The 386,208-nt window shown below is 33.3% G+C and carries 349 protein-coding genes, 7 tRNA genes, 3 rRNA genes and 1 pseudogene (1 of these 360 cut by a window edge); 201 read left to right on the top strand and 159 right to left on the bottom strand.

What is annotated here, in order from left to right:
- Positions 1-1,236, bottom strand: the 5' portion of a protein-coding gene (locus IMCC3317_RS21385) for an OstA-like protein (protein ID WP_160131504.1). It extends 474 nt beyond the left edge of the window; the window shows 1,236 of its 1,710 coding nt (coding positions 1-1,236); its start codon is at positions 1,234-1,236; its stop codon lies off the left edge, out of view.
- A gap of 307 nt (positions 1,237-1,543) precedes the next feature.
- Here IMCC3317_RS21385 and IMCC3317_RS21390 point away from each other — a divergent pair, with 307 nt between their 5' ends.
- The 10 genes from IMCC3317_RS21390 (at position 1,544) to IMCC3317_RS21435 (ending at position 12,184) form a co-directional block, all read left to right on the top strand.
- Positions 1,544-4,396, top strand: a complete 2,853-nt coding sequence (locus IMCC3317_RS21390; protein WP_160131505.1) for a M16 family metallopeptidase — start codon at positions 1,544-1,546, stop codon at positions 4,394-4,396.
- 150 nt (positions 4,397-4,546) lie between these two features.
- On the top strand, positions 4,547-5,311 hold the full coding sequence (locus tag IMCC3317_RS21395; RefSeq protein WP_160131506.1) for a ParA family protein: 765 nt from the start codon (positions 4,547-4,549) through the stop codon (positions 5,309-5,311).
- Positions 5,312-5,325: 14 nt separating this feature from the next.
- Positions 5,326-6,231, top strand: a complete 906-nt coding sequence (locus tag IMCC3317_RS21400; RefSeq protein WP_160131508.1) for a ParB/RepB/Spo0J family partition protein — start codon at positions 5,326-5,328, stop codon at positions 6,229-6,231.
- On the top strand, positions 6,221-6,829 hold the full coding sequence (locus IMCC3317_RS21405) for a DUF5683 domain-containing protein (RefSeq protein WP_160131509.1): 609 nt from the start codon (positions 6,221-6,223) through the stop codon (positions 6,827-6,829). Before IMCC3317_RS21400 ends, IMCC3317_RS21405 begins: the two co-directional genes overlap by 11 nt.
- A gap of 31 nt (positions 6,830-6,860) precedes the next feature.
- The gene (gene dapB / locus IMCC3317_RS21410; protein WP_160131510.1) at positions 6,861-7,562 is read left to right on the top strand and encodes a 4-hydroxy-tetrahydrodipicolinate reductase; all 702 of its coding nucleotides are present in this window, start codon (positions 6,861-6,863) and stop codon (positions 7,560-7,562) included.
- Between the two features lie 94 nt (positions 7,563-7,656).
- A complete protein-coding gene (gene lepB / locus IMCC3317_RS21415) occupies positions 7,657-9,228 on the top strand; it encodes a signal peptidase I (protein ID WP_160131511.1) in 1,572 nt (523 codons plus the stop codon).
- A 183-nt stretch (positions 9,229-9,411) separates the two neighbouring features.
- Complete coding sequence (locus IMCC3317_RS21420; protein WP_160131512.1) at positions 9,412-10,032, top strand: WbqC family protein; 621 nt, start codon at positions 9,412-9,414, stop codon at positions 10,030-10,032.
- Positions 10,032-10,343: a DUF6122 family protein gene (locus tag IMCC3317_RS21425; RefSeq protein WP_160131513.1), complete on the top strand. Its 312-nt coding sequence runs from the start codon at positions 10,032-10,034 to the stop codon at positions 10,341-10,343. Before IMCC3317_RS21420 ends, IMCC3317_RS21425 begins: the two co-directional genes overlap by 1 nt.
- Before the next feature lie 72 nt (positions 10,344-10,415).
- Positions 10,416-10,802 (top strand): NTF2 fold immunity protein, encoded by a 387-nt coding sequence (locus IMCC3317_RS21430; protein ID WP_160131514.1) that lies wholly within the window; start codon positions 10,416-10,418, stop codon positions 10,800-10,802.
- Between the two features lie 1,226 nt (positions 10,803-12,028).
- Entirely contained in the window at positions 12,029-12,184 is a 156-nt protein-coding gene (locus IMCC3317_RS21435) for a hypothetical protein (protein ID WP_160131515.1), read from the top strand.
- A 103-nt stretch (positions 12,185-12,287) separates the two neighbouring features.
- On the opposite strand, the gene IMCC3317_RS21440 is transcribed toward IMCC3317_RS21435, so the two are convergent.
- The 7 genes from IMCC3317_RS21440 to IMCC3317_RS21470 form a co-directional block, all read right to left on the bottom strand.
- The gene (locus IMCC3317_RS21440) at positions 12,288-13,322 is read right to left on the bottom strand and encodes an endonuclease/exonuclease/phosphatase family protein (RefSeq protein WP_160131516.1); all 1,035 of its coding nucleotides are present in this window, start codon (positions 13,320-13,322) and stop codon (positions 12,288-12,290) included.
- 3 nt (positions 13,323-13,325) lie between these two features.
- Positions 13,326-14,216: a rhomboid family intramembrane serine protease gene (locus IMCC3317_RS21445; protein ID WP_160131517.1), complete on the bottom strand. Its 891-nt coding sequence runs from the start codon at positions 14,214-14,216 to the stop codon at positions 13,326-13,328.
- Positions 14,216-14,983: a rhomboid family intramembrane serine protease gene (locus tag IMCC3317_RS21450; RefSeq protein ID WP_174805962.1), complete on the bottom strand. Its 768-nt coding sequence runs from the start codon at positions 14,981-14,983 to the stop codon at positions 14,216-14,218. Before IMCC3317_RS21450 ends, IMCC3317_RS21445 begins: the two co-directional genes overlap by 1 nt.
- Positions 14,984-14,986: 3 nt before the next feature.
- A complete protein-coding gene (mutL, locus tag IMCC3317_RS21455; RefSeq protein WP_160131518.1) occupies positions 14,987-16,846 on the bottom strand; it encodes a DNA mismatch repair endonuclease MutL in 1,860 nt (619 codons plus the stop codon).
- A gap of 3 nt (positions 16,847-16,849) precedes the next feature.
- Positions 16,850-17,149 carry a hypothetical protein gene (locus tag IMCC3317_RS21460; protein WP_160131519.1) on the bottom strand — a complete coding sequence of 100 codons (300 nt, stop codon included), beginning with the start codon at positions 17,147-17,149 and terminating at the stop codon, positions 16,850-16,852.
- A 125-nt stretch (positions 17,150-17,274) separates the two neighbouring features.
- Positions 17,275-18,546 carry an adenylosuccinate synthase gene (locus IMCC3317_RS21465; protein WP_160131520.1) on the bottom strand — a complete coding sequence of 424 codons (1,272 nt, stop codon included), beginning with the start codon at positions 18,544-18,546 and terminating at the stop codon, positions 17,275-17,277.
- 34 nt (positions 18,547-18,580) lie between these two features.
- On the bottom strand, positions 18,581-19,015 hold the full coding sequence (locus IMCC3317_RS21470; protein WP_160131521.1) for a Fur family transcriptional regulator: 435 nt from the start codon (positions 19,013-19,015) through the stop codon (positions 18,581-18,583).
- A 285-nt stretch (positions 19,016-19,300) separates the two neighbouring features.
- Between IMCC3317_RS21470 and IMCC3317_RS21475 the strand changes: the two genes are divergently transcribed.
- Entirely contained in the window at positions 19,301-19,516 is a 216-nt protein-coding gene (locus tag IMCC3317_RS21475) for a class I lanthipeptide (RefSeq protein ID WP_160131522.1), read from the top strand.
- Positions 19,517-19,605: 89 nt separating this feature from the next.
- Here IMCC3317_RS21475 and IMCC3317_RS21480 read toward each other — a convergent pair whose 3' ends face one another.
- Both IMCC3317_RS21480 and IMCC3317_RS21485 read right to left on the bottom strand, forming a co-directional pair.
- Positions 19,606-21,816: a RelA/SpoT family protein gene (locus IMCC3317_RS21480; protein ID WP_160131523.1), complete on the bottom strand. Its 2,211-nt coding sequence runs from the start codon at positions 21,814-21,816 to the stop codon at positions 19,606-19,608.
- Positions 21,817-22,014: 198 nt separating this feature from the next.
- Positions 22,015-22,824 carry a TrmH family RNA methyltransferase gene (locus IMCC3317_RS21485; RefSeq protein WP_160131524.1) on the bottom strand — a complete coding sequence of 270 codons (810 nt, stop codon included), beginning with the start codon at positions 22,822-22,824 and terminating at the stop codon, positions 22,015-22,017.
- 531 nt (positions 22,825-23,355) lie between these two features.
- Here IMCC3317_RS21485 and IMCC3317_RS21490 point away from each other — a divergent pair.
- Together IMCC3317_RS21490 and IMCC3317_RS21495 are read left to right on the top strand one after the other, a co-directional pair.
- On the top strand, positions 23,356-25,716 hold the full coding sequence (locus IMCC3317_RS21490) for an AAA family ATPase (RefSeq protein WP_160131525.1): 2,361 nt from the start codon (positions 23,356-23,358) through the stop codon (positions 25,714-25,716).
- Positions 25,717-25,901: 185 nt separating this feature from the next.
- Positions 25,902-26,705, top strand: coding sequence for a DUF6503 family protein (locus IMCC3317_RS21495; protein WP_160131526.1), 804 nt, complete (start codon positions 25,902-25,904; stop codon positions 26,703-26,705).
- An 80-nt stretch (positions 26,706-26,785) separates the two neighbouring features.
- Here the strand turns inward: IMCC3317_RS21495 and IMCC3317_RS21500 are convergent, their stop codons facing one another.
- The 5 genes from IMCC3317_RS21500 to IMCC3317_RS21520 all read right to left on the bottom strand — a co-directional run bounded on the left by IMCC3317_RS21500 (position 26,786) and on the right by IMCC3317_RS21520 (position 33,495).
- Positions 26,786-27,178: a hypothetical protein gene (locus IMCC3317_RS21500; RefSeq protein ID WP_160131527.1), complete on the bottom strand. Its 393-nt coding sequence runs from the start codon at positions 27,176-27,178 to the stop codon at positions 26,786-26,788.
- A 59-nt stretch (positions 27,179-27,237) separates the two neighbouring features.
- The gene (locus tag IMCC3317_RS21505) at positions 27,238-28,536 is read right to left on the bottom strand and encodes an amidohydrolase family protein (RefSeq protein WP_160131528.1); all 1,299 of its coding nucleotides are present in this window, start codon (positions 28,534-28,536) and stop codon (positions 27,238-27,240) included.
- Between the two features lie 11 nt (positions 28,537-28,547).
- Positions 28,548-31,523, bottom strand: coding sequence for an amidohydrolase family protein (locus tag IMCC3317_RS21510; RefSeq protein WP_170293863.1), 2,976 nt, complete (start codon positions 31,521-31,523; stop codon positions 28,548-28,550).
- 82 nt (positions 31,524-31,605) lie between these two features.
- Positions 31,606-32,388 (bottom strand): hypothetical protein, encoded by a 783-nt coding sequence (locus IMCC3317_RS21515; RefSeq protein WP_160131529.1) that lies wholly within the window; start codon positions 32,386-32,388, stop codon positions 31,606-31,608.
- Between the two features lie 33 nt (positions 32,389-32,421).
- Positions 32,422-33,495 (bottom strand): DUF3810 domain-containing protein, encoded by a 1,074-nt coding sequence (locus IMCC3317_RS21520; protein WP_160131530.1) that lies wholly within the window; start codon positions 33,493-33,495, stop codon positions 32,422-32,424.
- A 196-nt stretch (positions 33,496-33,691) separates the two neighbouring features.
- Between IMCC3317_RS21520 and IMCC3317_RS21525 the strand changes: the two genes are divergently transcribed.
- Positions 33,692-35,152 (top strand): aminoacyl-histidine dipeptidase, encoded by a 1,461-nt coding sequence (locus IMCC3317_RS21525; protein WP_160131531.1) that lies wholly within the window; start codon positions 33,692-33,694, stop codon positions 35,150-35,152.
- A gap of 68 nt (positions 35,153-35,220) precedes the next feature.
- Here IMCC3317_RS21525 and IMCC3317_RS21530 read toward each other — a convergent pair whose 3' ends face one another.
- A complete protein-coding gene (locus IMCC3317_RS21530) occupies positions 35,221-35,418 on the bottom strand; it encodes a hypothetical protein (RefSeq protein ID WP_160131532.1) in 198 nt (65 codons plus the stop codon).
- A gap of 265 nt (positions 35,419-35,683) precedes the next feature.
- The gene (locus IMCC3317_RS21535) at positions 35,684-35,896 is read right to left on the bottom strand and encodes a hypothetical protein (RefSeq protein ID WP_160131533.1); all 213 of its coding nucleotides are present in this window, start codon (positions 35,894-35,896) and stop codon (positions 35,684-35,686) included.
- Positions 35,897-36,132: 236 nt separating this feature from the next.
- On the opposite strand from IMCC3317_RS21535, the gene IMCC3317_RS21540 reads away from it, so the two are divergent.
- Complete coding sequence (locus tag IMCC3317_RS21540) at positions 36,133-36,375, top strand: hypothetical protein (RefSeq protein ID WP_160131534.1); 243 nt, start codon at positions 36,133-36,135, stop codon at positions 36,373-36,375.
- Positions 36,376-36,444: 69 nt separating this feature from the next.
- Here IMCC3317_RS21540 and IMCC3317_RS21545 read toward each other — a convergent pair whose 3' ends face one another.
- Genes IMCC3317_RS21545 through IMCC3317_RS21555 form a run of 3 tightly spaced genes read right to left on the bottom strand, consistent with a single transcriptional unit; the run spans position 36,445 to position 39,239 of the window.
- Positions 36,445-37,644 carry a peptidylprolyl isomerase gene (locus IMCC3317_RS21545; RefSeq protein WP_160131535.1) on the bottom strand — a complete coding sequence of 400 codons (1,200 nt, stop codon included), beginning with the start codon at positions 37,642-37,644 and terminating at the stop codon, positions 36,445-36,447.
- Between the two features lie 13 nt (positions 37,645-37,657).
- The gene (gene gldI / locus IMCC3317_RS21550) at positions 37,658-38,221 is read right to left on the bottom strand and encodes a gliding motility-associated peptidyl-prolyl isomerase GldI (protein ID WP_160131536.1); all 564 of its coding nucleotides are present in this window, start codon (positions 38,219-38,221) and stop codon (positions 37,658-37,660) included.
- A 4-nt stretch (positions 38,222-38,225) separates the two neighbouring features.
- Entirely contained in the window at positions 38,226-39,239 is a 1,014-nt protein-coding gene (locus IMCC3317_RS21555; protein WP_160131537.1) for a DHH family phosphoesterase, read from the bottom strand.
- A gap of 184 nt (positions 39,240-39,423) precedes the next feature.
- On the opposite strand from IMCC3317_RS21555, the gene IMCC3317_RS21560 reads away from it, so the two are divergent.
- Positions 39,424-39,843: a nucleoside-diphosphate kinase gene (locus IMCC3317_RS21560; protein ID WP_160131538.1), complete on the top strand. Its 420-nt coding sequence runs from the start codon at positions 39,424-39,426 to the stop codon at positions 39,841-39,843.
- A gap of 57 nt (positions 39,844-39,900) precedes the next feature.
- Here IMCC3317_RS21560 and IMCC3317_RS21565 read toward each other — a convergent pair whose 3' ends face one another.
- The 4 genes from IMCC3317_RS21565 to recF all read right to left on the bottom strand — a co-directional run bounded on the left by IMCC3317_RS21565 (position 39,901) and on the right by recF (position 42,397).
- Positions 39,901-40,206: a hypothetical protein gene (locus IMCC3317_RS21565; protein ID WP_160131539.1), complete on the bottom strand. Its 306-nt coding sequence runs from the start codon at positions 40,204-40,206 to the stop codon at positions 39,901-39,903.
- 175 nt (positions 40,207-40,381) lie between these two features.
- On the bottom strand, positions 40,382-40,588 hold the full coding sequence (locus tag IMCC3317_RS21570) for a hypothetical protein (RefSeq protein WP_160131540.1): 207 nt from the start codon (positions 40,586-40,588) through the stop codon (positions 40,382-40,384).
- 427 nt (positions 40,589-41,015) lie between these two features.
- Positions 41,016-41,312 (bottom strand): DUF721 domain-containing protein, encoded by a 297-nt coding sequence (locus tag IMCC3317_RS21575; RefSeq protein WP_160131541.1) that lies wholly within the window; start codon positions 41,310-41,312, stop codon positions 41,016-41,018.
- A 5-nt stretch (positions 41,313-41,317) separates the two neighbouring features.
- Entirely contained in the window at positions 41,318-42,397 is a 1,080-nt protein-coding gene (gene recF, locus IMCC3317_RS21580; RefSeq protein ID WP_160131542.1) for a DNA replication/repair protein RecF, read from the bottom strand.
- 110 nt (positions 42,398-42,507) lie between these two features.
- Here recF and IMCC3317_RS21585 point away from each other — a divergent pair, with 110 nt between their 5' ends.
- Positions 42,508-43,323 (top strand): tetratricopeptide repeat protein, encoded by an 816-nt coding sequence (locus IMCC3317_RS21585; RefSeq protein ID WP_160131543.1) that lies wholly within the window; start codon positions 42,508-42,510, stop codon positions 43,321-43,323.
- A 1-nt stretch (position 43,324) separates the two neighbouring features.
- On the top strand, positions 43,325-43,810 hold the full coding sequence (ribH, locus tag IMCC3317_RS21590) for a 6,7-dimethyl-8-ribityllumazine synthase (RefSeq protein ID WP_160131544.1): 486 nt from the start codon (positions 43,325-43,327) through the stop codon (positions 43,808-43,810).
- A 158-nt stretch (positions 43,811-43,968) separates the two neighbouring features.
- Here ribH and IMCC3317_RS21595 read toward each other — a convergent pair whose 3' ends face one another.
- Genes IMCC3317_RS21595 through IMCC3317_RS21605 form a run of 3 tightly spaced genes read right to left on the bottom strand, consistent with a single transcriptional unit; the run spans position 43,969 to position 46,207 of the window.
- Positions 43,969-44,535 carry an RsmD family RNA methyltransferase gene (locus IMCC3317_RS21595; protein WP_160131545.1) on the bottom strand — a complete coding sequence of 189 codons (567 nt, stop codon included), beginning with the start codon at positions 44,533-44,535 and terminating at the stop codon, positions 43,969-43,971.
- Positions 44,536-45,366, bottom strand: a complete 831-nt coding sequence (locus tag IMCC3317_RS21600; RefSeq protein WP_160131546.1) for a DUF3822 family protein — start codon at positions 45,364-45,366, stop codon at positions 44,536-44,538.
- A complete protein-coding gene (locus IMCC3317_RS21605; protein WP_160131547.1) occupies positions 45,344-46,207 on the bottom strand; it encodes a hypothetical protein in 864 nt (287 codons plus the stop codon). Before IMCC3317_RS21605 ends, IMCC3317_RS21600 begins: the two co-directional genes overlap by 23 nt.
- Before the next feature lie 190 nt (positions 46,208-46,397).
- Between IMCC3317_RS21605 and IMCC3317_RS21610 the strand changes: the two genes are divergently transcribed.
- From IMCC3317_RS21610 to IMCC3317_RS21640, 7 genes are all read left to right on the top strand, one after another.
- Positions 46,398-47,822 (top strand): ATP-dependent DNA helicase, encoded by a 1,425-nt coding sequence (locus IMCC3317_RS21610; protein WP_160131981.1) that lies wholly within the window; start codon positions 46,398-46,400, stop codon positions 47,820-47,822.
- Positions 47,823-47,897: 75 nt separating this feature from the next.
- Positions 47,898-48,611, top strand: a complete 714-nt coding sequence (gene kdsB / locus IMCC3317_RS21615; RefSeq protein WP_174805968.1) for a 3-deoxy-manno-octulosonate cytidylyltransferase — start codon at positions 47,898-47,900, stop codon at positions 48,609-48,611.
- A complete protein-coding gene (locus IMCC3317_RS21620) occupies positions 48,602-49,300 on the top strand; it encodes an HAD family hydrolase (RefSeq protein ID WP_160131549.1) in 699 nt (232 codons plus the stop codon). The genes kdsB and IMCC3317_RS21620 overlap by 10 nt, the downstream gene beginning before the upstream one ends.
- Entirely contained in the window at positions 49,300-49,923 is a 624-nt protein-coding gene (locus IMCC3317_RS21625) for a CatA-like O-acetyltransferase (protein WP_160131550.1), read from the top strand. Before IMCC3317_RS21620 ends, IMCC3317_RS21625 begins: the two co-directional genes overlap by 1 nt.
- Before the next feature lie 46 nt (positions 49,924-49,969).
- A complete protein-coding gene (locus IMCC3317_RS21630; RefSeq protein ID WP_170293864.1) occupies positions 49,970-51,052 on the top strand; it encodes an iron-containing alcohol dehydrogenase family protein in 1,083 nt (360 codons plus the stop codon).
- A gap of 461 nt (positions 51,053-51,513) precedes the next feature.
- Positions 51,514-52,071, top strand: coding sequence for a 1-acyl-sn-glycerol-3-phosphate acyltransferase (locus IMCC3317_RS21635; protein WP_160131551.1), 558 nt, complete (start codon positions 51,514-51,516; stop codon positions 52,069-52,071).
- A 436-nt stretch (positions 52,072-52,507) separates the two neighbouring features.
- Positions 52,508-53,077 carry a hypothetical protein gene (locus IMCC3317_RS21640; protein WP_160131552.1) on the top strand — a complete coding sequence of 190 codons (570 nt, stop codon included), beginning with the start codon at positions 52,508-52,510 and terminating at the stop codon, positions 53,075-53,077.
- Between the two features lie 272 nt (positions 53,078-53,349).
- Here the strand turns inward: IMCC3317_RS21640 and scpA are convergent, their stop codons facing one another.
- From scpA to udk, 4 genes are read right to left on the bottom strand one after another with little or no spacing between them, the layout of a single operon-like run.
- Positions 53,350-55,482, bottom strand: a complete 2,133-nt coding sequence (gene scpA / locus IMCC3317_RS21645; RefSeq protein WP_160131553.1) for a methylmalonyl-CoA mutase — start codon at positions 55,480-55,482, stop codon at positions 53,350-53,352.
- 24 nt (positions 55,483-55,506) lie between these two features.
- Positions 55,507-56,871, bottom strand: coding sequence for a methylmalonyl-CoA mutase subunit beta (locus IMCC3317_RS21650; protein ID WP_160131554.1), 1,365 nt, complete (start codon positions 56,869-56,871; stop codon positions 55,507-55,509).
- Complete coding sequence (locus IMCC3317_RS21655) at positions 56,868-57,173, bottom strand: FtsB family cell division protein (protein WP_160131555.1); 306 nt, start codon at positions 57,171-57,173, stop codon at positions 56,868-56,870. The genes IMCC3317_RS21650 and IMCC3317_RS21655 overlap by 4 nt, the downstream gene beginning before the upstream one ends.
- A 50-nt stretch (positions 57,174-57,223) precedes the next feature.
- A complete protein-coding gene (gene udk / locus IMCC3317_RS21660; protein ID WP_160131556.1) occupies positions 57,224-57,832 on the bottom strand; it encodes a uridine kinase in 609 nt (202 codons plus the stop codon).
- Positions 57,833-58,063: 231 nt separating this feature from the next.
- On the opposite strand from udk, the gene IMCC3317_RS21665 reads away from it, so the two are divergent.
- From IMCC3317_RS21665 to trxB, 11 genes are all read left to right on the top strand, one after another.
- A tRNA-Pro gene (locus tag IMCC3317_RS21665) sits at positions 58,064-58,138 on the top strand.
- Between the two features lie 355 nt (positions 58,139-58,493).
- Positions 58,494-59,438 carry a polymorphic toxin type 23 domain-containing protein gene (locus tag IMCC3317_RS21670; RefSeq protein WP_160131557.1) on the top strand — a complete coding sequence of 315 codons (945 nt, stop codon included), beginning with the start codon at positions 58,494-58,496 and terminating at the stop codon, positions 59,436-59,438.
- Between the two features lie 4 nt (positions 59,439-59,442).
- On the top strand, positions 59,443-60,258 hold the full coding sequence (locus IMCC3317_RS21675) for a hypothetical protein (RefSeq protein ID WP_160131558.1): 816 nt from the start codon (positions 59,443-59,445) through the stop codon (positions 60,256-60,258).
- A gap of 45 nt (positions 60,259-60,303) precedes the next feature.
- Positions 60,304-61,218, top strand: coding sequence for a hypothetical protein (locus IMCC3317_RS21680; RefSeq protein ID WP_160131559.1), 915 nt, complete (start codon positions 60,304-60,306; stop codon positions 61,216-61,218).
- A gap of 35 nt (positions 61,219-61,253) precedes the next feature.
- Positions 61,254-62,090, top strand: a complete 837-nt coding sequence (locus IMCC3317_RS21685; protein WP_160131560.1) for a hypothetical protein — start codon at positions 61,254-61,256, stop codon at positions 62,088-62,090.
- Between the two features lie 104 nt (positions 62,091-62,194).
- Positions 62,195-62,692 carry a hypothetical protein gene (locus tag IMCC3317_RS21690; RefSeq protein WP_160131561.1) on the top strand — a complete coding sequence of 166 codons (498 nt, stop codon included), beginning with the start codon at positions 62,195-62,197 and terminating at the stop codon, positions 62,690-62,692.
- A gap of 33 nt (positions 62,693-62,725) precedes the next feature.
- Entirely contained in the window at positions 62,726-63,148 is a 423-nt protein-coding gene (locus IMCC3317_RS21695; RefSeq protein ID WP_160131562.1) for an MgtC/SapB family protein, read from the top strand.
- A gap of 140 nt (positions 63,149-63,288) precedes the next feature.
- The gene (locus tag IMCC3317_RS21700) at positions 63,289-64,086 is read left to right on the top strand and encodes a hypothetical protein (protein ID WP_160131563.1); all 798 of its coding nucleotides are present in this window, start codon (positions 63,289-63,291) and stop codon (positions 64,084-64,086) included.
- An 18-nt stretch (positions 64,087-64,104) separates the two neighbouring features.
- Positions 64,105-64,707 carry a hypothetical protein gene (locus IMCC3317_RS21705; protein ID WP_160131564.1) on the top strand — a complete coding sequence of 201 codons (603 nt, stop codon included), beginning with the start codon at positions 64,105-64,107 and terminating at the stop codon, positions 64,705-64,707.
- A 12-nt stretch (positions 64,708-64,719) separates the two neighbouring features.
- Positions 64,720-64,992: a hypothetical protein gene (locus tag IMCC3317_RS21710; RefSeq protein ID WP_160131565.1), complete on the top strand. Its 273-nt coding sequence runs from the start codon at positions 64,720-64,722 to the stop codon at positions 64,990-64,992.
- A gap of 196 nt (positions 64,993-65,188) precedes the next feature.
- On the top strand, positions 65,189-66,148 hold the full coding sequence (trxB, locus tag IMCC3317_RS21715) for a thioredoxin-disulfide reductase (protein WP_160131566.1): 960 nt from the start codon (positions 65,189-65,191) through the stop codon (positions 66,146-66,148).
- A gap of 166 nt (positions 66,149-66,314) precedes the next feature.
- Here trxB and IMCC3317_RS21720 read toward each other — a convergent pair whose 3' ends face one another.
- The 5 genes from IMCC3317_RS21720 to IMCC3317_RS21740 all read right to left on the bottom strand — a co-directional run bounded on the left by IMCC3317_RS21720 (position 66,315) and on the right by IMCC3317_RS21740 (position 70,064).
- A complete protein-coding gene (locus tag IMCC3317_RS21720) occupies positions 66,315-67,037 on the bottom strand; it encodes a head GIN domain-containing protein (protein ID WP_160131567.1) in 723 nt (240 codons plus the stop codon).
- 14 nt (positions 67,038-67,051) lie between these two features.
- Positions 67,052-67,276 (bottom strand): hypothetical protein, encoded by a 225-nt coding sequence (locus tag IMCC3317_RS21725; RefSeq protein ID WP_160131568.1) that lies wholly within the window; start codon positions 67,274-67,276, stop codon positions 67,052-67,054.
- 48 nt (positions 67,277-67,324) lie between these two features.
- Entirely contained in the window at positions 67,325-69,052 is a 1,728-nt protein-coding gene (locus IMCC3317_RS21730) for a PspC domain-containing protein (RefSeq protein ID WP_160131569.1), read from the bottom strand.
- Positions 69,045-69,389 (bottom strand): PadR family transcriptional regulator, encoded by a 345-nt coding sequence (locus IMCC3317_RS21735; protein ID WP_160131570.1) that lies wholly within the window; start codon positions 69,387-69,389, stop codon positions 69,045-69,047. The genes IMCC3317_RS21730 and IMCC3317_RS21735 overlap by 8 nt, the downstream gene beginning before the upstream one ends.
- 210 nt (positions 69,390-69,599) lie before the next feature.
- A complete protein-coding gene (locus IMCC3317_RS21740; protein WP_160131571.1) occupies positions 69,600-70,064 on the bottom strand; it encodes a DUF4870 domain-containing protein in 465 nt (154 codons plus the stop codon).
- Positions 70,065-70,325: 261 nt separating this feature from the next.
- On the opposite strand from IMCC3317_RS21740, the gene IMCC3317_RS21745 reads away from it, so the two are divergent.
- The 3 genes from IMCC3317_RS21745 to IMCC3317_RS21755 all read left to right on the top strand — a co-directional run bounded on the left by IMCC3317_RS21745 (position 70,326) and on the right by IMCC3317_RS21755 (position 72,039).
- Complete coding sequence (locus IMCC3317_RS21745; protein WP_160131572.1) at positions 70,326-70,793, top strand: DUF4442 domain-containing protein; 468 nt, start codon at positions 70,326-70,328, stop codon at positions 70,791-70,793.
- Between the two features lie 80 nt (positions 70,794-70,873).
- Positions 70,874-71,674, top strand: a complete 801-nt coding sequence (locus IMCC3317_RS21750; protein WP_160131573.1) for a TIGR00266 family protein — start codon at positions 70,874-70,876, stop codon at positions 71,672-71,674.
- A gap of 167 nt (positions 71,675-71,841) precedes the next feature.
- The gene (locus tag IMCC3317_RS21755; RefSeq protein WP_160131574.1) at positions 71,842-72,039 is read left to right on the top strand and encodes a hypothetical protein; all 198 of its coding nucleotides are present in this window, start codon (positions 71,842-71,844) and stop codon (positions 72,037-72,039) included.
- Between the two features lie 44 nt (positions 72,040-72,083).
- Here IMCC3317_RS21755 and IMCC3317_RS21760 read toward each other — a convergent pair whose 3' ends face one another.
- Positions 72,084-73,022, bottom strand: coding sequence for a hydrogen peroxide-inducible genes activator (locus IMCC3317_RS21760; RefSeq protein ID WP_160131575.1), 939 nt, complete (start codon positions 73,020-73,022; stop codon positions 72,084-72,086).
- 105 nt (positions 73,023-73,127) lie between these two features.
- Here IMCC3317_RS21760 and IMCC3317_RS21765 point away from each other — a divergent pair, with 105 nt between their 5' ends.
- Complete coding sequence (locus tag IMCC3317_RS21765; protein WP_160131576.1) at positions 73,128-73,601, top strand: Dps family protein; 474 nt, start codon at positions 73,128-73,130, stop codon at positions 73,599-73,601.
- 242 nt (positions 73,602-73,843) lie between these two features.
- Here IMCC3317_RS21765 and IMCC3317_RS21770 read toward each other — a convergent pair whose 3' ends face one another.
- The gene (locus IMCC3317_RS21770) at positions 73,844-74,275 is read right to left on the bottom strand and encodes a DUF2141 domain-containing protein (RefSeq protein WP_160131577.1); all 432 of its coding nucleotides are present in this window, start codon (positions 74,273-74,275) and stop codon (positions 73,844-73,846) included.
- 492 nt (positions 74,276-74,767) lie between these two features.
- On the opposite strand from IMCC3317_RS21770, the gene IMCC3317_RS21775 reads away from it, so the two are divergent.
- Positions 74,768-75,316, top strand: a complete 549-nt coding sequence (locus IMCC3317_RS21775; RefSeq protein ID WP_160131578.1) for a hypothetical protein — start codon at positions 74,768-74,770, stop codon at positions 75,314-75,316.
- Positions 75,317-75,494: 178 nt separating this feature from the next.
- A complete protein-coding gene (locus tag IMCC3317_RS21780) occupies positions 75,495-76,343 on the top strand; it encodes a hypothetical protein (RefSeq protein WP_160131579.1) in 849 nt (282 codons plus the stop codon).
- 93 nt (positions 76,344-76,436) lie between these two features.
- Here IMCC3317_RS21780 and IMCC3317_RS21785 read toward each other — a convergent pair whose 3' ends face one another.
- The 5 genes from IMCC3317_RS21785 to IMCC3317_RS21805 form a co-directional block, all read right to left on the bottom strand.
- Entirely contained in the window at positions 76,437-77,771 is a 1,335-nt protein-coding gene (locus tag IMCC3317_RS21785; RefSeq protein WP_228055071.1) for a DUF58 domain-containing protein, read from the bottom strand.
- A 30-nt stretch (positions 77,772-77,801) separates the two neighbouring features.
- Positions 77,802-78,827 (bottom strand): AAA family ATPase, encoded by a 1,026-nt coding sequence (locus IMCC3317_RS21790; protein WP_160131580.1) that lies wholly within the window; start codon positions 78,825-78,827, stop codon positions 77,802-77,804.
- Positions 78,828-78,858: 31 nt separating this feature from the next.
- A complete protein-coding gene (locus IMCC3317_RS21795) occupies positions 78,859-80,073 on the bottom strand; it encodes a DUF4350 domain-containing protein (protein WP_160131581.1) in 1,215 nt (404 codons plus the stop codon).
- Entirely contained in the window at positions 80,070-80,834 is a 765-nt protein-coding gene (locus IMCC3317_RS21800) for a DUF4129 domain-containing protein (protein WP_160131582.1), read from the bottom strand. The genes IMCC3317_RS21795 and IMCC3317_RS21800 overlap by 4 nt, the downstream gene beginning before the upstream one ends.
- Positions 80,835-80,918: 84 nt before the next feature.
- Positions 80,919-81,896: a stage II sporulation protein M gene (locus IMCC3317_RS21805; RefSeq protein WP_160131583.1), complete on the bottom strand. Its 978-nt coding sequence runs from the start codon at positions 81,894-81,896 to the stop codon at positions 80,919-80,921.
- 24 nt (positions 81,897-81,920) lie between these two features.
- Between IMCC3317_RS21805 and IMCC3317_RS21810 the strand changes: the two genes are divergently transcribed.
- Positions 81,921-82,661 (top strand): RDD family protein, encoded by a 741-nt coding sequence (locus tag IMCC3317_RS21810; RefSeq protein ID WP_160131584.1) that lies wholly within the window; start codon positions 81,921-81,923, stop codon positions 82,659-82,661.
- Entirely contained in the window at positions 82,661-83,269 is a 609-nt protein-coding gene (locus tag IMCC3317_RS21815) for a trimeric intracellular cation channel family protein (protein WP_160131585.1), read from the top strand. The genes IMCC3317_RS21810 and IMCC3317_RS21815 overlap by 1 nt, the downstream gene beginning before the upstream one ends.
- Before the next feature lie 10 nt (positions 83,270-83,279).
- On the opposite strand, the gene IMCC3317_RS21820 is transcribed toward IMCC3317_RS21815, so the two are convergent.
- Complete coding sequence (locus IMCC3317_RS21820) at positions 83,280-83,987, bottom strand: peptidylprolyl isomerase (protein ID WP_160131586.1); 708 nt, start codon at positions 83,985-83,987, stop codon at positions 83,280-83,282.
- A 2-nt stretch (positions 83,988-83,989) separates the two neighbouring features.
- Between IMCC3317_RS21820 and IMCC3317_RS21825 the strand changes: the two genes are divergently transcribed.
- Together IMCC3317_RS21825 and IMCC3317_RS21830 are read left to right on the top strand one after the other, a co-directional pair.
- Positions 83,990-84,637: an NUDIX hydrolase gene (locus IMCC3317_RS21825; protein WP_160131587.1), complete on the top strand. Its 648-nt coding sequence runs from the start codon at positions 83,990-83,992 to the stop codon at positions 84,635-84,637.
- Between the two features lie 39 nt (positions 84,638-84,676).
- Positions 84,677-85,480, top strand: coding sequence for a lysophospholipid acyltransferase family protein (locus IMCC3317_RS21830; RefSeq protein ID WP_160131588.1), 804 nt, complete (start codon positions 84,677-84,679; stop codon positions 85,478-85,480).
- Between the two features lie 130 nt (positions 85,481-85,610).
- Here IMCC3317_RS21830 and IMCC3317_RS21835 read toward each other — a convergent pair whose 3' ends face one another.
- The 3 genes from IMCC3317_RS21835 to IMCC3317_RS21845 are packed head-to-tail and all read right to left on the bottom strand — an operon-like array spanning position 85,611 to position 87,014.
- Positions 85,611-85,862: a hypothetical protein gene (locus IMCC3317_RS21835; protein ID WP_160131589.1), complete on the bottom strand. Its 252-nt coding sequence runs from the start codon at positions 85,860-85,862 to the stop codon at positions 85,611-85,613.
- 27 nt (positions 85,863-85,889) lie between these two features.
- On the bottom strand, positions 85,890-86,516 hold the full coding sequence (locus tag IMCC3317_RS21840) for a hypothetical protein (RefSeq protein ID WP_160131590.1): 627 nt from the start codon (positions 86,514-86,516) through the stop codon (positions 85,890-85,892).
- Between the two features lie 3 nt (positions 86,517-86,519).
- Positions 86,520-87,014, bottom strand: a complete 495-nt coding sequence (locus IMCC3317_RS21845) for an RNA polymerase sigma factor (protein WP_160131591.1) — start codon at positions 87,012-87,014, stop codon at positions 86,520-86,522.
- A gap of 151 nt (positions 87,015-87,165) precedes the next feature.
- Here IMCC3317_RS21845 and IMCC3317_RS21850 point away from each other — a divergent pair, with 151 nt between their 5' ends.
- Positions 87,166-88,449, top strand: coding sequence for an NAD(P)/FAD-dependent oxidoreductase (locus tag IMCC3317_RS21850; RefSeq protein WP_160131592.1), 1,284 nt, complete (start codon positions 87,166-87,168; stop codon positions 88,447-88,449).
- On the opposite strand, the gene IMCC3317_RS21855 is transcribed toward IMCC3317_RS21850, so the two are convergent.
- The 4 genes from IMCC3317_RS21855 to IMCC3317_RS21870 all read right to left on the bottom strand — a co-directional run bounded on the left by IMCC3317_RS21855 (position 88,446) and on the right by IMCC3317_RS21870 (position 90,775).
- The gene (locus IMCC3317_RS21855) at positions 88,446-89,141 is read right to left on the bottom strand and encodes a lysoplasmalogenase family protein (RefSeq protein WP_160131593.1); all 696 of its coding nucleotides are present in this window, start codon (positions 89,139-89,141) and stop codon (positions 88,446-88,448) included. The two genes, IMCC3317_RS21850 and IMCC3317_RS21855, sit on opposite strands and share 4 nt — an antisense overlap.
- Positions 89,142-89,251: 110 nt before the next feature.
- Complete coding sequence (locus tag IMCC3317_RS21860; RefSeq protein WP_160131594.1) at positions 89,252-89,917, bottom strand: hypothetical protein; 666 nt, start codon at positions 89,915-89,917, stop codon at positions 89,252-89,254.
- 61 nt (positions 89,918-89,978) lie between these two features.
- Positions 89,979-90,527 (bottom strand): metal-dependent hydrolase, encoded by a 549-nt coding sequence (locus IMCC3317_RS21865; RefSeq protein WP_160131595.1) that lies wholly within the window; start codon positions 90,525-90,527, stop codon positions 89,979-89,981.
- Positions 90,527-90,775, bottom strand: coding sequence for a DUF6576 domain-containing protein (locus IMCC3317_RS21870; protein ID WP_160131596.1), 249 nt, complete (start codon positions 90,773-90,775; stop codon positions 90,527-90,529). The genes IMCC3317_RS21865 and IMCC3317_RS21870 overlap by 1 nt, the downstream gene beginning before the upstream one ends.
- Positions 90,776-91,356: 581 nt before the next feature.
- Between IMCC3317_RS21870 and IMCC3317_RS21875 the strand changes: the two genes are divergently transcribed.
- The gene (locus tag IMCC3317_RS21875) at positions 91,357-93,510 is read left to right on the top strand and encodes a TonB-dependent receptor (RefSeq protein ID WP_160131597.1); all 2,154 of its coding nucleotides are present in this window, start codon (positions 91,357-91,359) and stop codon (positions 93,508-93,510) included.
- Between the two features lie 296 nt (positions 93,511-93,806).
- On the opposite strand, the gene IMCC3317_RS21880 is transcribed toward IMCC3317_RS21875, so the two are convergent.
- The 11 genes from IMCC3317_RS21880 to IMCC3317_RS21930 all read right to left on the bottom strand — a co-directional run bounded on the left by IMCC3317_RS21880 (position 93,807) and on the right by IMCC3317_RS21930 (position 103,891).
- The gene (locus IMCC3317_RS21880) at positions 93,807-94,217 is read right to left on the bottom strand and encodes a hypothetical protein (RefSeq protein WP_160131598.1); all 411 of its coding nucleotides are present in this window, start codon (positions 94,215-94,217) and stop codon (positions 93,807-93,809) included.
- Between the two features lie 228 nt (positions 94,218-94,445).
- On the bottom strand, positions 94,446-95,165 hold the full coding sequence (locus IMCC3317_RS21885) for a hypothetical protein (RefSeq protein WP_160131599.1): 720 nt from the start codon (positions 95,163-95,165) through the stop codon (positions 94,446-94,448).
- Between the two features lie 224 nt (positions 95,166-95,389).
- Positions 95,390-96,049: a LysM peptidoglycan-binding domain-containing protein gene (locus tag IMCC3317_RS21890; protein ID WP_160131600.1), complete on the bottom strand. Its 660-nt coding sequence runs from the start codon at positions 96,047-96,049 to the stop codon at positions 95,390-95,392.
- Between the two features lie 156 nt (positions 96,050-96,205).
- Complete coding sequence (locus IMCC3317_RS21895; RefSeq protein WP_160131601.1) at positions 96,206-97,393, bottom strand: hypothetical protein; 1,188 nt, start codon at positions 97,391-97,393, stop codon at positions 96,206-96,208.
- Positions 97,380-97,649, bottom strand: a complete 270-nt coding sequence (locus IMCC3317_RS21900; protein WP_160131602.1) for a hypothetical protein — start codon at positions 97,647-97,649, stop codon at positions 97,380-97,382. The genes IMCC3317_RS21895 and IMCC3317_RS21900 overlap by 14 nt, the downstream gene beginning before the upstream one ends.
- A gap of 192 nt (positions 97,650-97,841) precedes the next feature.
- Complete coding sequence (locus IMCC3317_RS21905; protein WP_160131603.1) at positions 97,842-98,804, bottom strand: alpha/beta fold hydrolase; 963 nt, start codon at positions 98,802-98,804, stop codon at positions 97,842-97,844.
- Positions 98,805-98,844: 40 nt separating this feature from the next.
- Complete coding sequence (locus IMCC3317_RS21910) at positions 98,845-100,425, bottom strand: GMC oxidoreductase (RefSeq protein ID WP_160131604.1); 1,581 nt, start codon at positions 100,423-100,425, stop codon at positions 98,845-98,847.
- A 110-nt stretch (positions 100,426-100,535) separates the two neighbouring features.
- The gene (locus tag IMCC3317_RS21915) at positions 100,536-100,724 is read right to left on the bottom strand and encodes a hypothetical protein (RefSeq protein ID WP_160131605.1); all 189 of its coding nucleotides are present in this window, start codon (positions 100,722-100,724) and stop codon (positions 100,536-100,538) included.
- An 87-nt stretch (positions 100,725-100,811) separates the two neighbouring features.
- Complete coding sequence (locus IMCC3317_RS21920; RefSeq protein ID WP_160131606.1) at positions 100,812-102,299, bottom strand: peptidoglycan-binding domain-containing protein; 1,488 nt, start codon at positions 102,297-102,299, stop codon at positions 100,812-100,814.
- 494 nt (positions 102,300-102,793) lie between these two features.
- Positions 102,794-103,180: a hypothetical protein gene (locus tag IMCC3317_RS21925; protein WP_317172559.1), complete on the bottom strand. Its 387-nt coding sequence runs from the start codon at positions 103,178-103,180 to the stop codon at positions 102,794-102,796.
- Positions 103,181-103,309: 129 nt separating this feature from the next.
- Entirely contained in the window at positions 103,310-103,891 is a 582-nt protein-coding gene (locus IMCC3317_RS21930; protein WP_160131607.1) for a hypothetical protein, read from the bottom strand.
- Between the two features lie 265 nt (positions 103,892-104,156).
- On the opposite strand from IMCC3317_RS21930, the gene IMCC3317_RS21935 reads away from it, so the two are divergent.
- From IMCC3317_RS21935 to IMCC3317_RS21975, 9 genes are all read left to right on the top strand, one after another.
- Positions 104,157-105,293, top strand: coding sequence for an NAD(P)/FAD-dependent oxidoreductase (locus IMCC3317_RS21935; RefSeq protein ID WP_160131608.1), 1,137 nt, complete (start codon positions 104,157-104,159; stop codon positions 105,291-105,293).
- A complete protein-coding gene (locus IMCC3317_RS21940) occupies positions 105,290-106,003 on the top strand; it encodes a methyltransferase domain-containing protein (RefSeq protein WP_160131609.1) in 714 nt (237 codons plus the stop codon). Before IMCC3317_RS21935 ends, IMCC3317_RS21940 begins: the two co-directional genes overlap by 4 nt.
- Entirely contained in the window at positions 106,000-107,052 is a 1,053-nt protein-coding gene (locus tag IMCC3317_RS21945) for a type III polyketide synthase (RefSeq protein ID WP_160131610.1), read from the top strand. Before IMCC3317_RS21940 ends, IMCC3317_RS21945 begins: the two co-directional genes overlap by 4 nt.
- Positions 107,046-107,843: an SDR family oxidoreductase gene (locus tag IMCC3317_RS21950; protein ID WP_160131611.1), complete on the top strand. Its 798-nt coding sequence runs from the start codon at positions 107,046-107,048 to the stop codon at positions 107,841-107,843. The genes IMCC3317_RS21945 and IMCC3317_RS21950 overlap by 7 nt, the downstream gene beginning before the upstream one ends.
- Positions 107,844-107,896: 53 nt before the next feature.
- On the top strand, positions 107,897-108,349 hold the full coding sequence (locus tag IMCC3317_RS21955) for a 3-hydroxyacyl-ACP dehydratase FabZ family protein (RefSeq protein WP_160131612.1): 453 nt from the start codon (positions 107,897-107,899) through the stop codon (positions 108,347-108,349).
- Positions 108,339-109,613 carry a beta-ketoacyl-[acyl-carrier-protein] synthase family protein gene (locus tag IMCC3317_RS21960; protein ID WP_160131613.1) on the top strand — a complete coding sequence of 425 codons (1,275 nt, stop codon included), beginning with the start codon at positions 108,339-108,341 and terminating at the stop codon, positions 109,611-109,613. The genes IMCC3317_RS21955 and IMCC3317_RS21960 overlap by 11 nt, the downstream gene beginning before the upstream one ends.
- 7 nt (positions 109,614-109,620) lie before the next feature.
- Positions 109,621-109,875: an acyl carrier protein gene (locus IMCC3317_RS21965; RefSeq protein ID WP_160131614.1), complete on the top strand. Its 255-nt coding sequence runs from the start codon at positions 109,621-109,623 to the stop codon at positions 109,873-109,875.
- The gene (locus IMCC3317_RS21970) at positions 109,872-110,450 is read left to right on the top strand and encodes a 4'-phosphopantetheinyl transferase superfamily protein (RefSeq protein ID WP_160131615.1); all 579 of its coding nucleotides are present in this window, start codon (positions 109,872-109,874) and stop codon (positions 110,448-110,450) included. The genes IMCC3317_RS21965 and IMCC3317_RS21970 overlap by 4 nt, the downstream gene beginning before the upstream one ends.
- A 408-nt stretch (positions 110,451-110,858) precedes the next feature.
- Entirely contained in the window at positions 110,859-111,179 is a 321-nt protein-coding gene (locus IMCC3317_RS21975; RefSeq protein WP_160131616.1) for a hypothetical protein, read from the top strand.
- Between the two features lie 47 nt (positions 111,180-111,226).
- Here the strand turns inward: IMCC3317_RS21975 and IMCC3317_RS21980 are convergent, their stop codons facing one another.
- Complete coding sequence (locus IMCC3317_RS21980) at positions 111,227-111,742, bottom strand: GNAT family N-acetyltransferase (protein WP_160131617.1); 516 nt, start codon at positions 111,740-111,742, stop codon at positions 111,227-111,229.
- A gap of 291 nt (positions 111,743-112,033) precedes the next feature.
- Between IMCC3317_RS21980 and IMCC3317_RS21985 the strand changes: the two genes are divergently transcribed.
- Entirely contained in the window at positions 112,034-113,308 is a 1,275-nt protein-coding gene (locus IMCC3317_RS21985; RefSeq protein WP_160131618.1) for a phosphatidylserine decarboxylase, read from the top strand.
- 72 nt (positions 113,309-113,380) lie between these two features.
- Here the strand turns inward: IMCC3317_RS21985 and IMCC3317_RS21990 are convergent, their stop codons facing one another.
- Positions 113,381-113,746: a hypothetical protein gene (locus IMCC3317_RS21990; RefSeq protein WP_160131619.1), complete on the bottom strand. Its 366-nt coding sequence runs from the start codon at positions 113,744-113,746 to the stop codon at positions 113,381-113,383.
- Positions 113,747-113,861: 115 nt separating this feature from the next.
- Between IMCC3317_RS21990 and IMCC3317_RS21995 the strand changes: the two genes are divergently transcribed.
- Positions 113,862-114,248, top strand: coding sequence for a hypothetical protein (locus IMCC3317_RS21995; protein WP_160131620.1), 387 nt, complete (start codon positions 113,862-113,864; stop codon positions 114,246-114,248).
- Positions 114,249-114,260: 12 nt separating this feature from the next.
- Here the strand turns inward: IMCC3317_RS21995 and IMCC3317_RS22000 are convergent, their stop codons facing one another.
- Complete coding sequence (locus IMCC3317_RS22000) at positions 114,261-114,722, bottom strand: hypothetical protein (RefSeq protein ID WP_160131621.1); 462 nt, start codon at positions 114,720-114,722, stop codon at positions 114,261-114,263.
- Between the two features lie 177 nt (positions 114,723-114,899).
- Between IMCC3317_RS22000 and IMCC3317_RS22005 the strand changes: the two genes are divergently transcribed.
- The 4 genes from IMCC3317_RS22005 (at position 114,900) to IMCC3317_RS22020 (ending at position 118,437) form a co-directional block, all read left to right on the top strand.
- Positions 114,900-115,730 (top strand): mechanosensitive ion channel family protein, encoded by an 831-nt coding sequence (locus tag IMCC3317_RS22005; RefSeq protein ID WP_160131622.1) that lies wholly within the window; start codon positions 114,900-114,902, stop codon positions 115,728-115,730.
- Positions 115,731-115,920: 190 nt separating this feature from the next.
- Positions 115,921-116,994, top strand: coding sequence for a mechanosensitive ion channel family protein (locus tag IMCC3317_RS22010; protein WP_160131623.1), 1,074 nt, complete (start codon positions 115,921-115,923; stop codon positions 116,992-116,994).
- A 4-nt stretch (positions 116,995-116,998) separates the two neighbouring features.
- Positions 116,999-118,063 carry a magnesium/cobalt transporter CorA gene (gene corA / locus IMCC3317_RS22015; RefSeq protein ID WP_160131624.1) on the top strand — a complete coding sequence of 355 codons (1,065 nt, stop codon included), beginning with the start codon at positions 116,999-117,001 and terminating at the stop codon, positions 118,061-118,063.
- 95 nt (positions 118,064-118,158) lie between these two features.
- On the top strand, positions 118,159-118,437 hold the full coding sequence (locus IMCC3317_RS22020; RefSeq protein ID WP_160131625.1) for a hypothetical protein: 279 nt from the start codon (positions 118,159-118,161) through the stop codon (positions 118,435-118,437).
- 135 nt (positions 118,438-118,572) lie between these two features.
- On the opposite strand, the gene IMCC3317_RS22025 is transcribed toward IMCC3317_RS22020, so the two are convergent.
- From IMCC3317_RS22025 to IMCC3317_RS22065, 9 genes are all read right to left on the bottom strand, one after another.
- On the bottom strand, positions 118,573-118,923 hold the full coding sequence (locus IMCC3317_RS22025; RefSeq protein WP_160131626.1) for a hypothetical protein: 351 nt from the start codon (positions 118,921-118,923) through the stop codon (positions 118,573-118,575).
- Positions 118,924-119,067: 144 nt separating this feature from the next.
- Complete coding sequence (locus IMCC3317_RS22030; protein ID WP_160131627.1) at positions 119,068-120,030, bottom strand: succinylglutamate desuccinylase/aspartoacylase family protein; 963 nt, start codon at positions 120,028-120,030, stop codon at positions 119,068-119,070.
- Positions 120,023-120,895: a 30S ribosomal protein S6--L-glutamate ligase gene (gene rimK / locus IMCC3317_RS22035; RefSeq protein ID WP_160131628.1), complete on the bottom strand. Its 873-nt coding sequence runs from the start codon at positions 120,893-120,895 to the stop codon at positions 120,023-120,025. The genes IMCC3317_RS22030 and rimK (IMCC3317_RS22035) overlap by 8 nt, the downstream gene beginning before the upstream one ends.
- 546 nt (positions 120,896-121,441) lie before the next feature.
- Positions 121,442-122,686: a cation:proton antiporter gene (locus IMCC3317_RS22040; RefSeq protein ID WP_160131629.1), complete on the bottom strand. Its 1,245-nt coding sequence runs from the start codon at positions 122,684-122,686 to the stop codon at positions 121,442-121,444.
- On the bottom strand, positions 122,686-123,576 hold the full coding sequence (locus IMCC3317_RS22045; protein ID WP_160131630.1) for a mechanosensitive ion channel family protein: 891 nt from the start codon (positions 123,574-123,576) through the stop codon (positions 122,686-122,688). Before IMCC3317_RS22045 ends, IMCC3317_RS22040 begins: the two co-directional genes overlap by 1 nt.
- A 56-nt stretch (positions 123,577-123,632) precedes the next feature.
- Positions 123,633-124,589 carry a calcium/sodium antiporter gene (locus IMCC3317_RS22050; protein ID WP_160131631.1) on the bottom strand — a complete coding sequence of 319 codons (957 nt, stop codon included), beginning with the start codon at positions 124,587-124,589 and terminating at the stop codon, positions 123,633-123,635.
- A gap of 27 nt (positions 124,590-124,616) precedes the next feature.
- Positions 124,617-125,318, bottom strand: a complete 702-nt coding sequence (locus IMCC3317_RS22055) for a hypothetical protein (RefSeq protein WP_160131632.1) — start codon at positions 125,316-125,318, stop codon at positions 124,617-124,619.
- Positions 125,319-125,385: 67 nt separating this feature from the next.
- The gene (locus tag IMCC3317_RS22060; RefSeq protein WP_160131633.1) at positions 125,386-126,396 is read right to left on the bottom strand and encodes a CNNM domain-containing protein; all 1,011 of its coding nucleotides are present in this window, start codon (positions 126,394-126,396) and stop codon (positions 125,386-125,388) included.
- 310 nt (positions 126,397-126,706) lie between these two features.
- Positions 126,707-127,033 carry a hypothetical protein gene (locus IMCC3317_RS22065; protein WP_160131634.1) on the bottom strand — a complete coding sequence of 109 codons (327 nt, stop codon included), beginning with the start codon at positions 127,031-127,033 and terminating at the stop codon, positions 126,707-126,709.
- Positions 127,034-127,234: 201 nt separating this feature from the next.
- Between IMCC3317_RS22065 and IMCC3317_RS22070 the strand changes: the two genes are divergently transcribed.
- The 9 genes from IMCC3317_RS22070 (at position 127,235) to IMCC3317_RS22110 (ending at position 134,629) form a co-directional block, all read left to right on the top strand.
- A complete protein-coding gene (locus IMCC3317_RS22070; protein WP_160131635.1) occupies positions 127,235-127,861 on the top strand; it encodes an RNA polymerase sigma factor in 627 nt (208 codons plus the stop codon).
- Positions 127,858-128,031: a hypothetical protein gene (locus IMCC3317_RS22075; RefSeq protein WP_160131636.1), complete on the top strand. Its 174-nt coding sequence runs from the start codon at positions 127,858-127,860 to the stop codon at positions 128,029-128,031. Before IMCC3317_RS22070 ends, IMCC3317_RS22075 begins: the two co-directional genes overlap by 4 nt.
- A 357-nt stretch (positions 128,032-128,388) precedes the next feature.
- Positions 128,389-129,015 (top strand): tetratricopeptide repeat protein, encoded by a 627-nt coding sequence (locus IMCC3317_RS22080; RefSeq protein WP_160131637.1) that lies wholly within the window; start codon positions 128,389-128,391, stop codon positions 129,013-129,015.
- A 57-nt stretch (positions 129,016-129,072) separates the two neighbouring features.
- Positions 129,073-130,434, top strand: coding sequence for a 2TM domain-containing protein (locus tag IMCC3317_RS22085; RefSeq protein WP_170293865.1), 1,362 nt, complete (start codon positions 129,073-129,075; stop codon positions 130,432-130,434).
- Positions 130,434-130,790, top strand: coding sequence for a 2TM domain-containing protein (locus tag IMCC3317_RS22090; RefSeq protein ID WP_228054877.1), 357 nt, complete (start codon positions 130,434-130,436; stop codon positions 130,788-130,790). The genes IMCC3317_RS22085 and IMCC3317_RS22090 overlap by 1 nt, the downstream gene beginning before the upstream one ends.
- A 19-nt stretch (positions 130,791-130,809) precedes the next feature.
- Complete coding sequence (locus IMCC3317_RS22095; protein ID WP_160131638.1) at positions 130,810-131,154, top strand: 2TM domain-containing protein; 345 nt, start codon at positions 130,810-130,812, stop codon at positions 131,152-131,154.
- A 282-nt stretch (positions 131,155-131,436) separates the two neighbouring features.
- Positions 131,437-132,192: a LytR/AlgR family response regulator transcription factor gene (locus IMCC3317_RS22100; RefSeq protein ID WP_160131639.1), complete on the top strand. Its 756-nt coding sequence runs from the start codon at positions 131,437-131,439 to the stop codon at positions 132,190-132,192.
- A gap of 197 nt (positions 132,193-132,389) precedes the next feature.
- Positions 132,390-133,889 (top strand): sensor histidine kinase, encoded by a 1,500-nt coding sequence (locus IMCC3317_RS22105; RefSeq protein ID WP_160131640.1) that lies wholly within the window; start codon positions 132,390-132,392, stop codon positions 133,887-133,889.
- Positions 133,886-134,629: a LytR/AlgR family response regulator transcription factor gene (locus IMCC3317_RS22110; RefSeq protein WP_160131641.1), complete on the top strand. Its 744-nt coding sequence runs from the start codon at positions 133,886-133,888 to the stop codon at positions 134,627-134,629. Before IMCC3317_RS22105 ends, IMCC3317_RS22110 begins: the two co-directional genes overlap by 4 nt.
- A gap of 362 nt (positions 134,630-134,991) precedes the next feature.
- On the opposite strand, the gene IMCC3317_RS22115 is transcribed toward IMCC3317_RS22110, so the two are convergent.
- The 9 genes from IMCC3317_RS22115 to IMCC3317_RS22155 form a co-directional block, all read right to left on the bottom strand.
- Positions 134,992-135,624, bottom strand: a complete 633-nt coding sequence (locus IMCC3317_RS22115) for an outer membrane beta-barrel protein (RefSeq protein WP_160131642.1) — start codon at positions 135,622-135,624, stop codon at positions 134,992-134,994.
- Between the two features lie 123 nt (positions 135,625-135,747).
- Positions 135,748-136,428, bottom strand: a complete 681-nt coding sequence (locus tag IMCC3317_RS22120; RefSeq protein WP_160131643.1) for a PD40 domain-containing protein — start codon at positions 136,426-136,428, stop codon at positions 135,748-135,750.
- Positions 136,429-136,679: 251 nt separating this feature from the next.
- Positions 136,680-137,861, bottom strand: a complete 1,182-nt coding sequence (locus IMCC3317_RS22125; RefSeq protein ID WP_160131644.1) for an LETM1-related biofilm-associated protein — start codon at positions 137,859-137,861, stop codon at positions 136,680-136,682.
- 240 nt (positions 137,862-138,101) lie between these two features.
- Entirely contained in the window at positions 138,102-138,680 is a 579-nt protein-coding gene (locus IMCC3317_RS22130; protein WP_160131645.1) for a superoxide dismutase family protein, read from the bottom strand.
- Positions 138,681-138,782: 102 nt separating this feature from the next.
- On the bottom strand, positions 138,783-140,699 hold the full coding sequence (locus IMCC3317_RS22135) for a S9 family peptidase (protein WP_160131646.1): 1,917 nt from the start codon (positions 140,697-140,699) through the stop codon (positions 138,783-138,785).
- 4 nt (positions 140,700-140,703) lie between these two features.
- Positions 140,704-143,970 carry a WD40/YVTN/BNR-like repeat-containing protein gene (locus tag IMCC3317_RS22140; RefSeq protein ID WP_160131647.1) on the bottom strand — a complete coding sequence of 1,089 codons (3,267 nt, stop codon included), beginning with the start codon at positions 143,968-143,970 and terminating at the stop codon, positions 140,704-140,706.
- Between the two features lie 408 nt (positions 143,971-144,378).
- Complete coding sequence (locus IMCC3317_RS22145; RefSeq protein WP_160131648.1) at positions 144,379-147,669, bottom strand: amidohydrolase family protein; 3,291 nt, start codon at positions 147,667-147,669, stop codon at positions 144,379-144,381.
- 139 nt (positions 147,670-147,808) lie between these two features.
- Entirely contained in the window at positions 147,809-148,183 is a 375-nt protein-coding gene (locus IMCC3317_RS22150) for a DUF423 domain-containing protein (protein WP_160131649.1), read from the bottom strand.
- Between the two features lie 160 nt (positions 148,184-148,343).
- Positions 148,344-148,733: a heavy-metal-associated domain-containing protein gene (locus IMCC3317_RS22155; protein ID WP_160131650.1), complete on the bottom strand. Its 390-nt coding sequence runs from the start codon at positions 148,731-148,733 to the stop codon at positions 148,344-148,346.
- A 968-nt stretch (positions 148,734-149,701) separates the two neighbouring features.
- Between IMCC3317_RS22155 and IMCC3317_RS22160 the strand changes: the two genes are divergently transcribed.
- Complete coding sequence (locus tag IMCC3317_RS22160; protein WP_228054878.1) at positions 149,702-150,277, top strand: transposase; 576 nt, start codon at positions 149,702-149,704, stop codon at positions 150,275-150,277.
- A gap of 20 nt (positions 150,278-150,297) precedes the next feature.
- On the opposite strand, the gene IMCC3317_RS22165 is transcribed toward IMCC3317_RS22160, so the two are convergent.
- The 3 genes from IMCC3317_RS22165 to IMCC3317_RS22175 all read right to left on the bottom strand — a co-directional run bounded on the left by IMCC3317_RS22165 (position 150,298) and on the right by IMCC3317_RS22175 (position 151,689).
- Positions 150,298-150,921 carry a JAB domain-containing protein gene (locus IMCC3317_RS22165; RefSeq protein ID WP_160131652.1) on the bottom strand — a complete coding sequence of 208 codons (624 nt, stop codon included), beginning with the start codon at positions 150,919-150,921 and terminating at the stop codon, positions 150,298-150,300.
- Positions 150,922-151,060: 139 nt separating this feature from the next.
- A tRNA-Ser gene (locus IMCC3317_RS22170) sits at positions 151,061-151,145 on the bottom strand.
- A 142-nt stretch (positions 151,146-151,287) separates the two neighbouring features.
- On the bottom strand, positions 151,288-151,689 hold the full coding sequence (locus tag IMCC3317_RS22175) for an acyl-CoA thioesterase (RefSeq protein WP_160131653.1): 402 nt from the start codon (positions 151,687-151,689) through the stop codon (positions 151,288-151,290).
- A 113-nt stretch (positions 151,690-151,802) separates the two neighbouring features.
- On the opposite strand from IMCC3317_RS22175, the gene IMCC3317_RS22180 reads away from it, so the two are divergent.
- From IMCC3317_RS22180 to IMCC3317_RS22195, 4 genes are all read left to right on the top strand, one after another.
- Entirely contained in the window at positions 151,803-152,432 is a 630-nt protein-coding gene (locus IMCC3317_RS22180; RefSeq protein WP_160131987.1) for an NAD(P)H-dependent oxidoreductase, read from the top strand.
- A gap of 71 nt (positions 152,433-152,503) precedes the next feature.
- Positions 152,504-152,959: a thioredoxin family protein gene (locus IMCC3317_RS22185; protein WP_160131654.1), complete on the top strand. Its 456-nt coding sequence runs from the start codon at positions 152,504-152,506 to the stop codon at positions 152,957-152,959.
- A 157-nt stretch (positions 152,960-153,116) separates the two neighbouring features.
- Positions 153,117-154,310: a DegT/DnrJ/EryC1/StrS family aminotransferase gene (locus IMCC3317_RS22190; RefSeq protein ID WP_160131655.1), complete on the top strand. Its 1,194-nt coding sequence runs from the start codon at positions 153,117-153,119 to the stop codon at positions 154,308-154,310.
- A 318-nt stretch (positions 154,311-154,628) separates the two neighbouring features.
- Positions 154,629-154,901 (top strand): hypothetical protein, encoded by a 273-nt coding sequence (locus tag IMCC3317_RS22195; RefSeq protein WP_160131656.1) that lies wholly within the window; start codon positions 154,629-154,631, stop codon positions 154,899-154,901.
- A gap of 205 nt (positions 154,902-155,106) precedes the next feature.
- Here the strand turns inward: IMCC3317_RS22195 and ribB are convergent, their stop codons facing one another.
- The 9 genes from ribB to tpx form a co-directional block, all read right to left on the bottom strand.
- The gene (gene ribB, locus IMCC3317_RS22200; RefSeq protein WP_160131657.1) at positions 155,107-156,255 is read right to left on the bottom strand and encodes a 3,4-dihydroxy-2-butanone-4-phosphate synthase; all 1,149 of its coding nucleotides are present in this window, start codon (positions 156,253-156,255) and stop codon (positions 155,107-155,109) included.
- 93 nt (positions 156,256-156,348) lie between these two features.
- Positions 156,349-158,358, bottom strand: a complete 2,010-nt coding sequence (locus tag IMCC3317_RS22205) for an LptF/LptG family permease (RefSeq protein ID WP_160131658.1) — start codon at positions 158,356-158,358, stop codon at positions 156,349-156,351.
- A 5-nt stretch (positions 158,359-158,363) separates the two neighbouring features.
- Entirely contained in the window at positions 158,364-159,005 is a 642-nt protein-coding gene (locus tag IMCC3317_RS22210; RefSeq protein ID WP_170293866.1) for a LolA family protein, read from the bottom strand.
- Position 159,006: 1 nt separating this feature from the next.
- Complete coding sequence (locus tag IMCC3317_RS22215) at positions 159,007-161,451, bottom strand: FtsK/SpoIIIE family DNA translocase (RefSeq protein WP_160131660.1); 2,445 nt, start codon at positions 161,449-161,451, stop codon at positions 159,007-159,009.
- A gap of 236 nt (positions 161,452-161,687) precedes the next feature.
- Positions 161,688-161,879, bottom strand: coding sequence for a hypothetical protein (locus IMCC3317_RS22220; protein WP_160131661.1), 192 nt, complete (start codon positions 161,877-161,879; stop codon positions 161,688-161,690).
- Between the two features lie 477 nt (positions 161,880-162,356).
- Entirely contained in the window at positions 162,357-162,533 is a 177-nt protein-coding gene (locus IMCC3317_RS22225) for a hypothetical protein (protein WP_160131662.1), read from the bottom strand.
- A 280-nt stretch (positions 162,534-162,813) separates the two neighbouring features.
- Positions 162,814-162,996, bottom strand: a complete 183-nt coding sequence (locus IMCC3317_RS22230; protein WP_160131663.1) for a hypothetical protein — start codon at positions 162,994-162,996, stop codon at positions 162,814-162,816.
- A 127-nt stretch (positions 162,997-163,123) separates the two neighbouring features.
- Positions 163,124-163,483, bottom strand: coding sequence for a diacylglycerol kinase (locus IMCC3317_RS22235; RefSeq protein WP_160131664.1), 360 nt, complete (start codon positions 163,481-163,483; stop codon positions 163,124-163,126).
- Positions 163,476-163,982 (bottom strand): thiol peroxidase, encoded by a 507-nt coding sequence (gene tpx, locus IMCC3317_RS22240; protein ID WP_160131665.1) that lies wholly within the window; start codon positions 163,980-163,982, stop codon positions 163,476-163,478. The genes IMCC3317_RS22235 and tpx overlap by 8 nt, the downstream gene beginning before the upstream one ends.
- Positions 163,983-164,199: 217 nt before the next feature.
- Here tpx and katG point away from each other — a divergent pair, with 217 nt between their 5' ends.
- Positions 164,200-166,434 carry a catalase/peroxidase HPI gene (katG, locus tag IMCC3317_RS22245; RefSeq protein ID WP_160131666.1) on the top strand — a complete coding sequence of 745 codons (2,235 nt, stop codon included), beginning with the start codon at positions 164,200-164,202 and terminating at the stop codon, positions 166,432-166,434.
- 78 nt (positions 166,435-166,512) lie between these two features.
- Here katG and IMCC3317_RS22250 read toward each other — a convergent pair whose 3' ends face one another.
- From IMCC3317_RS22250 to IMCC3317_RS22265, 4 genes are all read right to left on the bottom strand, one after another.
- Positions 166,513-166,770: a DUF6952 family protein gene (locus IMCC3317_RS22250; RefSeq protein WP_160131667.1), complete on the bottom strand. Its 258-nt coding sequence runs from the start codon at positions 166,768-166,770 to the stop codon at positions 166,513-166,515.
- A 49-nt stretch (positions 166,771-166,819) separates the two neighbouring features.
- Positions 166,820-167,128, bottom strand: a complete 309-nt coding sequence (locus tag IMCC3317_RS22255) for a thioredoxin family protein (protein WP_160131668.1) — start codon at positions 167,126-167,128, stop codon at positions 166,820-166,822.
- Positions 167,129-167,135: 7 nt separating this feature from the next.
- On the bottom strand, positions 167,136-167,780 hold the full coding sequence (locus IMCC3317_RS22260; RefSeq protein WP_160131669.1) for a peroxiredoxin: 645 nt from the start codon (positions 167,778-167,780) through the stop codon (positions 167,136-167,138).
- 210 nt (positions 167,781-167,990) lie between these two features.
- Entirely contained in the window at positions 167,991-169,739 is a 1,749-nt protein-coding gene (locus IMCC3317_RS22265; RefSeq protein WP_160131670.1) for a Na+/H+ antiporter NhaC family protein, read from the bottom strand.
- 109 nt (positions 169,740-169,848) lie between these two features.
- Here IMCC3317_RS22265 and IMCC3317_RS22270 point away from each other — a divergent pair, with 109 nt between their 5' ends.
- The gene (locus tag IMCC3317_RS22270) at positions 169,849-170,880 is read left to right on the top strand and encodes a metal-dependent hydrolase (protein ID WP_160131671.1); all 1,032 of its coding nucleotides are present in this window, start codon (positions 169,849-169,851) and stop codon (positions 170,878-170,880) included.
- Between the two features lie 443 nt (positions 170,881-171,323).
- Here the strand turns inward: IMCC3317_RS22270 and IMCC3317_RS22275 are convergent, their stop codons facing one another.
- Positions 171,324-171,575, bottom strand: a complete 252-nt coding sequence (locus IMCC3317_RS22275) for a hypothetical protein (RefSeq protein ID WP_160131672.1) — start codon at positions 171,573-171,575, stop codon at positions 171,324-171,326.
- Positions 171,576-171,776: 201 nt separating this feature from the next.
- Positions 171,777-172,991, bottom strand: a complete 1,215-nt coding sequence (locus IMCC3317_RS22280) for an aminotransferase class I/II-fold pyridoxal phosphate-dependent enzyme (RefSeq protein WP_160131673.1) — start codon at positions 172,989-172,991, stop codon at positions 171,777-171,779.
- 158 nt (positions 172,992-173,149) lie between these two features.
- Here IMCC3317_RS22280 and IMCC3317_RS22285 point away from each other — a divergent pair, with 158 nt between their 5' ends.
- Together IMCC3317_RS22285 and IMCC3317_RS22290 are read left to right on the top strand one after the other, a co-directional pair.
- On the top strand, positions 173,150-173,608 hold the full coding sequence (locus IMCC3317_RS22285; protein WP_160131988.1) for an Lrp/AsnC family transcriptional regulator: 459 nt from the start codon (positions 173,150-173,152) through the stop codon (positions 173,606-173,608).
- A gap of 34 nt (positions 173,609-173,642) precedes the next feature.
- Positions 173,643-174,275: a CPBP family intramembrane glutamic endopeptidase gene (locus IMCC3317_RS22290; RefSeq protein ID WP_160131674.1), complete on the top strand. Its 633-nt coding sequence runs from the start codon at positions 173,643-173,645 to the stop codon at positions 174,273-174,275.
- Positions 174,276-174,517: 242 nt separating this feature from the next.
- Here IMCC3317_RS22290 and IMCC3317_RS22295 read toward each other — a convergent pair whose 3' ends face one another.
- The 4 genes from IMCC3317_RS22295 to IMCC3317_RS22310 all read right to left on the bottom strand — a co-directional run bounded on the left by IMCC3317_RS22295 (position 174,518) and on the right by IMCC3317_RS22310 (position 179,003).
- Positions 174,518-177,817, bottom strand: coding sequence for a M4 family metallopeptidase (locus IMCC3317_RS22295; RefSeq protein ID WP_160131675.1), 3,300 nt, complete (start codon positions 177,815-177,817; stop codon positions 174,518-174,520).
- A gap of 880 nt (positions 177,818-178,697) precedes the next feature.
- Positions 178,698-178,781, bottom strand: a tRNA-Leu gene (locus tag IMCC3317_RS22300).
- A 48-nt stretch (positions 178,782-178,829) separates the two neighbouring features.
- Positions 178,830-178,902 (bottom strand) — tRNA-Lys (locus tag IMCC3317_RS22305).
- A gap of 28 nt (positions 178,903-178,930) precedes the next feature.
- A tRNA-Lys gene (locus tag IMCC3317_RS22310) sits at positions 178,931-179,003 on the bottom strand.
- A 148-nt stretch (positions 179,004-179,151) separates the two neighbouring features.
- On the opposite strand from IMCC3317_RS22310, the gene IMCC3317_RS22315 reads away from it, so the two are divergent.
- Complete coding sequence (locus tag IMCC3317_RS22315) at positions 179,152-179,667, top strand: shikimate kinase (protein WP_160131676.1); 516 nt, start codon at positions 179,152-179,154, stop codon at positions 179,665-179,667.
- Between the two features lie 283 nt (positions 179,668-179,950).
- Here IMCC3317_RS22315 and IMCC3317_RS22320 read toward each other — a convergent pair whose 3' ends face one another.
- Together IMCC3317_RS22320 and IMCC3317_RS22325 are read right to left on the bottom strand one after the other, a co-directional pair.
- The gene (locus IMCC3317_RS22320) at positions 179,951-180,454 is read right to left on the bottom strand and encodes a phosphoribosyltransferase family protein (protein ID WP_160131677.1); all 504 of its coding nucleotides are present in this window, start codon (positions 180,452-180,454) and stop codon (positions 179,951-179,953) included.
- A gap of 23 nt (positions 180,455-180,477) precedes the next feature.
- Complete coding sequence (locus IMCC3317_RS22325) at positions 180,478-180,870, bottom strand: RNA-binding S4 domain-containing protein (RefSeq protein ID WP_160131678.1); 393 nt, start codon at positions 180,868-180,870, stop codon at positions 180,478-180,480.
- Between the two features lie 79 nt (positions 180,871-180,949).
- Here IMCC3317_RS22325 and IMCC3317_RS22330 point away from each other — a divergent pair, with 79 nt between their 5' ends.
- The gene (locus IMCC3317_RS22330; RefSeq protein WP_160131679.1) at positions 180,950-181,939 is read left to right on the top strand and encodes an FKBP-type peptidyl-prolyl cis-trans isomerase; all 990 of its coding nucleotides are present in this window, start codon (positions 180,950-180,952) and stop codon (positions 181,937-181,939) included.
- Positions 181,940-182,590: 651 nt separating this feature from the next.
- On the opposite strand, the gene IMCC3317_RS22335 is transcribed toward IMCC3317_RS22330, so the two are convergent.
- The 3 genes from IMCC3317_RS22335 to IMCC3317_RS22345 form a co-directional block, all read right to left on the bottom strand.
- Complete coding sequence (locus IMCC3317_RS22335; protein ID WP_160131680.1) at positions 182,591-183,178, bottom strand: outer membrane beta-barrel protein; 588 nt, start codon at positions 183,176-183,178, stop codon at positions 182,591-182,593.
- A 52-nt stretch (positions 183,179-183,230) separates the two neighbouring features.
- Positions 183,231-184,184 (bottom strand): transketolase family protein, encoded by a 954-nt coding sequence (locus IMCC3317_RS22340; protein ID WP_160131681.1) that lies wholly within the window; start codon positions 184,182-184,184, stop codon positions 183,231-183,233.
- Positions 184,185-184,247: 63 nt separating this feature from the next.
- Entirely contained in the window at positions 184,248-185,093 is an 846-nt protein-coding gene (locus tag IMCC3317_RS22345) for a transketolase (RefSeq protein ID WP_160131682.1), read from the bottom strand.
- A 356-nt stretch (positions 185,094-185,449) separates the two neighbouring features.
- Between IMCC3317_RS22345 and IMCC3317_RS22350 the strand changes: the two genes are divergently transcribed.
- The 14 genes from IMCC3317_RS22350 (at position 185,450) to IMCC3317_RS22415 (ending at position 199,936) form a co-directional block, all read left to right on the top strand.
- Positions 185,450-185,893, top strand: a complete 444-nt coding sequence (locus IMCC3317_RS22350; protein ID WP_160131683.1) for a hypothetical protein — start codon at positions 185,450-185,452, stop codon at positions 185,891-185,893.
- A 152-nt stretch (positions 185,894-186,045) separates the two neighbouring features.
- Positions 186,046-187,125, top strand: a complete 1,080-nt coding sequence (locus IMCC3317_RS22355; RefSeq protein WP_160131684.1) for a ligand-binding sensor domain-containing protein — start codon at positions 186,046-186,048, stop codon at positions 187,123-187,125.
- Positions 187,126-187,369: 244 nt separating this feature from the next.
- Positions 187,370-189,010 (top strand): hypothetical protein, encoded by a 1,641-nt coding sequence (locus IMCC3317_RS22360; protein ID WP_160131685.1) that lies wholly within the window; start codon positions 187,370-187,372, stop codon positions 189,008-189,010.
- Positions 189,011-189,261: 251 nt separating this feature from the next.
- Positions 189,262-189,480 (top strand): hypothetical protein, encoded by a 219-nt coding sequence (locus tag IMCC3317_RS22365; protein ID WP_160131686.1) that lies wholly within the window; start codon positions 189,262-189,264, stop codon positions 189,478-189,480.
- Positions 189,481-189,577: 97 nt separating this feature from the next.
- Complete coding sequence (locus tag IMCC3317_RS22370) at positions 189,578-189,811, top strand: hypothetical protein (RefSeq protein ID WP_160131687.1); 234 nt, start codon at positions 189,578-189,580, stop codon at positions 189,809-189,811.
- Entirely contained in the window at positions 189,811-190,128 is a 318-nt protein-coding gene (locus tag IMCC3317_RS22375) for a type II toxin-antitoxin system RelE/ParE family toxin (RefSeq protein WP_160131688.1), read from the top strand. The genes IMCC3317_RS22370 and IMCC3317_RS22375 overlap by 1 nt, the downstream gene beginning before the upstream one ends.
- 209 nt (positions 190,129-190,337) lie before the next feature.
- Positions 190,338-191,468: a tRNA guanosine(34) transglycosylase Tgt gene (tgt, locus tag IMCC3317_RS22380; protein WP_160131689.1), complete on the top strand. Its 1,131-nt coding sequence runs from the start codon at positions 190,338-190,340 to the stop codon at positions 191,466-191,468.
- A gap of 6 nt (positions 191,469-191,474) precedes the next feature.
- Positions 191,475-192,554, top strand: coding sequence for an LptF/LptG family permease (locus tag IMCC3317_RS22385; RefSeq protein WP_160131690.1), 1,080 nt, complete (start codon positions 191,475-191,477; stop codon positions 192,552-192,554).
- Positions 192,541-193,452: a DMT family transporter gene (locus IMCC3317_RS22390; protein WP_160131691.1), complete on the top strand. Its 912-nt coding sequence runs from the start codon at positions 192,541-192,543 to the stop codon at positions 193,450-193,452. Before IMCC3317_RS22385 ends, IMCC3317_RS22390 begins: the two co-directional genes overlap by 14 nt.
- A gap of 51 nt (positions 193,453-193,503) precedes the next feature.
- Positions 193,504-194,457 (top strand): acetyl-CoA carboxylase carboxyltransferase subunit alpha, encoded by a 954-nt coding sequence (locus IMCC3317_RS22395; RefSeq protein WP_160131692.1) that lies wholly within the window; start codon positions 193,504-193,506, stop codon positions 194,455-194,457.
- A 158-nt stretch (positions 194,458-194,615) separates the two neighbouring features.
- Complete coding sequence (gene dnaB / locus IMCC3317_RS22400) at positions 194,616-196,160, top strand: replicative DNA helicase (RefSeq protein WP_160131693.1); 1,545 nt, start codon at positions 194,616-194,618, stop codon at positions 196,158-196,160.
- A 302-nt stretch (positions 196,161-196,462) separates the two neighbouring features.
- On the top strand, positions 196,463-197,731 hold the full coding sequence (locus IMCC3317_RS22405; RefSeq protein ID WP_160131989.1) for an asparagine synthetase B: 1,269 nt from the start codon (positions 196,463-196,465) through the stop codon (positions 197,729-197,731).
- A 743-nt stretch (positions 197,732-198,474) separates the two neighbouring features.
- A complete protein-coding gene (locus tag IMCC3317_RS22410; protein WP_160131694.1) occupies positions 198,475-198,627 on the top strand; it encodes a hypothetical protein in 153 nt (50 codons plus the stop codon).
- A 1,150-nt stretch (positions 198,628-199,777) separates the two neighbouring features.
- Positions 199,778-199,936: a hypothetical protein gene (locus IMCC3317_RS22415; protein ID WP_160131695.1), complete on the top strand. Its 159-nt coding sequence runs from the start codon at positions 199,778-199,780 to the stop codon at positions 199,934-199,936.
- A 151-nt stretch (positions 199,937-200,087) separates the two neighbouring features.
- Here the strand turns inward: IMCC3317_RS22415 and IMCC3317_RS22420 are convergent, their stop codons facing one another.
- The 9 genes from IMCC3317_RS22420 to galE all read right to left on the bottom strand — a co-directional run bounded on the left by IMCC3317_RS22420 (position 200,088) and on the right by galE (position 210,297).
- On the bottom strand, positions 200,088-202,433 hold the full coding sequence (locus IMCC3317_RS22420; protein WP_160131696.1) for a hybrid sensor histidine kinase/response regulator: 2,346 nt from the start codon (positions 202,431-202,433) through the stop codon (positions 200,088-200,090).
- Positions 202,434-202,802: 369 nt separating this feature from the next.
- Positions 202,803-203,075: a hypothetical protein gene (locus tag IMCC3317_RS22425; RefSeq protein WP_160131697.1), complete on the bottom strand. Its 273-nt coding sequence runs from the start codon at positions 203,073-203,075 to the stop codon at positions 202,803-202,805.
- 354 nt (positions 203,076-203,429) lie between these two features.
- Complete coding sequence (gene rplT / locus IMCC3317_RS22430) at positions 203,430-203,774, bottom strand: 50S ribosomal protein L20 (protein WP_160131698.1); 345 nt, start codon at positions 203,772-203,774, stop codon at positions 203,430-203,432.
- A 138-nt stretch (positions 203,775-203,912) separates the two neighbouring features.
- Positions 203,913-204,110: a 50S ribosomal protein L35 gene (gene rpmI / locus IMCC3317_RS22435; RefSeq protein ID WP_160131699.1), complete on the bottom strand. Its 198-nt coding sequence runs from the start codon at positions 204,108-204,110 to the stop codon at positions 203,913-203,915.
- Between the two features lie 37 nt (positions 204,111-204,147).
- On the bottom strand, positions 204,148-204,639 hold the full coding sequence (infC, locus tag IMCC3317_RS22440; RefSeq protein WP_228055072.1) for a translation initiation factor IF-3: 492 nt from the start codon (positions 204,637-204,639) through the stop codon (positions 204,148-204,150).
- An 80-nt stretch (positions 204,640-204,719) separates the two neighbouring features.
- Positions 204,720-206,663 (bottom strand): threonine--tRNA ligase, encoded by a 1,944-nt coding sequence (thrS, locus tag IMCC3317_RS22445; protein WP_160131700.1) that lies wholly within the window; start codon positions 206,661-206,663, stop codon positions 204,720-204,722.
- A 736-nt stretch (positions 206,664-207,399) separates the two neighbouring features.
- Positions 207,400-208,020, bottom strand: a complete 621-nt coding sequence (locus tag IMCC3317_RS22450) for a JAB domain-containing protein (protein ID WP_160131701.1) — start codon at positions 208,018-208,020, stop codon at positions 207,400-207,402.
- A 243-nt stretch (positions 208,021-208,263) separates the two neighbouring features.
- Positions 208,264-209,259: a LacI family DNA-binding transcriptional regulator gene (locus tag IMCC3317_RS22455; RefSeq protein ID WP_160131702.1), complete on the bottom strand. Its 996-nt coding sequence runs from the start codon at positions 209,257-209,259 to the stop codon at positions 208,264-208,266.
- Positions 209,260-209,265: 6 nt separating this feature from the next.
- Entirely contained in the window at positions 209,266-210,297 is a 1,032-nt protein-coding gene (gene galE / locus IMCC3317_RS22460) for a UDP-glucose 4-epimerase GalE (RefSeq protein ID WP_160131703.1), read from the bottom strand.
- A 101-nt stretch (positions 210,298-210,398) separates the two neighbouring features.
- Here galE and IMCC3317_RS22465 point away from each other — a divergent pair, with 101 nt between their 5' ends.
- The 5 genes from IMCC3317_RS22465 to IMCC3317_RS22485 are packed head-to-tail and all read left to right on the top strand — an operon-like array spanning position 210,399 to position 216,174.
- Positions 210,399-211,397 carry a GntR family transcriptional regulator gene (locus tag IMCC3317_RS22465; protein ID WP_160131704.1) on the top strand — a complete coding sequence of 333 codons (999 nt, stop codon included), beginning with the start codon at positions 210,399-210,401 and terminating at the stop codon, positions 211,395-211,397.
- 4 nt (positions 211,398-211,401) lie between these two features.
- The gene (locus tag IMCC3317_RS22470) at positions 211,402-212,346 is read left to right on the top strand and encodes an aldose 1-epimerase (RefSeq protein WP_160131705.1); all 945 of its coding nucleotides are present in this window, start codon (positions 211,402-211,404) and stop codon (positions 212,344-212,346) included.
- Entirely contained in the window at positions 212,334-213,980 is a 1,647-nt protein-coding gene (locus IMCC3317_RS22475) for a solute:sodium symporter family transporter (RefSeq protein WP_160131706.1), read from the top strand. The genes IMCC3317_RS22470 and IMCC3317_RS22475 overlap by 13 nt, the downstream gene beginning before the upstream one ends.
- 5 nt (positions 213,981-213,985) lie before the next feature.
- Positions 213,986-215,134: a galactokinase gene (gene galK / locus IMCC3317_RS22480; RefSeq protein ID WP_160131707.1), complete on the top strand. Its 1,149-nt coding sequence runs from the start codon at positions 213,986-213,988 to the stop codon at positions 215,132-215,134.
- A gap of 20 nt (positions 215,135-215,154) precedes the next feature.
- Positions 215,155-216,174: a UDP-glucose--hexose-1-phosphate uridylyltransferase gene (locus IMCC3317_RS22485; protein WP_160131708.1), complete on the top strand. Its 1,020-nt coding sequence runs from the start codon at positions 215,155-215,157 to the stop codon at positions 216,172-216,174.
- Between the two features lie 65 nt (positions 216,175-216,239).
- Here IMCC3317_RS22485 and IMCC3317_RS22490 read toward each other — a convergent pair whose 3' ends face one another.
- From IMCC3317_RS22490 to IMCC3317_RS22535, 10 genes are all read right to left on the bottom strand, one after another.
- Complete coding sequence (locus tag IMCC3317_RS22490) at positions 216,240-217,331, bottom strand: formylglycine-generating enzyme family protein (protein WP_160131709.1); 1,092 nt, start codon at positions 217,329-217,331, stop codon at positions 216,240-216,242.
- Between the two features lie 317 nt (positions 217,332-217,648).
- Complete coding sequence (locus IMCC3317_RS22495) at positions 217,649-219,106, bottom strand: NAD-dependent succinate-semialdehyde dehydrogenase (RefSeq protein WP_160131710.1); 1,458 nt, start codon at positions 219,104-219,106, stop codon at positions 217,649-217,651.
- Positions 219,107-219,119: 13 nt separating this feature from the next.
- On the bottom strand, positions 219,120-220,277 hold the full coding sequence (locus tag IMCC3317_RS22500) for a mandelate racemase/muconate lactonizing enzyme family protein (RefSeq protein ID WP_160131711.1): 1,158 nt from the start codon (positions 220,275-220,277) through the stop codon (positions 219,120-219,122).
- A 41-nt stretch (positions 220,278-220,318) separates the two neighbouring features.
- Positions 220,319-220,720 carry a hypothetical protein gene (locus IMCC3317_RS22505; RefSeq protein ID WP_160131712.1) on the bottom strand — a complete coding sequence of 134 codons (402 nt, stop codon included), beginning with the start codon at positions 220,718-220,720 and terminating at the stop codon, positions 220,319-220,321.
- Positions 220,721-220,733: 13 nt separating this feature from the next.
- Positions 220,734-222,428 carry a hypothetical protein gene (locus IMCC3317_RS22510; RefSeq protein ID WP_160131713.1) on the bottom strand — a complete coding sequence of 565 codons (1,695 nt, stop codon included), beginning with the start codon at positions 222,426-222,428 and terminating at the stop codon, positions 220,734-220,736.
- 7 nt (positions 222,429-222,435) lie between these two features.
- Positions 222,436-224,202, bottom strand: coding sequence for a RagB/SusD family nutrient uptake outer membrane protein (locus IMCC3317_RS22515; RefSeq protein ID WP_160131714.1), 1,767 nt, complete (start codon positions 224,200-224,202; stop codon positions 222,436-222,438).
- Positions 224,203-224,220: 18 nt separating this feature from the next.
- Positions 224,221-227,307, bottom strand: coding sequence for a SusC/RagA family TonB-linked outer membrane protein (locus tag IMCC3317_RS22520; protein WP_228054879.1), 3,087 nt, complete (start codon positions 227,305-227,307; stop codon positions 224,221-224,223).
- 55 nt (positions 227,308-227,362) lie between these two features.
- Positions 227,363-230,341 (bottom strand): sulfatase-like hydrolase/transferase, encoded by a 2,979-nt coding sequence (locus IMCC3317_RS22525; RefSeq protein ID WP_160131715.1) that lies wholly within the window; start codon positions 230,339-230,341, stop codon positions 227,363-227,365.
- 367 nt (positions 230,342-230,708) lie between these two features.
- The gene (locus IMCC3317_RS22530; RefSeq protein ID WP_160131716.1) at positions 230,709-231,065 is read right to left on the bottom strand and encodes a hypothetical protein; all 357 of its coding nucleotides are present in this window, start codon (positions 231,063-231,065) and stop codon (positions 230,709-230,711) included.
- Between the two features lie 36 nt (positions 231,066-231,101).
- A complete protein-coding gene (locus tag IMCC3317_RS22535; RefSeq protein ID WP_160131717.1) occupies positions 231,102-232,130 on the bottom strand; it encodes a family 16 glycosylhydrolase in 1,029 nt (342 codons plus the stop codon).
- A 263-nt stretch (positions 232,131-232,393) separates the two neighbouring features.
- On the opposite strand from IMCC3317_RS22535, the gene IMCC3317_RS22540 reads away from it, so the two are divergent.
- The 27 genes from IMCC3317_RS22540 (at position 232,394) to IMCC3317_RS22670 (ending at position 277,071) form a co-directional block, all read left to right on the top strand.
- Positions 232,394-233,332 (top strand): 2-dehydro-3-deoxygalactonokinase, encoded by a 939-nt coding sequence (locus IMCC3317_RS22540; protein WP_160131718.1) that lies wholly within the window; start codon positions 232,394-232,396, stop codon positions 233,330-233,332.
- A gap of 1 nt (position 233,333) precedes the next feature.
- Positions 233,334-233,969 (top strand): bifunctional 4-hydroxy-2-oxoglutarate aldolase/2-dehydro-3-deoxy-phosphogluconate aldolase, encoded by a 636-nt coding sequence (locus IMCC3317_RS22545; RefSeq protein ID WP_160131719.1) that lies wholly within the window; start codon positions 233,334-233,336, stop codon positions 233,967-233,969.
- Positions 233,970-234,075: 106 nt separating this feature from the next.
- A complete protein-coding gene (locus tag IMCC3317_RS22550) occupies positions 234,076-234,936 on the top strand; it encodes an AraC family transcriptional regulator (RefSeq protein ID WP_160131720.1) in 861 nt (286 codons plus the stop codon).
- A 244-nt stretch (positions 234,937-235,180) separates the two neighbouring features.
- The gene (locus IMCC3317_RS22555) at positions 235,181-236,611 is read left to right on the top strand and encodes a sulfatase (protein WP_160131721.1); all 1,431 of its coding nucleotides are present in this window, start codon (positions 235,181-235,183) and stop codon (positions 236,609-236,611) included.
- 125 nt (positions 236,612-236,736) lie between these two features.
- A complete protein-coding gene (locus tag IMCC3317_RS22560) occupies positions 236,737-238,674 on the top strand; it encodes a glycoside hydrolase family 127 protein (protein WP_160131722.1) in 1,938 nt (645 codons plus the stop codon).
- 5 nt (positions 238,675-238,679) lie between these two features.
- Positions 238,680-240,572, top strand: a complete 1,893-nt coding sequence (locus IMCC3317_RS22565) for a CRTAC1 family protein (protein WP_160131723.1) — start codon at positions 238,680-238,682, stop codon at positions 240,570-240,572.
- A 21-nt stretch (positions 240,573-240,593) separates the two neighbouring features.
- The gene (locus IMCC3317_RS22570; RefSeq protein WP_160131724.1) at positions 240,594-242,159 is read left to right on the top strand and encodes an MFS transporter; all 1,566 of its coding nucleotides are present in this window, start codon (positions 240,594-240,596) and stop codon (positions 242,157-242,159) included.
- Positions 242,160-242,186: 27 nt separating this feature from the next.
- The gene (locus IMCC3317_RS22575) at positions 242,187-243,197 is read left to right on the top strand and encodes a family 16 glycosylhydrolase (protein ID WP_160131725.1); all 1,011 of its coding nucleotides are present in this window, start codon (positions 242,187-242,189) and stop codon (positions 243,195-243,197) included.
- Positions 243,198-243,252: 55 nt separating this feature from the next.
- On the top strand, positions 243,253-245,628 hold the full coding sequence (locus IMCC3317_RS22580; RefSeq protein WP_160131726.1) for an alpha-amylase family protein: 2,376 nt from the start codon (positions 243,253-243,255) through the stop codon (positions 245,626-245,628).
- Positions 245,629-245,829: 201 nt separating this feature from the next.
- Entirely contained in the window at positions 245,830-247,377 is a 1,548-nt protein-coding gene (locus IMCC3317_RS22585) for a sulfatase (protein ID WP_317172562.1), read from the top strand.
- Positions 247,378-247,387: 10 nt separating this feature from the next.
- On the top strand, positions 247,388-249,310 hold the full coding sequence (locus tag IMCC3317_RS22590; RefSeq protein ID WP_160131728.1) for an FAD-dependent oxidoreductase: 1,923 nt from the start codon (positions 247,388-247,390) through the stop codon (positions 249,308-249,310).
- Positions 249,311-249,313: 3 nt separating this feature from the next.
- On the top strand, positions 249,314-250,447 hold the full coding sequence (locus IMCC3317_RS22595) for a hypothetical protein (protein ID WP_160131729.1): 1,134 nt from the start codon (positions 249,314-249,316) through the stop codon (positions 250,445-250,447).
- Between the two features lie 124 nt (positions 250,448-250,571).
- Complete coding sequence (locus tag IMCC3317_RS22600; RefSeq protein WP_160131730.1) at positions 250,572-252,230, top strand: sulfatase; 1,659 nt, start codon at positions 250,572-250,574, stop codon at positions 252,228-252,230.
- A 21-nt stretch (positions 252,231-252,251) separates the two neighbouring features.
- Positions 252,252-253,706 carry a hypothetical protein gene (locus IMCC3317_RS22605; protein WP_160131731.1) on the top strand — a complete coding sequence of 485 codons (1,455 nt, stop codon included), beginning with the start codon at positions 252,252-252,254 and terminating at the stop codon, positions 253,704-253,706.
- Positions 253,707-253,712: 6 nt separating this feature from the next.
- A complete protein-coding gene (locus IMCC3317_RS22610; RefSeq protein WP_160131732.1) occupies positions 253,713-255,992 on the top strand; it encodes an alpha-amylase family protein in 2,280 nt (759 codons plus the stop codon).
- Positions 255,993-256,011: 19 nt separating this feature from the next.
- On the top strand, positions 256,012-257,514 hold the full coding sequence (locus IMCC3317_RS22615) for a sulfatase family protein (protein WP_228054880.1): 1,503 nt from the start codon (positions 256,012-256,014) through the stop codon (positions 257,512-257,514).
- A gap of 24 nt (positions 257,515-257,538) precedes the next feature.
- Positions 257,539-258,555, top strand: a complete 1,017-nt coding sequence (gene mgrA / locus IMCC3317_RS22620) for an L-glyceraldehyde 3-phosphate reductase (RefSeq protein WP_160131733.1) — start codon at positions 257,539-257,541, stop codon at positions 258,553-258,555.
- A gap of 81 nt (positions 258,556-258,636) precedes the next feature.
- The gene (locus IMCC3317_RS22625; RefSeq protein ID WP_160131734.1) at positions 258,637-262,773 is read left to right on the top strand and encodes a hybrid sensor histidine kinase/response regulator transcription factor; all 4,137 of its coding nucleotides are present in this window, start codon (positions 258,637-258,639) and stop codon (positions 262,771-262,773) included.
- A gap of 604 nt (positions 262,774-263,377) precedes the next feature.
- Positions 263,378-265,114, top strand: a complete 1,737-nt coding sequence (locus IMCC3317_RS22630; RefSeq protein WP_160131735.1) for a hypothetical protein — start codon at positions 263,378-263,380, stop codon at positions 265,112-265,114.
- A gap of 239 nt (positions 265,115-265,353) precedes the next feature.
- Positions 265,354-265,605, top strand: a complete 252-nt coding sequence (locus IMCC3317_RS22635) for a DUF6364 family protein (RefSeq protein ID WP_160131736.1) — start codon at positions 265,354-265,356, stop codon at positions 265,603-265,605.
- The gene (locus tag IMCC3317_RS22640) at positions 265,606-266,028 is read left to right on the top strand and encodes a type II toxin-antitoxin system VapC family toxin (protein ID WP_160131737.1); all 423 of its coding nucleotides are present in this window, start codon (positions 265,606-265,608) and stop codon (positions 266,026-266,028) included.
- A gap of 695 nt (positions 266,029-266,723) precedes the next feature.
- The gene (locus IMCC3317_RS22645; protein ID WP_160131738.1) at positions 266,724-268,016 is read left to right on the top strand and encodes a T9SS type A sorting domain-containing protein; all 1,293 of its coding nucleotides are present in this window, start codon (positions 266,724-266,726) and stop codon (positions 268,014-268,016) included.
- Between the two features lie 189 nt (positions 268,017-268,205).
- Positions 268,206-271,067, top strand: coding sequence for an outer membrane protein assembly factor BamB family protein (locus tag IMCC3317_RS22650; RefSeq protein WP_160131739.1), 2,862 nt, complete (start codon positions 268,206-268,208; stop codon positions 271,065-271,067).
- A gap of 181 nt (positions 271,068-271,248) precedes the next feature.
- A complete protein-coding gene (locus tag IMCC3317_RS22655) occupies positions 271,249-272,721 on the top strand; it encodes a sulfatase family protein (RefSeq protein ID WP_160131740.1) in 1,473 nt (490 codons plus the stop codon).
- A 7-nt stretch (positions 272,722-272,728) separates the two neighbouring features.
- On the top strand, positions 272,729-274,543 hold the full coding sequence (locus tag IMCC3317_RS22660) for a right-handed parallel beta-helix repeat-containing protein (RefSeq protein ID WP_160131741.1): 1,815 nt from the start codon (positions 272,729-272,731) through the stop codon (positions 274,541-274,543).
- Positions 274,544-274,546: 3 nt separating this feature from the next.
- Complete coding sequence (locus IMCC3317_RS22665; protein ID WP_160131742.1) at positions 274,547-275,458, top strand: sialate O-acetylesterase; 912 nt, start codon at positions 274,547-274,549, stop codon at positions 275,456-275,458.
- Between the two features lie 113 nt (positions 275,459-275,571).
- Positions 275,572-277,071, top strand: coding sequence for a sulfatase family protein (locus IMCC3317_RS22670; RefSeq protein WP_160131743.1), 1,500 nt, complete (start codon positions 275,572-275,574; stop codon positions 277,069-277,071).
- Between the two features lie 33 nt (positions 277,072-277,104).
- On the opposite strand, the gene IMCC3317_RS22675 is transcribed toward IMCC3317_RS22670, so the two are convergent.
- On the bottom strand, positions 277,105-278,274 hold the full coding sequence (locus IMCC3317_RS22675) for a carboxypeptidase-like regulatory domain-containing protein (protein ID WP_160131744.1): 1,170 nt from the start codon (positions 278,272-278,274) through the stop codon (positions 277,105-277,107).
- A gap of 289 nt (positions 278,275-278,563) precedes the next feature.
- Here IMCC3317_RS22675 and IMCC3317_RS22680 point away from each other — a divergent pair, with 289 nt between their 5' ends.
- The 5 genes from IMCC3317_RS22680 to IMCC3317_RS22700 all read left to right on the top strand — a co-directional run bounded on the left by IMCC3317_RS22680 (position 278,564) and on the right by IMCC3317_RS22700 (position 285,078).
- Complete coding sequence (locus IMCC3317_RS22680; protein ID WP_160131745.1) at positions 278,564-279,913, top strand: hypothetical protein; 1,350 nt, start codon at positions 278,564-278,566, stop codon at positions 279,911-279,913.
- Between the two features lie 149 nt (positions 279,914-280,062).
- Positions 280,063-281,589: a sulfatase family protein gene (locus tag IMCC3317_RS22685; protein WP_228054886.1), complete on the top strand. Its 1,527-nt coding sequence runs from the start codon at positions 280,063-280,065 to the stop codon at positions 281,587-281,589.
- A gap of 340 nt (positions 281,590-281,929) precedes the next feature.
- Complete coding sequence (locus tag IMCC3317_RS22690) at positions 281,930-283,582, top strand: RNA-directed DNA polymerase (protein WP_160131746.1); 1,653 nt, start codon at positions 281,930-281,932, stop codon at positions 283,580-283,582.
- Positions 283,582-284,220, top strand: coding sequence for a hypothetical protein (locus IMCC3317_RS22695; RefSeq protein ID WP_160131747.1), 639 nt, complete (start codon positions 283,582-283,584; stop codon positions 284,218-284,220). Before IMCC3317_RS22690 ends, IMCC3317_RS22695 begins: the two co-directional genes overlap by 1 nt.
- A 225-nt stretch (positions 284,221-284,445) precedes the next feature.
- Positions 284,446-285,078 (top strand): hypothetical protein, encoded by a 633-nt coding sequence (locus IMCC3317_RS22700; RefSeq protein WP_160131748.1) that lies wholly within the window; start codon positions 284,446-284,448, stop codon positions 285,076-285,078.
- A gap of 116 nt (positions 285,079-285,194) precedes the next feature.
- Here IMCC3317_RS22700 and IMCC3317_RS22705 read toward each other — a convergent pair whose 3' ends face one another.
- Both IMCC3317_RS22705 and IMCC3317_RS22710 read right to left on the bottom strand, forming a co-directional pair.
- Complete coding sequence (locus tag IMCC3317_RS22705; RefSeq protein ID WP_160131749.1) at positions 285,195-287,930, bottom strand: outer membrane beta-barrel protein; 2,736 nt, start codon at positions 287,928-287,930, stop codon at positions 285,195-285,197.
- A gap of 114 nt (positions 287,931-288,044) precedes the next feature.
- A complete protein-coding gene (locus IMCC3317_RS22710) occupies positions 288,045-288,362 on the bottom strand; it encodes an EF-hand domain-containing protein (protein ID WP_160131750.1) in 318 nt (105 codons plus the stop codon).
- Positions 288,363-288,779: 417 nt separating this feature from the next.
- On the opposite strand from IMCC3317_RS22710, the gene IMCC3317_RS22715 reads away from it, so the two are divergent.
- The 10 genes from IMCC3317_RS22715 to IMCC3317_RS22760 all read left to right on the top strand — a co-directional run bounded on the left by IMCC3317_RS22715 (position 288,780) and on the right by IMCC3317_RS22760 (position 307,556).
- Positions 288,780-290,156 (top strand): sulfatase, encoded by a 1,377-nt coding sequence (locus tag IMCC3317_RS22715; protein ID WP_160131751.1) that lies wholly within the window; start codon positions 288,780-288,782, stop codon positions 290,154-290,156.
- A gap of 17 nt (positions 290,157-290,173) precedes the next feature.
- On the top strand, positions 290,174-291,793 hold the full coding sequence (locus tag IMCC3317_RS22720; protein WP_160131752.1) for a T9SS type A sorting domain-containing protein: 1,620 nt from the start codon (positions 290,174-290,176) through the stop codon (positions 291,791-291,793).
- Positions 291,794-291,831: 38 nt separating this feature from the next.
- Entirely contained in the window at positions 291,832-293,250 is a 1,419-nt protein-coding gene (locus IMCC3317_RS22725; protein ID WP_160131753.1) for an arylsulfatase, read from the top strand.
- Positions 293,251-293,254: 4 nt separating this feature from the next.
- Positions 293,255-294,790 carry a sulfatase family protein gene (locus IMCC3317_RS22730; protein ID WP_160131754.1) on the top strand — a complete coding sequence of 512 codons (1,536 nt, stop codon included), beginning with the start codon at positions 293,255-293,257 and terminating at the stop codon, positions 294,788-294,790.
- A gap of 96 nt (positions 294,791-294,886) precedes the next feature.
- Positions 294,887-297,232 (top strand): glycoside hydrolase family 2 protein, encoded by a 2,346-nt coding sequence (locus tag IMCC3317_RS22735; protein ID WP_160131755.1) that lies wholly within the window; start codon positions 294,887-294,889, stop codon positions 297,230-297,232.
- Positions 297,233-297,380: 148 nt separating this feature from the next.
- Entirely contained in the window at positions 297,381-299,273 is a 1,893-nt protein-coding gene (locus IMCC3317_RS22740; protein ID WP_228054888.1) for a right-handed parallel beta-helix repeat-containing protein, read from the top strand.
- A 30-nt stretch (positions 299,274-299,303) separates the two neighbouring features.
- Positions 299,304-302,390 (top strand): SusC/RagA family TonB-linked outer membrane protein, encoded by a 3,087-nt coding sequence (locus IMCC3317_RS22745; RefSeq protein WP_160131756.1) that lies wholly within the window; start codon positions 299,304-299,306, stop codon positions 302,388-302,390.
- Positions 302,391-302,408: 18 nt separating this feature from the next.
- Positions 302,409-304,178, top strand: coding sequence for a RagB/SusD family nutrient uptake outer membrane protein (locus IMCC3317_RS22750; protein ID WP_160131757.1), 1,770 nt, complete (start codon positions 302,409-302,411; stop codon positions 304,176-304,178).
- Positions 304,179-304,193: 15 nt separating this feature from the next.
- Entirely contained in the window at positions 304,194-305,885 is a 1,692-nt protein-coding gene (locus IMCC3317_RS22755; RefSeq protein WP_160131758.1) for a hypothetical protein, read from the top strand.
- 93 nt (positions 305,886-305,978) lie between these two features.
- Entirely contained in the window at positions 305,979-307,556 is a 1,578-nt protein-coding gene (locus IMCC3317_RS22760) for a sulfatase family protein (protein ID WP_160131759.1), read from the top strand.
- Between the two features lie 1,286 nt (positions 307,557-308,842).
- On the opposite strand, the gene IMCC3317_RS22765 is transcribed toward IMCC3317_RS22760, so the two are convergent.
- From IMCC3317_RS22765 to IMCC3317_RS22775, 3 genes are all read right to left on the bottom strand, one after another.
- Positions 308,843-310,138 (bottom strand): hypothetical protein, encoded by a 1,296-nt coding sequence (locus IMCC3317_RS22765; protein ID WP_170293846.1) that lies wholly within the window; start codon positions 310,136-310,138, stop codon positions 308,843-308,845.
- 19 nt (positions 310,139-310,157) lie between these two features.
- Positions 310,158-310,337 (bottom strand): hypothetical protein, encoded by a 180-nt coding sequence (locus IMCC3317_RS22770; protein ID WP_160129400.1) that lies wholly within the window; start codon positions 310,335-310,337, stop codon positions 310,158-310,160.
- Positions 310,338-311,284: 947 nt separating this feature from the next.
- The gene (locus tag IMCC3317_RS22775; RefSeq protein ID WP_160131760.1) at positions 311,285-312,598 is read right to left on the bottom strand and encodes a tyrosine-type recombinase/integrase; all 1,314 of its coding nucleotides are present in this window, start codon (positions 312,596-312,598) and stop codon (positions 311,285-311,287) included.
- 851 nt (positions 312,599-313,449) lie between these two features.
- Between IMCC3317_RS22775 and IMCC3317_RS22780 the strand changes: the two genes are divergently transcribed.
- The 5 genes from IMCC3317_RS22780 (at position 313,450) to rrf (ending at position 318,544) form a co-directional block, all read left to right on the top strand.
- A 16S ribosomal RNA gene (locus IMCC3317_RS22780) occupies positions 313,450-314,973 on the top strand.
- Between the two features lie 83 nt (positions 314,974-315,056).
- Positions 315,057-315,130 (top strand) — tRNA-Ile (locus IMCC3317_RS22785).
- A gap of 106 nt (positions 315,131-315,236) precedes the next feature.
- Positions 315,237-315,313 (top strand) — tRNA-Ala (locus IMCC3317_RS22790).
- Positions 315,314-315,474: 161 nt separating this feature from the next.
- Positions 315,475-318,296 (top strand): 23S ribosomal RNA (locus IMCC3317_RS22795).
- 138 nt (positions 318,297-318,434) lie between these two features.
- Positions 318,435-318,544: ribosomal RNA gene (gene rrf, locus IMCC3317_RS22800) — 5S ribosomal RNA — on the top strand.
- Together the 16S, 23S and 5S rRNA genes with 2 tRNA genes alongside form the textbook arrangement of a ribosomal RNA operon.
- Before the next feature lie 80 nt (positions 318,545-318,624).
- Here rrf and IMCC3317_RS23925 read toward each other — a convergent pair.
- The 6 genes and pseudogenes from IMCC3317_RS23925 to murQ form a co-directional block, all read right to left on the bottom strand.
- Positions 318,625-318,816 carry a transposase gene (locus tag IMCC3317_RS23925; protein ID WP_449552960.1) on the bottom strand — a complete coding sequence of 64 codons (192 nt, stop codon included), beginning with the start codon at positions 318,814-318,816 and terminating at the stop codon, positions 318,625-318,627.
- A pseudogene (locus tag IMCC3317_RS23930) lies at positions 318,779-319,288 on the bottom strand (ISL3 family transposase). Before IMCC3317_RS23930 ends, IMCC3317_RS23925 begins: the two are co-directional and overlap by 38 nt.
- Positions 319,260-319,496 carry a hypothetical protein gene (locus tag IMCC3317_RS23935; RefSeq protein ID WP_449552961.1) on the bottom strand — a complete coding sequence of 79 codons (237 nt, stop codon included), beginning with the start codon at positions 319,494-319,496 and terminating at the stop codon, positions 319,260-319,262. The pseudogene IMCC3317_RS23930 and the gene IMCC3317_RS23935 overlap by 29 nt, the downstream one beginning before the upstream one ends.
- Before the next feature lie 136 nt (positions 319,497-319,632).
- Entirely contained in the window at positions 319,633-319,983 is a 351-nt protein-coding gene (locus IMCC3317_RS23750; RefSeq protein WP_160131761.1) for an ISAon1 family transposase N-terminal region protein, read from the bottom strand.
- A 455-nt stretch (positions 319,984-320,438) separates the two neighbouring features.
- The gene (locus tag IMCC3317_RS22820) at positions 320,439-320,660 is read right to left on the bottom strand and encodes a DUF6095 family protein (RefSeq protein ID WP_160131762.1); all 222 of its coding nucleotides are present in this window, start codon (positions 320,658-320,660) and stop codon (positions 320,439-320,441) included.
- Positions 320,641-321,462, bottom strand: a complete 822-nt coding sequence (murQ, locus tag IMCC3317_RS22825; RefSeq protein ID WP_160131763.1) for an N-acetylmuramic acid 6-phosphate etherase — start codon at positions 321,460-321,462, stop codon at positions 320,641-320,643. The genes IMCC3317_RS22820 and murQ overlap by 20 nt, the downstream gene beginning before the upstream one ends.
- Positions 321,463-321,651: 189 nt before the next feature.
- On the opposite strand from murQ, the gene IMCC3317_RS22830 reads away from it, so the two are divergent.
- The 9 genes from IMCC3317_RS22830 (at position 321,652) to IMCC3317_RS22870 (ending at position 327,829) form a co-directional block, all read left to right on the top strand.
- Positions 321,652-322,041, top strand: a complete 390-nt coding sequence (locus IMCC3317_RS22830; protein ID WP_160131764.1) for a hypothetical protein — start codon at positions 321,652-321,654, stop codon at positions 322,039-322,041.
- A gap of 345 nt (positions 322,042-322,386) precedes the next feature.
- A complete protein-coding gene (locus IMCC3317_RS22835) occupies positions 322,387-322,635 on the top strand; it encodes an MBL fold metallo-hydrolase (RefSeq protein ID WP_160131765.1) in 249 nt (82 codons plus the stop codon).
- Between the two features lie 179 nt (positions 322,636-322,814).
- Positions 322,815-323,612, top strand: coding sequence for an ion transporter (locus IMCC3317_RS22840; RefSeq protein ID WP_160131766.1), 798 nt, complete (start codon positions 322,815-322,817; stop codon positions 323,610-323,612).
- Positions 323,613-323,748: 136 nt separating this feature from the next.
- Complete coding sequence (locus IMCC3317_RS22845; protein WP_160131767.1) at positions 323,749-324,585, top strand: helix-turn-helix domain-containing protein; 837 nt, start codon at positions 323,749-323,751, stop codon at positions 324,583-324,585.
- A 125-nt stretch (positions 324,586-324,710) separates the two neighbouring features.
- Positions 324,711-325,109, top strand: coding sequence for a GlcG/HbpS family heme-binding protein (locus IMCC3317_RS22850; protein WP_160131768.1), 399 nt, complete (start codon positions 324,711-324,713; stop codon positions 325,107-325,109).
- Positions 325,110-325,169: 60 nt separating this feature from the next.
- Complete coding sequence (locus tag IMCC3317_RS22855; RefSeq protein WP_160131769.1) at positions 325,170-325,682, top strand: YqhA family protein; 513 nt, start codon at positions 325,170-325,172, stop codon at positions 325,680-325,682.
- A complete protein-coding gene (locus IMCC3317_RS22860) occupies positions 325,660-326,352 on the top strand; it encodes an MIP/aquaporin family protein (RefSeq protein WP_228054890.1) in 693 nt (230 codons plus the stop codon). Before IMCC3317_RS22855 ends, IMCC3317_RS22860 begins: the two co-directional genes overlap by 23 nt.
- On the top strand, positions 326,330-327,325 hold the full coding sequence (locus tag IMCC3317_RS22865; protein WP_160131770.1) for an NADP-dependent oxidoreductase: 996 nt from the start codon (positions 326,330-326,332) through the stop codon (positions 327,323-327,325). The genes IMCC3317_RS22860 and IMCC3317_RS22865 overlap by 23 nt, the downstream gene beginning before the upstream one ends.
- A gap of 3 nt (positions 327,326-327,328) precedes the next feature.
- A complete protein-coding gene (locus tag IMCC3317_RS22870) occupies positions 327,329-327,829 on the top strand; it encodes a GreA/GreB family elongation factor (RefSeq protein WP_160131771.1) in 501 nt (166 codons plus the stop codon).
- A 21-nt stretch (positions 327,830-327,850) separates the two neighbouring features.
- Here the strand turns inward: IMCC3317_RS22870 and IMCC3317_RS22875 are convergent, their stop codons facing one another.
- Positions 327,851-328,870 (bottom strand): DUF481 domain-containing protein, encoded by a 1,020-nt coding sequence (locus IMCC3317_RS22875; RefSeq protein WP_160131772.1) that lies wholly within the window; start codon positions 328,868-328,870, stop codon positions 327,851-327,853.
- 205 nt (positions 328,871-329,075) lie between these two features.
- On the opposite strand from IMCC3317_RS22875, the gene IMCC3317_RS22880 reads away from it, so the two are divergent.
- The 14 genes from IMCC3317_RS22880 to IMCC3317_RS22950 all read left to right on the top strand — a co-directional run bounded on the left by IMCC3317_RS22880 (position 329,076) and on the right by IMCC3317_RS22950 (position 341,187).
- Complete coding sequence (locus IMCC3317_RS22880; protein ID WP_160131773.1) at positions 329,076-329,561, top strand: GbsR/MarR family transcriptional regulator; 486 nt, start codon at positions 329,076-329,078, stop codon at positions 329,559-329,561.
- A 371-nt stretch (positions 329,562-329,932) separates the two neighbouring features.
- The gene (locus tag IMCC3317_RS22885) at positions 329,933-330,754 is read left to right on the top strand and encodes an META domain-containing protein (RefSeq protein ID WP_160131774.1); all 822 of its coding nucleotides are present in this window, start codon (positions 329,933-329,935) and stop codon (positions 330,752-330,754) included.
- A 565-nt stretch (positions 330,755-331,319) separates the two neighbouring features.
- Positions 331,320-331,802, top strand: coding sequence for a GbsR/MarR family transcriptional regulator (locus IMCC3317_RS22895; RefSeq protein ID WP_160131775.1), 483 nt, complete (start codon positions 331,320-331,322; stop codon positions 331,800-331,802).
- Positions 331,803-331,814: 12 nt separating this feature from the next.
- Positions 331,815-332,522 (top strand): ZIP family metal transporter, encoded by a 708-nt coding sequence (locus IMCC3317_RS22900; protein ID WP_160131776.1) that lies wholly within the window; start codon positions 331,815-331,817, stop codon positions 332,520-332,522.
- Positions 332,523-332,531: 9 nt separating this feature from the next.
- A complete protein-coding gene (locus tag IMCC3317_RS22905) occupies positions 332,532-333,656 on the top strand; it encodes a mechanosensitive ion channel family protein (RefSeq protein ID WP_160131777.1) in 1,125 nt (374 codons plus the stop codon).
- Between the two features lie 11 nt (positions 333,657-333,667).
- Positions 333,668-334,486 (top strand): universal stress protein, encoded by an 819-nt coding sequence (locus IMCC3317_RS22910; protein ID WP_160131778.1) that lies wholly within the window; start codon positions 333,668-333,670, stop codon positions 334,484-334,486.
- Positions 334,487-334,608: 122 nt separating this feature from the next.
- A complete protein-coding gene (locus IMCC3317_RS22915) occupies positions 334,609-335,688 on the top strand; it encodes a sensor histidine kinase (protein ID WP_160131779.1) in 1,080 nt (359 codons plus the stop codon).
- Positions 335,689-335,691: 3 nt separating this feature from the next.
- Positions 335,692-337,035: a sigma-54-dependent transcriptional regulator gene (locus IMCC3317_RS22920; protein WP_160131780.1), complete on the top strand. Its 1,344-nt coding sequence runs from the start codon at positions 335,692-335,694 to the stop codon at positions 337,033-337,035.
- A gap of 185 nt (positions 337,036-337,220) precedes the next feature.
- Positions 337,221-337,403: a hypothetical protein gene (locus IMCC3317_RS22925; protein WP_160131781.1), complete on the top strand. Its 183-nt coding sequence runs from the start codon at positions 337,221-337,223 to the stop codon at positions 337,401-337,403.
- A 337-nt stretch (positions 337,404-337,740) separates the two neighbouring features.
- Entirely contained in the window at positions 337,741-339,045 is a 1,305-nt protein-coding gene (locus IMCC3317_RS22930; RefSeq protein ID WP_160131782.1) for a Glu/Leu/Phe/Val family dehydrogenase, read from the top strand.
- 30 nt (positions 339,046-339,075) lie between these two features.
- Positions 339,076-339,495, top strand: coding sequence for a GreA/GreB family elongation factor (locus IMCC3317_RS22935; RefSeq protein ID WP_160131783.1), 420 nt, complete (start codon positions 339,076-339,078; stop codon positions 339,493-339,495).
- Between the two features lie 12 nt (positions 339,496-339,507).
- Complete coding sequence (locus tag IMCC3317_RS22940) at positions 339,508-339,942, top strand: hypothetical protein (protein WP_160131784.1); 435 nt, start codon at positions 339,508-339,510, stop codon at positions 339,940-339,942.
- Between the two features lie 7 nt (positions 339,943-339,949).
- Entirely contained in the window at positions 339,950-340,339 is a 390-nt protein-coding gene (locus tag IMCC3317_RS22945; RefSeq protein WP_160131785.1) for a hypothetical protein, read from the top strand.
- Between the two features lie 11 nt (positions 340,340-340,350).
- The gene (locus tag IMCC3317_RS22950) at positions 340,351-341,187 is read left to right on the top strand and encodes a universal stress protein (RefSeq protein WP_160131786.1); all 837 of its coding nucleotides are present in this window, start codon (positions 340,351-340,353) and stop codon (positions 341,185-341,187) included.
- Between the two features lie 456 nt (positions 341,188-341,643).
- Here the strand turns inward: IMCC3317_RS22950 and IMCC3317_RS22955 are convergent, their stop codons facing one another.
- Entirely contained in the window at positions 341,644-343,872 is a 2,229-nt protein-coding gene (locus IMCC3317_RS22955) for an NADP-dependent isocitrate dehydrogenase (RefSeq protein WP_160131787.1), read from the bottom strand.
- Between the two features lie 767 nt (positions 343,873-344,639).
- Entirely contained in the window at positions 344,640-344,993 is a 354-nt protein-coding gene (gene rplS / locus IMCC3317_RS22960; protein WP_160131788.1) for a 50S ribosomal protein L19, read from the bottom strand.
- A gap of 153 nt (positions 344,994-345,146) precedes the next feature.
- Here rplS and IMCC3317_RS22965 point away from each other — a divergent pair, with 153 nt between their 5' ends.
- The 4 genes from IMCC3317_RS22965 to IMCC3317_RS22980 all read left to right on the top strand — a co-directional run bounded on the left by IMCC3317_RS22965 (position 345,147) and on the right by IMCC3317_RS22980 (position 349,515).
- The gene (locus IMCC3317_RS22965; RefSeq protein WP_160131789.1) at positions 345,147-345,818 is read left to right on the top strand and encodes a T9SS type A sorting domain-containing protein; all 672 of its coding nucleotides are present in this window, start codon (positions 345,147-345,149) and stop codon (positions 345,816-345,818) included.
- 403 nt (positions 345,819-346,221) lie between these two features.
- Positions 346,222-347,628: a dihydrolipoyl dehydrogenase gene (gene lpdA / locus IMCC3317_RS22970; RefSeq protein WP_160131790.1), complete on the top strand. Its 1,407-nt coding sequence runs from the start codon at positions 346,222-346,224 to the stop codon at positions 347,626-347,628.
- A gap of 84 nt (positions 347,629-347,712) precedes the next feature.
- A complete protein-coding gene (locus IMCC3317_RS22975; RefSeq protein ID WP_160131791.1) occupies positions 347,713-348,597 on the top strand; it encodes an anti-sigma factor in 885 nt (294 codons plus the stop codon).
- 339 nt (positions 348,598-348,936) lie between these two features.
- Entirely contained in the window at positions 348,937-349,515 is a 579-nt protein-coding gene (locus tag IMCC3317_RS22980) for a TlpA family protein disulfide reductase (RefSeq protein ID WP_160131792.1), read from the top strand.
- On the opposite strand, the gene IMCC3317_RS22985 is transcribed toward IMCC3317_RS22980, so the two are convergent.
- The 9 genes from IMCC3317_RS22985 to IMCC3317_RS23025 all read right to left on the bottom strand — a co-directional run bounded on the left by IMCC3317_RS22985 (position 349,489) and on the right by IMCC3317_RS23025 (position 358,164).
- Positions 349,489-350,178 (bottom strand): lycopene cyclase domain-containing protein, encoded by a 690-nt coding sequence (locus IMCC3317_RS22985; RefSeq protein ID WP_160131793.1) that lies wholly within the window; start codon positions 350,176-350,178, stop codon positions 349,489-349,491. The two genes, IMCC3317_RS22980 and IMCC3317_RS22985, sit on opposite strands and share 27 nt — an antisense overlap.
- Positions 350,179-350,187: 9 nt before the next feature.
- Complete coding sequence (locus IMCC3317_RS22990; protein WP_160131794.1) at positions 350,188-350,640, bottom strand: sterol desaturase family protein; 453 nt, start codon at positions 350,638-350,640, stop codon at positions 350,188-350,190.
- Positions 350,641-350,655: 15 nt separating this feature from the next.
- On the bottom strand, positions 350,656-351,495 hold the full coding sequence (locus tag IMCC3317_RS22995) for a phytoene/squalene synthase family protein (protein WP_160131795.1): 840 nt from the start codon (positions 351,493-351,495) through the stop codon (positions 350,656-350,658).
- Positions 351,479-352,957 carry a phytoene desaturase family protein gene (locus IMCC3317_RS23000; protein WP_160131796.1) on the bottom strand — a complete coding sequence of 493 codons (1,479 nt, stop codon included), beginning with the start codon at positions 352,955-352,957 and terminating at the stop codon, positions 351,479-351,481. The genes IMCC3317_RS22995 and IMCC3317_RS23000 overlap by 17 nt, the downstream gene beginning before the upstream one ends.
- A 46-nt stretch (positions 352,958-353,003) precedes the next feature.
- A complete protein-coding gene (locus tag IMCC3317_RS23005) occupies positions 353,004-353,900 on the bottom strand; it encodes a MerR family transcriptional regulator (RefSeq protein ID WP_160131797.1) in 897 nt (298 codons plus the stop codon).
- 148 nt (positions 353,901-354,048) lie between these two features.
- Complete coding sequence (locus IMCC3317_RS23010) at positions 354,049-354,297, bottom strand: hypothetical protein (protein WP_160131798.1); 249 nt, start codon at positions 354,295-354,297, stop codon at positions 354,049-354,051.
- A 224-nt stretch (positions 354,298-354,521) separates the two neighbouring features.
- Positions 354,522-356,480: a S8 family peptidase gene (locus IMCC3317_RS23015; RefSeq protein WP_160131799.1), complete on the bottom strand. Its 1,959-nt coding sequence runs from the start codon at positions 356,478-356,480 to the stop codon at positions 354,522-354,524.
- Between the two features lie 24 nt (positions 356,481-356,504).
- Entirely contained in the window at positions 356,505-357,608 is a 1,104-nt protein-coding gene (locus IMCC3317_RS23020) for a hypothetical protein (RefSeq protein WP_160131800.1), read from the bottom strand.
- A gap of 307 nt (positions 357,609-357,915) precedes the next feature.
- Positions 357,916-358,164 (bottom strand): hypothetical protein, encoded by a 249-nt coding sequence (locus IMCC3317_RS23025; RefSeq protein WP_160131801.1) that lies wholly within the window; start codon positions 358,162-358,164, stop codon positions 357,916-357,918.
- A gap of 488 nt (positions 358,165-358,652) precedes the next feature.
- On the opposite strand from IMCC3317_RS23025, the gene IMCC3317_RS23030 reads away from it, so the two are divergent.
- Genes IMCC3317_RS23030 through IMCC3317_RS23070 form a run of 9 tightly spaced genes read left to right on the top strand, consistent with a single transcriptional unit; the run spans position 358,653 to position 366,899 of the window.
- The gene (locus tag IMCC3317_RS23030; protein ID WP_160131802.1) at positions 358,653-360,122 is read left to right on the top strand and encodes an arginine decarboxylase; all 1,470 of its coding nucleotides are present in this window, start codon (positions 358,653-358,655) and stop codon (positions 360,120-360,122) included.
- Between the two features lie 46 nt (positions 360,123-360,168).
- A complete protein-coding gene (gene speB / locus IMCC3317_RS23035; protein ID WP_160131803.1) occupies positions 360,169-361,110 on the top strand; it encodes an agmatinase in 942 nt (313 codons plus the stop codon).
- On the top strand, positions 361,100-362,074 hold the full coding sequence (locus tag IMCC3317_RS23040) for a deoxyhypusine synthase family protein (protein ID WP_160131804.1): 975 nt from the start codon (positions 361,100-361,102) through the stop codon (positions 362,072-362,074). The genes speB and IMCC3317_RS23040 overlap by 11 nt, the downstream gene beginning before the upstream one ends.
- A gap of 14 nt (positions 362,075-362,088) precedes the next feature.
- Complete coding sequence (locus IMCC3317_RS23045) at positions 362,089-362,403, top strand: hypothetical protein (protein WP_160131805.1); 315 nt, start codon at positions 362,089-362,091, stop codon at positions 362,401-362,403.
- Between the two features lie 46 nt (positions 362,404-362,449).
- The gene (locus tag IMCC3317_RS23050) at positions 362,450-362,902 is read left to right on the top strand and encodes an NUDIX hydrolase (RefSeq protein ID WP_160131806.1); all 453 of its coding nucleotides are present in this window, start codon (positions 362,450-362,452) and stop codon (positions 362,900-362,902) included.
- Positions 362,868-363,284, top strand: a complete 417-nt coding sequence (locus IMCC3317_RS23055; protein ID WP_160131807.1) for a VOC family protein — start codon at positions 362,868-362,870, stop codon at positions 363,282-363,284. Before IMCC3317_RS23050 ends, IMCC3317_RS23055 begins: the two co-directional genes overlap by 35 nt.
- A gap of 46 nt (positions 363,285-363,330) precedes the next feature.
- On the top strand, positions 363,331-364,854 hold the full coding sequence (locus tag IMCC3317_RS23060; RefSeq protein WP_160131808.1) for a bifunctional GNAT family N-acetyltransferase/carbon-nitrogen hydrolase family protein: 1,524 nt from the start codon (positions 363,331-363,333) through the stop codon (positions 364,852-364,854).
- 30 nt (positions 364,855-364,884) lie between these two features.
- Positions 364,885-366,264, top strand: coding sequence for a 30S ribosomal protein S6--L-glutamate ligase (rimK, locus tag IMCC3317_RS23065; RefSeq protein WP_160131809.1), 1,380 nt, complete (start codon positions 364,885-364,887; stop codon positions 366,262-366,264).
- Positions 366,265-366,299: 35 nt separating this feature from the next.
- Positions 366,300-366,899: a hypothetical protein gene (locus IMCC3317_RS23070; protein ID WP_160131810.1), complete on the top strand. Its 600-nt coding sequence runs from the start codon at positions 366,300-366,302 to the stop codon at positions 366,897-366,899.
- A 165-nt stretch (positions 366,900-367,064) separates the two neighbouring features.
- Here the strand turns inward: IMCC3317_RS23070 and IMCC3317_RS23075 are convergent, their stop codons facing one another.
- Positions 367,065-367,232 carry a hypothetical protein gene (locus tag IMCC3317_RS23075; RefSeq protein WP_160131811.1) on the bottom strand — a complete coding sequence of 56 codons (168 nt, stop codon included), beginning with the start codon at positions 367,230-367,232 and terminating at the stop codon, positions 367,065-367,067.
- 249 nt (positions 367,233-367,481) lie between these two features.
- Here IMCC3317_RS23075 and IMCC3317_RS23080 point away from each other — a divergent pair, with 249 nt between their 5' ends.
- The 6 genes from IMCC3317_RS23080 (at position 367,482) to IMCC3317_RS23105 (ending at position 370,760) form a co-directional block, all read left to right on the top strand.
- The gene (locus tag IMCC3317_RS23080) at positions 367,482-367,856 is read left to right on the top strand and encodes a hypothetical protein (protein WP_160131812.1); all 375 of its coding nucleotides are present in this window, start codon (positions 367,482-367,484) and stop codon (positions 367,854-367,856) included.
- A 10-nt stretch (positions 367,857-367,866) separates the two neighbouring features.
- Positions 367,867-368,373 carry a hypothetical protein gene (locus tag IMCC3317_RS23085; protein ID WP_160131813.1) on the top strand — a complete coding sequence of 169 codons (507 nt, stop codon included), beginning with the start codon at positions 367,867-367,869 and terminating at the stop codon, positions 368,371-368,373.
- The gene (locus tag IMCC3317_RS23090) at positions 368,370-368,780 is read left to right on the top strand and encodes a hypothetical protein (RefSeq protein WP_160131814.1); all 411 of its coding nucleotides are present in this window, start codon (positions 368,370-368,372) and stop codon (positions 368,778-368,780) included. The genes IMCC3317_RS23085 and IMCC3317_RS23090 overlap by 4 nt, the downstream gene beginning before the upstream one ends.
- 453 nt (positions 368,781-369,233) lie before the next feature.
- Positions 369,234-369,467: a thioredoxin family protein gene (locus tag IMCC3317_RS23095; RefSeq protein ID WP_160131815.1), complete on the top strand. Its 234-nt coding sequence runs from the start codon at positions 369,234-369,236 to the stop codon at positions 369,465-369,467.
- A gap of 47 nt (positions 369,468-369,514) precedes the next feature.
- The gene (locus IMCC3317_RS23100) at positions 369,515-369,778 is read left to right on the top strand and encodes a DUF2024 family protein (protein ID WP_160131816.1); all 264 of its coding nucleotides are present in this window, start codon (positions 369,515-369,517) and stop codon (positions 369,776-369,778) included.
- Positions 369,779-370,151: 373 nt separating this feature from the next.
- Positions 370,152-370,760, top strand: coding sequence for a MarR family winged helix-turn-helix transcriptional regulator (locus IMCC3317_RS23105; RefSeq protein WP_160131817.1), 609 nt, complete (start codon positions 370,152-370,154; stop codon positions 370,758-370,760).
- 68 nt (positions 370,761-370,828) lie between these two features.
- Here the strand turns inward: IMCC3317_RS23105 and IMCC3317_RS23110 are convergent, their stop codons facing one another.
- Positions 370,829-372,166, bottom strand: coding sequence for a hypothetical protein (locus IMCC3317_RS23110; protein ID WP_160131818.1), 1,338 nt, complete (start codon positions 372,164-372,166; stop codon positions 370,829-370,831).
- Between the two features lie 514 nt (positions 372,167-372,680).
- Between IMCC3317_RS23110 and IMCC3317_RS23115 the strand changes: the two genes are divergently transcribed.
- The 3 genes from IMCC3317_RS23115 to IMCC3317_RS23125 all read left to right on the top strand — a co-directional run bounded on the left by IMCC3317_RS23115 (position 372,681) and on the right by IMCC3317_RS23125 (position 376,752).
- Positions 372,681-373,253 (top strand): hypothetical protein, encoded by a 573-nt coding sequence (locus tag IMCC3317_RS23115; RefSeq protein WP_160131819.1) that lies wholly within the window; start codon positions 372,681-372,683, stop codon positions 373,251-373,253.
- A gap of 2 nt (positions 373,254-373,255) precedes the next feature.
- Positions 373,256-375,703, top strand: coding sequence for a tetratricopeptide repeat protein (locus IMCC3317_RS23120; RefSeq protein WP_160131820.1), 2,448 nt, complete (start codon positions 373,256-373,258; stop codon positions 375,701-375,703).
- A gap of 617 nt (positions 375,704-376,320) precedes the next feature.
- Complete coding sequence (locus tag IMCC3317_RS23125) at positions 376,321-376,752, top strand: hypothetical protein (RefSeq protein ID WP_160131821.1); 432 nt, start codon at positions 376,321-376,323, stop codon at positions 376,750-376,752.
- A 127-nt stretch (positions 376,753-376,879) separates the two neighbouring features.
- On the opposite strand, the gene trmD is transcribed toward IMCC3317_RS23125, so the two are convergent.
- The 3 genes from trmD to IMCC3317_RS23140 all read right to left on the bottom strand — a co-directional run bounded on the left by trmD (position 376,880) and on the right by IMCC3317_RS23140 (position 379,861).
- Positions 376,880-377,557, bottom strand: coding sequence for a tRNA (guanosine(37)-N1)-methyltransferase TrmD (trmD, locus tag IMCC3317_RS23130; RefSeq protein ID WP_160131822.1), 678 nt, complete (start codon positions 377,555-377,557; stop codon positions 376,880-376,882).
- A 10-nt stretch (positions 377,558-377,567) separates the two neighbouring features.
- Positions 377,568-378,167: a tRNA (guanine-N1)-methyltransferase gene (locus IMCC3317_RS23135; protein WP_160131823.1), complete on the bottom strand. Its 600-nt coding sequence runs from the start codon at positions 378,165-378,167 to the stop codon at positions 377,568-377,570.
- Between the two features lie 245 nt (positions 378,168-378,412).
- Positions 378,413-379,861, bottom strand: coding sequence for a glyceraldehyde-3-phosphate dehydrogenase (locus IMCC3317_RS23140; protein WP_160131824.1), 1,449 nt, complete (start codon positions 379,859-379,861; stop codon positions 378,413-378,415).
- A gap of 210 nt (positions 379,862-380,071) precedes the next feature.
- Here IMCC3317_RS23140 and IMCC3317_RS23145 point away from each other — a divergent pair, with 210 nt between their 5' ends.
- Together IMCC3317_RS23145 and IMCC3317_RS23150 are read left to right on the top strand one after the other, a co-directional pair.
- Complete coding sequence (locus IMCC3317_RS23145; RefSeq protein ID WP_160131825.1) at positions 380,072-380,275, top strand: class I lanthipeptide; 204 nt, start codon at positions 380,072-380,074, stop codon at positions 380,273-380,275.
- A 19-nt stretch (positions 380,276-380,294) separates the two neighbouring features.
- Positions 380,295-380,525, top strand: coding sequence for a class I lanthipeptide (locus tag IMCC3317_RS23150; RefSeq protein ID WP_160131826.1), 231 nt, complete (start codon positions 380,295-380,297; stop codon positions 380,523-380,525).
- A gap of 67 nt (positions 380,526-380,592) precedes the next feature.
- On the opposite strand, the gene IMCC3317_RS23155 is transcribed toward IMCC3317_RS23150, so the two are convergent.
- Entirely contained in the window at positions 380,593-382,008 is a 1,416-nt protein-coding gene (locus IMCC3317_RS23155) for a trypsin-like peptidase domain-containing protein (protein ID WP_160131827.1), read from the bottom strand.
- Positions 382,009-382,501: 493 nt separating this feature from the next.
- Between IMCC3317_RS23155 and dapF the strand changes: the two genes are divergently transcribed.
- The 5 genes from dapF to IMCC3317_RS23180 all read left to right on the top strand — a co-directional run bounded on the left by dapF (position 382,502) and on the right by IMCC3317_RS23180 (position 386,041).
- Positions 382,502-383,281 carry a diaminopimelate epimerase gene (gene dapF / locus IMCC3317_RS23160; RefSeq protein WP_160131828.1) on the top strand — a complete coding sequence of 260 codons (780 nt, stop codon included), beginning with the start codon at positions 382,502-382,504 and terminating at the stop codon, positions 383,279-383,281.
- A complete protein-coding gene (locus IMCC3317_RS23165) occupies positions 383,275-383,796 on the top strand; it encodes a GNAT family N-acetyltransferase (RefSeq protein WP_160131829.1) in 522 nt (173 codons plus the stop codon). The genes dapF and IMCC3317_RS23165 overlap by 7 nt, the downstream gene beginning before the upstream one ends.
- Entirely contained in the window at positions 383,797-384,381 is a 585-nt protein-coding gene (locus IMCC3317_RS23170) for an endolytic transglycosylase MltG (protein WP_160131830.1), read from the top strand.
- A 3-nt stretch (positions 384,382-384,384) separates the two neighbouring features.
- Positions 384,385-385,293 (top strand): DUF2279 domain-containing protein, encoded by a 909-nt coding sequence (locus IMCC3317_RS23175; RefSeq protein ID WP_160131831.1) that lies wholly within the window; start codon positions 384,385-384,387, stop codon positions 385,291-385,293.
- 109 nt (positions 385,294-385,402) lie between these two features.
- A complete protein-coding gene (locus IMCC3317_RS23180) occupies positions 385,403-386,041 on the top strand; it encodes a hypothetical protein (RefSeq protein WP_160131832.1) in 639 nt (212 codons plus the stop codon).
- Positions 386,042-386,208: the final 167 nt, after the last annotated feature.

A 386,208-nucleotide genomic window follows, 5' to 3' on the forward strand; every position in this document is an offset into this window, starting at 1 on the left:
TCCATATAAGTTCAATCCTTTAACCTGATTGTAACCTTCGCCAAGCGTATCTTTATTCACAATAAAAGCATTGTTGATTACTTTTAAAGAGTCTAATTTTTCAGTTTTCACATTAGAAATCAAGAAAATTGTGTCGCCTGTCATTTGACTTTCGCCATTCCACAGAATTGGATTGTTCAGCATTTTGGTGATTCCCGATTTATTATCGGCAAACAAAGAATCACATTTTCCGCTCATATCTGTTTTGAAAAACTTCACATTTTTATACGCACGAATCACTCTGTTTTCCGCTGGACCAGTGACTAACAATCGATCTCCGTGAATGTACATCGAATCTGTTTCTACCAAACTAATCGCAACAGCGCGTTTGGTAATAAAGGCAGAATCTTTCGCTTTGTACACTTCGCCATAATGACCTTTTAGAATCATTTTATTAATGGTGTCCGTAATTTTTATATTGTTAGTTGCGGAAGCAAATTCGTTGTTTTTTTCAAAATATAAACTATCACCATTTATGATTCTATTGTCATAATCAATCCGTGATTTTTTAATAAAATAGCCTTTTTCCGTGACTGTATTGTAAAATCCACGTTCGCAATAAATGGTATATTCATCTCCTTTTATAGTTGATGGTCCATACATATACGCATGTTTGGAATCGGTATAATAATCCAATTGCGCAGAGTTTACCGTGTATTCTGGATTCGTAATATTTACTTCTTTTAAGAACTGATATTTATTTTTTTCCATAAAATAACGTCCTTCAATACTTTTTAAAACGGTTGCGCTATCTTTTACAATGCCACCTGTATTAAAATAGGCTTCTTGCTTGTTTCTGTCAAAGTATAACGTGTCTGTAGACAACGTCATATCTGTATTTTTCAAACGCACATTTCGTTTGGAAATAGCGCGTTTTGTATCGCCATCATATTCAATGTATTCGCTAGACATTTCGACAGAATCTCCTTGTTGAATGAATACATTTCCATAGGCTTTTACCCAATTCGTATCTTGAAACAAAACCGCTCTGTCACACCATAAATCCATTCCTTCGTGTTCAAATCGGACTTGTCCAGTTTTCGTTTTGGAAAATATTTTTGCGCCAGGATATTTGTCTTCATTCACTTTCAAATTACCACCATACACAATTTTAATCACCGTTTTTTTATTTACAGGATTTTGTGTTTGCGAAAACGCAACTTGAGTTAAAAAAAATAAGATGAATAGTTTTTTCATAAAAGCATTCGCTAGAAATAACAATTGTGGTAAGTTCGATAGTTTTGTGCGTACACAGCTGCTAAATTATCGATCAAAAATAATCTTTTTTGCATGCAAAGTTTATAATTTATGATTTTTTAACTTGGAAACCTCTTTTTTGAGACACTACTCAAACTTGAATCAGTTTGCTTTTATCTAAAAAGAAAGCGAAAAGATTCACGACGAATCAATTATTAATTTAATGTTAAAGTCTCTTTTTTCTTTTGAAACGCTTCATTTTGTAGTATTTTTATTCCAAATATACTAAAAACCAAATTATTTTATTATGAAAAAATACATATACCTCTTAGGGTTAGTAGTCATTATGAGTTTAGGAAGCTCCGAAAAAGCAACTGCTCAATCCAAGAAAAGTGATCAAAAAGAGATTCTAGGAACAAATGAAGATTCAGCAAAAATACCCGTTGATCCTAATGTGAAAATGGGGAAGTTATCTAATGGACTCACATACTATATTAGAAACAACGGAAAACCAGAAAATAAAGTAGAATTGCGTTTGGTTGTAAATGCAGGTTCTATTTTAGAAGATGAAGACCAACTCGGATTGGCGCATTTTATGGAGCATATGAATTTTAACGGAACGAAAAACTTCAAAAAAAATGAGCTTGTAGATTATTTACAAAGTATCGGAGTAAAATTTGGAGCGCATTTGAATGCGTATACTTCGTTTGATGAAACCGTTTATATTTTACCAATTCCAAGTGATGATCCAGAAAAACTTGAAAAAGGATTTCAAATTATTGAAGATTGGGCGCACAATGCATTGTTAACAGATGAAGAAATTGATAACGAAAGAGGTGTTGTACTCGAAGAATATCGTTTGGGAAAAGGAGCAAGCGAACGCATGTTACAAAGATATTTGCCTAAAATTATGTACGGTTCTAAATACGCAAAGCGTTTGCCAATTGGAACGAAAGAAGTTTTAGAAAATTTTGAATATGAAAGTTTAAGAAGATATTACAAAGATTGGTACAGACCAGATTTAATGGCTGTTATTGCAGTTGGAGATGTAGATGTTGCCATATTGGAGGAAAAAATAAAATCACATTTTGGAAAAATTCCTGCAGCAACAAACCCAAAACCTAGAAATACTTTTGATGTAGAAAATCATGAGGAAACATTAATAGCAATTGAAACTGACAAAGAAGCTTCATTTGCACAAGTACAAGTTCTATTTAAAGATTTAGGGAAACCTAAAAAAGATGCGACTGTAAAAGAATATAGAACTTCTGTGATTAAAGGATTATTCACTCAGATGATAAACAACAGATTAGATGAACTAAAAGAATCTGAAAATCCGCCATTTGTATACGGATATAGTTTTCATGGAGGAACTTGGGCAAGAACGAAAGAAGCATATCAATCTTTTGCAATGACAGCTCCAGACAAACAATTAGAAGCGTTAGCAGTATTACTAGAAGAAAATGAAAGAGCAAAGAAATTTGGTTTTGGAAGTGGCGAATTTGAAAGAGCAAAAAAGAATATTACTGCACGACTAGAAAAAGCATTTAAGGATAAAGACAAAACAGAATCCAATAGAATTGTAGGCGAATATGTTAGAAACTTCTTGGAAGGTGAAGCGATGCCAGGTATTGAATGGGAATATAATTTCTACAAAAGCGTATTGCCAACAATTCAGTTAAGTGAAATAAACAATGTAATTACCAACTATTTACGAGATACAAATAGAGTAATCGTGCTTACAGGTCCTGAAAAAGAAGGAATGACTAAAGTAACCGAAGCACAAGTAAAACAAACGCTGGAAGACGTAAAAAACAAAAAAATAACACCTTATGAAGACAAAGCTGTAGCGACTTCTTTACTAACGAATTTGCCGCCTAAAGGAAGTGTTACTAACATTTCTAAAAATGAAAAACTAGACGTAACTACCATAAAATTAACAAACGGCGCAACAATAACCTACAAGAAAACAGACTTTAAAAACGATGAAATTCTTTTTGAAGCCTTTAGTTATGGAGGAAGTTCTTTATATAGTGATGAAGAATATAAAACAATTGGGTTTGCAGGTGGCGGACTTGCGGAAGCTGGCGTAAACGGATTCTCTAAAGTTGATCTTGGAAAAATGATGTCAGGAAAAATAGTTCGAGTGCGTCCTTATATTGGAACCTACAGTGAAGGTTTAAGCGGAGCAACAACACCAAAAGACTTGGAAGAATTGTTTCAAATGACGCACTTATACTTTACCAAATTAAACAAAGATGAAAAGGCGTATATGTCTTATGTAAACAAGCAAAAAGGGTTCTTAACAAATATGTTGGCAAATCCACAATTCTACTTTCAAAACGAAATGGGGAAATTTACCAACGGAAAAAATCCTCGATACTTAGGATTTCCAACAGGAGAAAGTATGGACGCAAGTGATTATTCGTTGGCGTATGAAAAATATCAAGAACGATTTGCTGACATTAGCGATTTCAACTTTTACTTTGTCGGAAACGTAGACGAAAAAGTGCTTGTAGATTATGCAGAAAAATATTTAGGTTCATTAGAAGGAAAAAATTCAAACGAAAAATACAACGTAAGTTCATTTAGACCTTTAACAGGATCTCATTCAAAAATTGTAGAAAAAGGACAAGATCCAAAAAGCGCGGTTCGTATTATGTTTCAAGGTGAAGCAGAATATAATAGAGAAGAAGCAAAGGCGATGAAAGCGCTTGGAGAAATATTGAGCATCAAACTTATTGAAAAACTCCGAGAAGAAGAAGGTGGCGTTTATGGTGCTGGAGCTAGAGGAAGTATTCGAAGTTTTCCATACGGATGGTATAACTTTAGTATTTCTTTTCCTTGTGGACCCGAAAATGTAGATAAATTAAAAACTGCAGCTTTGGCTGAATTGCAAAAAATAATTGACAATGGACCGAGTGAAAAAGATGTATCAAAAATAAAAGAAGCACAGCTTTTAGAATACAAAGAAAGTATCAAAAAGAACAGATTCTGGTTAGGATATCTAAAAAATTCAGATTACATGAATCGCGATGTAAATCGTGTTCTAGATGATGAAAAAGTAGTAAATGAATTGACAGCTTCAGACATTCAAAATGTTGCTAAAAAATACTTGACAAAAGGGTATATTTTGGGAATCCATAATCCTGAAAAATAGAATCATAGCACGTATTAAAACCGCTTAGACTTTTCTAAGCGGTTTTTTTGTTTCTAGTTTTAACGAAAGATTATCATAGTTGTTGATAATTTTCATTTCATTAACTCAATAATAATTGTATTTTTATCGCTTAAAATCCTCAAACCAAACATGGGCAAAATAATTGCTATCGCAAATCAAAAAGGTGGCGTTGGAAAAACGACAACATCTATAAACTTAGCCGCATCCTTAGGCGTACTTGAAAAGAAGGTATTACTAATTGATGCAGATCCACAAGCAAACGCAACTTCTGGGTTGGGAATTGATGTGGAAAACGTTGAAAAAGGCACGTATCAAGTATTAGAACATACGGCAAGCGCGGCTGAAGTAGTAATAAAAACGAGCTCACCAAACTTAAGTGTTATTCCTTCACATATTGATTTGGTTGCTATTGAAATAGAATTAGTTGATAAAGATCAGCGTGAATATATGTTGAAAAAAGCCTTGGCTCCAATCAAAGATCAATACGATTATATATTGATTGATTGCGCGCCATCGTTAGGATTATTAACCTTAAATGCATTAACAGCCGCAGATTCGGTAATGATCCCGATTCAATGTGAATATTTTGCATTAGAAGGTTTAGGAAAATTATTAAACACGATTAAAAGTGTTCAAAAAATACACAATCCCGATTTAGACATTGAAGGATTGTTATTAACAATGTACGATTCTCGTTTGCGTTTATCAAACCAAGTCGTAGAAGAAGTACAAAAACATTTCAACGAGATGGTTTTTACAACCATTATTCAACGAAATGTACGATTGAGCGAAGCACCAAGTTATGGAGAAAGTATCATTAATTATGATGCAGCAAGTAAAGGCGCGGCAAATTATTTAAGTTTAGCACACGAAGTGATTAAGAAAAATAAATAGAGGCAAAAAGATTTATGGCGAAGGCAACAAAAAAACAAGCATTAGGAAGAGGATTATCAGCCTTATTGAAAGATCCTGAAAACGATATTAAATCAGTTTCAGACAAGAATGCAGATAAAGTAGTAGGAAATATTGTAGAACTCGCAATTGATACGATTGAAGTAAATCCGTTTCAACCACGAACAAATTTTAATGAAGAAACACTTCGCGAATTAGCTTCTTCTATCAAAGAACTAGGTGTGATTCAGCCGATTACAGTGCGTAAATTAGGTTTTGAAAGTTATCAATTAGTTTCTGGAGAACGTCGTTTTAGAGCTTCTAAATTAATTGGACTCGAAACAATTCCTGCGTATGTGCGTATTGCAAACGATCAAGAATCGTTGGAAATGGCATTGGTAGAAAACATTCAGCGTTCCGATTTAGATCCAATCGAAATTGCATTATCCTACCAACGATTAATTGACGAAATTAGCTTAACGCAAGAACAAATGAGTCAGCGTGTTGGAAAAAAACGTTCAACAATTGCAAACTACTTGCGTTTATTAAAACTAGATCCAATCATTCAAACAGGAATGCGCGACGGTTTCTTAAGTATGGGACACGGACGTACGTTGGTAAATATTGAAAACACCAACGATCAATTGGAAATTTATGAAATGATTCTGACCAAATCCTTATCTGTTCGTGAAACCGAAGAATTGGTAAAGAATTACAAGAAAGATAAAACTATAGAAGCTCCAAAAACTGAAACAGCGGAAAATCCGAAGTATATCAAAAAAGGAATTCGTGATTTTTCTGAATACTTTGGACATAAAGTAGATGTGAAAGTTAGCAAAAATGGAAAAGGGAAAATTAGCATTCCTTTTCATTCGGAAGAAGATTTTGCTCGAATTAAAAAATTACTAAAAAGTGGGAAATAGAATCATTTTAGCGTTATGCTTCTTGTGTTTTGCATGCCAATTATCGTGGTCGCAAGATGATACAGAAAAGAAAGATACGGAAGAAACAACGAAAGAGGAATCTGTCTTAAAGGTAGAAAATGCTACAGTTGTAGATGAAAAGAAAGTAATTGATCCGTTGTCGCCATCAAAAGCGGCTTTTTATTCAGCTATTTTGCCAGGATTGGGACAAGCGTACAACAAAAAGTACTGGAAAATTCCAATTGTGTACGCCGCGTTAGGAACGGGAATTTATTTTTATATAGACAATAATAAAAAATACAATCAATATAGAAGTGCATATAAACGACGTTTGGCAGGTTTTACCGATGATGAATTTCAAGGAATTGTTGCCGATAATGACGCATTAATTGATGCACAAGAGTTCTATCAAAAAAATCGTGATTTATCGTTGCTTTTAACGGTTGTTGCCTATGTGTTAAATATTGTTGACGCCAATGTTGACGCGCATTTATTGCAATTCAACGTAAGTGACGATCTTTCAGTACATCCATATCTTGATCAGAATGAAATTGATTTCAATCGAAACTTAGGAGTCACGCTCAATTTTAAATTTTAGCTTCTTTATACTGCATAAAAAACAACAACGTATGAATATTGCATTGCTCGGTTATGGTAGAATGGGGAAAGAAATTGAAAAAGTAGCTATACAAAGAGGACACACAATTGTTCATAAAATAGAAGGTGATATTTCTTCGTATAATTTCACTACTGTAGATGTGGCAATCGATTTCAGCATTCCGTCTGCTGCTTTTCAGAATATTTCGCATTGCATCAAACACCAAATTCCTGTAATTTCAGGAACGACAGGTTGGCTGGAAAAATACGATGAAGTTGTTAACATGTGTGAAGCTGAAAAAGGAGCTTTCATTTATGCTTCAAACTTTAGTTTAGGTGTAAATATTTTCTTTGAGATGAATAACTATTTGGCAAAAATGATGTCTCAATTAGAAGATTATAAGGTTTCTATCGAAGAAATTCATCATACCAAAAAACTAGATGCTCCAAGCGGAACTGCTATTACTTTGGCAGAAGGAGTTATTCAACAAACAAATTACAACGCTTGGAAACTTGATGAAGCAGCAAACGCTACAGAAATTCCAATTGTTGTCAAACGAATTCCAGAAGTTCCTGGAACACATGAAATTACATATACATCTTCCGTTGATAGCATTTCTATAAAACATGAAGCGCATAATCGTCAAGGCTTTGCTTTAGGCGCAGTTGTCGCTGCCGAGTGGATTCAAAATAGAGTAGGCGTGTTCACTATGAAAAACGTGTTAAACATATAATAAATACAAAGGATATACTATTTCAACCTATATATTTGCAAATAATCAAGAACATTCAGTATATATGCACTACTGAAACAAAAAATAACAACCAATGACGTTTACGCAATCATTTTTACTATTTTTCTTAATCGTTCAAGTAATTCACTTTTTAGGAACTTGGAAACTCTATGTAAAAGCTGGTAGAAAAGCTTGGGAAGCTGCTATTCCTATATATAATGCAGTGATTTTGATGAAAATTATCAACCGACCAAAAGAATGGTATTGGGTAATTTTACTATTCATTCCAATCATAAACCTAATTGTTTTTCCAGTAATTTGGGTAGAAACCATTCGTAGTTTTGGACGTACAGATCGTATGGAAACAATTTTAGTTGTTGTAACATTAGGATTCTACATTTACTACGTAAACTATATGTTAGATGTTGAATATGTGTATGATAGAAGCTTGCAACCAAGAACGCCAGCAGGCGAGTGGATTGCTTCTATATTATTTGCAGTTGTAGCGGCAACATTGGTACATACGTATGTAATGCAACCGTTTGTAATTCCGTCGTCTTCGTTAGAAAAAACATTGTTAGTGGGCGATTTCTTATTCGTAAGTAAAATACATTACGGCGCAAGAACACCAATGACTTCGGTGGCTTTGCCAATGGTTCATGACGCAATTCCTTTTACAGGAATGAAATCGTACTTAAAAGAACCACAATTACCATATTTTAGATTTCCAGGGTTTGAAGGAATTGAGCGAAATGATATTGTTGTATTCAATTGGCCAGCAGATACATTATCAGTTATTGAAGTTGGTAGTAGTCCTACAATGTATAAACCGTTAGACAAACGCTCAAACTACGTTAAACGTTGTGTTGGTTTACCAGGTGATGAATTAGAAGTGCGAGACGGATTTGTATTTACAAACGGAAAACAAAATGTATTGCCTGAACGTGCGAAATTGCAGTTTAACTATAAAGTATCTACTAAAGGAGGAGGTTTTAATCCTCAATATATGCATGATCGTTATGACATTACAGATGGTTTTGGAACAACTGGCGAAAAAAATCAATACTTCTTTTATGCGTTAACAGAAGCGACAGCGGAAGAATTAAAAAATCATCCTAATGTACTTAGTATTGAAAAATTTCTTGAGCAAAAAGGTGTTGTTACTAGGGACAAAGTCTTTCCACATTCAGATAATTACAAATGGAACAATAGCCATTTTGGACCCATTACAATTCCTGCAAAAGGATCAACAGTACAATTAACAAAGGAAAACTTACCATTATACAAACGAGCAATTTCTGAATACGAAGGAAATAATTTGACAGTAAAAGACGATCAAATTATGATTGACGGAAACGTAATTACTTCCTATACATTCAATCAAGATTATTATTGGATGATGGGAGACAACAGGGGAAATTCGCAAGATTCTAGAAGTTGGGGATTTGTTCCATTTGATCACGTTTTAGGAAAGCCCGTTTTTGTTTGGTTTAGTTGGGATACAAAAGGAAATGGAATCTTCAATAAAATACGTTGGAACCGAATGTTTACAACCGTAAGTGGCGAAGGAAAACCTGTTTCATATTTTATCTATTTCGTAATTTTACTATCAGGTTGGTTTGTATTTAATTACTTTAGAAAGAAGAAGAAAGCGGCTGGGAAATAGTTTTCAGTTTTCAGTTTTCAGTTGTCGGTTTTCAGTTGTCAGTTGTCGGTTCGTGTTTGTCACTTCGAGCGCGGTCGAGATGAGGTACTTGGGTATGAATCGATATTTTTTGTTTACTCTAAATCTGAAATTTACTCTGATAAACTTTTCAACTTATAAACTCATAAACCAAAAAAAAAAACAGTGCCTACAATTATCCATCCAACATATTTCCCTACAATTGCGCACTATGTAGTGTTGGCAAAATCTGATGGTTTAGTATTTGAAATGGAAGATAATTTCCAAAAGCAAACCTATCGAAGTCGAACGTATATCTATGGAGCGAATGGAAAACTGATGTTTAATGTTCCTGTGCGACATCTTAAAGAAGAAAAAAATCAAAAATATAAAGACATTCAATTAGCTAACGAAACTCCTTGGCAACGTTTGCATTGGAAATCGTTAGAATCTGCGTATCGGACTTCGCCTTATTTTGAATACTATGAAGATGAATTGCGTCCGTTATTTGAAAAGAAATATACGTTTTTGATGGATTTGAATTTAGAAACAATTCAGTCGCTAAATGATTGTTTACAATTAGAAGTATCAACTACTAAAACCACAGTATATCAATCAATTGTAACCGATATTCAAGATTTTAGAAAATTAGCCAACGTAAAAAAAGAACCTGATTATGGTTTTGATACCTACACGCAAGTATTTGAAGCCAAACACGGTTTCATTCCGAATTTGAGTATTTTAGATTTACTCTTCAATGAAGGAACAAATGCGCTCACCTATTTAGAACAACAAACGTTCACATAATGGAACTCAGAACCTTTATCCATTACGGTTTACACTTTATCTTTCCGCTGTTGATAGCTCTACTATTCTATCGAAAATCGTGGAAAATGACATATTTAGTTTTCATTCTTTGTATGTTGATTGATCTCGATCACATGCTCGCAACGCCCATTTTTGAGGCAAATAGATGTAGCATTAACTTTCATCCGTTGCACACGTATTATGCAATTGCTGTTTACGTAGGATTCCTATTCTTCAAAAAAACACGTATTTTAGGAATTGGTTTATTGATGCACATTTTGGCAGATAGTGTTGATTGTTGGATGATGTAGGTTTTTTAGACTTCTTAGATTAGTTAGATTGTTGGACTTCTTAGATTAAAATATATGTAGTAAATTTAAACAATGAAACATTTCAATAAAATAGTAATTCCTATATTTATGTTGACGATCTTTTTCAGCTATGGTCAAGAAAATCCAGATCCTCGAAAAATGTCAAAAGCACGTGCTGAAATTATTCTCATCAAGGCTTTAAAAGATTCGACACTTCACAATGTTATAGGAAGTGAACCGATATTAACAACTGAGAAAAAAGTAATTGAGTTTGCAGAGTTTGTTCTATTTGATACTTATGGAAAGAAAAATATTGAAATTCAAAAACCATATAACTGTATCCAGATTGATAACTATTGGGTAATTAGCGGAACATTACATCAAGAAATAGGCGGAACATTTCTGATAATTATCGATTCAAGAAATTGCAAAATCATTCGATTAACGCATGGTAGGTAAAATGAAAAATCGAAACAAAGTTAGCTAGTTTTTTAAAATGCTCCACAAAATCGAAGTTAAGTTACAGAAGCAGCATACATTACTGTTTAGTCTTGATAGTCTTGAGAAGAACATGCATCCGTTTTACAAAATAGTTTACAAGAATACGTGTATTTACCACTACGATCTATAACGTGAGTTTGCTTTAAATTTGAAATAGATTTTTGTTTAGCCATAATGATTTAAGAGTTCTTTTTCATAACATGATGTTTTTAAAAATTAGTAATAAACCTAATGAATGAAACATTACACCAGAAAAAGTGAAGTCCGATAAAGTGTTGCTTAAAGGATTATCGATGCTTTTAGTATTTAAAAAACCTTTGTAAAAACAGAAAAAGCCGGGAGATTTTTTCTTCCGACCTTGATAAAGTTTTACTTAAATTTAATTTTTCTCTTTAACAATCTGCATAGCAAAACCTGAGTTCTGTAAAACATTTTTCATAAGTGATTGTACAAGTTTGAATTTCATGAGAAGCACATAAATCCGAATTACAATATTCATTTACAGTAATGTAACATTTTTTTGTAACTCCTCTAAATCCTCCGTGAACGCTGTTAGTTTGCAAGTTAGAAACTAGTTTTTTGTTCAGCGTTAGTAATGTGATTTTTTTTTCATAATAGGTGGTATTAACGTTACTTCAAATGAATCAAATATTAGACCATAAAGAGTAAATTCCTATTAAATTTTACTTAAAAAAAGTAGATTAGAAAACGGAAATAACATTTGTAAAATAGAAAAAGTCGGAAGATTTTTTCTTCCGACTATAATTGACCAAAGTCTGTTTTTTTTAAAATGCTCCAAAAAATCGAAGTTTAGTCATACAAGCAGCATACGTTAAGATGCAATCTTGATAATGCTTAGAAAAAACAACACTTTGTTTTACAATAATTTTTACTAGTAGAATAGCAATATTCCTGTGATTTCCCACCTAAAACTAGTGTATCCTTTAAACTTGAAATTGACTTCTTGTTCAGCATTAATGATGTGATTTGTTTTTTCATAATATTTGGTTTTAATGTTACATCATATGAATCAAATATCAGACCAAAAAAAAGTAAATTCCTATTAAATTTTACTTAAAAAAGTTGATTATTATTACATATCTCCTTAATCAACTGTAAAAAGTAAACCTTTCTATATTCCTATTGAGAACAAAGTTCTATTAAGTGTGTTCGATGAAACAAAAATGAAACTAGATATCTATCAAAAAGCCATGAATGATTCTGGAGGAATTTCGGTGGAAATAAAAAAAATAGAAAGAAAGTGTTTTTATTACGTTTCTAAATCGATTTTTGAAAATAAAGAAATGGTCATTGAAGGGAAAATTTGCAAGGAAAAATAAATACAGTTTATAGCAAAATTATTTAATTCTTCAATAGTTAAACTATAGATGAAAAATATTGAATACTGAAGTTTTTCAATTCTTGAATCATTGAATCTTTCAATCAATCCAAAGAAATCACACTCTTAATAGCAAAATGATCCGAATAATGTTCAGAAAAAGTTTTGAACGTATTTACGGTAAATGATTCATCTGCTAAAATAAAATCGATTCGCATTGGGAAATAAGAGAAATCCAATGTTTTTCCAAATCCTTTTCCAGCTTCTACAAACGCATCTTTCATGTCGCCTTTAATGGTTTTATACACATTTGAGAATTGTGTATTGTTAAAATCGCCCAAGATAATTTTCTTGTAATTACAGTTCTTCCGATTAATTTCAAAGAGCTCCGCTTGCGATTGTTGCATCTTAAACGTATTCGCCATTCGCTTTAACAAACGCTCCGAATTCTTCTGTGAAAACTCCTCCGTTTCTGGGTTGATATGCAACGATTGTAAATGCAAATTGTACACGCGAATCGTATCGCCATATTTTATAATATCTATATAAATAGCATTATTTGGCGTATTTGGAAACTCAAGCGAGCCTTTATGAATGATAGGAAATTTTGAAAAAATAGCTTGTCCTGTCTTTTTATTTTGACTCTTTAAAGCGACATATTTATGTGGATAAAAACTAAAAGCAGGTTCTTGATTGCGATGAAACTCCTGAAACGCAATAATATCGGGCGATTCCGAACGTACCAATTCCACAATTTTTTTATCAATACTTTCGTCCTTCAACCATTCATAAATATTAAACAATCGCACATTATAACTCATTACAGAAATAGTGTTTTCCGTTGGTTTGGTCGTAGTATCTGAAATTTTATATAAAGAAGTGACATGTGAATAGCCAATAATCAACACGAAAAATGATAACAAAAATTGCTTTCGGACATTTAAAATCCAAAAAAATAGAAAGAAAAAATTAATCACAATAAACACAGGAACTAACAAACTAAGTACGGAAAGGATCGGGAAACTTTTTGGAACTGCGTACGGTAAAATATAAGATAGGAGCAACAAAGCCGCAAAAACAGCATTGAAGAAGAAGATTATTCTACCTAAAAAGCTCAATTTTTTCTTCTTCTCGCTCATAAATTAATTCTCCTTTCCTGCTTTAAACAAAAAATCTTTCTCCAATTTAGTCAAGCTTTCATAACCAGACTTACTAATTTTATCCAAAATAGCATCTACTTTTCGCTGTTTCTCCGTTGGCGATTGTGTAGCCGTATTTGTAGTAGAACGTTTATTTGTATTGTTTCTGTATACAGTTTTTAATGGAGATTTCTTTTTTGATGAAAAATAGCCTGTCAAGCTATCCCAAAATCGTTCAAATCGGATGCCAATATCATTTCCTTTTTGAAGCTGTTTTACAAAAATAAAACCAATAAGTGCGCCGCCAATATGTGCAAAATGTCCGCCAGCATTATCATACGGAATTGCGGCAACATATGATATAACTAACAATGTAGCAAGTATCCAATATTTAAGTGGAAACACTCCAAAAAGATTTACAATGAAGTTTGGCGAATAGGTCGCACCAGCAACTAAAACAGCCAATACAGCCGCCGAAGCGCCCATTAAAACAGCAGATTCATCAGCGAAAGCAGGTAATAAATTATACGCTATCAAAAATAGAATTGCACCCGAAAAGATTCCGTAAGCATACACGGTAATGAATTGTTTTTCAGTAAAAAATATGTTGAATATTTTCCCTGTAAAGTATAATACTAAGCAATTGAAAATTAAGTGAAAAAACCCAATATGAAGAAAAGCATACGTTACAATAGTCCAAGGTTTATAAAGCAATTCCCAACCATTTGGTATGGCAAAATATTCGACAAAAAATGTAGAACGCGTCTTTATAAACGAATAATAAATAGTATTGAATAAAGCAATTATTGTAAAAATGACAATATTGATAAAAATCAACTTTTCAGCTGCGTTAAATCCGCGATATAAAGTCGTTATGCGTGTTTTGTAATCCATTAATTCCAACGATTTTTATTAAACTGAGTTTTATTAAAATACAACATTAATAAGAAGCCAAATAATGCGCCACCTAAATGTGCAAAGTGCGCAATATTTCCGCCGCCAAATAGACTTAAACCACCTGTAATTCCGCCAATAAAATCGATGACCAATAATCCAGGAATGAAATATTTTGCTTTGATTGGAATTGGAATAAACATCATCATCAATTCCATATTTGGATACAACATTCCAAAAGCAACTAAAACACCATATAATGCTCCAGAAGCTCCAACTGCATGAGAGTTAAATGATGACATTAATTGTGTAAATTGACTAGGCGTTAACAAACTTTCCCAGCTAATAATATACTTACCTTCTTTTAGTACAGATAGAATTTCAGTTTGATTAAATCCAGCTTCTACAAGTACTCCAATATTACTGTAAACGCCATAATAATTAACCAGCGTATGCACCAAACCTGCGCCAACACCAGTAATCATGTAAAAACTAAGAAATTTTATTTTTCCCCAGCGTTCTTCCAAAGCAGATCCAAACATCCACAAACCAATCATGTTGAATAATAGGTGTGCTGGACTTGCTACAGAATGCATAAACATACTTGTAATAGGTTGCCAAAACCCAAACGATTCATTTTCAGGGAAATGTAATGCTAGAATATTGTTGAGGTCAATATTCGCTTTCATTCCTAAAATTACAGTTGTCAACCATAATAGTACATTTATGATAATTAGGTGTTTTACCGTTTCCGTGATCCGCATCATAAACTATATAAATTTTTTATCTAAATCATCTACACTTAGCGTGATGAAAATTGTTTTTTGAAAAGGCGAAACTGTTGGTTCTTTACAAGCAAAAAGATTGTTTACCAACGCTTGTTGTTCTTCGACTTCTAATTTTTTTCCTGTGCGAATTGCCATGCTTTTCGCTAATGATTTTACTAAAACGTCTGTTTGACTGAATCCTGTATCGGGAATTTCACCTTGAAAATCATTCAGCATTTGCTCAATAATAATTTGCAATTCGCTTTCAGAAATATTTGATGGAATTCCAGAAAGTTCAATCGTATCATCAGTAATTTTACTGAACATGAAACCGATATTTTCTAAACTTTCTTTGACTTCTTTTAAAAGTGCAATTTCGCTTGTAGAAAAACTAAACGTTACCGGAAATAATAATTGTTGACTTACGGCTTCGCTTACGGTAATATTTTTTAACAATTGCTCGTACAAAACACGTTGATGCGCTCTGTGTTGATCAATCACAACAATTCCTGATTTGATAGAACTTACCAAATATTTTCTGTGTAATTGATACGTTAACGTTTCGCGAGTTTCATCGTTATTGAAAAACGAACTTGTCACTTCTTCCGATTCAAATTCGATGCTTTCTCCAGAAAATCGTGTGGTGCTTGATCCAGATTCGAGTCCAACATACAAACTTTCCCAACCTTCTGTTGATTCTTTTCGGAAAGCCGGATGTCTTGGTGTTGCCGTATTTCTAGACACCATTTTTTCGTCCGCAAACGGATTGAAACTTGAATCGACTTGTATTTTTGGAACACCAACTGATTTGTTTTTATAATCGTATGGCGTATCTAAATTTGAATCGCGATCAAAATCGAGTATTGGCGCAATATTAAATTGTCCCAAACTGTGTTTTACCGTCGCGCGCAACATTGCATACAACGAATGTTCGTCGTCAAATTTTATTTCTGTTTTTGTTGGATGAATATTAATATCAATCGTTTCAGGATTAACTTCCAAGTAGATAAAATAACTCGGTTGCATCTTATCTTTCAGTAAACCTTCAAATGCTGCATTAATGGCGTGATTTAAATAGGGACTTTTTATAAATCGATTGTTCACAAAGAAAAACTGCTCGTTTCTGCTTTTCTTTGCAAATTCTGGTTTACCGACAAAACCTTTAATTTTCACAATTTCAGTATCTTCTTGAATAGGAACTAATTTCTCATTGGTTTTTCCACCTAAAATATTAACAATTCGCTGTCTGCTATTACTTATTGGAAGATTAAATAATTCATTTCCATTATGATACAACACAAAAGAAATATCTGAATGTGCTAAAGAAACACGTTGAAATTCGTCAATAATATGGCGCAATTCTACCGTATTTGACTTTAAAAAGTTTCGACGTGCAGGAATATTATAAAAAAGATTTTTGACTGAGATAGAAGTTCCTGTTGGCGTTGTCACGACTTCTTGCGCAACAATAGTACTTCCTTCAATTTTAATGCGCGTTCCGAGTTCGGAGTCGTCATTTTTCGTTTGCAACTCTACATGCGCAATTGCGGCAATGGACGCCAACGCTTCTCCGCGGAAACCTTTGGTGTGTAAATTAAATAAATCTTCTGCTGCTTTAATTTTGGACGTAGCATGACGCTCAAAGGAAAGTCGCGCATCAGTTTCGCTCATTCCAAATCCGTTGTCAATAACGTGTATAAGTGTTTTTCCAGCTTCCTTTACAATCAGTTTGATTTCGGTTGCTTGTGCATCAATTGCATTTTCAAGTAACTCTTTTACCACAGATGCAGGTCGCTGTACAACTTCTCCGGCTGCAATTTGGTTTGCAACATGATCGGGTAAAAGCTTAATTATGTCTGCCATGTATTATCTTCCTCTAGTAAATATTGATAGGTCAAAGTCAATAAAATACAAGAAAACGAATATGAGTACCGCAATAATTACTAGTAAACGAACGGATACTTCACGATTTCCTCTATGTCTATTGGCTTTACGTGCTTCTTTCCAATGTCCTCCAAAGTCATTTGCATTGAGACCTTCTCTGTGTTTTTCAAATCTAGATCCTATTTCATAAACGTTTCCAACCTCTTTTCCTTCGTAGTAACGCGGTGTATAATTGAATCGTTTATTCTTTCTCAGTTTAAATGTACCTCCTTTTAAAAACATAGTCGTAGAATTATATCAAAGTTACCTAAAAACAAAACAAAAACCATTCCTAAAACTATAAAAATTGTTAAAATGTGTTTGATTAGAATTAAAAAAAGCTCCCAATTTGGAAGCTTTTTTATTAATTATCTGTGTATTGTTTGCGTTCTATCAGGTCCTACAGAAACTACTTTGATCGGAATTTCGAGCTCCTTTTCTAAGAAATCTATATATGCATTCAATTCTTTTGGAAGTTGAGAAGAATCTGTCATTTTGGTCAAATCTTCTTTCCAACCTTTAAATTCTGTATAGATTGGTTCTACATTTTCAGGTTCAATATTGTATGGAAGATGCGAAATAGTTTCTCCTTTATATTTGTAAGCGGTGCATATTTTTAAGGTTTTAAAACCAGAAAGCACATCGCCTTTCATCATCATTAATTGTGTAACTCCATTTATTTGCGCTGTATATTTTAGTGCAACCAAATCGAGCCATCCACAGCGTCTTCCGCGTCCAGTTACAGCACCAAATTCATGTCCAATTCGAGCCATATCAGCGCCAACTTCATCAAATAATTCTGTTGGAAAAGGTCCTGAACCTACGCGCGTTGTATACGCTTTAAAGATTCCGAAAACTTCTTTTATTTTGTTTGGAGCAACTCCTAAACCTGTACATGCACCAGCCGCAGTTGTTGTAGAAGAAGTTACAAACGGATACGTTCCGAAGTCAATATCTAACAACGAACCTTGTGCGCCTTCAGCTAAAATAGTTTTCCCGCTTTTTTGTGCTTGGTGTAAATATTCTTCGCTGTCAATGAATTGCAATGCTTTTAAAATTTCCACAGCTTCAAAGAATTCTGTTTCCATTTCTTCTAAATTGTACTGAACATCAACGTTGTAGAATTTAATCATGGACTCATGCTTGTTAGTCAATGCACGATATTTCTCTTTCCAATTGTCCAACTCTAAATCTCCGACACGAATTCCGTTTCTTCCAGTTTTGTCCATATATGTTGGTCCAATACCTTTTAAAGTAGAACCAATTTTGGCTTTTCCTTTGGAAGCTTCCGAAGCTGCATCTAACAACCGATGTGTTGGTAGAATTAAATGTGCTTTTCGCGAAATAATAAGTTTCGTTTTGATGTCAATATTGAATTGCGCCAAACCGTCTAATTCTTTCTTAAAAACCACAGGATCAATCACGACGCCATTTCCAATCACGTTGGTAGCGGTTTCATGAAAAATTCCTGATGGAATTGTACGTAATACGTGTTTAATTCCATCAAATTCCAACGTATGACCAGCATTTGGTCCACCTTGAAAACGTGCAATAATATCGTAGTTTGCGGTAAGTACGTCAACAATTTTTCCTTTGCCTTCGTCTCCCCATTGAAGTCCGAGTAGTAAATCTACTGCCATTGTAATAATTTAGTTAGTGAGTTGTAGTTTGTAGTTATTTTTTCTTTGTAGCATAGAAATATAATGAGTGATTGTGAATATCAATTTCAAAAATTTCTTCTATAGTTTTTTTAATACTTTGAATTCTTGGATCGCAGAATTCCATCACTTCTCCAGTATCTGTTAGAATAATATGATCATGTTGTTTGTCAAAATATGATTTTTCGTAATGTGCCTGGTTTTGCCCAAATTGATGCTTTCGAACCAAACTACTATCCAATAAAAGATCAATAGTGTTGTACAGCGTGGCTCTACTAACTCTATAATTTTTATTTTTCATTTTAATGTATAGCGACTCAATATCGAAGTGCTCTTCGTTGTCGTAAATTTCTTGTAGTATGGCAAAACGTTCAGGAGTTTTTCGATGTCCGTTATCTTCTAAAAACTTAGTAAAAACGTTTTTTACAATATCTTGATTAGTTTCCTCCATTTGTTGTTGCATCTTGGCTGAAGATTAAAAAACAAATTTACACTTATTTTTCAGATTTAGAGATATATTATCGTTTGGAATTCAAATAGACACGTAAAGTAGAGCGGATTTATGATCATATAATTTGATTTTGTTTGTTTTTTCGCTTTTAAAAATGTACTTTTAGTAAGTATCTTTCTGAGTATCAGAAATATGCTTTCCTCTAAATTTCATATAAGTAACATGGTTAGTCATGCCAATATTGGTATGTATTCTATTGTAATTAACTTTAATATTTTATATGTCATGAAAAAAAAAGAATTTAACCTAAGACTTAATCTTCGTAAGAATGTAATTTCTAATTTAGATAGCAATCAAATAAAAGGAGGAACGAATCCAATTGTAATCACCATTCAATTCACCGTACAGTTTACCACATTAGTGACCAAACCAGAAGTCTGTGAAACGCATGGCGATGTGTGTACATTATATTGTGAAACCAAAGAGATATGTAACTATTAACAACTTTATTATGAAGAAAAAAGCTGTCTAAAACATTGATTTTTACGTTTTAAGACAGCTTTTTTAAGTATATTTTAATGAAGGAAACGCTAAGCGCGAGTTACTTTTTCAATTCCGTTAATTTTTTTCAGATTATTAATCAAGCGTTTTAATATTGAATTATTTTTCACAACTACAGTAACTCTTCCTGTGAAAATTCCGTCATTAGATGCAAAGCTAATATCTCTCATGTTTACGTTCATATTGCTTGAAATGATTTTTGTCACATCATTGACCAGTCCCATATTATCAATTCCAGTAAACTCTAAAAGTGCTTTAAATTCTTCTTGAGAAGAATCAATCCACTTTGCAATCATAATTCGGTATGCGTAATTGGCTTGTAAACTTACCGCGTTTGGGCAATCTTTCTTATGTACTTTAATGCCTTCATTTACGGTGACAAAACCAAAAACAGGATCGCCAGGAATAGGATTGCAACAATTTGCCAACTTATAATTTAGTTTTTCTTCTTCCTTACCAAAGACAATCAAATCATAGCGATTGGAAACTTCAGGCTGGTTGATTTCTTCGTTTGTATGTTGCGTTCTTCGAATTTTATTCTTAAAAAAGTTAAAAATACTATTGCCACGTTGCGACGCAAATTCCTTTAACTTTTGGTTGTCAATAGTGCCAATTCCAACACGATAAAACAAATCTAAACTTGTTTTTAGCTTAAAATGACTTACCATATCATTGACAGAAGCTTCATCAAGTGTAATTTTTAATTGCTTCAATTTTCTGCGTAAAATTTCTTTTCCGTCTTCTGCAATGCCTTTTTTTTCTTCTCTTAAAGAAGATTTTATTTTAGATCGCGCTCTTGAAGTCGTTGCATAATCCAACCAGTTTGCATTCGGTTTAGATTTATCAGAAGTAATAACTTCCACCTGATCGCCACTTTGCAACTCATGACTTAGCGGAACTAATTTTCCGTTTACTTTTGCGCCACGCGTGTGATAGCCGACTTCCGTATGAATACTAAATGCAAAATCGAGTGGCGTAGCTCCTTTTGGCAACGATTTTAAATCGCCCGTAGGCGTAAACACAAATATCTCTTTTGCGTATAAATTCAGTTTAAACTGCTCTACAAAATCAACCGCGCTTACTTCATGATTTTCTAAAGCTTCCTGTAGTTTATTTAACCAAGGTTCTAAACCGTTTTCTTTTTGTTCTCCTTCTTTATATTTAAAATGTGCTGCATAACCTTTTTCTGCAACTTCATGCATGCGATGCGAACGAATTTGTACTTCAACCCAACGACCTTTTGGTCCCATTACCGTAATGTGTAAGGCTTCGTAACCTGTAGATTTCGGTGAAGAAATCCAATCGCGCAAACGCACAGGATTTGGACGAAAATGATCTGTTACAATCGAATAAATCTTCCAAGCAAGGAATTTTTCATTGTCAAGGTCGTCTGTTTTATAAATAATCCGAATGGCAAATTTATCGTAGACTTCATCAAAAGTTACGCCTTGTTTCACCATTTTTCTACGAATGGAAAAGATAGATTTAAAACGACCTTTTATTTCATAAGTCAATTCTTCTTTATCCAAAGAATTTTTAATCATAGAAGCAAAGTTGTCAATATATTCTTGTTGTTCTTCTTTACTTTCCTCAATTTTATTTTCAATGTCGTTAAAAACTTCAGGTTCTGTATATTTCAATCCTAAATCTTCCAATTCAGTTTTAATATTATACAATCCAATCCGGTGTGCTAAAGGCGCGTAAATGTATAAAGTTTCGGAAGCAATTTTGACTTGTTTGTGCGCAGGCATGGATTCCATCGTTTGCATATTGTGCAATCGATCGGCAATTTTAATAATAATTACACGGACATCATCATTAATTGTCAATAGCATTTTACGGAAATTTTCCGCTTGCATGGACACATCTTTATCTTTCTTTAAATGCGAAATTTTGGTCAAACCATCTACAATTTTTGCGACGGTAATTCCGAACATACGTTCAATATCTTCTAGCGTATATTCCGTGTCTTCTACGACATCGTGCAATAGGGCAGAAGCAATAGAAGTTGCGTCCATTCCTATTTCGGAAGCTACAATTTTGGCGACAGCAATTGGATGAAAAATATAGGCTTCTCCACTTTTTCTTCGTTGATCTTTGTGCGCGTCAACAGCAACATCAAAAGCTTTTCGGATGATTTTTTTGTCTTCGCTAGAAAGCACTTGATAACTAATGCGCAACAGTTCTTTGTACTGCTTGGCAATCGCTGCGTTTTCTTTCTCAATATCAATTTCTGTCATAAGAATTAAAATTAAGCTAAAGAAATGTAACTAGCAAGTATGTTTTATGAATTTAAAAAAGAAAGTAGGGTTGCATAGAAGTATTGGTTTCACATACATTTTTTATTGTGTAAATGAATATTGATTATCAGTTAGTTATATGGTTTATTTGTATAGAATTTGAATTAGAAAAATCTTGAAAACTATTTTTTAATAGTTTTAACTTTCGAAATTTCGTTGCCGTTTGGCTTCAAAAATAACAATAGCCGCAGCAACAGAAACATTCATAGAATCAATTTTTCCTTGCATTGGAATGATGATATTTTGGGTAGAATTTTTCAACCATTCATCACTCAAACCTGTAGCTTCAGTTCCAACAACAATTGCAGTCGCGTTTTTAAAGTTTTGAATGTGATAATTCTCAGAAGCTGTTAATGCTGCGCAATAAATTGAAATTTCTTTTTCTTGGAGAAACGAAATGATTTCGCTCGTACTTGCCATCGCAACTTGTGTCGTAAACACACAACCAACACTTGAGCGCACAATATTAGGATTATACAAATCGGTTTTTGGATTTGCAATAAAAACAGCATCTACATTTGCGGCATCAGCAGTTCGGAGCAATGCGCCAATATTCCCAGGTTTTTCGGGTGCTTCGGCTACTAAAATTAAAGGTGTTTTATTGTGAAACGAAATTGTTTCGAGCGAATGTACTTTCGTTTCAACAATTGTCAAAACGCCTTCTGTACTTCCGCGATAGGCAATTTTTTGATAGACATCTTTTGTAATTTCAATACATTCAGGCGAATTCTTAGTGTTTTCTAAAAGTATTTGTACACGTTCGTGCGAGCAAATTTCTGGATAAAATAAGATGGTGTTTATAGTGTAATTACCATCTAGCGCAAGCGATAACTCACGAAAACCTTCCAATACAAACTTTCCTTCTTTTTTTCGATTTCTCGATTTTTCTTGAAGTTGAAGTATGTATTTTACAATAGAATTTTGCGTACTAGAAATCTGTTTGTACATGTTGCAAATATAGGAAAGAGTTTGTTTTTTGGAGTGAAATTTTTTGGCTAAAATTGTATAGAAGTATTTATTTTTTTTCTTACAAATAGCAAGTTGAACACAAGGTACTAACACCGAACTAAGTAAAAACTAAGGTCGATTTATAGTAGCGTTTGATTTGACTGTAAGTAATTGATAATGAGTGCCTAATGAGTTTTTTAAATTTCAACCGTAACTCATTGAAAAATGTAGCGGAGGTTTTACCCAAAACCTCCGCTACATTTTGTTGTTTCTTGCTGTGGTTTTTAGTAAAACCTAAGCAGGTTTTTTTTAGGAGTATTTTAAGGTTAAAATGCGAGATGGTTTTATATTTAGGAAAATAAGAGAAACTCCTATGATTTTTACATTCGTAACTATTTGACGAAATAGAAATCTTTTTTAGGAATTCTTTAAAACTAAAGTAGAAATCCTTTAGATTTGTAGGAAATGGATGTTGTGTAATAAAAGTATGTTCGTTATATGGATGTTAGTGATCATTAAGGGGCAAAATAAATGATACAGAAAATAGATATAGAAAAATTTGGACTTTTTAATGATTATCAATGGAAGGACTCTGTTGGAAGTAAAGAGTTATTTAGGAAACTAAATATTTTGTATGGGAGAAACTACTCAGGAAAAACAACATTAGCAAGGATTTTTAAATCTTTGCAGGATGGATTAATTCATAAGAATTATATAGATTCAAAATTCAAAGTAACATTTTCAGATGGAAAGGAAATAACACAAGACAATATACTTGAACTTGATCCAGATTTTAAAATAAGGGTATACAATACTGATTTTGTAAATGAAAATTTAAGTTGGTTGCATAATGAAGATGGTTCAATAAAGCCATTTACAATATTGGGAGCAAAGAATATTGAACTGGACAAGAAAATAAGATTCATTGAAGAGCAATTAGGAAGTATTGAAGAAAAAAAAGGAATACTTTTTACACATGATACTGAAACGCAAATTTTAGATACAAAAAAGACACAATTAGAGCAAAGCAAAAAATCATTAAATGATAAACTAAGAGAGAAGGCAGTTGAGATAAAAAGAACATCAACAATTTACAACTATCCTACGTATCAAATCAACACAATAAAACGAGACATAAGTAAAATAAAGCCTGAGACTCTTTTAGCCGACGATATTATTTTTGATAAGACTAGACTTTTAAAAGAAGAAGCCAAAAATGACATACAAAAGCTAATAGAAAAGAAACCAAATTTCAATAAATACTTCGAGGAAGTAAATGAAATACTATTTCAAGAAATAAGAGCAACGGAAACGCTTAAGCATCTGATTGAAAATGCAGTCTTGCAAGAATGGACAAGAAAAGGAATAGGGCTTCATAAAGAAATTCGTGATAATTGTGGATTTTGCGGGAATCCAATTCCAGCTGATTTGTGGAGTAAATTAGACTTACATTTCAACAAAGAATCTGAAGAGTTAAGAAATCGAATACGGATAAAGGTCGTTGCATTGAATAACGCAAAAGATGCAATCAATAAATTTGTTTCTCTAAAAAAAGAAGATTTCTATCAGAAACTTCATCCAGAATTCGAAATCTTAGAAGAAGAATGGAAAATTAATTGTGAGTCTTATATAAATGCGTTGAATCAATTAATTAGTTCTCTTGAATTACGAGAGAAGGATATATTTAATTCAACAATTAGACCCGAATGTACAGATACATCGGATGAAATTCTTGAAACATTTACAAAATTTAACGAACTAATTGAGGAGCATAATTTATCAACTTCTTCATTAAAAGAAGCTCAAGAGAAAATCAGGTTGGAATTGAGAATGTCTGAGGTAGCTGAGTTTGTTAAAAATATTGAATATGAAAAGCATAACAATACTCTTGGAATTTTAGAAGCTGATATTCAACTTAAGGATACTGCTAGCCTCTTAACGAAAAAAAAAGTAGAAGAACTTTTAGAAGAGAAACGAAAATTAGAAGCAGAGGCTAAAGATGAGAGTAAAGGAGCTGAGTTAGTAAACCAACATTTAGCTCATTACTTTGGTCATGAAGAACTTAAATTAGTGTCGATTGGAGTTTCTCCAGACATCGAATTTAAAATCACACGTGATTCCGATGATGCGAAAAATTTAAGTGAAGGAGAATGTAGTTTAATATCATTTTGTTATTTCATAGCAAGAATGGAAGACGAAATGAAAGATGAATTAAATTTGAAAAAGTTAATTATTTATATCGATGACCCAATTTCTAGTCTTGATAGCAATCATATCTTTTTTATGTTTAGTTTAATTGAAAGTATTATTGGAAAGCCAAAAAAATATGGACAACTTTTTATATCAACTCATAATTTAGATTTTCTCAAGTACTTAAAGAAACTTACTTCGCCAGAAAAACACCAGCCAATCCCTACAGTTAAGGCAGTTGATGGTAGACAACATTTCTTAATAGAAAGGAAGGATAAGTCAAGTACATATATAAAGCTTGCACCTAAATACCTAAAAAATTATATAACTGAATTCAATTATCTTTTCGATCAAATACACCACTGTGCAAACTCTGATGTTGAAACAATTGGACATACCTATCAATATAATTTTGGAAATAATATGAGAAAGTTTTTAGAAGCTTATTTGTTTTATAAATATCCAAATCATCTAATTGGGCTTGACTCAAGATTAGGAAAGTTTTTTGACAATGACAGTGTAACTATAAATCTGATAAATCGATTGATAAATGAATATTCACATTTAGGAGAAAACTTTGAGAGAGGAATGGAGCCGATAGATGCCGAGGCTATTAGAAAAATAGCAAATGCCGTTTTGAATAGAATAAAAGAAACAGATATAGATCAATATGAAGCTTTAGTTGAAAGTATAAATGAATAATGAATCGCTAACACTATATTTCACCTCATATCCTTATTCTTCTAATACGTTAGATATAATTGCACGTTGCCTTTAATTCTACCAATAAATACAATAAATTAAAGTCTCTCAGCATAGCAATCTCAACCCCCATGTAATGAACACAAAACAATTCCGACTTACGCAGCAATAAAAAAACTAATCAAATGAAAAAAATAGCCATCACAGTATTAGGAATGTTTCTCATCATAGCCTGTAACAACACTACAAAAAAGGCGGAAACACCTAAAGAAACTCCAAAAGCGGAAAAAGTAGTCACTAAAAATTATCCTGAAAATTTACAAAAAGTTTTCAACGCACACGGCGGAATTGACACATGGAACGCTTCACAAACGCTCATATACGAAATGGTAAAACCAGAAGCAACAGAAAAACATGTCACTGACTTGAAATCACGAAAAGCACGTATTGAAGGAAAAAATTTTTCCATTGGTTATGACGGAACAACCGTGTGGCTAGCACAAAAAGACACGACAGCCTTTAAAGGAAATGCACGTTTTTACCACAATTTATATTTCTATTTTTATGCAATGCCATTTGTATTAGGCGATGACGGAATTACCTATACCGAAGCAGAAAATCTCTTGTATGAAGGTGTTGAATATCCAGGATATAAAATTTCATATGGTGACAATGTTGGCGATTCTCCAGAAGACAATTACTTTATTTACTACAATCCAGAGACGTTTCATATGGAATGGCTAGGCTATACCGTAACGTATTACAACGGAGAACCAAGTAACAAAGTGAGTTACATTCGTTATGGAGATTGGCAGGAAGTAAACGGAATTTTATTGCCAAAAACATTGACATGGCACAAAACCGAAGATGGAAAAGTAACAGGAGAACGGAATTCAGTTGAATTTACCAATGTAAGTTTAACGAATAAAACAATGGAAAACTCGATGTACGAGCGTCCAGCAGATGGCGTTGTTGTTCCGAAAGGATAATTTCTAAATTTCTAAAATACCAAAAACAAAAATGCCTATTCAAACCGAAGAGGCATTTTTGTTTAAGTATATAATCGTTTCTAATTTGCTCTTTTATAAGCTCCGTTAAAGTGCATTTGATTTGCATCAAATCCATTAAACATAATAGTGTTCAAGTTGTTTCGCAATTGAAATCGTTGCGGACTTATATTTGGCAATAATGAATTTCCGTCTGTAAAGTTTCGGAATGTGTATGTAATACTATTTTCGCTATAGAATCCTCTTCTGATTTCTTTCTGAACGTGTTCACCAATATTTGATAAATTAGGTAATGATTCACGCACTTTATAATAATCAGTAGCTATATCAGTTGACAATTCTGAAAAACTTGGCAACTTAAAATTCTCAACAGCAATGTTCTCAGTTTCTTGCGCTGATATTTGTACAGCAATTAATAAAGTTATTGCTAAAACGAATTTTTGTATCATCTTCATAACATTTATTTTTTAAACCCTTAAACTTATAAACCCATAAACTATTAATATACAAGTTACTACTTTCTACTATATTTTTCCATATAACGCTTCCATAATTTTGTTTGATGCGTTTCTAAGCTCAACATTCGTCCTTCAATAAACGCATATGTCAAAATATTTCCACGCATATCTAACGCGTCACCTTCACTAATAAAAAGTGTTGCATCTTTTCCAACTTCTAACGTTCCTAAACGATCATCGATTCCTAAAATTTTAGCTGTATTCGATGTAATTAATTGCAACGCTTTCTCTTTATCCAAACCTTGCGCAGCAACTGTTCCTGCCAAAAATGGCAAATTACGCGTATTCATACGCTCCATTTGTCCGCTATTTTCAAGTCCAACTAACACGCCAGCATCGGTTAATATTTTTGCTTTTTTGTATGATAAGTCATAATCTTCATCGTCCATTTCAGGAACTGAATGTGTTCTGTGTAATAAAACAGGAATATCATTTTGGCGCAAAGTCGTTGCTATTTTATGTGCATGATAACCGCCGACTATAACTATCTTCACGTTGTTTTTCTTCGCGAAAGCGATTGCATCCAACATTCCTTTCTCAGTATCAACATGTACATATAGTTTTTGAGAACCTTTAAATAATCCGTTCATTGCTTCATTTGGCAAGTGTTTTGGACTTCTAGAGCCGTTTAAATAACTTGATACTTCATTGAATCCATCTTGAATTGCTATAACTTGTTTTGCATAGTCTTTATTTGGACTCAAACCTCTTGGTTCGCCAAGCCACCAACGACCTCGCGAAAAATTACTTGGCCAGTTTAAGTGAATTCCATCGTCAACTTTTACAGCTGCATCTTCCCAATTCCAAGCATCTAATTGTACAATTGAAGAAGTTCCAGAAACGCGTCCGCCACGTGGCACAATTTGCGCTGTTAAAATTCCGTTTGGTCTACAACTTTCTACAACTTTCGATTCCGTATTGTACGCAATCAAACTCCGAATATGTGGATTAAAATTACCTATTTCGTCTTCATCTTTTGTTGCTCGTACTGCGTCAACTTCAACCAGACCAAGTGTAGAATTTGGCGCAATAAATCCAGGATATACATGTTTTCCTTTCGCGTCAATTACTTTTCCAGCGGTTTGTGTCGTAGCAGAAGCGCCAACACGAACTATTTTCCCGTTTTCAAATACTATTGTAGCATTTTCAATCACTTGTCCGTTTCCAATATGTGCGGTTGCGCCAACAATTGAAATTGCTTGCGATTGTTTTGGCGCAGGCGTTTGTTGTGCAAAACTTAAACCGCTGAACAAAACAGCTACGCATACGATGTATTTATATAAATATTTTTTCATGTCAGTTTTGTTTAATATTCAACAGTATCACAATGATGATCTACTTTCTCTTTTTTCTTAGCAGGTTGCGTTTTCATGCCTTTGTCTTTCTCTGACAGCATCATGTTCATCAACTCGGTACGTTCGGTTTGAATTTTTCTGCGTAATTGTGTATCACGTTCCAAATCAAAATAAATAGTTCCTTCAATCATGGTAGTTTGCGCTTTCGCGTAAATTGACATTGGATGAGCTGTCCATAGTACTAAATCTGCTTGTTTTCCAGTTTTTACACTTCCAACTTTATCGTCAATATGTAATAATTTCGCAGGATTCAGCGTTACAAATTTCCAAGCATCTTCTTCGGAAACGCCACCATATTTTACAGCTTTTGCCGATTCTTGATTCAATCTGCGAGACATTTCGCCATCATCAGAATTAAAAGCTACAACAACTCCTTGGCTGTGCATAATTGCGCCGTTATACGGAATTGCGTCATTTACTTCAAATTTATAAGCCCACCAATCTGAAAAAGTTGATCCGCCAGCGCCATGTGCTTTCATTTTGTCAGCTACTTTGTAACCTTCTAAAATGTGTGTAAAGGTGTTAATGTTGAAACCAAATTTATCAGCAACTTTCATTAACATATTAATTTCACTTTGAACATATGAGTGACAGGAAACGAAACGTTTTTTATTTAAAATTTCTAAAATCGTTTCCATTTCAATATCATACCGATAGTTTCCAGTTTTTTTCTTTGTTTCGTATTCTTTTGCACGTTGAAAATAATCTGTAAATACTTGCTCAACGCCCATTCGTGTTTGTGGAAAACGTGTTGTGTTGTTATCGCCCCAATTACTTTGTTTTACGTTTTCACCTAATGCAAACTTGATGAATCCGTCAGCATCTTTAAAAAGCATGTCATCTGCAGATCGTCCCCATTTTAATCTTAAAATTGCAGAACGTCCACCAATTGGATTTGCAGATCCGTGTAATAACTGAATCGTTGTAACGCCACCAGCTAAGTTTCTGTAAATATTTACATCTTCAGGGTTTACAACATCTGCCATGTTAACTTCTGCCGTAGAATTGTGTCCAGCTTCATTAATATCAAATGCGCCAATGTGCGAATGCTCGTCAATAATTCCAGAAGTTAAGTGTTTTCCTGTCGCATCAATAATTCGTGCATTTCCTGCGCTGAGGTTTTTTCCAATTCGCGCTATTTTTCCGTCTTTTACTAAAACGTCCGTATTTTGAAGAATTCCGTCTTTTTCATTTGTCCAAACCGTAGCATTTCTGAATAGAATGGTTTCTTGTTGCGGTAAAGTTGCCGAACCGTATGCACTATTTGGATACGAAAGTGGTAACATCTTTGGCGCTTCCATCGTATCATCTTTCTTGTCTCCTTTTTTATCTTTCGATTCAGCAACTTCTTTTTGTGTTGCATTGAATGAAGTTTCGGAACCATTTGCTAAGATTGCTTTTCCAGAGAAATACGTTGCATTATTTACAAGCGAAGTCAACCGAATAAATTCTTTTTTCGTCGTGTCAGGTGTTGTAAATTGTAATTGTAACCAATTGTCTTTGAAAGCTATTTTAGAACCTAATTTCATAGAATCTTTCATTACTTCTGATTTCAACTTTTCTGGCGAACCTGAAATGTTTACGTCATAGGTATTTCCAGCAATAGTAAACGCGTATTTCCCGCGAAGATCTTTATGCGATTTGTCTTTGAAAACATTTTGATTTCCTTGAACCCAATTTTCGTAGAGTACGGTTTTCGTATCAAAAATGTCTCCCGAAGTAATTAAGAAGTTTGCTTGACGCCCATTTTGTAAGCTTCCAACTTTATCTTCTTGTTTTAAAATACGAGCAGGAATTGTTGTCAACGCTTCCAACGCTTTTGTTTTGTCTAAACCATATTCGATGGCTTTCTGTAGTTTTCCTTTAAATTCACTTGCCTTTTTTAAATCGTGCGTTGTGAAACTGAACGCAATTCCATTGTCTGCCAATGTTTTTGGGTTTGAAGGCGCTTGATTCCAGTGTTTCATCGCTTCTAATTCTAAAACGCCAGCCGCGTACGGATCTGAAACGTCATAGGCTTTTGGAAAGTTGATTGGAATAATGAATGAAGCATTTGTCGCTTTCATCGCGCTGATGTTTTCATATTCTGTTCCGTCGCCGATTAAAATGTATTGAATTCCAAAATCGTCACCAATTGCATCTGTTTTGATACTGTTGTGTTTGTTTCCTGAATGAAAAATTTGCACTAAGTTTTTATTTGCTATTAAAGCTTCTAAGGCTAAATCTTTACGTTTTGCATTTCCTTTTGAATACCAATCTGCATCATGATACATTTGACGAATTAACGCCATACTTCCCATTAATGAAGTCGGATAGGATTGTTGTGTTGCATTGCTTCGTTCGTACGATAAGTATTGTGCCGAACGATTGTCTAAGATGCGCATGCTATTGTCAGCATCAGCATTTAGCGCAACTAATAGTCCGTTTCCGCGAACAATTCCGTCATTCATGTGTGTATTTACCGTTCCAAAGCCAGCTTTTAATAAATCAGTAGCTTTCTTCTTGTCAAAAGAAAAACTTGTCATCGGATTTATATCTGGTCTGATGTGATCGTTCCAATAATATCCTTCGCGTGAAGCATCATATTGTGCGCCTCGTCGTCTACCAAGAGTACGTTTTGGTGCTTTGAGACCAAAGTCAGAATACGGATCAATAAATGAAGGATAGATACTTTTTCCTGTCAAATCTACAATGGTAGCATTTTTCGGAATGGAAATGTTAGTTCCAGTTTGCAACACTTTTCCATCTTGTATAATGAGTGTTGCGTTTTCTATGACCTGTGTTGGTGTGACATAGATTTTTGCGTTGGTAAAAGCTGTTATAGTGCGTTCTTCTGTTTTAACGCCGTCATTTTTAGGAAAGTAATCCTGAGCAAAAGTGGTTAGGCTACACAAAAGAAATAACAGCAGCAAGTACGATTTATTCATTGCTTATTATTAGAGGTTAGTTTAGTCTTTAAAGATAAGAGATGTTCCGCCTCCGTTTGCTGTATTAAGATTTTTTTAACGTTTATTTATGAATTGGAATTGGTGTGTTTTGAATCCATTTTTGAATGAGCTTCCGATTTGTAGTAATTTCTGCAAAAACATAAATATCACTTTGAAAACACGGCGAAGTTTCTGCTTTCTCAAGTATGACTTTATTATCGCAATAGCTTGAATGTAAAAAGTAGAGTTCTTTGTTTTTGATGAGCACATAGCCAACATGATTGCTCAATCCTACAAAATAAATGCCGTCTTTGTATACGTTATTGAGTTTTGTTTTGAGCGCTGTTTGAGAGATATTCCGATAGATTTTTAATTCAGCTCGTGGCTGAAGTGTGATTGCTTCGTTTGTGCCGCCTTCTTGCGCCATTTTGTACCGATTGAGTCTAAAACCCAAATGTTTTAAGGTTGTGGAAACAAAATAGCCACATGCAATTTCGCCTTCATTTGGAATGTTGGTATGTCCGTTAAAATCCCACGGCGTTCCGTACCAATGTGGCACGATTTCGTTGAGTAATTTGTTGTATAAATAGCTGGAAGCAGAATCAATTGTTTTTTGTTTGTTTTGTTTAAATTGTTTTGCAAAATATGCACGATCAGTTGCAATCGTTTGTTTTATGGTGTTGTAATTTCCTTTTGGCTTCCGATTGATTTTTAACTGAGTAGCATCAATAGTATTAGAATTACTAGAAGATTTTGATACTATTTCCGAAGTTTTTGTTGTGGAAACTACAGTTGACGTATTGCTGCGTTCATTCGCGCAAGCGCAACAAAAAACACATATAATAAGAAGAATTGTTCTTGTCATACACTTTAAACGAGGAAATTGATGGTTTCGTATTTAAGGAACAAGCGTATGTTTCTTGTCATAATTCACCAAAAGTGAAACCACATAACTGTAACTCAAAATTCCACCAGATTGATTGTTTGCTTTTAGGAATTGATCAAAAGTAAACTTAAACATCGGTTTGAGTGGGTTTTTATGCGACGTCCAAAAAGCACGAACTTCATCGTAATTTTTCTGAATCCCTGAATGTAAGGTCAGTTTTAGACGTTCATATTCTTCAGGATTTCTGTTGTGTACTTCTCGTAAACAATGCCACGCCATAAAGTTATACGCGCCATATTGAAAGTAAATATCGTCATTATGTAAAGCTGCCATACAACCTATAAAATTGGCTTCGTTTTCCGCTGAAAACCCAATTTGATGCGCTTCTTCATGACTTGCCGTTACAGGAAATTTGTACACAGGAATTTTGCGATTGATCTGCGCTTCATTGGTAAACGGATTGATGTAACCACTAAATCCCATAACAGTTAAGAAACTACTATAAAGCGAAGTCTTTAAACTACGATGTGTAAATGTAAATTGTGGTTGCTTTGCGCTGAAATTTTCATAACCGTTGCCTGTTTTATCAAGAATTTCACTGGTTTTATAAGGAATTTCAACTTTTACAGTATCGTTTTGTGTAATTTGATATTGAATTGTGTTTGCTTTCGCGATGACTCTTTCGGTAAAGTTAACCAATTCTTCTGTGGAATATTTCCGATCTAATTCAAGCGATTTATACAACGGCAATCTATAATAATTCATTCCCCAAAGTAGATGAAAAGCGAAGTATGTGATAGTAATTACAATATAAGTGTCCAATAAAATACGTTTGAATTCAGTTCGGAACAAACGGAAATTTTTATAAATGTATCGAATGATTAAAATTCCAGCAATTGTATAGAAAATATCGCCCATAGAGAAAGGAATCCAACCAAAAATAACTCTAAAAATCTTTGAAATTATTGGGTATAATCCGTTACTGTAATAGGTTTCTACAAACGCTGGGTAACTTGCAAGTATCTTAATAGCAATAAATTGAATAGGAAAAGATACAGCAATTAGGAGTTTTGTTCTCTTGGTCATAAGCAATACATTTGAACATCATTTAGGGCAATGATACATAGCTAATGTAAAAAAACTAAATAACTATTACTAAAATGAACGTGATTTTTTCGTCATTGATAAAACAGTTCAAAATGTATTCATGCAAAAGCAAGGAATTTTACACGCTAACATTTACCTTTGTAACATTAAATTGAATCCATAATAAAAAATTAATATGAGTCAAGAAGTAAGAACTTTAGAACCAAATGGACTTTGGAATAAATTCGCAGATTTAAACGCAGTGCCGCGACCTTCAAAAAAAGAAGAACGTGTAATTGCTTTTATGAAAAAATTTGGAGAAGATTTAGGTTTAGAAACTATTATTGATGAAGTAGGAAATGTAATTGTCAAAAAACCAGCAACTTCAGGAATGGAAGACAGAAAAGCCATTGTAATGCAATCGCATTTGGATATGGTACATCAAAAAAATTCTGATACCGAGTTTGACTTTGATACACAAGGTATTGAAATGGTTATTGATGGAGATTGGGTACGCGCAAAAGGAACAACACTTGGTGCAGATAATGGACTTGGAGTCGCAACGATTATGGCAATTTTAGAAAGTAACGATATTGCGCATCCTGCATTGGAAGCGTTATTTACGATAGATGAAGAAACAGGAATGACAGGCGCAATGGGCTTGAAAGGCGGATTGCTTGAAGGAGAAATTCTACTAAACCTTGATACGGAAGAAGATGATGAAATCGGAATTGGTTGTGCAGGTGGAATTGATGTAACTGCAAGACGTTCATATGTTGAAGAAGAAACACCAGAAGGTGTTGTAGGATATCAAATTTCAATTAGTGGATTGCAAGGTGGACATAGCGGAATGGACATTCATAAAGGATTTGGAAATGCAAATGTGTTGATGAATCGGATCTTATTTGATGGATTTGAAAACTTCGGATTGCGCATTGCTGAAATTAACGGAGGAAGTTTACGAAACGCTATTCCAAGAGAAAGTGTTGCAACTGTTGTAGTTGATAAAGTGCATCAAAAAGCGTTTGAATTTGAATTAAAAACACAAGCTGATACTATTAAAAAAGAATTTGCAACGATTGAAGCGGATTTAGAAATTATGTGTACTGTTATAGAAACTCCAACGGAAGTTGTGGAATTAGGCGTACAAGAAGGAATTACACGTTCCATATATGCTGCTTATAATGGTGTATATCGTATGAGTCCAGATATTGAAGATTTGGTAGAAACATCAAATAATGTTGCACGAGTAATCGTAAAAGACGGAGAAATTAAAGTTGGATGTTTAACGCGTTCTTCTGTGGAAAGTGGAAAAATGGACTTAGCGACAAAATTGAGAGCTTCGTTTGAACTTTCTGGTTGCGAAGTAGAATTTTCAGGTTCGTATCCAGGTTGGGAACCAAATATGAATGCTTCTATTTTACCAGTTTTGGTTGATTTGTATAAGAAACTAAATAATGAGGAACCAAACGTTGCAGCTTGTCACGCAGGATTGGAATGTGGAATTTTAGGAACAAATTATCCAGACATGGAAATGATTAGTTTTGGACCAACTATTCGTGGAGCGCATTCGCCAGACGAACGTGCAAGTATTTCTTCTACTCAGAAATATTGGAAATTTGTGTTGGAAATCTTAAAGAACATTCCGAAGAAATAATTTTTGGAAAAAATATAAAAGCAAAAAGCTCCTTCATTGAGGAGCTTTTTTGTTTTTAATAAGTAGTTCTACAACCAGGTTCCGCATTTTATACAGCGAGAAGCACCTGTATCTGGTCTTGGGTCTTGTGGCATTTGAGGTATTGGTTTCACTGTTTTTGTCTTACACTTTTTTCCTTTTGATTTTGCTACATCTGCCGTGATTTCGTCTTCAAATGTAGAAACTGTTTCTTTTTTTAATCCTAGAGCCTTTGTTTCTTTTTTCATGATATATGTGTTTTTTGTTTCATTGCAAATATCAGTCAAACATGAAACTCCCAAAAGGGGAAAAGAGATGAAAATATAGTAGTGTTTTTCCTGTAAAAAAGAGACTGTCTGAAAAGGTTTAAACAACGTCATTACGAGAAATTTTTCATTTCGAAGTAATCTGTAAGTCAATAACTTAAACTTGACAGATTGCTTCATTTCATTCGCAATGACTGCTTTTCAGACAACCTCTTTTCTATAATACAATTACTTTATTATAAGCGTTTTACCAGCTTGTGCATTGTCCACAATTTGAATATGAAAGTGTCATTGGTTCTGGTTGTGCAGGTGGTAATGGATCACATCCTTGTTGGCTTATGCATCCTCTTTCCATTGTTATCATTGAATGAGTTGTTGGTGCGCCACCATTTACTAATTGTGCTTCTAAAGAAGAAATCGTTTGCTTTTTTAATCCTAGAGTTTTCATTTGTTTTTTCATGATATTTGTTTTTTGTTTCGGTGCAAATATCATCCAAGTATGAATTTCTCAAAACAGGAAAATAGATGAAAAATATAGATTTTTTTCTTGAAAAGAGTTAAGTGTAAAATCTTGAATATTGAAAAAACTAAAAAAAAGAAAGAATAAGTTTTAGTATTATTGCATTAAAAATCTTATAAATAGTATTTCTATGTAAGAAATAGTGTATTTTTAATCAAATTTTAAAATATTTATTTATGAAAAAAAAGAATAATTTGAATTTATCTTTGAGTAAAAAGACAATTTCTAATTTAACAGCAAGTAATTTGATGGCGGGAGATAATACTTGGAGTAATGAAACTGGTAATCCATTTTGTTTTTTATCCACTGCTGATAACCCTTTATGTGAGACTACTTCATTATCAGATTCACAAGGAATAACTTGTAGTTGGTGTCCAAATGGTGCTGGTCAGAATACCTGTAGAAAGGAGATAGTGTAGGTAAATCTATTAAAACAAAAAGCCATTATTGAATAGTAAATAATGGCTTTTTAATATCTTTTTATTATTTTATTTAATAACTTCACTCACAATTTCTATTTCAAAAACTAAATCTGAATTTGGAGGAATTCCTCTATTTCCTCTTTCTCCATACGCTAAATGCGATGGTAAGAATAAAGTTGCTTTGTCTCCAACACTCAATTGTTGCAGGCCTTCTCTGAATCCAGCAATCATAGGTGCATCAGGACCAATTTCAGTTTCCATTGGCTTATATGCGTTTGCGGCTTTTTGTTGCGCATCTACGGCATCTAAAGCTTCTGCGGTTGCTAAATTGTTTGTTTGTAATAATTTCCCATCGGCAGCAAAATATACTGCGTAATATGCTTCTACAGTAGATGTTGCAGATAATTTAGCTCCAGTACCTTTTTCAGAAATATAATACTTTAAACCTGAAGGTAATTCAGTCGCTTTTGCTTTTTGTTCTGCAAACTTAGCTAAAGTTTTTGCTGTAATCTCTTTTGCTTTTTCAATCGCTTTTGCTTTTTCAGCATACTGACCAGAAAATACTTTTACTTCATCAAATGCTTTTGCATCTGAACCAATACGAATGATTTCAACACTTTCCATTGTGATTTCATCAACAGGTTTGTTCATAGCATCTGGAGTTTTCAACACAGGTACTTTTGCAATAATATTTACTGTTGCCATTCTTACAGAATCAATTGCTTTCTTTAAAGCAACAGTGTCAGAAATTTGAGCTCTTAATTCTTTTTCCTTTGCAGGATTGATCACAACTTTTCCAAAAACGGTATATCTTCCATTTAATGAAGGATACGGAACATGTGTAATGTAAAATTGACTTCCGCTAGTATCTGGACCAGAATTTGCCATTGCCAAAGTTCCTGCTTCGTTATGATTTAATGTTTTTACAATTTCGTCATCAAATTTATAACCAGCATCGCCCATTCCAGTTCCAAGTGGATCTCCTGTTTGAATCATAAAGTTTTCCATAACTCTATGGAAAATAAATCCGTCATAAAAAGGTTTTCCTTGTAAACTATCTACCAATTGTGGATGCGTTCCTTTTGCCAAACCAATAAAGTTTGCCGTAGTAACTGGCGTGTCTGTAAAGTTTAACTCAACTAAAATAGGTCCTTTGGAAGTTTGAATATCAGCATAAATTCCATCGGCTAATTCTGGGTATTTAGCAGTTTTGCAAGCTGTAAAACCTAATGCGATGATAGCAATAAGTAGTGTGATTTTTTTCATTAGTACATTCATTTTAATTTTCTGTTTCTAGGTTCTTGTTTTCTTTTTTAATAGTAAGTAATGTAATTGTGGATTGAATCGGAACATTCGTTCCAATTTTTTTATTATCTCCGTGATAGCCATACGCAATATGAGAAGGGAAAAGAAATGTTACGGTTTCTCCTTGCTTCATTAGTTGTAATGCATAGCGTAATCCGGGAATTGTTTGTTGTTTTTCTACAATATATTCTTGAACTCCAATTTCTTCTTTTGCATAAATAACGTCGCCAGCAAATTTGGAAGTACTAATTTCGTAGGTAAGTGTGTCTCCTTTTTTTGGTAAATACATTTCTTCGGGCGATTTTTTATTGTAAAAATACCAAAAACCATTTTTAGAAGCTACATAGGTATTTGTAGAATCGTTCTCCATATATTTTTGAATTGCAGCTTCTTCTTGAGCAATTAATGCTTTATTTCGTTCTACGGATTCTTTCAAAAAACTACCTGAACGAACGCTGACAGGTTTCCGAGCTTCTTTCTGAGCGCAAGAAACCACAGCGATGCATATCATACTTAAGAAAACAATTTTTTTCAACATATTTTTAGTTTAATGCTACTTTGTACGCATTTAAAATTTTAGTGAAATTAACAATGGTATCTTCCATTGAATCGTCACTTCGTCCGCCAGCGGCATTTGTATGTCCGCCACCATTAAAATGTGCACGCGCAAATTCATTTACCGAAAAATTACCTTTAGAGCGTAACGACATCTTCACATACGGTTCTTGTAAATTTTCAATAAAAATTGCTGCAAATTTAATACCTTTTAATGATAATCCATAATTTACAAAACCTTCTGTATCACCTTTTTTGAAATCGTAGCGTTGTAATTCTTCTTTACTAATGGTAATATATACGGTGTTAAATTCTTCCAAAACGACTAAATTCTTCAGTGCGCAACCTAGTAAATGGATGCGACTCAAGCTATTTGTATCGTAAATTGCATTGTGAATCGTATCATTTTCAGCACCTTTATCTATCAAATTTGCTATAATTCTATGTGTTTTGCTTGTAGTCGCTTTAAAGCGGAATGAACCTGTATCAGTCATAATTCCTGTGTACATACACGAAGCCATTTCAGGAGTTATCAAATCTTCATCACCTAAAAAGGCAATAAAATTATAGACCATTTCACAAGTAGAACTCATGCTTGTGTCCGAATACATGAATTTTGCATAATCGGAAGGTTGCTGATGATGATCTATCATCACAAAAGTTGCTTCACAAGCGGAAACTGATGGTTCCATTTCGCCAATTCGGCTCAAATCGTTAAAATCTAACGTAAAGATAACATTGGCATTTTTCAACAACGTTTCTGATCGTTCTTGTTCGCTATCAAACTTTACAATTTCACTTTCGCCAGGCATCCATTTTAAAAATTCTGGATAATCATTTGGCGCTACAATCACAGCGTTATGTTTGCGTTTTTTCAAGTAATGGCAAAGCGCGAGCGTAGATCCAATTGCATCGCCATCAGGATTTTTATGTGGAATTATAACAATATTCTGTGGTGTTTGTAACAAGATTTGTACGCCTTGTATCTCAGCTTCATTCATGCGTGTGAGTTCTGTAATTTGATTGTTGAACTTGTGAAAATAACGAAGATTTAAGCACTTCTTATTTCATAGCTGGCTAATATACTAAAATAGACTTGCAAATAAATTGTATTTGTGTACTTTTGCACCGAAAATCAAGAGGATTTTTGAAAACACGAACTTATAATTATTTATACATACCACAATGGCTGGAAAAAGAACTTTTACAATGATTAAGCCTGATGCTGTAGAAAACGGACACATCGGAGCTATTTTAGAAAAAATTACTGCTTCAGGATTTAAAATCGTTGCTTTAAAATTAACACAATTAAGCAAACGTGACGCAGAAGAATTTTACGCAGTACACAACGAAAGACCTTTCTTTGGTGAGTTAGTAGAATTCATGACAAGAGGACCAATTGTAGCGGCAATCTTAGAGAAAGAGAATGCGGTGAGCGATTTTAGAACTTTAATCGGAGCTACAAATCCATCAGAAGCAGCAGAAGGAACTATTAGAAACTTATATGCAACTTCTATTGGAGAAAATGCAGTTCACGGTTCTGATAGCGACGAAAATGGTACTATTGAAGGTGCTTTTCACTTTTCAGGAAGAGAGATTTTCTAAGGAAAAAACATATTATATATTAAATCCTCAGTTGTAATGATTGAGGATTTTTTTTGTTTAGTGTAGCTTCTCCCATTTTTCATTTAAGTTATCAATGCCAAAAATATTCTCACTTATTGTTTTTCCTTTACTTTTTATATGTAAATCTTCTTGGTTTTCAGCCAAAAACTTTCCAATCTGCGCATGAACATTTCTAAATGGTTCAGTCTTATAAGAGTTTAGAAATTTCACATATTCTAATTCGAACCGTTTTGAAAAGGATCTAATAAATTCATGAGAATCGAAAACTTCTTCTGGAATTTCAGGAATAATTTCATCACGTATAATAGTGATTTGATCTGCCATAAAACTTGGTATACTCATAATTGATTTATTTTAAAATGTTTTGTGACTGCTTCTAGCTTACCGCCAGCGCGAGTTTTTCAACTTGTACCGATGAAAACTTAGAAAAATAAACTTAAGAGAATATTTTTGCCACGAATTCAAGAATGTTTTTTTGCTGCTTGTGAAAATAAACTCTCAAAAGTGATAAAAATAACTAAGTTGTATGACAATCGTTAGCGCAATAATAACAACCATTTGTTTTATCATAATGACCTTTTGCTTTTTTGACAGCATCTTTGCAATTATCAAAATTCCCTAAATAAATTCTATTTTCTTCTTTGGGAAGCCAACTGCATCCAGATGTATGCACTTCGTGATCTCCGTTAGATTGTGAGTTTTTGTTAACGTAATAATTAGCCATATCTTATTTTTTAAATGTTATATTCAAAGTTAAGTTATATGGTATTGAGAACTTTACGGGATTCCGTATGTTTGTTTTTTTTTGCCAAGAATTCACAAATATTTCAATTTGTTTGTCGGCACAAGTTGAAAAAATTTCGCTAGCGTGTGTGTCATTAAGAGGAGGAAACAACGAAGTAATCTGCTTGTCGAGAAACAGATTGCCACAAATTTTTGCAAAATTTTCGCAAGGACAGTAATGAACTATGTAGGTTACGATTTTATTTTTAAATCACTTTTACATTTTGAGTTTCAAAGCACTTCTCGATACAATTTTCTCCATTACATTACAAAAATTACTCGAAGAGACGATTGTAATCGTCTAAGAAAGTCTAAGAATCTAAGAGCGACAGCAAGTCTAAGAAGTCCAACAATCCAAGAAGTCTATATTATCTTAAAATCAACGTTTTAATCAAATCTTTGCCTATACTTTCATTCAGCAATCGAATGATTTTTTCTTTTCCGTAACTCAATTCTTCTCGTAAAACCGCAGAAGATAACGAAACATGAAGCGTATCATTTTTAAGAATAACATTCGTCGTATATGTATTCACACCATTTCCCATCAATTTTGCCCAAGCATCACGCGCGTCAATTTTGTCCAAACCGTCTTCTAATCGGTGTTCCGAAACAAAATCTTTCAATACTTCGCTAATGGTTCTATGTTCAGTGTGTCTTTTCTTCAAAATACTTATAATTTAAAAATCTCGTATGATTGATGAATCTCTTTTACAATGGCTTCCGTTCTGTCTACATGCGTGTCGCTGATAAATAATTGTCCAAAATCGTCATGATTTACTAACGACATTATTTGTGTCACACGTTCTTCATCCAATTTGTCAAAAATATCATCCAACAATAGAATAGGAGTGACGTTGACTAATTGCTTTATGAAATCGAATTGCGCTAATTTTAAAGCAATTAGAAATGATTTTTGCTGTCCTTGACTTCCAAATTTCTTAATCGGATAGGTTTCTATCGCAAATAATAAATCGTCTTTGTGCGCGCCAACACTTGTATATTGCAATACTTTGTCTCTGGTTAAATTTTCTTCTAACAAAGATCGAAAATCTTTTTCATGTAATTGACTTTTATAACTGATATTCACATTTTCTTTTTGGTTAGAAATTGCGTTGTAACGCGAAATAAAAATTGGCACAAACGCTTCTATAAACTTTCTGCGTTCAGCGTAAATTTTAGTACCTAAATCATGCAATTGATCGTTATAAATGCTAAGTGTGACGCCATCAAAAGTACTATTGAGCGCAAAATACTTCAATAACGAATTTCGTTGCGACAGCACTTTATTGTAATTGATAAGGTTTTTTAAATAGTGCTTATTGGATTGCGAAATAACGCTGTCCATAAACTTTCTTCGTGTATCGCTTCCTTCGATAATTAAATCGCGATCTGCTGGCGAAATAATCACTAATGGGATGAATCCGATGTGTTCTGACAGCTTATCGTAAGGTTTTCCGTTCCGTTTTACTATCTTTTTTTGTCCTTTCTTCAAAGAACAGATAATATTTTCGTCTCTTTCCGCTTTTTCGTAGGTACCATCCACTACGAAAAATTCTTCTCCGTGTTTAATGTTCTGTGAAGCCACAGGATTAAAATAACTTTTTCCGAACGATAAATGGTAAATAGCGTCTAACACGTTGGTTTTCCCAACTCCGTTATTCCCTACTAGACAATTTACTTTAGGATTAAAATCAAAAGAATTCGTGTCAAAATTCTTATAATTGATCAATGATAATTTCTTTAAAAACATGAAAATAGTAGCGTCATTACAATAAAAATGCAAATTATTGAAAAATAACAAATAAATAAGCTTTTAATTCTCTTAAAAATTTTATTTTTGCGCTCATTAATATACAATTTATGGCAACTTATAAGAAAAGAGGATATAAAGTTAAAACTAAAGAAGATAAAGAGAAAGATGTTTCTGCTGAACAATTAGATAGTACAACAGCAGAAGTCTTTAATACTTTAGATGAAACTGCGTCCAAAACGGAAGAATGGGTAGCAAAAAATCAAAAATATATCTTTATCGGTATTGGTGCGATTGCTTTTGTCCTTTTAGGATACTTAGTGTATAGCAAAGTATTTGCTGCACCAAAAGAAGCAGAAGCTGCAAACGAAGTATTTAAAGCAAATTCATATTTCGATCAAGCAATTAATGTAAATGTAAACGATCAACTGTTAAAAGGAATTGCAACAAGAGATTCTTTATTTACATTAGCATTGAATGGTGGAGAAGGAAAGTTCGGATATTTGAACATCATTTCTGAATATCCAGGTACAAATGCAGCGAACTTAGCAAATTATAGTGCTGGAATTGCATATTTAAACTTAAATGAATACAAATTAGCAATCAAGCATTTACAAGAGTTTTCATCTGATGATATTATTATCGGAGCGAAAGCGAAAGGTGCTATTGGAGATGCATTTGCACAGTTAGGGCAACAAGAAGACGCTTTAGCACATTATGAAAAAGCATTTAAGCACAGCGCAAATGATGCAACAACACCAACCTATTTGTTAAAAGCTGGAGTTACGGCTTTAGATTTAGGCGAAGCAGGAAAAGCTTTAGGTTATTTCAATAGAATTGAAAATGAATATGAGAGCTTTAAGAATACAGCAGACGGAAAAATGCTAGATATTTATATAGGAAAAGCAGAAGCTTTGAAAAAATAATATGGCAACAGTAAATAAAAATTTATCTACTTACGATAAAGCTACAATCCCAAATGCGAAAAATTTTCGATTTGGGATTGTTGTTTCTGAGTGGAACGAGAATATTACCGAAGGACTTTGTAAAGGCGCAATTGCTGCATTAACAGAGAATGGAGTTACAGAAGCTAACATTATCCGTTGGAATGTTCCAGGAAGCTACGAATTGGTGTATGGAGCAAAACATATGCAGAAAACGCAAGAAGTAGATGCTATTATTGCGATTGGAAGCGTGATTCAAGGAGAAACGAAACACTTTGATTTTGTATGTAGCGCAACTGCACACGGAATTAAAGACTTGAATGTAAACTCAGATATTCCTGTAATTTTTTGTGTGTTGACAGATAATACGTTGCAACAAGCAATTGATCGTTCTGGAGGAATTCATGGAAATAAAGGAATTGAAGCGGCAATTGCAGCTATTAAAATGGCAGCATTGCGAACCTTTTAATTAAGATTCTTTTCAAAAAAATATATAAACCGTTAAGGAAATTAATTCTTTAACGGCTTTTTGCATTCTAATCCTGAACTTGATTCAGGATCTTTCACTCGTTGACTGAGCATTATTGAAATTTAAATATATTTTGATTAAAAATACCTAGCGTGTTGCTATTCTTCTTCGTTAGAATTTTCTATTTCTGGAAGTTTAAAAAAGCTAAATGCGGAACTTCCGTAGTTTTTAGAAAAGTTAAAGTTTGCTACATCTTCCAATTTGGTCTCTTTGGCGTGTTCTATAATTAGAAAACCATCTTGTAAAAGTAATTCTCTCTCAAATATAATTTCTGTAATACGCACAAATTGTTCTTTGGTAAACGCATATGGTGGATCTGCGAATATAACATCCGATTGAAGACGCGTTCGTTCTAAAAACTTATAAACGTCGCTTTTAATCGCTGTAATATCTAGTTCAAAAGCTGTCGCCGTTTTTTTAATAAAACTTACACAACCGTAATCGCCATCAACTGCAGTAATCGTTTCAGTTCCGCGCGAAGCAAATTCGTAACTAATATTTCCAGTTCCAGCAAATAAATCCAATACGCTGATTTCATGAAAATAAAAATGATTATTTAAAATGTTGAAAAGTGATTCTTTAGCCATATCTGTCGTAGGTCGTACAGGTAGCTTTTTTGGAGCAGTGATTCTTCTTCCTTTATGTTTTCCTGAAATAATTCGCATCTAAAAATTTGTTAGTAAGGTGAAATTACGGTGACTTTCTGGTTTTTCAATATGTTCATTGAAATTGAATGGATACTTTTTTTTCAGAAAATCCACATTGCGCACATATGTATACGTAACGGTGTATAAAACATCTTCTTTAGAAACATCGCCTAAAAAGTAAAGTTGAAGCGTATCTGTGTTCAATCCTAATTGTTCTATCGTAAAAAGTAAATAGTAAATAAAATCTTCTGAAGTTGAGTATTCGAAAGCATTGTAAAAGAGTAGTTTTTTGTTTTGGATGATACAAATTTCAAATTGTTCCTTCTGAACATGCACATATACGGTAGCTTCTTCGGTATTCGTTGATAGTTGAAAAATATTCTCTATCAATACTGTAGCAAAATGTTTATACGTAAATGAACCGTATTTCTCAAAAAACAGATTGTTGATATTTACATACGGAATATACACATTTACCATGTCGTTATTCGTGATCACATCAAATGTAATATAATCGTTTGGTAAAATTTTGGTATTGTATTTTAGGTAATCTGCGAGGTTTTTATCAGAAAACAAAGGCTTTGGTACAAACGTCGATAAGGTATTGATATGACTCACCGTAACGGCTTGAAACGGCTGATTTAGTAGCTCTGAATGTTGCTCAAATATAGCATTTACTTCAGTTTCTAATTGCAGCGGATTTGTTACAGCTGTAAATTGAAAATGACGAAGCTCCGTAATTTCATTTTCAATTGTATGTAGGATACAAAAAGAAAGTCCATTCAGTGAAACCTGAATGGACAACTTTTGATATTCTGGTTGATTATTATTTTTTCTTTTTGCTTTCAATTTCATAGCTTGTTGGCCAGTTTCCGCTATCACTTACTTTATCAAGCGATCCAACGAAAATTTCTTTTCCATCAACTTGATCTACAGAAATGACTCTAGTTTCTTGTCTTAACAAGTCTTTATCTAAATCGTATAATACAAGAGTTTTATCCACAGAAACTTTAAATACTGGTGCTGTATAGCCATTCACAATAATAGAATCAACTTTCATTGTAAACTCCTGTTGGTCATTCTTCGCATACGGAACAAATTTCATTTTCTTATAACGATCAGTTCCTTTAAATAATGAATCTCTTACAGGTTCAAAACTTAAGGTATCAAGAATTACTTCTTCTTTTAGCTTATCAATTTTATAAACTTTATCAAAATACGTATAACTTGTATCTCTTTTTTCTACAATTGCAAACTGAGCAGTTTCTATAAAATTCTCTAAAGCTGTAAAATCTTTAGCATAATTTCCAGTAATTGTTTTGTGTGCTAATTGCGAATCTCTAATATCTTTCAAATTATGGATAACCGCACTATAGCGTTTTTCTTTTTCCTGCTTAAACTCAACAGGCGCCATAATTGACATATAAATCTTAAATCCGAAAAATACAGATGCTAACAAAAATACGATTGAAAATATGGGTCTCACTTTTCGTGGAACCTTTTTTTCAATTAAGATTAACAGTCCTATAGCTACAATTAAGGCTACGACTAAAATAATTGGAGTTTTCAATGCTTGGAATGAACCTTTTTCAACTACTTCTGCATTTTGGGCTATAGATAAAGCCGGTAGAAGTAAAAAAGCGGTTACGAATGATAAGACTAAATTGAATTTTTGTTTTACGTGTTTCATCTCTATTAAGAATAGTTTAATTTTAAGAACATCAATATACGCAAATCTACAATTTTTTTTGAATCGTAAAAGTATTTCATCAAAAAAAGCATTTTATATCTATAAATAATCAAATCATAGGCAATCATTCGATTTACTTTTCTACTTTCGTCATAAAATATTGAGTAAAAAGACGATAATTACTACAATTATGGATGCAACTACGTTTTACAAGTTATTGAAAAGTAAATTTCCACACGAAGTTACGCTCAAACAAGATGTAGTTTTACATAAACTTTCCGAATTTATTTATGGCGATGATAAAGATGCGTTGTTTCTTTTAAAAGGATATGCCGGAACAGGAAAAACAACAACTATTGGTACATTAGTTACGCATTTATGGAATACCAAAAAGAAATCGGTATTATTAGCGCCAACAGGTCGCGCGGCAAAAGTAATCAGTAATTACTCCAAACAACAAGCACACACAATTCATCGAAAAATATACTTTCCTAAAAAAGATAAAGGCGGCGGCGTAAGTTTTGTGTTGCAACCAAACAAACATCGGGACACGATATTTATTGTAGATGAAGCTTCTATGATTCCCGATTCGCCAAGCGATTCCAAACTATTTGAAAATGGTTCGTTGTTAGATGATCTAATAATGTACGTCTACTCAGGTCATAATTGTAAATTAATTTTAATTGGAGATACCGCACAGTTGCCGCCTGTAAAACTAGATTTAAGTCCAGCGTTGGACGAACGTACATTAGAACTAAATTACGATAAAAACGTTACTGTCATTGAGTTAGATGAAGTTGTGCGTCAAGATGCAGATTCTGGAATTTTAGTAAACGCGACAAACTTGCGTGAACAATTACGTGACGAATTTTACGCTGAGTTTAAATTTCAACTCTCCAATTTTCCAGATATTGTTCGGTTAATTGATGGCTATGAAATTCAAGATGCGATTAGCGATTCGTATTCCGATGACGGAAAAGAAGACATGGCAATTATTGTACGATCTAACAAAAGAGCCAACATTTACAATCAGCAAATTCGAAATCGCATCTTATTTAATGAAAATGAATTGTCTGCGGGCGATTATTTAATGGTTGTTAAAAACAATTATTTCTGGTTGCCACCAACTTCCGAAGCAGGATTTATTGCAAATGGCGATATTATTGAAGTATTAGAGATTTTTTCGATTAAAGAATTATATGGTTTTCGCTTTGCAGAAGTAAACGTACGAATGGTCGATTATCCAAATCAAATACCACTAGAAACGGTTTTGCTATTGGATACAATTAATGCAGAAACACCAGCATTACCGTATGAAGATGGAAACCGATTGTATCAAGAAGTCATGAACGATTACGCAGATGAAACTTCGAAATATAAAAAATTTCTAAAAGTAAAAGGCAACAAATTTTTCAATGCATTACAAGTAAAATTTAGTTACGCCATAACCTGTCACAAATCGCAAGGTGGACAATGGAAAACAGTATTCATTGAGCAACCATATTTACCAAACGGCGTTGGAAAAGAATATATGCGATGGTTGTACACAGCAATGACACGTGCCGAAGAAAAATTATATCTCATCGGTTTTTCTGATGAATTCTTTGTAGAATAATTAAAAAATTCTGTGTTAATTTAAAATAATTGTATTTTTGAGATCATAAAAGCAACACATTTGAAAATTATAGCAATGATTCCGGCTCGATATGCAGCTTCTCGATTTCCTGGGAAGCTCATGCAAGACTTGAACGGAAAAACCGTCATTACCCGAACGTATGAAGCAACTGTAGCTACCGGACTTTTTGAAGAAGTATACGTAGTAACGGATAGTGACGTAATTCGTGAAGAAATCATCAGCAATGGCGGAAAAGTCATCATGAGTCAAAAACAGCACGAATCTGGAAGCGATCGTATTGCGGAAGCTGTACAAAATGTGGAAGTTGATATTGTAATCAATGTGCAAGGCGATGAACCTTTTACCGAAAAAGAAAGTCTGGAAAAAGTAATCAATGTTTTTTATAAAGATCCAAACAAAGAAATAGATTTGGCTTCATTAATGGTGCAAATCAAAGATTGGGACGAAATCAAAAATCCGAATACGGTGAAAGTCATTGTAGATCAACGAAACTTTGCATTATACTTTTCACGTTCACCAATTCCATATCCTAGAGACGAAAATGCAGGCGCGAAATATTATAAACACAAAGGCATTTATGCGTTTCGCAAACAAGCATTGCTAGATTTTTATGAATTGCCAATGAAATCCTTGGAAGCTACTGAAAAAATTGAATGCATTCGCTATTTAGAATTTGGGAAGAAAATAAAAATGGTAGAAACTACGATAGAAGGCGTAGAAATTGATACACCAGAAGATTTAGAACGCGCAAAGAAACAATGGAAATAAACTACGATACAATAAAAGTGATTGCTTTTGATGCCGATGATACACTTTGGGTAAACGAAACCTATTTCAGAGATGTAGAACATAAATTTGCGCAATTGTTATCCGCATACGAAACCGAAAACACGATTGATCAAGAATTATTCAAGTTGGAAATGAAAAATCTTCCGATTTACGGATACGGAATTAAAGGTTTTGTGTTGTCTATGGTTGAAAGTGCTATTGAACTTTCCAACGGGAAAATTTCAAACAAAGTACTTTCCGAAATCATCGAATTAGGCAAAGAAATGATTGAAATGCCAGTAGAATTATTGGATGGAATTGAAGAAGTATTAGAACAATTAAGCAAAAAGTACAGATTATTAGTCTTAACGAAAGGCGATTTGCTCGACCAAGAACGCAAGCTTGAAAAATCTGGCTTGACCAAATATTTTCATCATGTAGAAGTGATGAGCGATAAAAAAGAAAAAAATTACACAGATTTGTTACAGCATTTAGAAATAGATGTAAACGAATTTTTAATGATTGGCAACTCACTAAAATCAGACGTTTTGCCAATTGTAAACATAGGAGGAAAGGCGATTCATGTACCATTTCACACGACTTGGCAACATGAAACAGTTTTACCAAATGAAGAATCTGACGAATATATTGTTGTAAAAAATATTGTTGAAGTGTTAAACTATTTGTAGTGAAGAAGTTAAATGTACACACATGGAATCGTAGAAAACATTTTGAGTTTTTCAATACGTTTCAAGATCCATTTTTTGCAGTTGCTGCGCCAATGAATGTAACGAAAGCACATGAATTTGCAAAAGCTTCTGGAAACAGCTTTTTTGCAGTCTATTTGCACGATTGTATGAAAGCAATCAATGAAGTGGAAGCGTTTCGATATCGGATTGAAAATGATACTGAAGTTGTGATTCATGAGGCAATTCACGCGTCAGCGACGATTATGCGACCTGACAAAACATTTGGTTTTTCGTTCATTGATTATGATGTGAATTTTGAAAAATTTAGGAAAAACATAGAAGCTGAAAAAGAACGAATTATCAATTCAGACGACTTGTTTCCGCCAAAAAATAGTGAAGATTGTATCTATGTTTCAGCGTTGCCTTGGGCAAGTTTTACAGGACATAAAGAGCCGTTTCACGGAAGAAAAGAATCGGTTCCAAGAATAGCTTTCAGTAAAATGGAAGTAGAGAAAACAAAGAAAAAAATGACGGTTTCAATATCGGTAAATCACGCATTGATGGATGGCTATCATGTAGGACAGTTTACCGAAAAGTTTCAAGAATATTTGTTGAAACACTAAAGAAACTATCATAATATTTATATTTACACTATTAAACTAACAAACTATGCAGTATAGAAACTTTCCAATGGTTCCCAGAGTAATTTTCGGAAGAGGAAGTTTTAACCAGATACAAGAAATTTTGACGCCAAAACGTGTAAACACAAAAGCGCCATTTATCTTTTTGGTTGATGAGGTTTTTCAAGACAATCCTTGGCTAATAGACAGAATTCCACTTCGTTTTTTAGATCAAATTATATTTGTATCAGCAGAAGAAGAACCCAAAACGTCGCAAGTAGATGCTTTGGTGGAAGAATTGAAATCGCGTTTTACACAAAATCCGTCAGGAATTATCGGAATTGGTGGCGGAACGTTGCTCGATATGGCTAAAGCTGTCGCAATAATGTTGACCAATGAAGGAAGCGCTGCCGATTATCAAGGTTGGGATTTGGTGAGTAATGAAGCCGTATATCATGTTGGAATTCCGACAATATCAGGAACTGGTGCGGAAGTTTCGCGAACTACGGTTTTAACTGGTCCAGAAAAAAAACTCGGAATCAACTCAGATTTCACACCTTTTGATCAAGTAATGTTAGATCCTGAATTGACGCGTGGTTTGCCGCAAAATCAATGGTTTTACACTGGAATGGATTGTTATATTCATTGTATAGAATCGCTCACAGGAACCTATTTGAATGCGTTTAGTCAGAGTTATGGCGAAAAAGCACTCGAATTATGTAGAAACGTTTTCTTAGAAAAAAATGTACGTGATGAAGATTCAGAAGATAAATTAATGATGGCTTCTTGGCATGGAGGAATGAGCATTGCATATTCGCAAGTTGGAGTCGCACACGCTATGAGTTACGGACTTTCGTACTTATTAGGAACAAAACATGGAATTGGTAATTGTATAGTATTCAATCATTTAGAAGAATTTTATCCGCAAGGAGTTTCTGAATTCAAAAAAATGGTTCGTAAACATGATATTGAAATCCCAACAGGAATCTGTAAAGATTTAACCGACAAAGAGTTTGACAAAATGATTGACATCGCGTTGATGTTAGTTCCACTTTGGGAAAATGCGTTGGGCAAAAATTGGCAAGAAATCATTACACGTGAGAAGTTGAAGAATATGTATAAGAAAATGTGACTTCGACATGGCTCAGTCACCGCTTTTTAGATCTGAGTTTTTAGTATTGAGTATTGAGATTTTTTCGCTGAAGGCGAAAGAAATTATAAATTTTTCAAAGCGTCACTTCGAGTGGCAAATCTTTGATTTGTTGTATCGAGAAGTGCTAGTAATCTAAATAGTTTCATAAAAAAGGCAAGTTTTCGTTCTAGAGTTGTTTTCGATATAATTTTCTATCGAAAATCACTCGAACTGATGTTTTGAATTATGAATGTTAAATGCTGAATTTTAAATGTAAAAATTTCTTAATTCATCATTGCGAGTGAAACCAAGCAATCTGTTTCTTAATTTTAGATAAAAGATTTTTAATTTTGCTAGAAGCAAGAACTAAACACAAACTTCTCCCAATTACACATTAGAATCCTTAAAACTTCATTAAATTAGCCAAGCTATCAAAAAGAAATACTAAAAACTTCCCCAAAATGATGCGAGCAATTTACAAGTTTATCTATTTCAAACTCATGGGTTGGAAAATTAAAGGTGAATTTTCCGATGAAGTAAAAAAATGTATTGTTGCGGTTGTGCCGCACACAAGCTGGCACGATTTCTTTATTGGTTTAATGATTAGAAGCATCACTAAAAAAGAAATCAATTACGTTGGGAAAAAGGAATTATTTAAGTTTCCATTTGGTTGGTATTTTCGTTGGACAGGCGGCGCGCCAATTGACAGAACACCAGGACAAAACAAAGTGCAAGCAATGGCAGCTGTTTTTGATGGAAAAGAAGAATTCCGCTTAACATTAGCCCCAGAAGGAACCCGAAAACGCGTAGACGAATTGCGCACAGGATTCTACTATATTGCAAAAGAAGCAAATGTGCCAATTACGTTAGTTGCGTTCGATTTTGGCAAAAAAGAAGTCAAAATAGACAAACCATATTACCCAACAGACGACATGGAAGCTGACTTCGCATACATTTACAAATTCTTTGAAGGCGTAGTTGGGAAAGTTCCTGAAAAGAGTTTTCGGTACAATGGATAATATTCTCAATATATTAAAAAAACTTATAAACTTTACTAATAAAGCAAGTTACAAATACTACATTTCGTAGTATTTTTTTTGTGATAAATTTTGTTGACAATACTGTAAAAAATAGTTTTGTAGAAAATTCTTATTTATTTTTTTGATTTTTAATATGATTATTGTAATTTAAAGAGTTGAAAATCATGATTTTACACATGATTTCATTTGTCGTAGAAATAACAGGAATTCTTGTTATGCAGCAATTAAATACTATAATAGTCAATAAAAACGCCTATTGACACCTCGTAATTATGATAAATGGTGGAAATAAGTTGAAGCACCAAGTAAAAATAAAAAAGATACTTCGCGCTATAATAGTATTCTATGTTGCGCAGTGAGTGGAATACCAATGTGTCAACTTATCCAAAAATAAGGGCATAAAATAACCAACACCATGAAAAAAACAGTTAAATACTTATCAATGATTGCACTTGCGTTCGCCTTTTTACTAAGTGGCTGTACGAGCGATCAAGAAGCCACACAATCAAACGAAGAAAATGCAGCAAAATCGGAATTACCAATTATAGAAGCTGATTGGGTAGAAATTGGATACATAAAAGATGGAATGCCATATATAACATTCGATACGAAAAAAGCTTTGAATACACTTAGCGAAAACATGAAAAAATACGCTAACATCGATGAGAATTACACAAGTGTCTATGTCGCTAGTATAGATGAGGACTATAATTTACTCTTTGAAGGGAAAACATATCGGACTTCATTTTATGTAAAAGCGATAAAATCAACCGAAAAATTAGCAACAGAAGCTTCATATAGATTAGTAGTTGCACGTAAAATAACCTGTACGACTTCCGAATGTTCTCATGAAGCAACAGGATGCGCGGTAAAATATGATCCTGATAACCTTGACCTACCATATTGTTCTCCTTGTGCAAATGGAGGGAAATGTACTAAAACAGATATTAGTAACAGTGATGCAGTAGCAACTGGAGTATTCTAATTATCAATAAAATAGCTTAAAAATATACTTGAATTAATTCCTAAAATTGGAATTAAAAAGCAGAAAAATAAAAACCTATTATTTTATTTTTCTGCTTTTTTTATGTGAAGTTATACCAATTGTTATTTGAAATGAGCCTAAAATAATTTGAATTATAGTGCGTCCAGATGAAATTGAAAATTAAAGCATAGCATCGTTACGGTTTTATTTTATATTGAAGTATGGACGCAATAGAAACAAATTATTAGGTTCATTTTAAGTGATAATTGGTATTATTCTTCATTAATCAAAATCTCCAATAACTGAATCGCCGCTTCGCTAATTTTTGTTCCAGGACCAAACACGGCAACTGCGCCAGCATCAAATAAAAATTGATAATCTTGATGCGGAATTACGCCACCAACAATTACCATAATATCTTCGCGCCCGTACTTTTTTAACTCAGCAATTACTTGCGGAACTAAGGTTTTGTGTCCAGCCGCTAATGAAGAAACGCCTAAAATGTGAACATCGTTTTCCATGGCTTGCTTTGCCGCTTCCGCAGGCGTTTGGAATAATGGTCCAATATCTACGTCAAAACCAACATCGGCATAACCTGTGGCAACAACTTTTGCGCCTCTATCATGTCCGTCTTGTCCCATCTTTGCAATCATAATTCGCGGTTGACGACCTTCTAATTCGGCAAATTTGGCTGCCAATTCTTTTGCTTTTTTAAACGAACTATCGTCTTTTATTTCTTTGCTATACACGCCTGAAAATGATTTTATTTGTGCTTTATATCTTCCGAAAACAGCTTCTAGTGCATCTGAGATTTCTCCTAATGTTGCTCTTTTTCGTGCTGCGTCTACTGCCAACGTAAGTAAGTTTTCATTCCCAGATTTCCCTGCTGCTGTCAATTTCTCCAACGCTTCCGTAACTTCCGTAGCGTTTCGGTTCTCTTTCAATGTTGCCAAACGCGCCAATTGCGCAGTTCGAACGGTTTGATTGTCTACTTCTAAAATATGTAAAGGATCTTCTTTTTCGAGTCTGTATTTATTTACACCAACAATGACATCTTGTCCAGAATCTATTCGTGCTTGTTTTCTTGCTGCTGCTTCTTCAATTCGCATCTTCGGAATTCCTGCTTCAATTGCTTTGGTCATTCCGCCTAATTCTTCCACTTCTTCAATAAGTTTCATCGCTTTATTTGCGATTTCATGCGTCAGTTTTTCAACATAATAACTTCCTGCCCAAGGATCAACCGTTTTCGTAATCTTCGTTTCTTCTTGTAAATATATTTGTGTGTTTCGCGCAATTCGTGCAGAAAAATCAGTTGGTAATGCAATTGCTTCATCTAAGGCATTGGTATGCAAACTTTGCGTTCCGCCAAATGCTGCAGCAGAAGCTTCAATACAGGTTCGTGCTACATTGTTAAACGGATCTTGCTCTGTGAGACTCCAACCACTTGTTTGACAATGTGTACGAAGAGATAATGATTTTTGATTTTTTGGGTTGAATTGTTTCACGAGTTTTGCCCACAACATTCTGGCAGCTCTCAACTTTGCAATTTCCATAAAATGATTCATACCAATTGCCCAGAAGAAAGAGAGGCGAGGCGCAAAGGTGTCAATGTCCATTCCGGCAGCTAAACCTTTTCGGATGTATTCCAAACCATCTGCTAACGTATATGCGAGTTCAATATCGCAGGTTGCGCCAGCTTCTTGCATGTGATAACCAGAAATGCTAATGCTGTTAAATTTCGGCATGTGTTCCGATGTATATTCAAAAATATCAGAAATGATTTTCATTGATGGCGATGGCGGATAAATGTACGTATTCCGCACCATAAATTCTTTTAAAATATCATTCTGAATCGTTCCTGCTAAGTGTTTCGGATCTACGCCTTGTTCTTCTGCAGCGACAATATAAAACGCCATAATTGGCAAAACTGCGCCGTTCATGGTCATGGAAACCGACATTTTATCCAATGGAATTTGATCAAAAAGAATCTTCATATCTTCCACAGAATCAATGGCAACGCCCGCTTTTCCAACATCACCAACTACGCGTTCATGATCGCTGTCATAACCACGATGTGTTGCCAAATCGAATGCAACTGATAACCCTTTTTGTCCTGCGGCTAAGTTTCTTCTGTAAAAGGCATTACTATCTTCTGCGGTAGAAAATCCTGCATATTGGCGAATTGTCCAAGGTCGGCGAACAAACATTGTTGAATATGGTCCACGAAGATTTGGCGCAAGTCCAGCTACAAAATCCAAGTGTTTTACGTCTTGCATATCTGCTTCGCTGTACGTTGCTTTTACTTCAATGTCTTCCGCAGTTGTAAATACACTTTCTGCGTTTTTTGTTGAAATCGCTTTCGCTGAATTTCCTAAAGTGATATGTTGAAGATTTTTTCTAGCCATTTTATAATCTTATTTTTTGAAAAATTACTCTTGCTTGAGGCGTTCTTTTTCTAATTTCGTTGCTAAACGTCTTAAACTAATAGGAATGATTGCTACTTTTTTCACTTCATTTTTTGAAAAAGGTTCTATTTCCAAATCGTGTTTCATACGATCTTCCGAGTTTGGATATTTGTTAGTTCCGAGTAAAACTTCTTTCCCTTCATCAAATAAAGCTTGTTCTTTTTCGGCACTTTCTTTTATCTTTCGATAGATAGTTTCTGCTTTTAATTGCTTTAAGAAACCGCCAGAAGCTTCTATGTCTTTAAATAGAATCAATGCTTTTTCTGCAAGTTGATTCGTGATATTTTCTATGTAATATGCACCTTCTGTCGGATTGTTCGTTTTGTCAAAATAACTTTCATCTTTTAAGATTCTGAGTTGATTTCGAGAAATTCTATCTCCAAATTCGTTTGCTTTATGATATAATGAATCGTATGGTAAATTATACACAAAATCTGCGCCACCTAAAACTGCGCTCATGCATTCTGTCGTGGTTCGCAACATGTTTACATTGTAATCATACAACGTTTTGTTACGTTTTGAAGGTGAAGCAATTATGATACAATTTTGATCTAAATTATATTCTTTCGCCAAAATACTCCATAAGTGACGTAATGCTCTGAGTTTGGCAATTTCAAAGAAATAGTGAGTTCCAACCGAAACATTGAACGTAATTTTGTTCGTAATTTTTGAACCAAAATGATTCAAGTATTCGTTTGCGTGTGAAAGTGCGTACGCCAATTGTTGCACCATTGTTGCGCCTGCGTTTTGATATGTGTCAACGTGAATCGTTACCGAACTTCGGAAACCTTCTAGCGTCATAATATTTTCTAACGCTTCATGATCTTTCGTAGTATTTTCAAACCAATTTCCTGTGGAAGCCAAATTTCCTATGATATCAACTCCAATCGTGATACTTGCTGTGTGTTCTTTCGCAAAAGCGGAAATAGTAGTACAATAATCCACAGACAAGAATTCCATTTCTACATGAATAGGAACATTTTGAACGTCAATATCTTTTAGAAGTGTTTTGATAGAAATGGCTGTGTTTGAGATAATGAGCACAACACTTTCTGCGCCTCTTTCTAGGATGTCTTTTATTTCGGTGTTTGCTTCGTTGGCATCAGTCACAACAACGCGTTGCGATATTTTCCAATTCGTAGTTTGCGTTGCAATTGGTACGATATTTCCAAACGTTTCACTGTGGTAAAATGGCGTAATGTCAATTCCTTCTTGCGTAGCCGTAATTAATGTCTGATTGTAGTCAGCACCTTTTAGATCGACTTGTATTTTTTGTTTCCATTGCGCAGCAGAAACAGGGTCAAATTCGTCAAATAGTGACTTGCTCATTCGTTTTTTATTTTTAGGCTATCTGCGTATTCTATGATGTAGATTTCTTCGTTTTCTTTTTTCATGAAATAGCGTTCGCGTGCAAATTTCTCCAATTCTTCCATACTTGAGAATTTTTTGATATTTTCACGATCTTTTGTGATTTCGAGTTGAAGATTTTCTTTCTGTTTTTCTAAAAGTTCAATTTGTCTATTGAGTTCTCCGTGTGTCGAAAACCAAGAGTTTGCATCTAAAAATAGCATCCATAAGATAAATATGGCGGAGATAATGATGTATATATTTTTGAGCTTGTTTAGATTCATTTTTTGTGCAATTGCGCTAGTGTCAAAATATGATATAAATGTACTAAATATTAGGTTAATCGTTCGGTAATAATTGTGCGTACAATATCAACGGCGACTGTGTTGTAGCGATTGTTTGGAATTATGATGTCTGCAAATTCTTTTGTTGGCTCAATAAACTGCGTGTGCATTGGCTTTAGCGTTGATTGATATCTGCTTAATACTTCGTTGATATCGCGTCCACGTTGTGTAATATCTCGTTTTATTCTTCGGATGAGACGTTCGTCAGAATCGGCATGTACAAAGATTTTAATGTCGCACATTTCACGAAGTTCCGCATTTGTTAGAATTAGAATTCCTTCTACAATCATTACTTTTCGCGGAAGCGTATGAATTGTATCGCCTGTACGATTGTGTTTTACAAACGAATATACAGGTTGATCGATTTCATTTCCTTTTTTTAATTCTTTTAAATGTTTGCACAATAAATCGAAGTCAATTGATCGCGGATGATCGAAGTTAATTTTTGTACGTTGCTCATAATTTAGGTGTGAAGTATCGTTATAGTAGGAATCTTGCGAGATGACTCCAACTTCATTTTCGGGCAATTGTTTTATAATTTCGTTTACTACGGTGGTTTTTCCACTTCCAGTTCCTCCGCCAATACCAATAATGAGCATATATTTCGTGTTTTTTAGATGTTACAAAATTAAGTAAATTATTCATGAAAGTTATTTTTTAAAAATAAATAGTTTTTGTCTTTGTGTTTCGATAAAAGCACTATATTTGCATTCCAATTTTTAGGGCATAGTTTTGAATTCTTATCGAAAAAAAACTATAGCAAACACACTTTTCGGGGTGTAGCCTCTCGACGTTACTCGAGATAAACTACACTACGAATTTTACACTTTCGGGGTGTAGCGTAGCCCGGTCATCGCGCCTCGTTTGGGACGAGGAGGTCGCAGGTTCGAATCCTGCCACCCCGACAAAAAAAGCTTTGCATTTTGCAAGGCTTTTTTTTTGGAATATAGTTGAGCTTGCTCAAAAATATATTTCTAAAAAAAAGAATTGTGGGAACGAAGTGAATCAAAGCTTTATTAGCAACGTTCCTTTTCTCAGGATCACAATTTGTAATCCTGCCACCCCGACAAAAAAAGCTTTGCATTTTGCAAGGCTTTTTTTTATGCGATATATTTTAGCTTACTTAAAATGATGATTACGCATAAATAGTAATGAGTCTATAAAGAAAAACTTCTTCTTGTTAGAAAATGAATTTCACTGTAACGATGTAGATTGCTAATTATTTGTATATTTAGAATGGAAATATTCTAAATTTTAGTTATGAAATACGTACGAATTGGTCTTGCTATTTATTTTCTTCTGTTATATACGAATCGTACAATTGCTCAGAATGATTTTTCAAATTCAAACTCAGATATTACCTATGGTGTTTCCACGAAAGTGAATATTGAATTTAGCAATGTAAGTGGTCCTGCGTTTAAGTTTAGTTTGACAGGCGGAATTGGGTACGATATTGAAAATGTTTTTTTACCAACAGTTCATACAGGAATTCTTCTGTTTAATAGTAATAGCGTTGGAGCAGATCAAAGTAAAAAATGGTATAATATGCAAGCGCATTTTTTTATAAATACAACTGCAACTGCGCGTTTGGATAAAAGAGATTTTGGCTATTTTGAAAGAAATGTTCCTTTGTATCATTTTGCCGATTTTACAGCAAATCCGCTTCAAAATCCATATAAAACGTCTGTCAGTTACGGATTGAACTGGATTTTTGTCCAAGATAAAAAACAACAGCGCACAGGATTTTTCAATTTGAATGTAATGGGGAGAGCGCAGATTAGTTATTATAATGACGGCGGACCAATTTTAGGTTGGGCAGGCGATAATAGAGATCGATATTACACTGGCGGCGTTACTATAAGTTATCACGGAGATATAACCGATCTTATTGACCTTGTAGAACTTAGTTATCATAAATATACAGGATATCAAAAACATGCTTTTGATGTGGCAGATCATTTGCAAATTGACTTTTTGAATTATCAGGATACCAAACAGTTTGCTTTTAACCAACAGCGATGGCGACTTAATTTTTCTAATTTAGAAAATGGTTTTGGCGGAAGTGTTTCAATTTATAATAAAGGAAATTTAGACCTTCAAGATTTTTTACATTTTAATACGAACGTTCCGTATCATCCAGATTATTATCAAGGATATCGTTGGATGATTGGTGCTAGATACGAATACAATCATACAAAATTTTAGAGAGATGAAAAAAACAATATATATAATCAGTATACTTTGTGTACTTACGTCTTGTAGATCAGGTCTTTATTTAGTAGATGAATCTTATGTTGATGAAAATAAAAAAGATACGAAAACATTTGATGTAGCTAATTTTGACGTATATGTATTTAGTATTTGTGAAGATTTTACAAAAGAAGGAGAAGACTCAAGATTAGAAAGATTTTGTGATTGTCCTGAAATTTTTTTTGATGTTACTTTGACAAAAGATATTAGAAAAGTTGAGGAATTGTATGTGTTGAAACATAAAAAAACAGACCTTATTTTATATTTCACTACATTTTCTCATAAGTATATTGATAGAGGAGAACGTTTTTTGAACAAGCGAAAAATTTACGAAAACACCATTATTTTGGAGCAGATAGAATATGTGTATATAGGTAATTTGGATGCTACAAAAAATAAGATTCATTTTCAAGGAAATGAAAAATTGAAAGATGTTATTTTATATTTTGATCCAAACGAATTTCCGCAAAAACTTTTTTTTACAGAAGCAAATATGGCAACTTCAGAAAATCGGTATAGTATTGCTGAAAAAATTTCTTTAAATAATATATTTAAACAAGATATTACGTATTCAAAATCTAATTATAAGATAGATTATTACAGAAAAAAATATGAAAACGAACCTTATAACGTCAACCAAATAAAGGTAATTTCTAAAAAAGGAGAACTAGAAGTCGTTTTTGGATTTAAGAATTTTGAGCAGTATTATAAAATGGCAGCTAAGCGGATTAGATATTCTCCAAGTTATGAATCGATTGAAGAAGGAAAAAAATAACGTACAATCTTATTATATTTGATAATTCTCAAAATAATTTTTAATATGAAATCAAAATTACTATTATTTATAGTTGCAATACTTACTTTTATTGCTTGCGGAAGTGACAAAAAGAAAACTGAAAAATCAACTGTAAATACTGAGGAAACAATAAAAGATTCAACTATTGACAACGTAACTTCAGAAGTGAAAGCTACTACTCCAGAAGATAAAATTGCAGTAATTAGAGAACGTTTTGCACACGTAGAAAATCAAATTAAATCATTAGAAAAAAAGACAATTACTGTTGAAGAAAGTGGAGGCGAATCCATACTTGAAGGTTATTTTAATGATCAAAAACCTGTAAAGATTATTCAAAATCAATATAGTGGACATTGGGCAGGTACAACTTCTTATTATTTTATGAATGGAACGTTATTTTTCGTGTTTCAACAAGAAACTAGCGAAGCTTCTTTACGTGGACCTTTTACGGATAAAGAAGTTCGAACTTGTATTTATGACGGAGAACTTATTAGCGTGTTGGAGAAAGAAAAAACGGTTGCTAAAATTGAAGAAATGAATCTGGAAAAAGTTCAAAATATTAATGTAACCGAGCAATGGAAATCAAAACCTGATGTTGTTTCAAATTATATAAAAGATGCGCAAAAAAATAGCCAGATGCTATTAGAAACGTACGAAATAGTTGGATTGAAAGATGGACGTTGGATAAATACAGAAGACACCAATTCGGGAATTGAAATTAAAAATGGCAGCTTTTTCATGTTTACCAAAGTCGCTGATAGAACTGTGAGCACTCCATATGATTATGAATTGGATGAAAAAGATGGAATTGAATATTTAACGTTGAAGAATACTAAAGGTCAAATGATAATTTACGGATTGTTAGAATATTCTGAAACCAGCTTGGTTTTGAGTTATTTGGATAAAGGAAGCACACTTACTTATACAAGAGAAAAGTAGTTATATGATTTAATTTTTCACAGTAGAATTTATACATGACAGAATTCATAGAACGTTATAAAAAGTTATCTGATAAAGAACTTTTAGCCATAATTGCTAACGCATCAAGTTATACGTCAATTGCATTAGAAGCTGCAAAACAAGAATTGATTGCTCGTGGAATTTCTCCAGATCATTTGGCGGAATTAGAGACGCAAAATATTATAGATACAAAGGAAAAAGAAGCATTGCTACAAAAACGCAAAGTGGAGCGAGAAAGATCGAAAACAGATTTTTTTACGTTGTTTATTACTGTAAACCCTTTTTTGAAACAGCTAGCATCTCATGAAAGACTCATTCGGATCATGAGCTGGATTTTCACAGTAATTTCCATATATGTTATTTTTGTTTTGGTGTATTTTATTAAAACTTATGGATACCTGTTTACTGTAAATCAGTATGAAATTGGGGAATATTTTGATTATCAATTTTCAAGATATGGTATAGGAACAAGCTACCTATTGTTATGTTTGGTATACATTATTTCAATTATTCCTGGAACAATTCTATTTTGGAAACGGAAAAGACTCGGTTGGGTTTTGACTACATTTTATATGGTTTCAGTTGCCGTTGGCTTATTTTTCTTATTGCTTTATTATACAACTAAACCTGGGTATCAATTTAATCGAATGGTTGATGAATTTATGATGTCAGACCTTCCAATGTGGTATAGTTTGTATATAGCATTCTTGGTGTTTTGTTTGTATGTATTATTTAAAGGAAAAGTGAAAAATGTTTTTAAGATAAAAAAAGGAGTTGGATTTTTAATAGTAATTTTAGCTATTATATTTCAAGTTTTACTTTGGTATCCTTTTATTACATTAATTAAGTAATGTAAACACAGTATCAACAGAAGCTAGCAGTTTTTTCATTTGCAATAGTTTTAAATACAATCTTATTTATACATTTGAAATACAATCAAATACAAAGAATTTTTATGGAAAATAATATGCAGCAGTTAACTCCAACTAAATTTATACAAACATTGACTATAATTTATAGCGCTTTATTGATTGGTTTGCTATTGTTTATTGGATTTGTGTTATTTCAATTTAGTGACGGAATGATACCAGAATTAGATACAAACGACACACTACTTTTCATATATCCTGTTATTGCAATTGCTGCTATTTATGGGAGTCAGGCGATCTTTAAAAAGTTGGTCGCTTCCGCAGAAAAGAAACCAGATTTAAAGTCAAAATTGGTAAGTTATCAAATAGCTTCCATTATAAAGTTTGGACTTATTGAAGGTTCAATATGTATAGGAATTGTACTTTCATTAATCACAGGAAACACAGCTTATATTGCAATTGCAGGCGTTTTGATTGTTTATTTTTTAATGCAAAGACCAACACGAACCAAAATTGAGAGCGATTTAAACTTACACGGAGAACTTCGAAATCAATTTCAAAGATATGATGAAGTTATTGATTGATTTAAAAATAGTTAGAAAAAACACATACCGAATATGACAACAACCGATTTTTTATTAAGACTGTGCGCTGCGTTATTAGCAGGTGTTTTTATAGGTTTTGAACGCCAATGGCAACGCAAATCTGCCGGACTTAAAACCAATACAATGGTAGCCACAGGAGCTGCAATATTTACAATGCTTTCCGTTCAGTTGAACGATCATTCTGGTGATGCCGACGTTACAAGAATCATTGCACAAATAGTAACTGGTGTTGGGTTTTTGGGCGCAGGTATTATTTTTAAAGAAGGAACAAATGTCCACGGTTTAACTACAGCCGCAACTATTTGGTGCAGTGCAGCAATTGGTTGTGTTGCTGGAGTAGGCTTTTTTATAGAAACAGCAATATGTACCGCTTTAGTACTCATCATTAATATTGTATTACAACCTTTAGATAATTGGCTCAAAAAACGAAAATAGTAATTATAAGACTTTAGAAGCAATCAGCAGCTAGAAAACAACTACGTACAATCCCTTGATTTTAAAACGCGTATTTGTGCTACTTTTAAATGCGCGTTTTAAATCGTATGTTTGGTAAAACTGTATAAAACCATATTAGTATGCCAACCTCAAACCCAACACCAACTCCGACACCAAATCCAGTAGCAGCGGATGAAGCTTCAAAACCTGCGGCGGCAGCCCCAAAAGGTATTCACAAAGGAGTTTCCGACCACCTTATGATAGAAATAAAGGAAGAGTTAGAAAATATGCTTTCGTTTGCTATGCGAAACGGAAAAATTATTAATACAGAATTGAATCCTTTGATTGAAAGTAATAATCTAGATGATTTAATCAATGCACATAATATATTGGCTAAAAATGTCGCGCCAGCAACTCCAAAATCAATTAAATTTCTTAAAAAGTTAAATGCCACAGATAGTCGCGGAAGAATTGTACTTAGTAAATTACCTGTCATTCGAAACTTGATTATACTCGCACTATTATTCCTAGCACTTTTTATTGGTACTTCATTATCGAGTCAAGTAGATCAAGCATCACTTGCCAAAGGTGTATTAGCAAATTCTGGAACAGATTTATTACTCAATTTAGTATTTATATGTGCAACTTCAGGTATGGGAGTTATCTTTTATTTATTGAAAAGTGTAAGTGAAGCAATTCAACATGGAACTTTAATGCCTGAGCAATCTATTTATTATGTAGGTTTGATTGTTTTGGGAATTATGTCTGGATTAATTTTATCAGAAATTGTATCTACGTATAACAATGGAGAGGAATTAACCGTTTTTAATAGTTCGGTGTTAGCACTCGTAGGAGGATTTTCTTCAGATGCAATATTTAGTATACTACAAGGAATCATCAATAAAATTAAAGCGCTGTTTACATCAGGCAACGACTAAATTCTTAAATAAAAATATATGAAATTAATCATAAAAAGTATCCTCATTATGTTTGTTGCCGTAAGTATTACTGCTTGCGCTTCTATTCCTGCATCTACGGTAACGTTGTCACAAGAAGTTATATCTGAAGCTGACTCGATGCATAAATTAAACATTGCTTTGGTAAATCAATTATTTGATGAACGAAAAGAAAAAGTGAACGATTTTATTAATAATCAATACATTCCATCGTTTGTTAAAAACTTTGAAGCAAAGATTCCTGCTGGTGTAGATATTAAAACAGAATTGCCAAATATTTTAAAAAGTGTAATGCCAGTTATTAGCAGAAAACGCGATTCGCTTCAAGGTTTAGTGGATGCGCAACGTACGCAAGTCATTACTTCATTAAACGAAAGTTATACAAATTATCAACGTGCAAGTAGTACGTTACAAAACTTAATTAGTTCGGCTGTAAAGTTAAAACAATCAGAAACCAATACGTTGGCACAAATACAAAGTTTAGCTGGTACAAATATCAACGTTGGAAAAATAGAAAGTCATTTGGACAGTTTACTGGTCAAAACAGGAAGTGGATTTGATAAGTTATTAAATGTAAAATCAGCAATAATCGGAAACAACTAAAATAGAAAACGTATGAGTGATAATATAGATTGGGGTAACCTCGCAAACCAAGCCGCAGATGAAACTGATGCTGAATTTAGTACAACTATTACAAGTCTAACAAATATAAGTATTACGGAGATTAACGAATTTATTAAGCAAAGTGAAATTAGCAATGCCAACGCTGTCAAAGTATTACAGGAAATTAATAATGCAGCCGCTTCAAACACAGCCAAAGCAGACGCAATTGCCAATATTGACAATGGAGTTAGTTTCTTAATCAGTTTGGCAACTAAAGTTGTATAAAATCAGTATTATCCGATAAAAGATATAAACCTAAAACCTAAATATAGTAGAAAAGCAATAGCATATTTTATATGTTGTTGCTTTTTTTTTGGAGATATTGAACAGTTCGAAAATATTTGTTCATAAATTTTATGTAAGGAACTCATATAAAAACCTACTTTTGTTAAATATCATTTAATAGTTTAGAAAAAAGAATATGTCAGATACAAATACAACATTAGATTGTTTAATTATTGGAAGTGGACCTGCTGGATATACAGCAGCTATTTATGCAGCAAGAGCAGATATGCATCCTGTAATGTACACAGGAATGGAGCCAGGAGGACAATTGACCACAACAACTGAAGTTGATAACTTTCCAGGATATCCGCAAGGAACCGATGGAACTGCAATGATGGAAGATTTAAAAAATCAAGCCACTCGTTTTGGAACCGACGTACGTTTTGGATATGCAACGCGTGTAGATTTTGCAAAAGAAGCAGGCGGAATTCATAAAGTATATATTGATGATGGAAACGGAGAAAAAGAATTCTTAGCAAAATCTGTCATCATTTCTACTGGAGCTTCTGCAAAATACTTAGGATTAGAAAGTGAAGAACGTTTAAAAGGTGGAGGCGTTTCTGCATGTGCTACGTGCGACGGATTTTTCTATAAAGGACAAGATGTTGTTGTTGTTGGTGGTGGAGATACTGCGGCAGAAGAAGCTACATTTTTAGCAAAACTTTGTAGAAAAGTAACGGTTTTGGTTCGTAAAGACGAAATGAAAGCGAGTAAAGCAATGCAACATCGTGTAAATAATACTAAAAACTTAGAAGTACTTTATCACACAGAATTAGATGAGGTTTTAGGAAAAATGGTTGTGGAAGGTGTTCGTGTTGTAAACAATCAAACAAAAGAAAAACGTGAAATTGCTGTTACAGGAGTTTTCATTGCAATTGGTCACAAACCAAATACAGATATGTTTAAAGGAATTTTGGACATGGATGATACAGGATACTTAATTACAGGTGCAAAATCGACCAAAACAAATTTACCAGGTGTTTTTGCGGCAGGCGATGTACAAGATAAAGAATACAGACAAGCCGTTACAGCTGCAGGAACAGGTTGTATGGCAGCATTGGATGCCGAACGTTATTTATCAGCTGTTGAAGCGTAAGTAGAAAAATTTAGTATTTTTTGAAAAAAGAGAAAAGATCGTTACTTCGACTCCGCTCTGCACAAGTCGCTTTTAGAATCAAGATTTAACATAAAAAAAACGCGCTAAAATTTAATTTAGCGCGTTTTTTTGTATTTTCTCATAAACTCATTTTCAAATTGCAAAATCACTCCTTATGAACTCCGCCGGAAACCGACTTATTCTTAGAAACTGATTCAGGATTTCCGTAATAATGAACATCGCCACCGCTAGAACCTTTGGCTACTAATTTTTCAGAAACAGTTACGGTTACATCAGCGCCACTACTTGCCGAAGCATTGCAATCTTTTGCGTTTAAATCTCTTGCTTGAATATCACTTCCGCTACTTGCGTCTGCGACTAAAGAATCTGCGGTTCCTGTAATCTTAATACCAGCACCACTAGAGGCAGAACACGTTACATGTACAGCTTCTACTTCAATCCTAATATCTGCGCCGCTAGAGCTTTTTACTTCAATATTCTCAACAATAAATAATTCTGTCGAATATACATCTGCGCCGCTTGAAGCTACTACTTTTTCAAGTATTGGTAAGCTTACATAAATCTTCTTAGACTCGCAACGCCCAATATTTTTTTCTGTATGAATCGACAAAACTCCATTTCTAATATCAGTAGAAATAAGTGAAATAATATTTTCATCGGCTTCTACTTCAATAGCAGCAATTTCTGACTGTGTAATATACACGTCAAGTCCTTGGGAAGCTCTAATCTCTGTAAAAGTTTCGTCAGCATCTCTTTCTTCTGTGACAACATTTCCGTTTCCAGTAATTCCAGAATCAAAATTAAAATTACAAGAAGTGATAAGTAAGCTAAGTATAGCTATGGTAATAAATCGTGCTAAAGTGATCATAATGGTTAGTGTTTTTAAAATGTTATTGATTGATGATTATTAATTTTTAATAGTAAAAAAATAGCGATACTAATTACGATTCCTGTTGGAAGTCCAACAAATATGCCCGCGTATATCCATTCGTTTGGTAAACTATGTAATGGATAATAATATGCTGCAATTTTACCAACAAACAACCCAACTACTAAAACTGTGATGAGCAGTTTTAATAGTGTATATATGGATTGCGAATTGTTCATTTTTTGATTGATTTTGGTTAAATTTAATTTTGATTGATGTATTTCCTATTAATTATTATCTGTGTTTGTTGGAACGCTATCACGTTTTACATTCACATTTTGATCTTTACTTTTAATATTGATATCTACTTTATCTGAATTGATGGTAATTGAACTTTTCTTTTTACTCTTTAATTGATTGATATTTGGCGTATCACAATCCAAACACTTCAAATCGTCGTCAATAACTTGATAATGATTTTCTTCTTCTTTTTTTCCTAAAATATCTCCTGAACGAGGCGAATTTCTATGGTAAGAACGTGTATTTTTTTCAGCAAAAATGATAGCACCTTCTGGTAAATACAATATAATTTCTATTTCTTGTTGGTTGTATTTATCTTTCGGATCAAATAGAAAATAACCATCAAGCTTCAACGTATTATTTTCAAAAACGTAGTTATAATTAATTGCTTGAGCACGTTCTCTTGCTTTTGCATACGAAACTCCGCCAGCATTTCTGTTAATTCGTATGCGAGCATTGTCGCTATCAGTTGGTTTTACAATAAGTCTTACAGATTTTGAAAACAAAACAATATCTCCATTATCCTTATATTCTACCTGATAATCATGATGATATCTGTATGATGAGCGATCATATTCTTCATTTTTCATCATTTTCACGGTAATCGTGTCATTTGCACTAATCGGCAACTCTGTTTTAGAGGATACAGAAGCTTCAATATCATGATGTAAAGCTGCGTTAGAAGCAATAAACCCGATTCCAATACAGGATCCTATCCAAAGGATGAATAATGCAACCTTTGCCGTCGTTCCAATTGATTTTGAATTTTTTACTAAAATTCTAATTCCTAAAATAAACAATACAATCGCAGGAATTCCTAGTGCAAACAGCATTAACAATCCTAAAACCCACCTTGGTGTGTGATTGATAATTCCTAAATCTCTATAATAAATTGATTCATCTCCTAAGATAATATCCATATTATAAAAACTCACACCAAGTGCCGACATGATTACACTAATTAAAATAGATGCCGCTATGATTATAAAAATGATACCAAAAAACTTTGCTAAAATTTTCAATAATACCATGATGAAATCACCTAATGAATCAAAGAAGGAAGATGCACTATTTTTAGCTTTCTGACCAACCTGATCGAAATCTACATCACTTAATCTTTCCTGAACATCATCCAATCCTTCCTTGATTTTTTTCTCAATATTGGTAATGTTCGCGGGCTTTCCCGCCATCGCTAGTTTTTCACTAGTTGTCGTAGCTTTTGGTATCACAACCCAAAGAATAATATATACCAATACTGGTGATCCTGCGCCAACGAATAAAACAAATAGCACTAAAAGTCGAATCCAAAGCGCATCAATTCCGAAGTATTGCGCAAAACCGGCACACACACCACCAATGAACTTATTGTCGTAATCTCTGTATAATTTCCGATACGTTCCATTTTCACGACGATTATAATTGGTCTTAGGTTCGTCTTCAAAAATTTCGTCGTCTACCAAGTAATCTTCTGGTTGTCCCATAATGCCGATTACTTCTTCAACTTCTTTCATGCTAATCACTTGTCGCTCACTTTTCATGCGTTCCGAAAGCAATTCGGCAACTCTAGCTTCAATATCAGCGATAATTTCATCTCGTCCTTGCGAGTCTGTAAAGGAGCGTTTGATAGCGTTTAAATAACGCTGTAAACTGTTATAGGCTTCTTCATCAATATGAAAAAACATATTTGCTAAATTAATATTGATTGTCTTATTCATTAGTGGTCTTTTTTTGGCGTGTTACGAGTGATACGGCATTTTGTAAATTGTCCCAAGTGGTATTCAGTTCTTTAAGAAATAATCTTCCTGTTTCTGTAAGTCCATAATATTTTCTTGGCGGACCAGAAGTCGATTCTTCCCAACGATAACTCAATAAACCTGCGTTTTTCAGTCTTGTCAGTAGCGGATAAATTGTTCCTTCTACGACAAGCATTTTTGCGTCTTTCAATGTGCTAAGTATTTCTGCTACATATGCATCCTGATCTCTCAAAATGGATAAAATACAATACTCTAACACACCTTTGCGCATCTGTGCTTTTGTGTTTTCTATCTTCATGTTTTCATGTGTCTTTTAATGATACTGTTCGTTTTTTGATTGATGATTTCATTGATTGATGATGATTGATTGATGATGATGATTGATTGATTGATTGATTGATTGATTGATTGATTGATTGATTGATTGATTGTTTGTTTGTTTGTTTGTTTGTTTGTTTGTTTGTTTGTTTTACACTGAGTTGAGTCGAAGTGTTGATTGATGCTATTTTTATTTGATGAATCTAATAGTTAATGGATACCGATACTTTTCGCCTTCATTTGCTTTCATTGCTGCCAGAATGGTGTACGTAATATTTACGGCAAAAAATAATAAATGTCCAATTCCAATAACAATTCCTGCAATAGTTAACTGATGCATATTAAATCCATCATTCAAGTCGATGCTAAAACTATTAAATCCTAAAATATTCCATGTGTTTGTCGTATGTATTTGAAATAAAATAAAAAATGGAATTGCAAACATAGCTGCAACAACTTTATAACAAAACAGACTCAACTGAAAGTTTAAGGCTTCTTTTCCATGATGATCTATATATTCAGATTCCTTCTTATACATCGCCCATAAAATTAGTGGAAGTATAAAATTTCCGAACGGAAAAAAGTACTTACTAAAAGTAGTTGCATGCAAAACTGTAGCGACGTTTTTTTGATGTTTTGTGATTGCAGTGTCCATAACCTATTATTTTCTTATGCAAATATATGGTTAAAAAAAGGTATTATGCAAAACATAGTACTAAAATTTAACATTTTTTAACATTTCAGTGTAAATTTAAAAACAATAAAATGACATTTAATATATTGATTATCATAAGTTTATAGCTAAATTATGATTTTATAAAATATTTTTTCAGAAACAAAGTAAAGTTCAACTTTTTGTTAAAATCATTCATTTTTTTGTATTTTGCAATCTCGAATTTAAAGAATATTACAAAAAATGGCTAAAAAATTGACTCCATCTAAAATAAATACCTTCTTACTTTTTAAACTTCCATCGGCTTTTTTTTCAGGTGTTCGATTGAAAGAAATCACGCAAGAAATTGCAACCGTAACCGTGAAACATCGTTGGATTAATCAAAATCCATTCAAATCATTATACTGGGCAACACAAGGAATGGCTTCTGAGTTGGCAACTGGTGTTTTGGTAATTCAAGAAATTGAAGGTTCTGGCGAAAAAATTTCTATGTTGGTGCGTTCACAAAAAGGAACATTTACAAAAAAAGCAACTGGAAGAATTCGGTTTATCTGTAAAGATGGATTAAAAGTAAAAAATGCTATTGAAAAAGCCATCGCAACTGGCGAAGGACAAAGTATTACACTATATGCAGAAGGATTTGATGAAGCTGGCGAAAGTGTTTCTAATTTTGAATATGAATGGGGAATTAAACTGAAAAAGAAAAAATAAGTGTAACAAAACTGTCCTTTTAACTTCTAATAAAACGCAATCAACACTTCGATTTAACTCGGTGTAAAAAAACAAAAACAATGACAGCACACGAAATTGATTACCAAATTTACGGCGCAGAAATGCAATATGTGGAAATAGAACTAGATCCGCAAGAAGCCGTTGTGGCAGAAGCAGGAAGTTTTATGATGATGAACGACGGCATTAGTATGAACACCATATTTGGCGACGGATCTAACCAAGATAAAGGAATTCTTGGAAAACTATTCTCAGCGGGAAAACGAGTATTAACTGGCGAAAGTCTGTTCATGACATCTTTTTTAAATACGAGCGCTTTTGGCGTAAAAAAAATAAGTTTTGCAGCGCCATATCCTGGAAAAATTGTTCCAATTGACTTAACAAATTACAGAGGAAAATTCATCTGTCAAAAAGATGCATTTCTATGTGCAGCAAAAGGTGTAACTATAGGAATTGAATTCTCCAAAAAATTGGGTCGTGGATTATTTGGCGGCGAAGGCTTCATTATGCAAAAACTAGAAGGCGACGGAATGGCGTTTGTAAACGCTGGCGGAACGTTGGCACGAAAAGAATTAGCTCCTGGCGAAATTTTACGAGTAGATACAGGCTGTATTGTCGGTTTTACACAAGATGTCGATTACGATATTGAATTTGTTGGCGGCATTAAAAATACACTTTTTGGAGGCGAAGGAATGTTCTTTGCAACCTTAAAAGGACCAGGAATTGTCTACGTGCAATCATTGCCGTTTAGTCGTTTGGCAGGAAGAGTTATCGCAGCATTACCAAATGGCGGAAACAGCAAAGGAGAAGGAAGTATTTTAGGAAGTATTGGCGATTTATTGGATGGCGATAATCGTTTTTAACAGTTCAATCGGACTCCATAAAAAGTACAATCATTCTTCTTACATTTGTTAAAGTTTTGCTCAAAAAGTACAAAAATGGTTTTTTTTTACTACTTTTAAATAACTAAAAAAATAAGCCTATACACAATATTACTCTTAAAATTTTTAACCTAAAACCCTCGTTAAACATGTCAAGAGCAATGTTTGATTACACAAAGACTATACTCAAAAAAGTAAGCTTTGATCCATCATTATTTTGTAGAGAATTACAAAAAGCTTTACAAAGACTGTTACCTCACGAAATTGAAGAATTGAAAATTTGGATCAATTCGTTAGTAGTAGCAAATCCACAATTAGACCAATGTTTGATCTATTTAAAACCATAAATAAAAGCCGCGATAAGCGGCTTTTCTAGTTTTATACCAAATTATTATTTCTGTACAGGACTAATAATTTCTACATTATGAAAAGCAATCGCGCCTCGTACAATACTCATAATTACAGTTCGTAAAGCTTCAATTATTTGCATTTTTAATTCACTTTTGTGAAAAAGTAAACTTACTTCGCGCGCTGGTCTTGGTTCTGCAAAATGACGTAAATATTTGCGTTCACTTTCTCTAATATCAAGTGTATGCAAATAGGGAAGTAGCGTCATTCCTAAATCTTCGTTAGATAATTTTATCAAGGTTTCAAAGCTTCCACTTTCCAATTGAAAATGATCGTGATCTATTGCTCGCGGTACTTTACATAAGTTAATTACACCATCGCGAAAGCAATGTCCATCTTCTAATAATAAAATATCATCAATATCTAAATCTGCCGTTACAAGTTCTTTTTTGTCGTACAAACGGTGATTTTCGGTGGTATAACCTACAAAAGGTTCGTAATATAATATACGTTCTTTAATTTGATCGTTTCCTAAAGGCGTCGCAGCAATGGCAGCATCTAAATGTCCTTCATTGAGCTTTTTAATAATAACTTCTGTCGTTAATTCTTCTATTTTTAAATTTACTTTTGGATACTTTTTAATAAAAGTTTTTAAAAACATTGGCAATAACGTTGGCATAATTGTCGGAATGATTCCAAGTCTAAATTCGCCACCAATAAATCCTTTTTGTTGATCTACAATATCTTGCATTCTTCCGGATTCGTTCACAATACTTCGCGCTTGCTCCACGATTTTCTTTCCAATTTCAGTGAGCTGAATTGGTTTTTTGCTTCTATCAAAAATCTGAATTTCTAGTTCGTCTTCTAACTTTTGTATTTGCATACTCAACGTCGGTTGTGTTACAAATGATTTTTGTGCTGCGTATGTAAAATTTTGGTGTTCGGCAACTGCCAAAACATATTGTAGTTGTGTAATTGTCATGCGTCATCAATTTAAGTGATAAAAATATAAAAACTATCGATAAAACTTATACTAAATCGCGTTAAATATTAAATAAATTTGTTCAAACAAAAAAATATAAAGAAAATGGCATTAAATATATTAGGATTAGACGTCCAAAAGACAAAGGAATTAGTAACAGATTTAAACGTATTATTAGCTAATTTTCAAGTGTATTATCAAAACTTACGTGGAATTCACTGGAACATTAAAGGAAAAGGTTTCTTTGAGTTGCATGCAAAATTTGAAGAGTTATATAATGATTCACAAATTAAAGTAGACGAAATCGCAGAACGTGTATTAACACTTGGCGGCGAGCCTTTACACACATTTGAAGACTATATTGCGAATGCGAAAGTTCCTGTTGGAAAACATGTTTCGCAAGATGTAAAAGCAGTTGAATTGATTGTTACGTCAATTTCAGAATTGATACAATTGGAAAGAGCATTATTAGACAAATCTGATGAAGCGAGCGACGAAGGAACAAATTCAATGATGAGTGATTTTATCGCAGAACAGGAAAAAACGATTTGGATGATGAATGCTTGGTTGGGGAAATAAGTTATCTCGCTTCGCTCGGTTTAGTTTATGAGTTTATTGGTTTATAAGTTTATGAACTTGGAATTCTCTAAGAATCCATGTCTCAATACTCACTACTAAAATCTCAATACTAATGAGTTTAAAAGTTAATTTCGACTCCGCTCAATGTAAATAAAAGCGACACCTTTTGGTGTCGCTTTTATTATGCTATTTTCAGAGTCTTACCGTGCGGAGTCTGAGGCACTCGAAGACTCAGTACTTATTTACAGTATAATTTTCATTGTTACATCAGCATCACTAACTGAAAACTTAGAAGGTTCAAATTGTGGCGGTCCATAGCTTAACGGATTGTTTGAAGTTCCATAATCTTCTTTCGGCATTCCGCTAGTTTCAAAATCCATAAGCCCATTATTATTTTCGTCATGCAAGCATTTAATAGCGTATTCTCCTTTAGGAACATTTGTAAATGTAACTTTTACTTTATTGCCTTCAATCGTGCTTTCTGCTGCTTGAAAAGGGATTTCTTTTGAAAAACCATCTTTTGTGTACAATCCAAATATGACTTTTCCTGTATTATTTTTTATGTTGTCAACGGTAACTGTAATGGTCATACTTTCGTTAGAAGTTGTGTCTGAAGTTTGTGCTGTTGCGAATATACCTGTGATGAATAAGGCGATAAGAAGTAAATTTTTCATAATGTGATTGTTAGTTGATTATTGTTAGATTTTTATTTTGTTAGTGTTTGATGATTCAAAAGTCTGTATAAAATCAAGAAGCACATAAAAAAAGGAACTAGACTGTGGAATTTGGATGATGAGTTGTAGAAAGTTGGGTAATTGCGTTTGTGTTCATTAGATAAATTGGTTGAAATTACTTCGTTTCACGACTTAAAAATGTGGTTTCGTTTTGACGTTTTGGGAAGATAGTTTGAATTTTTATTGCGGATTACGGGAAACCGCAAAGATACGTTTAATCTTTATTTTACTTTTATGCGAAATAATAGGGATTTGAAATGAGGCTTTTTTTGTGCTTATGTTGTGAAGTATCTTAGATCAAAATTTTGATTTAAAATAAACTTTTATTTAAGCTTTGTTAATTACTAAAAAAAATGATTTTAATATAGTGTTGGGAATAAACCGAAAAACCAACTGAATTTTGAAGTAGGTAATGATTATAATATTAAAAAAATGAAATTTAAAATTTTACTTCTAGCTTTAGTAATTAGCACTGTATCAATCGCTCAAGAAATATCAGCACCTGAACCCGATTTCGAAGGTGAAATTGTATTTGTTACTTCTGAAAATAAACATCAAGAACTTGAAATGGTTACAACATCTGTAAAAAGAGGGCAATCTGTTGGCAGAATAATTTCGGGTATTGGAAAAGTGAAAGCTCGAGTAATAGCCAAAGGTAAAACGTCTACAACAAAAATTAAGAAGAGTGAAAACTTATACTTCATTTATAATCATGGTTCTAATAATATTCTTCCTACGAAAATTATTCAACTTTTAGAATTCAAAACAAGAAAAAAGTATAGGGAATATTTAATAGCTAGTTCTAGTAATGTTTCAGGTCAAACTGATACGGGAGTACTTGATCTGATTAAGTTTAGGGGAAAAAAATATGGGAAAGGCTCATATCTAATAAAAGTATCAAATTTGGAACCTGGAGAATATGCATTCTTTGTAGGTTCAGAAGAAACTCAAGATGGTTTTTTCTTTACCGTGACTGACTAAGAATATCTTCAATAGTGTGTGTAATTATTGTTATTACATGTCTGCTTAGGGAAATCTCATCTCCTTAAGTTCATTAGTAATCTAGATTTTATATTTTGCTTGTGTTCACTAAAATCAGTCGATTAACCAATGAAACTAATCTTATGTAATAACGTTAACCACAATTAAAACAACCATTATGAAAATAAAACTACCAATTATTATAATTATTTTATTAAGCTTTTTAAAAGTTAATTCTCAACAAGAAGTTAAAGGCGATTACAGAATATATCTTAAAAAAGATGGGACTTCATCAAATAGTAATGTTCCAATAATTTTAGAAGAAGAACGTGGAGTTAAAGAAGAAATCCTATATACATATGATAAAAAAAATGCTACTAAAAAATCAAAACTCTATGTCAAAATTGATAATGCGTTCTCTTTTAAGAAAATCAATTCTGAATTCGATGATAGTTCTGTAACTGTTGAACTTGAGCAAAAAGATAATAAATTAATATTTATTATCAAAGATGATAATGTTGTTTCTGATTTTAAAAAATATAATATTGGGTTTAAGAGAAGATTATATATAGACATCACAGAAGGAGTAAAAATCACGAGAACATCTTGGAAAGTTAGCGCTATTACAGTTCCCTTAAAGGCATATTTGACAAGTCAATCAGATAGTTTAACAAGTTTTACAAATAATCTTGAAACAGATGTGAATGTGGCAGTTACATTTGGTAAAAGTTGGGAGAAGTTTTCATATAAGAAAGGTAGAGAACCTAAATTAACAAATAATCAAAATGCTTATGTTTTTGCTGGCCTAAATAAATTATCACTTACTAAGAAAAATACTGATGGAAAAAATGATGGAGATAATATTTTAAGTATTAGTTCAGGAATTGGATATCAATACGGATATGGAAAACTCGGATTAAGCTTATTGTTAGGAATCGATTTACCAGTATCTTCCATAGGTCAAAATTGGGTGTTCAAATATCAACCTTGGCTTGGAATCGGAATTGGGTATTCAATATTTAAATAACACAGCGGTTAACTTAAGATGTGCATTATAGTTAAGGAGAGTTGAACGAAGAATTTAAGTTATAGAAGAAAATTAAATTCGCTAGTAAAATACCTAAACCAAACCACGAGCCTTCATCTCCAAATACTTATTAATAGCATCAATCGTTAAATTCTCAGGCGTAGTTAAAATAGAATAAATTCCGTATTTCTTTAATTCGTTGACAATTAAGCGTTTTTCGAAAGAGAATTTTTCTGCAATTACTTTGTCGTACGCTTCTTGAATATTGGTTGCTTCGGCTTCTATCAATTCATTGAGTTCGGTATTTTTGAAGAAAACAACGACTAATAAGTGACTTTTAGCAATTCCTTTTAAATAAGGTAACTGTCTGTTTAAAGCGTCCATTGTTTCGAAGTTTGTATACAACAATATCAAACTCCGATGTTTAATGTTTCGTTTAATATCTGCGTACAATCTGCCATAATCCGATTCAAAGAAATCTGTATTTACATTATATAACGATTCCAGAATCATACTCATTTGCGCACTTCGCTTTTCGGCAACGACCATATTTTCTACATTCTTTGAAAATGTAAACATTCCAGCTTTGTCTTGCTTTTTCAAAACAACATTGCTCATTACTAAGGTTGCATTAATAGCATAATCGAGCAAACTCAAACCGTCAAAAGGCATTTTCATCACACGACCTTTGTCAATCACAGAATATACAGGTTGCGATTTTTCATCTTGATACTGATTCACCATTAATTGATTCTGTTTCGCCGTCGCTTTCCAATTGATCGTTCGCAAATCATCACCTGTCACATATTCTTTAATTTGCTCAAATTCCATCGTATGTCCGATGCGACGAATCTTTTTAATTCCGTACATCGTCAAATTGTTGCTAATGGCAAGCAAATCGTATTTTTTGAGTTGTAAATACGCAGGATACGTTGGCACCATGATTTCATTGTCAAAAAAGAAACGTCTGGAAACCAAGCCTAAAATTGACATTACATAGATATTCAGTTTCCCAAACGTATATTCGCCACGTTCCGTTGGACGCAAGTTATATTTCAATTCTGAAACGCTCGAAGCCGCTAATTTTTTCTCAATAGAAAAATCACGTACTTGAAACTGTTCAGGAATTTCGTCAATGATTTTTGTGTAAATGGAAAATGTATAATAGTTTTCTATACGTAAAAACACATCATTTTCATCGCCATTAGAGAATTTTTCAGGTGTTTGTCGTTTTCCTGAAATTCCCCGTTTTGTTACATATAAAATGATAATATCTAACAAAGCAAATGTGAGTAAAATCAGCAATAATAGTTTGGATATATAAAAGAATTTTGGAAATATAAAGCTCACTATAAAGCATAGTATAATGCTCAAACATCCGTAAAAGAAACGATCTTGGAGATATAATGATTTAAAAAAACGTTTGATGCTTTCCACTAGTTACTGTTTTAGAGTTGCTTATCGAGGAATCTCAATAGTTTGTATAATCTGATTGATAATTTGTTTTGAAGTTACACCTTCCATTTCACGCTCTGGCGTTATAATAATTCGGTGTTGCAACACTGGAATCGCAACTTGTTTGATGTCCTCTGGCGTTACAAAATCGCGTCCATTCATCGCGGCATACGCTTTGGAAGCTTTTAAAATGGCAATAGAAGCTCTTGGCGACGCACCAATGTATAAAAACTGATTGCTCCGCGTATTGATGATGATTTCAGCAATGTATTTTAGCAAATGTGGCTCAACAATGATGTCATTTACTAGGTTTTGAAACTTTATAATGTCGTCTTTTGATAGGAACGAACTAATTTTATCAATTTTATTTCCTTCTTTTAAATCATGTTCACGCGCAATGATTTCTACTTCTTCATCCAATGTTGGATAATCTACGCTGATTTTAAACAGAAAACGGTCTAATTGCGCTTCAGGCAACCGATATGTTCCTTCTTGCTCAATTGGGTTTTGCGTTGCCAATACCATAAACGGCGGCGATAGTGTGTATTTTGTTCCGTCCATGGTAACTTGGCGTTCTTCCATTACTTCAAACAATGCCGCTTGTGTTTTTGCTGGCGCACGATTGATTTCGTCAATCAATAACATATTAGTAAATACAGGACCTTTTTTGAACTCAAACTCCGTTTTTTTCATGTCAAAAATGGACGTTCCCAATATATCACTTGGCATTAAATCTGGCGTAAATTGAATTCGACCAAAATCGACAGTTAATGATTTTGCCAATAATTTTGCCGTAATGGTTTTTGCAACTCCAGGAACACCTTCAATCAATACGTGTCCTTTGGCGAGTAATGCGGTAATTAGCATGTCGATCATGCTTTTTTGTCCAACAATTACTTTAGATAATTCTTGTCGTATTTTATGAACTCCATTTTGCAATTCCGACAGATCAATTCTGTTTTCGAATGACAATGGCGCTTCTTCTTCGTTATGAGTATTTTCTTCGTTTTTTTCTTTTCTTAAGTCCATATATTCAATTTATTGTAATTAATGGTATGAGTTATTTCTTTTTACGGAAATTTTCGATCGCTTTGGTAATCATTAAAACATCATTTTGATCGAAGTGTATTTTTTTCTTTAATATGTTGAGCAGTTTTACGAGTCGTTCAATTTCTTCTATTGGTTTCCCTGATTTTTGTCGCAGTCGCGTGATAAACTTCTCATCTAACACTTGTGTATTCATTAAATATTCTGTTCGTAAATGCTCCAGAAAATACGTGATTTTTTTGCGAACTACATTTTCATGATCTTTTGTTTCATAGAATAGATTCCCGATGGTTTTGGTGAAATCTACCGTTGTATTTTCAAGCGGATCTACAATTTTGACAATACGTTGTTTTCGTTTTACATTAAACAGTATAAATATTAATAGAAATAGCAGTGATAAATACCAAGCCCAACGCAATGCAGGTTCCGATAAGATAAATCGTAAAGAAGAATCGCGTTTTCCATCGCCTTTTCCATCAACAACTCTGTAAGCAGAATCGAAGAAAATATCGGCATCAGGCAAATAACCTAAAATTCCTTCTGAATATTTGTAATGATCGTCTTTTAGCAAGTGAAAGTTTGTAAAGACAGCAGGTTGTGTGTGCAATAGAAATGAACCATCGCCATGAGGCACTTTGATAAAGTTGGTATAGATGGAATCATTGTCAAATTTTTGATAGCCTAAAGGCGTTGTTGTTAGTGTATCAATTTTTGAGAAATGGATATTTTTCATACCTGTTTCATAGGAGATTTCATTGTCACGCAAATTTCTATTGGCAAACGACAGCGTAGCTTTAGTAGAAACTTGATACTCATATTTTGTTGAGAAACCTAGAGAATCTTTTAAGTAACGCGGCATTTCGTGCGTGGATAAAAAGATGGTATTTCCTTCGGAAGCAAAATCGAGCAATTCGTTTAGCGAAGCTTCATCCGTATAAAAATCAGGACTTATGTGAACATAGCTACCTTTAATTTTATAGGTGTAGGTTTCCCAATCGTATTTACCATTGAAAAATTCGTATGGACTTCTGTAAATGTTTTTAATTTTTCCGTCTTCTAAAGTGCGCGCTAGTTCTTTGTGAAATATTTTTAAATCGTACGGATTTGTTTGTCGTTCATCATACGTTTCTCGCCAATCAATAGGTGTTGGTTTTGACATTTGAACAGAAATTGCAATAAGGATGAGTGCAATTAGGATTCCGAGATATATTTTTAGTCTTTTACTCATGCCGCCATGTTTTTTAGGATGAGATTAAAAGATTCCTCCGCTTGTTCGTATTGCTCTTTGTCAATAGTAAATTCGCCATACCAAACGTAATTATACAAATAAGAAGTATATAAAAATTGTTCACGGACTTTTTCGTTTTTTATTTCATGTGAATAATCGAGATTTGTTTTTTCTGGATCGTACTTAATGATCTCGGAAGCGCTCATCTTTTTTAACATGTGTAAGTATTGATACCGAATTGCCAAGCGATATTCATTGTTTGTTAAGGCTTCTGAAATCAATGTTGTAAAGTCAATAATGTGAATATTGGTTTCTACATCTTCATGCGTGATTCTTTTTCGGTCGGATGCTTTTCCAAAAACCCAGCGTCCTTCGCCATTCATAATCGCACGAACTATTAAGAATACTACAATAATTATGATAACAACATAGAAGATATTTTTGGCACTGATTAAGAAATCGGCTGCATCTTGACGCGATTCAAAGTCAAATAGACTTTCAATGGTAGCTTCTAACCAATCTATAAAACGAGAAAACCAACCTTTTGTTTTTTCTTCTTCATAAATATATTCGCTACTTTCATATCGATCTTTAAAATCTTCATCATACGTTTTTGGCGTAACATCTGAAGTATCTTGTATGACAGGAACTTGTTGTTGCACCGCATTTGTTGCATGCGAGACGCTTCCCGAAAGGGAAATTATAAAAAATATTCCTATGCGTAGAAAGTTATAAAATATGTGATTGATTTTTCTTGACATTAACCTTTTGCTGAACCTATTTCGTTAATAGTAAATTGAGTGTTGATATTTTCTCTTTCTTTTTTTGATTCTAAATCTCTCGATTTATAGAGTTGAAACATGCGCTTTTAATTTTTTGTGTACTATATGAGGATAAATCAAATAGTAATATGATATTATACTGAGTGTAATGAGAATGATACCAACCGAAAGCCAATTGGACATAATATTTGAATAACGTGTAACAAAACCTTCTAAAAAGCCAGCGGCTAAGGTAAAAGGGAACGTACTTATTAATATTTTGATTCCGTTTTTGAGTCCCATTTTAAAGGAAGCCATTCGCGAATATGTTTTTGGGAATAGAATGCTTGCGCCTAATAATAATCCGGCAGCACCTTCTATGACAATAGCAAATATTTCCATAGAACCGTGAATCCAAATGCCGCGAACACTTTCCCACAGAACACCTTGTTCATGAAAAAAGTATTGAAATGAACCTAACATGATTCCGTTTACCATTAAAACATAGCCAGTTCCTAAACCGCCAAAAACGCCAAATAGGAACGATTTTATACCAACATATAGATTGTTGAGAGTAATTCCGATAAACATTCCGAAGTTTCCACTACTTTTATAAATGGCAACAGGATCGCCTTTTTCTATGTTTTCGAGTGTTGTATTTACGTAATTATCGCCAAGAATTAGTCGAACAAACGAATCATCATACGCTGCAGAAACGGCTCCGATGGTTACAAAAGTGCCAAAAATTAAAAAAGCGTACAGCACATAACGCCGAAATTGATACATAATTAGCGGAACTTCTGTTTTCCAAAAAGAAATAAAACGATTTGTTTTCTCTCTTTTAGTTCTATAAATTCGTTGAAAAGCGGCAGATGCAAGCTGATTTAAGTAGCTAATAGTTTTACTCTTAGGGTAATACGTTTGCGCATACGCCAAGTCATTCATCAATTGAATATACAATGACGAAAGTGTATCGGGATTTTTAAACTGATTATTGTAAATGGTTTTCTCAAAATTCAACCATTTTTCTTTATTTTGCTTGATAAATGCAACTTCTCTCATAGATACGCTAAAATAAAACATAAAATGTCAGAGATACAAATTAATACTACTCAAAATGTAAATATCAATTTTACATTATCATCTGTTGGAGAACGAGTCGTCGCTCATATTATTGATTTAGGAATCAAAATAGCTTATGGAACGATTGTTTGGTGGACTGTTTCTAGTTTATACTATGATAACGGTTTCATGAGTGATTGGGACGATTGGTCCGTGATGTCTATGTATGTAATACTGCTTTTTCCAGCTATTTTTTACACCTTAGTTTTAGAATCATTATTTGAAGGACAAACCTTAGGAAAAAAAGCGTTGAAAATTAGAGTTGTAAAGATTGACGGTTACCAAGCTTCGTTTGTAGATTATTTAATAAGATGGTTTTTCAGAATTATTGATCTTAATATGTTAAGTGGTTTTATTGCCCTAATTACTGTGATTATCAGCGAAAAAGGACAACGCTTAGGTGATATGACCGCGGGAACTGCCGTTATTTCATTAAAAAGTAAAGTGCTTATTTCACATACTATTTTAGAGGAAATAGGCGATAATTACAAACCGCAATATCCTGCAGTTATTAAACTTTCGGACAATGATATGCGAATTATAAAAGAAACATTTATCATTGCCAGAAAAGGAAAAGACTACGATACACTCAATAAATTAAGAGTAAAAGTTGAAGAAGTAATTGAAATGAAATCGCGACAGGACACAATTCCTTTTATCGATATTGTTATTAAAGATTATAATTTTTATACACAAAACATGTAATGCTATTTTACACACTTGATATTATAGGAACGTTTGCTTTTGCCATTTCGGGAGTTTTGGTTGCCATGCAAAAACGCATGGATCTTTTCGGAATTTTTATCATTGCCTTTGTTACGGCTGTTGGTGGCGGAACATTGCGTGATGTTTTAATTGGAAAAACGCCAGTTGGCTGGATGAACGATCTAAATTATGTATATACTATTGGTTTGGCAGTGATTATTTCCATCATATTTAAGAACAAATTGAATCGACTTCGTACGTCACTATTTTTGTTTGACACAATTGGTTTAGGAGTTTTTACTATCATTGGTGTTGAAATAGGAATTTCGGCAGGTTTGCATCCAATTATTTGTATTGCTTTGGGAACTATGAGTGCTTGTTTTGGTGGTGTTATTCGCGATATTCTTTGTAATGAAATTCCCGTAATTTTTAGAAAAGAAGTATATGCAACGGCTTGTATTTTAGGGGGAATTACCTTTTTTATACTACAACATTTTAGATTGAAAGAAGATTTAATCTATATTTTTACGGCTGCTATTGTAATCTCCATTCGATTGTTAGTTGTAAAATTCCGAATACAATTGCCAACTGTGTATGAAAAACAATGACAAAAGCATTCTAATCCAACACTTCTACTTTCCGAATCATAATATTTTTTTTAGGCCATTCACCTTTATCCGTTTTTTGACTGGCAATTTCGTCCACAACGTCCATACCAGCAATTACTTTTCCAAAAGCTGTATATTCTTTATTCAAATGATGTGTGCCACCTTTTTTCTGAACAATAAAAAACTCAAAAGGAGACGCAAGTTTATACGTACGATCAATATCGCCACTTGGCATAGAAATCACGCCGCGATCATGTTTAAAGCCTTTTTTAGTATCTGGCGGAAGCAAATACTGACCAATTTGTTGACGCTTTTTAGAAATACTCCAACTGTCTGAATTTCCACCTTGAATAATAAAATCGTTCACCACACGATGAAACTGCGTACCTTCAAAATAATTGCGTTTGGCTAGCATGATGAAATTCGCTCTGTGATATGGAGTTTCATTGTAAAGTTCAAGATCAATATTCCCGAAATCAGTGACAATCCGTACTTTTCGTTCCTTATTTTTTTCTCCATAGGCAATCATATAATCCAATACATTTTCAGTGGTAATGAATGTATGTTTCTCTTTTTTAATTTCTTTCTTTTTGGTTGCTTCTTTAACAATTTCAGGTGTTTCCGTTTTCTGAGATTCGTTTATAGGTTTAGAAGTTTTAGTATCTTCACAACCTGCTAAAACACACACAGCAATTAATACATAGCAAATATTTTTCATAGATGAATTTTGATAACTTTAAAAAAATCCTTCCAAAAATAGCAAAAATCCCGCTTCCGGGCATCTCTTCACAGTTGAAAATGGCTCCTGCAATGCGTCAAAAGGAATTGGAAAAGATGAGAGATCGGATGCAAAATGCTCGAAAATCAGCTGTTATGGCGTTGTTTTACCCAAATTCTGATCATGAAACAATGCTCGTATTAATTTTGCGAAAAACGTATAAAGGTGTGCATTCCAATCAAGTTGGATTTCCTGGCGGACAAATGGATCCTGAAGATATAAACTTTACCGCAACCGCATTGCGAGAAACGGAAGAAGAAGTTGGCGTTGACCGTACGACAATTGAAGTCATTCGTGAAATAACGGCAACCTATATTCCGCCAAGCAACTTTACAGTAAAGCCTTTTATTGGAATTTTACACAAAACACCAATATTTATACCGCAACCATCGGAAGTAGAAGCAACCATTGAAGTTTCACTCAAAGATTTACTTGCAGATGGATCTATTATTGAAAGAGAATTGAGTACTTCTTATGCTACAACTGTAAATGTTCCAGCGTTTTACCTCAATGAACATGTAGTTTGGGGCGCAACGGCTATGATGTTGAGCGAAGTTAAAGACATCATTTCGACTGCCATTTCAAATTAGTTTTTGTAAATTTGTAATTCGCTCTAAAATTAAATATACATGGGATTATTCAAAAGAAATCCTTTCGGACATATACTCTTTTTAAAAAAATGGTTGATCAGAATCGCTGGAACGCTTACGCACAGGCGTTATCGTGGCTTTAATGAATTACAGATTGAAGGTTCTGAAATACTAAAAAATTTACCAGATAGAAATGTATTATTTGTTTCTAATCATCAAACATACTTTGCTGATGTAGTAGCAATGTTTCACGTATTCAACGCAAGTTTAAGTGGACGCGGCGATTCTATCAAAAATGTAGGGTATTTATGGAATCCAAAATTAAACCTGTATTATGTAGCGGCAAAAGAAACCATGAAGTCTGGGTTATTGCCAAAAATATTAGCCTATGCAGGTTCTATAAGTATTGAACGTACATGGCGAGCAAACGGTGAAAATGTGAACCGACAAGTGAAAATGAGTGATATTTCTAGTATTGGAATCGCACTTGATGACGGTTGGGTAATTACATTTCCGCAAGGAACTACACGTCCGTGGAAACCTATTCGTAAAGGAACAGCACATATTATTAAGAAATACAAGCCAATTGTAGTTCCCATTGTGATTGATGGTTTCAGACGTTCTTTTGATCGTAAAGGACTTCGAATCAAAAAGAAAGGAATTTTGCAATCTATGGAAATCAAAGAACCGTTGCAATTTGATTATGAAAATGATACTGTAAACGAAATTATAGAAAAATTAGAATACGCAATTGAGCAACATCCATCATTCTTAAAAGTAATTCCACAAGAAGAACTTGAAGCTATGGAAGAGCTGAACCAAAAGCGTAAATGGGAATACTAATTCCGTAAAATACAGCTACAAAAAAAGGACTCGTGAAATTGAGTCCTTTTTTTATTTTATATGATTTGCTTCTAGTCTTTATTCTTGACTCTAAAAGCAAAGCAATCTATACTCTTTTATATATAGAAAATTAATTCTCAGTAGAAGTTTCTTCGTCTTTTGGAGCTTCTTCATTATGAAGTGTTGTGTACATAATATGTCCAACCTTATTGAAAACACTATAAATAAGTTGCATAAATCCTCCATTGCTTAAACCGTACATTGCAGTATAAGTAGCAGAATTATTTGTTGTGAATTGATTGTCAAACGATTTTGTTTGTTGGTGTGCACTTACAGAAACACTAAACATAACAAGCATTAATAATAAAAGTATTTTTTTCATGACGATATAATTTTGGTGGTATGGTTTTTATGATTTTAATTGTTTTAACTCCTTATAATTATGTTTCAACTTTTTAGTTAACAGTCCGTAAAGTAAATAATATATTCCGTAAAATACTAATACAATCACGCATGCCATAAAAATAGTGACAACGGCTAATACAAGATAACTACTTAATGTTGCTTCCGCAGAAAACTGTTCCATGCCGCCAGCTTCCGCAATAAAACCAGATGGAACAGCAACACAAACGGTAACTGCAATAGCACTTAAGCTATATATTACGTAATGTTTCACCGTTTTACGAGTAGTTATAATGTTTTGCATTAAATCTTTGATAGAACTTGTTGTCGAAATCTTTTTATAATTCATAAAGAACTTATAAATAAAGTAAAACACAACAATAGTGGAAAAGTAATAAAACCAATTAAGCCAAATTGGCGTATTGGAGTTTTCCATTGCTTCAGGCTTCAATAAGAATACAAGCACAACACTTAATACTCCAAAACCTAGTTCGATTAAACTGACATAAAAGATCCATTTTACGAGAGAAGATGACTTCTTCCAGATCATTTTGTCAATTTCATTGTAGGATAGCGTAGGCTGATTCTCCTCTTGCTTTTTCCAGTCTTTTTTTAATAAATCTAATTCTTCCATGGGTTATGGATTTAAAATCTTTTTCAATTTGGTCTTAATTCTGTTCATTTTCACGCGTGCATTCACTTCTGTAATACCAATTGTTTGGGCTATTTCTCTATAATTTTTATCTTCTAAGTATAAAAAAATTAAGGCTTTTTCAATATCTGATAATTGCTTAATCGCTTTATACATAATCTTCAATTGCTCTTCTTCAGTATCATCATAATCTACGGATGATATTTTAAAAATAACACTTTCATAATCTTGTGTTTTTACCGAACGCTTGGATTTTCTATATAACGTAATAGCAGTATTTAACGCTACTCGGTACATCCAAGTACTAAACTTTGAATCGCCTCTAAATTTCGGATATGCTTTCCATAACTGTATCGTTATCTCCTGAAAAAGATCGTTGTGTTGATCTCTATTAGAAGTATAAATTCGACAGACTTTATGAACGATATTCTGGTTGCGTTCTAGTTCGGTTACAAAATTATGTTCGAGGTTAGTGCTCAATTTTTGATGGTTATTTCCCTATAAGTGTTCATTAAAACAAATATGTTACATAATTTTCAATAAACTTTTAGAAAGCTGTATTTTTGTAGCACATTAGTATCTTTTACTCAAATATTATTAAAGAGAAAATAGTACACACGAATAATTTTTTATGAACATACCAAGAACGAGTTTTCCAAGAGTTGTCATTATTGGCGGCGGATTTGCAGGAATTTCATTGGCAAAACAATTAGGAAAACAAGAAGTGCAAGCCGTATTAATTGACAAACACAATTATCATACGTTTCAACCTTTACTATATCAGGTATCTACAGGCGGATTGGAACCTGATTCTATTGCATATCCTATTCGTAAAATTGTAAAAGATTATCCAAATTTTTACTTTCGATTGACAAATGTTGACACTATTGACACTGAAAAAAAATGTGTGTGTACAGAAATTGGCGATTTAACGTACGATCAATTAATAATTGCAACAGGTTCTGAAACTAATTTTTTCGGAAATACAGACATTGAAAAATATAGTATGGCAATGAAAACGATTCCGCAATCGTTGAATCTTCGTAGTCTAATACTTGAAAACTTTGAACAAGCCATTCTAAAATCTGACTTTGAAGAGCGCAACGCATTAATGAATTTCGTTATTGTTGGCGCTGGACCAACTGGCGTAGAATTGGCAGGCGCTTTGGCGGAAATAAAAAAAGGAATTCTTCCGAAAGATTATCCTGATTTAGACATTCGTCAGATGAAAATTAACTTGATTCAAAGTTCCGATCGCATATTACCAGCCATGAGCGAGCAAGCATCTGCAAAAGCTGAAGATTATTTGCAAGGACTTGGAGTTGATGTTTGGAAAAACTTACGTGTTACCAATTATGATAGCGATTTAGTAAGCACTGACGGAACAGTTACTTTTAGAGCAGCAACCTTAGTTTGGTCGGCAGGTGTAAAAGGAGCAACAATTGCGGGTTTAGATGGTGAACAATTTATTACTAGAGGAAACAGAATCATTGTAAACGAATTTAACCAAGTAAAAGGATTTGATGATATTTTTGCACTTGGCGATATTGCTTCCATGCAAAGCGAAGAATATCCTTTTGGACATCCAATGATGGCGCAACCTGCAATTCAGCAAGGAAAACATTTAGGGAAAAACTTAGTGCGCAAATTGAATGGGAAAGAAATGAAACCTTTCAAATACCGCGATAAAGGTTCAATGGCAACTGTTGGAAGAAATAAAGCAGTTGTTGATATGCCAAATTTCAAATTTCAAGGTGTTTTTGCTTGGTTTGTTTGGATGTTTGTGCATCTATTCTTCCTCATTGGATTCCGAAATCGAATGGTTGTATTTATCAATTGGGTTTACAATTATATCCGTTTTGACAGAGAAGCACGTTTAATTATCAGGCCTTATAAAAAAATACGAAAACCTTAAACTGTAGTTTTTAACTCTTCTTTTTCGGGATATTTCAGTAATAAAATACCTGTAATGATACATAATTGTGAGAATCCATAAAATAACATAATCAAAATATCTTTGTACGGTATTGCTTTGTGAAATGCATGCAATCCTACAATCATTTGTGAAATTGTAAAAAAGATAGTTCCAATCAACACCAAACGATAACTTTCAATATTTACGTTTTTATAGCGTAAGAATGCAATCTTCATAAAGTTTAAAAAAGTCACCATGTATATCATTACTGGAATCAGTAAATTGTTCAATCCGTCATACATTAAATAAATCAGCGAAAGCGCAAGTAACATTGAAACTGCCAAAAAAGGAATCAATCGATCAATATCATACAAAGTCTGTTTATAAAAATAAAACGAGTAGAGTAGTAGTGCGATTAAAAATAAACAAAGACCTACAATAAAGGAATACGAAGGTGTATCTTCTAACAAAATAATATCTCCTGAGCACATAAAAACCAACGCAAAAAGTACCGCTAATCTATTTTTCAGCAACATTTTTCCACTATTCACATAGAAAAAAACGCCTAAAATTATCGTAATTAGTGGCTTTGTGTACAATCTGAAATCATAAAATTCTTTAGCATTATTAAAAAAAATATCTAAAGAAAGATTCAGCAAAAATATAAATAAGAATACTTTAAAATACTTCATAAATAGTACGCTTCTTTAAAAAAAGCAACGCAATATAGTAAAAAAAGGATTACAAACTTTGACAACTCTATTTTTAGGAAAGTTTCAAACTAAAACGAGAAGATATTTACTTAGCTTTTATAATTAGAAGTCCTCAAATAAGTCCTGCTTGTCAAATACCCTTGACTGCGTAAATCTTTTTGAATTTGTTCTATATTTTCAGGAATAGCTTCACAAATGAGCCAATTGACATCGAGACCATTTTGAATAGCAGTTCTCATTAAATAATCATTTTCTGAGATCAATTCTCCTAATTTTTTTAAATCTGGAGTAAAATCTAATAACAAATCTTCATGCATTTTACGGATCAATACGAGTAACTTAAAAGCCCTTGCAATAATATAAAGACATAACTTTCTTGCTTTTCCTTGAGTAACTTTTAAAATCCGTTCATTGTGAATAGCCAGAACTTCATTTAACATTAGTAAATTTAAGCTAATCTCAGCAAATTTATCTTTCGTTACTTTGACATGTTCTGTAATTTTTCCACTAATATCTCGCATTTCCATCATCAAATGACCTGGTGTGGAATTATATTTAGAAAAATCTTCAATTTGTCTTTCTATTTGTTCAATTAGATCCAATCGTTTCTCATCAGTATTTCTAGGATCTATTAATTCAAAATACAAACGATTGGCTAAACTTATATCTTTTTTTAATAATCGCAGTAGCAACCTATCTTTTTCTTTGGAAGGTAAGTGGCTTATGGCTTCTTTAAATTCTTTATCAAATTTCATAGTATAAATTTCAATATTTATATAGGCTCATATTCGCGATGAACAGTTCATTTTTTGCTCTCTAATTTTTTCTATTAGATTTTCTTCTCATAAAATAATTCAAAATCAATAAACTTATCGCTGGAATTCCAATATAAATTGCTTCATTTTGTAGCACACGAAATCCTTTTTCACTAAAAAACCTTCCTGCGCCTAATGGAGAAACTAAAATCGGTCGCCACGAAAAAAAGTAACGTGAATTTTCAAACGGAATAAAAAACCCAACACCTTTTCCGCCGTTTGTCATAGCATCCAAAAAACTATGTGATAAAGTAGCAAGTAAAAATGTGAAAAACAAAATAATGCCTGTGTTGGAGAAATAGGTCACTTTCGTGTAAAAAATGGCGCGGATACAAAATGCCAATAGAAAAGCAAACAAAATACTATGCGAAAAACCACGATGTCCAAGTGGATGCAAGTACGGATATCCAAAATTGAACATGATAACATCTGCATCAGGAATGACAGCACAGAAAATTAATAACAGCGAAAACTTTACAGGATTCAGTTGTATATTGGATACTTTTCCAATCGTATAAGCCGCTAATGCGTGTCCAAATATAGATGCCATTAGTTGGAATTTGAATATTCGTCTAACATTACTTTTTCTTGTTTAGTCAAACTATTCACACCTTTATCGTTTATCTTTTCCAAAATACGATCAATATTTTCCTGTTTTACTTTTTTCTTCGCATTAAACTCATCATCAATGGTTTGATAGGTGTTTTTTGAACTTGGTAAATACGGCGTTGTTCCATTATTAGAACGTACAATAAAGTAAACAACGACAACAATAACGGCGATAACAGCGTATAACATAAGTACGTTTGCTTGTAATTTTACAATTTAATTTCTAAAGAATTCAAAGCTACACTATTTCTGTTTTTTATGCAACGGTACAAAATACTATCTCTATATTGATATTGGTTCAATATCGTAAATGGTGATTTTTTCCACGTAATTTTTTCTTTTTCCGCAGTGTAGTATACATTTTTCGTTTTGAATTTTCGAAGGTTCTGAAACATTAATTCATGAACTACTTTGTAGAATATAGAGCTTAAAAAACTACAATTCAGAAAAATGAATGCGGTTTTAGCTTTTTCAGCTAAAAACACCTCTGGAAAAAGCGCACTTTCTTTTGTTTCTGTTTTCTTTGTGCGAGCAAAGAAAATGAAAATAAAAATCTAAAAATGAAGTATTTAATTCAATTTTTTCTTAAAATACTAAATAGGTTTTTTCATCTTCTTCATATCTACTTTAAAATAGAAATACAATTCAACCCACAATTTTGACAATTGAGAACTTTCTATTTTCTAAATCTTCTAGTTTACAAGAGATTTGTCTCATCAATCAATCAACACTTCGACGCAGCTCAGTGTGAAAAACTAAAAAATCTTCTCATGAAAAAATTACTACTACTTATTTGTTTGTGTGTTCAGACGTTCACTTTTGCGCAAATAACTATTTCAGGAATCGTAACCGATCAAAACGATGAACCTATTTTTGGTGCAAATGTATACTTAAAAGGAACATTTGACGGCGGATCTACAGACGAAAAAGGCAAATTTACCTTTACAACAGAAGAAACTGGACAACAAATATTGGTCATTTCTTTTTTATCGTTTGAAGTAAAAGAGCTTTCGCTAGAAGTGTCTCAGATGCAAAACCTAACCGTAAAACTTCGAGAAAATGTAGATGCATTAAACGCCGTAATTTTAAGTGCAGGATCGTTTGAAGCTGGTGATAATGCAAAAGTTACCGCGTTAAAACCATTAGATATCGTAACAACAGCAAGTGCGTTGGGCGATATTGTTGGCGCATTACAAACCTTACCTGGAACAAGCACGGTTGCCGAAGACGGACGCTTATTTGTACGTGGCGGACGCGCAGAAGAAACACAAATTTTCATTGACGGAATTCGTGTATTTACGCCGTATAGCAACTCAACCAACAACATTCCTACGCGCGGACGTTACTCTCCATTCTTATTCAAAGGAATCACGTTTTCCACAGGTGGATATTCGGCAGAATTTGGACAAGCATTATCGGGAGTTTTAGAACTAAATACCATCAACGAACCTGACCAAGAAAAGACAGATATTGGTGTTATGACCGTTGGCGGAAGTTTGGGACATACCGAAAAGTGGGAGAAAGGTTCGGTAAGTGTGAGTGCATCCTATATAAATTTAGCACCGTATTTGGAGTTGTTTCCAGATCGGAACGATTGGAAAAAGCCGTTTCAAGGTGCGCAAGGCGAAAGTGTATTTCGTCATCATTTTAAAAATGGAACGTTTAAATTTTATACTGCATTCGACATTACAAATTTTGAACTCGATCAAGAAAGTATCAATGTTGATGAATTGGTTCGTTTCAAACTAAACAATAATAATTTATACATGAACAGTTCGTACAAAGGAACTTTTGGCGAAAGTTGGGCTATTGCTTCTGGATTGAGTTACACACGAGATCGTTCAAAAATTAATATTATTGACGACAGAATTAATAGTTTGGAAAATTCATTTCACTTTAAAACAAAACTAAAAAAGAACTTTAATAACAGAATCAAATTGAGTTTTGGCGCAGAATATTTTGCGACAGATTATGATGAGAATTTCGAAAATCCAAACGTTTCAAAACTCGAATATGGTTTTAAAAGCAACTTGTTTGGTGCTTTCGCTGAAACGGACATTTTCTTCTCTAAAAACTTTGCGTTACAAGCTGGAATTCGATTAGATCATACAGATATGTTGAACGAAACTACAATTTCCCCACGATTGTCGGTTGCGTATAAAACGTCAGAAAAAGATCAAGTTTCGTTTGCTTTTGGGCAATTTTACCAGAATCCGAACAATAATTATTTAAAATTTCACACAGATTTCAAACCAGAAAACGCAACACATTATATTGCAAATTATCAATATGTACATGATGGCAGAACGTTTCGTGCAGAAGCATATCACAAGAAATACAACGATTTAATTACGTTTTCAGGCGATTTTGTACAACCAAACGCAGATTTTGCCAATGATGGATTTGGACACGCTACAGGTTTGGATATCTTTTGGAGAGATAACAAAACCATTAAAAACGTAGAGTATTGGATTTCATATTCCTATTTAGATACATCACGGAAGTTTGAGAATTATCCTGTGGAAGCAATGCCAAATTTTGCTACGAAACATAACTTTTCATTAGTCACAAAACATTGGATTGACAAGTTAAAAAGTCAGATAGGATTCAGTTATAATTATTCTTCAGGAAGAGCGTATACAAACCTAAACACAACTGGTTTTCTATCTGAAAAAACAAAAGATTATCATAGTTTAAGCGTGAATTGGGCATATTTACTTTCGCCACAAAAAATATTATATTTCTCCGTTTCAAACGCACTTGGAGTTCGAAATGTATTTGGGTATGAATATGCAAATCAGGCAGATGTAAACGGAACATTTCAGCGAATGACGCGTCGTCCTGCGGCAGATCAATTCTTTTTTGTCGGTTTCTTTTGGACAATTAGTGATGATAAGAGTAGTAATCAGTTGGATACTTTGTAGTGATTTGGCTTTAGAGACTTCTTAGAGTTGCTTCGCTCTTAGATTTTTAGACTGCTTGCGCTGTTGGAATTGATTGTAACTCGCTTCGCTCGATGTGATGTATTGAGATTTTAATTCTGAATTATTTATAAAAACGTTTCCACTTACCAGATCGTCGCATCGAGTGATTTTTCGTAATGTTTTACATTGACCGAAGTTGAAATTAAATGAAGAAAAATTGTATCGAGATGTTGTTATGAATGTTTTTGTATATAAATTACTGATTATTTGCGGTTTATACTCTATTAGTTTTATTTCTACCATGTTCCGCCTGGTGAAAAAAGAAAATCAATCTCACTTGGATTGGCTAATTCATCTAACCATTGATAGCCACTTGAGTCGTGATTTATAAATGGTTCAATTAAATTAATCATATGTTTGTAACTATCAAGGTTTAAGTTACAAATAAACTGATCTTCACTAATTCTTTCAATTCCATTATTTTTATCACTTTTTATTAAAGTTAATTTACAATTAATGGAAGTAATAAATTCTTGTGCTTCTAATACTACTTCAAATTTAGATGCATCCAAAACAAAGGAATTTATTAACTCTTGAAACAGTTTAGATTCATTACAACCAAAGTCCCATAATCGAATTAGATTCTTAATTTCTATATTTTTGAACTTTCCATTATCCGTTAAGTCATGGTTGTATTCAAGTTTCATATTCTTATAATGTATTTATATTAAGTTCCATCTAATTAATAGAATATATATATGATAAATGAGGGAGAATTTCAATTATCGAAAGTTAGCGCAAGTTTGCAATTTATGCTGTTACTGAAATTCAAAGTATATTTTTCTGCTAGGAATTTACAATTGTTTAGTTTGTTTGTGGGCACGAGTTGAAAAACTCGCGCTAGCCATGGGAAATTTGTTGAAGAAACCCTGCTTTTAAAAATCTTTATAGGATACTATTTTTTTTGAATTAAAATAATCTTTTATCAAAGCTACATTTTCATATGCTTTGATGAAAAATAACATCAAAAGTATAAAGCTTACGACTTCAATTAATAGTAAAATAAAAGTTGGAATGCCTAATATTTCATAATAATTTATATCATCCGTATTGAATTGTTGGAAAGCTTGCCAACCTAAAAAAGATTCGAGAAAACTCATTAATGAATATACAGTTCCTATGACTGAACTAATGATTCCTAATGTAAAACTACTTTTTAATTTACTAATGTTTTGAAAATTTTTAGCACTAAAAGCACTTACTTCTACTATGGAAATCGTCAATAAAATCGCAGAAAATGTATAAACTAAATTTGAGACTACTATGGGTAATCCTAAATCAGTTGTTGCATCGAAACCAAATTCGATAGTAGAAGCTAGATAAATAATAGCACATAAGGTATATAATATACTACCAATGATACCTATGGTAATATAGGATTTCACGCTTAATGAACCCTGAGTATTCGCTGAAAAAACAGAAAAGTAAATCAACAGACACAAAAGACTTATGATGTTCAGAATATTTATATATATCCACGGAATTCCGTGAAAATCCCAATCATTTCCTACTGAATTGTACGCAAAAAGAGCAGACAGAAGTATAAGTAAAATTAGACTGATTTTTGCGAAAATTGCGATTTGCTTAGTTTCCATATCGTTGTACTTAGTTGAAATTAGTTAGATTAAAAAAACACAAACAACATAACTATAAATGTTAGTTTGCATGCGAATTTTTGATTAAAAAATATCCGCAACATTGTTATTAAGCAATGGAGTCTTCAATCAAAAATGGTTGGTTGTTTTGTTAAAAATAAGATAAACATTACACATACACAATGTGGTTTCCCGTAATTAAGAACAATCAATCGACAATTAACTTACTCTTTACACTTATCATTATAAACAACACTCACTCTACTCGAAGAAACGATAATGTCTTGATAACAAGCATCGGTTGCAGTTCCTTTATCAGTACATTTTTTTAGAAGTTGCGCAAAAGTTGGTCCGTGCGGATTTCCGTATTTTAGAACATCTCTATCTTGAAATTCTTTTACTTTTACTTTATCTGCCATCATAAATCGAGCATTCATTCGTGCATTATGTCTTAATTCATACGCTTGTAAGGCTCTAGTTTTTAGATCGGTTTTTTGTTGAATCCAGCTTTTATTTAATTCAGAAATCGCAACAATTTGATAATTATACCAAATTCGTATTTCACAATCTGTCACAGGAATAGCAACTAAAACATCGCCCTTTTTCTTATCGGATGCTTTATAGGCAGGAATCCATAATTTTTGTCCAACATTAATTTTCCGTACATCTGAGATTTTCTGGAAACTGTTATCTGACAACTGCTTTTCGTTGGTACTTTCAATAATTCTGTAATATAGATGCGGATTTCCGTAGGCTTTTTGAGAAATTTTACTCAGCCAATCGCCATTTTGTACAATGTAAGCGTTGTTAGCTTCTTGGCTTATTCCTGCGTAAACTGATAATTGTAGTATGAAAACTAAAATTAGTTTTGAAAATTGATTCATCTTTTAAGTCTTTTGATTGGTAGTATGATATAGAATGTAGTTATGTTGATAAAAATAAGACAAAGATTACATATATGCAATAAGGTTTCTTGTAATGATTTGTATTTCTTTCATGCAGAACACAATCAAAATATATAATACCTTAAAATTGTTATTTTAGGTAGCATCTTCATTTAGGAAGTTAGAAATATCTTTAAAAATATTTTCATTCACTTTGATAGCATCATCTTGTATTTCTGTTGTAAATTGCCTGTTAATGCACCTTCCATCAGATAAAATATCTATAATGTTCCACTTTTTGAATGATTTATGAGTAAATAATGTCACTATTTTTAATGCAGGATCGCTCAATTTTGAATAAATAACATACTCAGTTTCCTTCAATAGTAATTCTATAAAATTTATATCTAATTCAGTTTTTTTTGTATTATTATATAAGTGCTGTAAGTTGTTTTTATTATTAGTTACAATAGATTTTAAAAACAAAACAATTTCTTTATGAGTATGAATTTCTGTTCTTAATCCGAAATTAATATCATTGAGTATTTCAAAAAATATTTTAATGTCATAGTTAAAATATTGTGCATATTCATCTTTGTTATTCTCAACATGATTTTTTAGTCCTTCAAAAGTCAAATCGCCAATAATAAAAGGAATAAAATAATTGTAAAAAGTGATGGTTCGAAAATCTATATTTAGATACACACTTTCAAAGAATTCACTTAGCGCACCTTGGGTTGTTAAATAATTTTCAGAAAATACAGGTATAAAGTACTGACTATGATACATTGCTTCCCGATACCGTATTTGCCATAAAGGATCTTCCACTACTTTTTCAATATCTAAAAAATAAAGTTTAAAATTGAAACTGAACATTTGGAATAAATCTCTTGTGAAACTTACATCTTTATTTGAATAACTAATGACAAAATCATATTCAGGGATACTATCACATAAAGAGTATTTTTTAAGAGGTTTTACTTTTATATTTTTTGGGTTTTGATAATAAAAATATGCTTTTTTAATATCAGTATCATATATGAAAAAACCTGACATTAATCCCTTTTTAATAATTACAAGTTTTGGAATAAAGGATGTGTAAATATCGTTTATAAGTTTTCTTTCAGGCCTGGGCATTATATTGCCACAAAACTCACTGATAAGCTCAAGATCAATCTTAAGTTTTCGGAGATAATTGATCCAATCAGATGAGTTTTCTGTTACTAGACTATTTGCCTTTTCGGCAAGTTCTATTGCAGAAATAAAACTATTAGGGTTTATTTCAACAATATTAGCGGTTCCTTTCGTAAATGTATCCATTTTATTTTTTTTACCACCAACCATCTTTTATTTGTACAAGTGCTGCCCAATGGCGGCATGAAGGACATTTTATTGATATTTTTAATGGGTTCATAGAAACTAAAAAACTTCCTTGGTTACAAACAGAAACCCTATTACAATAACAAGGATATCCATAACACGCTTCACAAAAAGCAACTTCGGCAGTTCCAGCAGCATTTGTTGTTTTATGAAATGTGGTTATTTTAGAACCACATTTTACGCAGTCATTATTGTGTTTTGGGGGTTTAGGTAAGCTCATATTTAGTTCATTTAAAAGATTATAGAAATTACAACTATTAAGTATGCGCTACAAAACACTTGTTCTTTTCCTTAAAAATAAGATAAAGATTACACATGTGCATACGGTTTCCCGTAATCACTTACATTTCCAACATTATTGTAATGCGAATATTAAAAAAAGAAACCGTTTTTTAATCATGGAGAGTATTGGTTAGTCAATTTTTTTGCTACTTTTTAAAAAATCTAGTACAGGTTTCAAACTTTCTAAAGGACTTTCTTCCATCGGAGTATGACCCGAATTCTCCAATATAACTAATGTCGCATTTGGTAAATCTTGATGAAACCGATGTGCATTCTCCACAGGAATTAATAAATCTTTCGCTCCCCATACTATCAACGTTGGCTGTTTAATGTTTTTTATATTTTCATAAGAACTCGCATTCCCTGAATTGTTAAGTCTATCAACAAATGCCTGCCGATTTCCTTCTCTGAGCGTGAGATCAAAATAGCGTTCCACTAATGAATCCGTTACTTTTGACGTATCAAAATATACATTTTCAACACTAGATCTTACTATAAAACGTGGCGTTAAATAGGTAAGAAGGTTCTTCAGTACAGGTGTTCTGCCAATTTTAAAAGCAATTGGTACGCTCTTAGAATTTAGAGGATATCCTGCGGCATCAATCAAAATCAATTTCTCTATCATATTAGGCTGTTCAAGAGTAAAATTCCATGCAACTTGTCCTCCAAAAGAATTACCAGCCAATACACATTTTTTGATCTTTAGAGCTGTTAAAAAATCTTTTATGAAAGCTGTATACTGAGTCATTGCGTAATCGCGATTTGGAAACGGACCTGTTAAACCGTAAGCGGGAAGATCCATTCTAATGACTCTATTTGAAATCTTTAAATTATCTGCCCAAGTATCAAAAGTATGTAAACTAGCTCCTGTGCCATGAATAAGCACGATTGGAATTGAGTCGGTTTGGTTTCCTTCATCCCGATAATGAACGTCCATTCCATTCACAGAAATGAATGAAGAAGCGCTATTGGTATACTTAACTTTCAATTCATTCAATGGAATATCTCGATGTCCATATAATAGAAAAACAATCACGATGAACGTTAGTACAAGTGCTAAAAAAATCTTTATTCCTTTGATTAATTTCTTCATTTACATCGTTTAAAACTACATGCAATTCTGGTAATTTGCTTTATATTTCGGTTTCCGTCAATTCACTCTTAGCAGGAATCTGATCCATTGCGCGCTCTGCAATTGCCGTGATTGATAGCGATGGATTCACGCCAGGATTTGCTGAAATCATAGAACCATCAATAATGTAAAGATTTTTATAGCCAAACATTTTATTGTCTTTATCAATCACACCTTCGGAAGAATTTGCTCCCATAACTGCTCCGCCCAAAATATGCGCCGTAGACGGAATTCCTGCAATTGTTTCCAACGCAAAAGAAGTACTCACACCATTTACAACTTTACAATATTCCTTAATCAATTTGATGGATTCTGGAATAAAAGGAGTCGGTTTTTTTCCTGTACTAACCGTTGAACTCATTGTACCAAAAATAGTTCTTTTAAAACGAAGTGTGCTATCTAGCGTTTGCATAAAAAGAAGCACAACTGTTTTTTTTGCCCAACTGTTCACAAAGTAAATTTTGAAATATTTGATGGGAGATTTTAGGAACGATACAAATACTTTTCCTAAACGAATAAACACATTACTTCCTGTAACATATGGCATATGCATGAGTTTCCACGCATTTGAACCTTCAGAATATCTAACTACTTCTAAGTGACTATTTTCATCCGTATCTAATATACTCCCGATTGCCACACCTTTAGAATAATTTTTGTCTTTTTCAAGGCTTGAAACGCTTACCAAAGTTTCATTATTGGTTCGGATATCTTGCCCTAATCTATCGGAGATATTAGGTAATGAGCTGGTTTTTAATTTGAGCAAGAGTTTGATTGTACCCAAAACACCTCCAGCAAAAATGACGCTTTTACTTTTAATTTTTTTTCTCTTTGTAAAGAATTTTGTACTGGTTTTTATAGCAACTTCATACCCATTTTCTCCATTTTCAGTCTGTATTGGATTGACATCATACACTTCATGTTCGGCTAGAATTTCAGCACCGTATTTTTGAGCCAAGTATAAATAATTTTTGTCTAATGTATTTTTAGAATTATTTCTGCAACCTGTCATACAAGCTCCACAGAAGTTGCAACCAGTTCTTTTTGGTCCCATGCCGTCAAAATAAGGATCTTCTTTGGTAACATTCTCTTCTCCAAAATAGATGGCTACATTGGTGGCGTCAAATTTATCTTCCATTCCAAGTTTTTGAGCTACTTTTTTGAGTCCAATATCGCCGTCAAATAATTTGGGGTTTTTAGCTGCGCCAAGCATTTTTAGAGCTTCTTGATAATAAGGAACTAATTCTTTTTCCCAATCGTGGAGTTTGCTCCAACTGCCAGTTTTGAAAAATGTAGATTTAGGAATGGGCAATGTGTTTGCATATACCAAAGATCCGCCACCAACACCAGTTCCAGAAAGAACGGCGACATGTTTGAAGATGGTTAATTTCATAATCCCAAAGAAACGCAGACTTGGCATCCAAAGCCATTTTCTGAAATTCCAATTGGTTTTTGGGAAATCTTTTGCTTTGTACCATTTTCCTTTTTCAATCACCAAAACCTTGTATCCTTTTTTCGATAATCTTAAAGCACTAACTGAGCCACCAAAACCACTTCCTATGATAATATAATCGTACTCCATTTTTTGTATTTCGTTAGTGTTCACTATAACGTTTATGTATATTGTGTTGGCAATAGTTATTTATTTCCATTCCCAAGATAGATTTTCAGAAATCGGTATTTTTTTTCTTTTCATTCATCTACAATCTCTTTATTTTTGAACAAATTTTTAAATAATCTTAACGCATGAACTATTGCAATTAAAGACATAATTCCGCAAATCCAATATTCCGCTTTTTTATAGTAATTTAGTCCACCAATAATTCCGAATGCTGCCCACAATAGGTTTGTCAGAATTTCACTTTTAAGTAATTTGTTCATTTTGAAGCGTTGTGTCACTATTATTTTCAACGTATGTAAGTAAGGAACTTTCATCCCTAATTTCTGTTCAGAATTAATCTTTCTAGGTTAATTGAGTCTTTTTAGTGCTTTCATTTTCATTGAAATTGCACAGACTTTATTTAATTCTTTAGACGTTGCAGAATCAATCTTCCCAGTTGGATGGAGTCTTTTCAATTTTTGAAATTTTAGAATTGCTTGAGTCGTTTCCTTTACAAACAAAGAACTTTCGTTGCCAGGAGAATTCATACCAGTTTTAGCTACTTTTGTTTGTGGGTCACTGTTTAAAATTGAATGTAAAGATAAAACATTCATGTCATCAATTCCGATGGAAAGCTTTGTGAAATCTATAGCACAGCCTTTTAAGTAGTCCCAATTATCGAGTGTTGTCCAAGCGCCTTTTGAGTCTTTGTTCCGATTGTCTTTTTTAAAATTAGTTATAACAAAACCTGATTTTATGTCGTGTGTGTGGCGACCTACTTGCAACCCAATTTTGTTATCTCCAAGGTCTTTAACAATCTTCATTGTACCTCTATATTTGCTTTTATCAGGTCCTACAACTTTATTATTCAAAGGATTCACTTTTGCTTCATATACATCTGCCCAAACGCCAACTCCATTAGTTTGATTGAAAACAGGTTTAAATTTATCATCCAACCACTGACTTGGACTTTTTGCTGTGAAAAACAAATCCAACTCATTACTATCAATGGTATTTTTAAGCTTGTATAGGACGAGTTCGTTTGTGTTTGTATAGCGCTGTGAATATTTGGAAATAACCACATATTCTAAATTTTTTGAAGTCCAATAACCTCGAATTGGATATCCATTTGGACTATTTAAAATAGATTTGGAATACGGTGTAGCTTTATCTTGAATGTAAATATCGCTTTTGCCATAAAGATATAGGTAAAAATTAGCGTGTTCATTTTTTTTACTTTGAATGATTGGGAAAACTCTATTAATCTCTTGGTCATCCATTTTCTTGATTTTCAAATCATCCAAATCAAGATAAAAATAGTATTCGTTATAAGGTCTAGGTACTCCATTGCCCTTTAAGTTTTTGTAAGCTATGATCTTCGTATCGTCTATCCAAGCGATTGTGCCACTTTGCCAATAATGATGATTATATATGTCGGCATTTATTTTATATGCTTTTTGTTGTTTGATGTCATAAATGCTATTATCATAAAAAATTCTGTTTCTATCTGGTGAAACTGCACGTAATGTTGAACCTTTAAATTTTGCAATTATTCTTGAAGTTTTAATATCTCTTACAACTATTTCATTGCCATTATTATTTTTGGAACTTCTGGTATATATCATTTGATTTTCATCTTCTAAAAAAATCACATTCCAAGTTGGTCCAAAATTCTTTCCTATATCTAAAATTTGTATTTCATCTAATGTTATATTAAATGCATTCGCATTGGTGTATTCAAATGAACTTGCGTTGGGTTTCTCTTTTTCTTCAGAAAATGTGAATAAAGATTGGCTGATTGCCAAATAATTACTCAAAATAATTAATAAAGTCAAGAGTGATTTTAGTTTACTCATAAATTTGGTTGTTTAACATGTACCTACTTCAAAATTCTGTTGGTTTTTCGGTATATTCCCAACGTTACAGTTACTATTAATTCAGTTGTTCAATTCAGTACTTACGAATCAAAACTATCAATAAAAATCCTTTCAATTCTGTTGAAATTTTATTTTCATCAGAAATGTTGCTTTTAAATTGCACATAGCGTTTGGTGTATTTTAGTTGCGTGTGTAAGCACCTAATTTAGTAAATAAAAGTCGAATAAAAAACCCGTAAGTATTTTCGTAAGTAAGTGCGTAGTAATTAATTTTTTGCGGAGTTGGTACAAGAGTTTTATGATTCATACTTACATTCCGAATTCCTGATATTGCCCATAAAAATAACACAAAGATTATATATACACAATGCAATGTATTTATTAGTACTAAATTGAATAAGTGGAAACTTTGATCTTTAATTAGAAAAAAAGTAAAGGTTTTAAAATTTGTTAGATATTAAAATTTTATTAATTCTAGTTGTTGTCAGAAACTGAGTTTATTCTAAGGCATTGTTCTTCTCCTAAAAACTTTTGATCTCCGTGTTTTTCTGACCAAAAACCGTTCAAAATATTTGCGCTTAGTATTTTATATACCACAACTCCTTTGTAAATAGTAGCGTCATCGCCTGTGTAATGAAAGTTAATGACTAAAATATTATCCTTGTAAAAACCAATACCTTTCATTATTTGGGAATTATTATCAATTGACCAATGACTTTTTATTTTATTATTTTCATCAAGTGATAATTTTAAGATTCCAGTATATTTCGTTCTTTCAGCGTCTTGATTGATACCTGAAATTTTATATTCGCCTACAATATCTTGAACGTTTATAGGATTCCACAAAGGAACTGATTTCATGTTGTTGCTTTATTTTTTGTTTGATAAATTCCTTTCGTTATTCTTCAAGTATTTTTTACAAATTGATGATTTTTTGCCACGAATATTTGAATTTGTTTATTAAAGTGAAATCGGGAAAGCTTTGGTATTTTATGGTAAGAGCAGAAACCTAATTCCGCCCCAATGGTTTCTATAATTCTGTTCAAAACTTAAAAATTCATGTGATTTCGGTAATTTATTTTTTCCCGCATATTCATCATATTCAGTTACTGTTTTGAATTCAGTTATTTTATCCGTTTTCAAATCCAACACAAAATAAGAGTTCTCAAAATCATAAAACCAACTTTCAAGATTTCCACATAGTTTATCATTCGTAACTTTAAATCTTGTGGTTTCTATGTTAATTCTATCGCTAGTTTTATGTCCTTTTAAATATCCATATTCATTCCAATTCGTGTTTTCAACCGTTTTCCAATGTCCAATTGGAATCATTGGTCCATCTCCAAGTCCGTGATTTCCCCAATAACTGAAAGCGTACACAAAAAGCCCGATTGAGATTAAAAATCCACTTATAAACCAAGATTTTATCTTTTGTGTTTTTACTCTTTCTAAAAACTTAGTCGGTTTTAATTTTCTTATAATTAATAAAATTATGATAAAGATAAAAGCATAAATTGATGCAAGAATTCCGATTTTAATTAACTGAAATATAAAGTGAATAAGGACTTCCATTAATTTGAGATTTATTGTTAACAGTGTGTTTGACTAAGGTTTGATGCAAATCTAAGCAACTAATCTAACAAATATAAACCAAATAGAAAATCCATGCAGATTTTTTTAAGCAAGCTGTTGTAATTTTTTTTTTCGATAAAAAACTAGACGTTTAAGAAGTAAAATATATAGAGAAATAGTAATAATCTCAACATGAATAATACCTAAATATACAACGGTTTATAATATAGTATCTTTGTAGAAATTGCAGAAAAAAATAGTATTCTTGAAAACAAACGCAGCACCTTTTAATGTTATTATTATTGGTGGTGGTTTAGCGGGTTTATCATCGGCTATCCACTTATCAAAGGAAAACAGTAGGGTTTTGGTTATTGAAAAGAATGCCTATCCAAAACATAAAGTTTGCGGAGAATATATTTCTAACGAGGTATTACCATATTTTGATTATTTAGGAATTGATGTGTTTGATCTTGGAGCACAAAAAATTACTAAATTTGAACTTTCTACACCTAAAAATAAACTTATAAAAGCCACTTTACCATTAGGCGGTTTTGGAATTAGTAGGTACACTTTAGATAATGCATTGGCTGAAATGGCACTACAAAATGGTGCTAAAATTATTCAAGATTCGGTGATTGATGTTCAATTTTCAAATGATGCTTTTTCTGTTCAAACAAAAAATGAAACATTCCATGCAACTATTGTAATTGGTGCTTTTGGTAAACGATCTTCATTAGATATAAAACTAGACAGAAATTTCATAAAAAAGAAATCGCCATTTTTAGCGGTAAAAATGCACGTCAAAGGCGATTTTCCTAACGACTTAGTTGCGTTGCATAATTTTAAAGGAGGATATTGCGGTGTTTCAAAAGTTGAAAATGATAGCATTAATCTTTGCTACATAACAAACTTTGAAGCCTTTAAAAAATATAAAGACATTGATGAATTTCAAGAAGAAGTAATCTTTAAAAACAACTATTTAAAAGCAATATTTAAAAATAGCCAACCTGTTTTTGAAACGCCTTTAACTATAAGTCAGATTTCATTTGCGACTAAAAACCCTATTGAAAATCACATCATTATGTGTGGAGATACTGCTGGAATGATTCATCCATTATGTGGAAATGGGATGAGTATGGCAATACGAAGTGCGCAAATGGCTTCGCAACTAATTAGTATGTATCTTCAAGGCAAAATTGAATCGCGTGTAGCATTAGAAAAGGCATATCAAAAATCTTGGAATAAAGAATTCAAAAATCGATTAAGAGTTGGTCATTTTGCAGCAAACATATTCAGCAGAAATCAATTAGCTGAACTATTAATTCCTATCGTTAAATACATTCCAAGTCTATTGCCAAAAATAATTACACGAACTCACGGAAAACCTATGATTATAAAATGAGTCTATTTATTAACACAAAACACAGAACAGATGAAGTTGAAATTATGGATGATTTTTCCATCAATGGAGACATTCTGCATAAAACTTTAGATACATTAGCACGCATTAACAAATGGCTTGGAGGTAATCATGTAACTATAAGTGGCTTAAAAAAAATGTTAAAAGGTCATTCCAAAACAATGCCGATTACAATTATAGATTTAGGTTGTGGAGGCGGAGACATTCTTAGAAGAATAGCAAGTTATGGCAAAAAAGAAGGCTATACTTTCAAACTCATTGGCATTGATGCTAACAAAGATGCAGTAGCATATGCGAGTCATTTATCAAAAGACTATGAGAATATTAGTTTTATAGCGTGTGATATTTTTTCAGAAGAATTTGAAGCATTGAAGTACGACTTAGTTTTATCAACGCTGTTCTTACATCATTTCAAAGAAGAACAGATTCTTGACATATTATCTAAAGCAAAAAAGAAGGCAAAACTAGGAATTATTGTAAATGATTTGCACAGGCATCCAATGGCGTATTATTTATTCAAATTAGTATGCCTAACTATAAAAAACAGAATGATTATTGAAGATGGCCTAACGTCTATTTTACGTGGATTTAAACGTGAAGAACTAACATCGTTTTCAAATAAATTACAAGTAAAGCCCCAAATTAAATGGAAATGGGCATTTCGGTATCAATGGATAATACAAAATAAATGAGTGTAAAAATAATATCGGTAGCAAAACAACTGCCAAAATACAATAGATTAACCGCTGATATTTTGCCCTATTTAGACGTTTGGTTGTCAGGACAAGAAGATCGTTTTAAGCGTAAAGTTTTCAAGATTTTTGAAAATGCAGCGGTTGATAGACGGTATTCCATCATGGATCCAGCAGAAGTTTTTTCAAATACTTCTTTCGAAGAAAAAAATGATATTTACGTTAGAGAAGTAGTTGGCTTGGCAGAAGGAGCTCTTTTAAAATCTTTAGAAAAAGCAAGCTTAAAGCCAGATGATATTGATTATATTATAACAGTAAGTTGTACTGGAATTATGATTCCGTCTTTAGATGCATATTTGATAAATCGCTTAAAAATGAAACAGGATATTGTCCGTTTGCCAGTCACAGAAATGGGTTGTGCAGCAGGTGTTTCGGGGATAATTTATGCGAAAAACTTCTTAAAAGAAAATTCAAACAAAAGAGCAGTTGTAATTGCGGTTGAAGCACCAACAGCTACATTTCAATTAGATGATTTCTCTATGGCAAACATTGTAAGTGCTGCTATTTTTGGAGATGGCGCAGCGAGTGTTATTTTGTCTTCCTATGAAAATGAAGAAGGTCCAGAAATTAAAGGCGAAGCCATGTATCATTTTTACGATTCCGAACATATGATGGGTTTTAAACTGACAAATACTGGTTTGCAAATGATTTTGGATGTAACAGTTCCCGAAAAAATTGCCGAACATTTTCCAAGTATTGTACATCCTTTTTTAGAACAAAACGGAATAACTATTCAAGATATAAATCATCTTATTTTTCATCCTGGAGGGAAAAAAATCGTGCAAACTGTAGAAGAATTATTTGGATCACTAGGAAAAAATATAGATGACACCAAAGAAGTTCTTAAAATGTATGGAAACATGAGCAGTGCTACGGTATTGTATGTTTTAGAACGTTTTATGGACAAAAAATTACCGAAAGGAGACAAAGGGCTCATGCTGAGTTTTGGACCAGGATTTTCGGCACAACGTATTCTATTAGAATGGTAAAAGAATTTAAAAATAAAAACTATTGGGCACTCATTTTAGGAGGCTCTAGCGGATTGGGATTAGCCACAGCAAAAAAACTGGCTGCTCACGGTATGAATATTTGTATAATTCATAGAAATTCAAGATCGCAAGAAATTGAAATTACAGCTGAATTTGATAAAATTAAGGCAGAAGGAATTCAGTTTATATCTTTTAATATAGATGCGATAAATCCTGAAAAAAGACAGAAAGTAATTAACGATTTACCTCAATATTTAGGCGAAAAAGGAAAAATTAGAACCTTGGTACATAGCATTGCAAAAGGGAATTTAAAACCTATGATTGCAGACAATGCGCCGACTTTGAAAAATGACGATTTCAATCTAACCATAAACGCGATGGCGATTAGTTTATACGATTGGACTCAAGCTGTTTTTGAAGTCAAACTATTTGCTGAAGATGCCAGAATCATCAGTTTTACAAGTGAAGGTAATGCCAAAGCATGGAAAAACTATGCCGCGGTTTCTGCTGCAAAAGTAGCCTTAGAAGCACTAACTAGAAATATAGCGTTAGAATTTGCATCGTACGGAATTAGAGCCAATTGCATTCAAGCAGGCGTGACGGACACGGCATCTTTACAAATGATTCCAGGAAATGAAAAAATCAAAAAACATACGTTGGTTCGAAATCCATTTAAGCGGTTAACAAATCCTGAAGATGTTGCGAATGTCGTTTATTTATTGAGTAAAGATGAAGCCAGTTGGATTAATGGAAGTATTATTCCCGTTGATGGCGGTGAGCATATCAGTTAAGTAATCGACTTTTTATTCTTGCAAAGAGAGGAATCCATAATCTAAAATAAATCATGAACAGTAAAGAAATCATAAAGTTATTACCTTATCAGCATCCTTTTTTGTTTGTTGATGAATTGACTATGATTTCTAACGAAGGTGTCACAGGAAATTACACGTTCAAACCAACCGAATATTTCTATAAAGGACATTTCAAAAACAATTCTGTAACGCCAGGCGTAATACTCACAGAATGTATGGCGCAAATTGGTGTGGTATGTTTGGGAATTTATTTGTTAAACGAAGAAACATCTAACGAAAAGAATCTTCAAATTGCGTTAACGTCAAGTCAAATTGATTTCTTTTTACCTGTGTTTCCCAATGAAAAAGTAACCGTTATTTCAGAAAAAGAATACTTCCGATTCAATAAATTAAAATGTAAAGTAAAGCTATTCAACGAAAAAAATGAATTGGTGTGTAGAGGCACTATTTCAGGAATGATAAAACCAACAGCAAATGAAGCATAGAGTTGTGATCACAGGTATGGGAGTTGTTGCGCCAAATGGCGTGGGATTGCCCGAATTTGCAAACGCCATTAAGAAAGGAATCTCTGGAATAACGTATCACGAAAACTTAAAAGAGTTAAATTTTTCATGCTGTATTGGTGGAATTCCTAAGATTTCAGAAGAAAAAAAGCTGGACTATTTTACACCTTTACAACTCCGCGGTTTCAATAGTGCAGGTATTTTATATGGCTGTATTGCAGGCATTGATGCTTGGAAAGATGCTGGTTTTCCTTTTGATGCAGAAAGTGAATTAGAGTATGACAGCGGAACTGTTTTTGGAACAGGAACTTCTGGAATTGAAAAATTTAGAGAAGCCATTTATAAAATAGATAATAAAGAAGTAAAACGTTTAGGAAGTACAGCAGTCATACAAACTATGACAAGTGGCGTCAGTGCTTTTTTAGGCGGAATGTTAGGTTTAGGGAATCAAGTAACGACCAATTCATCTGCGTGTACGACTGGAACGGAAGCTATTATTTTAGGTTTTGACCGAATCCAAGCTGGCAAAGCAAAACGCATGTTAGTTGGTAGTTGTAGTGACGACGGACCTTATATTTGGGGAGGTTTTGACGCCATGCGCGTTATGACTTATAAACATAATGAAACTCCAGAAATAGGTTCTAGACCTATGAGTGCAACTGCTAGCGGCTTTGTTCCTGGAAGTGGCGCTGGTGCATTAGTTTTAGAATCATTAGAAAGTGCCTTGGAAAGAAAAGCAACGATCTATGCGGAAGTTTTAGGTGGTGCAGTAAACTCTGGCGGACAACGTGATGGAGGAACGCTGACAGCTCCAAACGAAAAAGCCGTCGTACGTTGTATACAAGAAGCTATTGAAAATGCTGGAATCTCCGCAACTGACATTGATACTATTAATGGTCACTTAACAGCCACATCAAAAGATAGTTTGGAAATTAAAAATTGGACCAACGCATTGAATCGAAAAGGAACAGATTTCCCATATATAAATTCATTAAAATCAATGGTTGGACATTGTTTAACTGCTGCTGGAAGTATTGAAAGTGTCGCGACTGTGTTACAATTAAAAGAGCAATTTATTTTCCCAAACATTAATTGTGAAGATGTGCATCCAGAAATTTCAAGTTTAATTGCCGAAGAAAAAATACCTAAAAAAGTACTGAAAACAAAACTTACTATTGCTGCAAAAGCAAGTTTTGGTTTTGGGGATGTAAACGGATGTGTTATATTTAAAACGTATTCAATATAATATTCATATGGAAAAAGAAATATTAATTGCCAAACTAAAAACGATTGTGAAACCTTACATTCAGGATGAGGAAGCTTTCAATAATTTATCTGAGGATACAGATTTTATCAATGATTTAAAAATTAATTCAGCCAATTTGGTAGATGTTATTTTAGATGTTGAAGATGAATTTGATATTAGAATTGAAAATGAAGATATGGAAAAAATGGTATCTGTAAAAGCTGCGATGGAAATAGTAAATGAGAAAACAGCTGCAAAATGATTGGCAACGACATTGTTGATTTAAAAGTTGCTGCCATAGAATCTAATTGGAAAAGACCACGTTTTTTAGGGAAAGTTTTTTCAGAGGATGAACAATGTCGGATCTTAAATTCTGAAAACCAATCGCAAATGGTTTGGTTACTTTGGAGTATGAAAGAAGCTGCATATAAAATTTATGTGCAACAAAATGGAGAGCGATTTTTTAATCCTAAGAAATTAAGTTGTGAATTGGTTTCTAAAAGTGAAGGTTTGGTTACTTTCAATGGAAATCAATACATAACAAAATCTGAAATAAGCGATGATTTTATAAATACCTTGGCATATTCTGAAGCTCGCGAAACAACAATAACTCATCATTTTAAAATAGAAGACAATTCTTATAAAATCCAATCGCACACAGCAAAACAAAAATTGCTAAAATCCTTCTCGGAACTAAAAAAAGTGTCTATTAAAAACTTAGAAATCAAGAAAGATAAAAATAACGTTCCTCGATTATTCTACAAAGGTGATGAACAAACCGATTCATTTTCAATAGCGCATCATGGATTTTATGGTGGATATGCTATTTCTTTTTAACACCAACTTTTATTCTCAGCAACTACCTTATTTAAACTGAATACGACTTACTCATTAGCTTTGAGTGAAATATGTCTTTACAATTTTAACGTGAGTTCGATATAAAATTTCAGAATGTTTTTGCCTTTTCCGCAGTATAGCAGGGATTTTTCGTTAAGAATTTTCGAATCCTTGGAGAAAATTTAGAGAAATTCATGCGGTTTTAGTTTTTCCATAAAAAAAACTAAAAATACCTCTGGAAAAGCGCACTTTCTTTTGTTGAAGCCTGTGCTGAACTTGATTCAGTATTCTTTGTGCGAGCAAAGAAAACGAAAATAATAAAATGAAATTCAGATGTTTAGCACTTATTTTAAAAATATGTTCAAAATTTTATCTAAGTAAACTTATGTCGAACTCACGTTATTTTATGTGAAACAAGCTCATTTTGCAGTATTCGCAATAAATAGGTATTTTTTATGTGTTTCATTGAATATTTCGCAACAAAAACGCTCCCGAAACGTTCCCGCAGCAATGCGAGAAGCTTTCGGGAACTTACGAAACGTTCTCGCTGGTGTGCGAGAAGCTTTAGGGAACTTACGAAACGTTCTCGCTGGCGTGCAAGAAGCTTTCGGGAACTTACGAAACGTTCTCGCGGATGTGCGAGAAGCTTTCGGGAACTTACGAAACGTTCTCGCTGGTGTGCGAGAAGCTTTCGGGAACTTACAAAACGTTTATGCAGATGAGAAATAGACTTTTTGGAAGCCCAAGTTTATTCTCGCGAAAGCGAAAACATCAAATTAATATTCTAAAAACAGTACATCATTCGGATTAGAACGTGTTTCAGAAAGTACAAAATCGTACACGCCTACTTTTTTGAAGTTGTTTTTTGTGTAGAAATTAATAGCGCGTTTGTTTTCAATCCAAACGTAGAGCCACATTCCTTGTTGTTGGTATTTTTTGGAAGCTTCAATTGTATACTTAAACAGTTTTGAGCCTACATTTTGTCCATGAAACTCTTTTAAAACATAGAAGCGATCTAGTTTTGTGATGCGTTGTGAAGCAATATTCGGATTGGTTGTATCTAAGATAATTTTGGCGTAACCAATAACTATTTTATCAGCATATAAGAGATAATATTCAATAGTCGGATTGCGTAATTCTTCTGCCAAGGTATTCAAATTAAAAGCTTTTTCAATAAAGGATTCCACATCAGTTTTGGGTGTGTTGACTAGATAAGTTTCTAAAAAAGTGGTTTTTCCAATGTCGGCGATGAGGTTGATATCATCAATCGTGGCTTTGCGAATCTGAATCATTAAAATTAGTATTGGTGTTCAATTAGAGTTCCATAAAATGGTTCAGCGTTTACTTATACTTTAAGTTTGAGAGTTTAATTTTGACACTATCATTTTTACATCTGAATATCAAATAGTTACATTTAAGTCTTTGTTCTATATTCTAAAAGCAAAGCGGTCTAACATCTTTTATTTGTAAATTTTCAATAAAAGTACGCAATTCTACGCGCTTTTTAAATCGAAGTGTACTACGCTTACAACGTGTTTCTTATCGTGTTATATTTGAGTATAACAATATAAAACTATTTTACCATGAAAAACACAACGATTCATAGCCATAGTGAGGTTGTACAAAAACTAAAAACACTTCTCGCTAACAACACAGGCATGGAAGTAGCGTTACTCGCTTCTTTAAATATTGCAAGCATTTCAGCAGCAACAACATTGAATAAAGATTTATATGCCGCTTTGAATGACGAATTTAACGGAAATGCGTGGCCAACAACGCTGGAAAATTATTATGATTATTTAGATATGTATGTACGTTTGGTCCCTGATGAAAGTAGCGATCCAAACTATCCAAATGCTTGGACAAGTACAGATACATCAAATGGTTACAATCAAAAAGTATACGATTTAATATGTCAGTTTTATTGGTTGGTGGATCAAAAAGTACCAAATACAACAATAAGCATGCAAAGCTTTCCAGATTTTGCAGCTTGGTTGGTAGAATTTGTTGTTGCTTGGGGAAGTTTCTTGGACACTACAGAATCATTGACGAAAGAGAGTTTGTATTCGTTTAAGCACAACGCGATGTACAATTATCCGTTGTATGCTAAAAATGCAACGACTTGGACAACATTTAATGAGTTCTTTTACAGAGAATTTAATAATGCAGATGCAACTACAGGAATTTCGCCATTGCGTCCAATTGCAGCACCAAATGACAATACGACGATTGCTTCGCCAGCAGATTGTACTTATAAAGCCGATTATCCAATTGATGCAGAAGGAAATGTGTTAGGTCCAGATGGAGAGAAAACCAAAGCACGATTAAAACATACACACGCAATTGGAACGGTAAAAGAATTATTGGACAATAGTAAATACGCAAGTGATTTTTACGGCGGAACGTTTGTGCATTACTTTTTAGGTCCGTACGATTACCATCGTTTTCATACGCCAGTAAGCGGAAAAATATTAGAGATTAAAGATATTCAAGGTCAAGTATACTTAAATGTGAATATGACTGACGGACAATGGCATGCGCCAGATGGTTCTGGAGACGGTTACGAGTTTAACCAAGCACGTGGTTTAGTCATTATGGACGCAGGAGAAAAGCTTGGAAAAGTAGCGATTCTACCAATCGGAATGGCACAAGTTTCGGGCGTAATGATGTATGTAGACAAGCTTCAAGGAAAAGAAGTTGTAAAAGGGCAGGAGTTTGGGAAATTCAGATTTGGCGGTTCGGATATTATTATGTTATTCGAAAAGCCACCAACAGATTTATATATGTTTAAGAGAGATCCTGGGCATGTTCCAATTCATTTTCAATACGGACAAACGGCTATTTACTTAAAAGAATAGTATCAGGTTATTAGTATTTACAAAACGCCATAATTATAGTTGTAATTATGGCGTTTTTTATGAGCTATTATTTCAAGAATGTTCACTTTTTTTCTCAGGAAACAATTCATCAAATACAGTCTTGTTAAAAAAGATGTGCAATGCCAAAAGGAACAAACAAATTGGATTGAACGTAATGATTGTAATACTTAAGGTAATATCCATAAAGAAAATAGAAATCAGGTGAATTGTTCCCGCAAGTAGTATTAAAAAGAAAAAATAAACAAACCATTTTTGATTAAAAAAGTATACAAATGTTGCTGCGATTACCAACGTATATCCTAAATACTGTGCTGAGGTAAATAGAACATCTTGAGTTGTATTCATAACTAAAGAAATAATGACTAGGAGCAAGGCAAGTCCTAATGGAATGAAGTTTTTGGTAATGGTTTGTGACATGTGAACAGTAGCGTATAAGTTGGTTGTACGTATTCAAATATACATTTTGCAAAATAATTACAAAGAACTTTCGCTTGAAAAACTATCTTTGGTTCAATTAATTGAAACGTTTTACATGCCAAAAAAGAGTGCCAAAAAATTAGTTCGCAATTTTTATTTCTACGCTTTATTATTGAATGTTGTACTTCCGTGGATACTTGCCAAAAGTATTGTTGGCGACAGCACAGGCGAAGTTGGTCTAATATACATCTTTGTCATTATTTGGGCAGTAGTAAGTATTGTTGTGTACACGATTTACTTTGCCATTCCAGATTTCCCTAAGAATTGGGAGAAAATTGCAACGTTTTTATTTCCTTCTTTATTTATTAGTCCTCTATTATTTTTTGCATTTAGATTGATCTTAATTCCATTGATAATTAATTTCATATTCAATGGTATATGTATGTTGTATTATCGAATGAAAATGAAGAAAATAGTAATACAAGTCGCGGAAACTATTTGAAACTGATGATTTTTATGCAGACTTCGTCCAAAATAAAGCACCAAGAACAAAACCCAAACTCACATACGCACCAACTATTTCATACTTTATACGATACATTTCAACATCGAAAACGGTTTGAATGATCTCAGTTTGTTTGAAAAATAGGATAATTGTAATAGCGAGTAACATTCCTAACCCTAAGAGTTCGTTTAGCCAACGGTTTTTTCGAACTATAAATAAATGACTTGCCAAAAATCCCCAAATCCAAGGAAGTATAAATAAGTCTGTAGGAATTGTTTTTGCTGTAAAAAGATAGATTCCGAACGCAATCAACGTTAGTATTAATAGTATTTTTTGTCCAATTTGAATCTTCTTTTTTTCAAATAGTAATTCTTTTTGAAAGCAAAATAGGACAGTTGTCAAGAAATTATAAAGTAATACGATACAAATAGAAGCAGTCAAGAATTGCTCTAATGCGTTTACATAAGTCATAAGTATGATTTTTAGATTTAGCATTTTAAAAATACGCAATCTGTAACGGCACGAAATACCTATATGTGGGGAAATTTTTGTTTTTAGTTATGAGTTATCAGTTGTGAGTTATGCAATGTGACCAATTCGGGAATTCCGTGTCTTTATTTTCGTAACCCTTAAAGGCACATCAATCGAATGGAAAAATTCAAAGAACTGATTAACTATACCTTTTCTTTAGGAAAGGATATTCAAATTTCCGTAAAGGCATTATTATTTTTAATTGCAATTTTCATAATTACATCACTTTTTATAAGAATAATTAGGCGGATTCTTTCAAGAAAGCTCAATGACGATGAAAGTCAGAAGTTTAAAACAGTTTTTTCGTTTGCTAAATATTTTATTTTTGTCATCGTAACTTTCGTTACTTTAGATAATATTGGTGTGAACATTACAGCCGTATTTGCTGCTTCTGCTGCGCTATTAATTGGTGTTGGATTGGCGCTTCAAACGCTTTTTCAAGATATTATATGTGGTATTTTTGTGTTATTAGATAAAACGATTCATGTTGGTGATGTCATTGAAATTGATGGCAGAATTCTGAAAGTAACAGACATTAATTTGAGAACAACTAAGGGAATTAATTTAGAGAATAAAGTATTAGTAATTCCGAATCACACGTATCTTACAAATACGCTGTATAACTGGACTCAAAATGATAGAATTACACGCGAGAATATTACTGTTGGAGTCGCTTATGGTTCTGACACGAAATTGGTAAAGCGTCTTTTATTGGAAGCTGCTTTTAGTACAAGTGGTATTTTAAAAACTCCGGAACCTACTGTGTTTTTTACTGAGTTTGGCGACAGTTCTTTAAACTTTAAATTAGTTTTTACAGTAGATGATAGTTTTCAAGCGGTGCATCCTAAAAGTAATTTGCATTTTGAAATAGATCATCTTTTCAGAATTAACAACGTAACGATTCCTTTTCCACAAAGAGACATTCATATTATCAGTAAAACTCAGTAACAATTAAGTAACCATTGGTAAAAAATATCATATTTTTGCATTTGGAAACTTTGGTAATAAAAGAAAACAGTTTTAATGTTTAGAACATGTGCGTTTTAAACATTAAAACTTTTTATGTAAAGTTATTATCTATGCGTATTGTTTCAGACAGAAATCTTAAAATAATAAATAATTAAACACTAAAATAAGAATGTTAAGTATCTTATCAAATGAATATCTTTTGAACACACCAACGCAATGGTTAATAGCCGCCGCATATATAGCTGGAGGAATTATTGTTGCTAAATTGGTGTATTTTATATTTAAGCTAATAGCTAAGGGATTGACTAGTAAAACAAAATCAAAATTAGACGATGTACTAATTGATACACTAGAAAAACCCGTAATTTTTGCCATTACAGTTCTTGGATTTTATCTTGGAATGCAACAATTAAACATGACTACAGAGGTTGCGACTTTTGTATCAAATACAAATGTAGTATTGATTATCGTCTGCATTACTTGGTTTATTGCCCGTTTTGTAAACGCGTTGGTTGAAGAATATATGGAACCAGCTATTGAAGTATCGGAAAGCAGGTCTAAAAAACAATTATTGCCTATTGTAACGAAAGTAATCTCAGTTACAATTTGGATTATTGGAATTATTATAGCGTTCAATTCTATCGGATATAACTTAGCAGGATTAATTGCTGGATTAGGAATTGGCGGATTGGCATTTGCGTTGGCAGCCAAAGATTATCTTCAAAATATTTTTGGAGGTATTTCTGTTTTTACCGATAAACCTTTCAAAATTGATGATCGTATAAAAATAGATGGATTTGATGGAAAAGTAGAAGAAATTGGAATCCGTAGCTCCCGAATTAGAACATTATCAGGTTCGTTAGTAACAATACCAAACTCTATGTTTATTAATAATAGTGTAGAGAATGTAGCGTTAGAACCGACTCGAAAAATAATGTTACGATTGGGTTTGACGTATGATACAAGTTCTGATAAAATGCAGGAAGCAATGGAGATTTTAAAACAAATCAATGCAGATAATCAAGAAATTGTTACGGAACTTCCGGTGGTGTTTTTTGAAAATTTTGCCGACTTCTCGCTTGTAGTGTTATTTATTTATTACATTAGAAAAGAAGCAGATATACCGCTTGCACAAAATAAAATGAATCTTGAAATATTGACACGTTTTGAAGCAGCAGGATTAGATTTTGCTTTTCCAACGCATACAATCTATAATATTAAAGAAAAGAGTGTAAATAAATAGAACAATGGGAAGATTTACAAGAAAAAGTAAAGATGAAATAGGAAGAGCTCCAGATGAATTGTTCTTTAGAGGTGACAAAAAGATAAAGAATGTACGATTACGTGTTATAGATTTTGATTCAGATCAATTTGAAGAAGTTAGCATTTCAAAAACTAAAGAAGCTATAAAGTACAAAGACAAAGAATCTGTAACTTGGTTTAATATTGACGGATTGCATAATGCAGAGGCAATGCGGAATATTGCATTGTCGTTTGAATTGGATCATTTGGTACTTGCCGATGTAATGGATACGCATTCTCGCCCAAAAGTACATGATTATGATAATTGCGTGCTTGTGTCGATAAAAATGATGCAAATGAATGAAGAAACAGGATTGATTTCTGTTGAAAATTTAAGCATTATAATAATGAAAACGGTATTAATCTCTTTTCAAGAACGTGATGGAGATGTTTTTGATCCTGTTCGAGAACGTATTAAAAACGCAAAAAGACGTATTCGTAAATCAGGAGTAGATTACCTGATGTATGCGCTATTGGATATTGTAATTGATAACTACATTTATATTATAAGCAACTTAGGAGAAAAAATTGAGGCAATTGAAGGGAAATTATTAGAAAATCCAAGTAAAGAAACGTTAGACCAAATCAATTTGTTAAAAAAAGAATTGAACTTTTTACGAAAAAATATCAATCCTGCGCAAGAAATGATTTTGGCACTTTCAAAGTTAGATTCTGAATTTATAAATGAATCAAGTTTGGTGCATTTTAAAGAACTCGTTGGGAACATAAATCAAGCAGTAGAATCTTCCGATAGTTACCGAGAAATACTTTCAGACCAATTAAATATTTATCATACGACTATTAGCTCTAAGCTGAATGATGTAATGAAATTCCTTACGGTATTTTCCGTTATTTTTATTCCGTTAACTTTTATTGCTGGTATTTACGGGACTAATTTTGACGTTGTTCCTGAACTAAAATACAAATACAGTTATTTTATAATGTGGGGAGTTATGATTGTTATAGCAATTGGAATGTTGATCTATTTTAAACGAAAAAAGTGGTTGTAAACTGTGCTTTTTAGAGAGCCTTTTTATTTTTTATAAAAAAAAAGTGACTTTTTAGCACGTTTGGTGTCTTGATTTTAAATTAAAAGGAATTTACAATGAAAAAAGTAACTATTGATTTTGAAGATTATCTATCACCTGAAATGATAAAAGCTATTGCTACGATGTATAAAGATGGCTTTAAAGAAAGTGATGTCATTTCATTTTCTGAAGTTGATATAGAAATGGAAGATCGAGTGAAATTTAATTTAAACGATATCATATTCCTAGTTAAAAAATCAACTATTAAAGATGTTTTAGAAGGAAAATATGAAGAAGATTTTATGACGCCTCCAAAAACTGATGATGTGTCTTGTGAAGGAGATTATTGTGAGTAATTTTATTAATATGTAATTTTTAGATTCTCATATTAACGAAGGTTGTGTAAAAAAAAAGTCGCTTGTTTAGAACTCTAAACAAGCGACTTTTTCTATTCTATTCTATTCTATTCTATTCTATTCAAATCAATGGAATTACAATTTCTTCAGTGTCAAAATTGTTTTTACACTGACATACTCAATTTCTCCATCGGCACCTTCTTCTTCTTCATTAACGTTAGAATACGTTACTACAAATTTTGACCCAATCATTTCTTTATTTGTCAGATCAAACAGTTGTTTGGCTTCTGGTGAAATCTTATCAAAGTCAATGGTACTTTCTTCTCCGTCTACATCTTTAAAAGTAAATGCAAACATTCCTTTTTCCATTCCTGTAAACGTTCCAGTAATTGTTAATACGTCTTCTTCCTCTTCCTGAGCTACAGCTGTATAACTACAAAATAAGAAAGCTACAAGGAAAAACGATACTACTTTTATTTTTTTCATGGTTTCATGGTTTAATTTACATTCTGACACAAAAAATTAATAAGAGTCACTTTTTTATTCTAATAATTATAAAAGACAAAAGAACAAAGACAAAAGACAAAAGAACAAAGACAAAAGACAAAAGAACAAAGACTTAGGTTAATCTCACTTCGTTAAATGTATCAATGCGTCACCTTGATTTACAATTGGTGCTTGGTTAGTACAAATGATATACCCGGCGTTAGGAGCCTTAATTTGCTTTTCAAAATCACCGTAAGGACCAGAAATACTTCCAATAATTGCTCCTTTTTCAACATAAGCTCCTGTTTGTGCAATAGGATGATACATACCAGAATATCTGGCACGAACCCAAGACGACTTTTCAACTACGGTAGGTTGCATTTTCGTTTTATTTTTATAATTTTTGAGTTCTTTTGTAAAATTTCTAATACCAAGATGCTGCATTACTTTTAGGGCGCCAGAAACTCCAATGTCTGTAACTTCATTATTCAGTGACAACGATTTTCCTCCTTCAAAAAGCAATACTTTCTTGCCTTGTTTCACACAAGAATCTCTAAAGGATTTTTCTCTGTTTTTAGATTTTAAAATAAATGGTGCTTCAAATATTTCAGCAAGTTTACTGGTTTCAGCATCTTCACTGATTCGTATTTGTGGAGCATTGAAACGTTCTCTTCCACCAGTATGAAAGTCAATACAATAGTCAATATGTGGAACTATTTCGGTCATTAAATGATAGGCAAATCTACTGGCAAGTGAACCTCTCTCATTACCAGGAAAAACTCTGTTGAGGTCTCTACCATCAGGAAATTCTCTTGATTGATTTAAAAACCCAAAAATATTAACCACAGGAATACAAATAATAGTTCCGCAAGTAGGCTTGTTATAGCCTTTAGAAATAATTTGGCGTACAATTTCAATACCATTAAATTCATCACCGTGAATTCCTCCTGTGATTAACATACACGGACCATCTTTTTTGGCGCGCTCAATAATGACTGGAACTTCAATTTTGGTTCTTGTGTGAAGTGTTGCAATATCCAGATTTAATTGTATGCCTTTTCCTTTAGAAACTGCGTTGCCTAATATTTCAATAGTATTATCAAGCATTTCTTTCAACATATTTAATAATAAAATTGGCAATATCTTTACCTGTTGCAGTTTCAATACCTTCTAATCCAGGCGATGAGTTTACTTCAAGAATAAGTGGTCCACGTGATGATTGTAATAAATCAACTCCTGCAACACCAAGTCCCATAGCTTTCGCTGCTTTGAGCGCTGCATTTTCTTCTTCATCGGTTAATTGTACAATGTTTGCACTTCCACCTCTGTGAAGATTTGATCTAAATTCTCCTTCTTTACCTTGTCTTTTCATCGCACCAACTACGACGCCATCAACAATAAATATTCTAATATCTGCTCCGCCAGCTTCTTTTATGAATTCTTGTGCAATTACTCTAGCTTTCAAACCATTGAATGCTTCTAATATTGATTCGGCAGAGTTTTTATTATCTGCCAATACCACACCTAATCCTTGCGTTCCTTCTAGTAATTTTATTACTAATGGCGCGCCACCAGCTGCTTCTACAATTTGGCTCACATCTTTTGAATAATTACTAAATACAGTTTTTGGTAATCCTAAACCTGCTCTAGATAAAATTTGAAGACTTCTAAGTTTATCACGAGATCTTACCAATGCCTGAGATTCTGTAGCTGAAAAGACTTTCATCATTTCAAATTGACGTACTACCGCAGTTCCATAAAAAGTAACGGAAGCACCAATTCTTGGAATGATACCATCAACACCAGTAATTTGCTTTCCTTTGTATATTATTGTTGGATTTTTCTTTTCAATAACTAGGTTACATTTAGTATGATCAATAATTAACATTTCATGACCTTTTTTCTTGCCAGCTTCTACAATTCGCTTCGTTGAATACAGATTTGGATTTTGTGATAGAACTACAATTTTCATAAATTTATATTTTATTTTTTTGTTATAGGAAAAGATTATTTAATAAAGTAAACTAGTATTTCTTAAGAAATTAACCAAAAGAAACTAGTGCCAATACTAGATTTATTCAGTTGATTATGAATAAATAAGCAAGTGCGCCTACTATGTTTTACTTCCTTGAGATTTGTTGTTTAAATTATACCAAATAAACTTCAAAATGACCGATGAAATTCATTTCTATTTCCTTTATACTTCGACTGCGCTCAGCACAAGTATTTCAATATAAAATAGAACCGTAACTAATGCTATGCTTAGATTTTCTATTTCATCTAAAAAAAATATAATTTTAATTTAGTATCAATCATTTTAAGATTTAATTGGTATTAACTACAAATATAGACACCAAAATAATTACTCGGTCACATTTGTACTATTATTTTAATATTTCCTCTCAACGAAAGTTTACGTGATAAGTTTTTTTTCACTGATACAAATTTATAATTAAACTTGAAATAGAAATATTTAATGCGAAAAAATTGGTATGATTTACACTAGAATGTATCTCTTTTATTTTTGCGAAAGTGTATGCTGCCGCTTTAATCGAGTCAGCTTTCTTTTTGCGCTAATGTCAATGAGTTTTTCTGTGAGTCCAATCCAAAACGGACTAATTATCAGTGTGAGTGAAATAAGACTTATGGTAAATTTATAAGCAAATTCTTGAATGATACCTAAGCTTAATGCCGTTGAACTTAATAAGAAGCTTAATTCTCCTATTTGTGCTAATAATGCGCCTCCTAAAAATGCTTCTCTCCAATTAGAAGAAAACATACGCAAGATAATCGTATTTAAGAAGTGGTTTGTCATATAAACCACGAGTAATACTATTAAAATAATTCCTAAGTTATGTTGCAAGAAATCAAGATCTATTTGGAGTCCAACACTTATAAAAAAGAAAGATACAAATAGGACTCTAAAGGAATGTAGTGTGTCATGAATCCAGCCAGTTTCTTTCACGGAGTTAATAATCATTCCGCCAACAAATGCTCCTAATGCGCCGGAAAGTCCAAAAAGTAATGTGAATAATGCGCCTCCAAAACATAAAAAGATTGCCATAAAAACCTGCAATTCGTGGTCTCTATCAATTCTTTTTGCAAATGGGATGTGTAATGTACCTTTGATGTAAATATAAATAAGTACTGAAACAATAATAACGGCACCTACAATCATTAACACAAGACTTTGCATCGATTGTTCTTTTCCGCCTAGTTGAGATATAATAATAAGTAGTGGCACTAATGCGACATCTTGCGCTAGCAGAATACTCAAAACATTCTTACCAACTCTTTTATTTATTAGTTTTTTGTCTTGTAATAATTTAATAACGACTGCCGAACTACTCAAAGCAATTACAAAACCAACTACTACAGAACGTGCAAAATTCCAGTCTATAAAGTGTCCGATAATAACAACAATTAATACACTAAGACTTATTTGAGCCAATGTCCCGACAACGGCTACTTTCCATCGTTTTACAAAGTCTACTAAATTAATTTCCATTCCAATAAAGAAGAGAAGTAATATAATACCCAATTCGCCCAAAAGAAATATAGATTCTTCATCCTTTACAACGCCAATACCGTGTTGTCCTAATAATATTCCTGTAAATATATATCCAATAATATACGTCTGATTCACTGCACGCAATACGACACTAAAAATAATAACTACAATAGCTAAAATAGATACGAGCGTAATAATTGCATCTATAGAAGTAGACGAAGAGGCTAGTAAGGTTATAAGGCTTAATTTCATTAGTTTGGTGTACTATTTTTTGGGAATGCTGTAATTTCTATTGCCGCTGAAGCAACTTCTACTTTACCATTTGAAGCATTAATTGCAGATAATATTTTTTCAGATAAGTTAGATTTTGTAATGCGTCTCGATTTAAAGTCTACAACATATCGTAATGTGAATGTAATCCAGTTTTCATTAAACAACATCGTTACCATTGGTTGCACTTTCGCATTTTCAATATTGTATTCACCAATCATTTTATCCCAAGCGGCTTGCGAATTATTTGCAAAATCGCCCAATTCTTCTTTTAGTATGTTTTCAAATAATTCTTTGGTATACTTAAAATCACTATTCGTTTTTACGGGCACAATTAGTTCATCCCACAAAAAAGGAAAATCGCCTGAATAATTATAAACAGGATCTTTGAAAACAAAACTATTTGCTACACGTACCATTTTCCCATTGTAAAGATCGCCATTTACCCAATCGCCAATTTCCATTAATGTTGTTCTGAGCAATCCAATATCAATCACATCTCCTTTAACGCTTCCTAGTTTTATTCTATCTCCTACTTTAAAAAAGCGTCCAGTAAAAATAGTTATATAACCAGCAACGCTGACAATGACTTCTTGAAGCGCAAAAGCAATTCCGGCGCCAGCAACTCCAAGAGCTGTTCCAATACCTGAGAATTTGGTGTTGAAAATAAACATCAATCCAATAAAGAAAGCTATATATCCAAGAAAAGATACCAACTTTCTAAATTTATACTTAGTTTCATTGTCATTGACTAATTTGACAGCTCCGTTTTTTAGCACACGAACCGCAAAATAGATGACAACAAAAAGTATAAATATAGAAGCTAATTTTACAAAAACTGGATGTTGTAGTATGTTATAAAATTCCTCCATTTTGGTTTTCAATGTTATTGAATATGCTTAAAGATAAAAATTAATGCAGAGACGTACTAGTTTATCTCTTTTGAAATTACATAAACAGTAAATAAAACAAAAGCGAATAACAATATAGCAGCTTCCCATCGGTCAAGTTTTAATTTTTTGCCCGTAAACATTGCTACTAATAAAAATAAAGTTCCACCGATTAAAAAATACAATGACGGATTAAAATTTGTATTGTAATCTATTGGATGAATAATACTGCTAATAGCTAAAACTAATAAAATATTAAAAATATTTGAGCCAATAATATTTCCAATTGCGATATCACTATTCTTTTTAAAAGCTGCAACTACAGAAGTCACTAATTCAGGTAAAGAAGTTCCAGCTGCAATAATTGTAAGTCCAATCATTTTTTGGCTTACGCCTAATGATGTAGCAAGCTCTACTGCATTATCTACAACCAATTTACCACCTATAATTAACGCTAAAAGACCAATGCAAATCAGCAACCATATCTTTTTATTTGAAGTTGAACTCACAACGACTTCACTTTGTACTTTTTCCTTCGTCATCTGTTTGTAGATGTAAAAAAGAAAACCTGCGAATAAGCTGAGTAATAGCAAGCCATCTATTCTAGAAATTCCGTTACTTCCTGAATAAAAATTAGTGGAAAGTAGCAAAAAAATTACCGCAGCGAGTAATGAAATAGGAATTTCATTTTTAACCATTGTTGATTGTACTGCAATAGGATAAATGAGTCCTACAATACCTAAAATCACAAATAAATTAAAATTATTACTTCCTATCACATTGCCCAAAACAATATCTGAATGCGCCTCAGAAGAAGCGATAATATTTACCACTAATTCTGGAGCCGAAGTACCAAAAGCAACTATAGTAAGACCAATAACTAGGTCTGAAATGTTATATTTTTTGGCTAATAAAGTAGATCCATTAATCATCCAGTTGGCACCTTTTATAAGGAATATAAAACCTAGGATTATTAATAGTATGGGTAAAGTCATTTATCTCTAATTATTTAGTATGTGGTTTTAATCTTCTACAGGTTCGTCTTCATCTGGATGTGTTGTACCTTCAAATGATTCTATATATTTTAAGTCGTGAAACCAGTATAATGACGAAATTATTTCAAAAGTGAGACTGTTTCCTTCAGCACCCATTTTTTTGAGTTGCCAAATAATATTCTTTGCTTCTGAAAATTCTTCGCCTTCTATCTCATCTTTAAAAAGTCTGTTGATAAGTGTGTTTTCGGGCATTCCTTTCGTAAGTAGTCTCAGAATTGTAGCTTCGTCTTGATCTTCAAAAATTTCTAAATCATGCGAATTTTTTGCTTCAATTGATGCTTGAAAACGTACGGCTTCTGGATGCGGAAATTTTCCATTGTATGATTGATACAGAAGTTGTCCAACATTAAAAAATGCTTCATGCATTGATAATTCGGCATATTGTTCCCAGAGTTTTTCATCGATCATTTCATGAGAAAGATTTTCCTTTTGACCATCGTTTAGTTCATCTTTAAAAATATAATCTAACAAAATTTTTGCAGCTTCATTTGGCTCATTATCGGTAATAGCCATCATACACATTTCTCTTAATTCTGCAGGATCAATAGTGGAACTATCCCCATAATCCATTTCCTCTAAAAGCTCTATATAATTCCGATCAGTCCAAGCGTTAGGAAGTTCTTCAATTGTTGAGAATTTTGAGATGTTTACGGTATAAAGTGTTTTCATTTTTTTACTATTAGTTATGTTTTTTAATAAATATATTTTTGTTCCTGTACAGGATTATTTTTAGTATTTAAGATTCTAAAATAGTACGCTTCGTTTGTTCTAGAGCGAAATGTTGCATATCGGTAGCAAAATCTACTTCATCGACAATTTCTACTTTCAAAATTTCTTCAATTATATCCTCCAGCGTTACAATACCAATAAAAGTACTATACTCGTCATGTACAAAGGCGATATGCACTTTTTTATCAATAAAACGATTCATTAACGTATCTAAACGCATGGTATCTTTTGCGAAAATTGGTTTGGTTTTACTAATAAAATCCGCTACTGTTTTGTTTTCTTCAAACAAGCCAATTAGGTCTTTTGAATAGAGAACTCCTACTAAGTTGTCTTCACCTATTTCGTATATAGGAATTCGTGTAAATCCTTTATTTCTAATTTCAATAAGTGTAGTTTTATCTAAAACCTGCGTTTTTTCAAGCTTGAAAAGTACAGGTTTTGGTGTCATTATTTTTTTAACTAGTACTTCAGAAAAAGATAAGGCACCAATCATAATACGCTCTTCATCTTCATCAATATCTGATGCTTCATTATTTTCGTGATGTTTTATAATTTCTTTAATTTCACGTTTGCTCCAAATGGTTTGTAACTCTTCTCCTAATAATTTATCTAGAACAAGTGATAATGGATATGCAAGAGGATACATAATAAATATAAATATTTTCACTAACCAAACTGTTTTCGCGCCAAGCGTAAGTGCAAATCTTGAAAAGAAAGCTTGTGGCAAAATTTCGCCAAATATTACAATTAGTACTGTGGAAATAACACCAGCAACTAAACCACTTGCAATTTCGCCTAAAAATATGGCAGCCGCTGAGTTTACAGCAACGTTACCAATAAGAAGTGTGCACAATAAAAGGTTTCCTCTTTTTCGAATTGGATACACTTTTATAGCTCTTTTGTCTCCTAATTTTATTTTTCTTTCAAGCGCAGTTACATTCAAACTAAAAAAACCAAGTGTAAGTCCGCTAAAACAGCCAGACAATACTACTAGGATACCAACAATTAAATATTCCATTTTTTTACTATAAGTTTTAAGTATTTGAGACACGTTAAATATTAGAAAGTCACATCAAATAGTTAATTATTATGAGGCGAGTTTACCTATTAATTATCGCCCTAATAAATACAAAAATAGTAAACGAATTTATATAATCAATAACTTATTTCTACTGCTACATCTGCGGCTGCTGTAATTTTGGCAGTTATTAGTACAAAGAAAATTAGTAGAAAGTTCGGCTTTGCTAAAGCCATAAAGGCAATTTGACGAAAAGTTGTTTTCTATCTAAATTATTTATTAGATAGTGGTATTTGAAAGAGGAATTCTTTTATTGGTGCTTGTTGACGTAGAATTTTTTATTGATATCTTGAAAGACTAATGAAAGCGCTAAGTTCATATAATTTGTCATTTTATCGTCATCATTCAGGTACGTATTGGACTTGTGGTTAATATCTTGTAGCATTTGAAATGCATCATTATAAATAACTTCTGAGTCATCAATGAATTTTTCTAACTTCCCCGTTGATTTTAGCGCAACATAATTGGCTTTAAATGCAAAATTTAAATAAGCATCTATCTCTTTACTCACTTCATTATACACTGGATGTTTAATTTCTTTAGAAATCGCTTGTCTAGAAAAGGGGTTGAACTTCATTTTATTAACTTTTTATTTTAATTCTGAGACACCTAAATGTACAACAAGTCACATTATAGTGTGATTATTTTGCTCTCTTTCGAAACACGTAAAAAAGGCTTTAAAGACTATTCATAAAGTAATTAGAAAAGAATAATTTATTACTGTACTTTATTCTCTACCTTTAAACCTTTAAATATTTTTTCATCCTCCAAAAGTTACATGGGTTTTTTAAATAGATTATTTTTAGTTACTGTGAATACGACTAAAAACCTTTTAGGTAGCTCTAAAAAGTTTTCGGATGAGGATTTGGTGGCTCAAATAGTAGCTACGAATAACACGCTGCTTTATAGTACATTGTATGATCGTTATGGTAAAAAAGTCTATAACAAATGCTATAGTTTTGCCCGAAATGAAGAAGAAGCAAAAGATTTAACTCAAGATGTTTTCCTAAAGTTATTTATCAAACTGAATACATTTAAAGGCACGTCGAAATTCTCGACATGGTTATATTCTTTTACCTATAATTTTTGTGTTAATTATGTAAACAGAGACAAGGCTCGAAAAATGAATGATGCTTCAGATTCTATGGATAATCATGATTATTATTTGTCTCATATGGAAGATATTAATGAAGAAGAGTTATTTGAACTAAAAGTATCAAAACTAGAAACAGCACTTGACCAAATTGAGCCGGAAGATAAATCTATCTTACTTTTAAAATATCAAGATGATACTTCAGTAAAAGAGTTGCAAAAAATTTTAAGCATCGGAGAAAGTGCTGTGAAAATGCGCTTAAAAAGAGCTAGAATCAGAATTGTAGAAGAATACAAAAAACTTGAGCAATGAAGAAGAATCCATTTAAGGAAATGCGGATTCAAAAGGATTTACCGCCAGAAATAAAGAAAAAGGTACTAAATGATATTGCTTCTATCACTCTTGCAACAGAACTTACAGACTTATTTACCGTAAAATTTGCGACTATTTTTCAAGATTTACTTGGGAAAAGCAAAAAGTAGTTTATAAGTTGAAGGGTTTATAAGTTTATCTGCTTTGTAACTAATTCACATACCAAAATACCAAAAGCGTTTACACTGAGCTTGTCGAAGTGAAGCGTGTCCAAAAGCGACAGCGATACTAAAGGCGAAGCCGTTTCCAAAAGCGAAGCGCGTCCAAAATAACAATTCATCCTAAAAAAAATACAATTCAGTAGTTTCTTTTTTCACGAGAAGGTCATTTATAAGATATTTGAATCATCAATCAAAACAATCAAAAAATGATCAGTATCGCATTTATTATCGTCAATTATGTTTTTTCAATTATCTGAGAAACCATTCAAACACTAGCAACTAATTAAACAATTAAAAAAGACAACAATGAAAAAAGTAGCATTAATTTTAAGTTTAGTCTTCATAGGAATGACTGTAAACGGGCAAACGAAATATGAAAAAGGAATGCAAAAAGCATTTTCTTTATTAGAACAAAACAAAAGGAGTGAAGCGTCAAATTTATTTGAGCGTATCTCAGAAGCTGCACCAACAGAATGGTTGCCATCATATTACGCAGCACAAATTAATATTACAGGAGGTTTTGGAATTAAAGATAAAAATCAACTAACATTACAATTAGACAAAGCACAATTACAATTGGATCATGCAACAAGTATTTCGCCAAACAATCCAGAACTCATGATTTTGCAAGCCATGTTATATACGGTTTGGGTTGCTTATGATGGCGCTACATACGGAATGCAATACGGACCAAAAGTCAGTGAAATTTACGGAAAAGCGTTGGCAATTGACAAAAACAATCCAAGAGTTGTATTATGCAAAGCAGAATGGGACATTGAAAGCGCACGCTATTTTAAACAAGACACCGCAGTATTTTGTGTAGCATTTGAAAAAGCAAAAACACTTTTTGAAACCGACAAACCTGAAACTGCATTTCATCCAAGTTGGGGAAAAGAGCGTGCAACAAAATTGGCAGAAGATTGCAAAAAGTAAAAGCATCGTATAAAAATCCTTAGTATATTTGAGCGAAAGCGCACTTAAACAAACACCATGAAAGAATTTAGCAGAATAGTATTTTTCGGAGCTATCATCGCCATGCTATTATTAGCGGTAGATTTAATATTCAGATATAGTTCGGGAAAAGTCATCAACTTTGACCAAAGAATGCTGATAAGCTATGCATACTATTGCATGTATGCCATTCCAATTAGTTTGGTGAATTCCTATTTCTTTAATTACATGAATAGCGGTGTGATTTGGACAGGATCAATAAAAAAGTATCGCTTGCTTATTGGAATTGTAACTTCTGTAGCTATTACAATGTTCACCTTTTTTTTAGTGCGAATGGTTCATGTAATGGCAATAAACGGAAAAACATATACTGTCTTTATTAAGGAAGAAAGTATGGGATCTTACATAAATGCGCTTCTAATTACGTTCTTTTTCTCTTTATTCTTTCACGCATTATACTTTTACAAAGAATTGCAAAAAAAGAAAGTTACCGAACAGAAAATCATCGCAGGAACAGCTTCGGCACAGTTTGATGCTTTAAAAAATCAATTAGATCCACATTTTTTATTCAACAGTTTAAATGTATTAAGTTCTTTAATTGATGAAAATCCGCGTCAGGCGCAAAAATTCACATCAGGACTTTCCAAAGTATATCGATATGTATTAGAACAGAAAAATAAAGAATTAGTTACCGTTGATGAAGAATTTAAGTTTGCAAAAACGTACATGGGCATATTAAAAATGCGCTTTGAAGATAGTATCATTTTTGAAATTCCTGACGCAGCAAGCAATCCAGAAAGTAAAGTTGTCCCATTAGCATTGCAATTATTACTAGAAAATGCAGTAAAGCACAATATGGTAACGCCGTCAAAACCGTTGCATATAAAAATATATGAAGATGGAGGAAATTTAATTGTACAAAATAATCTTCAAGAAAAACAAATTGTAAAAAAGAGTAGCGGCGTAGGATTAAACAATATCACACAACGATATGACTTGCTTACAGAACGTGAAGTATACATTAACAAAACAGCATCGGACTTTCAAGTATCAATTCCGATGCTCACAAAACAAATAGAAATCATGAGAAACAAAACTATAGGTTCAGGCGAGAGAGGTTTGAATGATGAATATATCAAAGCAAGAAAACATGTAGAGAAATTAAAAGAATTTTATTATAATTTAGTATCATACTGTCTAGTAATTCCATTTTTAATATTTATTAACTTAACAACAAGTCCAGAATTCCATTGGTTTTGGTTTCCGATGTTTGGTTGGGGAATTGGATTAACTTTCCATGCAATGAGCGTATATTTTGAAGATGGACGTTTCGGAAGAAATTGGGAAGAGCGTAAAATCAGAGAATATATGGAACAAGATGAACGTAAAAAATGGAACTAATGGAACTAATGGAAGATGCTAGAAGAAATACAGATAACATACAAATAGAGAATGAAGCGTATGTGCGCGCTAAGAAAAAAATGGAATCACTTCGTGGTTTTTATACACACTTAGCTGTATACATATTGATAAATTCCATCTTTACTATACGCACGATTTACGAACGTGTACAAGACGGTTTTACAATAGGAAATGCACTTTCAGACGGAGAAATATACACATTATGGATTATTTGGGGACTTGGATTAACCATTCATGCTGTCAATGTTTTTACATTCATAAGTATATTTGGTCAAAAATGGGAAGAGCGAAAAATGAAAGAATATATGAATAAGGATACTCGTAATTGGAAATAGTTTAAAAAAATAACACATCATGGAAAGATTATCATCAAATAAAACAGCAGCAAACTTTAAAAATTACGCAGAAGAAGAACGGTATATACAAGCACAAAAAAAAGTAGACAAAATCAAAGGTTTCTATGGACATTTCGCTTCTTATATTATCGTCAATGTATTCATATTAACAATGATTGGATTAAACTTAGACAATGGAGAAAGTTTCTGGCAATTTGGACACTTTTCTACAGCATTCTTTTGGGGAATTGGAGTTGCGTTTCATGCACTAGGCACTTTTGGATCTAACTTCATGTTTGGAAAAAATTGGGAAGAGCGAAAAATAAAGGAGTACATGTCTAAAGACGAACGCAATTGGGAATAGTTTTGAAAGTTAAAAGTTAAAAGTTAAAAGTTAAAAGTGAAGAGTTAAAAGTGAGAAGTTAAAAGAAATTTTAAATGCTAAATGCTAAATGTTGAATTTTAAATGTAAAAGTTTTTTTTTGAATAACGAATAACGAATAACGAATAACGAATAACGAATAACGAATAACGAATAACGAAAAGTGAAAAGAAATTATAAATGCTAAATGTTGAATTTTAAATGTAAAATTGCTTCTTTCTAACAACTAACAACTAACAACTAACAACTAACAATTAATCAACAATGAAAGTAATCATCATAGAAGACGAAAAACCATCTGCACGAAGACTGAATCGAATGCTTGAAGCAGAAGACATGAAAGTAGAAGTCATGTTGCATTCGGTAGCAGAATCAGTAGAATGGTTTCAGAACAATCCGCATCCAGATTTAATCTTTTTGGACATTCAACTTTCTGACGGATTGTCTTTCGAAATATTTGAAGTCATTGATATCACATCAGCAATCATCTTTACTACTGCGTATGATGAATATGCATTGCAAGCGTTCAAACTGAATAGTATTGATTATTTACTAAAACCTATTGATGAAGACGAACTCATTACTGCCGTAGAAAAATACAAAACACGCGCGCCAAAAACACAAAATGTACAACTCAACTTTGACGACATTAAAAAGCTCTTAATCAACCCGATAGAACGGACTTACAAGAAACGCTATACCATAAAAGTCGGACAACATTTAAAAATGATTCCAATTGACGAAATTGAGTGTTTTTACAGCGAAAACAAAGGCACATACGTATTTACCACGGAAGGCAGAAACTATCTCTTAGAAACGTCTTTAGAGCAGTTAGAAGATGAATTATCTCCAGAAATATTCTATCGCGTAAGCAGAAAATTTTACATCAATATCAACGCAATCAAAGACATTATAAGTTACACCAACTCACGATTACAAATCAAACTAAACAACTTTAAAGAACAAGAAATCATCGTAAGCCGAGAACGCGTAAAAGACTTTAAAAATTGGCTGAACTAAGTTTTGAAATTATAAATGTTGAATGCTAAATTTTAAATTAACAACGAATCAACGAATCAACGAAAAACAAACAACAAAGGAACAAAGCGAGTCCAAAAACAGCAGTTCACTAACTCCAAACAACAGCTCACTATCATTTTTTTTAGTAGCATATTTGTTTTATTGACTTTTATACTTGAACTTTAAAAACAAGTATGATGAACACAAAAACAATAGTACAAATACTCAAAAAAACGATACTATCTTTATCATTGGTACTAATTGTTATATTTATTTATGGAATTACCATGATAGGATTCCCTGCGATGGGAGAGACAACGGAAAAAATAATATCAAATCTTATTGAAATTTCTTTGTTTGTAGGACCATATTTATTTTTCACAATACTAACATTCTACAGTATTGATAATTGGATGGTACAAAAAGGAAACACTAATAAAACTTTAATGTACTTGTTTTCTACAATCTTAATACCTGCTATTGTTACCGGAATCTCTGTAGTCATACTTTTATTAATTAAAAAAGGGAATTTGTCTTTTACACATGCAGGTTATGTAATAATATTAAATACTGTTGTAGGCGCAGGGATTGCTTTATTTTTCTCCATTATTCACTATCTGAAATACAAATTCAAAACTAAATTCAATAACCAAGATAAAATCGTATGGAAGAGAGTTTCAGTATATAAAAAAGTGTTTTTATACGCATTAGGATTATCAGCAATGTATATGATTTTCTTGATACCCTTTTTCCCAAGATTTGGAGGTTTTTCTTTTGAAGGTATCAGTGTATTTTATTTAAGGAGTATTATTACTGCCTTTATTTGTTGGCATTTGGTATTACTTTTTAATAAACTTTTAGAACACAAGATTTCATTTTTTGCATTATTAGGAGTGACTACTATGGGAACTTTTATTATAATGCAATTTACGATGCCATTACTAAGCTTCATTACATTATTATCTAATCGTGAATATGAGGCTGTAATGAAAATTTTTAATTTTAAAAGAGAACTAACATATATTGGTGCTGATAGTCTATATGTTATTTTCTGTGTATTATTCTATCAATTTTTATATTTCAATCAGAAGCGTTCTGTTGAGCAAAAAGCATTCAAAGCACAAATAGGGAAACAAACTGAAAAATATGAAAGTCTTCGTCGTCAGTTGAGTCCGCATTTTTTGTTTAATAATATAAATGTGTTAACTTCTTTGATTGAAGAAAATCCGCAGAAAGCAGTTCGTTTCTCAGAATCGTTAGGAGATATATACAGGCACTTTTTACGACAAGAAGATGAAGATGTTGTTTCACTAGAAAGCGCGCTTAAATTCTCAAAAAATTACTTAGAACTGTTGAAATATCGGTATGAAGATGCATTTCACTATACGTTACCAGAAAAGACTAAATTCATTTGTTTTATCATTCCATTAGCATTGCAACAAGTCATTGAAAATACCATAAAACACAATGAGGTTTCTAATGAAATGCCTTTGAAAATTACTATTAGAATCCAAGACGATTATTTAATCGTACAGAATACAAAACGACTTAAAAAACTCACCGAAGTATCAAAAGGAACAGGAATTGAAAATATTAAATCTCGGTATCATTTTTTAACCGAAAAAGAAGTAATTATTGAAGAAACCGCGACTTTATTTACCATTAAATTACCACTTTTAAATCTGGAAAATTCATGAAAGCACTAATCATAGAAGATGAAATTCCATCGAGTAGGAGATTGGCTAGAAAACTTGCAGACGCAGAAGTTGAGGTTGTTGCAGAACTTTCTTCTGTACGACAATCAATTGCTTGGCTGAAAAACAACGAACATCCTGAAGTATTTTTTGTAGACATTCAACTTGGTGACGGATTGGTCTTTGAAATATTTAAAGAAGTATCAATTACAAGTTATATCATTTTCACAACTGCGTATGATATGTATGCGTTGCAAGCGTTTGATTATAAAAGTATTGCGTATTTACTAAAACCAATTACAAACGAAAAATTAGCGGAAGGGATTGCCAAAGTGAAAAATTTTCAAGCGATTCCAAATCGAATGGAAGAAATTCAGCAATTAGTACAATATTCAAAAGAAACTGTAACAAAAGATAGTTTTGCGGTGAAAATTGGACGAAAAATTAAAATCATCAAATTGGCAGAAATTGTGTGTTTATACAGCGAATACAACACAACATTCATTCACACAAAAAACGATCAATCTTTTCCTATTGATTATTCGTTATCACATTTGGAAACGGTATTGCCAAGGCAAATATTCAATCGAGCCAATCGTAAATTCATCTTACATAAAACTTTTATAAAAGACATTATAAGTTACACCAACTCACGATTACAAATCAAACTAAACAACTTCAAAGAACAAGAAATCATCGTAAGCCGAGAACGTGTAAAAGATTTTAAAAATTGGCTGAACTAAGTTTTAAATTATAAATGTTGAATGCTAAATTTCAAATAAAAAAAAGTATTTTTCGAATAACGAATAACGAATAACGAATAACGAATAACGAATAACGAATAACGAATAACCGAATCAACGAAAAACAGACAACAAAAGGAGCAAGCGACCTAACATCTAGCAGCGAAGCGAGTCCAAAAATAGCAGTTCACTAACACCAAAAAACAACTCATTATCATTTTTTTTCGTAGCATATTTGTTTTATTGACTCAACTAACATAGTAGCCTTCGAGGAAATCTCAGGCTACTAAATATTGCTATTTAATTACGAAGTAATTTAATTTATGTAAAGCAGCAGCCTGAGGCACTCGAAGGCTACTTTATTAGAAATTATAACCAAAAGAAAGTCCCGCAGTATACATTCCTTTTATTTTTTGTTGATTTTTTGAGCCAGTATTGATGTTCGTAGTTACGCTATCAATATTTGTAAAATCACCTTGGTTATTGATAGTGAATCCCATACTATAATTTTCATCAAAATTGTATGCGAGTCCAATTGAAGTCTGCAACCCAAAATTCCAACCTTCATAAGTTCCTACAATCGTCATGATATTAGCGGCGTCATATTCTTCAGATGAAACATTTCGACCATATAATCCAATATTCCCATAGATTCTCACTTTCTCCGCCACATTAAAATTATACATGGCAAGTAATGGGATTCTTAAGGAATTTCGTTCATGATAAAAACTCCCTGTCGAATTGAATCCATTTCCAGAAAAATTATCAAAACCAAGACCAGTAGCAATTCCAAGGCGATCTCCAATTCTGTAATAAACTAATAATTCTGCGGAATTTACATTCAAATTGTAATTCGCTTCATTGTCGATTTCAACTTTAGCAAAACCAATTCCACCATAACTAAAAACACTAAATCTTGATTGCGAATTTTGTGCGTTCAATTGAATACATGAAAAGATGAAAATAATTAATAAAACTGTGTTCAGTTTTTTCATAAGAGATTGTTTTAATTAATGAAAAAAGCGAAATTAATAAGAATATTCCAAAATTAAAAAAAGATGCAGTCGAGATTTATAAATATCCACTAATAATTCCTTGATTTATGTAAACTAGGAGAGTTATTTGATAGAATTTTTGAAGTCATTGAAGCTAGCTTCATCCTTAAAGTCCTTGAGAGTTTTTCCTTCCTCATTACAAATCATGAAGTATATAGCTCTTCCTTTATCTCTGATTTCACTCTTACTAATCAAAAATAATCCTTTGTAAGCACCTTTTTTTACGAGTTCATAGTTTTCTGTGGCAAATAATTCTTTCCATTTTCCATTTTCTAAATTCACTCTAACTAATTGATTTGATGTTGCATATTTTTCAGTTACGAAATAAATATATTTAGTATCTAATGATATAGTTGGATTGATAATATGGAGAATTTCATAACTATTATCTAGACCATCAGCATATGGTTTTTTATCTGTGATTGTTCGTTCTAATAAGTTCTCAATATTTACTTCCATTAATTTATACCTTTTGTAGTTTGTATATTGATTTCTTTCTTCAACACTACGTATAAAAATTACTTTTTGAGAATCTTCTGATAGTATAGGATTCTTATCACTTTTATTGAACGTTAATTGTTTTTTTATTCCTTCAGAATTTATAGCGAATAAGTTATCATCTTCAATAATAATTTTTGCTATTATTACTTTTGAATCATCAGTAGTTTGAGAGTTGTTACTTTTTTTACTTTCACAACTCATTAAAATTAGAATCAAGAATGATAATCGTATTGTATTTTTCATATTTAGTGTAGTATTACTAATGTGGAATTGAAAGAAATATTTTCTATAAAACTATTACTTTTTACTTTTAAAGAAAAATATTATTCAATCGAGTTGAATATTTTCTTCTTCAAAGCACATTTTTCCTTTATTCAAGAACGATATTGATTCACTAATTAGATAAGTTTTGTTTATTTTCAACACAAACACACAGTACAAATCAACAAAAAACTAATCAACAAAAGAGCGCAGCGACCTTAAAGCAAAGCGACCTAATCATCATCTACCCGATTATCATCAAAACTAGAAAGTAAAATCTTTGGAATATACTTAATGACAATCGGTAACAATAACATTCCGCCAGGCAACATAAAAATTGCCAAACTTGGAATAGTTTTAAAAATATCTAACAACTGATCTTTCACACGTTTTTGCTCTTCATCTGTGAGCGATCGTGTGGTAGATTGCGAAAGTAACGACATCAACTCCTTACTTTCATACAATTCCGAAGCCAACCGTTTTTTATTTCTATTGATTAATGTTGTCACCATATTGCTAGAATTTTCATAAAAACTCTTCACCATATTGCGCGATTTTAACAAAGCAATATCATCTCTATGTTCGGTGTAAAACAAGTGAATATCATCGGTTGCTTTTAAAAGTATTTTCTTCGAAATTTTCAAGTCTTTCCCTAAACGATTCAATAAATCACGTTCTTGGTCGTCAATTGTTTTATCTGTCCAAAAAGTCATACATACCAAATCAATAATATACTGTTTCGTCAGCGGATTGGTTATATATTGCAAAATATCATCGTATTGCAAGCGAATTCTATTATCAAAACGAAAAGAAGCTTCAAACAATTTAATCAAACTAGTATCATACTTCGTTTTAACTTTCTTTAAATCAAGTGCTTCAAAAATAATGGCTTCAATCGACGCTTCTAAATTTCGAAGATATACATTAGTAACTTCGCCCGTTTGGATATACTTCTCATAAGCAAGTATATCAACAAAAAGTAAAGTATTGGTAATGAAATAATTGAATTTTTTGGTAATTACGTTGTCGTCAATCGCGATTCGTTTATTAAGCATACTTTCGAGTAAATCGTATGATTTTTTCTTTCCCATAAACAATTCTTCAAGAAAAGAACTCTTATAATCTGCCACCATATTGTAGAATCCTGTGACGCTATCAATAAAATTTTCTTCTGAACGATAATGTTCGTGCATAAACAGAAACGACAATAACATATTGACTTTACACAATTCTTCATGTGACAAATCGTTGGTGTCAATCATATCAAAAAGTGTACGAAAATTGGTTCCATAAATAAATCCGCACGATTTTAAATCGTTATAAAAATCGTCTAGCGTATGTTGCTTTTCCTTCTGAGGAAGCGCACGATAATCTTGGAGTAGTTTTTTTATCCAACCTTTGGAAGATGGGTTCATGATTGCTCTAATATTATACCAATCAACTTCAAAATAACCAATTAAATTTGTTTCTATTTCCTTTATACTTCAATATAAAATATAAGCGTAACTAAGGCTATGCTGATATTTTCTTTTTTTGTCTAAATAAAATATAATTCAAATTTTGCATCAATTATTTTAAAATTTATTGGGTATTAAACGCAAAAATAAAGCTACTTTGGAATAAGTAGCTTTATAAATACATTATTTTTTAATTTCTTATTGAATTATTCCGCCACAACTTACGCGTCCTCCTGCATCTCCAGTTGGTTGCGTTACAAAATCATCGGTTCCTTGATGCACAATAATTGCTTTTCCAACAATATTTTTGTTTTCATCATCACAATCAATACACCACTGATCAGTAGTAAAAGTAATAGTTCCAAGACCATCCGCTTTTACTTCAAAGTTTCCAATGTCGCCTTTGTGATATCCTTCTGCTGCTCCCCATTTTCCATGTGGTTGTGCTGTCGGATTCCAATGTCCACCAGTTGATTTTCCATCAGCGGAAGAACAATCTGCTTTCTCATGAATGTGAATTGCATGTTTTCCTTCGTCTAAACCTTCCATAATAGCTGACATGGTTACTTTCCCATCTTTTTCTGCAAATACGACTTTTCCAAAAACTTTACTATCACTTTTTGGTTCTAAAGAGAATGTAATTTTCTTTGTCTCAGTCTCTTCCGTTGTTACAGTTTCTGTTTCCGCTTTTGTCGGATCTTTTTTATCTTCTTTTTTCTTACAACTTACGGATAGCACTAACAGTGCTGAAGCTGCAATTAATATTACTTTTTTCATTATTTTTGGATATTTATTTAATTATTGTATTTAACAAGGTAAGCAGATAATCAAACAAAAACAACAAAATAGTATCTGATTAAAAATAAGTTCCTAAACAGCTTAATTTTTAAACGGTTCTTCTTTCTTTAAATACATATCTAAAAACTTCAAAATTCGACTATTTGCTTCAATCTGGTTTTCCTTTTTTACAAAACCATGTCCTTCATCTTCAAACAAAACATATTCCACAGGAACACCATTTTTCTTAACGCCTGCAACAATTTCATCTGACTCTATTTGCAAAACTCTCGGATCTTTTGCACCTTGTAAAACCATTAATGGCTTGGTTACTTTATCGGTGTGAAAAAGTGGCGATATTCTTTTCAATCGAACAGAATCTACCGTGTGCGGATTTCCTAATTCTAAATACAATGCATCTTTAAACGATTCCCACCACGGTGGAATATTTTTTAACGTACGAACCCAATTCGTTACACCAAAAATATTAACGCCAACATCAAATTCTTCTGGCGCATACGTAAGTGCCGCCATTGTCATATAACCGCCGTATGATCCGCCAATAATTCCAATTTTGTCGCCGTCAATTTCATCTTGCGAAGCCAACCAATTTTTACCTTCAACACAATCTTGCAAATCACCTTCTCCGTGATTCAAATCGTCCATTTTATAAAACGTTTTCCCGTAACCGCTACTTCCTCTATTATTTACAGCAAGTACAGCATATCCATGATTTGTTAAATATTGAATTAATGGATTAAAAGACTGTGTCGATTGCCCACCTGGACCACCATGAACCCAAACCAACGCAGGAACTTTTTCGGTTGCAGAAGCTTGATGCGGTACATAATAAATAGCAGGAATAACTGTACCATCAAACGATTTATAACGAATCACTTTTGCAGTTACCAAATCAGAAAGTTCAACAGTTTTATTAAGCGTACTGGTCAATTTTAGTAAGTCTTTAGAAGCTAAATCATACACATATAAGTCGGATGGCGTATTTGAACCACCAACATACAAACGCATTTTAGTCTCATCTCTAGAAAAACCAACATTGGTAATGCTTTGATCTTTAAAATCGGGTAAATCTATCTTTTCACCTGTGCTTGCGTTTGTTATTTCAATAGCATTTTTAGCATCTTCATTTGAGTAGGTAACCCGATAAGTTCCATTGTCGGTCACATAGCTGCCGTTGATATCCCATGATTTTTTAAGTACTATTTCACGTTTTTCGTCTGCAAAATTGTACTTCATCAAATATGAAAATTCAGCATTTGCATCTGTTGTATAATACAAAACCGAATTGTCACTTGAAAATTCTTCTGCTGAATTTGCGCTTTGTTGCGTATTTACTTTCGCAAACTTTTTGGTTGCTATTGTATATACAAATAAATCGCTATCATTTGTGTTGATACTTTTGCTTAGTGCTAAATAATTTTTATCATCAGAGATATTCTCAATATTATAACCTTTTTCATTTTTATAAATAAGTTTTGGAGTGAATGTTTTCAAATCTATTTCATACAAATCCATATAACGACTGTCACGTTCGTTTGATTGATAGTAGAAACTTTTTTTGTTTTTTGCCCATTTATAAAAAGAAGCTCTGGCACCTTTTTTTGGAGTTAATTCGGTAGAAGTTCCATCAATATTTTTTATGTACAAATGAAAAATCTCATCTCCATTATTGTCCATTCTATATAAAATACGATCGTCTTCTGGAAAGAAAGAAACAGAATAGATTGATGTACTATCCGATTCCGTGATTGGCGTATAATCGCCGCCTTTTGTCGGAACTGTATACATATTGTAAATTCCAGAACGGTTACTCGTAATCAATAACTTTGATTTATCAGAAGAAAAACTTCCACCAAAAACACGTTCGTTATCCATAATTTGTTCAATGGAATATTCCTTTACATTCTTGGCAATATCTTTGTCGTCAGCTTGCTTTTTATCATCTTCACAGGAAATAAAGAAAAGTGAAAGCACAAATAATAAACTTAGTTTTTTCATGATTTTAATTTTTTAGTTGGAATGATGTAGTTTCTTTAAATGGTTTTAAATCAATCTGTTCCATCATAGAACGATAGGTTTTCCATTCGTCGTTAAAGAACGTATTTGTTTTGTTTAATGCATCATTAAGTTCATTTTCAGCATGTTTCATCAATTGATGTTCTGTGTCTGTCAATCCAGCTTGGCGCGAATTAGCATACCAACTTGCCGAACCAATTCGTTGCATGACAGTAATTTCAGGATTTCGCGTAATTCCTTGACGTTTGTCAACTTTCCCTAAATACAATGCAAGAACTTCATCAATTCTTTTCACAATATTTTTCGATTCCTTAATAGCATCTTTGTATTTTTTCTTGTCTAATTTGCCAAGTGTAGCTTGATATTCTTTTGCGATATTCTTACTTTCTACCAACTGTTTCACAGCGTCTGCGGCAGTTTGTGTCATGCTTTCAATTTTCTTTCCAGCTGCATAGGTTTCATTAGTATTTTTCTGAGAAACTTCTAATCTTGGATCGCCCGCAACTTTAATTGTAGTTTCAGAAACTTGATCGCCATATGTCATTTTCAATTGATATGTTCCAGGTTTTACGTCCATTCCGCCAGATTCACGGTTGCGTTTACGAATACTTCTTGAAGGTCTATCAACTCCTTTTTCGTCCATTCTCCAAAACATTCTGTGAATTCCATTTTCCTTTGGAACTTTATTTTTTAAAGTACGAATTAATTTTCCATTATTATAAATCTCTAATTTTAACGAATCCCAAGTAATTTCTCTTTCTTCATTTTCCTCGTCTTCTTTTTGGGAATTTACTCCTGTATCTTCTTGTTCGTTCTCTTCAGCTTCAGTTTCAATTTCAATTTCAGTTTCAACTTCAACTTCATTTTCATCTTCTTTCACATCTTTCTTATTAAAATAATAGGAAATCATTGCGCCACTTCTTTTATTTTCTCCATGATAAATGGCATCTCCACCAAAACGACTTCCCGTTGGTTGTTGATATGCCGCTTGATACGCAGTTGGCGGTTCAAACAAAGCAATATTTTTTGTCAGAATATTTTTATCGCGAGCAATCGCACGCAACGGACGAATATCGTCTAAAACCCAAGCGGCTCTACCAAATGTTCCAATCACTAAATCGTGTTCACGTGGCTGAATCACTAAATCTTTCGTAGAAACTGTCGGGAATCCAGCAGTCCATTTTTGCCATTTTGTTCCAGCGTCAAGCGAAATATACAATCCATCATCTGTTCCTAAAAACAGTAAATTCTTATTCTCAATATCTTCCACAATAGCTAATGTATAACTTTCTACATCTGAAGCATCAACAATGCGTTCCCACGTTGTTCCGTAATTTGTAGTTCTATATGCATACGGTTCGTAATTGAAACGTCTGTAATCATTCGCGATAAGCAATGCTTCACCTTTCTTTTTGTTGGAAGCTTTTACTTGTACAATCCAACTTCCTTTTGGTAAACCTTTCAATCCATTGGTCACTTCTGTCCATTCTTGTCCGCCATTTCTTGTAATATGAACGCGTCCGTCATCGGTTGCTGCCCACAACATATTTCGTTCCAACGGAGAAGGTTCAATGACTAAAACTGTACAATGATTTTCTGCACCAGTTGCATCCATGGTTAATCCGCCACTTTCTGCTTGTTTCAATTTTTCAGGATCATTCGTAGACAAATCTCCCGAAATCACGTTCCATGTCAAACCTTTGTCGGTACTTTTATGTACAAACTGACTTCCAAAATAGAGTGTGCTATTATCAAAAGGATCAATATTAATTGCGGCATTCCAGTTGAAACGTAACTTTACATCAGCATCTGAATGTGTTGGTTTCACGGTGTAATTATTTCCTGTAATCCAATCATAACGAGACACAAAACCTTGTTGACTCATAGACCAACCGTAACGAGAATCATCTTTATCTGGAACAACGTCAAATCCGTCACCAAACGAAATTTCTTGCCAATAGGAGTTGCGAATCCCTTGATCTTTCCACACATATGCAGGTCCGCGCCATGAACCATTATCTTGCATTCCGCCATACACATTATACGGAAATTCATTATCTACATTAATATGATAGAATTGCGCAACGGGTAAATTCCCAATAAATCGCCAAGTTTCTCCACGATCTTTTGAAATGTTCATTCCGCCATCATTTCCATCCATCATAAATTTTCCATTCGTCGGATGAATCCACCACGCATGATGATCTGGATGCACACCATTGTCTACTCCGTAGGCTGGCATTAATTGTCGGAAGTTATTTCCTCCATCATCAGAAACATTTACATACGTAAAAATTGTGTACAATCTGTTTTCGTTTTGTGGATCTACATAAATTTCAGAATAGTAAAACGGACGATTTCCAATGCCAGGTTTGTCGCTAACTTTTGTCCATTTAAACCCGCCATCAACACTTTTATATAAAGCATTCTTTTTTGCTTCAATTAACGCATAAATTATGTTCGGACTGCTTGGAGCGATTGCAATTCCGATTCTTCCCAATTCACCTTTTGGCAAACCTTCTTTATCAGTCAATTTTTTCCATGTTTTTCCGCCATCATGTGTAATGTGTAATCCAGAACCTTCGCCACCAGATTTGAAAAACCACGGATCACGTTTGTGTTCCCACATTGCAGCAATCAATTTATTTGGATTTGTTGGATCCATCACTAAATCAGCCGCTCCAGTTTTATTATTTGCGAATAATATTTGTTTCCAAGTTTCGCCGCCGTCAGTTGTTTTATAAACGCCGCGTTCTGGATGTTCTCCCCAAGGTGAGCCAATTGCCGCCGCATATACAATATTAGGATTTGTAGGATCGATAATCACACGATGAATGTGACGCGTTTTTTCCAATCCCATGGCTTTCCAGTTTTTTCCGCCATCTAAAGTTTTGTAGATTCCGTAACCGCCATTTAGACTATTTCTAGGATTTCCTTCTCCAGTTCCAACCCAAATTACGCTCGGATTTGATTGTTGAATCGCTACTGCGCCAACAGAAGCTGTCACTTCTTTATCGAAAAGTGGTTCCCATTTAATACCGCCAGAAGTAGATTTCCAAAGTCCGCCAGAAGCTGTTCCAACGTACATAACATCAGGATCATTTGTGACAACATCAATTGCTGTAACGCGTCCGCTCATTCCGCCAGGACCAATATTACGCGGTTTCATATTTTTTACCGTTTCCATGGAAAACTCTTGTGCAGAGATACTTATTGCGGAAAAGGTGAGTAGCAATAGGATTAGTTTTTTCATTATTTTTTGGTTGGTTTGTTGTTTTTGTTATTCGTTTTTTGTGAATTTGTCAATTCGTTGGTTTGTTTTTTTGTCTTGTATGTGAAACGTCATTGCGAAAGTTTTGAAAAAACTTGTGGCAATCTGTTTATTTGAACAGATTATTTCGTTGCTGTCGCTCCACGTAATGCCGTAATACATGACTTTTACATTTTACATTTAAAATTTATCATTTTGAGTTTCTAAGTACTTCTCGATACAAAATTCTTCTAGAATTTTACTCGAAGTGACGCTTGGTATTTTAATCATTAAATTATTGAATCATTCAATTTACATTAAACAGATTACTTCGTCGCAAACTCCTCGTAATGACGTTCCGTAGTTATTTTTACATTTAAAATTTATAATTCAACATTTATAATTTCAAAATTATTGATGCCCCAAATGACAACCGCAACCTAGTCTTGAAAAACTTTTAGATTCTTCATGCCAAGGAAATGCCGCATTGTATTTGCTATTTTCCCAATAGAATTGAGAGCGTTTTTTTGCTTCGTTTCCAATCTCGTTCATGGTTTCTGTATCATATAAACGTCCGTTAATCATTGTATGCGTAATGCTTTCTGTGTTTCTGATATTATCTAAAGGATTTTTATCTAAAATGATTAAATCTGCCAATTTTCCAACTTTTAATGAACCAATATCGTTTCCTGCGCCAATATATTCTGCCGGATTGATTGTTGCTGTTTTCAATGCTTCCATTGGCGACATTCCACCTTGACTCATCATCCAAAGTTCCCAGTGTGCGCCGAGTCCTTGCAATTGTCCGTGCGCTCCTAAATTCACTTTTACACCTTTATCTGCTAATGCTTTTACGGTTTCAGAAGTTAAAATATGTCCGTTTTTGTATTCTTCATCAGGCAACATTCTGCGATGTCTTGAGCGAGCATCAATAATTCCTCTTGGCGTGTATTTTAATAACTTTTCATTTTCCCAAACGTTTGTATTTTGATACCAATAAAACTCACCATTTACGCCACCATAATTTACAATTAACGTTGGTGTGTAGCCAGTTTTACTATTTCCCCACAATTCAAAAACGTCTTTATATACAGGCGAAACAGGAATGTTGTGTTCAACTCCTGTGTGTCCATCCATAATCATCGTCATATTGTGATAAAATGTTGATCCGCCTTCTGGAACTACAAATATTCCTTCTTCACGTGCGGCTTGCAAAATTTGTTGGCGTTGCTCGCGTCGTGGCTGATTGTAGCTTTTTACAGATAATGCGCCAAATGCTTTTGTACGTCTTATTGACGAACGTGCGTCTTCCAAATTGTTGACAACTGCTTTGAAATCGCCGTCGGCTCCGTATAAGATAAATCCAGTAGAGTAGAGTCGTGGACCAACTAAAGTTCCGTTTTTCACTAATTCAGACAATGCAAAAACAGTTTCTGTATTTGCTGACGGATCATGCGCTGTGGTAACTCCAAAAGCTAGATTTGCATAGAATTGCCAATGTTTCTGCGTTGTTAATCCATAACGGAATGCGCCAATATGTGCGTGCGCATCTACGATTCCTGGCATGATAGTTTTGCCTGTCATATCGTAGGTTTTGGTTCCGCTTGGAACACGTATGTCAGCAGCTTTTCCAATAGCTTCAATCCGATTGTCTTTGATTAGAATTGTACCTTTTTCAATGACTTCTTCATTTTCCATCGTGATGATTCTCACATTCATAAATGCAATTCGTCCACTTGGTTTATCTGTTTTTTGTGTGAGATTGATCTTGATTCCTTTCGTAGTTAATTCAGGAGTTTTTTCGGGCGAACCGTCTAAAAAAGTAAATCTATTTTTAATTTCATTCGAAAAGTATTCGTCACCTAAAGTCCATAGTACTTTTTTACTGTTTGAAGACCAATGTAAGTTTACACCAGCATCTTTCGCAATTTGAGCTACAGGAAAAGCTTTTGTTTTGTTGTCCAAGTTTACCGTTTGACCGGTTACGATCATTGGCGCAACATATGCTTTGTGCAATTGTGAAAATGCAATCCATTTGTTATCTGGACTTGGAACTAATCTATTCGCATATTTTGACGTAAAGTGTGTGCGTTTGTCGTTTCCTTGAAGATTCACGCTGTGTAACGACTTTGTTATGTTTCCAAAATACGTTCCTCCAGTTTGAATAAAAATACGTTTTCCATCTGCTGAAAAGATTGGATATTCGCCTTGTTCTGTCACGAGTTTTGCATCGCTACCGTTTACTTTCATGGTGTAGATTCCAGCATTTTTAGCAAACGTAAATCCTTGATCGCTGTTTCCACGTTCCTTTCGGTAAACGATATGAGTTCCATCTGGAGAGAAAGAAGGCGTTCTAAAACTTCCTTTGTCGGTTGAAAGTTGCATTGAGTTTCCACCATTTACAGAGATTTTTCGAACTGAACCTGAATTTAGATCATTCCAAGTAACATACACTAGTTCATTTCCGTTAGGAGAAAAACTCGGTTCTGATTCAAAATCAGTTCCGTTTGTGATTCTTTTAGGCGTTCCGTTTGGTAAGTTTTTCTTCCATAAATAACCAACTGCATTGAAAACCAACGTTTTCCCATCAGGTGAAGTGATTGCTTGCCGAATTACTTTTGCATCAAATGTATCTGGCGCAACAGGTGTGTTAAACGAAACTGCTTCTGCAATTTTGATCGTAGCATTTACTTTGAAAGGAATATTGGTTACTTTTAGTGAGGAAACATCTATTTTATGAATTTTTCCGCCTGCCCAAAATACAATTTCGGTGTTATTCGGCATCCAACTAAAGTTTGGATACACACCAAAAATCGCCCAAGCTTCTTGTTGATCTTTATCTAAAGCGTCATATAAAGGCCATTCTTCACCAGTTTCTAAATCATGTAGATATAAAACCGATTTTGTGCGAACTCTTTTGATAAAAGCTATCTTTTTTCCATCTCTAGAAACCTGCGGACGCGATGCGCCACCAGGTCCGCCAGTAATTTTCGTTGTTTTTCCTGTTTGAAAATCGTAACGTTTGATGACATAGATTTGTTTGTTTGGATCTTTATTGTATTGAAAAGAACCACCAGGATAGACATCTTCACTGTAATATACGTAGCGTCCGTCTGGAGAAATAGAAGGTTCATTTACATCTTGTTGATCGTTTTTCTTTTTCGTGATTTGCAAACCTGATCCGCCAGTAATGTGATATTGCCATAGTTCTCCGGCGCCAAGTGAACGTTGAGATGTAAAGTGTTTTCGAGCTACAAACGAATTTCCATCAGGCATCCAAGTGGAATTGTTTAAGAGTCGAAAACTTTCTTTCGTTAGTTGTTTCGCATCCGAACCATCGGAATTCATAACCCAAATGTTATCGCCGCCGCCTGCATCACTCGTAAATAATATTTTAGAACCGTCTGGACTGAAATGCGGTTGTACTTCAAACGGAATTCCTGTGCGTAATACATTGGCATTTCCACCAGAAATTGGCATGCTATAAATATCGCCCAACATATCAAATACTATGGTTTTTCCGTCTGGACTTACGTCCAAATTCATCCAAGTACCTTCAGTTGTAGTAAATTTGTGATCTTTGTAATTGAAGTCTCCAGTTGGATTGGAAACGTCCCATTTTTCAGCTTCTTTTTTGTCTTGAGCAAATAAAATACACGAAAAGAAAAGTCCTAAAAGGACGGAAATATTGGTTCTTAACATTGGGTTTTCAGTTTAAGCTTCTAAAATAGCCAATCTTATGTTAATATTTCTTAAAAGAGTGTTAATACCATCTCTTCATTGAAATCCCTATATTAAAATGTCCTTTTTCCTTTGTATTTCAGCATCAAAAGAAATCGTATTAAAAAAAAGAAACACCTAGCAAAATCCATCCAATTACTAACAATAAACCACCAAGTGGCGTTATTGGTCCTAAAAAGCGCAATTTTTTGCCTTTTGCACTACTGATACAAAATCCGTAAATACTGAACGAAAATAAAAAAATTCCTATAATAAAACACCAAGCAACGGCAGTTTGTAATGTTTCCGTAAACGAGAATTGAAACCCGATTATTAACAATACAATTGCGTGATATAGTTGGTATTTTACGCCAGTTTCAAAGCTTTTAAGTAAATCTTCTGAAAAAATTTTCTTCAATGCATGCGCACCAAAAGCGCCAAAAATAATTCCCAATGCGCCATACAGAGCGGCAATTAATAATACATAATCTTTCACACGTTTAAATTTTAGTAATTATTCAATAAAAATTTAATTATAAAATTAAGAACGTGTGTAACCACTTCGTTCTCACATTAAAAACTTTAAACACAGCTTCTTTGCAGAAGATATGTTTAAAGTTTTTAATGTTCGTTTCATAGCACAAAGGTAAAATATATTACTGATTCATCTCCATATCAGAAGTAAATTGACAGCATTTAGGCAACTCTTTATATGCAGCTTTGTCACCAGTTGCTTGCTCAGTATCGTAACCAGCGGCAGCAATTGCTTTATGCATATCTTTTTCATTTGCTTTTGCTTCATCATATGAAATAGCAATACTTTTCTTCTTTACGTCCCAATTTGCATCTGCAACACCATCTACACTTTTGGCAGCTTTTTCAATGGTAGTTTTACACATTCCGCAATTTCCACGCACGCCAAAATTTGCCATTGACAATTCTTTTCCTTGTTCAGTAGTTGTATTTACTTCAGTTTTTGTTTCGTTTTTACAACCAATTACCGCCAATGAAGCGATTACGAATACACTTAAAATTATTTTTTTCATATCTTTTAATTTATTGATTTTCTTGACTTTTTTCCAAAAATAGCTTCTTTAGATGTATCTCTATAAATAATTAACTAAAAAAATGGAAAAGAGATACTCTTTTAGACTTGTTTCGCTGTTGGAATTAAAATGTGACATACCGAACTGTTATATAACTCAACAGGAAAGTAGACTGAGGCACTCGAAATCCACAATAGAATATTCCATAAAAAAGAGCAAACCATTATAGTTCGCTCTTTTTACTGGTAAATAAGTATATGTCTTTTTAGCAGATTGGGCGTGTAGCGTAATCTACTTCGTTTGTTTTACAGCGCTCTCTTGAGTTGTATGTACATTCCGGTCCATCTTGTGTGCAAGCTATTGACTGTGGCCCTGTACCACATTGGTAATAATATCGCGTTTTCCTAGCACCGCCTATAACTCCGTCTTTATTTAAGCTTGAAACTGTAGATTTTTTAATCTGTAAGCTTTTTAGATTTTTTTTCTTCATGATTTTATAATTTTTAAGTTAGTAATATGGTTTGTGATTGATAGTATTAATTTTCAGAAAATGAAGATATATATAAACCATAACACTCAAGTACGGTTTTGCCGTAAAAAGCTATATATACAGTTGTAAATGAATGCTTTATGAATGTTAAGTTTTCAATTTATTGATCTTAGATAGCAATTAAGCACAGTTTATAAGTATCTAAAAGTAGAGATCAAACCTTGTGTTTATTACTATTCATTTCATTCTTATGGAAGATGTATCATAGTTGTTTTCGCAGTTCTGACAAATAATTATGGTTTCAGCTAGGCTAGCTTATCGAATATGTATGTATCATTAATTTTAATAAGGAAAAACATCAAAAAGTGGTTACTGAGGTGCTCGAAGCTACGCTTACAAAAAATATGCTACGCTTATAAAATATCTTCTGTCTTTTCAGATTTTTTTTCGAGATTTATATCATCAAACAGCAATGCAAGTGTCTGAAAAATTTAAAAATAAATATCGAATACAATCTACCCGATTACAGTATTGGAACTACGGACGTAATGCGGCTTATTTTGTTACTATCTGTACAAAGAATAGAACGCATTTTTTTGGACAAATTATAAGCGGAACCATGATATTATCCGAAACGGGCAAAATTGCGAATCAAAATTGGTTGACAATTCCGAAACAATTTCCATATGTAAAATTGGGCGATCATATTGTAATGCCAAATCACGTTCATGGTATTATCATTATTGATAAAAATGATGATGATCCTGTGGAGGCGCGATTAATCGCGCTTCCACAGGATCATTCCCATAAAAAATCAGGCGGTTTTGCAGGAAATAAAAATCCAATGCTGAATAATAATTTGTCAAGAATCATCCGGTGGTACAAAGGCAGAACCACATTTGAATGTAGAAAAATAGATTCCGATTTTGAATGGCAATCTCGATTTCACGATCATATAATCCGCAATGAAAAATCGTTTTCCAATATTTCCAATTACATCATCAACAATCCTGCGAATTGGAAGGAAGACAAATTTCATAAAACCCTGTTGTAGATGCGCGATTAATCGCGCATCTACAACAGGGTTTTAATATCCTTAATATACAAACCAGTATATTTCTTAATAGTTTTAATATCAAAACCATCAGCTTTCATCTTCCGAGCAATATCAATAGCTTTAGATTTCTCAGCATTCTTACGTTCATATTGTATTTTCATTTCCTTCATTTGGTCACTTTCGCGATCTTGTATTTCGTACAATCCGCTTTTGCGAAGTTCTTCCATAATGCCTTTATCCTTAAAAGAAGTAAAGCCACTTTCGGTAACAATCAAATGATCTATCACTTCAATATTAATCATCTTTCCAACCTTTAAAAGTCTGTCGGTAATATCTTTGTCGGCTGCAGATACTTTCAAGTTTCCACTCGGATGATTGTGTACCAATATCATTCGAACGGCAAGTTTATAAATTCCCATACGGAAAACATCGGGCGGCGATACATTTACACGGTTTTGCGCGCCAATAGCAATGAGTTCTACAAACAAAATACTGTTATCGGCTTTCAGTCCAACAACCCAAAAATGTTCCTGCGCTCTACGAATTTTGTTTTGTCGCAGTAGTATTTGCTGCATTACGCTATAAACGTCATGCGCATTAAGAATTGTTATCTTTTGTGTTTCGGTTAGTCGTACGTTCATGTAGTAAATATACAATAATTAAGAAAAATTATGAGCACTTAAAAAAGTGTTTCGAAATGTTTTACAATGGAATTTTGCCAACGATATGTTCACCTAAAAAAATAAACCCTTGTAAATCATAGACTTACAAGGGTTTTTGCGGAGAAAGAGGGATTCGAACCCCCGGACCTGTGACAGTCGCTAGTTTTCAAGACTAGTGCATTCGACCACTCTGCCATTTCTCCTTGAGTGTCTCATCAGGTATTCCCTGAATGCGGATGCAAATATAGAAAGCTTTTTTAATATTGAAAACAAATCACAAGGTTTTTTTAAGACTTTTTTTTGTTTCCATATATTATTAGAAACTGTATTCCATAAAATAATGTTCTAAGGCGTTGAATACATTATTTTTACAGGCTTCTTCTCATCGTCAATAGCAACAAACGTAAAGAAACCAGTTACTGCTTTTTTTCGTCCATCTTTATACATATTCTCTCTAAAAATATCTACTTGTACCACACAACTTGTATTTCCTACGGTTATCACTTTAGCTACGAGTTCAATTAAAGTTCCTTGCGGAATTGGCTCGGTAAAGTCTATTTTATCTGTGGAAACGGTGACAACTTTCTTTCTACTAAATCGGGTTGCACATATAAAAGAAGCTTCATCCATAAGTTGCAAGGCTGTGCCGCCAAATAACGTATCATAATGATTGGTCGTATTCGGAAATACGGCTTTAAAAATATGTGTTTCAGAACTTTCAATGCGTGCAAGTGTATCTGTATCCATGAATAGCGTAATTAATTTATGAAGCAATTGGTATAATTTATAGAAACACTAAGTTTTCCTTTTCTGTATTGCTTATTTTTGTTTGATAATTTATGGAATCAAAGATAGAATTTATGCAAATACTAGATAGTTTAAAATGGAGATATGCAACAAAAAAATTTGATGCAACCCGTTTTTTAACCACTAAACAACTACAAACACTCAAAGAAGCTTTTAACCTAACAGCAACTTCCTACGGATTACAGCCGATCCGTTTGGTAGTAATTCAAGATAAAGATTTACAAAAACAATTATTGCCACATTCGTGGAAGCAACGCCAAGTAATTGATGCTTCGCATTTATTAGTAATATGTATTGAGAACACTGTTGATACTGAATATATTGAATCTTATTTTGCACGTGTAAAGGAAATTCGTGATACGCCAGACGAAATTTTGAAACCTTTTAAAAGCTTCATGATTGATTCGTTTTCCAAGAAAACAGCCGAAGAACTCAAAATTTGGGCAACAAAACAAGCCTATCTTGCTATGGGAAATTTACTAACGGTTTGTGGTGCGGAACAGATTGACGCTTGCCCAATGGAAGGCTTTATTCCTGAAAAATATGATGAGGTTTTAGGTTTAAAAGCACATGGACTTTCTTCAGTTTTACTATTGCCAGTTGGTTTCAGAGCAGAAGATGATATGTTTGGTGATTTCGCCAAAGTGCGTAAGTCTATTTCAGAAAGTGTGTTGGAATTGTAATATTTTGGCAAGATTGTTGTTTTAAAGGAAGAAACATATATATTTGTTTCGCGCCTTAACACCGTATACACATGAAAAAATTATTTTTCTTAGCCGTATTTTTTATTGGATTTTCTGCATTTGCACAAGAAGAAGTAACCCTAAATTGGCTTACAGATTTTGACAAAGCCAAAAAGATTTCTAAAAAAACGAATAAACCTATTTTAATCTATTTTACGGGAAGCGATTGGTGTCCGCCGTGTAAAATGCTCAAAGAAGCGTACTTTTACACAGAAAAGTTTGAAGAAAAATCGGAAGAATTTGTGTTAGTTATGGCAGATTTACCAAGACGTACAGATATCATTACAGACAAACAACGTAAGGAAAACATAAAACTTGCATCGAAATACAATAAAAAAGGTTCGTATCCCAATATTGTAATCGTAGATTATAAAGGTAAAGAAATCGATAACATATCTGGGTTCAATATGATGCGTGATACATCCAGACATGAGAGATTTATCAATAAAATAATCGAAAACTATTAATAAGATACACATAAAAAACAACCTCTTTTCTATACTTTTGTACTAGAAAAGAGGTTTTTTAATTTGAACTCATCTTGACTTTTGTTTTTAACCGAAATTTTGTAAAATAAAGAAAAGACAAGAAAAATAATTTTGTTATTTACCAAAAACATACATAATGCCAGGATTTGAATTATTTAGTGATGCCGAACGAAAAGAAGTACATGACGTATTAGATACTGGCGTATTAATGCGCTACGGATTTGATGGAATGCGCAACGGACATTGGAAAGCAAAAGAACTTGAACGCGCCTTAGAAGCGCAATTTAACGTAAATCATGCGCAATTAGTTTCTAGCGGAACTGCGGCAGTTTCGGTAGCGTTTGCTATCACAGGAATTGGAGCAGGCGATGAAGTTATTATGCCAACATTTACCTTTGTAGCAAGTTTTGAAGCTATTATGATGCTTGGCGCGATTCCTGTTTTGGTTGATATTGATGATACACTTACGTTGGATCCCGAAGCAATTCGCAAAGCAATTACTCCAAAAACTAAAGCCATTATGCCTGTGCATATGTGCGGAAGTATGGCAAACTTAGATGAAATTAAAGCAATTTGTGACGAGCATAATTTGATTTTGGTTGAAGATGCTTGCCAAGCAATTGGCGGAACTTACAACGGAAAAGCCTTAGGAACTATTGGCGATGTTGGTTGTTTTTCGTTTGATTTTGTAAAAACAATGACCTGTGGCGAAGGTGGCGCAATTATCACAAATAACAAAAAATATGCTACACATGCCGATCATTACAGCGATCACGGACACGATCATGTTGGGAATGATAGAGGCGCAGAAACACATCCGTTTCTAGGCTATAACTTTCGAATCTCCGAATTAAATGCGGCAGTTGGTTTGGCACAAGTTCGCCGTTTGCCGGAATTTCTAAGCATTCAAAAGAAGCATTATACAATCTTGCGAGAAGCATTAGCAGACATTCCAGAAGTTGTTTTCAGAACTGTTCCTAAAGGTGGCGTTGAAAGTTATGCGTTTTTAAACTTCTTCTTGCCCGATTTAACGGTAGCTCAGAAAGTAATGGCAGGTTTCAAAGCAAACGGAATTGATGTCTGTTTTCATTATTTCGATAACAATTGGCATTACATTCGTAGATGGGAACATTTAAAAAATCTCAAATCATTATATCCGATTTCTACGGAAGTAAAAGAAGGAATGAAATATTTAGACACAAAAACATTTGAACAATCGGATCATTATATTGCCCGAAATATTTCTTGTTTAATCAAAATGTCTTGGACAGCGGAAGAAGTAAAAGCTAGAGGAGAAAAAATGCGCGAAGTGATTTTGGCTTCTTTATAAAATTTTAAATGCTAAATGTTGAATTTTAAATTGAGGAGTTTCTACCTGATAGTAATAGTTTTCTTTTTATTCTTTAGTTGTAAAGTGCAAAGAAATATTCCTGCCAAAGGATTAGAGTATAATCTAACAAAGAATATATTTAAAAAATTATCTGACACTAAAGATAAGGAAAATACTGAAATAGCCTTCAATGGAGGAATTAAGAGTTGTTTGATCTTTCGATAATATTTCTTTCAAAACGTTGGTGAAAATCGCATCAAAAAGGCGAATCTCATAGAAATTGTTGACACATTTAGTGATAATTTATATAGTGCTTATTTGCAAGTAGATACGGGAGTGTTTATCTACGAAGCATATCTTTCAAAAGACATTATAAAGCTCAAAAAAGTAAGCCTACAAGAGTTTATGAATAATAGTAGCTACGGATCTTTATCTTGTATTTTGACTAAAATGATGAATGATGATTTAGAAGATTTGTTGGACGATCATATAACAACAAACTCTCATCACAGTACATATATCAGTTGCGTAGATGGTATTAGTAATATAGAAACACAAATTTTAAGAGATAGTTGCTTCCGATCAAAATAAAATTTAAGTTTAATTATAGTAAGAAACATTTCTTGATACAATTTTCTATTGAAAATTACTCAAAGTGACGGTTTGAAATGCAAAATTTGAAATGAAAAATTATTTTCGAATAACGAATAACGAATAACGAATAACCGAATAAACAAAAAGGAGCAAAGCGACTGAAAGTCTAAAGACGAAGCAAATCTAAAAGCGCAGCGATCTATTAATAAGATATGTAATCCACAATTTCCAAGCCGTAACCAATCATTCCAACACGTTTTTCTTGATGTGTATTTGTAACTAATTTTATTTTACTAATATTGATGTCGTGCAGAATTTGCGCACCAATTCCGAAATCTTTAGCATCCATTTTTATTCTTGGAGCTTTGTATTCGCCATCGTTTTGTAAAGCTTTCAATTCTTTAATTCTACGAAGTAAATTTAACGAACTACTATCTTGATTGATAAAAATAATCGCGCCTTTTTCTTCTTCATTAATCAAACGAAACATATCATCGAGCTTCTTATTCACATTTTTGGTCAACGTTCCTAAAATGTCATCATTCACTAACGTAGAATTGATACGTGTTAACACAGGTTCGTCAGTAGCCCAACTTCCTTTTGTTAATGCAATATGCACTTGATTGTTAGTAGTTTGTAAATATGCACGCATGCGGAAATCGCCAAAACGTGTTTGTATATCGAAGTCTTCTTTCTTCTCAATTAAAGAATCGTGTTCCATTCGGTAGGCAACCAAATCTTCAATAGAAACTATTTTCAAATCAAAGTTTTTAGCAACTTCCATTAATTGTGGCAAACGTGCCATACTTCCGTCTTCATTCATGATTTCCACAATCACGCCAGCAGGTTGTAAGCCAGCCAAACGTGCAAAATCGATAGCTGCTTCTGTATGACCAGTTCTGCGCAATACGCCACCTTCTTTAGCTTTCAGAGGAAATATATGTCCTGGACGTGCTAGATCAAATGGTCTTGTGTTTGGATCAATAATTGCTTTGACTGTTTTAGAACGATCTGCCGCAGAAATTCCTGTCGTAACGCCATTTCCTTTCAAATCTACAGAAACTGTAAATGCCGTTTCCATAGGATCTGTGTTATTGCTTACCATCATATCAAGTTGCAATTCTTTACAACGATTTTCTGTCAAAGGCACACAAATTAATCCGCGTCCGTGCGTTGCCATAAAGTTGATCATTTCTGGCGTTACCTTTTCAGCCGCAGCTAAAAAATCACCTTCATTCTCACGATTTTCATCATCGACCACAATGATAACTTTTCCTTGACGGATATCTTCAATGGCTTCATGAATACTATCTAATTGTGTATTGACTTTCACTTTCGTAGTTGTGGACATGTTTTTATGTATGATTTGCTCACAAAAATAATCATTCTTGTGAAATATGATCTATGAATGGATAGTAAAGATTGATGAAAGTATCGGAAGTAGTTATAGAATACTTTTAATGTCTTGCTTGACGCGATTTCGGATTAAGAAAAAAGCAATGAAATAAAGTGGAATTCCTAAAATAGCTATAATTCCATTGAATAGTTTATTGGTAGATTCATTTCCAGTTGCATCCGTAATACTCTTTAAAAATATGTTTGTACGAATGAAATTGTATAAAAATAATACACCAAAAATCACAGCTAATACAATTAAACCAATCTTTTGCCATGATTGCAATTCCATATTGTTATTCAGAATTGGTAATGCCAATGCTGTTATTAAAAATGGCACATAGAAATACAGCGAAAGCTTTGAAGATTTTGTAAAAGCAGCATAATTTTCTTTAGCCGTTTCATACTTTTTATTCTCAAAAGCGCCCATTATTTGTAAACGTTCTTGCGTTATACCTTTTTTTGCTAGCATTTCCACAACTAGAGAACGCTCACCTTCTGTGTAATCATACTGTTGATAGTTACGAACTACATCGATTAATTGTTTATCACTTAACGAACTAAATTTTTCAGTACTTTCTTCATCACTAATCGTAATTACAGCTTTTTCGTATGCTACATCTTTTTCATCTTCATCCGTAGGTTTTACAAATAGGTTTTTCAGCGTTATAAAAAAACCAGCAAAACTAAACAATCCTTGATCAGACGTTGCGCGTCGCGTAAAGTAAATACTTAATGGCAACATAATCATTGAAGAAAGCCACGTACCGAGCCACGGAGGAATACTTCCGTCTTCTGCACTGTTTTTTCCAAAAATTCCTATAAAGTGATAGGCTAAGAATAGACAGACAGCAATAACCATAGGCAATCCAATTCCACCTTTGCGAATTATAGCTCCTAAAGGCGCGCCTACAAAGAATAGAATAATACATGCAATGGCAACTGCAAATTTGTCGTGCATGTATATTTTTTGATGATTGATTTTTTTCTCAATGAGCTCAAAACGATTTTGAGTATTTTCAAGCGTTGTACGGCGACCTTTTATGCTTGTGATGGAAATGTCTAAGGCACGTTTTTTATTTTTTAAGGAAAGAATATTTAGTGCATTATCTGATGCATTAACAGAATCTAATTGTACAATGTTAGTTGTATCTCTTTGAATAATAACAATTCCTGTACGTTTGTACATATTGTTGCCATAACCAATTTTTTCCTGATCGTACCTACGTTCGCTACCAGCTATTGTATCATATAACTGCTGTACGTTAAACATTTTATAAGTACTATGATCTGTAGCGGTTAAATCTACTTTATCAACATCACGTAAATCTATATTCATGATGTATTTGTCAAACGAAACTTTGGCGTGTTGCATGCGCAACATATCTCTTGGATCGTTCGATTTTACATCTTCATAGCGATTTCCATCGAACAAAACCATTTGTAAAATATCTGAATCAGGACGACTTTTAAGTTCCCCTTTTTTAGATTTCATTACAATCCGATTTTTCTTATCGTTAGATTTTTGATGAATAATTACATTGTCTAACAATTGATCGTTTTCGCCGTATTTATTATCTACTTTAATATTGATGTTTCCGATATCGTTAAAAACACCTTCACCAATGGCTAAAGCAGGTTTTTTCTTCGCTAAGTTTTTACGTAAGTTGTATTGTTTAAATTCTGACCAAGGAATCACATTATTACTAAAGAAGAAAGTTCCAATTCCGAGTAATACAATAAATACAATTAAGCTTCGCATGGCGCGTTGCAAGGAAATTCCTGTTGATTTCATTGCTGCAAATTCATAGCTTTCTGCAAATCGACCAAAAGTCATAATAGAAGATACTAAAATACTCAACGGCAATACTAACGGAATTAGTTTTGGCGCAGTATAGAATAGGAATTTCAAAATAATTCCTGCGTCTAAGCCTTTTCCAGCGAGTTCACCTATAAAAAGCCAAACGGTTTGTAATATAAATATGAACATAAATATTACAAACACGGTCAGGAAAGTAAAAAGGTAACTCTTTAATATATATCTATCTAATATTTTCAAGCAGACTAATCGTTTTTATCTATATAATAATCCTCGTATTTCGATGCATCAAATATAAATAAGCTTTTTGATAAAGGCAGATTAGTTTTAAAAGAATTAACAGTTAAAATGGTATTTGTACCATTTTTTCCAGATTCAATCAAGTTGTAGATGTGTTTTGTTTTAACGTCAATTCCGAGCAATACACTTTCAATGTCTGAATCTGCGTCCGTTGGCGTTAATTTAATGTATTGAATTTTTCTTCCGCTAACATCTTGTAAAAGATCCCAAACATACGTATATCCATTTTTGTAGAACGTTAGCATTTGCGATGGCGATAACGAAGTTTCATCATCATCCGCATCTGAAACAGTAACTTCTTCGTTGGCAGGAACAATTGTATACACTTTTTTAGTGTCGTATAGTTTTGTAAATCCTAAGAAATTCAATAAATATTTGTCGCCTTCAAGCGTTACATTTCCTTTAGATTCTTGCTTTGTATTTGCTTCTTTATTATTCAATTCGTATTTGAAGTCTATTTGAATATTTTTATAACTATTCACTTTGGTAGAAACTTCCTCTAATAGTTTTTTGGCTTTCTCAGCATCTTGTGCATTTGCATTAAATGCGAATGCGCTTACTAGCAACACTAAAACTAACTTTTTCATCTTATCCATTTTTTTCGTTTTCTAATAATTGTTCTAAAGCTAAAAGATCCGGAACTAGCACTTGTCGCGCTTTGCTTCCTTCAAACTGACCTACAATTCCTGCTGCTTCTAACTGATCTATAATTCGTCCTGCTCTATTATATCCAAGTTTCAACTTTCGTTGTAATAAGGATGCTGAACCTTGTTGTGCAATAATGATCACTTCCGCAGCTTGACGGAACAGTTTGTCTCTGTCTGAGATATCTATATCAAGACTTATGCCACTTTCTTCACCACTATATTCAGGTAATAAATATGCATCTGGATATGCTTTTTGCGCACCAATGAAATCTGTAATTTTTTCTACTTCTGGTGTATCTACAAATGCACATTGTATCCGAATTAAATCGTTTCCTTGTGTGTATAACATATCTCCACGACCAATTAATTGATCGGCTCCAGAATTATCCAAAATGGTACGTGAATCTATTTTCGACATTACACGAAATGCAACTCTGGCAGGGAAATTCGCTTTAATCATTCCTGTAATTACGTTTACAGAAGGTCTTTGTGTGGCAATAATTAAGTGAATTCCAATAGCACGTGCTAACTGCGCCAAACGTGCAATTGGTACTTCTACTTCTTTTCCTGCCGTCATAATTAAATCAGCAAATTCATCAACAACTAAAACAATATATGGCAAAAACTTATGTCCGTCATTCGGATTTAGTTTTCGTGCTTTAAATTTTGTGTTGTATTCTACAATGTTACGACAGAGTGCATTTTTTAGCATATCATATCGATTGTCCATTTCAATACAAAGTGAATTTAGCGTATTAATTACTTTAGAATTGTCTGTAATAATAGCTTCTTCCGAATCGGGAAGTTTTGCCAAGTAATGACGTTCTATTTTGTTGAATAAGGTGAGTTCTACTTTTTTCGGATCGACCAAAACAAATTTCACCTCAGCAGGATGTTTTTTGTAAAGAAGCGAAGTTAAAATACAATTCAGCCCTACCGATTTTCCTTGCCCAGTTGCTCCAGCCATTAGTAAATGTGGCATTCTGGCTAAATCGACTACTAAAGTTTCGTTGCTAATCGTTTTACCAAAAGCAATTGGCAACTGCATTTCTGCTTCTTGAAACTTCTTGGAAGCAATTGCAGAACGCATGGAAACAATAGCAGGTTTTTTGTTTGGAACTTCAATTCCGATCGTTCCTTTTCCTGGCATTGGCGCAATAATTCGAATTCCTAATGCGGCAAGTGACAATGCAATATCGTCTTCTAAGTTTTTAATTTTTGAGATTCGAACGCCAGCTTCTGGAATTATTTCATACAGCGTTACTGTTGGTCCAACAGTTGCTTTAATGCTTGCAATTTCTATTTTGTAATTACGAAGCGTCGTAACAATTTGGTTTTTATTTTCTTCTAATTCTTCTTGATTAATGGTAATTGAACTTCCACTAGTATAATCTTTTAATAACTCAATCGTTGGAAAGCGGAAGTTTCCGAGTTCTAGTTTTGGGTCAAATTCTCCGTGTTCTTTTACAAGTTTATCAGACAAGTTTTGTGCAACTGTTTTTTCTTCGACTATTTCTTCAACTTTGATTTCTGTTTCTTCTTCGTCTTTCGGAATTTCTACTTCGAAGGAAGCATCTTTCTTTTCTTTTGTTCTATCGGAATGATTTTTTATAGTTGGTTGAAGATTTTCTACGGATAATTCAAATTCAGATTTGTCTACTTCCGTTTCAGACTTTTTGCCTGTTGCTTCTTCAATCGTAGCATTTTCGGGTGTTGTTTCAGTTGAAGTTTCTTCTTTCAAAGTTGGTTCGGCAGTTGCTTCATCAGTTTCGAAATCGTCTTTTAGTGCGGTTGCTTTCTTGTTGAAATATTCCGTTACACTTTCTGGCGTAAGCCTTAAACGTAAAACAGCATACGTGATTGCGCCAAATAATAAGAGCAATCCGACACCAATTTTACCAATATAATCTTGCAAGAAAGCGTTTGATTCAAAACCAATAGTTCCGCCTAATAATGGAACTGAACTGAAGAAGAATCCTGAAAAGATAGAAATCCAAATGACGATGATACTTCCCCAAAACCAATTGTTGAATAGTTTTTTTTGTGAACTTAGAAACAGGTTTAATCCTGAACGAAACAGCAATCCAACAAATATAAGTGAAGCAATTCCGAATCCTTTGTAGATAAAGAAATGGCTAATATTTGCGCCAAATTTCTGCATCCAATTTTTTGTTTCGGATGCGCGTGTAAGTTGTCCTAATTCGCTTTGATCGGCTTCCCAAGTAAAGAAAAACGAAATAAAGGCAATGAAGAGCGCGACTGCAAATAACATGAGCAAACTTCCCAGTACAATTCTGTGTTGTTTGGTCAGTGTAAAATCAGGTTTTTTGAATTTCGGTACTCTAGGAGTTTTGTTGGTTTTCTTTACGGGTTTTTTCTTTGCCATTCAGGAATCGCTATTTACTGCAAAAATACAAATTACGCTTAATCTGCAAGATATTTAAAATTAATCTTTAAGCGAAAAGTTTTTTCAGTAATTACGCGCTTTTATAGCGAAAAGGAGTGATGTTATGCTATTGTAGAAGTTTCTGAACAGTTGGAAACCTTATTGAAGATGGAAATTGCTGCCTTGAAAACATGTGTGTGAAAAGAAAAAAGCGGGATTTCTCCCGCTTATAATTTCTAGCTATCAGCCTGACAAGCAGCACTTAATAAATCACAGTTTATAATACCGCACGTATTCTTTATTGGACCTACACAGCCTGTATTAGCGCAACCAATTAAAGTTTTAATTGCTCCACCTTTTACATTGTTTTCTAAATTAGAAATTGATTTCTTGTTTAAATCTAAACTTTTTAAATTTCTTTTTTTCATGGTATTAAGTTTTTAGTTAATAATGAAACAAGGTAGAAAGAATTTCTTGTATTAAAAATTTAGAGATGTCGCGATTTATAAATTATAACGACATATTTTAAGGAATTGTTGAGTAAACAGAAGCCTTTAAAGGATTTTTTGGTAGAAAGTTGAAAGTGGAGAGTTAAAAGTTAAAAGTTAAAAGTTGAAAGTTGAAAGTTGAAAGTTGAAAGTGGGAAGTGAAAAGTGGAGAGTTAAAAGTTAAAAGTGAAAAGTGAAAAGTTGAAAGTGAAAGTTAAAAGTGGATAGTGAAAAGTTGTTATGCTAACTATTTTTAAAAGCTAAATGTTATTAACCGTATAACACTCAAACTTCAATTATAAATAATTTTAGTTGGACATTAATAATTTGTAGCTGAAAAAAAATATAGAAGAACGTTGATTTTAAGAAAGTATAAGGGTTTAGTAAACACAGTATGAATACTAAACCCTTTTGATTTTAGTTTATTGGACACTGCATTGATTCGCAATCTTCATTTGTCCATCTAGTTACACAAACAATAATAGAATGCCATAACGTTTTTGAAGCTGCTTTTCCTCCTTGTAAATTACCAGTTTCTAAGTTACTAACGGTCGTCTTTTTCAATGATAAATTTTTTAGTGATCTTTTTTTCATACTATTAAATTTTATGATTTATAATTAAACCAAGTTATAACAAAAAGAAGAATAAAAAATAATCAGTAGTCGTGATTTATGAATCATAACGACAGTTTTCAAACTATTTTTTGAAGATAGATGAAGCACTTTTAAATTCGTTTGAATGTGCGATGATTGAAATATATATAAAGAAAAACTAGCTAAAAAAATGCTTCTTAGCTAGTTTTGAGAGTAATGATGATACAAGTTCCTTTTATATTTTAGTAAATAAATAGAACTTGAATTTTCTTAAAGAAATTTACTTGTCGTTTCCTATTGTACACGTATATATAATTCCACATGTTGGATGTGGTGGTCCAACACAGCCAGTCGCAAGAGGACATTCTTTATAAGTCTGAATAGCTCCTCCTTTCAATGCATTTTCTAAATTAGAAATTGATTTTTTGTTTAAATCTAAACTTTTTAAATTTCTTTTCTTCATGATTAAAGTTTTTAAGATTAATAATGAAAACAAGATAGAAAGAATTTATGATGTTTAAAACTAAGAATTGTTAGAATTTATAAATTAACACAACAACTTGTTTGCTAGTTATCAGTACGTTGAAGCTTTAAAGTATTTTGGGAAGATAGATGAAGCAACCTATAATTACAGCCGCAACTGCAAATATGAAAACTGCGCCAGCCGCTAAATCTTTGATTAAACCAATTTTTTTATGATGTTCAGGATGTATGAAATCGGCAATTTCTTCAATAGCTGTGTTGATTCCTTCTAGGCTCATAATGAGTCCGATAATAAGAATTTGTACAATCCATTCTGTTTTGGAGATTTCAAAGTAAAATCCAGCAATGGTAATTAACACGCCAATAAAAAACTGTGCTTTTACACTGGCTTCCGTAGTAATGAGCAGATATGCGCCTTTAAACGCATATCCGACTCCTTTTATTCTTCCTTTAATGAATTTAATCATCGAGTAATGCTTCTAAAGCTCCTTTGTAATTTGGTTCGTCTACAATTTCAGAAACTTGTTCTGTGTATTTTACAGTTCCGTTTTCGTCTAATACAACAACAACGCGAGAATGCAATGTTTCTAATGGACCGTCAACGAAATTTAATCCGTAATCTTTTCCAAAGCTTCCATTTTTATAGTCTGAAAGATTCACTACATTTTCTAAACCTTCCGCACCGCAAAAACGAGCTTGTGCAAATGGTAAATCGTGTGAAATGCAAACTACTTTTGTGTTATCTAATTCGCTTGCTTCTTTATTAAAGGTGCGAACAGACATTGCACATGTTCCAGTATCAATACTTGGAAAAATGTTTAAAACTACTTTTGATCCTTTAAAATCAGATAGTTTTTTTGTAGATAAATCGGTTGCTGTTAATGTAAAATCTGGAGCTTTTGTTCCAACTGCTGGTAAGCTACCTGATGTATGAAATTTGTTTCCTTTTAGTGTTACTGATGCCATTTTTTTAGGTTTTAGTTACAAGTAGTAAAAATACACAATAAAGACTTTTATAAATAACACTTGGGAAAATTTTATCAAAATAATTTTAAACTATTAAGATTTTAAGTTTTAATAGTCAAAAACTATTATGAAATAGTAACAATCAATTTTTTTAGTTTAATTTTTAGTAAATTAGTAGCTATATTTAAGACTAATTAAAATCTAAAAAATATACTCAATGGAAAATAACGCTAATTCAAATAATTCTCATAAAGCAGAAATGGCTGATCTTAATGATAGCTCGGCAAAATGTCCTTTCTTGAGTGGAACTCAAAAAAAGAGTGCTGGAGGTGGAACGAGTAATCGTGATTGGTGGCCAAATGAATTAAAATTGAACATTTTACGTCAGAATGCTTCAAAGAATGATCCATTAGGTGATGATTTCGATTATGCGAAAGCTTTTAATAGTATTAATTATGATGAGTTAAAGAAAGATGTTATTCATTTAATGACAGATTCTCAAGATTGGTGGCCAGCAGATTATGGTCATTATGGAGGATTTATGATTCGTATGGCTTGGCATAGTGCAGGAACATACCGTGTTGGAGATGGAAGAGGAGGAGCAGGAAGTGGAACACATCGTTTTGCACCATTAAATAGTTGGCCAGATAATGGAAACCTAGACAAAGCAAGGTTATTACTATGGCCTGTTAAAAAGAAATATGGAAATAAAATCTCTTGGGCAGATTTAATGGTACTTGCAGGAAACTGCGCATTGGAATCTATGGGATTCCCAACAGTTGGTTTTGCTGGAGGTCGTGAAGATGTTTGGGAACCAGAACAAGATATTTATTGGGGAAGTGAAACAGGATGGTTAGACAATGATGAACGATATGATACGAGCGATGGCGATTTAGAAGGTCACTTAGGTGCTGTACACATGGGATTAATTTATGTAAATCCAGAAGGTCCAAACGGAGTGCCAGATCCATTGAAATCTGCACACGATATAAAAATCACTTTTGGTCGTATGGCAATGAATGATGAAGAAACGGTAGCCTTGGTTGCTGGTGGACACACATTTGGAAAAGCACATGGTGCTGCAGATCCAGGTGAATATGTTGGAGTAGAACCGCATGGAGCATCTATTGAAGAAATGAGTACAGGTTGGAAAAACACATTTCAATCTGGTGTTTTAGATGATGCAATCACAAGTGGAATTGAAGGTGCATGGACACCAAATCCAATACAGTGGGATGCAGATTATTTCGAGGTATTATTGAATTATGATTGGGAATTAACTAAAAGCCCTGCAGGAGCGCATCAGTGGACGCCTACTGCAGCGTCAAATGCAAGAAGAGCACCTAAAGCTGGTGGTAACGGAACCCAAGCCTTAATGATGACTACTGCAGATATGGCTTTGAAAATAGACCCAACTTACAGAAAAATCTCAGATCGTTTTCATAAAGATCATAAAGCATTTGAAGATGCATTTGCACGTGCTTGGTATAAACTAACGCATCGTGATATGGGACCAATTTCTCGATACCTTGGTCCAGAAGTTTCGAAAGAAGAGTTATTGTGGCAAGATCCTGTACCAACTGTTCATTATACATTGAGCGAAGCAGATATTTCTACGTTGAAAAATATGATTTCAAATTCTGGTTTAACGGTTTCTCAATTAGTAACTACAGCTTGGGCTTCGGCATCAACCTATAGAGGTTCTGACAAAAGAGGTGGCGCAAATGGAGCACGCTTACGTTTAGAGCCACAAAGGAGTTGGGAAGTAAACAATCCGACAGAATTAAATAAAGTTTTAACTGCTTTAGAAAGTATTCAAAACGAATTTAGCGGAACTATTTCTATGGCTGATCTAATTGTATTAGCTGGAAATGTTGGTGTAGAAAAAGGCGTTAAAAATGCTGGACATTCTATAAGTGTTCCTTTTACACAAGGTAGAGGAGACGCATCACAAGAACAAACAGATGTAGAATCTTTTGGATACTTAGAACCTATTGCTGATGGATTTAGAAATTACATGAATTCTAAATTAGATGTAGCTGCTGAAGATTTATTAGTAGATCGTGCAAACTTGTTAACACTTTCTATTCCAGAAATGACAGCTTTAGTTGGTGGTTTGCGTGTATTAGGAGCAAATTACGATGGTTCTAAAAATGGCGTATTTACAGCTACTGTTGGAAGCTTAACGAACGATTTCTTTACAAATCTTCTCGATTTTTCAATTACTTGGAAAGCAGCGAATGCTGAAGAAAAAGAATTTATAGGACGCGATCGTAAAACTGGAGCGATGAAGTTTTCAGGAACAAGAGCAGATTTAATTTTTGGCTCAAACACAGAACTTCGCGCTGTTGCAGAAGTATATGGAGCAAACGATGGACACGAAAGATTTGTCAAGGATTTCGTTGCAGTTTGGGCTAAAGTAATGAATTTAGATAGATTTGATCTCGCATAAAACTAGCATTCTTATATAATACAAAAGCCTCTTCAATTTCTTGAAGAGGCTTTTTTTTTCACAGATGTTACTTTGATTCTATGTATCTATTGAACCTAACACACGTTTCATAAAACTATTCAATGCTTCTTTTTTGGGAGTTCCATCTTTTACCATTTTGTCAACTTCTAGCGCTCCATACATATTTGAAATCAATTCGCCAATAACATCCAATTCTTCATCTTTTAATGAAGGAACTTCCGTTAATGCTTCTAAAGTTTCAATCGTTTCAATGATATAATCTTCATCATTTTCTTCAATGAAAGTAGTCAAATGTTTAATTACGGGTAATTTCATTGAAAATTTATTTTTCATTTCCGTAAAAACGGAAATCTTATTATAATTCTTAAGCTACTTCTGTAACCATTTCTTTTAATACGTCAAACTTGTTGGTTTGTACTTGCGTCTTGAATGCTCCGCCTTTAAAAGCAGCAAATGTTGGTAAATTATCTACCGTTGCTAACTTTCTAGATGCTGGAAACTTCTCTGCATCTACCAATAAAAAAACTGCATTTTCATTTTCAGAAGCTAACTTTTTAAATTTTGGCTTCATAATTCTACAATTTCCACACCAAGTAGCAGAATATTGTACAAAAACGATATCGTTTTCAGCAATTACTTCCGCCAAGTTATCTTGTTCTAATTCCTTTACCATCCTATTATTAGTTTAAGTGCGCTGCTAAATATTCAGCAGTTCCTTTTGCATTAGGTTTCATCGCTGTTTTTCCTTCTTCCCAGTTTGCAGGACAAACTTCTCCATTTTTCTGAACGTGTGTATACGCATCAATCAAACGTAAAAATTCGTTCACGTTTCTTCCAACTGGCATATGGTTAATTCCTTCATGGAAAACCGTTCCTTCTTCGTCCATTAAATACGTAGCTCTATATGTTACGTTGTCTCCTTCAACTTGTACAGTTCCAGTTTCTTCGTCGTATACTTCGTTTGTAATATCAAGAATACCTAAAATGCTAGATAAGTTTCTGTTTGTATCTGCTAATAATGGATACGTTACACCTTCAATTCCTCCGTTATCTTTTGAAGCATTTAACCATGCAAAATGTACTTCTGGAGTATCACAAGATGCACCAATTACAATGGTATTTCTTTTATCAAATTCTCCTAAAGCTGCTTGAAATGCGTGTAATTCTGTTGGACATACAAAAGTGAAATCTTTTGGGTACCAGAATAATAAAACTTTTTTCTTGTTATTTATTGCTTCTTCTAAAACATTTAATTTGAAAGTATCTCCCATTTCGTTCATTGCATCAACGTTTAAATCTGGAAATTTTTTTCCTACTATAGCCATATTATATTTATTTTTTATGTGTGATTATTTTTCTGGTGCAAATATAAATAGGACCGTACGCAGATTCTTGTAAACAAAATTTTAATTCCTTATTAAGCAATAGAGAACGCCTATACTCATAATTTTATGAAATAAGTTTAGCTTATGGAAATAAAAAAACCTTGAATAACGTAATGTATTCAAGGTTTTCTTTTCTTTATGTAGTTAAAACTATGTTGTTTTTGTCGCTAATTGCTTGATTTTGATTTTGAAAGCAGCAAACAATAAAGTTGTAAATGGACTTAGCCAGTTAAAGATGGCGTAAAAGAAATATTCGCCAACGCCAACACCTAACACACCTGATTGATACGCTCCACAGGTATTCCAAGGAACTAATACGGAAGTAACTGTTCCTGCATCTTCAAGTGTACGACTTAAGTTTTCTGGCGCTAAGCCTTTGTCTTCATATGCTTTTTTAAACATTTTCCCAGGAACTACAATCGCTAAGTATTGATCGGACGCTGTAATATTTAATGCCAAACAACTTGCAACCGTACTTGCAAATAATCCAAATACTGTAGTTGCTAAACTTAATAATGCTTTACTGATTCGCGCCAACGCGCCAATTCCGTCCATTACGCCACCAAAAACCATAGCGCAAATTATTAACCAAATAGTTCCTAGCATTCCTTTCATTCCGCTAGAACTAAATAAATCGTTGAGTTCGGCACTGCTTGTTTCTACGGAAGTATCAACTGTCATAGCATTTAAAGTGGCAAAATAGGCAGATTGTAAAAATCCTGTTGGTTCAGCATTTATGGTAATGGAACCAATAACTTGTCCGTCTTTCAACACATTTGCCGTTTGTGTAAATGTTTCTGTAAATTTTTTATCGGATTTAGGTAAATTTAATAAGATTGGCTGTGAAAGTGTTATGTTGCTCTCGTTTCCAACCAACTCATAAGTTCCTGGAGTTTGATAATTATTGTTTGATCGTTGACTGAATCCGTCATCGCCTTTCCAAGTGATTTGATCTTTAAATTGTTCTGGAATGGTGGATATGTCATATTTCATTCCATTTGTCCAAATGATAGACGTTTGAAATAAGATGGCAAATAATCCTCCTAAAAGCGTTCCAATCATCAATGCGATTAATGGTGGCGTTTTTCTAATAATTAAGAAAATTACAATTGCAGGAACTAAAAATAGCCAAGGTGTAATATTAAAAGCTTTGTCTATGGCGGCAAGTTTGTCTGTAATGTTAGGTGTTCCAACGGTATCAATATTTAATCCAATAATAATAAAAGCGATCAAGGTTACAATGATTGTTGGAAACGTTGTATATGCCATATACTTTATGTGCGCAAACAATTCTCCGCCAGCCATTGTTGGTGCTAAGTTGGTTGTATCGCTCAATGGCGACATTTTATCTCCAAAATATGCTCCAGAAATTACAGCTCCTGCGGTCATTCCTGCGCTAATTCCCAATGTATTTCCTATTCCTATTAAAGCAATACCAACCGTTGCAGAAGTTGTCCAACTACTTCCTGTGGCAATCGAAATAATTGCACAAATCACAACACATGCAGGCAAAAATATTGTAGGATTTAGTATTTGTAAACCGTAATAAATCATGGAAGGAATCACGCCACTTATGAGCCAAGTTCCTGCTAATGAGCCTACAAAAAGTAAAATTAATAATGCGCCTGTAGTCGATTTTACATTTTCGGCAACCTCATCTAGCATTTGTTTATAGGTAACTCTATTGAAGAAACCAACAATAGCAGCGACTGCGGCACCAATTAATAATATAAACTGATTACTTCCGCTCAAGGCATCATCTCCATACACATACACGTTGAACGCCAACATGATAACCAACACAATTACGGGAATTAACGCTTCCCAAATATTCAATTCTTTATTTTCAATAATATTTTCGTCTTGTGGTTCTCTTGGCTTAATATCTTGACTTTCCATAGTAGTTTTGGTGTGGTTATTTTTGCTAGCGTAATGTTACGATTTTGTAAATTACTATGCAAATCAATTTGGTTGCTTACATTTGCGAACTTATAATTGATAGTAATTTATGGATTCATTAACGCAAATTGTATTAGGAGCCGCTTGTGGAGAAATCGCAATGGGGAAAAAGATTGGTAACAAAGCGTTATTGTTTGGAGCAATTGGTGGAACAATTCCAGATTTAGATGTTTTTATAGGCAATTTGATTTACAGCAATAAAATTGATGCGATGCTTTTTCACAGAGGATTCATGCATTCCATGTTTTTTGCAGTGTTAGCCGCCTTTCTACTAGGATTTTTGATGTATAAATTATATGATAAAGGAAAACGAAAAGATACAACGACTCGAAAAGATTGGATCTGGCTGTTTTTCTTGTCAATTTTTACGCATCCTTTATTAGATTGCTTTACAGGATACGGAACGCAATTATTTTTACCATTTAGCGATTATCGAGTGGCGTTTAGTAACATTTCAGTAGCAGATGTTGCGTATACAGTTCCGTTTTTAGTGTGTTTGATAGTGATGATGTTTTTCAACCGAAAAAACCCCAAACGAAAATTGTGGTTGAAACTAGGCTTGGGAATCAGTTCTATATATATGTTATTCACGATTGGAAACAAATTTTATATCAATTCTGTATTTGAAAAATCGTTAGCCGAAAAAGGAATTGATTATCAGCGTTATAATACAGAAGCTTCTATTTTGAATAATGTGTTATGGTTTGGAATTGCGGAAACAGAAACGGAATATCATGTGGCTTTTTATTCGTTGTTTGATACGAAAAATGTATTTACCGAATGGAAAGTGTTGCAAAAAAATCACGATTTGATTCCGAAATCGAATCCCGATTTGGCAAGACTGGCTTGGTTTAGCAACGATTATTATAGTCTTTCAGAAAATGAAGATGGCACTTATTTATACAATGATTTACGCTATCCATTAGTTGATATGGGCAATGGAAGTAAACCTGTTTTTAGCTTCAAACTCTATAGAGATGGAAATCGATTCGATATGAAGACTTATGTGCATGATTTTGAAAGAAACACTACTATTTGGGATGTTTTGGCTGCTTTTTGGGAACGGATTAAAGGGAAATAGTTTTTTTGGTTTATGAGTTTATGAGTTTATGAGTTTATGAGTTTATGAGTTTATGAGTTGTGCACTTCGGTTTCGCTCGGTGTGAAAGTTTAGCAGTGTTTGTATTGTAAACGTTTCTTCGAGTGGTTTTTTGTAATGAAATGAAGAAAAATTGCACTTCGGTAAACTCAGCAGAACTATGGAGAAGTACTTTGTTCACAGCAACATTGAAAAATTACTTTCGCCACGAATTCACAAATTTTTCTGTTCAATTTTGTCATTCCAGCTTGACTGAAAATATATTCCAAACTTTAGTTTCATAATGAAAAAAAGAAGTGCATTATCGTCTCTAATTCTAACAGTCTAAGCAAGTCCAAAAAATCCAAACAAGTCCAATTAGTTCAACCAAGTCCAAAAATCCAAAAACCCAATCTTCAATCTGGAAATTTTTGACTTACAGATTATTACACATCATTCATATACAAATAACTTACACAGATTGTGCATATGTTTCCTGTCAGTTTTGCACATTGTATACGCGCTCTATCTTTTGGTTGACATGAAAAAACGGTTCGAGATTTCTCGTCAATGTCCATGCGTCCACAAATAGATTTTTGCTGTGGGCGACATTCGTTTTCTTCCGTAGGATTTGCCAAAAAAAGATGCAATTCGCCTGTTTCTTTGCGTTCTCGGAGTATATAAACGTTTTTGCTCATATAATATGTTAGGGTTTAGGTTATTCTGGGTCTCAATGATAATCAAAAAGAATAAGCTTCGATTACGGGAAACCGTAATGCACTATAATTTTATGATAAATCAAGTAAAAATACTTAGGTAATTTCCTTATAATTTGTAAGTATATAAAAAAAAGAACACCTTTCGATGTTCCTTTGCAAATAATTTACTAAAAATTGCAATTATACCATTTCCAACTCCAAAATATTTAATTCCTCCATGCATTCACGCATAATGGTATATGTTCGTTTGATATCATTGTCTAATCCGATAGAGAAACGAATCAAACCATCTGTTAAGCCCATCTCAGCTTGTTCATCTTCTGGAATTTCGGAAGAAGTAGAAGTTCCTGGCGCGCTAAATAATGTTTTGTAAAACCCTAAACTAACGGCTAAATATCCCAAATTTCGCTTTTGCATCAATTCCATCAGTTCATTTGCTTTGTCAATATTTCCAACATCAATAGTAAGCATTCCGCCAAAACCATATTCGTCATTCATCATACTTTTAAATAATTCATGCGAAGGATGCGATTCCAATCCTGGATACACCGTTTTTAATCCATCTTCTTGAAATTTATTTGCCAAATAGGTTGCGTTATGACTATGTTGCTTCATTCGAATATGAAGTGTTCGTAAGTTTTTCAATACAGAAGCCGCACGCAAACTATCCATTGTAGCACCTAATAACATACTTGCACCGTTATTCACATTTCGCAATTCATCAATAAAAACTTGTGTTCCACAAACAACTCCGCCAACAGTATCACTTGAACCATTTATAAATTTCGTCAAACTATGAATCACAATATCTGCGCCTAATTTTGCAGGCGAAATTGATAATGGAGAAAACGTATTATCGACCACTAATTTTAAATTATATTTCTTTGCCAATCTGGCGAGACCAGTAATATCAGCAACTTCCAACAACGGATTACTTACAGCTTCGCAATACAATACTTTTGTGTTTGCTGTAATTGCCGCTTCCACAACGTCCAATTTTGTAATGTCAACAAAAGAAGTTTGAATATTGAATCGTGGCGTGAAGTTTTTCAAAAATGCATACGTTCCGCCGTAAATTGTTCTGCTCGAAACGATATGATCGCCGCTTTTACATAATTGTAGTAAAACAGGCGTTATTGCGCCCATTCCTGAAGCGGAAACATTTGCAGTTTCGGTGCCTTCCATAGCGGCTAAAGCTTCACCTAAATATAAATTGCTAGGAGTTGTATGTCGTGAATACAAATAGCAGCCGTCTGCATTTCCTTCAAAGGTATCAAACATTGTTTTTGCAGAAAGAAATGTATAGGTTGAAGAATCTGAAATGGAAGGATTCACGCCTCCAAATTCGCCAAAATACTGTAAATCTTGAATGTTATTCGCTGGATTAAATGCCATAATTATGTATTTTTAATTTTAGTCAAAAATCAATATATAAAGAATTTAAAACAAGTATTATTTAATTTTTATGAAAATAAAACTATAAAATTGTATTTTTGATGAATATTTAAAATTAAACACTTTTTTAAAGACACTCATTTAGATTTTTTTCCATGTTGAAACTCGATCAAACAGACCGCACATTATTAAACTTGTTGCAAAATGATAGCAAACAAACCAATAAAGAACTTTCAAACAAGCTGAATCTTTCCGTAACAGCTATTTATGAACGTATTAAAAAGCTTGAAAAAGAAGGTGTTATTAAAAGTTATGTTGCACTTTTAGATAAAAAACACATTGCTAAAAGTTTCTTGGCGCAGTGTCACGTTCGCCTAACGGAACATTCAAAAGATTTTGTAATGAAATTTGAACGCGAAATTATAAAACTTGAAGAAGTATTGGAATGTTATCACGTAAGTGGCGATTATGATTATATTTTAAAAGTATTGGTGAAAGATATGGAAGCCTATCGCGACTTTATGATTACTAAATTGACCGCAATTCCAAATATTGGAAATACACATAGTATATTTGTCATTGGCGAAGTAAAACATACCACGGCAATTTCTATATAGAAATACATATTTTAAAGTTATAACATGAAATCAAATGAACATACAAAGCGCAGGTTATAAGCTTACAGAATTTTTTTTACTTTTTATTGCGATGCCTGTAAGTTTGGTGTTAAACTATCCAATATATCTAAAAATAAGCTTTATTAGTATAGGATTCTTTTACATTCTTTGGATGCTACTCAAGGTAGAAAAACAACGCTTTAAAATCAATGAATCGCTAGATTGGAAGCAATTTTGGAGACGCACGTTGGTGTTGCTTAGCGCAATTATTCTCATTATGATCGCATATGTGTATTTTACAGATGCTTCTAAATTGTTCATTGTTGTACGCACAAAACCATTAGTCTGGTTGATTATTTTATTTGCGTATAGTTTATTTTCTGTCTATCCACAAGAATTAATCTATCGTACATTTTTCTTTTTACGATACGATTCACTATTTAAAAACAAGAAGTTACTCGTTTTCATAAACGCTATTGTGTTTTGTTTGGCACATTTATTATTCAACAATACGTTAGTCTTAATCTTAACATTTTTGGGCGGAATTCTATTTGCAATGACATTTGTCAAAACGCGTTCTACTTTATTAGTTTCTATTGAACATGCTATTTATGGATGTTGGTTATTTACAGTTGGAATGGGCGAAATGTTAGGTTTTCCAACGTAAAAAATCTTTTAGAGAAAAATTTTAGTTTAAAAGTTGAAAGGTTTATAAGTTTATCTAATGTGTAAATAATTCACATTTCCAAAACCCAAAACCCAAAACCCAAAACCCAAAACCCAAAACCCAAAACCCAAAACCCAAAAGCGAAGCGACCTAAGGGCTTAGATAAGTTCGAAAATTAAAGAGTCACCTATAAATTACTTTACAGATGACTCTAGCTAGCTTAATTATATCATTTTTTACTTTTATTCAATGATAACACGTTTTGTAATAGTTTCATTTCCAATAGTAAAAATAAAAATATACAATCCTTGTTTTAGTTTTGAACGCAAATCTAAATTGAGATCCAAAACTCCTTTGTCTAGTTTTAACTGTTCAAAATTTTGTATTTGATGACCATTAAAGTTGTGAATTTTTAAAGAGACATCTTTTATATCCGTGTCAGCAACAATTTTCACATTCATCATTCCCTTATTAGGATTAGGTGAAATAGAGGTAATGGTTGCTCTATTATTTAGAGAATGACCATATATCACACAAATCAGGTCCGAAGGTGCTGAAGTAGAACCATTAGAACATATGGCTTTTACTTCAATAGTAGTACAATTATTAAAACCTAAAGGTAATGTAATACTTGTATTTGAAGTTTGAATCGGCGCGATAGAGATTGGCCAATTACAATTACAACTCGGTAGCCAAACATCTGTACTTTCTACAATGTACCCAGCAGCTCCAGGAACAGGATTCCAAAAAACTGTGTTACCTTGCGCGTGTACATTTGTCGGTGCATCTAGCAGACAACATTCTTCAAGTGTAAAACTTTGCTGTAACCATAATTGACCACAAACAGGGTCTTTAATTGACAACTTAACAGCATAAGTTCTATTTGCCTGAAAAACAACAGCATTATTACCTGGTAAGTTCTCAAATATCTCTATAATATTTATAGGATCTTCCAAGCTACTTGGTATCCAATCTGTACCTACAATCCAGTCATAATTTCCACTTCCATTTAGAATCCATAGACTCATAAAAATTTCATCAACTTCAATACTATCACTTCCATTAAGATACACATCTTCTCCCAAGCAAAACGTGTCATCTTTGTTACCGTCTTTATCTTCGTAGTGATATGCAATAGATAGGTTTCCATCTACATACGTAAAATCTTTCTGAACTGATACCTGACCACAACCAGGGCTTTCAAGTGACAATTTTACAGCATAAGTTCTAGGATGAAAAGTAACGGCATCATTACCTTGCAAGTTTTCAAATATCTCTGTAACATTTACAGGGTTTTCTAAGTTGCCTTGTATCCAACCTGTGCCTACAATCCAAGTATATGTGCCACTTGAGTTTAATTTATATAAAGTTAAAAAATACTCATCAACTTCAAAATTATCACTTCCGTTTAGAAAGACGTCTTCACCTAAGCAAAATGTATCGTCTTTTTCTTTCTGTGTATCTTCAAAATGAAAATCTATATCACTACCATGCATTGTGAAATCATGTTCCAATGGAAACCAGCCACATTCATCACTATTAATAGCTAATTTTACTCGATACGTTACACCGTTTTGAAAAATCACGCTTCCATCTGGATCATTTGCATATAAATCAGTAATATCAATTACACCTGGACTACCATTAAACCAACCAGGAGATGTACTATTAGAAGATCCTTGACTCGCCAACCAAGTGGTAGTTCCGTCATTGTTAACTCTCCAAACATCCATATAATACTTATTCTGTGCCCCTTGAATGGTTGCGTTACCATTTAAAAAAATAGTTTCTCCATCACAAAACTCATTTTTTATATTTCCTTGGGCATCTTGAAAATGAAAAGCTACTGCTTCATCTATTTCACTCTCGTCACCTACGCCTACAGCATAAAAAGCATTTTGAGTTGCTACTACTTGCGGAGAGCATGCACCAAATAAATCAGTTGCTGCACTGATTGCATTTTCTCGAGCAAATGCATAAGTAGAACCTGAAGTTAGATATTCGGTTTGCATTCTGTATGCTATTTGTTCGGCATCAAAAATGCCAATTCCATTCACAGTAAATGTATCTCCATTATCATTTATTCCATCAGTAGTAGCTGATCCTTCTACTAATAAAAAAAACCAATGATTTAATACACTACTATTGGTGTGAACGCCTCCAAAATCATTTGGGCCAGTAGCCCAAAAAGTACCTTCATAAGTATCAGGTAAATCTAAATTATTTGGGTCAGACATATCTCTTAGCGCATAAGCATTGAGTGTAATATCTTCACCTGCAAACCATCTGTTCTTTTCAGGAGCAGCCATACTTACAACACAAGCGCCCCAAATATCTGAAAGACCTTCGTTAAGAGCTCCAGATTCATCTTGATACACTAAATTAGAAGAAAACTCTGCTTCATCAACTGCATGCCCAAATTCATGAGCGCAGACATCTAAAGATGTAAACGGACTAAACATTGTACCATCACCATCTCCAAATACTATATTGGTTCCTGTCCATTGAGCATTGTTTGGTGTTGTACCTCCAAAATTAGGAAAAATTACATGTACAAAAGCATTTATTCTAGCGCCGTTTTCATCATAACTATTTCTCTTGTGGACGATAGAAAAATAATCATAGGTCATTTCTAATCCCCAATGTGCATCCAATGCAGCTTGATCCTGACCAGCATTATTCCATTCTGCAGCGGTCCAATTATCGTCTGCGTCTATAAAATCAATAGCATTACCTAAATTATTATTCAAGGCACCTTGATTATTTCGGGTATGTATTCCATTACCTCTTGTAGCGTCAAAAAGTCTAAAACCGTTCGGAAAACCGTTCGCTGCACCTTGTGTTTCAACATTTCTTTGTCCACTGTACATGGTATCTGCATCAGAAGAACACATAACTTGTTCTTTAGTAACTATAGTACCAGAATTGGCATCAACAAAATAAATAGCTCTATCAAAAGGTATAAAGGTATAAATGTCATATTTATAAACCAATTTGTATTCAAAACCAGTTTTCTGACTATTCTTAATTGGGAGAATTACCAATTCACCTTCAGGTTTCTGATAATCACCTCGTAGCGGATTATCTTCATTTTCCCAAGCATAGGCTTTAGCATTAATTTTAGTTAGAAGAATTTCAAATGCCCTCTTCGCTGAAATAGTTGCAGTTGTTGACGCTATTTTCACAGTATAAAATTCGCCATTAGCACGTTTTAGCAGTCCATCTTTGGTATGAACTTTATAAATACCATGCTCAACTTTTATGTTGTTGTAATAGTGTTGATAGGTGTAATGAGTGAATGAAAGACGATCAGTTTTTGTATTAATCTTTTTTAGCTCATCATTTGATTTTATTTTTAATTCTTCTTCAAAGAAAGAGTGTACTTCGCCAATTTTATAAGAATTTGTTTTATTGAAATTGATAAACGTAGAATGTCCAAGTTCGGAAATTACTTTTTTTTCAATTTTACTTTCTTGTGCTATTCCTTGAAGAAATAGCCCACAAAACAGGAAACATAAAATAAGTGTTTTTTTTATTTTCATAAGTGTAAATTTAAATTAGAATTGTTTTTTTAAGTAAATAATGATTTAAATGTAAAGACAAAAAAAAGCTAATAATAGTATCATATATGACGATTCACGGAATTGCATATGACAATTCACGGAATTATAGGAAGCTTCAAGTAATTTTATATTGATTCGTGCATTTTCATTTGAGGTAGATAATTAGTTAGCCTGTGATTTCTCAAATTATGGTAGTATTGGTGTTGTTATATTTGCTATAAATGATATGATACTTACAACAACATCAGGAGATCCAATATTCTTTTTAAAACTTAAAAAAACAGGTTAGAAGAACTTCAGACCATGATTGGACAGGAGTTCGTTTGGTGAGATATTAATAATAAAAAAATCCCAGCACAACTGCTAGGATTTTTATTTTAAGAAGAAATTTCTTAGTACACCCAAAGTTTCTAAAATCGAATTTATTGTATGAGGATTTGAAGCTAATTAATGAGTTTTTGAATGCTTCTTAGAATTTAATTGGAAAAAATACTATATGGAGTTGATAATAACACTTGTTATATTCTCAAGTGTCTAAGGTGATCCTTCTATTGTGGCGGTTCTGAAGTTGTTTCACATTCATTACAGAGATATATCCAACTTGAAGGGCATGCTTCAGTTTCGCGACAATAATAAGAGCCACCACCTTTTATTGAATTGTCATGTAATTGAGAAATTGATTTTTTGTTAAGACTTAATGATTTAAGATTTCTTTTTTTCATGATTTTTATAATTTATGATTAAATCATAAATTACATAAAAAAGTAGTTAACCAATTACGGTAAACCCATAATTAACATTTAAACAAAAAAATCCCAACATTTCTGTTAGGATTTCATTTTAAGAATAAATTTCTTAGTACCGAAAATGGGAGTCGAACCCACACGCCCTAAAGGACACATGGCCCTCAACCATGCCTGTCTACCAATTCCAGCACTTCGGTGTACTTTATAAAAATAAAAGGAGTTAAACAAATGCTTAACTCCTTTTGTGATCTGGCTGGGGCTCGAACCCAGGACCCTCTCCTTAAAAGGGAGATGCTCTACCAACTGAGCTACCAGATCAATGACCTTTGTAGTTAGTATATATTTGTGATCTGGCTGGGGCTCGAACCCAGGACCCTCTCCTTAAAAGGGAGATGCTCTACCAACTGAGCTACCAGATCATGCAAAAAAGAACAGAAAATAGTTCCTTGAATGCGGGTGCAAATATAACATCATAATTTTATTTTTCAAGGCTTTTTTAATATATTTTTATCTTTTTTTTTATCATTTTTGTAAGCACTTAAGAATAAATAATTTATAATAGTAAAAATGACGATATTACTTTTAGGATATATGGCAAGTGGGAAGAGTTCTGTTTCCAAATTACTCGGAAAAGAGTTGGGACTTTCGGTGCTCGATTTGGACGATTATATAGAAAGGAAAGAAGAAAAAACGATTCGTGAAATTTTTGAAACGAAAGGAGAAATTTATTTTCGAACGAAAGAACATGCCTATTTGAAAGAAATTCTAGAAACAAAAGAAGCGATGATTATATCTTTAGGTGGCGGAACTCCTTGTTATGCAAATAATATGAATTTGATTCATGAATACACAAAACACACGTTTTACCTGCAAACGTCGATTCCTGAAATTATAAATAGAGTGAAAGATGAAAAAGCCAAACGACCTTTGATTAGCGCTATTGCTGATGAAGATTTGCCAGAGTTTATAGGAAAACATTTGTTTGAGCGCAATGCATTTTACCAACAAGCAACACATCGTATTTTAACCGATAAAAAATCAGTGGAAGAATTAGTACAGGAAATTGAAGCGTTATTAAATTAACCTGAGTTCGATGTAAGTTTACTCAAATAAAATTTTGATCATATTTTAAAATAATTGCTAAATATTTGATTTTCATTTTCGTTTTCTTTGCTCGCACAAAGAAAAGAAACAAAAGAAAGTGCGCTTTTCCAGAGGTATTTTTAGTTTTTCTTTTAGGGAAAAACTAAAACCGCATGAATTTTTCTAAAATTTCTCCAAGGATTCGAAAATTTTTAACGAAAAATCCCTGCTATACTGCGGAAAAGACAAAAAAAACATTCATAATTTTTATATCGAACTCACGTTAAATTAAATACGCAGTATCTTCTCCTTCTTCAAAAACAACATCAATATGCTCTTGAATAGAAGTAGAGAGTGAAATTCCTTTGAAATCAGCTTTTATAGGATACTTTTTATGATTTCGGTTCACAAGTACCGCCGTTTTAAAATTCTTCAACGGAACGTCTAAAAAGTGCTTTACACCGTAAATCAAAGTCGTGCCCGAATTTAAAACATCATCAATCAATACCAAAGGTTTATTAATGTAATCTTCCTTGACTAATGAAGTCGTGACAGTTTGCAAAGGATCTTGCTTATTAATTAGCACTTCACACAAAGTAATAGTAGCCTCCGTTATTCTCTCCAACTCAGCTTTTATCTTTTGCGCAAATACGAATCCATTTTTGGCAATTCCGGCAAGGATAATTTCTTCTTCATTTACATTAGATTCTAAAATCTGGTACGCCATTCGACGCGTTTTGTGCTGAATTTGTTGGTGATTGAGTATAATATTTCCTGTAACGGTCATGTCTTCAAAAATTTAGGTTAAAATTAAGAATTACTTTCATCATCATCAACAGTATCGTCTAGATAATCATCAATTTCCCGACGATCTTTTTTGGTAGGTCTTCCAGCGCCTTGCTTTCTATAATGCTCTTTTGCGTGCTTTAACATCTCTAAATGTTCAAAATTTTCTTTCGGAGTTGTGTCAACTCTATAAATATCAACCAGTTTTGCGCCTACGCGATTTGGCGGAATATCGAGTACCGTTAAATGTCGCATCACTTGATCCTTACGAACCTGAACTTTATCCGTTGGATATACATCTCGTGAAGGCTTTACAGTGGCACCATTTATTTTTATATGTCCCTTCTTACATGCAGTACTAGCAATGTTTCGGGTCTTAAAATAACGCACACACCAAAGGTATTTATCTATCCTCATACAAAAACTCTAAAAACTACGTTAAAGAATATACAAAAGTAGGATAAAATTGTATCTTGCAAGCCAAAAATTAAAAACAATGATGAAGATTATAAAATTTACATTCCTAATGATAATCGTGAGTACGGTTATTTTTTCGTGTAAAAGTGATGATGATACTGTGTCTTTTGCAGAATTAAAAGATAGAGGTGAACAGCAGGTGGAAGATGACGCTGCGATAGTGACATTTCTAAGTACGCATTTTTATAATTATGAAGATTTCGATTTCACGAATCCTGATAGTGCTGCAAATGATACTTTTGTAATGACATTTGGTGTAATTGAAGGCGCTAATGCTGGTAAAACTCCATTAATAGATCAAGTAGAAGAAAGAACAACTACGTATTTTGATGTAGCGTATAAATATTATGTACTTAAACTTCGTAATGGTGGCGGAAAATCATATTCCAATGCTGATGCTGTAAGTTTGACGTATAGAGGTCAATTATTGGATTTAGAAACATTTGATTTAAGAATTACACAGCAACCTATTGGTTTAGTAACTTCCGTGAAAGGTTTCCAACTTGGAGTTTCAGAATTTAATGCCGCTGAAGATATTGTAGAAGGTTCAGGAGGTTTTCTAGAAGCTAGAAACGGTGGAATAGGAGCAATATTTATTCCTTCAGGATTAGGATATTTTAGCTTAATTCAAACAGGAATTCCTTCGTATTCGCCAATACTATTCTCTTTTAATGTATTTGATGTACAATTTCAAGATGATGATAATGATGGTTTATTGTCTTCTATGGAAGATATAAATGGTGATAATGATGTTACCAATGATGATACAGATGGAGACGGAACACCAAATTTTGTAGATGGTGATGATGATGGAGACGGAACATTCACAGTAAACGAAGTAGTTCAGAATACATATACTTTGAATCCTGGCGACATGGAACCTATATTAGCTTCTAATGAATTTGAAAAAACAAGAGATACTGATGATGCTGGCGTTACAACAATTAAAACAGTTGTTTTAACAGATACGGATGGCGACGGAATACCAGATTATCTAGATGTAAACTAAAAAATAACACAATATTTATAATACCAAAAAGCACTTCCAATTCGGAAGTGCTTTTTTTATACGTTATTGTTGTTTCTTTACCTAATACCGAAAAGTTTATAAGTTTATAAGTTTATAAGTTTATGGGTTTATGAGAAAACTATTTTTTTGTATGAATACAATCGTCACTTCGAGTGGTTTTTCAGAGTGAAACGGAGAAAAATTGTATCGAGAAGTACTTAGAGATTATAATTGGTATTACTTGACTCTAAAGATACTTCTCGATAGTTCTACTGAATTTGTCAAAGTACAATTTGCTCACGCGAATCAATTTGGAGAAATATAAAGCTTTCATGATGATTAACTAGGTCACAAAAAAAAGCACTTCCGCAAAGAAGTGCTTTTCAATATTATATTTATAAATTATTAGTGTCCGATAAAATCTTTCACATTCTTTTAAAAACGTTGCTATCAAAGAGCTTCTCAAAACATCTTTGATGTTCCACCATGCTTTTAGTTAATTTTTATTAGTAATGAAATTATTTTGTCAAGAGTAAAAAATATATAACTATGAACACTGTTTTTCAGTCAGTTACTAATTTGTCTTTATTCTATAATCTAACAGCGCAGCGGTCTTTTGTCTTTAGTCGGACAACAGTGTTTATAAATTGTTTATTCCAACTGAAAAGAAAGACTAAAAATAAGTTGACTAGGTCTTGAATCCAACGTTCCTATTTGAATGTTATTAGAATCTAATACAGCCGCTTCGTTTTCAGAAAAGCCTCTTTCATAACGCAAGTCCAAACCAATGTTTCCAAACTGTACAGCAGCTCCAAAATGAAAACCTGCCGTAATATCGTTTTCCACATCTGAAACTGTAGCATTTTCAAAATCATTATCCAATGTATACTGAAAAGATGGTCCGGCAAAAACACTCAACGGTCCAATTACTTTAATACCAACTAACAACGGAACATCAATTTTAGACATGTCATATGAATTTGACTGATATTCACTTTTAGTTTTTGTGTAAATTACTTCTGGTCGCACATATAATTTTCCAAATTGAATATTATAATACGCTCCAACATGATACCCAATTTTGGCATCGCCATTTTCTTCAATAATATTTTCTCCTGCGGTTACAACTTCTCGCAACTCGCCGTTAGAGTTAAAATTTAAACCTGCTTTCAGTCCAAATTGCGCAAAGCAACTTAACGAAGCAAGTAAAAAAACTAAACATACTACTTTATTTCTCATGGTGTTTACTGTTTTAATGTTATACACTAGAAACGACTTTTTTTGAATTCTATTATTTTCTCTTAATTACTTTTTGAGATGCTTTCACAATAGAAGCCGCATTTAAACCATACTTTTCCATTAATTGTGCTGGCGTTCCTGATTCTCCAAACGTATCTTGTGTGGCTACAAATTCTTGTGGCGTTGGCGTGTTTAGTGCTAACGTACGCGCAACACTTTCGCCCAATCCACCTAAAAAGTTATGTTCTTCTGCAGTTACTACACAACCTGTTTTTGCAACAGATGTTAAAATTGCTTCTTCGTCTAAAGGTTTAATGGTGTGAATATTAATCACTTCCGCAGAAATTCCTTCCGCTTCTAACGTTTCCGCAGCTTGTAACGCTTCCCAAACCAAATGTCCCGTTGCGATGATCGTTACATCAGTTCCTTCAGTTAATTGAACTGCTTTTCCAATCTCAAATTTTTGATCGGCAGGCGTAAAGTTTGCTACTTTCGGGCGACCGAAACGTAAATAAACTGGTCCTTGAAAATCTGCAATTGCTAATGTCGCAGCTTTAGTTTGATTGTAATCACAAGTGTTGATAACAGTCATTCCAGGCAACATTTTCATCAAACCTAAATCTTCTAAAATTTGATGTGTCGCGCCATCTTCTCCTAACGTAATTCCTGCATGCGAAGCACAAATTTTTACATTCTTATCAGAATACGCAACTGATTGACGAATTTGGTCATACACTCTTCCCGTAGAAAAGTTAGCAAACGTTCCTGTAAACGGAATCTTTCCGCCAATGGTCATTCCTGCTGCAATTCCGATCATATTTGCTTCTGCAATTCCGATTTGGAAAAAACGCTCTGGATGATTATTTTTAAAATCGCCCATTTTCAACGATCCTGTCAAATCTGCACATAATGCAACTACATTTTCATTTGTCTTTCCAAGCTCCGTTAATCCATCTCCAAAACCTGATCGTGTATCTTTACTTCCTGTATTTGTATATTTTTTCATCTTTAGTGCCCGAGAAGTCGGGTATCTCTATTTGATTAAACTTAGTTTTAAAAAATTTAGGATTTAATAATCACCTAACGTTTCTGGGTTTTGAGCCAATGCACTTTCTAATTGTTCATCGCTAGGCGCTTTTCCGTGCCAGGCGTGAGTTCCCATCATAAAATCAACACCATTCCCCATTTCTGTATGTAACAAAATACACACAGGTTTTCCTTTTCCAGTTCTAGCTTTAGCTTCTGCCAAACCATCTTTTATTGCTTGAATATCGTTTCCTTTTTCAATTTCTAAAACGTCCCAATCAAAGGCTTCAAACTTCGCACGAAGCGAACCTAAAGGCAAAACATCGTCGGTTGCACCATCAATTTGCTTCTTGTTATAATCAATCGTAGCGATGTAATTGTCAACTTTATTTCCAGCTGCATACATGATTGCTTCCCAATTTTGTCCTTCTTGCAATTCGCCATCTCCATGTAAAGAATACACTAAATGATCGTCTCCATTTAACTTTTTCGTCAACGCTGTTCCAATCGCAACCGACATTCCTTGTCCTAATGAACCAGAAGCAATACGAATTCCAGGTAAACCTTCATGCGTAGTTGGATGTCCTTGCAAGCGCGAATTTAGCAAACGAAACGTGTTTAATTCTTTCACAGGAAAATAACCACGATGAGCCAAAACGCTATAAATTACTGGCGAAATATGACCATTAGACAAAAAGAAAACATCTTCTTCTTTTCCGTCCATATCGAAACCGTCTTTCAGTTTCATGGTATCATTAAAGAGTGTAACTAAAAATTCAGCACATCCTAAAGAACCTCCTGGATGTCCAGAATTTACTTTGTGTACCATTCTCAAGATATCTCTACGTACTTGAGTGACTATGTTTTCTAATGATTTGTTATCAGACATTGTGTATTTGTTAGTAGTTTTTGAAAGCATCAAAAGTAAGTTATAAAACGACGTTAACAAAACAAGTTTGCGGGCATTTATTAACGAACTACTGTGAATAAGTTAAAAAGTGAATTATTGAATGTAAATAATTGATACTGAATTGATAATCCTTTGTGTTAAAGATGAAAAAAGAAGTTTATTAAAACTTTTGTATGTAGCATAGCTTTGGCTATCTGTATTGTTCTGAAATCAAGCAAGAGGTTGTATTATTTTTCAGATTAATTAAAAATCGGTTAAATTTGTGAAAAGTATGTATTGTGTGATGAACATATGCTCTATGTAATTTCAAAACAGAAAACATAAACAAGAAAAAATTGATAAACGAATTTAGATATCGACCACCTTTTAAATACCTATTTCTTGGAATTGGAGGAATACTTGCGGCTTCGATATTTGGCGGAGTAACTCTAGAAAAAGGCGAAATATGGTTTCGGATAATTACATTCATATTTTTCGTTTTGAATTTAGCATTGGGAATAGGATTTCTTGCATTATTCATAAATAAGTTCAATGTTGGAAAATTGAAAATTGGAGATGATTTTATAGAAATTTCAGGTCGTTGGAAGAATCGGACTAAACTGAATTTTACTGAAATTAAAAGTATCGGAGAAATAGATACTTATGACCAAGTTATTGAAATTAAAAGCGAGAATGGCTTTAATCTGATTGAAAAACAGTGGATGAAAAGTAAAGAATTTGACATTGTTAGGGAGAAATTAATTGAATGGGCAAATAAAAATACGTTTAGCACCAAATAAAATGAACGGCAAATTCAAAGCCTATTTACGAAAAGTACGCTTGAATTTTCTATTCGGTTTGTAATTATTAATTCTGTAAAAATTTCACACTTTTTTTACAATTGAAAACACTCAAATTGAAAACCATCTCGTAGTTTCGAAGAAAACATAAAATGAACAAAACGTATTTCTACTTACAAACTTTGCTATTGGTAACTATTTTGATTTTTGCATCTTCTTGCAATGGACAAGGAAAAATTTCCAAAGAAAATAAAAGTATAAGTGAACCTATCAAATATGACGCAGGAGATGTGACTACAAATGGCTTGTTAGACAAAGCTGGAAATATGTGGTTTACAACAACAAAGGAAGGCGTTTTTCGATATGATGGAACCAATTTCACAAATTTCACGGAGAAAGATGGACTTTGTTCTAACTCAGTCAATTCGGTAATTCAGGACAACAAAGGCATTTTGTGGTTTGCAACTGCCAAAGGATTGTGTAGTTATGATGGAATTAATTTTGTTAACATTCCACTTCCCAAAGGAACTTCCCAAGATGTATCGCCTGAAACTGGATTTCCAAGTTCGGAAACGGAAACTATTCTATCTATAATTAAAGACAGAAAAGACGATTTTTGGTTAGGCACCGATGCAAGCGGAGCATATCATTTTGATGGGAAAACATTTACATCATATCTAAAATTTAAAGGACGATTGCAACCGCCAACTAATGAAATTTATAACAATTGTATTCAAAGCATCGTTGAAGATGATGACGGAAATATCTGGTTTACGTCACAAACACACGGAGGAATCAGTAAATATGATGGAAAAGTGTTCACGCATTTCACAAAAGACGATGGACTTCCAGATGATATGATTTTTTCAAGTTTCAAAGATAAAGATGGCAACTTATGGTTTGGAACGTTGGATAATGGTTTGATTTCTTACAAAAATGGTTCGTTCAATTACTTCAATGAAACTGACGGACTCAATAATAACATGGTTTCTTGTTTCTATCAAGACAAAACAGGAAAACTTTGGATCGGTAGTTTCAGAGAAAGTACGGTTTCGTGGTTTGATGGAGAAAATTTCACTTCAATTCCTTTTGATAAAAAACAAAAACTTGTCGAAATACGGTTTATTACCGAAGACAAAGATGGAAATATTTGGTTCGGCGGCAGATATGGTATTTTGTGGAAATATGATGGAAAGCTCTTAACTGATTTCACGCAACAAAAGAGGTTTTGATTTTGAACTGGTTGAATATTAGTTGAATAAATTTGGGATATGATTTCTGTAGATATTGATTGAGTTTTTATTGGTTGTTTTTATTGTTCTGAAAATATACAGTATTTTCTACTTTATATTCGTAGGTGTATTTTCTTTTATATTGATTTAAATTCTTTATTTTAGTGGAAAAACGTGTATTGTGTGTTGGAGGTATATTCATTACACAATACCTAATTGGCAAGAAAAAATAAAACACTATTAAATGAGTAAAAATACAAAAGTAAATGAAATCGCTGTTTTTCCACATAGAAGAGATAAAGAGTACCTTGCTTTTTTAAAAGAAAGAATGTCAATTCATGGTGAAAACGGACTAATAAATCGTGCAATAGATGTACCGAAAGAATGGCAGGAAAGAACTGAGCATAAAAAGATGTGTCAAATATCTTATTTAGGAGTATCTGCTGATATCTTTTTCGATCAAGGACGTAATTTTATTACTGATGGAAATGAAGTATTAGTAAAAGAAATGGAAAACATTATTAAGAATCATAAAATCTTTGAAGATAAAGGCGTCTGGCTCAGAATAAGATTTTTGTTTATATATCCTTTCTCTAATCATGCTATGTCGATAATTAATGCCGAAATGACTCATCAGAGGTGCGAGATAAATGGAGATTGGAGGCACCCTTCTGATCAAACAGAATTTCAAGTTGACTGGAGAAAATTCTATGCATCAACATTTATGAGAGCACAAAGGTTAACTCTAAATCATATCCAAAACTGGATAAATCAATATTCATTTTTTAATGAAAGAGGAAATAGATCTATAATAGTCAGGTTTACCCCAATAAGCCCTAATGTATGTTCTCTAATCATAAACGATACTATTGTTTCTGATTCATATTTATTTGCAAAATTAAATAGACACTCTGAAAGTCTAATTTATAAGCATCCAATTGTAAAAGTAGAAAGAAGTAGAAAAAACTCTCCTGCTTACAATGCATTTCAATATTTGATGGACCATTTTCAATATTTATGGCAACTCAATATAACAATGGATTGTGGTGATGCAACTAAGTACATAAAAGGAAAAAAGGAGTCTTTAAGTGAAATCAATTTACCTTCAGATGTTTCTTTTAGATTAAAAGCTACTAGGTTAGTAAATCAAGATTGTATTGGTAAGGAAGAGAAACAAAGTTGGATTTTAAAAACAAAAAATCAATTTAAAAGGTATAGCTCTATTCCAGAAAAGACTAATGAAGAAGAGAAAATTTTTATCTCTTGTAGTTGGGTAGAGAATAATCCACATTATATTCCAAAGAAAATTCATTTCTGGATAGAAGAAGACTTCACAAATAATTCAATTACAAGCTTAAAGCCAGTTCTTATTGATGGTCGTCCCAGTGAATTAATAAGTCAAAAAATCTATGAAGGTTTGAATGTGTGTAAACTAGCTATAGTTTTTCTTACTAATGATATACCACTTAAAGTTGAAAATGATAAAAACATAGAATATATTTCAAGACCCAATATATATCATGAATTAGGCTTTTTGATGAACAAATTTGATGTTTTAACTGAAAAAGGAAAACTTTTTATCGCATCCGAACGAAGAGAATTGAAACATCTAAGCAATGTGAAAAACTTTATTCATGTTCCAATGATTGAAGAAAATATTGAATTAAAAACTCATTCAATTTATACACAAATTTTAATCTGGCTATATGAAAATTCAATTTTACTCGAGCAGAACTTAAATGTACTCCAAGAGGTTGTACGTAATCATAAGGATAGAATAGTTCAACTCACATCTAAAATTGAAGGAGGAAATAAAGTATTGGATTCAATTGTTAAATTTGAGAAAATAGTTGATGCACGCAAGGATGATGAAAACCTGCTTTAAAAAAACATAATTCAACAATTGTAACTGTAGTACAACCCTATAAAAAAACAAAATCAATATATAAAAAAACCTTTTAATGGCTTTTCTATGTTTTTAGTATGTGTGCATTTGAATAATTTACTTGGCTAAAATGGTTGCTATAAAGTTTTGAATTGCTTTTATTTCATAAAAAATACCAGCATGTGCTTTGGCAGCACATCAAAACAACCAAACCCATTTTTTAGTATCTCTAATTTCAAGAATTAAACATTATGGACATTCAGTCAACAAAAATCGAATTAGTAAAAACAATATTAGCAATTGAAAATAGTGAATTTATTCAAAAAGTTGCTGATTTTGTAAATAAGGAAAAAGTTGATTTCTGGAATGAATTAAATGCTTCTCAACAAAATGAAATCAAAAAAGGAATCAATGAGCTTGACCAAGGAAAAAGGGTTTCTTACGATTCATTTTTGAATAAAATCTCTTAATGTAAGTATTCTAAATCTGAACTAGCGGAATACTCACTTCCGAATAAAACAATGACTACATCGATAATTTTGTATCTTTGGTAAAAACCTTAGCAAAATGAATTTAGAAGCTCGAAAAATAGAATTTGTACAGGAATTTTTAAAACTTCAAAGCGAAGCATCGGTTTCACGTCTCGAAAAAATATTGAGAAAAGAAAAAAATGCTTCAGATGAGCGAATATTAAAACCGATGAGTCAAGATGAACTAAACAAACGTATTGATCAATCGGAAGCTGACTTCAAAAATAACCGATTCAAAAGTAGTGCTGAACTCCTAGTTAAATACAAATAATGACATTTAAAATTATTTGGTCTGCATTCGCTGAAACTCAACTTGATGAAATCTATAAGTATTACGAAAAGAAAGCGAGTCCAAGGATTGCTAAAAAACTTCTCAATGAAATTATCAATGAGCCAGATAAGTTAAAAGAAGCTCCACATATTGGACAAGAAGAAGAATTACTTAAACAAAGAAAAATTCAGTATCGCTATTTAGTTTACAAAAACTACAAACTGATTTACACTGTAGATATAGAATATAGATTTATACGAATTGCAGATGTTTTTGATACGCGTCAAAATCCACCAAAATTGAAGCGAACAAAATAAAAATCCATTGCTTCACAAGAAACTCTACTCTAAAACCAAATCAAATTCCTCAGTTTCCCAAAATTTTAATTTTTTATTAGGAAAATCATCTCGCAATCTTACTTATATTTGCCAACTTATGATGTCGCCGTTTTGTATATTTTTTGGCTTTCGCCAGAAATAACTCGCGGTAACATTCAAATGATGATAAAGGCAATAGCGACGCAACAATGAAATTTGACTTATTAGCAAAAGACCCCGGAAGTAAAGCAAGAGCAGCAACACTAACCACCGATCATGGAACGATAGAAACACCTATTTTCATGCCAGTTGGAACCATTGGAACTGTAAAAGGAGTGCATCAACGGGAACTAAAAGAAGATATCAATCCCGATATTATTCTCTCAAATACCTATCATTTATACTTAAGACCACACACAGAAATTCTTGAAAAAGCTGGCGGATTGCACAAATTCATGAATTGGGACAGAAACATTCTAACCGATTCTGGCGGATATCAAGTCTATTCACTCTCTGAAAACAGAAAAATAAAAGAAGCTGGTGTAAAATTCAAATCGCACATTGATGGTTCATTTCATTTCTTTACGCCTGAAAATGTAATGGAAATTCAACGTACCATCGGAGCAGATATTATCATGGCTTTTGACGAATGTACACCTTATCCATGTGATTACAAATACGCAAAACGTTCCATGCACATGACGCATCGTTGGTTGGACAGATGTATCAGTCACTTAGAAAAATTACCTTTCAAATACGGACATAGTCAAGCGTTTTTCCCAATAGTTCAAGGAAGTACGTATAAAGACTTACGTAAACAATCAGCAGAATTTATTGCTTCGCGCGATGCTGTCGGAAATGCAATTGGCGGATTATCAGTTGGAGAACCTGCAGAAGAAATGTACGCAATGACAGATGTTGTATGTTCCATTCTTCCAGAAGACAAACCTCGATATCTAATGGGCGTTGGTACGCCAATAAATATCTTAGAAAACATCGCTTTAGGAGTTGACATGTTCGATTGTGTCATGCCAACACGTAACGCCAGAAACGGAATGTTATTCACGGCGCATGGAAGTATCAACATCAAAAACAAAAAGTGGGAAGATGATTTTTCTCCCATTGACGAAATGGCAATTACGTATGTAGATACGGAATATTCAAAAGCATATTTACGTCACTTATTTACGGTAAATGAATTGCTGGGAAAACAAATTGCAACAATTCACAACCTTGGATTCTATTTGTGGTTGACACGTGAAGCTAGAAAACATATCTTAGCGGGAGATTTTAACACGTGGAAGAATATGATGGTAAAACAAATGGATAAACGTCTATAGTAGAATATGAAAATATTAGATTGGTATATCATTAAAAAATATCTAACGACATTCTTCGTAATGTTATTACTATTTATCCCAATTGGGATTATGGTTGATATTTCTGAAAACATTGATAAAATGTTATCTTCAGAAGCGCCAACAGACGAAATTATATATTACTATTTCAATTTTGTCATCTACTTTGCGAATCTATTATTTCCAATATTCTTATTCCTTTCGGTAATTTGGTTTACCTCAAAACTAGCCAATGACACTGAAATTATTGCCATACTAAGTTCGGGAGTTTCGTATGTACGTTTCTTGCGTCCATTTATAGTTGCAGCTTCTGTAGTGGCTATATTTGCTTTTATCATGGGAATGTACATCGTTCCAAATGCAAGTAGAGGGTTCAACGAGTTCCGATTTGAATACATAAAAAAAGGTAAAACAAAATTACGAGACAACGCAGAAATTTATAAACAGGTTACTACAAATGATTTTATCTATCTAAAAAGCTTCAGTTTTGAAAGTAAACGTGGCGACAACTTTACCTTAGAGCATTTTGAAGACAATGTATTGAAATATAAAATGGAAGCACGTTCTATCAAATATAATGAAGAAGATAGTACATATACATTACGTGGCTACAAAAAACGAATTATTGGTGCGCTAAATGATAGTTTGGTCAACGTACGAAAATTTGATACCATATTTCCGTTTGAAATAGAAGATTTAACGCCTGTAACCTACATGGCGGAAACGTTGAACTATCAAGAATTAGACAAATTCATTGAAAAAGAAAGACAATCAGGTTCGCCAAATGTGAACATACACTTATTAGTAAAATACAAACGTTGGAGTTTACCAATTACCGCCTTTATCCTTACCATTATTGCGGTTGCGGTTTCTTCAATGAAACGTAGAGGCGGAATGGGCGTAAACCTAGCTTTCGGAATTTCAATTGCGTTTATATACATTTTCTTTGATAAAATATTCGGAACAATGGCAGAGAAATCAGGTTTCTCTCCAATGATGGCAGTTTGGGTTCCTAATCTTGTCTTTGGTGTATTAGCACTATATTTACTCTACAATGCTAGGCGATAAACTCAAAAACTACGCACATCTTCATCTTTTGGTTTTCATTGCTGGTTTTACAGCAATATTAGGAAAACTCATTACCATAAAAGCAATTCCGCTCGTTTGGTTTCGGATGTTAATTGCAGGTTTATTAATGTTTGGATTTATTAAAATATATAAGATCAAACTAAAAATACCACTCAAAACATTTATCAAATTTGGAATTGCAGGAATTGTAGTCGCTTTACATTGGATTACGTTTTTTGGCGCCATTGATGTTTCTAATGTGTCCATTACGTTGGTTATGTTTTCCACAGGAGCATTTTTTGCATCGTTCATAGAACCAATTGTATACCGACGAAAAATTATTTGGTATGAAATCATCTTTGGAATCATCGTAATCATTGGTGTTTCTATCATTATCAACACAGAATTTCAATACATTAATGGAATCATACTTGGCGTAATTTCAGCATTTCTCTCCTCATTATTTGCAGTAATAAACGGGAAATTTGTAGAAAATCACAATGCATCCACCATTTCATTCTATGAATTTATTTGCGGCGTTGTATTTATATCTATCTATTTAGCCTTTGCGGCAGATGGTTTTCTGCAAGAAGACTTCTTCTTTTTAAGCACAAACGATTGGATCTACATTTCTATATTGGCTTCTGTTTGTACGGCATATGCATTTATTGGATCTGTTCATATCATGCGCTACATCAGTCCATATACAGTTGTATTAACTTATAATTTAGAAATTGTATACGGAATTGTATTAGCAATCATATTATTCCCAATAGACGAAAAAATGAGCCCAGGATTTTACTACGGAAGCGTACTCGTTGTAGCAACTGTAGTAGCAAATGGAATCCTAAAAAACAAACGAAAAAGAAAATCCGCTAAAGGCATTGAAGTTTCCTAAATTAAAGTTTTATATTTGTACACTAAAACAACTAAAAATATCCTCAAAAACATGGAATATTTAGATTTTGAGCTACCTATAAAAGAATTAGAAGAACAACTGACAAAGTGTGTTGCTATTGGTCATGAAAGTGATATTGATGTAACAGAAACATGTCAGCAAATCCAGAAAAAATTAGCAGTTACTAAGAAAGATATCTACAAAAACCTATCTGCTTGGCAACGTGTGCAACTATCGCGTCATCCAAACAGACCATATACATTAGATTACATCAATGCGTTATGCGGCGAGACGTTCTTAGAAATGCATGGCGATCGGAATGTAAAAGACGACAAAGCTATGATTGGTGGACTTGGTAAAATCGGCGATCAATCATATATGTTTATTGGTCAACAAAAAGGATACAATACTAAAACACGACAATACCGTAACTTCGGAATGGCAAATCCAGAAGGATATCGCAAAGCATTGCGCTTAATGAAATCTGCTGAAAAATTTGGAATTCCTGTGGTAACGTTAATTGACACTCCAGGAGCATATCCTGGATTGGAAGCGGAAGAACGCGGACAAGGAGAAGCAATTGCTAGAAACATTCTTGAAATGACACGTTTAAAAGTGCCAATTATCGCCGTAATTATTGGTGAAGGCGCTTCTGGTGGAGCTTTAGGAATTGGTGTTGGAGACAGAGTTTTAATGCTCGAAAACGCTTGGTATTCTGTAATATCTCCTGAAAACTGTTCGTCTATCTTATGGCGTAGTTGGGAACACAAGGAAAAAGCAGCAGACGCACTAAAATTAACGGCTACGGACGCAATGAAACTTAAAGTAATTGACGAAATAGTCAAAGAACCTCTTGGCGGCGCACATACTGACAGAGAAGGAGCTTTTATAGCTGTCAGAGATGCCATTGTTGCAAATTATGACAAATTAAAAAACTTATCACAAGTAGATTTAGTGAGTTCGCGTATGGACAAGTATTCTAAAATGGGCGAATTCAAAGGATAAACCTATACTACATAAGGAAATATAAAAATCCGAAGCACACGCTTCGGATTTTTTTTCTGCTTATCAACAAAAAATCGTAACTTATTAACAATCGTACGTTAACGCTTCAAACGTTAATTTAACTCTTAAAAGTAAAAGTAATACCTACTTTCGCACTCATGGAAAATGTCAACCCTAAGCAATCATATAAAACCGATAAAAGTAACCTAATAAGTCTTGAGAAAGGTAAATTACCGCCACAAGCCGTCGATTTAGAAGAAGTTGTACTTGGTGCAATGATGATTGATAAAAAAGGTGTGGATGAGGTTATTGATATTTTAAGTCCAGAAGCATTCTACAAACAAGCCAATAAACTCGTTTTTGAAGCGATCTTTCAATTATTCGAAAACTCAGAACCAATTGACTTATTAACAGTATCATCACAACTCCGTAAAAACGCAAATTTAGATAAAGTTGGTGGCGATTTTTATTTAATTTCGCTTACGCAGAAAGTGTCATCTTCGGCGCACATTGAATTTCACGCACGTATCATCTTGCAGAAATTCATTCAGCGTAGCTTAATTAAAATCTCCAATGAAATTATTGAAGATGCTTATGATGAAACTACTGATGTTTTCTCACTATTAGACAAAGCAGAATCACGTTTATACGAAGTAACGCAAGGAAACATTAAAAAATCTTCTGAAACGGCACAAAGTTTAGTAATTCAAGCAAAGAAAAAAATTGAAGAAATTTCCAATAAAGATGGTTTAAGTGGTGTTCCTACTGGTTTTCATAAATTAGATAAATTAACTTCTGGATGGCAACCGAGTGATTTAATTATCATCGCAGCTCGTCCAGGTATGGGAAAAACGGCATTAACCTTGTCGATGGCAAGAAATATTGCCGTTGATCAAAATATTCCTGTTGCTTTCTTCTCTCTGGAGATGGCTTCTGTTCAGTTAATAACACGTTTAATTTCCTCAGAAACAGGATTGTCTTCTGAAAAATTACGTACAGGGAAATTAGCAAAACACGAATGGGAACAATTAAACGTAAAAGTAAAAGGACTTGAAAAAGCACCTTTATTTATTGATGATACACCTTCGCTTTCCATCTTTGATTTACGTGCAAAAGCGCGTCGTTTGGCATCGCAACACGGAATCAAAATGATTATGATTGATTATTTACAGTTAATGACGGCTGGAGGAAGTCAAAAAGGAGGAAACCGTGAACAGGAAATCTCAACCATTTCGCGAAACCTTAAAGCATTAGCAAAAGAATTAGCGATTCCTGTAATTGCATTATCGCAGTTATCACGTGCGGTAGAAACGCGTGGAGGAAGCAAAAGACCGTTACTTTCAGATTTACGTGAATCGGGAGCAATTGAGCAAGATGCGGATATTGTATCCTTTATTTATCGTCCAGAATATTATAAAATTGACGAATGGGATGATGATGAACGTTCGCCAACTGATGGACAAGCAGAATTAATTGTGGCAAAACACAGAAATGGTGGTTTGGATAATATTCGATTAAAATTTATTGGACATTTAGGGAAGTTTGACAACTTAGAAACTTTTGATTCACCATTTGAATTTCAATCAAAATTAAATGATGCTGCAAATGATGACACCTTACGAACCGATAATTTGCCAAGTGCGGACGAAGCGTTCGGAAGTTCTATGAATGACGATTTTGATGATAATGAAGTTCCGTTTTAAATCGTAAAAATTACAATAAGCTTTTTTTGTATATCCGTTTTCTATCATTTAAACGCTCGTCACCTTGAACTTGATTCAAGGTCTCATTATTGTATTTTTGATTTATAACCATATGTGATTCTGAATCAAGTTCAGAATGACGGACTTATTACCTTTATGACCTTTGCGGATATGCAAAAACTTCTTGAATCAAAAGGGAATTTCAAAAAAATACTTAATTATTCTTAACAAATTTTTATAGCAAGCGAACTTCAATTAGGTACAATTTTTGTGTATCTTTCGATAGTTATTCATAAAAATAAATTCCTTTGAAACTGAAAAGCATACTTACACTATTCATACTCTTTATTTCCATCAGCGTTCACGCGTCTTATATTTTAATTCCGATGGATTCAGACTCACAAAAAGATCACTTAAAAGCCTACGGAATTACCTATTGGTCGCTTGAAAAAAAGATCAAAGTAAAATGGTTGCTCAATTATCGTGGCGGTTCTTTTTTATTGCCAGCAATTGATGCCATTGAAAAAGAATGTAAAATTCGTGGTGTTTCTTATGAAATCATGTCAGATGCAAAAACCAACGCCATGTTGGAAGAAATTGCGAGTCCAAGTAAAAATCAAGAAGCTGTAATCTTAGAAAGAGCGCCAAAAGTTGCTGTATATTCTCCGAAAGGAAATGTGCCTTGGGACGATGCGGTTACAATGGTTTTGACGTATGCGGAAATTCCGTATGAAGTTGTGTATGACGAAGAAGTATTAGCAGATGATTTAATTAAATACGATTGGTTGCACTTGCATCATGAAGATTTTACAGGACAATATGGTAAATTTTACGGAATGTATCGTTCGGCACCTTGGTACATTCGCGAGAAGCAAGACGCAGAAGCATTGGCAAAAAAGTTGGGCTACAGTAAAGTTTCAGAAGAAAAACGCGATGTTGCATTAAAAATTCGTGATTATGTAATTGGTGGCGGATTTATCTTTGCAATGTGCAGTGCTACGGATAGTTTTGATATTGCGCTTGCCGCAGAAGGTGTAGATATTTGCGAGCCAATGTTTGATGGCGATGTTTCGGATAGAAATTATCAAAGTAAAATTGATTATTCTAAAACATTTGCGTTTACAGATTTCGAATTAGAAAGAAGTCCAACAAAATATGAGTTTTCTTCCATTGATATGACAGCCAAAAGAAGAATTGCGAAAGAAGCAGATTATTTTACATTAATGGACTTTTCGGCAAAATGGGATCCAATTCCAACGATGTTATGTCAAAATCACACTGCTTTGGTAAAAGCATTCATGGGACAAACCACCAGTTTTGATCGTTCTCAAATAAAACCATCAGTTTTAATATTAGGAGAAAACAGAACAAACGGCGAAGGTCGATATATTCACGGAATCAAAGGAAAAGGATTTTTTACTTTTTACGGCGGACACGATCCTGAAGATTATCAACACAGAGTTGGCGATCCAAAAACGGAATTGGAATTACATCCAAATTCTCCTGGGTATCGATTAATTCTGAACAATATTTTATTTCCAGCAGCTAAAAAGAAGAAGCAAAAAACTTGATTTTTTTTTGGTTTATATGTTTAATAGTTTCACAAATTGTTACATTGAGTGAATTTCTGCTAAAGAAATTACTATATAGAAGTAATCATGGCTCAATATTCATGAATTTCTACGGCATCATGAGTCTATATTTATTTCGTTATCTTGTATCATTACTAATTTTAAAATCATTTATTATGTTAGAAAAATTTAAACAATTTGAAATTCAAAAGCCAACTTCTATTAATGGAGGCACTGCTACGGATGATTTATGGAAATGGCGAACTAACTAACTATTTTACTAGCAAAATTAAGTCGATGTTGGTAGCTTCGCTTTTCTTTTGCACTTTATTTCCATAACTACTGTTTAAATGTTAATTACGGTGTTACCGTAAGTGGTTAATTGGTTGTTTTTATAATTTGGTTTCTAATCAAAACTTTATACCATGAAAAAAAAGAATCTTAAATCTTTGAGACTTAAAAAATGTACTATTACTAAACTTGATAAAAGTTATATAAATGGAGGAGGCTCTTGGGTTTGCTCATGGATTTGCACATTTGTCTGTTCCGATGGATGTGAACCTACTAATCCCAATCCCAATCCTAATAATACAGAGAAGTAGGTTTAATTTATAAGCGAACTTCGCTTCGCTTTTTTTTGCACTTTATTTCCATAACTACTGTTTTAATGTTAATTAAGGTAAAACCGTAATTGGTTCATAATTCGTTGTGCTATATTTTCTTCCTAATTAAAAATTCATATCATGTTAAAAAACATTCTAAAACTCGAAGGAGTTCAATTATTGAGTAAAAAGGAGCAAATAGCATTGAAAGGTGGACACGATTGTCAATGTGATGGTCCTGACAATGAGTATCTATGGGAGACTCCTTGTAATGACACCTTAATTGGATGTTAACTTTAAAGCGAACTTCGGTTCGCTTTTCTTTTCCCCTTCTTTTTCATAACTACTGTTTAAATGTTTTCCCGCTTTTTTTATTGTTAGTAGGCTTATCAATAAATTCGAATATGTCCGTACTGTTTTTTATTATTGGTGGCTCTATATTATTAATAGCTAAAGTGAATAGAAAAGATAAAGTCTTTATGGGTATACTTGGTATGCTTATAGTTATATTTTCTATCATTTCAATCTTTAAACCTTAACTACAGTTTTATATTGGGTGTTTTCCCTCTTGTATTATATTCTTTTTTTTAATCTCTTTGTACTATCATGAGCAGATATAGAAAGAAATTATCAGATAGAGTTCTCAATGGGTATAGTCGCAAAACTTTGTTTTGGACATATTTCTTTATCATAGGATTCATTGTTGCAATTATATTGACAGCTTATCTTTACAATTCATAATTCAATTGTCTAAACGTCACTTACGGTCTTACCTAAGGAGTACATACATTATTTTTCTTAGTTAAAAAACACATTTTAGAATTTAAGCATTTTTAAAAATTTTTTTTGAATTTTGAATAAGATTTAGCGGATCACTTTTAGAGAAACACATCTGTCTAGAAATCAACAATCATTTTACTAGCATAAATCAGCCAATTTGGGGCAACTTCTGTTTTAAGTTAGTTGATTTATTGGTAGTTTTATTTTATTACTAATTTAAAAATCATTTATTATGTTAGAAAAATTTAAACAGTTTGAAATCTCAATACCAAATTCTATTAATGGAGGCACAGCCACGGATGATTTAGCGAAATGGCGAAAGAACTAATTATTGTACTACTTCAAGAGGCTTCGGTCTCTTTTTTTATAACTACTGTTTTGTTGGTGTATACTTATTTTACCAACGTGTTTCATTATTAATTTAAAAATCAATTTATTAAGTTAGAAAAATTAGAGAAATTTCAAATCGAGAATCCACAAGTTATTTATGGCGGAAGTGGAATTAGAAGAATTGAACTTATAGGAGCTATATATCCCTAAGTTCAAGCGAACTTCTGTTCGCTTTTCTTCATAATTTCTAAAGTTTAAGTGTTAATTACGGTAATACCGTAAGTATATTTCATCATTTTATAGTAAGTTTATTCTTTAACCAAAACTTTATATCATGTTAAAAAACATTTTAAACATCGAAGGATTAAAAGAGTTAAACAAAAAAACTCAAACAACTATTGTTGGAGGTGTATGGCATTGCGGTCCTGATTGTGCTTGTCCAGAAGATTATACTTGTGTGGGTAGCTATTGTAGACTCTTTGTTCCAGAATGAATTTAATAAGCGATCTTCGGATCGCTTTTTTTGGTATTGAATAAGCTTTTTAATTTTGGAAAGACCAAAATCTAAAAATATCTAATATAGAACAAGGAATACTGAATGTAAAAGTTTATTTTCCTAATTCCTAATTCCTAACACCCAAAACCTAGCTATTCCCCGTAGTCAATAAATACAAAATTTCATTAATAGATTTCGCGCTAATAGGTTTTGTGACGTAATAATTAACGCCAGCTTCTTCTGCTTTTTGACGTGATTCTGGAAAAACATCTGCTGAACAAGCGACAATAGGAATATTTTTTTTAACATCGGAGTCCAATGCCCTAATTGCCGAAGTTGCTTCCAATCCGTCTAAAACAGGCATTTGAATGTCCATCAAAATCAAATCGAAATCTTGTGTTTTTACAATTTCAACAGCTTCTTGACCATTTTCCACAATTGTAGTTTCAGCGTCCCACTTTTTTAATAATTGCTTGATAAATAGTTGATTCAGTTTATTATCTTCTGCAACTAAAATCTTCTTATTTCGAAGATTATGATTGACATCTTGTGTGTTTTGAAGTTCCAAATCGCTCAAATTACTAACTGTGTAGTTGACGTCAAAACTGAACACAGTTCCAACATTTAATTCACTTTTCACCATTAATTCTCCACCTAAAAGTGTCACCAATTCTTTTGTAATGCTCAATCCTAAACCAGTTCCTTCAGGTTTTTCATCACTGTGATGCGATTGATAGAAACTTTCAAAAATTGTCTGTAAGTTATCTTTTGAAATTCCATTGCCAGAATCTTCAATAGTAAAGTATACTTGTATAGTTTTATTGGCTAATTCTTTGGCAGTAATATGAACATTAATGAAGCCTTTTTGGGTGAATTTAATTGCGTTTCCGATCAAATTATTCAAAATCTGACTCAATCTATATTGATCACCAACGACATATTTTGGAATTGAATTCATGATATTCATTGAAAAATCCAGTCCTTTTTCTTCTGCTTTTAATTTGAATCCTTTATTTAAGTTGTAAATAAGCTCTGTAAAATTAAAATCGACCTTTTGTACATTCAATTTTCCAGCTTCAATCTTAGAAAAATCGAGAATATCGTTGACAATCATCAGCAAATTTTCCGTTGAAAAACGAATCGCTTCAATATTTTCATATTCTGATTCGCTTCCTGTAAAGTCTTTATTGTTGAATAATTCCGACAAACCAAGAATGACATTCAACGGCGTTCGAATTTCGTGACTCATATTTGATAAAAAAGTAGTCTTCGCTTTTGCCGATTTCTCTGCAATAATACGCGCTTCTTCAATCCGAATCATGTTTCGAATATCTTTTGTAATGTCTCGAATTACGGAGAAAAACAACATTTTATTGTTGATATAAACTGGACTAATTTTTAAATTGTAATAATTGAGTTCGCCATTTTTATAAATTTCAAACTCAAATAATTCTTTTTCTAAGCTCGAAATCGTTTTTAAAGAGAAATTATTAATAATTGTTCTTAGTCTTTTGGAGAATTGTTCTGGTAAAAGTTTATAAAAATTGAGCTGTTTTTCGTTTGCATTGATGAATTCTGCTGCTTTTTTATTAGATCGAATAATGATTCCTTCAATATTAAAAATCACATTTGCGTCTAGTGAATTGTGAATTACGGCAGAATATAGCTTTTCATTATTTTCCAGCTCTTCTTGAATTTGTGACTTTTGAAAAACCTCTTTACTAAGTTTTGAGTTGATATCTTCCAAACTCGAAATTTGCGTTTTTAGTAAACGATGCAATTGTCCTTTACTTGGGAGATTTGCATTTTCTGTAACCAATAATTGTTCAGGCACTAAATTTACCGTAATTGTGAAGTTTTCGAGTAAGTTATAATTACTGAAATGTGTGTTGTAAGCGTTATTATAAATGCTTAACATTGCGTTTAGACCTAAGCTTTCTTGAATCTTTTTCTGAATCAAGTTTGAATATTCAAAGAGTTCTTTTAAAGTAGAAGCCGCTTGTTGCTGTGTAATGGTTTCAAATGAGATAGGCGTATTTACTAATAAATTTTCTGCTTCTATCAAAAAAGGATTGCTAAAGTTGCCCAGTAAATCTTTGGATTTTATTAAAACATCTTTTAAAAATAGTTCAGAAAGAATTATTTTTTGCGTGTTATTGTCTTCAATAAAGATGGTTCGTAACTCATCTTTTTCATCAAGTAATGGATACGATTCTTTTATGTTCTGTCTGAAGAGTAATGTATCAAAATTTGCATTCGGTTGAAGCGATAAAAAATCTTCTACCTCTAAATACAAACTTGGAAAACTATCGCGTTTGTGTGCATCTGACATTGTGTCAAATGTTTTCAATTTAGCACTCAATTCGTAATGCACATAATAGTTCTTTAGTTGAACTTTTAAATTTTCAATCACGATTAAAATAGTTGCGTCTAAAGATGTGTTCGGACTTATAAAGTCTTCTTTTACAGTGTTTTTTTTGTTGAAAGAGGACATGTGTTAGATCTTATTTTCTGTATATTTTTTATAAAATTGTGTATTGTCATTTTTGATAGCAAAACACGAATAAAAGAGCGGTTTATCTAGCAATAAAATTGGTGTAAACATATAAAGGAGATTTATGGTCTAAATGTATAGTAAATTGAATATAAATCAAAATTTTATACGAATAATTACATATTTCATTCTTTTTTTAGGTTTTACCATTGAAATGTTAAATTATGTGCAAAAATAAAGTAAAGCAAACTTCAGTTATTTTCTATATAATAGGAGTGAAGCACAGTTTTAGGAAGATTGGAAACAAAAAAAATCCGACTCTTTTCAGAATCGGATTTTTTACTTATAAATCTGTTATAAAGAGTTCGTTTAGTAAGGAAGTATTTCTTGATTTGCCGCAGAAGGGAAAACATTAATCCCTTGTGTCGTAAATACTAATGTTGACCAAGAATTAACACCTTCATGCAAACTTAATTTCACAAGGTTTCCATTAATTGTTGTTGTGATTTCTTCACCTTTTTTAAAAGTATGACCGGTAGATTGATCTCCTTCTACAGGAACTTTGATTGTTTTTCCATCAACTGTTGTTGTTAAAGCTCCGCCTGAAATGTTTACTACATTAAAAAAATTGTTTGATGCCATAATGTTGTGTATTTAATAAAATTGAACCTACTCTGTTTTAGGATTTTCAGTTTACTCCTTTGCATTAAAAACAAGATATAGTACTCTATTTTGCTTTTGATTACATGACAAATATCATCAGAATTCTGCGTCATCTTTAGCGTATAATTACTTAACTTTTAAAAATACGTAATTTTGTTGCTTTGTAGGTGTAAGTACTTGAATTGCTAAATTAAGTGTATAGAAAAGTCATCGTATCACCTTTGAGGAAAGTGTTCATTTATAATTATACTTGCGTACATATAGAACAAAAAAATCCGACTCTTTTCAGAATCGGATTTTTATAAGCGAAATACTATATTATTATTTGACGATTTATTTTACTTTTTCAACAATTGCTTTGAAAGTATCAGGATGATTCATTGCTAAATCGGCTAAAACCTTACGGTTTAATTCGATATCATTAGCTTTGACTTTCCCCATGAATTGAGAATAAGACAATCCGTTTAAACGAGCACCCGCATTAATACGAGTAATCCATAAAGCACGGAATGTTCTTTTCTTATTTCTACGGTCTCTATAGGAATATCCCATAGCTTTGTCAACCGCGTTCTTTGCAACTGTCCAAACGTTTTTACGTCTTCCAAAGTAACCTTTGGCTTGTTTTAATACCTTTTTTCTTCGGGCTCTACGAGCTACCGCGTTTACTGATCTTGGCATAATTTTAAATGTGTTTTGTAGTAGGCGGTCGATACTCGACTCTTTATCTTTTCTTACTATAGATTTTAATTCAAAAATCTACATTAATAATTGGCCTAACTCCAGGGTTTATAATTTGTTTTTAACCGAAAGAACGAATTACTTTAATCGTAATTGAACTTTAATACTATCAACATCATTTTTATGTACTAATGTACTATGAGTTAATGCAAGCTTACGCTTTTTAGACTTCTTTGTTAAGATGTGACTTTTGTAGGCGTGCTTTCTTTTAATTTTACCAGAACCTGTAAGCTTAAAACGCTTCTTTGCACTGGATTTAGTTTTCATTTTAGGCATAATTCCTAAGTTGTTTTAAATACTTCGCTTATTATTTTTATTTCTTTTTTGGTGCGATGAACATAATCATTCGCTTACCTTCTAATTTTGGCATCTGTTCCACTTTTCCAAACTCTTCAAGTTCTTGGGCTAACCTTAATAATAAGATTTGACCTTGATCTTTATAGATGATAGAACGTCCTTTAAAGAAAACGTATGCTTTAAGTTTTGATCCTTCTTTTAGGAACTTTTCAGCGTGTTTCTTTTTAAACTCATAATCGTGATCATCAGTTTGCGGACCAAAACGAATCTCCTTAACAGTTACTTTCGTTGCCTTTGCTTTTAATGATTTATCACGTTTCTTTTGCTCGTAAAGGAATTTTTTATAATCCATTACTTTACAAACTGGTGGACTAGCTTTTGGCGAAATTTCAACCAAGTCTAGTTCTTGTTCTTCTGCTACGGCAAGCGCTTTCCTTGTTGGGTAAACACCAATCTCAACATTATCTCCCACAAGACGCACTTCGGGAGCAATGATTTTTCTGTTAATTCTGTGTAGATCTACTTTCTCCTCTCGTCTGGGAGCTCTACTTCTTTTTCTTCGTATTGCTATGGTTCTATAATTTTGAGTTAAACATTAAATGGTTTCAAGCTATTATTTACTTCTGTCTTAACTAATTCGGCGAAAGCCTCCATAGTTAAAGTTCCAATATCTCCAACACCATGTCTTCGTACAGAAACTGTGCCATCTTTCTCTTCTTGTTCTCCAATGATTAGCATGAACGGTGTTTTGCTCATTTCTGCTTCACGGATTTTCTTACCGACAGTTTCATTTCTGTTGTCGATTTGGGCGCGAATTTCGTGATTTTCTAACAAACTTAAAACTTTTTTACCGTAATTCTCATATTTTTCACTCACAGGTAACAAAATTGCTTGTTCTGTGGTGAGCCATAATGGGAAATTTCCGCCTGTATGTTCTAATAAAATTGCGATGAAACGTTCCATACTTCCAAATGGCGCACGGTGAATCATTACAGGTCTATGTAGCTCATTATCACTTCCTTTATATGTCAAATCGAAACGCTCAGGCAAGTTGTAATCTACCTGAATAGTTCCTAGTTGCCAGCTTCTCCCAAGAGCATCTTTCACCATGAAATCTAATTTTGGACCGTAAAAGGCAGCTTCACCATATTCGATGACATAATTAAGTTCTTTCTCTTTTGCAGCATTAATGATCGCATTTTCTGCTTTTTCCCAGTTTTCATCAGAACCAATGTATTTTTCTGGCTTCTGAGGATCGCGTAATGAAACTTGCGCTGTAAAGTTTTCAAATCCTAACGAACCAAAAACATACATCACTAAGTCAATCACATTTTTAAACTCTTGATCCAACTGATCTGGCATGCAGAAAATATGTGCATCATCTTGCGTAAATCCACGAACACGCGTTAATCCGTGCAATTCGCCACTTTGCTCATATCGATAAACCGTTCCAAATTCTGCGAAACGTTTTGGTAAATCTTTATAACTAAATGGTTTTGCATTGTAAATTTCGCAGTGATGCGGACAATTCATTGGTTTCAATAAAAACTCTTCATCTTCTTTCGGAGTTTTAATAGCTTGAAAACTATCGGCTCCATACTTTTCATAATGTCCAGAAGTTACATATAGTTCTTTCTGTCCAATATGCGGAGTAATTACCATTTCGTAACCAGCTTTCTGTTGTGCTTTCTTCAGGAAATCTTCCAATAGTGAACGCAGTGCAGTTCCTTTTGGCAACCACAAAGGCAAACCTTGACCAACTTTCTGTGAAAACGTAAACAACTCTAGTTCTTTACCAAGTTTTCTATGATCTCGTTTCTTCGCTTCTTCCAATAACTCTAAATACTCTTTAAGGTCTTTTTGTTTTGGAAAAGAAGTTCCGTAAATACGTGTTAACTGTTTATTATTCTCGTCTCCTTTATAATAGGCTCCGGCAACACTCATGATTTTTACAGCTTTCACAATTCCTGTATTCGGAATATGTCCGCCGAGGCATAAATCTGTAAACGTATCGTGATCACAAAAAGTAATCGTTCCGTCTTCTAAGCCTTCAACAAGTTCTACTTTATAATCGTTTCTATCTTTATAATAATCTAATGCTTCATTTTTAGTGGCAGCGCGCATCTTAAAATCGTGCTTTCCTCTGGCAATCGTGAGCATTTTGTCTTCAATCGTCTTAAAATCCTTGTCAGAGATGGTGATTTCGCCCATATCAACATCATAATAAAAACCATTATCTACCGCTGGACCAACCCATAACTTAGCATTTGGATACAATTCCAAAATAGCTTGCGCTAAAATGTGCGCAGAAGAATGCCAAAAAGCTTTCTTTCCTTCGTCGTCTTTCCAGGTGTATAAAACAAGTGCTCCATCTTCCGTAAGTGGAGTTGTGGTTTCTAGGGTTGTACCATTAAACTTTGCCGAAATAACATTTCGCGCAAAACCTTCACTAATATTCTTAGCAACTTCCATGGGAGTTACGCTCGAATCAAATTCTCTAACTGAGCCGTCTGGCAATGTAATTTTTATCATACAAAAATAAATAGTAAGCGGGCAAATATAACACGAACCAAAAACCTGTACAATATATATAGGTATAATATCTAAAAAATATAAAACTCAATGCTAAAACAACCAACCGCAATCAAGCTAACAAATAAACAAATCCACGTATATACGAATAACCAAAAGCGCAGCGTCCTAACACTAAACAACCTAATACCAAGAATAATGGGGTTCCCGCAAAAAAGCGGTCACGCTCTCGCCTGTGCATCTAAAAATTCAAAAAATATAAGTAACTGAAAATCATCTTCTTAATTTTATTTTGTAGACTAAAAATGACCTGATCGTATTCGTTTGTGTATTCTTATTTTAGTTCAGTATATATTTCAAAAATAGGGATAAAACTTTAATTTTTAGTCATCAGATAAAAATAGTATTATTTAAATAATTATCTTTTAGAAGAAATAATCAATTCCATCCTTTCAGGTTGTCACTAGAGACTAAATAAAAAGATAAGATTTTCAGATCTTTAGACAATTATAACCATGTAGTTTTTTTTAAATCAATTTTTGGGTTTAATTCCCAGACGCTCTGCGTCGAAATTAAAAATAAAACTCTTTATTTCATACCTCGCACCAACATGTATATTATTATTTGTTTAGAGCTAATGAAAATACCGATACAAGCATCATTCCAGATACAAAAAAATGATTATATATAAGGTAATTTTGCCTAACTGTAACTTGGTAGTTGAGCGAAGTCGAAACTAAGCTTTGTCAATCTCACGTTTATTAAGTCCCGTAGCTTTCTTAATATAGTCAACATCTGCACCAAGTGCTTTTAAACGCCTTGCAATATCTACACGTGCAGTTTTGTCTGCTTTATCTTTTTCAATCTGTAATTTAAAAGCTTTCATTTGTTCCGATTCCTGTTCTATCAGTTCATAAAAACCACTTTTGCGGAGTTCATCAATGATGCCTTTATCTTTAAAACTTGTAAAACCAGTTTCCGTAATAATCAAATGATCTATAACATCAATATTAATTATTTTTCCAACCTTTAAGAGTCTATCCGTAATATTTTTGTCAGCTTGTGAGGGTTTCAAATTTCCGCTTGGATGGTTATGTACTATAATCATGCGTACGGCTAATTTATAAATAGCCATACGGAAAACATCGGGCGGCGACACATTCACTCTATTTTGTGCGCCAATGGCAACGAGTTCAATAAAAAGTATCGTATTATCGGCTTTCAACCCAACAACCCAAAAATGTTCCTGCGCTCTACGAATCTTATTTTGACGCAGTAAAATTTGTTGCATTACGCTATATATGTCGTACGCATTAAGAATCGTTTTCTTTTGTGCTTCGGTAAGTCTTACATTCATGTAGTAAATATAAAATATATAATTAAAATGTAAGTTAGTAAATTAAGAATAAAAATGATTGACATAAAGGCTACTACTTACACCTATTATGACACCTAAAAAAATAAAATCCTGTAAATCAATGAATTACAGGGTTATTTGTGGAGTCGGAGAGAAGGAATTCGAACTTTTTGGAGGAGGATGTTGATGTGATTGTTTATCTTTCTAAAGATAATATTCTTAATAATCAACAAGCTTCAATGTCTAAACAAGTTGTACGTTCACCGTTTCTGTTACAAAAGGTTCCTTGTTTTGAACTTTAATCCTATTAAGTAATAATTTAGCAGATTCTTTACCAATACTTAATGCATTCTGATTGATTGTAATAAGCGAATTGTCATTGCTTTTTTGCGTATCATCACTGAAACCTGCAATTTTTATTGTTCGTTGTTGTTCTTTTTCAATCTGTTGTTTGATAAGCAGTGCTTGTTTTACCGCTTTTTGATTAATGGCAAAAACACCATCTATACTTGGATCTTCTTTAATAGAAGCGTTTAAAGTATCGGCAAGCAATTTTATAGAATCTACACTTATAACAGTACCTTTTACGGTATGTTTGTGATTTTCAATAGCAGCTAAAAAACCTTGTTCTCTTAAATTGTGGTGCTTTAATTTTTTTGTTGGCGAAGTCATAATAATATGTTTGCAACCACTGTGAATAAGACTTTCTACGGCTTCAAAAGCAGCTCCAAAATCATTAATAATAACTTTATCACAGATTACTTCATCACAAATTCTATCAAACATTGTTAATGGAATGCCATTATTTACAATGCTATTGATGTGGTCGTAATCTTGTTTTAACACAGCTTCTTTTGAAATACAAATAATTACTCCATCAACAAATCCATTCGTCATTACAGAGATATTTTTCGTTTCTTTTTCAATAGAATCACCAGAAATAGAAGTAATCAATTTATAGCCATTTTCATCTAAATATTTTTCAATACCTATCAGTATTTTAGCGTAAAACGGATTCGAAATATTTGGTATAATGAGTCCAATAGTATTTGTAAAACCTCTGCGAAAACTTGCTGCCAAATTATTAGGTGTATACTTGCATTGCGCTGCAAACTCTTTTACACGTTTTTTGGTTATATCACTAATTTCAGGACTATCAGAAAGCGATTTAGAAATTGTAGATACCGATAAATTGAGTGCTTTAGAAATTTTCGAAAGTGTAATTCTATTTGTAGCCATGATCTATTATTTTTTATTTCTAAAATATTGTTCCCATTTCCATGAAGAATCAATCATTTCATCTAAGGATTTCTCAGCAACCCAATTTAGCTTTTCCTTTGCCAAATCTGTAGCAGCGTATAATTCAGGAACATCTCCGTCTCGACGCGTTGTGATTTCATAATTTAATTTTACATTGGTCACTTTTTCAAAAGAATTGATCACATCCATTACAGAACTTCCATTACCTGTACCCAAATTAAAAATTTCAAAATTCTTCTCTTGTTCTTTATTAATAAGCCTTTGCACTGAAATTACATGCGCTTTCGCTAAATCAACCACATGAATATAATCTCTAATTGGTGTGCCATCTTTTGTTGGATAATCGTTTCCATACACCATTAATTTTTCTCTAATTCCAACGGCAGTTTGCGTAATATACGGCATCAAGTTATTAGGAATTCCATTGGGTAATTCGCCAATCAATCCAGATTCATGTGCGCCAATTGGGTTAAAATAACGTAAAGATATTGCTGAAAAATCAGGTTGTGATTTTGTATAATCATCTAAAATTTCTTCTGCTACTTTTTTTGTATTTCCATACGGAGAAAATGGGCGTTGCGTCTCGTTTTCTTCGGTAATTGGAAAACTTTTAGGCAAACCGTAAACAGTTGCTGAAGAAGAAAAAATAATAGTATTAATTTTATGTTGTTCTTGCGCACTAAGTATATTCAATAATGAATAAAAATTATTTTTATAATACATCAATGGCTTTTGCACAGATTCTCCAACCGCTTTGTGCGCTGCAAAATGAATCACTGCAACAGCATCGGCATGTTCTGAAATAGCTTTATCAGTCGCTTCAGCATCTTTCAAATCTACATTTACGAAAATAGGCGTCACACTTGTAATGCTTTGAATACGTTCCAATGTTTCTTCACTAGAATTTGACAAATCATCAAAAATAACAACTTCAAAATTTTGATCAATGAGTTCTATCACTGTGTGCGAACCTATATATCCACATCCGCCTGTAACGATGACTTTACATTTTTTCATTTCAAAACATTTATTTAAGTTGCTAAAGTAGTCATTTAATTTTAAATACCTACTAGTACCTACCAGTTTGTTTATTTAAATAATTATTCTATATTTGTCCTATGAGTTTAATTACGGTATCTAAAAAATCTAGTATTCCAAAATACAAACAAATTGTTGCTTCCATCGAGAAGGCAATTAGCAGTGGAGAACTTAGAAAAGGAGACAAACTTCCTTCATTAAATAGCGTAAAAGATAAATTTTCTCTATCACGAGATACGGTATTAATGGCGTTCAACGAATTGAAAACAAGAGGAATTGTACAATCAATTGTTGGCAAAGGATATTATGTGCTAAACGAAGATATTGATGTTGTGAAAAAGGTTTTTTTGCTTTTTGATGAATTAAACTCATTTAAAGAAGACTTATATAACTCATTTTTAAATGCATTGGGAACAAATGTGCAGGTTGATATATTTTTCCATCATTTTAATTTTGAGGTGTTTAGTAAGCTCATTCATGACCATAACGGAAATTATAGTCATTATATAATTATGCCTGCCAATTTGAATAGTACAAATTCGGTGATTTGTCATTTGCCTTCCGATAAAGTATATATTTTAGATCAACTTCACGAAGATTTAATAGGATATCCTTCAGTTGTTCAGAATTTTAAAAAGGACATGTTTAACGGACTTGAAGCTGGAAATAATTTGATTCAGAAGTATAAAAAAATAAACTTACTATTTTCTTCAAAAAAGCAACCAAAAGGTATTTTAGATGGGTTTTCCGAGTTTTGCACACAGTATCAATATGCAAATGAAGTAATTTCAACACTAGAAAATCGCACACTAAATTCAAATGAAATCTTTGTCATTTTGGATGATAAAAATTTGATTCGAATCATAAAAAAAGCAAAAGAACAAGGACTCGTTATCGGGAAAGATATTGGCATTATTTGTTACAACGATACACTTTTAAAAGAAATTGTAGAAGGTGGAATCACAACGATTTCCACAGATTTTAATTTAATGGGAGAAAACTTAGCAAGTATGATGCTGGAGAATCAACAAGAACATATAGAAAATCCAAGTCGTTTAATCATCAGAAAATCAGTATAAAAAGTTGTACACACTAAAAGAAACAGAAACACAAGGTTTACACTACTTAGAAATGGCAAGTTCTGATGGTGAATCAAAAGCGCAACTATGTCTTGATCAAGGAGGACGATTGAGCAATTTCGTATTTGAAAAGATTCAAATTCTTGCAGATTTAGATACTTCAACTTATAAAGACAATTATGCGTCTTCTATTTTATTTCCGTTTGCAAACAGAATTAAAGATGGAGAATACACTTTTAATGATTCAAAATATAAACTAGATTGCAACGAAGTTGATAAAAACAATGCATTGCACGGTTTGGTTTACAACAAGACATTTGTTTGTATTCATAAAGTAACAACAGCTGATTATGCCTGTGTAACCTTGCAATATAAAGATGGCGGGAAACATAAAGGATTTCCATTTAAATTTAATATAGAACTGACGTATACATTGAGTAAAAGTGGAATTATTTTATCAATTACTATTGTAAATAAAAGTAAAAAAACGTTCCCTTTTACGCTGGGTTGGCATCCTTATTTTAATAGTGTGAATTTGGATAATAGCTCCATAAATTTTAAGAGTACTAAAAAATATGTATTGGATAGTCAGCAAATTATCTCAGGTGAAACGGATTTAGATTTTGAAATGCCTTTACAACTAAAAGGCACAAAATTAGACGATGGGTATCCTCTTGAAACCAATGAAATTGATTTCTCAACACCAGCATATTGTTTTAATATAAGGTCTTCAGCGAAAGAAAATTTTCTGCAACTTTACACGCCACCTCAACCCAATATTATAGCAATTGAGCCAATGACAGGTGCGGCAGATAATTTTAATAATAAAATAGGCTTACAAACGCTACAACCAAACGAAACTTACACTGTGAAATGGAGTATGGCAATTCAAACTCTTGACACTAAACTAAAAACTAACCAACTAATCAATAAACTATGCAGTTCTTAACATTCATTGGATTTACAGCTCTGGTAGCTATCATATCCTATTACAAAACAAGAAATACGGAAGATTCATCCTCAGACGGTTATTTTCTTGGAGGTCGTAGCTTAACGGCTGGAGTAATTGCCGGATCATTATTATTAACCAACCTTTCTACGGAACAAATTGTGGGACTAAATGGTTCTGCATACCAAAGTGGATTATCTGTAATGGTATGGGAAACGCTGGCTGCAATTGCGATGGTGGTTACCGCCATGTTTTTATTGCCTAGATATTTAAAAGGTGGTTTAACAACAGTTCCAGGGTTTTTAGCAAAACGTTTTGATGTGACTACAAAAACATTAACCTCAGTTTTATTTCTAACAGGTTATGTGGTGGTTTTACTGCCAGTTATTTTATACTCAGGATCTTTAGCAATTAGCGGCATGTTTGATGTGCCAGAATTATTAGGAGTTACACATACACAATCTATTTGGATTTGTGTTTGGGGAATAGGAATTATTGGTTCTATATATGCTGTTTTTGGTGGATTGAAAGCGGTTGCCGTTTCAGATTCGATTAATGCAGTTGGTTTATTAATTGGAGGAATTTTAATTCCAATATTTGGTTTACTAATGATTGGCGATGGAAGCATTTTAGATGGACTTAATACACTTACAACAGAAAATCCAGAGAAGTTTAAATCTATGGGCGGACCAGCAGATCCTGTACCATTTTACACCATTTTTACAGGTATGATGTTAGTTCAGTTATTTTATTGGGGAACAAACCAACAAATTATTCAAAGAGCACTTGGTGCAAAAGATTTGAAAGAAGGTCAAAAAGGATTATTACTGGCATCGTTTATAAAAATACTAGGACCAATAATTGTAGTATTACCTGGTTTAATAGCCTATCACATTTTTGAAGGAAATTTAGAAAGTGCAGATAGTGCGTATCCAGAATTAGTAAGGGAAGTATTGCCTACTGCTTGGGTTGGTTTCTTTGCAGCTGTATTATTTGGAGCTATTTTGAGTTCATTTAACAGTGTCTTAAATAGTTCTGTAACCTTATTTGGAATTGATGTTTACAAACAACACATCAATAAAGATGCAGACGAAAAGACAGTAGTAAAATATGGTAAAACCTTTGGTGTTATCTTAGCGATTGCTGCGATGTTTATTGCACCACTTATTGCAAATGCAGGAAGTTTATTTGACTATTTACAAGAGATTAACGGTATTTATAGTATTCCTATTTTCTCTATTATCATTGTTGGTTATTTAACCAAACGTGTACCTGCTCTTGCAGCTAAAGTCGGATTGTTATCTGGATGTTTATTATATATCCTAAGCCAGTTTATTATGCAGCCTTACTTTGTAAATAAAGCATTGGAATCAGCAAAAACAGCAGGAGTTACAGATGAAGTTGCTTTGGCTTTGGTAGAAACACAAGCGTATCCTCATTTCTTAGACGTTATGGCAATTTTATTTGCATTAAACGTACTGATAATGCTAATTATAGGAAAGCTAAAACCAAGAGAAGAAGCGTACGTTCAAGAATACACAAAACAGGTCGATATCACGCCATGGAAATACACGAAACAAACTGGTATCGCGATCTGTGTAGTAGTAATAGGAGTCTATATATATTTTGCATAAGTATTATGAATAAGAAATTAGTTAAAGAAATAAAGAGCAGTTTTACAGCGCATTATAAAACAAAGCCTCTTATCGTATTTTCTCCGGGTAGAATTAACCTTATTGGAGAGCATACCGATTATAATGATGGTTTTGCATTTCCTGCTGCCATTAATAAAGGTATTGCACTTGCTATAAGTAAGAGCGATTCTAATGTTAGTAGCACGTATGCTTTAAACAAGAATGAAATCTACGAATTTAACACTGAAAACATAAAACCGTTAGAAGATGGAGGTTGGCGAAATTATGTTCTAGGAGTTGTTGCAGAATTGCAAATGCTTGGGAAAAACATTGGAAATTTCAACAGTGTTTTTGCGGGTAATATTCCAGGCGGTGCAGGTATGTCATCTTCTGCTGCATTAGAAAATAGTTTTGTATTTGGATTGAATGAATTATTCGATTTAGGATTGACTAAACACGATATGATTTTAGTATCTCAAAAAGCCGAACATAATTATGCTGGTGTTAAATGTGGCATCATGGATCAATACGCAAGTATGTTTGGTGTAAAAAAGAGCGCGCTTTTATTAGACTGTAGAACTATAGAATCTGAGCCTTTTAAAATAAATTTTAAGGATTATAAATTGATGCTTATTAACAGTAATGTAAAGCACGATTTATCTGAAAGTGCTTATAATGATAGACGTTCAGTTTGCGAAAAAGTATCTCAACTATTAGGGATTGATGCTTTAAGAGATGCTTCAAAAGAAGATTTAGATCGTATTAAAAGTGATATTTCCGATGAAGATTACCAAAAAGCTTTATATGTAATTAATGAGAATAATCGCGTGAAGCTGTTTTCAGAAGCTATAAAGAAAAATGATTTAATAGTTTTAGGGAATTTAATATATCAATCTCATGAAGGTTTAAGCACTAATTATAAAGTGAGTTGTGAAGAACTCGATTTTTTAGTGGCTAGGGCAAAAGAAAATCCACATGTTTTAGGTGCTAGAATGATGGGCGGCGGTTTTGGCGGCTGTACCATTAACCTTATTAAAAAAGACCAATTTAAGAAATTCAAAAAAGGTGTTTCTAAAAAATATAGAGCTGCATTTAAAAAAGACTGTTCTATTTACAGCGTAAAGTTATCAAGAGGAACACATTTAGTCGATTAATACAATATATATTATAAAAAATGAGTACAAATTTACAAGACTATTCACACAAACGATTCAACATACTCACGGGAGAATGGGTATTGGTATCGCCACACAGAGCTAAAAGACCTTGGCAAGGACAGAATGAAGCTATTTCTAATGAGCAGCGTCCTGCACACGATCCGAGTTGTTATTTATGCGCAGGCAATACCAGAATTAATGGAGAACAAAATCCAGTATACGAAGATGTATTTGTATTTACAAATGACTTTGCCGCTTTGCAATCGGATTCACCGGAATTTTCAGTAAACGATGGACTTTTCATCGCGAAAAGCGAACAAGGAATTTGCAAAGTAATTTGTTTTAGTCCAGATCATTCCAAAAGTTTGGCTGACATGAGTGTTTCATCAATCCAAAAAGTAGTAGAAACTTGGCAACAAGAATATACGTCACTTGGTAAAGAATCAATGATTCAATATGTGCAAATTTTTGAAAATAAAGGTGCTGTAATGGGTTGTAGTAATCCGCATCCGCATGGGCAAATTTGGAGTCAATCCACACTTCCTAACGAAGTTGCTAAGAAAGATGTGCAACAAAAAATATATTACAACGAAAACAAGACAAGTTTATTAGGAGATTATTTGTCGCAAGAATTAAAAGCGAAAGAACGTATCATTTATCAAAATGATGATTTTGTAGTATTGATACCATTTTGGGCAGTTTGGCCATTTGAAGCGATGATTGTTCCGAAACAACAGTTTGAAAATATTTCACAACTCTCAGAATCAGAAAGCGCAAATTTTGCTGACGCAATTTCGAAAATTACCAAAGTATATGACAAACTATTTCAATGTTCGTTTCCATATTCTAGCGGAATTCATCAGTCGCCAACAAATGGAAAATCTAACAAACATTGGCATTGGCACATGAGTTTTTACCCGCCATTATTGAGAAGCGCAACGGTTAAGAAATTTATGGTTGGTTATGAAATGTTTGGCTCGCCACAGCGCGATATTACAGCAGAGCAAGCGGCATTTCGCCTTAGAGAATTGTTGTAAAGTAAATTCTTAAAATTATATGCTTAGCGCGAAAAGTTATAGTAATTGTTGACTTCTGTGAAAGACTATTTTTCAGAAGTCAACATTTTTTTTGTTACCACAGTTCGGAATCCCATGTGGTCAGAACCAGAATCATGACTCACGCCCATTTTTGCAGAAATTCTAAAACTTGCACAATACGATTCGTGACATAGAAAAGAACCACCTTTCATCACATTTTCTACTTGGTATGGATTTTCTGGACTGTATCCTTTTGAAGCTCCTTTTGGGTTTGTCAATGGCTGAGAAGTATCTATTTCTTTATAATAATTTACATTGAATAAATCGCTTGTCAATTCCCAAACATTTCCGAGCATATCATAGAGACCAATACTATTTGGTGCATACGATTTTACAGGCGATACATACGAGAAACCATCATCAGGATTGTTTGTTATTGGAAAATTACCTTGCCACGTATTTGAATTTTGGTTTAATATATTGGCGTCATTTCCCCATGTATAAACGTCATTTGTATTTTTTCCTTGCGCAGCAGCTTCCCATTCGGCTTCCGTTGGCAATCTTCTGTTAGCCCATTTGCAATACGCTAATGCATCTTCTAAGGCAACATGCACAACAGGAAGATTATCTTTGTCATCAATAGAACTATCAGGACCGCTAGGATGTTTCCAATCGGCACCAATTTTCCATGTCCACCATTGTCCATAATTCGCCATATTGGCAACCGCATTTACATTTTTATTAAAAACTAAGCTGCCGGGTTTTAGGATAGAATCGTGTGGTTTTTGGGTATTTGGCGGCAATTCTTTTTTCATTTGTTCCCAATCAATTGGTCTTTCGGCAATTGTTTTATAGCCTGTTGCTTTTACAAAAGCTTTAAATTGAGCATTGGTAACTTCTGTTTCATCTATATAAAAACCATCAACTTTTACCGTATGTGCAGGTTTTTCTCTTTGCATTGCAAAAGGATCATTTTCTTTTGCTCCTTGTAAAAATGTTTTGCTTTCTACCCAAACCATTCCGTTTGGAATTTTCAGATCTAAAAATTCATCTAATGGTGTGTTTTTAGAACTATTTTGAGAAGGCTTTTTATTTTCACAAGCAATAAAAGTAATAGCAATGAATAGAAAGATATATTTGGTTAAGAAATGATTCATTTTAGAAGAAATTTTTTAAGTTCTATTGAAATATAAAAGTATTAAAAAAAGCAATGAATAGTTCCTTTTAGTACGCCTATTTTTTAAATTTATAGAATTGCAATACACGTTTTATAGAACGCTTACAACTAACATCTGCTAAAGGTATTTCAACAAAAAAATATAAAATAATAACATATTGTCCCTTAATTATATTTGAACTAAACATAAACTAAAAAAAGACGATTCGTTTGGACAGTCTTTTTTATAAATATATATGTTTTGAATAATTTTAAATCTGCCTATATTTTTCTGAATTCGAATTTCTTTAATTGACACTACATTTTCGCCGTAGAAACTCTCTTTTTGACTAAATAATCATCTAAAGCCAAATGAGAACAATCGTGACCAATTCCACTATTTTTAATCCCACCATGTGGTAAATAGATTGCATATTTGACACCATTGATTTGTATTTCTCCGAATTCCAGCTCTTCTGTAAAGTGTTCTATTCGTTTGTGATTATTTGTGAATATGTAAGATGCTAATCCAAATTCGGTATCATTTGCTAATGCCAACACTTCTTCATCCGTATCGAAAGACATGATACCTGCAACAGGTCCGAATGTTTCTTGAGTGAATAGTTTCATTTCTGGTGTAATTCCGGAAACGACTGTAGGTTCTATCCAAAAGCCAGTTTCAGGCAAATAATCAGGTATTTTTCCACCATATTCAAGTGTTGCACCTTTACTTGTTGCATCTTCAATAAGATCAAACATACGATCTCTATCTTTTTTAGATACTACAGGACCCATAAATACATCTTCGTTTTCTTTTGTACCAAAACCAACCTTTAGTTTTGAAACTTTTTCAACGTATGCTTTTATGAATTTATCATAGATTGATGTATGAACTAAGATTCTATTGGCAGCGACGCAAACTTGACCTGAATTACCAAACCTTAGTGCAACAGCAAGGTTTAACGCTGTGTCAAAATCAGCATCTTCAAATACGATAAAAGGTGCATTTCCACCCAATTCCATTCCTAGTTTTTTGATAGATGTTGTGCTTTCTGCAATTACTTTTTGTCCTGTTGTTGTAGATCCAATCATGGTAATAACAGCAGGAATTTTACTTGTAGTTAACGTTTGTGCTACTTCACTCACTGTACCAGCTAAGATGTTAATGACACCAGCGGGAAAATTTATGCTATGTGCTATTTCACCAATCATATAGGCTGATAATGGTGACATTTCGGAAGGTTTTATGATAATAGAACAGCCTGAGGCTAGGGCAGGACCCAATTTGAAACCTACATTTAGTATTGGAAAATTCCAAGCGAGATACGCAACAGCGACTCCAGCAGGTTTCGAAATCATTTTGTGCGTATGTGTGCCTTCATAATCTGGAATTTGTTCTTCCCTCAAATTTTTCATGGCATCAGGATACCACGATAAAGCATTTGTAATAGCTTCAATATCTTCATATGCACCCGCGTAGGTTTTACCCATTTCATGAACCATTGCATTTCTTAGTTCATGTTCTTTTTCAAGAATAGCGGATCTAAGTTTTAGCATCCATTCAGTTCGCTCAGCTAATGATAGTTTTGACCAATATTTGAATCCTTTTTGAGCAGCTTCAAGTGCTTTTAGGGCATCTGCTTTTCCAGCTTCAGCAATTTGTGCAATAGATTCTCCTGTTGCGGGACAAATGACATCTTGCTTTTCTCCACTTGCAGCATCGATAAGTTGTCCGTCAATATATAATTTTTTATAACCGAAGTTCTGAGTTTTCATTGTTTTTATTAGCTTAAATAAAAGTACCGTTAAATTTTTGTTTGACTATTGAATATTCCATCAGTACATCTTCATTCACTTCAATACCTAGTCCTGGTGTAGTTGGAACTTCAATCATACCATCTTTCATTTTAATTTTAGGATAGGTAAGTCGTTCTCTTAAACCGTTTTCTGTTTGATCGTATTCTATTAAGAAATCAGGTGATTTCATACGACCTGGAATATTTTCTAAGTTCGCAATAAAATGCAAAGCTACATGAATTCCTATAGACGTTCCCCACGTATGTGGAACTGTTTCAATACCATATGTACTTGCCAAAGCGGCTATTCTTTTAGCTTCGGTTAATCCGCCACTGGCGCAAATGTCTGGTTGTATAATATCTACTGACTTCGTTCTTAGTAATTGATGAAAACCAAATCGTAAGTATTCACATTCTCCACCAGCTATAGGTATGGAAGTTTTGCTTCGTAATTCGTTGTATTGTTGATAGTATTCAGGAGAAATGGGTTCTTCAAACCAACTGATATCGAACTGTTCAATTTTTTTACAAAGTGAAACAGCTTCTCTTAATGTATATGCGTGGTTGGAATCGATCATAAGATCAATATCATCACCGAGCAATTCGCGCATGCGTTTTACATTTTCGTAATCTTCTTTTACGCCTAACCCAACTTTCATTTTGATAGCTTTGAAACCTTGCGATTTGTATTTGGCTACTTCTTCTTCAAAATCTCTAGATGGGTTGTTATGATCTGTAAAATAAAGACCTGTTGCATACGGTTTTATTTTGGTTCTGTGCGCACCACCAAGTAAGGTAGATACAGGCAAGTTGAGAATTTTACCTTTTAAATCCCACAGGGCAATATCAATAGCACTCATGGAAGCTACAAGAACTCCTCTTCTAGCAAAATCAAGCGTTTTTCGATACATCGTACTCCAAATGACTTCATTTTCAAGTGGATTTTTTCCTATGATGTATGGCTCTAAAAATTTGATACCTTCATTTAAAATGTTTGCAGGTCCGTATCCTTCTCCCCACCCAAATTGACCATCTGAAGTAGTTATTTTAACTACACAAATACATCTTTCTGAATATTCCCATTGCGAAAAGAAAAAACTTTTAGACAGTTTGTCTTTGAGTATGTATGTTTCTATTTTTTCTATAACCATGTTTTACTAAATTTTGTTTGGTTAATTAATGATAACTTGATTTAGTTATAAACTTGATCTTCAATAACAGTAATATTATATACTGTAGTGCCATCAATTGTTAGTGTACCATCACCAGTAACTCTATCGGCAGCAATAACATAGCTATAACTTGTAGTGTCATCAGTTTTGGTTACTGAGATTTGATAATTTACATCATCAGAAGTATCAGAATAGTTGTTTGAAGTAAAACTTAATGGAGTTACATCAGACACATATTCTATAATTAAATTTTTCTCTCTGTATATATTAATTTTTACAGGCGCATCTGTTACATCAATATCTGTTAATGTGTATACAGAAGTGAGTTGTATGTCTGGCTCTTGAAAGTTGTTTTCTTCTTCACAACTAAAAAAAGATGTCGTTATCAACAGTAAGAGTATATATTTTATTGAATTTTTCATTAGTGTTATTTTATTATGGTCTTGGTTCTAATTCTATCAATGATAAGTCGTCAAAATAAAGCAATTGTGCGCCAGTTACACCTGGATTGTCTCCGGCTATTACTCGTAATGTCGTTCTGTAGTTTGTAGGTAAATCAGCTGTAAAAACTATGGTTTCCGAAACTTCTACCCATTGATTATTGTTGATGGTTGAAATGTCAAATACTTTGATATCTGTAACAGGATTTCCAAATTCCATTCTAAACGCATTTAGTGTAGAACTTTCTTTGAATACTTTGTATGAAACTTTATAGGTTCCCGCAGGAATACCATTAGGTTTTGCAAAACTGAAACCAAATAGATTCATGTTTGGAATAGGAGAGACGTTAGGTAAGTTGTATTGCATACTTGCAGCACCGTCAGCAGCATTTGTAGTGACTCTTTCCCAGACTAAATCTCCAAACTGACCATTTCCTTGACCACCTGGAATAAAGTATTGACTAGATGCATACGCATTGTTAACGCCACCGCCTGTGAGTTCAAAACTAGCCCAACCATTACCAGGAAGAATATTATCTCCAAAAAACATGGCTACCGTTTCTGGACCAAATGGTTGCAGTACTCTTGTATCCGACGATGTGATGTTAGTTCCGTTGTAAGAAACCGTAATAAGGTCAGAATTATATATTGGTTGCGATAATGTCAACTCAATGAAGGTTGCATCAGCTGCTTGTACGTTTGCTAATTGTACAGGAATGACTTGGTTAAATCCAGAAGCAGTATTCATTACATTTACCGTAAAACTTCCTTCTTCTCCTGAGAAAGGAGTCACTTCTCCGTTGACTTGAAATGATATTTTTTCGTTTTCGGCTTCTGTTAAGTTGTTACTAAACACAAATGGTTGCGATGAAGGAACTACATTAACTTTTAGCGGAATTACTTTTGTTTCTTGTGCGTTTGGTTGTGGAGCAATTCTAAATGATCTTAGTTCTCCTGTAAACGTTCCAAGTTGAAAGAAACTCACATTCGCCGTTATTCCGCCAACTTGATTTGGTGTTCCTTCTGGGAATCTCCATGAGCGTCCGTTTGGTCTTCCAGTTTCTGTTAAATCCATAAACGTTAACGAAGTTCCAGCCTCAACATCTACTGTTGGCCACGTATCTATATCGTCAATCGAAGTTATTTCATCTTCGGTAACGGTAAGGATTTCAACACCATCTTGCAATACTTTAAATGCAGGCTTTATTTGTGCGTACACATCAAATGTAAATGTGGTATCTATTACATGTAAATTTCCTTCTTGCACTGAGTTAAATGGTCCAGCACTAGAGTTGTAACTAACAGGTTCGCTGAACTTATTTAGTAAACGAACTGTATTCTCTCCACTATTTCTAAAAAACACATGTGCTTTTGGTCTTCCTATAATTAAACCAGCAGCTTCATCTATGTAATTTGTAAGTGTATCGGTTGGATCTAAATCTTCTACTAAGAAATGATTTCCTTGTTGTATTTGCCATTCGTGACTTACCGCTCCTTGTGATAAATCGAAAAATGAAATATGTGTATCATAATTGATGCTAAATGGTTCTTGTGAAGTTCGATTCAATCCAATAACCCATGACACATCAGAAAGTGTATCAGGTGCTTCATAGTCTTGATAATCATCTTTGCTACAATTCCATACTAACACTAATGCTAAAGCTAGTATCGTTATTTTTATTGCTTTCATAGTAGATTTAATTAATGTTTGGATTAGAATTTAGTTCTGAGAATGGAATTGGGTAATTTCCATGCAACGATTCGTTATAATTTAATGCTGAGGTATTGTATTCATAATCAACTACAATATGTGCTCCACTAGGTTGTACGGCTTCTAAAGAAGGAAAATTACCTCTAGTGATTGTTTGTCCATTTGCATTTACAAATTGATAGTTGACACCATAATACGTTTCGTTAGATAGTTCTTGTAAGCGATTGGTGAAACTATAGTTTTCTGAAATTTTCCATCGTTGGAAATCTTGCTGACGAATAGCATGTCCTTCAATTGCCATTTCTAAAGGTTTTTCAACACGCATTAAGTGTTGCATTAAGCTTTCGGATGTATACATTACATCGTCATACGTATGCGATAAATCAGCTCCTTGAATACCAAGTAATGCCAATCCCCATCTTTTTCTAACATTGTTGATTAAGTTTAATGCTTGATCTGTAGCACCCGTTTTTATTTTACATTCTGCTTGCATCAATAAAACATCTGCTAATCTGTTTAGCGTTACATTTTTGCTTGAATATGGTGCGCCACCTGGTAAATCTCCTTCTCTTGCGAGAATGTCATGATTTGTGTATTTTTTCCACCAAGCAAATCCCCATGCTGTTCCATGAAAACGTTGGTATTCACTCACAGTACCATCTAAATAGTAGGTAGTTTGGTTATCTTCCACGATTGCAATCATTGCCGAAGCACGAAGCGGTACATTTCTAAGTGTTGTTCCTGTAATAGGATCATCGTAGTAATTTCTTGAATCTAAAGGATCCATTGGTTCTGTTTTGTATGCATAGGCAATCCAAGCAGGTCCAACAGCTCCACGCGTGTTTGAAGTTTGTTGATTTAGCCAGTTTGTTCCAGACTCTCCATCCCATGGCGGTAAATCAATTCGAACATTATCATTTGTAAAGTTGATTTCAAATATGGATTCTTTGTTAAATTCGCCAGCATTTGTAAAAAGCTTGCTCATGTCATCTTCCAATTCGTACCCATGATTGTTAATTACATCTTCAAAATAAGGCATTGCATTTGTATAGTCTAACTCTTGTAAGTAGCTTGTTCCTAAGATAGTTCCAGCTGCTCCAGCGGTTACTCTACTTGCATCATTGCTAGGATATTCTCCTTTTTTATAGAGTTTTGCATATGCATATTCTAAATCTTCACGTATAAATTGTAATACTTCTTGTGCAGAAGATAATGGTTTTGAAAAGTCATCACTAGTTACAGGTACTGCATCACGAATGATAATGCTTCCTTCATTAAAAGAAGAGTATAAATAGTAATGAAATAAACCTCTAAAATAGCGCGCTTGTGCCATTTGTGAAGTCCATTCAGCTTCATCATTTCCAAAATTTTCTAGTCTGTTTAAGGCTTCAATTACTTGATTTGCTCTAAATATACCTTGATAGTTGGCTGTCCATTTGTTACTGATCTCATTGGTGCTACCATTATAGGTATGTAAATAGAAATCTTCTGTGTTTTGTGGCACAGGACGACCATAACCAGGATATCCCATGTCTGATCTTAAAATCTCCGCAATTTTATTTATAATAGCAGGATTTAGCAACGTTTGGTATACGGCATTTAGTCCTTGATTTGTTTCCGATAGGTTTCTCCAAAAATTAGTTTCAGAAATTTCATTCGGATTTTCCTCTATTAAGTATTCATCATCTACACATGAGTTTGTAACTGTAATGAGCAGCAACAACGAACACATTTTGATTATTATATCTTTCATAACGTATAGTTTATTTTTTTAGAAATTTAAGTTTATTCCAAACATGTATTGAACAGCTATTGGTCCAGTATTTTTATCTAAACCTCTTCCTGCAATACCGCCACCAACTTCAGGGTTGTATCCAGAGTATTTTGTAATTGTGATTGGATTTTGTGATCGAACATAAAAGCGAACTCTATTGAATCCCCATTTTTCTGCTTTTTTCCTAGGAATACTATATCCTAAAGATATTTGTCTTAATCGTAAATAGGATCCATCTTCTAACCAAAGATCACTATATCCTAAATAGTTTGGATGTCTTCGGATGTCGTTTCTATATGCAGGAATAGGTGTCACAGGATTGGCAGATGACCATTGGTACACTAAATCTTTGTGTCTACCAAAACCATAAGCCCAAGCATCAAAACCGTTCATAATTTCTTGCCCTAATGCTGCGTACCAGTTCATAGAGAAATCAAAGCTTTTGTAGGTAGCGTTGAACGTGTACCCAATTTCATATTTTGGCAAACCACTTCCGCTATATACACGATCATTATCATCTAAGATACCATCATTATTTTGATCAATGAAGCGAGTATCTCCCATACGTGCATTGTTATCTATTTGTTGATATGCTGCAAGTTTTTCTTCTGTATCAATGATTCCATCTGTTCTCCATAAGTAGAAAGCAGCAGCTTCATGCCCAACCGATAACGCAGTAACTCTTGATTGTTGCGGTGCTCTACCAACCAAACCAGAATCGTTAGTTAATAAGAAGTTTGTATCTCCATTTATTCGGGTAATTAGGTTTTTGTTGGTTGTAAACGTACCGTTCATACGCCAGTTTACTTTTCCAGTTTGTCCTCTTAATGCTGCTGTTAATTCTAAACCTTCATTGGTCATGTTACCAACGTTTAAAACTACTTGTGCATTGTTACCGCCACCAGATGATGGAGGAACAAAGATAGGAAAAAGCATATCTTCGTTTTTGGTTTTGTAATAATCGGCAGATACTGTTAATTTATTTTTGAAGAATCCTAAATCGATTCCAACATTATTTTCTTTCAACGTTTCCCAACCTAAACCTTCATTCGCAAATGCTTCTTGAATAGCTCCTAAGCTTAGTGTTTCGTTTCCAGTATCTGGATTAAATCCATAGTAATTGATATCTTGCGAAATAACAGGAGAGAACGAATATGATCGTGTTCTATCTACTCCAGATTCACCACGTGATACTCTAAGCTTAAATGTATTTACAGTAGATTTTGTATTTGACCAAAATTTTTCTTCAGCAATATTCCAACCTACTGATACAGCAGGAAAAGTTGCCCATTGTTGTTCTCTAAATTTGGACGAACCATCTCTACGTATACTTGTGTTTACTAAGTATCGATCTTTGTAATTGTATTGTATTCTTCCTACCAATCCAATTCGTGTGTCAGTATAATCAAAACCAGATGTAGCACTTTGTGTTCCTGTTGATCCGTTTAGTACATCACTTCCAGGTGTAGTTAATCCTTGTCTTCTTGCCGCAAATGCTTCACTTTGATCTTTAAGTGTAGAACCAAAAAATGTAAAGGTAAGTTTGTGATCTTCGGCAAATGTTTTTTCATAATTTACACCAAGTTCACCAGCAAAGTTGGTGGTTAATCTTGCTCTGTTTTCAACATAACTATTTTCAGGTTCTGATTGTAATTGTCCCTGAGTATTGAAAATTTCTTGATATGGTCTTACAGTTTTTCCAATATCATTGGTGGAAGTCAATCCTATATTGCTTCTAATCGAAAGTCCTTCTATAATTTCATAATTCACATTTGCTGTCGCGCTAACGCGTGTCCTTTTTAATTTGTTGGTTGTACGTAAACTTTCTAAAACCCAACCTAATCTATTTACATCGTCACCACCTTGTGCTAAATCGTCAAAAGTAGTTAAGTCTAAACCATTTTGTGTAGGTCTGTAAACGATAGATTGTGATAATAGGTTTCCTTGCGGAATATCTCTCTCTTCTGTTTGATACGCTATGTTTGCCTGAATGTTTAATTTATTTTTTGTGTAAACAGTATTAGCACGCATATTAAAACGTTGAAAACCAGAATTGATTTGTAAACCTTCTTGATCAAAAAAGCCAAAACCAACATTATACGTAATATCGTCACTACCTCCAGATATGTTTACATTATGATTTTGTGTTGTTGCTTTGTCATTAAATACCAAATCATTCAAGTCAGTTTCATTGACAAATTGATTCGGTTGTTGCAATAATTGCAAATTTACTTGGTCATCTGCTGTACCATTTACATTTGCGGCAGAAACAACATCAAAATACGTTTGCTCTACGGAATTCATTAGCGGTACGGCAGAATTTCTGTCTTGTACTGCATAACTAGAGTTGATACGAACACGTAATGTACCAGGCGTTCCTTTTTTTGTAGTGATTAATATAACTCCTGCAGATCCACGAATACCATAAATAGCTTTCGAAGAAGCATCTCTTAAAATTGTTAATGATTCAATATCTGTTGGCGGAATTCTTGGATTGCCTTCTTGTGGTATTCCATCAACAACAAATAACGGATTGTTTTGTCCTTCATTTAATGTTGCTATTCCTCTAATTTGAATTTCAGAATCTTCACCAGGCAAATCTGATGAGGTAACACTTACACCAGCAACTTGACCTTGCAAAGCAGTTCCAAGGTCAGGCGTTACGATAGATTCTAAGTCTTCCGATTTAATTTTAGTGATAGCTCCAGTAACTTCTTTTTTCTTTGCACTACCATATCCAATCACAACAACTTCTTCCAAACTGTTCACATCTGTTTTCATGAAAACATCAATTCGTTTATCAGAAGATACTTCTATTTCTTGTGTTTCTAAACCAGTATAGCTGAAAATTAAAAAATCACCAATTTCAGCTTCGATTTTGTAATTACCATCAAAATCACTGATTTGCCCACCTTTTTTATTTTTTACGATAATGGTAGCGCCAGGAATTGGCAGACTATCTTCTTTACCTTTAATTGTTCCTTCTACCGTTACCGATTGTGCATTTGCTTCTAAATGAAAGAAAAATATCATAATTAGAATGGCAAAGGATCGTGCTGTTTTATTTAAACTCTTTTGTTTCATTTACTTGATGTTTTTATAATAGTTTCTTTCGGTTGTTGTTAATTTATTTATCAAATTATAGTTTCATTACTTTTCTTGTTACAACGCCACTATCAGATTTTAGCCTTAAAATATACAGACCTGAAGTAAGGTTTGAAAAATCTATTTTTTTACTTTTAATATTCGATTCTCTAAGTATTTGTACTTTTTTCCCTGTAATAGATGTAATTTCTATTTCTAAATTATTTACGGATTCCTTAAAATCTATGTGCAATATATCAGTCGTAGGATTTGGATAAATTGTTAAATTTTCCATTGCAAAGTCGTTGGTACTTAAAACCATATTACTTAACATAATATTCCCATTGTTTCCTCCAACTGTGTTGTCATTCCTCCATAAAAAATAAGCGTTACTTTCATTCACATTCCAATTGTTGTAATCATTTATGCTATTTCTAAGAGAATTGATATCTCCTGAATCATTCCCGATATACACTCCGAAGTTTTGATCGTAAGGATTCGCCACATTTCCTCCTGTAACATCAATATTGAATCCTACAAGAGCTAGTGGTAATTCGCAATATGCGTTTCCACCTCCTATAGCCCAACCTGCAGCTTGAATACTGGTGTTTTCGACTCCATTCGTGTTTAGACCTGTTAGCCATGTATTACTAGTGTCATCTGGATGTGTCGCAGTATTTCCACTATAAATTAATATAGAGTCTCCTGCTGGTGAAAGATCAAAATCACCATCTGTTCCTACTAACTGATTGGTTGTTCCTACTAAAGTTTCAATTCCATTGATAACCGTAGTAACTGTTCCGTTACTTTCTAGTTTTAAAACAGTTCCAACAGCGTGAGAACTATCTGATGTCCATGAAAAAACATCATCTATCCCAAATGGACTTCCATCACCAGAAGTATTAAACGAACCATCGTCTTTCCAACTGCGGTTAGATATACAAATTGAAGTTCCTGGTTCTATATTTTTTAATAGAATAAAAGCAAGTTCTGCTATATTTCCAGCAGCTGCTTTATAGCCTACTATTGCGATATCTCCTGCAACTAATGTACTTGGATTTACTACTACAGGAGCGTCAAGGATATTGATTTCTGCTGGATTAATATTTATGGTACCAGCCGAAGATCCTGTTAATGTAATAATAACAGTTTCATTACTTTCAGCTGTACTATCATCAACCGCAACAATTATGATGTCCGTACTGTTTGTTCCTTCTAGTATGGTAAGTGTACCTGATAATGTATTATAGTCCGTACCTGAAGTTGCAACACCATCAACGTCATAAGTTACATTGATATCTGACGCTGCTTGAGTTCCTACGGGTAAACTAACTCTAAATACGCCATCAGTTCCGCCTTCAGTAGCATCTCCAATTGCTGTAACACTAATTTCATCAGAATTTGCTATAAGCGGCATTCCAAAGAATCCATCATAATTTGGCAACGTACCATCATCCCACAAAAAACTATGCGGATGACCACTTCCATTACCGTCATTGTCAAACCAACATGGATTTACATTTTGAAATTCGGATACCCAAACTACGCCTTGCATAAGCATATCATCAATAATAACTTCCGCATTAGGCTCCGTACTTCTAATATCTGTTGTTTCTCCAGGATCTGTGGCAATATTATATAATTTGAAAGCTGCCGTTGTATTGTTGTTTCCTTTTTTTACCACTTTATAATCTCCTCTCATTACGGCTCCATTTTGAAACCCTAATTGTGGACGCATTACATATATATTTTCTCCTGAACGTGCATCTTGATTTGCGATTACATCGTCCATAATAGATTTCCCTTCTAAAAGCTTTCCGGCAGGAACTGGCGCACCAGCTAAATCAATAAATGTAGGATATAAATCTAATGAAGATACTAAATGATCGTATGTTTGATTGGCAGAAAGTTGATCTGGCCAGTGAAAAAACATAGGCACACGATGTCCGCCTTCATCCACACTACCTTTTCCATTCGTAAGCGGATAATTTACAGCTCCTGCTTGCCTTAATTTCCCTCCATTGTCACTCATAAAGATAATTAAGGTGTTATCTAATATACTATTGTTTTGTAAGGCATTTTTAACTAAACCAACACCTTCATCCACAATGCTTACCATAGTAGCATATACAATTCTATCTTGCACTAATTCTTGTCTGTACTCTGCATCTGTTCCCGTCCAACTACTAGGAATATTAGCATTTAGGATATCTGGACTTGACGCCACTAAGGTCTCAAAATTTGGATTGTCTATCAAAAATTGATCTATTTTAGCTTGCGGTGCTTGCAAAGGCGTATGTGGTGCATTGTATGCTAAATACAGAAAAAATGGATCTGGATCTGCTGCATTAGTGTTAATATAATTAACTGCTTCTTCTGTAAGAATGTCCGTTAAATATTCAGTATTACCAAACTCAGATGCAGTTACGTACGTATTATTTCGCAACAGCGGAACTCTATATTCATTAGTTACAGGATTTCCGTTAGTAACACTGTTGTAATATTGCGCTTCATAATCAGATTCATAATACTGATGTCCACCTCCGAGCATTCCAAAAAAGTAATCAAATCCTCTGTTATTAGGTATAAATTCATTCGCAACACCTACATGCCATTTACCAATAGCTGCGGTATTATAAGAATTTTCTTGAAGCACTTTGCTAAAAAACTTTTCACTTGTTGTAACACCCAAAGGATTGTTAACACTGTTTTCTAAATTGTATTGCGCACAAACCCTATGAGGATATACGCCAGTTAGCAAAGCAGCCCTACTAGGTCCACAAAATGGATGTGCAACGTGTGCATTTTCAGCAATGACTCCATTTGCAGCTAACGCATCTAATTCTGGCGTAGGAATCACTCCGTATTCTGGAGGAAAGTTTGCAGGTCTATTAAACCCGACATCGGTATACCCTAAATCATCTGCAAATATTAGCACAATGTTTGGTCGCGTGCCTTGTGTTTGCGAAAATCCAATCAATGGAGTGACGACAATCAACAATTTGATAAAGGATAAAAGAAGACTATTTTTCATTATATGTTATCTTGGTATTTGATGATTTTTTTCAATTCAATTTCTACATGCTGTAAAACTAAATAGTATGAATTTGATAAAATTTGAAATACGTTTTTAAATGAACTATATTTTAATACGATATCTATCTACATATTTTCAACTCAAAAATAGCTGACTTTAACGAAAATGATTGAGTTTAAATTAACCTTAACTGACTCCATATTAACTCATCTTTACCTAAAAATTATCTTAAAGGTAATTTTTGACAGATATTAACTGAGGTCAAAAAAAACTTGCGATCAAAATTCTGATAAGAACTTCTAATCGCAAGCTGTAATGATTGTTTATAGATAAGGCTTGCTAATTGTACAAACCTTAAAACACGTTATTTTACTTTCTTTAATTCTTCGCGCATTTTCTCTAAAAAAGGCTTCATATCTTTGTATGATTTCCCTGTGATTTTAGACATTTTATTGTGATACAATTTACTAGCTTCTCTAGTTAATTCTTGTTTCTTCTCTTTCGAGATTTCATCATTCTTAAAAGCTTTGTTGCTCGATACGTAAACAGCAACCATTTCCATGCGAGCTTCAGAAAGTTCTGCTTGTTGTTTATCATCCAAACTGTACTCTGCAGCAGCGGCTTCAATATAAACTTTGTTTTGTCTTTCGTGATACTTATTTTGTCCGTATGTTGATACGAATGCCATAATTAATACAAGTGTAATAAGGATTTTTTTCATCGTAATATAAATTTTAAAGGGTTTATCAAATACTAATTAATTTTTCTTTTGCCAAATGCGTACATAATCAATTTCAAAATCGACAACGCCATCATCTTTTTTGCCTTCAGGGCTATTTAATTCTAAATCTTCTTTACTATCTGGAACACCATGCCAAGGAAATGTTTCTTGGTCAAGCCAGATTCTAATTGGTTTTGTCAGTACATAATTTTCATTTGTTCCGTTTCCGCCTTTATTTTTAGCGACATCATCATAAGCATTGATTTCTTCTTTCGTTACCGAAAAAAGTTTTATTCCATCAATATAATACGTAATTCCATTTTCATTCCATTCAATACCGTACACATGAAAATCGTCTGCAACTCTAAAACCAAGATCACGGTGTTCTGTATACGTTGTTTTTCCTTTTCCTAGTTTGCTCCAATCGTGAATAGACCACCATAACTCTCTGTCTTTTCCTCTTTCTTCTTTTTGTGGTTGTCTGTGATCTCCAAACATTTCAAACATATCAAACTCTGTACCGTTTCCTGTACCCCAAAAAGAACTCGTAACTTCGGCATCAGCGGCTTTGCTTCTGATTTCCATATAACCATATTTGAATAGTTTACGGGTAATTAAGCAAGCTGTGGTAATGTTTTCATACTTATATTCTACGCCTTGATATTTCTGAGTAGTATTGCTAAAAGGAAAATCAGGTTCCCATCTTGTTTCTAAAATAAGCATCCCATTTTCTAGTCTAAAATTTTTACCAGAAAACTGAGAAGGCGCTCTACCAATCCATTCTGTCTTCCCAGGTTGATCTTCATTAACATACGTTGGAACGCCATTTTCAAACTCACCAACAATACGCCATTTATCAGTATCTAAGTCTTTAGCGTTAAACTCATCACTTACGTCTGTATTTAATGTCCAATTTCCAGTATTTGAAGGATCAGATTTTGGAAGAACAGAAATCGTTTTCTGAGTTGCATTTGAAGCACTTTGTTTTTGATTTCCACAACTAAGCATCATCAAGAAAGCAAAGACTATTACTATATATTTGTAATAAGAAAATTGGTGTGTCATTTTATTATAATTATGATCTTGGATATTTTATGAAACAAATTTATGGATAAATCTAAAACGTTATTGTAGTGTAAATTACCCACTTATAAATAGAAATTACCCTTAATAACTTTCTGAGGAATAAATTGATGAAGAAGTTGAAAATAGGGTAAAATAGGACTATGAAATGATAATTGACACAATTTTTATAGACTAATAATGAATGTACTTTGTAGTGTAACAAAACATTATTTTAGTATAACTAAGTTTTTGCTTGAAGCGAAATGAAAAAAACACCAACACATTTTATAAGTTGCGATTGGGGAACGAGTAATTTTAGATTGCACGTTGTAGCACTTGATGCCTTAAAAATAATACACACATTAGCAACAACGAAAGGTGTCAAAGTAGTTTATGGCGAATTTTTACAGCAAGAAAAATTAAGTCAAACAGATTTCTTTGCTGAATATCTGCAAAAACAAGTGCAGCAACTACCAAAAGAACATCAAAACCATCTCATAATTGCTTCAGGAATGATTACCGCAAATATTGGTATGTCTGAAATGCCGTATGCGCAAATGCCTTTTCAAAAAGATGGAAGTTCGCTCTTATCAAAAAAAATAACACTCAATACTGGTTTAGAAATACTGTTAATCTCAGGTGTTTCAGATGCTTTTGGAATGATGCGTGGCGAAGAAACACAAGCCATTGGTCTTTCAGAAAATATGACGAATGAAGACAGTATCTTAATTCTACCAGGAACACACAGCAAACATCTAACGTATACAAACGGACAATTTACAGCGTTGAAAAGTTACATGACAGGCGAAGTTTTTGAATTATTAGCCACAAAAAGTATCTTATCAAATTCAATAAAAAAGACACCAATTAATTCATCATTAGAAGCACACTTTTTAAAAGGTGTACAACTTGGTGTAAAAGGTGAATTAAGCGCAAACTTATTTTCCATTCGTGCAAACGACTTAGCTAAAAAAGCAACACACGAAGAAAACTACTATTTTTTAAGTGGTTTACTAATAGGCGATGAATTGGCGTACTTAAAAGAAACGTCTCAAAAAATATACATAGCTGCGCCAGCTTCACTCTCAAAATTATATCAATTAGGTTTAGATTATATAATAGGTTCCGATAATTACATTTTATTTAATGAAGCAATCGTAGAAAAAGCAATCATTATTGGACAACAAAAAATAGGAATATAACATGACAACTACATCAAATTTTTCTTGGGAATTATTCAATAAAGTTCCAATTATAGGAATCGTGAGAAACATTCCTATGGAAACCGTAAAAAAAATTGCGCAAGCATACGTAAACGCAGGATTGACTACGATTGAAATCACGATGAATACCAAAGATGCTGATAAAATTATCTCATATTTAAGAACTAATTTCCCGGAATTAAATGTTGGCGCAGGAACGGTTTGCACAACGGAAGATTATGACAAAGCTGTAAAATCAGGCGCGCAATTCATTGTAACACCAATCATTGATGAAATTGTCATAAAAAAGGCTGTTCAGCAAAACATTCCAATATTTCCTGGCGCATTCACGCCAACCGAAATCTACAAAGCTTGGTCTTTAGGTGCGTCGGCGGTCAAAGTTTTTCCAGCTACACAACTAGGAGCTACCTATATAAAAGATGTTCTTGGTCCTTTAAACATAATAAAATTAGTGCCAACCGGAGGCGTTTCAAAAGAAAATATAAAATCGTTTTTTCAAGCTGGCGCAACAGGTGTTGGTATGGGAAGTTCATTGCTCAATAAAAAAATAATTGCAAATAATGACTTTAGTGCATTAGAAACATACTTCAAAAGCATTGTTGCAGAAATTCAATAAATTGTATCAGAAAAGCAGTTTAAATAAATAATTGTTAATATCATTATTAAATTATCAAATAAAAGAGTTATAATTATCAAATTATTTTTATTTATATTTGATATATATGAAATTGGTAATAAAAAATAACGATACACTCCAAAATAAACGTCTCAGTATTACGACGAAAGAGAAGCCATGTCTGGATTCTGAGTGGCATTACCACGCGGAATATGAATTAATTTATATCTCTGAAAGTTTCGGAATTCGTTTTGTGGGTGATGATGTTTCACAATTTACACCAGAAGACTTAGTATTAGTAGGTCCATATTTACCACATTTATGGAGAAATGACGTTTCTTATTACAACCAAACAGAAGATGAAATCTCTGTAAAAACGATTGTAACCAAATTTACAAGAGACTTTATAGGCGAAAACACTTTTAATAATCCTGAGTTTTCAGGAATTGACAAGCTTTTAAAAGAATCGAACTATGGTATATCTTTTGGTTCAGCACTAAGTAAAAATTTGCATGATGATTTAATGGTATTATCTACATTATCAAAAGCAGAACAAAGTATTGAACTATTAAATATTCTATTTAAGCTGTCGCAAACTACAGATAAAAAAATACTATCATCTTCAGATATGCGTCAATATACAACTGAAAATTCTGAGCGTATTGATCAAGTATTAAAATATATATCCGATAATTATATTTCTAACATAAGTCTCACAGATGTTTCAGAAGTGGCTTGTATGACAACGAATTCTTTCTGTCGATTTTTTAAGAAAATGACCAATAAGTCGTTCACGCAATTTCTAAATGAGGTCAGAATCAGAAACGCTTCTCGCTTACTAGTTCAAAGACAAGCATCGGTTTCGTCGGTTTGTTATGCAGTTGGATACAATTCAATAACCAACTTTAACAAACAGTTCAAATACATCATGGGAGCAACTCCTAAAGATTACCGAGAATCTTTATAGAACTATTTGCAACGCTACTTTGAAAAATAGCACTATTAGTTCAAGACAAACTATGGATACCATATTTTCTAAATTCCATAAAAACGATCAAAAAATAGCACAATTATCTTCCAAAAACCAATAAAGGTAAATAAGAGTTACTAAATGGTAAGTTATAATTAAAACTAATCCGATTTTGTATATAATTTAGTCGAAACATTTAAGCTGAGTAAAATCAGCTTGTAAACAAAAGATAGTTTTACAGATGAAAAGCCTTTTTATTACCTTAATCGCGATAACGTTTTCAACACAAATACTTGCGCAAGAAAAACCAAACATCGTTTTGTTATTTGCAGATGATGCAGGTTTTGCCGATTTTGGATTTCACGGTAGTGATGTCATGAAAACACCAAACTTAGACAAACTAGCCAAACAAGGTGTTCGATTTGAACAAGCGTATGTTTCCGATCCAACTTGTGGACCTTCACGCGCAGGATTAATCACTGGGAAATACCAACAACGTTTTGGCTTTGAAGAAAACAATGTGCCAGGCTATATGAGTAAAGTTTCTGCTGCAGATGGCGCACAAATGGGCGTTCCTACAGAAGAAGTTACTTTAGCTGATTACTTAAAAAAACAAGGATATCGTACTGCTTTTTATGGCAAATGGCATTTAGGTGGCGCAGACAAATTTCATCCAACCAAACGCGGTTTTGATGAATTCTATGGATTCAGAGGTGGCGCAAGGAGTTACTTTCCGTACTCAAAAGAACCTAAAAATAAACTGGATTTAATGGAACGCGGTTTAGGAAACTACCAAGAACCAAATGGCTATCTTACAGATGTATTAGCGGATGAAGCGATTACATTCATAGAAAAAAGTAACAAAGAAAACAATCCGTTTTTTGTCATGATTTCATTCAATGCAGTACATACACCAATGGATGCAACGCCAGAAGATTTAGCGCAATTTCCACAACTAACAGGGAAAAGAAAAACGGTGGCAGCTATGACATTAGCATTGGATAGAGCCGCAGGAAAAGTGCTTGACAGACTAAAAGCATTAGGATTAGATAAAAATACAATCGTTGTGTTCACAAACGATAATGGTGGCCCAACTGACAAAAATGCGGCTTCAAACTTGCCACTAAGTGGAACAAAATCCAATCACTTAGAAGGTGGAATTCGTGTTCCTTTTTTAATGAAATGGCCAGGAAAAATTAATCCAAATACTACGTATGAACATCCAATAAGTTTACTCGATATTTTACCAACGTTCTACGCGGCGGCAGGCGGAAACGCTGAAAAATTAAAAGACATTGATGGAGTAGATTTACTACCGTATCTGCAAAATGTTAAAACAGACAAACCGCACAATGTGTTATTTTGGAAAAAAGATGGACGTGGTACCATTCGTAAAGGAGATTGGAAACTCATTCGTTTTCCTGATCGTCCAGCCATGTTGTTTTACTTGCCAAATGATTTAAAAGAACTCAACGATCTTGCTGCTTCGGAACCTGAACGCGTCAAGGAAATGTATAAAGAATTATTTGAATGGGAATTAACGTTGGAAAGACCACGTTGGATGCTCAAAAAAAGCTTTGAAAAACTAGATATTGACAGGATGGATGACTATTGGGACATAGAAAATCAGCCAAAAAGTATCATAAAAAAAGAAACAAAGATCAAACAATAACAAGGTGAAAATATACATCTGATTTTTACAATGTTAATCATAACAAAAGTGGCGAAAATCACTAAAAACTAAATTTATCACAGCGTACATTCTCGCGAAAGCGATAAAAAAGATACATTAAAAACATGAGTACACATCATACATTAAAGCAAATACAGATAGGCGATTGTAATTGGACAGAAGGATTTTGGGCTGAAAAATTCAAAACCTGTGAAGAAGTAATGGTGCCTTATATGGGCAATTTATTATGTGGCGATATTGGACATGCCCTAAACAACTTTAAAATTGCCGCAGGTGAAAAAGAAGGTGAACACAAAGGTATGTTTTGGCATGATGGCGATTTCTATAAATTTATGGAAGCCAAAATGTACGTGTATGCGCATACCAAAAATGAGCAATTACTCCATGAATTAGATGGGTATATTGAGCTCATTGGAAAAGCACAAGAAGAAGATGGATACTTGCAAACGCAAATTCAATTACGAGCAGATGCCGATCGTTTTGAAAACAGAAAATACCATGAAATGTACAACAGCGGACATCTTTACATCAGCGCATGTGTACATCACAACATTACAGGAAAAACAAACTTTTTAGACATTGCCATCAAACATGCCGATTTGTTATACACGATCTTCATGCCAAATACAAAACACTATGCGCGTTTTGGATTCAACCAAACGCAAATTATGGGATTGGTGGAAATATACAGAGTAACAAAAAATAAAAAGTATCTAAAACTCGCTGAAAAATTCATCAACAATCGCGGTACATACGAAATAAAACATGATGCAACAACAGTCGGTTATCCTATCGGAGATATGGTACAAGAACGCACGCCGTTTCGAGAAGCTGAAGAAGCTGTCGGGCATGCAGTTTTAGCACTATATTATTACGCTGGTGCAGCAGATGTTTATATAGAAACTGGCGAAAAAGCATTGCTAAACTCATTAGACAAACTATGGGCGAATGTAACAGACAAAAAAATGTACGTTACAGGCGCGGTTGGTCAAGCACATTATGGCGCATCGACCAATTTAGATATGATTGAAGAAGGTTTTATTGATGCGTATATGATGCCAAATATGACCGCTTACAATGAAACATGTGCCAACTTATGTAACGCAATGTTCAGTTATAGAATGTTACATATTCATGGCGATTCAAAATATGCAGACATCATAGAATTGGTATTATATAACAGTGGTTTATCAGGAATAAGTGTAGAAGGAAAAGATTATTTCTATGCAAATCCGTTGCGAATGGTGAACAATACAAGAGATTATCATTCACATAAAGACATAACCGAAACACCAAACAGAGAACCATATTTAGAATGCTTTTGCTGTCCGCCAAACTTGGTGCGAACCATTGCAAAAGTATCTGGTTGGAGTTATAGTATTACGAAAAATGGAGTTGCTGTAAACCTTTACGGAGGAAACAAATTAGACACAAAACTTACAGATGGATCTCCAATAAAATTAACGCAAGTCACTGAATATCCGTGGGATGGAAAAGTAACCATTACAATAGACGAATGCAAGAATGAAGCATTTGACATGCAATTAAGAATTCCAGTTTGGTGCGAAGGCGCAACGATTTCAGTAAATGGAGAAACTGCGGAAGCTGCACAATCGGGAACATTTGCAACGATCAATCGCGCGTGGAAAAAAGGAGATGTCATTACATTAAATCTTCCGATGGAAATAAAACTTGTAGAAGGTCATCCAAGAATTGAAGAAGTACGAAATCAAGTCGCTATCAAACGCGGACCAATTGTATACTGTATAGAAACACCCGATTTACCAAAAGGAACAGAAATACTAGATGTGTATTTTAATGGAAATATTCCACTAAAAGCACAACACAAAAAAGACTTTTTAGGCGGAGTAACAACTATAGAAGGCGAATTATTATTACGAAAAGACAAAAAAGAAGGTATGTACAGAACTGTAGAAAAACCAACGTGGGAAACATACAAAGCGCAATTTGTGCCTTATTTTGCTTGGAGTAATCGCGGTCAGGCCGAAATGACAGTATTCATGCCAATCGTTTGGAACTAAATAATATGCATTATAAAAAATTACATACACTATATCTAAAACTGTTTTTAACGGCATGCATTGTTATTGCTATAACTACGCAAAGCTTTGCTCAGAAAACAGGAGAAAACGGATCTTTTAAAGAAGTGTTCAAGGAATTTCCTAGACAAGACAAAAATCTTCGAAAATGGGATTCGCCCGTAATTGCTGACTTAGATCAAGATGGATATCCTGATCTGTTAATTAACGATCATGGTTTTGGGATACAAGTACAATGGAACAATAAAGGTAAATTTTCCAAACCGTATGATATTATTATGGGAGATTTACACGGTATTTCGGTTGGAGATTTTGACAAAGACGGGAATTTAGAAGTCATTATGTCACGTGGTGGCGGCTCGGGAAGTAATGCTCGAAACTCTAAAATATTTCGAGTAACTAAAAATCGTGAATTCATTCCGTTGCCAGATTTCAAAGAACCGTTGGCATTAATGCGAGGTCGTACGGTTGCGTTCATTGATGGCGATAATGATGGCGATTTAGATTTGCTAAACTTTGCATTTCCAGATGCTTCTAAAAAAGGACAAAGCGAAAATTACATCTATGAAAACAATGGAAAAGAAGAATTAATTCTCAACAATACGCTTCCTGCAATCAAAGTAGATGGACAAAAAACAATGGTAACTGATTTTAATAACGATCAAATACTAGATATTATTCTCTACGGAAATGGCGCGCTAAAAGCATATCAAGGAAATGGCGGTTTAACGTATAAAGATGTCTCAAAAAAAATATTACCAAAAAATATAACCGAAGTTACAGGCATTGCAGAAATAGATTTTGACAACGATGGCGATTTTGATTTATATATTACTAGAGGAGAAGATTTCAAAAAAGGAGAAACATTCTACGACAAAGAAACAAAAACGCTAGGTTTCTTCACAAAACGCGGACTCTTTCAATTAGAAGATTTGCCTGTTGGCGATTTGTTAACGTTGGAAAACTTTCAGTCGCAATGGCCAAATAATGATACATATTTCATTGGCGAATCGTCTTATGATTATGAATTTCCAGGCGAAACGCATTCAGGAAAAAACATTCGACTTGTAAATAGTGACGCTTTAGGTTTTCCCGACAATGCCAATTACAAAGAAAAAAAAGGTTGGTATATTGGCTATGTCGGAAATGAAAAATGGCGTATTGCAGGGTTTTTGTGGGCACCAGCAACAGGAATCATTCGCAATGTAAAGAACTATCCAATAAGTAAACATTCAGAAGGATTGCATGATATCTTATTAGAAAATACAGGTAAAAAATTCAAAGATGTAACCAAAGAGAATAATTTATACTTCAAAGAACATACAACAGCAGTTACTGTAGCAGATTTTGACAATAATGGTTATCAAGATATTTTAGTTGTTAAAAGAGGGAATTTAATTCACGCGAACGCATCGATCATTTATCTAAACAAAAAAGGAAAAGGATTTGAAAAACTTCAAAAGCACGGAGTTATTTCTTCAGAACAAGGTGCAATTGGCATGGCGGTCGAAACAATCGATTATGACAAGAACGGAATAATTGATGTAATTATTGGCAACGAAAGAGGAAAATGGCATCTATTCAAAAATGAATTAGCTACTGCAAAAAATAACAATTACATCACGATTGAAGTTGGAACATCAAAAGAAAATAAGGTTTCACCATTAGGTGCATTTGTTGAAATTTCTTCATGTGAAAATACGCAAACAAAACGTGTTGGTGCAACTGGCGCAATGTATTCCTTAAGCTATGATACATTTGTACACTTTGGAAGAAACACATGTGATGAATCCGTAGAAATCAAAGTAACATGGTCAAACGGAGAAACAATCACACAAAAAGCAACAGGAGACACACAGAATATAAAAATTGGGAATTAACCCAAAAATAAACAATACCCTATGAGTTCATTCAAAAAAAATGCCTTTACATATGCAACTATAGTTGCCTTAGGTGGTTTTGTATTTGGTTTAGATGCCGCCCTAATTTCGGGAGCTTTCAAATTCATTACAGCAGAATTTAATCTTAATGAATGGCAAGTAGGCGCACTTGGTTTCGGACCAGGAATTGGCGTATTGGTAGCATTGCCACTAGCCGCTTGGGGAAGTAACAAATATGGACGAAAAGCCACACTAAAAGTCATTGCGGCATTATATCTAATCTCCGCATTAGGCTCTGCATTTGCACCTTCGTATGTAACCTTACTTGCAGCACGTTTCTTAGGAGGTTTGGCATTTAGCTCAATCACGTTGGCAGCGATGTATATTGGCGAAATTTCACCTGCAAAATGGCGCGGAAAGTTGGTTTCAATGACGCAAATAAACATCGTTATAGGACTTACAGCGGCTTACTTTATCAATTATTGGATATTGCAAGCTACTAGTTCTGATGCAGAATGGGTAACTTCTATAGGTTTAAAAGAATACACTTGGCGATGGATGTTAGGAATAGAAATCATTCCTGCATTAATATGGTTTGGATTACTTTATACAGTGCCAAGAAGTCCAGCTTGGTTAGTTTACAAAGGTAAGCATGAAGAAGCAAAACAAACACTAAAAAAAGTAATTCCTGAAAATGAAATAGAAATTCAAGTTGCAGAAATGCAGCAAAGTGTTTCAGAAGGAAATCAAGACAGGTCGGTTGGTTCGCAACTAAAAGAAATTTTTAGCTCCAAAATGAGCATCATTGCTGTTGTGGCATTAACGATGGCACTTGTGCAACAATTTACAGGAATCAACGCAGTGTTAACATATGCGCCAACTGTAATGGAACAACTTGGCTTAGGAGAACAAGCAGCATTTCAACAAGCCATTTGGATAGGTTTGGTAAGTGTGATTTTTACAGTCTTATCACTCGTTTTAATTGACAAAGTAGGAAGGCGACCAATGATGATTTGGGGATTAGTTTGGGTAGTTTTAAGCTTAGGAATTTGCGCGTATGGTTTTGGAACTGCAAAATATGAAGTAACTGAAAAAGCAATTTCTGAAATGCAAGACATTCCCGAAATAAACAAACTCACAACTTTAGTTGGAAAACAATATGCAACAGATATTGAATTTAAAGAAGCAGTAAAAGGTGTTATGGGAGAAATCTCTGCAAGAGATAATTCGAGTACTTTTTTGCAAAAATCAGCCGTATTAAATGCAGCATTAATTCTATTTGGTATTTTGAGTTTTATTGCCGCTTTTCACTTTTCAGTAGGACCAATAATGTGGGTTTTACTTTCTGAAATTTTCCCGATTTCTTTGAGAGGAATTGCAATTCCATTCTTTGCATTAATATCAAGTGTAATTAGCGCGTTGACGCAATTTTTCTTTCCATGGCAACTCGCTAATATGGGCGCAAGTTCAATCTTTCTTTTCTATGGAGGAATTGTATTTGTTGGATTAATCATTCTATATAAATACTTACCAGAAACGAAAAATTTAACGATAGAAGAAATTCAGGCAAAACTTGAAAAGAAGTAAAACTATAAAAAAGAAAAAACGATGAAAATGAATAGAAAAAACACGGCATTTCTTTTTCTGATAACGATATTTTTAATGGTTGGAAACATCTCTTGTTCTGATGGGAATGATCCTGAGCCAGAGCCAATTGCTACTGTTGATCCAGAACCAGATCCAGCTCCGAATCCCGATCCTGAACCAGATCCAACTCCGAATGCAAACTTTCCATTATCAGATCAAGATAATGCAGGTAATTGGGTTTTAAACACTCAAGTTAGTGACGAGTTTAATGGTGCAGTTTTAGATGAGACTAAATGGCAAATTCAAGGGAAAGACGGTATTTATAAATCCAATTTTATTGGAAGAGCACCTTCGCAGTTTAGCACAGAAAATGCTATCGTAGAAGATAATAAACTTAAAATACTTACAAAATGGGAGCCTAATTTTGCTTTTTCTACAACACCTCAAAATGGCGTTGCTTACGAAAACATTACGACAGCAGCAGTTATTAGTAAAACACTATTTCTATATGGTTATATGGAAATTAGAAGTAAAGCGGCTAATGCAGAAATAACGAGTTCTTTTTGGACTACTGGACCTGGAGCAGGATCATCAATTCCGAATAAATCTGAATTAGATATGTTTGAAATGTTTGGAGGACACAAAACGAATCAAGATTGGAAAAAAAGATTAAAAGTCAACATGATAAGTTGGGAGCCAAATAATGATTACTATTCGCCTAGTGGCAATGGACCTGCGTATACTAGAAACGTTCAGGCAGAGAATAATACTGCAGACGATTTTCATGTTTATGGATTTGAATGGACAGCAGAATATATTAAAGTATATATAGATGGAGAATTGCACCCAAACGGAACTTTTTTAAAGTCGGAAGTAACAAATAATGGAGCAGATCCAGACAGATGGGTTACTGATGTTGCGTATTGGATTTGGTTTGACTCAGAAACATTTCCTTGGCTAGGCTTACCAGAAGCTTCAGACTTAGCTTCACCTGCAGAATACCAAATAGATTACATAAGAGTTTGGCAACAAAACTAAGCTATTGAAAAAGTTTAAACAAGCTCAATACTAAAATAGATAACCTATTATACACATGAAAAAACAGGCGTTATTACTTGGTCTTATATGTATTATACTTCTCAACGGATGTGGTACAAAATCTGTATTTAAAACACCAAAAGAAGAAGCTCTTGCCAAGATAGAAACCCTTGAGGGTCTAATGAGCAAAGCTAAAACAAACTCTATTGATGTCACTAGAGAAGAAACCACACTTTGGTTCTCAAAAGAATTTATAAAATTTGCTGATTGGGATGAAGCGAATAAAACTGCCATAGCAAAATTATTTAGCTATGAACGTTATTACAAAGACAAAAAAGATTCACTTGCTGAAATGTTACCCGATTTTGAACGTAAAAAAGTCATTCAAATATTAGATAAAAGTATTGATGATTTACACAAAGAACTTAACGGTGAAATTAAACGTAGACCTGTTGCTAAAGTCGATTGGAAAAACGCTAAAGCTGCGGACAATATGTTTATAAGTAACGGAAAACCTTCTTTTCCTTATGATTACTTCTCAAAAACTGTAGGACAGCCGCTAACAAACGAAGCCGTATATAATGATCACTTAGGCGCAATTTATCATGGAGGTGAAAATTTATATCCTGTAGATCATGATCGTGCTATCAATTCGTTCCTACTCAAAGAAGATGGCACGTTTGATGAAGAATTAATGAAAGAACTTACGAGCATTCCAGATACCAATATTGGTTTCTTAATTTATTGGTCAATGGGTATTCCAGAATGGGCAGAAGCTAAAGAACCAGAAATCAGAAAAGGACGTTCCTTATTTACAGGTTTTGATATTGACAATCCTTTGGCGAGAGAAATATGGGGGAAAATTATACGTCGTACCGGAGAACTCACTAAAGATAAAAAGGTAACTGAACTAGGATATATTTTCGCAAACGAACCACATTGGTATTCAGAAAAAGGACATTGGACAGGTAGATATAAGGAAATGAATGACATATCTTCATACACCTTAAATAAATTCAAAACTTGGTTAAAAAACAAATACGATGGCAATATCAATGCGTTAAATAAAAACTGGGAAAGTACATATAAAGATTTTAACGCTGTTGAAATAGAAATACCGATTGATATAGCATTGACAGGAAAACCAATGTGGTATGATTGGAATAGATATCACATGGATAGAACTACGGAATGGTTCAAATTCAATCAAGATGAATTACATGCCGTAAATCCAAATGCTGATACTCATATTAAACTTTTTCCACGTACTTTTTATGAAGATTCACGCTCACACGGAATGGATTTTGAAGCACTTACAGAATTAACCACCATGATCGGACACGATGCAAAAGCGTTGGGTAGTAAAAGTATTAGACCGCATATCAATTCCGATTTTATAGAAAAATATACTTACAAATGGGGCGGAATGGCAATCCTACACGATTTCTTAGAATCTGTAAGTCCAAACAAAATTAATGTCAATTCTGAATCACATTTTTTATCGTCTGGTCAATGGAGAGACTTAGATGCGCGTACCAGTTATGTGCGTAATGTATATTGGTTATCTACCTTAATGGGGATGGATGCAAATATGGGATGGTTTTGGGCACGTGATCCAGATGGTTCGCCTGAAGATCGTTTAGAAGGTGAACTCAATTTCTTTGATCCAGGCTTAGGTGGCGCATACGCAGGTTCTAACAATATGCAACCACATATCGCTAATGAAGTCACTCAAGTAATGCTTGATTTAAACACCTACTCAGAAGAAATAATAAAACTTCGTGAACAACCGCGTCCACTACGTTTTTTCTATTCAGAAACTTCCGCCATCAATACGCCTAAGTACATGACAAAAACGAACAAACTATACAAATCTTTATTTTTTGAAGGTTTGCCATTAGGATTCGTCACAAAAAACATCATTGAAAAACAAGACAACAGTACTTGGAACACAGTTGTAGTTTACAATACCGAATATGTAACCGATGCTGAATTTACAACGTTACAATCGTATTTAGACAATGGAGGAACCGTAATTTTAGATTCTTCTAAGAGTTTATCCATGAATGAATATGGTGAAAAACGTACTCAAAAATTAACTTCAGGCAACGGAAAATTGATTGCTTTAAAAAATGCTGATATTGTTGAAATCAAAAAAACTGCCTTAGCAGAAGTAGCAGATCAAATGCCAGATGTAATCATTGAATCTGATAATGGGAACGAATTCAAAACAACAATAAGTAGAGTTGTCAAGCAAAAAGATGGTTCTTATTTGGTTAACTTATTAAACATTGGTCATAATACGACCAAAATAAAATTGTCTTTAAAATCAGGTGCGCCAATAACAATCAAAAACATCATGACTTCTAATGCTGTTGATGCTCAATTTAATTTGGCATCAGAAGAAGTACTATTACTAGAAATTAAATAAAAAACACTGTTGATAACAGATAATTTTGGCGATTGAAACTGGTCTTAATTTTCTGAAATTGTCATGTTTGAAAAAAACTAAAACATTAATATCATTTGTATGAGAATCCGTTTTATGTCACTCATGCTTTTATTCCTTGTATTTAGTTGTAAGTCGAAACAAGAAATAAAAGTTCACACACCAAAACAAAAGCCAAATATCTTGTTCATTGCCATTGATGATCTACGTCCAGAAATTGGCGCATATGGTTCAAAAATAGCAATTACACCAAACTTGGATAAATTTGCGAGCCAAGGATTACAATTCAATAATGCATACTGTCAGCAAGCCATTTGCGGTCCATCACGTGCAAGCGTTCTAACGGGAATTCGACCAGAAACGAGTGGCGTTTTTCACAATTACATTAAATTTCGAGAAGTCAATCCCAAGGTCATCACATTGCCACAACACTTTATGCAGCATGGATATGAAACAGTATACACAGGAAAAATTTTCCATCATGGAGATTTAGACGAACAATCATGGAGCAGATTAGCAGCAATTGATAGTATGACGTCAAAAGGAATCAAAAATCCAGTTGGTTTTGCATTGAAAAAAAATAACCAAGAAAGAGCTGAAACAAGAAAAGAAATGGTTGCTAAATATGGAAAAGTAGCCAAATATGGTTTGGCTTCTGGCATTGCCTATGAAGCTGCCGATGTATCCGATGACACCTACAAAGATGGCTACAATACTACTTTGGCAATTGCAACGATGAATGACTTGTTAGCAAAAAACAATCAAAAACCATTCTTTCTAGGAGTTGGCTATAACAAACCACACTTAAATTGGGTAGCACCAAAAAAATATTGGGACTTATACGACAGAAACGATATTGCTCTTGCATTACAAAAAGAAGCACCACAAAATGGCGCGACAATGGGTTTGCATCCATCATTTGAACTTCGAGTAAGAAGCGGAATTCCCAAAAAAGGAGACATCGATGAAGAATTGGCAATCACTCTAAAACACGCGTATTTAGCGTGCGTAAGTTACGTAGATGCACAAGTTGGGAAAATGATACGTGGATTGGAAGAAGCTGGAATTCGCGATAATACCATCATCATCATTTGGAGCGATCATGGATTTCACTTAGGCGAAATGGGTATTTGGGGAAAAGCCACCAACTATGAAATTGCCACAAGAGTTCCGCTACTAATTTGGACACCAAACATGCCAAAAGGAAGTCGTGGAAAAACAACAGACGCATTAGTAGAATTAGTAGACATATACCCAACACTTTCAGATTTTGCAGGTATTGAAACGCCGGCACATGTAGAAGGTACAAGTTTTAAACCTCTAATAGACAATCCTAAAGTAACATGGAAAACAGCGGCTTTTAGTCAATTTCCAACACCTGCATTGCGAGAATGGGGCGCATTTCCGTTACGACCAGCCATGCGGGAAACTTATTTTGGTCCATTATTAAAAGATGTAGAAAAACGAATAAAAAAACAACTAGGTGAAAAATGGGATAGAGAACTCTTTGAAAATAACTTAATGGGCTATGCCATGCGAACCGAACAATACAGACTCATTGTTTGGAAAGACAGAGCCAACCCCGAAAAAGAACCAGTTTTTATAGAAGTATACGATCACAAAAATGATGCTTTAGAATCGATTAATATTGCCGAAAATTCTCCCGAATTAGTAGCGCAACTCATGAAACAATTTAACAAAGGTTGGAAAGGAAACCTTCCAAGTAAATAACAATACACACATGAAACGTAGAGATTTTTTCAAAAAAGGAACCAAAGCCGTCATTGCAGCAGGAATCGTGCCGATGGTAGTTACGTCATGCGCGAGTTCTAAAGATATGATTTATGATGAAGCGAAAGACAAATGGTATCATTTAGGAACAGGAAAAACAGGGACACCAAACCGAAAACCAGTAGTAAATTATGAAGTTGCTGTTATTGGTGGCGGCGCGGCAGGAATCTGTGCCGCAGTTGCATCTGCGAGAAATGGTGCAAAAACAGTGCTCATTCAAGACAGATCAGTTTTGGGTGGAAATGCATCTAGCGAAATACGCGTACATCTAAATGGAGTTAATAATATAAAAGGAAAAGCTGAACGCGAAACAGGAATTATTGAAGAAATACTACTGCACAATCGCTTCGAAAATGAACAAGAATCTTTCCCTGTATTTGATCATGTATTGTATGATTTTGTGGTACGTGAGCCAAATTTGACATTGATGTTAAACACGCAAGCTGTTGAAGCAGTTATGGGCGGAAACAAGATAAAATCTGCACGTTGTTGGCAATCAACCACAGAAAAAATGTTTACCATCAATGCGCCTGTATTTATAGATTGCTCTGGTGATGGATTGCTAGCAGCAACTGCTGGTGCGGAATATAGAACTGGGCGAGAAGGAAAAGCAGAATTTAACGAAAAATACGCACCCGACGAGCCAGACGGTTGGCAAATGGGCGCAACACTCTTAATGTCTTCCAAAGACATGGGTAAACCAATGAAGTATTCGCCGCCATCATACGCTGTAAAATACACACATGAAGGCGGACACAAAAGGAGAAAATTTGCAGGATTTCAAGATGGAATTTGGTGGATTGAAGTTGGAAGTAATGACGATATCATCGCAGATGCTGAAACAAACAGGTATAAATTGATGGCATATTTACACGGTGTTTGGGACTTTATCAAAAACTCTGGAAAATTTCCAGAAGCTGAAAACTTAGCCTTGGATTGGGTTGGTTCGTTGCCTGGCAGGAGAGAATCGCGTCGTTTTATGGGAGATTATATCGTTTCAGAAAAAGACATGACACATCATAAAAATTTTGAAGATGCGGTTGCTTTTGGAGGTTGGTCTTTAGACGAACACAATCCTGGTGGCATAGAAAACATAACGGAGCCTCCAAGCTATTTTCATTACCATTTCAAAGAAGTATATCAATTTCCGTTCAGAAGTTTATACTCAAAAAATATTTCAAACTTATTATTTGCGGGACGAAACGTAAGTCAAACACACATTGCACTATCATCTAGTAGAATTATGGCAACCTGTGCATTACAAGGACAAGCCGTAGGTACTGCCGCTTCTATGTGTGTAAAAAGAAACGTTTTGCCAAGAGAAATTGGTCAAAAATATATCAATGAACTGCAAGAACAACTTTTGCGAGACGATGTGTTTATTCCAAAACGACCTGCAAATGATTCAAATAATCTTGCAAAAAAAGCGAGTTTACTCTTTGCTTCTTCAACAACTTCGGGAGATGTGAAAAATTTGATCAATGGAATATCAAGGGATATTTATGGAGAAATAAACCATTGGCAATCCGATGGTTTACTTGCGGAAGTTCAATTAGAATGGGAAAACGCAATCTCGCTATCGGCAATCGAATTAAAATGTGATACCAACTTAAAACGTAATATCATGATGCGAAAAGATAGTAGAAACGATGACTTATATGGAAATGGTATCCCTAAAGAAATGTTGAAAGCACTTAGTTTTGAAGCTCGTGTAAATGGACAATGGAAACAAGTTGGAGAAATTACAGACAACAGAACGCGTTTAATTAAAGTAAAATTAAACACATTAAAAACAACCGCCATACGCATAAAAATGACCGAAACCTACGGTGCAAAAAATATAAAACTATTTGAAGTACGTTGTTACGCTTAAAAAATGATGCAAAATTTAAAAATAGTAAATTGGTATCTAATTCCATTATTGGTAATTTTCAATAGTATTATTTCTGTTGAAAAAAACACCAATTTTAAGGAAATAAAACACGAAGTTACCATACAACATCCTGGAGAAAAAGAACCAATCATTTCCACGCTGGTAGAAGTTCAAAATAGTGACGGATTGCCTATACACTATTACATGGATGTAAAATCGGTAATATGTCTTGCGGAAGTATGTAAAGTAATTCCTGTAACTATTTTTTGGAATGCTATTGGCGAATATCAACACTACAAATTACAAAAAGAGGCAACACTTGAAAAATATGAAGCTGATAAATTTGAATCAGAAGATTACACAAAATTACACAGTATATTAAGCAATAAAAATTCACCATTCAAAGATGTTTATATTGATGAAATTTGGACAGTACCAAGCAGTCTTAATGATGATGTAGATGCCATTTCGGGAGAAACTATCTTGGAGCTAGACGAGAAAGATACTGTAAAAGGAGCGGCATTAACATGTTATACGTTATGGCATTGGGCAAATGGCGAAATCATACAACATATAAAAAATACCACAGGAAATTCTGCTTCTAATGCGCAACTAAAACAATTCATTACACATGAAAACAAAACTTTTTTCAACATTGCAATAAAAGAATTAAAACAACGAAAACTATACACAATGGTTTTTGCAACAGTTATTGTAAAAAGAGTTTTAAAAAATAAAACAGACCTAAAAACAGCGCTGTCATATATAGAAACGACACCAACGGAAATCTATTTGACTTCACTTTCAGAAGTATTTACCAACGGAGAAAAAGAACACCGATTGCAAGCAATTCATTCCTTGAAACAATATGATTCTATTATCCCAACGTCATATTTAGACAAGCTAACCGCTACATTTTCCTCGATACAATCCTATCAAGAAATCACTTTATTGCTAGAGTTAATGGAAAAAAAGAATTCAAACTCTACTACAATTATCAAAAATACAATACCACTTTTAAACGGTAATTTCTTAATTGCAAGACGTGCGTATTGGTTTTTAAAAACTCAAACACTTACAAATGAACAATCTAGCATACTAAACAAATTTTACAAAAAAAATAAAGAGAAACTTTAGTATATTCTCACAAAATAATAAAGATAAAATACTGTTGATAATAGATAATTTTGACGATTGAAATCGATCCCAATTTTCAGAAATTGTAGTGTTCGAAAAAAACTAAAATATTAATATCATTTATATGAGATTCAGTTTAATGCTACTCACGCTTTTACTCTTTGCATTTAGTTGCAAGTCGAAGCAAGAAACGAAAGTTGACACACCGAAACAAAAGCCAAATATCTTGTTTATTGCTATAGATGATTTACGCCCTGAAATTGGCGCTTACGGTTCAGACATTGCAGTAACTCCAAATTTAGACAAGCTAGCAAGTCAAGGTTTGCTTTTTAACAAAGCATATTGCCAAGAAGCAATTTGCAGTCCGTCAAGAGCTAGTATTATGACAGGCGCACGACCAGAAACGATCAATGTTATTGAGAACTTCACCTATTTCAGGGAAGCAAATCCAGACATTATAACCATTCCGCAACACTTCAAAAATAATGGGTACGAAACGGTTCATACGGGAAAAATATACCATAAACCTGCTTTTGCAGATTTAGAACTCTCTTGGAGTAGAGAACCTGCTACGGATAAAATGACGATCAAAAAAAGCAATACGCCAGGTGGATTTGCCAATGTAGAAAGTCAAGAAATGTTCAAAAAGAATCGTGCAGAAATGATCGAAAAATATGGTCCAAATGCACCAAGAAACGGCTTAGGAAAAGGACCTGCATACGAAAATGCTGATGTTCCAGACACATTTTATGAAGATGGCTACAATGCAGAATTAGCGATTGTGACATTAAAAGATATGCTCGAAAAAAATCCTGACAAACCCTTTTTCTTAGGAATGGGAATGAAAAAACCACACTTAGATTGGTTGGCTCCAAAAAAATATTGGGACTTATACAATCCTGCAGAAATACAGCTTGCAACACAAACTACAGCACCAGAAAATGGCGCAACTATGGGATTACATCCATCATTTGAATTGCGTGCCAGATTCGGAATTCCGAAAAAAGGACCCATCAATGATGAAATGGCAAGAACGCTAAAACATGCGTATTTAGCTTCTGTATCATATGTTGATGCACAAGTTGGAAAAATGATCTCTGCCTTAGAAGAAGCTGGCGTACGCGACAACACAATTATCATTGTTTGGAGCGATCACGGTTGGCATTTAGGCGATATGGGAATTTGGGGAAAAGCCACCAATTACGAAATTGGAACACGTGTTCCATTGATGATTTGGACACCAGATATGCCTGCAGGAACTCGTGGAAAAACGTCTGATGCTTTAGTGGAATTGGTAGATATGTATCCAACATTAGCCGAATTAGCAGGATTGGAAAAGCCAACGCATTTAGAAGGACAAAGTTTTATGCCATTATTACAAAACCCAAATCAAGAATGGAAACATGCGGCATTTAGTCAATTTCCAACACCAGCCTTGCGCGAATGGGCAGCGAATCCATTATCGAAAGGAATGCGCGAAACGTATTTTGGACCATTAATTAAAGAACAAGAAGCAAAAATAAAAAAGCAACAAGGCGACAAATGGAATCGTGAATTATTTGAAAACAATCTTATGGGCTATGCAATGCGCACCAATCGATATCGATTCATCGTCTGGAAAGATTACACAAATCCTGAAAAAGAACCTGTTTTTCTTGAATTGTACGATCATCAAACAGATCCGACGGAGACAAAAAACATCGCAGAAGCAAATCCTGCAATAGTAAAGGAACTCATGATACAATTCAACAAAGGTTGGAAAGGAAACAAAGCGCACTTATAATTTTTATAAAAAAACAACGGAATGAAATCATTCGTTAATTGCATAATTATCTTAATATCTGTGAGTTGCCTAGCGCAAGAATCAGTTACTGAAACTGTATTTGTAGCAGAAAATTACAAAGGTTGGAATTGGGAAAATGTGCATGTTGCCAAAAACAAATACATCAGTTTAGCAGTTGTTCCCGATGCGGCAGGAAGAATTTTAGAATATAATTTAGGCGAAACTCCATCTTTATGGATCAATCCAAAACTTCTTGGAAAGCAATTTCCAGCAACAGACGAAGTAAAACAAAACGAATGGCGAAATTTTGGTGGATATCGATTGGTTCCATTACCCTATGAAAACTGTTCGGTAGACAAAGATGGTAATCGTGGAAAACGTTGGCCACCACCAGCAATAATTGGCGATGCACCTTACAAAGTTGTGACAGGCAAAAATGAATTAGGATTTAAAACCATCGAAGTAACTTCAGATGTGCAAGCGCTTCCTGTACCAAAGTTTTTTGGAAACAAAGGATTTGTATATCCTACGGAAATAGAAGAAGAATTACAATATGCGAGAACATTATACATTACAACAACAAGTAGTTTGGTTTATATAGATCATACTCTAAAAAATGTTGGTGAAAAGCCTGTGAAAAGAGGAATTATGATCTCTAGTCAGCATGTTTCTGAAACTACAGAAGGAGAACAAGACGGCGAAAACTATCGTGTGTACATTCCTTTTGATAAAAACATAAAATTACCCAACGGAGAACAATACGAAATTACTACAAATCCTGATGCACGTTGGCGTTACATCAATCGGAATCGCTTTAAGCTAGATAAAAAAAATCCTGAGCATACTGAAAAATATTACAATCATGGAACCAATTGGAATGGAGAAGTTGCGCCTGGAATTTTTGAAATTGAGTACGATTACAATCTTATGGCAGGTTTTCACATGATTGCTTCTGATTCTTGGTTGTGTTATGTAAATAAAAAAAATAATACCGCTTTCGCGAAGATTATGGAACCGTATGATTCCAAACTCGAATACGATCATGGTTTGAACAATGCTATATTTTGTAGCGGATTGGAAACAGGATATATTGAAACAGAAGTTAAAACTCCATTATATAATTTAGCTCCAAGTAAAAGTTTCACGTATAGAGAAATTAAAGGCGCGGCAAAAATTGAAAATGCGCCCGTTTTGAACGTAAATTTAGCAGGAATTACAACGCAAAAATTAACTTTTGATAAAGCGTTGAATACTATTTCGGGAACGTATGGCGTATTTCATGAAGGATTTGCAACCGCATATGTAATGGACAACGATACAGTTTTAGAAAAAATACAATTACAAGCGGTAAATCCGTTAGCAGTTTTTCGATTACATATGGAAGGTGAAAATCTTTCTAAAGCATCAAGCATTCAATTAGTGATTGTTGATACGAATAAAACAGCACACGTTTTAGATCAACTTGAATTGAAATAATAACTTATGAAAAAAGCATTTTACCTTTTTCTATTTTTATGTATTTCTAGTTTGAATTCTGCCTGTGCGCAATCTTTGGAGACATCTGCCGAGCAAAAAATTGAAACACTTGAAAAAATCATCAAGCAATTAGAAAATAAAGGACTTGACGCATACAAAGAAAAATTAGCCATTGCAACTTCAAAAGAATTCTTAGTCTATGCAGATTGGGACGAACGCAATGTAGTAGAAAATAAAGTACTGTTTGAAAAATTTAAGATATATAAAGACAGCGCACAAATTTTAGCAGAAAGACTTCCCGAATTCGAACGAAGTGACATCAATTTATTATTGGATGAAGTTATTGAAGATGCTAAACGATTGCTAAAGGGAGAAATTACTAGAAAACCATACATACGCCCAAATTGGTCAGAAATTGTCATTAAAGGAAATGAATTGCACTATAAAAATAAACCTGTATTTCTGTCTGATTATACTTGGAAACCAAGCACCAAACGCTTAGATGAGTATTTTGGTGAATTGGATATTTGTCTCATCAGTCCAAGTCAGCTTAAAAATGAAGCAGGAACATTACAAAAAAATATTCAAGCCAAATTAGAAAATAAATCATCTAAAAACGCAGGTTTTGTGTTTATATCGCATAAAAATGTACCAAAATGGACAACAAAAGCGTACGGAGATACGTTTAACAAAATTGTAGGAAAACCATTTACTTCGTATGATATTGATAATCCTGGTGCGCGCGACATGATGTCAAAATTGTTCAAAGTTACCGTGCCTACAATTGCGAATCAAAAGTTTGCACAATTTGGATATATGTTGACGAATGAGCCACGTTGGGCAAATTATACTGATGGAAAAAAGCGTGTTTGGTTTCGTGCGGATGTTTCTGAATATACTGTGAACAAATTTAAAAAGTGGCTTCAAAAAAGACATACAACTATTGAAAATGTAAACGAACTTTGGAACACAAATTTGTCAAATTTTGATAAAGTTTCAACACAACTTCCTGTTGATATTGCAGAAAGAGGAACTGCAAAATGGTACGATTGGACAACGTTTAACCAAGAACGTGTGACAGATTGGTTTGTGTTTTTAAAGAGTGAAATCAGAAAATATGATCCGAACGCAAAAGCGCATTTAAAAATAATGCCATCTATTTTTACGGAAAATGATCCTGATAGTGGAATTGATTTGGAAACCTTGACCGAGTTGAGTGAGATTAACGGAAATGATGCCGCCTCGCATTATAACAATACACGAGACGACGAAGCTTGGGAAGCCATATACGCATGGAATTGGCGCGAATTGTATATGGGTTATGATTTTTTGAAATCTGTACAGCCAAATCAAATCAATTTTAATTCTGAAAGTCATTTGCTTAGCGGAAGTCGCGCACGAGATTTGTATATGAATCCGAAATATGTCCGTGCAACCTATTGGGCGGCACATACGTTGGGTTTAAATGTGACACAAACTTGGTTTTGGCCACGTAGAGAAGATGGATCATTGCGTCCAAATTCTGGAAAAGGATATGCAGGCTCAAACAATCAGCAACCTAGAGTTACTTTTGAGTTGGAAAATACAATGTTAGATTTGAATCGGTTTTCAGAAGATATAACACTGTTTCAACAACAAGAAAAGCCAATTCGATTGTTCTATTCCAAAACGAGTGCAACTCAAAACGCGGAATATATGGACAAAATTTTTGAACTGTATGGAGGTTTAAATTTTGAAGGAATATCGCTTGGTTTTGCTACAAAAAATATCATTAATCGTATTGATAATAGCGCTTGGGAAGTTATTTTGATTCATCAAACAACACAGGTTACAGAAGAAGAAATTGCAGCGCTTCAAAAATATCTGGATAATGGCGGCACAATTTTGATAGATGCTATAAGCCTTCTAAAAAATGAATATGGTCGTTCGATAACTGGTTTAAAATCATCAAAAGGAACATTGATACACGTTTCTTCTTTGCAGGAAATGAAATCCAAAGCATTGGAAATCATCACCAAAAAAAATAAAAATTCATCTCTTCAATTGATTGAAAATAGTGGAAGTGAAGCTAAAAAATGTATTTGGCGTGAAGTTGTAAATGCAGAAGGAAATCAAGTGTTATCGATTATTAATGTTGGGAAAAGTGCTGTTACATTAACGATTCAATCTAAAAAATCAACCGAAAAAATAGTATTTAAAAATAAATTAAATGGGCTGTTAGTAGCTGAGAAACCTATATTGCAACCATTTGAAGTATTGTTTATTGAAGAAGTAAAAAGTAATTAAAATATTAAAAATAATTCACATGAATATTTCAAGTAAAATAATGGGTTTCAGTTGTCTGTTAGTTTTCCTCGCTATCGGATGCAATTCTGCTCAAAAAGGGACAACAACCGCTAAAAAAGAAACGTCTGTTGCTACGAAAACAATGGTAAAAACGCCTTCAAGACCAAATATCATCATGATTATGTGTGATGATTTAGGCTATTCAGATGTTGGATTTAACGGTTCAAAAGATATTAAAACGCCAAATTTAGATGCTTTAGCGGCAAACGGAACAAAATTTTCTGCCGCGTATGTACCGCATCCTTTTTGTGGACCAAGTCGTGCAGGAATCATGACAGGAAGATATGCACATAAAATTGGTGCACAGTTCAACTTGCCTCCAAATAGTGAAACAATTGGCGAAGGAATTGATATTAATGAAAAATTCTTTAGTAAAGTATTGCAAGAATCAGGTTATAAAACAGGATTGGTTGGAAAATGGCACTTAGGTGCTGTACAAAAATACCATCCAAATAATAGAGGATTTGATGATTTTTATGGATTTTTAGGCGGCGGACATAGTTATTTCCCAGATGATTATCGTGAGAAATACGCGCAGCAAAAAGCAAATGGACGCAAAGTTATTTTCGAATATTTGTTACCATTAGAACACAACGGAAAAGAAGTGCGAGAAAACGAATATTTAACAGATGCATTGTCAGCGCAAGGTGTTCGGTTTATTGATGAATCTGCCAAAAAAGACAGTCCATTTTTCTTATTCATGTCATATAATGCACCACATACGCCATTGGAAGCAAAAGAGGAAGACATGGCATTGTATGCAAATATTAAAGACAAAAAACGCAGAACATATGCGGCAATGGTACATGCTGTAGATAGAGGCGTTGGAGAGTTAGTTGCGCAATTGAAAGCTTCTGGTGAATATGAGAATACATTGATCGTATTTTTGAGTGATAATGGTGGACGTACAGATCGTGGCGGAACAAATTATCCGTTAAAAGAAGGAAAAGGAAGTGTTTTTGAAGGTGGTTTTCGTGTGCCAATGTTTTTCCATTGGAATGGAGTTGTGCCTGCTGGAAAAACGTATGACAGTCCAATTTCGGCTTTAGATTTGTATCCGACATTTGCCAAATTAGCAGATGCAACTATTCCAACTACAAAGGCATTGGACGGAAAAGATATTTGGAATGATTTTATGATGCAAAAGCCAATTCGTGAAAACGAAAATATCTTTACAATGCGCCATAGAAACGGATATACAGATGTTGGTGTCCGAAATGGAGAATGGAAAGCTGTAAAAGTGTACCAACAGAAATGGAAACTTTTTAATATTGAAGATGATATTGAGGAAGCTACTGATGTAAGTGCAAATCATCCAACGATTTTAAAAGAATTAGTAGCGCAAGCAGAAGCGTGGAGTAAAACCAATATTCAACCAAGATGGTGGCATAATGAAAAAACGGGTGTTGAGTGGAAGGCAGATGGAATGCCAGATTTTGACAAAACTTTTAAACTAGATTAAAGTTTTTTGTAAAAACTTCTTTAAATGAATACAAACGAAAAATTAGATACGAAACCATATTTGCCAGCTACGGATAGATATGAAAAGATGCTTTATAATAGATGCGGTAAAAGTGGTGTGCTTTTGCCTGCAATATCTTTAGGATTATGGCATAATTTCGGATTTGTTGATGATATTGAAAATGCAAGAGAAATTTTGAGATGTGCCTTTGATTTAGGCATTACTCATTTTGATTTGGCAAATAATTATGGACCGCCTTACGGAAGTGCTGAGGAAAATTTTGGCACTATATTTCAAAAGGACTTTAAGCCTTATAGAGACGAGTTATTTATTTCAACCAAAGCAGGCTATGATATGTGGGCAGGTCCTTATGGAAATTGGGGATCAAGAAAATATTTAATGTCTAGTTTAGATCAAAGCCTTAAACGCATGAAGTTGGATTATGTAGATGTGTTTTATCATCACAGACCAGATCCAAATACACCGTTAGAAGAAACAATGATAGCCTTGTCTGATATTGTGAGACAAGGAAAAGCTTTGTATGTAGGTATTTCTAATTATAAACCTGAAGAAACGGCAAAAGCTTCAAAGTTGTTAAAAGAGTTAAAAACACCTTTTATAATTCATCAAGCTCGATATTCTATTTTAGATCGTTGGGTTGAAGATGGACTGCTAAATATATTAAAACAAGAAGCGTTGGGTTGTATTGCTTTTTCTCCTTTAGCGCAAGGCATGCTTACAGATAAATATCTAAATGGCATTCCGAGTAATTCTAGAGCAGCAAAGGAAAATACCTATTTAGATCCTGACAAAGTAAAGAATAGTATTGATAAAGTACGAGCTTTAAATGCTGTTGCAGAAGCTAGAGGTCAAAAATTATCTCAAATGGCAATTTCTTGGTTGCTTACTAAGCCTGAAATTACTTCTGTACTTATTGGTGCTAGTTCTGTAAATCAATTAAAAGAAAATGTAAAGGCTTTAGAGAATATTAATTTTTCTGTAGAAGAACTAAATAAAATTGCCGCTATTAGTAATGGTTAGTTTTAATCTTTTGTAATTTTTATCAATTCTATTATAAACGGATAAAATTTATTTACCTTTCGTGATATATTAAAATCTTCTATGGCTCATAAAAAATTCATAGCATTCATTTTGGTTATCTGTTTTAGCTCTTGTTTATTTGCTCAAGAGTTAGCGCTTAGTTATACTCAAAAGTTAACGATAACTGAAGGATTGGCTCATAATGGAGTGACTTCCATACTTGAAGATTCAAAAGGATTTTTTTGGTTTGGAACTTACGAAGGAATTAATAAATATGATGGTTACGAGTTAAAAACCTATAAAAACACAATTGATAATAACCTGTTAACGAGTAACAGAGTACGATCTATAAGTGAAGATAAAAAGGGTAACTTATGGATTGGAACGGATCAAGGACTAACCATTTACAATTATTCTAAAGAGCAATTTGACAAGTTTAGTACGCCTAAATTAAGTGAATTGGGTTTTAACAATTCAATACTTAGAGATATTGTTCGTAGCGAAGAAAATGAATTCATGCTGTGTGTTACCGAACAGAATGGTTTGTTTGTTTTTAATGAAAATGACTACTCTTTTTTAGGTCAATACAAACCAACGAATAATGAAGAGAAGAAAGTTAGGTTTTTAAAAGCATTACAAATAGATAAATTCAATTATTTAATAAGTACTTCAATTGGTTTGTTTAATTTTAATTTGGACGCTAAAAACTTTACTAAAGTTCTAAGTGACACCATAAATCATAGTAAATCGGTCACTAAAATAAGTGATATTTCCTTCCTTGTGATTCTTCAAGATGGTATTGCAATCATCAGTAAAGACACTACTTCAAAACCTGTTTCATTTCAATTAAAACGAATAGATTTAGAACAATATCAGTTTAATACTTCTCTTATTGATGCTAATGAAAATCTTTGGTTGGGAACTTTAAATGATGGGATTGTTTATATAAATAATGCAAGCTCTTTTATTATTGATAAAGATTATAAGAGTAAGACTTTTACCGATGATTTGCCAATTTTAAGATCTAGTTTTTTAGCGTCTTCTTCCAACACAAATTGTTGGTTTGGAACATTTAACGAAGGTTTATATAGGTTTGATATTAATAAAAATCCATTCCATACAGCTACTATTAAAAGCAATGGTAAAAATAGTTTGGGCTCTACGAATGTAACTCATATTGCTGCAATTGATGATGAACGCGCTTATTTGACTTCTTCATTAGGCGGATTAACCATATTAAATACTCAAAACAAGAAGTTTGAAGAAATACCTTTTCAGTTATCTCAAAAGGAATTAGCTTCTATATCAGCTGTATTTGTAGATTCAAAAAAGAATACTTGGTTACGATTCAGAGGAGAAAACGGGTTAAGACGGTTTGTAAGTGGAAGCAATAAACTCAAAAAAGTAGAAAACGTTATATTGCCAAATGCTGAAGATTTGGTATTGCGATCGTTCAGTGAAGATACAGCTGGAAATATCTGGATTGCTTCTAATACTGATGTTTATAAAATAATAGTTGACACTAACAATACTGTAAAAGGTTTAGAAAAATTAAGTGATAATCTATTTTTTAAAGATAAAAAACCACTAGTTACAAGACGCGTTTTTATCGATTCAACGCATAATTTTGTTTGGATAGGCACACAATCTAAAGGGTTAATCAGAATAAAGAATAGTGACAAAACTTCCTTGTTAAATTCAGAAATTGAACAATACATTCATGATGACGCTAATAGCAAATCTATATCTAGCAACTTTGTAACTTCAATGCTGAGATTGCCCAATAACGATTTTTGGATAGGAACGGAAGGTGGCGGAATATGTAAAGTATTAAACTCCGATACCTCACCAAGTTTTATTTCATTTACAGAAAAGAATGGATTATCTAATAATGTAGTAAAAAGCATTTTATATGATACGAATTACAATTTATGGATATCAACAAATATTGGCTTAAATTTATTTAATACACAAAAACGAGAGTTCAGAAAATTTAATAATTCTGACGGATTAGCTTTTGAAGATTTTTGGTATGCTTCAACCCGTTTAAAAAATGAAACGTTAATTCTATCTGGTCTTGATGGGTTTATTCATTTTAATTCGAATGAAGTGCCAAATGTTGAAGAACTTCCGAGAATACAATTTGAAAACTTTAAAATTTTCAACAAAAAGATAAGCCCAGGTGATACAATTAATAACAGAGTATTACTCAATAAAACAATCACAGAAGCTGATAAAATAGTATTGAAGCATACTGAAAATGTATTTTCCGTAGATTTTGTAAGTCTTCATTATCTCAATCCAAAAAACCATAATTTAAAATACAGATTGCTTCCATTTAATGAGCAATGGATTGAAGTTCCTTCTGATCAAAAAACGATTTCTTACAACGGTTTGCAACCTGGTTCATATCAGTTGAGTGTCATGGCTTCAAATTCGCTAAATGATTGGACCGAACCCAAAACCTTAACTATAATTATTGAACCTTCTTTGTGGAATACCAATGTGGCTTACATATTATATGTGTTATTTGGGATCCTTATTATTTATACTGTTGTTAGAGTTATTTTTAAAATACAAAGTTTGAATCATAAAGTTGAAATCGAACAATTTGAAAAAGACAAAGTAGAAGAAGTTAATGAAGCAAAACTACGGTTTTTTGCAAATATTTCGCATGAGATTAAAACACCGTTGACCCTAATTTCAAGACCGTTAGATGTATTAAAAAAGTCCTTTCGAAATAATCCAGAAGCTAACGATAAGTTGGATTTAATCAAAAGACAATCTAAAAAAATTCAGCAGTTAATAGAGCAAGTTCAAGATTTCAGAAGAGCAGATGTTAACATGCTAAAAATGCACTATTCAAGATTTAATTTTGGCGTTTTTATGCAAGATTTGATTATAGATTTCAAGTTTTTAGCAGATAACGATGATAAAAAGCTAGAATTAATCGGAGACGAATCGCTCACAATAGTTTCTGCTGACAAAGATAAGTTAGAAAAGATTTTCAATAATTTACTCAACAACGCATTTAAGTATACAAGCTCAGGTGATGCAATAACGATTTCGTATACAAAAGAAAATGACAAAGATTTAATTGTCAAAGTTACGGATACGGGAAAAGGAATAGATAGTGTGGATCTTACGCATATATTTGAGCGCTTCTATCAATCAGAGAAAAAAGACAATACGCACATTAGCGGATCAGGAATTGGTTTGGCATTTTCTAAGAGATTGGTAGAAATGCATTATGGTTTTATTAGTGCAGAAAGCATACTAAATGAAGGAACAACAATTACCACGCAATTACCCATTGTAAAAAAGCATTTACCTACAGATGTGCTTGATGAAATTGATTTGCCTAAAGAAAAAGAAGTTTCCGTAACCACTAAAATTATTCAAGAAAATACGGAGTCGGATATTATTTCTTCTGGCGATTTTAAAGAATCTGTAATTTTTTATGCGGAAGATAATTTAGAAATGAGAAACTTTGTTTCCAACTTATTAGCTAAATATTTTATAGTGAAGTCTTTTAGAAATGGGAAAGAATGTTTTGATGCCATGGAAGATGAATGGCCCGATATTGTAATTAGCGATGTGCAAATGCCCGAAATGAATGGCTTAGATTTATGCTTAAGAATAAAATCAGATTTAAAAACAAGTCACATTCCAGTTATCTTATTAACGGCACTTACAAATATTGAAGATCACTTGCAAGGTATTAGAGATGGAGCAGATGCTTACATTAAAAAACCTTTTCATGTGCAACATTTAATTACAAATGTAGAAGCGTTATTAACGATTAGAAAGCAGCTTCGAGAGCGTTATCAGGTTGGTATTCCATTGACTAAAGAAAATAACAAGAACAATAGAAACGATAATGCATTTCTGGAAAAACTATACAGTCTAATTGAAGAAAACCTAGACAATCAAGAGTTTGATTTGAATAATCTTGCTAGAGAATTATATCTAAATCGAACACATTTTTATCAAAAAGTAAAAGTACTTACCAATCAAACACCTTTTGAGTTATTAAAAATGTACAGACTTAAAAAGGCAGCAGAATTTTTAGCTCAAAAAGGGTTATCTGTTAACGAGGCGTTTATGATGACAGGTTTTAAAAGCCGAACACATTTCACGAAAGTGTTTAAAGAAAAGTACGAAGTCTCTCCGGGCAAATATGCAGCTACAATCCGAAAACAGCAATCTAATTCGTAGTATGCTATCAATTTGCTAATTCCAAATAATCGCTAAACTTGAGTTCGATATAAAAATCCAGAATGGTTTTTTTATCTTTTCCGCAGTATAGCTGAGGTTTTTCGTTAAGAATTTTTGAATCCACAACATTTTGAAATCTAAGTTTTGCATCAAAAATATTATATCTTTTAGGGAATACTTAGAAAACAACGCTGAACTATTAGTAGCTTGTTGAATGTAATGTATTCATTCAAAACTTCCTGTTATCCGTCTTTTTTGGAGTACTAACAGGGAGTTTCTTTTTAATTATATGTCATAAAAAATTAGTCATATACATAAAGACTACGCTACATCAATTGAAAATTTAAGTTATACACGATTATTGAGTTCAAAAAAGCAAATTAATACCAGTAGGAAAACTTACTAATTAGAAAATAAGCCTATTAATTAAATATAAATATTAAAAATCTTACTTTTTAGTATGACTTTACATGGAATTATTTTAATTTTAGTCTCTTAACTAAATTATTATATGCAAATTAGGGTTTAGTTATAATAGAAATAACAGGAATTCCTGTTATGCTTATGTTAGGTGCAAGCCAAAAAAACCAACCAGCTAAAATTTATGATTAGGATAATTGAAATTGAAAATATAAAAGGTATTGACCAAAAAACTCTTGACCTCGGAATTTATCCTAACAAACCAAGCTTATTAGTTGCACCAAATGGATTTGGAAAAAGTTCATTGGCTACTGCATTCAATTCTATGAATAATAATCGAATTCTTCTTGCCGAAGATGATTTGCACGCTGAAAACATAAGTAATCTGCCCAGAATAGCGATTGAATATGTCAAAGAAGACAATTCCGTTCTTAATTTAGAAGCAACCAATAACTCAAATACAATAAGCTCTCATTTTGATTATTTTGTAATAAATAATTTAACTAAACCAAAAGGAATTGGCTCTCGGTTTGGAAATGCAACCGCTAGACTAGAAATAAAAGATGTGGTTTTAGTAGATAGAATTCCAACAAATACATCATTCGGATATTCTTTTACAAATAGCAAAACTGCTTTTGGGAATTGCGGTAAAGTTTTGCCAAATGCAAATTCTGTTTTAAACAATCTAGTTTTAGTAGAAAAATTATCTGAAAGTTACCAAGCATTAGAGCGTGCGAATGGATTATTGATTCAAAGAAGATTAAATGAAATAATAGCTCGTATAAATGCTCAAGATCAAACAGCAACAGCCAATGTTTTAAATAATTGGGTTTCTCTAAACTGTTTAAATGACCTAAAACAAATTAATTATCTTAACACAATTGGAGATTTAATTAATGAATTTGATATAGGCTATAATTGCGAAACAAAAAGTTATTTAGCTGCCATTCAACTTGTGACACTTTACAATAGTAATTCAAACAATTTCAAAGCTGCTTGTGTTTTTAGTAATTACCGATTGGACAAGCAACGTTTTGATGAAACTCTTACTACTTTCAACTGTACTTGGAGAAATATTAGCACAAGTCAAACTGGAGGGAAATTAGTAGTAAAATTTCCCCAAGCGATTCATATCTCAAATGGTCAGAGAGATATATTGACCTTTATATCAATGTTGTTCAGAGCAAAAAGGCACTTGAAAAAAGGAGCTAATATTTTAATAATTGATGAAGTATTTGATTATTTAGATGATGCAAACCTTACAGCGGCACAATATTATATTACTCAATTCATAAAAGAATACAAACTTGCGAACAAGAGAATTTATCCCTTAATTTTAACACATTTAAACCCTAATTACTTTAAGAACTTCACATTTAGCAATCAAAAAGTTTATTATTTAAACAAATCAAATATTCAAGTTGTTCAAGGAATAATTAATCTTTTAAGAAACAGAGACGACCTAACGATTAAAGCAGAAGTATCAAAATATCTTCTTCACTATGACCCAGGAACGATAAACAAAAGGAATGAATTCAGAGCACTTTCCATACCAGAATTATGGGGCGAAAATGACAATTTTGAAACCCACGTAAACAACGAAGTTCAAAACTATTTAACGGACATTCCTTACGACCCTTTTGCTGTATGCGGAGCTTTGCGTCTGAAAATTGAACGAATCGCATATGATAAACTTCAAAGTCCAGAGGCTAGAACTGCATTTATTGGAACCCACAAAACTAGAAGTAAACTAGAAAAAGCAGAAGAAATGGGAATTGTGTCGCCAGAATCTCATTATCTTTTAGGAATAATATATAATGAAGGAATGCATTGGAAATTGAATCAAGATAATGTTTCACCTATCGCTTCTAAATTAGAGAATTTAACCATTAAAAAACTCATAGCGGATGTCTTTGCTTGAAAGAAACTTATGGAAAAGGCCAGCACCTAACACCGTATAAAATTAATTGCTGGTTTTAGCCAATTTACGAAAATCCTCGCGGACTTTCTTGTTTCGTATTTGCTAAATTAATTGCTTAAACAACGCAACTAATCTTATACAAACACCTTAGCCACAAGCTTCGGAACACGTGCTTAAATTAAAATATTTGCACGTATTAAAAAGTTATTTCGTAACTTTGTAAATATAATCTCAATATTATGAACACAAAGTTGACATTAACAATAGAAAGAGAAATAATTGAAAGAGCGAAAATCTACGCAAAAGAAAAAAATCGCAGTTTATCAGATATTATCGAAAACTATTTGAAAATACTTACCAAAGAAGAACAGAGTAACGAAAGAAAAAAACTGAATCCAGCCGTTGAATCATTAAAAGGTTCTTTTAAAATGCCTAAGGATATGGATTATAAAAAAGAGCTTAAAGATCGATTAGAAAAAAAATATTTATAAATGGATAAAGTTTTAATCGATACAGATGTACTGCTTGATTTCTTTTTTGACAGAAAACCATTCGCAGAATATTCAACGGAAATTCTGAATCTTTGTGCAGAAAAAGAAATCAAAGGATATACAACTCCTGTGATAATTTCTAATGTTTATTATTTACTTAGAAAAACAGCAAAGCACAATATTATAGTTGAGAAGATGAAACAACTCCTAAATATAATTGATATTGTTAAAATGGATAAAAATGTTGTCCTAAATGCTTTGAACTCTGAATTTAAAGATTTTGAAGATGCATTACAAAATTTTTCAGCAATAGAAAATGGACAAATAAAAATTATTCTAACAAGAAACCTAAAGGATTTTAAAAAGAGTGAGTTAGCAATTTTGACACCAGAAACATATTTGAAAGGAAAAGCCAGTGGTTAACTTAAGATGTGTATGTTTAATTGCTAGGTTCTAGCATACTTGGAAAATTCTTTCGGAATTTCCTCTGGTTCGTTTTCTTTTACTAACTTAATTCTAGCCAACGCTACAAACCATTCACCAACCGTTAAACTATTTTAAAACTGCATATTAACAAGTCATTTCTTTTCAATCCTTGGAAATCGAAGATTGGCTTCGCCGAATTCACATTTGGCAAGCAAATGATTCATTTCAAGAGTTCCAAAATATAAAATAGAAACCACACGAACTAAAAGCGCACTTTCTTTTGTTTCTGCTTGTCACATTGAGCGCAGCCGAAATGTTGCGCGAACAAAGACATCGAAGATTCACGAATTCCTATTTAATAAAATAGAAATGACATGAGCTAAAATGAAAATAAAAACTTGAAATTCAAATACTTAGTGCTTCTCTTAAAAACATGTTCAAAATTTCACTCAAGTAAACTTATGCCGAACTCACTTTCTAAATAAGAATAAGGTAAAATAGTGTCATTATGAGTTAATAAGATGCTCATACAAGCTTTGGTTCTTTCCTATATTTACAATCTTCAATAAGGTATACTGTGTTCGATGATTAATTAACTATTTACGTGTAAATACATCCAAATTACTGTCAAATACATAAAGGTATAAGAGAAGAAATAATTTAGTAAAAAATTAATTTTAAAACAATAAGTTATGAAAACAAAATTACTTAGAAAAATATTAACGGCTTTAACTGTTATATTTGGTCTTTCAATGATGCAGGCTCAAGTATTTGATTTTGAAGTAGATAAAGGTGGCTGGGATGCGGAATTTAAAATGATTTCAGCTGATTTGGATGCGACTACTGGTCGTAATACCTTAAAATGTGTTAGAGAAAACAATAATGCTACCTTAGCTTTAGCTCCTGGTACAGCAACTATTGATCCTACTACAAAGAATTATTTAAAATTAGTAATAAAAAATGAAAGTAATGCTACAATATTAAGAGTAAAAGCAATTACTACAGATGGTAGTGATAATACCATGCAATTTTCGATCTCTAATAATGATACAGAATTTAAAACCTATGCGTTTGATTTAGATTCATATGCAACATGGGCGAATGCAACCACTACAATGGAAGAAGTAAAATTATTGTTTAGAGTTGGACATAATGCAACGGAAGGTGCAATATTTATTGATGAAATTGAATTCTTCACTTTTAATGCTATGCCAACTTTTGAAAGAATTCTTCAAAATCCAAGTTTTGATGATGTTCCTTTTGGTTCTAGTATATGGAATCCAAACAGTGGTAATACATTTGTGAGCTCTAATGTAACTACAGATAGCCCAAGAACAGGAACACAAAGTTTTAGACATGCATTTAGTGCAATGCCAACAGCAACACACTTTGTATTTAATGATTATGTTCATGATTTTGGTACTGCACAAACTGAAGACATAGGTGGATCTTTATGGGTAAGAGTTGAAAGACCAAGTACACCGGGAGTTTCTCCAACAATTGAAATACAAGGTCAAGTTAGAACAGGAACTACAACAGTAGTAGGTTCATTAACTACGCAATCTCAAAATGTAGCATCAACAAAAACAGATGGTACTTGGGAAAAAATAACATTTGCTAACGTAACGCCAGCACCAAATTATACTACAGCACAATTTAGATATGGTATTTTAGCCACTAATTTACAAGCTGGAGACATTGTATATGTTGACGATTTAGAAGCTGGTCTTGCATCAACTTTAACTATTGGTGAAAACACTTTGAACAAATTTAGTATCTACCCAAATCCAGTAAAAAACACATTAAACATTAATTCGCAAGATGCTATTAGTAATGTAGCTGTGTATGATTTACTAGGAAAAATGGCGATTTCTTCTACTAATGTAAATAATACATTAGATGTATCTGAATTATCTAATGGTGTTTATATTATTAAATTAACATCAAACGTAGGAGTTTCAACAAAGCGATTCATAAAAGAGTAAACTACTTTTAAAATTATATTTTTATCAAAGAGACTGTCTAAATGCAGTCTCTTTTTTTGTTTAAAGGTAAAATTATCAATAAAGACATTAAATTTATTTTGAAATACATGGAATACTAATTGTATTACGATATTTATACAATAGAAACATAAGGTTCTTTTATTTTAAAAACGATCAACTAATAAACGCATGAAAAATCCATTCAATAAACTTATAACTAAATATCTATTTTTGGTTTTAATGTCACTTACACTCATTAATTGTTCATCAGCACAAGATAAGAACCAAGTGATGAAAAATTCTGAAAAAGGTGTTTCCAGTATAGAAACTGGTCTTACCATAACTAAGGTAAGAACTGCACTAAACAAAAATCAAACTTACATTGTGGCAACAAGCTATGAAGGTACTATAGTTGCAGTAAATTATAGTGGTGAAATACTATGGAAAAACAAACTGTCTGGTTATATGAATCATGACATTTGGGCTGGCGATATTAATAATGATGGAATAGACGAAATTTTTGCAGCCAATGCGGATGGTTCTGTATATTGTTTAAATAGTAAAGGAACGTTAGTATGGCAATTCAAGCAAAACGATGCGCCAATGTATTCTGTATGTGTTATCAATAAAGATAACAAGGCTTATGTAGTTTGTGGCGGATATGATAATAGTTTCTATTACGTTTCCGAAGAAGGAAAATTGGTTGATGAAATAGCTTCTAAAACCTATTCAATTGAGAAACCATTTGGCAAGGCGGAACATAAAAAACTACCGCCAAAAGGGTTACATATCACAAACTTTTTAAGACCAGGAAAACTTAAAGGAAAAGATATTTTAATTGTTCATGGTGTTCAAAACAGTATGAATGGTGATGGTTCCATCTATTTATTTAATCCTTTAGAAAAACTACCTTTTGAAACTGTCAGTGTACAAAAACGCGGACCTTACGGAGACTTGCGTATAGTTGATGCTGATGCTGATGGAAGTAGTGAAATTTTATTAGGAAGAACTGGCGCTAAAGCAAAAGGAATGACGTTTCGTATTATTGATACAAAATCCCCAAATAATCAAAGCATTCAAGATTTAAACAAAGCTAAAGACAAAGCATCATTAAAAAGAGGTATGTATCGTGTTATACAACCAGAAGTTATAAATAATAATGGGAAGCCTGCTTATATGTCATTATTTGGAAGTAACATAGTTATTTCTAATATTGGAGAACCACAATCTGATGCAGAAGTAATATCAACACGATTTTCTTTTAACGATATGTTTAAAGATCCAAATTCTAATAAGGTAATTTTAGCAAGTGCTCAAAGTGGTGGAAGTGCAATTCATATTATTAATTTTGATACTAAAGATTGGAAAAAGGATTACGAAAAGTTAAATCCACCAGGGAAAATTCAAGAAATTCTATCGAATTCAGCAGAAATCAAACAAAACCTAAAAAACTTTAAAAAGCCTTCGTATCAAAAAGAATCGGCTCCAGTTTATTTTATGTCCGAAAACAGAAATAAACAAGGTGTAGCAGAAGCTATTGATAAAATTGAAGCGAAGTATAACAATCCAATATTCTTAACTGGTGGAAACTTTGACAAAGAAAATTGGGATCGTTCTGCAATGACTAGCGAGATTTATAAGAAGAAACGCGATAGACGAATGAAATACCGTTTAACTCAAGAAGAAGTCTTAGCAATAATTGATAAAAAGCATAAAAAATCTAATGGAAAAGGCATATCATATTGGGGCGGTCATGGGAACGATCCTTTTATGTATCAAGTATCTACAACTATGAAAGGGATGGATCTTGGTAATGGAAATAAAACAGTATTAATTTATCCAGAAGTAGTTGATTCCTCTGACGAGTTTAATTTTGTGATGAATGAAATGTATTGGCCATTAGCGAATCATTCCAAAACGAATAACGGTAATTTATACATGCGTAATAAGCATTTGTTTTGGCAAGCTGATGTATATACGCCAATGTGGAAGCCATTAGTTGCAGGTAAGTATGCAAACGTATTTGTTCCAGCAATGGAAGAAACTACAGATAAGTCTATGGAACTTAGTTTTACATCTCGGTCTGGACTTTGGGCAAGTGGCTCAGTAGATAGTTGGGGCGCACGTGGCGCTAGAGACAATGCTAGTTTTGATCGTTTACGTCAACATTCAAATCAAACGTTGCCAAATCATTTTTTAAGAACGATGGTATATTCAATTTCTAGTGGCGCACAGTATATTGATAACTTTCCTGTCGATCAAGAATATATGAGTTTACTATGGGATTTAATAGCTCAAGGTGCATTATACGTACCTGAACGTTCTGATATTTTAAGTTTTTCACCTGTACATGTAAGTATCAATAATCCTAATGAAGAATATTTAAAAAGCGCAAGCAATGTAAAATGGCTAACGTTTTATAAAAAAGGCGAAGATAATTTAGATGAATTTGCATTCAGCAGATTAAATGGAACATGGCCTGGAGCTCCATTAACAGCTTGGGATTTTTCAAGATATGCCGCTGGTGCAACAGAAAGACGTTTAAACTTTATTCCAAAGTACACTAACGGAATGGTCTTAATAACGCCACCTCAAAACGGAGTATTTGCAGATAAAGATGCTGTTAGAAAACCACTTGCAGAAAACATTCATCCATGGTATAAAAACATTTTAAAAGAATACCATACAGATGGAAAAAACTATATGTCAGCAGATGGAAAAGAAATTTACAAGCCAAGTGAATATTACAAAGTAATTGAAGAAGACATCAAAAAAAGTGCGTCTCTATTGCCAATAACAGTATCAGGAAATGTTGGTTGGGTAGTCGCTCAAACTTCACCTAAAAACGTACGATTAACTATCGTTGAAAACGGATACATCAATCCCAATAAAGCAATTGCAACAGTAAAGATTAATACTATTAAAGTCGTAAAAATTCAAGATATTCTAAATAAAGAAGAGTTCAAAGCAAATGCAAATGCTGAAATTTTAATAGAAATTCCTTTAGGTGGTTTTCGTTTCATTGATATTGAACTTGAAAACGAATTATAATCTATTCGTATCGATAGATACATCTTATATATTCGCAAATACAAATTATGCCTGATGTTTTACTTAATTTATGAAACAATTAAGTGTTTAAAGAATTATCCAAAATTCTATCAAACAAAAGTCAAAATTATACCAAGCTATTCCAGCTTTTTTAATCTAAACATTAGTAAAAAGTGTACGAATGAAAAAATACCTATTCAAAATACTACTACTTGTCATAAGTATCAGTTTCAATAGTTGTGAGACGAAACAAAAAGAAGTAACTGAAAATAATAAAAAGGTCAATACCAGCCCAAATATTATTCTTTTTGTCGCTGATGATCACGGAACAGATGCTATTGGTGCTTATGGTAATCCAATAATCAAAACGCCAAACTTAGATAAACTAGCGCAAGAAGGAACCAAATTCACAAATGCCTATTGTACAAGTGCAAGTTGCGCAGCAAGTCGTTCGGTAATTCTATCTGGTCAATTTGGTCATGCTACGGGTTCTTACGGGCATGTGCACGATTACCACCATTTTAGTACGTATGATAGTATTAAATCGCTTCCAGTACTATTAAAAAAAGCGGGTTATGAAACTGCCCGAATTGGGAAATATCACGTCGCGCCAGAAAAAGTATATCATTTTGATACAATTTTAGAAGCCAATCCTAGAAACACTGTTGAAATGGCTGAACAATGTGCGGATGTTTTAAACTCAGACAAACCATTCTTTTTGTATTTCTGTACAGATGATCCTCATAGAGGACAACCATTTGAGCCAGATCCTTGGGATTCGCCAAATAACTTTGGAAATAAAAAAGAAGGTTACAAAGATGTAGAGACAATTACGTACAAACCAGAAGATGTACTTGTACCAGCATTTTTGCCAGACACAAAACAAACACGAGAAGAAATTGCTGAATACTACCAAAGTATATCACGAATAGATCAAGGTTTTGGGAAATTAATGCAACTACTAAAAGAAACAGGCAAAGCAGATAATACCATTGTATTTTATATCTCAGATAACGGAATGGCATTTCCGGGAGCCAAAACCACTGTGCATGAGCCTGGAATAAAATTGCCATGCATCATAAAAGATCCAACAAAAGATGCTAAAGGATTAACGAGTGATGCAATGATTTCTTGGGTAGACTTAACGCCAACCATTTTGGATATGGCAAATGTAGATTTCAATAAAAACAAATTTCATGGAAACTCTTTCTATGATGTCATAGGAAAAGAAACTGTTGAAGGTTGGAACGAAATCTATGCTTCACACACTTTTCACGAAATCACGATGTATTATCCAATGCGTGTGGTTAGAAGCGATAATTACAAATTGATTTGGAATATTGCGTATCCTTTAGAATATCCGTTTGCGTCAGACTTATGGGCTTCCTCAACTTGGCAAGCTATTTACAGAAATAATGTGGAATATTTTGGACCCAAAAAAGTGAAAGACTATCTACACAGACCTGAATTTGAATTATACGACTTGCGTAAAGATCCAAATGAGTCTGATAATTTGGCAACAAAAGAAGCTTTCAAAGAAGTGCTAGAAACTATGAAAGGCAAAATGAAAGCTTTTCAAACCAAAACAAAAGATCCATGGATGATTATGTGGAGTCATGATGCGTCGTTACAAGGAAGTGGAGTTAACTTATAAATTATAGATGAAAAAAATTAAATATTTAGGTTTCGTAATTATCATGATGTTTTTGTTTTCATGCACTTCAAATGCAACTGAAACCATTGAAATAAAACATACAAAAGACGATATTACAACCACGATTCGTACAGCAATAAAAAATGCCAAAACGAAAGATATAAAGCTAGTTTTTGAAAAAGGTGTTTACACATTTCTTACAGATTATGCACTCGGCAAATACATGTATATTACAAACCATGGCAATGGATTTAAAAAAATAATTTTCAATTTTGAAGATTTTAATTCTGTTGAAATTGAAGGAAACGGATCAGAATTTATATTCAGAGGTCAAACCCAACCTTTTGTTTTTGAAGGTTGTCAGCAAATCACTGTTAAAAACATAACCATAGATTGGGATATTCCGTTTAGTTTCCAAGCAGATGTGATGGCTGTCAATACAGAAGAAAACTTCATAGATATCAAACCATACAGCAAAGGATTTTCATGGAAATTGACAAAAGGACACATAGAATTCCCAAATATAAATAAGTTTAAATTTCAGCATTTAGGAAGTACATTATCGCATAACAAAGTTACAAAAGCAGTTGCTTATGGCGCTTGGGATAATTTACTTAAACCTAGTTTAGTGAAAGAATTACCAAATGGGAATTTGCGTATGTACGTTCATAAAATGAAGCATTTCCCTAAAGTTGGCTCAGTCTTACAATCTAAAGGAGATAAACAAAACAGTCGGTATGCGCCAGCTTTTTTAACCAGAAACTCAAAAAATATTATTTTTGACAGCGTAATAATTCATCACGCTTTAGGAATGGGTTTTTTGTTTGAAAGATCAGAAGATATCAAAATTATTAATTCTGGAGTTTACATAAGAAAAGGCTCTGATAGAGTCATGTCTATAGCAGCAGATGCGACACATTTTGCAAACTGTAAAGGCGATATATTAATAGAAAATTGCCGTTTAGAAGGCATGTATGATGACGGAACCAATGTGCACGGAACGTATGTTGAGGTAGATAAAATTATTGATAGCAAAACCATAAGAGTCGCTTTAAAACATAAGCAACAAATGGGATTTCAGTTTGCAGATGTTACGGATGAAATATGGTTTATAAAGCAACCAAATCCGCAAAGGAAAGAAACGAATACAGTAGCAAAAGTTACGGTTATTAATGATTATTATACAGACTTAACCTTTAAAACCGACATTCCTTCAGATTTAAAAATAGGAGATATTCTCGAAAACAAAACATGGAATCCAAATTTTACCATGCGTGGAAATACTATTAGAGATCACAGAGCAAGAAACATCATCATCAAAACACCTAAAAAAATACTTATAGAAGACAATGATTTATCATCTATGATGTCTTCCATTATGTTGCGAGGCGAAACCTTTTTCTGGTTCGAATCTGGGAATGTAGAAGATGTAATTATCAGAAACAATCGTTTTGTACATTGTGCTTATGGTGGCGCAGAACATGCTATTTTAAAGGTGTCACCAAGATTAGGTAAAACCTTTGATGATTCAATAATGTATGATAGAAACATTCTCTTTGAAAATAATACAATTGAAACCTTCGACAACCGAATTATTTGGGCAGATCGCGTAGATGGCTTAATTGTACGAAACAATATAATAAAACAAACCTATACAGAAAAACCACAATATCCAGAAGCTTCTATGTTCGATTTAATAAATTGTAATAATGTACAAATCACCAATAACACGTACGAAGGAAACTGTGATAAAGTCTTGAAAGCGGATAAAATCTCAGAAAAGACATTAAAATTCAATAATAATTCAGGCTTAAATAGATAAATTATGAAATCCTTTAAAGCCATTTTTGCTCTTTTATTCATATGTATATCATGTAAAAATGATACAACTGTAAAAACAGAAGTAGACAGTATTAAAGACGTTCAAATTGTATTATTAGCAGGACAATCTAATATGGCAGGCGCAGGAAACTTTGATGAATTAGATGCTTCAGAAATAAAAAGAATCGAAAAAATTTCAAGCAGAGTGTCATTAAGTTATAATGGAAAACCCTCAAAACCATTATCATATTATGACAACAAGCCTTCAGAAAAATACGGTTTCTTAAAACGTTTTGGTCCAGAAATTTTTATTGGATTAACATTAGCTGAAAACAATCCAGATCAACACTATGTACTCATAAAACGCTCGCAAGGAGGAACTGCTTTATACGGCGCATGGAATCCGAATTGGACAGCTGAAAAAGCGAAAGCGGTAGAAAAACCAAAAAAGCAAAACGTTCAACTTTACGCTACACATATTGAAGACATTAGAACCAATCTAAAATCATTAGAAGCCCAAAATAAAACGTATAAAATTATTGGATTGGCATGGATGCAAGGTGAAAACGATGCAGCCAAAGAAATAAGTGCAACAACTTATGAGGCAAATCTGAAAACCTTAATTAAAAGCTATAGAGACGAATTTAATGTAGAAGACATGCCATTTGTAATTGGTCAAATTAATTCCAGATACGGGAAATTCAAAGTAAAAGGCCCAGCAATGGTACGACAAGCAATGGAAGATGTGGCTAATTCAGATGAAAATGCAGCCATAATTAAGACAACTACAAATACAACTTGGAACGATTACCCAAAACATTCAGATAATGTGCATTACAATGCGGAAGGTCTAAAGCGTTTGGGAATTGCATTTGGAGAGAAATTAATCGCTTTAAACATGAAACCTGTTCAGTAATAATTAAAGGCTATTACAAGTTAATTCACTTTCTAGCAGCTATTAAATTAGTATTTTAGATGAATTAAACTAAAATAAATATCTTAAGTCCAATGTACTTAAAACTTAAATAAATGAATTCAAAGTTTTTAAAATTAACGGTATTAGTTTGTTGCTGTGTCCTCTTGTCTTGCAATGCTCAAAAAGGAGATAAATCGACTTCAATAGCAGAATCAAATGTTGAAAAGAAACCTAACCTTATCATCATTCACACCGATGAACATAACTTTAGAACCATAAGTGCTTATCAAAAACTATTAAAAGAAAATCAAGCTTTTGTTTGGGGAAAAGGCAATAATGTAACGACACCAAACATTGATAAACTTGCCAATGAAGGTGCAATAAGTACAAGTTATTACGCGTCTTCGCCAGTTTGTACACCATCAAGAGCATCACTAATTACGGGTTTATATCCGCAAGCAACTGGAGCTCCCAAAAATGGACTTCATTTAAGCGAAAACATTCCAACATTTGCCACTATCCTAAAAGATCAAGGATATGCGACATCGTATGTTGGTAAATGGCATTTGGCAGGACACAGTAAGTACAAATTCAACATAAAATACAAAGCAGGTTTTGAAGACAATCGGTATATGATGACTGGCGGACATGCGCCATATTATCAGGTTACTGAAGATGGTTTTGCAGGAATCAATCAAAGGAAAGCGAGTAAACTACCCGAAAATGAAATAATTCACGCCACAGACTTTTTCACCAATAAAACCCTAGAAATTCTAGAGCGCGATAAAAATAAACCTTTTGCTATCATGCTGTCCATTCCAGATCCGCATACGCCAGATGTTGCAAAACCGCCTTATGATACTATGTATGATGATTTAGTGATTGAAGCACCAAAAACCATGTCGCCAGCATATGTTGCCGTAAAACCGTCTTGGGCTACCGATAAAGGGAAAAATGAAACCATTGGTGAAAAATCTTTTGAAAATGAACAAAATACGATAAAGCAATATTTTGGAATGGTAAGGCATATTGATGATAGTGTTGGTCGCATTCTTCAGTTTTTAGAAGATAACAATCTTACGAAAAATACGATTGTTGTATTTACGTCAGATCATGGCGATATGTTTTTTGAACACAACCGAAGAAACAAAGGTGTGCCTTATGAAGCATCTGCTAGAATTCCTTTTCTAATACGTTATCCAAACAAAATTCCAGCGAATAAAGTAATCAATACTGCATACACAAATGTCGATTTTGTCCCTACTATATTAAGTCTAATGAATGTGAAAACGGATATTAAATTTCATGGTTTGGACACTTCCGTAGATTTTACAAGTAGCGAAAAAATAATAAATAGTAATCGAATTACCTATTACGCTAAATCTGGAGGTTGGTGGGTAACCGCAGTAAACGATCGTTACAAACTAGTAATTGACAAAAAGGAAAAACCGTATCTATTCGACTTAGAAAAAGACCCAGATGAGTTAATCAATTTTTACAATGATAAAGATTATGCTGAAATTGCTAAAATGATGCAAACGGAATTATTCAAACAGTTAAAAAAGTTTGATGAGCCTGGTTTAAAAAATAAACAAGGTTATATAACAGAATAATTAATTCAGTTTTGTTTTATGCAATGATAAAACTTATCTGTTAACCAGTTCAAATTGAGTTTCTAATGGTACACCATAGTTGGCTTCAAGACCATCTTTAATACTTTTATAAAACTTAGTATCTGGTGGCAGGCTTAAGTTCTTCCAGAAATCGGCATTATATGGCAATTCAATTAAACTCATATCTGTATCATCACCAAAATGATAAATTTTTCTCGCCTCTTTTTTATTCGTGTCAATATTAAAAACAAAAGCTTCAGTTTTATAGCTTGTTGGATTGGCTTCAGTGTTTTGATACTCTTTTGGAACATTCTGATTTTTAATTTGCCACTCATTTTTAAAATAACTTAGTACGAGTTTACCACTATTATGTCTTTTGTAAATAAATAGAGAACGCCCACGCTCTATTCTATAAACTTCATAGTTGTCTAAGCCTATATACAAAGTGATTCTTTCCCAATCAATTTTAGGATTTTGCCCTCTAACGATTATGACATCTTGTCCTTCAAACGAGGAATCACCGATTTGTTTCCATTTAAACTTTTTTAAATTGCGTTTATGCTGCGATGCATGAGGTCTTAGCGGATTTAGATTAAATAGACTATTAATTGAGTGTTGCCATTGTCTACTTTTCCATATTCTGTAATCGGCAGATTTTCTAGATTCAGTGACTTGGACAACACCAGGTGAATATCCTGGTCCTTTGTCCTTTATTTTTATATAATTCTCTACTAAGAGTTTAGGTTTATTACTTTCGGTTGTTGTCCTTCTATAAAGCATTTCGAGCTTATGAGGAATAGATAACGTGTTGTCTCTTAAATTTTCTAAAGCTTTTTTAACATAATCAATTGAGCTTAATAACACTACTGCGTCAAGTTGAGTTGATGTTTCAATGAGTACTATTTCCTTTTTTTCAAGTTTTAAATAATCTTCAACCAATATTTTAAAAGGTTCAAAACCCAAACTTGATACCGAAAGTGAATCTTGCAATTCATTTTTTGTTATAAAAAAAGAAAACTCACCGTCCTCAGTACTAGAAACACCAACATATTTTTTAACTATTCCAACCGAAACATAAGGTATTGTGTTACTTGATTCATCTAAAATAGTACCTCGAAGTTCTATTTTATCATTTTGGGCATTACCAAAAGTTGTTAATGCACAAATTATGAAGAACAGCATCCACTTAAGTTTAATTTTCATAGAGCATATAGATTATGTTTGTTTACAAATAACTACAATTATTTTATAAAACTATTGCACTTATTTATCTACTTCTTATACTATGTATCCATAATTTGACTATAAACTGGATATTTATAAGCTACAACTTTATCACATAAGATATATATTCAGTTTTTCTTTTTGTAAGAATCATTCCGACAATTTTCGTTAATCAAAACAAAATTGTATTCTTAGATACATTGCATAAATCCATAGGTACATTTTATAGTCATTGCAATAGTATTTTAGTGAAAAATATAGTTTAGTTATGATTAAAAGAAGGTTCAATTTTCAGGTTTCTACCCTAATAATGTTATTCTTAGTTGTGTCAATAGGAACAACAGCATGTTCTAAAGATGACGTTACTATTCAAGAAGAAATCGTACAAGAGGAAGAAGAAGAGGTCGTGGTTGTAGAACCTAATGATTTTCCAAGATTAACAGATACTGAAGATCGTTTCTACACAAATAACATTCCTAATAGCGAAACTACACTACAATTAAGTGGAATCCACAGTGCAGCAGATAGCAATCTATTAAATCAAGAAATTGAAAATAGATCGAATGCTGGCGGCGGAATAATTAAAATTACTGGCGGAACATATTATCTATTAGATGTTAAATTAAGATCGAATGTACACCTAAAATTTGATGCAGATGTAATCATTCAACCAGATTTAAGCGGAAATACACTCAATAAAAACCTAATCATTTTTGATATAGGAAATGAATTTTTGGTCGAAAATTCAGCACTAACAAACACACAACAAAATAGTGTAGATGCAAACACATGGTTTACTGTACTAATTCCAACAGGAGACTACAGAGGAGTAAGAGTTGCCGAATACAGTTATGCGCATAATTTTCAAGTTTCTGGTATAAAAATAGAAGATACACATTCAGTGTTTTCAAGCATTGTACTGAATCTGCCAGACAGTAATAGCAAAGATGAAATTTCTAACAATGGAATCATAAAAGATATCGTAGCAACTAACGGACATGTTGGTTATGGTATCATTCAAATACAGGCAGGAATAACGATTCTATGTAAAAATCTAGATGGCGAAGGCGGAAGCACAATGCGAGTGGAAACTGGTGTATCAACAATTAATATGGACAATCAATTAACAGTAGATGATGTGGTTGGACGAAACATAACAGGTCGTTTTGGCGATGGTGTTCTAACGTTTTCTCCGCACAGAGTAGATCAAGGTCGCGTAGATGTAGAAAATATTACGTCTATTAATTCTACGTATGCAGTGCGTTTGGCTGCTGGTTTTCTGGACAATTCAGGAACATTAGACAACATTGGGACTTTCAGTAACTTGTCTTACGTTGGAAATATTAACGTAACAGGCGGTAATGGTGCGCAAATTAAATCTAAAGATTATCCGTTTTTTAATTGTGTTGACAGACAGGCTATTGTTGATAGTCCTTGGAATCCTGACGAAGAAAGCAAACCAGGCAAATCCATTGGTGTTATAAGAGACAATTCTAGTGAAGCTAGTGCATGCGAAGCTGGTTGTTACGAAGTTAATGTTGAAAATATTAATCTAACTAATGACGATTTCGAAAATGGAGCAGATTATATTATTAACAGCTTGAAAATAAATTGCTAATACTTTAAAAGAGAAAAGCAATCAACTTTAGCGTAAACTTTCTATGTGTAAAAGCAATCCGTTTTTTAGTATCTTTCTTTTCTAACCCAAGTTTGTATTTCTCAAAACGACTGGGAAAACGAATTAATATAATCTTTTAAACCTATAAAATGAAAATCACTTCCTATAAATTAATTCTGTGCTTAGTAGCGAGTTCGATGTTTTTTTCGTGTACTGCACAAAAAGAAGAAGAGAAAAAACAACCAAATATTCTATGGATTTTTGCTGAAGATTTATCGCCTTTTATGGGTGTTTATGGCGATTCCATAAATAAAAATGCCACACCAGTTATAGATAAATTAGCTAACGAAGGTGTGTTGTTTACTAGAGCGTATACAACAGCGCCTGTGTGTTCTGCTGCACGTTCTGCTTTAATTACAGGCGTAATGCAAACTACTACAGGAACACATAATCATCGTTCTAGTAGAGTTCCAGATATTGTAGTTCCTGAGAAACTTCGAATTAATTTACCTGATGGCATGAAAACGCTTCCAGAATTAATGCGAGAAGCAGGATATTTCACTTTTAATAACGGAAAGGATGATTACAATTTTCATTACAATAGAAGAGATTTGTATTCAGTAAGTACAAAAGACGATTACAAACCAGGAATGAATGGTTGGCAAGGAAACTTTCCTACACATAAAATGTCTGCAACTCAAGATGCTTGGAATGCACGACCAGATAAAAAGCAACCTTGGTTTGGACAAATTCAGATAGATGGCGGAAAAGCACATGCTAAATATGTGCGTGAAGGTCAAGAATTAGCTGCAAATGATGTTCCATTACCACCTTATTTTCCAGATATTCCATCGCAACGCAAAGCGTGGACAGACCATTACAATGCCAATCGTGGTGCAGATGTAAATGTGGAAACAATTTTGAAGCAATTAGAAGCAGATGGTGAGTTAGAAAATACTATTATTTTCTTTTTCTCAGATCATGGAAGTCCAACTTCATTGCGACACAAGCAATTTTGTTATGAAGGCGGAATGTTAGTGCCATTAATGATAAAAGGAAATCATCCTGCTTTAAAATCGGGAACTGTACGAAATGATTTAGTCTCACTTTTAGATATTACAGCGACAACGTTGTCTATGGGGAAAGCCAAAATGCCAGCGTATTTAGATGGACAGGATTTATTTGCGGAAACGTTTAACGAACAAGAATATGTAATTGGAGCAAGAGATCGTTGCGATTACACGATAGACAGAATACGAACGGTAGTTTCTGAAAACTATCGGTATATCAAAAACTATTACCCAAACAGACCTATGATGCAAGCTGGTTACAGAGACAAAAAACCAATTGTAAAGGATTTGAAGAAAGCTTACAAAGAAGGTAAACTAACAGCATATCAAGAGGAACATTGGTTTGGAGTAAGACCAATGGAAGAATTATACGACTTAAAAGCAGATCCACATCAGATACATAATTTAGCAGAAAATCCAGCTTATACTAAAACACTAACAGCACATAGAACTGTTCTTGAAAACTGGATTAAAGAAACTGATGACAAAGGACAATATCCTGAAGATGCAGCACAATTAGAAGCTACTTACAACTTATGGAAAGATAGACCGCGTTTTAAAAATGCGAAGGTGAATCCTGAATACGATCAGTTTAAAATTGATTGATTCCCTTGTTTTAGTGTCAATTAGAGCTATTATTTATCCTACGTAAGCTGTTCTTATGTAGATCCGTTTCTTGTCACATACCGATTCGTCACCCTGAACTTGATTCACGATTATTAAGTTCAAAAAAGCAAATTAATACTAGTTGGAAAACGTACTAATTAGAAGATAAGCCTATTAATTTAGATATAAATATTAAAAATCTTACTTTTTAGTATGACTTTACATGGAATTCTTTTAATTTTAGTTTTTAATTAAATTTAGGTTTAGTTATAATTAGAGATAATAGGAATTCCTGTTATGTTTGTGTTGGGCATAATTTGAATAAACAATTGAACAAATAATGAAAAAAAGCACTTATGAAAATTGTTTTAGTAAATCTTCACTAAAGTTGTCTTGGGAAAGAGTTATTTCCAGTGTAGGTGCTGATGCAAAAGACTATTTTGGAATTGGAATATTTAGTAGGAATACAGATATAGTATTAGCGGAATTGAGTGAATTACTTTTGTCAGAGAAATATCACCCCAAAAGACCATTCAAATATTTCGAACCTAAAAAAAGCGGTACACAAAGAACTAAAACTGTTTTAAACATTGAGGATGCTTTAGTTTTCCAAGCTATATCAAACCATATTGCAGAACTTGAATTTTCAAATTTAATTGAAACTAATAAATGTGTTTTTGGTAGCGTATTAAATGAAAATGTATCAAAGGGAGTTCAGCTTTTAGAAGCGGAACCAGATAACTTTTACTTTTTTGAGTTTTACGTAGAAACTTACAATCGATTTATTTCTAGCATAAACGAAACAATTGAGACCGGAAAAGTAACTCATATTCTGGAGACAGATATAACGGGTTTCTTTGATGCAATACCACATTCAACGATTTTACTTGAATTAAAAAATAGAGGTATTGACACAAAAATATTAGATATTTTTGCAAAATGTTTAAATATATGGTCTGGAACTAGAGATTGTGCTACTTATGGAGTTGGTATTCCTCAGGGACCAGCAGGTTCTTTTTTAATTGCCAATATAATACTTGATAGTCTCGATAGGCTTGCAATAAAAAACGGACTTCATTATTATCGATTTATGGATGATATTCGTATTTATGGCAAATCTCGTGATGAATTGGTACAATGTTTAGTCGCAATAGACCGTCATTTAAAATCTAAATCATTGTGTTTAAATTCTGAAAAAACCTTAATTGAATTAATTGATGAACATAATTCGGGAAAAGAAAAATTTTTAGATGATTATGGAATAAGTATTGAAAAAGAGAATAAAGAAGAAATTAGTCAAGAGATTTTAGAACAGAACATAACCCAATTTCGAGAAAAAGAAAACGGTTTTGAGAGTTTAGAAGCAAAGGAATATTTACCCTTATATAGAAATGCTTTAAAAGATTATGAGAAAAAACTCAAACAGTTCCATAGAAAAAGCATAAAGCACGATTTATGGTTAATTGAAACATCTGAAATGAGAGATTTTTTGACATCTTCTCAAAAATGGAGAACTATTGTCAAAATCTTAAAAGATGAAACAGATTATAAGCCAAACGAATCAATGATTAATATTTGGCTTTTTGGAATCAGAGCATTCAATTGGAAAACGAACAATTTTGTCTGGAATTTACAGCTTTACGAAAATCTATCTGATTCTTATGAAGATATTTTTGCTGTGTTTTATGAATTTAGTGCTTATGAATGGGTACAGTATCAAATTCTCTCAATTTTTAAGGATGCCTCTTATCTAAATCTTGATGAACAGCAACAATTACTACAATCCATCCCAAAAACAGATAGTCCTCTTGTTAGACTAGGATATTTTAAGATTTTATTACAAACGATTAAAACAAATACCAGATTTTTTCAATCAGTAGCGGAACTAGTAAAAGATGAAAAAAATGTTTATGTAAAAAACTCAATTTTAAATTCTATAAATAAAACTCAATTGAAAATACCAATTGAAACTTTAAAAAACTGGTTCATATAATGGGTTATATCGAAGAACTTGAGGAATTGGAGAAAATGAACATGCGTAACGAAGAGTATAATTACGCACAACGTATGATTATGGTTGAGATGCTTCAAGAAAAGATTATTGAAGCAAGGTCGTCAGACGATTATTTTATACGCTTTTTTGAAGACATCATAAATGGAAATATAGATTTCGACTTCAAATCTGCATTATCTGAAGTTGCATATAATTCAGCAAGCGAAGATGCCGAAGCCTGCATCAATATTTTTTCACGTCTTTCTGAAATGCAAAGTAATCGCTCTGTGCTTTCTTGGGTTGTTACTGCGTTGAAATATACAGACCAACTGGTACTTCACTATATTCAAGACATTTTAAAAATTAATCCAGTTAAACACCCAGACCACGGAATTGAACGTTCGTTATATGTACAAATTAATTCAGGAGATTATTCTGCCCAAGTCGCTGGTAATCTTTTAAATGAAGTATATGGACAAAGAAATAAGCTTGAACACAGATATGTAAGAGACCCAAAAAATGAAGAAAAGCAAATTCTTATAAACCCAGATTTTAAAACAGCGAAGAGGAAAATTCAAAGCCACTTCCCTAAAGCCTTACTATCATTTAGAAAGGCCTATAAAGAACATTATGAATAAATAAATGTGTACAACAATTTATATAAAACATAGCTAATTTAGGCTTTCTAAGAGGTTTGTGTGTATTTGCAAAGACCGCCAAATTTTTAAATTTGGCTTTTAGTAAAATAAATTAAAAAATTTGGCTCGTGTATAATCCGAATCGATAGCGTCTTTTAATACGCTACGTTTCATATACGGAGACGTTGGCAGTAATTAAAACGACAACCCTGAATTCAATGATTTATGAATGAAGATAATGAAATACAGCCATATCATGAAGCATTATATATAGAAAGCTTACTTACACAAACTAAGGCAATAGTTTTTGAAAAAGAATGCTTAATAAAATACTTAGATGATTATCATGAAGGTAAAAAAATAGAAATCGAGTTAATCCTTGATTGTCTGCAAAATATCATTGTCAAGGCAGCTGACATTTCTAAATACTTTTGGCCGACAAAACCTTTTGTAGAAAAAGGTAAAACAAGTAATAAAGTAGAACGAAATGAGCTCTACAAGCGATATGAAAATTTACATGAAAGTAGAGCTGAAAAATTAAGAAAAGCGTTCGGAATTAAATCTAAAAATAATCCAATAGCTAATCGAGATATGAGAAATATGATTGAACATTTTGATTCAAAACTAGATGTTTATTTAAACGATAATAATGTTACTGGAACAATAATGCCTTATTATTTAGGGATTCATGTTGAAGAAATAAATAGTTATACGCATTATTTTAGAGCTTTTTTCTCTTCAAGATATATATTTAGAATATTAAACGTTGACTTTGAAATACTTCCAATTTTAAATGAAACTATTCGAATACATAACTTATTAATTGATTTTAAGAATGATGGCGGGAGATTGAAATAAAAAACTACAGCCAACAACGGTGACTGTTGCACAACTATCTTTATTAAGAATATTTTCAAAATTTATTTGAGTAAACTTATATCGAACTGACGTTAAATTAGACTTAGCCAACACAACTAACCCTTTTTTGGTTCCTTTTTCCTTCCATTCAACTTATACGTATAACTCAAAACGACATAGCGACCTAAACTTTCAGAAGTAGTTTCTTCAAAGAAATTCGTTGTACTATTTCTATAAATGTCTACATCTTTATCTAATAAATCAATAAGGACTAATTTTAAAATGCTGTTATTTCCCTCAGAAAAAGAATAAGAAATGGCGGCATTCCATAACGGTAATTTTTGGTTAGAAACAAAAACATCATCTGAAAACACAATGTAATCAAACTGCATATTCACGTTTAAACGCTTATTAAAATTATAATCAATAGCGCCAAAATATTGTTGTTTGGTGTATGCTCTATTCAAATCTTGTTCAATAGAAAAAGAAGTGTTGTTAATGCTAAAATCGGCACCTATTTTTATATCAATTTTATTCTTTCTACTATTCTCTAACACACCGCTAAACTGAAAATCTTTAGAAATAACATCATTCAACTGTAAATTAATAATAGAGGTTGACGTATTGTAGCGGTTTTTATTTTTTAAAGTATATCGTACGCCCAAACCTTTCACTTTCTTGCTAAAACTCAAACTTGTTTGAAAGCGTTTTCTATTGCCTTGATTTTCATAATTTCGAGTTCTAATAAAATCTTCATCTATTGAAATTCTTTGTATGATAGCATTTGTAGCGTACAGATATTGAATTTTAGAAAAGAAGTTAATGCCAGATGTATAGTTGTTAATATTGGCTACTAATGATAATTTATGAAGTTTCTCTGGCTCTAAACTTGGATTTCCTTGTCTTATAAAATTGGGATTCAAGTCATTAACAACTGTTGAGCTTTGTTCAGGTTTTGGAATTTTAACTGATTTTTTGTAATTAAAACGATACTTAATACCTCTTTTTGGTTTGTACAATGCAAAACCAATTGGATTAAAATAAAGTTGACTTCTTCTAATCAAATCTTCATCAATAACGCCATACGACCAATTTATATGTTGCATAGCCAAAGCAGTAAAAAGCACCACTTTTTTTGTGTTAAAGCTATACCCAAATCGCGTATCCGAACTCAATTCTTTTGTAATATATTTAAAAGCGAGTGTATCTTGCGTAATCGCAGTAGTTTCTATTTCTCGTGTCTGACTAATGTCTTCTCTAACTTGTCTCTTATTGATAAAACTTTCTAAATTGAAATAATGATATTTTGCAATAGGTTCAGTAAACTTGAAGTTGAAATCAACAATCGATGTATTAAACTGTTCGTTTCTTAACGCAAAAATATCTCTAGTTGATTCATTGTCGTTTCCAATGTTTCTAGTGTTTATGGTATTTTGTTCGTTGTCTTTTTCTAAGCTAATAAATCGAGTATTCAAACCTGTTTTAAAACTTCGACCTTCCTTTTTTAATTTCTTAAAATAATTGATTTTTAGGTTTCCAAAACTTCGATTAAACGTATTGTTGAAATTTTGATCGTTTGTCGTTGCCAACTCACCTAAATCAGTCCTATAACTTTCGTCTCTGTTTATATTGGTCGCTGTTTTGTCTATAGTTACAGTTCCTTTAATAGTCAAACTACTCGATTTGTTAGACTTATTAATATAATTAAAATTAAGATTATGCTTATCAATAGTCTTCGAATTTCGGTTTATAGAATTATAGTCAAAATTATTCGTGTTCGAAAATGAAATACGCCTAGCATTTGACAATCCATCATTATCTGAATAGTTAAAAAAGTAATCGGCATTAAACGATTCCTTCTTTTTAAATTCGTGTCCGACATGAATACCTGTTACGGCAGTAGTTAAAAATCCATTTAAACTTTTAGTTCGTTTGGCACTATTTTCGTCTTCACCAGAATCATCATCAATACCATCAGCATTTTCTAAAAAGTTCTGAATATTAGAACCTGTAATATTAATATTATTGAATTTACCTATCACAGAAAACTGCGTTTTTGGAGAAAACTGATTGTAATTCAAATTGCTAAAATAACGACTGTCTAAACCAACACCGCCAGACATTTTTCCGAATCCACGATTCTTTTTCGTTTTCTTTAAGGTGAAATTAATCACAACTTCTTTGTTGCCATCATCAATTCCAGTTAATTCGGCTTCATCACTTTTTTTGTCTATCACTTCTACTTTAGAAATGGCATCGGCAGATACGTTTTTTAAAACAATAGACGGATCTCCACCAAAAAACTCTTTACCATCCACAAAAATTCGGGTTACAGGTTCTCCTTGCGAAAGAACTTTCCCGTCAGCATCTAACTCAATTCCAGGAAGTTTTTTTAAGAGTTCTTGAATATTATCTCCAGGATTTGTTCTAAAAGATTTAGCGTTGTAAGTGATGGTATCATTTTTTATTTGAATAGGAGCAGTAACTGTAATAATCACGCCATCTAGCATTGAAGTATCTTCTTTTAGCGTGATGGTTTGTAAATCAATAGGCTGATTTTTATAAACGATATTCTTAAAATACACTTGATGTCCTATATAGTTAATTTGAACAATCAGAGAATCTTGAGGAAGATTATAAATACTAAAATTACCTTTTACATCAGTGATAGCTGAAGCAACGTACAGGGAATCTTTTTGCTGTAAAATAGCGATAGAAACATATTCTAAAGGTTCTTTTTCCGAACTTACAATCGTTCCTTTTACTGCTGAATTATCTTGTGCAAATGCAATTGTTATACTTGTTGCAAAAACAACCAGAAATAGAAATAAAGAGAGTGTACTATGTTTCATTGGTTAGTTGTGGTCAAATTGAATTTACATTTGACTAAGTCTTACTAAAATGGTTTAAATAAAAAAGCCAAAACCAATATGATTCTGACTTTTTAATGAGCTAATATTCAAAGTTTAGTTCTTCTTTTTACCTTTACCTTTACCTTTTGCTTTGGCTTTTTTATCCCATTTAGCGGCAAACTCTTCTAATGATAATTTCCCGTCTTTATTAGTATCTTTTTTTAATAAAATTTTATCAGCTTTAAAAGGATGTCCTTTTTTTGTTTTTTTACCTTCATAAAAAGCAGTTAGTTCTTCTAAGCTAACAGAGTTGTCACTATTGGTATCAATTTTCGCAAATTTCTTTTTTAATTTCGGTCCAATATCTTGTGCATATGTTTGAGAAAAAGCAAATAATGCTACTACAGCCAACGTAATTTTTAAGTATTTCATTTTAGATTCAGTTTTTAAGATTATGGTATAAATATCTCTAAAATCATACCAAAAAATGTTTTCATGGGTAAATAATTTGTATGCTTAGATAAATTATGAACCCATTGTGCATTTTGATGTCCAATTGATGTTGAATGCGTCAGTTCGAGTGATTTTTGATAAAAAATTGTATCGAGAACCTATTTTACATTATAAATTTCTTGTTCTCGATACAAATTTTAGACTTTCCAAGCCTAAAACTCACTCGAACTGACGAAATTTAATCAAAATGTACAACGGGTAAATTACGAGTAATTTTTTAAGTCTGTAGTTGCTAGTTTTGTATAATTTACCGCTAAAGACATTTTCTAAACCAATAAGAACAAATGGTTCGATGTTTAAAGTGATATTTACATAAAACATAATTGTTTTGAAAATATGATCAACCAAAAACCATTTTTAAGATTCAGTATCATACTAAGTTTCTTGTTGTTTCTTTCCTGTAAAAGTCAACACAAGAAGCAACCTATACTTTCAGAACAACCAAACATCGTTTTACTATTTATAGACGATTATGGATGGTCGGATATTGGATATCGAAACGATACATTTACGACTCCCAATCTAAATCAATTTAAAACTGAAAGCTTAGAATTTAAACGTGCGTACATTCCAACTCCAACATGTAGCCCAAGCAGATTATCATTACTAACAGGAAAAGAAGCGATCCGCTTAGGAATGCCAAGACATATTGCTATAGATCCAAATAATCCAGATGCAGAATATAACTTATGGCCAAAAGATCCAGTGCAAAGACCTTCTCGAAACTATTTGCCGTTAGTAGAAATTACCTATGCCGAACGACTAAAAGAATATGGCTATTATAACATGTTTATTGGCAAGTGGCATTTAGGTCACGTAGGTCGGTATCCAACAGATCAAGGATTTGATGCTTCCTATGGAACAACAAATGCTGGACATCCAAGAAGTTACTATTATCCATTCTTTAAAGAAAAAGATGATCCAAAAGGGTTTTTAAAATCTGGACCCAAAGAAGGCGATTATTTAACAGATGTGCTCACAGATAACGCAGTTGATTTTATAAAAAAATATAATAAAAATCAACCTTTTATGTTATCGTTTTGGTACTATTCGGTGCATGGACCTTCCATTGCAAGAAAGGATCTTTTGAAAAAATATCAAGATGCAGGATTAAAAGGTAAATATGCACATCATGCCGCAATGGTTGAAGCTATGGACGAATCTGTAGGTCGCGTTAGAAAAGCATTAGAAGCCAAAGGTATTGCAGATAATACCGTAATTATTATAATGTCAGACCAAGGTGGAGCGTATACAAACGCACCTTTAAGTGGTGGAAAAAAAGGCGGAAATGCTTTAGGTGAAGGCGGAGCGCGCGTACCATTACTAATAAACTATCCAGGGATTACAAAAGCGAATACAGAAACAAATATTCCTGTTCAATCTATAGACTTATTTCCCACTTTAATTGAAATTGCTTCAGGAAAAAAAGGTGAAGACACACAAATTCAAGGTGTAAGTTTGTTGCCAATCCTAAAAGGGAAAAACATAGAAAATCGAAATCTGTATTTCTTTAGAAGTTATGAAGATCAATATGCTGCGGTGATTTCTGGAGATTGGAAATTAATTAAATACCACAGCGGAAAATTTCAATTATTCAATGTGATAAAAGATATCAGTGAACAAAATAATTTGATTGGTACAGGATTAGCTATTGAAACCAAACTAAAAAAAGATATAGCTACTTGGGAAGCTGAAGCAGTTCCAGAATATTAATACATAAATAAAATTTGATGCGAATATTTTTAAAAATAATAGCATGTCTTTTACTTACAACGGGCGTCTATTCACAAACGTTACCTGCGGATAATACATTTTTTAGTCCAACAATTGGTGGTGCTACACAAACAATTTCTGAATCGGCAGGAACTGGTGATGATTCTCTAACATTTACGAATGCGATTAATACTGTGAATGCCGCTGGTGGCGGAAAAGTTATTGTAAATGCCGGAACGTACAGAATATTAGAAGTCGATTTAAAATCGAATGTACATCTTGAAGTTAACTCAGGAGTTACTTTTTTACCATTCAATGCTTCAACAACAGCTAACAATGCTATATTTAATTCGGATTCCAACACAGGAATAGATAACTTTAGTGTTATTGGTATTGGAGGCAACTTTGCAGTAAACTTAAGTAGTTTAGCAACCAGTATTAGAATTCGCGTGATTTCGTTTAAATTCTGCAGCAACTTTAAAGTAGCAAATTTCGATATTACAGATAATAACACCGAGTTTTCTTCATTAGCTTTTGGAAGTAATTACACTACAACATCAACAGCATCTGGTACAAGAATTAATAGTATAAGAGGAATTCCAAATGGTGGAATTATCGAAAATATATCTATCACAAATGCACATTATGGCTATGGATTAGTGCAAGTTCAAGGTGGTAAAAATTTATTATTTAGAGATTTATCTTCTGTTGGTGGCGCCACTTTAAGACTTGAAACAGGATTCAATTTGATACAATATACCGACCTTTTCGATTTTAATGATATTAAATTAGACAATATTTGGGCTAGAAACATAACATGTACCAACGGGCAAAGTGCTTTACAGCTTTCGCCACATACATTACATCAAGGATATTTTAATGCTGAAAACATTACGGCAACTAGTTGTGAAGTAGCAGTAGTTTGGGCGGCAGGATTTGCCACAGATGAACAAGATATGGATGGTTTAATGCCAGGTTCTTTTATGAGCACTTCTAAAATAAGAAATGTGACAGCAACTTTTGGTCAAAATGCACAAATGCGATCTAGTAGATTACGCTATATTCCTTGCCAATTAAGAGTCGAAAGATCGGGTGGAATTGGTGTGGCAACAACTTTAAATGTAGATGGAGAAAGTCGTACAACGCCTTCACCAGGAGCTGTATTAAGAGAAGAAGATAAGTTAGGACATTACACATTAGATTTTCCAGATACGGAAGTAACAGCTATTGGATATAATATTGCAGCGCATTATTTACCGCCAAATGCTATTTTTAGAGATAGCTTTGATGATTATGAAATTTGTAATGAGTCTGTTAATGGAGTCAATTTTTTCATACCAAATGGTTTTCAAAATACTCCAAACGAAAGAAATCCAGAAGAGAACGGAACCTTATCGCTTACGAATGCTTCACTTAATGTAGTAAACATATATCCAAATCCAACAAGCGACATTCTAAACATAAAATTGCCAGCGCATTTAGAAGATGAAGAAGTACAATTTTATACTGTTTTAGGAAAGCAAGTTGGTCATTACAAACTACAATCACAAAATCAAATAGATATATCGCATTTAAGTGAAGGTTTCTATTTTCTAGTATTTAAAAGCGGAATTCAAAAACGAATAATTGTAAATTAATTTCTTTTTTTCTTTGTAAAAAAACATCAAATGAATTCATGAAAAAAACTAAGTTGACCATAGTATTCATACTAACCATTGCAGCTTTTTTGTCTTTTACAGAAGAGAAGAAAGAATCAAAACTTGCAATGGTAGAAACTATCGTTGCCGATAAAAAGCCAAATATCATTTTTCTTTTAGCGGATGATATGGGTTATGGTGAGTTAGGCTCTTATGGACAACAAACGATGAAAACTCCTTTTTTAGATTCATTAGCATCGCAAGGTATGCGTTTCACAGATTTTTATGCTGGAACTGCTGTGTGTTCACCTTCAAGAGCAGTTCTAATGACAGGATTGCATACAGGTCATGTGAGTATTCGCGGTAATAAAGGAAAATATAAAAACAACTATAAAAGAGTACCTTTAAAAAAGTCGGAAACTACACTTGGGGAAATGCTTCAAAATGCAGGTTACCAAACCGCAATGATTGGCAAGTGGCATTTAGGCGTATCAAATGATGATACTACTTGGGCAAAAGAACGTGGATTTCAGTACGCAGTTCAAGAACAATGGGGAGAAAACGAAAAAGGTGAAGAAATAGACGAACGTGTACATTGGGTAAATAACACACAGGATTCTATCTTTTATGATTATAATAAATATAGTTGTTTAGATGAATTCAGAACCAATTTTGCACTAGACTATTTAGATAAGAAAACTAACGATACACCTTTCTTTTTATACATGTCTTACAGAACACCGCATGCGCATGAATATTTCTTACGTAAAACAGATTTATACAAAGATAAAATTGAAGAATGGCCAGAAATTGAGCGTCGTCATGCAGCAAGAATCACCATGTTGGATAAGCAAATTAGACGATTATTCAACAAATTAAAAGCTTCTGGCGAATTAGAAAATACAATTATCATATTTACCAGTGATAATGGACCAACAAACGAAAATTATCACGATTATAAATTTTTTAATAGTTCAGGCGATTTAAAAGGATATAAACGCGATTTATATGAAGGCGGAATTCGTGTACCAATGTTTGCCTATTGGCAGCATAAAATCAAATCTGGGACAATCTCTAAACATCAAAGTACATTTTATGATGTGATGCCAACTTTAGCCGAAATCGCTAAAATTGAAGCACCAACAAACATCGACGGAATTTCATTTTTGCCAGAATTACTCAATAAAAATCAAGTTAAGCACAAGCATTTATATTGGGAAATTCATGGTAAAGGTGTGAAAAGTTTTAAGCAAGCTACGCGTTTTGGAAATTGGAAAGCCATCAGGCAATTTAATAGTCATCATACAGAATTATATAATCTTGAAAATGATATCAATGAAACCAATGATGTTTCGGCTACATATCCAGCATTAGTAGAAAAAGCAAACAAAATATTAAAACAAGAAAGTGTACAAATAGAACAGTATCCGTTTTCAGGTGGTGTTTTTAAAGACTAATTATATGCGAAAAAAAATAAATTATATCAGCTTAAGTATCTTCCTTTTTACGCTCATATCTTGTGGACAAAAAAAGGCGGAAATAGCTGAAGTAAAAGAAAAGAAGCAACCAAATATCATTTGGCTTATGGCAGAAGACATGAGTACAGATTTAGCATGTTATGGTTTGCCAAATGTAAAAACACCATATTTAGATAAAATGGCTAAAGATGGCGTTCGGTTTGATAATGCTTTTGTAACAAATCCTATTTGCTCACCAAGTCGTTCGGCAATGATAATTGGAACACATCAAGTAAAAACCAATACACATCATCATAGAAGTAATAGAGATGTAGTATTAGATTCAACTTTCAAACCATTTACGTATTGGTTAAAAAAAGCTGGGTATACTACAATTTTGGGGAATCATTCAGTCATGAATAAAGGACGTAAAATCGATGTTAATTTTAAACACGAAGCGATTGGTACTTGGGACGGAAAAACAGAATTTGGTTTATTTGATAAATATGATACGTTTGAAAAAGCGGATGAACCTTTCTTTGCTCAAATTCAATTAGTTGCAACACACAGAGGTGATTGGTGGGATGAAGTTCGCAGTAAATCTGAGCATCCTGTAAATCCTGATACAGTTGAAATGCCGCCTTACATGGCAGATGATCCAGCAATACGATTGGATTGGGCTAAATACTTGGATCAAATTGAATATATGGACAACGAAGTTGGACTAATTTTCAAAGAACTTGAAGCCAAAGGAATGGCAGATAATACGGTTGTTATTTTTATAGGCGATAACGGACGTTGTAACATTCGTGGGAAAGGATATTTACACGATCCAGGATTACGAATTCCTTTAATTGTGTATTATCCTGAGCAATTTGAAGGTGGAGAAATTAGAAAAGATGTCGTGAGCGCAACTGATATTACAGCAAGTATTTTAGATTTTGCAAATATTGATATTCCTGCATATATGACTGGACAACCTATGTTTGATGAAAATTTTAATAGAGAATATGTATATGGAGCGCGCGATTTATGGGATGAAATAGAAGAACAATCAAGAGCAATAACGTCTGGCGATTGGAAATACATCAGAAACGATACACCAGAAATTCCTTTTGATGCGCATCAGGCATATTTAGAATTTTACAGACCAGCAGTACACGTAATGCGTAGACTAAAAAAAGAAGGGAAACTTACCAAAGAACAAGCTTTCTTCTTTCAAGATTCGAAACCTAAAGAAGAATTATACAACTTGAAAAATGATCCTTATGAGTTGGTCAATTTGGCACTCGATGTAAAATATACAGATGAATTAGCTAAAATGAGAGCCAAAACCAAAGCATTTGATACTGAAATGAAACCTGTAAGTGATGTTTACAATCCAAAACCGATGGATCAAACTATTGGTTTGGTTGAATGGATAAAAACGGAGCATCCAGAAATTAGAAAACAGATGGAAGAAGGCGTAGAAGTTGGTTTTAAAAAATGGGGAAAAAAGTACAGGGAGTATTTGAAGTCTCTGAAGTCTGAAAAAAAGTAAAAAAGAATTTTTATAACGAGAATTGTCCCCTTGAGGGGACTTTAGGGGTGTTTTTTATCGAATAACTTCTCTAGTCAAAAAAAATAAAATCAACACATGAAATATTTAAAAGGTATAGGATTATTAATAGTTGCAGCTTTAGCTTTTCAGTCTTGTAAAGATGCGGCTGTTAAGGAAAACCTAGGAATTAATGAAAATTGGAAATTTAGTAAAGTAGATGAATCAAAAGATTTAGAAGGACAAATTCATGCTTTAAGTTTTGACGATTCTGCATGGGAAACAGTCCATTTACCTCATACCGCCAATATAGAACCTTTAACAGTTAATAACCAGTGGCAAGGCATTTGTTGGTATCGCAAGCGAATTGATATTCCTAAAAGTGATAGCGATAAGAAAATATTTTTAGAGTTTGAAGCTGCGATGAATTATTCTAAAATATGGATAAATGGTATCGAAGTTACTGAGCATCAAGGTGGTTATTTACCTGTGGTTATGGATATTTCAAACTATGTAAAAGCAGGAGATGAGAATATTATTGCTGTACGATTGGATAATACTGATAATTTAGTTACGGGTCCAAAACCATTAAAACGATTAGACTTTAACATGTATGGTGGTTTATATAGAAAAGCAAACGTAATTACAAAAGAGAAAATTTATATCTCACATGCCGTTTTGGCTAATAAAGTTGCCGGTGGCGGAATTTTTATCACGTACCCAAAAGTTTCCGAAGAAGAATCAGTAGTCAATGTTAAAACACACATTATCAACGAATACAAGGATTTGAAATCAATTGAACTTGTACAAACCATTTTTAGAAACGGAGAAGTTGTAGAGAAAACAACATCTTCTAACATAGAAATTGAAGCAGAAAAAGATATAGAATTAACAAAACAATTTGCCATTGTCAATGCTCATTTATGGTCGCCAAAACATCCAAATTTATACAGTTTGGAAACAAAAGTACTTCAAGATGGCAAAGTCATAGACGAACAAACAACACGATTTGGAATCAGAGAATTTACATTTGATGATGCACATCAACTCCACATCAATGGTAAAAAAACGTTTTTGCGTGGTGTAAATCGTCATCAGGAATATCCACACATTGGATATGCATTGTCAGACAACGCACAATACAGAGATGCTAAAAAAATTAAAGATGCAGGTTTCGATTATATCAGATTGTCACACTATCCGCAATCGCCAGCATTTATGGACGCTTGTGATGAATTAGGTTTGGTAGTTATGGATGTAATTATGGGATGGCAGTATTATAATGATACTGACAATTTTAGAAATTATTGTTACAACTCTGCAACGAATTTAGTTCGTAGAGATCGAAATCATCCGTGTGTATTAGGATGGGAAGTTTCGTTAAATGAAACTAAAACGATGCCTATTTATTTTATGGAAGAATTGCACACTATTGCCCATGCTGAATATCCAGGTGAAAACGTATATTCTGCTGGTTGGAAAGATGATGTATATGATATTTATTTAGAAGCGCGACAGCACAGAATATTAAGACCACATCCATACAAAGAAAAACCGATTACCGTTTCAGAATATGGCGATTGGGAATATTATTCTAAAAATGCAGGGTTAAATCAAGATAAACTACCAAATGATTTACGTTTAGAATTAAGTAGTCGTCAAGCACGTGGTTTTGGCGAAAAAGCAATGCTAAACCAAGCGTACAATGTACAAGAAGCACATAACGATAACTTAAATATGCGAGCCTTTTCCGATAGTTATTGGGTAATGTATGATTACAATAGAGGTTATCATGACAATATTGAACGATCTGGTTTAATGGATATTTTCAGGCTACCAAAATTTGCATACTATTTCTATCAAAGTCAACGTGATATTGATGATGCAGCAATTCTTGAATTAGCAACTTATTGGAATGAAAAATCGCCAACGGATATAACAGTATATTCAAATACTGATGAAGTTGAACTTTACTTAAATGATGAACTAATTGGAAAGCAACAACCTGATTCTGGAGCAAATACGGAGAATTTAAAGCATCCACCATTCACATTCAAATTAAATACATTTAAGGCAGGAACTCTAAAAGCTATCGGTTTTGTTGATGGAAAAAAAGTTGCTGAAGATACTGTCATCACTCCACAAAAACCAACGGAGTTAAAAGTATGGTTAGACGAAAGTGACAAAGTACCAACTGCTGGGCAAAACGATGTGCTTTTTCTGTATGTTGCCGCGATTGATGCTAATGGAACTGTACATCCAGATTTCTCTGAAACGATTACGTGGAATATTAATGGAAACGTCAAAGTAATGAATGTTGGAGCTATTAAAGCTGAAGCAGGAATTGCAACCGCAGTCATACAAATTGGCAATACTAAAGAAACAATACAAGTAGCTGCAAGTTCAAAAGAGCTCAAAGGTAATTTTGAATTTGAAATAGAATAATTTGTGTTAGAATGCCACTATTTAAAGGATTGGTTAAGATTTTTAAATGTTAATTTACTGTTAAGCACATATAATTTACTCATATATACAAGCGATTTATTGAATTAGATGAAGTTTACAACTGTATTCAATAATTCTAAATTTACGAATGTCAAAACTTAAAAACGTTTCATGTTTATTTTTACAAGTAGTATTACTTTTCAATCTATCATGCTCAAAAACAGCATCGTTAGAAGGAGAAGTAATTGTATTTGATTTAAAAATTGCAGAAGACGCAACTCCAGCTTTGGTAGCTAGAATTCTTCAACATACAGACAAACCAATTTCAGAAATAAAATTTGAAAAAGGAACGTATCATTTTTATCCAGATAAAGGATTTGAAAAGTTTTGTTACATATCCAATCATGGAGATTTAATGGTAAATACACCTTTTCCAATAATTGATATACAAAACGTAACTATTGACGGTCAAGGATCAACCTTTATATTTCATGGCGTCATGATTCCTTTTCTTATTAACGGAAGTAGTAATATTAACGTGAAAAACGTCTCAATAGATTGGGCACAAACGTTTCATAGTGAAGGATTAATTGTTGCAAACGATGAAACCAACAACACCTTTGACATGCAAATTTCAGATGAATATCCGTATGAAATTCGTAATGATGAATTATGGTTTGTAAAAGAATATTATCAACACACTATTGGGCAATCTATTTTATACGATCCAGAAAGAAAAGCAATAACTTTTCAAACAGAAGATTATACAGGTATTACCACGAAGTCAAAAACTTCAATCAAACGCAATTTAGATAAGATTGATTACAAATATGAATATGATCGCCGTGATGTTGGTAATAAAAATATTGGCGTAGAAAATCGTGTAACAGTCAAAGAATTAAAGCCAGGTTTGCTTAGAGTTTTTGGGCATAAAAAGAAAATGCCGCCAGTTGGTAACATACTATCCATGAAAGGCGAACAAGGTTTAAATAGAGTTGCGCCAGCTTTTAGTGTCACACATACAAAAGGATTTAATGCTTTAAATATAACGGTGCATCATGCAGGCGGAATGGGCATAATTGCCGAAAATTCTGAAGATCTTATTTTAGACAATTTCAATATAACACCATCTCAAGGTCGTATGGTTTCAACCACTGCAGATGCAACACACTTTGTTGGCTGTAGAGGTAAAGTGGTATTAAAAAATTGCACATTTGAAAATCAATTAGATGATGCTTCAAACATTCATGGTACGTATCAAAAAATTGTGGATGTTTTGGATGAATACAGCATTGGTGTCAGAATGGGACATCATCAACAAAAAGCATTTGTAATTGGGCAACCAAACGATAATTTAGGATTTGTAAGATTGAGCAATTCATTCTTTCCCTATGAAAAATCAACCATAAAAAACATTCAATACATCAACAATAGATATCAAATAATTACACTCAACGAAAAATTACCTAACGATGTCAAAGCAGGAGATTTAGTTGAAAACCTTGATGGGTATCCAGATTTATTAGTTCAAAACTGTATCATAAGAAATAACAGAGCGAGAGGTTTATTAATTTCTAATCCTGTAAACACAGTAATTGAAAACAACTTTTTTAGTACAGAAATGGAAGCACTTTTAATACCTGTAGAAAGTGGACATTGGTATGAATCTGGAAACGCAACAAATGTTCTTATAAAGGGAAATACTTTTCAAGATTGTCAACATAGTGGATTTAATAGAGGTGTAATACGTTTTGATACTGATGATGATAACCAAAATATAGCTTTTAAAAATATTAAAATTGAAAATAACACATTCAATCAATTCGATAATTTAATTCTTCAAGTTACAAATGCTGATGGTTTGCTATTTGAAGGAAACACAATTACAAATTCAGGCACATTTCAACAACTATATCCAGAAAATCCAGCTTTAAGAATAAAAGCTTCAAAAAATATTGAATTCAAAAATAATACATACACTGGTAAAGCTTCAAAAATTATGGAATCTGACCAAGCATTATCAAAATTAACCTTTCAATAAAACGAATCAAAACAAAATAAATCAACCCGTATGAAAAACAAACAATCAATTAATCAAGAAAGTTCAGCAAGGCGCTTGGTTCTTCTAATTTTAATGATATTTAGTATCTCCTTTAGCGGATATGCTCAAACTATTACTGGAGTTAAAGGAAATGTGACTACTGCTGAAGATGGATTGCCAATACCAGGTGTATCTGTTGTTATTAAAGGTACTACTACTGGTGTGGCTACAGATTTCGACGGAAATTACACCATCAAGGCTAAACTAGGTGATATTTTAGAATTTACATATACAGGTTTAAAGTCTCAAACTGTTACGGTTACAAGTGGTACTTTAAATATAGCTATGGCGGAAGATGCTGAAAGTTTAGATCAAGTTATAGTAGTTGGATATGGTTCTGTAAAGAAAAAGGAAGTTACAGGTGCAGTAGCACGGATAAAATCTGAAGATATAGAGCAATTTGTGTCATCAGATATAGCATCTCGATTGCAAGGTCAAATTGCGGGTGTAAGTGTTTCTTCAAGTTCAGGAGAACCTGGAGAAGCTGCAAGTATTCAAATTAGAGGTATTACTTCTTTAAGCGGAACTAATACACCATTATTTGTTGTTAATGGAATCCCACAAATAGGAGATCCAGGATTATCAGCTAACGAAATACAGACAATAGATATCCTTAAAGATGCTGCATCTACTGCAGTGTATGGATCTAGAGGAGCGGCTGGTGTTGTATTAATAACAACAAAGTCTGGTAAAGATGGTAAAATGAGTGTAGACTTCGACTATAATTATGGGCAACAATTTCTTGGTGTTGGTACACCATTAATGAATACAGAAGATCAATTATTCTATGAAATTAATACAGCCAACTATTTTGGAGGTTTTGATCCAGTTACTGTTAACAATCCAGAATGGTTAGGTAATGATAATACTTTTGATGAGTATGTTTTAGTAGATGCTGCAGAAGTAAAAACGTATAATTTGAATCTATCTGGAGGAACAGAGAAATTCTCTTATAATGCATCTGGAAGCTTGTTTGATCAAGATGGTTCATTAGTCAATTCAAATTTTAAACGTTATAACGGTCGTATTTCAGCACAATATAATACCGATAATTGGAAAATTAATGCAAGTATAGCTACCACTAACGAAAACAGAAGACGCGCTAGTGCAGGATTAATAATAACAGCAAGTAGATATAGACCTTATTTCCCTGAAATTGATCCAAATTCTGATGTTGTTTTTGATAATGGTGATGGAGGAACTAGAACACCTTCAATAGCATTAGGACAAGCACTTAAAAGAAAAGACGATAGCAATAGAGATAGAACAAATATTAATTTAGGTATTAGACGTAAAATAGTTGAAAACTTAGACTTTATTACCAATGTTGGTTCGTCTATTACCAATGATAGTAGAGATATTTTTCGCCCAAGGTTTGATTTGGTTGATGTTGATAACGGAGAGATAACAACAGATCCTACGTTAAGTGGAATATCAGCAACACATACCAGAACTACTAAGTTTAGTTGGGATGCTGGATTAGATTTCAAAAAACAGTTTGGCAAACATAGTGTTTCAGCTCAAGCTGTTGTTACATTAGAAGAGGATAATAATAAAACGTTTCTCGCTTCAATAGAAGGTGTCTCAAATAACTCAATTACCGTTTTAAATGGTGGTACTTTAAATGAAAATGTAGGAAGTGGTTTTAATTATACAACCAAAAGAGTTGGTACTTTAGGAAGAATACAATACAATTATGATGGTAAATATATTATCTCAGCATTGGCACGTTACGATGGTTCATCAAGATTTGGTAGAGAAGTTAGATGGGGAACATTTCCATCGGTCGCTGTTGCATGGAATGTGTCTAGTGAACCATTTTGGAAACCTTTAAAGACAGTTGTTAATAACTTTAAAATACGATTAAGTCACGGTCAAGTAGGTAACGATAGTTTTAGTGATTATGAGTTTGCAAGTACAATTGCACCATTTGCAGATTATATATTTGATGAAAATGATGGTTCTGTTGATTTTGGATCAGCAATACGATCGTATGCCAATAGAGATATTAAATGGGAAACCTCAATATCAAATAATATAGGAGTTGATATTTCATTGTTTAAAAATAAGGTTACCATAACGGCAGATTATTATAACACTAAAAAAGAAGATATGCTCTTTCCAGTAACACTTCCAGGTTCTTCAGGAGCAGTATATGATTCAAACCTAATACTTAATGTCGGTAATATGACTAATAAAGGGTTAGAGTTAGCTGTTAATTATAGAGGAGCAATAGGAAAAAGTAAGTTTAGAATAGGAGCAACCTTTACTACCAACGATAACGAAATTACCAAAGTAGCAGGTGATGGTATAATTTATAATGGAAATTCTTCATTAATAAGTGGAGATACTGATACATACGCAACAACTGTTATTGCTGAGGGTTATGAAGCTGGCGCGTTTTTCTTACACGAAACTAATGGTACTATTAAGACACAAGAAGAGCTAGATATCTACAGACAATTTCCATCAAGAGCTAATGCAGAATTAGGTGATTTAAAATATGTAGATGCTAATGGCGATGGAAATATTACTACCGAAGATAGAACATATCATGGTAGCGGTTTGGCAGATTTTGAATATGGTATAAACCTTAGATGGGAAGTTGGTCGTTTCGACTTTTCAATGAATTGGTTTGGTACATCTGGCGCCGAGATTTTAAACGGTAATAAAGCTGCTATGTATGGCTGGCAACGTCATCAAGATTTAGTAAATCAATGGACACCAGACAATCCTACATCTAATATTCCTTCGTTTAGAGGTCGTGGAAGAGAACATCCTAATTATGCAGGAACAACAGATTATTGGCTAGAGAATGGTGATTATTTAAGATTAAAACAAGCAACTTTAGGCTTTTTGCTTCCAAATGATGCTTGTAATAAAATAGGATTGAGTAAATTAAGGATTTATTTAACTGCTCAAAACCCAATTACTTTTACAGGATACGATGGGTATGATCCAGAAGTAGGTAATAATAATGTGGCAAGAAGAGGTATCGATCAATCAAGATATCCAATTTCGGCAACATATAGTTTAGGAGTAAAACTTTCTTTTTAATAAAAAAAAATTAGAAAAATGAAAACATACATAATAAAAATAGTAGCATTTGTTTTTTGCCTAACAATAATGCAATCATGCGAGGATTATCTTGAAGAGGTAAATCCAAATGAAATTTCGGCAGACACCTTTTTTAATAATTTAAACGAGTCAGATACGGTATTAACTTCTGTATATGGTGCCATGTTAAATACTTGGATTGTGAGTGCTAGAGAAGAATCTTGGCGATCAGATATGGCATTTCCAGGGATTAGATCAGGTAATATTAGAGCTGATGCGTTAAATATTTATGAGCACGTTATTAATGAAGATAATGGCTTTATAAATCAACGATGGGATGCTTTATATCAAGTAATATGGAGAGCAAATCAAGTTATTGATGGTTTAAATAGTATGAATGCAGATTTGCAAGCAGAAACTCGTTGGACAGAGCAAATGGCACAAGCCAGATTTTTTAGAGGCTTAGCGCACTTTTATTTACACACTTTGTATAATGAAGGACGTATAGTAATTAGAGATGTCATACCAGGAACACAAGCAGATTTTTCCAAACCACTAAGCACATCAGAAGAAGTAATGGCGTTTTTTAGAGAAGATTTAGAATATGCATACCAAAATTTACCTGCAACGTTTCCACAGAAGACCAGAGTAACAGCAGGTACCGCAGCAACTATTTTAGGAACAAGTTATTTATATTCTGCATCAAATAATCCTGCAGATTATCAAACGGCTAAAACCTATTTTAATGATGTCATTAACGGACCTTATGGCTATGCGTTAATACAAGATGTAAGTCTTCTGTTCACAGAAGCTGGAGATTTTAATTCCGAGTCTATTTTAGAAATTAACTATAGTGTAGATCAGCAATTAGAAGAAAATCAATTTGATGAAGAAAGTTTTAACATGAGAAACGGTAGATATTCTGGGCCTCGAGGTGCAGGAGGATCTAGTTTTAATCAACAATTTACAGCAGCAGCATGGTTAATTCATGCCTATAATAGCGAGCCACTAAACATGGCTGATGCAAGAAATACAGTAATAGATAGAGAAACTGGTTTGCCCAGAGCAAGAATCGTATCTCTTAGATCTTCTGCAATGATAGCAGTAGTAAATGATCAAGATACAGAGTACTACTTACAGCCTTCTGCTGCTATAGTAGAAAACTTTAGTAGCACACAAAGAAAATATGGTTATTTCAAAAAATACACGAATCACGATATTGTAGCTAACGAAAATGATACAGGAGATACAAGTTGGAAATCTGGTAAAAATGTAATCATGAATCGTTTAGCAGATGTATATTTAATGTATGCAGAAGCTGTATTAAAAGGAGATAATAATGTAAGTGGAGCAATCAATCTTATAAACCCTATTCGTCAACGTTGGGGATTACAATTACTAGATGCGAATGCAAGTTTAGTTGATGGTACTCCATATACAGAAGAATCTCTAATGAATCATTTAATGTACGTAGAACGTCCATTAGAATTATCTGTAGAAGGTGTTTCAACTAGAATTGTTGATTTAAGACGTTGGAATGTTGCTAGTAATAGATTTAACGATTTATCTATGCAATCATTTTACGTAACAGATTATGATTACTATAATGATGCTACGTCTAGTACGCTAACGAGAAATAATTCTTTAGTACAAGCAGGAATTAGTCCAGATCCAAGTGGCGATCCTCAATTAGTACAAGAATATACGGGAGCGGCACAGTTTTATACCAATGGATATTTTCCAATACCAACAAGTGAAACTCTAAGTAATAACTCGGTTTCTAATTAATTTAAAAAAAGAAAGATGAAAAAAATATTTATTATTTCCGCACTTATGCTACTAGCGTTTATGGTTGGTTGTGAAAAAGAAGATGATTATGTAGCACCTTTTGGAGACTTTTCTAGTTTGTCATGGGTTACAACACAAGGTTTTGAGGAGTCTGATTATGTATCCGCTTTAAATAATTATATTGGTTTTAGAGATATCTCTAAAAATGCTTTAACACATAGTTGGCACATACCATCTGGGACTAATTTGCTCCAAAGCGATTTTAATGCAGAACAAGACACAATCTATACAGATTTTATAGGCGCTGCAGGACCAAGAGGATCTGATCAAAAACTAATTAATGTTATCTTTAGACAACCAGGAGTAAAAGAGGTAGAACTACGAAATACCTTTAAAGATTCTGTTGCCGAATCTGTTTTTAGTGATGGCGTATGGAAAGTAAACAAAATATTTACAGTGACTGTTTTTGACGACGTTAAACCTATGTTTAAAGTTATGAAAGGAACAGATGAAATACTTACTGTAAGTGAAACAGATATGCCAAGTGAAGCAAATGCTGCTTCATGGCAAACTGTAACTGTAGAAGCTGGAGAACAATTAACATATATTGACCTAACAACTACAGGAGATCCTGATGGAAGAACTTGGAACTTTAACGGTGGAGCCATGGATATGAGTGGCGGCGAATCTGTAAATTTATCATACAATGGATTAGGTAATTTTACAGCAGGTAGTATAACTTCAAAAAGAACTGATGTTGCTAAACCAGATGGCGAAGCTACTAAGCTTATTCCTCTTAATATAGAAGTTGTTCCTTCTTCACAACCTTTTGTACTTAATGGAATGATAACAGAAGATTTACAAGTTATCTCTTTAAATGTAACAGGAGAAATAGAAACACTTGTTGGAGAGGAAGCTAATTTTACAGTTCATGTTGTGAATACGACTGCAGGATTCGATCAAAATATTGCAGTACAATCAGCAACAGTAAATAATTCAGATGCTACACAAATAGATTTAGTTCTTTCAGCTCCAATTTATAATTCAGATGTTATTACTGTAGCATACACGGCAGGAAACATAGGCTCTGTTGACTTTAGAGTATTAGAAAGTTTTAGCGCAACAAACGTATCGCTCCACAGAAGCGACAATATAATTACTGGATCAGGAATGGGAACTGGATTAGATTATACAGGTTTCGAGGTAGAGGCAAGTACTGGTAATTTTCTTAAAAAAGGATATGCAGAAGGGTATTGGGTAGGTAACACTAATAGTGCATTTCTTAATCTTTCAAGAACAACAGATATGTCCAATAGTGGTTCAGCTTCAATGCGATATGAAAGTCCATCAGGCGTTACAACTGTAAGACTACAAGGGAGTTGGTTTACTAATGGAACAAAAACAACATATGCTATAGCAACATTGCCTGCAGGAGATTATGAGGTGTCTTATATGGTGTTTTTAGCCCCAGGAAATACAATGCTAGCTTTTGAAACAGAAGTACAAGGAGGCGCAACTACAAGTTGGGACATTTCTTCTTTACCTAGAGGACAATGGGTAGAAATAAGTAAATCAATTAATCTTGCTACCAATTTAACCAATAAAAAGTTTGATTTAAAAATAAATGCTGCAGACAATGCTGGTGTAACTGGAGAGCAGATTATGTATTTTGATGATTTAAGTTGGAGACTATTAGAAGCTAGATAATAAAAATAAATTTTGTCAGGTTAAAAAAAGACTGCCACTTTGTAGGCAGTTCTTTTTTTAATTTAAAGTAATTACAATAATTTAAAACTGATTATGTTAAGAAAAAACTATTTAAGTTTACTAATATTAGTAACTGTCACATTATTTATTGGTTGTAAATCTGATAAAAATAAAGAAGAAGTAAAACAAGCAGCTGAAGAAAACATTTCTACTAAACCGAACATAGTAGTTATATATCTTGACGATTTAGGCTATGGAGATGTAAGCTCTTACGGAGCCACAGAATTACAAACACCAAACATAGATGCATTAGCAACTGGCGGAATAAAATTTACAAACGGTTACGCATCTTCTGCAACGTGTACACCAAGTCGATACGCTTTACTTACGGGGATGTATCCGTGGAGAAACAAAAAAGCTAAAATATTACCAGGAACTGCACCACTATTAATAAGTACAGAGCAGCAAACCTTACCAAAAATGTTAAAAGCTCAAGACTACCAAACTGCAATAGTTGGTAAATGGCATTTAGGTTTAGGAACAGGAATGGTAAATTGGAATCAACGTGTTTCACCTGGGCCAAATGAAGTTGGTTTTGATGAAGCTTACATCTTAGCGGCAACTCAAGATCGGGTTCCAACGGTATACATTGACAATGGAAATGTGGTAGGTTTAGATCCAAACGATCCAATATCGGTCAATTACAAAGAAAATTTTAAAGGTGAACCAACTGCGGTTTCAAATCCAGAAATGGTAGACATGAAATGGCATCACGGACATAATAACAGTATTGTAAATGGTATTGGTAGAATTGGTTACATGAAAGGTGGTGAAGCTGCAAAGTGGAGCGATGTGGACATGGCAGATCATTTCTTAGAAAAAGCACAGAATTATGTAAAAACACATAAAAACAAGCCGTTTTTTTTATACTATGCAATGCAACAACCGCATGTACCTAGAACACCGCATCCAAGATTTGCAGGTAAATCTGGTTTAGGACCAAGAGGCGATGTTATTTTGGAAGCAGATTGGTGTATTGGCGAATTTATGAAAACATTAAAAGAAGAAGGTCTCTTAGAAAATACGCTAATTGTTTTTTCAAGTGATAATGGACCCGTATTAAATGATGGTTATTACGATGATGCAGTTGAAAAAATAGGAAAACACGATCCAAATGGTGGACTTAGAGGTGGAAAATACAGCATATTTGAAGCTGGAACTCGTGTGCCTTTCATAACGTATTGGAAAGGGAAAATTCAACCAGGAACGTCTGATGCAATTGTATGTCAAATGGACTTATTAGCATCCTTAGCAAACTTAGTTGGTACGGAAGATACCACAACAGACAGTCAAGATTTACTCAATGTTTTAATGGGAGAATCTAAAAAAGGAAGAGAAAATTTAGTTATCGAAGCCACAGGGAAAACAGCATTGCGTCATGGAGATTGGTTAATGATTCCGCCATACAAAGGAAAAAATTTCAGAGAAAAAGTAGGAATAGAAGTAGGGAATCTTCCTGATTTTCAACTCTATAATTTAAAAGAAGATCTTGCGCAAAAAAATAATTTAGCAACATCCAATCCTAAAAAACTAACAGAAATGATTGCCATTTTTGAATCCTTAAGAGGAAAAGATTATATAAAAAATGTAAAAGAAGTCATATTTAGATAAAAAAATTAGGCAATAATACCATTTATATAACCAAAAAAATAGTATTGTTTATCTTGTGGAAAGTCATTATCTAATACATACAATGTGCTAATAATGGAGAAAAAGTTTCTATGAATCAGAAGCATCATTAAAATTTCTATAATCACTAAGGGAAATGGAAATGCTTCCCAATGGTTTTATAGTTCCAAAACTTCCCGATTGTGAATTTCCCAACTTTTAAGTTTTTTAAACTAGACTCGAATGTAACGTCTCTAAACACAAAATTTTTGACTAACAAGATAAAATCTCTACATCTAATTTATATTACAAAAATCAAGAAGAAAACGGGAATATTATTTATAAAATTTCGGTGCTGAATCAATGACTATTTAATGCCTTAAAAAAAAGAAAAATAAGCGCATCTAAAACCTTAAAGTAATACTTTAAATAAATCAAAAATTACGGCTCGTTTTTTACAGCTAAAACCAAGGTCATAATCTGAGAAACTCAATATTATTTTTCTACGCAAATCAGTAGATAAACATTATTTTCAATTCTTTTCTTTAACTCATTGCTAAGCGATAAGCTTAATTTTTTTAAAATTTCAATTAAAAAATTTGAAAAAAGGCTGTTTTTTGAAATTAAATGATGAAAAAATTAAATTCGTTTTTCAATTTAATTTTTTAATTTGTTTTTTTTAATAATTAACTAACTGACAATTAAAGAATTAATTAAAAAAAATAAAAGTGGTTTTACTTTCTGCTCAAAAGATCAAAGTGGATTGACTTTTATAATTTAAAAAATAAATTTGAAATTCCAAACAGTTAAATTGCTGAAAAATAGACATTTAATTATTTAAAAGTAAAAGTGGTTTTACTTTCTGCTCAAAAGATAAAAGTGGTTTTAGTTTTGTTATTTAAAAAATAAATTTGAAATTTTTTATAATTAAGTAGCTGTAAAACAGACGTCTAACTATTTAAAAGTAAAAGTGGTTTTAGTTTTTTTCAAAACGAAAAGGCAACGTAAAATTTCAAATAGTCTTGAATTTTCTTAGCAGCTATATAACAAGAAATAGTTGAGGAATTGACAAGTCATATCAAAGCAAAATAAGCGTAAAAAAAGCAACGTGTAAAAGTCAGTTTTAGACATCGAAATAGCAACTATTTTTGTGCTATTTGCGTGTCAATTTTAAATACGCTTTCATCGATTTTGCTAGCTGAATTTCAAAAGTGAATATTGCTAAATAAGAAGAAAAATAGCAACGGTATATGTAAGCTGAATTATAAAAAAAATGATTCAAAAAATAATCAAGAAGTAGATTTCAAAACATGTTCATAGAACTGATCTAAAAGTTTTGGATTCCCAAGTTTCTGAATCTTTTTTTCGCAATCATAAAATAATGGCAAACGTGGTTTCTGTTTTTCAGTTTGTTTTTGTTCATTGTTTAAAAAACGTCTAATCTGTGCATGAGTAATTAATTTCAAGCGAGTTTTTTGTTTGCTTCGCATCTGATTTTCATACCAAACTTTTGTACCTGTAAAGCCAAAGGTATTAGTTGGATCAAAATACCTGTTTGGTAATTGAACAAATCGATTCTGGGGATCTTTAGCAATGTATTTACAAACCAACCCGATGCGCTTCACATAAACCTTGTGAACTTTGTCCAAATTTCGTTCCTCCACAGGTTCATACCATAACCGTAACAACTCTTTTGCTCGTTTTTCTTGATATTTAGTTAAAAACACATTTTCATAAAGAGTATTTTTTGCAAGTTTCCACAAATCATCCACATAAAAATTAAAGGAGGAAAAGCTAGAAGCCTCAAACCTTGAAACTATGTCTTTGGCTTGTTCTGTGGCTTCTGAGCTTTTACCTTCCCTCTCTGTATCATTATCAGGCTGATGGTGTGTATGTTTTTGATAAAAATTTCGCGCGCCTAGTGTGTCTTGCGCAAGTTGCTCTTTATTTTGTTTTGCGCCTTCCTTCTCTGTGTATCTTGAAAAATTGTTACCAGTTTTGTTACCAGAAAAATCAATAGCTGTGAGCGAGAGCGAACTCCTTTGATTATTGGCATCCAATTTTTTATGAACTCCTATTAGTATATTATTTATGTAACTATTGTTACTAGAGTCTGTATGAGGACAGTTTGTCCTTTTTTCATTTTTAAAAAACTGATTATCAGTACTTTTCGTTTTTTCTGTTTTCGCTAGAATTTGTGAGTTATTCACAGGTTCTTGACCGTTTATCAACAGTATTTTCGGATTCAAATACAATTCATAACTCGCATTAGAACCATGCCAAATCTTCTCAGTAATAATATTGGCTTGCAAAAGCTTTTTAAGATGTCTTTGTATAGTTCTAGTGCTTACGTGAGAAATCTTTGCCAATTGCACATTATTTGTCTTTAATGATGGAATATTAGAAGTATCAAAACAAGCTTGCTTGCTAGCTCTTAATAACGAAGCACCATAAATCCGAATTATCTCTCTAGCCGTTGCAATCACAGGTTGACGCAAACGAGCAGAAAGACTATCAGAAGTAGCATTATGTTTTGCTACAAAAGTGTCAAGTGCTTTAAAAACAGTTGAAAAGTGGATGACCATCTATTATGTATTGATTATACTATTTATTAAATGTTTTCGCTAACAAATCGTCCATAGCACTCGCTACGGAAATTCGTTTTCGCTTCCTTTTTCTAGGTTTCTTATCACAAACAACAGTAACGCCAAGCATGGCATGTAGTCTCAGTTTTTCATCTGAACTCAATGCCTGAATTACGTTATATACTGTTTCTGCTTTCAATTAAATATGTGCGTTGTTTATTTGATTTATGTATAGATGACTCCAATAATTTTGGACAAAAGAATTCCTAGTCGCATACATTGGCGACTTCGTATTTTTTATAAATAACGATGCTAACTACATCTGTGATTCAATAACTAGATGCGTTTAGTTGAATATTGGTAACTTCTTTTTTTATCTATACAGTACTAACTATTTTTTACAATCAAAATGATTGTTCGGGTTTTACAATTTTATTTCTTTTTTGCTTCTCTTATTTTTAAAGGATTTATAAAATGGGTTCTGATCTATGGGTAATTAATCTCTAAATTAGATACTCATAATGATATTAGCCTACCCTTTTGGCTTGTAGTAAATCTAATTAATTTTTCTTTTAAAAACTAGCGTCGCATTTGAAAAACAGAAACTTTTCATCGCTATAACTCATTCTTTAGGTGTGGTTTATGATTAATTTTATATAATATTTGGTGAAGTTTTCGATGAAGTTTGCTAAAACTTTGGTCATAGTTGGGACAAAGTTTTGGGTACTTTTGGTGTACTTTTTACCCTTTTTTAAATTCGATTTCTCTAAAACTTATAAGTGTCTTAAAATCATGCTTTTATGATTAAAAAAGTTAAATTAAAAAATCAGGAGGAACTTTTTTTGATCTAGAAAAGAAGATTTATGAAATTTCAGTCTTCAAAGAGATGAGAATCTTTGAAAAAAATCTATTTTTTTGAAATTTTTAATGAAATTGAAGTAAAATAGAAAGAATAGAAATCCTTTTCCTATGTTTTTGGTCGTAAATTAAGATGGAATAAAAGTGCAAAATGCGAGTTTTGGAAAATTAGGTTGCAAAACTGAACGTTTTTTTAAAATACGTCTGATGCAATAAAAAAAGGCATCGCTAAGCAATAAGTTCATACAGGAACAACTTATTGCTTAGCGATGAGTGCTTTTTTTAAATTTAAAAATCAATGGTGTATTTATTAGAATAATCTTTTGCTAGTGAAGCACCAATACCTCTCAAATACTTACGAAGTTGCGATTTAGTCTTATGTCTTGTAAAACTCATCAGTTCAGTAAGTACTTGTTCATCTGCTTTTCCCTCAGAAGCTAAAGAATTATACAAATTGGATGCGGCAGTATGCTTAAAAGAATATAAAGTTTGATCGGTGTCAAGTTGTAATTCCTTTTTCATAATAGCGAAACGATCATAAAAATGATTGGTTTTAGTCTTTTCAGAAACATTCCATTGTCCACAAGTTTCGCTATCTGAAAAAATAAAATCAGTTGATTTATATTTGTGAAGTTCCATTTGCTCAATAACCTTTGCTAGACTTTCAATAATAGGAACAACTTCCTGTGCTTCCGTTTTAGTTTGTACATACAAGCGTCTATTATCTAAATCAATGTCTCCAACTTTGAGTCGGCATACTTCCACATTTCTCAAAAAAGCGTAAGCAATAAACTGTGTGAACTTTCTAAGGTAGGGATCATTGCTATCCATATACTCACGCATTACTCTAATTTGCGAGTCTGTATATGATTTATGTTTCTTAGGATTTTCTTTTAATTTCTTAATAGCTGTAATAATATTGTATTCTACAATATCATCACTTACCAATTGACTAAAAAGTGAAGACAACGAAGTTCTATATCCATTACGTGTTTTTGCATTCACGGGCTGTTCTGTTAAATTTCGATGCTTATCATACTTCTTAATCGTGTTCAAAAAAGTTGAAACTTCTCGGCGTTTTAGCTCCTTTATAGTAATGGTATCTAATTTTTGATCTTCTAGCCAAGTTAAAAAGCGTTTTAAATTTCCTTTAATATTTATTTTACCACGTCTTGACAAATAGGGGAGTTTCTGTTCAAGGGCAAAAATCAATGCTTCTCTAACCGTATATTCATTTGTCTTTGGCAGTAAACTTTTGTCTTTTACTGCTTCCTTTTCAATTTTTTCAATCTTGGCTTCGGTAACCTTATAATTTTCATAAGGACTATATCCTTGTGATAACAACTTTTTCAATGCAAGCTTGTACGCCATTAAAATTTCAAGGCGTTCTGCTTTAGTATCAAATCGATTTGCTCCTTTATATATAGGTGGCTGTCTTTTAAGTTTATCTGTTTTAGGCTCTCGGTAGGAGTAATACACGTACCAGCGTTTGCTTAAATCGCCATTAGCATCATAAATCTTTGGCTGTGAATAATCTTTCTTTGCTTTCAAATTGTATTCGATAACGTATTCATTTTGTAAAATTTCATTAAATGTAGACATAAAAAATTGGTTTTCAAAATAGAGAAAACACACGTGAATACTGGTTTTGATGTCATTTATCAGTTATTTTAGCTTCTTATGAAAGGGGACAGCTCTCGCCAGTCGCTTTGGGAGATAAGTTTGGAGTTTCAAAACCAAATTAAGGTAACACTATATCTATAGGAATGCAAAACCCTTTAGAAAAAGCAACGATCTCCCAAGAGTTCCAACAACGGCTCCATCGTTAACCCGAGTTTAGAACAGGCAAGCAGCGAAGTAACAAATCAACAGACAACCAAATTAACAAATCAACAAACAACGAATCAACAAAAAACAAAAAACTTTTCAGATGTAAAGTGCGACACAATAGCTTGTTACAAACATCACCAAAACAAAGTAAAAAAAAAGGCATAAAAAGGTTAGGAAGTTTGGAAATGGTTTTTATATTTGCACCCGCTAAAACGGATAGTTTTAGATGAAGTTCTGATAAGATAATGAGTAAAGATTTTATAAAAAATAGTTTAAAATATTTTTTTGGAATATATAAAAAGGTTGTATGTTTGCATCCGCTAAAAACGGCAACGGATTTAGTACTGTTCTAATAATAAAAGACTGATTAAAAAGAGGCAAGAAGTTTGAAAATACAGCTTCGAAAAAAAATCTTAAAAAAGTTTTGTTAGAAACAAAAAAGGGTTTTATATTTGCACCCGCTTTGAGAGGGAAACTTTTCGGAGTATATAAATAGAGAATTAAGAGTTCATTGACATATTGATTAGCAGCAATTATTTTGGAGACAAAATAATAAATAAACATAAGTAAGAACATCTTTTGAGAATGACAATTTTTCTAAGTTGAAGATATATTAAAAAACAACGATGAAGAGTTTGATCCTGGCTCAGGATGAACGCTAGCGGCAGGCTTAACACATGCAAGTCGAGGGGTAACAGAGGTAGCTTGCTACTTGCTGACGACCGGCGCACGGGTGCGTAACGCGTATGAAACCTACCTAATACAGGGAGATAGCCCAGAGAAATTTGGATTAATACCCCATAGTACTGTGAATCTGCATAGATTTATAGTTAAAGATTTATCGGTATTAGATGGTCATGCGTTCTATTAGTTAGTTGGTAAGGTAACGGCTTACCAAGACCGCGATAGATAGGGGCCCTGAGAGGGGGATCCCCCACACTGGTACTGAGACACGGACCAGACTCCTACGGGAGGCAGCAGTGAGGAATATTGGACAATGGAGGCGACTCTGATCCAGCCATGCCGCGTGTAGGAAGACTGCCCTATGGGTTGTAAACTACTTTTATAGAGGAAGAAACGCAGATACGTGTATTTGTTTGACGGTACTCTACGAATAAGGATCGGCTAACTCCGTGCCAGCAGCCGCGGTAATACGGAGGATCCAAGCGTTATCCGGAATCATTGGGTTTAAAGGGTCCGCAGGCGGTTGTTTAAGTCAGAGGTGAAAGTTTGCAGCTCAACTGTAAAATTGCCTTTGATACTGAATAACTTGAGTTATAATGAAGTGGTTAGAATATGTAGTGTAGCGGTGAAATGCATAGATATTACATAGAATACCGATTGCGAAGGCAGATCACTAATTATATACTGACGCTGAGGGACGAAAGCGTGGGGAGCGAACAGGATTAGATACCCTGGTAGTCCACGCCGTAAACGATGGTCACTAGCTGTTTGGACTTCGGTCTGAGTGGCTAAGCGAAAGTGATAAGTGACCCACCTGGGGAGTACGATCGCAAGATTGAAACTCAAAGGAATTGACGGGGGCCCGCACAAGCGGTGGAGCATGTGGTTTAATTCGATGATACGCGAGGAACCTTACCAGGGCTTAAATGTAGAGTGACAGGGGTAGAGATACCTTTTTCTTCGGACACTTTACAAGGTGCTGCATGGTTGTCGTCAGCTCGTGCCGTGAGGTGTCAGGTTAAGTCCTATAACGAGCGCAACCCCTGTTGTTAGTTACCAGCACGTAGTGGTGGGGACTCTAACAAGACTGCCGGTGCAAACCGTGAGGAAGGTGGGGATGACGTCAAATCATCACGGCCCTTACGTCCTGGGCTACACACGTGCTACAATGGTAGGTACAGAGAGCAGCCACCTCGCAAGAGGGAGCGAATCTACAAAACCTATCTCAGTTCGGATCGGAGTCTGCAACTCGACTCCGTGAAGCTGGAATCGCTAGTAATCGGATATCAGCCATGATCCGGTGAATACGTTCCCGGGCCTTGTACACACCGCCCGTCAAGCCATGGAAGCTGGGGGTACCTGAAGTCGGTGACCGTAAGGAGCTGCCTAGGGTAAAACTGGTAACTGGGGCTAAGTCGTAACAAGGTAGCCGTACCGGAAGGTGCGGCTGGAACACCTCCTTTCTAGAGCGACGAAGATAAATTAGAATTTAAAAGAGTTGTTTTTACTTAGCTGTTAATTAAGAAATTGAACATAATACAAGTAGAGTCTCATAGCTCAGCTGGTTAGAGCGCTACACTGATAATGTAGAGGTCGGCAGTTCGAGTCTGCCTGAGACTACAACTACTTAAAGTATTAGAGGAAATTCTAGAAGAAGACTATCCACCCAAAAGTCGGCAACAAGCGACTGCATATTGCAGACTGTGGACTGTTAACTTACAGAAATGGGGGATTAGCTCAGCTGGCTAGAGCGCCTGCCTTGCACGCAGGAGGTCATCGGTTCGACTCCGATATTCTCCACCAAGTTTCCGAGCAATCGGGAATCTCATCAATGTTAGCAATAACTAAGATGAGATACCCAATCAAGTTGGGTATAGAAAGTTCATTGACATATTGAGATAAAAGAGAAACGAGATTAATATTTTAATCTTCGAGTGAATAAAAATAATAAAGAGACAAAAGTACAATAAGCTAATTAAGGGCGTATGGGGAATGCCTAGGCTCTCAGAGGCGATGAAGGACGTGATAAGCTGCGAAAAGCTACGGGGACAGGCACATACTGATTGATCCGTAGATCTCCCAATGGGGCAACCCACTATATTGAAGATATAGTATCCGCAAGGAGGCGAACCCGGAGAACTGAAACATCTAAGTACCCGGAGGAGAAGAAAACAAAAGTGATTCCGCTAGTAGTGGCGAGCGAACGCGGAATAGCCCAAACCAATGTTGTTACGGCAATATTGGGGTTGTAGGACCACGATATTTGATGCTTACTAAATTAGAACTGTTTGGAAAGACAGACCAAAGAGGGTGATAGTCCCGTATAGGTAAGGTAAGTTATTGATAGTGGTATCCTGAGTAGCGCGGGGCACGTGTAACCCTGTGTGAATTTGGCGGGACCATCCGCTAAGGCTAAATACTCCTGAGAGACCGATAGTGAACTAGTACCGTGAGGGAAAGGTGAAAAGAACCCTGAATAAGGGAGTGAAATAGACCCTGAAACCATACGCTTACAAGCGGTCGGAGCGCATTTATGTGTGACGGCGTGCCTTTTGCATAATGAGCCTACGAGTTACCGTTGCTAGCAAGGTTAAACACTTAAGGTGTGGAGCCGTAGCGAAAGCGAGTCTGAATAGGGCGCTATAGTTAGTAGTGGTAGACGCGAAACCGTGTGATCTACCCATGGGCAGGGTGAAGCTGTGGTAACACACAGTGGAGGCCCGAACCGATATACGTTGAAAAGTGTTCGGATGACCTGTGGGTAGGGGTGAAAGGCCAATCAAACTCGGAAATAGCTCGTACTCCCCGAAATGCATTTAGGTGCAGCGTATTATTAGTTTTATAGAGGTAGAGCTACTGATTGGATGCGGGGGCTTCACCGCCTACCAATTCCTGACAAACTCCGAATGCTATAAAATGATGTAATGCAGTGAGGGCATGGGTGCTAAGGTCCATGTCCGAGAGGGAAAGAACCCGGACCATCAGCTAAGGTCCCCAAATATATACTAAGTTGAATAAACGAGGTTTGACTGCCTAGACAGCTAGGATGTTGGCTTGGAAGCAGCCACTCATTTAAAGAGTGCGTAACAGCTCACTAGTCGAGCGGTCGAGCATGGATAATAATCGGGCATAAGTATATTACCGAAGCTATGGACTCCAATGGAGTGGTAGGGGAGCATTCTATTTGCGCAGAATGTGGTCTGTAAGGACTGCTGGAGCGGATAGAAAAGAAAATGTAGGCATAAGTAACGATAATGCGGGCGAGAAACCCGCACACCGAAAGACTAAGGTTTCCTCAGCTATGCTAATCAGCTGAGGGTTAGTCGGGACCTAACGCGAACCCGAAAGGGGTAGTGGATGGACAACAGGTTAATATTCCTGTACCTGCTCACACTAAAAGTGACGGAGGCGAAAAGTTAGTGCGCACTGACGGAATAGTGCGTTGAAGAGAGTGGTAACACCTCGATAGTACAGTAAGGCTACGGCCGCGCTGATAATCTAGCAAATCGACTTCCAAGAAAACCGAGTGAAGCAGCCCGTACCGCAAACCGACACAGGTAGTTGGGATGAGAATTCTAAGGTGCTCGAGAGATTCATGGCTAAGGAACTAGGCAAAATCGACCTGTAACTTCGGGAGAAAGGTCGCCCATCTTCGGATGGGCCGCAGTGAAAAGGTCCAGGCGACTGTTTATCAAAAACATAGGGCTTTGCTAAATCGAAAGATGATGTATAAGGCCTGACACCTGCCCGGTGCTGGAAGGTTAAGAGGAGGGTTTAGCGCTTGCGCGAAGATCTGAATTGAAGCCCCAGTAAACGGCGGCCGTAACTATAACGGTCCTAAGGTAGCGAAATTCCTTGTCGGGTAAGTTCCGACCTGCACGAATGGTGCAACGATCTGGACACTGTCTCAGCCATGAGCTCGGTGAAATTGTAGTATCGGTGAAGATGCCGATTACCCGCAGCGGGACGAAAAGACCCCGTGAACCTTTACTATAGCTTCGTATTGACTTTGGATAAGTAATGTGTAGGATAGGTGGGAGACTATGAAATGCAATCGCTAGGTTGTGTGGAGTCGTTGTTGAAATACCACCCTTTGCTTATCTGAAGCCTAACCTCGCGAGAGGAACAGTGCGTGGTGGGTAGTTTGACTGGGGTGGTCGCCTCCAAAAGAGTAACGGAGGCTTCTAAAGGTACCCTCAGCACGCTTGGTAACCGTGCGTAGAGTGCAATGGCATAAGGGTGCTTGACTGAGAGACATACAGGTCGATCAGGTTGGAAACAAGAGCATAGTGATCCGGTGGTTCCGCATGGAAGGGCCATCGCTCAAAGGATAAAAGGTACTCCGGGGATAACAGGCTGATCTCCCCCAAGAGCTCACATCGACGGGGGGGTTTGGCACCTCGATGTCGGCTCGTCACATCCTGGGGCTGGAGAAGGTCCCAAGGGTTGGGCTGTTCGCCCATTAAAGTGGCACGCGAGCTGGGTTCAGAACGTCGTGAGACAGTTCGGTCTCTATCTGCTGTGGGCGTTAGAAATTTGCGTGGATCTGACTCTAGTACGAGAGGACCGAGTTGGACTAACCTCTGGTGTACCAGTTGTTCCGCCAGGAGCATTGCTGGGTAGCTACGTTGGGAAGGGATAAGCGCTGAAAGCATATAAGCGCGAAACCCACCACAAGATGAGATTTCTTTAAAGGGTCGTGGGAGATTACCACGTTGATAGGCTATAGGTGTAAAGGCAGTAATGTCATAGCCGAGTAGTACTAATTACCCGTAGGCTTATGTACTGGCTCTTGTTATTTATTTAACTCTTTTTTATCTCAATATGTTAAGATATTGGTTGCTAATTGTGGTGTAGTTGGTATTTTAAAGACTACTTCATTACAAATGGCAACAGATTCCCAATCAAGTTGGGAACTAAAGCTTAAGGTGGTTATAGCAATGGGGCTCACCTCTTACCATTCCGAACAGAGAAGTTAAGCCCATTAGCGCAGATGGTACTGCAGAAATGTGGGAGAGTATGTCGCCGCCTTTTTTTAAAACCCTTATCCATAAAAAGATAAGGGTTTTTTTTATGCCCTCTTTTTTAGCTTTTGAGGATGATTCTTAAGCGGATCAAGTCCAAAAGTTGTGGGATTTTAGGATTATGCAAAAATTGTAGTGAGTTCTAAAAAGAAAGAATTTTACGTTTCTAATACCTCTAAACTGTGCTCTAAAAGCTTTTATTTTAGCATTAAAGGATTCTGCTGAAGCATTTGTACTTCTATTATCAAAATAGTTGAGTATATTTTGATAGTGTATAGACATGGTTTCTAGCAATGCTATTGAAGCTCTTGAACTTTGCTTGTCTTACTTTTTCATCCCATTTAGCAAGTCTTATTAAAGCGGAAGTTTTATCTTTTGTATTATTGAATATCCAAGATAGGTTTTGACATAAATTGTATGCTTTTTCTAAATCAGGATATAGTTCAAAAAGTATGTCTGCTCTTTTAGATTGATTATCAGTCCATTTGCTACTTGATTTGTATAGTAAATATCGACTTCTAGCTAGTAATTGTTTAAGTGTATCTCCATTTGGTAGTAGTTTTGGCGTATATTTTAAGGAATTGTTTCTTGCGTTTTCTATGGCATCATTTTCACTATCAAGGGCTTCCCATCTGTGTTTTATTCTAATTTCTTATAATGCGTCTGAAGCTAATTTTCGCACGTGGAATCGATCTATGACCAGGGTAGCATTTGGGAACGATTTTTTAACAATGAGTCCCATGTTTCCAGCCATATCCAGCGTTACTTCTTTGACTTTTCTTTCGTTGTTTTAATGGAATTTTATGAAGTATTTTTATAACTGTTTCTGCTTTAGTTCCTTTAACCATAGCTATGATAGCGCCTTTTTTTCCTTTTGCTTTTTTATTGGTAACGATAGTATATAAATCTCCATTAGAAAAGGCTGTTTCATCTATTGAAATATATGCTCCAATATTTTTCATAAATAATAACCATTGTTTAGCATGTGGCTTTTGATTCCATTGCTTAAAATCACTTAGAGAGTCTTTATATTGTCTTTGTAAGCTTCTAGGTTTTACGCCGTAAAAATTTGCTACAAAGCTTGTGCTAGTTGGGTTATTACTGACTGATGTCTTTTAAAAAAGCAGCAAATTCACTAGTGATTCTAGTGCCTTTTGCTACCAATTGCCAATCTCTTGTGATTACTTTTTTAGAAGATTCATTGAGCCAACGCCGTCTAATTATATGCAGATAAACATTTTTTCCACGTATTGGGAAATCTTGAACAGTAGCTTCAGCAAAGAAACCTTTGGAGGTTAGTTTAACGTCTTTAAACTCTTGTGGAACATGGTTTAATTCTGTAAAATAGAAATGAAGTTCTCCTTGTTTAACTTCATGTTTTGTAAGCTTAAAATAGTCAACAAGAACTTCTGGTAATAATAATTTAACAATATCAATTGAGGTGTCCAAAATAGAAATAATTTAAAAAATCAAAGTTCAACTAATTTTATCTACTCCACAACTTTTTGTGTTGAGCCAAGGTCCGCCACATTTTGACTTTTATAATTATATTTTCATGGGATTTGAAAAACGTCATGTAGATTTGACTTCTCCAGAGCGAGATCAACATATGGAAAATGATTGTGATTTTGTAATTTCTGAGATTGCATTGCTAATAAGTTAAAAAATTTTAACTCAGTAGTTTTGAATTTGCTATTATATGTTGAAGATAATTTATGAGATGGAAATATTACTTTGCAATATTATACCTTGAGAGCATTGCTAACTCAAGCAAATCTCATACGGTTCATCATTATGCAATTTTGGGTATATTATATGGATCGTTTAGATATCGTTATTGTAGATGAAAATTTCGGATATAACCAAACAATACCAAACGCAGCTTTGAAAAATTCAAAAGCAAGCTAAAATATAGAATTCATTATTTTACGCATACCTTTAAATGCTAATATAATTGCTCCAGCGGCAACTAGAAGTCCAACTATTAATACAGGAATGTATAATGAATGCTCTTGGTTTTTAAACGCTGAATGCAAGATAATTGGTCCAGCAAACATGCATACTAGCGATCCTGCCATGAGTTTTATTCCTTTTGCTAATACTTCTTTATTTGTTCTTTTTGTCATAATTAGAGATTGCTAATCGCACATTTTTATGTTGTTCTAATAATTTTTTTGCTTCTTCTGATGAAACCTGTAGTTCGGACATAATCATTTTTACGCCTCTATCAACTAGTTTGTGATTGCTGAGTTGCATATCAACCATTTTATTTCCTTTGATTTTACCTAGTTGTATCATGACTGCGGTAGAAATCATATTGAGCACCAATTTTTGTGCAGTTCCGGCTTTCATTCTAGAGCTTCCTGTTACAAATTCGGAACCGACAATAACTTCTATTGGATGTTTTGAGACAGTTGATAATGGACTATTGTGATTACATGTAATACAACCTGTCAAAATATCATATTTATTACATTTTTTCAATGCTCCAATTACATATGGAGTTGTTCCAGAGGCAGCAATTCCAATAACAGTATCGTTTTGTGAGATTTTTTGTTCTTGTAAATCTATCCAACCTTGTTCCGTATCATCTTCGGCGAATTCTACTGCTTTTCTGATAGCTATATCGCCACCAGCAATGATTCCTACGACTAATTCATGCGGAACACCAAATGTTGGTGGACATTCTGAAGCGTCAACAATTCCGAGTCTTCCGCTTGTGCCAGCGCCAATGTAGAACAATCGCCCGCCATTTTTCATTCGAGTTACAATATTGAAAACTAAGTTTTCTATTTCAGGAATTACTCTTTCAACCGCCAACGGAACTATTTTATCCTCAGTATTTATGTTGATTAATAGTTCCGATACGCTCATTTTTTCAAGATGATTGTATTTCGAATCCAGTTCCGTTGTTTTGATAAATTCCATAGTTCAAAAATACATTATTTTGTGTACATATTGAATGGTTTTCTCGCGTTAGTGATAGGAACAATGTTGGAGCTCTTTTGCTAGAAGTCTCAGGAACTCGAAGACTGAGAGGAAAAAGTGACTGCGGATAGCTGTACCTTAGCTTAAGAAGTGAAAATAATCAGATAAAACAGAAAAGTCAGTATTCACGTGTGTTTACTCTTTTTAGAAAACCCATTTATTATATTTAGTTTTAATGAAATTTTAAAAAATGAATACGTTATCGAATACAATTTGACTGGTCAAAGGCAATTTTCTGATCCTAAAATCTATGATGCTGGTGGCGATTTAAACAAACGTTGGTATGTGTACTACTCCTATCGTGATCCTGAGACCGGAAAACTGAAAAGGCAACCTGCTATTTACAAAGGGGCAAATCGATTTAAAACCAAATGCGAACATCTCGAAATATTAATGGCTTTTAAATCAGCCTTAAAAAATCTTTTATCTCAAGGGTATAGTCCTTATGAAAACTACAAAGTTACTGAAGCTAAAATTGAGAAACTTGAAAAAGCTAAAACCACGGAATTAGAAAAATAAGTATAACCTAACAAGTACACTACTAAGAAAGCATTACATTTAACACTAAAATAAAAGCTACCATTATCTTATCAAATCGTGCAAAAATAACATTAAGAGGACATCTTAAACGTTTTGTTGCTTGGCTAGAACAGCAAAAACTAGACAACATTAAAAGCACAAAGCATACTCAGACGCTGAAATCAAAATGATGCGTGAATATATAGATCAAAAAGACCCGTATCTTATAAAATTCATTCAATTTATAGCGTATGCTTTTTTAAGAAATGTGGAAATATGTAGACTTATAGTTGGCGACATTGATTTGAAAAATAGATAGAACATGGAAAAGAAATAGATCTGAAAGTGGTTGATTTTTGTAAAAATGCAGATTTATTAATTCACGATGCGCAATACACAGACGAAGAATTGGAATTACATAGTAGTTTCAATCAAGCAATGACAACGGCAGAAAAAGCAAATGTCAAAAATTTAGTGCTTACACATCATGATCCGTCGCATGACGATATCTTTTCAGGAAATATAGAAAAAATGTGTCAAAATCGTTTTCCTTCTTGTCAATTAGCAAAAGAAAGTTTAGAGTTTACTCTTTAAAATAATTAAAATTAGTTTGATGTTTTTTCAATAGTGAGCTGAAATATGTTGTCTAATTAATGTAGGTTCAATATAAAAACAATATGTCACGAATTCTTTTCCGAAGTGTAGAAAGTAATAATAATTCTTTTTTTATGTATAGATATTTTTAGCTTTGTAAAAGTATTATCAATCAGAAAATGAAAAAAAATAACGTCGTTAACAAAACTACTGAAGCGGTTCACAACTTAAACGTTACGACCAAAGAAAGAATACGGAAAATCATAGAGGATAATGATACCAAATCTGGACGACTCTTTGATATTACAATACAAATACTAATTCTTCTTTCTATTGTGGTATATTGTTTTGGTACACTTCCAAACTTATCCCCTTTTTGGGTACAAACTTTAGATATTATAAATAATGTTTGTTATGTCGTTTTTACAATAGAATATTTTGCAAGGATCTATATTACCAAAAATAAATTGAAGTACATATTTAGTTTCTACGGTATTATAGACTTACTTGCAATTCTACCATTCTTATTCGCAAAACAATTTGATTTAAGAGCTATTAGAGCTTTGCGTATTTTCAGAATCATTAGTGCGCTTAGGATATCGAAATATAACAATGCAATTAGAAGGTTTGCCATTGCCTTGAGAATTATACGTCCAGAACTTACGTTATTTTTTATTTTAACTGGTATATTTATTTTCCTTTCCGCAGCAGGTATTTATTATTTTGAAAATGAAGCACAACCCGAACAATTTGCTTCTATCTTCCATAGTCTTTGGTGGGCTATCATAACGCTTACCACAGTTGGTTATGGAGATATTTACCCAATAACTTTAGGTGGTAGAGTGTTTACTTTTGTAATGCTACTTATTGGTTTAGGAATCATTACAATTCCGACTGGTTTAATTGCAAGTGCACTTTCATCTGCAAGAGATATTGAATTAGAAGAAAAGAAAAATAAAGAAGCACAAGCAAAATAATTTCAATCCTAAATCGCAAACACTTTCGGTGATTATTTTATAAAATATACTCAAAAAATCAGCGAGGATTTTCTATTCGGTTGTAATTTGTTAAATTAGGTGTTTAAACACGTTACTGTAAGCTAAAAAAACCTAGATGTCAATAGAAAACATACCTGAAATCTACATTAAGGATAAAAAAGTAAACCCTGATTTATTTGTTTACGACTTCAAAATGAATAATGATGTTGTTAAAAGTAAAGTCAATTTAGGGATGAATATGTTTAGTTTTTTACAAATTGGCAAAAAACAAGTACATTTTGCAGGAACAGCAGTTGCAGTAAATAAAGACCAATCACTATTACTCAAAAAAGGCAATTGGCTATGGACAGAGTTATTAGATACAGATGCAATTTATTATTGTAAACTTTTCTTTTTTTCAGAAAGTAAGCTAAAATATTTTCTAGATAAGCATTCTGAAAACCCAAGAATTGTAGAAGGCGAAACTCCATATTTTATAATTGCAAATGATACATATATCATATCCTATTTGAATTCATTATCTGCCATTAGTAGTGCTCCACCAATTTTTATGGAGAACCTACTTTCTGTAAAGTTTGAAGAATTAATGTTGTATTTAATTCAGAAATATGGAAGAGAATTTGAACTTTATTTACATTCATTAATAGCTACTGAAACTTCACTTATTAAAAAAATTGTAGAAAGTAAAATACATTCTAATTTAAAATTAGAAGAAATTGCATTTTTATGCAGTATGAGTCTGTCTACCTTTAAGCGTTATTTTATCAAAGAATACAAAGTATCTCCTGGGAAATGGTTACAAGACAAACGACTTCAAAAAGCAAAAGAAACTTTAGAACTAGGAAAATTAAAACCTTCTGAAATCTATTTAGATTTTGGCTACAATAACCTTTCAAACTTCAGCATAGCTTTTAAAAATAAATTTGGATTCAATCCAAGTGAAACTTCATAATATCTCTATTTTCAACGTAAAACCTGACCTTTTTTCATAAGTTATTGAACTGTTTTAGTAATACGATATAATGACTCTCATAGTACATTTGTATCATACTAAAAACAATACTAAAACATAAAATTATGAATATTACATTAGCACAGGCTGAAAAAATGATTTCAGTTGCAAAACAAAAATCTACATCATTAGACACAAAAATGAACATCGCAATTGTAGATGCAGGAGCAAATTTGGTAGCATTTGGAAGAATGGATGGCGCTTGGTTAGGTTCACTTGACATCTCTATTAAAAAAGCGAAAACAGCCCGTTATTTTGATATGAATACAGGTATTATTGGAGAATTGTCTCAACCTGCTGGTCCTTTATATAATATTGAACATTCTAATAACGGACTTATTACTTTTCCAGGTGGTGTGCCAATTAAAAACAAAGATGGCGAAATCATTGGAGCTATTGGAGTGAGTGGAAGTTCAGTTGAAAATGATCACGCAGTTGCAGAAGCTGGAGCTACAGCTATCTAAAACACAAACTAAAAAGAGGATAATTATGATTAATTACCCTCTTTTTTAAATCAACTAATTATGAAAAAAACATTCTATTTGTTCCGTTATATAAGCTGGATTGCAATTATAGGCTCACTTCTTGGCTCGCTTCTACTTTTTGTAGTTGGTGCTTTAAAAACCATTAATGCATTTAGAGTTGTTCTTTTCGATTACATTCCAAAAGACAAAGCACATTTACATACAGCCGATATAGCGACAACATATCTCATTAAATCTTTAGATACATTTTTAATAGCATTGGTGCTTTTCATTTTTGCTCATGGAGTTTACACTTTATTTATTTCAAACAAAAAGTATGATGATGGAAATGGTGTCTTAAAATGGATTAGAACACCAAATATTGGTCATCTAAAAAATGTCCTTGCCGAAGTTATTGTTATTATTCTTTTTGTAAAATTTCTTGAAGTGGTATTTGTGAATATCGATAATCTTAAATGGGAAATTGTAATACTTCCTATTTCAATTGTTCTTTTGGCTCTAGGTTTAAAGTTTTTAAGTCTAAATAAAGATGAAAATAACAATGAAGAATAATGATTTAAGAAGATATTTAGCCGAATTTATTGGCACGTTTGCTTTAGTTTTTTGTGGAACTGGAGCTATAATTGTAAATCAACAAACCGATGGAATCTTAGGTTTAGTAGGCATCTCTTTAGCATTTGGTATTATAGTGATGGCAGTAATTTATATTTTCGGTAACATATCTGGCGCTCATATAAATCCATCGGTCACTATTGCGCTAACAATAGAAAAGGTTATAACAAAAAAAGATGCTTCATTTTATATAATCGCTCAAATCATTGGAGCAATTATAGCAAGTGTTTTATTAAAATTTATTTTTCCAGAAAGTTCAACATTAGGAGCAACATTGCCATCTGGCGAACTGTTACAATCATTTATAATAGAAATGGTATTAACTTTCTTTTTAATGCTTACTATTTTAGGAATCACTTCAAAAAAAGAATTTTCAGCTATTGCAGGTCTTATAATTGGATTAGTTGTTACTGGAATTATTCTATTTGCGGGCCCAATTTCAGGTGGCTCATTTAATCCAGCGAGAAGCTTTGCGCCAGCAATTATATCTGGAAATATGACAGCACTTTGGATTTATATTACGGCTCCAACATTAGGTGCTATTTTAGCAATATTGATATGGAAATTATTTAACAAAAAAAATGAAAATGAAAGCAATACAACATATTAGTTATGGCGAAATCTCAGAAAGTATTATATTTTCTGAAATTGAAAAACCAACTATTAACAAGGATGAAGTTTTAATTGAAAGTTTTGCCGTTAGTGTAAATCCATTAGACATTAAGGTTGTAAATGGTAAATTAAAAGGATTAGGCAAATATACCTTGCCAGCAACAATGGGCTATGACGTAAGTGGTAAAATTGTTGAGAAAGGTGAGAATGTTAGCAATCTTAATATTGGAGACGAAGTGTATGCTTATGTAGCCAAGCAAGGTTCTTTTGCTGAATTTGTTTCAGTAAAAGAAAATATAGTAAGCTTAAAACCAAAAAACATCAGTTTTGAAGAAGCTGCAAGTTTACCATTGGTTAGCCTCACTGCTTCACAAGTATTAAAACGAGGCAAGCTAGAATCAGGTAATAAAATACTAATTCATGCAGGTTCTGGTGGAGTTGGTTCTTTGGCAATTCAACTAGCAAAGGCAAAAGGAGCTTATGTGTATACAACTACAAGTACAGATAATGTAGAATGGGTTAAAGCACTTGGAGCAGATCGTGTAATCGATTATAAAACTGAAGATTACAAAACCATTGTAAAAGATGCTGATATGGTTTTAGACACACTAGGAAATGAATATACCGAAGATGCTTTTAAAGTAATTAAAAATGGTGGAAAAGTAATATCGCTTGTTGGCCCAGTTGATAAAGAAACTGCCAACCGAATGAAACTAAATTTCTTTGCCAAACTCTATTTAGCATGGAAAAGACGTAAAGTCACAAAACAAATAAAATTAAAATCTGCATATTACAGTTTGCTTTTTATGAGAGCAAATACCAACCAATTAAATGCCGTAACTAATCTTGTAGAAACAGGAAAAGTAAAAACTAATATTGACAAAGTATTTCCTTTTGAAGATGCAATAAATGCTGTACTTTATGTTGATAAAGGAAGAACTAAAGGAAAAGTTGTCATTAAAATGAAATAAATCATGAGTAGAGGATTTGTAAAAGAAGACGATCAGGAAGAAATTCCTTTTGTATCACCAAGAGCCGATTTACCTCAAGGCGTTACCAATTACGTCACACAATTAGGATATAATGCTTTATTAGAAGAAAAAAAACAGTTAATTAATGAAAGATCAACCTTAACTATTTCTTCTGAAAAAGAATTACGAATTACAACTAATACTATCAATGCAAAACTAGTACAATTAGAAACTAGAATTTCTACAGCTAAAGTTATTGTTGTAAGCAACCAATACAAAAATGAAGTCCGGTTTGGTGCTGTAGTCGCTTTAAAAAATTTAAAAACAAATACCTTACAAACATTTCAAATTGTAGGTGTTGACGAAGCCAATATCGATCAAGAAAAAATCTCATTTGTATCGCCTCTCGCCAAGAAAATAATAAATAGAAAAGTTGGAGAACAAATAGAACTCGAATTACCAACAACAAAGAGTCTTCTTGAAATTATTAGTATTAAATATTAATGACTCGCGAACTTACCTTCACTACAATTTCCAGTCAAATGAGGTTTGGAAAATATAATCATATTTGCTACCTAAAACTACCGATTCGTTATCGTAATTAACTGTAAATCCTAGTTTTATAAAGAAATCGAGTGGTAAATCATATTGTACATCTAACATAGCATCCAAACGTAATCGTCCAGATTCAGTAATTCCTGGATATGCAATAACCTTTGTTAGTAGACTAATATCTCCGACATCATATAAATTAAGTTCTGAACCTATAAAACCTTCCAAACTATTTTGTGAACTAATTGTCGCATCTGTAAAACTCTCGTTATTATAAGAAGCTCCAACTTGAATTCCCCAATGTAGCGCGTTTGTTCTCTTAATGAATTTACCAATACCTAATTTGGAAACCGTTCGTAATTTAATATTTTGCTCCGTATTGGATAACCAATTAACTTCTGCTAGTGGAAACCAATCATTTCGTAAAAAATAGCGATACGACAAAGAAGCATCAGTTCGCTTTACAGTTTCTGCATCATTCCTATTAGAAGCAATCCCGTTATAACTCGCATATATTGACCAATTTTTTGATTGATACCCCAAGTTACTTCGCAAACTAAACTGTCTGAAATTATTAGACTTTGTAAAATTATAACCAAGCGATACAGCAGCCGAAATTCTATCCCAAAATTTAGATTTTATGGTTTTCAAAAAAACAATGTCTTTCAAACTTACATTTGCAAGTGTGCCTTTTTGACTGAAAATAATAACTTCTTTTGGGTTCAAGATGCGTAAATTTTCGTTGTAGCGATTCCCATTTGTAGTAGAAATCAAAAACTCGGTTTCTGAATAAATACGTTTAATTTCAAGCCATTCAATAGAAAAATCACGATTACTATAACTCGTTTCAATTTTGAGAACACCTTTATTCATTTCTTTTATCTCGCCAATAATAATATTATCATTGTTCGCAACAATAGTATCATTTTGGGTATAACTCAACAAGGGGAAAATAAATACCACAGCTAAAAAAATTACATGCTTCAAATTCATCTCACTTGTTTACCGATTAGTTCGTAAAAACAAGACTTTATATAAAAGGTGTGATACAATAGATTAAAATGTTAGAAATACTTAGCTTAATTTTTGATTTTTATAATTTAAACCAAACCAGTAATTTAGAATTAAAGAAATTTTATTGATTTTAGTTCGACAGTATACGAACTAACTCTATTTTTGTATTAATTTAAAAAATGCCATGTCTCATAAAAAAGAAAAAGAACAGCTTATTGAAACTATTGGATTAGCGATAGAAGAACAATTAAACCTTTCGCCATTAGCTTCTAGAATTTATGCATTACTTATTCTTTCTTCTTACGATGGGTTAACTTTTGAGGAAATAAGAGAAGTTATACAGGCAAGTAAAAGTTCTACTTCTGTTAATGTAAATGTGCTTAGCCAATTAAATTATGTAACATTTTATACTAAACCAGGTGATCGTAAACGGTATTTCAAGCTTGCAAAATATTCTTCTTTAATATCACTAGAAGCTTATCATAATACAATTAACAAGGAAATGGATATGGTTGGTAGAATTAATTCTTATAATAAAAAGTACTTTCCAGAGAAGTTCATTAATGAAGAATCTTTGGGGCATATTTTTCAAGAGTATCTTGTAGAGAAAGAACAACTTGTGGCTCGTACTATCGATAAAATGAGACACTTTCGTGAAAGTGAAAAATAATCACAGTTGCACATTTTAAAATGCTGAAAATCAGAATCTAATAAATAATTAGTTCTGTATGTTTCGTATCAATTTGATACAGTAAATTCAATATTTAAAAGCGAATCAACGAGTTACGTTGCCTCTCTTTAAAAAATAGTTGGGTTGAAGAGATTCAAACAATTAATAGCGCTTATAGTTAAGGGTTAAATTCTTAATTAATTAAAGTTGTACTTCTTAGTATTTGTTCCTAAACAACACGTAATTTAATTATCATTTAATAATTAAAGATCAGCACATTAAGATTATTTAACAATATTTTATCTTATTAGTTCGTATCATTACGAACTAATTGTATATTTGCATAGAATTTAAAAATTAAACTCAATAAAATGAAAACAAAAATAACAATCCTCACCATAATAGCTTTAACAATTATGAGTTGTAGTGGAGGAAAAAAATCAAATACAGAATCATCAGATTCTAACAAAGGAAACACATCTGAAATTGTAAATACAAAATGGATCATTACCACATTAGAAGGTAAGGATATAAGCAACAGAGAACAGAATGGGCAAATAATTTACTTCACGCTAAACTCAGATGGTAATCGTGTAAATGGTTATTCAGGTTGTAACACTTTTATGGGAACATATAAATTAGAGGACGGAAACCGTATTTCATTTTCACAAATGGCTTCAACACGAATGATATGCCCTGATGCTAAAATTAACGAATCTGAAATTTTAAATATTTTCAATACAGCTGATAATTTTACATTAAGAAATGGAGAATTGTCGTTAAACATAGCCAAAAGAGCACCATTAGCAACATTTAAAAAAGCAGAAATGAACAACGACCAGATTGTAGAAAAATACTGGAAATTAAAAACATTAGATGGCAAAGACGTCTCTATGGCAGAAAACCAAGAACGTGAAATCTATTTTACTTTAAAATCGGGAGATAATAGCGTTGTTGGATTTGCGGGTTGTAATGCACTTAACGGAAAATATACTTTAGAAAAAGGGAATAGAATTCGTTTTTCAGGTATGTTAACAACATTAAAAGCATGTCCAGATGTAAATGTTAATGAAGCCGAATTTTTAAAGGTGTTCGAACTTGCAGATAATTACACTATTAAAGATGACGTGTTATCTCTGAATGTTGGGAGACGTGCACCTTTAGCTATTTTTGAAGCAGTTTATATGCAATAACAATAGTTAGATTAATTAATTTAATAACCATCAAACATGGATTTTTAACATTTGGTGTCTTAACATCTTTGGCAGTATTGTGGCAAAAATATATGGGAACTGTAGAAGTTTCTCTAATTACTGCTTTACTAATTATTGGATTTCTTGCAGGTGTCGTTTCAGGTGTTATTCAATATATAACGATAACCTCTTGTGTTAAAGACAAATCGTAATGATTGTGCCAATTAGTAGCACCACATATGAAAAAAACGAGTTATGGTAGTATCATCAATATGTAATTTTTAATTGGTTTTATAAATTGCAGGATATAACGTAAGTTGCACATAAACTTCTGAAATACCTGTAGATTTATATTCCAATACGTATCAAGCAGATTTGAGTTTTACATCTAATAAAGAATCACTCTTTAAAAATCCTAAAAAAGAAGCAGTCAATAAAATTTTAATCGATCAGGCAGCACAATAAAAAGAAGCGGTACGACAAGGAATTGCTGAAGAAGTAAAAGCAGCAAGTGCCGTAGTGGTATAAAATTAACAGGATATAGATAATTTGAAAAAGGAAGATTATGGAATTGAGACCTACAGAACAAAGTTTATTAATAGAAGATATAGGTTTAGTTATAGAAGAACGGGCAGACTTATCGCCTCTCGCATCCCGAATTTATGCCACACTAATTTTAGCATCAGACGATGGTTTAACTTTTGAAGATATTACAGAAGCGCATCGAGCAAGTAAAAGCTCTGTTTCCAATAATTTAAACATATTAGTGAAATTGAAATATGCTGAATATTATACAAAATCAGGACAGCGAAAACGATTCTTCAAAGCATCAAAATATTATGCTAAAACTGCTATGGAAAAGTATAATGAACTATTTAAAAAAGAAATTGAAGTACTAGAAAAAATAAATAGTTTTAATAAAAAGAATAATCCTGAAAAATTTAAAAACGAACAATCTGTTAGTACAATTTATCAAGATTATTTAATTCAGCTTAAAGAAGGATTCAAGAAAAAAATAAAACAATTAGAAACTATTGTAAATCAATAATTTTATACAAACATGTTACAAAACCTTATATTATTTTCAGGATTCGCAGGAATTACCGTCTTTATTGGCGGCTTATTGGGTAATTATTTCAACCATCATATTAAAGAAGGTGCTATAAAATATGAAATCATACATACGATGATGTCCTTTGGCGCTGGCATTATATTATCTGCTGTAGCATTAGTATTAATTCCTAAAGGTTTGGAGGAATTGGAGGTGTTGGATATTGCAGTATCTTTTAGTGCAGGTGTTTTAATTTTTATGTTTATAGGCAGATATTTGGCAAAAAAAGGAGGCAAAAATGCAACACTAATGGCAATGTTGATGGATTTTATTCCAGAAAGTATCGCTTTGGGAGCAACCTTCGCTATAGAGCCTAAAATGGCAGCTTTATTAGCAGTATTTATTGGACTTCAAAATTTACCTGAAGCGTTTAACTCGTTTCGCGACTTGGTGTCCAACGGATTTTCGGTAAAAAAAACACTCATTATTTTTTTCGTATTGAGTTTCTTCGGAATTGGATGTGCACTAATTGGACATTATTTTTTACGTGATTTTCCAGTAATTACAGCACACCTCATGACATTTGCAAGTGGAGGTATTCTATATTTGCTTATAAACGATATCATTCCAGAAAGTAAATTGGAAAATAATTACCTGACATCTCTTGGCGCAACTTTTGGCTTTTTAGTTGGAATCATCGGTGAAAAAATCATTTAAAAATAAATAATGGAAGAATTTTTTATAAAATATAAAGCACATATCATTTGGGCAATTAGTGTAATCATTACAGTATTTGTGTTACGTTTTTTAACAAAATTATTACACAAATGGCTTGTAAAAAAAGAAGCTGAGAAGTTTCCTGGTGAAACAACAAGACCTGTAGACCTTATAAAACGGATTCTAAATACACTTTGGTTAGTAGTAGGAATATTTGCACTAAGTTTTGTATTCGTAGAACGCGATATGGATACTGTTATTTTAGGTAAATTAAAGCTGATACTTTATTTAGGCTTTCTCTCTGTATTTGTTATCGTTACAGCAACCACTACAAACTTATGGTTCAAAAAAAGCATACAACGTAAAATAGAATATCAATACGACTATACAAGTTACAAGTTCTTGCGCTATGTTGCAGTATTTTCTATTTACTTTGTGGGTATCATATTTGGTCTTTTAGCTTTTCCGTCTATGCGAGGTGTCGCAAATACTGCACTTGGTGGCGCAGGAGTTATAGCTTTAATTGCTGGTGTAGCGTCGCAAGAAGCCTTGGCAAATGTAGTTGGCGGAATTTTTATCATAGGATTTAAGCCTTTCAAAATAGGGCATGTGGTAAAAGTTACAGATACAATGGTTGGCACAGTTACAGACATAACGTTGCGACATACCATAATTCGTAATTTTGAAAACAAAATGATTGTCATTCCAAATTCAATCATCAATAAAGAAAAACTAATCAATTACGATTTAGGAGATCTTAAATGTTGCGAGCATATAGAAATGGGGATTTCGTATGATAGCGATGTAGCCCTTACAAAAAAAATAATGCGCGAAGAATGTGAAAACCATCCTTTAATTCATGATAATCGCACAGAGTTGGATAAAGCAGATGGCAAACCAATTGTTAAAACAGCAATGATAAAAATTAACGATTCTACGATGACTATTCGTGCTTGGGCTTGGTCTAATAATTTTAGCGATTCCTTTCAATTAAAGTGCGATGTAACTGAATCCATGAAAGCGCGTTTTGATAGTGCAGGAATTGATCTTGCATATCCAACACGAACAATATATTTGCAAAACGAAAATACAACTACGAACGAAACCATAAATATTCAAAAACAAAACAATTAAAATCTAACATTATGAAAAATATTATTATTCCTATTGACTTCTCAAAGCAATCTGAATTTGCTTTAGAAACAGGCGCTATTCTAGCAAAAAAACACAATGCAAAATTACATGTGTTACACATGTTAGAGCTATCTGAATCTTTAGTTTCTTATTCAAAAACAGAAAATAAAAACGAAATGATGTTTATGCTCGCCTACGCAAAAAAGCGATTTGAAGAGTTTGTAGACAAAGAATATTTACAAGGAGTAAATTTAGAACCTGTGATAAAACATCATAAAGTATACAAAGAAGTAGATGCGTTGGCAAAAGAAATAAGTGCCGATTTAGTAATTATGGGATCGCACGGTTTAACGACGCAAGATGGATTATTCGCAGGTTCTAACGCAGAAAAAATGGTTCGAAATAGTGATACGCCAGTATTAATCGTAAAATCAAAACCTGAAAATTTCGACCTAAAAAATATTGTTTTAGGAACAAGTATGAACAAAGAAAGTGTTGCTACGTATCAAAAAGCTTCTAAAATTTTCGAAACCTTGGGAAGCACTTTATATCCTGTATATGTCAACAGACCAAACAATGGGTTTATAAGTTCAGAAGAATTTAACGAGAAACGAAAAGGATTTGCAACTGCTGGCGGAACTGATAAAGTTGAATTTATTGCAGGTTATACAGTTGAAGACGGATTAGTACAACACGCAGAACAAACAAATGCAGATTGTATTGCCGTCAGTACACACGCACGTAAAGGCTTGAATCATTTCTTTAAAGGAAGTATCTCAGAAGATCTTGCAAACCATGCAAAATTACCTGTAATGACATTCAAACTATAAAATAGTAATATCTTTAGTACCTAAAATATCAAAACATAGGTTGTCTAAAAAGTTAAAATAATGCTCAACGTGACAACAATTAACACTTTTTAGACAGTCTTGTTTTGAATTATCAATTTGCCATGAGCACAGCCGAAGAAGCCTTAAAAGAACGTATAAAAGAGTTGACATGTCTTTACGAAGTATCGTCAATTATTGTAAATGCGGATTCTAAAGAAATGACACATACGCTTCACGCTATTGGACAAAGTTTGAAGAAAGGATTTCAAGTACCTGAAAATACCGAAATAGCTATTCATACACCTATTGGCGCGTACAAAACAGGAACAATTAATAGTACAATTTATATTTCTTCGGATATAATCATTTTCAACAAAATTGAAGGTATTATTACAGCTTCTTTGACAAATGAAGAATGTACATTTTTAAAAGAAGAACAACCTTTGCTCGATAATGTGGCTTTAAAATTGGGCAATCTATTAGAACGAATCGAAATACAAAAAAATGAAAAATCGCTCAAAAGGCAAATGGAACATGCAGATCGGTTGGGGATTTTAGGAGAACTTACCGCAGGAATTGCGCATGAACTTAACACGCCATTGGCTAATATTTTAGGCTTCGCCGAATTGTTGAAAGATGATTTTGAAGCGAATCCGCAAGTTTCTAAGGATATCGATAAGATTATTCATAATACAATATTCTCAAGAGAAGTAGTAAAAAAACTCATGTTTTTTGCTTGTGAAATGCCACAGGAAATGCAAGAAGTAAACATTGTACCAAATATCAAAAATGCTATTGCACTGCTTGATGCTTCTTTCAAGAAAGCAACTGTAAAGTATATTGTTAAAATTGAAGACAAAGAACTTTTACTCCGCGCAGATAACATTCAGTTGACGCAGATTATTTTTAACCTTATAATTAATGCCATTTATTTTTCTCCTAAAAACGGACTTGTTACAATTGAAGCATTTCAAACCAAAAAAGAAGTCATTCTAAAAATTTCTGATGAAGGTTCAGGCTTATCTGAAGAAGCCTTAGAAAAAGTATTTCAACCTTTCTTTACTACAAAACCTATAGGCGATGGCTCAGGTCTTGGTTTAAGCGTTGTACACGGAATTGTTATGAGTCATAATGGTTCTATAAGTGCAGATAATAATGCTGATAAAGGTGCAACTTTTACCGTTAAACTTCCAAAATCATAACCGATGCAATTACAAAAAGAAAACATTCTTATCGTAGATGACGACATCAATATTTTAGAACTTTTACAGCGACATTTACAATCATGGAATTATCATACTTACAAAGCAATTTCAGTAAAAGAAGCTGTAAATATTTTGCGAGACACGCGTATTGATTTACTTATCACAGATTTAAAAATGCCAGAAATTGATGGTTTTGAGCTCATAAAATTTGTTTCAGAACATTATCCTAAACTTCCTAAACTTGTCGTTACAGGATATCCTTCGGTACAAGATTCTTTAGCTGCAATAAAATCTGGCGTCGTAGAATATTTAACAAAACCATTCACAAAAGATGAATTGGGAAAAGCAATACAAAAATCGCTTGCGCAGAAAAAAGAGGTGTCGAATCAAATTGGTCGAAATTCGCAAGTAAAATCGTCAGTAGAAACACAAAAAGCATATGGCGAAATTATTGGAAACTCTGAAAAAATAAATGATGTCATTCAAATCATAGAACGTGTAAAAGATAACAAAGCGACTATTTTTATTAAAGGAGAAAGTGGAACAGGAAAAGAGCTTGTGGCGCGCGCTATTCACTATCAAGGGAAATTTTCAAGAGCGCCATTTATTGCCGTAAATTGCGGCGGAATTCCTGAAAATTTGCTAGAATCAGAACTTTTCGGATATACAAAAGGCGCATTTACAGGCGCAGAAAAAGAACGAAACGGATTCTTTCAAGCGGCAAATGGCGGCACTATTTTTTTGGATGAAATTGGAAACGCATCTACTGCTGTGCAATCTAGATTGCTTCGTGTTTTACAAGAAAAAGAAGTTGTAAAAGTAGGTGCGCAAAAAGCAGAAAAAATTGATGTTCGCATCATTGCAGCAACCAATAGCGATTTACAAGAAATGATTAAAAAGCAAACCTTTCGGGAAGATTTATATTATCGTCTTACGGTGGTGGAAATAAATGTTCCGCCACTTAGAGAACGAAAAGGTGATATTCCATTATTGGTGGAGAAATTTCTATTAAAATACGGAATTGAATATAAAGATCGTTTTGTAAAAATAAGCCCTGAAGCTTCTGCAATTTTACAACGCTACAATTGGGCAGGAAACATTCGTGAGCTAGAAAATGTGATACAACGTAGTGTTATTATGTGTGATAAAATAGTGGAAGTTGCGCATCTTCCTGATTCCTTAAAATTCAATATCAACTTTCCAGAAGAAAAATTACTTCCGCTTAAAGAGATTGAAAAACGCTATATTCAAAAAGTATTGAATGCAACAAACAATAATAAAACAAAAGCGGCTGAGATTTTAGGAATTGATCGTAAAACCATACGCCAAAAACTCATGGAGTAACTACTATTTTAGCGATACATTTTTCCTCAGTTGGGTAATTTTGTCCCGATTACTATTTTTTAATTTATTTCTATAAAAACCTCAAAATCCTTATTTATAAAGGGTTTTGAGGTTTTTGCATATATAATTGATTTTAATGGCACACACATTGCCTTTTGGTATTGTAAATATTAATTATATGTAAAATGAAATCAAATCCATTTAATATTTGTCCCACATGTATTCATAAAAATACATGTGTGCTAACTGCCCAGAAAGATCAAGTATGGTCGTGTAGCGAATTTGAAGAAACAGTTGTAATGATGCAACAATCAACAACAAACATCAGTAATGAAAATAAACGTGTGCCTGAAATGATACTGGCATAATCATATAAAAGCAACCAACATGATTTATAATTTAGTAGCCACAAATATTGTGTTAAAACAAGTAATAAACGTACATGAAGGAAGCTATAAAAACGCATTAAAGCGAACCCGATATTCAAGAAAGAACATTTTTAATATCGTAGGTTTTTTAAAAAGTCTATTCAAAAACAAAAACAATAAAAAAATGATTTTAAATTCAATCCTATCAGCACTGACTTTTAAGAAGTCAAAGGCTAAAAGCATGAGAAGTATTTATTTGACACAAAAATACAACGAACGAAGTATTACCAACCGTTATTTTAAATAATTAAAAAAAGCGCTTGCGCAAACAACGAATATGGCAACAATGACAGTTATTCCGAAAAAGAAAACCAAAAAAGTACCAGCTAAAGGTATGATGGATAATGTAATGCAACAATTTTCTATTGCGGCAGATTATATAGATTTACATCCCAATATCCGTAAGATATTGAGTATCACAAACAACGAGATTATTGTAAACTTCCCAGTAAAGATGGATAATGGAGAAGTAGAAATTTTCACAGGATATAGAGTACAACACAACAACGCATTAGGTCCATATAAAGGCGGATTACGTTACCATCCGACAGTAGACATTGATGCAGCGCGCGCCTTGGCAATGTGGATGACTTGGAAAACATCTTTAGCTGGCTTGCCATATGGTGGTGGAAAAGGAGGAATTCAATTAGATCCTTCAAAATACTCAAAAGGTGAGCTAGAACGGATTACACGCAGATTCACATTTGCATTGGCCGACAATATTGGTCCTGAGCACGATATTCCTGCACCAGACGTAAATACCAACAGTCAAACAATGGCGTGGATTGCAGATACGTATATGAGCATGCGTCCACCAGCAGAACGTACTGCTAATCAACATGTAGTTACTGGAAAACCTGAAGGTAGCGGCGGTTTAGAAGGTCGTGATCGCGCTACTGGATATGGCGTATTCTTAAATATTAAATTTTGGTCGGAAAAGAATAATCAATCTATCAAAGATAAAAAGTTCATCGTACAAGGTTTTGGAAATGTAGGTTTTTGGGCGGCGCATTTTTTAGAAAAAGAAGGTGCGAAAATGGCAGCAGTGCAAGATGCTTTTGGAAGTATTGAGAATCAAAATGGAATTACTGTGGAAGATTTGTTTAACTATTCAAAAGCAAATAACGGAAGTATTGTTGACTTTCCTGAAGCTGAAACTTTAGATTCGAAGCATTTTTTTGCTACGGATTGTGATATTTGTATTCCTGCGGCGTTGGGAAATCAGATTACAAAAGATAATGCCGCAACTATTAAAGCGACATTAATTGCTGAAGGTGCAAATGGTCCAACTAATGTTGAAGGAGAACAAATTCTCTTAAAACGAAATATTGCAATTATACCTGACATTTTATGTAATTCTGGTGGTGTTGTGGGAAGTTATTTTGAATGGTTACAAAATCGTAATGGAGAGTTATGGCAATTTGATGAAGTTATTGCCAAACTTGATAAAAAGATGAAAGAATCTTTCAATAAAGTTTTTGAATATGCGCAACGTGAAGGCTTGGACATGCGTACGGCAGCATATTGTATCGCAATACAACGTATTGAAAAAGCATATATACAAAGAGGTATTTTTCCTTGATATAATACTAATAATTTAAAAGTTAAAACGATGAAATACGGCAGTTTAATTTTAGAAAAAAAAGAGTATGTGTTTTTAAAACGCATACTCAATATTTCAGGATATGTAGAAGATTTTGAAGTTCAGAATTCATTTCAACAACTGAATAACGATCTTAAAAATGCTCATATTTTAGATGAAGAAGAGATGCCAACAGATGTTATACGGTTCAACAGTTCGGTATTAGTTTCTTCTGATAAAGGCTGGAAAAAGACATTGCAAATTGTAATTCCAGCGGAAAAAGACGTTGAAAACAGTAAAATTTCAATTCTTACTCCCATTGGCGCAGCGCTCTTTGGTCATGCAGAAGAAGATGTAATACAATGCAATTTTTCTGGTGGAGAACAAAAATTAACTGTTGAAGTAGTAACGTTGGAAGATAATTATAAAAAAATTGAAGTTCCTATTTAAAAATATATTGACATGAAAGAATTACAAATCGAAATTTATCCGCATGATAGTGAAGTAGAAGTTGCTCACAAAATTAATACTATGGAATTAGAGAACTGGATTAATCATCTGACTTATGTTCGTGGAGAATTGAAAAATCTTGTTGGTTTCTACAATGCACAACCAATTGAAAAACGTATGGGACAGGAAAAAATAATACAACATTTTGAAATGAAAAAAGTAGATAATGATGTCATTTTAAGTTCTCTTATAAACTTTAAAAATTCTCGTACTGCCATAGCTGAATGTGAAGATACATCTTGTGACATGGTTTTTCTTCAAGAACATGAAAAGTGTAGACGAATGTATTTATTCCACATAGATAAATATAGAAAGTTAAAAGATCAGTTTTTTAGCATGTTGCAAGGGAAGTTTAGTGCTTCAAAAAAAGAAACAATGATTAATTAGTCAATTTTTGAAAGCCGAATTACCTCATAAAATTGATGCGCATAGAAGATTGTGTATCCAAAAGGATTTGATAGAATTGAATCTGTGGACGGAAGCGTTTGAAAATATTCATGTGGAATTAAACCATTTGGGAACAATTCAGAAACAACTGTTAAGAATCGGCAGTATCGAAATGTCCATTATAGGATTACGAAGAAAGAACACTTTACTAATGGGCGCATTTTGCAAGTATGAACAAGAACTTAAAAGAGAACTTGAATATGGAGATCGTGAATATGACACAAAACGTGCTATGATACATGAAAAAGAAAGAAATCAATATGCAAACTTGTATAAAGAATTTAGTCAACTAAAAACAATAATTTATACAAATCTATCCAAACTTCAACGAAGATAAAAATCATCATTATGAAAAGAATTTTAATACCTATCGATTTCACATTTGACAATTATAACACAATTGATTATGCTATTAATTTCTTTAAGGAAGAGCGTTGTGAATTTTATTTTTTGAATACATATTCGTATGAAATTAACGGATTAAGTGCTTTAAAAATACTTCAATCAGATGAGGATTGGTATGACAAACCTAGATTAAATTCAGAAAAAAAGCTAGCAGACATTAGGTCTAGGTACAAACTTAAAAATAAAAAACACAGTTATGAAAACATTTCTGCTTGTATAAATCCAATAGAAGGAATTAAAGAAACCATCAAAAATTTCGATATAGATTTGGTAGTGGTTACGAGTGACCATAAAAATAAAACTATTAGTCATGGGTACACTGGAAATGTGAAAAATATTATTGAAAGCGTTCGAGAATGCTTAGTAATGATTGTTCCGCAACCTACATATTTAAAAGAACATCCAGAGTTTATCTTAGCATCCAGTTTTGAAATTGAAATACCAATAACTGAACTTGAAAAATGGTATGAGTTAGTCCGGATCGTTAATGGAAGTGTGAAAGTTGTTGTATTAGCAAATAAGAAGAATAGGACTTCGCTTCAAATCGAAAATCAGACAAAAATACATGCACAATTAGAAACACTAAGTGGCACAACAGTTACTGTAGATTATTTAGAAACTCCTGACGATCTTAAAAAATTAGCAGAAAATCAAGATGATTGCATTATATCGCTTATAGATAAAAAACCAAATTTTTGGAGAAAACATGGGCTGAGTCAATCCAAAATCACAAAATTAGGACCATTACATGTAACTCCTTTAATTGCTTTACATTCATAAATGCAGAAACAATGAGTAATCGTAAATTTTACATATTGACAATTTTACTTGGACTTGCAATCATCGCATTACTTTCTTGGTTAGTGCCTGCACCGATTTTTCAGTAAGTAATATAATGTAGTTTTGTTTGAAGTGAAACGATTAAGTTTAATTGGTATTAAAGTTCACTTATCATTTCAAAAACTAATCTCTTGAAGTAAACTATTTATTACTTGATATCTCGAGTTTGTAGATTTATCCATATTTTTAATAAAATAAGAATACACAAACGAATGCGATTACTTTGTTTATCAGTAATGGCTCAAGGTGTAAATACTTTATTTCTAATTACTTATAATTCAGATTTTTTTATAGGAACACAGGATAGCCGACCACTTTTGTGGAAACGCCCAAAATTAAAAAAAGCTCCTTACGAATAAGAAGCTTTTTTGTAATGTTATGATGTAATAATTTCGATTACGCAATTGCGCTCAAAATTTTATTGAATGTTTCGCTAGGACGCATTAGTTTTGACATTAATTCATCGTTTGGCATGTAGTAACCGCCAGTATTCATTGGTGAACCTTGCGCGTCATTCAATTCTTTAACGATTTTTTCCTCATTTTGCGCCAATTCAGAAGCAATAGGAGTGAAGCGCGTTTTTAACTCAGCATCTTTATTTTGCGAAGCCAATGCTTGCGCCCAATATAATGACAAGTAGAAGTGACTTCCTCTGTTGTCAAGTTCGTGTACTTTACGAGAAGGTGATTTTTTGTTTTCTAAGAATTTATCCGTTGCGTCATCTAAAGTTTCTGATAAAACAATCGCGTTTTTATTATCATAATTTGAACCTAAATGTTCTAAAGAAACGGCTAATGCTAAGAATTCTCCTAAAGAATCCCAACGCAAATGTCCTTCTTCGTTGAATTGTTGTACGTGTTTTGGTGCAGATCCACCAGCGCCAGTTTCAAACAATCCGCCGCCATTCATTAAAGGAACGATGGAAAGCATTTTTGCACTTGTTCCTAATTCTAAAATAGGGAATAAATCCGTTAAATAATCACGTAAAACGTTTCCAGTTACTGAGATTGTCTCTTTACCATCTTTAGTACGCTCAAGTGTGTATTGTGTTGCTTCTGCTAATGCAAGAATATGAATTTCTAATCCTTCAGTATCGTAATCTTTTAAATATAGATTTACCTTTTTAATGAGTTCTGCATCATGCGCTCTTTCTTGATCTAACCAGAAAACTGCTGGCGATCCTGTCGCTTTTGCTCTGCTTACGGCTAGTTTTACCCAGTCGCGAATAGGCGCGTCTTTTACCTGGCACATTCTCCAAATGTCTCCAGTTTCAACGTTATGTTCTATTAAAGTTTTTCCTGTGGCATCTACAATTTTCACAGTTCCATTAGCTGGAATTTCGAAAGTCTTATCGTGCGAACCATATTCTTCTGCTTTTTGAGCCATTAAACCAACATTAGGAACAGTTCCCATTGTTGTTGGATCAAATGCACCGTTCTTTTTACAGAAATCAATCGTAACTTGGTATAAAGCAGCATAACTACTATCTGGAATAACAGCTATGGTATCTTGTAATTTTCCATCAGCATCCCACATTTTTCCAGAGGTACGAATCATTGCAGGCATTGAAGCATCAATAATTACGTCACTAGGTACGTGTAAGTTAGTGATTCCTTTATCAGAATTTACCATTGCGATATCTGGACCATTTTCCATTGCCACAGCAATATCTCCAATAATTTCTTCTTTCTTTTCTTGAGATAATTCGTTAAGATTATTTAATAAGTTTCCAAAACCATTATTTACATCAACTCCGATTTCGTCAAATTCAGTTTGGTATTTTTCGAATAAGTCTGCAAAATATACGCGAACTGCATGTCCAAAAATAATTGGATCACTTACTTTCATCATCGTTGCTTTCATGTGAAGCGAGAAGAGCAAACCTTTTTCTTTTGCCTCTGCAATTTCTTTTGCTAAAAAAGCTAATAATGCTTTTTTGCTCATTACTGTTGCATCGATAATTTCTCCTGCAAGTAAATCGATTCCGGCTTTTAGCGTAGTTTTGTTTCCATTTACATCAACATGTTCAATGTTTACAGATGTAGCGTCATTAATAGTTATAGATTTTTCGTTTGAACGAAAATCTCCAGCTTCCATCGTTGCTACATTCGTTTTGGAGTCTGATGACCAAACGCCCATGCTGTGTGGATTTTTCTTAGCGTAGTTTTTTACTGCTTTTGGTGCTCTACGATCTGAGTTTCCTTCACGTAATACAGGATTCACAGCAGAACCTTTTACCTTATTATATTGTTCAATAATTGCTTTATCTTTTTCCGTTTCTGCCTCTTCTGGATAATCAGGAATGGCAAATCCTTTTGCTTGTAATTCTGCAATAACGTCTTTCAACTGCGGCACTGAAGCACTTATGTTTGGTAATTTGATAATGTTTGCTTCAGGTGTTTTTGCTAATTCTCCTAATTCTGCTAATGCATCACTTACGCGTTGATCAGCGGTTAAATATTCTGGGAAATTTGCTAAAATTCTTCCTGCTAAAGAAATATCTTTGGTTTCAATGTCAATACCAGATGGCGCTGTAAATGCTTTTACGATTGGTAAAAAAGAATGTGTCGCTAAAGCTGGTGCTTCATCAGTTTTTGTATAGATAATCTTAGTTGATTTTGCCATATTAATTTACAAATATTAAAAATTGGAATTATGTATTGTAGTTTTTTCGAAGTGCAAATATACAAAAATGATAGTGGATTACAGAAGATATCGCGAAGCAGTCAATCTAGAATATCGTTTATTTTAGCTATTTTAACAAAAACAAAAGCCATATCATTGTAATTGCTTACCTTGATATGGCTTTTTGAAATGTGTAGTACTTAATAGTTTTATAATTGCTTAACAAACAATTTAGTAAAACAACACTTCAGAGTTTGAAATAAGTTCAGTCGTTATTGGCATTACACCTTAGTTTGAAACTTATTTCAGCTGTTTCTTTAAAATACCTACTTGTACATATCTACTTTAGTGACGTGTCCATTTATATGAACCTCTTTTCCTTGCGGAATTTAGGTATATACAACACTTCATTAGCATCTTAGCAATACTAACAAATTTCAGTGTTTCTCCTTGAGTCCATAATAGCGAACTATCCTAGAAATAGAGAAGCATTTTTCTTTCGTAATTCTTGTATCCAAAAATTACTTCCGAAAAAATAGATTAAATTAACAACTTGTGTTAGAACGTTCTGTACAATCTACTCGAGATCAATTTGCATTGTCTTTCTGTGAATTGTTTCATAAATATAACGTAAGTTTTTGAAAAATAAATGAATATACTAAATTAGAAATCAACAAGTTATGAACCGAAGTTGTGAACAATTGTTTATAACGAAAAAAGTCCTGCAATTTGCAGGACTTTTTTTATAATATATTTTTTGAAAGATTTTATTTGAATCTTCTCTCTTTAATTCTTGCTTTCTTACCAGTAAGACCTCTAAAGTAAAAGATACGTGCTCTACGAACTTTACCTCTTTTGTTTACTTCAATTTGTTGAAGTGCTGGTAAATTAACTGGGAAAATACGCTCAACTCCAACGGTTCCAGATATTTTTCTGATTGTAAATGTTTCAGATGAACCTGAACCTCTACGTTGAATTACAACTCCTCTAAAGAACTGTGTACGTGTTTTTTCGCCTTCACGAATTTCGTAATAAACTGTAATAGTATCTCCTGCTGCAAATACAGGAAAGTCTTTTTTTGCTACAAATTCTTCTTGTACAAATTTAATTAAAGCTTCCATTTTAAACTTTTTAATAATATTAATTCAAACCAACATATTCACGTCTATCGCCAGAGGTTGACCCAAAATTGAGTGCAAAAATAAGTATTTTTTTTGAATGTTAAATGTTAAATTATGAATTTTTCCAATGTGTCAATTTGAAAATATGTCGATTTGATAATTATTAAGCTAAAAAACGGTCAACACTATTTAGGGAAGTACAATATTGAAGTCCCTTTTAGAGAAGTTGGGGAAATTAGATTTCAATTAAGTCCTGAATTATGGGAACGTTGGTTAAGTAGTGGCGGACGTGCAGAAGGAATTGAAATAATTGATGCTGAACGCAGAGAAGTTATATTGACTGATCCGACAAGAGCACAACTATTAAGTGTTGATCTTCCGCCAAGAGCATACTATCCGTTAAGCGTAGAATTTAGAATGAATGAAGGTGTGCAACAATCTGTAAATTATCATTTTGCGTTCTCTCAAAATCTATCGGAAGAACTTGAAAGCGAATTTGGAAGTGAATGTCACTATTTTGTTGAATTTAATGGAAGAAGTGATGAAGAAATATCAGAGCCATTCAGAAGAACTGCAACAGACGATACTATTGTATTAATTCCAAATCCGAGTCGTGGGCAATTTACAGTTCAAATTCAAGAAGCTCAAGTACAACGCGGAATAATTCAAGTATTAGATGTAAATACGGGGCAAATAATATATGAAAAAGTATTCAGTCATCAAGATAAAATTCCTGTAGATTTAGGAAACTTACGTCCAAATGTATACATCTTAAAACTAATCACAGACAAAAAAGTAACAACGAAACGTATTATCGTTAACTAATCCAATACTATATTATTTTTAATTTTAAAATAAACCAAAAGCGGTAATTTATCTTGTATAAATTGCCGCTTTTTTTTGAACTAAAAAAATAATGTGTCAATTTGAAAATGTGTTAATTTGATAATTCCTTAAAATACAACGACTAAAATGCTAACAGCGAAGCAAATTTTAGTTTAAAAGTTGAAAGGTTTATAAGTTTATTCTATTGAGTAAATAATTCACATACCAAAAAAACATGCTGACTTGCAGATTATTTCTTAAAATCAAAAAACAGTGTCGACAAACAACCTTGAATCATTGAATTCTTAAATTGAGCGAAGCGATACTAAAAGCATTGCACAACCCTAAAATAATTGTACTTTTGTATTCTTGAAATCAAAATAGTTCAAAAAAACACAAAATTATGAATTCATACGATGTAGCCGTAATTGGCTCTGGTCCTGGCGGATATGTTGCCGCAATAAGATGTGCGCAATTAGGAATGAAAACAGCAATTATTGAAAAATATAGCACTTTAGGTGGAACTTGCTTAAATGTAGGTTGTATTCCATCAAAAGCATTGCTAGATTCTTCGCATCATTACGAAGAAGCTATCAAGCACTTTGACGATCACGGAATTGAAATTTCAGGAGAAGTAAAAGTAAATCTTGAAAAAATGATTGCTCGTAAAACGGCTGTTGTCGATCAAACGACTGGTGGAATTGATTTCTTGATGAAGAAAAATAAAATTGATGTCTACGAAGGTTTGGGTAGTTTTAAAGATGCAACTCACGTAAACATCGCCAAAAATGATGGAACTTCGGAAGAAATAGAAGCAAAAAATATCATCATTGCTACTGGAAGTAAACCCGCAAACTTACCATTTATCAAACTAGATAAAGAAAGAGTGATCACGTCAACAGAAGCCTTAAAACTAAAAGAAATACCAAAACACATGCTTGTCATTGGCGGCGGCGTTATTGGTTTGGAATTAGGACAAGTATACAAACGTTTAGGTTCAGAAGTTACTGTAATTGAGTTCATGGACAGAATCATCTCAGGAATGGACGCAGGACTTTCTAAAGAGTTGACAAAAGTATTCAAAAAGCAAAAATTTAAAATTAACACATCTCACAAAGTAACTTCTGTGGAACGTGTTGGTGATGAGGTTGTTGTAAAAGCTGAAAACAAAAAAGGCGAAGAAGTAGAATTTAAAGGCGATTACTGCCTAGTTTCTGTCGGTCGTCGTCCATATACGGACGGATTGAACGCAGAAGCGGCTGGCGTAAAAATTGACGATAAAGGTAGAGTAGAAGTAAACGCGTACTTGCAAACTTCGGCTTCAAACATTTACGCAATTGGCGATGTTGTAAAAGGAGCAATGTTAGCACACAAAGCATCTGAAGAAGGTACAATGGTAGCGGAAATCATCGCAGGACAAAAACCACATATTGATTACAATCTAATTCCTGGAGTTGTCTATACATGGCCAGAAGTTTCGGCTGTTGGAAAAACAGAGGAAGAATTAACAGAAGCTGGAATTGCGTACAAAACGGGACAATTTCCAATGCGAGCTTTGGGTAGAAGTAGAGCAAGTATGGATTTAGACGGTTTCGTTAAAATATTAGCAGACGAAAAAACAGATGAAATCTTAGGAATCCACATGATTGGTGCCAGAGCAGCCGATCTAATCGCAGAAGCAGTTGTAGCAATGGAATACAGAGCATCTGCGGAAGATATAGCACGTATGTCACACGCACATCCAACATTTGCAGAAGCAATCAAAGAAGCAGCGTTGGCAGCTACGGAAGACAGAGCATTACATATATAAATTAAAAGATTAAAAGATTAAAAGATTGAAAGATTGAAAGATTGAAAGATTGAAAGATTGAAAAAAAATTAAAAAAATAAAAAGATGAAGAAAAGTTTAATGATAGCGAGCATGTTTATAGGAATTATAGCATTCTCATCATGTTCTAGTGATGACGGAACGCCTCCAGTGCCAACGTCAACTTTAACTGTAAATCTAAATGGTGTAGCGCCATTACCAAGTAATTTCGTGTACGAAGGTTGGATTGTAGTCAACAATACGCCAATTTCAACAGGAAGATTCAACACAGGATCGGTGAATTCAACACAAACATTTACTTTAGTTACTGCGGATTTAGATGTGGCAACGGAATTTATTTTGTCAATTGAACTCGCAACAGGAGACGATCCAGCGCCTTCAAATACAAAAATTTTAAAAGGTGGTTTTGTGGCAAATGCAGCTACATTATCAATCAATAGCGTGGTTGGAAATTTTGCAAATACGACGACTCCATTTTCAGGATCTTTCGTTACAGATACTCCAACGGATAATGTTGGCGGAGTTGATAATGGAAACAATGATAGAGGTGTTTGGTTTATACAAAACATGACAACGGCAGGATTAATAAATCTTCCGCAGCTTTCTGCAGGTTGGAAATATGAAGGTTGGGCAGTATTTAATACCGGTTCTGCACCAGCAACCACAGGAAAATTTACAAGTGCAAATGCAGCAGACAGTTCGTCTCCGTATAGTGGAAATGAACCTGCACCATTATTTCCAGGAGAAGATTTCTTATTCAATCTTCCAGCGGGAATTGACGGAATCGTAACAGGATTACCAGTTGTAATTTCGGTTGAGCCAGATTTAGTAGGCGATCCAAATGAGCCTTTCTTCTTAAAACCAATTACAGGAACAGAAGGAATAAGTAATAATGGTTTGTCTGTTACAAACAATATCAACGCAACTATCAACGGAACTGCGGTTAGATAATTACTATAAATTATATAAAAAGTATAAAAAAACTCCAGAACTATCTGGAGTTTTTTTATACCTAAAATGTAAGTTCTTATTTTTAGTTGCGACTGCTGAGTTAGTAACTTATATAAAGTCTATTTTTAGTGTCAAATATTGTCCAGAATTAACATGACAGCATGACAGTTTAGATCTTCTTTTTATGTTATATTTTTCATTGAAGAAAGCATATTTAATCACTTGATATTCAAATATTTAAATAATAATTTTTAACAATATTAAAATTATTTAAAAAAATGCTTTTTAGACTCGTAATGACTACTAATTCGTATCTTTCATAATTATAAATTACAACACATGAAAATAACAAAAGGACAATGGCGTAATATTATTTTTTTTGTACTAATTGCGTTGATAGTTTTTACGCCAGTTGGAACATACGTTAAAGTAAAACTGAATCAAGTGAAAATTGCGTTTTCAAATCCTTCCAGTATTGAAGAATCGGAAAGAGAAGTTGTGAGCGATTTTAATTGGAATTTGGTAGATAGTTCAGGGGAAAAAGTCAACTTTCAGGAAATGGAAGGAGAAATTATTCTTGTGAACTTCTGGGCAACTTGGTGTCCGCCTTGTATTGCAGAAATGCCAAGTTTGAACGAATTGCACACAGATTATAAAGATAAAATTAAGTTTGTATTTGTTGCGAATGATGAAAAAGTAAAAGTAGATTCTTATCTGAAAAAGAACAATTACAATTTGCCTGTATATTACGCTTCAGATAAAGCACCAAAGGAATTATATTCCAACAGTATTCCAGCTACTTTTTTGATTGATGATCGAGGAAAAATAATCATGAAAGAACTTGGTTCATCCGATTGGAATAGCACAAACGTTCGCAATCAAATTGATGAATTACTGGCTTTTTCGCTTGCTGAATAAATTCATCAAAAATAAACTTGAAAGAATCATTGTAAAAGCGTACACTGAATCTTCCACAGGAATTGTTCCCATGCGAATGCCTAAATTTTCAGCATTGTTGTACCAAACAACAGGTTTTTCAATCCAAGTTCCCGTCAAAACTCCATTCACTAAAAAAAACGGAATCAACATCACGAGAAACGTCAAATAATAGCTTTCTAAGATTTTTGGCGAAACTTTCATCACAATAAAAAGTAAAATTGCGCCATACGCTAAATCAATTACTGTGTACCATTTGTCGTAGAAAACAATCGCGCCAAGCGTAAAAATGATTAAAAGAATGTAACTAATTGTTTGCGATACTTTTGCAGATAATCGCATGTTTGGAAAAATATATTGCAACGAATAGTGCGTAAAAATACACGCGTACGGAATGCAGATAAAGAATAACCATTCTTCAATTGGCAACGAAAAAATTGTGTATTCTAGAAAATAATCAGGATTAAATCCCCAAAAATCATTAATCGTAAATAGTACGTCCCAAGGAATAAACACCAACATCGTGATGAAAATCGCAGGAAATAGATATTTCCAATGTTTATAGAATTTTAATTTAGGATGAAAACTGAATAAAAACGGAACTACAAACGATCCGATATTTAGTAGAATGTATAAACTCTTCATGCGAATGAATTAGTTGCGCTTAAAATATTTCATAGGAACCCACAACATTCCAAAGCATTCTCCATTGCCTTTTCCTAAATGTTTGTGATGAATTTTGTGCGCTCTGCGAATTCCTTTTGCATACCAATTATCCGCTTTTCGTAACAGTTTGAAACGTTGATGAATAAAGATATCATGTACAATAAAATAGGCGAGTCCGTAGGCGAAAATTCCAATTCCGATAGGCAATCCTGCCCAAAAGATATCATATTTCCACAATAAAAAACAAGTTATACTGACTACAGCATAGAAAATAAAAAAAGCATCATTTCGCTCAAACCATGAATCGTGATCTTTGTGATGATGATCTTCGTGTAGCGACCATAAAAAACCGTGCATTACGTATTTGTGCGTTGCCCACGCCATAAATTCCATAAAACAAAATGTTGCTAAAAATATTGCTATCCAAATAAGAGTTGTCATTTTTTCTTTTCTATTTTAGATCAAATTCAGTTGATAATTTACGTAAGAATTCGCTAATAACGCCATTTTTTGATAATTTGGAATACGAATTCTCGCATTTTTAATCTTCGTTGAAGGCGTTTTTTTAAGCTTCTTTAGTAATTTAAAATAATATTTATATGCGGTAAATACACCAAATTTAGCTTCTATCGGTAATTTTGAAATTCCAGCTAAACCAAGTTTAAAATCGTGTTCAATTTCCGTTATAATTTTTTGTTTGGATGCTTCATCTAAATTTTTCAAATCAGCATCTGGGAAATAGGTACGATCTAAATCTTCAAAATCAGCTTTTAAATCCCGTAAAAAGTTCACTTTCTGAAAAGCGGAACCAAGTGACATTGCCGAAGATTTTAATTCTTCATACTTTTCTACATCGCCTTTTACAAACACTTTTAAGCACATTAATCCAACAACATCTGCAGAACCATAAATATATTCTTGGTATTCTTCGTGTGTTAAATATACTTTTTTGTCTAAATCTTGACGCATACTTTTCATGAAAGCATCAATCAAGTGTTTAGGAATATTGTAGGTATGAACCGTATGTTGAAACGAATTCAAAATAGGATTTAGGCTAATTTTACGTTCCAACGCGCAATCCAAATCTGCTTGAAACTTATCGAGCAGGAACTTTTTGTCGTAGTCATGAAAAGAATCTACAATTTCATCTGCAAATCTTACAAAACCATAAATATTGTAAATGTCTTGTCGTATAGATGGCGACAACATTTTAGTAGCTAACGAAAACGATGTGCTGTAGGACTTCGTGACTTGTGTGCTACATTGATACGAAACTGAATCAAATAGGGCTTTCATTCGGTTGGTGTTTTATAATTAATTCGGCTACTAATTTCCCGGAAATCAATGCTGGAGGAACTCCAGGACCGGGAACTGTTAATTGTCCAGTAAAATATAAATTTGATACTTTTTTACTTTTTAAATTAGGTCTTAAAAATGCGGTTTGCAGCAATGTATTTGCCATTCCGTATGCGTTTCCTTTATATGAATTGTATTCTTTTATAAAATCGTTTACACAGAAAGACTCCTTAAATATAATATTATTTGAGATATCTTGTTGTGTAATTTCCTGAAATCTATTCATGATAATATCAAAATATTGTTCACGGAGTTCAGGTGTATCTTCTAAGCCTGGCGCGATCGGAATTAAAAAAAATCCTCCTTCTTTTCCTTCTGGAGCTGCCGCAGCATCTGTCATTGATGGAAAATTCGCATAAAATAAAGGATCTTTTGGCCAAGCAGCTTTGTCATAAATATCGTGTGCATGCGCATCAAAATCGACATCAAAAAATAATGTATGATGCGATACATTTTTTAGTTTTTTGTCAAATCCGACATAAAATAATAAGGAAGAAGGTGCAAATGTTTTCTTTTCCCAATACTTTTCAGAATATTGACGAAATTGAGGAGCTAACAAAGTTTCCGAAAAATGATAATCTGCGCCAGATAAGACAATATCAGCGGTAAACAAGCCTTTGTCTGTAACAACTTCAGTTGCTTTTTTATCTTTAATTTTTATTTCTTTAACGTTTTCATCGGTCATAACAATGACGCCCAAACTTTTAGCCAAGGTTTCCATTGCTTCAATAACGCTGTACATTCCGCCAGTTGGATGCCAAGTTCCTAATCCGAAATCGGCATAATTCATAAAGCTATAAAAAGAAGGTGTATCACTTGGTTTTGCGCCTAAAAATAATACTGGAAACTCTAATATTTTAATCAATCGATCATTTTTAAATTCTTTACGAACATCACGTTTGATGTTACTAAAAAACTGACCAATTTTTTTGATTGTTTTTGCATTCACTAATTCCAAAGGAGAAACGCCAGGTTTGTACACCAAATCTTTGATGGCTACATTGTAATTATCTTCGGCATTTGCGATAAATTTTCTCAGTTTTATACTACTTCCTTCTTCTTCATTTTCAAAAGCTGTACAAATTTTTTCTAACGTATCTTCTATGAGAATAGAATCATCTTCACCAAAATATACTTGATATGCGGGATTTAATTTATCTAAATGATAAAAATCAGAAGGTTTTTTGTCAAAGTCATTGAAGAAACGTTCAAAAACGTCGGGCATCCAATACCAAGATGGACCAAGATCGAATGTAAATCCATCTCGCTTCAATTGTCTGGCTCTGCCACCAACAGTAGCATTCTTTTCCAAAATTATCACATCGTAACCAGCTTTTGCTAAATAGCAGGAAGCAGATAAGGAGGAAAATCCAGCACCAATAATTATAATTTTTGATTTCATTGTTTAACAAATGTAGTAAAAAGTTAAACAAAAATAAAATAGAACTCTAAATTTCTTCAACTAATTCCGTTATTGATTTAAAAACTTTAAGATTTTTGTGGTTTTTATCGTTCTTCACGTTTTTTGCCTGATAGCCCAAAAGCCATAAATGATGATCTTTGAAGCCAACTTTGTCATTAAATTCTTGAAGATACTCTTCTATCCGATTTTCTGGTGGAGTGACCGTAAAGTAAGAGATAAAATGCGAATTTGGAAAATAATTTTTAATAGTTGTCAAACTGTCTATTGGAATTGTTTGTCCTAAATAAATAGTATGATATCCTTTGAGTTGCAATTCGTAATTCAAGTACAACAAACCAATTTCGTGAATTTCATTTTCTGGTAAAAAAAGCACAAATGTTTTTGATTTTTTTGATTTTTTAATGGATTGAATCCGTTCTGTGTTAAAAATAACCTTTTGTTTTATCAAACTAGAGATGAAATGCTCATGCGCAGGATTGATCGTATTTGTATGCCACAACACGCCAATTTCATTCAATAAAGGAATAAATGTATCATAAAAAATTTCTCTAAAGGATTTCTCCAAGAGTAATTCAGTATAGGTATTGTTGAATAGACTATAATCGAAATTAAGCATTGAAAGTTTAAAAGAATTCAACGCTTCGTTGTGGACATTGTTATCAGTCGCTATTTCCCGAACTAAAATGTGAATTTCATTTTCAGGAATATCAGCTATCTTAGAAATTTTATAACCATTTTTATAAAGTAATGTGATGTTGAGAAGTTTTTGTAAACTTTTAATATCGTACGTCCGGATATTTGTGTCAGTTCTTTCTGGTGCTAACAATTCATATCTTTTTTCCCATATGCGAATTGTATGCGCCTTAACTCCTGAAAGATTTTCTAAGTCTTTGATGCTAAATTTAGTCTTAACACAGTCCATTTGTTTAATCTTTTTAATAAGATGATAAACAAAAATAACGCTTTTATATTGAATTGGTTATGAATAATGTTATTTTTATGTGAATAAGAATTAGTACCAATAAAAAAAGCTACCAAATTTGATAGCTTTTAAGTTTGAATAACAATTTTTAACACTTTGCATCAAAAGTTTGATTGCACCAAACTTGCACCGACAATTGTACAGTACAATTTCCAAGCGGTCTTGGTAATGTTTGGCAAACATGCGGCTGTACCGTTAATGCAATTGTACAATTACCAACTGGAATAGCACATGTAACTGTAAATTTTTGATCTACACCACCATTTACGGAGTTTTGGTTTAAAGATGATACGACTTGTTTTTTCAAGTTCAAAGTGGTTAATTTTCTTTTTTTCATGATACTGATGTTTTAGTTTACACTAAATTAGAAAGATAAAGTTTGGTATAAAACTAAAATAGGTCGTCATTTATAAATAACGACCTATTTGTCTTATAATGAGGTGTTTTCTTTAGAAAAGAGAGCCTTCAACTGTTAAATTTACTGAATAAACATTCTTTATAAATACAAGAAAAGTGAACCGAAGCCCACTTTTCCTACTCATACATTTTATATGATATGAATTACTTTTTTATAATTTTTTCAACGAATGTCTTCGATTTGGTACGAACCTTCACGAAATACATTCCTTGTAAGTTCCGTTGAATATCTACGGAAAGTTTGGTGCTATTTTCAAAATCAAGTGTTTTAATCAAATCACCTTTGAAATCTAAAATTTGCAGTGTTCCGCTTTCTTCTTCATCAAAATATACAGAAAACATACCTTGATTTGGATTTGGTGCGATATGCATTTTCTGAATAATTGGCTCATTAGACACATCTTGAATCGTAGTTTCATCAATATATGCAATCGTATTATCTGAATTTCGGCTTACAAAAGTACCTGTACAACCTTCAATATACGCTCTAAAAACTGAACCATTTAGCGCGTCAAATCCTGGAATCATAACAACTTCGTCTCCTGCATGATAAATTGCAGTAGCACTTGCACTAATTGTATTGGAAGCTTCTATAGCACTGGAAGCTTCTTGTGTGTCCGTACCTGAAGGTACATTTGTAGTGATACTCAATGTTACAGGACATGGTGATATGAGTAAGGCTGCTGCACAAACGTCAATTAATCCATGACCATAATTGTTATCTGGTCCAGGTGTGCCTAAATCGATTGCAGATTGCATTAGTGCATCTTTAATTTGATCTACCGTAGCATTCGGATTCACTTGTCTCAGTAATGCAACAGCTCCTGCAATATGTGGAGTTGCCATAGAAGTTCCGTTAAAAGAACTGTATCCGCCGCCTGGAACAGAAGATCGTACGGAAGATCCACGTGCTACAACTTCTGGTTTTATTGCCAAAGCTGGATCTGTAGTACATGTTGATGGACCTCTACTACTATAGGAAGCAATAGTATTTCCCGAAGTATCTAAAGCGCCTACTGAAAATGAATTGTAAGCAGTAGTAGCTCTGTCAGCAGGCGTTCGTAACGAACTACTTCCTTGCGATCCTTCATTACCAGCTGCAAAAACTACAACTACGGTTGCCGCTTCTACATTGTCAATTACAGACCAAAAAGTAGTATCACATGGAGCAGGAACGTGCGCGAATGGTACCAATCCCCAAGAATTAGAGCTTACATCCGGAACATCGCTCACGGTAGCAGGATTTCCATCAGGATCAGCTGTCCATTGAAAAGCTAATAATGCTTTAGAAATTGTATTGCTAATACCGCCAATATCAATTACACCTGCTGAAATCCATTCAGAATCATAGGCAACACCGATAATATCTCCAGGAACACTTCCTAAAATGGTTCCCATGGTATGTGTTCCGTGTGATCCTGAATCTACAGGAAAACTTGGTGATAAACCATTTGGATCAAACCAAGCTTCTCCTGGCGTAACACCAGCTGCATTTCCACGCCATTTTGCCGTTAATGCAGGATGATTTCCGTCAACACCAGTATCTAAGTGCGATACTAAACGTCCAGCTCCAGTAATTCCTTGTGCCCACAAACAATCTGCGTTTATAAGTAAGACGCCATCTTCTACGCCGTTAGCAGCTGCAATTGATGCTTTGGTTTCTTCCATAGGACGAATGGAAGCAATAAGATAATCCATGTAAACGTATGCAATATCTTTGTGTTGACTAATTTCTGCGACTGTTTTTGCTTTCGCTTTCACAAGCACAGCATTAATAATCCAGAGTGGTTTATACGAGATAACATCTCCTCGATTTTTTTGCATATTCAAGTACGATACAAAATCTTGTTGGGTACTTTTTGCCTTATTTTGCAGCATAGTAACCACTTGTTCATGAAGTTGTTGTCTTGAGAGGTTTTCTTGATTTCTTTTCAACTCGGCAAGACCTACTTGGTCATTCAACATTACAATAAAAGAAACTTGTTCTTCTGCTTGTTTTGTTTTGAGTTCTGCTAGTAAATTTTCATCAATTTTTTCTTGGGCTATACCTGAATAGCAAACAAAAGAGAGAAAACTTAGTATGTATATATGTAAGTTTTTCATAATGTTAGTGTTTAAGGATAGCACTTATTTTTTATTGATTTCGTTTTCTAGTTTTTCTGATAAAGCATCTACTTGTTTTTGTAGTTTAATGATGTACAACGTTAATTCTTCAATTTTTTCTTGTTGAATACGTGCAATATCTCCCAATTCAATTCCTTCTTCTTCTACTTGCTTTTCAGAAGGAACATTTGGCAAGTGACCGTTTTCTTTGATAAAATTTTCTACTTCTTGAATAGGTAATAATTTATAATCAGCATCAAACACATAATCTGCCCAACCTGTACGCACGCGAATTTCTTCTGTTAAAATACCGCCTTTTACATATAAACTGTACGCACTTGTATTTGCGCCACCAACACTGTTTGGTAATTGATTCGTGTTGATTCCGACTTTATTTATATTAAATTCTCCATAAATTAATGGTGTTGTCGTTGTTGAATTGTCAATATATAATTTGTCACTTCCAGTTTCGCTGTATCCTGCATCGTTCCCTAAAAACACATTTCCAGCTCCACTAGAATTGTTATATCCTGAACGATAGCCTAAAAAGACATTGTACTTTCCATCTTTAATTACACGACCACTTTCTGTACCGAGAGCTACATTATAATTTCCTCCAGGCGCTCCATTTGATCCAAATCCAGCATTGTTTCCTACATATACATTTCCAAATCCATCAGCATTATAAAATCCAGATCCAGAACCCAATAATGTATTACCGGTTCCACCTGTATTATTTTGTCCAGCACCGCTACCTAAAGTTGCATTATAACCTCCAGTATTTATTCTTCCAGAGTATGCTCCCATAAAAGTATTGTTATTTCCTTTGCTAGATTTTCCTGATTGTGATCCCATGAACGTATTGTTATAGCTAGTATTATCATCGCGTCCTGAATCATAACCAAAGTAAGAGTTGTTGCTTCCTGAGGTTGTACTTCGTCCACTAAAATGTCCAAAAAAGCTATTGAAACGGGCATTAGCGGTATTCCCTGAAAAATACCCTACATAGGTTGAGAGGCCACCGCCAGTTCCTGAGCCTGTTCCGAAATTAGTGACTTGTGCTTGTAAAGCGTTTACTGAAAATAAAGCGATTCCCGCCATTAACAGATTAAAAATTATTTTTTTCATAATTTAAAGTTTTTGTTGGTTATGGTTTACCTAAAATTACGATAAAAAACCTCTTTTTTAGTAAGTTTTAAACATACTAATTGTATGTTTTTACGTAACGTTAATTAAATTAAAATGCTTATTATAAACGGTTTATATCTAAAATAGATATGAAAGAGTATGATTGCTTCTGTATGTTTGAATACTATATGTAGTGTGAGAAGAATGTTGGAAATGACACATAACAAAAGATAGAAATTGGAAATAATTCCTCGATTACGAAACCAGAATGTTAAGGAATATAAAAGTAGATTGATTGTTTAAAAAACTATTTCTCACGTAAGTGATTGTATACTTTTTCAAATAAAAACATACTAATGAAAAACAACAAAGCACCCACAAGACCGCTAAAAAAGAAGACAACAATATCAAAAAAGAAATCATTTCGATGCGTTTGCATGTGCGTACTTGTGTACTGCTCTAAACCATAAAAAGTTAATGCCCAACAAACTCCAAATAATAATGAAATTGCCGCAGCTTTTAGGAATATGAAAATATATTTTAAGTAGTAACGCATGTGCATAAAAGTAGTAAAATCTTATGGTTTTTGTTTTTTTTGAATATGAAAAAGAATCATTTCTTTGTGTTTTAGGCTACTTTTTAGAAATGTGTTTTATTTTATATATCTAATAATCAGATTATTGGAGTTTATTTTTAAAAAATATCAAAAAAAATAAAAAAAAGTTTTTTCAATTCATTTTTTTACTATGTTTGTTCTGTAAATGAGTTCACTAATAGAACGCATTGCCTATATAAATGGATACTATTTTCAGATTTGGGCCTAGGAGGATAAAGAAGTCTACTCCGAAAGCTGTCTTAGGGATAAGATGCCAAATTCTCAGGCTGACTTCTGAAGCAGGACATACTTTCAAGCGTTTGTCCAAGCGCACATTCATGCCATTTACGGTATTCACTTTTCGTATTTAAGAAACTCAATTCTATTTTAAAATTAATAACGATTCATAACATAACCCTTATTATTTCTTAATTTTTTTATTCATTAAAATGAAAACTAAATACATTGATCTCATCGAGCAGACTTTTGATTTTCCTCAAAAAGAATTCAAACTTGATGATAACAACAAATTACAATTTCACGGCATTGACCTTACAAATCTCATTGCTGAGTATGGAACGCCTTTAAAATTTACGTACCTACCAAAAATCTCCGAAAACATCAACAATGCAAAAAATTGGTTTGCAGATGCGATTGAAAAGAATAACTATAATGGAAAATATCATTACTGTTATTGTACTAAAAGCTCGCATTTCAAACATGTATTAAATGAAGCATTAAAGAATGATATTCACATTGAAACATCATCCGCTTTTGATATTGATATTGTTGAAAACCTAAAAGCACAAGGAAAAATTACGGATGACACTTTTGTAATTAGTAATGGTTTTAAACGCGATCAGTATGTAAAAAATATTGGTAAATTGATCAATAACGGACACAAAAACTGTATTCCAATTATTGACAATTACGAGGAAATCAACTTATTAAGTCAAGAAATCAAAGGAAACTACAATATCGGAATTCGAATTGCTTCTGAAGAAGAACCAAAATTTGAATTTTACACATCTCGTTTGGGAATTGGATATAAAAACATTGTACCTTTTTACAATCGCGATATCAAAGACAATCCAAAAGTGACATTAAAAATGTTACACTTTTTCATCAATACAGGAATTCGAGATACTGCCTATTATTGGAACGAATTGTCGAAATGTTTGAAAGTATATGTCAATCTTAAAAAAGTATGCCCTTCACTAGATAGTTTAAATATTGGTGGCGGTTTCCCGATAAAAAACTCGTTAGCGTTTGATTATGATTATGCCTATATGATTGATGAAATTATTCTGCAAATCAAACAAACTTGCGACGAAGCTGGCGTAGCAGTTCCAAATATATTTACAGAATTTGGAAGCTATACGGTTGGCGAAAGTGGCGGTGCTATTTATGAAGTATTATACCAAAAACTACAAAATGATCGTGAAAAATGGAATATGATCAACTCATCTTTCATTACAACTATGCCAGATACTTGGGCAATCAACAAACGATTTGTGATGTTGCCAATAAATGGATGGCAAAAAGAATATGAGCGTGTATTACTTGGCGGATTAACCTGCGATAGTGACGATTACTACAACAGTGAGCAACACATGAACGCAATATATCTTCCAAAATATAGCAAAGAAAAACCATTATACATTGGGTTTTTTAACACAGGAGCGTATCAAGAAACCATTGGTGGATTTGGCGGATTACAACATTGTCTCATTCCACAACCAAAACACATCTTAATCGATCGTGATGAAGCAGGAGAAATTGTAACGCGTGTATTTGCACCGCAACAGACTTCTGAAAATTTACTATCAATCTTAGGATATGATTACGGAATCAACAATGCATTAGCATTAAAAGAAGAAGAAAAAATTGGTTGTAACGAAACAATCAAATCAACATAACCAAACAATTACAACTTTAAAAAAGTCTTATTAACAAGTAAACAAAATGAAAACCAAAAAAACGTACGCTGGCATTCCTGAAGAATATGCTAGTTTTGAAAAATCAAAAATCATGTTAATCCCTGTTTCGTATGACGGAACAAGTACATGGGGAAAAGGAGCAGACAAAGGTCCAGAAGCATTTTTACACGCTTCAGAGAACATGGAACTTTACGATATCGAAACCGATAGCGAAGTATATAAACAAGGAATTTACTTAGCAGATTCGGTCACAGTAAACGAATCGCCAGAAGCAATGGTAAATGCTATACATGAGATTACCAAAACGAACATAAAGCGTAACAAATTTATAACCTTATTTGGTGGCGAACATTCCATATCAATTGGTGCAATGCGTGCTTTTAATGAATGTTTTGACAACCTAACGGTTTTGCAAATTGATGCGCATGCAGATTTGCGTAAAGAGTATGAAGGTTCCAAATACAATCACGCATGTGCGTTGTACGAAGCTAACCAAAACACAAACTTGGTGCAAGTAGGAATTCGTAGCATGGAAGCGATAGAACGTACGGAAATGAACGAAGACAATGTGTTTTTTGCACACGATATGGCAAAAGATGATTATTGGGTTGACAATGCTATTGAAGCAATGGGCGATACGGTTTACATTACGTTTGACTTAGATGCGTTTGATTCTTCCATTATGCCATCAACTGGAACACCAGAACCAGGCGGATTATTTTGGTATGAAACGTTAGACTTTTTAAAACGTGTATTTGCAGAGAAAAATGTGGTTGGATTTGATATTGTTGAATTATGCCCGAATCCAAATGACAAATCATCAGACTTTGTAGCTGCAAAACTGTACTATAAAATGTTGAGCTACAAATTTTTGGAGCAAAATGAAGATGATGAAAATGAAAACTTATACACAGCAACGAGCGAAGACAAAATCAATCGTTTAAAATACGACGAAGATGAAGAATAAAGGTGCGGTAACGCAATTTATAGAAAAATACTATTTACACTTCAATGCGGCTTCTCTTGTAGATGCTGCAAAAGGATATGAGGACAATTTAGCGAAAGGTTCAAAAATGTTAGTTTCTTTAGCTGGCGCGATGAGTACTGCAGAATTAGGAAAAATCTTTGCTGAAATGATTCGTCAAGACAAAGTACACATCATTTCATGTACAGGTGCAAACCTAGAAGAAGACATCATGAATTTGGTAGCACATTCGCATTACAAACGTGTGCCAAACTATCGTGATTTAACGCCGCAAGATGAATGGGATTTATTGGAAAAAGGACTAAATCGTGTCACAGATACCTGTATTCCTGAAGAAGAAGCTTTCCGCAGATTGCAAAGTCACATTCACAAACTCTGGAAAGATGCAGAAGCTGCTGGCGAACGTTATTTGCCACATGAATATATGTACAAAATGTTGCTTTCGGGTGTTTTAGAAGAATACTATGAAATTGATTTAAAAGATTCTTGGATGTACGCTGCGGCTGAAAAAAACTTACCAATAGTTTGTCCTGGTTGGGAAGATAGCACGATGGGAAATATCTTTGCAAGCTACGTAATGAAAGGAGAATTGCAAGCAAGCACGATAAAATCTGGAATTGAGTATATGACGTTCTTGGCAGATTGGTACACAGAAAACTCAGAAAACGGAATCGGATTCTTCCAAATTGGAGGCGGAATTGCAGGCGATTTCCCAATCTGTGTGGTGCCAATGTTATACCAAGATATGGAACGAACGGATACGCCTTTTTGGAATTATTTCTGTCAAATAAGTGACTCAACCACAAGTTACGGGTCTTATTCTGGTGCAGTACCAAACGAAAAAATTACCTGGGGAAAACTAGATATTGATACGCCAAAATTCATTATAGAAAGTGACGCTACCATTGTAGCTCCATTAATATTTGCCTACTTACTAAACTTATAGCTAAAAAATAAAACATGCAACCAAAAAAAGACAATCTAAAACGTGTCATTGTTGACTTTAAAAAATTAACGCCAGAAATTTTAGGATTATTAGTAGACAAATATCCTTTTGGTTATGATGAAGATAACATTGTAAAATTTAAAAATGCCCAAGGAGAATCTGTGGAAGCAGTAGAAGTAATTTCAGGCGATACAAAATACTTAGTAAAAGTTAGTGTGAAACTTGAATTAACGATGGAAAACTACGACGAAGATGATTATGAAGATTATGCAGATGACGATCCAGAAGCTGTACAACCGCCAAGTGAAGAAGAAGAAGGCGACTTATAAAAAATCAATGCGAATGTGTTAAATTAATCGTTAAGATTCACTAGCAATGAAAATTATTCATAAAACACGTTTATTGGTCATCAATGACGATCAGCTTTTAGTAATCGAAAAAATCGGTAATGTAAAAGAACTTACATTTCCAGGTGGCATAAAAAAAAGAAAAGAATCTTTTGAACAAAGTCTGGTGCGTGAAACACTTGAGGAAATTGGGTTGCGTGTCAATCTTAATAAACTCTCGCATATAGAATCGAATGCGATTATAAAAGCATTGAATACCGTCATAAAACATCATTTTGTAGCATCTTTAAAAACAGATGCATTCAAAGTAGTAGAAACGGAGAAGTTTAAAGATGTATATTGGATGTATTGGAAAGATACATTGCCATATTTAGACAAAGAAGATAAAAAAGTAACAAAAAAGTATTTCAAAAAAAGATTTAAAAAGAAACCAAAACCACAGACCGATGAAAGCAGCATTTCACCTCGCATTGCCATGTGACGACATTAAAAAAACGAAAGAATTTTATGTAGACATTCTTGGCGCAAGTCAAGGAAGAGGAACAAATACTTGGATTGACATTAACCTGTATGGAAATCAATTAACATTTACAAATGCAGGTTCGTTTAACTTCGATTTCAAAAATTATCGATTAAGCGGACAAGTATTGCCATCATTTCACTTTGGTGTTATTGTGGACACAGAAACTTGGGGAAAACTCTACACAAAACTATTCTCTATGAACATCGAAGTAACTACGGAAGTTACGTTCTTAGAAAACAAAGCTGGTGAGCACATTTCGTTTTTTGTGACAGATCCTGATGGGTATAAAGTAGAATTTAAAAGTTTTAAAGACGAAGAAGAAATATTTACAAACGTATGATTATACATTGCAACACGATGAAAATCTTCATTGCAATAAAAAATAAATGAAAGCAAAAGACATAGAAAATATAGAGCTTAAATTTTTAAGCTTAAATGATTATCAAGAATTAAAAGAAGCAATGATTTTGGCGTACAAAAGTATGCCTGATTCTTATTGGAAAGAGCATCATATAGAAACCTTAATCGAGAAATTTTCGGAAGGACAAGTTGTGATGAAAATCAATGGGCAAATAGCAGGTTGTGCATTATCAATCATTGTTGATTACAACACTTTTGAAGATTCTCACACGTACAATGACATCATTCAAAAATCATTTGACGCACACACAAATGACGGCGATGTTTTATATGGAATCGATGTATTTATCAAACCTGAATTCAGAGGATTGCGTTTAGGAAGACGTTTATACGACTACCGAAAAGAATTGTGTGAAAAACGAAACCTAAGAGGAATTGCGTTTGGTGGAAGAATGCCAAACTATCACAACTATGCAGCAACATTGAGCCCAAAAGAATACATTGAAAAAGTAAAGCGCAAAGAAATCAATGACTCTGTTCTGAACTTTCAAATCTCCAATGACTTTCATCCTGCAAAAGTGATGAAAGGCTATTTGGCAGGCGATGCGGCTTCCAATGAATTTGCAATACTAATGGAATGGGACAATATTTACTATGAAAAACCCAATAAAAAAGCGGCTACAAAGAAAAAAAATGTACGTTTAGGATTGATTCAGTGGCAAATGCGTCCGTATAAAGATTTAGACGAATTATTGCAGCAAGCGGAATTTTTCATTGATGCAGTCGCTGGATATCGCTCAGATTTTGCACTATTTCCAGAATTTTTCAATGCGCCGTTAATGGCAATAAATAACCATATGTCAACGCCAGATGCAATTCGTGAATTGGCAAAACATACGGAAGCAATTGTAGCAAAATTCTCAGAATTTTCGATCTCATACAACATCAATATCATTTCTGGAAGTATGCCCGAAATGCGCGATGGAAAACTGTACAATGCAGGATATTTATGCAAACGTGACGGAACTATAGAACGTTATGAAAAATTGCACGTTACGCCAGATGAAGCAAAAGTTTGGGGAATGCAAGGTGGAAGCTCACTCAAAACATTTGATACCGATTGCGGAAAAATTGGAATTTTGATTTGTTACGATTCAGAATTTCCAGAATTAAGTCGTTTATTAGCCGACGAAGGAATGGATATTTTATTTGTTCCGTTTTTGACGGATACACAAAACGGTTATTCCAGAGTGCGTCATTGTTCGCAAGCAAGAGCTATTGAAAACGAATGTTACGTTGCCATTGCTGGAAGTGTTGGAAACTTGCCAAAAGTTCAAAACATGGACATTCAATTTGCGCAATCTATGGTATTTACGCCGTGTGATTTCTCGTTTCCAACTAACGGAGTCAAAGCAGAAGCAACTCCAAATACAGAAATGATTCTAATTGCAGATGTTGATATTGACTTATTACGAGAATTAAATCAATTTGGAGCTGTGAAAAACCTTAGAGATCGAAGAAAAGATATCTTTGAACTCCGAAAGAAGTAAAAATTAATTTTAAAAAAAAAGAAACAAGATTTGAGTTCAACAACATTAAAAATTATTGGTAGTGAAGAATGGTGTACGTTTACTGATTTGGGAATTCCGGCTATAAAAGCACGGATCGATTCAGGCGCAAAAACATCTTCTATGCAAGCCAGTAATATCACTTTAATAGAAGGTAGTAATGGAAAAAGAATAAGTTTTGAAGTACATCCGATTCAAGAAAATCGGAGTATAGCAATACAATGTAGTGCAAATGTATTTGACAAACGTTTGGTAAAAAGTTCCAGTGGAGTTGCGGAATCGCGTTATGTCATAAAATCGTTGGTAACTATTGGGGAAAATACTTTTGAAATAGAATTAACGCTTACCAATCGTGATTCCATGGAATTCAAAATGCTTCTTGGTCGTGAAGCATTGAACGAACGATATATGATTGATTCTTCAAAAATATTCATAGAGTCTACGCTCAAACAAAATGATATTTATGAAAAATACAAACACTTAACCAAAGGAAAATCAGGATTAAAAATTGCATTGCTTGCAAGTAACAAAGAATTGTTTAGCAACAAACGCATCATGGAAGCAGGAATTGCAAGAGGACACGAAATGGTGTTTTTAAATGTAGAACAAGCATACATGAAGTTTGATGCTAAGGAGCCGCAAGTTCGCTATCGTGGTGGAAATGTTGTGGACGAATTTGACGCAATAATTCCAAGAATCAAGCCATCGGTTACATTTTATGCATGTGCTTTACTGCGTCAGTTTGATGCAATGGGCGCGTATTGTTTAAATTCTGCGGAAGCAATCACACAATCGAGAGACAAACTACAAGCGACACAATTATTTGCTAAGCATGAAATTCAAATTCCAATCACAGGATTTGCGAATTCGCCATTAGACACCAAAGATTTAATAAAAATGGTTAATGGCGCGCCGTTAATCATCAAATTATTGGAAAGTACGCAGGGAAAAGGAGTTGTGTTGGCAGAAACTACCAAAGCTGCAGAAAGTGTAATCAATGCATTTAAAAGTGTAAAAACGAACATTTTGGTACAGGAATTCATCAAAGAAGCCAACGGACAAGATATTCGGTGTTTCGTAGTTGGCGGAAAAGTAGTGGCTTCCATGCAACGACAAGCGGCAAAAGGAGAATTTAGAGCAAACATTCATCAAGGTGGATCGGCTTCTAGAATTAAAATTACGTTGGAAGAACGCAAACTTGCCATCAAAGCAGCAAAAATGTTACGATTGCCAGTTGCTGGTGTTGACATTATTCGTTCCAACAAAGGACCATTATTATTAGAAGTAAATTCTTCGCCAGGTTTGGAAGGAATTGAAAATGCTACAGGATTAGATATTGCAAATATTATGATTGAAGCTATTGAGAAGAAACTGAAATTAAAGCAGCAATAGGTTTTTATACTTTCTAAATAAACTACAAACGATTCATGACAAAGCTTGAAAAAACAGTGGGAATTATCATTAGTATGCTTATGTTGAGTATGTTAGTCATAGCTATTCCATTCAGCAACATGCTTCTTACACTTTCAGTTTTAGTGTTGTTTCTGGTATATTTCTTTTTAGGTTTTTGGTTATTTAATAACATACCACTAACTAAAATAGGAAATAAAGAAGCAAGAAGCGGAATAAGTACGATGCGTATTATTGGAAGTATTTGTGCCGGATTTGCTTTGGCAACAACAGTAATAGGCATTTTATTTGTATTTATGAGATGGCCTTATGGACATGATAACTTGTCTAATGGTTTAAAAATGCTTGGAGTTGTATTGCTAATCTCAACCATTAAAATAGGAATTACAAAGGCGGAGTCTTCATTTTACAAAAGAATGATTCTGCGTGTTTGTATAGTTGGTATTGTTGGACTTTCGCTAAAAATGATTCCGACAGTAACCTTATTTGAGATGAAATGTCATAATTGTCCTGAAGCTTATATGGAAGCTGAAAAAGCACTCATAAACGATCCTGATAATTTAGAATTGCAACGAAAAGCAGACGAAGAACGCCGAAAAATGTTTGAAGAAGAATAAATAATCATAAAGCAAAAAGGCTGTTTAATAAGCTTTAGAAAACGTCATTCTGAACTTGATTCAGAATCTCATTATCTTGATTTTCAATGTTTATGGGAAACTGAATCAAGTTCGGTTTGACGAATTTTTAACTTTTTAAACAACCTTAGCCTTTTTACATTTCTATTAGCAGCAACCTGTGTTACAATCATTATCCATAGAATCAGATTTAGGTCCGAATGGACATTGGACACCACAAGAAAAACGTGTTCCTCCACCAGAAATTGCTGAGGCATTCATATCAGAGATTCTTTCTTTGTTTAGTTTCAATACTTTCAAATTTCTTTTTTTCATGATTATGTTTTTTAGGTATTAATAATACCATAATTTACTTCATATAAAACAGAGTTGGTTATGGGAATACCTTACTTAACATATGATTAAAAATTATTTTTTCGCTTCCGCAGAATGTACAATCATGTCAAAAACAGTAGCAAAAACATAAACTTTACGTCATTTTATAAATTTGTGTAGTTTCTAGCAAGATTAATTTATGGAAAAGTTTGATCTTAGCTTTTTATTTACCTAAAAAAAATCAACATCATGAAACATATCAAAGTCTTAATTTTAGTCGTAACTATTTTTAGTTTTCTATCATGTGAACAAACGGCAAACTCAATTGTTGGAAAGTGGGAAATTTACAAAGTAGAAAATTCTGGAGAAATTGATGATGAGGTAACAGGACGTTGGATGGAATTCTCAGCAGATGGCGTGCTCAAAGGAGGAAACTCGTCCGAAACAACAAATCGTACAGGAAAATGGACGTATGATAAAGAAACAAAATCATTGTGGTTTGGCTCTGAAAAAGAGATTGAAGGCGAAGGAACGTACATCATTAATTGGACAGACGAAAACACCATTGATTTTACTGTCGGAGAAGCACGAAAAGTATATTTGAAAAGAATTCTAGAAGAATAAAACTAATTTCATGAATTCAAAAACGGAACTTCTATTAAAAATCATGCGCTTTTTAGCGTGGATTGCTTTTATCGGATTGCTCATAAAAGCTGGCGCACTCATCATGGCTTTTGGTGTAAGTATTGACAATTCGGAAGCAGCGAAAGATTTGTATCGCGGAATGGATTTGTCACGCTACGAAACCTACAGTTTTGTGCAGTATTCAATGATTGTGATGTATCATATTTTAGTGTATATCATGCTAGCGTATATTGCGTTGTTTGCGACAAAGTTGTTGAGTACGATCAATATCGAAAAACCAGTTACTAAAACAGTTGCAGACTTACTAAATAAAATAAGTATTGCTATTTTAGGCGTTTTGATTCTTGCAATATTGCACAATGTACACGTAGCAATTTTAGAAAAATATGAAGCAATAATTCCAGAATATATTGCAAGCGAATTCATCTTTTTAGCAGGAATTGTATATGTGTTAGCTGAATTATTCAAAAGAAATTTAAAAAACGAAATACAATGAACATCGCAAACAATCAACTCATTACCAAAGGATTTGTAGCTGCTGGCTTGATGAATATCACTGGCGTACTTATTTTCTCCAGAGTATTTACAAATGCAGTAATTCCTGAATATGACGCAACAGTAATGTCCAATTTCGGATTACTAATGATTGTCGTTTGGGGATTTGCCTATATTTCTGTGGCAAAAAGCTATGCAAATGTACGTTGGTTGGTCGCTGTATTTGCCATTGAAAAACTAATTTACGGTTGTATTTGGGTCAATTGGTTGCTTCAAAATAACCTATCAGAAGTGTATGAAAAAGACGCAATGGCAGGAATATTCTATACAATTTATGGTGCGAATGATTGGCTTTTCTGCATCTTCTTCAGTATTGTATTTTGGAAATTATCTTCAAAAAAAGTATAGCTTTTCAATAGAAAATAGAAAATAGAAAATAGAAATGAGGTATATTAATTATAATAAATGGGCATTTCACTTTATAATATGGATACTAATCATCAATATTGTAGTGTTTTTTTTGATAATTAATTTTAATCCGCTTACGCAAGATGAAACTCGTTTAATAGAAGTGATTGGCTATTTTGAGCTAATTGCAAGTGTATTATTTTTAGCAACTATTATTTTTTTAATTCTTAGTCTCATCAAAAAACAAAAACAAAATTATCAATTTTGGATTGCTGCCATTTGTTGTCTTGGTTATATTTTTCAATAAATGATATCAATTTTTTCATATACAATTATAGAATAAAACATACTTTATTCTCCAACGGAACGCTGAAATATTAAAATTTAATTGTATAAGTTAGGAATCCTAACTATATTTGTATCGCAATAATGCAAGAACCAAAAAATAATAACATGAGTAGATCAATTTTTTATCACGCAGGTTGTCCTGTTTGCGTAAGTGCAGAACACGACATTATCAATTTAATAGGAGCAGAGCATGTAGAAATTGTCAACATTGGAGAAGATCGCGCTAGAATTTCAGAAGCTGAAAAAGCTGGTGTAAAATCTGTTCCAGCGTTGCTAACACCAACAAAAAACGTTTTGCATATCAACTTTGGCGCTTCTATGGCTGATGTAAAAGGTTAATTTTTAATCTAACAAGTTAGGAATCCTAATTTTAAAAAACAACAATTATGAAAGTTTCAGTTTGGGATACATATATAAAACGTGAAGATAATCGTGTAATGCACTTTGATATTTTAGTGCCAAGCAATCTTACAGATGAACAGAAAATATTCTCGTTTGGAGCAGATTATTTACAATCAAAAAGTGTAAAAGGAAAAGAATTAACCACGAAAGAATGTAAATTTTGTCACATCGAAACTGCCTCGGATGAAATAGTCGCAGCTATTGAGCAGAAAGGATATTTTATTATTGAAATGGAAAATTGCGCTTAATCTGAATTAGATATAAAATTTCAGAGTATTTTTTTGTCTTTTCCGCAGTATAGCTGGGATTTTTCGTTAAGAATTTTCGAATCCTTGGAGAAAATTTAGAAGAATTCAAGCGGTTTTAGTTTTTCCTTAAAAGAAAAACTAAAAATACCTCTGGAAAAGCGCACTTTCTTTTGTTTCTTTTCTTTGTGCGAGCAAAGAAAACGAAAATAAAAAAAATAAAAATCAAATATTTAGCACTTACTTTAAAATTATTTCTGTTTCACTTAAAGAAAATATAATTCAATTTTTCTTCGGTCATTTTAATATCTATTAGGTATAATCTAATTAGGATTACTAACTTTGCCTGTCGGGAATAATTTCGGCAGGTTTTTTTATGAACGATCAAAACATATTCAATCCAAACGTTTCGCAAGATGTTTCAAGTAAAATTGTTACGGGTCTTGAGCGAATTTCAGAAGTTTTCAAACTATTGCTCTGGAAAAAGGCAAAACGTATTGGTTTGAGTCCGATTCAAATCCAAATCTTAATCTTTGTCGCTTTTCATAAATCTGAATTGTGCAACGTGAGTCATCTTGCCAAAGAATTTAATATTACAAAACCAACAATTAGTGACGCGATAAAGATTTTAGACAAAAAAGGAATGATTTTCAAAGACTTTTCGTCGTCGGATCAGCGTAGTTATACAATTCAGTTGACTGATTTTGGCAAAAAATTAGTTACAGAAACGAACGATTTTGCGTCTCCGTTAAAAGCGCAGGTTGATACATTTGACGAAACCGTATTGGAAGATATTTTTAAAACGTTGAGCGAATTAATCTATAAACTCAATCAAAACGATATTTTAACCGTACAACGAACGTGTTATGCTTGTAAATTCTATCAAAAAAACAAAACTTCAGATTATTGCAATCTATTACAAGCAACGTTAAAAAGCCAAGACATTCGCTTAGATTGTCCTGAATTTGAAGAAAAAAGCGCATAAATTTCAACAATTCAACAATCCAACAATCTAAATAGTCTAAGCAAGTCTAAAAAGTCTAACCAAGTCTATCAAAGCTTCGGAACAATTGCATTTCCGCCAATCCAACATTTCATCGGAATTTTTTCTCCGCCTGTATATGTTTTATCAAAAATTAGTGTTTTGCTTGGCGCAGATTCCATATAGAAATGTATCAGTTCCGTTGCTTCATTTTTTACCGAAGCATCAATGTTTACAGCTTTTCGTGCCATTTCAGCGGCTTTCCAATACGTTGCTCTTTTCGTAAATTCATCGGAGCCACATTCATTTGCGCTAGAACCGTATAATCTGGCGATAGAAAGATAGGTTTTACCAGAAGAAGCATCAATTTTCAAAACATCTAAAAAGTAATTTCGTGCTTTTGATTTCTGCCCGTTTTTTGCAGCTTCATTCCCAAGATTCGTCAATACTGTTGCTCTTTTCGAGTCATCGGTTTCCATGTCTAAATATTGCGCTAAGTATACGTTCGCTTTCGCTGAATTTCCCTTACTGACATGAAATTTATACAGAAAAAATTTTGTCTTTGCAGAAGGTTCTAATGCGTCAATTGTTTCCACTAATTCAATAAAAAGTGCATCATTTTCGCATCCTTTTGCGTCTAATGTGCTTGCGGATTTCTTCATCCAATCCAACTTATTTTTGTTGACTTCAAACTTTTTTTGATACATTGGAATCAAGGTTTCGCACGTAGCTTCTTTCTCAATTAACAAATTCATGTTGTTTAAAAAAGTATCAATTGCTTCGATGTTTTTGGTTGCCCAATCAACTTTTTTTGATGATTTACCATCGTTTTTAATTTTTAGAGAACGTTCTTTTTCGAAAGTAAATTTGGTTGCAACAACTTCCTGTTTTTCAATCAGATTTTCTAATGAAATTCCATGATTTCCATCGATGTACATTTTATAATACAACTCAAAATAGCGATACAAATAGGTTGGATGTTTAAAATTTTTCTGATCTGTTTGAAACGCCTCGTCAAAAACTGCATATTGTGCTGTTATGGAACCAATACTGTAATCGATCATCACAGCTCCAATTTTAGATAAAATAGTTCCTTTTTTAGTCTTCAACGGAACATTCTTGATTCTATCTTTATACAATTGAATCAACGCCAAAGCGGCATTTTCTTTATCAGTTGCCTGATTTAATTCATGTTCCAACAGCGTTTCTCCACGCGCATAAATTGCAGAATGGAACGTGGCGCAATTCTCTCTCAGATATGCTAATTGAGGCAATGCTTCCGTAAATCTTTTGGTTTTTACATTCTCATTGAATAACGATAATGTGTTGGTGCAATCGTTTTGCGAGTTGAGTACAAAACTAAAAAGCACGCAAAAAGTGGTAACGAATACTGTGGTAACTGTTTTCATTTCTTTAAATTTTAATCGGTTAATGTTATGGGAAGTGCATCAAAATTTGTACCGAAAAAAAGTAAGTTTAGGGATTAGGGAAAAAAGTGAAAAGTGAAAAGTGAAAAGTTAAAAGTGCGCGCATTGAGCGGAGTCGAAATGAAAAGTTAAAAGTGCGCGCATTGAGTCTTTCGACTATTGCTCAAGATAAACTGAGGTCGAAATGAAAAGTGAAATTGTTTGATGTTTATACTAAACCAGCATCAATCGTAAATATAGTTAGTGGCATTTTATACATTTTAATTGTACACTACTATTTTTTGACAAATATTCTTGCATTACAAAGACTTCTTAGGTATTGTGTGCGAAAAATTTGTATTTTGAAACGAATTATGGAAATGAAAAGTTAAAAGTGAAGAGTTGAAAGTTAAAAGTTAAAAGTTAAAAGTTGAAAGTTGAAAATGAAGAGCAAATTAACAAATTAACAAATCAACAAATCAACAAAAAACCAAAATACCAGAACACAAAAAAACACATGAAAACCATCAGCATCTTCTTAGCGTCTTCCAATGAACTAAAGTCAGATAGAGAAAAGTTTGAAATTCAAATAAGCAGAAAAAGTAATCTGTGGATAGGTGAAAATGTGCGGCTAGAGCTAGAAATTTGGGAAGATTTCACAGCGAAAATGTCTAAAACACGTTCGCAAGACGAATACAATAAAATCATAAAAGACGGCGATGTATTTGTGTTACTTGCGCATACAAAAGTAGGGAAGTACACAGAAGAAGAATTTATAACGGCTTTTGGTGCTTTTCAAGAAACAAAAAAACCATTCATATTTACATACTTTAAAAATTCAGAAGTAGAAAAAGAAGCTAGTTTGGAAGCGTTTCAAAACAAACTGAAAGACTTGGGACATTTTTACTGTTTCTATACAAACTTTGACAATCTCTGGATTCAATTCAATAAAGAATTAGATCGATTGCTTTTGGCAGATTTTAAAGTAAATGATATTTCGGAAAGTGCTAGTTTTAATGTTGATAACAAAGGCGCAACTATCAAAACCCAATTCAATAACGGAACGTTTAACAATACTACTTTCAATTAAATATGTCAGATATACACAACCAATTTAATAGTGCGACTTTCAAGAATACCATATTTGATTATGGCGGAAAAAAAATTCCCAAAGCGTTGGGTCGTTTTCCTGTGTCGCCAAATGTATTTATCGGAAGAGAGAATAGCACAAAACAGATTCATGAAAAGTTGAGCAGTGATGTCAACCAACACTTATTACTACTTGTCAACGGAAAAGGCGGAATTGGGAAAACAACGCTAGCCTCACAATATTACTTTGAATATTCGGAATATTACAAACACTTAATTTGGTTGGTTTCCGAAACAGGTATTAAAGATGCTATTATGTCTTTAGCGTTGTCCTTAGATATTCGTTTTCAGGATAATATGGCACAATTGCAAAAAATCCGTGAAATTATTCGTGTAATTTCAACTTTAAAAAGACCAGTGTTAATTATTATAGACAATGCGAATAGCCTAGAAGATTTAGATGAAAGCTACCAAATACTACGACAGTTTCATAATACACATATTTTACTGACTTCACGAATTGAAAAATATGAAGATATAGCGACTCATAAAGTTGCTCATTTGGATGAAAAAACGGCTAATAGATTATTCAAACATTATTACAAAGCATTTAAAGAAGAAGAACAAGAATTGTTAGACGCTGTACTAAAAGCGATTGGGTACAATACTTTGATTATTGAATTATTGGCAAAGAATCTGAACAAATTTAATACAGACCTTAGAGCGCATTATCCATTGCAAAAGTTATTAAAAGACATTCAGAAGAAAGGTGTGTTGGCTATTAGTAAAAGCAAAAAAGTACGTTCAGATTACAAATTGCTGCCAGCAACACCAGAAGCCATTATCAGTACTATGTATGATATTTCGGAACTTTCAGAAGCTGAAAAACAAATATTGTCCATTTTTGCAGTATTGCCCGCAACTTCTATTCCTCTTAACGATTTGGAACAGTTTTTACCAAGTATAGAAGAATTAGATATTGTGTTATTAGAGCTATCACAAAAAGGTTGGATAGACTATGACAAAGCGTTTCAAAGTTTTAAAACGAATCCTATTATATCTGAGATAGTTAGGGTGCAAAATAAAGATAGATTAGAAGATGATACGTTGTCTTTAGTAAATTTATTGATTAATATGTTGGATTACGAATTAGGAATTGGACATATTGAAGGAGATTTTGAAGAAATTAAAAAAGTGGTGAGTTATGCAGAAACCTTTGTATATAATTTTGAGGTTTTAAATCACAACAAAACTGTTGTATTTGAGCGAGTAGGAAATTTTTATAAAACGTATGGAAACTTAGACAAAGCCTTGCAGTTTTTAGAAGCCTATTCGAAATTAGCTAAAGAACTATCTGAAAGTAATCCAACGAATATAGATTTTAAAAATAGCTTGGCAATTTCATATTCAAAGCTTGGCGCAATATACACAACGCTTGGAAATTTAGACAAAGCCTTGCAGTTTTTTGAAGATGAAGTAAAATTATTCGAAGAACTATCTGAAAACCATCCGAGTGATGTAGTTTTTAAAAATGGCTTGGCAATTTCTTATTTAAAACTTGGCGTCACACATACTGCACTTGGAAATTTGAATAAAGCCTTGGCATTTTTTGAAGATGAAGTGAAACTATTTGAAGAACTTTCTGAAAATCATCCGAGTCATGTTGGTTTTAAAAATGGCTTGGCAGTTTCGTATGAAAAACTTGGAGAAACACACACAACACTTGGAAATTTAGAGAAAGCTTTAGTATTATTTGAAGATGAAGTAAAATTATTTGAAGAACTATCTGAAAGCCATCCGAATAATGTAGGCTTTAAAAATGGCTTGGCAGTTTCGTATTCTAAACTAGGTGAAACACACAAAGCACTTGGGAATTTAGATAAAGCCTTGGCGTTTTTTGAAGAGTATTTAGAACTAACAAAAGAACTATCTGAAAGCCATCCAAGTCATGTAGGATTTAAAAATGGCTTGGCAGTTTCGTATTCTAAACTTGGTGTAACACATACAGCACTTGGAAATTTAGAGAAAGCTTTGGCGTTTATTGAAACGTATTCAAAACTAAGAAAAGAATTATCTGAAAACCATCCAAGTCATATAGGTTTTAAAAATGGCTTGGCAATTTCGTATGAAAAACTTGGAGAAACACACACTGCACTTTTAAATTTAGACAAAGCTTTGGTATTTTTTGAAGAAGGCGTGAAGCTGAAAAAAGAATTATATGAAAGTCATCCGAGTCATGTGCGTTTTAAAAACGGCTTGGCAATTTCATATTTAAATTTGGGTAGTTTATATGTTGATAAACTAAACCAAAAAGAAAAAGGAATACCGTATTTACAAAAAGCAAAGGTTATTTGGGAAGAGTTAACTACTAATTTTCCAAGCTATGTGGAGTTTCAAAATAATTATGCTTGGATTATTGAAAAACTTAAAAGTTTGGAGTGGAGTACGTGATTTTGTGGTTCCAAGTATAAGATTGCTTCAAGCTCATTTCGACTCCGCTCAATGTGCCACATTTCGATAGCTACGCTAAGTGTTTTCAATCAAAAAATATTTTGATTTTAAACAATGCTCAATGTGCTATTTTCGCAATGACGTTTCTTAATTACCATTTAAAACCATCTTTTTGCGGTTCAGAACCACCTATTTCGGGTACAATAATAGTTCGTTTCGGTTCTATAATCATTGTTCGAGGTTGATTAAAGAAAAAAAGCGGTTAAATATTAATGTTGAGCCCTATGAATATTGTTATTAGGCGGTTCATTGCTCATTATTTTGGGTTTGTTGCTTCTTTTTTTGGGTTGTGTCAATGCTTATAATTTATATAGAACCGAAACTTTTCTATATTCAACCCGAAGTATATATTGTGGAACCGTAATTATATATGTCATCAACCTAAAAGAAAGATTAAACAACGGTATTTATTTTATGTGTAACGCTTTTTAGATAGTATGCAATCCACTTTTAGTCGTAAAATTTCAAAATTCCGTATTTTTTGTAATCTCAGAAAAAGTTGTAGTTTTAGAAAAATAATAGGAATTCTGTTAACATATGTTTGTAAATATTGAAAAATGAGAAAAGTAAAACTACCATTTAGTGTATGTATATTAGTGTGTATCATTTTTCTAGTTACAGAATCTTGTGTACATCAAAAGAAAATAGTTATGGCAAAAAATAAAACAAAAGATGTATCATCTAGCAAGGGAAAGTATATGATATCCGTACCAATAGTTATTAAAAATTTTGTCAAAAAAAATGGCGAGATTACCAAACAAACCGAAATTTACATTCGGCGTTCGATACAAGATTATTATATAAAATTCTGTGAAAGTAACATTAGTCGTGAAGATTTAGAGACTAAACTCGCTACGATAGCTAAAGAAATTAAGGTTGTCACGCTGGAAGTTGAGTTTCGTGACGGACATTGGGATAGTTGTGATGGCAACTTAGAACAGCAAAGTAGAATGGGTGCGTATGTAATTATTCATAGAATGGTTGAATGAAAAATTTAGTTTATGAGTTGAAAAGGTTTATGAGTTGATGGGTTTATAAGTTTAAGAGTTTATTAGTTTATGAGTTGGGTAAATATTCACATACCAAAATACCAAGAGCGACAGCGAGTCCAACAATCTAATCGTCCAACAAATCTGGTCGTAATTTCTTAGTTCGTTGATACGCTTCTTCTTCGCGCCAAGCTTCTATTTTTGGAAAATTTCCAGATAATAAAACTTCAGGAACTTCCCAATCATTATAATTTGCAGGTCGTGTATATACTGGCGGAGCTAATAAATTATCTTGAAACGAATCGGTTAGGGCAGATGTTTCATTTCCTAAAACACCCGGAATTAATCTAATAATAGAATCACACAAAACTGCCGCGCCCAATTCGCCACCAGAAAGGACATAATCGCCAATAGAAATTTCTCTCGTAATAAAATGATCGCGCACACGTTGGTCAACACCTTTATAATGTCCGCAAAGAATCATAATATTTCCTTTCAGCGAAAGCTCATTCGAAATTCCTTGATTTAAGGTTTTTCCATCAGGCGTCATATAAATAATTTCATCATAATCACGTTCCGCTTTTAAATCAGAAATACATTGATCAATTGGCCCAATCATCATCACCATTCCTGCGCCGCCACCAAATTGATAATCGTCAATAGATTTGTAATTTCCAACAGCATAATCACGCAAATTGTGTACATGAACTTCCACAATACCTTTGTCAATAGCTCTTTTTAAGATTGAAGCTTCAAACGGACTTTTTAATAAATCGGGAACTACGGAAATAATATCGATGCGCATTTTGTAGAAATTAACTTTTATTCTTATTGATTTCGTCTTGAAGTTTTCTTCGAACTTGTTGTTCACGTTCTAAAGAACGTTTGCGATGCTCTTCAAATTCGTTTTCTGTTTCTGTAAGTTTCGCTTTTGCTTCTTTCGTAATGGTATTGCTCGCTTTGAATTTGTATGCGAAAAACAACCATAAAATCGCCAATACACCAACAATTCCCCACATTAATGCTTGATATGTTCCTTTACTCAATTGCAAACCAAGTAAAGAAATGCTATCTTTTTCTGTGTTTAAATTGTCTATTTTTTGATTTACCGCAGCTAAATCCGCTTTTAGTGTATCAATCTCAGCTTGTTGTGTGGCAACTTTTGCTATTTCTGCATCAAATTCTTTTTGGACTGCATTGATAGAATCAGCAACGTTTTTTTGTAACTTTTCAATCCAAACACGTTTTACAACTTTATAATCTTGGTATTTGTTCGAATTTTTAAGAATAAACTCAAATTGCTCGGCAATCGGTCCATCTTTGAGTTGTAAATTAGCGTTTTTTGCTACATTTTGCGCACTAGCTAGCACGGAAAAGCACAGCGTTATTGTTAAGAATAAGTGTTTCACTTTCATCATCTTTCAGGTTAAGAATAACAGTTGTCAAATAAACGAAGATATTTTTATTTATTGTGTGAAATCGTAAGAGATTTGTGAATAAAAAAGAAGCTGTCTGAAAAGCTGTCATTGCGAATGAAATGAAGCAATCTGTTAAATTTAAGTTATTGATTTACAGATTACTTCGAAATTAAAAAAATTTCTCGTAATGACGTTGTTTAACACTTTTTAGACAACTTCTCTCTATATATAATTATCTTCTACTAATAATACGTATAACGTCTTACTTTAGAAATATACTTCGCCAACCGCATTACTTGGTGCGAATAACCGTATTCATTATCATACCAAACATATAAAATAATATTTTTTCCATCTTCACGAACAATCGTTGCTTTGCTGTCATAAATTGATGGCGCCGAAGAACCAACAATGTCAGAAGAAACCAATTCGTCATTCAATTCATATTTAATTTGCTCTACCAAATCACCTTCTAAAGCGTATTTCTTAAAAATCGCATTGACACCATCAATAGAAGTTGTGCTTTCAATTTCAAGATTTAAAATTGCTAAAGAACCATTTGGAACAGGAACTCTAATTGCGTTAGACGTTAATTTCCCTTCCAACGATGGCAATGCTTTGGCAACTGCTTTTCCAGCACCAGTTTCTGTAATTACCATATTTAATGCAGCAGCTCTACCACGACGGTATTTGTTGTGCATGTTGTCTACCAAATTTTGGTCGTTTGTATACGCATGAATCGTTTCTAAATGTCCATGTTTTAATCCGAAAGAATCTTCCACAACTTTTAAAACTGGCGTAATTGCGTTTGTTGTACAAGAAGCTGCTGAGAAAATATCCACTTCATCAGGATTGTGCTCTTGGTGATTAACGCCATATACAATATTTGGAATTCCTTTTCCTGGCGCTGTCAATAATACTTTGTCAGCTCCATTTGGAATTAAATGTCTTTCCAACGCTTCTTTATCTCTAAAAGCACCTGTATTATCAATGATTAATGCATTGCTAATTCCGAATGCTGTATAATCAATTTCTTCTGGTCCGTTTGCCGAAATAATATGAACCGTAGTTCCATTAATAATTAGTGCTGAATTTTCAACATCTACACCAACAGTTCCAGGGAAATCTCCATGAACAGAATCGTTGCGTAATAAAGAAGCTCTTTTTTCTAAAACTGTTTTATCAACTTTTCCACGAGTTACTATCGCGCGTAAGCGTAATTGATTTCCACGACCTGTACGTGTCATTAATTCTCTAGCTAATAAACGTCCGATACGACCAAAACCATATAAAACAACATCTTTCGGTGTAATTTCAGAAGAGTCTTTCGCGTCCATTAATTTATCAACCACAAACGAAGTTGCGTTTGTATGCTGATTATCTTCTAAATGATACTCGTACGTTAATTTCCCGATATCAATTTTAGAAGGCGGAAGATCAATCTTAGCAATTGCTTGTGCAATTTCAACAGTATCAAAAATAGAAATAGGTTTTTGTACAAATTGCCCTGCATATTCGTGTAGATTCAAAATCTCACTCACATTTCTGTCAATTAGTTGATTTCTGAAAAGAACAAGCTCAATAGATTTATCATACCATAAATCGCTTACATTCTTAATAAATTCAACGGTAGCACGTCTTCTGTCGGCTTGAAAAGTGAGTTCCTTTTCGTAAATGTCATTAAAACTCATAGTCTTACGTTTATGTAGTTGTGTTTACAATTTTGCGCAAAAGTATACAATTTCAAACGTTTTCGTAACTAAATAAAAGAGTTTTTTTGTTGAATAATTTTGGGTAACAAATCTACACTAACCTAACTTTGTAATGAAAGCTTTCATTAAATATAGGCGGAATCTGAAAAGCCTTATAGTAAATAGAGTAGGAGCCAAAACTAGTAAACCATGAAAAAAAAGAATTTCAATTCGAAATTGAGTTTAAAAAAAGCACAAATTGCTGATTTAAACATTCAAAAAGCAACTGGAGGACTTGCAAAAGATACATTGCAAAGAGGTTGTGTGTCGTATCCGTACAGATGTTCCATTCAAGAATGTGATTACACAGATGTTACCTGTTATCACACGGAAACATGTCAACCAAAAAATTAACCATTAAAATTAGTAAACCATGAAAAAAAGGAATTTCAGTTCAAAGTTGAGTTTAAAAAAAGCACAAGTTGCTGATTTAAATGCTCAAAAAACTAAAGGTGGACGCGCACAAGAATCGCTTCAAGATAATTGTGTTTCCTATCCGTATCGCTGTTCTGTTGTTGAATGTGAATTAACAGATGTTACCTGTTATTACACGCAAACATGTCAACCTGTTTCAGGTGTTACCGAAGTAGGAGTTAATTGCTAATGTAGTGCGTTTAAAAAAAGCGAGATACTTTTAGGTATCTCGCTTTTCCAACATATATAGATGGCGTTTATCTAAAAATAAAACGCTCGTATTGTCCTTTTGGATTTAAGAATGCTAAAATCTTAATTTGATCTTCGCCGTAATTGTCTAAGAAACCTTTTAACGCTTCCGCAGATTGTACTTTCTTTCCATTCACTTCCACTAAAATATAACCTGGTGTAATTCCCAATTCACTCTGCAATTGTTGGTTATCGTTGCCAGTAACTTTCAAACCATATTGAATTTCATATTTGGCAGCATCTTCTTTGCTCAAATTTTCTAACTGCATATTCATCAAACGAACACTGCTAGAAATTTCTTCTTTTAATAAAGTTACAGCAAATGTTTCATACGAATCATCACGCAAAACAGTAACATTTACAACATCTCCAGGACGTTTTGAACTTAAATATCCTGACAAATCTGAGAATTTAGACACTTTAACATCGTCTAATTTCTTAATAATGTCACCTTGAATAATTCCTGCTTTATCAGCTCCAGAATCTGCAAATACTTTGCTGACATAAAAACCTTCCGTTTCTTCTGTGCCTAATTTTTCAGCAACGACTGAATTCATTGAGCCGCCAGAAACTCCCAGCAATCCTTTCTGTACATCGCCAAACTCTAACAAGTCATTCACAATTTTTTGCGCAATATTACTCGGAACAGCAAACGAATATCCAATATATGATCCTGTTTGTGAAGTAATTGCAGTATTAATCCCAATCAATTCTCCGTTGGTATTTACCAATGCGCCACCAGAATTACCTGGATTTACAGCGGCATCAGTCTGAATAAAAGATTGTCTCAAATTATCGCCTTCGTTCAAGTCTCTTCCTTTGGCACTAATAATTCCCGCAGTTACGGTAGATGTTAAATTAAAAGGATTTCCAACCGCCAAAACCCATTCGCCAATCTTCGCATTATCAGAATCTCCAAAAGAAATATATGGAAACTCTTCGTCAGATTCAATCTTTAACAAAGCAATATCCATATTTGGATCTGTTCCCACCAAAGTGGCAATATAATTTTTATTATTATTCAAAGTAACTTGAATTTCGTTTGATCCTTTAATCACATGATTATTAGTTACAATATATCCGTCAGGCGTAATAATCACGCCAGAACCGGAGCCAATCTGAGTTTGCGATTGTCCTTTTCCATTATACAATTCCCAAATACTTCTTGGCGCAACTGTCGTAATTTTATTCTTTACGTGTACAACGGCATGTATTGTTTTTTCTGCTGCTTCTGTAAAATCAATTCCAGCCGTAGCTGCATTTGATGTTGGATTGTTAACGAAATTCGTTGGTACGTATGTTTGTTGTTCAAAAACGGAAGCTTGTTCAACTTTTTCAGGGGTTTCTGAGAAAATTTTATAAGCTCCAATACTAATTACGCCTCCTAAAACAGAAACTAAAAGTAAAGTTGCAAATCTTTTCATATATCTTAAATTAATTTAATGTTAGTAATTCATAAATGACAATCTTGTAGTAAATTATCATCTGTTTATGTGCGTTCTGTCGATATAGAACACTTAAAATTACATATTTATTGTAGTCATATTTTAACTTTAACGACATTTTAACTTAGTGAAACTCAATTTTGAGAAGCCTAATAAGGCGAACTCAAAAGTGTAAGTTGAACTAACTCCGTTGAAGAACGGAGTCTTTAATTTAGATTCTTCGTATTTTCATGAAACTCAATTTTGAGAAGCCTAATAAGGCGAACTCAAAAGTGTAAGTTGAACTAACTCCGTTGAAGAACGGAGTCTTTAATTTAGATTCTTCGTATTTTCATGAAATTCAATTCTAACAAGTCTGTTAAAGAGAACTTAAAACGAATATCAAACACGTTTTTAATACACTTTCTTGATTTGATTCTTGTAAGGTTTCCTATCTTTTATTTCGTACTTTTGCAGCTATCAAACAAAATAAATGCAACTCTCTTTTTACAAATATCAAGGAACTGGAAATGATTTTGTGTTGATTGATAATCGACAAGAAACATTTCCAAAGAATGATACCAAACTTGTCAATCATTTATGCGATCGAAGATTTGGCGTTGGTGCTGACGGATTGATTCTGTTGGAACACGATGCTGAACACGATTTTAAAATGGTATATTACAATGCTGATGGAAACGAAAGTACGATGTGTGGAAATGGCGGAAGATGTATGGTCGCTTTCGCGAATTTTCTCGGAGTCATCCAAAACGAAACAACATTCACAGCGATTGATGGAAAGCATTACGCAACGATAAAAGACGATATTGTTCACTTACAAATGCAAGATGTTTCAACTATTGAACTACATGAAAACTATGTATTTTTAGATACAGGTTCGCCACATCATGTGACATTTAAAGAAGAAATAGATCAATTTGACATCAAAAAAGAAGGCGCTGAAATCCGATATGGCAAACCCTATTTTCAAGAAGGTGCAAATGTGAATTTCGTTAAAAAGATTTCCAATACTGAATTTAGAGTGCGAACGTACGAAAGAGGCGTGGAAGATGAAACACTTTCGTGTGGAACTGGCGTTACGGCTGTCGCTATTGCAATGCACCATTTAAAAGAAACTACTGCAACCGAAATTACATTGCAAGTAGAAGGTGGAACATTGCAGGTTTCGTTTGAACGCGATGAAACATCATACAAAAATATCTTCCTAAAAGGAACAGCAACATACGTATTTAAAGGAGAAATTTCATGCTAACACTTACTGGAAAACTATTAAATTTACGCGCTTTAGAACCTGAAGATTTGGATTTTATCTATGATATTGAAAATGACGAATCTATCTGGGAAATTAGCGCAACACAAACGCCATATTCTCGATTTTTGATCAAGCAGTATTTGGAAAATGCGCATCAAGATATTTACGAAGCAAAACAATTGCGTTTGGTTATGGTTTCTAAAGAACAAGAAACTATTGGTTTGATCGATCTTTTTGAATTTGATCCAAAAAACAAGCGTGTTGGCATTGGTTTATTAATCGCGAAAAGCGAAAACAGATACAAAGGATTTGGAAAAGAAGCCTTGCAATTAGTCTGTGAATACGCTTATAAACACTTAAACGTACATCAAGTATTTGCAAACATTGGAGAAGAAAATGAGGCAAGTATCAAACTATTTGAAAATCTAGGTTTTCAACAAATTGGCGTCAAGCGCGATTGGAATTTCGTCAATGGCAAATTTAAAAATGAACTATTTTATCAAAAACTATCCTAAATGTATATCAGAAAAATACTTATCGGAATTCTAATCACAGGAATCGTCATTGGCTTTTTTGTCATCTACAACATTACACAAACCATATTTAAGCCAATTACAGCGTTCAATAATGAAGAAGCGTATATTCATATTCCTTCGGATGCTGATTTTTTATTCGTTCAAAAAGAATTAAAACCTTTATTGACAGATACAGAATCATTTGTGACGTTGGCAAAGAAAAAAGGATATATTGAAAATGTAAAAGGAGGAAAGTACATCATCCGAAAAGGAATGAATAGTAATGATATTGTGAAAACATTACAAGGTAAAAGCGAACTCGTAAAAATTACGCTTCCTGCGAGTCATGAATTAAAGATGATAAAAGAAATTGCCAGAGATATTTCTATTCAAATTGAAGCAAGCGAAGCTGAAATGCATGAAATACTGATTGATACGGTGTACCTTAATGAGAAAGGATATGGACTCAAAGATCTACAATATATATATGGTGCGCATACGTATACAATTCCTTGGAATACTTCTGCGGAAGAATTTAGGTCAATTGTATATAAAAACTATGAAAAAAGAAAACAACGTCAATAATTGATGAAAATACTCTTAAAACTTTTTTTTATTATTTGTTTGGTGAATGTGGCAAGTGCGCAATTGACGCCACCAAATTTTTGGATCGTTTCAGATACTTTACATAAACCACGACGAAACTTTGTTGCTATTACAGAATCTTCTTTGGCGGCGTTGACTTTGGTTGGTTTGGATAGAATTTGGTATGCAGATTTTCAACGTTCTTCTTTTCATTTTATAAATGACAATGATGAATGGTTGCAACTAGACAAAGCTGGACACGTATTAACATCGTATTATGTGGGTAATATTGGTGCTAAAGTACTGAATTGGAGCGGAGTATCTAAAAAAAATCAACTCATTTATGGCGCAACGCTCGGATTTAGCTTTTTAACTGCTGTAGAAGTCATGGATGGATTTTCTGCTGAATGGGGAGCATCTTTTGGAGATATTGCCGCAAATGGACTCGGAACAGGCTTATACGTCGGACAAGAATTATTATGGGAAGAGCAACGCATCAAATTGAAGTATTCTTTTCATCGAACACGCTTTGCAGAAATTCGCCCAAATAAACTCGGAGATGGCTTTTTAGAAGAAGTTTTGAAAGACTATAACGGACAAACATATTGGTTAAGCGCAAACGTACATTCGTTCTTCAAACAAAGCAAAATTCCAAAATGGTTCAACGTCGCTTTTGGTTACGGAGCCGAAGGTTTAATTGCCGGAACGAAGGAAACGCAACTCCAAATAGTACCAAACCAGCAACGATACAGGCAGTTCTACCTTAGTATTGATATCGATTTAACTAAAATAGAGACAAATTCTAAGTTTCTGAATAGTGTGTTTAGCGTAATAAACTTCATTAAAATTCCTGCTCCAACTTTGGAAATCAATAGTTTAGGTAAAATGAAGTTCCACGCAATCTACTTTTAAGAATACTTTAACATACTAAAACCCATATTAAAAAATAATGTGTATATTTGCACGCTGAAATTTTAAGCTTAATTAATTGATTAGTAAGTCTTAAAGAAAACAAATTTTTATGGGAAAAGGAGCAATAAAATTTATAATTTTAATAGCTGTTTTAACATTTGTAAGTTTAGGTTTCACTTCTAAAAAAGAAGCCAACGTTCTTAAAAATAATATAGAAATACATAACACAACATCTAAGTTAGTTACAGTGCTACCTTATGGTGAAGCTACAAGCGAAGAAGCGCCAATTCCATATGTTGGAAATAAATATTTGGGTTTCAAAGAAGCAGTAGCATTTAAAGAATCGCAAGGAAATTATTTCGTTGTAAACACTTTTGGGTATCTTGGAAAGTATCAATTTGGAAGAGGAACTTTAGAAATGATCGGAATTTACAATCCGCAAGCATTTTTACAAAATCCAAAATTACAAGAAAAGGCATTTGAAGCAAACGCATCAAGAAATAAGTGGATTCTTAGAAGAGACATTAAACGCTCAGTAGGTAAACGGATGAATGGAATATTAGTTACCGAATCAGGAATTTTGGCAGCTGCACATTTAGCCGGACCAGGAAGCGTAAAGAAGTATTTAAGAAGCGGCGGATCACAAGGATTTGCTGATGCTTACGGATCTACAGTGAGACACTACATGAAGAAATTCGCAGGGTACGATGTTTCATCTATCAAAGCCGACAAAAAAGCAAAAGCGTAATAACGCTAAAGTTTAGTTAAGAAAAAACCTCAGTATAGAAATATGCTGAGGTTTTTTCATTTCGACTAAGTTTATCTTGAGCGATAGTCGAAAGACTCAATGTACTTTGTTTTTAGTTTCAATTAAACTTTACGAAAGTGAAAAGTGAAAAGTGAAAAGTTGAAAGG

This window comes from Kordia antarctica (assembly GCF_009901525.1).
In the GTDB taxonomy this organism is placed as follows: Bacteria; Bacteroidota; Bacteroidia; order Flavobacteriales; family Flavobacteriaceae; genus Kordia; species Kordia antarctica.

Bases quoted from the DNA above. Each gene is read 5' to 3' on its own strand.
- IMCC3317_RS22600 (WP_160131730.1), top strand. From the start codon at position 250,572: ATGAGATTCAGTTTAATGCTACTCACGCTTTTACTCTTTGCATTTAGT.
- IMCC3317_RS21775 (WP_160131578.1), top strand. From the start codon at position 74,768: ATGAAATTTAAAATTTTACTTCTAGCTTTAGTAATTAGCACTGTATCA.
- IMCC3317_RS22465 (WP_160131704.1), top strand. From the start codon at position 210,399: ATGAGTTTAATTACGGTATCTAAAAAATCTAGTATTCCAAAATACAAA.
- IMCC3317_RS22045 (WP_160131630.1), bottom strand. From the start codon at position 123,576: ATGGAGGAATTTTATAACATACTACAACATCCAGTTTTTGTAAAATTA.
- IMCC3317_RS21890 (WP_160131600.1), bottom strand. From the start codon at position 96,049: ATGAATCAATTTTCAAAACTAATTTTAGTTTTCATACTACAATTATCA.
- IMCC3317_RS22915 (WP_160131779.1), top strand. From the start codon at position 334,609: ATGAGCACAGCCGAAGAAGCCTTAAAAGAACGTATAAAAGAGTTGACA.
- IMCC3317_RS23005 (WP_160131797.1), bottom strand. From the start codon at position 353,900: ATGGACTGTGTTAAGACTAAATTTAGCATCAAAGACTTAGAAAATCTT.
- IMCC3317_RS22650 (WP_160131739.1), top strand. From the start codon at position 268,206: ATGAAAAATCCATTCAATAAACTTATAACTAAATATCTATTTTTGGTT.
- IMCC3317_RS22575 (WP_160131725.1), top strand. From the start codon at position 242,187: ATGAATAGAAAAAACACGGCATTTCTTTTTCTGATAACGATATTTTTA.
- IMCC3317_RS21825 (WP_160131587.1), top strand. From the start codon at position 83,990: ATGAATTTTGATAACTTTAAAAAAATCCTTCCAAAAATAGCAAAAATC.
- IMCC3317_RS21830 (WP_160131588.1), top strand. From the start codon at position 84,677: ATGGGATTATTCAAAAGAAATCCTTTCGGACATATACTCTTTTTAAAA.
- udk (WP_160131556.1), bottom strand. From the start codon at position 57,832: ATGCTCATTATTGGTATTGGCGGAGGAACTGGAAGTGGAAAAACCACC.
- IMCC3317_RS23120 (WP_160131820.1), top strand. From the start codon at position 373,256: ATGTCAGATATACACAACCAATTTAATAGTGCGACTTTCAAGAATACC.
- kdsB (WP_174805968.1), top strand. From the start codon at position 47,898: ATGATTCCGGCTCGATATGCAGCTTCTCGATTTCCTGGGAAGCTCATG.
- IMCC3317_RS22695 (WP_160131747.1), top strand. From the start codon at position 283,582: ATGGGTTATATCGAAGAACTTGAGGAATTGGAGAAAATGAACATGCGT.
- IMCC3317_RS21810 (WP_160131584.1), top strand. From the start codon at position 81,921: ATGTCAGAGATACAAATTAATACTACTCAAAATGTAAATATCAATTTT.
- IMCC3317_RS22580 (WP_160131726.1), top strand. From the start codon at position 243,253: ATGAAAAAACAGGCGTTATTACTTGGTCTTATATGTATTATACTTCTC.
- ribH (WP_160131544.1), top strand. From the start codon at position 43,325: ATGGCAACAGTAAATAAAAATTTATCTACTTACGATAAAGCTACAATC.
- IMCC3317_RS22750 (WP_160131757.1), top strand. From the start codon at position 302,409: ATGAAAACATACATAATAAAAATAGTAGCATTTGTTTTTTGCCTAACA.
- IMCC3317_RS21470 (WP_160131521.1), bottom strand. From the start codon at position 19,015: ATGGAGGAAACTAATCAAGATATTGTAAAAAACGTTTTTACTAAGTTT.
- IMCC3317_RS22975 (WP_160131791.1), top strand. From the start codon at position 347,713: ATGAAGAAAAGTTTAATGATAGCGAGCATGTTTATAGGAATTATAGCA.
- IMCC3317_RS23175 (WP_160131831.1), top strand. From the start codon at position 384,385: ATGAAAATACTCTTAAAACTTTTTTTTATTATTTGTTTGGTGAATGTG.
- IMCC3317_RS22550 (WP_160131720.1), top strand. From the start codon at position 234,076: ATGAAATTGGTAATAAAAAATAACGATACACTCCAAAATAAACGTCTC.
- IMCC3317_RS22040 (WP_160131629.1), bottom strand. From the start codon at position 122,686: ATGAAATTAAGCCTTATAACCTTACTAGCCTCTTCGTCTACTTCTATA.
- galK (WP_160131707.1), top strand. From the start codon at position 213,986: ATGAATAAGAAATTAGTTAAAGAAATAAAGAGCAGTTTTACAGCGCAT.
- IMCC3317_RS21820 (WP_160131586.1), bottom strand. From the start codon at position 83,987: ATGAAAAATATTTGCTATGTATTAATTGCTGTGTGTGTTTTAGCAGGT.
- IMCC3317_RS22905 (WP_160131777.1), top strand. From the start codon at position 332,532: ATGGAAGAATTTTTTATAAAATATAAAGCACATATCATTTGGGCAATT.
- IMCC3317_RS22030 (WP_160131627.1), bottom strand. From the start codon at position 120,030: ATGCTTGATAATACTATTGAAATATTAGGCAACGCAGTTTCTAAAGGA.
- IMCC3317_RS21520 (WP_160131530.1), bottom strand. From the start codon at position 33,495: ATGACCAAGAGAACAAAACTCCTAATTGCTGTATCTTTTCCTATTCAA.
- IMCC3317_RS21905 (WP_160131603.1), bottom strand. From the start codon at position 98,804: ATGAAGAAATTAATCAAAGGAATAAAGATTTTTTTAGCACTTGTACTA.
- IMCC3317_RS22875 (WP_160131772.1), bottom strand. From the start codon at position 328,870: ATGAATTTGAAGCATGTAATTTTTTTAGCTGTGGTATTTATTTTCCCC.
- IMCC3317_RS22345 (WP_160131682.1), bottom strand. From the start codon at position 185,093: ATGTCTGATAACAAATCATTAGAAAACATAGTCACTCAAGTACGTAGA.
- IMCC3317_RS21400 (WP_160131508.1), top strand. From the start codon at position 5,326: ATGGCGAAGGCAACAAAAAAACAAGCATTAGGAAGAGGATTATCAGCC.
- IMCC3317_RS22455 (WP_160131702.1), bottom strand. From the start codon at position 209,259: ATGGCTACAAATAGAATTACACTTTCGAAAATTTCTAAAGCACTCAAT.
- IMCC3317_RS21805 (WP_160131583.1), bottom strand. From the start codon at position 81,896: ATGAGAGAAGTTGCATTTATCAAGCAAAATAAAGAAAAATGGTTGAAT.
- IMCC3317_RS21480 (WP_160131523.1), bottom strand. From the start codon at position 21,816: ATGACAGAAATTGATATTGAGAAAGAAAACGCAGCGATTGCCAAGCAG.
- IMCC3317_RS23125 (WP_160131821.1), top strand. From the start codon at position 376,321: ATGAGAAAAGTAAAACTACCATTTAGTGTATGTATATTAGTGTGTATC.
- IMCC3317_RS22565 (WP_160131723.1), top strand. From the start codon at position 238,680: ATGCATTATAAAAAATTACATACACTATATCTAAAACTGTTTTTAACG.
- IMCC3317_RS22180 (WP_160131987.1), top strand. From the start codon at position 151,803: ATGCAAATACTAGATAGTTTAAAATGGAGATATGCAACAAAAAAATTT.
- IMCC3317_RS23095 (WP_160131815.1), top strand. From the start codon at position 369,234: ATGAGTAGATCAATTTTTTATCACGCAGGTTGTCCTGTTTGCGTAAGT.
- IMCC3317_RS22085 (WP_170293865.1), top strand. From the start codon at position 129,073: ATGAAAGAATTTAGCAGAATAGTATTTTTCGGAGCTATCATCGCCATG.
- IMCC3317_RS21770 (WP_160131577.1), bottom strand. From the start codon at position 74,275: ATGAAAAATTTACTTCTTATCGCCTTATTCATCACAGGTATATTCGCA.
- IMCC3317_RS22840 (WP_160131766.1), top strand. From the start codon at position 322,815: ATGAAAAAAAATAACGTCGTTAACAAAACTACTGAAGCGGTTCACAAC.
- IMCC3317_RS22765 (WP_170293846.1), bottom strand. From the start codon at position 310,138: ATGGTCATCCACTTTTCAACTGTTTTTAAAGCACTTGACACTTTTGTA.
- IMCC3317_RS22660 (WP_160131741.1), top strand. From the start codon at position 272,729: ATGAAAAAAATTAAATATTTAGGTTTCGTAATTATCATGATGTTTTTG.
- IMCC3317_RS23170 (WP_160131830.1), top strand. From the start codon at position 383,797: ATGTATATCAGAAAAATACTTATCGGAATTCTAATCACAGGAATCGTC.
- IMCC3317_RS22675 (WP_160131744.1), bottom strand. From the start codon at position 278,274: ATGAAAATTAAACTTAAGTGGATGCTGTTCTTCATAATTTGTGCATTA.
- scpA (WP_160131553.1), bottom strand. From the start codon at position 55,482: ATGGCTAGAAAAAATCTTCAACATATCACTTTAGGAAATTCAGCGAAA.
- IMCC3317_RS22320 (WP_160131677.1), bottom strand. From the start codon at position 180,454: ATGACCGTTACAGGAAATATTATACTCAATCACCAACAAATTCAGCAC.
- IMCC3317_RS22105 (WP_160131640.1), top strand. From the start codon at position 132,390: ATGAACACAAAAACAATAGTACAAATACTCAAAAAAACGATACTATCT.
- rimK (WP_160131628.1), bottom strand. From the start codon at position 120,895: ATGAAAATTGTAGTTCTATCACAAAATCCAAATCTGTATTCAACGAAG.
- IMCC3317_RS22330 (WP_160131679.1), top strand. From the start codon at position 180,950: ATGATGAAGATTATAAAATTTACATTCCTAATGATAATCGTGAGTACG.
- IMCC3317_RS23070 (WP_160131810.1), top strand. From the start codon at position 366,300: ATGACAAAGCTTGAAAAAACAGTGGGAATTATCATTAGTATGCTTATG.
- IMCC3317_RS21995 (WP_160131620.1), top strand. From the start codon at position 113,862: ATGCCAAAAAAGAGTGCCAAAAAATTAGTTCGCAATTTTTATTTCTAC.
- IMCC3317_RS21610 (WP_160131981.1), top strand. From the start codon at position 46,398: ATGGATGCAACTACGTTTTACAAGTTATTGAAAAGTAAATTTCCACAC.
- IMCC3317_RS22925 (WP_160131781.1), top strand. From the start codon at position 337,221: ATGAAATCAAATCCATTTAATATTTGTCCCACATGTATTCATAAAAAT.
- IMCC3317_RS22610 (WP_160131732.1), top strand. From the start codon at position 253,713: ATGAAAAAAGCATTTTACCTTTTTCTATTTTTATGTATTTCTAGTTTG.
- IMCC3317_RS22500 (WP_160131711.1), bottom strand. From the start codon at position 220,277: ATGGTTATAGAAAAAATAGAAACATACATACTCAAAGACAAACTGTCT.
- IMCC3317_RS22895 (WP_160131775.1), top strand. From the start codon at position 331,320: ATGGAATTGAGACCTACAGAACAAAGTTTATTAATAGAAGATATAGGT.
- IMCC3317_RS21985 (WP_160131618.1), top strand. From the start codon at position 112,034: ATGAAAAACACAACGATTCATAGCCATAGTGAGGTTGTACAAAAACTA.
- IMCC3317_RS21855 (WP_160131593.1), bottom strand. From the start codon at position 89,141: ATGAAGTATTTTAAAGTATTCTTATTTATATTTTTGCTGAATCTTTCT.
- IMCC3317_RS22680 (WP_160131745.1), top strand. From the start codon at position 278,564: ATGATTAAAAGAAGGTTCAATTTTCAGGTTTCTACCCTAATAATGTTA.
- IMCC3317_RS22900 (WP_160131776.1), top strand. From the start codon at position 331,815: ATGTTACAAAACCTTATATTATTTTCAGGATTCGCAGGAATTACCGTC.
- IMCC3317_RS21560 (WP_160131538.1), top strand. From the start codon at position 39,424: ATGGCTGGAAAAAGAACTTTTACAATGATTAAGCCTGATGCTGTAGAA.
- IMCC3317_RS22635 (WP_160131736.1), top strand. From the start codon at position 265,354: ATGAACACAAAGTTGACATTAACAATAGAAAGAGAAATAATTGAAAGA.
- IMCC3317_RS22220 (WP_160131661.1), bottom strand. From the start codon at position 161,879: ATGAAAAAAAGAAATTTAAAAAGTTTAGATTTAAACAAGAAATCAATT.
- IMCC3317_RS22510 (WP_160131713.1), bottom strand. From the start codon at position 222,428: ATGAAAGCAATAAAAATAACGATACTAGCTTTAGCATTAGTGTTAGTA.
- IMCC3317_RS21740 (WP_160131571.1), bottom strand. From the start codon at position 70,064: ATGGACACTGCAATCACAAAACATCAAAAAAACGTCGCTACAGTTTTG.
- IMCC3317_RS22535 (WP_160131717.1), bottom strand. From the start codon at position 232,130: ATGACACACCAATTTTCTTATTACAAATATATAGTAATAGTCTTTGCT.
- IMCC3317_RS23010 (WP_160131798.1), bottom strand. From the start codon at position 354,297: ATGAAAAAAAGAAAATTAACCACTTTGAACTTGAAAAAACAAGTCGTA.
- IMCC3317_RS21955 (WP_160131612.1), top strand. From the start codon at position 107,897: ATGAACAGTAAAGAAATCATAAAGTTATTACCTTATCAGCATCCTTTT.
- IMCC3317_RS21705 (WP_160131564.1), top strand. From the start codon at position 64,105: ATGAAATTAATCATAAAAAGTATCCTCATTATGTTTGTTGCCGTAAGT.
- IMCC3317_RS23925 (WP_449552960.1), bottom strand. From the start codon at position 318,816: ATGTCTATACACTATCAAAATATACTCAACTATTTTGATAATAGAAGT.
- IMCC3317_RS22080 (WP_160131637.1), top strand. From the start codon at position 128,389: ATGAAAAAAGTAGCATTAATTTTAAGTTTAGTCTTCATAGGAATGACT.
- IMCC3317_RS21870 (WP_160131596.1), bottom strand. From the start codon at position 90,775: ATGTTATACGCTGTTATCGCCGTTATTGTTGTCGTTGTTTACTTTATT.
- IMCC3317_RS21730 (WP_160131569.1), bottom strand. From the start codon at position 69,052: ATGAATAAGACAATCAATATTAATTTAGCAAATATGTTTTTTCATATT.
- IMCC3317_RS21445 (WP_160131517.1), bottom strand. From the start codon at position 14,216: ATGGATTACAAAACACGCATAACGACTTTATATCGCGGATTTAACGCA.
- IMCC3317_RS22930 (WP_160131782.1), top strand. From the start codon at position 337,741: ATGGCAACAATGACAGTTATTCCGAAAAAGAAAACCAAAAAAGTACCA.
- IMCC3317_RS22495 (WP_160131710.1), bottom strand. From the start codon at position 219,106: ATGAAAACTCAGAACTTCGGTTATAAAAAATTATATATTGACGGACAA.
- IMCC3317_RS22910 (WP_160131778.1), top strand. From the start codon at position 333,668: ATGAAAAATATTATTATTCCTATTGACTTCTCAAAGCAATCTGAATTT.
- IMCC3317_RS21800 (WP_160131582.1), bottom strand. From the start codon at position 80,834: ATGTCAAGAAAAATCAATCACATATTTTATAACTTTCTACGCATAGGA.
- IMCC3317_RS22295 (WP_160131675.1), bottom strand. From the start codon at position 177,817: ATGAAAATAAAAAAAACACTTATTTTATGTTTCCTGTTTTGTGGGCTA.
- IMCC3317_RS22570 (WP_160131724.1), top strand. From the start codon at position 240,594: ATGAGTTCATTCAAAAAAAATGCCTTTACATATGCAACTATAGTTGCC.
- IMCC3317_RS21795 (WP_160131581.1), bottom strand. From the start codon at position 80,073: ATGAGTAAAAGACTAAAAATATATCTCGGAATCCTAATTGCACTCATC.
- IMCC3317_RS21940 (WP_160131609.1), top strand. From the start codon at position 105,290: ATGAGTCTATTTATTAACACAAAACACAGAACAGATGAAGTTGAAATT.
- dapB (WP_160131510.1), top strand. From the start codon at position 6,861: ATGAATATTGCATTGCTCGGTTATGGTAGAATGGGGAAAGAAATTGAA.
- IMCC3317_RS23045 (WP_160131805.1), top strand. From the start codon at position 362,089: ATGCAACCAAAAAAAGACAATCTAAAACGTGTCATTGTTGACTTTAAA.
- IMCC3317_RS21930 (WP_160131607.1), bottom strand. From the start codon at position 103,891: ATGGAAGTCCTTATTCACTTTATATTTCAGTTAATTAAAATCGGAATT.
- IMCC3317_RS22475 (WP_160131706.1), top strand. From the start codon at position 212,334: ATGCAGTTCTTAACATTCATTGGATTTACAGCTCTGGTAGCTATCATA.
- IMCC3317_RS22995 (WP_160131795.1), bottom strand. From the start codon at position 351,495: ATGAAAGCCCTATTTGATTCAGTTTCGTATCAATGTAGCACACAAGTC.
- IMCC3317_RS22525 (WP_160131715.1), bottom strand. From the start codon at position 230,341: ATGAAAAATAGTCTTCTTTTATCCTTTATCAAATTGTTGATTGTCGTC.
- IMCC3317_RS21920 (WP_160131606.1), bottom strand. From the start codon at position 102,299: ATGAGTAAACTAAAATCACTCTTGACTTTATTAATTATTTTGAGTAAT.
- IMCC3317_RS22000 (WP_160131621.1), bottom strand. From the start codon at position 114,722: ATGACTTATGTAAACGCATTAGAGCAATTCTTGACTGCTTCTATTTGT.
- tpx (WP_160131665.1), bottom strand. From the start codon at position 163,982: ATGGCATCAGTAACACTAAAAGGAAACAAATTTCATACATCAGGTAGC.
- IMCC3317_RS21965 (WP_160131614.1), top strand. From the start codon at position 109,621: ATGGAAAAAGAAATATTAATTGCCAAACTAAAAACGATTGTGAAACCT.
- IMCC3317_RS22100 (WP_160131639.1), top strand. From the start codon at position 131,437: ATGAAAGTAATCATCATAGAAGACGAAAAACCATCTGCACGAAGACTG.
- IMCC3317_RS22655 (WP_160131740.1), top strand. From the start codon at position 271,249: ATGAAAAAATACCTATTCAAAATACTACTACTTGTCATAAGTATCAGT.
- IMCC3317_RS22505 (WP_160131712.1), bottom strand. From the start codon at position 220,720: ATGAAAAATTCAATAAAATATATACTCTTACTGTTGATAACGACATCT.
- IMCC3317_RS22175 (WP_160131653.1), bottom strand. From the start codon at position 151,689: ATGGATACAGATACACTTGCACGCATTGAAAGTTCTGAAACACATATT.
- IMCC3317_RS21505 (WP_160131528.1), bottom strand. From the start codon at position 28,536: ATGAAAAAATATTTATATAAATACATCGTATGCGTAGCTGTTTTGTTC.
- IMCC3317_RS22515 (WP_160131714.1), bottom strand. From the start codon at position 224,202: ATGAAAGATATAATAATCAAAATGTGTTCGTTGTTGCTGCTCATTACA.
- IMCC3317_RS22020 (WP_160131625.1), top strand. From the start codon at position 118,159: ATGAAAAAAGTAACTATTGATTTTGAAGATTATCTATCACCTGAAATG.
- IMCC3317_RS22870 (WP_160131771.1), top strand. From the start codon at position 327,329: ATGAGTAGAGGATTTGTAAAAGAAGACGATCAGGAAGAAATTCCTTTT.
- IMCC3317_RS21595 (WP_160131545.1), bottom strand. From the start codon at position 44,535: ATGCGAATTATTTCAGGAAAACATAAAGGAAGAAGAATCACTGCTCCA.
- IMCC3317_RS22955 (WP_160131787.1), bottom strand. From the start codon at position 343,872: ATGGCAAAATCAACTAAGATTATCTATACAAAAACTGATGAAGCACCA.
- katG (WP_160131666.1), top strand. From the start codon at position 164,200: ATGGAAAATAACGCTAATTCAAATAATTCTCATAAAGCAGAAATGGCT.
- IMCC3317_RS22090 (WP_228054877.1), top strand. From the start codon at position 130,434: ATGGAACTAATGGAAGATGCTAGAAGAAATACAGATAACATACAAATA.
- IMCC3317_RS21620 (WP_160131549.1), top strand. From the start codon at position 48,602: ATGGAAATAAACTACGATACAATAAAAGTGATTGCTTTTGATGCCGAT.
- IMCC3317_RS22860 (WP_228054890.1), top strand. From the start codon at position 325,660: ATGAAAATAACAATGAAGAATAATGATTTAAGAAGATATTTAGCCGAA.
- trmD (WP_160131822.1), bottom strand. From the start codon at position 377,557: ATGCGCATCGATATTATTTCCGTAGTTCCCGATTTATTAAAAAGTCCG.
- IMCC3317_RS21570 (WP_160131540.1), bottom strand. From the start codon at position 40,588: ATGGCTAATTATTACGTTAACAAAAACTCACAATCTAACGGAGATCAC.
- IMCC3317_RS22880 (WP_160131773.1), top strand. From the start codon at position 329,076: ATGTCTCATAAAAAAGAAAAAGAACAGCTTATTGAAACTATTGGATTA.
- IMCC3317_RS22775 (WP_160131760.1), bottom strand. From the start codon at position 312,598: ATGTCTACATTTAATGAAATTTTACAAAATGAATACGTTATCGAATAC.
- IMCC3317_RS21450 (WP_174805962.1), bottom strand. From the start codon at position 14,983: ATGATGCGGATCACGGAAACGGTAAAACACCTAATTATCATAAATGTA.
- IMCC3317_RS21635 (WP_160131551.1), top strand. From the start codon at position 51,514: ATGATGCGAGCAATTTACAAGTTTATCTATTTCAAACTCATGGGTTGG.
- IMCC3317_RS22545 (WP_160131719.1), top strand. From the start codon at position 233,334: ATGACAACTACATCAAATTTTTCTTGGGAATTATTCAATAAAGTTCCA.
- IMCC3317_RS22560 (WP_160131722.1), top strand. From the start codon at position 236,737: ATGAGTACACATCATACATTAAAGCAAATACAGATAGGCGATTGTAAT.
- IMCC3317_RS22185 (WP_160131654.1), top strand. From the start codon at position 152,504: ATGAAAAAATTATTTTTCTTAGCCGTATTTTTTATTGGATTTTCTGCA.
- IMCC3317_RS22025 (WP_160131626.1), bottom strand. From the start codon at position 118,923: ATGAAAAAAATAAAAGTAGTATCGTTTTTCCTTGTAGCTTTCTTATTT.
- IMCC3317_RS22145 (WP_160131648.1), bottom strand. From the start codon at position 147,669: ATGTTAAGAACCAATATTTCCGTCCTTTTAGGACTTTTCTTTTCGTGT.
- IMCC3317_RS23055 (WP_160131807.1), top strand. From the start codon at position 362,868: ATGAAAGCAGCATTTCACCTCGCATTGCCATGTGACGACATTAAAAAA.
- IMCC3317_RS22690 (WP_160131746.1), top strand. From the start codon at position 281,930: ATGAAAAAAAGCACTTATGAAAATTGTTTTAGTAAATCTTCACTAAAG.
- dnaB (WP_160131693.1), top strand. From the start codon at position 194,616: ATGGAAAATGTCAACCCTAAGCAATCATATAAAACCGATAAAAGTAAC.
- IMCC3317_RS22060 (WP_160131633.1), bottom strand. From the start codon at position 126,396: ATGGAATATTTAATTGTTGGTATCCTAGTAGTATTGTCTGGCTGTTTT.
- IMCC3317_RS21725 (WP_160131568.1), bottom strand. From the start codon at position 67,276: ATGAACAATTCGCAATCCATATATACACTATTAAAACTGCTCATCACA.
- IMCC3317_RS22125 (WP_160131644.1), bottom strand. From the start codon at position 137,861: ATGAACCCATCTTCCAAAGGTTGGATAAAAAAACTACTCCAAGATTAT.
- IMCC3317_RS22670 (WP_160131743.1), top strand. From the start codon at position 275,572: ATGAATTCAAAGTTTTTAAAATTAACGGTATTAGTTTGTTGCTGTGTC.
- rplT (WP_160131698.1), bottom strand. From the start codon at position 203,774: ATGCCAAGATCAGTAAACGCGGTAGCTCGTAGAGCCCGAAGAAAAAAG.
- ribB (WP_160131657.1), bottom strand. From the start codon at position 156,255: ATGTCCACAACTACGAAAGTGAAAGTCAATACACAATTAGATAGTATT.
- IMCC3317_RS21835 (WP_160131589.1), bottom strand. From the start codon at position 85,862: ATGAAAAAAATACTTTTATTATTAATGCTTGTTATGTTTAGTGTTTCT.
- IMCC3317_RS22990 (WP_160131794.1), bottom strand. From the start codon at position 350,640: ATGACAACTCTTATTTGGATAGCAATATTTTTAGCAACATTTTGTTTT.
- IMCC3317_RS22210 (WP_170293866.1), bottom strand. From the start codon at position 159,005: ATGAAAAAGTTAGTTTTAGTGTTGCTAGTAAGCGCATTCGCATTTAAT.
- IMCC3317_RS22850 (WP_160131768.1), top strand. From the start codon at position 324,711: ATGAATATTACATTAGCACAGGCTGAAAAAATGATTTCAGTTGCAAAA.
- IMCC3317_RS21960 (WP_160131613.1), top strand. From the start codon at position 108,339: ATGAAGCATAGAGTTGTGATCACAGGTATGGGAGTTGTTGCGCCAAAT.
- IMCC3317_RS21970 (WP_160131615.1), top strand. From the start codon at position 109,872: ATGATTGGCAACGACATTGTTGATTTAAAAGTTGCTGCCATAGAATCT.
- IMCC3317_RS22745 (WP_160131756.1), top strand. From the start codon at position 299,304: ATGAAAAACAAACAATCAATTAATCAAGAAAGTTCAGCAAGGCGCTTG.
- IMCC3317_RS23025 (WP_160131801.1), bottom strand. From the start codon at position 358,164: ATGCGTTACTACTTAAAATATATTTTCATATTCCTAAAAGCTGCGGCA.
- IMCC3317_RS21815 (WP_160131585.1), top strand. From the start codon at position 82,661: ATGCTATTTTACACACTTGATATTATAGGAACGTTTGCTTTTGCCATT.
- IMCC3317_RS23060 (WP_160131808.1), top strand. From the start codon at position 363,331: ATGAAAGCAAAAGACATAGAAAATATAGAGCTTAAATTTTTAAGCTTA.
- IMCC3317_RS22980 (WP_160131792.1), top strand. From the start codon at position 348,937: ATGAAAATAACAAAAGGACAATGGCGTAATATTATTTTTTTTGTACTA.
- gldI (WP_160131536.1), bottom strand. From the start codon at position 38,221: ATGTTGAAAAAAATTGTTTTCTTAAGTATGATATGCATCGCTGTGGTT.
- IMCC3317_RS22255 (WP_160131668.1), bottom strand. From the start codon at position 167,128: ATGGTAAAGGAATTAGAACAAGATAACTTGGCGGAAGTAATTGCTGAA.
- IMCC3317_RS22135 (WP_160131646.1), bottom strand. From the start codon at position 140,699: ATGAAAAAACTAAGTTTATTATTTGTGCTTTCACTTTTCTTTATTTCC.
- IMCC3317_RS22005 (WP_160131622.1), top strand. From the start codon at position 114,900: ATGGAAAAATTCAAAGAACTGATTAACTATACCTTTTCTTTAGGAAAG.
- IMCC3317_RS22230 (WP_160131663.1), bottom strand. From the start codon at position 162,996: ATGAAGAAAAGAAATTTAAAAAGTTTAGATTTAAACAAAAAATCAATT.
- IMCC3317_RS22710 (WP_160131750.1), bottom strand. From the start codon at position 288,362: ATGAAATACTTAAAAATTACGTTGGCTGTAGTAGCATTATTTGCTTTT.
- IMCC3317_RS22985 (WP_160131793.1), bottom strand. From the start codon at position 350,178: ATGAAGAGTTTATACATTCTACTAAATATCGGATCGTTTGTAGTTCCG.
- IMCC3317_RS22595 (WP_160131729.1), top strand. From the start codon at position 249,314: ATGATGCAAAATTTAAAAATAGTAAATTGGTATCTAATTCCATTATTG.
- IMCC3317_RS22630 (WP_160131735.1), top strand. From the start codon at position 263,378: ATGATTAGGATAATTGAAATTGAAAATATAAAAGGTATTGACCAAAAA.
- IMCC3317_RS23140 (WP_160131824.1), bottom strand. From the start codon at position 379,861: ATGAGTTTTAATGACATTTACGAAAAGGAACTCACTTTTCAAGCCGAC.
- IMCC3317_RS21425 (WP_160131513.1), top strand. From the start codon at position 10,032: ATGGAACTCAGAACCTTTATCCATTACGGTTTACACTTTATCTTTCCG.
- IMCC3317_RS21990 (WP_160131619.1), bottom strand. From the start codon at position 113,746: ATGTCACAAACCATTACCAAAAACTTCATTCCATTAGGACTTGCCTTG.
- IMCC3317_RS22265 (WP_160131670.1), bottom strand. From the start codon at position 169,739: ATGGAAAGTCAAGATATTAAGCCAAGAGAACCACAAGACGAAAATATT.
- IMCC3317_RS21865 (WP_160131595.1), bottom strand. From the start codon at position 90,527: ATGGCATCTATATTTGGACACGCATTAGCGGCTTATACGATTGGAAAA.
- IMCC3317_RS21555 (WP_160131537.1), bottom strand. From the start codon at position 39,239: ATGAATGAAGCTGAGATACAAGGCGTACAAATCTTGTTACAAACACCA.
- IMCC3317_RS22190 (WP_160131655.1), top strand. From the start codon at position 153,117: ATGCCAGGATTTGAATTATTTAGTGATGCCGAACGAAAAGAAGTACAT.
- IMCC3317_RS21530 (WP_160131532.1), bottom strand. From the start codon at position 35,418: ATGAAAAAAGAAACAAAGGCTCTAGGATTAAAAAAAGAAACAGTTTCT.
- IMCC3317_RS23015 (WP_160131799.1), bottom strand. From the start codon at position 356,480: ATGAAAAACTTACATATATACATACTAAGTTTTCTCTCTTTTGTTTGC.
- IMCC3317_RS22270 (WP_160131671.1), top strand. From the start codon at position 169,849: ATGGATTCATTAACGCAAATTGTATTAGGAGCCGCTTGTGGAGAAATC.
- IMCC3317_RS21915 (WP_160131605.1), bottom strand. From the start codon at position 100,724: ATGAACAAATTACTTAAAAGTGAAATTCTGACAAACCTATTGTGGGCA.
- IMCC3317_RS21750 (WP_160131573.1), top strand. From the start codon at position 70,874: ATGACAGCACACGAAATTGATTACCAAATTTACGGCGCAGAAATGCAA.
- IMCC3317_RS21885 (WP_160131599.1), bottom strand. From the start codon at position 95,165: ATGGAAACTAAGCAAATCGCAATTTTCGCAAAAATCAGTCTAATTTTA.
- IMCC3317_RS22215 (WP_160131660.1), bottom strand. From the start codon at position 161,451: ATGGCAAAGAAAAAACCCGTAAAGAAAACCAACAAAACTCCTAGAGTA.
- galE (WP_160131703.1), bottom strand. From the start codon at position 210,297: ATGAAAAAATGTAAAGTCATCGTTACAGGCGGATGTGGATATATAGGT.
- IMCC3317_RS21440 (WP_160131516.1), bottom strand. From the start codon at position 13,322: ATGAGCGAGAAGAAGAAAAAATTGAGCTTTTTAGGTAGAATAATCTTC.
- IMCC3317_RS22735 (WP_160131755.1), top strand. From the start codon at position 294,887: ATGAAATATTTAAAAGGTATAGGATTATTAATAGTTGCAGCTTTAGCT.
- IMCC3317_RS22075 (WP_160131636.1), top strand. From the start codon at position 127,858: ATGAAGAAGAATCCATTTAAGGAAATGCGGATTCAAAAGGATTTACCG.
- recF (WP_160131542.1), bottom strand. From the start codon at position 42,397: ATGTTTTTAAAGAAATTATCATTGATCAATTATAAGAATTTTGACACG.
- IMCC3317_RS22395 (WP_160131692.1), top strand. From the start codon at position 193,504: ATGGAATATTTAGATTTTGAGCTACCTATAAAAGAATTAGAAGAACAA.
- IMCC3317_RS21565 (WP_160131539.1), bottom strand. From the start codon at position 40,206: ATGAGTATACCAAGTTTTATGGCAGATCAAATCACTATTATACGTGAT.
- rplS (WP_160131788.1), bottom strand. From the start codon at position 344,993: ATGGAAGCTTTAATTAAATTTGTACAAGAAGAATTTGTAGCAAAAAAA.
- IMCC3317_RS21460 (WP_160131519.1), bottom strand. From the start codon at position 17,149: ATGTTTTTAAAAGGAGGTACATTTAAACTGAGAAAGAATAAACGATTC.
- speB (WP_160131803.1), top strand. From the start codon at position 360,169: ATGAAAACCAAAAAAACGTACGCTGGCATTCCTGAAGAATATGCTAGT.
- IMCC3317_RS21790 (WP_160131580.1), bottom strand. From the start codon at position 78,827: ATGGACTTAAGAAAAGAAAAAAACGAAGAAAATACTCATAACGAAGAA.
- IMCC3317_RS23110 (WP_160131818.1), bottom strand. From the start codon at position 372,166: ATGAAAACAGTTACCACAGTATTCGTTACCACTTTTTGCGTGCTTTTT.
- IMCC3317_RS22725 (WP_160131753.1), top strand. From the start codon at position 291,832: ATGAAAAAAACTAAGTTGACCATAGTATTCATACTAACCATTGCAGCT.
- IMCC3317_RS21390 (WP_160131505.1), top strand. From the start codon at position 1,544: ATGAAAAAATACATATACCTCTTAGGGTTAGTAGTCATTATGAGTTTA.
- IMCC3317_RS22700 (WP_160131748.1), top strand. From the start codon at position 284,446: ATGAATGAAGATAATGAAATACAGCCATATCATGAAGCATTATATATA.
- IMCC3317_RS22865 (WP_160131770.1), top strand. From the start codon at position 326,330: ATGAAAGCAATACAACATATTAGTTATGGCGAAATCTCAGAAAGTATT.
- IMCC3317_RS22730 (WP_160131754.1), top strand. From the start codon at position 293,255: ATGCGAAAAAAAATAAATTATATCAGCTTAAGTATCTTCCTTTTTACG.
- IMCC3317_RS21755 (WP_160131574.1), top strand. From the start codon at position 71,842: ATGTCAAGAGCAATGTTTGATTACACAAAGACTATACTCAAAAAAGTA.
- dapF (WP_160131828.1), top strand. From the start codon at position 382,502: ATGCAACTCTCTTTTTACAAATATCAAGGAACTGGAAATGATTTTGTG.
- IMCC3317_RS22130 (WP_160131645.1), bottom strand. From the start codon at position 138,680: ATGAAAAAAGTAATATTAATTGCAGCTTCAGCACTGTTAGTGCTATCC.
- IMCC3317_RS23180 (WP_160131832.1), top strand. From the start codon at position 385,403: ATGGGAAAAGGAGCAATAAAATTTATAATTTTAATAGCTGTTTTAACA.
- IMCC3317_RS22520 (WP_228054879.1), bottom strand. From the start codon at position 227,307: ATGAAACAAAAGAGTTTAAATAAAACAGCACGATCCTTTGCCATTCTA.
- IMCC3317_RS22120 (WP_160131643.1), bottom strand. From the start codon at position 136,428: ATGAAAAATACAATACGATTATCATTCTTGATTCTAATTTTAATGAGT.
- IMCC3317_RS21880 (WP_160131598.1), bottom strand. From the start codon at position 94,217: ATGAAACTTGAATACAACCATGACTTAACGGATAATGGAAAGTTCAAA.
- IMCC3317_RS21735 (WP_160131570.1), bottom strand. From the start codon at position 69,389: ATGAAGATAGAAAACACAAAAGCACAGATGCGCAAAGGTGTGTTAGAG.
- IMCC3317_RS22605 (WP_160131731.1), top strand. From the start codon at position 252,252: ATGAAATCATTCGTTAATTGCATAATTATCTTAATATCTGTGAGTTGC.
- IMCC3317_RS22920 (WP_160131780.1), top strand. From the start codon at position 335,692: ATGCAATTACAAAAAGAAAACATTCTTATCGTAGATGACGACATCAAT.
- IMCC3317_RS22225 (WP_160131662.1), bottom strand. From the start codon at position 162,533: ATGAAAAAAAGATCACTAAAAAATTTATCATTGAAAAAGACGACCGTT.
- IMCC3317_RS21435 (WP_160131515.1), top strand. From the start codon at position 12,029: ATGAAACTAGATATCTATCAAAAAGCCATGAATGATTCTGGAGGAATT.
- lpdA (WP_160131790.1), top strand. From the start codon at position 346,222: ATGAATTCATACGATGTAGCCGTAATTGGCTCTGGTCCTGGCGGATAT.
- IMCC3317_RS22375 (WP_160131688.1), top strand. From the start codon at position 189,811: ATGACATTTAAAATTATTTGGTCTGCATTCGCTGAAACTCAACTTGAT.
- IMCC3317_RS22325 (WP_160131678.1), bottom strand. From the start codon at position 180,870: ATGAGGATAGATAAATACCTTTGGTGTGTGCGTTATTTTAAGACCCGA.
- IMCC3317_RS22290 (WP_160131674.1), top strand. From the start codon at position 173,643: ATGAACATACAAAGCGCAGGTTATAAGCTTACAGAATTTTTTTTACTT.
- IMCC3317_RS21910 (WP_160131604.1), bottom strand. From the start codon at position 100,425: ATGGAGTACGATTATATTATCATAGGAAGTGGTTTTGGTGGCTCAGTT.
- IMCC3317_RS22360 (WP_160131685.1), top strand. From the start codon at position 187,370: ATGAGTAAAAATACAAAAGTAAATGAAATCGCTGTTTTTCCACATAGA.
- IMCC3317_RS21945 (WP_160131610.1), top strand. From the start codon at position 106,000: ATGAGTGTAAAAATAATATCGGTAGCAAAACAACTGCCAAAATACAAT.
- IMCC3317_RS21510 (WP_170293863.1), bottom strand. From the start codon at position 31,523: ATGAATAAATCGTACTTGCTGCTGTTATTTCTTTTGTGTAGCCTAACC.
- IMCC3317_RS23020 (WP_160131800.1), bottom strand. From the start codon at position 357,608: ATGAAAAAAATAATTTTTAATCTGTTAATGGCGGGAATCGCTTTATTT.
- IMCC3317_RS21640 (WP_160131552.1), top strand. From the start codon at position 52,508: ATGAAAAAAACAGTTAAATACTTATCAATGATTGCACTTGCGTTCGCC.
- IMCC3317_RS21695 (WP_160131562.1), top strand. From the start codon at position 62,726: ATGACAACAACCGATTTTTTATTAAGACTGTGCGCTGCGTTATTAGCA.
- thrS (WP_160131700.1), bottom strand. From the start codon at position 206,663: ATGATAAAAATTACATTGCCAGACGGCTCAGTTAGAGAATTTGATTCG.
- IMCC3317_RS21690 (WP_160131561.1), top strand. From the start codon at position 62,195: ATGGAAAATAATATGCAGCAGTTAACTCCAACTAAATTTATACAAACA.
- IMCC3317_RS21500 (WP_160131527.1), bottom strand. From the start codon at position 27,178: ATGAAGATGATACAAAAATTCGTTTTAGCAATAACTTTATTAATTGCT.
- IMCC3317_RS22010 (WP_160131623.1), top strand. From the start codon at position 115,921: ATGTTAAGTATCTTATCAAATGAATATCTTTTGAACACACCAACGCAA.
- IMCC3317_RS21670 (WP_160131557.1), top strand. From the start codon at position 58,494: ATGAAATACGTACGAATTGGTCTTGCTATTTATTTTCTTCTGTTATAT.
- IMCC3317_RS21395 (WP_160131506.1), top strand. From the start codon at position 4,547: ATGGGCAAAATAATTGCTATCGCAAATCAAAAAGGTGGCGTTGGAAAA.
- IMCC3317_RS23150 (WP_160131826.1), top strand. From the start codon at position 380,295: ATGAAAAAAAGGAATTTCAGTTCAAAGTTGAGTTTAAAAAAAGCACAA.
- IMCC3317_RS23155 (WP_160131827.1), bottom strand. From the start codon at position 382,008: ATGAAAAGATTTGCAACTTTACTTTTAGTTTCTGTTTTAGGAGGCGTA.
- IMCC3317_RS23090 (WP_160131814.1), top strand. From the start codon at position 368,370: ATGAACATCGCAAACAATCAACTCATTACCAAAGGATTTGTAGCTGCT.
- IMCC3317_RS23135 (WP_160131823.1), bottom strand. From the start codon at position 378,167: ATGAAAGTGAAACACTTATTCTTAACAATAACGCTGTGCTTTTCCGTG.
- IMCC3317_RS22335 (WP_160131680.1), bottom strand. From the start codon at position 183,178: ATGAGAAATAAAGTAGTATGTTTAGTTTTTTTACTTGCTTCGTTAAGT.
- IMCC3317_RS22540 (WP_160131718.1), top strand. From the start codon at position 232,394: ATGAAAAAAACACCAACACATTTTATAAGTTGCGATTGGGGAACGAGT.
- IMCC3317_RS22665 (WP_160131742.1), top strand. From the start codon at position 274,547: ATGAAATCCTTTAAAGCCATTTTTGCTCTTTTATTCATATGTATATCA.
- IMCC3317_RS22365 (WP_160131686.1), top strand. From the start codon at position 189,262: ATGGACATTCAGTCAACAAAAATCGAATTAGTAAAAACAATATTAGCA.
- IMCC3317_RS23075 (WP_160131811.1), bottom strand. From the start codon at position 367,232: ATGAAAAAAAGAAATTTGAAAGTATTGAAACTAAACAAAGAAAGAATC.
- IMCC3317_RS21875 (WP_160131597.1), top strand. From the start codon at position 91,357: ATGAAAAAATTACTACTACTTATTTGTTTGTGTGTTCAGACGTTCACT.
- IMCC3317_RS22885 (WP_160131774.1), top strand. From the start codon at position 329,933: ATGAAAACAAAAATAACAATCCTCACCATAATAGCTTTAACAATTATG.
- IMCC3317_RS22070 (WP_160131635.1), top strand. From the start codon at position 127,235: ATGGGTTTTTTAAATAGATTATTTTTAGTTACTGTGAATACGACTAAA.
- IMCC3317_RS21475 (WP_160131522.1), top strand. From the start codon at position 19,301: ATGAAAAAAAAAGAATTTAACCTAAGACTTAATCTTCGTAAGAATGTA.
- IMCC3317_RS22855 (WP_160131769.1), top strand. From the start codon at position 325,170: ATGAAAAAAACATTCTATTTGTTCCGTTATATAAGCTGGATTGCAATT.
- IMCC3317_RS22755 (WP_160131758.1), top strand. From the start codon at position 304,194: ATGAAAAAAATATTTATTATTTCCGCACTTATGCTACTAGCGTTTATG.
- IMCC3317_RS22760 (WP_160131759.1), top strand. From the start codon at position 305,979: ATGTTAAGAAAAAACTATTTAAGTTTACTAATATTAGTAACTGTCACA.
- IMCC3317_RS21585 (WP_160131543.1), top strand. From the start codon at position 42,508: ATGGCAACTTATAAGAAAAGAGGATATAAAGTTAAAACTAAAGAAGAT.
- IMCC3317_RS21680 (WP_160131559.1), top strand. From the start codon at position 60,304: ATGAAATCAAAATTACTATTATTTATAGTTGCAATACTTACTTTTATT.
- IMCC3317_RS22340 (WP_160131681.1), bottom strand. From the start codon at position 184,184: ATGAAAAAATATACAAATACAGGAAGTAAAGATACACGATCAGGTTTT.
- IMCC3317_RS22425 (WP_160131697.1), bottom strand. From the start codon at position 203,075: ATGGCATCAAACAATTTTTTTAATGTAGTAAACATTTCAGGCGGAGCT.
- IMCC3317_RS22615 (WP_228054880.1), top strand. From the start codon at position 256,012: ATGAATATTTCAAGTAAAATAATGGGTTTCAGTTGTCTGTTAGTTTTC.
- IMCC3317_RS22095 (WP_160131638.1), top strand. From the start codon at position 130,810: ATGGAAAGATTATCATCAAATAAAACAGCAGCAAACTTTAAAAATTAC.
- IMCC3317_RS21860 (WP_160131594.1), bottom strand. From the start codon at position 89,917: ATGAAATTTGATAAAGAATTTAAAGAAGCCATAAGCCACTTACCTTCC.
- IMCC3317_RS23050 (WP_160131806.1), top strand. From the start codon at position 362,450: ATGAAAATTATTCATAAAACACGTTTATTGGTCATCAATGACGATCAG.
- IMCC3317_RS21765 (WP_160131576.1), top strand. From the start codon at position 73,128: ATGGCATTAAATATATTAGGATTAGACGTCCAAAAGACAAAGGAATTA.
- murQ (WP_160131763.1), bottom strand. From the start codon at position 321,462: ATGGAATTTATCAAAACAACGGAACTGGATTCGAAATACAATCATCTT.
- IMCC3317_RS22250 (WP_160131667.1), bottom strand. From the start codon at position 166,770: ATGAAATTACCCGTAATTAAACATTTGACTACTTTCATTGAAGAAAAT.
- IMCC3317_RS22485 (WP_160131708.1), top strand. From the start codon at position 215,155: ATGAGTACAAATTTACAAGACTATTCACACAAACGATTCAACATACTC.
- IMCC3317_RS22645 (WP_160131738.1), top strand. From the start codon at position 266,724: ATGAAAACAAAATTACTTAGAAAAATATTAACGGCTTTAACTGTTATA.
- trxB (WP_160131566.1), top strand. From the start codon at position 65,189: ATGTCAGATACAAATACAACATTAGATTGTTTAATTATTGGAAGTGGA.
- IMCC3317_RS23030 (WP_160131802.1), top strand. From the start codon at position 358,653: ATGAAAACTAAATACATTGATCTCATCGAGCAGACTTTTGATTTTCCT.
- IMCC3317_RS22055 (WP_160131632.1), bottom strand. From the start codon at position 125,318: ATGAAAACACTTTATACCGTAAACATCTCAAAATTCTCAACAATTGAA.
- lepB (WP_160131511.1), top strand. From the start codon at position 7,657: ATGACGTTTACGCAATCATTTTTACTATTTTTCTTAATCGTTCAAGTA.
- IMCC3317_RS22935 (WP_160131783.1), top strand. From the start codon at position 339,076: ATGAAATACGGCAGTTTAATTTTAGAAAAAAAAGAGTATGTGTTTTTA.
- IMCC3317_RS21490 (WP_160131525.1), top strand. From the start codon at position 23,356: ATGATACAGAAAATAGATATAGAAAAATTTGGACTTTTTAATGATTAT.
- mutL (WP_160131518.1), bottom strand. From the start codon at position 16,846: ATGGCAGACATAATTAAGCTTTTACCCGATCATGTTGCAAACCAAATT.
- IMCC3317_RS22065 (WP_160131634.1), bottom strand. From the start codon at position 127,033: ATGAAGTTCAACCCCTTTTCTAGACAAGCGATTTCTAAAGAAATTAAA.
- IMCC3317_RS22420 (WP_160131696.1), bottom strand. From the start codon at position 202,433: ATGTCCTCTTTCAACAAAAAAAACACTGTAAAAGAAGACTTTATAAGT.
- IMCC3317_RS21525 (WP_160131531.1), top strand. From the start codon at position 33,692: ATGAGTCAAGAAGTAAGAACTTTAGAACCAAATGGACTTTGGAATAAA.
- IMCC3317_RS22355 (WP_160131684.1), top strand. From the start codon at position 186,046: ATGAACAAAACGTATTTCTACTTACAAACTTTGCTATTGGTAACTATT.
- IMCC3317_RS21515 (WP_160131529.1), bottom strand. From the start codon at position 32,388: ATGACAAGAACAATTCTTCTTATTATATGTGTTTTTTGTTGCGCTTGC.
- IMCC3317_RS21850 (WP_160131592.1), top strand. From the start codon at position 87,166: ATGAACATACCAAGAACGAGTTTTCCAAGAGTTGTCATTATTGGCGGC.
- IMCC3317_RS23080 (WP_160131812.1), top strand. From the start codon at position 367,482: ATGAAACATATCAAAGTCTTAATTTTAGTCGTAACTATTTTTAGTTTT.
- IMCC3317_RS22625 (WP_160131734.1), top strand. From the start codon at position 258,637: ATGGCTCATAAAAAATTCATAGCATTCATTTTGGTTATCTGTTTTAGC.
- IMCC3317_RS22820 (WP_160131762.1), bottom strand. From the start codon at position 320,660: ATGACAAAAAGAACAAATAAAGAAGTATTAGCAAAAGGAATAAAACTC.
- IMCC3317_RS23000 (WP_160131796.1), bottom strand. From the start codon at position 352,957: ATGAAATCAAAAATTATAATTATTGGTGCTGGATTTTCCTCCTTATCT.
- IMCC3317_RS21430 (WP_160131514.1), top strand. From the start codon at position 10,416: ATGAAACATTTCAATAAAATAGTAATTCCTATATTTATGTTGACGATC.
- IMCC3317_RS22530 (WP_160131716.1), bottom strand. From the start codon at position 231,065: ATGAAAAAAATCCTTATTACACTTGTATTAATTATGGCATTCGTATCA.
- IMCC3317_RS22685 (WP_228054886.1), top strand. From the start codon at position 280,063: ATGAAAATCACTTCCTATAAATTAATTCTGTGCTTAGTAGCGAGTTCG.
- mgrA (WP_160131733.1), top strand. From the start codon at position 257,539: ATGAATACAAACGAAAAATTAGATACGAAACCATATTTGCCAGCTACG.
- tgt (WP_160131689.1), top strand. From the start codon at position 190,338: ATGAAATTTGACTTATTAGCAAAAGACCCCGGAAGTAAAGCAAGAGCA.
- IMCC3317_RS22390 (WP_160131691.1), top strand. From the start codon at position 192,541: ATGCTAGGCGATAAACTCAAAAACTACGCACATCTTCATCTTTTGGTT.
- IMCC3317_RS22115 (WP_160131642.1), bottom strand. From the start codon at position 135,624: ATGAAAAAACTGAACACAGTTTTATTAATTATTTTCATCTTTTCATGT.
- IMCC3317_RS21630 (WP_170293864.1), top strand. From the start codon at position 49,970: ATGCAGTATAGAAACTTTCCAATGGTTCCCAGAGTAATTTTCGGAAGA.
- IMCC3317_RS22415 (WP_160131695.1), top strand. From the start codon at position 199,778: ATGTTAAAAAACATTTTAAACATCGAAGGATTAAAAGAGTTAAACAAA.
- IMCC3317_RS22555 (WP_160131721.1), top strand. From the start codon at position 235,181: ATGAAAAGCCTTTTTATTACCTTAATCGCGATAACGTTTTCAACACAA.
- IMCC3317_RS23145 (WP_160131825.1), top strand. From the start codon at position 380,072: ATGAAAAAAAAGAATTTCAATTCGAAATTGAGTTTAAAAAAAGCACAA.
- IMCC3317_RS21710 (WP_160131565.1), top strand. From the start codon at position 64,720: ATGAGTGATAATATAGATTGGGGTAACCTCGCAAACCAAGCCGCAGAT.
- IMCC3317_RS21720 (WP_160131567.1), bottom strand. From the start codon at position 67,037: ATGATCACTTTAGCACGATTTATTACCATAGCTATACTTAGCTTACTT.
- IMCC3317_RS23105 (WP_160131817.1), top strand. From the start codon at position 370,152: ATGAACGATCAAAACATATTCAATCCAAACGTTTCGCAAGATGTTTCA.
- IMCC3317_RS22950 (WP_160131786.1), top strand. From the start codon at position 340,351: ATGAAAAGAATTTTAATACCTATCGATTTCACATTTGACAATTATAAC.
- IMCC3317_RS21535 (WP_160131533.1), bottom strand. From the start codon at position 35,896: ATGAAAAAACAAATGAAAACTCTAGGATTAAAAAAGCAAACGATTTCT.
- IMCC3317_RS22720 (WP_160131752.1), top strand. From the start codon at position 290,174: ATGCGAATATTTTTAAAAATAATAGCATGTCTTTTACTTACAACGGGC.
- corA (WP_160131624.1), top strand. From the start codon at position 116,999: ATGGGAAGATTTACAAGAAAAAGTAAAGATGAAATAGGAAGAGCTCCA.
- IMCC3317_RS22715 (WP_160131751.1), top strand. From the start codon at position 288,780: ATGATCAACCAAAAACCATTTTTAAGATTCAGTATCATACTAAGTTTC.
- IMCC3317_RS22450 (WP_160131701.1), bottom strand. From the start codon at position 208,020: ATGAATGTAAGACTTACCGAAGCACAAAAGAAAACGATTCTTAATGCG.
- IMCC3317_RS23115 (WP_160131819.1), top strand. From the start codon at position 372,681: ATGAAAACCATCAGCATCTTCTTAGCGTCTTCCAATGAACTAAAGTCA.
- IMCC3317_RS21605 (WP_160131547.1), bottom strand. From the start codon at position 46,207: ATGAAACACGTAAAACAAAAATTCAATTTAGTCTTATCATTCGTAACC.
- IMCC3317_RS21485 (WP_160131524.1), bottom strand. From the start codon at position 22,824: ATGTACAAACAGATTTCTAGTACGCAAAATTCTATTGTAAAATACATA.
- rpmI (WP_160131699.1), bottom strand. From the start codon at position 204,110: ATGCCTAAAATGAAAACTAAATCCAGTGCAAAGAAGCGTTTTAAGCTT.
- IMCC3317_RS22490 (WP_160131709.1), bottom strand. From the start codon at position 217,331: ATGAATCATTTCTTAACCAAATATATCTTTCTATTCATTGCTATTACT.
- IMCC3317_RS22155 (WP_160131650.1), bottom strand. From the start codon at position 148,733: ATGAAAAAAATAATTTTAAGTGTATTCGTAATCGCTTCATTGGCGGTA.
- IMCC3317_RS21980 (WP_160131617.1), bottom strand. From the start codon at position 111,742: ATGATTCAGATTCGCAAAGCCACGATTGATGATATCAACCTCATCGCC.
- IMCC3317_RS22315 (WP_160131676.1), top strand. From the start codon at position 179,152: ATGACGATATTACTTTTAGGATATATGGCAAGTGGGAAGAGTTCTGTT.
- IMCC3317_RS21700 (WP_160131563.1), top strand. From the start codon at position 63,289: ATGCCAACCTCAAACCCAACACCAACTCCGACACCAAATCCAGTAGCA.
- IMCC3317_RS22845 (WP_160131767.1), top strand. From the start codon at position 323,749: ATGTCAATAGAAAACATACCTGAAATCTACATTAAGGATAAAAAAGTA.
- IMCC3317_RS21840 (WP_160131590.1), bottom strand. From the start codon at position 86,516: ATGGAAGAATTAGATTTATTAAAAAAAGACTGGAAAAAGCAAGAGGAG.
- IMCC3317_RS21925 (WP_317172559.1), bottom strand. From the start codon at position 103,180: ATGAAATCAGTTCCTTTGTGGAATCCTATAAACGTTCAAGATATTGTA.
- IMCC3317_RS21545 (WP_160131535.1), bottom strand. From the start codon at position 37,644: ATGAAAAAAATCACACTACTTATTGCTATCATCGCATTAGGTTTTACA.
- IMCC3317_RS21760 (WP_160131575.1), bottom strand. From the start codon at position 73,022: ATGACAATTACACAACTACAATATGTTTTGGCAGTTGCCGAACACCAA.
- IMCC3317_RS22705 (WP_160131749.1), bottom strand. From the start codon at position 287,930: ATGAAACATAGTACACTCTCTTTATTTCTATTTCTGGTTGTTTTTGCA.
- IMCC3317_RS23165 (WP_160131829.1), top strand. From the start codon at position 383,275: ATGCTAACACTTACTGGAAAACTATTAAATTTACGCGCTTTAGAACCT.
- IMCC3317_RS22280 (WP_160131673.1), bottom strand. From the start codon at position 172,991: ATGGCATTTAATCCAGCGAATAACATTCAAGATTTACAGTATTTTGGC.
- IMCC3317_RS21465 (WP_160131520.1), bottom strand. From the start codon at position 18,546: ATGGCAGTAGATTTACTACTCGGACTTCAATGGGGAGACGAAGGCAAA.
- IMCC3317_RS22050 (WP_160131631.1), bottom strand. From the start codon at position 124,589: ATGACTTTACCCATACTATTAATAATCCTAGGTTTTATATTCCTTATA.
- IMCC3317_RS21895 (WP_160131601.1), bottom strand. From the start codon at position 97,393: ATGGTTGGTGGTAAAAAAAATAAAATGGATACATTTACGAAAGGAACC.
- IMCC3317_RS22940 (WP_160131784.1), top strand. From the start codon at position 339,508: ATGAAAGAATTACAAATCGAAATTTATCCGCATGATAGTGAAGTAGAA.
- IMCC3317_RS23085 (WP_160131813.1), top strand. From the start codon at position 367,867: ATGAATTCAAAAACGGAACTTCTATTAAAAATCATGCGCTTTTTAGCG.
- IMCC3317_RS22275 (WP_160131672.1), bottom strand. From the start codon at position 171,575: ATGAGCAAAAACGTTTATATACTCCGAGAACGCAAAGAAACAGGCGAA.
- IMCC3317_RS21685 (WP_160131560.1), top strand. From the start codon at position 61,254: ATGACAGAATTCATAGAACGTTATAAAAAGTTATCTGATAAAGAACTT.
- IMCC3317_RS22260 (WP_160131669.1), bottom strand. From the start codon at position 167,780: ATGGCTATAGTAGGAAAAAAATTTCCAGATTTAAACGTTGATGCAATG.
- IMCC3317_RS22235 (WP_160131664.1), bottom strand. From the start codon at position 163,483: ATGATTAAATTCATTAAAGGAAGAATAAAAGGAGTCGGATATGCGTTT.
- IMCC3317_RS21950 (WP_160131611.1), top strand. From the start codon at position 107,046: ATGGTAAAAGAATTTAAAAATAAAAACTATTGGGCACTCATTTTAGGA.
- IMCC3317_RS21780 (WP_160131579.1), top strand. From the start codon at position 75,495: ATGAAAATAAAACTACCAATTATTATAATTATTTTATTAAGCTTTTTA.
- IMCC3317_RS22140 (WP_160131647.1), bottom strand. From the start codon at position 143,970: ATGAAAAAACTAATCCTATTGCTACTCACCTTTTCCGCAATAAGTATC.
- IMCC3317_RS23100 (WP_160131816.1), top strand. From the start codon at position 369,515: ATGAAAGTTTCAGTTTGGGATACATATATAAAACGTGAAGATAATCGT.
- IMCC3317_RS21900 (WP_160131602.1), bottom strand. From the start codon at position 97,649: ATGAGCTTACCTAAACCCCCAAAACACAATAATGACTGCGTAAAATGT.
- IMCC3317_RS22640 (WP_160131737.1), top strand. From the start codon at position 265,606: ATGGATAAAGTTTTAATCGATACAGATGTACTGCTTGATTTCTTTTTT.
- IMCC3317_RS21495 (WP_160131526.1), top strand. From the start codon at position 25,902: ATGAAAAAAATAGCCATCACAGTATTAGGAATGTTTCTCATCATAGCC.
- IMCC3317_RS23040 (WP_160131804.1), top strand. From the start codon at position 361,100: ATGAAGAATAAAGGTGCGGTAACGCAATTTATAGAAAAATACTATTTA.
- IMCC3317_RS23935 (WP_449552961.1), bottom strand. From the start codon at position 319,496: ATGAAAAATATTGGAGCATATATTTCAATAGATGAAACAGCCTTTTCT.
- IMCC3317_RS21650 (WP_160131554.1), bottom strand. From the start codon at position 56,871: ATGAGCAAGTCACTATTTGACGAATTTGACCCTGTTTCTGCTGCGCAA.
- IMCC3317_RS21745 (WP_160131572.1), top strand. From the start codon at position 70,326: ATGGCTAAAAAATTGACTCCATCTAAAATAAATACCTTCTTACTTTTT.
- IMCC3317_RS22110 (WP_160131641.1), top strand. From the start codon at position 133,886: ATGAAAGCACTAATCATAGAAGATGAAATTCCATCGAGTAGGAGATTG.
- IMCC3317_RS22165 (WP_160131652.1), bottom strand. From the start codon at position 150,921: ATGAACGTACGACTAACCGAAACACAAAAGATAACAATTCTTAATGCG.
- IMCC3317_RS21655 (WP_160131555.1), bottom strand. From the start codon at position 57,173: ATGAATCTAAACAAGCTCAAAAATATATACATCATTATCTCCGCCATA.
- IMCC3317_RS22370 (WP_160131687.1), top strand. From the start codon at position 189,578: ATGAATTTAGAAGCTCGAAAAATAGAATTTGTACAGGAATTTTTAAAA.
- IMCC3317_RS22385 (WP_160131690.1), top strand. From the start codon at position 191,475: ATGAAAATATTAGATTGGTATATCATTAAAAAATATCTAACGACATTC.
- IMCC3317_RS21675 (WP_160131558.1), top strand. From the start codon at position 59,443: ATGAAAAAAACAATATATATAATCAGTATACTTTGTGTACTTACGTCT.
- IMCC3317_RS22740 (WP_228054888.1), top strand. From the start codon at position 297,381: ATGTCAAAACTTAAAAACGTTTCATGTTTATTTTTACAAGTAGTATTA.
- IMCC3317_RS21540 (WP_160131534.1), top strand. From the start codon at position 36,133: ATGAAAAAAAAGAATAATTTGAATTTATCTTTGAGTAAAAAGACAATT.
- IMCC3317_RS22410 (WP_160131694.1), top strand. From the start codon at position 198,475: ATGTTAAAAAACATTCTAAAACTCGAAGGAGTTCAATTATTGAGTAAA.
- IMCC3317_RS22590 (WP_160131728.1), top strand. From the start codon at position 247,388: ATGAAACGTAGAGATTTTTTCAAAAAAGGAACCAAAGCCGTCATTGCA.